The sequence below is a fragment of the Ochrobactrum chromiisoli genome (assembly GCF_026241335.1).
GTDB lineage: Bacteria > Pseudomonadota > Alphaproteobacteria > Rhizobiales > Rhizobiaceae > Brucella > Brucella chromiisoli.
This window is the reverse complement of sequence record NZ_JAPHAV010000002.1, coordinates 1-461,373: the sequence shown is the minus strand read 5'-3', so window position 1 is coordinate 461,373 and position 461,373 is coordinate 1. Positions and strand designations below refer to the sequence as shown.

Below are 461,373 nucleotides of genomic sequence, written 5' to 3'. Positions count from 1 at the left end.
ATCTGGTTTGACGTGCTTTAGGGATGTGGTTGTGCAAAGCCATGGCGTTCGGAAAGGGCCTTGAGGATTGCATCCTTGTCGGAGATGAAGGCGCGTCCTTCATATTCGCCTGTTTGATGGATTGAGCTGTCACCTTGCGCCAATATCAGCAGTGGTAAACACTGGTTTTCCTCACCCACAAGTGCGATTACATCTGGTCTCGGACGCGGCCAGGCGATGCGCATGATCTCGATTTTCTCTCCCAATGCGGGAAATGATGCGAGCACGCCTTCCATCAGCGCACAATGTTCGCAGTAAAAAGTCTGGCCCGGATAGGCCGGATCTTCAAAACCGGGCATTAGAAGAAAAAGCGTGTCTTTGCTCAATGGAAACTCCTGCGCTGCTTTGTTCGTGAAATGATAGGATGATTCTCAGAGCAATTGCGCGTTTCTATTGTGTTTTACTTAATCTCGGTTAGCGCTGCGCGCCCTTGAGAGCACCCACAATCTCATAAAATCTACGCCCTTTGCCCTATGCTCTACCTCTAATTGCGGACGTGGTAGATCGGATTGCTGTAACATTTTCAATGGCATGGTGGAGTAATATCAGAGCGGTAATTGGGGTGAAGTAATCGAGGCATTCTACCTCCGTGCAACACGGAATGATGCTTCATGTTCTTGAACAGACGCATCGTGCTTTGCAAAAACATGCTGTTTTTGGCCCGATGCCATAACTCTTAGAGCGGAGGGACTTATGTCAGCAGATAAAGACCGGCATTCACCGAGCAGTCGCGCGCGACGCCATTTTCTGGGTGCTGCGGCGGGCATGATTGCAAAGGGGTCCGCCCTGGGCGCACTGGTGGCGACTGTATCGTCTTTTCCAGCTCGAGCTCTTGGTACGAAATGGTGGGAGCACGGCGGCGGTTCAGGTTCTAACTGTCTTTTGAAAGGTACACTCATAGAGACCGCGAAGGGGCCGGTTGCGGTAGAAAATCTCGTGATCGGAGATTTCGTCAGGACAGTTGATGGTTCTTTTATGCCCGTTAAGTGGGTCGGCTGGCAAAGCCACCGCAAAGGCGGAGCGGGTTGGAACGAGAACATCATGCCGATCCGTATTGCACGTCATGCGATTGACGGCAAAGCGCCTCGCCGTGATCTCTGTTTGTCTCCAAACCATGCTCTTTTTATTGATGGCGTTTTGATCAGAGCGAAAGATCTCGTCAATGGCCAGTCTATCACGCGCGCTTTAGCACAAAATACCATCGACTATTATAATATTGTGCTCGATAGCCATGCGGTTGTGCTGGCCGAAGGCGCCGCGGTCGAAACCTATTTGATGCGCGGCGAAAGCTACAAAAGCTTTACAAATTTTGCGGAGTATGAGGCTCTTTACAGAGGCGAAGCACGTATCGTTATGCAGTCTTTTGTGCCGATCATTGGCTATGAAGGTGTGCGTGAAAACATAAAGGCATTGCTATGTTTGAGCGGAATTCTGCCGATGTGTGATGTGGTGGAAGAGACATATCAACGCCTTGCAGCAAAAGCCGGGGAGGGTGTGGTTTAAATCCGATCCATCAGCGCATACCATGACAAGGCAACAAATAGCAGTGGGGCACGCAACGTGCGGCCGCCGGGGAAGGCGGGAATGCGCAATTCTTCAAAGAGTTTGAGCTTCTCGCGCTTACCGCTGATCGCGTCCGCATAAAGTCTGCCCATGTAATTGGCGAGCATGACTCCATGGCCGGAGTAACCACCTGCTGAAATAACGCCAGGCATCACTTCACGCACAAATGGCTGGCGCGGCATGGTTATACCAACGGATCCGCCCCATGCGTGTGTAATGTCGACCTTGTCGAGTGCGGGATAGATTTCAGCAATCTGGCGGCGGATATGTTCGCTGATGTCACGCGGATTGTCGGCGGTATAGGCTTCACGGCCTCCGAACAGAAGACGGCCATCCTTTGATTTACGGAAATAACGAACGACGAAGCGCGAGTCATCAACCGACTCACCACCGGGAATGACCGGGCTGTTGTCGCCCAGAGGGGCAGTTGCGCCAATAAAAGAACGGATTGGCATCACGTGAGTTGCACTTGTCGGCTCCAAATCACCGCCGTGCGCATTGACTGCGAGAAACGCTCTCTTTGCTGAAATCGTGCCGCGTGGCGTTTCAACTTCAACGCGACCGCTTGCTGTGGTTATCTTTGTGGCTTTGGTGTTTTCAAAGAGATGCGCACCGGTGGACTGTGCCGCTTTTGCCAGCCCAATCAGCAATTTCAACGGATGGATATGACCGGTGCCCGCATCATAAATCCCGCCATGATAGCGGTTAGAGCCGAGAAGTGTGGCCATTTCGTCGCGTTCAACAAAACGAATATGAGGGTAATTGAAGCGCGTGGCCATCAGTTCCGCATGGGCCTGATAGTGCTTCAGATAACGCGGCTTGTGCGCGGCTGAAATCTGGCCGGGCATATATTCCATATCGATAGAGTGTTCGCGCGCAAAGCCAAGAAGGTAAGCCTTGGCTTCTTCCGCAACATCGAACAGAGCCTTCGCCCGTTCAAAGCCATATTGCTTTTCGAGGTCTTCCGGCCATGTGCGCTGACCGGTGCCGAACTGACCACCATTGCGTCCCGATGCGCCATCGCCAAAGCGTGCCGCTTCGATCAGCACAACGTCGGCTCCCTGTGTGGCCAGATGATAGGCTGCCGAAAGTCCCGTATAACCACCACCAATAACAACGACATCTGCCTGACGGGCACCATCAAGTTCTTCGTATTGCGGTCGCTCTGGAGCGCTCGCTTCGTACCATGAAAAGCCGGGCGAGATTGGGCTTTGATAGGTCATGTGGAACCGGTCAGACGTTGAGCAGAAGGAACTCACGTTCCCACGGGCTGATGACTTCCATGAAAGTCTCGAACTCCGCGCGCTTGATTGCTGCATAAGTGGTGACGAACGAGTTTCCGAAAAGGTTGCGCAATTCCTGATCATTTTCAAAGAGTTGCACAGCTTCTATCAGACCGCGCGGCAGATCGATTTCCTTGGTGTTAACGCTTGTCGATGCAGGTTGATCAGCTTCGATTTTGTTCACCAAACCAATCAACCCGCACGCGAGCGATGCAGCGAGTGCCAGATAAGGGTTGGCATCAGATGAAGGAATGCGATTTTCGACGCGGCGGCTACCGGACTCGGAACGCGGTACACGGAAGGCCGTTGTGCGGTTGTCGTAACCCCATTTCACATTAACCGGCGCCGATGCATCAGGCGTAAGGCGGCGATAAGAGTTAACATAGGGCGCGAACATCACGAGCGCGTTTGGTACATGACGTTGCATGCCGCCGATGAAGTGGCGGAAGGCTTCGCTTTCACTGCCATCTTCGTTGGAGAAGATGTTGCGTCCTGTTTTCTTGTCGACGATCGATTGATGGATATGCATCGCCGAACCCGGCTGGCCTTGAATAGGCTTGGCCATGAAGGTTGCATACATATCATGCTTAAGGGCGGCTTCGCGGATTGTGCGCTTGAACAAAAATACCTGATCGGCCAGCTCAACCGGATCGCCATGGCGCAGATTGATTTCAAGCTGTGCTGCACCTTCTTCGTGGATCAGTGTATCGATCTCAAGGCCCTGACCTTCGGAGAAATGATAGATGTCGTCGATCAGTTCATCAAACTCGTTGACGCCTGCAATTGAATAGCCCTGACCGCCACCAATGGCGCGGCCGGAGCGCCCCACCGGTGGCGTGAGCGGATAATCGGGGTCCGGGTTCTTACGTACCAGATAAAACTCGATTTCCGGTGCAACAACCGGCTTGAGGCCGCGCTTGTTATAGGCAGCAACGACAGAGCGCAGCACATTGCGCGGCGTGAATTCAACCGCGCGTCCATCCTGATAGACCAGGTCGCAGATGACCTGCGCTGTTGCATCCGTTTCCCATGGCACCGAGGAGAGTGTCGAGAGATCAGGCAAAAGCCTGAGATCACCATCATCTTCGGGATATTGAAAACCATGACCGTCTTCAGGATAATCCCCTGAAATGGTCGTCATGAACACAGCAGAAGGCAGAGCAAGCGACGTATTGGAAGTGAACTTCTTTGATGGCATCATCTTGCCACGCGCCACACCCGCCTGATCAGGGGTAATGCATTCGATGTCTTCAATGTCGCGCCATGCCAGCCACTCTGTGGCTTGCTTCCAGTTCTTCACGCCGCGAAGCGATTTGACATAAGCAGGCGTACGGCGACGCGGCGCACGCGCAACCTTCTTTTCCGTCGTATCAGCAGACATCCAACACCAAAAAATGATTTCGTATAGCATCATGATAGCTGGAGCATGATGCGTTGACAAATGAAGCTTTGAACAACAACAACATTAAATATGGGGAGTGATAAATGAGGGGGTATGCACAAACGTGTGGATTGCCATGTTTGCGTAATGTTGGCGCCATGTTTGAGAAAAGAATTCGCGAAAACATGTCTTGAGAGGTTTGCTGGATGCAAAGAACGATCAAAGCGGCTTTGGGAATGGCAGGAAGCGCTTTGTGTATGATGCTCGCCCTGCAAGGACAGGCATCGGCCAAAAGCGAAAAACTCACCTGCATGATCATCCTTAATGCGAATAATGGCGACATCATCTCTAAAGAAGGCGACGTTTGCGATACGCGCAACAGCCCGGCATCAACCTTCAAAGTGCCATTGGCGTTGATGGGGTTTGAAAGCGGCATTCTCGAGGATGCACACACCCCCTCCTGGCCTTACAAGGAAGGTTATCCCGCGTGGCGTGAATCATGGAGGCAATCTGTCGATCCGACCTATTGGGAGGATCAGTCGGTTGTGTGGTTCTCACAAGAGCTGACGCGGAAGCTAGGAAAAGATAAATTTCAAAAATACACAGATCAACTCAATTACGGTAACCGTGACCTAAGTGGCGATCGGGGCAAGAATAACGGCCTTTTACGTTCTTGGATTTCCTCATCATTGCAAATATCACCCAATGAGCAGGCTGATTTTCTCATGAAGATGGTGAATTACAAGTTGCCGTTTTCTGAGGTTGCGATCACCAAAACCATGGAAATTTTGCCAAGTCATCAGCTTTCAAACGGCTGGATGGTCCATGGTAAAACCGGCTCGGCCTTTGAAACAGGCCCTAAAGGCAAGCCAGATCGACGCCGTCAGTTCGGCTGGTATGTCGGATGGGCGGAGAAAGGCGATCAAAAGGTTGTATTCGTGCGTCTCAATCGAAATGTGCTGGCCAGAAAGGGCGGAATGGGTCCGGTGACGCGTGAAGAGCAATGGGCGATATTGGAAAAGGCACTTCAATAATGCGAAATCTGCGCCATCGCTGAGCATATGTAGTTTATTGTGCCCAATTTGGTCTTGTGAACGGCGAAAGAAAAAATCCGAATGAGCTGTGAAGCAGATTGCGTCTTTTGGGCTGCATAGCAGCATCGAAGCATTTAGGCTTCACGCCAGCGCGATCCATTCGCGCGAAGCGGTGTGGGAATAGATTTCCCAAAACCGCCTAGCCAAAAATGTCTGTTGACGCAAAAAAGAACCCGACTGGCAGAGCCAGCCGGGGAGGTCAGTTAAGCTAATCCAACATGAATGGACTGGTATATCAAGTTATAATCCGTTGTTTTTTGCTGATCACGGGTTTCGGGTAACGATAACCGGGATCAAGAGGTCGCCCCAGTTGCCATCTCCCGCATGATGTCGGGCAGAACGAACCAGCTCTACAGAAACACCGGCCTCGACTGCTTTCATAACCGACTGATTGAGACGGTGCAGGTCATTGGCAAGCATACGGATCGCGCTTTGCTGATCGGTGCTCATCGAGGTTGATTGCTCTTCTGCTCTTTCCTTAACGCGTGCAATCGAAGCCATTTTATGTTCCCTTCGTTGTTATTCCGCAGCCGGACGGAACTGCGCTGTTTCGGTGGATTCCTTCATGGCGGTGGTCGAAGACTGGCCGCCGGTGATTGCGAGCGATACGGCATCGAAATAGCCGGTGCCGACTTCGCGTTGGTGTTTGGTCGCGGTGTAGCCGTTGGCTTCTGCTGCAAATTCCGCCTGTTGCAGTTCGGAATAAGCCGCCATCTGACGATCTTTGTAACCACGCGCCAGTTCGAACATGCCGTAGTTGAGCTGATGGAAACCGGCCAGCGTAATGAACTGGAACTTGTATCCCATCGCACCCAGCTCGCGCTGGAACTTGGCAATTGTTGCGTCGTCGAGGTTCTTCTTCCAGTTGAACGATGGCGAGCAGTTATAAGCCAGTTTCTTGCCCGGATGAGCCTTCTGCACAGCCTCTGCAAAGCGCTTAGCCTGTTCGAGATCGGGCTTGGATGTTTCCATCCAGATCAGATCGCAATAGGGTGCGTAGGCAATGGCACGGGCGATGCATGGCTCAATGCCGCTTTTCACCTGATAGAAGCCTTCCGCCGTGCGTCCAGCATCGTAATCGACGAATGGCTTATCGCGCTCGTCAATATCCGAGGTCAGAAGCTTGGCGGCTTCTGCATCCGTGCGAGCGATGACCAACGTTGCCGTTCCCATGACATCGGCTGCAAGACGTGCCGCATTGAGGTTGCGGATATGGGCTGCAGTCGGGATCAGAACCTTGCCACCAAGGTGGCCGCACTTCTTTTCAGAGGCCAGCTGGTCTTCATAATGCACGCCAGCAGCACCGGCTTCGATGAAGGCCTTCATGATCTCAAATGCATTCAGCGGTCCGCCGAAGCCTGCTTCCGCATCCGCAACAATTGGTGCAAACCAAGTATCAACCGACAGGCCTTTGCCTTCCGCAGTCTCAATCTGGTCGGCACGCTGCAATGTCTTGTTGATGCGCTTTGCCAGTTCAGGGGCAGCATTGGCCGGATAAAGCGACTGGTCGGGATACATGGCCGATGCCGTGTTTGCATCCGCTGCAACCTGCCAGCCGGACAGATAGATCGCCTTCAAACCAGCACGTACCATCTGCATGGCCTGATTGCCGGAGAGCGCGCCCAGCGCGTTGACGAAATCTTCCTCGTGGATCAGTTTCCACAGACGGTTTGCACCCATCTCGGCCAGCGAATACTTGATCTCCACCGAACCGCGCAGCCTTTTCACATCTTCGGCTGTGTGTGCACGCTCAATGCCGTCAAAGCGGCCTTTGGGTGCCGAAGGGATGAGGCTGTAAAAATCTGTCATTTCGGTGTCTCCTCACACTAAGATTAGGTTCTGGAAGAGCTGATTGTTGTCGCTCTTTCTGTGACCAGATTTACAACCCTATTGCTCGAACAGCTAGAAAAAGCAGTGAAACGGCTGAGAAATTGAGGTAATGCTGTCTGAAAATTGACTGAGGTCATTTGTAAATTTGTAAATCTTGTCAAAATCAAACTTTGCAGCTATTTTGTCATGAATTGTAAATTTCATCATTGCTGACTTGGGAGGCCTCATGAGCGAACGCAAGATCTTTGCTGGTCCACGCATCAGGCGCATCCGCAACGAACGCGGTCTGACGCAGACATCCATGGCCGAGGCGCTTGGTATTTCGCCGTCCTATCTCAATCTGATTGAGCGTAATCAGCGTCCGCTGACGGTGCAGCTCTTGTTGAAGCTTGCCAGTGTTTACAAGCTTGATCTCGACAGCCTTCAGGCTGAAAGCGGAACAACGGTTGCGGGCCTAAAGGAAGTATTTTCCGATCCACTGCTGACGGGAGAATTGCCGGGCGATCAGGAACTGGTGGAGATTGGCGAGGCGGCACCCAATGCCGCCACCGGCATCGTTAAACTCTACCGTGCATACCGCGAGCAACAGCAGCGCCTTTCTGATCTCTCGCAATTGCTTTCGCATGAAGGCAGTGATGCGCAGCTTTCTGCCACGCGATTGCCGCTGGATGAAGTGCGTGATGTTATGGCGCGGCGGCCCAATCATTACCCGCGGATCGAGGAAGAGGCGGAAAGCTTTTATGGTTTGCTGAAACCTGATGGCGACTTGTCAGGTGCGTTGAAAGAATGGCTGCGGCGCGAGCATGGCATTACGGTGCGCACATTGCCCGTTGCAACCATGCCGAACTGGCGCAGACGTTATGACAGGCATTCGCAGCGGCTTTTCATATCGGAGCGATTGTCGCCTTTTGATCAGTTGCAGGAAATTGCCATGGAAGCAGCGCTGATCCGTATGCAAGTAATGATCGGCGCTGAAACAGAAGGGTTAAAGCTCTCGTCCAGTGAAGCAAAGCGCATCGCGCGTTTTGAACTGGCGCGTTATGCGGCACAGGCTTTGATGATGCCTTACCGGCAGTTTCGTGATGCTGCTGTGCGGGCGCGCTATGATATAGACGTGTTGCGTTCACGCTTTGGCGTGTCCTTTCAACAGGCGGCAAACCGACTGACAACGCTTCAGCGGCGGGATAATTCTGCTTTACCGTTTTTTCTGATGGAAATCGATCATGCTGGCAATCGCTTACGCATGGCGGGTGCCGAAGGCTTTCCGGTGCGATTTGGCGGTCAGTGTCCGAAGCTTCCGGTCTATGCAGCATTCACACAGGCGGGGCAGGTGCTGGTGGAGCCAGCCGAATTGCCCGATGGTTCCAGTTTTCTGACGGTTGCGCGAACGCTTGAAGGACCGCAAGGTGCATTTAACGAGCGTCCGCGGCGCACGGCAATTCTCATCGGCTGCTCGCTCGATGCTGCTATAGAGACAGTTTACGGTACAAACAGTGCGTCTCGCACAGAAATAGGCCCCGCTTGCAGGCTTTGTGAACGGCAAGGCTGCATCACCCGTGCCGAGCCGCCGTTGACGCGTCCATTGGGGCTTGATGAAATGGTGGCGGGGCTATCTGCTTTCGATTTCCAGTAGAGCCGCGATATTTTGACTCCGACGGTCTGCAAATGGCGTGGTTCTGCGCTCCCGGTGCTCGTGTACCCAAAGTACACTCCGCTCCGGTTCTCGAACCTCACTATTTTCGCCGCGCCATAGTCAAAATCTCGTTGGCTCTCAGGCGTGGCATCGCAATTTTTATGTTTGTGTTGTCATCAGCCGGTTGACGAATGCTGCACAATCTAAAAAGGTAGAAAATGAAACAGTTTACCCACCCTTAAGCTGTACCGGAAATTACGGTGCAGAATGGAGCACGCGATGAGGATGAAATCCTTTCTTCTGGCGACAACGATGGTCACGACCCTTGTGAGCGCCACCGTATTTCCCGCAAGCGCGCAGGAGCGGGTTGTCAATATTTATAACTGGTCGGATTATATAGACGATTCGATCCTCAAGGATTTTACCAAGGAAACGGGCATTAAGGTCGTTTACGACGTTTATGATTCCAATGAAATTCTTGAAACCAAGCTTCTTGCCGGTGGTAGCGGCTATGATCTTGTTGTGCCATCGGGTGAATTCCTTGGCCGTCAGATCCCGGCTGGTGTGTTCTTGAAGCTCGACAAGGACAAGCTGCCAAACCTCAAGAATATGTGGGATGAAATTTCGACCCGTGCCGCGACCTACGATCCGGGCAACGAATATTCCATAAACTACATGTGGGGCACGACCGGCATTGGCTATAACAAGGCCAAAATCAAGGAAATCCTTGGTACCGATACGATTGACTCTTGGGATGTGCTCTACAACCCGGAGATTTCGGCGAAGCTGAAAGACTGCGGTATTTATCTGCTGGATACATCAAGCGAAATGCTGCGCCCGGCTTTGAATTACCTTGGTCTTGATCCCAATTCCCCTTCACCGGAAGATATGGAAAAGGCGCAGGAGCTTTATCTCAAGATTCGTCCGAATATCCGCAAGTTCCATTCGTCGGAATATATCAACGCGCTGGCGAATGGCGACATTTGCATGGCGGTTGGTTATTCAGGTGACATCTTCCAGGCACGTGATCGTGCCGAGAAGGCAAATCAGGGCGTAGAGATCGGTTATTCGATCCCGAAGGAAGGCGCGCTGATGTGGTTTGACCAGATGGCAATCCCTGCTGACGCAAAACATGTACCTGAAGCGCTTGAATTCATGAATTATATCATGCGCCCGGAAGTTGCAGCGAAAGCATCCAATTTCGTATTCTATGCGAATGGTAACAAGGCTTCGCAGGCGTTCATCGATAAAGATATTCTCGATGATCCAGAAATCTATCCGAGCGAAGAGGTGTTGAAAAAATTGTTTGTGCCAACGCCTTATGACCAGAAAACTCAGCGTTATGTTACGCGGGCCTGGACCAAGATCGTCACAGGTCAGTAACAGTTGGATAATAAGACGGTTTTGAACGTCTGATCGGGTTTGGTCCCGTCAAATTGTTAAGAGCGGCTCACTGTTCATACAGGAGGGCCGCTCTACGTCTTAATATAGTCGTTTAGTGGCAGGCTGTGCCTGTGAATGCAGGTTCCTGATAAGTCGATAGGGGAACGGAATGGAATCTTTTGGCAGCTTTCGCCGCAAATTTGCACCCTGGAATGATCCGGCGGCGAAGCCTTTCATCTCTTTTGAGAATGTGACCAAGATTTTCGGCGATTTTACCGCGGTTGATGATCTGTCGCTCAATGTTTTCAATCGCGAGTTTTTCTCGCTCTTAGGTGCTTCCGGCTGCGGCAAGACCACATTGATGCGCATGTTGGCGGGTTTTGAGGAGCCGACATCGGGGCGCATTACGCTCGATGGTCAGGATTTGCGCGGCATTCCTCCCTATAAGCGACCGGTCAATATGATGTTTCAGTCCTATGCACTGTTCCCGCATATAACGGTAGAAAACAACATTGCTTTTGGGCTCAAGCAGGACGGCATGGCGAAATCGGAAATCGATGCGCGTGTCGCTGAAATGCTCAAACTTGTGAAGCTGGAAAAGTTTGGCAAGCGCAAGCCGCATCAGCTTTCTGGTGGGCAGCGCCAGCGCGTGGCGTTGGCGCGTGCTGTTGCCAAGCGTCCGAAAGTGCTGCTGCTGGATGAGCCGCTGGGTGCGCTCGACAAGAAGCTGCGCGAAGAAACCCAGTTCGAATTGATGGATTTACAGGTCAAGCTCGGTCTTACCTTCATGGTCGTCACCCATGATCAGGAAGAAGCCATGACCATGTCTGATCGTATCGCTGTCATGGATAAGGGTCGCATTATGCAGGTGGCAACACCGGCAGAAGTTTATGAGGCGCCGCGTTCAAAGTTCGTGGCCGACTTCATTGGTAATGTGAACATCATCGAAGGTGAAGTGGTCAAGGCCGCCAATGGTGAGGCTGAAATCGCCACGGAAAAATTTGGCTTTCATATCCACACTGAAACGCGCGAGCAGCTCAATGCCGGTCAGAAGGTTTGGTATGCGGTGCGTCCTGAAAAGACACGCATTACCCGCGAAAAGCCGGAAGAGACCGCTGTCAACGCGGTTGAGGGTGAGCTTTGGGATATTGCCTATTTTGGCGATATGACGGTTTTCCACGTCCGCCTCGACAATGGTCGCACCATCAAGGCTGCAAGCCTGAATGCTGTGCGCAAGACGGAAAATCCGCTGACCTATGATGAGCGCGTATGGGTTTCGTTTGATACCGATGCCGGTCTGGTGCTGACGGCCTGAGGAGGGGAAGCACATGCAAAAGCTGATCGCTTCCATAACCAGTCGCCTCGTGATCGCAGTCCCTTATCTGTGGCTGCTGATCTTCTTTCTGGTTCCGTTTTTTATTGTCTTCAAGATTTCGCTTTCCGAAGTCACGATGGCAATACCGCCTTATCAGCCAGTTATTGATTTGACGCAGGGCTTTGGTCTTGCATGGGAGCGCGTGAAGCAGCTTTCTATCGATAACTATCTCTGGCTGATGGATGATCCGCTTTATTATATGGCGTATCTTTCCAGCGTGCGGATTGCGGCAATCTCGACATTTCTGACATTGCTCGTCGCTTATCCGATGGCTTATGGCATGGCGCGGGCACCGCAAAGTCTGCGACCGACATTGCTTATGCTGGTCATCCTGCCGTTCTGGACATCGTTCCTGATCCGCGTTTATGCGTGGATTGGTATCCTCAAGCCGGAAGGTCTGCTCAACCAGTTTTTGATGTGGCTGAATATCATCGATACGCCACTCAACATTCTGAACACGGAAACGGCAATCTTCATTGGTATCGTTTATTCTTATCTGCCGTTCATGATTCTGCCGATTTATTCGTCACTCGAAAAAATGGATTATTCGCTGATCGAAGCGGCGCAGGATCTCGGCTGTACTGCATTTTCAGCTTTCTGGAAGATCACCTTTCCACTATCGCTTGCAGGCATCGTGGCGGGGTGTTTCCTTGTATTCATTCCGGCTGTTGGTGAATTCGTGATCCCCGATCTTCTTGGCGGATCGCAGACGCTGATGATTGGTAAGACAATCTGGAGTGAGTTCTTCTCCAATCGCGACTGGCCGGTATCTTCGGCTGTGGCCGTGGTTCTGCTGCTCCTGCTTATCGTGCCGATCGTGATTTTCCAGCAGGTGCAGGCGCGCCAGCAGGAGAAGGGGAAATAACATGCAAAACAATTGGTCACGTTTTAATATTGTCTCGGTGTCGCTTGGCTTTGCTTTTCTTTATCTGCCGATTGTTCTGCTGGTCATCTATTCGTTCAACGAATCCCGCCTCGTCACTGTCTGGGCGGGCTTCTCGACCAAATGGTATGTGGAGCTGTTCCGCAATCAGGCGCTGATGGATGCGGCATGGGTGACGATCCGCGTCGGGCTTTTGTCTGCGACGATTGCAACCGTGCTTGGAACGCTGGCCGCACTTGCACTCACGCGCTACACGCGGTTTCGCGGGCGAATTCTGTTCTCGGGCATGGTCTACGCGCCGCTGGTCATGCCGGATGTCATCACCGGCCTTTCGCTGTTACTTTTGTTCGTGGCGATGAATTTTGACCGTGGTTTCTGGACGGTTACGCTTGCGCATATCACCTTCTCGATGTGCTTTGTGGCCGTTGTCGTGCAGTCGCGTCTGGTGAGTTTTGATCGGTCGCTGGAAGAAGCGGCAATGGATCTTGGCGCGCCACCCGTGACAACATTCATGAAAATCACATTGCCAGTTATTCTGCCTGCCGTTGTTTCCGGCTGGATGCTGGCTTTCACCCTTTCACTCGATGATCTGGTGATTGCAAGCTTCACCTCTGGTCCGGGTGCAACCACACTGCCGATGAAGATTTACTCTCAGGTGCGGCTTGGTGTGACACCGGAAATCAACGCGGTCTGCACTATCCTGATTGCACTGGTGGCGACGGGCGTGATCATTGCTTCGGTTGTCAACAAGCGTCGCGAAGTGCAGCGCCGCCGTGATGAGCAAGCCGCATTCCGCATGGGATGATGATCATAAGGAGAGGGGCTTACTGCCCCGTTCCGCTTCCTGTCGATGATGGGGAGATAAAGGGCCGATCCCAGGAGCCGCCAACAAAGAAATGCAGCGGTGGCTTCGCGGGCGTGGTCTCGGCAAGTTGTCCATCCGTATTCTGCGGCTGCGGCTGGTTATCGGGGAAGATGACTTCGCCGCTTAATGCCAGACTGCGGTCAACAAATGGAACAATACCAGCCAGATTGAGCGTGCCATCATTCGTGGCAAGACGCGCATTCTCCAGCGTTGCCACGCCATCGGAAAGATTTGCCTTGAGGTCGAGGCGATTGAAGGCAAGAGAGACGTTTTCCTGCCGTTCAAGCGCAAAGAAACCTTGGCTCTGCGCTTTTGTCAAAAAATCCTGAACCGAAAAGCCTTGCATTTGCCCGTTGTTAAGCTGAACGGAGACATTGCCCTGCGCGCTGTTCAGAAGCGCTGACCAACGGTTGGCTGGCGCTTTCATAAACAGTGAAACATTACCCTTGCCATTGACGAATGGCTTGTCAAAGCCGAGCGCTGCAAAAAGCTGCGAGCTGTCAATGTCGGATGCGTTGAACCGCAATTCACCACTGGCGGTCTTCAGGTCGCGAACAATCTGCAGATTGGCCTGAATAATGCCGTTAAAGGCTTTGGCATCACCAATATCGAACATCGCGCGACCGCCTCTGATCTGTACGGCCGCTGCAACGCTGGTTAATGATACCGGACCTGCGGTGGCGGCTTGCGCCGAAAGACGCAGGTCAAGCTCAGCCCGGTCGATGAAGCTCGTATTGATATTGTCCTGCTCGCTTTGATTCCGTTCGCTCGGAGAGCGAGGCTGATTGACGGGCAGCGGCACGAAGATGGAGAACAACCGTCGCAGATCAAGCTTATCGAAGGCGAGGGTGCCGGTAACCGCAGGCGTGTCCTGCTCAAAGCCAATTTCAATCACACCCTTGGCCGGGCTTTCATCCGTTGTCATTTCGACATTATCGAATTTCAGCCGCTTCGGCGTTGATGTAATGGTTGAATCAAGGGAAAAAGCCCCGATTTCGGTGCTGCCGGCGACGGGTGGCAGGCCGAGCCAGCGAACACTGTTGCTGAGCGAGGGCGTTTTTGCACTCAACGCGCCCTCAAAGAAGCGATCATTGGAAATATTGGCCTTGCCCTCAAAGGTAATATTGAGGGGTGTGGATGTGAAGCTTGCGTTCACGTCAGAGGTGCCACCGGCAAGAAGCGACAATGCTTGACCGGCGGTGACATTGAATTGGGTGGCCTCGCCCCGCCATTGCGCACTTCCGCGCAAGGTTGCCGCACTTGATGTTCGCGGCCATTCAAGCGTGGCGTTCAACTTTGTAATCTGCTGCTCTTCCTTCGAAGCCTCCTGCTCGTCGGGATGATTAAATGAGACCGTACCATCACGGATCACAACGCGGCCAAAAGGTTGCGATGCCTGTTGTGCGGCAAGCGCTTTGTCATTGGCGCCGTTTTGCTGCAAAGCGCGTTGCGCGCGGATGGCCGTGCCGAGGCGCCCGCTGGAGTTGGCAATCGCATCAAGCAGACCGGAAAAATTATCGACCGGTCCACCAATATTGAAATGCGGCCTTACAATCTGCGTTTCAGAGAAAGACAAACGCCCCATAAGTGCATCGAGTGGGGAAAGTTCAACTTCAATCCGGTTGGCACTCATGAAGGGCTTGGAACCCTGATCTGAAACCTTACTCAGTGTGACACCATCAAGTGAAGCGCGTAACACCGGAAATACCCGCAAACGCGGTGCTTCACGCAGCTCGACGCTATAGCCGGTCCAGGCACTGATTTCCTGGGCAACGCGAATACGGATCGCATCTGTGGAAACGATAAAAGGAACGATTGCGAGCAACGTTGCTGCTGCTGCCGCACCAAGAATGATGAGCGCAATAATAAGGCGCGTAAATCTGGGCCAGCGCATCAACCATCCTATCAGTGACATATAATCCGTAATCTATCTCAGCATTATAGCACAGCATAGCCACCTATGCTGATTCCAACATATGGTTAGTTCATCAATGCAAAAACCGGTAATGATTTTTGAAAGCTGGAATCATAGATTTAGGGATTTAATCTGCCAGAACGCGTGTTGGCGGAAAGATGATTTCGACAACTGTGCCCTGACCCGGTGTCGAATCGATTGCAAATTGTGCGCGATTGGCCTCAACCATCGCCTTTGTCAGCGGCAGTCCGAGGCCTGTGCCTTCGTTGCGCCAGTCCTTCGCATTTTCTGCCTGCCTGCGTTGCATGGCATTGACCTGACGGAAAGGTTTGAGCGCCTGCTGAACTTCCGCTTTTGTCATGCCAACGCCTGTATCGCGCACGCGCATAACGACATCGCCGTTCAATTCGTAATTTGTTGAGACGATGACCTGTCCGCCGGTCGATGTGAAGCGAACAGCGTTGGAAAGCAGGTTGAGCGCGACCTGTTTGATCGAGCGTGCGTCTGCGACAATATCCGGCAGGTTCGACTGGAAGCTCGAGCGGATAATCACGCGCTCACGATTGGCCTGCGGCTGCATCAATGCAATGGCCTCGCCAATCGCGTCATTGAGCGAAACCGCTTCAAACTGCATATCCAGACCACCCGCTTCGATCTTGGATATATCGAGCAGATCATTGACCAGCGCCAGCACATGGTTGCCGGAACGATTGATATCCCGCAGATAATCGCGATAGCGGTCATTGCCGACAGGTCCGAATTTCTCATCCGCCATCAGCTCCGAAAAACCGATGATCGCATTGAGCGGCGTGCGGATTTCGTGGCTGATACGGGCCAGAAACTCGGTCTTCTGGCTGGATGCACGCTCGGCTTCCTTGCGTGCTTTGGTCAGTTCTTCTTCAGTGCGCTTCCATTGTGTGATGTCACGAAGAACGGCGCAGTAACCGCTTGTGTGCGGTAGTTTGCCGATGGTCATATACAGCGGAATAAAGCCGCCTTGCGCTTCCCTGCCGATCACTTCGCGGCCGTCATTGAGCACACTGAGAACACCGTTGTCAGAAAGCCCGTGCAGATAATCCATCGCAGCACGCTGGCTTTCAATGGCAAAAAGCATTGAGAAGAATTTGCCTTCTGTATCTTTATGATCATAACCAAAAAGCGCAGCCGCTGAATGGTTCATCGAACGAATGCGGCCTTCCGGCTCAATGAGCACAACGCCGTCAGTGGCTGTGTCGAGGATGATCTTGAGTTCTTCCACATTGGCTTGAAGCGCTTGCTTCTCAGCGAGATCGGCGCTTGGCGTTTCTGCTGGCCCGGTCACCTCTGCAAGTGTAGGAGCCACAGGCATCAGGCTCAACATGAGCGCACGACCATCACGCCAGCCAATGGCGTTGAGATGAGCCTCTACGGGCTGTTCGCTGCCATCCGCACGTCGCAGAACCATGCCCTGGGAATTTCCGCCATCTTCGTTGTCGCTGTTGAACAAAGCTTCCACACCACCGGCATGATGAATGTCTTGCAGCGTTGCATAGCCTGTCAGGTCAAGAAGTGCCTGATTAACATAATGAATTTCGTCGCCGGAATGAATGATGACCGGGATAGGCAGATTGGCGAGAAGCGTTGTTTCGTCGGAAGCATGCTTCTGTTCGGTCTTGGCGGCATGCTGCGTCTCGTCCGCTGGTTTGGGATTTTCAGACACAAGCGCTACAACCGCTGAATGCTCCGCCGCAGGCTGCTCGCCGTCTTGCCTGGAATTGGCCAGTCCCTGCTTGCGCAAACGATCTGCAATCTCGCGAAATGCGCTGCGTTCCGTAGCAGTCAGCCCGCCCTCTGGGCGCTGTTCCTTGTTTTTGCTGTGCTTTGCCTGATCCGCTTCCACTTTTCCGCGTGCGGCAGCATTGAGCAGCTCAATGATCTTATCTGACTCGCGGCGCCCCGCGTTCGGTGTCAGCTCAAATGGCAACGTTGGCGAGGCAGGGGTCGGATGCCCGGCTCCGATTCGATCATCATTGGCAACTTCCTCTGAAAGCGCCAATATATCATCTTCATCATCCGCGTTCAGCATATCCTGTATCGTCGGCGCGGCGTCCCGTTTCTGCGGAACGCCACCAGCAAGCACCAGACCGATTGCCTCTGGATCCTCTTCCGCATCTTCCGGGCGCACAAGGCCAAACCCACGGAAGCCAATGAATTCGCGGTCGCGCGAATATACGGGCAGGGCTGCAAGCTCTACCGGTACACGCAGCTGCGTTCCTTCAACAGGCCAGAGCAGTTTCTTGCCAGACCACGTGTCTCGCTTTTGCAGCAGTGACGCGATGCTGCAATCCGTATCAAAGCCGAAAACCTTTGCTACCTCCGAAAAGCGTCTGCCAATGACGTCTGCCGCATTCGGCCCAATGATGACGCCAAGCTCCGGCGAAACCTCGGTAAATGAACCTGCTGCATCTGTTTTCCAGATGAACCGGGCAGGCGCGCCTTTTTCATCGAATGCAAAGCTTTTGGGCTCTACTTTCTTTTCCACAGCGGCATCGGCTGTTGGAGCTCTCTGTTTATCGCTTGTTTTGGCAACCGCTTCCCCGACGATGCATACCAGATGCAGGGCAGGATGATCGGAAAGCCGGGCAATCGCACCGGGTACCGAGTGTTTGCCCGCACGAATGCGGCGTTTCACGACACGGTCGCTGGCGTCGCCTGCTTCAATGATAAGGTCTTCAAGGGTTGAGACAGAAATATCCAGCGTAGAAAAACCTGGGCTTGCGGCGATGATTTTTGCGTCTCCCTCAATGAGGGCGACATGGGTTTCTTCATCACTGATGCCAGAAATAATCGTTTCGGGCGAAGCATTGTGGTTTTCGACTGTGAGCAGCGTGGCTTTTACACCATCTGGCATTGTCAGTTGTGAAACCTGAAGACGGGTGAGTTCGGAGCGCATGCCTGAGCTAAGGCGTACTGCAACAATATGCGGTTCGCCGTCTTTAGGGCTGCTGGAGCCTGCGATCTGGCGACGGGTTGCGACGGGTAGTTCGAGCTTGCCGCCGATAATGTCTTCGATATGCTCAAAACCGAATAGCTTGGCGCCGGGGCCATTGATCCACAGAACAGTCGACAGGTCGTGCGTCAGCACGAGCTGCGCATCGCCTTTTATAAAGCCTTCGCGGATTTGATCCAGCGCAGCAATATTGATGAAGGGGTATGATCCTGACATACCGGTCCTTTACCTGTTCTTCCGACCACCCAAAGTGCTCTTTAATTATATGTTAATAAGCTGCTTGCGGGTTCGGGTCTACATTCCCGTTCGATATGGACCTGACTTTCTGTTCCATTAGTTAATAGAGGCGTGGTAATTTTAAGTGTCAGCTCATTTACGAGCTTTGTGCACAAGCATGCATAAAACATGGTAACCAGAATGCATCCAATTTTAACGATTGGGGTGTTTGCGTTAACAAACGGGGATTTCTTCAACAAAGATCATTTTAATGACTTGCAATATGGATCGATTCTCCGTATGTGACCCCCTGTCAGCGGACGCCGTAAGTGAGTTCGTTGAGATTTAGGTACGCGGTCGTAGCTCAGTTGGTTAGAGCGCAGGATTGTGGCTCCTGAGGTCGGTGGTTCGAATCCACCCGTCCGTACCATCTAATCTAAAATCACATCAATTCCGGGTCTTTGCGCTCTATTTTGAGTGTAACGTTTCTGTTTGGAACCAAATCCTCCATTGATCATTTGCCTATTGTATAGGTTTCGAGGCAGGAGGAGGTTTGATCCGTGAAACAGCTAAACCCGGATGAAGCAAGGCAGGGCCGGGAGGGGAAGCCGGTTCTTATCATTTTGCTGATCAGTCTTGTTGCGGCTGCGGTAGTCTGGGTGCTCGTTGAAATATTTGGCAGCGTCATTGCGCCTGAAGTGCCTTCCAACAGTGAGCGTTCCGTTTCTCCTGCTGCAACGCAAACTAAGCCGCCAGCATCAGCAGAATGATCCGAGCAGATATCTGCCGTCTTTTAAGGGCGGCTTAGTGATTGCTCGATGAGCCATGAAAAAGTGTTGCCGAATAAACCGTGTTTTGAGCTTGAAAGTTATCTTGATAATTTTCCAATGCAATTTTCAGAGAGCACAAAAATTGCATTGAAAGTATGTGAGCTCGTAGTGGAAACGCCAAGTTTATATTTTTTGAAACGTGCTCAACTGTTCTCTAAGGCGCGCAAGATTGCGTCCTTTAAGTTGAGGCGATGTTTGCGTAAATTTGTTTCCTCTTCTTCGCTGACCGGCGAAATTCTGGTTTCGGCGCGATGAATACGGTCGTTGACTGAGTCATATTCTTCAAGAATGCGCGCAAATTTTGGGTCTGCACTTTTTAAAGCATGGATGGCGCTGAGCTTGTCAGGAAATTCTTCACCCAGCGTATGTGGAGTGTTGGACATGATTTTCTCCTTTTATGAAGGCACTTTGGCAACAGGGAAATGAAGTATCATTGATTCCGATCAATATGGATGTTTATCCGTGCTGCCAGTAGAGCCGCCCTATCTGCGTATGACATCACAGATTTTCATCCATACCACGAACCAAGATATAATTGTCCACGCAGCCTGGAGTGACTTGCGCTTAATCGTACCCAGAACGCTCGCTCTATCTTCTCGTTTTTATGAATGCCGTTCTCGAAAAGGCGGTTCTCACTTTTCCCGGACATGCTTTAACTATAAAGCCAGCCAGCTCGCTTGACGCGGCTGGTATCGGGACGTAATAGAGTTACGACGGTTCCCCGACCGAGAGCGAAGGGGATTAATAGGGAACACGGTGAGGACGACCCAAAAGGGACCGAGACCGTGGCTGCCCCCGCAACTGTAAGCGGATGCCGTTCATCCTCGTGACGCTGTCAAGGCGTTATGCCACTAAGCCCACAATGGCTCGGGAAGGCAGATGAACGGCCTATATTCGCGAGCCAGGAGACCTGCCGTCTAACGTAGTCCATTGTCACGGGCGGGGATGCCCGGAGCAGGAGTTGGTTATGACAGCTTTTCGCGTCGCAAGACGTTGTTTCCTATTGTCATTCATATCCTCGGATATGTCCGTTCACTTCAGGCGCCGGACCGGTTCCGCCGTTTGACGCGGCCATTTCTCACATTTCTTTCGGGGATAAAAATGAAACTTTCAGATCAGGCGCCTTTGGGCGCACTCTTGGCTGCTGCCGCCCTTTTCGTAACGAGCTTTGCGAGCAATGCTTTCGCTGCCGATACCACTTACCCGCTAACGCTCAAGAATTGTGGCCGCGATGTAACCTTTAAACACGCACCTGAGCGTGCGGTTGCCGTGGGGCAAAGCAGCGCCGAAATCATGTATCTGCTCGGCCTTGGCGACAAGATGGTCGGCACCGCCGTTTGGATCGGGCCGGTTCTCAAAGGCTATGAAGAAGCCAATGCCAAGGTGAAACGTCTTGCGGATAACGATCCGAGCTTTGAAAGCGTGCTTGCTGAAAAGCCGGATATGGTGGCTGCGCAGTTTCAGTGGCATGTGGGTCCTGAGGGCATTGTTGCAAAGCCTGAACAGTTTGAAGAACTGGGAATTCCGGTTTACACCGCGCCAGCCGATTGTGTAGGCAAGGATAATTCCGGCGGCGGTGATGGCGTACGTCACACCGTTTTCACGATGGATCTTATCTATCAGGAAGTTGAAGAACTCGCGCAGATTTTCAACGTGCAGGATCGTGGTGCACAGGTTGTCGCTGATCTGAAAGCGCGCGAAGAAGCGGCCCGCAAGAAGGTTAGCTCTGTCGAAGGCAAGCTTTCTGCTGTGGTGTGGTTCTCCAGTGCCGAACTTGATATTGATCCCTATGTCGCGGGCAAAAATGGTGCTCCGGCCTACATTCTGAAAACGCTCGGCATCGATAATATCATTGATAGCGAAGAGGAATGGCCGACAGTCGGCTGGGAAACAATCGCCAAAGCCAATCCGACGATGATTGTTGCTGGAACGATGGATCGTCGTCGTTTTCCTGCCGATGATGTTGCAGTCAAGCGGGAGTTTTTGAAGACTGATCCGGTTGCAAGCCTCATGCCCGCCGTTAAGGAAGGCCATGTTTTTGATATGGATGCGCAGGCCATGAACCCGACCATTCGCACCATCGAAGGCATTGAAACACTGGCTGATGCAATTGCCGCCTCGGGTCTGAATAAATGACAATGCGCGCAGCCACGGGGCAATTATTAAAGTCAAAAGGGACGAGCGGCAGGGTGCTGTTTGCAACCTTGGCACTTGTTTTGTTACTTTTTGCCTTGTGGCTGGGCGCAGCCATTGGCGAAACACCGATACCTCTCGATGTGGTGGCGAAAACCATTGCTAATCGCGTCTGGAATGCCGGTTATCCGCTTGAGCCGATTGATGAAGGCATCGTGTGGAGTTATCGGCTGAGCCGCGCAGTTGTGGCGGCCTGTTGTGGTGCAGCGCTGGCGATGTCTGGCGTGGTCTTGCAGTCGCTCCTGCGCAATTCATTGGCAGATCCCTATATTCTGGGCATTTCAGCTGGTGCTTCGACCGGCGCGGTTGCTGTGGCAATTCTTGGCATTGGTGCAGGTATGCTTTCGCTGTCGTTGGGGGCATTTATCGGTGCAATCATTGCGTTTGTGCTGGTGTCCCTACTGGCGTTGCGGGCGGGCCATGGCAACAGCGCCATCATCCTGGCAGGCATTGCAGGTTCACAGCTTTTCAACGCGTTAACATCTTTTATTGTGACCAAGGCTGCAAATGCCGAGCAGGCGCGTGGCATCATGTTCTGGCTTTTGGGCAATTTGTCCGGGGTGCGCTGGCCTGACGTGGCCCTTGCGCTGCCTGCCTGTATGATCGGGCTTGCGATTTGTCTTTGGCATGCACGTGCGCTCGACGCCTTCACTTTTGGAACGGAATCAGCGGCATCGCTTGGAATTCCTGTGCGCCGCGTCTACGCCGTTTTGATTGGTGTCAGCGCCATGATGACGGCGGTGATGGTTTCCATCGTCGGCTCCATTGGCTTTATAGGTCTGGTCATTCCACATGCAGCACGCATGGTGGTCGGTGTTCGACATGGACGTCTGTTGCCCGCAGCGGCTCTGATTGGAGCGATTTTCATGATTATCGCAGATGTTCTGTCTCGCATCATCATCCCCGGTCAGGTTTTGCCGATTGGGGTCATAACAGCTTTGTTCGGCGCACCGGCATTTGCATTCCTGCTTGGGCAGAGGAGGGCACAGTCATGATGCTTTCGACACATAATGTCTGCTGGTCGGTGGGGCATGTTGAAATCCTTCGCGCGGTTTCGCTCACAGTAAACGAAGGTGAATTTCTTGGAATAATTGGGCCGAACGGTTCGGGAAAAACAAGCCTTTTATCGCTTCTTTCAGGTGTTCGTCGCAGTCGTTCAGGTGAAGTCAAGCTTAACGACACGCCGATTCAACAGCTTAAACGTCGTGAAATTGCTCGTATACTGGCTTTGGTTGAGCAACAGGCGGGTACAACGGATCGTATTACGGCCCGGCAGGCGGTGGAATTGGGACGAACGCCTTATCTTGGAGCGCTTTCGCCATGGTCGGCGCAGGATGATGCGATTGTTAATCGTGCATTGGCCAATGTTGATATGGTGCATTTGGCCGACCGTTGCTGGCATACGCTTTCAGGCGGAGAACGTCAGCGCATTCACATCGCACGCGCGCTTGCACAGGAACCGCAGATTCTGCTTTTGGACGAGCCGACCAATCATCTTGATATTGGTCATCAGATCGGACTTCTCGACCTTGTTCGCCGCCAGAACCTGACAGTGGTGGCTGCACTCCATGACCTTAATCATGCGGCGATGTTTTGTGATCGCATCGCCGTGATGGATAAAGGTCGGTTGGTGGCGCTTGGCACACCGCGTGATGTGCTGCGCGCTGAATGTATCCGTAAAGTTTTCGGCGTTGACGTTGATGTTGAATATCATGGTGTCGATGGCTGTCATATTCGCTACCGCGTACCGCACCATCCGGCTCTAGAACTCAAGCACTCCGCATGAATGGGATTGGTATGACAATGAAAAAACGATTCTTCTTCGCCGCAGCTTTGATGGCTTTTTCCGTATCTCCGGCACTGGCTGAAACTTTTGAGGTCAAAATGCTGAACAGAGGAGAGAAGGGATCAATGGTCTTTGAGCCGGACTTCCTGAAGCTTGCTCCCGGCGACAAGGTGAAATTTATCGCGACCCAAAAGAGCCATAATGCAGCGACCATCGACGGTATGGTGCCGGAAGGCAATCCCGGTTTTAAAGGCAAGATTAATGAAGAAATCGAAGTGACATTCGATCAGGCCGGGTTCTACGGTATCAAGTGCTCACCGCATTACGGCATGGGAATGGTCATGCTGATCAAGGTTGGTGAAGCAGAGCTTCCGAAGGCCTATCGCGAGGTTAAATTCCCGGCGCGCGCCAAACCGCGTTTTGAAGAGATATTTGCAGTGGTTGATGCTGATAAATAAGGGGTTAATATAAGTAATAGCTAATTCAAATATGAGATATATCAGTAAGTCTATGTAAACATGTGACTTTTGTGTAAGTTTATCACAGCAAAGTGAGCCGGATGGTTGACAATCTGTTTCCATTTCGTTGACAGTTTGTTTATATGGTCACTCATAACATTCAGTTAAGCTCTCTTGGTTCCGAGTGAGCGAGCCCCGAAAGGCTGGCATGATCATATTTTGAGTATGGCACTCTTTCGGCAACTGGATGCAAGAACTGTCGTAGAATTCATCGCTCGATGATGGTTCACTTTGAATGAAGTATATATAACCGACATTCTTGTCTCTGCGGGGGCAGCACTTTGAACAAGCATGTTACCAAGGATTTTTTAAAATAAATTATTTTAGGTATAATGCGCGGCGGCCTTAAATTTTTGAAGGTCGCCGCTTTTTATATGGGGCGCTGTAAAAGTGTTTAACGGACAGCGGCTTTCAAACGTTGCTGGTCCAGATGAAGGTTGAGTTCCTTCGCGCGTGCAATAACTGGTACAAAGCGGCGCTGCTTCTTTTCCGCATGGTTGGATGCAATGTCTGCGATGCGGTGTTTGAGGAACGGGTTCAGAAAACGCTCGCGAACGCTGATAACATAGGCTTCCGCCTGTTCGCCCAAGCCATCAGCCGCAAAAACCGGCAGAACTTCTTCGCGCCAAAGGGCTTCAAGCTCATGTCGGATTGTTTCATCCTGCATGGCTTCCAATACGATCTCATCTTTAGGGCGATTACCATTCAGCCATTGTTCGGCAATGAAAGTGTGGCCGAGATTGAGCAGATAAAGCTTGAGACGTTCATAAAGCGCAAGATTGTCCGTCACGACGATATCGGGATGCGTGCAGGGAAGCGTGAGTCCGTCTGTCTGTTCAATGGCCCAGATCGCATAGGGCTCGGCAATAGCACCGACCGGATCGATTGGCTCAGAAACAATGCGGTCAACGAGGCTGTTGGCAAAAACGCAGTTGCTCTCGACCCATTGCGTGAATGCTTTCGGCAGGCTCCAGTTTTCTGCAAGATCAAGTACAATCGAGCGCAGCTTGTCGCCATTGCGTGAGATCAGCTCGCACGGGAAAATAGACAGTGGCGCATCTGGATTAACCTGCCAGCGGTGATGCAGCAGCACAAGCAGCTTGGCGGGGAAGCTTTTTGGTAGGCGACCGACTTCGCTTAGCAGGGAAACATCATCAGACTCATCAAGCTCAAAACCCTTGTCACCCGTATTGGACAGGATCACCTGAGCCTGCGTGGCGAGGGCGCGTATTGCCTGCCAGTCGGTGTGAGCGGAATAGGCGGCGCTCACGCTATTTGCCTGATGTTTTTCATCAACTGGCTTGCCGTCTCGTAAGCCTCGAATGATGACCGGATAGCCTTCGCCACTGTTGAGTGCGCTAATACGGCGTGTGCTTTCAGGGTTGGAGGTTGTCTGAACAATGGCGATTGTGCCGATGGCATTGCCCTTTGCCAGAGCTTCCGAGATGAAAAAATCCGCATGCCCGAGCAGAAAGCGGCTGGTGCCAAATTGTAGAATCGTTGGCTGGTCGGTCATGAGTTCCTCCTCAAAAAATGTTTTGAAATAGCTATGCCAATGGCCAAAATTGGTCAAGCCACTCTTTAAAAGCCGTCTAAAGCCCGGTGCGACAAAACTGACAAACCGGTCAATATTCAATGATTACAGCATAATAGGGTATCTTGCACTTTTCAGAACTTCAAAATATGGTAAGGCCAATTTGGGAGAGAGCATGAGCGAGCATATCGGCTTCGTGGAACCGCGGAGGCTTTACCAACAGATTGCCGACCGGGTCAGGCTGCTGATCCGCGAAGGACATTTTCCAAGCGGAAGCAGACTTCCCGCTGAGCGCGAACTTGCGCAGCAGTTGGGTGTTTCGCGCCCCTCTTTGCGTGAGGCACTGATCGCGCTTGAAATTGCTGGCAATGTCGAAATCCGTATGGGCTCGGGCATTTATGTTGCGTCTGAAGAGACGCGACATCCGGCGCAGGGCGGTTCGATTGGTGAAAGCCCGCTTGAAATCATGCAGGCGCGTTCGCTGATTGAAGGCAGTGCTGTCGTTATGGCTTGCAGCCAGATCAACATGGAAGCGCTCGAACGCTTGCGCGGTAATCTTGATGCGATGCGTTTGCAGATTGAGGCTGAACGTAAGCCGATTGAACTCGATCGCCAGTTTCATCTCATTATTGCAGAGCAATCGGGCAATTCGATTGTGACCCGCATCGTGCGCGATCTGTTTGACGAGCGGCATAGTCCGCTGACCGCGCACATGCGCACCCGATATGAAAACGCCGAAACATGGGCCTATGCTTTGGTGGAGCATGAGAAGATTTATGCTGCACTGGAGGCGAGGGATCCGCTTTTGGCGCAGGCAGCGATGCGCACGCATCTGGATACATCAAAGCAGAGATGGATGGAAAACGAGCCCCGATAATGAGGTTCATATTCATCGCTGTGGCGGTTTTGGGAGTGAGGTCAGAACAATGAATGATAAGGTTATCCCGGCTGTGACGCCGGTAATCCTTTTACATCCGTCCGATGATGTGGCGGTGGCGCGTATTCCGGTGCGCGCAGGCGACCCGATCGGGCTTGCGGGTATCATCGCACGCGATCTGATCGGGCGCGGTCACAAGGTGGCTTTGCGCGACATCACGGCCGGCAAGGAAGTGCATAAATATGGCCAGGTGATTGGCGTTGCCACCAAGGACATTGCGGTGGGCGAGCATGTGCATCTGCACAATCTTGCAATGCTTCCTTCCGAGCACGAGCACCAGTTTTCGGTCGATATTGAAGAACGCGGCATGTTGCCGGAAGCAGAGCGTCGCCACTTCATGGGCTATGATCGCGGCTTTGGTGGTGTCGGTACACGCAACTATATCGGCGTCATTTCTTCGGTAAATTGCTCTGCGACCGTGTCTCGCTACATTGCAGATTATTTCAACCGCATGGGCGGGTTGGATGGGTTCGACAACGTTGATGGTGTGGTGGCGCTCACGCATGGCAGCGGGTGTGCACTCAACACCAAGTCGGAAGGCTATCGTCTGCTGACCCGGACCATTCAGGGCTATGCCAAACATCCCAATTTCGGCGGTATTCTGCTGATTGGCCTTGGTTGCGAAACCAACCAGATCGCGCCAATCATGGAACATTATCGCATGGAAGAAGGCACGCGCCTTCGTACCATGACGATTCAGCAACACGGCGGTACGCGCAAGACGATCGATCATGCAATTGCCGAGATCAAGGAAATGCTGCCGCTGGTGAACTCTGCCAAGCGCACGCCGCAGCCTTTGTCGAAGTTGAAAGTGGCGCTCGAATGCGGTGGTTCTGACGGCTATTCCGGCATTTCTGCAAATCCGGCGCTGGGCTATGCATCCGATCTGATTGTGCGCAATGGCGGCACGACCGTTCTTTCGGAAACGCCGGAAATCTATGGTGCCGAACATCTTTTAACGCGCCGCGCAGTCACGCCTGCGGTTGCGGAAAAACTGCTCCAGCGCATCGATTGGTGGCGCGATTATACAGCACGCAACGGCGACGAACTGAACAACAATCCGTCGCATGGAAATAAGCTCGGTGGTTTGACCACCATTCTTGAAAAATCGCTCGGTGCTGTCGCCAAGGGCGGCTCCATGCCTCTCAAGGCCGTCTACGAGTTTGCTGAAACAGTCACGGAGCAGGGTTTCACCTTTATGGATACGCCGGGCTATGACCCGGTTGCCGTGACCGGACAGGTTGCGGGTGGCTGCAATGTCATCTGCTTTACCACAGGACGCGGATCTGTTTCGGGATTCAAACCAGCGCCTTGCATCAAAATCGCGACCAATTCCGAAATGTATGAGCACATGAAGGAAGATATGGACATCAATTGCGGTGGCATCGTCACAGGTGATGAAACCATTGAAGAGTCCGGCACGCGCATTTTCGAACACATTATCGCGGTGGCTTCCGGTGAGCAGACGCTGAGTGAAATCTACGACTATGGCGATAATGAATTTGTACCTTGGCAGGTTGGCGCCGTAACTTGATCTGCCTCATGCAATAAAATGACAGGAATATTCTGATGGTCAAAGCTCTGCGTATCGAGAGCGAGAACATAACGCGTTTTGCCGAAATTCCCGAAGCGCCACTCTTGCCCGGTCATGTCCGGGTGAGCGTGAAGCATGTGGGGCTTTGCGGCAGCGATTTGAATACGTTTAAGGGGCTTAACCCACTGGTGGAATTGCCGCGCATTCCAGGCCATGAAATCGGCGGCGAGATCATTGAGGCGGGTGAGGGCGTGAGTGCGGCCTATGCCAAGGGCAGACGCGTTATTGTGTTGCCTTACACCAATTGCGGAACCTGTTCGTCCTGCCGCAAAGGCCGCTTGAATGCCTGCCGCTATAACAAGACGCTTGGCGTGCAGCAGAATGGTGGACTGGCAGAACAGATTGTGTTGCCAGCCGAAAAGCTGATCCTGAATGAGAGCCTCGCACCTCGCCATCTTGCACTGGTCGAGCCGCTTTCCGTTGGTTTCCATGCAGTCGAACGCGGACGTGTTCAGGCTGGCGATACCGTTGCCGTGCTTGGCTGTGGTATGATCGGCATGGGCGTGCTGATTGGTGCGGTTGCGCGTGGTGCCAAGGTTATCGCCATTGATCCGAGTGCTGAAAAGCGTGAACTGGCATTGAAGTTTGGCGCAACGCACGCGCTGCCGGGTGGTGAAGGCGTGGTGGCTTCCGTGCAGGAACTCACCAATGACGATGGTGTGGATATCGCTTTTGAAGCGGTCGGACTGCCGATCACTTTCACGCAGGCGGTTGACCTTGCAGGCTTTGCGGGTCGTGTTGTTTATGTCGGTTATTCCAAGTCACCCGTGACCTATCAGACCCAGTTCTTCAATCTCAAAGAACTCGACATCATGGGCTCGCGCAATGCGACGCTCACCGATTTTGAAGCTGTCATCGCGCATCTCGAAAAGCTCGGAAATGATGCAGACCAGCTTATCTCGAAGGTATTTCCTTTTGAAGAAGCGGAACAGGCGCTGCCTTATTGGGATAGCGACCGCAACGTTTTGAAGATCATCATCGAACGCTGCTGAAATCGAAGCGCATCTCCGTGCCAGGGAAGGAACGGCATGGAGATGGTGCGGAGGAACCCGGCCTATTGGCCATAAGTTAAGGACCCTAACGGGAGGATACCCATGAAGAAGTTTGTTACTGGCGCAATCGCGGCTGGCATGTTGCTGGCCGGAAGCATGGTGGCATATGCTGCCAATGTTTCGATCAAAGTTGCCTATGAAAACAATCCCGGCGAGCCTTTTGATGAGGTGATGCATTACTGGAAAGACGACCTTGCCAAGCGCAGCAATGGCGAAATCACGCTGGAACTTTACCCAAGCTCGCAGCTCGGCTCCAAGAAGGATGTAACCGAGCAGGCCATGATGGGCCTCAATGTTGTGACGATCTCCGATGTTGGCTTTCTGGCAGAATATGACCCGGATCTCGGCGTGCTTTATGGCCCGTTCCTGAGCGATGATCCGGCAGAGCTTTTCAAAGTTTATGACGGCGAATGGTTCAAGGGAAAGAGCGAAGAACTGAAGAAAAAAGGCATTCACATTGTGATGCCGAATTATCTTTATGGCATTCGTCAGATCATTTCCAAGAAGCCGATCCGTACACCTGAGGACCTCAAGGGTATGAAGATTCGTGTGCCGAACAACGTCATGCAGATCAAGACGTTTGAAGCCATGGGTGCAACACCGACCCCGATGCCACTGGGGGAAACCTTCCCGGCGCTCGCGCAGGGTGTGATTGATGGCGTCGAAAATCCGATTTCGGTTCTCTATGGCCAGAAGTTCCAGGAAGAAGCCAAGTATCTCAGCAAAGTCGGTTATCTGACCAACGTGGCTCTGATTGTCGGTGGTGAAGCCTTCTTCTCAACGCTGCCTGAAGAGCAGCTCAAGATGATCCATGAGTCCGCATATGATGCCGGTCTCTACAGCCAAAAGCTGACGATCGAAAAAGACAACGAAATGATCGAAAAGATGAAGGAGGCAGGCGTCGAGGTTATCGAAGTCGATCGCGCTCCTTTCAAGGCGCTTGCTGAAACGGTCTATACGCAGTTTCCTGAATGGTCGCCGGGTCTTTATGAAAAGATCAAAGAAGAGCTGAAGAACTGATCCATCTCAATTCGGATATTGCCGTGCCGCAGTTTTGCTCCGGCACGGCATCTGCATGGAATTTAATCCGATGAAATACTTTGAAAAACTGATCGACTGGCTTGCAGCAGCCCCGCTGTTCATATTGCTTGCATTATTTAATGTGGCGGTGGTGATGCGCTATTGGCTGCATCAGCCGCTGCAATGGACAGAAGAAATTTCTGGCTTGCTGATGATCTGGATCATCATGCTGGGCAGCGTTGCCGCAGAACGGGACAACCAGCATCTTGCCATTCCGATGCTTGTCGATATTTTGCCTGAAAAGTTCCGGGTTGTGATGAATTCAATCATCTCAATCTTTTCTGGCCTGTTTTTGCTTTATGTGTCCTACGCCGGATACAAGCTGTCGGTTGCCGCTCAGTTCAAGGTGACTGACGTGCTGCGTATTTCCTATTACTGGATTGATATCGCGGTGCCTGTCGGCTTTGTCCTCATCGCTCTTTATATGTTTACTGGCGCTTTCAAATCCTTGCGCGCCGCGTTTGCGGGAGGCAAGGCATGAACCTGACCACCATCGTTCTCATCATGCTGGCGCTGATCGCGCTGAATATGCGTCTTTACGTGGCTATTCTGATTGCGGTCTTTACCTATTTTCTGTTCTTCAATCAGATGCCGATTGCCATCGCAGTTCAGCGTTTCATCAGCCCGGCACAGAACACGTCGCTGCTGGCGATCCCGTTCTTTATTATGCTTGGCACCGTTATGTCGCACACGGGTATCGCCGAGCGTTTGATCAAAGTTGCAGATATTCTGGTCGGCCGTATGCGTGGCGGCATGGCGCTGACAAACATCATGGTTTCAACCCTGATGGGCGGTGTCAGCGCGTCCAATCTTGCAGACAGCGCCATGCTAACCCGCATGATGGTGCCGGAAATGGTCAAGCGTGGCTATGACAAGGCGTTTTCATGCGGTGTGACGGCTGCCGGTTCGTTGATCACCCCGATTATTCCTCCGGGTATTGCTTTGATCATCTATGGTCTGATTGCTGACGTATCCATCGGCAAGATGTTCATGGCTGGTATTATTCCGGGCATTCTGGGAGCGATCATTCTGATGATTGCGGCTTATGTGACCTCTGTGAAGCGTGGCTATAAGCCAAGCCGCGACAGGCGTATGAGCGGCGCTGAGGTCGCTTCAACGCTTGCATCAGCATGGCCTGCGGTTCTGCTTCTCTTTGCTATCATCGGTGGTATTCGCATGAATATCTTCACGCCGACGGAAGCGGGGGCGGTTGCTGTTACGTTGGTTCTGATCATCGGCTTTGTGATCTACCGCGAAATGCGCGTGTCACACGTGGTGGATTCTCTGATCGAAACCGCCAAATCCACGGCCTCGGTCATGCTGGTTATCATGGCGTCATCCGCGCTTGCATGGGTGTTTTCGCTGGAGCAGGCAGGTCAGTCGCTGATGCAGCTGATCTCAACATTCACCAGCAATCCCTATGCATTTCTGCTGGCTGTTAACGTGATCCTGTTGATCCTTGGCGCGCTCATTGAAGGCACGGCGCTGATGATCGTTCTGGTGCCGCTCTTGATGCCGACAGTAAAGGCGCTTGGCATTGATCCGGTTCATTTTGGCATTATCGTCATTGTGAACCTGTCAATCGGCACACTGACACCGCCGGTTGGAACGGTTATGCTGATGGTATGTAATATCGCCAAGGTCAGAGTAGGGGATTTTGTCCGCCAATCTTTCAGCATGTATATGGCGTTGTTCATCCTGTTGGCTCTGATCACATATGTGCCGTTTATCTCGACATTTCTGGCGCATTGATTGATAGGGAAATGGAAAAAGGGCGCGGAGATTTCCGCGCCCTTTGTTATTTCACTGCACCCAAAGCCAATCCTTTGATGAGATAACGCTGCAACCAGACAAACAGCACGGCAACGGGCAGGGTGGCAACCAAAGTGGCAGCCATCACATAATGCCACTCGACGGTGTAGCGACCAGCCACCAGCGAGAAGACCTGAATAGGCAAGGTATAGGTTGCCTGACTGCGCAGCATTGTCAGTGCCACAACAAACTCATTCCAAGCATTGATGAAAGTGAAGATTGTCGTTACCGCAATTGCCGGCAAGCAAAGCGGCAGGAACACTTTAACCAATGTTTTAAAGCGCCCCGCACCTTCCATCCAGGAAGCTTCTTCAAGGTCCTTGGGAAGGGTATCGAAATAACTTTGCAGCATCCACACCGTAAATGCGACGTTGAAGGCCATATAAACCGCACCGACCGCCGTAACACTTTCAATCAGCCCATAGGCCGCCAGCAAGCGAAACAGACCAAGCACCAGAACGATGGGCGAAATCATCTGTGAAATCAGCAGGAATTGCCGGAACGCGCCGTCACCTGCAAAACGAAAACGCGACATGGCATAAGCGGCGGGGATTGAGAAAACAATGGCGCCAACCGAGGCAATCACAGAGACGTAGAGCGAATTGAGAAGCGCTGTGCCGAAACCCGTGCGCACCCACATTTCCGAAAAATTCTGCCAATGAAATTCACTCGGCCACCATGTCGGAGAGAGAACTTCCTGCGGTGGTTTGACGGCGGTCAAAAACATGACAGCAAAAGGAAACAGCGTCAGAACAACGAGCGGTGAAAGAGCCAGCCATGCGAGGAGTGTACGTTTCAGCTTGGGTTTGTTCATGCTGTTTCCTTCCGCATGGCAAGGCGAATGTATATGGCAGTGAACACCAGCAGGATTGCCAGCATGATGAGCGATACAGCCGAGGCTTCACCGAGTTTTCCAAGGCGGAAGGCCAGCTTATAGAGATGCGTTACCAGAATATCGGTCGAATTTGCTGGACCACCTTGCGTCATGACCCAGATGATCGGAAAAGAGTTGAAAACATAGATTGTGTTGAGCACAATCGCGATATTGATAAAGGGTTTGAGCAGCGGAAAAGTGATCTCGCGAAACTGCTGCCATGGGCTGGCACCTTCAAGAGATGAGGCTTCGTAAAGATCATCAGGAATGGATGAAAGACCACCGAGAAAGATGGTCGTGGTGAAAGGCACAGTCACCAGAATGCCGACCAGTATTTGCATGGGAAAGGCGGTTACGGCGCTTGCCAGCCATTGAATATTGCTGTCAATCAGCCCCAGATTGCGCAGTGCAGAATTGAGCATTCCACTTTCGCCATTCAGCGCCCAGCGCCAAACGATAGCCGTCATGGTGAGCGAAACGGCCCATGGCAGCATGACGATAACACGCGCCACGGAGCGCCCGTAAAAATCCATATTGAGAATGATCGCAACCGGAATGGAAACCAATAAAGCCCCACCGACAACGGCTATGGTCCAGAAACCTGTGCGCCAAAGGGCATTGATGAAGTCGGGGGACGTGAAGAGTGCTGAGAAATTGGCCCCGCCGTTAAAATCGCGCAATTGCCCAAAGCGGTTCACATCGTGGGTCGCAATTTCAATGAGATTAACGACCGGCCAGAAAATCACCACCGCAGCCAGAAGCAGGCTTGGCAAGATCAGGAAATAGGGCAGTGTGCGATTTTGCATCAGCCATAAACCCCATGTGTCGGTTGAAAAAAAATGCCCCGGCAGCACGTCCTTGCACTGCCGGGATGACTGGAGCTTATTTCTTCAGGATTGCATCGGCCTTAGCGGCAGCATCTTTCAGGACGGCCTCCGGCTCGCCCTTGCCGAGATAGATGCTCTGCATGGCATTGGACGTGATATCCGCAATTTCTTCCCAACCCGGAATGACCGGTGCAAAACGTGCATCGGGGAGCAGTGCTGTGAAGGCCGCAAGATCGGCATTATTGACATAATAATCCATCTTCGCTTCTTCCTTGTTCACCGGAAGAAAACCTTCGCCCTGTGTAAACTTGGCACGCCAGTCTTTCTGGAACAGGAAGTCGAGCACCTTCCATGCTTCTTCCTTGTTTTTGGAATTCTGGAACATAATCACGGAATCGGTCACACCATATGTTCCGCGCGCACCAGTCGGGCCAGCAGGGATCGCCGCGACACCATATTTCAGGTCCGGTGCTTCTTCCTTGATTTGATTGGACAGGAACGGCGCAGTGATCATCATGCCGACTTTGCCCTGCTTGAAGAGGTTCTGAACATCTTCACGCGCATAAGACGTGACGCCGGGCTGTGTCTGTCCGTTATCGATCATGGATTTGTAAAGCTTGGCGGCGGCAAGTGCGCCCGGCGAACTCAGGCCAGATGTGCCGTCCTTATTGAGGATTTCAGCCCCTTGTGACCACATGGCATAGTAATAATAGACGTCGGTCTCGATTTCCTTGCCCTGAAGGCCAAAACCATAGTTCTCACCGCCAAGCGCCTTGATTTTCTCGGCAGCGGCTTGGACTTCATCCCAGTTTGCCGGAGGATTGGCAACGCCTGCTTTTTCAAGCAAGTCCTTGTTGTAATACATGGCGCGTGCCGATGCTGCGATCGGCAGGCCGTATGTCTTGCCTTCCAGAACCGAAGGCGAGAGGAATGTTTCGATGAAGCGATCTTTGAACGCATCATCCATATAACCATCAAGTGGCTCTGCAATGCCCTGTTGAACGAAATCGATCAACCAGCGTGTGCCAATAATGGACAAATCGGCATTGGTGCCCGCAGAAATATCGGTGGTGAGCTTTTGCAGCAAAACATCCCATGGCACCACTTCAAAATTGAGTGTGATGCCGGGGTTCTCGGCTTCAAAGGCCTTTTTGACTTCTTCGAAATATGGCCCGGTTTTGGAGCTGTATTCTGCGACCGTCATACGCACTTCGCCAGCCTGCGCAAACGCGCTCATTGCCAGAATGCTTAAACCAGCCAGAAAGCCGGACTTCCATTTTGCTATCATCATGTTTTCGTTCCCCTTTTGCGACTGCCCAAGGCAATTTTTGCTAAATTTTTGTTATTTTCTTACATTATCGGCAAATGAGCGGCTTTCAAGTAAAAAGTTTTGTTGCAAACTTACATTTTGAATTTTAGTCTTGTCCCAATCAAAGGCGCAAAAAGCGCTATATAAAAGGGGAATGAAGTGGAAAATTCAGGCGATTTTGCCGGAAAATCCGTTTTGATAACCGGTGCTGGCGGTGGTGTCGGTACAGCACTCGTGCAGTTATTTGCGGCGCGTGGTGCGCGCATTGTCGGCTGCGATTTGACGCTTGACGCAATGCAAGGCGACTTATTTTCTGCGCGCCATGCGTTTGATCTGGGTGCGCCTGAAACTTTGGAAACGGCTGCCCAACACATTATCGCGACAAGCGGTGCGCCCGACATTGTTATCAACAATGCAGGATGGACGCGCGCCGATACATTTGAAGCCCTCGACGAGGGGCGGATCTCCACGGAAATTGACGTCAATCTGACCAGTGTGGCAGTGTTTTCGACTGCGTTGGCGCGATCAATGGCCAAGCGCGGAAGCGGCAGCTTCGTCTTCATCTCATCGATCAATTCACTCATGCATTTTGGCAATCCGGCCTATGCCGCAGCCAAGGCGGGTATCAATGCTTTTGTGCGGGCGCTTGCGGTTGAATATGGTGCCTATGGCTTGCGCGCCAATACGGTTTGCCCCGGATCAATCCGCACGGCTGCATGGGATCATCGCATTGCAAAAGACCCGGCAGTTCTTGACAAATTGCGGCGGCTTTATCCTTTGGGGCGTATCGTCGACGTGGCCGAGGTGGCCGAGGCGGTGGCATTTTTAGCATCAAGTCGCGCCTCTGGGATAACCGGCACGGTATTGCCGGTCGATGCCGGGCTGATGGCCGGGTGCAGGCCTTTTATTGACGATATTTTAGGTGGGAGCTGAGTGATGAAAAACGTTTCCTTGCGCGGGGTTACGAAGACTTTTGGCCAGCTTGATGTGCTCCACCGCATTGATCTGGATATAGAGGACGGTGAATTTCTTGTTCTCGTCGGACCGTCAGGATGCGGAAAGTCCACACTTTTGCGAATGGTTGCGGGATTGGAGCCGATCACCGGGGGAGATCTTATCATTGGTGGTGAACGCGCCAATGATTATCCGCCGCAAAAGCGCAACATCGCAATGGTGTTTCAATCCTATGCGCTGTTTCCGCATATGACCGCGCGGGAGAATATTGGCTTTGGTCCGCGCATTCGTGGCGAGGATAGGGCGACAACGGCGGCCAAGGTCGATAAGGCCGCAGGCATACTCAATCTCCATTCCTATCTCGACCGCTATCCACGCCAGCTTTCCGGCGGCCAGCGCCAGCGCGTGGCCATGGGGCGCGCTATTGTGCGCGAGCCATCGGTATTTTTGTTCGATGAGCCATTATCCAATCTGGATGCGCAGTTGCGCGTGCAGATGCGCACAGAAATTAAAGCCTTGCATCAAAGGCTTAAATCAACAGTGATTTATGTAACCCATGACCAGATCGAAGCCATGACAATGGCCGACCGGATTGTCGTGATGAATCAGGGAAAGATTCAACAGATTGGTGCACCGCTCGACCTTTATGACCGACCCGCAAATAAGTTCGTTGCAGGTTTTATGGGGTCCCCATCCATGAGCTTTATTCCGGGTGCGTTAATCGAGGGTGAGAAATTCCGAACCACGGCGGGCGAAGAGATCAATGTCGCCGTTAAGTCTGTGTCGGGACGAAGTGCTGAATTGGGCGTGCGGCCGGAAAATTTTATTATTGCAAAAGAGGGTGAGGGGCTGACGCTCACCATTGAAGTGGTGGAACCAACCGGACCCGAAACTCACGTTTACGGGAAAATTGCCGGCGAAGCTGTGCGCGCTGTTTTTCGCGAGCGTATTCACCTTGCACCCGGAGAGCGAGTCCCTGTAACGGCAAGTCCGCAACATATTCATCTGTTTGATAAGGAAAGCGGCTTGCCGCTTTAAGCCAGTATGAGCAAGATCGCTGACATCCTCTCACAGCTTCACGCGGTGGCGCAGGATGGGTCAAAGTCTGAGCGGAGAATGGCAGCCCTGGTGCTTGCCGAGCCGGATTATATCTCCAAGGCTGCGATTTCCGAAATTGCCCAGCGCGCCGGCGTCAGCGAGCCAACGGTTACACGGTTTTGCAGAGCATTGGGTTGCGACGGGGTTCGCGATTTTAAATTTTTTCTCGCACAAGCATTGGCGATTGGCGGACAATATTTGTCGGCAGAAGCGCCTTCGCGGGATGTGCGTGAGGCGCGCATTGCGCTTGCAATTACAGATGGCGCAATTTCTGCCATTCAGCGCGCCAGTGACAATCTCGACATGTCGGTGATTATGAATATTGCCGGGCGGATTGCCGTTTCTGGTTCTGTTTTGTGTATCGGTTCAGGTGGAATTTCCTCAATGATGGCAACGGAAATGCAGAACCGGCTTTTTCGGCTTGGCATTCCGGTGGTGGCGCAGATTGATGGGCAGTTGCAACGCATGTATGCGGCAATTGCTGAATCCAAAACAATGGTGATTGCCTTTTCCGTTTCTGGCTATGCGCGTTCGGTGATTGAGGCGGCAGAGGTGGCAAAGCAATATGGTGCTGAAACTGTGGCAATCACGGCACCGGGTTCCGATCTTGCAGGAACCGTTAACACGGTTATTCCGTTCCTCGTGAATGAAGATGGTAATCTTTATAAGCCGACGTCTTCGCGCTTTGCTTTGTTGGCAATTGTGGACATGATTGCGACAGCCACTGCGGAGATGCGCGGTACTGAAGTGCTTGAACGTCTCAGACGCATCAAGCAGAGCCTGAATATGCTCAAAGTGGATGATCCGAGTTTACCACTGGGAGACTGACTGCCGGGAGACAGAATGAATGACAAGGCCTAAAACAATTGGTGAGATTGATACACCTGCCATCCTGATTGATGTAAATCGTGTGCAGGCAAATATAATCAAGGCACAGGCTCATGCCGATAAAATCGGGGTAAAGCTGCGCCCGCATATCAAAACGCATAAATTGCCTTTTTTCGCACGCCGCCAGATTGAGGCTGGTGCAGTGGGCGTTACCTGCCAGAAGCTCGGCGAAGCAGAAGTGATGGCTGATGCAGGCATTGTCGATATTTTTCTGCCCTATAATATTTTAGGCAAGGACAAGCTTGATCGGCTTTATGCCCTTCATCAGCGTATCACGATTTCCGTGACGGTTGATAATTTCACCAGCCTCGAAGGCTTGGCTGAACGTTTTACCAATGCAGGGCGTCCGCTAAAAGTCCTGATTGAATGCGATACAGGCATGGGGCGCTGTGGCGTGCAAACGGCTCAGGAGGCATTGAAACTGGCGCGACGGATCCATGAGAGCAAGGGGCTTAAGTTCGGCGGTCTCATGACCTATCCGGCAACAGGCAAAGCCGCTGAGGCTGAGCAGTGGCTTTTTGAAGCGCGCAATCTCCTGGCTGCAAATGGTCTTGAATGCGAGACGATTTCGAGCGGTGGCACGCCGGATATGTGGTATTCACCCAGAGAAAACGTGATCACCGAATATCGTCCGGGCACGTATATTTACTTTGACCGCTTTCAGGTCGCAAAAGGTGCTGCAACGCCGGATGATTGTGCATTGAGCGTACTTTCAACGATTGTCAGCCATCCAACGGCGGATCGTGCGATCATTGATGCAGGTTCTAAGGCGCTGTCCAGCGATACTTTGGGCCTTGCCGATTTTGGCGAACTGGCAGGGCGACCCGATGCGCGCGTGACGGGCCTGAGCGAAGAGCATGGAACGGTGAAGGGTGATATTGCCGGTTTGAAAGTTGGTGACAAGGTGCGCGTCATCCCTGATCATGTCTGTGTTGTTTCCAATCTCTTCGACGAAGTGCATCTGATTTCAGGTGATGATGTCATTGATATTCTGCCGGTGGCAGCACGCGGTAAGCTGAAATGACGAACAGGACCAATCCATTTACTGGTGACAATGACCGCGCGCAGATCTGGGAGATGCTGGTCGGTCGCGATATTGAGGCCTTTGTCTCCCAGAATTGGGAGCTGGTGGCCGATGATTTCGATGAAACGCGCTTTCTTGGTATTCACGCGCACGGTGAAGAAAATCCTGACAAATGGGATGCCGCTTTTCCGACACTCGCGGCCTATCGTGATGAATGGCTGCGTCAGGCGGCTCACAGTGCAGCGACCGAATATGCCGAATCTCTTGCGGAAGGTATATTTCGCGCAACGCGACTCAGCGTGATTGACATCACCGGCGATGTCGCAATTGCACGAAAAAAATTCGATGGAGCCATCGCAAAACAGGACGGAAGCCATGATGTGCTCGACTGGCAGACACTTTATTTCTGCCGGCGAGATAGAGGTCGATGGCGCATAACGGGCTTCGTTGGATATATGGTTAATCGATAAATTAACCTTCGCACAGCAAGGCAATTTTTGGGGCGCATATCGACTGATTTGCGCCCTTTTTTCTGCCAGATGATGTTGCGTAAGATAAAAGTATAATCATACAAATTTACTGTAATTTTGTGGAATTATAGTCTGCGAATACTAAATTACACGATGTCGCAGCCAATAGCATATTTGTCGCAGTTCGCTCCTGCGCAACCCTTTCACGGCATTACTATGATTGTCAGGCTGGCAGATTAACTCCGGTCACCGGATAGGTCTGCTAGCCCTCATATTTCGTAGCGTACCCCATCAAAAACGAACAAGGGGACGGGGTGCGCAAAGATGAATCCGTGACTGTGGGTGGACATGTCTGGAAATGACCTATATAAATAGAACACACCAAACGCTAATCATTCATTGTGGGCTGCTCACTGCCTGCAAGTTGCGCATGTCAAATTCGCGCATGAATGAGCAAATAATGATGTTAATAAGGAGATTAAACCCGCCAGCACAGCGGGGTTAAACATAATGCATGGTATTTTATACAAGGAAGATAGTATGAAGTCGCCTGCTAAGACAAAGATAAGCTTGAATGGCGTGTTTAAAGTCTTCGGCGACGATCCGAAGCGCGCAATGCAGGAATTGCGCGCAGGTAAATCAAAAGCCCAGATACACAGTGATCATGGTGCTACAATCGGCGTAGACAACGCGAGTTTCGATATTAAAGAAGGCGAAGTATTCGTCATCATGGGCCTTTCAGGTTCAGGTAAATCGACGCTGTTACGCCTGCTAAACCGGCTTATCGAGCCCACAGACGGTTCCATTGAAGTTGATGGCCGTGACATTGTCAAAATGTCGAAGCGCGAGCTGATTGATCTTCGTCGACGCGACATGAGCATGGTTTTTCAGTCTTTTGCCCTGCTTCCCAATCGAACCGTATTAAACAACGCTTCATTCGGACTTGAAGTTGCGGGAATGGGCGAGGCCGAACGGCATGAAAATGCATTGAAAGCGCTGGCAGCGGTCGGTCTTGAGCCTTATGCGCATTCGATGCCGGATCAGCTTTCAGGTGGCATGAAGCAGCGTGTTGGTTTGGCCCGTGCTTTGGCGAGTGAGCCGACAATTCTATTGATGGACGAAGCTTTCTCCGCGCTAGATCCGCTTATTCGTACGGAAATGCAGGATGAATTGAAGCGTCTTCAGGCTGAAAACAGCCGCACGATCATTTTCGTCAGCCATGATATTGATGAAGCCATGCGTATTGGCGACCGTATTTGCATCATGCAACATGGTAAGGTCGTCCAGGTCGGAACGCCAAACGAAATCGTTTCGGCGCCTGCCAATGATTATGTGCGTTCATTTTTCCGCAACGTTGATGTTTCGCGGGTGTTCAAAGCTGCCGATGTGGCGCGTGAAGACGAATTGATTATCTTCGATCCGGCACAATTGTCTTCGGCATTGGAAAAGCTGGATGCAAGCGGCAAGTCATATGGCGTGCTTCTTGATGCGGATCGCATTTATCGCGGTGTGGTCACACGCGATGCGCTTCTCAATGGCGGTGTCAAGGCTGATGGTGAACATCCGGACGCTGCTGTAGCGATACCAGCGGACGCGCCGCTTTCAGGGCTTTTGATGCGCGTGGCTGAAAGCTCGTGGCCGGTGCCTGTCACCGATCGGCACAATCGCTATCTCGGCGCTATCAGTAAATCGGCATTGCTTGAGACGCTGGGCCGCACGGGTTGAATTGCGCCCCACACGATCTCAGGTTTTCGGGCATTTGCCCGGCCATAGGTAACTCGATCTGAAATGGACGGTAAACCATGGATTTGAATTTCAGTATCGGCGGATGGGCGGATACAATCGTCAATTATATCCTCGATCATTTTACGCCTGCGCTCAATATGATCGCGGCCACCATCGGCTTTGTAACCGACGGTATTCAAAACGCACTTCTGGCAATTCCACCCTATGCCGGTATTGCTATTCTCGCTCTGCTCGCGTTGTGGCGCGTTGGCTGGAAATTTGCAGTTTTCACGGTGTTGGCACTTGCACTCATCATTCATATGGGGCTGTGGATTGGCACCATGGAAAGCCTGTCGCTCGTGCTGGCCTCAACGATTATCGCGGTGGTCATTGGTATTCCGCTTGGCATTGCCATGGCGCGCAACGACACGGTCGCATCCGTTATTCGTCCGGTACTTGATCTGATGCAGACCATGCCTGCATTTGTCTATCTTATTCCGGCCGCAATGTTTTTTGGCCTTGGCGCTGTTCCAGGTACAATTGCGACGGTCATCTTTGCAATGCCGCCGGTGGTGCGTTTGACCAATCTCGGTATCCGCCAGGTTGATGCCGAATTTGTCGAAGCGGGTCTCGCATTTGGTTGCACATCACGGCAGCTGCTCTTCAAGGTTCAACTCCCCAACGCCATGCCGTCCATCATGGCCGGTATGAACCAGACAATCATGTTGTCGCTTTCGATGGTGGTTATCGCATCGATGATCGGGGCTGGCGGTCTTGGTAATACGGTTCTGACGGGCATCCAGCGTCTTGATGTCGGCAAGGGCTTTGAAGGCGGCCTTGCAGTGGTCATTCTTGCCGTCATTCTTGACCGCATAACGCAAAGCTTTGGCAAAGGAAATTCCGGCGGCGTGCTGGGGTTCTTCAAAAAGCTGTCCTTTATGAAAAAGACCAGCGAAGAGCCATCCTCGTCATCGTTCCGCAAGCAGGAAGCATGAATAAAAATCGGGAACAGATTCAATTCAAAGGAGAAACTATGTTCGGTAAACTGACCAAAATTGGCCTCGCAGCCGTTGTTGCAGGCAGCATGACTGCCGGAGCAGCTTTCGCGCAGGATAGCAAAACCGTAAAAATTGGTTGGGCCCCATGGTCTGATGCAGAATTTGTAACGAAGCTTGCTGCAAAGATTATTCAGGACAATCTTGGCCAGAAGGTTGAACTGGTCCAGACCGATGTTGCACCGCTTTATCAGGGCGTAAGCCGCGGTGATATTGACGCCATGATGATGGCCTGGCTGCCGGAAACGCATGCCGATTATTACAAGCGTGTGGAAGACAAGGTTGAAAATCTCGGACCGCTTTACGAAGGTGCGAAGCTTGGCTGGATCGTTCCGGATTACATTCCTGAAAGCGAAATCAGCTCAATCGAAGACCTTAAAAAGCCAGAAGTTCGCGAGAAGCTGAAGGGCGAGATTCAAGGCATCGATCCGGGTGCTGGCCTTACCCGTCTGTCTGAAGAGGCAATCAAGAAATATGGCCTTGATTACAAGCTCAATATTTCCAGTGAAGCCGCGATGCTGACGACGGTTGATCGTGCGACACGTTCGGATGGCTGGTTTGTCGCCACGTCATGGAGCCCACATTGGATGTTCGGCAAATATAAGCTGCGTTATATTGCTGATCCTGAAGGTGCATTGGGTGGTGCGGAGCATGTCGATGCGATTGCCCGCAAAGGCTTCAAGGAAGATAACCCCAAGGCGGCCGCTTTCCTTACCAAGATGAGCATTCCGATCAGTGAGCTTGAAACGGCAATGTTTGAAGCGCAGGAAACATCTTATGAAAAGGCTGTCGACAAATATATTGCCGAGCATCCTGATCGGATCAAGGAATGGCTTGCTGAATAAGCAGCCCAGATAATCGATAAGCCCGGTTTATACCGGGCTTTTCTTTGTTTATGGCTTTGCAAAGGAACTTCAAATTAGACAAATTTATAACAAGAATGAGGTTGCATATCAGCGCAAACGTGCGTTAAAGTTGTCCAGTATTATATATATCTTCTTCTGGCTTTGAGAGGCTTTGCCTTGGAAGATATACTTTTTAGCATCGACCACCTTTGGCGGGGGGCGATGCATTCGGGAGCAGGTTCTTGGGGAGGAGCCTGCTCCTTTTCATTTGGAGCCGAGTTTATTCCAGCCCGCAGGCGCGCAAAAACAGCGTCGAGACTTCCTTTTCGATGCGATCGAGGTCCAGAGGCTCGTCTTTACTCAACGACATCATACTGCGGACCTGTGCTTCAAAATCTGCATAATGTTGGGTAACCGCCCAGATATGCATCTGAAACAATAGCGGATCCACCGGCTTGATGCGTCCATCATCAACCCACGACTGAATGAGCTTAACCGCATTGTGGGTTGCAGAGACGTGTTTTTTCCAATGACGGCTCAGGAACGGTGCGCCATTGGCGATTTCGGTCGTGAAGAGGCGGGAGGCCTTTGGATTTTTTTGGCTGTATTTAAGTTTTGCGCGAATATATTGCCGGATGACCTCTGCCGGATCTTCTTCACTGCTGACGCCTAAGAAAATATCCTCCCACTCATCAAGGATGAAGATAAGAATATCTTCGTAAAGCTCTTCCTTGCTTGAAATGTAATAATGAAGCTGCGGCTTGGTCAGGCCAGCACGCTGGGCGATGCCCTGCGTTGATGCGCCGACCAGCCCTTTTTCAGCAAATTCATCGATAGCGGCTGTGCGAATAGCACCCTGAATGCGACGCCTGCGGTCGAGAACCTTGTCTCGTCCGGTCAGTTCGTTCTCATCGTTCTGGTCATCTATTGTCATACGTGCCAGCCGCTATCTTAATTACAGGCACTTATTGGCCCAGTTGCTTCTTGATGTCGAGACCTGCACCTTTGTTAACAAAGGCATCGGTTGCAACCTTGGTCATATCCAGCTCATCGCCGCTGACGATGCCAGACTTGCGCGCCAGCTCGTAAAACGCCTTGACGCGGTTCATATCGATGGCGCCGATACCTTTTTCCAGCGTGTCACCGCTGTCGATAAGCTGCAATTCTTTAAGGCGTGCAAGCTCCGCATCCAGCGTTTCCCTGCTCATATCCGCGTTGTCTTTGAGGATCAGCTCATAGGCCTTGCTGTTGTCGCCATAGAGAAAGTTGTTCCAGCCTTCGATTGAGGCTGTCACAAAGCGCTGCACCAGTTCCGGGTTTTCTTCGATCAGCTGCTGACGCGTTTCAATGGTGTTTGCGTATGTGTTAAAGCCCTGATCAGCGAGCAGGAAGGTTGTGACTTTCGCGCCTTCTTTTTCGGCATAGATCGGTTCGGCTGTAGCATAGGCCTGCTGTACGGTTTTCTTGTCGCCAAGGAACTGCGCAAGGCTATAGCCATAAGGACGGAGTTGCTCGTCCTTGAAGCCGAATTCCTTGACCAGCCATGGCCAGAACGAGAACTGACCGTCTTTGGAGATCAGGATCGTTTCCGCATTGGCGAGGTCTTTAAAATCTTTGTATTCGCCTTCATGTGCCATCAGTGCCTGCGGGTCTTTCTGATAGAAAGCAGCCACAACAGTGGTAGGCACGCCATTGGCAACATTGTTGAACGACAAAAGCAGATTGCCCGTCAGCAGAAAGTCGAGACGCCCAGCGGCCAGCATTGGGCGATTGTTGACCTGTGGTCCGCCCATTTCGATCTGTACATCGAGGCCATATTTTTCATAGGTTCCATCGGCAACGGCCTGATAGAAGCCGCCATGACCGGCCTGTGCCAGCCAGTTGGTGCCGAGTGTCACCTTGTCGAGTGCATAGGCCATCTGTGCGGAAAGGCCCATGGTGAATGCAGCAAGTCCTGCAACGAGTGTCTTTTTCATTTTGGTTCCCCTTGATTAATTCTTCAATGCCATGTCGGCGGTCCAGCCACGGGTTTTGCCGGGATTAAGCAGTCCATAAGGATCCGCCTGTTTTTTGAATTCGATCTGCACGCTGTCGATTTCCTTCATGCCACCATCTTCGATGGTATAGGCGTGAGGATCGTAAATATCGCAGCCGTCAACCTGTTCGAGTTCATCGATCAGGCGGTACATTTCATCACGGCCTTCAAAGCGCACAAGCGGCAGGGCGAAAATCTGCACTTCGCCTTCCAGGCGCGCCATTTCGTGATGCATATATTGAGTGTCGCCGTAGCGTTCGATCTGGCGTGTCACCACATCGACGTCGAACGGCCGTGGATAGGCCACCTGCAAATAGGTCCAGCCCGGCTCAGCCTTCAGCGCCTGAAGAGTGGTGTGGTTCCAGCCGCATTCGTAAGCAGGCTGTAAACCCGCCTTGTGCAACTCATCCAGTGTCATCGAGAAGGAAACCTTACCGCCAAACTCTGTGGCCAGTCGTTCGAAACGCGCCACTTCTTCCGGCGCGATCATTGCAAAAACTGCATCCTTGTCGGACGGGAAAAGATCACCAAACTTGGTGTAGAAACGTGCAAATCGACGATCGACCGTTGTCAGCAGATAACAGTCGAGATCGTCTTCGAGCGCTTTAAGGCAGAAATTCAGCGTTGCCTCATAAGTATCGAATAATGCAGCAGTATGCACCCATTCTGTCGCTTTGGTGAGACCGATTTCAAGTTCAAGAATGATACCGTTGGTGCCATAGGCGTGCTGCACCTTATGGATATCGCGGCCTTTGAGTTCGATGATTTTTGGCTCTGGTTCAACGGTGAGAACCTTCACAGAAAATACGTTGCCGTCATCGCGCAACATGCCGTGACGCAAGGAGCCGATACCGCCCGATCCGCCTGAGAAAAAGCCGCCAATGGTGGCAATGCGCCGGGTCGAGGGATACATCAACAGTTCCTGTCCCGTTTCACGCACGGCATCATCGAGGCGTGAAATACGCGCGCCACCTTCAATGCGAACCTTGCCGGGTTCGATTGCGATGATGCGGTCGATCTTGGTCATATCGAGAATGACGCCGCCTTCAAGCGGAACGCACTGGCCGTAATTGCCGGTGCCGCCGCCGCGAACGGTGATTGGAATGCGAAGTTTGGCTGCTGCGGCCGCCACGCGGCGCACTTCATCCTGATCTTTCGGGATGACGACGAGGTCGCCCAAATAATGGCCGATATCTTCCGTCAGGATCGGGCTATACCAGAAATAATCGCGGGACCGCAGTTCGACCTGCTTGGGGTCGTCATAAATGCGGATGCCTTCGATTTCGGCGCGAAACGCGGCCCAGTCATAGATGCGCTGTGGTGCGGCAGAATTCATGGGGTTCTCCGATTAAATTTTTATACCATCGCGCCAGACGACGCGACGCGCCTGCGGACGGCTGATGAGATCATTAATGTCTGTGGCTTCATACCAGATGAAATTTGTGCGCCCACCCTCAAACAGCTCTTGAACGCGGTCGCTTCCGATGAAGCGGGCGGGCAGGGTGGTGATGCTGTCGAGCCATTCATCCGGCTCAAGGTGGCAGACCGGTGCTGCCAGACGCAGAACCGAAAGCGGATCGTAATCGCCATAGGGATAGAAAGCGTCACGCACATTGTCGGAGCCAAGCATGGCGTCTATGCCCGCGCGACGCGCTTCTTTCAGCGGTGCTACACCGCGAAGACGTGGCGACTTTCCGCCAAGCCTGTCTTGCAGATAGAGATTGGATGTCGGTAGCGACACGAGTGCAGTTCCCGCATCCGCGGCAGCATTAAGAATGCGGCTTAGTTCTTCCGGCGAACGCAGCGAAAGCGAACAGGCATGACCGCAAAGAACGCGGCCCGCCATCTTGTAACGCTTGGTTGCAGCAACAATCAGCGAGAAGCCATCCGCTTCCAATTCAAGCCCTTCATCGACGTGAAAGTCGAGCTTGAGATCATGCCGGATGGCCAAACGAAACATTTCTTCGATTTTGGCATCAAGATCAGCATTGCGATAGAAGAAAGCACCAAGCACGCCGCCATCATTTGCCACGCGCTCAGCAATTGCTGAACCTGCATCAAGCACAAGATCGCCATGGATAAGGGCTGCAAGCTCCAGATCGATGCGGTCTTTCCATTCCTCGCGCAGCTCGTTCAGCACTGGCCACGCGGTCGGCACATCTGGCGTTGTCCAGTCAACATGGGTTCGGATGGCGCCAACGCCTTGCGCATAGGCTGCCTCAAGACCGCGTGTGGCGCGTGCGCGAATGTCTTCGGCATTCCAGCTCTCGCGATCAATATTCATCAGATCAATGGCATCGAACAGACATTCGACTTTGGCGCGGCCACGCTCGGCAATACGGCCAATGGTGAATGTCTTGTCGAGATGCACATGCACATCAGCGAGAAGCGGTGTGACAAAGCCGCCGCCTGTTGTTTGCGCTGGCGTCAGCGATGCAATGCGCCCATCATCGATACTGATGTCGTAATGACCGCTGCGGCCAGCAATGGCGATGCCTTTCAACATATCAGCGCTCACGACGAATCTCGCTTTCATGCCAGCGTCCCAGCACAAGGCGCGACAGCCAGCTTGTGATGAGGAAAATCACAATGCCCAGCAGCGAAACGAGGAAAAGGGCCGCAAACATGCGCGGAATTTCATTGCGGAAGCTCGATTCCAGAATACGCGAGGCGAGGCCAGTGCTCTGGCCGGCGCTGCCTGCAACAAATTCAGCCACCACAGCACCGATCAGCGAGAGCCCACCAGCGATCTTGAGTGCTGCCATAAAATAAGGCAGGGCGCTTGGCGCAAGCAGATAGCGCAGTCGCTGCCATGGTGAGGCACGATAAAGCTTGAATAGATCACGCAGATTATGATCCGCGCTACGCAGGCCGATGACTGTGTTTGACAGGATCGGGAAGAAAGCCACAATCCACGCGCAGATCAGCAGGGCTGAAAACGTATCGCGGACATAGATCAGGATCAGCGGTGCAATGGCAATCACCGGCGTTACCTGAAGAATGACGGCAAACGGAAAGAAAGCCATTTCGATTGGTCGCGACAGTGCGAAGATCATGCCGAGCAGAACGCCGCCGACAATCGCGCAGAGCAGCGAAATCAGCGTGAGCTTAACTGTAAACCACATGGAGTTCATCAGCGATGGCCCGTCTTTGATCAGCGTCTCGCCGATGAGCGACGGAGCAGGGATCAGGTAATGCGGCACATTGTAATAGCGCACCAGACCTTCCCAGATGCCAAGTGCGATGATGATCGCAAGCGTTGGCATGATGATGCGCAGATTGCGTTCACGACGGGCGAGGCGGTGTTGTTCGGAATTCAGAACAGGCGTTTGGTTTTGCATTTCCCTGTCCTCAGTGGTCAATGTCTTGCGACGAAAGCGTTGCGGTGAGTGCATCGGAAACGCGGGCGCAATCTGTTGCGTAAGCTTCTGTGGTGCGGAAATTTTCAGCGCGAGGATAGCTGCCTTCAATCGCAATATCCGCAACCACGCGTCCGGGGCGTGCAGCCATGACGATGACGCGGTTTGAGAGATAGACAGACTCATAAACGCTGTGCGTGACAAAGATCACGGTCAGGCCGTGTTCTTGCCAGAGCCGCAACACATCATTGTTGAGCTTGAAGCGCGTCATTTCATCAAGTGCCGCAAAAGGCTCATCCATCAACAGAAGGCGCGGACGTGTGACCAGTGCACGGGCAATGGAAACGCGCATTTTCATGCCGCCCGAAAGCTCACGCGGATAGGCATCGGCAAAGCGCGACAGACCTACCTGTGTGAGCACTTCTTCGACGCGCGGCGTGGCATCTTTGCGCGACATGCCGGAAAGACGCAGCGGCAAATAAACATTGTCGAAAACGCTGGCCCACGGCATGAGCGTCGGTTCCTGAAACACAAAGCCGATGTCCTGCGCACCAATGGGGCCTTTGCCCGGTGCATGGCCATTGACACGAATGTCGCCTGCCGAAATGGATTCAAGGCCCGCGATCATGCGCAGCGCTGTGCTCTTGCCGCAGCCCGATGGGCCGAGGAAGCTTACGAATTGACCTTGTTCAATCTTGAGCGACATATCGCTGACCGCAATGACGCCCGTGCCATATTGCTTATAAACGCTGTTTATATCAATCAGGGAAGATGGAGTTTGCGAGTTGGGGGCCACGCTCATCGTCCTTACCAGGCAGGTTGGTTATCAAGCCACGAGAGCGGCGCTCGTTCAATCTCGGCCAGAACTTCGACCAGCCGCTCGGCAGCAAAGTCGATGGTCTTACGACCTTTTTCGGCAGATGCGAGCGTAGCATCGCCAGCGGCGCCGTAAGGATTGATGTCCTGTATCTGCCAAGCGGGCTTCGCTCCACCGCCGAGTGACAGATGCTTGTAATCAGAAGCGAGTGTTTCGGTCAGTGTGCGGAAATTCTGTGCCTTCGACATGTCCACCAGATCGGGGTGGAATTCGAGCATGACCGAGGTTTCCATGTCACCGGCATGAATGCCGTGCTTGAGATCGTGCTCGCTGTAAACGCCTTCCGGCATTCCGAGGCCAAACCAGTTGACGCTGAACACCATCATCTTGTGTTTGATACGCAATTCGCGCGCCACAATGTCCATGACGGTGATTTGGCCGCCGTGGCTGTTGAGCAGTGCCATTTTGCGAACGCCGCTTGCGGCAACGCAGGCGCCAATTTCACACCACATGCGAATGAGAGTCTCTGCCGAGAATGTCAGCGTGCCGGGGTAAAGGCTGTGCTCATTGCTTTTGCCGATGGCCTGCGTTGGCAGAAAAAGCGCGTGGCTCTCATTGGGCAGGCGGGCAATGGTTTCTCTGACCATGCCATCCACAATCGCCGCATCCACCGCCAGTGGCAGATGAGGCCCGTGCTGTTCAATTGCGCCGACGGGCAGAACCGCCACGACCTTCTCACGCTCGAGGCGGGAAAACGCTTCGCTCGTGTACTCAGACCAATATCTTTTCAAGGTGGTGGCTCCTGCATTCTTGGGAGGCGGTAAAGCTTTTTACTAAACAATCTGACCGATCGGTCAAACTAAATGTTTAAAAAAATAGCGATGCATGCAATTAAGGTGTGAATCCGTGACGATTTCGCCACGCGACAGCCCGCCACATGATTATGATACGCGGAAAATCCCCGGAGGTCCGATGGACAACAGATGCATTATTATTGGTGCGGGCCATGCAGGTTCGCAGGCTGCAATCAGTCTGAGACAGGAAGGCTATGCGGGCGAAATTGTCCTGATCAATGATGAGCAGGATATCCCCTATCACAAGCCGCCGCTTTCCAAGTCTTATCTGAAAGCACCTGAAAGCGGGATTTTGGTGCTGCGCCCGGAGAGCGCTTATCGCGATAATAATATTGAAATGCTTTTTGGGCGCAGCGTTGAGCATGTGTCTTTGACGGATAAGACTGTCACGCTTGATGACGGCGAGGTGCTCAATTGGTCGGAGCTGGTTTTTGCGACCGGTGCGCGCGCCCGCATTCCTGATATGCCGGGCGTTGATCTGAGTGGTGTTGTCACGCTACGCCGTTTGGAGGATGCGCGCCGCATTGCCCAGATGATGCCACGTGTTGAAAATGTGGTGATTATCGGTGGTGGCTTTATCGGCCTTGAAATGGCGCATAGCGCAGTCGGTCTTGGCAAGAAGACGGTCTTGATTGAAGCCGCTCCTCGCGTACTGGGGCGTTCGGTTGCCACACATATTTCATCGCATGTTGAAACACGCAGCCGTGCTGCGGATATTACGCTTCTGACAGGTGTGGGTGTTGAGGCCATTGAAGGCAAAGACGGCCGCGTGACAGATGTAAAAGCAGCCAATGGCACGCTTTTCCCAGCTGATATGGTGGTGCTGGGTACGGGTGCTGTTCCAAATGTCGAGCTTGCACGCGACACCGGACTTGTTGTCGATAATGGTATCGTGGTGGATGAGCATATGCGTGCGTCGAGTGAGCATGTTTATGCGATTGGCGATTGCGTGAGCTATGTGCATTTCCATGCAGGTCGTCGCGTTCGACTGGAATCAGTGCAGAATGCGACCGATCAAGCCAAGCATGTTGCACGCTCGATTGTTGGTCGCGGCACCCCTTTTCGTGATGTGGCATGGTTCTGGTCGGATCAGGGTGACATGAAGTTACAGACCGCTGGCCTGTCATTCGATGCCGACCGTCATATTGTGTTGGGCAACCTCGAAGATAATGCGTTCTCGGTATTTCATTTCGCGGGCGACAAGCTGATTGCGGTCGATTCCATCAACCGTCCGGCGGATCACATGATCGCCCGGCGGCTTCTTGCAGCGGGTATCAACCCCACTGAAGACGATATTGCAGCGGGCGCTGCACGGCTCAAAGAATTGCTCGCAGCAGCGCCAAAGACTTAAGGATATAGAATGACTGTTTTGAAACATCTGCTGCCAGCCGATATGGCCGCACCTTTTGCTGCTTATAGCCATGGTGTGAAAGTAAATGCAGGGGCAGAGCTGGTATTCTGCTCTGGCCAGCTTGGCATTGCGCCGGATGGTTCCGTGCCGGAAGATGCAGGTGCGCAGGCAGAACTTTGCTTTGAAAATATCCGCCGTATCCTGCGCGATGGCGGTATGGAATTTTCCAATGTCGTGCGCATCAATGCTTATGTGACGGATCGCGCTTATATGCGTGCCTATATGGATGTGCGGGACCGTCTGTTTCCGCAACCTGCACCAGCCTCGACACTGATGATTGTTTCCGGCTTTACGCGCGAAGAATTCAAGGTTGAAATCGAGGTCGTGGCTGCCAAATAATCTGCTTGTTTGCGGCTCATTTGAACAAAAAATAACACCCGCCGCGGGAGGAGCGGCAGGTGTCATTTAGGGTAAGACCGGAATGGGAGGAGGAGGTCCGGTCTTGAGATCACCGAGGAAAATGGGAGGAGGGAACACCCCGGTGAAAACTCTGAAAACTTTAGAACCGCGTGGTTTTAAGTGTCGCGGTTCTTATTAGGCTTAAGCCTTTTGATGGCGCGCTCTTAGCGAGCAGCAGCCTTACGTGCAACGAATGGAATTTCCGAAGGCATAATGCCGAGGTCGTTCAGTTCGCGTGGGCTCAGGCGGCTCAGTTCGTTTACAGTGTTACGGTAACGGCGCCAGTTGTTGTACGAGCGGATCAGGTTCATTTCTCTCACCTAGTCAAAAATCAAATCTCTTTGTTGCCCACAGCATATAGGCTGCTCGCTTCGAAAGTTGCAGAGCCAGATTTGCATAGCTGCTGTGCAATTTAGCCTGTCGATTGCATGGATTTTGCGCGACTTGGTCATTTTATAATCACAATCATCTCACCACATGACCAAATCACTGATTTTAAGGCGCTCCACCGACATAATCCTTTCTAAGGTGTTAATGGATAGGTCGGCCCATGCTCGTCTCGCTCCTACTTAGAGAGTTCTTTTGCATAACGGGCGCGCGCAGATTCTTGTCGCAAAAATCCGGGAATTTGTCGGTTGAAGGCAACAATTCTGCATGACTCCCAAAGCGGATTGAGATAAGTCAATCATGTCGTGTGATGGAGCGTTGTGTTTTACGAGATCGTTCTGTCACTGTTTGTCTGCGGGAGAGAGCTGATGCAAGTTGGCCACCGAAGGGGAAATCGCCCGAAATCTCTCAGGTACAAGGAACCGCAGGCGGGTAAGGCAACTCTGGAAAGTCGGGGGAAACCCTGCGCCGAAGGTGTAAGTGTAGCTTTATAGCTATGCGAGTCTCTCAGGCTTGAGACAGAGGGGCACGAAGCAACCGCATTTCGCGGAGGCATACGTGCGACTCTGGAGTTGTTATGGGCGATACCGCACACTTGAATACCCTGCCTTTGCAGGATCTGCATGAGGAAGCTGGCGCACGCTTTGGCGGTTTTGCTGGCTGGAATATGCCGATCACTTATCCGCTTGGCGTTATGAAGGAACATCTTCACACGCGTGAGCATGTCGGCCTTTTCGATATTTCTCATATGAAGCTGATTGAGGTTTCGGGCGCAGACGCAATTGCGCTTATTGCGCAAACCTGTCCGCTTGATCCGTCGGTTCTGAAAACCGGCCAATCGAAATATACGCTCTTCCTCAATGAAAAGGGCGGCGTTCTTGACGATCTTATTGTCACGCGTCTGGGTGAGGACCGGTTCATGGTTGTTGCCAATGCCGGCAATGCGAGCGCTGATATTGAACACCTCAATGAAGCGGCATCTGGCAAGGATGTAACGGTCAATCCGCTGGATCGCGTTTTTCTGGCCATTCAGGGGCCGGAAGCCGAAAGCGTGATTAATGATGCCGGTCTTAAAGGCGCAGAACTCGGTTTTATGAGCGGCTTTGAACCCAATCCTAACTGGTTCATGACCCGTTCGGGCTATACCGGCGAAGACGGTTTTGAAATTGGCTTGCCTGCCGATGAGGCGCGTGCGCTTGCAACCAAGCTTCTGGCTGACGAACGCGTCGAATGGATTGGCCTTGCCGCTCGCGACAGCCTGCGCCTTGAAGCGGGTCTTTGCCTGCACGGTCAGGACATCACGCCGGAAACCGATCCGGTCTCTGCCGGTCTCACATGGGCAATCACCAAGCCTGTGCGTGAAAAGGCTGCCTTTAATGGCGCCAAAGCCGTGCTTGACGCGATTGCTAAGGGTGCAACCGCCAAGCGCGTTGGCCTTAAGCCGGAAGGCCGTCAGCCTGTTCGTGCTGGTGCAGAACTTTTTGACGAATCCGGTTTTCAGATTGGCACTGTTACATCGGGTGGCTTCGGCCCATCCGTAGGTTTTCCGGTTGCCATGGGTTATGTCGAGGCAAGCCTCGCAGTGCCTGGTACCCGCATTTTTGCTGATGTCCGCGGTAACAAGGTTCCCGTTGATGTTCATGCACTTCCCTTCACACCGCATCGCTATCGCAAAGGATGATTTCCATGGCCAATATCCTGTTCACCGAAGATCATGAGTGGATCAGCGTCGAGGGTGGCGTTGCCACTGTCGGCATCACGATCCACGCACAGGAGCAGCTGGGCGACCTCGTATTCGTCGATCTGCCGGAAATCGGTCGCACTGTTTCCAAGGGCGAGAGCATCGTCGTTGTTGAATCGGTCAAGGCCGCTTCCGACGTCTATGCGCCGGTCGATGGTGAAGTCGTTGAAGTGAACGAAGCCGTTTCAAGTGACCCGGCTCTCGTTAATCAAGCTGCAGAAGGCGATGGCTGGCTGTTCAAGCTCAAGCTTTCCGATGAAGGCCAGCTTTCGGGGCTTCTCGACAAGGCCGGTTATGACAAACTCGTAGGATAAAAAAATGACGGTAACTGTTCTACCCTTTGTTGCCCGTCATATCGGGCCACGTGTGGAAGACGAGCGTGCAATGCTTGCAGCGCTCGGCCTTCCTTCCATGGAAACACTGATTACGCAGGCTGTTCCGGCATCCATCCGCTTGAACCGTGCGCTTGATCTGCCGGCAGCTTTGAGCGAACACGCAGCCCTTGCGGAGCTTAATGAAATCATGGGCCGCAATGTGGTGAAGAAGAGCTTCATCGGTGCGGGCTATCATGGTGTGCAGACACCACCTGTCATTCAGCGCAACCTGTTTGAAAATCCAGCCTGGTACACGGCTTACACGCCTTATCAGTCGGAAATCAGCCAGGGCCGTCTGGAGCTTCTGTTTCACTTTCAGACGCTTGTTGCCGAGTTAACCGGTCTTCCGGTTGCCTGCGCTTCGCTCTTGGATGAAGCGACAGCCATTGCTGAAGCTGTGGGCGTTGCCATTCGTCATCATCGCGACAAGCGTGAGCGGGTTCTGCTTGCAGGCGATCTGCATCCGCAGAGCGTTGATGTGATCAACACCCGCGCGGAGCCACTTGGCTGGCAGGTTGAAGCCGGAAGTGTTGTCGACGATAACACCGCTGCGGTCGTCATCCCATGGCCGGATACGCGCGGTGTTTATGGCGACTTCACTGCTGTCATTGCCGATGCCAAGGCCAAGGGCGCTCTTGTCATCGCTGTTGCTGATCCGCTGGCGCTGACTATTCTGGAAGCCCCTGCCAAGTGGGGCGCTGACATGGCTGTCGGCTCCATGCAGCGCTTTGGCGTTCCAATGGGCTTTGGTGGTCCACATGCTGCATATCTCGCAGTATCCGAGCCGCTGACGCGTATCATTCCGGGCCGTATTGTCGGCCAGTCGGTCGATGCGCATGGCCGTGCCGCTTATCGTCTGGCACTCCAGACCCGCGAGCAGCATATCCGCCGCGACAAGGCGACTTCGAACATCTGCACCGCGCAGGCGCTGCTCGCCAATATGGCAGCAGCCTTTGCTATCTGGCACGGCCCGACAGGTCTTCAAGCCATTGCAACGCGCGTTGCTACTCTTGCATCGCGTTTTGCAACTGGCCTCAAGGCTGCGGGTGTCGAAATTGCAGGCGACAGCCTGTTCGACACGGTTACGATCAAAGTTCCGGGCAAAGCCGCAAACATTTCCGCAGAAGCCGATAAAGGTGGTCGTCTGATCCGCATCATCGATGCGGATACGGTTGGTGTGACCTTTGATGAAACCTCGACCGAAGACGATCTTGCAGCACTCGCCATTTTGTTTGGTGCAAAGCCAGTTGGCAACGACGATCTGCTGGTTCCGGGTAAAGGACGCGGTGACGGCTTCCTGACACAGGACGTGTTCCATTCGCACCGCTCCGAAACCGAGATGATGCGCTTCCTGCGTCGTCTGGCCGATAAGGATCTGGCGCTTGATCGTGCGATGATCCCGCTTGGCTCCTGCACGATGAAGCTCAATGCGGCAGCAGAAATGATGCCGGTGAGCTGGAACACGGTTGCCAATCTGCATCCGTTCGCACCTGCCGCGCAGACGACCGGCTATGCCAAGATGACCTCGGATGTCGAAGCATGGCTTTGCGAAGTCACCGGCTTTGCAGGCGTATCGCTACAACCAAATGCTGGCAGTCAGGGCGAATATGCGGGTCTTCTCGCAATCCGCCACTATCACCAGGCACGCGGCGAAGGTCATCGCAACATTTGCCTGATCCCATCTTCTGCGCATGGCACCAATCCTGCCAGCGCATCGATGGCTGGCATGAGCGTTGTGGTCGTCAATTGCCGTCCGGATGGCGATATCGACATTGATGATCTGAAAGCCAAGGCTGAGAAGCATCGCGATAATCTCGCGGCCTTCATGATCACCTATCCGTCGACCTATGGCGTGTTCGAAGAAGGTATCAAGGCTTTCTGCGAGATTGTCCATGACAATGGCGGTCAGGTCTATTTCGACGGTGCAAACCTCAATGCACTCGTTGGCCTTGCGCGTCCTTGCGACATTGGCGCAGACGTCTGCCACATGAACCTGCACAAGACCTTCTGCATTCCACATGGCGGCGGCGGTCCGGGTGTCGGTCCCATTGGCGTGGCCAAGCATCTGGTGCCTTATCTGCCAGGGCATGTTGATCTGGGTTCCAAGCACGCTGTTTCCGCAGCACCGTTTGGCAGTGCATCCATTCTGGTCATTACGTGGATGTATATCCGCATGATGGGCGGTAACGGTCTCAAGAAGGCAACCGAGGCTGCAATCCTCAACGCCAACTACATCGCGCATCGCCTGAAGGACGCTTATCCGATCCTTTATACTGGCGCGCATGATCGTGTGGCGCATGAGTGCATCGTGGATACGCGCGTGCTCAAAGACAGCGCAGGCGTCACCGTGGAAGATGTTGCCAAGCGCCTCATCGACTATGGTTTCCACGCACCGACCATGTCATGGCCGGTTGCCGGAACGCTGATGATTGAACCGACCGAGTCTGAGCCAAAGTCGGAAATCGACCGTCTTTGCGATGCGATGATTGCCATTGCAGGTGAGGCGAAAAAGGTTGCCGATGGTGTCTGGCCGAAGGATGATAATCCACTAGCCAACGCACCGCACACGGCAGGCGATACACTGGCGTCCGATTGGACACATCCCTACACGCGTGAGGAAGCCGTGTTCCCGGCAAGTGCGCTGGGTGGCGACTTTGACACGACAGCAAAATATTGGCCGCCGGTCAGTCGCGTTGACAATGTGGGGGGTGACAGAAATCTTATCTGTTCTTGCCCACCCGTTGCGTCTTACGGCTAGTAACACTTTGTTAAGCGAGGGAACGGAGCGGTACTCTATCGCTCCGTTTGAGATAAAATTTCCGGTTCTTCCTGTTGGAATTGTTTATCAGCAAAAGAACAGGAAATGGCTTTTGAGTGCCGGAATGATGATGAGAACTCTGTTCCCATTCAATCATTTTTCAAGAACATTATGCATGATCATAAAAAGCGCTGCGGGAACGTGGCGCTTTTTTATTTTTGTTCTAACTTACTGAAATTTAGGCAAAAAAAGAGCCGGACTAAAAAGTCCGGCTAAGTTATGAAGGTGCCATAAAGGCAAACCTCCAGAGGGGAACACTTACCGCGCGCAATGGGAGGAGGCGCAAGCGGTAAGCACCTGTCATATGGACCCGTTGACACTATTCTTCAAGCCCTAAATGACGAAATTTTTGACCATTTCGGAAAATTCTGAAACTTTTTGATTGTTCAACAATTTTTAGACGATGATTGGTCAATATTAGTGGCCATTTCTGCCACGAGAGTGCTCCAAATCGAAACAATCACCTGTTCCATCGCCGGTACGGTTGCGACTCATAAATTGCGCCCAAAAGTTCTGGCAAGGATTTTCAGCACTTCATGTCTGCAAGATATATCGTAAGCACATTGGCATCAATGCGAATGAAGAATCCGGATCACACTCAAGTCATGAACAGAGGCCGTGTAGAGATCATCTGGCGCGCTGGCTGCGTTTTTATCGATCATTTCGCATCTGTAAAAGCCATAGTTTTTAGTCTTTTCAAGAGCTTATTCAGGCTCCCTCAAACTAGGCAGAATGTGATCATTCTCTTATTGTTGACTCTATAAGCTTTTGAAATGGTTAGAATAATTCTAAAACATTCCTATGTGGGTCAAGTTCATTTTGCTTGCAGTACTGATGGCATGGATATAAAAAGATGACAAATAAAGGAAGGCTTCTGCCGGTTTTAAGAGAGTTAATTGAGGGGCAGGTTGACAACTCTGTCTTTTGGATAAATTTGAATGCTCGTACCATTTCTCATTATGTTCCGCGAAGGCGTGGAAGCAGCGCTGATCGTTGGTATCATCGCAAGCTACCTGCATCAGACAGGGCGCAGCGCATGGATGCCCGTTGTCTGGATCGGTGTCCTGCTGGCAATCGCTTTATCGCTGGCTGTCGGCGCAATTCTCCAGCTTATCAGCGCAGAATTCCCGCAAAAGGCACAGGAGCTTTTTGAGGCTATCATTGGGCTTATTGCTGTTTTCGTGCTGACTTCCATGGTTTTCTGGATGCGCAAGGCTGCCCGTTCCATCAAGGCTGAGCTGCATCATTCAATCGATGCAGCTTTTGAAACGCCGACACATAAGGGCTTCGGTCTTATTCTGATGGTGTTTTTTGCTGTGGCGCGCGAAGGGCTTGAATCTGTCTTCTTTCTGCTTGCTGCATTCCAGCAGAGCGAAGGCGGCGAAGCGCCGCTTGGTGCGCTGTTGGGTGTGGTTCTGGCAGCGTTTGTTGGCTACGGCATTTACCGTGGTGGCCTCAAACTCAATTTGCGGCGCTTTTTCCGCTGGACCGGTGTTTTCATCCTGGTCATTGCAGCGGGCATTCTGGCTAACTCCGTCATGGCGCTTCATGAAGCCGGCATCTGGAACCACTTCCAGACGGTCGTATTCGATATGAGCGAAATCCTGCCACTTGATAGCACCCTTGGCTCGGTTCTGGCCGGTATCTTTGGCTATATCGCGACACCGACGATCAGCGAAGTGGTTGCCTATGTCGGGTTCCTTGTGCCTGCGCTCATAATTTTCCTGATGCCGCCTTCCGCACCTGCGCAAAGTGCTGCCGCCAAGAACGCAGCTTAATCGAAGAGATTTTTTATGACCCAGCCGAAAAGCCCGAAATCCACTGCACCATTCTCGCGCAACCTTGCGCGCTTGGTGCTGGTGCTGGCCATTGTTCTGGTGTTGGCGGCGGGTGCTGCTTTCTATTACGCCTCGCGCGTTTCAGATAAATCGCGCCATGCAGATGGCGATGGCAAAGTGCAGATCGTGGTCAATGCGAAAAGCTGCGATCCAAATGAGTTGACAGTTCCTGCAGGGCGCACGGTTTTTGAAATCGTCAACAAGTCGGACCGCTCGGTTGAGTGGGAAATTCTTGATGGTGTCATGGTGCTCGAAGAGCGGGAGAATATCGCGCCGGGCTTCAAACAAACACTGTCAGCGAAGCTTTCGCCGGGCGAATATCAGATTACTTGTGGCCTTCTTTCCAACCCGCGCGGCAAGCTGATCGTAACGCCATCGGCAAGCAGCGAAGCTGAAAAAGGCAAGTTGCCGTTGACGGCATTCCTCGGTGCACTGGCTGAGTATCAGATTTATCTTGCAACCGAAGTTGTCGAATTCCAGAAGGCCGTTGCAACGCTTTCCGATGCCATTTCTAACGGCAATATCGAAGCTGCACAGGCCGCTTATGCACCAGCACGCGAGGCTTACGCACGTATCGCTCCAGTTTCAGAAGCTTTCTCTGATCTTGATACGGCAATCAATGCGCGCGCTGATTTCTTTGAAAAGCGTGAGCAGGACCCAGCCTTTGGTGGCCTGCATCGTATCGAATATGGACTGTTTGAACAAAAATCGCTGGAAGGTTTGCAGCCCGTTGCCAATAAATTGGTAGAAGACGCGGCTGGCCTGAAGGATCGCATTCGTGCGCTGCGTATTTCGCCTGACCGAATGCTGGCGGGCACGTCATCGGCGCTCAATCGCTTTGCGTCCACCGCTGGGGATGCAGGCGATGATCGTTACGCACATACAGATTTGCAGGTATTTGCAGGCCTTGTTGAAGGCGCCGCCAAGACAGCGGACGTGTTGCGTCCGATCGTCGTCAAAGTCGATCCCAAGGCATTTGAAGGGATTGATGCTCAGGTGTCTGTCGTGAAGGCGCTGCTTAGCGCTCAGAATGGCAAGGCATATAACACGCTTTCCAGTGATGAGAAGGCGAAAATCAAGGACGGCGCGATGGCTCTCGCCGACCAGTTTTCAAAACTCCGCGATCAACTTGGAGTGGATTAATGTCCAAGAAATTTTTCAAGAACGAGAATGTTAAAAAAGACAGCGTAGCATCGCCAGAACGCCGTGCAATTTTACTCGGTGCCGGTGCTACGGGGGTTGCAAGCGTGCTTGCATCGCAAGTGGCTCATGCACGCTCTTCCAACAATTCACTTTCTTCAGAGAGCGTAACCAACGCGCCTGAAAGCGACAAGTTGCAGGAGAGCCAGCCGTTTTATGGTATGCATCAGCCCGGCATTGTGACGCCGCGTCCAGCAACTGGTCTTGTCGCCTCGTTCGATGTTCTGGCGCGTGACCGCGCAGACCTTGAACGCATGTTCAAGCTTTTAACAGAGCGCGCAGCCTTTCTCATGAAGGGGGGCAAGCCACCAGTGCTTGATCCGAAATTCCCGCCTGCTGATTCCGGCATTCTCGGGCCAACGGTTACACCAGATAACCTCACGATCACCGTGGGCTTGGGGAATTCGCTCTTTGATGATCGTTTTGGGCTGAAGCCGTTCAAGCCAAAGCACTTGCAGCGCATGACGGGCTTTCCCAATGACGCCTTGCAAAAAGATCTCTGCCATGGCGATCTGGTAATCCAGTTCTGCTCGAACACCGCAGACACCAACATCCATGCGCTGCGCGATATCATGAAGAACATGCCTGATCTTCTGATGGTCCGCTGGAAACAGGAAGGCTCTGTTCCTGTGCAGCCGCCGCATTCTCCAAAAGCCAAGGAAAGCGCGCGCAATTTCCTCGGTTTCCGCGATGGTTCTGCCAATCCCGATGCCGCTGACAAAACGCTTATGGATCGCATTGTCTGGATACAACCCGATAAAGGTGAGCCGGAATGGGCGGCAAATGGCAGCTATATGGCGGTGCGTATCATTCGCAACTTTGTCGAGCGCTGGGATCGCACCCCGTTGCAGGAGCAACAGACTATTTTCGGGCGCGAAAAAGATAGCGGTGCACCGTTTGATGGTAAAACCGAAGCTGATGTGCCTGATTATTCAAAAGACCCAGAGGGTAAGGTTACGCCGATGGATGCGCATATTCGGCTGGCCAATCCACGCGATGCCAATGCCGAACAACATCTTATTTTGCGCCGTCCGTTCAACTATTCCAATGGTGTTACGAAGTCTGGCCAGCTTGATATGGGGCTGCTGTTCATTGCTTATCAGGCTGATTTGGAAATGGGCTTTATCACTGTTCAGAAGCGCCTCGATGGTGAACCTCTGGAAGAGTATATCAAGCCGATCGGCGGCGGTTATTTCTTCACGCTACCCGGCGTGAAAAATCAGGATGACTTTTACGCACGCGCACTCCTGCAGGCGAGTGGGCCGCAGAATGCGCGTGGGTGAAGGTCTTATCACCACGGAGAGGTAAATATGAAATATCGTCTGCCATTGCTCGCGTCGGCTTGTGTCGTCGCTCTGTCTCTCAGCTTTGGTGCTGCAAAGGCCGAAGTTTCCCCACTCGATCTCGTTCAGCCAATCGCTGACTATAAGATTTACGTTCAGGATAATCTTGATGTGCTCGTGAAGGACACAAAGGCTTTCACCGACGCAATCAAGGCTGGCGATCTGGCTAAGGCGAAAGAGCTTTATCCATCCTCGCGCGTTTCCTATGAAAAGATCGAACCGATTGCAGAGCTTTTTGCCGATCTTGATGCGTCAATTGACAGCCGCGCTGATGATCATGAAGATGCGGAAAAGTCGGACGATTTTACCGGTTTCCATCGTCTGGAATATGGCTTGTTCGCGCAAAACTCAACCGAAGGCTTGGCGCCAATCGCGGATAAGCTCTACGCAGATGTTGTTGAGCTTCAGAAGCGCATCAAGGACATGACCTTCCCTCCTGAAAAGGTTGTCGGTGGCGCCGCAGCCTTGATGGAAGAAGTCGCTGCAACCAAGATTTCAGGTGAAGAAGACCGTTATAGCCATACGGACATCTGGGATTTCCAGGCCAATGTTGATGGTTCCCAGAAAATCGTTGAACTGTTCCGTCCGTTGATCGAAAAAGAAAATCCTGAGCTTTTGAAAAAGTCGGATGCAAACTTCAAAACTGTCAACGACATTCTTGCGAAATACAAGAAGGGCGATGGCTACGAATTATACGACAAGCTGACTGAGGAAGATCGCAAAGTTATGGCTGGCGCCATTACCACGCTTGCAGAAGACCTTTCGACCTTGCGCGGGACGCTTGGCCTGAACTAAGGCTTTCGTGCTGCACGGAAAATGGCGGGCATTGCCCGCCATTTTTATTTATATGTCATGCGGACAAGCGCAGCTTGATTTCCGCATTGAGTAGAATGCGGCTTTCGGCCGGAATGCTCAACTGGCTTTCCGTGGTTTCCCCGAGTGTGCGAAACAAAAGCTCCATCGCCAGTCGTCCGATTTCGTTATAGTCCTGCGCAACTGTGGTTAGTGGCGGACAAGTGTATTCAGACAGCGGATTGTTGTCGTGGCCGGCAACACGAATATTACAGTCATTCAACCTGCCGACCTTTATGCCGGCTTGCCAGAGGGCAGAGATAACTCCAAAGGCAATACGGTCATTTGCACAGAGGATCGTGCTGGTTGGAAACTTGCCTTTTTCCCGCAGAAAACGTGACGCTTGTTCAAAGGCATATTGCTCGAAATCCCAGCTGCGGCTTTGTTCCAGCTCGATCGTCCTTGGTGTAAATCCAAGTTTTTCCATCGCCGTGCAATAGGCTTCCTGTCGTTTGATGGCATTGTTGTTGACGAGCGGCATAGAAAAATAACATGGCTCGCTTCCTGAACGGCACAGATAGTCGACAATCAGATGAAATGATTTCGAATTGTCCGTGCCAACGAAAGGTGAGGTGCTATCGAGCGGAGAGTCTACATAAACAATCGGCACATCCTCGGAGAGACGTGTGAGGGTGGAATGATGCGATTGCTCGCCGAGAGGGGCAATGATGGCTCCAGCTACATTGAGGGATCGCAACGTCTCAATGGCTTCTTTTTCCAACTCAGGTTTGCCGTCCGAAGATAGCACGATTGCCAGATATCCGTGCCGCTCCGCAAGTGTTTGTAGCCTTCGGGTCATTGCCATGTAGAAGTGATCAAGCTGGTTAGGAATGATAATTCCTAAAATTGTCGTGCGTCGTCTATTAAGGTTCACTGCGAAAAGATTTGGCCTGAACCCGGATACCTTTATCGCAGTTTCAATCCGTATACGGGTTTGCGGGCGCACTGAATCCGGGTCGTTAAAATACTTGGAAACTGTCGGACGGGACAGTCCTACGAACTCGGAGAAGTCTTCCATGGTGCGGATATTTTTGCGCACGTTCATTGTCCTGTCCGCCATTCTCTGTTCCACATTTGTTGAGTTTACTGGAACATTACGTTTGCTTGCTTAGGGATGATGCGTTCTTTTTAAGCGGTGTTCTGAACGCGCCTAACACCCAATTATCCGCATAAAGAATATAGTAATCAATATTTTAGTGCGTATGGTCTTATATCGCTCTTCCTGCCAGCAAGATGAAATCAAAGTGTCAAAGGTCAATCGAAACGTCAAGCGGACAATTGACTTTACGCCGATTGATGCAGTGAACTGAGAGATGTGCTAGACTTTATTTTAGAGGAGATCACTATTGAGTGTGATAAAAAAATCCATAGCAATAATTTTCAAAAGCCGGAGTCCGTTTGACTTAAAATGCAAATGAAAACCATGCTTGACAAAGAATGGATCGACGAGCGATAAATTTTACACATGTAAGAAATTTGCTATGCTTTCGTAAAGGAGGAGACGAGATGCGAAACAAATTTTATATAGCGGGGCTTATTGCCTCGGTGGCAGGTGGCGTGATTATGGCGAGTACGGCGAGTGCCGAAGAGTTGACCATAGCGACAGTCAACAATGCTGACATGATAATAATGCAGAAGCTTTCGTCGGAGTGGGAAAAGGAAACCGGCAACAAGCTTAACTGGGTGGTTTTAGAAGAAAATGTTTTGCGCCAGCGCGTCACCACTGACATTGCAACCAAGAGCGGTCAATTCGACATTATGACGATTGGCGGCTATGAGGCTCCAATCTGGGGGAAGGCTGGATGGTTGCTCGAAGTTGATGATCTGGGCGACGATTACGATTATGACGATCTGATCAAGCCTGTGCGAGCAGGTCTCACGGTCGATGACAAGCTTTATGCGGTCCCATTTTATGCGGAAAGCTCGTTCACCCTTTATCGTAAAGATCTGTTTGATGCTGCCGGCCTTACCATGCCGGGCGAGCCGACTTACGAGCAAATCAAAGAATTCGCCACCAAGCTGACTGACAAGTCGAAAGAGCAATATGGTCTTTGCCTGCGCGGTAAGCCGGGCTGGGGCGAAAATATGGCCTATCTCGGTACGCTCGTGAATACCTATGGTGGTCGTTGGTTTGATGAGCAGTGGAAACCACAGATCAATTCCGATGAATGGAAGAAGGCGATCAACTTCTACGTCGATCTGATGAAGGAAGCGGGACCTCCCGGAATTACCTCGAACGGCTTTAATGAAAATCAGGCTTTGTTCTCGACTGGTCATTGCGCTATGTGGATTGATGCTACCTCAGCAGCCGGTCGTATCTATGACAAAACGCAGAGCCAAGTTGCGGATAAGGTCGCTTTCACAAAGGCACCTGTCGAAGTAACGCCGAATGGTTCTGCGTGGGCCTGGTCGTGGAACCTCGCAATTCCTGCTTCGACAAGCAAAGCGGAAGCCGCAAAGTCATTCTTGAAATGGGCAACGTCGAAAGACTATGTTGATCTGGTTGGCGAGAAAGAGGGTTGGGTTGCCGTTCCTCCGGGCACGCGCCAGTCGACTTACGCCAATGAGAACTATAAAAAGGCAGCACCTTTTGCTGAAACAGTTCTCAAGGCGATCGAGTCTGCTGATCCGACCAAGCCAACCAAGGACCCGGTTCCTTATACTGGAATCCAGTTCGTAGCGATCCCTGAATTCCAGGCGATCGGCACGATTGTCGGCCAGGCGATTTCGTCAGCTGTTGCCGGCCAGCAGAGCGTGGATGCAGCTCTTGATGGCGCGCAGCGTCAGGCAGAGCAGATCATGACACAGGCCGGTTACATCAAATAAACTGGTACATGCCAAAGACCTGCTGCCCAATTATTAAAACAGGGCAGCAGGCAGAATTTTTCGCAAGCGTCTTATTGGAGTGAGAGCCGTGCGGAAAGGGAGGGTCGTTTATGCCATCTAGCAACGTTGCCGTTGTTGGCACCAAGTCTCGTTTTGCATCCAGATCACGCCGTAGCATTCGTACGGGGCCTTTGCTTGCACCAGCTGTTATCGTGCTGCTACTCTGGATGATCGTGCCATTGGCGATGACGCTATGGTTTTCGTTTCAATATTACAATCTGATTAATCCATTCGTGACCGGCTTTGCTGGGGTCTCGAATTATTCGTTTCTTCTTTCCGACCCCGGTTTATGGTCTGCAATTGCCAAAACACTGATCCTACTTGGATCTGTGCTGGCAATATCCATCATATTTGGTGTCCTGTTTGCCGTTATTTTCGATCAGGATTTCTTCGGCAAGAACATCGCGCGCCTTCTGGTTATAGCGCCGTTTTTCGTCATGCCGACCGTGTCTGCATTGATTTGGAAAAACTTGCTGATGCATCCGGTTAACGGCTTTTTTGCTTTCATCTCGCGTAGCTTCGGCTTGCCCGTTATCGACTGGTTCTCACAGTTTCCAATGACGTCAGTCATTATGATTGTTTCCTGGCAATGGGTACCCTTTGCCACGCTGATTTTGATGACAGCCATGCAGTCGCTGGATCGCGAGCAGATGGAAGCCGCACGCCTTGATGGCGCAAAGGGGTTGGCGATGTTTTATTACATCATCCTGCCGCATCTTCTGCGTCCGATCTCGGTTGTCATCATGATTGAGACGATTTTCCTTCTGTCGATTTTCGCAGAAATTCTTGTCACCACCTCGGGCGGCCCGGGCATTGCCACCACAACGCTCACCTACTTCATCTATCTTAAAGCGCTTCTGCAATGGGACATTGGCGGTGCATCGGCGGCAGGTGTTATCGCTATCGTCCTTGCCAATATCGTCGCATTTTTCCTCATTCGCACCGTAGCGCGCAACCTGGATAATTAGGAGACGGAGATGGCGACGAAACGTAAACTCAACAAAGCCACGGTCTCCGCCGGTGTTATTGGCTGGGCTGTCGCGCTCTTGATGTTCTTTCCGATATTTTGGATGTTGCTGGCAGCCTTCAAAACGGAAATTGATGCGGTAGCACCACCAAAGTTGTTCTTTTCGCCTACCCTTGAAAATTTTGAAGCGGTCAATCAACGTGCGAACTATTTCCGTTATGCGATGAATAGCGTGATTGAAAGCCTGGGAGCGACCCTTCTTTCACTTATCATTGCCGTACCAGCGGCCTACGCGGCGGCGTTCTTTCCTGGAAAGCGTACCAAGGATCTTCTTCTTTGGATGCTTTCAACCAAGATGCTTCCAGCCGTAGGCGTGCTTGTTCCGATTTATCTTCTCGCACGCGATAGTGGGCTTTTGGATACACGCACAGGCCTGATTATCATCTTCACACTTTCCAATCTGCCGATTGTCGTCTGGATGCTCTATTCCTTCTTCAAAGAAGTGCCTCATGAAATTCTTGAGGCGAGCCGAATGGATGGTGCGAAGGTCGGACAGCAAATTCGTTATCTGTTGCTGCCGCTCAGCCTACCCGGCATCGCATCAACAGCACTTCTTTCAATCATTCTTTGCTGGAACGAAGCATTTTGGAGCCTCAATCTGACGGCTTCACAAGCAGCGCCGCTGACTGCTTTCATCGCATCTTTCTCATCGCCTGAAGGTCTTTTCTGGGCAAAACTCTCGGCGGCTTCCACGCTCGCTATCGCGCCAATTCTTGTCTTTGGTTGGATGACGCAGCGCCAGCTGGTGCGCGGTCTTACTTTCGGTGCCGTGAAATAAAGGGAACGCAATGGCTACGCTGTCTTTTCATAATGCAACCAAATCCTACGGCAATGTCGATGTCATCAAAGGCGTTGATTTGAATATCGAAGACCGTGAGTTTGTTGTTTTTGTTGGTCCGTCCGGTTCGGGAAAATCAACGCTTCTGCGTATGATTGCAGGACTGGAAGAGATCACTGGCGGGGATCTGACGATTGATGGCCAACAATGCAATGATGTGCCCCCCGACGAGCGCGGTCTGGCAATGGTTTTCCAGACATATGCTCTTTATCCGCATATGAACGTGCGAGACAATATGGGTTTCGCACTCAAGCTTGCAGGGGTAACCAAGACAGAACGTGACCGCAAAGTCGAAGAAATAGCCAATACACTCCAGCTTGATAAGCTTCTTGACCGCAAGCCGCGCCAACTTTCCGGTGGTCAGCGACAGCGTGTTGCCATTGGCCGCGCTATGGTGCGAGAGCCGAAGATCTTTCTCTTCGATGAACCTCTCTCTAATCTTGATGCAGCCCTGCGCGTGCAGATGCGCATCGAACTCGCGCGCCTGCATGACCGCCTGAAGGCAACCATGATTTATGTGACGCATGATCAGGTTGAGGCGATGACACTCGCTGATAAAATCGTCGTGCTGCGCGATGGTAGGATTGAGCAGGTTGGTTCACCGCTTGAGCTTTATCACCATCCCGTCAATCGCTTTGTAGCGGGCTTTATCGGCTCTCCAACCATGAATTTCGTCAATGTTAAGGTCAAGTCCGTATCTGATCATGGTGTTACTGTCGAGCTCAGCACCGGTAAAAGCATAACAGTTCCAGTTATGGCAGAAGGCGCCGATGTTGGCGAAGTGCTGGTTCTCGGAGTTCGCCCTGAACACCTTCACCCGATAAGCGATGGCATTCTCGATGGAGAAATCATGGTGGTGGAGCGTCTGGGTGGCGAAACTTATCTTTATGTCCAAAATTCAGCAGCAAAAGATTTGATCGTTGCCGAAGCAGGTGGCGGTAGTACTGCTCGTACGCATGAAGCCGCCAATCTTGGCTTTAATCCTGCCGATGCGCATCTCTTCAAATCTGATGGTCTGGCACTTGAACGCCGCGAACGTCACCCGCTTTTACTGTCTGAAAAGAAGACGCATCGTTGATTTTATTGAAATAGCTCCTCGGAGAACTCCTTATGAGACTAGAAAACAAGGTTGCCCTTATAACTGGTGCCGCGCGCGGTATTGGTCTTGGCTTTGCTGAAGCCTATGCGCGGGAAGGTGCAAAGGTCGTCATCGCCGACATCAATATCGAACGCGCAGACGAAGCGGCGCGTAGCCTCGGCAGCGCGGTAAAAGCGGTCAAACTGGATGTGACCAACCTTGCAGACATTGAAAAGGTCGTGTCCGAGATCGACAAGGAATATGGCGGTATTGATATTCTGGTAAACAATGCAGCAATTTTCGATATGGCACCGATCAACGCCATTACCGAAGAAAGCTATGACCGTGTTCTCGGGATCAATCTGAAAGGCCCCCTTTTCATGATGAAAGCGGTATCGAATGTCATGATCGCGCGTGGTCGCGGAGGCAAGATCATCAATATGGCCAGTCAGGCAGGACGCCGAGGCGAAGGGCTCGTTACGCTCTATTGCCTCTCAAAGGCGGCAATTATTTCTGCCACACAGTCCGCAGCACTGGCACTTGTCAAACACAATATTCAGGTCAACGCTATCGCGCCTGGCGTTGTGGATGGTGAGCATTGGGATGTGGTCGATGCAAATTTTGCAAAGTGGGAAGGTCTAAAGCCGGGCGAAAAGAAAGCTTCTGTAGCGAAGTCCGTACCAATTGGCCGCTTTGCAACCCCAGAGGACATTACGGGGATGGCGGTTTTCCTGGCGTCTTCCGAAAGTGATTACATCCTCGCCCAGACATTTGGTGTCGATGGCGGAAACTGGATGGCTTGAGCCATTTTTAGGTGCATACATGAAGGCCATTTATTTTACGGGGCATGGTGCCGCGGAGCTTGCCGAGCTCGATGACCCGCAACTCAAACCTGGCCATGCGTTGATTGACGTCAGGGCCTCTGGCTTATGTCACACGGATATCGACGTGCTGCATGGTCGCTACGGCACAAGTGCGTTTCCGCTTGTGCCGGGTCATGAATATGCCGGTGTCGTGTTAGCGGTCGCAGAAGACGTAAAGAATGTGAAGCCTGGCGACCGCGTGGCGGTTGACCCGAATATTCCCTGTGGCCACTGTCACGCCTGCCGCAAGGGACTAACCAACTTGTGCGCTGGCCTCAAAGCTTATGGTGTCACGCATAATGGTGGTTTTGCAGACAAAAGTCTCGTAGATGTGCGGCATCTTCATCCAATTGGCAATTTGCCTTTCGATGTGGCGGCACTTGCCGAGCCGCTGGCTTGCGTTCTGAATGGCCTTGGCGCGGCTAAGCTGAAAGCAGGTCCGCAAGGATCTGAAACGGCTTTGGTGTTCGGCGCAGGGCCGATCGGTCTGTTGCTTGCGCTGTCTCTTAAAGCGCAAGGTGTTGAGAAAGTCGCAGTTGCGGACATCAACGAGCATCGTCTGGCCTTTACCGAAAGCCTTGGTCTTGAGCCTATTATTTCCGGCTCAACAGAGCTTGACGCGCGTAAGAAGAGCTTTGATTTTGTGGCTGACGCTACGGGCATTGCGAAAGTCGCAGAAGGCATGGTCAGCTTTACGGCAGATGGTGGTACGGTGCTGATTTTCGGTGTTTGCGCACCCGATACGCGCATATCGGTGGCGCCATTCGAAATATTCCGCCGCCAGATCCGCATTGCCGGTTCGCATTCGCTTAATCGCAATATTCCGCAAGCGCTCGAAATTCTTCAAAAAGACAATTGCGAAATGGCACGTCTTGTTTCGCATCGCTTACCGATTGAGGAAATGCTGCCTTTCTTCACAAAGCAAGGTGGTGATCCTGCTACGATGAAAGTTCAGTTCGTTCCGGCTTGATTTCAGGAGGAAGTTTTCATGACCAAACTTACGCGCGTCGCTTTGCCAGGTTTCACCAAGGTTCAAAAACCGGGTTACGATCTTACAGCGTTAAAGCCCGGAATCGTGCATTTTGGCGTCGGTAATTTTCATCGCGCGCATCAGGCTGTTTATCTTGATGACTTGTTTGGTCTGGGGCTTGATCATGACTGGGCTTTGGTCGGTGCCGGCGTTCGTGTCAGCGATGATGCCATGCGCGACACGCTGAAAGCGCAAGACTGGCTAACGACCGTTGTTGAACAGGAAGCTGATTATTCCGGCGCGCGCATTACAGCGTCGATGATCGATTACGTGACCATATCGACTGACGAGGGCCGAGACGCGCTGATAGCCTATCTTACCTCACCGGATATTCGCATCGTTTCGATGACGATCACCGAAGGCGGCTATTATATCGATCCGGCAAGCCAGCATTTTGATCCAACACATCCGGATATTGTTTATGACAGCATTCACACGGACAAGCCGAATACGGTCTTCGGCCTCATCGTACAGGCGCTGAAGCTGCGCAAGGCAGCCGAAATTGAGCCGTTCACCGTCATGTCCTGTGATAATATTCCGGGCAATGGCCACGTTGCTGAAGATGCCGTCGTGGGGCTTGCCAAGCTCAGCGATCCAGACTTTGCTGACTGGATTGCAACCAATGTGGCTTTCCCCAATTCAATGGTTGATCGCATCACGCCTGCGACGAGCGCACGCGAACGCGATATCGTGCTAAAAGCATTTGACGTCGAGGATGGTTGGCCAGTCTTCTGCGAGGGCTTCAAGCAATGGGTGGTGGAAGACAAATTCCCTACTGGGCGCCCGCAGTTGCATAAAGTTGGCGTCACTTTTTCCGATCAGGTTGACGCTTATGAGCTGATGAAAATCCGTATTCTCAATGGCGGACATGCAGCGATTGCCTATCCGGGCGGGCTTCTCGACATCCATTTTGTTCATGAAGCGATGGAAAATCCACTGATCCGGCAATATCTGGAAAAGCTCACCAAGGAAGAAATCATTCCCGAAGTGCCCCCGGTTCCAAATACTGTTCTCGAAGACTACCGCCTGCTTATCGACAAGCGCTTTGCCAATCCGAAGATAGGCGACACAATCCGCCGCCTGTGTCTTGATGGCTCTAACCGTCAGCCGAAATTTATTTTACCGACAGTTTCAGACCGTCTGACCAAAGGTCATTCGGTTACCGGCCTTGCACTGGTGTCTGCTCTTTGGTGCCGCTACTGTTATGGAACAACGGATAGCGGTGCGATCATCGAACCCAATGATCCGTCATGGGATCGTCTGTTAAAGCAGGCTGCGCTTGCCAAGGATGAACCTAAACGCTTCCTTGAAATGACCGATATTTTCGGCGCGTTAGCAAGCGATCCGGCCTATATCAGCGCCTTCTCGGCAGCGCTCAAGCGTATCTGGCAGGATGGTGCAGCCAAAACACTCGAACGCTATCTGGCAAACCAAGCTTTCTAATTTTTATTACAATGCGCCCGGATAGACTCTAACCGGGCGATTGTCTTTGACCGACTCCATAACCACAAAAGTGGACGTGCTTGCCACATTCGGCAGGCTGGAAATCTTTTCGCCCAGCACCTCGCGGTAACGCCGGATGTTGGGCGTTCGCACTTTCAACAGATAGTCGAATGAACTTGCAATCATGTGGCATTCTTCAACTTCACGTATTTTGCGCACGGCAACATTGAAGGCGGTAAGTGCGCTCTCGCGTGTGTCCGATAGTTTGACCGTCGTGAAAGCAATATGATCAAGGCCAAGTTTTTCGGGATCAATGGCTGCGCGAAACCCGATAATATAGCCTTCATCGACCAGCCGTTTGACACGTGCCTGACATGGTGTCTTTGACAGGCCGACTTTTTTTGACAACTCGGTCATGGCAATGCGACCGTCGTCGCTCAAGACCTCAAGAATGCGTCGATCGAACTGATCCAGATCGTCTACAGAATCTATTTTTCGCATTCATTTTGCCTCTTTTCGTTATAATAATAAGACTGAATTTCCTTCATATGGATCAAATGAAGACAGAATGCAATTTGCGCCGATGATAGTGTGCGATCACATAAAAGCATAGTTAAACTGGGCGAGAGCCTGTTGTTGCGAGCATTGCACCATGACTGATAAACTATCCGCTCATACCACTCCTGTTTTCCAGAGCTTCGCGCCGCCAATCCGCGAGCAGACACCTTTGCGCAGGGCCATCACCGATGCCTATCGCCGGCCTGAGGCTGAATGCGTGTCTGCGCTGGTTCAGCAAGCAACGCTACCTGAAGAAACGACCAAGCAGATCAAAGCGACCGCGCGCAAGCTGATCGAAGCGCTGCGCGCCAAGCACAAGGGCACAGGCGTTGAAGGTCTGGTGCATGAATATTCACTGTCGAGCCAGGAAGGCGTGGCACTGATGTGCCTTGCCGAAGCGCTGCTGCGTATTCCGGATATGGCAACGCGTGACGCCCTGATCCGCGACAAGATTTCAAACGGCGATTGGAAGTCGCATGTTGGCGGTGGTCGTTCGCTGTTCGTCAATGCTGCGACATGGGGCCTTGTTGTCACCGGAAAGCTTACCAACACCGTCAATGATAGCGGTCTTTCGGCAGCTCTCACACGCCTGATCGCCCGTTGTGGCGAGCCAGTCATCCGTCGCGGCGTGGATATGGCCATGCGCATGATGGGCGAACAGTTTGTGACTGGTGAAACTATTGATGAAGCACTGAAGCGCGCAAAAACGCTGGAAGAACGCGGATTCCGTTATTCCTATGACATGCTCGGTGAAGCTGCCACGACTGCGGCCGACGCAGAACGTTATTACAAGGATTACGAGACTGCGATCCACGCGATCGGTCGCGCTTCCGCAGGTCGCGGCATTTATGATGGTCCCGGCATTTCGATCAAGCTTTCAGCACTGCACCCGCGTTATGCGCGCGCGCAGAGCGAACGCGTCATGGGCGAGTTACTCCCAAAGGTGAAGGCGCTCGCAGCCCTTTCCAAGAAGTACAATATCGGCCTCAACATCGATGCTGAAGAAGCAGACCGTCTTGAGCTTTCGCTCGATCTTCTACAGAGCCTGATTGAAGACCCTGATCTGGCTGATTGGGAAGGCATCGGCTTCGTGGTGCAGGCCTATGGCAAGCGCTGCCCGTTTGTGCTTGATTTCATTATCGATCTTGCTCGCCGCAACAATCGTCGCGTCATGGTTCGTCTCGTCAAGGGCGCGTACTGGGATGCCGAAATCAAGCGCGCGCAGGTTGATGGCCTGGAAGATTTCCCAGTTTACACCCGCAAGGTTCATACTGACGTTTCATACATTGCCTGCGCACGCAAATTGCTTGGCGCCCGTGATGTGATCTTCCCACAGTTTGCAACACATAATGCGCAGACGCTTGCCACGATCTATCATCTGGCAGGCCCGGATTTCCAAACCGGCTCTTATGAATTCCAGTGCCTGCATGGCATGGGCGAGCCGCTTTATGACGAAGTTGTCGGTGCATCGAAGCTGGGGCGTCCAGCTCGCATTTATGCGCCGGTTGGTACGCATGAAACGCTGCTGGCCTATCTGGTCCGTCGTCTGCTCGAAAATGGTGCGAACTCGTCTTTCGTTAATCGCATTGGCGACAAGAGTGTGTCGGTTGATGAACTGATTGCCGATCCTGCGGAAGTCGTTCGTTCGATGGCCGTGATCGGAGCGCATCATGACCAAATCAGCTTGCCACAAGACCTTTATGGCATTCGCAAAAACTCGGCAGGTTTCGACCTTTCCAATGAAGAGCAGCTGGCGGAACTGAGCGAAACGCTCAAAGCCAATGCTACGCGCGTCTGGACTGCGGAACCGCAGGTTGCTGGTGCAAAAATTAAGGGTGAAAGCCGCCCGGTTTTGAACCCCGGCGATCATGCGGATGTCGTGGGTACGGTTACGGAAATCGCCGCCGACGATGTTGCGCAAGCAATGAAAGCGGCTGAGAAGGCAGTTGCAAGCTGGTCCAAAGTTTCGCCCGCTGATCGTGCGGCCTGTCTTGATCGCGCGAGCGACATCATGCAGCGTGAAATGCCGGAACTGCTTGGTTTGATTATGCGTGAAGCTGGCAAGTCCATGCCAAACGCGATTGCAGAAGTACGCGAAGCCATCGACTTCCTGCGTTACTATGCCGAACAGACCCGCCGCACGCTAGGCGTTGCGCACAAGCCGCTTGGTCCAATTGTTTGTATCAGCCCGTGGAACTTCCCGCTGGCAATCTTCACCGGACAGATTGCGGCAGCCCTTGTTGCCGGCAATCCGGTTCTGGCAAAGCCTGCTGAAGAAACCCCGCTCATCGCAGCGCAGGGCGTTCGCATTCTGCACGAAGCTGGCATTCCAGTTGATGCTTTGCAACTTTTGCCGGGTGATGGTCGCATTGGTGCAGCCCTTGTTGCAGCACAGGAAACCTGTGGCGTGATGTTCACCGGCTCGACAGAAGTTGCTCGTCTCATTCAGGCGCAACTTGCCTTGCGCCTGCTGCCAAATGGCAAGCCGATCCCGCTGATTGCGGAAACAGGCGGCCAGAATGCCATGATCGTGGATTCGTCCGCTCTTGCCGAACAGGTTGTGTTCGACGTGATCGCTTCAGCTTTCGACAGCGCCGGTCAGCGTTGTTCGGCTCTGCGCGTTCTCTGCCTGCAGGAAGATGTTGCGGACCGCATTCTGACCATGCTCAAGGGTGCGCTCAAGGAATTATCGATTGGGCGCACCGACAAGCTGAAAGTGGATATTGGCGCTGTCATCACGGCGGAAGCCAAGGACATCATCGAAAAGCACGTTCAGACAATGCGCGATATGGGCCGCAAGGTGGAGCAGCTTCCGCTTGGGCCGGAAACGGACAAGGGCACCTTCGTTGCCCCGACCATCGTTGAAATCGACAGTCTGCGCGATCTGAAGCGTGAAGTGTTTGGCCCGGTTCTGCATGTGGTGCGCTACAAGCGTGATGACATGGATCGTTTGATCGATGACATCAACGCAACCGGCTATGGCCTGACATTTGGTCTGCATACACGTCTTGATGAAACTATCGCTCACGTTTCTGATCGCATCCGCGTTGGCAACGTCTATATCAACCGCAACGTTATCGGTGCGATTGTGGGCGTCCAGCCTTTCGGTGGCCGTGGTCTGTCCGGCACGGGCCCGAAGGCTGGCGGTCCTCTCTATCTCGGTCGCCTTGTTGAAACAGCGCCAATCCCGCCGCGCATGGCTTCGGTTCATACCGATGCCGCGCTCAACGATTTCGCAAAGTGGCTTGGCAATCGCGGCATGAACGAACTGGCGCAGGCCGCTCGTGAAACCGGCAGTGCTTCTGCACTCGGTTTGAATATCGAGCTTCCGGGCCCGGTTGGTGAACGCAACCTCTATGCGCTTCATGCGCGTGGCCGCATTCTTCTGGCTCCGCGGACCGAATCCGGCCTTTATCGTCAGCTGACCGCAGCACTGGCTACAGGCAATGAGGCTGTCATCGATGAGACTTCGGGCTTGCGCAATGTTCTGAAAGACTTGCCTGCAAGCGTCGCTGCGCGTGTTGTCTGGACCAAAGACTGGCAGTCGGATGCGCCTTTTGCAGGAGCACTTGTTGAAGGAGAGGGCGAACGCCTGATCGACATTAACAAGAAGCTGGCAGCATTGCCCGGACCATTGGTTTTGACACAGGCAGCAAACACTGTACAGCTTGCGCAAAATGCAGATTGCTACTGCCTGAGCTGGCTGCTTGAAGAGGTTTCGAGCTCCATCAACACAACAGCCGCAGGCGGCAATGCGAGCCTGATGGCGATTGGTTGACAGCATATTTTGATCACGCGCAAGAGGCGGCCTTCGGGCCGCCTTTTTGTTTAAAATAACAGTAGATGGCTTGTTAGAATGGAATTATTGGATTGTTTTTATAATTTTCAGAATAAAATTTACAAACGACATTGACACAGTGGTTTAAAAGGCAAAGACTGTACACAGGCTTGCAAAAAGCTACAGCGTGGAGGCGCTGCATAACAAGTGGAGTTAGAGCGCAGATCTGATGCAATCATATCGAACGCGCTCTAAAGGGAGGAATATGATGCGTTCGGCACTTATGGTTGCGGCGTTTGCCGCTGGCGTTTCTTCATTTGCATTTCCGGCTCTTGCTTCGGGCAATCTTAACCTCATCTGTTCGGCAGATGTGGTTATCTGTGAGCTGATGAAGAACACATTTGAAAAAGACACCGGTATCAAGGTGAATATGGTTCGCCTGTCTTCCGGGGAAACCTATGCCAAGGTGCGTGCTGAGGCGCGCAATCCGAAGACCGATATCTGGTGGGCCGGCACCGGTGATCCGCATTTACAGGCTGCTTCTGAAGGTCTGACGCTTGAATATAAATCGCCAAAGCTCGACGAATTACAGGATTGGGCAAAGAAACAGGCGGAAAGCTCTGGTTTTCGTACCGTTGGCGTTTATGCCGGTGCGCTCGGCTGGGGCTATAATACCGAACTTCTGAGCAAGAAGGGCCTGAAAGAGCCACTTTGCTGGGCCGACCTGCTTGATCCGTCCTATAAGGGCGAAATCCAGATGGCCAATCCGAACTCTTCCGGCACGGCCTATACTGCGCTGGCCACGCTTGTTCAGTTGATGGGCGAGGATAAAGCTTTTGATTATATGGCAAAGCTCAATGCCAATGTTTCGCAATACACCAAGTCGGGTTCAGCGCCCGTAAAGTCGGCTGCGCGTGGTGAAAATGGGATCGGCATTGTGTTCATGCATGATGCGGTTGCGATGACTGCCGAAGGTTTCCCGATCAAATCCATCGCGCCGTGTGAAGGCACGGGCTATGAAATCGGCTCCATGTCGATCATAAAGGGTGCCAGAAATCTCGACAATGCCAAGAAATGGTATGACTGGGCGCTGAGCGCCGAAGTGCAGTCGAAGATGAAGGATGCAAAATCCTTCCAGCTTCCATCGAACAAGAACGCCGAAGTTCCAAAAGAGTCGCCGCGCTTCGAGGATATCAAGCTCATCGACTATGATTTCAAAACCTATGGTGAGCCAGCCAAGCGTAAGGAAATTCTGGACCGCTGGGACAAGGAAATTGGTGCAAAGGCCAATTAAGGCATAGCTGCACTCTCCGTTATAGCGCTCTCGCCATTATGCTGGCGGGAGGCGGATAATTGCATCCACTTTGCGGCAATGCCCGAAGCAGGAAAGCGGATAAATCATGAAACAGCATAATCGCAGGCTTGATGTGGTTCTGGCGCTGGCTTTGGTCGCGTTCCTCATTCTGCCATGGTATCGCGTCGAACAAGGCTTCTTTTCCTTTAGCTGGGTAGAAGGATTATTCAGCGAAGCTGATCTCGCTCCAGCTATTCTCCAGATTTTTGCATATAATCGGTTGTGGCTCGCTGTTCTTGCTGTGCTGATGCTGGTGTGTGCTTTTGCGCGTTTTGCAGTGCCTGCTGAAAGGCGCACAATGGTTTTGATCGTTGCCAGTCTGCTTGGTGTCGGTTTTCTGGCCATTCAGGGATTGGCAATCGGCTTTACTGGCTGGAACTGGGCCATAAGTGAAAACCTGTTGGGCCCGCTTGCTGAAGGACAACCAGCTTTTGGCGCGGGTGCCGTGCTGACTGGCCTATGCTTTCTTCTGATTTTTTCGTTCAGTCTTGCTGAACGTGGGGTGATGAAAGGCGACGCATTTGTTGTCTCCTCCATCACCTTGCTGGTCGCACTTGTCAGCGTCTTCGTGTTTTATCCGATTTTCAGCATGTTCAGCGCGTCCGTGCAGGATTTTGACGGATCATTCAATCCGGATGGCTTCATTGCCAATATTCAGGATTCTTCAATTTGGAGCCTTGCCTGTGTGATTGGTGAAGGCCGTTGTGGTGTTGCATGGCGCACGCTCTGGCTGGCATTGATGACCGCGTCCGGGGCAACTCTTCTGGGGCTGGCTTTCGCGCTTGTTGCAACGCGCACGGGCTTTCCGTTCAAGAAAGGGCTGCGTATTCTCACGGTACTGCCGATCATTACGCCACCCTTTGTTATTGGTCTGGCGTTGATCCTGCTTTTCGGTCGCGCTGGCGTGGTGACGGAACAGATTTCCAACCTGTTTGGTGTTGAGCCTGGCCGCTGGCTTTATGGTCTTACAGGGATATGGATCGCGCAGGTGCTATCCTTCACGCCGATCACTTTTCTGGTTCTGATTGGTGTGGTCGAAGGCGTGTCACCTTCCATGGAAGAGGCATCGCAAACCTTGCGTGCTGATCGCTGGCGCACCTTTAACAGAGTGTCGTTGCCATTGATGGCGCCGGGCCTTGCCAATGCGTTTCTGATTTCCTTCATCGAAAGCATGGCCGATTTCGGCAATCCGATGGTTCTGGGTGGCAGCCACGGCGTGCTTTCGACCGAGATATTCTTTGCCGTAGTGGGTGCGCAAAACGATCCATCGCGTGCTGCTGTTCTGGCGATTGTGCTGCTCTGCTTCACGCTGTCTGCCTTCCTCATTCAGCGTCTGTGGCTGTCCGGCAAAAACTTTGCAACCGTTACCGGCAAGGGCGATTCCGGCATGCATGCGGGCTTGCCACGTGGGTTGAAGATCGGCGTCTATGCCCTTGTTATTCCATGGATGGTCTTCACGGTCGTTGTGTACCTGATGATCCTGATTGGCGGATTCGTGCGCACGTGGGGTCTCGATAATTCGTTGACATTCGATCATTATCGTCGTGCTTTTTCGGTTGCATGGACGGATAGCGGATTTGCATGGACGGGTGTTGCGTGGAACTCGTTCTGGACGACGATGGAAATATCGCTGATCTCGGCACCGCTTACCGCCGCAGTCGGTCTGCTCACTGCCTATCTGATCGTGCGACAACGCTTCTTTGGGCGCAACGTGTTTGAGTTTGCACTGATGCTGAGTTTTGCCATTCCGGGTACGGTCATTGGTGTCAGCTACATCATGGCCTTCAACCTGCCGCCGCTTGAAATGACCGGCACGGCGCTGATCCTGATTGCCTGCTTCGTGTTCCGCAATATGCCGGTTGGCGTGCGCGGTGGTATCGCGGCCATGAGCCAGCTCGACAAAAGCCTTGATGAAGCATCGCTCACGCTGCGTGCAGGCAGTTTCCGCACCATCCGTAAGGTGATCCTGCCGCTTCTACGTCCGGCGATTACTGCGGCTCTGGTCTATTCCTTCGTGCGTGCGATCACATCAATCAGTGCCGTGATCTTCCTTGTTTCGGCGGAATACAACATGGCGACCTCTTATATCGTCGGTCTCGTCGAAAATGGCGAATTCGGTGTGGCGATCGCTTATTCATCAGCCTTGATCGTCGTGATGGTTGTGGTCATCGCAACCTTCCAGCTTCTTGTCGGCGAGCGCCGGTTGCGGCGTGAAAACCGTGTTGCCACGCTTAAGCCGATCAAAACCGTTCAACAGGAGAAAGCCGTATGACCACGATCCGTCCCGGCTCCGTGACCTTTCAAAACATAACCAAGAAGTTCGGCAACTTTACCGCTTTGCCCGATCTGTCGCTGACGGTTGAACCCGGTACGCTTGTCACGCTGCTTGGCCCTTCGGGTTGCGGTAAAACCACGACCCTGCGCCTTCTGGCAGGGCTGGAGCATCCGACATCGGGCCGCATTCTGATCGGTGGCAAGGATGTAACCATGCTACCCGCCAATGAGCGGGATGTGTCCATGGTGTTTCAGTCCTATGCGCTGTTTCCACACATGAGTTCGCTCGATAACGTCGCTTACGGACTTGAATCTTCCGGATTAAAGAAGAAGGAGGCGCGTGAGCGGGCCGAGGAAGGGCTGAAGCTCGTTGGCCTTGCCGGTATGGGGCATCGCCTTCCGGCCGAGCTTTCAGGCGGGCAGCAACAGCGTGTGGCCGTGGCCCGCGCGCTGGTGCTGGAGCCGCAGGTGCTGCTGCTTGATGAGCCGCTTTCCAATCTTGATGCGCGTCTGCGCCGCCGCGTGAGAACTGAAATCAGGGAACTCCAGCAACGGCTTGGTTTTACAGCAGTTTATGTCACCCATGATCAGGACGAAGCTTTGGCTGTGTCCGATACAATTATTGTCATGAAAGACGGCGATATAGCGCAGCAAGGCAGTCCGCGGGATCTTTATGAGTCTCCCGCATCTGCCTTCATCGCAGACTTCATGGGCGAGGCCAACGTCGTGCCCTGTGAAGTCGTCAGCGCAGAAAATGGAGAAGCTGTCATTCGTATTGGGAAACTCAGTCATCGCCTTGCATCGTCACATGCAAGGCTGGGACCAGCACAGCTGGCGGTTCGCCCAAATGCGGTGAGCCTGCAAGCTCAGAGCGGCGGAGATTTCCCGGGACGCGTCGCGCATTCCGCCTATCTCGGTGATCATATCGAATATGAAATCGAGACCGAACACGGCAAGCTTTTCATCGTCGATCCGGCTGTGGAAGAAGCGCTTCCGCCACAAACGGAGGTGGCGATCCATTTCAAGCCGCGCGGCCTTGCCATCATCAATCAGTAGGCGCATGAACCATGCGCCTTTATTCCCTCGGACTGGAAACCAAGCATGACATCAGACATTTCAAAAGAGCTTGAAGCACGGTTTAAGCTTGCGCAGGACGTTGCGCGCGAGGCAGGTGCACTGGCACTTGATTACTTCAATCGTCGCGAGACGCTGGTGATTGAAACCAAGCGTGATCCGCAGGATGTGGTGTCCATCGCTGACCGCAATGTCGAGCAGTTGATCAATGAACGTGTATCGGCAGCTTTCAGCGACGATGGCTTTTTGGGCGAGGAGTATGGGCTGCATGTGGGCAGCTCAGGCTATACATGGGTGGTTGATCCCATTGATGGCACCAGCCCTTTTGTGAACGGAATGCCGAACTGGTGCGTTTCCATTGCCGTGCTGAAAGATGGCGAGCCGGTGATCGGTGTTATTCAGGCACCTTGCTTTGACGAGCTTTATGCATCCGCCAAGGGGCAGGGTGCAACGCTTAATGGCAAAAAGCTTGTGCTTGATGAAACGCGCACAATTCGCAACGCGGTGACGGGCATTGGCGCCAATAATTACGTAACGCCGCAGGTTGTTGCGAAAATTGTGGAAGATCTGCTTGAAGCAGGCGGTACATTCATTCGCAATGGTTCTGGTGCGCTGATGATTGCCTATGTGGCAGCAGGTCGCTTGGTGGGTTATTACGAGCCATATATGCACGCTTGGGATTGTATGGCGGGTTTTTGCCTCGTCCGCGAAGCAGGCGGCTATGCGCATCCATTCCCAACGGAAGGGGAGCAACTGACCAAGGGTAGCAAGGTTTTTGTTGCAGCACCGGGTGCTGTGAATGATCTTAAAAAGGTTGCACAGCTTTAAAAAAACAAGCCCCGGAAATCCGGGGCTTATCTTTATGTTGATGGGTTATCGCGCTTATAAATCCAGTCGTGATCAGGGTGGTTTTTAAATCGCCATTTGCGGATGGGACCGGCCATGACGTTGAGATAATACATCTCATAACCATAGGGCGCGCCGCATGGGTGATGCCCCTTTGGCACCAGAACAACATCGCCGTCAGAAACGGCCATGGTTTCATCGAGACTGCCATCTTCGGTGAAGACACGCTGAATACCATAACCCTGCGATGGGTTGAGGCGATGATAATAGGTTTCTTCCAGATAGGTCATATCCGGGAAGTTATCTTCATCATGCCGGTGCGGCGGGTAGGATGACCAGTTGCCCTGTGGTGTGAAGACTTCCGTTACCAGAAGGCTGTCGGCGACATCCCGGCCTTCCATGGCAATGTTGAAGATGTTGCGGGTATTCGCACCGTGTCCACGCGTATCAAATGTCAGGCCCTCCGGCCCGAGTTTTTGTGCCTTGCGGCCCGGTTTGCCGGGTGCGGTGCAAACAGCAAGCACGCAATCGGTTGTTGCTAACGCATCCCAGTCGCTTTCAGCGGGCACATAAAGACAATGCGGAGCGAGTTTTTCAAACACGCTCATCCGCTCGCCCATTTCGCCGAAATCTTCTCCAGATGCTTTGAGCCTTGCCTTGCCTTCGACCAGTACCAGAATGACTTCCCGGTCGCCGGTTTTCTCAGAAGCGCTTTCACCAGCTTTCAGGTGATAAAGGCCAAAACCGACATAGCCCCAATGGGCGTTTTCCGGCGTGATGTCGTGCACCTTACCATGCTTGCCATTGGGTTTGCGTAACAGATTGGCCATAGCTCAGTCTCCTTTGTCTAACCCTGCTTCGCGCGCAAATGCTTTGAGCGATTTCAGCCCTAGCGACTGATATTCAAATGGAGTGCGCACATCTGGGTCCTGCTCGGCTTCGATCACAAGCCAGCCCTGATAGCCATGCTGGGCTGCGACCGTAAGCACCGGTACAAAATCGACACCGCCTTCATCATCGCCCGGAACCGTAAATACGCCGCGGCGCACACCTTCCAGAAAAGACAGGCTCTGGTCGCGTACCTGTGCCGCTATCGCCGGGCGGACATTCTTGGCATGAATATGCCGGACACGTTGCATATGGTTCTTTGCAACGCGTTCAGGATCACCGCCGCCAAACAGGCAGTGGCCGGTATCGAGCAGCAATTTGGCATGTGGGCCGGTATGTTTCATCAGAAGGTCAATCTCGTCTTCGCTCTGAACAATCGTGCCCATATGATGGTGATAGACGAGTGCAATACCCTGTGCGCTCGCATATTCGGCCAGTGCTTCTACACCTGCACCAAACTCTGCCCAGCGTGCTTCTTCCAGCACCGGACGTTCTAAGAGCGACTTGCTCTCGTCGCCATGAATGGCATTCGACGTTTCGCAAACGATGATGACCTTGCAGCCCATGCCGTTCAGAAGATCAAGCGTCGGCTGCATGGCAGCCTTCTCATCCTCAACGGAATTGGTCAGAAGATTGAGTGAATGCCAGCCAGAAACGTAACGCAGATTGCGTGGTTCGAGTACTGCTTTAAGTTCCGCTGCAACCTGCGGAAATTTATGACCTTTTTCGATTCCGTCGAAGCCGATTTTTGAAGCCTCATCAAGGCATTGATCAAGGCTTATATGCGCGCCAAGGCTGCGATCATCATCGTTTGACCAGGCAATCGGGTTGGTGCCATAGAGGATCATCGGTCAGTTTCTTTCTTTGATCTGAGCTTCATAATTTTCACGCGCGGCGCGTACTTGTTCGCGGTCCGAGACTTCCGGCACAGCCACGTCCCACCACCAGCCGCCGGTTTCAGGCGTCGGGTAAGGATCGGTATCGATGACGATAACTGTGGTGCGCGGGCTGTTGCGCGCTTCCGCCAGCGCATCTTCCAGTTCACGGATAGAGCCGACTTTTTGACTCACGGCACCCATCGCAGCCGCATGGGCTGCGAAGTCGATGTTGAATGCATTCACATGGGTTGTGTGGTCGAGCAGATTGTTGAACTCGGCACCGCCGGTCGCCATTTGCAAACGGTTGATGCAGCCATAACCGCGATTATCGGTCAGCACGACTGTGATCTTGATGCCCATCATGACCGCGGTAGCCAGCTCCGAATTGGCCATCATATAGGAACCGTCGCCGACCATCACGATGATGTCGCGATCTGGTTCAGCCATCTTGATGCCAAGTCCGCCAGCAATCTCATAGCCCATGCAGGAGAAGCCATATTCCATGTGATAGGACATCGGGCGACCGGCTTTCCAGAGCTGGTGTAATTCACCCGGCATGGTGCCAGCCGCGCACATGACGACGGTATTTTCTTTTGACTGACGCTGCACTGCGCCGATCACCTGCATGTCTGTGGGAAGCTGGTTGGCATCACCGGGGGTCGCCGTGAAACGGTCCGCTGCTTCAAACCATTTATCTTTTAGACTGCGGTCGAGGGAGGGGCGTTTATAGCCCTTCAAAGAGTGCGACAGTGCCTCCAGCCCGATCTTCGCATCTGCTACAAGCGAGATCGAACCTTGTTTGTGACTGTCATAAGGTTGAACATTGAGCGAGAGCAGCTTTCGGCCCGGATGTTTGAACAATGCCCACGAGCCAGTGGTGAAATCCTGAAAGCGTGTTCCCACCCCAATGACCAGATCGGCGCTTGCTGCAACTGCGTTGGCACTGTCTGCACCAGTAACGCCGACCGGACCGAAATTGAGCAGATGATCCCAAGGCAAAGCCGATTTGCCGGCCTGTGTTTCGATAACCGGAATATTGTGGGTTTCTGCAAAGCTTATCAGTGCTTCATGGGCACCCGAATAATGCACGCCGCCGCCCGCAACGATAACCGGGGTCTTGGAAGCTTTGATTGCGGCAATTGCCGTTGCCAGTTCATTTTCATCGGCTGGCGGTCGCCGCCAATGCCAAACCTTTGGCGCGAAGAACTCTTCCGGCCAGTCATAGGCTTCGGCCTGCACATCCTGACAGAGAGACAGCGTGACAGGTCCGCAATCCGCAGGATCGGTCATTGTACGGAAAGCGCGCGGCAAGGCAGTCAGAAGCTGCTCGGGGCGGGTTATGCGATCAAAATAGCGGCTTACGGGGCGGAAACAGTCGTTGACGCTAACCGTTCCATCGTTGAAATCCTCGATCTGCTGCAAGACGGGATCGGGACCGCGATTGGCGAAGACATCGCCGGGAATGAACAAAACCGGCAGACGATTGACATGGGCGAGTGCCGCGGCTGTGACCATATTGGTTGCGCCGGGACCGATGGAGGAGGTGACAGCGCAAGCGCGTTTGCGACCCAGTTGTTTGGTATAGGCGATGGCCGCGTGCGCCATGGTCTGCTCATTTTGACCGCGCCACGTCACGAGCCTGTCGCGGATGCCATGCAGTGCCTCGCCAAGCGCCGCCACATTTCCATGGCCAAAAATCGCCCAGACACCAGCAATAAAAGGCTCGCCTTCGGGTGTCATCTGATTGGCAATATAGCGCACGAGAGCCTGTGCCGCTGTCAGTCGAACGGTGTTCATCTTTCCTCCCAGCGGAAATCCGCTTTCTCGCTATTTCAGATTCAGGCCTCCACCTGTTTCCGAGATGCGTTTATTTCTGTCGCAGCCTATCCCAAAGATCACAGAAACCGCGATAACGTTTTGCCATTTCGCCAACGGCATCCGTATCGCTTATCTTATCCGCAAGCCATTGCCGCGCGACATCTCCCAGAATGGTTCGACCAATGGCAAAGCCCTTCACCAGATCAAAATTGGCAGCAACTTTCAGGCTTGCTTCGAGTTCTTCCGCAGGCGCATCAAGCCCTAGAACGACAATGCCGCGCGTATAAGGATCATTGCGGGTTATGGCATCGCAGGTGTTTTGCCATGCCTGTTTGGTCGTAAGCGGTTCAAGTTTCCACCAGTCCGGATAGACGCCAATTTCATAAAAGCGTTCTATGACTTTGGCGGTGCTCATGTCATCGACAGGGGCAACCTTGGATGGAATGACTTCCAGCAGGAACTCCAAGCGATTACGCCGAGCGGCAGTGAAAAGCCGCTGCACGGTTTCTTCCTGCTGCATTTTCACAGTGTCACTGTCATCCGGGTGATAAAAGCAAAGCACTTTCACGACATGCTCAATAGGCCATTCAACAAGACCGCCGCAATCGGGACCGAGTTCGGGTTCTAGTTCCAGTGGTCGCGAGCCGGGCCATTCAGTTGGGCGTCCGATCCAAAGGCCAGTTCCAGCAGCACGATAAAGCGCGTCGCGCCCAAGCCTGCTGTCACAAAGGATGCCGTAGCCGTTTTGCCCGTCTGAAACCTCTAATGCAGCATTCAGGCACAATTCTTTGAATTGTCCGACTTTTTCATCGCTCGCACCGGCTTCCAGCGCCATCTCTTCAAGCTGAATACGATGATCAAAAGCGAAGACACGTATATGCGGCCAGTCGCCATTGCGGTTGGTTGACCAGTGCACCTGTTCGAGCGCCTGATCCTTGCGCAAGGCCTTGTCTCGAATGCCGCTTCGCAAGAAATATTGTAGCTCTTCCCAGCTAGGATAAGCCGGTGTGCAGCCATGACGCGATACGGCAAAGGCACCACAGGCATTGGCGAACTTCAGGCTGGTCGGCCAGTCTTCCCCCTTTAGCCAGCCGCGCAAAAGGCCAGACATGAAGCCATCACCCGCACCAAGCACGTTGAAAACTTCAATCGGAAAGCCTTCACCCGATTGTCCCTCGTCGAGATCGTCGGGAATGTTGCCTTCAAAAACCACAGCGCCCATCGGCCCGCGCTTACAAACCAGAGCGGCCTTGGTAACTTCGCGAACCGCTTTGAGCGCCTCAAGCGTATCGGTCGAACCGCCCGCGATATGGAACTCTTCCTCTGTGCCGACGATGAGATCAAACAGATGCAATGTCGATTGCAGCTTCTTGGTGACGGCAACGGATTCTATGAAGCGGTTCTCACCATCGCCATGGCCGGACAGCCCCCAGAGATTGGGACGGTAATCAATATCGAGCACCGTGCGGCTTTGATTTTCTCGCGCCAGCTTCAAAGCTTTGAGTACTGCTGCTTCCGTGCGCGGATGCGACAGATGCGTGCCGGTTGCCAGCACGCATCCGGCCTCGGCAATGAAGTCTGGATCAATATCATCCTCGCAAAGCGCCATGTCGGCACAGTTCTCGCGATAAAAGATCAATGGGAAATGTTCCTGATCGCGGATGCCGAGGATGACAAGTGCTGTCAGACGCTGCGGATCGGTAACAATGCCGCGTGTATCCACGCCTTCACGCGCAAGTTCGTTGAGCAGAAAGCGCCCCATATGCTCGTCACCCACGCGGGTTATGAGGGCAGATTTGAGACCCAGCCTTGCAGTGCCTGTTGCGATGTTGGTGGGGGAGCCGCCAACATATTTGTTGAAGGATGACATGTCTTCCAGAAGACCGCCAACCTGTGCGCCATAAAGATCTACCGAAGATCGGCCAATCGTAATCAAATCCAGCCGCTTCATGAAAGCCCTCCCTGGCGCATGTTTGTTTTATAGCTTGGAATGGCTGCTCGTGACTCAGAAGGTGCAGCAACCGTTCTATTTTTTATTAAAATAGATTTATTATTCTATTTCAACTGAAAAATAGAATGGTGATCTGCTTTTACGCGAGATTACGTTTAAGACTGGCGTGACGTGCCGACAGCCACTGAAAGCGTGATGGCGAGACAAAGCGTTGCCGAAAGCGAGCGGAACGCACCAAAATCAACTTCCGAAACCAGCAAAGACTGTGTGGCAAATCTGCTCATGGGGCTGACAATCGTGTCGGTGATCGCAATAACATCAATGCCACGCGCATGTGCACTTTCTGCCATGGCGATTGTTTCAGGGGAATATGGCGAAAACGAAATGGCAATCAGTACATCTCCTTTGCGGATTGCGTGCTGGTTTTCGAGCTTGCCGACAGTGCTGTGCAGCATGGCCGGAACCTGCATTTTTTCAAGCGCATAGGCGAGATAGCTTGCAACCGGAAATGCCCGGCGAACGCCAATAATATGGATAGTCTCAGCACGCGCGAGACGTTTGACTGCATCTTCCAGCGCTTGCGGCTCAATGGTTTTTAGAAGACTTTCAAGCGATGTGCGTCCCGCTTCAGCAAACTCCGCCAAAAGGGCGGGGGGGCTGCCTGCCGCGGTTTCGCGCAGATGTTCAAGACGCGTGGAATAATCGGGCCAGCCACCAGCATAGGATTCGCGAAACAGCTTCTGCATTTCCGAAAAGCCGGAAAAACCCAATATCTGGCAAAAGCGCATGAATGCCGAACTCTGAACGCCTGCGCCTTCTGCCATTTCAGCGACCGTCGAAACAGCAATGCGATCCTGATTGGCTGCCACAAAGTCCGCGCATTGTTTCAGGCGCTTGGGCAGGCGGTCTGCGACTTCGAGCAGTCTTGCCTCGAAGTCCTTGACACTGGAAGGTGCATTTGGTTGCGCAGCAGGGGCTTGTTCGGTGTGCATCGCCATCCTTTCAGACACGGTCTCTTGACATCCTGTATATCACAATCTAGCAAAATAGAATAAATATTCCATTGCACTTCCTTTCCTGCAATAGTCGGGAAATATGCAAAACGGAATAGGGAAACTGTTTATCGGTCAATCGAGGATGACCGTTTTGGGAGGTTGAAAGCAATGGTAACACGTCTTGCTCTGCTCGGTGCCGGTCGTATCGGCAAAGTACATGCGGCTGCAATTGCATCGGACAGGCGGGCGCAACTTGTCGCTGTTGCAGACGCCAACCCTGATGCAGCCAAAGCAATCGCTGATGCAGCAGGCGCGGAAGTGCGCACCATCGACGAGATTGAAAAATCAGCCGATGTGGATGCAGTGCTGATCTGCACACCCACCAACACTCATGCCGATCTGATTGAGTGTTTCTCCCGTGCTGGTAAAGCCGTGTTTTGCGAAAAGCCGATCGATCTCAACATTGAGCGCGTGCAGGCTTGTCTTGGCGTTATCAAAGAAACCGGCGGTAAGGTTATGCTCGGCTTCAACCGCCGTTTCGATCCGCATTTTGCGGCAGTGCGCAAGGCGATTGACGATGGGCGGATTGGCAAGGTGGAAATGGTCACGATCACCAGCCGCGATCCGGGTGCGCCGCCTGCGGAATATATCAAGGTTTCTGGCGGTATTTTCCGCGATATGACAATTCATGATTTTGACATGGCGCGTTTTCTGCTGGGCGAAGAGATTGAAACTGTATCAGCCTCTGCTTCAGTTCTGGTCGATCCAAAAATCGGTGAGCTTGGTGATTTCGATAGTGCCAGCGTAATCCTGACCACAGCGTCCGGTCGTCAGTGTGTGATTTCCAATTCGCGCCGAGCTTCCTATGGTTATGATCAGCGCATCGAAGTGCATGGGTCGGAAGGTGCGGTTTCTGCAGAAAACCAGCGTCCGGTTTCCATCGAAGTGGCTTCAAAGGATGGTTATACACGCCCGCCGCTGCACGATTTCTTCATGACGCGCTACACGGATGCTTATGCTGCTGAAATCACCTCGTTCATTGATGCAATTGATGGCGGCAAGGCACCCAAACCGTCAGCGGATGACGGTTTGAAAGCCCTGGCGCTTGCAGAAGCAGCCCTTCTTTCGGTGAAAGAAGGGCGCGCTGTGAAAGTTGCGGAAGTTCTGGTCTAAGCACGCATTTTCATTTGCCTTTTTTCGAAATCGGTTGCGATATGCGAACATGGCTTATGAAATAGACACGCTGCCGCTCGACGCGCTTTTTGTGCCTGTGGCCAATGCCACAGCCGCACTTACAAGGCTTGACGAGCGGCTTTCCCGTTCTCCGATCCGCGATGGTATGCTGGAGCGTATGCATTTCCAGGACGCGGTTGCTTCCATGTGGCTTGAAGGTGAATTGGTCCATCTGGAAGACCTTGTTCTCCATGATGCACTTATGGATAGCCGCACGCCAAGTCATGCGCTGACAATCGCTCATTCCGTGTTGCGTTTGCGCAGGCAGATTGCAAGCCGCTCGGCGAGCTGGGCTTTAAGTGCTGCCGGTATCCAGCAATTGCTGGGCCGCAGTATCGACGTGCGCACGGAAATGACCAAAGACTATGACGAACCGATGCCGGGCGATAGCGACCCTCTGTTTGACGATATTGATGCTCTGCTGGCTCGCACGGATGCTCTGCTCAAAGGGGTTGTTCAGGAAAAGCCAACACGGCAATCGCCAGAGATCGATCCACTTCTTTATGATGATGACTGGAATGAAGAAGCGCGCTTGCAGGAATGGCGCGATGTCTTTGATAAAACTGCCGGTTTGCCACCGCTTTTGCGTGCAGCATTGGTGCATGATGCGTGGTTTTCTCTGGAGGTGGTACAGCGTTCATCATGGGTTGGCCGCTTGCTCACAGCGGCTTTTCTGCGCCAGTCAGCTATTGCCACAGGGCATTTGCCAGCGCTGAGTATCGGCTTGCGTCTTAAAAGACCAGACGAGCGTCGTGCGCAAAGCCGGCTTGTCAGGTTGAAAACTTTCTTGGCGTCCATAGAGGAAGGCGCAGAGGTGAGTATGAAAGAGCATGACCGGCTAATGCTTGCTCGTGAGCAGATGCAGCGCAAGCTCAAGGGCCGTCGTTCCAACTCGCGGCTCCCCCAGCTCGTTGATATGATAATACGAAGTCCGCTTGTCTCAACGCAGATGGTTGAGAAAGAGCTTGAAGTGACTTCACAGGGGGCGCTCAAGCTGATCGTCGATCTTAATTTGCGGGAAATTACAGGCCGCGGACGTTTTCGTGCCTGGGGTCTTTTGTAGCCTATCTTTTCATGCATTTGCTGCGCAGATGGGCCGCGAAAAGCTGAAACTCATTGCGCCGTGCGGCATTTGCCCGCCATACCAAAGCAAGTGAACGGAAATTATGTTGTCCTTCAAAAGGCACGATGCTGATTTCGCTGCCACGCGTCACACCAGCTTTGATGGCCACCTCTGGCAAAAGCGTGACGCCCATCCCGAATTCAACAAGCTGTACCAGCGTCATGATACTTGTTGCATGAACATCACTGCCAGCCTGTGTGGGTTGTGAGCCAATGGCTGCCATCACGTGCTCGCGTAAGCAGTGGCCTGTTTCAAGCAGGAGAAAAGGCTGATCCTGAAGATCATTTGCGTCGATGCGATCACGGTTAGCAAGCGCATGATCTCTTCGCACTGCAAGAAAAAACGGATCTTTGCCGATTTCCGCAACTTCGAAGTCGTCAAGATCATAGGGATGAGCAACCAGTGCCACATCAAGCGTGCCAGACCGCAGGCTGTCGAGCAAAGTGCGTGTCAGTCCTTCGCGAACGCTTAATTGCAGTTCAGGAAATGCCTGAGCGGTCGCAGGAAGAACTTTTGGTAGCAAAAATGGCGCGATAGACGGAATCACTCCCAATCGAAGACGCGTCGTCAACGGGCGTTCAGCCTGCTTTGCGTATTCGGGCAGCTCTTCAATCGACGCCACAATTTCCTGCGCGCGGTTCAGAAAATCTTCCCCCGCAGGCAGCAATTGCATGCGTCGACCTGTGCGGTCGATGAGAGTGACCCCGATTTCAGCCTCCAAAGCCTGAATGGCAGCACTGAGCGTGGATTGGGTAACGCCAACCGCCTCGGCAGCGCGTGAAAACGATCCTGCTTTCACAAGCGCAATGAAATAATGGAGTTGGCGCACACTGATGTTGAGCATTTTCTGACACTTGCTTTCATCGTTTTAAACGATGGATTTGATCGTTTTAATCGCTTTGACCGAATGGGTTGGAATGCCTATATATAGGGAGCAAGCAGATAGTTCTGAAATTTCTGAATTTTCTGCATAACAACGAATTTACAGGCAGGTATGAGATGCTCGGTATCGGTGACAAGCTTCCTTCTTTCAAAGTAACTGGCGTAAAGCCTGGCTTCAACTTCCACGAAGAAAATGGCGTTTCGGCTTTTGAAGACATCACCGAAACAAGCTTTGAAGGCAAGTGGAAGGTTATCTTCTTCTATCCTAAGGACTTCACTTTCGTCTGCCCAACGGAAATCGCAGAATTTGCTCGTCTGGCTTCGGATTTTGAAGATCGTGATGCGGTTGTTCTCGGCGGTTCGACCGACAACGAATTTGTGAAGCTCGCATGGCGCCGCGATCACAAGGATCTCGACAAGCTGCCAATCTGGTCGTTCGCGGACACCAACGGTTCACTGGTCGATGGCCTCGGCGTTCGTTCACCCGATGGCGTTGCTTACCGCTACACCTTCGTTGTTGATCCCGACAACACGATCCAGCACGTTTACGCAACCAACCTCAATGTTGGTCGCGCTCCGAAGGACACGCTGCGCGTTCTCGACGCTCTGCAGACCGATGAGCTTTGCCCATGCAACCGCGAAGTCGGTGGCGAAACGCTTAAGGCTGCTTAATCTGCCTTCAATTGCATGAGACAAGGCGGGTTAAGGCCCGCCTTTTGTTTATCAAGAGCTGACAAATTAAAGAGGGTTCCATGTCCATTGATGATCTGAAGTCAAAAATCCCGGATTTTGCCAAGGATGTTCGTCTCAATCTTTCCTCTATGGCAAGCGATGAAACGCTGACGCCACAGCAGAAATATGGCCTGTTCATCGCCTGTGGTATTGCTTCGCGCAACGCTGATGTACGCAAGGCGTTGGTTGCTGAAGCCACTGGGAAAATTGATGCCACAGTTGTTCAGGCTGCAAAATCGGCCGCGACGATCATGGGCATGAACAATGTCTATTATCGTTTCGTGCACCTTGCCACCAATAAAGATTATCGCACCATGCCAGCCAAGCTGCGCATGAATGTGATTGGTAATCCGGGTGTGGATAAGGTTGATTTCGAACTGTGGTCGCTGGCTGTTTCGGCAATCAATGGTTGTGGCATGTGCATTGATGCGCATGAAGACGTTTTGCGCAAAGCAAACGTGACGGCCGAGGTCATTCACACTGCAGCACGTTTCGCGTCGATCATTCAGTCGGTTGCCATTGCTCTGGAAGCCGCCGACACCGAATAGGTTTGAGTTCTCCAAAAAAAGCCCGCGCGGAGCGATCCACGCGGGCTTTTTTGTTGCGGTTCAATACAGCTTAGTTGTCGCGCTTGAACGAGATAAATGCGAAGCCAATCAGCGAGACGACGGCAGCAGCAGTCATGTAGTAGCCGACATAGGCAAAGCTATAATGGGTCGCGAGCCACGTTGCGATATAGGGGGCAACCGATGCGCCAAGAATGCCTGCCAGGTTGAAGGTCAGCGAAGCGCCGGTATAGCGAACCGAAGTCGGGAATGGTTCAGCAAGAGCCGCACCAATCGGACCATAGGTCAGCCCCATCAGCCCAAAACCGATTACGAGGAAGAGAAGAACGCCAGCTGTTCCGCTTAAGAACAATGGAGCCATGAGGAAGCCGTACAGACCAATGAGGAGTGTGACGATGATCATCACAGGTCGCATGCCGTATTTATCGGAAAGCAACGCTGCAACCGGAATGGTGAGGCCGAAGAAGATCACACCGACCATTTGCAAGATCAAAAACTCTTCACGGCTATAACCGAGTGCACGCGTGCCCCAACCAAGCGAAAACACGGTCATGAGGTAGAACAGAACGAAAGTTGCAACAGCGCCGATCGTTCCGAGGAACAGGCTTGCCTTATGCTTTTTGAAAAGTGTTGCGACGGGAACTTCAACGCGTTCAGCCTTGTCGATCGCCTTCTGGAATTCCGGCGTTTCCGCAATCTTCAGACGGATGAAGAGGCCAACACCAACCAGCAAAGCGCTCGCGATGAAGGGAATACGCCAGCCGAACGACATGAACTGTTCTTCAGTCAGGAACTCGGCAAGGATCAGGAAGATGCCTGTTGCGAGAATGAAGCCGACAGGCGCACCGAGCTGTGGGAACATACCGTACCATGTACGCTTGCCTTCCGGCGCATTTTCGGTTGCGAGCAGGACTGCGCCGCCCCATTCGCCACCAAGGCCAAGGCCCTGACCCAGACGGCAGAGAGCAAGCAGGAGAGCCGCCCATACGCCGATGGATTCATAAGTAGGCAGGAAACCGATGGCGACTGTAGAAATACCCATTGTCATCAGGGCTGCGACGAGCGTTGCCTTGCGGCCCACTTTGTCACCAAAGTGACCGAAAAGAGCGCCACCAATAGGTCGTGCGAAAAAGGCAATCGCAAAGGTTGCGAGCGACTGCAGCAGCGCGGAGTTGCCGTCACTGGCCGGGAAGAAAAGGTGCGGGAAAACGATAACCGCAGCCGTTGCATAAATATAAAAATCAAAGAATTCGATTGTTGTGCCGATCATGCTCGCGGCCAGAACGCGGCGCGCAGAATTTTTCTTCGGAACAACTGCCTGAGCTACAGTCATTGTTTCTATCCATATTTGTGGGCCGATAAATGTGTGGGGGGAGGCCCGAGATGTGCCTTCTTAGTGCCACAAAATACGAAACCGCAAGCTTAAAAGGGCTATCACGTAATTTTCTGATTTCGAATGTGGTGTTTTCGAAACAAAATGAACGCATGAGGTAATTTCAGGGAAAATGTCTGCGGCCTTTCAATTGCCTTAAGCCAGCCTTAAGCTGAAACTCAGAACATGGAATCACTATGACTCTGCAAGCCTTCAGACGCAGCAATATTGGTATGCGTTTTCGCAAACATTCTGTTTTGCGCATGCCTTCCCGTATGCTGATTGCTCTGTTCTCGTTGTTGTTTCTGGTTTCAACCCAGCTTTGTTATGCCATGGCGCATGATCGACCGCAGACGATAACTTTCACTGACTGTCACACGACTGTGCCGGTTGCAAAGCATGATGGTGGGCATTCAATGCCGATGGATCATGGCAAGAAGGCATCTGCCACCTGCGTAATGATGAGCTGTGGCGGCATCATACAGTTTAACTCCAGTGTCGCTTTGTTCACGCCCGATCACGAATTCGGCCTGCCGCCACGCGTCGCAGCATTGAACAGCAGCGATCCCTTCGGCGTTCTTCGACCTCCAATATCCAGCCAGATCTGATCTTTTGAAATGCTGTCGGTTTTTCGGCAGCAATGAGCGCATCGTGAAGTTTTCGATGCGCATTGATAGAGATTTATCTGGAGAATGATTATGAATAATATGACTCGCCGTCGTCTTTTGACGCTTGGAGTAAGTGCTGCTGCCTTATCCATCGTCCGGCCTTTTGAGACGTTTGCGCAAGGCACCCATCAGCATCACATGCAGCACGGTGCAGCCAGCACACAGGCAACAGTGCAGACTTTGCCTATTCCGACTTTAATTGAACCCGATGCAGCCGGTGTGGTGAAGCTGACTGTCCAGAAGGGCCGCCATGCTTTCACGCAAGGCAGCGATGCAGCATCTGCCGGAATAAATGGCACCTATCTTGGGCCGGTCGTTCGCCTTAAAAACGGGGAAGCTGTCACGCTTTCAGTCGAGAACGGTATGGATGAAGGCACAACGCTTCATTGGCATGGTCTTTTCGTTCCATCAGCTCTTGATGGTGGGCCGCATAACGTCATTGCCGCAGGCACTCGCTGGGAGCCGAAAATTACGGTCAACCAGCCCGCTTCGTTCAATTGGTTTCATCCGCATCTGCATGGTGACACTGCGCGACAGGCACATATGGGCATTGCCGGGTTGATGATCGTCAGCGATGGCAAGGATGGTGAGCGTGGTTTGCCTGAAACCTATGGCGTTGATGACATACCGCTCGTTTTGCAGGACCGCAGGGTTATCGATGGCGATAAGGTTTACCAGCCCGACATTATGGACCTGATGCATGGTTTTCGCGGCGACAAGCTCATTGTCAATGGCGTTATTGCGCCGCAAGCGCGCGTTCCCGCCTCAGTCGTTCGATTGCGTATTCTGAACGGTGCCAATGCGCGCAATTTTCACATTCGTCTTAGCGATGACCAACCGTTACAAGTCATCGCGTCGGACGGAGGCTATATAACGGCGCCCGATCCGGTCAAGCGCCTGACAATCAGTCCGGGCGAGCGTTATGAGGTGCTGGTCGATTTTTCCAAATCGAAAGATATAATCGATCTGCTGACAGCCAGTGATGACAGTGATGGCGATGACCAGCCTTTGATGCAGTTCATCATCGATGACAAAATCGAAGGTGCAATCAAAACCTTACCGGCAAAGCTTGATGGGCCGGAACAGCCGGATGAACAGCTTTCTGTTCGCAGACGGGCATATTTCTTCGATGAGCGTATGGCCGAGAACATGAAGCTTATGATGGGCGGCATGTCGAGCGATCCCCATTCTGGTCACAACATGGCACCCCCCAATATGGCAACCATGAGTGATCATGATATGCATAGCGGGCGAAGCAATGCTGATGCCGGGCCTGCGTTGCACGCTTTAACATCTGGCGTTCAGATGGCGATTGCGAAGAAGCCTTTCGACATGAACCGTATCGATGCGGAGGTTAAGCTTGGATCGTGGGAGATATGGGAGTTAACGACGAAAGAAATGGCGCATCCATTTCATATTCATGGAGCATCGTTCCGCATCCTTACATTGAATGATGAGGCGCCGCCACAGCATCAATCCGGGTGGAAAGACACGGCGCTGATTAACGGCAAGGCAGAAGTTCTTGTGCATTTTGATCGTGAAGCGACGCGCGATCACCCGTTTATGTTCCATTGCCATGTGCTGGAGCATGAAGACGTCGGCATGATGGCCCAGTTTGTTACGGTTTAAGTAACGAACTCACTAAATCCAGTGCGCGATACGGATCTTTGATCCGTCCGAGGAACGCGCGATATGGAACGGCGGCGGATCGACAACTGGTCTTTCGCCGCCGACCATATCAGCAACCAACCGCTTCTCGCGCTCACCTCGCGAAGCCGCTTGGGCTGCATAAGTTTCGAACGGGACTGACTCTTTTGTTGAAATGCCGTTCTGTAGCAGCTTTATTCGCTGTTTAGCCGCGATATCACCCTCACCGTAAGACGAGACGCTTCGCATTTTGAACGTGTTTAAAGAGAGAGTTTGATTCTCAGCGATTATCCGTGGCTTTTCGCACATAGGTGGGGAAACTGCGCATCGATCAACATAGACACCGTTGAGCTCGTATAGATGCGGAGTATCAGGAGAAACTTTTTCAATTGTTGCTTCTAATTTACAACAAGTGGAACTTCGAATCGAAGATTATCTAATAGAATCAATAATTTAAATAAGAAACCTACAAAAAAACTGGAGCGGGCGAAGGGATTCGAACCCTCGACCCCAACCTTGGCAAGGTTGTGCTCTACCCCTGAGCTACACCCGCTCGCGCCAGTCTTCTCTGAGAGAAGTCGTTTCCGTTAGGCAGGCGCTATATGGACTAATGATTTGCGGATTGCAACAGGGAATTTTACGTTTCGACGAAGTTATTCACAAAGCTTCAAAAGCGATTGTCCTAAGTGGGTGGCAGTTCCCAGCAGACCGTTGGCTGCGGCACTTCTGGCATGTGGGGCTGGCTATGCGCGTTGATTTCACCAGTTCTAGCCTTGCAAGCGATCAAAGTGTCGATTTGGAGGACTGGCCGACAGCCTGCTGTTAATCCGCGTGGCACATCGTTCTTATCGAATCGTGTCTGCGCGTGCTGGCTTGCCGCATGTTGATCTGTTGGAAATTGTGATCCAGCATATGGAAAACGGTTCTGAGGAAATCAGGCGGTTGGCCATAAAATTCAGAGACATCACTGGAGCCGTTGTAGCAAAAATCCCCAGCTGTTTTGCTTGGTATAATGCGTGAAAACAAACAGATAGAGCATTTTCAATTGCTCAGTCAAAATAGGAAGCGCTTTAGCCAGTAATTGCCAATTCTCATTTTCTAATCCGCTGAAAGCCTGTCAGGGGACGCGCCGTTTTTGCATTGACTGATTTTGTATCCAGGATATTGTGTCCAAAAGTTGGGAGGCTTTTCTTTGGCAGTTTTTGAGTGGCGCAGTCAGACCCGTTTGCTGGACGAAGTGGCTGAAGCACTTCGCGAGCGAATCTATGCGGGCGTTTATGCACCGGGTGCGATTCTTCGTCAGGAGCATATGGCTGCTGAATTTGGCATCAGCCGTACACCGCTGCGCGAAGCTTTGCGTGTTCTTGAGCGCGACGGCCTGGTCATTCATTTGCCGGGACGGGGTGTACGTGTGGCTTCGGCTGATCTCACACGCCTCATTGATGCTTATGCCGTGCGTGAAGTGCTTGATGGTGTTACTGCCCGTTTTGCGGCTGAACGGGCGACGGATGCGGATATTGCGGCCCTGCGCGCGCTTGTTGCGGGGCAGGGCGCTGTCGTCGATCCATGGGACCCGAAAGCTTACACGCAGTCCAACGTTGATTTCCATATGGCGATTATGAATGCAGCGGGCAATGACTCACTCATTCCCTTTGTTCCACTTCTTCGAATGACATCCCAGGTGTTTGCGCCGTCTTTTTCACTCTCGGCTGACAGGGCACGTGAGGCGATCCGCGAACATGGCGCAATTGTTGAAGCCATTGCCGCACGTAATGGCGAAGAAGCCGAAAAGCTGGCGCGGGCACATATTCGCGCAACCACGGCGAGACTGGAGGCTGAAAGACCTCTGCGGGAGAATGAAAATGAAACATGAAAACACAACCGGCGGAGCAGGTCTTCTGCGCTATGGCAATTTCATTGCAGGTCAATGGCAGGACGCTGTCGGTGGCGAGCTTATTACCCTTAAAAACCCCTCTGACGGCAGCGATCTGGCGCTGATTGCACGTGGTACAAAAGCTGATATTGATCTGGCTGTCGCTTCTGCGCGTTCAGCACTTTCGGGTGATTGGGGTAAGCTTACGGCAACGGAACGCGGCCGGGTTCTGCATCGCATTTCCGAGGAAGTACTAAAAAACATCGATCTCCTGACTGATCTGGAATCAAAAGACGTTGGCAAGCCGGTGACGCAGGCACGCGCCGACGTGGTGGCACTGGCGCGCTATCTGGAATTTTACGGCGCTTCCGCCGACAAGGTTCATGGTGACACACTGCCTTACCAAAATGGCTTTACGGTTCTGAGCATCTATGAGCCACATGGTGTGACTGGTCACATCATTCCTTGGAATTATCCGATGCAGATTCTTGGCCGCAGCCTTGGTGCAGCGCTGGCCATGGGCAATGCGGCAGTGGTGAAGCCAGCCGAAGAGGCTTGTCTGACCATTCTTGAGTTTGCGAAAATTGCTGAAAAAGCCGGTCTGCCAACAGGCGCATTGAATATTGTAACCGGGCTTGGTGCGGAAGCGGGCGCGGCCCTGTCCGAACATCCCGACATCAACCACATCTCCTTTACCGGATCTGTCCGAACTGGTGAGGCTGTACAGGCGGCTGCTGCGAAAAACACGGTGCCCGTAACGTTGGAACTTGGCGGCAAGTCGCCACAGATCGTCTTTGCCGATGCGGACCTTGATCGCGCCGTTCCGTTTCTCGTCAATGCCGGCATTCAGAATGCGGGTCAGACCTGTTCTGCTTCATCACGTATTTTGGTCGAACGCAGCATTTACGAAGACGTCATTGCCCGAATGAGTGAACGCTATCGTGCTTTGACAGTTGGACCGGCCAGCACTGATCCCTCTGTTGGCCCAGTTGTGTCGCAGCGTCAGAAGGCAATTGTCGAGAGCTATCTTGCGCTTGCAAAGCAGGATGGTCTGTCCATTGCTGCTCAGGGTGAGATGGTCGCAGATGCGCCGGAAGGTGGAGCCTATGTGCTTCCGACATTGATCCGGGATGTGCCCGCTGATCACCGTTTGGCACAGGAAGAAATTTTCGGTCCGGTGCAGGTTATTCTACCTTTTGATACCGAAGAAGAAGCCATCGCGATTGCCAATGGCACGCACTATGGGCTTGTTTGCGGTATTTGGAGCAATGATGGCAGTCGTCAGTTCCGCCTTGCACACGCTATTCATTCCGGTCAGGTGTTCATCAACAATTACGGAGCCGGCGGTGGCATTGAACTGCCATTTGGTGGTGTGAAAAAGTCCGGTCATGGCCGCGAAAAGGGCTTTGAGGCACTTTACGGCTTTGCCTCGCTGAAAACGATCTCCGTGTATCACGGATAAATATCGCAGTTTCAGGAACAATGGGAACCGGTTTCCCGTCTGAAAATGCGCAGGAAATTGCATTTTGGAGAATGACAGTGTCGCTTGAAGGTAAGGTCGCGCTCATTACAGGAGCAGGTTCGGGATTTGGCGAAGGCATGGCAAAGCGCTTTGTTGCAGGCGGCGCGAAGGTCGTTATCGTCGACCGAGATAAAGTGGGAGCCGAACGTGTAGCGGGAGAAATCGGTGATGCAGCACTCGCTGTCGCCGCCGATATTTCGAGCGAAGCGGATGTGGATGCAGCTGTCGAGGCTGCAATTTCGAAATTCGGCAAAGTTGATATTCTGATCAACAATGCCGGTATCGGACATAAGCCGCAAAGTGCTGAACTGGTTGAGCCCGATGAGTTTGATCGCATTCTGGGCGTCAATGTGCGTGGCGTTTACCTTATGACGCGCAGGCTGATTCCGCATTTCAAGGCCAATGGGGAGGGGGTCATCCTCAATGTTGCCTCGACAGGCGCGGGGCGTCCGCGGCCGAATCTCGCCTGGTATAATGCCACCAAAGGCTGGGTTGTTTCTGTAACCAAAGCGCTTGCAATCGAACTTGCACCGGCAAAAATTCGTGTTGTCGCGCTCAATCCGGTTGCGGGTGAAACACCGCTTCTGACCACATTTATGGGCGAAGACAGCGAAGAAATCCGCAAAAAATTTCGCGATTCCATTCCGATGGGCCGGCTTTTGAAACCTGATGATTTGGCTGAAGCTGCGGCTTTCCTTTGCTCGCCTCAAGCCTCTATGATTACAGGGGTTGCGCTCGACGTGGATGGCGGGCGTTCGATTTAAATAATTATAGGAAAAGGGGAGTCATGGGTAAGCTGCTGAAAGCCGGGCTGATAACAGCCACGATGCTGGCATCGATCAACGGTGCTTTTGCAAAAGACACACTGGTGGTTGGCGAAGTGCTGGAGCCGCCGGGCCTTGATCCGACGGCAAATGCTGCAGCTGGTATCAGACAGGTTACCTATGCCAATCTTTATGAAGGTTTGGTGCGTATTGTTGAAGATGGCACCGTCAAACCGCTTCTCGCGGAAAGCTGGACGGTGTCCGACGACAAGAAAACCTATACATTCAAGCTGCGCGAAGGCGTGAAGTTTCACGATGGCACGCCGTTTGATTGCGCGGTGGTAAAGTTCTCCTATGAGCGTGCAGTCGCCCCAGATTCCACCAATGCGCAGAAGGGCCTTTTTGAGCCGATCGCAAGCACACAATGTCCTGATCCTGCGACGGCTGTTGTCACCCTCAAACGCCCAAGTTCGAACTTTTTGTTCAATATGGGGTGGGGCGATGCAGTAATGATTGCGCCTAATTCTGCACCTGACAACAAGACCAAGCCGGTTGGCACGGGTCCGTTCAAGTTCAAGCGCTGGGTACAGGGCGATCGCGTAGAGCTTGAACGCAATCCCGATTATTGGGGCGAGCCTGCAAAGCTCTCAGCCGTCACTTTCCGTTTCATCAGTGATCCATCGGCTGCCGCAGCTGCCATTCTTGCTGGTGACATTGATCTGTTCCCGATGTTTCAGGCACCGGAGCTGATCAGCCGTTTTGAGAGTGATGACAAGCTGCATGTTGAAGTTGGTGATACGGCAGGCAAGGTTCTGCTGTCGCTTAACAATGCAAAAGCACCTTTCGACAATGTAAAAGTTCGTCAGGCACTGGCCCACGCTATCGACAGCAAGGGCCTGATTGAAGGCACTTACGCCGGGTTTGGTACGCCAATCGGATCACATTACGCGCCGGTCGATCCGGGCTATGTCGATTTGTCGGAAACCTATCCTTATGATCCGGCGAAAGCAAAACAGTTGCTGGAAGAGGCCGGTATTCCGGCTGGCACGTCAATCACCATCACGCTCCCACCACCGGCCTATGCGCGTCGTGGCGGCGAGATCATTGCCGCGATGCTGGCAGAAGTCGGTATTCAGGCCAATCTGGTGCCAATGGAATTTGCGCAGTGGCTTGATCAGGTGTTCAAGCGTTCGGATTTTGATGCGACGATCATCGCGCATACCGAACCGCGCGATCTCGATATCTATGCGCGTGATAAGTACTACTTCAACTATAACAGCCCGGAATATAAGGCGCTCTACAAAGCCTATGCCGAAGCTGGCAGTGATGAAGAACAACTCGAAATCGTCAAGAAGCTACAGGAAAAGCTTGCCGCCGATGAGCCGAATATCTTCCTTTATGCGCTGCCAAAAATTGGTGTGTGGAACAAGAACGTGAAGGGTGTGTGGAAGAATATGCCGATCCCAGCGAACGATCTCACACAGGCATACTGGGAAAACTAAAATGGTTTCGCCCCGATGCGTAATGCAAAGGGGCGAATACTGACACGAAGAATGGCTATGCGCTCCATAAAAACAAGGGGAAGGCGCTTGGCAGATTGGAATGTGGAAAGTGGGAAATCCTGCTTTCCAAGGAGGTCGCATTGCTGGCTTATATATCCGGGCGGTTCGTATCGCTCTTACTTACGACGCTTGCGGCTTCCGTCATCGTCTTTTTGCTAATGCAGGTTTTGCCGGGAGATCCCGCAGCCGTGATCCTCGGGATCAATGCGCAGCCGGAAACACTGGCTGCATTGCATCAGCAGCTGGGTCTCGATCAGCCGCTCTGGTGGCGCTATCTTTCGTGGATCGGTGGCTTTCTGAAAGGTGATTTCGGCACAAGTTACACCTATTCAGTGCCGATCAGTGAATTGCTCGGCCCGCGCATTATGGTCACGCTGCCGCTGGCTTTGCTTTCCATGTTGCTTTCGGTGGCAGTTGCCATTCCGGTGGGCGTTTATGCAGCATCAAAACGCGGCAAGACTGGCGACGTCCTTTCCATGGGCGTGGCACAGGTTGGCGTTGCTATTCCAAATTTTTGGCTCGGACTGCTTCTCATCCTTTTGTTTGCTTTGCAGCTTGGATGGTTCCCGGCTTCGGGTTTCGCTGGCTGGGAAGATGGGGTCTTGAACGGCCTTCGGTCGTTGTTTTTGCCCGCTTTGGCTCTTGCTTTGCCGCTTGCCGCCATCCTTGCCCGTGTCACACGCTCGGCGGTGATTGAAACATTGGGCGAAGATTTTGTACGCACCGCGCGCGCCAAAGGGCTGACACGCAAGGCGGCACTCTGGCGGCATGCGGTACCCAATGCACTGATCCCCGTTGTCACCATCATCGGCCTGCAATTTTCATTCCTGCTGGCGGGAACCATCATCATCGAGAATGTTTTTAATCTCCCTGGCCTGGGGCGTCTGGTGTTTCAGGCGATTGCACAACGCGATCTTGTGACCGTGCAATCACTGGTAACGCTGCTCGCCGCATCTGTGATTGCCGTCAATTTCATTGTTGATCTGGTCTATGGCTTCATTGATCCCCGCCTTTCGACAGGAGGCAACCGATGAGTGATGTTCAGGTGTCCGCCAAACCAAACCGCTTTCGGGCATTGTTTTTAAGCCGTAGCCTTATGATTGGCGCGTTGATTACAGTTATTCTGGTGGCAATGGCTGTCGCGTCCTATTTTTGGACGCCCTATTCGCCAACCGCCATGAATTTCCGCGAAAAATTGCAAGGGCCAAGCCTTACGCATCTGTTTGGCACAGATAATTTTGGCCGTGATGTCTTTTCGATGATCATAGTTGGTGCGCGCAATTCCATCGCTGTGTCACTTATTGCTGTATTGGTTGGCGCGGGTCTTGGCATTCCACTTGGAGCGTTTGCTGCGGCGCGCGGCGGAATGATCGATGGTTTTGTGATGCGCATGACCGATCTGGCCTTTGCATTTCCGGCATTGCTGACCGCCGTCATCATCACGGCCATTTTTGGCCCCGGTGCGGTTAATGCAATGATTGCCATTGGTATTTTTAACATTCCGGTCTTTGCCCGTGTCACACGTGGTGCATCGCTCGGCCTATGGAAACGCGAATATGTGCAGGCAGCGCGCTGCGCAGGGCGCGGCGATATATCGATCACGCTTTTGCATGTACTGCCCAATATCAACCATGTGTTGATTGTGCAGGCGACAATCCAGTTCGCACTCGCAATCGTTGCCGAAGCCGGCCTGTCTTATGTTGGACTTGGAACGCAGCCTCCAATGCCAAGCTGGGGCAAGATGCTCAATGATGCGCAGACATTTATCTATGACGCGCCGTGGCTCGCAATTTTCCCCGGCCTTGCGATCACCTTCGCAGTTCTGGGTCTGAATATGCTGGGTGATGGTTTGCGTGACGTGCTTGACCCACGCGTGAGGAGGCAGAGATGACCACACCTTTGCTTGAAATGGACAACATGTCCGTCGAATTGCCATTTGGCGTGCGCACGGCTGACATCGTGTCGGACATCACGCTTACGCTTAATCGCGGCGAACGGCTTGGAATTGTCGGAGAATCCGGCAGCGGCAAGTCCATCACAGCCCTTGCCGCCATGGGCCTGCTGCCTGACCGAATGCGTGTGCGTGGCACATTGCGTTTCAATGGTCAGGATCTGGCGAATATGCCGGAAGCGCAGCTTTGTAAAATGCGCGGACGGCGCATGGCGATGATCTTTCAGGAGCCGATGACCGCGCTCAATCCGGTTAAATCCATCGGCGCACAAATTGCAGAAGGACGTCGACTGCATTTGGGTGAAAGCCGAGCTGACGCGGAGCGCAAAGCGCGCCAGCTTCTCGACCGCGTTGGTTTGCCTGCACCGCGCTTTAATCTTGATCTTTATCCGCATCAGCTTTCAGGTGGCCAGCGCCAACGCGTGATGATTGCCATGGCGATTGCCTGCGAGCCTGATCTGCTGATCGCCGACGAACCAACAACAGCGCTCGATGTGACTGTTCAGGCGCAAATCCTTGATCTGATGGATGATCTGATCAATGAAACTGGAACGGCCCTGATGCTGATCACCCATGATCTTGGTGTGGTTTCAGAAATGACCGACCGCATTGCCGTCATGTATGCAGGACGCATTGTCGAAACCGGCCAAACGGACGCTGTATTTCATCGCATGGCGCATCCTTATGCGCGGGGCCTTTTCGCAGCTTCTCCTCATGGGGCTAATCTTGTGAGAGATCATTCACAGCCGCGACAGCGCCTTGCCGCAATTCCGGGCGTTGTGCCAGACCCGCTGGCACGGCCGCCTTATTGCAGCTTCGCGGATCGATGTGCTTTTGTCGAAGGTGACTGCCGTCAAATCATTCCACCGCTTGATCTTATTGGTGAAAGCGAAGGAACAAGCCATCGTGCCGCCTGTCTTCATCCATGCGAAGGCGAGGTGATCGCATGAAAAAAATGATTTTGCAGGTTCGCGATGTCGTGCGCGAATATCAGCTGCCGCGCCCATCCTTTCTTTCGAAACCCGGATCACTGCGTGTTCTGCATGGTGTGAATGTCGAGATTGAAGCCGGACAAAGCCTTGGTATCGTTGGTGAAAGTGGATCGGGAAAGTCCACGCTCGCACGTGCCGTCATGGGATTGGAACGTCCCCAGTCGGGCCAGATTCTGATCAATGGTCAGGATATTTACGCCCTTGATCGTTCCAGCCTGCGCGAAGCGAGAAAAGGGTTTCAGGCAATTTTTCAAGACCCTTATGGCTCTCTTGACCCGCGCCATACGGTCAGGCGCATTATTTCAGAGCCGATTGTGTCTCTGGAGCGCGGCACAAGTAGCAAAGAGCGTGATGAGCGCGTGGCGGAAGTGCTGGAAGCCGTTGGCCTGCCGAAAGCTTCCGCCGAAAAATATCCGCATGAGTTTTCTGGCGGACAACGCCAGCGTATCGCAATCGCTCGCGCATTGATTACCAAACCCGCGCTCATCGTTGCTGACGAACCCGTTTCGGCGCTTGATGTTTCTATTCAGGCGCAGGTTCTTAATCTGATGATGGATTTGCAGGAAAAATTTGGCCTCAGCTATCTGTTTATCAGCCATGATCTTGGCGTTGTGCGCGCAATCACCGACCGCGTGGCCGTTATTTATCACGGCAATATTGTCGAACAGGGACCGACGAACGAAGTCTTCGACAACCCGCAGCATGATTATACGCGCGCGCTTGTCGATGCTGTGCCCAAGCCGTTTGCAGGACGCCGCAAACGCGCACGGCGCGTTGATTCTACACTCAGATTGCCGGAATGAAATAAGGGAACACCATGTCTGAACTTGCCGATTTGTCAGCCGTCGAACTCGTCTCCGCTTATAAAGCCAAATCCCTTTCACCCATTGAGGTTACGCAAGCCGTTATTGAGCGTATCGAAGCTTATGAGCCAAAGCTGAATGCGCTTTGGGCTTATGATCCTGATGCAGCACTTGCATCGGCAAAAGCTTCAGAAGAGCGTTGGGCGAAGGCGACACCTGCCGGTCCGATTGACGGTGTGCCGCTGACGATCAAGGAAAACATTGCCACGCAAGGCACAGCCGTGCCGCTTGGTTGTGCGGCATTGCCGCTTAAGCCTGCTGCGGTTGATGCCCCGCCCGCAGCACGCACCCGCGAGTCCGGTGGTGTGCTTTTGGCAAAAACAACCATGCCTGATCTTGGCATGCTCTCGTCGGGTCTTTCGAGCTTTCATAAACTTGCACGCAATCCATGGGATCTGACTACCAATCCGGGTGGTTCAAGTGCCGGTGCAGGCAGTGCAGGGGCGGCAGGTTACGGCCCATTGCACATCGGGACCGACATTGGCGGCTCCATTCGTTTGCCAGCAGGCTGGTGTGGACTGGTTGGCCTAAAACCGTCTTTTGGACGTATTCCGATTGATCCGGCATTTCTTGGCCGCGTTGCAGGGCCAATGACGCGAACTGTTGCTGATAATGCGCTTTACATGTCGGTGCTTTCGAGACCCGATCGCCGCGATGCCATGAGCCTTCCTTATCAGGATATTGACTGGATGGACCTCAATATCGATGTGAAGGGCCTAAAGATTGGACTTTGGCTTGATGCCGGTTTTGGCGAAACAACCGGTGAGGAAACCCGTTTGGCCGTTGAGGCCGCAGCCAAAGCTTTTGCGGATGCAGGAGCGATTATCGAGCCGGTTGAGCCTTTCCTCAATCGCACCATGATTGACGGTCTTGATCGCTTCTGGCGTGCCCGCTCATGGGCAGATGTCTCGAAAATGACACCGGAAAATCGCGCTAAAATCCTGCCTTATATTTATCAATGGACGGAAACTGCGAAATCGCTGACCGGCGAAGAAGTCTATACGGGCTTTGCGCAGATTGATGCTATGCGCTACGCAGCATTGGCCGCATCGAAAAACTTCGATTTTATTCTTTCGCCAACCTCACCGATGCCGACCTATCCGGCGGAATGGGCTTCTCCTGTCAATGATCCGCAGCGTCCGTTCGAGCATATCGCATTTACCGTTGCGATGAATATGTCGGAGCAGCCAGCAATTTCAATCAATTGCGGCTATACGTCGAAGGGATTGCCGATCGGATTGCAGATTTTCGGGCAGCGCTTTGATGATCTGGGCGTGCTTCGGCTTGCAAAAGCTTATGAGGATATGCGACCAGCGCAAAAGCCATGGCCCATCATTGCAGGATAGAAAATGGCCGCGTCATGCGGCCTTTTTCTTATTTTGGTCTGAGTGGCGAACGTTCTTTATAACGATCCACTGCGGTGAGCTTCTGGATCAGCGGATCGGCATCGCGCCACGCGTAAATCTCCGTGCGCAAATATTCGAGTTCGGCCTCGAGTTCATCTTCCCCGATTTCCGTCCACCAGGATTTCGGACGTCCATCGCTGCCATCTGACCAGCGATAGCGGCGCTCTTTCAGTTTGTCTTTCATTTCAAAAGGGCTGTTTTCGGCATAAATTCGCAGCCGCGATTTCTGGCTTGATTTGAGCAATTCGGCAAAAGGAGTGGTCTTTCCCGATTTTTCCTTCAAAACGGCAAGCAGCGCCTGACAATCATCTTCGGCCCGGTGACCATTATGGAAATATCCGCTCTGGCCGATCAGATAGCCGAGCTTGGTTCCTTCAAACCCGCGCGCCGTCCAATCGATTTCCTTGACCGAACAGGCCCAGGGCTTGTTCTCGAAAACCGGCGAAAAACGCTCCAGAAAAGGCCGGTCAAAGCCCGCATTGTGCGCGATGATAATGTCAGCTTGAGAGATCAGCGCTTCCAGCTTTGCGCGCGGAATAATCTGTCCTGCAACCATTTCATCCGTAATGCCGGTGATGCGGGTTATTTCTGCCGGAATGGGCTTCGATGGCTCCTGCAAGGCGCTAAAAGTTGCGCAGACATCACCAATTGATCCATCATCCGCATAGCGGAAGGCCACTGCACCAATTTCGATAATTTCTTCCTGCGCGGCACTCAGCCCTGTTGTTTCCGTATCGACCACAACGCCAAGCCTTGGAAAAGCGAGCTTATCAGCATCTGGCACGGTCGGCGGTGGATCAAGGCGCTGTAATATGCGGTAACGCCCGCTGTCTTTAAGAAGTTTGACCATTTCCGCTTCATCAGGACCCGTCATTTTTCCGGTTCTGGCGCGGGCAGGGCGCCGTGCTGTCCGTTTTTCCTCATCCACAACGGGAGGAGTAAAGAGGTCGAACTGATGGCGCATTTCATTTCTCCGCAATAAGGCAGCATCCTTATGCCCTTTGGGATGGACAAGGCGTGAAGCAATAAAATGGCATTTTGTTAACTCTGTACCAAGCCCGCAATATAATTAGTAACAGGTAATACCGGTGACTTGGCTCCACTGGGCACCTGTTGGCGAGAGGGCCGCACAAATGTCGGACGAGATTCAAAGCGTCAATTTCAATCCCGATGAATAGATGCTGAGAAATCGCTACGCCGCAGACATGATCACTTACTGTATCTGTGGATAAAAAATTCCATAAAAGACACCCCGATGATCATGTGCCCGTTCGATATGATTGTTTATCATCAATTATTAGTTTTCACTTATAAAATATACTCTGAAACTTAAATTCAGATCTACTTATAATCAACAAAACTTACCTTGACTTTCTAAATTGTATGTCGTTCGAAGTAACATTGAATTTGAATTTTTAACTGTTTTTTAACCTGCAGGATTACACGTGAAGTTCGTCCCACCTTTGCTGATCATGCTATTTGCAACGACGATATGCGGCGTATGGATGCTGGATATGAAGCGCAGGCATATGCTGTTTTTCGGATTGAGCTTTGCAACTTTCACATGTGGGTTGCTGGTCCAGATATTGCAGGTTTTTCCGCGCCTTGAGGTTGCGGCCCTTGTGGCAACGGCGTTTTATCTTGCTGCGTGTCTTATGTTTTGCGAAGCGGTCATGCTGCGGCTTGGGAAGCAGTTTTCACCATTTGCAGGTAGCTTCATCTGCGCAATAACGCTGATTAGTATCGGTTATATGACGCATGCGGGCATGCCCTACGGGGACATGACAACAGCTGCCAACTTTGGCTTGGGCTCTTTGCTGACCATTCTTTGTTTCAAGTCTCGGGAATGGCGCAAAGGCGATTGGGTTGAGCGTATTTTTCACGATGCGCTGATTGTTTTCGCAGCCCATTTCTTTTTGCGCAGTGTTTTCACAATTGGAATGCTCAATGACGTCTTAAGCCCTGAGCAGCTTGTCGAGTCGCGGTATTGGGGGATCGCCACGATCGGACTTTCCTTCGCAGGGGTATTGTTAGGTCTTCTGATTTTGGTGGTCGCAACCTCTGATGTCATCAACGAATTGCAGCATGAGCGGGATGCAGATCCCATGACCGGTATCCTCAACCGCCGCGGACTCGAACGATATGCAAACAAGTGGCTAGCCACGGAGGATTACCAAAATCATGCCATTATCATGGCTGACATTGATCATTTCAAGGCAATTAACGATGACTTCGGTCATGCCGCCGGTGATCAATTGCTGATAGAGTTTTCAAACCTGCTACGCAGCATCGCAGATGGCAGCAGTATCGTTGCTCGCATTGGCGGGGAGGAGTTTCTATTGCTTGTAAAAGGTACACCGGAGCAATGTGAAATGTTCGGCAATAGGCTTTGTAACAAAATTGCGCGCTATCCTTTTTCGGTTTTGCCTCCTGGGCGCCGGGCGACCAGCAGTTTCGGCATTGCAATGCTGCGCCAACGTGAGACGTTATGGGCAGCCGCCGAGCGCGCCGACATAGCTTTGATGCGCGTAAAAAAGCGAGGCCGTAATCGAGTGGGTGTTGAAGGGCACGAGTTCCCGAGCGCCGTCCATGCTGATTATCTTCTCACGGCTTGATATAATTGTTGAGCAAATTTTCATTATATCTCCTGCTAAAATTCGGAGCGTAAATAATTTAGTTACCATAATTCTTCATGCTGGGCATGGCTTTCCAGTCAGCGCTTCGAAACAAACCTATTCGCTTTTTCGCCGAATTCTTGTTGCAAAGGGCTGGCTCGAAATTTTATTTTATTCGGGTTTAGTACAATGGCGCTGGTTACAGATACATTTGATTCAAGATTTCAGTTTAATATAAATATCTGGAAACCCTTTACTGCACAGCAGCGCAGCAAACTGGCGCGTTTTGTTACATTTACCTGTGCCGGGCTGATTGCAGGCAGCTGCATGATAGGGGCATTCGGCGTTATGGAAGCGGTTTTGCCTGCTTTTGTACCTTTCGCCCCGGTTATGCGACGTTTACCCGAAGCCATGCCACGACAGCTTGGAGTGGTTAATCACAAAATCGGTATAGATCATGTGATCCGTCAACGTTTTATCGAAGCCTATACTGCCAATATGCCTTATTCCAATCTCGATTGGCATCGTAACAAGCTGGATCACGATGCCAATATTATTGCTGATATCGGCGCCGAAGGTATCGTTGAAGAAAAGCCGGCAGCAGTAGCGCCCATAATCGAACCTCGCGCTGAGCGCGTGCCGTTTACTCCGGCAGCCGAAGCAAGCCCGGCGGTGACAGTTGTCCCTCAAACTGCTCCTGATCGGGTTCCATTGCAGGCTTCTGCTAAAGCAGCGCCTGAATTGTTTGTGCCTGAAGATGTACCGCTGCCGTCGCGTAAGCCAGTTGTTGCACAGCCGCGCAAGCAAGAGGCTGCAAAACTGGCCTACGCACCGGCGACTGAAAAGACCGAAGAGCCAAAGCACGAGGGCCTTCTCAGACGATTGTTTCGATCACCGACAGCTAAGCATGCAGCGATTTATGATATTTCTGCCGCAACCGTCTATTTGCCGAACGGTGAAAAACTGGAGGCGCATTCAGGCATTGGCCCGATGCGCGATAATCCGCGTTCTGTCACACAGAAAAACCGTGGTGCAACACCACCGCATACTTACAATTTGCGGATGCGCGAAAGCTTGTTTCATGGTGTGGCAGCAATTCGCCTGACGCCGGTTGATGGCCGCAATCCACATAATCGCGATGGTCTTCTTGCGCATACCTATATGCTGGGACGAAATGGCGATTCCAACGGCTGCGTTGTGTTCAAGAACTACGAGCGTTTTCTGCGCGCCTTTAAGCGCGGCGAGTTTGATCAATTGATCGTTGTTGAACATATGAATCCGACGCCGTCGCGCGTGGCTTCAGTTTTATGACGGCAGGGATCCGATCCCAAGCACAGGGCCGGGCGGATGCCTGACCCTGTGCTTGGGTTTCATTACCGTTGGGCGACAGGACGTATCAGCGGCGTAACCCGGCGGATCGTAACACGTCGATTTTCCTGTTCCGCAGATTGCGTGCGGATTTTCAGAAAGCGTTCGCCATAGCCTTGCGTTACCAGGTTTTCAGCCGGGATGTCATAGACTTCGGTTAACAGGCTCGCAACCGATTCTGATCGCTTGTCAGAGAGAATAAGGTTGGACAAATCCGAACCGACTGCGTCTGTGTGACCTTCAATGAAGAAGGTTTCTCCGGGATCTTTCTGAAGCACTTTATGCATTGCATCCGCAACTTTGCGCAGGGTTTTGGCCTGAGACAGCGATATCTCCGCACTGCCTGTTGCAAAGTGAATTGTATCAAGATCGATACGACGCACCTTATCGCGTAGACGCGCTGAGTGTCTGACTTCGTCAATTGTATAGACGCGTTCGATGCGCTCCACAGGCGGCCTTGCGAGGAAATTATAGAAGTCCCGATCGGGATCGTCGGCAACATCGATGATATAATCACGAACCGGCACAGTCAGACGCATCGGCGGCAGATCATAGCCCACATCGACAATTGCCGCGCGCGGCCCATCATCATAGTCAGGCGCATACATCATCAGATATTCATTGCCATCATCATCTATACGGGATCGCTGAATAATATCGCCATAGCGATTATAAACAGTCACGATTTCATAACCGTCAGGGCGCACGATTGTTTCGCGCAAGCGTCCACCGGGGAGTTCGTCATAATAGGAACGTTTGGCATCGCGACGCAGGCGAGGGCGGTCATCCCCACGTACAAAGATACGATCTCCAGTTTCCAGAATGACGCGATTGTCTACCTGCTCTATAACTTTAACATTCGTCACGTTGTTATTGATGTTGTTTACATTATTGACAGTCGTATTATTCACTACGGTATTATTCACAACCGTATTGTTGATAATATTCGTTGTGTCCGGCACGGCAAAGACGGGGGCTTGTTCTTTACGAACGCCTTCTTCTCTGAGATTTGCTTCCATCCTTTTGGGCAATTCAGCCTTCACAGCGTCAGGAATTGCAACCTGCGCGGCGGCATCATCTGTGGGTGGGACAATGTTTTCTTCTGCTGCACGCTGCTGTTCGCGCTGTTTGCGGCGCTCCTCGCGTGATTGACGCCCACCGCGATTGTCAGCGTCTTTGTCGCTGTCAAGGATCGCCGCACCATTTTCGATCGGAAGAACCACAGTGTCGTCGGTCTTTGCGGGATCTTTGGCTATTTCCTGATTGTCCGCATTGGTGCGCGGATCAACGATTGCCTCTGTGGGGGCGGCTGGTTGGTCCTGCTGCTGCGCACGTGGCTGTTCGACTGGTTGCTCGGTCGGAGTTTTCACTGGCACTTCCGCCGGTGCTCGCTGCTCTGGTGCTGCCTGATTGTTCTCATCGGGCGCTGCTGACTGTGCGGGCGGTTCGGGATTCGTCTCTGGTTCACGAACAGGCGCGTCCGGCTCATGAGTATCAACAGGTGCGGGCGGTGTTTCAACAGAACGCTGCTTCTCCGCCTCCTGTTTTGCTGCTTCTTCAGCAGCCTTTTGGCGGGCCTGCTCCTCGATAGCCTTCTGCTGTTCTTCATTGGCCAGCTGTTCCGCAGCTTGACGCTTTGCTTCTTCCACGGCCTTTTCTTGTTCGCGCGCTTGCTTTTTGGCTTCTTCCTGTGCGGCCTCTTGCGCTTCATCAGCGCGGCGCCGCATTTCCTCTTCTGCGGCACGCTGCTGTTCTTCAGCCTGCTGACGCGCCTGTTCGGCCTGCTTGCGCAATTCCTCTTCGTTCAAGCGCTGCTGTTCAGCTGCCCGCTGTTGCTCTGCGGCTTCGCGCTGAGCCTGCTCGGAGGCACGCTGCTGCTCCTGCGCCTGACGGTCGGCTTCTTCCTGAGCGGCTCTTTGCTGTTCCTCTGCCTGACGGCGGCTTTCTTCCTCCGCCGCACGTTGCTGCTCTTCGGCTGCACGGCGCGCCTCTTCTTGAGCGCGTCTGAGCTCTTCTTCCTGCTGTTGTTGCAGGCCCTGATCGTCAGATGGCTGGTCGCTGCTATCTTGCGCAAGCAATATCAGTGCATTAGGCGTTTCCGCGCGCGCAGGCTGCGTAATCATAGACACTGTGAGTGCCGGTAAGACGACCGTTGCAAGAAGCATCAAGCGCTTCGAACGAATAGACATGTCGCAGCTCCTTAGAGCATTTCCAGCAAAAGCGTGAGCCGATTTCACATTAGGAAATGCGTAGAATTCAATAAAATAGAGCGGCAGCTTCGGAAGCTTCTGCTTGTCCCGAGACCGCTCTATCAAAGGCGGATATTGCGGACATCACCTTTGGGTGATGTCCCTTGATGGCTACCATCGATATTTGCTAATTTAGAGCAAAGTGCGACAGCTTCACACAATCGTTAGCTGTTAAATAGTGAACTCAGCCTGAATGGCGATATTGCGGATTTAATTGCTTTATCAAATAAAATGAATGGCTTTCACAGAATGCTGCCGCAATCGTTTTAGTTGATGAGTCCTGAGCCTAAACGGCCCGACTGTTATACCAGTGTCATCTATTTTTCTTATCAGCGTCTCCACACGCTTTACACAGTGGAGATTCTTGATATGCGCAGACTGCTTCTCTCTCTTGCCTCCGCAACCATGCTGACGACAGCGGCTGGCGCTGCAACCGTCTACCCGATTGACCGGGCGACAATCCTTGTTAATTCGCCTTTCGATTTCAAGGTTGAGTTCGATAAGGTCGTGAAGCCCGAGGACGTGAAAGTTACCGTCAATGGTCAGGACTACGAGGCTGTATTCGGCAGCAAAGCCGACTTTACCGCTGAAGAAAAGGGGGCTGAAGATAAGGTTCTGGGTTCTGCGCTTATTCTGCGTGGCCTGACAATCGGCAAGGCTGGCGATTATAAGGTTGAAGTTTCCGCCGGTGATGAAACCAGGTCTGTCAACTGGGATGTTTACTCGACCGGCAAGGAAGCCAAGGCGAAGAATATTATCTTCCTGCTTGCTGACGGTCTCTCGGTTGCTCACCGTACCGGCGCCCGTATTATGTCGAAGGGCATGACTGAGGGGAAGGCCAATGGCCGCCTCAACATGGATGATATTCCGCCAGTCGCTTTCATTGGCACATCGTCCACCCATTCGATTGCAACTGACAGTGCCAACACCATGTCGGCTTATATGACGGGGCATAAGTCACGCGTGAATGCACTTGGCGTTTATGCTGACCGCACGCCTGATACCCAGGACGATCCAAAGGTCGAAACCATTGCAGAGGCTCTGCGGCGCGAAACCAAAAAGTCGATTGGCATTGTTTCAACAGCCGAACTTGAGGACGCCACGCCTGCGGCATTGGTTGCACACACACGCAAGCGTTCCGACAAGGCTGATATTGTCGGCATGATGTATAATGTGAAGCCGGACGTGCTTTTGGGTGGTGGGTCGGCTTATTTCCTCGCCAAGGATGTTCCGGGTTCCAAGCGCAAGGACGACAAGGACTATATCCAGTTGTTCAAGGATGCCGGTTACGCGCTGGTTACAAGCAAGGATGAGCTTGCTGCATCGGGTACGTCCAATCAGGATAAGTTGCTCGGTCTTTTCCATACTGGCAACCTCGATGTGACGCTTGATCGTGAATTCCTCAAGAAGGGCACGGTTGACAAATTCCCGAACCAGCCGGGTCTTGTGGAAATGACCAAGACTGCTCTCGAAAAGCTCTCCAAAAATCCGGAAGGATTCTTCCTGATGGTTGAAGCTGCGTCGGTGGATAAGATGAGTCATCCGCTGGATTGGGACCGCGCACTGGTCGAAACCATTGAGTTCGACAAGGCTGTTGGGGTTGCCCGTGAATTTGCTGAAAAGAATCCGGATACGCTGATCATTGTCACCGGCGATCATACCCATGGCGTTGCGATCATCGGTACGGTCGATGATGAAAAGCCGGGGGATGAAATGCGCGAAAAGGTCGGCACTTATGATGCCGCCGGATTCCCGAATTACGAAGACACCAATGGCGACGGTTACCCGGATCGTATCGACGTGTCGCGTCGTCTGTTCCTTTCGGCCAACAATGGCCCGGATCATTATGAAACCTTCCGTCCAAAAATGGATGGCGCTTTCGTGCCTGCTGTTAAGAATGAGAAGGGCGAATATGTAGCCAATGAAGCCTATAAGGGCGTTCCGGGCGCAGTCTTTGTTCAGGGCAACATCCCGAAAGAAGATGATAGCGGCGTTCACGCGGTCGACGATGTCGTTCTGCAGGCAACGGGTCCAGGTTCTGAGGAGCTGCGTGGCTACATGGAACAGAGCGATGTTTACCGCGTGCTCGCTGACACTTTCGCGCTTGGCAAAACAAAGTCCGAGTAATCACGTTGAAATGAGGGCAGGCGGGCAAGCCGCCTGTCCATTTAGTCCGGGAGTACAAGATGCGCGCAGGACAGCATTTCAATCGCAGGCAATTCACGCTTGGCGCATTGGCAACCGTGCCCTTGATGTGCATTGCTAACAAGGCCAATGGCGCGGAGCAGCTTGGTTTCGATAATCTTTATAAAAGCTTTGGCGTTCTGGGCCTGGAATTCTCCGATCAGGTCAAAAGCGCTTCCGGCAAAGAAGTGGCAATCAGCGGGTTCATGGCGCCGCCACTCAAGGCGGAGGCCAATTTCTTCGTTCTGACCGAAATTCCGATGTCGATCTGCCCGTTTTGCTCGTCGGATTCCGACTGGCCGGATAATATCATCGTCGTCTATCTGGCGTCCAAACAGACATTTGTGCAGTTCAATGCGCCGATCTTGACATCGGGCACACTGGAATATGGCTCCTGGACCGATCCAGAAACGGGCTTTGTCAGTCAAATTCGCCTGCGTAACGCTTCCTTCAAAACGGTCTGATGATGAACCTTATCAAGCATTTGGGGTTGTCACTCGATATTGCCAATCTGGAAGTGCGCTTTCCGGGGCTTGAGCTACCGGTTCTTGCCATTGAAAAATTCAATCTGGTCGCTGGTGGTCATCTGGCGATCACAGGAGCATCTGGCTCGGGCAAAAGCACGCTGGTCAATGCCATAACTGGCCTTGAGCCGATCAAGACTGGAAAAGTCGTCTGGGGTGGAACGGAAATCAGCAGCTTGTCTGCCTTCAAGCGCGATGCCTTTCGCGCCCGGAATATCGGGCTTGTGATGCAGGATTTCCATCTGTTTCCCGGCCTGTCAGCGCTGGCCAACGTGCTTTTGCCACTCAAACTGAGTGGCAGGGTGAAGGCTGAAGATCGCGCACGGGCTCTTCAATTGCTTGAAACGGTCGGTATTGCACGACCTGCCCAGCATATCGAAACCTTGTCGCGCGGTGAAATGCAGCGCGTGGCGATTGCGCGCGCGCTTCTTTCAAAGCCCGGTGTGATCGTGGCTGATGAGCCAACAGCAAGTTTGGATCAGAAAACCGGTGCCGATGTTGCAGAGCTTCTGGTGCGGCTTGCGAGCGAGGAGAAGGCGACATTGGTTGTTGTCACGCATGATCCGCAGTTGATGCAATATTTGCAGCGCCGCATTTGCCTTGAAGGTGGAAGGATTGCAAGCGACAGTGCGGAGACAGCATTATCATGATTGCATTCATTCTTGCCGATCTACGCCGTTTCTGGAGTGGTGCCGTTGCGATCATAGTTCTTTTGGCGTTGTCGGTTGCTTTAAGCTCTGTTGTCACTTTGCAGGAGAGGGCGGTGCGGCTTGGCACGGCGCGTGCATCGGACAAGTTTGACCTTGTGATCGGTGCTGCCGGAAGTGACACGCAGCTCACATTGTCATCCGTCTTTTTGCAACCATCACCTTTGCCGCTGATGTCTGGTGCGATGCTGGGTAAGCTTGCCGATGATGATCGCGTGGCTTTTGCGGCACCCATTGGCTTTGGTGACAGCGCAATGGGTTTTCCGATTGTCGGCACAACAACCGCGCTCATCTCGGCCTTGTCGCCGAAACTTGCCGAAGGCGCGCTATTCTCGCGTTTGGGCGAAGCGGTTATCGGTTCGGCGGTCAATCTGCCAGTTGGAGCCAAGGTCAATCCTATGCACGGCACTGTCGAAACCGGCGGACACGCACATACCGAATTGAGCTATCATGTAGCAGGAAAAATGGCACCGACAGGCACGGCATGGGATCGGTCCATTCTGGTGCCCATTCGCACAGTGTGGCAGCTGCATGGTATGGAGGCTCATGAAGAGCACACTCATGCTGACCATGATCACGAGATTAATACCGATGCCGCCCTTGACGAGAGTTTCGATGCCGACAGCCCAGGTATCCCTTCTATTCTCGTCAAGCCGAAGACCATTGCGGATGCTTACCGGCTGCGTCAAGAATATCGCTCTGATCGGACATTGGCGATCTTTCCGGCAGAGGTCCTCACGCGGCTTTATTCAACATTGGGGGATGCCCGCAATCTGCTGCTTGGTATCGCCATCAGCACACAGGTCATTGTGGTTTTCGCCTTGTTGCTGGTTGCGGTCATGCATATCGGCGCGCGTAAACGTCAGATAGGGGCATTACGGGCGCTTGGTGCGCCGGTCCGCTCTATCATGGCAATTGTCTGGGGTGAGTTGTTTTTCCTGCTGCTTCTAGGGATATTTCTTGGGCTGGCAATTGGGTATGCAGTCGCACAAGCCATCACATCATGGCTTACGGCAACAACGGCGGTCAGAATGCCTGTGGAGTTTGCGATGAGCGATGTCTGGCTCGTTCTCGGCTTTATCGCTGTTGCAGCGGCAGCTTCAATGGTTCCGGCGCTGATGACGCTCCGCATGCGGATTGCCACTGCACTGCGATCATAAAGGCTTTGTGTAAGCTATGTTATCATTTGCAAGTCGCACTTCAAACGAGAACCCACCCAAGCTACAAGATTTGGGGCGACCAAGTTGAAATGTCATTGTGATGACGCACACAACAGCAAGCCCCCGTCAGGCTGGCAGGTCGGGGTTGCAAAGCCTGAACAGGGGCGGGTTGATACGCCTCTTAAACATTATGCTATTGAGGATCATTTCGAGGACGGCAATTCAAGGCCGTTGGGTAATGATATCCAGATTACTGTTTGCGCTTCTGGTGAATGACGTGACAAATGGCCTTTACCATGTGTGTCAGTGACTAATACAAAGCTACCAGCCGAAACATGTCGTATTTCGCCGTCACTCGTTTCGTATTCAACTGAGCCATCAAGTCTAACAGTCAGGACTGGTTCCGGCACCTTGTGCCACGCCACTTCTCGCATCCCCGCTGGGATATGAGTGATACGCACGCGAGAGGCTGGATAGCTGGCGGTCACGTCAAAGGGGGCCGCTTCCGGATGCACTGATCTCTTAGTGGTTGGCAAATCAATCTCATCAAAATGAGATTCACCGTCTGGCGAGGCGTAGATGCGTAGGCACTTCATTGAGGATGTCCTTTCAGAAGATGGAGCAACCGACAAAGGTGTATCTGTCACATGGCAAAAGTGACACTCTCACGCAATATGGATACACGCAATGACCCTAAAGGGACTACTGTTATTCTGCCGCTTTTATATGCGCCAGCACCTTTTCACTGCGTGCTATAACTTCTGGGGCGCGGATACAAGATTAAGCTACAAGATTAAATCGCATAAGATAGGTTATGGAACTAGTAGCAGTGTCATAAAGTGAGATTTGATTTGCCACAAGAGCACGAAACATCCGTGCCGACTGCGCCCGATATATGAAGCGCTGTTTGCCAGCGCCAAATCTCGCCCGGACATCGCATCACAGGTTAGTTTTCCACAGCGTGATGGCAATGATCAAAACTTAGGCGAATTATTTTCCTCTTGAGTAAGTCGTGGTGGTCGCGCGTTGCCCAAAAACACCAAATATGTGGGGTTTTCTTTTTATCATCAGATATGAAATGCTACGTTTCGCTTGCTAAATTAAACACCAGCGTACTGGTTTTTTGCGATCTAAATTAGCATTTAAGCTGGGAATAAAGTTGATTATTCAGCAAGTTGATAACTTCTCTTGCAAGAGAAAATCTTATCCATAAGATGCATGGCATTTCGAATATTACTCAGGAGGAGTTCTTCGTGTTCCGCAAAACCTTACTGACAGGCGTATGCCTCGCCGTGCTTATGGGTGCAGCTTCCGCTGAAGTTGTTCTGAACCGTGGCAATGACACCGATCCGGCAACGCTTGATCATCATCGAACGTCCTCGGTTTCTGAAAGTAATGTCCTGCGTGACCTTTATGACGGATTGACGATCCAGAATGCCAATGGGGAGGCTGTTCCGGGAGTTGCGAAATCATGGGATATTTCCGATGATGGTCTGGTTTACACCTTCCATCTTCGCGACGATGCAAAATGGTCAAATGGCGATCCAGTGACGGCTGAAGACTTCAACTTTGCTTTTCACCGTCTGATGGACCCTAAGACTGCTGCCGGCTATGCCAGCATGTTGTTCGTGATTAAAAATGCTGAAGATGTTGCCAGCGGCAAAAAGCCCGGCGATGAACTTGGTGTTGAAGCGGTTGATGATCACACGCTGAAGGTGACACTGAACTCCCCTGCTCCATATTTCCTTGAGCTTCTGACGCATCAAACGAGCTTTCCGCTCCATAAGAAGAGCGTTGAAGAGAATGGCGACAAGTTTACGACACCGGGCAAGATGGTGACAAATGGCGCTTATCAGCTGATCAGCTTCACGCCGAATGACAAGATCGTCATGAAGAAGAACCCGAATTACTACGAAGCGGATCAGGTCAAGATCGACACCATCAACTGGATTCCGTTCGAAGATCGCGCCAGCTGCATGCGCCGTTTTGAGGCCAAGGAAGTTCAGGTCTGCTCGGACGTTCCAGCCGAACAAATGGATTATGTGAAGAAGAACCTCGCCAGCGAATTCCGTATGGCACCTTATCTCGGCGTTTATTATCTGCCTGTCAAAGGCAAGACCGCCGACAGCAAGCTGAAAGACCCACGCGTTCGTCAGGCTATTTCCATGGCAATTGATCGTGACTTCATTGCTGATCAGGTTTGGCAGGGCACTATGCTTCCGGGCTATTCGCTGGTTCCTCCGGGTATCAACCATTACGTCAAGGATGCGCCGAAGCTCGACTATTCCGACGACATGCTGGATCGTGAAGACAAGGCAAAAGAGCTTTTGAAAGAAGCGGGCGTTGAGCCGAATACGCTTTCGATTGAATTGCTCTACAACACGTCGGAAAACAATAAAAATACGATGGCAGCAATTGCTGACCAGCTCAGCAATATCGGCATCAAGGCATCGTTGAACGAAACAGAAGGCGCAACCTACTTCAACTTCCTGCGTGAAGATGGCCCGTTCGATATTGCCCGTGCCGGCTGGATCGGTGACTATAACGACCCGCAGAATTTCCTCTATATTGCTCAGAGCGATGTCAGCTTCAATTATTCCAAGGTGAAAAACCCGGAATATGATGCGAAGATGGCTGAAGCGGCCAAGATTCTTGACCTTGATGCACGCGCAAAGGTGCTGGCTGAAGCCGAGCAGCTCAAGCTCGACGATATGAGCAATATTCCAATCCTTTATTATTCTTCCCGCGCGCTCGTTTCTGACAAGCTCGACGGCTGGAACGATAATCTTATGGACAGCCACAAGACCCGCTGGCTCTCGTTCAAACAATAAATTTTCAGTTTGGGCTGCGCCTTCGGGCGCGGCCTTCTTTTTCTTTCGACCTGGGAGGGTCGGAGGGCCCCTCTTTTCATGGGGCAGATATTTTTAAAGCTTTATGGGAGTTTTCGATGGTTCGCAGAATTTTATTGGCAGGCGTTTGCCTGATTTCGCTCGGCAGCGCCGCGTCTGCTGCAATTGTGCTTAACCGTGGCAATGATATGGATCCTTCGACTTTGGATCAGCAACTCATAACAACAGTTCAGGAAAATCGTGTTTTAATAGATCTTTATGAGGGTTTGGTCGCGCAGGACAGCAATGGCAGAGCAATACCCGGTGCCGCAACATCATGGGAAATTTCGCCCGATGGCCTCACCTACACGTTTCATATGCGTGAAAATGCCAAATGGTCAAACGGCGATCCCGTAACGGCAGGTGATTTCGAGTTTTCTTTTCGCCGTCTGATGGACCCCAAAACGGCTGCAGGCTATGCCAGCATCTTTTATTCAATCAAGAACGCCGAGCAAGTTGCTACCGGTCATGCCGATGTCGATCAGCTCGGCGTGAAAGCGCTAGATGACAAAACGCTCCAGATCACGCTGAACGCCCCTACTCCGTATTTTATTCAATTGCTGACGCATAACACCGCATTGCCGGTCAATCCAAAAGCCGTAAAGGAATTTGGAGCAAAGTTTAGCCAGCCGGGCCATATGATCAGCAATGGCGCTTATCAGCTTGTCAGCTTCAATCCCAACGACAAGATCGTCATGAAGAAAAATCCCTATTATTGGGATGCCGACCATGTTCAGATCGATCAGGTAAACTGGATGCCGTTTCAGGATCGCTCCAGTTGCATGCGTCGTTTCGAGGCAAAAGAAGTCGATATCTGCTCTGATGTTGCTGCCGAGCAAATGGATTATGTGAAAGCCAATTTTGGTACCGCTTTCCGTCAGGCCCCCTTGCTTGGCATCTATTATATCGACATCAAAGGTGAGCCTTCCAGCAAGTTGCGCGATCCGCGCGTCAGGCAAGCTATTGGCATGACGATTGATCGCGATTTTCTGGCACAGGAAGTGTGGCGCGGAACAATGCTGCCAGCTCACTCAATGGTGCCTCCTGGCATCAACAATTACGTCAAAAATGGGCCGCAACTCAGTTACGCGAAAACGGACATCCTTGATCGGGAAGACGAGGCAAAAAAACTGCTTGAAGAAGCGGGTGTCACGCCGGGAAGCCTATCGGTAGTGCTAAAATATAGCACATCGGAAAACCATAAGAACACCATGGCGGCCATTGCCGACATGCTTAAGGATATCGGCATCAGCGCTACGCTCGACGAGGCCGATGGTACGACTTATTTTAATTATCTTGAGCAGAAAGGCATGTTCGATATCGCGCGTGATGGCTGGGTTGGTGACTACAACGATCCAAACTCGTTCCTCTCACTCTTCACGACCGACAGTTTCTTCAATTATGCGCAATGGTCGAACAAGGACTATGACGCGCTCATGAAGAAATCGGCCATCACAACAGATTTAGGCGAGCGAGCCAAAATCCTTGCCGATGCGGAGAATATTTTGCTTCAGCAAGGGGCTTCTATTCCTCTGCTGTATTATTCATCTACGGCGTTGGTTGCCGACAAAGTCAAAGGCTACGACAACAACCTGATCAATTCGCATGCCACACGCTGGCTATCGATAAAAGGCTAAATAAAAACAACGCCCTTAATGGGATTTGCCGGGCTGCACGCGTGGCTCGGCAAAGAAGGGAAAATAAAAATGCTGGGCTACACGCTCCGACGATTGGGTAGTGCAATACCAACTATCTTTATCATCGTCACACTGACTTTCTTTCTTATCCGGCTTGCGCCGGGCGGCCCGTTCGATCTTGAACGCCCGATTGATCCCTTGATCCTCGAAAACCTCAAAAAAGCCTATAATATGGATGCGCCGCTCTGGCAGCAGTACCTTATTTATCTTGGCAATCTTGTGCAGGGGGATTTGGGCCCGAGCTTCACGCGACGTGACTTTACCGTGAATGACCTGTTTGCGTCTGGTCTTCCAGTATCGGTCATGCTTGGTTCGCTCGGTCTCATTCTGGCTGCCATTCTTGGCACCTTTCTGGGCACGATGGCAGCACTGAGACAGAACTCAAGCATTGACTATTTCGTTGTGGCATTAGCCACTTTCGGTATTACAACGCCTAATTTCGTCGTTGCCCCTCTTCTAAGCCTGCTTTTTGGTGTTATTCTTGGATGGGTTCCGGCTGGTGGCTGGTCGTCGGCCAATGTCCTCTATTGGATATTGCCGGTTCTGACATTGGCGCTGCCGCAGGTTGGCGTTATTGCTCGTCTTGTACGCGGTGCAACCATTGAGGCGTTGCGCGCCAATCACGTCCGTACAGCACGTGCTTATGGCCTTCCGGCACGTGTGGTGGTTGGTGTCCATGCTTTGCGTGCGGCCATGTTGCCCGCCGTATCTTATCTTGGGCCGACGGCTGCCGGTTTGCTCACCGGCTCTGTTGTGGTCGAAACCATTTTCGGCATTCCCGGCATTGGACGTTATTTTGTACAGGGCGCTCTGAGCCGCGATTATACCCTCGTCATGGGCACGGTTGTCGTCATCTCGATTTTTGTTGTGGTGTTCAACCTGATCGTCGATCTTCTTTATGCATGGCTTGATCCGAGGGTACGCTATGACTGATTTTACAGCAGCAGTAGAAACCGAAAAACTCGGCTCTATCCAAGGCCGTTCACTCTGGCAGGATGCATGGCTTCGTCTTCGCAAGAACAAAGCGGCGGTTACGAGCGCCGTCGTGCTGATCGTTCTTGCACTTGTAGGCATCTTCGGACCGATGGTCAGCCCACATCCCTATGATAAAATTTACCCGCAATTTGTGCGTGTGGCTCCAAGTCTTGAAGCCTATCCGCGCGCGGATACAATTATGCCCGGACTGGAGCGCGAACTTGCGCGTGCAAGGCTTCAGCCTACCGGTGAACCGGAACTGACCGGCAACAGTGTCGTTGTCGATTTCACAGCGCAGCGCCCAACTGATGAGCGTGTACTGCGTTATTTCCAACGCTCCGATCTGTTCAGCAATCCGAAGATTGAACTTGCAAGCGATGGTCTTTCGGGCAAGCTGACGCTCAATGTGGCGCGCAATTATTTTGTGCTCGGGACGGATAATCTTGGCCGCGATTTGATGACGCGCATTTTTATTGGTGTGCGTATTTCGCTTGCCATTGGACTGCTCGCTTCGGCAATGGCGCTGGTGCTTGGCGTCGGTTATGGTGCGATTTCGGGGTATCTCGGCGGTCGTATCGATAATGTCATGATGCGGCTTGTCGACATTCTCTATTCGCTTCCATTCATTTTCTTCGTGATATTGCTGCTTGTCTTCTTTGGGCGATCGATCTTCATCATCTTTATCGCTATCGGCGCGACAGAGTGGCTGGATATGGCGCGTATCGTGCGTGGGCAAACGCTTAGTCTCAAGCGGCAGGAGTTTGTGCAGGCAGCCGAAGCTTTGGGCGCAACACGGCGCGGCATCATTACGCGTCACATCATTCCCAATGCGCTCGGTCCGGTGATCGTCTTTGTTACATTGCTTGTTCCAAAGGCTATTCTGCTTGAAAGCCTACTCTCATTCCTTGGATTGGGTGTGCAAGATCCCCTCACCTCGCTCGGGCTTCTTATCTCGGAAGGTGCTCAGAACATGCGCGGCGCAAGCTGGCTTCTTATCTGGCCTGCCCTAACCCTCACCATCATACTGTTTGCGCTGAACTTCCTTGGCGACGGCCTGCGCGACAGCCTTGACCCGAAGGATCGCTGAGATGACAAAAGAAACTATTCTGAGCGTTCGCGATCTGCGTGTAACCTTCGATACACATGATGGCCCGGTCGATGCCGTGCGCGGCATCAATCTTGATGTTAAAGCTGGCGAAACAATCGCAATCGTCGGTGAATCCGGTTCCGGCAAGAGCCAGACCACCATGGCGATGATGGGGCTTCTGGCTCAGAACGGCAGAGCGAGCGGACAGGCGCTTTATCGCGGTCAGGACCTGATCGGAATGCCTCATCGCGCGCTTAACAAAATTCGTGGTGCGAAGATTACCATGATCTTTCAGGAGCCGATGACCTCGCTCGATCCACTGTATCGGATCGGCGATCAGCTGGCAGAGCCACTGCGTTATCACGGCGGTATGAGCAAAAAGCAGGCACGCCCACGCATCCTTGAACTGTTGAAACTGGTCGGTATTCCCGAACCGGAACGCCGTATCGACAGCTATCCCTATGAGCTTTCTGGTGGCCAGCGCCAGCGTGTTATGATCGCCATGGCGCTTGCCAATGAGCCGGATATCCTCATTGCAGATGAGCCGACAACGGCATTGGATGTTACCATTCAAGCGCAGATTCTCGATCTGCTGGCCGACTTGCAGAAGCGTCTCGGTATGGCCGTGGTGTTTATCACGCATGATCTGGGCATCGTTCGCCGCTTTGCCGACCGTGTTTATGTGATGCGGTCTGGCGAAGTGGTGGAAACCAACCCGACCGAGCAGCTTTTCGCAGCGCCGGAGCATCCTTACACCAAGATGCTTCTTGATGCAGAACCAGAAGGCGAAAAACAGTCGCCCCCTGCTGAAGCACCCGTCTTGATCCGTGCCGACAATGTGAAGGTAAACTTCCTTATCAATAAGCCATGGATTGGGGCGCCCACCTATATGACCGCAGTGAACGATGTTTCGCTGACATTGAAGGAAGGGCAGACCATCGGCATCGTGGGTGAATCCGGTTCTGGTAAATCCACGCTTGGACGCGCGATCCTGCGCCTTCTCTGCTCCGAGGGGCGGATTGCCTATCTTGGTAAGGAGCTGCCGACCGACCCGCAAGCCATGCGGCCAAAGCGGCGCGAGTTGCAACTGGTGTTTCAGGATCCGTTCGGTTCGTTAAGTCCTCGCATGACTGTGGGTCGGATCATCACCGAAGGACTTCTGATCCACGAGCCAAACCTTTCCGCCAAAGAACGCGACCGCCGTGCACAGGAAGCGCTTCGTGAAGTTGGCATGGACCCTATCATGCGCAATCGCTACCCGCACGAGTTCTCTGGCGGCCAGCGCCAGCGTATCGCCATTGCACGCACAATGATCCTGAAGCCAAAGGTGATCGTGCTTGATGAGCCGACAAGTGCACTGGATCGTTCTGTCCAAAAGCAGATTGTGACGCTCCTGCGTGATCTGCAGAAGGAACACGGCCTTTCCTATCTCTTCATCAGCCATGACATGGCAGTGGTTCGCGCAGTGTCGGATTATGTAATCGTGATGAAGAACGGAAAGATTGTCGAACAGGGCGATACAGAACAGGTTTTCGATAATCCGCATGAGGATTATACGAAGGCTCTCATGGCCGCAGCGCTGAGCGAAGAGCGGTTTGGTACAAACGACTAAATTAAATAAAAACGGGGCTTTAGCCCCGTTTTCTTATAAAGTGATATAAATCTAAAATACCAAAGACCGATGGGCGGAAACGCCAGCCGAATTGCTCAGCGAGCGGGCTGTTTAGGCGATTGGATGGTCCAATGAATAATGCGTCAGCTTGCAACAGGCGACCGTCAGCAAGTTCGATCTCGGAGATGGATGTTCCCTCACCTCTTATGCCTGCGACTGGTTTTGCTTCAATAGTGACGCCGCGCTTTTCCAGTTCTGCCAAAGTTGCGGCATCAGGCTCTTCACCGCCGTTCAGATAGAATGTGGTCGGTCCCCATTCGGAGATAAGCATGGCTTGATGAGACGACATTGGCGATAGGTTCAACACGCCGAGTTTTTTGCCGCTAAACTCGTAGCCATGGCAATAGGGGCAATGAATAACCGATTTGCCCCAACGTTCAGCCAACCCCGTTAAATCTGGCAAAACGTCAGAAATGCCGAAGGCGAAGATCAGTCTGCGCCCACTGACGACTTCGCCTGTATCCAGTTCAATCTAGAAGTCATCAATCTGCCCGGTTCCGTTTACAGCTTTCCCCTCCGTTACTCTTACAGCCGGATAGGCTTTAACCTGCTCTTTTGCCGTTTCGAGCATCGCTGCCGGGCTGCTTCCATCCTGAGCGAAGAAACCATGTGAATGTTCGGCAAAGCGGTTGCGTGGTTTGCCTGCATCGATCACGTGAACCGAGCGTCTGCCGCGCGCCACATAGGTTGCCGCCGAAAGTCCGGCAAAGCTGCCACCGATAATAATCACATCATGATGCGTCATGGGCTGTCTCTAAGTCGAAAGTTGCGCCGCGTTCAATCGCGCGCTGATGAAAATCTGCGCTCAACATGGCGAGTGTCACTTCGCCAAAACGTTTCAATAAAAGCTCTTCTGCATCGTTGAACGCCTTGTTGAGCGAAGCGTTGACGGCCTGCTCGACGAGGCAACCCGGCATTTCCGTGCGATTGCTTATCGCAAGCAGCGATGGTTTGCCGATGGCGTTGTAAACGTCATGCAGCGTGACTTTGCTAAGATCGCAAGCGATCTCCCATCCACCACCATGACCTTTTTCGGAGCGCACGTAACCCTGCTCTCGCAGACCGCTCATGACCCGACGAACGACAACGGGATTGGTGCCCATCGCTTTTGCGAGGACTTCGGAGGTCACGGGCTTATTATACTCAGCCATGTGAAGGAGAACGTGGAGGACGCCCGAAAGTTTGCTATCTTTTTTCATGTAACTTTACATGTTACGAGTCTTTAGCTCTGTCAAGAGAGGCTATAATATGAAAGCAGTTTTCGGGACATTCTTGTGCGGCTTTGTGTTAGAATGGCCTTATGATTGATCTGTTTTCCCAGCTCGAAACTCGAGAAAAGCTTGCCGACGGCGCCGTTCTTTTGCGGGGATTTGCGCGCGCAAACGAAGCCAAGATTCTCAACGCCATGCAAGATGTTGAGAATGATGCGTCTTTTCGGAATATGACAACGCCCGGTGGTTTTCGCATGTCGGTCGCTATGACAAATTGTGGTGCTTTTGGCTGGGTGACAGACCGCAAGGGATATCGTTACAGCGCCATTGATCCTGAAACAGAAAAGCCGTGGCCTTCTATGCCGGAGGCATTTCGTGACCTAGCAGAACGCGCGTCAGCAGAAGCCGGTTATTTTGATTTTTCACCCGATGCCTGTCTCATCAATCGTTATGAACCCGGTGCAAAAATGTCTTTGCATCAGGATAAGGACGAGAAGGATTTCACCAATCCGATTGTTTCTGTATCACTCGGATTGCCCGCGACGTTTCAATTCGGCGGATTGCAGCGCAGTGATCCGGTGCGCAAACTCGTGCTGCACCATGGCGATGTGGTCGTTTGGGGCGGACCATCAAGGCTCTTCTATCATGGTATCCTGCCATTGAAGGATGGCGAGCATCCGCAACTGGGTCGAAACCGCTTCAATCTTACATTCAGAAAAGCTAAATAGCTCCAATTATATGCTGGGAGTTTTTAACTCCCTAGGGCCAAGCAAAGATTTAATGCACAAAATAAACTCTACAAAACTTATAAAAAATAACGGCAAGTCGAAATTATTTAATAAAGTAATTTATAAAAAAGATGCCCGGATTTCATGGCTGAAATCCGGGCACTTTTGCATCAGTTGAGCGCCTTGTCTCGTGTTTCCACATTGATAAAGAAAGCAATGATACCGGCTAGAGCCAGCAGGCCTGCGAACATTGCGACAGCAATGTTAAAGCTTTGGCTGATGACCAGAGCAAGAGCCGAAGGTGCGAGCAAGCCACCAAGACGCGCCATGGCACCCGCCGCTCCCATACCGCTTGCGCGCAAGGCCGTTGGATAAAGCTCTGGAGTAAACGCGTAGAGCGCGCCCCAAGTGCCGAGCAGTGCAAAGCTCATGATCAGAAGTGACGCGCCGATCAGAACCGAATTGCCTGCAACTGTGAAGAGCACACAGGCCGCAGCGCTGATGAACAGGAAGGTGATGAGTGTCTTGCGCCGCCCCCAAGCTTCCACGCCATAAGCTGCGAGCGCATAACCCGGCAACTGCGCGAGAGCGATGATAACCAGAAAGCCGTAACCGCGCACGAAACCAAAACCGTCGCCAGCCAGTTTGGCCGGTATCCATGCGAAGACGCCATAATAGGATACAGAAACCAGAAACCATATCGCCAAGGTTGAGAGAGTGCGCTGGCGCAGATTTGGCGAAAGAAGCTTTTCATCCGTGACCAAAAGTGGCGCATCAAGCACCACTTTCGGGGACAGTTCCGGTTTGCCGTTCTTACGCAGTACGCGATTCATCACGGTTTTTGCTTCTTTGGCTTGGCCCATCTTGAGCAGATGCATTGGCGATTCTGGCACCCAAAAACGCAGCCAGATACCAATGAGAGCAGGAGCAGCCGTAACCACAAAAATGTAACGCCACGCATCAGCGACACCAGCAAGGCTCGCAGCCCATGCAGCCAGAGCAATGATGACCGTGCCAACAGCCCAAAAGCCTTCAAGCATAACCAGCCAGCGTCCACGATTTTTAGAGGGCAGAAATTCTGCCATCATCGCGTAATCGACGGGCAATGTGCCACCAACCGCAACGCCTGTGAGAAAGCGAAGGCCAAGCAGAATGGCAAAATTCGGAGAGAAAGCCGACAACAGACCAAAGACGGCATCGCAGCCAACCGTTATGAGCAACACACGACGGCGACCGTATTTGTCGGCCAGTTTGCCAAAAACTGCGGCACCAATCAGCATACCTAAGAAGAAGAGTGTGCCCGTCTGTAATGCTTGCGGAACGGTGAGCCCGAACGTCATGGCAATTGATGCCGCCGTAAAGCCAACGGCAAGCACCTGCATGGCATCGGCTGCCCAGACCAAACCAAAAACGCCCAAGAGATTACGCTGAAAAGGGCCGGTTCCAGCCTGATCGAGCGTTTGTTCGATAGTAATTTTCATGCCGCTTAGATCCCCTTGTCCGGCCGAAATTTCATAACGCTGCTTTTGCTGCGCCTCAGAACAACGCAAGTCAATGATGAATTCACGAATAGCACAGTACTTTTGCTTAAATTGAGCATAAGTATGTTTTAGTGTGGTTTTGATGCCACTGCTGGAAAGTGCTCAATAGGTGTTTCGCAAGTCATTCAAAGTGTCTATGACCGGTTCAAAACAAGGTAGGATATCAAAATGAAGCAGACAGCACGTGACTTTGGTATCATTTGCGGAAACATGCCAACCGGTGCAAAAAATGCGATTACTGATGTGCCGGGCGTGCTGGTGGGGCATCACACTTTATTCGAAGGTGATATTCATACGGGCGTCACCGCTATTGTGCCGCATGATGGTAACCTTTATCGGCGCAAGGTGCTGGCCGCGTGCGATGTCATCAATGGCTTTGGCAAAAGCATCGGATTGATGCAGGTCGGCGAGCTAGGCAATCTCGAAACGCCAATTCTTCTGACCAATACATTCGGTGTCGGCACTTGCGCCAATATGTTGATCCGACACGCTATCGAGAACAATCCAGATATTGGCCGGACCACGGCAACGGTGAATCCTGTTGTGCTTGAGTGTAATGATGGGCCTTTAAGCGATATTCAAGCGATGGCAATTACCGAGCATCACGCTTTAATGGCGCTTGAGAGCGCGGGGGCAGATGCTGAACAAGGCAATGTTGGCGCGGGTACCGGTATGACCTGCTTTGGCTTTAAAGGCGGTATCGGCAGCGCCTCGCGACGGATTAGACTTGATGACACTGAATTCCATCTTGGCATTTTGGCATTAACCAATTTTGGCCGTGCCGGCGACCTGATACTGCCTGACGGTCGGATGCCCTCGCCCAAAACCAAACCACAACCCGAAAAAGGGTCGGTTATCCTGATATTGGCAACCAATGTTCCATTAGAGCATCGTCAGCTCCAACGCGTTGTGAAACGTTGTGGTGCAGGCCTCGCGCGGCTTGGTGCATTCTGGGGCAACGGCAGTGGCGATATTGCACTTGGCTTCTCAACGGCTGTTACATTCGACCACGATGAGCCAAATGACCTCATTGCGTTCAGCGCCATTAACGAAAACCGGATTGATGTGCTGTTTCGCGCAGCAGCAGAAGCCGCACAGGAATCAGTTCTGAACTCCATGTGTGCTGCGGAAGCATTTATTGGTCGAGGCGGTAAAAGCCGCGCATCGCTGGCCGACTGGCTAAGATTCACTGAGTCTTGATGAAAAACGCCCGGCATGGCCCGGGCGCGTATGTTAGCAACTGGTAAATATGACAGGAATACCTGCAATTTATAACATTTAAGTTTAAACTTAATCCATATACCGCTGATAAATAAGGGTTTTATACGAAAAAAACCATAACTTTAAAACACTGGCACCTTCAATTCAGCCTGAGAAAATTGTCGATTTTGAGCAAATTATGAAGGGGGTTGTTAACCTTCATTTTTTATTACTAAGGCTCATTCGGGCGACATATCTATGGTTCAGGTATCATGCGTAATTTAAGAGAAAATTTTCCCCAGACTGAAGGCAATCGTGCAGAGTCCGCTCCTGAGCAGAAGCCGCAGCGCGACCCGTTGGGAGCGCATTCGCCAAACTCCGACAGCACTTGGAAATCGTATTTTTCACTTGGTGAAAATGTACGCTTTACACGCACACCTGAGATTGATCTGGTTCGACGTCGCGGCGAAGATCTCCCAGATATTCATGGTCGCGCTAAAGCTGCGGTCGTCGAAGCTGCTCCAGCGCCTGTAGAGATTGCGAAAGTTGCTGAAGCTCAGCCCATGGCTGTTGCCGCCCTTCAGCAGTCGGTTTCGCAAAATATGGTCCGCACGCCCGTAGCACCCGTACCACCTATGCTGGCGACTGCCCCCGCAGAAATTATCGCACAGCCTGTGGCATCCGCACCTGTTGATAACGCCCCCGAAATTGCAGATGAACCTGCTGGCGATGTGACGGCAGCGATCTTGGCATTTGCAAATCTGTCAGATTTTGCCTTTTGGGAAAGCTTTGACTCTGCACCTGTTCAGCCTGTTTCAGTCATTACAGAAGTCGCAGCGCCAAAACGTGTAGCGCCGACTGTAGAATCGATCATCGCACAGTTTCGCACTGTTGAATGGAACAAGGCAAAACCACAGGAAGCGCCTGCTGCTGTCGTAGAACAGCCTGCTCCTGTTGTCGAAGCTGTTCAGCCGGTTCAGGTCGCTCCAGCGTCACAGCCCGTTGCCGCCCCCGTTTCAGAAGTGAAAGTTGAGGCGCCCGTGGTTGTAGAAGAAGCTGCCCCGCAGGCAACTGTTGAAGCCGCCGCTGATATCGCTGGCGAAGCAGTTGAAGTCGAAACCGTTTCTATCGTTGCTGAAGCAATGGAGCATGTCGTTGAAGACGTTGCAGCACCTGCGCCTGTCGCAGAAGCGCCCAAGCTCGAAACCCCTGTGAAGGCGCCCCCTCCGGTCGCTCTTTATCAGCCGCAGCCCCTCCCCCGCACGGAAACTGTTGTCATGCATGGCGACTATGAATTTCCGCCGCGTGATCTGTTACAGGAGCCACCTTCGCTGGATGGCAATGTCATCACGCAGGAAATGCTTGAGCGCAGCGCTGGCCTTCTCGAAAGCGTGCTGGAAGACTTCGGCGTACGCGGTGAAATCATCCATGTTCGCCCCGGCCCTGTCGTCACCCTTTATGAATTTGAACCGGCTCCCGGCGTTAAGTCGTCACGTGTGATTGGCCTTGCTGATGATATTGCCCGCTCCATGTCGGCACTCTCTGCACGCGTTGCCGTGGTTCCGGGTCGCAATGTCATTGGCATCGAATTGCCAAATGCCAACCGCGAAACCGTCTATCTGCGTGAAATGATCGACTCGCGCACGTTCGAATCTTCGAACTATCGCCTGCCGCTTTGCCTTGGCAAAGGCATTGGTGGTGAGCCGATCATCGCGGAACTTGCAAAGATGCCTCATCTGCTCGTTGCCGGCACCACCGGTTCGGGTAAGTCTGTTGCTATCAATACGATGATCCTGTCGCTGCTCTACCGCTTCAAGCCGGAAGAATGCCGCCTGATCATGGTTGATCCGAAGATGCTGGAACTCTCCATCTATGATGGCATTCCGCACTTGCTGACGCCGGTTGTAACCGATCCGAAGAAGGCGGTTGTCGCCTTGAAGTGGGCCGTGCGCGAAATGGAAGACCGCTATCGCAAGATGGCCCGTCTGGGCGTTCGCAACATCGAAGGCTTCAATCAGCGTGCAGCGTCTGCCAAGGGCAAGGGCGAAACCGTGATGTGCACGGTGCAGTCCGGCTTTGACAAGGAAACCGGCGAGCCTACTTACGTTCAGGAAGAACTCGACCTGACGCCAATGCCATATATCGTCGTGATTATCGACGAAATGGCCGACCTGATGATGGTTGCCGGCAAGGACATCGAAGGCGCTGTGCAGCGTCTTGCACAGATGGCGCGCGCCGCTGGTATCCACCTTATCATGGCAACGCAGCGTCCATCGGTCGACGTTATCACGGGTACGATCAAGGCCAATTTCCCGACCCGTATCTCGTTCCAGGTTACCTCGAAGATCGACAGCCGCACCATTCTCGGCGAAATGGGGGCCGAACAGCTTCTTGGTCAGGGCGACATGCTGCATATGGCTGGTGGTGGCCGTATCGTCCGCGTCCATGGCCCATTCGTGTCGGATGAAGAAGTCGAAAAGGTCGTTAATCATCTCAAAGAACAGGGACGCCCGGATTATCTGGCGACTGTGACGGAAGATGAAGAAGACGAAGATGCCGTACAGGACACAGCAGTCTTCGACGCTTCGGCCATGGGCTCGGAAGACGGCGATGATGTTTATGAGCAGGCTGTGAAAGTCGTCATGCGCGACAAGAAGTGCTCGACTTCGTATATTCAGCGTCGCCTCGGCATTGGTTACAACCGCGCGGCCTCACTTGTCGAGCGCATGGAACAGGAAGGCCTTGTCGGCGCGGCTAACCATGTCGGCAAGCGTGAAATCCTGACCGGCAACCGCGACTGATAGCAAAAGTTCAAATCTTAAAAGCCGGGTCGCGCGAGCGATCCGGCTTTTTATATGATAGTCAACGGCTTACGCATGGTTGTATTTGGTGCTTGTCAAGCTCGCCAATAAGGTTAATACTTCGTTCATTCGCACATTCTTGATCAACGGTTGGGGTAGCTCCGAAAGTGGTTGGCCCGCCCAAAAACAGGGAGAATGATCGATGAGAAGCATTATTATTGGCCCCGCTGCAAAAGACAGGCCAGTGACACAGCAGATGTTACAAAATGCGCAAACACAGATGTCAAAGCCTTCCGAAGACAAGACACAAGTATGCAATATTTTGAGGTTATCGAAGGGCGGTTACTCGCATCGCAGACGAAAAGCCCATAAAAGCGCTTAAATTATTACTATATCCAGAAGATAAGAGCGCCGTGTCCGGTCAGAGGGACACCGGCGCTATTTATTTATAGTTCAATCACATTCTTTTGCCCTTCTTACCCTTTATTGCGGCACGCATCTGGAGTATTTCAAACGCTGCTCCCCACCATCAGGATGTAACATGACAACGCCCGCCGAAGCTAACTCTACACCGCAAAAGAAGAAATCTCGTTTCTTCCTTGGCTTCATGGCTGTGATGGGGGTGCTGTTTTTTGCGCTGTTTCTCAGCCTCGGCATCTGGCAAGTGGAGCGCCTGCAGTGGAAGCTCGACCTGATTGCCCGCGTTGATGCGCGCGTTCATGCAGAACCGGTTGCTGCTCCAGGTAAGGACGACTGGGCCAATGTAAATCAGGCCGATGACGAATATCGGCATGTCACACTCACCGGCTCTTATCTCAATGACAAGGAAGTGCTGGTTCGTGCGCTGACCGAACGCGGTTCAGGATTTTGGGTGCTGACGCCGTTGCGTTCAGATGATGGTACTCTGACCTTCATCAATCGTGGTTTCATTCCGGATGCCAAGCGTGATCCGTCTTCACGCGTTGAGACGCAAATCGCTGGCGAAACAACCGTGACCGGGCTTCTGCGCATGCCGGAGCCGGATGGCTTCTTCCTGCGTCCCAACGACCCTGCCCGCAACGAGTGGAATTCGCGCGATGTCAAAGCTTTCGCCGAAAAGGAGGGCTTGGGGACAGTCGCACCATATTTCATTGATGCTGACGCTAAATCCAATCCCGGCAATGTGCCGATTGGTGGGCTGACGGTTGTTACCTTCCGTAACAACCATCTGTCTTATGCAATCACGTGGTTTGCGCTGGCCGCCATGATTGCCGGTGCCGCCATTTTCGTCTGGCGGCACGAGCGCAAACCAAAGAACTAAGCATGGAGGGCGTGGCCGAGTGCTTTCATGCTGGCCTCGGCAAAGCCTTCTCCAAGGGTCGGATGCGCATGGATCGTCCCTGCTATATCTTCAAGGCGTGCGCCTGTTTCAACGGCAAGCGCGAAGGCCGATGACAGCTCGGAAATCCCTACGCCAACAGCCTGAATGCCAAGTATCAGGTGGTTATCAGCGCGGGCGACAACCCGGATAAAGCCATCCTCGCGCTCGATAGTCATTGCGCGTCCATTGGCCTGAAACGGGAAAATTCCGGTCTGGATATTATGCCCTGCCTTGCGCGCTTCATCAGGAGATAGGCCGACTGTTACGATCTCAGGATCAGTAAAGCAGACTGCCGGGATGCAGCGCTTATCCCACGCCTGTTTGCCGCCCGCGATAATTTCAGCAACCATTTCACCCTGCGCAATCGCCCGATGTGCAAGCATGGGCTCGCCCGTTACATCGCCTATGGCATAAATACCGCGCATGGATGTTCGGCATTTATCATCAATGCGGATAAAGCGGCCGTCCATATCAAGCCGGATTTCGCTTAATCCCCAGCCATCGGTTTGCGGTTTACGACCAACCGTAACCAAAATCTTGTCAGCCGGAATGGTTTGTTTTCTGCCATCAGTCAGCAACACATCAAGTGCTTTACCATCGGCGGATAGACCTTTGGCAGACGTGTTCGTCAACACGTCTACACCGAGTGCTTTCAGCCGTGCCATGATCGGACGCGTCAACTCTGCATCATATTGCGGCAGGATGCGATCAGTGGCTTCAACGATGGTGACTTTCGCACCAAGCTTTGCAAAGGCTGTGCCTATTTCAAGCCCGATATAGCCACCGCCAACAATGGCAAGCTTTTCCGGTATTGGATCAAGTGAAAGCGCTTCCGTTGAAGAAATAACATTGCCGCCAAAAGGCAGAGACTGAATTTCAACCGGCACCGATCCTGTTGCGATCACGATGTTCTCGGCATGGATGGTCTGGCGACCCGTATCGGTATCGACCAGCACCGTTTTGCCATCCATAAAACGCGCCTGCCCCTGAAACATCCGGACATGGGAGCGTTTCAGAAGCCCTGCAACACCGCTGTTCAGGCGATTGACGATGCCATCTTTCCATTCAAGCGTCTTGGCAAAATCGATCTTCGGGCTTTCAGCGGTGATGCCAAGCGCGCCTTTAGACGCAAATGTCGTGAGACGATGAAACTCATCGGCCGCATGGATAACTGCTTTTGATGGTATGCAGCCGACATTGAGACAAGTACCACCCAGCCGCTTTTTCTCGACAAGTACAGTATCGATGCCGAGTTGCCCGGCACGGATACCGCAGACATAACCGCCGGGACCGCCACCGATGATCAAAAGTTTGCAGGAAATCTCACTCATCCGATCAGCCCTCTACAAAAATCATCGCAGGCGTTTCAAGCAGGCTTTTTAGCTTCTGCACGAAGACTGCCGCATCCCAGCCATCGATGACGCGATGGTCGAAGCTGCAGGAAAGGTTCATCATTTTGCGCGGCACAAATTGTGTGCCGTCCCACATCGGACGCACGGCAATCTTGTTGATGCCGACAATCGCCACTTCCGGCCGATTAATAATCGGCGTGGTTGCGATAGCGCCAAGTGGCCCCAATGATGTGATGGTTATGGTCGAGCCTGTCAGTTCTTCGCGCTTGGCTGTACCGTTGCGCGCTGCTTCCGTCACTCGGACAAGTTCCGAGGCGGCTGCAAATACAGACAGGCTTTCCGCATGACGCACCACCGGCACGATAAGACCGTTTGGCGTCTGTGTGGCAATACCCACATGCACACCGCCAAACTGGCGAATAATGTCTGATTCATCATCGAAATGTGCATTGAGTCCCGGCTGTTCTTTAACTGCCTTGACGATTGAACGGATAACGAATGGCAGCAGGGTCAGGCGCGGACGCCCTTCCTTTTTCTCGTTGTTAAGCCCCGTGCGAAGGTCTTCAAGCTGTGTCACATCCACTTCTTCAACGATAGTAATGTGCGGAATGTGGCGTTTTGCTTCGGCCATGCGCTCGGCAATTTTGCGCCGCAGACCGATGACTTTGATCTCGTTGATCGAGGTGTCTGCGACATAACCCGAGACAGCAGGTGCAGCACCGCTTTCAGTCTCAAAAAAGGCATCCAGATCTTCATGGGTGATACGGCCAGCGGGGCCACTGCCTTTGACACGTCGTAGATCAATGCCTGCATCACGTGCGCGCAACCGGACCGATGGTGTTGCCAGCGGTTTTTCACCTTCTGCGCGCACTGGCCCTGCTCCGGCGAAGGCCCGGCTTAAGCTTTCTTTTTTCTGTGCAGCAGGTTTAGGCGGAACGGGCGTCTGCAACAGGACAGGCGTTTCCACGCTGACGGGTTGCGGATCAGGTTCAGGTGCTTCCAATTGCTCCTCGCCGCTCCCACCTTCTATTTCGAGACGAACCAGTTCGGAGCCAACAGCAATTTTCTCGCCGATTTCACCATTCACCGCGATGACTTTACCGCTGCGCGAAGAAGGGATTTCGACTGTTGCCTTATCGGTCATCACAGCAGCCAGCAGATCATCCTCCCGGACAATGTCACCAACCTTTACATGCCATTCGACGAGTTCAGCCTCTGCAACGCCTTCGCCAACATCAGGAAGCTTGATTGCAAAATGAGCCATTTAAGCCTCCATGATTGAAACAAGTGCACGACCGACACGATCTGGCCCCGGAAAATAGGCCCATTCCTGCGCGTGTGGATATGGCGTATCCCACCCGGTCACGCGGATGATCGGTGCTTCGAGATGATAGAAGCATTCGCGCTGCACGAGTGCCGCAAGTTCAGCGCCGTAACCGCAGGTTAATGTTGCTTCATGAACAATCACGCAACGTCCGGTCTTCCTGACGGAAGCCATAATTGTTTCCGTATCAAGCGGGAGCAGCGTGCGCAGATCAATCACTTCGGCATCGACGCCAGTTTCCTCCGCCGCAGCCAGTGCCACATGAACCATCGTGCCGTAGGCCAAAACTGTCACACCGCTGCCTTCACGACGGATCGCGGCCTTGCCAAGCGGCACGGTATAATATCCCTCAGGCACTTCGCCCAACGCATGCTTTTTCCATGAAGTAACGGGCTTGTCGTGGTGGCCGTCAAAAGGTCCGTTATAAAGGCGCTTTGGCTCAAACATGATGACCGGATCGGGGTCTTCAATCGCGGCCAGCAACAGGCCCTTGGCATCCGCTGGCGTAGACGGCATAACGGTTTTGAGACCCGACACATGGGTGAAAAGCGCTTCGGGGCTTTGGCTGTGCGTCTGCCCGCCATAAATGCCGCCGCCTGATGGCATGCGGATAACGATGGGACAGGTAAATTCTCCGGCAGAACGATAACGAAGGCGTGCGGCTTCCGAAACAATCTGGTCATAGGCAGGATAGACATAGTCTGCGAATTGCACTTCGATGCAGGGGCGCAAGCCGTAAGCCGCCATGCCAATCGCAGTGCCGACAATACCAAGCTCGCTGATAGGTGCATCGAAGCAGCGTTCTTTGCCGTATTTCTTCTGCAAACCGGCCGTACAGCGGAAAACACCCCCGAAATAGCCAACGTCTTCGCCAAACACGACCACTTTCTGGTCGCGCTCCATGGCAATATCATGGGCGTTCTGGATCGCCTCAATCATCGTTAGCTTTGTCATGCGTTATTTCCTCCGCATTTCCGAACCGAAAACCGTTTCACACTTTTCCTGGAAATGCTCAAAACCCCGCCTCCTGACGCTGGCGAATAAGATGCGGCGGTGTTTCAGCATAAACATCTTCAAACATATCGCGCATAGACGGCTTGCGACCATCATGAAGGGTGCCGATCGCCTCTGCTTCGCGCTGTGCGCTGACGACGAGATCGAGAATTTCCGCTTCTGCCTGCTTGTGCCGTTCGTCAGACCACACGCCGCGCTGGATAAGGTGGTTTTTGAGCCGCAGCACAGGATCACCCAGCGGCCATGCATCGCTTTCGGCTTTTGGACGATAAGCGGATGGATCGTCAGAGGTCGAATGTCCGCCAGCACGGTAGGTGACATATTCAATGATGGTCGGACCAAGATTTCGGCGTGCGCGCTCGGTGGCCCATTTCGCAACCGCATGAACGGCAAGATAGTCGTTGCCATCGACGCGAAGTGACGGGATTCCAAAGCTATGTCCGCGTGCAGCAAAAGTGCCCGAACCACCGCGTGCAATGCCCTGAAATGTTGAGATTGCCCATTGGTTGTTGACGATATTCATCACCACCGGGGCTTTATAAGTCGACGCAAATACAAGGGCCGCATGGAAATCGCTTTCAGCCGTCGAGCCATCGCCAATCCATGCAGCGGCGATTTTTGTGTCATGGCTTATGGCGGACGCCATCGCCCAACCCACAGCTTGCGTATATTGCGTGGCAAGATTGCCGGAAATAGTAAAAAAGCCATGCTCTTTTGAAGAATACATGACAGGCAACTGGCGGCCCTTAAGCGGGTCCTGCTCATTGGAGAAAATCTGGTTCATCATGGTGACGAGCGGATAGTCGTCAGCGATGAGAAGCCCAGCCTGCCGATAAGTAGGGAAGTTCATGTCGCCCTTACGCAACGCCTTGCGAAACGCGCAACTGACTGCCTCTTCACCCAGATGCTGCATATAGAACGAGGTTTTTCCCTGCCGCTGCGCCATCATCATGCGGGCATCATAAGCACGCAGGATCATCATGTGCCGAAGGCCATCTTTCAGCTCATCATCGCTCAGCGTGCCAGCCCAGGGGCCGACCGCCTCGCCTTCCCGGTTGAGCACGCGGATAATGCTGAAAGCCAAATCACGCATGGCTTCCGGCTTTTCGTCTATCTCCGGGCGCCTGACGCTTCCTGCACGCGGAATTTTGACGTGCGAGAAATCCGGCGCATCGCCGGGCCTCCATTCAGGTTCAGGGACATGCAGAGAAAGTACGACATCATCACTCATGCAGGTGTTCCTCGCAAACGTGCACAAAATGTCGAACGGGAGACTTTCGGTTTTGTTCCAGCTGCTGGACTTAGCAACAGCCTGAAGCCAGTCCTGATCGGATCGGCTTCATTTCCTCCCATACGACGTGAAGCCGAGTTCCTCCTCCGATTTCACGTGTGTAAGGGTGGATCGGGTTTAAGAATAAAGCAAGATTATTCTTTCAGGAAAGCGCCACGAAAAAATCCAATGCGTCAATTCTGACAGCTATGGCGACATAAGCGATCATTCGAAATAAGCTTATAGGATTGTTTTTGAATACAAATTATATGAAAAGAATGAACCGGCAGTACGTAATATTATTACTTCGAATTGACCGAAGAGTCAGTACCTGTTGGTACGATTTCGGGTTTAATGGATCCGTTTGAAATTATCAAACCGCTCCATGAGGCATTTTGTCCACAGGAGCAAGCTGTCTTGAATTATGCAAAGCGCGCGGTCCAGTACAAAAAAAGCGGCCCGTTTTGGGGCCGCTTTCAATTTTAATGATGCTTGGTGCCTTCACGCGCCAGTGCGGCGGTTGGGTCTCCAGCGAGGCGTTTGCGCGCCCTGTCGTCCATTAACTCATACCACATGGCATTGAGAACGGCGAAAGCGGCTGCGAGTGGAAGGCCCAAAAGCCATGAAAAATACCACATCTTGCTCTCCTTTCCTGATTGAATTCGTGCGGGCGACACGCGCCCGCCAATGATTTAATAAGCGTGGTTGCTTTCGTCTTCGATATCGCGTTTTTCGACCTTGCCCCACAGCACTTTGTAAACCCATGACGTGTAGGCAAGGATCATCGGAAGGAAGATCAGCGTGACCACGAGCATGATGAACAGTGTCATATGGCTCGATGATGCATCCCATACTGTCAGACTCGACGTTGGATTGATCGAAGATGGCAGAATGAACGGGAACATTGAAACGCCGACAGATGAAATGATCCCAAAGATCGAGACTGCACCAAACAGAATTGGAGCAAGCTCTCTTCCCATCCGCAGAGTCAGAAGCACAAGCAGCGGTCCGAGAATACCCAGTGCGGGAGCGATCAAAAGCACCGGATAGTTCATGTAATTATCGAACCACGCCGCATGGTCGAGTTCGACCACTTTACGCATCGGATTTGAAGGACCATCAGTGACAATTACACTGGTGATTTTATAGCCGGAAACCCACATCCAGCTGATAACACCCGCAAGCACATAAAGCACTGTGGTTATAATTGCTGCGATACTGCCATAAGAGCGAGCCCTTGCCTGAACAGCTCCCGTGGTTTTGAGCACCAGCCACGAGGCACCATGCATGGTGAGCATCGAAACCGACAGCAGCCCGCAAAGAAGTGCGAATGGATTGAGCAGACCGAAGAATGTTCCATCATAGAAAATCTGGAGGTCACTGTTGAAGCGGAACGGAACCCCTTGCAACACATTGCCCACAGCAACGCCGAAAATAAGCGACGGCACGAATCCACCGATGAACAATGCCCAGTCCCAGCCGGTACGCCATGCCACGCTGTCGCGCTTGGAGCGGTATTTGAAGCCAACCGGACGCAGGATGAGAGCGAACAATATGGCAAACATCGCCAGATAAAAACCGGAGAATGACACCGCATAAAGTGGTGGCCATGCTGCAAAGATGGCACCGCCGCCAAGGATCAACCAAACCTGATTGCCTTCCCAGACCGGCCCAATCGTGTTGATGACGATACGACGCTCGATATCGGTTTTTCCGACAAATGGCAGCAAAGTGCCAACGCCAAGATCAAAACCATCCATCGCGGCAAATCCGATCAGCAGAACGCCGAGCAGCACCCACCAGATGACGCGTAATGTTTGATAGTCCAACAAATCGCTGAGTACCATGATCCTTACTCCACTGGTGCAATGCTTGCAGGAGCGAGCAGTGCTTCTGGTTTGCTGTCAGGCTCCGGTCCGGCTTTGATTGCCCGCAGCATCAGGCCCATTTCGATGATGAACAGGACCGTGTAGATTGCGACAAAGCCAACAATCGTCATCAGAACCGTCGAAGCACCAAGATTGGAGACTGCAACTGCGGTCGGCAGAATACCTTCAATAATCCAAGGCTGACGACCGAACTCAGCAACAACCCAGCCCATCTCAGCTGCAAGCCAAGGCAGAGGGATCGCAAAGACCGCAACTTTAAGCAGGAACGGATAATGATCCAGCTTACGGCGCGCGGACAGCACAAAGAATGTTCCGGTCAGCAGGATCAGGAAGAAGCCGATACCGACCATGATGCGGAACGCCCAGAACAGCGGCAGCACGCCTGGTACTGTATCGTTTGCAGCCTGTGTGATCTGTGCATCAGTTGCCTGACGCGGATCATCCACATAGCGCTTCAGAAGGAGCGCATAGCCCATCCATTGACTGTTGTCAGCGAATGTATCCTTGACATCTTGTGGCACAGCACTGGTGTCCTGTGCAGCACGGATCTTTTGCAAAGCATCGTAAGCAAGAAGGCCTTTACGAATATTGCCTTCCGCATTTTCAACAAGCTGATCAATGCCCTCGATAGGCGTCGTGAGCGAGCGCGTACCAATCAGGCCCATAACCCATGGAATATGCACAGCATAGTGTGTTTCGCGCGTTTCCTGATCCGGGAAACCGAAGGCAGTAAACGATGCAGGTGCAGGCTCTGTTTCCCACATCGCTTCGATTGCTGCGATCTTCATTTTCTGGTGTTCATTTGTCAGGTAGCCGCTTTCGTCACCCAGAACCACCACAGAGAGAGCGGCTGCTAAACCAAAAGAAGCAGCGACCGTCATTGAACGCTTTGCGAGTTCAGTAGACCGACCTTTGAGCAGATACCAGGCCGAAACACCAAGCACAAAGATTGATGCGGTCACATAACCAGCCGAAACCGTATGCACGAATTTCGCCTGCGCGACCGGGTTCATCAGGACCGCAAAGAAATCAGTGATTTCCATGCGCATGGTTTCGGGGTTGAAGGCTGAACCGACCGGATTTTGCATCCAGCCATTCGCAATCAAAATCCACAGTGCCGAAAAATTGGAACCGGCCGCAACAGCATAAGTTGCCATAAGATGGCCAACCTTTGACAGTCGATCCCAGCCGAAGAAGAACAGGCCTACAAAAGTCGCCTCAAGGAAGAAGGCCATCAGACCTTCAATCGCCAGCGGCGCTCCGAAAATATCGCCGACATAATGGCTGTAATAGCTCCAGTTCATGCCGAACTGAAACTCCATCACAATGCCGGTCGCAACGCCCATAACAAAATTGATACCAAACAGCGTACCCCAGAACTTGGTCATCTGCCGCCAGATGAGTCTTCCGGTCATGACATAGACGGTTTCCATGATGGCAAGCAGCACGGAAAGTCCTAATGTCAGTGGTACGAAGAGGAAGTGATAAAGTGCCGTGATTGCAAATTGCAATCGCGACAGGGAGACAATATCGAATTCCATCTCTTTAAGCCGGAACCCCCGGCCCTCCTGATGTTAATAGCTGCGCCCGGCTCTCAAATGCGAACACAGCCCCCTACGCAAACTTCACCTCAATGACTTGAGTATTTCTTTAAAAGACGCCTCTCCTTTGGACACCGTTTGAACAAGAGCGCCTTGATCCAAAACAATCGCCTGATCACAAATTCGTGCTTCACGCTGAATATGTGTTGCAATCAACAATGTGCGTCCTTTGGCCTGTTCATTGAGACGAGAAAGCACGTCTTTAGCGGTCGCCTCATCTAGCCCCTCGGTCGGCTCATCAAGGAGCCATAAAGGTGCATCGGTTAGGAACAAGCGAGCAAGCGCCAAGCGTCTCGCCTGACCGCCGGAAACGCCAAGTCCCCCTTCGCCCAAAATCGTATCGAGCCCATCGGCCTGGGCTTTCATAAAATCGGCAAGTCCGGCAGCTTCCAATGCGGCAAGCAGTTGCGCGTCGGTTGCATCGGGTTTTGCAAGCGTGAGATTATTGCGCAGACTGTCTTTGAAAAGTTCCGTTCTCTGCGTCAGAAGGCGTACCGGCATAACTGCAACCGCACCGCTTTTTGCAGCGATTTCACCGGCCAGAACATTGAAGAGAGTTGATTTACCCGCACCGCTTGTGCCGATGATTGCGACATGTGCACCGGCTTTGATAATGAGATCGATATCTTCGAGCGCATTTACGGTTGAACCTTCATGGCAGACTGTAACGTGATTGAGAACAACCGCATTTCCCGGCTCAGGCAATGGAAGCGTTGTCAGCGCCTCTGATGCTTCAAGTGCAGGCCCGACGCGACGCGCAGCAAGTATTGTGCGGCCCAGTTCCATCGCGCCGCGACGCAGGGCTACAAACGGTTCCATCGCACCAAGGATAATGAGAACGCCAAGGGCTGCAACCGGCGCGTTGATCAGGTCCGCCTGCATAAGCAACCCAACCCCGATCAACCCACCCGCCAGAAGGCCAGCATGCAAAATGCCAAGACCTGCTCCTGTCAAAATCTCAATTCGATTGAGAATACGGTCACTTGATGCAATGTAGCCATCGGCCCGCATGACGCTCGAATTCTGGGCATCCATACGGCCAGCCATGATAAGTTCAGTTTGACCGGCGACCAGATCAATCGTTCGCGCCCGCAACGCTTCGGTGCCTTTTGCACGCTGCCGCATTGGCTTTTCAGAGCGTCGGGATGCAATAAGCGGTAAGCCAAGCCCCACAAAAAGCAGCGTCAAAGCCACGGTCAACCCGAAAAGCGGATGCATCAATCCAAGCGCGAGACCCGCAACAAGTGCGGTTGCAAGAGCTGCTCCTGCAGGCACCAGAACCCGCAAATACAGTGAATCCAGCGCATCGATGTCGGCGGTCAGCCGGAATAGTAGCCGCGCTGGACGTTTAAGCAGAGCGCTGGCAGCTGCCGGACGCGCCCAGCTTCTAAACAGCTTTTCGCGTAACGCTGCAAGGATGGCCAATGTGGCTTCATGCGTGACAAGCCGCTCCAGATAACGCGTTCCGGTACGAAGGATCGCAAAAAACCGGATGCCGGCGGCAGGCATGAACACATCAAATATGATTGCGGTTGACGCGCTCAATCCAGCAATCGCAGTCGCCGTGATAAACCATCCAGAAAGTCCAAGCAGTGCAATCCCTGCCAGAACAGTCATGGTTGCACTAAGGATACCCGCGTAAAGAAGCTTGCCTTTGGTCTTGAAAAACAGATTGAGAATCGGGCGGAGTGCCTGAAATCCGTTCATTCCGCAGCCCTCCTCTGGAAGAGGAGCGTATTGGCATTCTCGTCATCAAGCCGAACAATCCGATCCATACGGCTCGCAAGCTTCTCGTCATGGGTGGCTATGATAAGTGTTTTTCCCTTGGCGAGGCTGATAAGGCTCTCCGCTATGCGATCGGCCGTTTCATGGTCAAGATGCGCAGTCGGCTCATCGGCAAGGATAATGTCGGCCTGTTGATCAACGGCGATGCGCGCAAGCGCCAGTCGCAGCGCTTCGCCACCGGAAAGACCTGCCCCATTTTCGCCGATCGCCCCAGAACCGGTAACACCCGTGACGTGGCTCAACGCCATTTGTTCGATGATCGTTGCTGTCTTTTTTACATCAAGGGCGCGGCCCAGCGTAATGTTTTGCCGTGCACTGCCAGCAAAAATATGCGGCCTCTGCCCCACCCATCGCATTCTTGCGCGAAGGGCCGGAGCCGTCTCATTGTTAAGGACAGCACCGCCAATTCGAATTTCACCTTGTTGGGGAGATGCAAGTCCGGCGATCAACGCCAGCAATGTTGATTTTCCATAACCGCTTGGTGCAAGAAGCGCTATATGTTCGCCTGGCTCTATATCCAGATTGAAGTGCTCAAACACGCCTGCACCGGTAGCGTAGTGAAATCCGATATCGCGCAACACCAACGAAGGCGCGGTTTCAATCAAGTTCTCGGGACTGTCTGTGGACTTGATGCCGCCCACAACGGGCATTTCATACTTTGCTATATCTTCCAAAGCATCAATTGCCGCTTCGCCTGAAGCGCGATCATGCCAGACGGCAGAGAGATCACGCAGCGGCTCAAAAAATGCCGGTGAAAGCAGGAGAACGAACAAGCCTTCAGCAAGCGTGAGCTTGTGGCCCCAGGCGCCGAAATTCAGCTGGCCGAGCAGATGAAAGCCAATATAAACGGCCACCATGGCAACGCCTATCGCCGCAAAAAGTTCAAGAACAGCTGATGACAGAAAAGCAATACGCAAAACGATCATCGTTTTTCTGCGCAGCGTCTCGGCATTGTCACGCAGCCGGGTGGCGGTCAAATCGACCGCATGAAAACTACGGATCGTTGCAAGTCCGCGCAGACGATCAAGCAAAAAGCCATTCATGTCACCCAGTGCAACAAGCTGCTTCTCGCTTGCAGCTTTTGCGCGCCAGCCGATCAACGCCATGAAGATCGGGATCAAAGGTGCTGCAATCAGCAGAACAAGGGCAGCAGCCCATGAAAACCAAAAAACTGCAAAAAATATTGCCAGCGGCACCAACATCACGCGAATGCGCACAGGTACAAAGCGCGACATATAGGGCACGACCATTTCGGCCTGCTCTGCCAAGATGCTTGCCGCCTCACCGGACGATGATCGAGAGGTGTCGAGAGGGGAGCGTTGCGATAACGCGAAAACTGCCTTTTCGCGCAGGTTGCTCAGCTCTGAACGTGCTGCATCATAAGCCTGCGCTGCACCGCGCGCGTCAAGCATGCTGCGAAGAGAGCCAAGAACAAACAAACCTGCGGCCAGATAATAAATTGTCGTGTCAAAACCAACACTGGCGAGTTGGCCGATGCCAAAGGCGAGAAGTGCAGCCTGTGGCAGCCACAAAAGCGCTGCCACAGCCTGAAGCCTTGCCCCCTTTTTCAGAGCAGACGGAACTGCACGACGGCGTGAACGGCGTTTATCGCCTGTTGCTTGACCGTCTTCCTGTGTTGCATCTTCCGTTCTGGGGGCAACGGTTGTCACTCTCGTTTAGGCTCCTTTTTGGCCGCTGTTCTACCGCGTCCAAGAGCGACAATTCTGTCTGTCGTTTCAAGGAAACGGGTCACCTTGGCACCAAGCGCCAGAAGGCTGGTTAATCGGTCCGTGTCGAGCTTCTTAACGTCGTCATACCAATTGGTGAGGCGCTCGATCAGCGCATACATGTCCTTCATGCGCTCTTGCGCAAAACGGTCATTTGCATCTTGCGGTTGCTCCATCAGCACTTCCCGCAACACCGAAAGCGTTGGATCGATTTCGCGTTTCTTACGTTCTTCCGCCAAAGTACGTAAGATCACCCACACATCACCGGGCGTTGTGAAAAAGTCGCGACGATCACCTGGTATATGCTTGAGCAGCACAAGGTTCCAACCTTGTAACTCGCGAATACCCATTGAGACATTGGATCGTGAGACGCCAAGCGCATCTACAATATCGTCAGCACAAAGAGGCTCGGATGAAAGATAGAGCAACGCATAAATCTGACCAACCGTGCGGTTGATACCCCAGCGGCTACCCATCTCTCCAAAGTGGAGCACAAACGACTGAACAATTGGCGATAATTCCAAGTTCTCTCTCCCGTAAATTCTGAATTTTCAGAAATTACTGAAATTCAGATAATTCAAATTGCCTGAACCTTCAATCCGCATGCCTTGATGCGAGGACATATAGACAATTAGCCGCAGCCCTCAGCACTCCTCCAAATGCTTCAAGCCAACGCTTCCGACAGCTATTTTTTGTCGGAAGATGAAGGAAGCTCTTTACTGTCCTGCGTTTGATCACGATGAATCACTGCGCGGCTCAGCAACATGAGCGTTACCGGCGTTGTGATGACCACAAAGACGGCAATCAACACTTCATGCAGAATCGGCTTGGATTGCAAGATGGAGAAAAACAGGACCGAAGCAATCAGGATTCCACCGGCACCGAAGGACGAACCAATCGTTGGCGTATGAATGCGTTCATAAAAACTCTTCAAACGAACCAATCCGATGCAGCCGACAAGCGTCAGAAAGGCACCGCCAACAAGAAAGAACGAAACAATGATAGCGGCCCAGACGGGCAGATCAGCAGCTCCGATCATTCGATCACCTCCCCGCGCATCAGGAATTTGGCAAGTGCAACTGTTGCAACAAAACCGAGCAGCGAAATGATAAGGGCTGCTTCATAATAAATGACGCTGCCGGTGCGCATGCCAAATGTAAGCAAAAGTAGCAGTGCATTGAGATATAGAGCATCTGTTGCCAGCACACGGTCTTGCGCGCGTGGCCCTATAAGCAAACGATAAACAACACAACCCATCGCAGCAACCAGCATGACCTGAGCTGCCAGCAGTGACCAGAAAAGAATAACTGCACTCATGCTGACTGCTCCTCTTTCACCACATCCGTCGCGCCAAATATACGAATAAGCGGTTGTTCGTAGCGCTGCTTGATCTTGGCACGCCAGCTTTTTGCATCGTCAAGATCAAGCACATGAATCGTCAGCACTTTTCGCGCAACGTTATAGTCTACCCATGCTGTTCCGGGTGCTGCGGTAATAATACAAGCAAGCACGGCCAATGCAGACCGGTTTTCCAGTTCCAACGGTATGACCACAAAGCCAGGATGGTGCGCTTTTCTGGGCGACAGGATCAATTTTACAACCGATAAATTCGACATCATAATATCGATGCTGACAACGCAGAACAACCATATCATCGTTGGGAGCGAGCGCAGATGGTTTTTTTGCGGCTGCAAAGCAGTCATCGCATAACAGGCCAACAATGATATCACGATGCCCAATAAGAATTGCGCCCGCGTGAAACCATTCAATAAAAGCCAGAACAGGATGAGAGAGACGAAAAGAAGCGGGTAAGGCAGTATTTTTCTCATTTTACCTCCACCGTTTCTCCACCCACACGCGGCGCATTCAAAACACTATTGATGTAGTCCTTTGGACTATGCAGCGAGCGCGCCGTTGCATCCATATATTGCATCGCCGGACCGGCTGCGATTGTAAGCGCCAGACAGACGCCTAGAAGACCGGCTATCGGCACCACTTCACGTACCAACACACGCGGCACATTTCCTTCAAGTGAGGCCCAGAATGTACGTATTCCTGTGCGCGTCATGGCAATAAGTGCCGAAAGGCCCGAAAGCAGAATAAGCGCAATCAGCGCCCAGCTTGCAGGGCTCACAGGCATAGCGAGCGTCGGGGCCGCGCCGTCTCCATTGAATATGGCAGCAAGAATAAGGAATTTTGCGATAAAGCCGGAGAATGGCGGCAAACCAATCAACAAAATCGCAACAATGGCAAAACATGTGCCCAGAATAGCAAGGGTGGCGGGTAGAACAACGCCGACTTCCTCTTCCTCTTCTTCTTCCTCATCGTCACCATAGGCTTCAATCGTGACGGCAAGAACATTTGCTGCCGCATCCTGCCCCCGTTCTACGAGCTCTATCAGCAAAAAGAAGGCTGCAATCGTCAGTGTAGAACTGACCATGTAGAAGAGCGCGGCCCCCGTCATCGCCGTATTACCGCTGCCGATTGCTGCAAGAAGAGTGCCTGATGATACCAGAATACTATAGCTCGCCAGACGCCCCATGGCCTGTGAAGCCACCACGCCAATCAGCCCAAAAGCCAGCGTGACCATACCGCCATAATAAAGCCAATCATTGCCAAAACCATAGGATTCACCGGCACCGATACCGAACATCAATGGCGATAAGCGCAGCAGCACGTAAATGCCGACTTTACTCATGATGGCAAAGATCGCAGCAATCGGAGCCGCCGCTGCCGTATAGGTTGGCACCAGCCAGAAATTAAGCGGCCACATGCCAGCTTTCACCAGAAAGGCGACAGCGAGAACAGCGGCACCCGCTTCGAGTAACATGCGATCTTCGGCTGCAACCTGTGAAATTTTTTGCGCCAGATCCGCCATATTGAGCGTCCCTGTTACACCGTAAATCAGGCTGACACCGATCAGGAACAGTGACGATGCGACAAGATTGACGGCGATATAATGCATGCCTGCCTTGACACGTGCAGGGCCAGAGCCATGCAGCGCCAAACCATAAGATGCAGCCAGCATGACTTCAAAAAAGACGAAAAGATTGAACAGATCACCCGTCAAAAACGCGCCATTCAGCCCCATCAACAAAAGCTGGAAGATCGTATGAAAATTCGGGCTCGCCTTGTGCCAATGCGCCAATGCAAAGCTCAATGCAGCCAGCGCCAGCACGCTGGTCAGCATCAGCATAAGCGCCGAAAGTCTGTCCAAAACCAGCACAATCCCAAAGGGCGCAGGCCAATTGCCAATCAGATAAACCTCTGCCGCGGGCGCTTTTTCGCTCGCAACCCCCAAAAGCGTAAAAGCAATATAGATCAGGCCGATGATGGAGACTGTATTGATCACCATCTTCAATTTGCGCTTGCGTTCATCAAACAGCAGCAGCAATGCGGCCGTGACAAGCGGCAGGAGAATGGGCGCCACGATGAGGTGTGATTTCCAATCCATCATCTCTTCTCCTTGCCGTCGACATGATCGGTGCGTGTCAGTCCGCGCGAAGCGAGCAACACGACAAGGAAAAGCGCAGTCATTGCAAAGCCGATAACGATAGCAGTCAATACGAGTGCCTGTGGCACGGGGTCGGTATATTGCGCGGCCTGAACATTGATGCCGGTATCAAGCACCGGCGGCGCATTGGTGCGCAGGCGCCCCATCGAAAAGATAAACAGATTGACCGCATAAGAGACAAGCGCCAGACCAATGGCAACCTGAAACGTGCGCGGACGCAGGATCAGCCACACGCCAGATGACATCAATACGCCAATTGCTATAGCGAGAACGAGTTCCATCAGTTCTCCTCCTTCGCAGCGGCAAGTTTTTCGACGCGGTGTTTACGGATCGACTGATGCGCGAGCGCAATCAACATAAGAACGGTGGCACCCACGACCAGTGCGAAAACGCCAATATCAAACAGAAGCGCACTTGCGACAGGCATTTTTCCGACATGCGGTATATCTGCATACTGGAAGAATGTTGTCAGGAACGGATAGCCAAACAACCACGCGCCTGCTCCGGTGGCCGCTGCAATCAGCAAACCAAAACCGATCCATCGAACGGGCAGGATACGCAAATGATCTTCGACCCAGCGCGTACCAGCCGCCAGATATTGCAGAATGAACGCAATTGCTAACGTAATACCGGCTGCAAACCCACCACCCGGCAGGTCGTGCCCCCGCAGGATCAGATGCACCGCAAGAACGATAATGACTGGGAACAGCCATTTCATGACAACAGACGGCACAGCCAGATAATCGGTCAGGGTTTCCCCTTTTTCACGATCATCCATTGCCTCATCATAAGCATCTTGAATCTTCTGCTGAGCTGTTGAACCGGTGCTGTCCGGTGCCGGACGGAAACGTCGCAGCAGCGCAAAGACCGTCAACCCAACAATGCCGAGAACCGCAATTTCACCAAACGTATCAAATGCACGGAAATCGACCAGAGTGACGTTTACGACATTCTTACCGCCGCCGCCCGAATAGGCATTTTCCAGGAAGTAATCTCCAATACCTTTCGGTGATGGACGCGTCATCATCGCATAAGAGACAATGAACACACCAATGCCTGCTCCAATCGCCAGCGCGAAGTCGCGATAGCGCCGAATTCTCGGCCCGAATTTAACAGGAACCGGGTCTGGATCTTCCCAGCGCTTGGGCAGCCAGCGCAAGCCAAGCAGAAGCAGCACAGTCGTAACAATTTCGACCAGCAACTGTGTCACGGCAAGATCAGGAGCAGACAGCCACACGAATGTAATACAAGTGATAAGGCCTGCACCGCCGAGCAATATAAGCGCCGCAAGGCGATGATATTTAGCCTGATAGGCTGCGCCAATGGCACAGGCACCGCCCAAAATCCAAAGACCAGCAAAAATCGGGTCAACAGGCTGTACGCCCATCACCCCCACGTGAATTCCGTCTTCGAAGAGCGGCCACGCTGCGGCAACGATCGCAAAGACAACAACAAGGCGAAGCTGTGGCTGAAGTCTGCGTGTACTGAATAGGTTTTCGGCCTTGCGCGCCCAGTTCCACGACACCGTCACCAGCACGCGTTCAAAAATACGCTGCCCTTGCAAGTGGCGGAAGAACGGCGGTCCGTCCTCGCTTGTCGCAAGATAATTTTTGAGCGCCCAGAACAGAATGATCCCGCCAATCATAGCAACAATACTCATCATCAGCGGCAAATTGAAACCATGCCAGACCGAAAGACTATATTGTGGTGTCGCATCACCCAGCACGGATACCACAGCAGCATGCAGGAAGGAGCCGATTGCGATATTTGGAATGATGCCAATAACCAGGCAGAGCAGAACCAGAAGTTCAATCGGACGGCGCATCCAGTGCGGCGGCTCATGCGGCGTTTTTGGCAGATCATGCGGCGGTGGACCAAAGAAGGTCGAGTAAATAAACCGAACCGAATAGGCGACCGTGAATATGCCTGCAAGCGTGGCAATATAAGGCGTCACCGTATCAAGCGCCGATGCCATATGCGTTTCAACCGCTTCGGCAAAGAACATCTCTTTGGACAGAAACCCATTAAGCAGCGGAACGCCCGCCATGGATGCACTTGCGACCATCGCAAGTGTGGCGGTATATGGCATAGCGCGCGCCAGGCCGCTTAGCTTGCGCATGTCCCGCGTGCCGGTTTCATGATCGATAATGCCAGCAGCCATAAAAAGCGATGCTTTGAAGATCGCGTGATTGACCATATGGAAAATGGCAGCAACGGCGGCAAGCGGACTGCCAAGGCTCAGCAGTGCTGTGACAAGCCCAAGATTGCTGATGGTTGAATAGGCCAGCAAGCCTTTAAGGTCCTGCTGAAACACAGCAAAGAAGCTACCGATGAGCAGCGTTGTGAGGCCCGCGAGGCCCAAAATCCAGAACCATTCCTCGGTGCCGGCAAAGACCGGCCAAAGACGCGCAAGCAGGAACACGCCCGCTTTGACCATGGTTGCGGAATGCAGATAGGCTGACACGGGTGTCGGGGCCGCCATTGCATTGGGCAGCCAGAAATGAAACGGAAACTGGGCTGATTTGGTGAATGCGGCCATCAGAATGAGAAGGAGCGTCACCGTATAAAGCGGATGGGAACGAACCACATTCCCCGCCTCAAGAACTTTATCAAGATCGTAGCTGCCAACGATATGACCAAGCAGCAAAACGCCTGCAAGCAGACAAAAACCGCCGATACCTGTCACGGTCAAGGCCATACGTGCACCATCACGCGCACTGGCATTGTGATACCAGTAGCCAATGAGCAGGAAGGAGAAAATGCTGGTCAGTTCCCAGAACACGGCGAGCAGCACAATATTGCCCGACAGAACAACACCGAGCATCGCCCCCATGAACGAAAGCAGAAAAGAGAAAAAGCGCGGAACCGGATCCTCCGGCGACATATAATAACGCGCATAGATCACCACGAGCAAACCAATGCCGGTGATCAGCATCGCGAAAAGCCACGCAAAGCCATCCATACGGAAGGTTATGTTGAGGCCGTAATTCGGCAGCCAATCGATCGAGCCGCGAACAACGCCACCATTCGATACGATGGGATAAAGACTCGCTGTGATGACGAAGGCGACAAGCGCAATTGCAGCCGTAAACCATGCTGAGCCGCTGCGATCAACCCCCCGAAACAGACCTGTTATAGCGCTGCCAAGAAATGGAAGAAGGACCAGCAAAAAGAGCATCCTGCCGTCCATCGTCATGCGCCACTGGCCTCCATTCCGCAATCAAGGTTGATCCAAAGCAGGCACTGCTTATGCAAAAAGCAACAGGAACGCTCTGGTGAGTTTAAGATAGGAATCATATATTCCGATGTCATTATTATGACCGGCTAGCACTTATTATGGCAATAGCTTTCAATGGCTTATCGCGATATTTTGAATCATTTTATTCTGCGAAAGACCGATAAATGGGGCTTATTCGGCGCGGTTATCCATACAAGAACTCTTTATTGGGCATATTGACGCGTATTTTCTGCAACCGATAATGGGGCTAATAATTCTGTCGCCCAGGTAAAAAAGCCACTCCTAATTATCCAAAAGAGTTTTCGCGAGCTTTTCTGTCTGAACGCGAATATCTGGAACTGCCGTCACCTCCCAAAAAATCCCCTTCGTCACCGGCCCGACAGCGAAGATTGATCCTGAAGGCTCTCCGTGGGCGTTTAATACCTGTAGATCAGCTGCCACATCCAGACCAAGATCAAGAGCATCGGGCTTCGCAAAACCACCTTCCAATAGGCTGATCAGCGCCGGGTTGCGCGTCGTGGAAAATCGGGGGCTCCCACCACGGCAATCAATGATTGCTTGCACGTCAAGTTCATCAACGAGATTACTGTGCCTTTTGCGATAGTGAATGGCGATATGCGCGCCCTTGCTCTTCACAGAAGCTAAATGCGCGGCGGTGACCGTGAGTTGTCCTGACCGCTCGGCTGCTTTGATGCGTTCATCAATCGCCGGTGCCATACGATGGCGATGCACATCCCACCATGGCCGCAAGTGACGCAGAAAGCTCTGACGCTGCCGGAGTGGCAATCGACTCCAGATGGCTTTTGTATGAGGCCGCAGCCCATCAATCACGCTGCGCCATCCTTTGCCTTCCTTCTCCTGTTGTTTGATCAGCTTGCGAACACAATGAAGAAGTTCGGGCAATCCATCGGCAATCCGCAGTTGATCCGCTTCAATTGTCAGTGCCTCGGATGGTTCATGCCGTGCCGGAAGTAAACCACGCCGTGAAATCGCATGAATGTTACCCTTATGCCCTCTATCAAGCAGCGAAATGACACTGTCCACCATGGACAGGCCCGTGCCTAAAATTGCCACGGAACTATCGGGGGAAATGTCAAAATAGCCGTTGCTCGACCAATATTCCGTTACAAGATTTCCGGGCGTCGAAATTGCTGCTTCATTGCCTGTTGCCACAATAACAGCATCTGCAATGAAGTTTTGCCCGGCAGAAGTCGTTAATTTGGGGCGCAATCTTTCAAATGCTACGCTTGCAACCTCAGCATGCTCGATAAAAAGGCGGCGGGGCGTGCTTTCGAGATATGGCTTTAGCAAATCATTGAGGTAGAGCCGATACAGACAGCGCGGCGCAAAGGATTGAGCCTGCCAATTGCCAGCCTTTGCAGCCTTCGCATTGGTTTGAAGCCAGTTTAAGAAATGGTTCGAGTCATCTGGAAAAGCGCTCATATTGCTGGCGCGGACATTTAAGAGGTGATTGGGGTTAAGCGTGGAATATGCGACCCCTGCTCCGATGTCGCCCGAACGCTCGAAAATGCGAACCGTTGTCTCCGCTGATCGTACAAGCAATTGCGCGGCCATGAGAACGCCGCTTGCACCACCGCCGATTATAATAAATGACTTCAAACGAATATTACCTCCCTGCCCTGCCGTCTTTCAGGCACCCGCCGGTCTGGCTGAACATTTCCAACGACGTCTCAAACTCCTACAAATTTTGTCAGATTCGCACAAAAACAAAAGAGAAACCTCTTTTGACAACGGTTTGATTGAAGAAGATGAAAACCTAACGCATAAAAATCTCACGTTAAAACATGCACTGTTTGCACGCATGTCTTTACCCCCAAACCGGTTTCCACTTTTGGGAGACATGCGTTGTTTGCACGCATGTCTTTACCCCCAAAACCGGTTTCCACTTTTGGGAGACTGCTTTTCGTTGACAGTGTGTTTCAGAATCGCGGGCTGGCTTCTTTTCCTGAAATCGCAATATCTTGCATCAGTTTTTCATATTTGCTGCATTAAGTTCGCAGAGCAGAATCAGTGCCTAAATAGGATAATGAAGATGAGCAATAGCTATATCGGCGCCCTCAAACAGCGTCGCACACAATATGCACTTGGCAAGGCCCTCCCACTTTCCAATGAAGCAACCGCTGAACTAATCAAAGAAGCGATCAAGCATTCCCCTTCATCCTTTAATTCACAGAGTTCTCGCGCTGTTATTCTTTTTGGCGCAGAGAGCGACAAGCTGTGGAATATCGCCAAGGAAGAACTCCGTAAAATCGTTCCTGCCGATTCATTTGGTGACACCGAAGCCAAGATCAACAGCTTCGCAGCTGGTGCAGGAACCGTTTTGTTCTTTGAAGATCAGGACGTTATTAAAGGCCTTCAGGAAAATTTTGCGCTTTATGCCGATAACTTCCCTATCTGGTCGGAACAGGCGAGCGGCATGGCGCAGCTTTCGGTCTGGTCTGCACTTGCAAATGAAAATATCGGTGCAAGCCTCCAGCATTATAATCCATTGATCGATGCAGAAGTTGCCAAGGTTTTTGGCGTTCCTTCATCCTGGAAGTTGCGTGCGCAAATGCCGTTTGGCTCCAATGAACAGGCCTTTGGCGACAAAGCATTTATGGACGACGCCGAACGCTTCAAAGTCTTTGGCTAAACAAAGCCAACAATAAGGAACGGCTGGAAAATTCCAGCCGTTTTTTATTTCTCGAAGCTGAAGGGTGGCAACTGCTCTAACGCTGATTTCAGTGCCTCTGACCAGCTTTCGGAAACTGTTTGATAATAGGGATCTGTCGCTTCAAAGCGCCTGTGTTCACCGGCGACCAGACTATTGGCTTCATAAATCTGCATATCCAGCGGCAAGCCGACGGACAGGTTGGCTTTGAGCGTTGAATCGAACGAAACCAGCAGCAGCTTCACCGTATCCTCAAAGCTCATTTCCTGCTGATAGGCACGCACCAGAATAGGTCGGCCATATTTATTTTCACCGATCTGGAAGAATGGCGTATCGTCCGAACTTTCGATAAAATTGCCTTCTGGATAAATATAGAACAGCCGCGGTTCTCCGCCCTTGATCTGACCACCCAGAATAAAGGATGCGCCAAAAGCGTCGGCATTCTGTCCACCCGTTGCTGAACTTTTAATGACTTCCTTGACAGTGTCACCGATCAGGCGTGCAACCTGAAACATCGACGGCGCATCGAACAGGGAGACGTGGCGATCTTCCGGCGCTTTCATGCGTTCTTCAAGAAGGCTTGCGACCGCTTGCGTTGTCGCCAGATTGCCAGCCGACAAAAGCACGATCACGCGATCGCCGGGCTTGGTCCAAACGCGCATTTTCGAGAATTTAGAAATATTATCAAGACCAGCATTCGTCCGCGTATCGGACATAAACACCAGGCCAAGGTCAATCTTTATTCCAACGCAATAGGTCATAGATAATTTCCGGCAGGCAGATTCAAAACTGAACCAATCACTGCCCTACATTAATATTGACTGCAAGACTTTCAATGGTTCCGCCAAGCCGAACCCCTGAAATTGGCGCAGCATCGCGATAATCAAGGCCAGTTGCTATCCGCACATAGCGGTCATTGGGACAAACATTGTTCGCCGCATCAAAGCCGATCCAGCCAAGACCGGCCACATGTGCCTCTGCCCATGCATGGCTTGCGGTCTGATCTTCGACCCCCTCCATGAGCAGATAGCCGGAAACATAACGCGCCGGAATGCCAAGAAGCCGAGCAGCAGACACAAAGATATGGCTGTGATCCTGACAAACCCCCTTGCCCGCCGCCAGCGCCGTTTCCGCATTTGTAAAAACGCTCGTCGTTCCCGGCATATAGGCCACTTCGTTATGAATGGTATTCATCATCTCGTGCAACAATGCCAATGGATCCTGCACAGTTGTCAGGCTGTTTGCCAGTGCACGAATACGTTCGCCGGGGCTGGTCAGGCGGGTTTCCCGCTCAAAGAGCCAAAGCGGCGCATAACCATAAACCGGCCCCAGCACACCAACACGGTCTTCCACCTCGACGCTGCCGCTGGCCGTGATGATGATTTCACTGATATTGCGATGGTGCTGCACCAGATCAACCTTGTTGCCAAAACCATCAATATAGGAAACTTCCGGCTCTCCGCCTTCGATTTTCAATTCCCAATGCTTGACCACCTGTCCGGGAAGCGTTGGTGGTCGCAAGCGCAGACGCTGAACAGCATAGGGCACCGGGTTTTCGTAGCGATAATGGGAAACGTGCTGAATATTGAGCAACAAGCGATCACCTCAATAGAAATTATAGGTTTCTGCGATCTCGTTGCCGAGCCGGTTATTCCGCGCGATAAATTCGGTCAGAAACTCATGCAATCCGATATCAAAAATTGCGCCAATTTCCTGATTTTGCAGCGTGGCGTATATTTCATCTCCTGTCTGATGACAAACAGCGCTATCGCCATAATCCTTCGCCAGATAATTGAGATGCCCATTGATGCTCTGGTAGCAATAATTAAGCGAGCGCGGCATACGGCCATTCAAGATCAGATAATCTGCAACATGCGCCGGGCGGTAATCGCCATCATAGACCCAGCGATACGACCTGTGCGCCGATACAGAACGCAAAATAGATTCCCACTGATAATTGTCGAGCGTTGTGCCGACATAGGAAACGGCTGGCAGTAGCACATAATATTTTACGTCGAGAATACGCGCTGTATTGTCTGCCCGCTCTATAAATGTCCCAAGGCCTGCAAAATCAAAGATTTCATTACGCAGCATCGTGCCGTGAAATGCACCGCGAATAAGCGCTGTCTCGCGTTTGATCTGATCCAGAAGCGGCGGCAGATCTGCTTCCTTCAGCGGTCTGCACAGTGATTTTTTGAGTACCATCCAGGCTTCATTGACGCTTTCCCATGCTTCTCGCGTCAATGCGGTTCGCACCATACGCCCATTGGAACGCGCCGTTTCAATGCATGACATGACACTGGATGGATTATCCATGTCGCGCAGCAGAAAGTCAGCCACGTTTGCGGCATTATAAGCATCATATTTTCGCGAAAATGTCTGGCTGGCACCTGCCGATACAATGACGGACGACCATTCTTCGGGTGCATCCGATGTCTTTGTGAGCGCCATTCGCAATCCCGCATCCACCAGCCGCGCCATATTTTCAGCACGCTCAATGTAGCGAAACATCCAGTAAAGACCATTTGCCGTACGGCCAAGAAGCATAAATATTCCCCTTCTCTGCACACCAGTCTTGTCGCTGGCTTATAGCGCAATGCTAATCTGCTCTGTAATTCAATCGTCGAGCACCCAAGTATCCTTTGTGCCACCGCCCTGACTGGAATTGACCACAAGTGATCCTTCTTTGAGCGCCACACGCGTCAACCCACCGGGCGTAATACGAATACGGTCTGAAACCAGAACGAATGGCCTGAGATCGACATGCCGCGGCGCAAGACCGCTTTCCGTAAAGATCGGCGTGGTGGAAAGCGCTAAAGTTGGCTGGGCAATGTAATTACGCGGGCGCGCCTTCAACTTTACTGCAAACGCATCGCGCTCCGCTTTGGTTGCAGCGGGGCCAACGAGCATGCCGTAACCGCCTGAACCATGCACTTCCTTAACAACGAGCTCGGCCAGATTGTCGAGCACATAGCTAAGACTATCCGGCTCTGAACAGCGCCATGTCGGTACATTTTCGAGGATTGCCTTACGGCCTGTGTAGAACTCAACGATTTCAGGCATATAGGAATAGATCGCCTTATCATCAGCAATACCCGTGCCCGGTGCGTTGGCGATAGTGATGTTTCCGGCACGATAAACATCCATAATGCCTGCAACGCCGAGCGTTGAGTCCGGCCGGAATGTAAGCGGGTCAAGAAAATCATCATCCACCCGGCGATAAAGCACATCAATCGCGCGGTAGCCTTTGGTTGTGCGCATGGCAACGCGTCCGTCGACAACGCGCAGATCGCTGCCTTCCACCAGTTCTACGCCCATTTGATCCGCAAGAAATGCGTGCTCGAAATAGGCAGAATTATAAATTCCCGGTGTAAGCACAGCCACCGTTGGCACGCCCTGCGTTCCGGGCGGTGCGACACTGGCCAGTGATTGCCGCAGCAATTGCGGATAATTCTCAACCGGACGAACCTTCACATTCTGAAACAGCTCAGGAAAAAGCTGCATCATGGTCTCGCGATTTTCCAGCATGTAAGAGACGCCGGACGGGGTACGGGCATTGTCTTCCAGCACGTAAAACTGATTTTCTGCCGTACGCACGATATCGACACCGATAATATGCGTATAAACATTGCCCGGCGGACGGAAACCAATCATCTCCGGCAAAAACGCCTCGTTGTTGACAATCAGGTCCTTGGGAATGCGCCCTGCCCGGACGATTTCCTGACGATGGTAAATATCATCGAGAAATGCATTCAGCGCCATCACGCGCTGTTCAATGCCTTGCGAAAGCCTTCGCCATTCCTGCCCGGAAATAATACGTGGAATAATGTCGAACGGGATCAGGCGCTCCGCTGCGTCCTCATCACCGTAAACTGCAAAAGTGATGCCAGTCTTGCGAAAGACGCTTTCTGCGTCCTGCGTTTTTTGCAGAAGTTTATGCTGATCCTGTTGGTCGAGCCACTGCTTGAGAAATTCGTAGGGTTGGCGGACATTCCCGCCATGATTGAGCATCTCATCAAATGGCTTCACTTACTTCCCCTTCTTTTTTGCTAATAGTCAGCTTCAAATCAGGGAAATGCAAGTGTGCAAACCATACAAAAGTGCAAAGCTGGGTTGCGCAATTTCGTCGCGACAATCGCCCAGCCATCGTTTCTAATTACGCCAAATGGTCATTTCAGCCTGGGCGAAACGCTTTGACAAAGGCAGGATCTGTATCGATACGGCCAGCACCAATAAGATCAAGACAATAAGGTACAGCCGGAAAAATAGCCTGCAAGGTCATTGCAATGGAGGCCGGCTTACCTGGCAAGTTGAGAATAAAGCTCTTGCCGCGACTGCCAGCAGTCTGCCGCGAAAGAATAGCGGTTGGGGTCTGCTCCAGACTTGCGCGACGCATCTGTTCGCCAAAGCCCGGCAATTCCTTATGCAATACCACCTGCATGGCTTCCGGCGTTTCATCGCGTGGGCTTGGACCGGTTCCACCTGTCGTCAAAATCAAATCGCATCCAACGGTGTCAGCAAGATCAATGAGTGTATCTCGTACGGATTCCATACCATCCGGGATGACGCGCCTGACGATCTCATAGGGTGTGACAATCGCGCTCTTCAGCCACAATTCAATGGCCGGACCACTAAGATCTTCATATTCGCCGCAACTTGCACGGTCAGAAACAGTAACGACGCCGATTTTCACTGTCACATCCTTTTCATTGCGCTTTTTCTTCGCTTATACCGATATCTCGCCAGCTTGTGAAGATTTCGGCATCAAACCATTGTGATGCAAAACTGGTATATTGAACGCCACACAAAATACTGTTGCTTTCCCAAGAAATTAGAGCTTCAATCACAATATTGATGGGGGGAGAACACCATGCCATTCAGAGGCGCTCAGTATCGAGGAACGTTCATGCCCGAGGACTTGCAAGTGATGCAAGCCGCTTACAACAAAAGCTGTGTCTTGCTGGAGCGTTGTCCGAAAACGCATATATCAAAAAATGATCTCGCACGTGAAGTCATCAAGACATTCGAAACAGGTGAATCCGATCCGGATAAAATTGCAAAAATCGCAGTGCAATTGGAATTAATGCGCCCTTAAGCGCAGTTACAGTATGTAAACGATCTATAGTTATGCTAATAAGCATTAGGATTTTCTAAAATCTAGCGTTAAAATGTAGTTCATTTTATGAAAATCGGTCAACCATGACCAAACAGCAATGAAGTAAGATGCCTTTTTCGAGAGATTATTTTTTCAAGCGTTTCAAGCCTCCTGAACTGGAACAGTTACAGGCGGCATATGTTGAAACGTGTCAACGCCTGGGGCGTTGTCCGATAACCTCTCCTCAGAAAGATGAAATGGCGCGCGAGATCATTCAGATTTACGAATGCGGTGTTTCAAATCCGCAGGTGATCGCTGATCTTATGATGCAGATCGAAAGTGTGAAGCCGAAGCCTTTCGCCGAACAGGTTCTCGTACAGAGTTTCGATGAACAGATAAAAATTGCCTGACGCAATCGAAAAAATGTGAGCTTCTGTATTCGGCCAAAGTGCTGACTTTAGCTTATTTTTAAATTTTCACCATAACCAATTGTTTTTATACGCATTATTTCAAAATGTGCGAGATAGCCTGCCATCATCTTTAAGACTTTTGTAAACTTTGGATTCAGCTTTATGCAGTAATCTTTAGTTAGCAATTAGCTTGAGGTGAGCGTTGCGGGTGTTGATTGATGGCATTTCTGCGATCGTGTCTGGCTGCAGAGTGCCTGAGTTTTGTGTACGGGTATCATGCGTTTTTCAGTTGTGTCAGCAATTGCCCTTGCCTGTACCGCTCTGGCGGGTTGCACGTCGAGTTCGGGCATCGAAAATCTGATGCCGCAACCTTCTGCCGAGCTTACCAGTTCTGTGATCAGGCCCTCGGCACCTGTAACCGAAACGGAAAGAGCGCCTCAGTCTATGCCTGCCGCACCGCAGGCAGAAGTTTTGGCTTGGGCCGGACCGGTACCCGATGCCGGTCCTTTCAAGGCCTCGCCTCCCGCCCCCGTAACTCCGCCACTGCAAAAAAGCATTGCAACGCCAATTTCCGTTCCAAAGCCGGATGTTGCAGCCTACCCGCCAGTGCGTCTTGCGCCCGCGCAACGCTTACGCGTTTACAGTCAGCGGTTTCGCGATGCAAAACCGATTAACTTCGGAAAAATCTCGCCACGCAAACATGCCGTGCATGGCGTGGATGTATCGCGTTGGCAGGGAGACATCGACTGGGCGACGCTGCGCAAGAACGGTGCAAACTTTGCCTATATCAAAGCGACAGATGGCGGTGATCACCTTGACCCGATGTTCAAAAAGAACTGGCGCGATGCAAAAGCTGCGGGATTGAAGCGCGGCGCATACCACTTCTTTTATTGGTGCCGCGTGGCAAGTCAGCAAGCTGACTGGTTTATTCGCAATGTGCCGGTTGATCCCGATGCATTGCCGCCAGTGATCGATGTGGAATGGAATGGCGACTCGTCATGCAAACGACGCCCATCGCCTGCGCAGGTGCGTGAAAAAATGCAGGTTTTCATGGATGCGCTCGAACGCCATTACGGCAAGCGTCCCGTGATCTATACCGCGCCTGATTTCTATGACGACAACCTCAAGGGCGCATTCACAGATTACCCATTCTGGCTACGCGCTGTCGCACAGCATCCCTCCAAGGTTTATCCGGGGCGTCGCTGGATTTTCTGGCAGTATTCGGGTTCAGGTCTGTCTCAGGGCGTCGATGGTAAGATTGACCTTAATGTCTTCCAAGGCAGTGAAGACCAGTGGCATCAATGGGTTCAACGTTTTGCCAGCTGATCCCTTTTCAGGGATCAGCTTCGTGCGCATCAGAATTTGCCGATATTTTCGAGATCATAAGGCGTTGACTGGTACATTTCATTGATCCAGTTGCCAAAAAGCAGATGTGCATGGCCGCGCCAGCAATTCTGCGGCTTCTTGCTGACATCGTCATTGGGAAAGTAATTGGCAGGCAGCGGTGTTTCCGGTTGAAGCTGAATGTCACGGAAATACTCATCGGCAAGCGATGTCGTGTCATATTCAACATGGTTGAACATGTGCAATGAACGATGCTTTGGATCTTCCAGCAGGCAAAGGCCGCTTTCCGGGCTATCGACGAGAACTTTTAGGCCGCTTTGTGGAGGAATGTCGTCCTTGCGCACTTCTGTCCAGCGGGAAACTGGAATCGCGAAGTCATCGGAAAACCCGCGAAGATAGGGTGAAGACGGCGCGAGATTCTGTTGGCTGAAGACACCGGATGCCTTGCTCTGCAGATCATATTTGCCCATACCATGAAAATGGTGGACGGCGGCCTGTGCTGCCCAGCAGATATTGAGCGTACGGTGGACATGAGTTTGCGTCCAATCGAAAACCCTCTGCATTTCATCCCAATAGGTCACATCTTCAAAGGGCATGCGCTCAACCGGCGCGCCTGTGATGACAAAGCCGTCAAAGCGCTGATTGCGGATATCTTCCCATGGCTGATAAAAAGAAAGCATATGATCCGCTGGAGTATGCCGCGCAACGTGATTGGTAATGCGAACAAGCGTCAGTTCCAGTTGCAGTGGCGTCGCCCCCAGCAGCCGTGCAATCTGTGTTTCCGTTGTGACCTTGTTCGGCATCAGATTGAGAAGGCCGATCTTCAGCGGCCTGATATCCTGACGCACAGCATCTGCCTCACGCATCACCATAACGCCCTCTGCTTCGAGAACACTGGTTGCAGGCAGATCATCAGGAATTTTTATAGGCATGCGTGTCAGTCCTTCGTTATGTCAAGGCAGACGCATGTGGCTTTGTCCGTATGTTTGCCGGTCGGCCACATCCTTCCTTTAAGGAAGTACCACCTTGCCCGGAAAGGCAGGTTGGCGTTGGGCGTCGCCCCAACTCTTGATGTGAGATAACTACTACTCAAAGAGTCGGGCGCTGGCAATAGGTCCGTTTGGAAGAGTTTTTATAAGGCGAGGCTGAAACTGAAAAAGTGGCCCTTTCCATGTTCAGACGCTTCTGTTGCAAGTGGAACAAGCGGGCAGTTCAGACGTTTCCCTATCAGATCGTTGATCTAACCTGTTTTGCTGGAAGCATAATCTTAGCGTCACTGGTTTGAGTGTCGTCGGATTATGCTCTTCCTCAAAGATGTGCTATTGTGGCAAAAAATGGGAGGGAAACATGAGCAATATTATATTCTGGATAGCCTTGGTTATTCTGCCGGTTCTGGCAGGAACGGCTTTTGCCTATTTCCGACATATGCGCCACGGAGATGACTTTTAGGTCATCCTGGCGAGGTAAAGCTGTGCCAAAAGTGGGAGCCAGCCCTGTGCGATAATCAGTAGGCTCTGGTTGATCAACCTGATAGCGTTCGTTTGCCAAGCGCAATGATCGTTAGATGAGTGCGAGTTTTTTCGCGCCAACTCAGGTGAATAACTGCAATGAGCGAAACGGATACCCCCCATATCCTCGTCGTTGGTGCAGGCTTTGGTGGCCTGCAATTAATCCATGATCTAAAAGGTGCAAATGTTCGCATTACGCTTGTCGATCAGCGTAATCATCACCTCTTTCAGCCTCTTTTGTATCAGGTCGCGACAACAATCCTTGCGACATCCGAAATTGCATGGCCAATTCGCCATCTTTTTCGCGATCGCAAAGATGTAACCACCCTGCTCGCCACTGTTGTCGATGTGGACACGTCCAACAAACAGGTGAAGCTCGAAGACGGCTCTACACTTGATTACGACACGCTCGTGCTCGCAACCGGCGCACGGCACGCTTATTTCGGCAATGATCGCTGGGAAAAGCTTGCCCCCGGTCTTAAGGCGCTGGAAGACGCTACGACCATTCGTCGTCGTCTTCTTTTGGCGTTTGAACGCGCCGAACGCGAGACAGACTTCGCAAAACGACGGGCATTGCTCACATTTTCTGTGGTGGGAGGAGGACCAACCGGCGTTGAATTGGCGGGTATTATTGGTGAACTGGCCAAACATACGATGTGGCCGGAATTTCGTAATATCGACACAAGGGAGGCGCGCATCCTGCTGATTGAAGCGGGTCCACGCATTCTGTCTGCATTTCCGGAAGATCTTTCATCTTACGCTCAAAATGCCTTGAAAAAGATTGGCGTTGAGGTGCGTCTTGGGATGCCGGTGAAAGAAATCACTGAAGATGGCGTAACTGTTGGCGATGAATTTATTCCCTGTAAAACGGCCATATGGGCAGCGGGTGTTGCAGCTTCGCCTGCCGCAGCCTGGCTTGGCGTTGAAAGCGACCGTGCAGGTCGCGCACGCGTTCTGGCCGATCTCACCGTTCCCGGCCATGAGGATGTGTTTGTGATCGGAGATACCGCCTGGGTCGAAGGGCAGGATGGAAAGCCGGTTCCCGGTATTGCACCGGCTGCCAAACAGCAGGGCGCTTATGTTGCTAAGGTCCTTCGCAGCCGTATATCAGGCCAAACCGCTCCGGCCCCCTTTCGCTATCGCCATCAGGGCAATCTTGCAACGATTGGCCGAGGTGCGGCCGTCGTCGACATGGGGCGGATCAAGCTGAAAGGCGCGCTGGCATGGTGGGTATGGGGCATTGCCCATATCTTTTTCCTGATTGGCACACGCAGCCGCGCGGCGGTTGCATGGAGCTGGCTGTGGACCTTTATATCGGGTCAACACAGTGCCCGCCTGATCACACAGGGCAAGGCTATCGAAGATAAAAAACAGAGCGCCCCCTGAAAAGGGTGAAACATTTTTAGACATATATGCGCGTTAAAACAAAGGATTAGCGTGACAATCTGATTCAATCAACTCAAAGCACCTTCAAAAAAACGGCCTGCTTTTCGCGGGCCGCTTTCATTTTATCTCTCTGAGAGAAAGCTTGTTATCTAGCCAGCCATGAAGCCTATTGCATCCTTGTGCCAGTAGCCTGCAACGAGTGTTTCTTCCCGGCTTTTTCCAAGCTTCTGGCGCCAATGTTGGCGAATGACTTTCGCCTGATCCGCCTCGCCCGCAAACCAGCCAAAGGTGTCAGGGCCTTTCGGCCACTCCGCTTCACACAGAGTTTTTGTGAGTGTTTCGGCAGCGCATTTCTGATCGGCATCAATAATCCACTCGACCGAAAACCCTTCTGGGTGAACGAGTTGCTGCACATCCTTTTCGCTATCGACTGCAATCACAACACGGCCTGTCACATCCGCTGAAAACTCTTCGAGCATCCGCCCGATTGCTGGCAAACCGGTTGCATCGGCACCCATAAGATAGCGGCTTGCATGGCGCAGAGGGCGGCCAACCGGCCCCATCAAACCAACCTGATCACCGGGCTTAACGTTTTTTGCCCATGTGCAGGCAAGCCCTTCAACGTCGTGGAGATAGAAATCGATCTCCAGCCAACCGGCTTCAATGTCAAGGTTGCGGACTGTGTACGCACGCGATGCGGGCTTGCGCGCCTCGTCAGGCCAGAATGGCAATCCATTTGGCCCCATGATCGGCCAAACGGGCTGCGGAACCTCGTTGGTGGGTAAAAGCAGACGGATATGCATCGCTCCAAACAATGCAAAACGCTTGAGATCTTCTCCCATGAGACGAAGCCGCAACATATGTGGCGTGAACAGATTGGACGAAAGCACGCGCATCAGGCGAAACTGCGGAAGAGCCTGCTCTCCCGCCCTATCGCCCAGCCAAATAATCTCCGGGGCCTCCGCCTTTGTGTAGAGTTCGATGGCAACCGCTGCGATATCTTTTAATCGATGCAGACCTGTATCGTCATCTGCATGCAGCGCGACGCTGTAGCCGTGCAATTTACTATCAATCTCAATCCGCCCAAAGGAGAACTCGAATATGTGGTTGTCGCCACTGTTATCATATTGCGCCTGGTAGGAATTCAGACGATCGATAATGTTCGGCAAATAGATGCCGCCATTTTGCAATCGAATGCTTGCATGGCTCAATAATGCGCGGGAAACTTCAGGAGATGGCTGTGACACGGGCTTTCTCAGTCAATTTTAAATAAGGAAAACTTTGTGCAAGAAAGGATTGAAAGCATGTCTGCTTTCAATCCGGAATATTAGCCGCCAATGCGGCCGGTGATGGCGATCTTAAAGGTTCTGCCTTTAGCCTGATCAATATCTGAGCTGGTGGCCCAGCCCGTTTGCGCGTCCGTGTAAGCCTTGTTGAAAAGATTATCGACGCCGAAATCAAGCTTCACATGATCGTTCACCTGCCAATTGGCGAATACATTCACCAGATCAACACGCGGATATACTTTCACGCCACCCGTCGTCAGAGCACGATTAACCTTGCCGACGCTTTCATATTCTACGCCGTAAACCAGCTTTTCTTCAAAAGCTTTCAGGCCCAGCGTTGCGCTGAAATTATTAAGCGGTGTATTGCTCAGACTATCCCCTTTGTAGATACCATCTTTCATCTCGGCGTCAGTATAAGACGCGGCAAGATTGACATATCCCCACCAGTTGTCATAGGTGCCTTCAAATTCTACGCCGCGCAGACGCGCTGTGCCAACATTCTCAGATGTCGTTACTTTGCCGTTCTTTACGGTATTGATGTAGTCTTTCACATCGGTATGGAAGAAATTCAGCTTGGCACGCACCTGATCACCAGCATCCAGAATGCCGTCCTGCCGAAGGTTGACACCGGCTTCGAAGGAAGTGGCGACTTCTGGCTTCAGCAACAGATTTGGCTCATAGCCAGAGCCATGCGCGCCATTTTGGCGGAACATGTCCTGCATATGCGGCACCCGATAGCCCTGCGAATAAAGGCCGTAAAACTGCACACCATCCCAAGGTGTTATGCCGACGCTTAGACGCGGCGAGAGACGATTGCCGTCAGCGCTGACGTCTTCCGACGGCAGCAGATTTGTTGCCTTCGTGGTGCCATCAAGCCGGTAGCCGTCATAACGCAGTGCACCGATCAGCTCCAGCCACTTCTGGTACTCACCCTGCCACTGAAGGACGCCGCCATAGGCCTGCTGATCGCCATTGCCAAAGTTATCCGTATCGGATTTGCCGCGCATCTTATAATAATCAACACCATAGGTGATCGTGTGTATCATGGCGTCAGTTTCAAATCGCGAGCTGTTATAAGCACGGAACCCGGCCGTCGACACATCATAATAACGCGTTTTGCCAATATTGGCTTTTGGCCAGATCTGGTACTGGTCGTTATCCGTATCGGTGTAATAAGCATTGACCGACAAGTTCCAGAACGGGTTGTCTTCCGGTTTGTAGGTATAATTGCCGGTGTAATTGCTCACAATTGTATCAGCGTCGTAGCGCGACAGAACTGCTGACGTCGATCCACTGCTGCCAGTCATGATATCGCTGTATTTCTGGCGTGAATAGCCAACCTTCAACTCATGCCCTTCGGCGGGACGGATTGTGACTTTACCCAAACCGCTCACGACACGCTCGCCCGTCCAGCGAACGACATCACCATCACCATTCTTATAAGCATCGCTGTCGCGATAATTCAGATTGCCAATCACGTCAAAATTTTCATGAAAGCGATAAGCACCGACAGTGCTGGTCATCCAGCCCTTGCCATTGCTTTCATAACGCAGTTTTTCACTCAGAGCCCATGTTTCATTGTCGCGAAGGAAATCACCGGCATCCTTCGTTTCAAAGGCAACCAGACCACCGATGCCACCGGAACCATATGCATTGGAAACAGGGCCACGAATGACTGTGACCTGCTTGAGCATTTCCGGTTCAATATAGAATGAACCGGAACCGTGGCCCACACGCCAATAGTCCTGACGAGCACCATCCAGCGTGACAGCAACACGGCCATATTCCTGAAGTCCACGAATATTAATAGAGGTTGCCGGATCGTCACCGTTTAGGGACGCATGAACGCCGGGGGTCGCCCTGAAAAGACCAGCCGCAGTCGTTGCCTGAATACGATCAATATCGCGCTGCGTTATAATGCTGGTCGATCCGATTGCATCTATGACAGCCTGGTTCTGAATCGTGGGTGAAATCGTGATCGTGTCGAGTTGCAACGCTTGCTCTGAGCGCTTTGCTTGATCTTCTGCCTTTTCGGCGGTGACTGTTTGTGCAAGAGCGGATCCCGCGCCCAACAGCATCAAAGAAAAAGCCCCACCAAGCGTTGTTGTCACGAGCAGATACCCCGTGTGTCCTGTTCTCAACAGCATTCCAAGCCCCATTCTGCAATTAACGGCATAATTAAGATGACAAAAAGACTCATATTAATTGCTGGCTATATTAATCATGATATTAAGAGTCAACTTTAACGGCCTGGAAATGACGAAATTTTTTATGGTTTTTTTCAGCAGCCGATCAGTCGAAAATAATCGATTTAAAACGAAGTATGATATCAGATAAAATCAGCCATTCTTCGGATATTCATTTCATTCGTTAACGCAATTTAAGACATTGGAAATAAACCAAGCGCCTCATCATCACCGCAACTTGTATTCCGGCGGAGCGCTTGCTGTGATCGGGTGATAATCATCCATTCTTTTCAGTAATTACTGAAAATTCACTGTGACAATTGAGGGGTTGCTTTTTAAAAACGACTGGTTATTTTCTTCTCCACTTGGAGGAGGAAAGAGCCGCCCCAGCGCGTTTATCGCTGCGGGGCGGTTTCTTATTTCAGCTATTCAAAAATGCATATCTGCCTTGCAGCATAATGCCTTGTAAGTCGTCAGCATCAACCCTATTTTCAGGTTGTTCAGTTTCACTCCTCCTCCCAGAAACTGAACATGAAGCGCGGCACTCCTCCTCCCAGTCGCGCTTACCAGATCCGCCCGTTGCACACTCCTCCTCCCAGTGCAGCGGGCGTTCTTGTTTTCAGCGTTGGAAAATTAGCGCGGCTTCGAGCGGCTTTCGATCCGATTGAATCAGATCGGCGCTCTAAATATTTGTTTTGACGCGCATCTTGGTCCGAAAGCTGTTTCACACTTTTTGGATAGTGCTCTAATCGAGTTTTGAGCTTGGCGTGAGCTGTTTGTTCTGCTCCTGCGCGAGAAGCGACCATGCTGCAATAAACATTGCGGCAATCATCGGACCAACAACGAACCCGTTAATTCCGACGAGAGAAATCCCGCCAATCGTTGAAATCAAAACGACAAAGTCCGGCATGCGTGTGCCCTTGCCCACCAGCGGCGGACGCAGCAAATTATCGATCAGCCCGATCACCAGAACACCGACAAAGACCAATATAAAGGTCTGGAACCACATTCCATTCACGGCAAACCAAATAGCAGCGGGCCCCCAGACGAGAGATGCGCCGACAACTGGCAGCAGCGAAAAAATTGTCATCAAAACGCCCCACAGCAATGCTGCTTCAATGCCGATCAACCAAAATGTGACACCGCCAATTGTGCCCTGAATAAGCGCAATGATGATATTCCCCTTAACCGTTGCACGAATAACAGCAGCAAATTTCTCGAGAAACTGATTTTTGTAATCTTCGCTCAGAGGGATCGCCTGGCGAATCTTTTCTCCAAGTTCCTCACCATCGCGAAACAAAAAGAAAAGCAGATAAATCATGATGCCGAAGCTGATAATGAACTGAAGCGTATTCTGCCCCAGGCTAACCAAACGACTTGCGAAAACCTGGCTGCCTTGCAGTATCCCGCCAGTAATGCGCGCGCGCCATTCCGCAAAAGTTCCCAGCTCAAAGCGTATCATCCACTCTTCCAAAGTGCCGGGCAAAGCTGCCAGAATACGTGTGAGATAGCTGTTGAGATCAAATTCACGCGTCGCCAGACGCTGGTAAAGGGTATTTCCCTCCTGAGCCAGCAATCCAAAAATGAATAGCGCTGGCAGGATGACCAGACAAAGGCACATCAGCACCGAAAGGAAAGCCGCCAGATTTTTGCGCCCACGCAACGAACGAAGCAATCGTTGTTGCACCGGGTAGAAAATAAGCGCGAGAATAACGCCCCAGAGCACCGCCGAATAATAAGGTATCAGCAGCCAGGCAAAGGCGACCGTCACCAATGCCAATAGGATATAAAAACTCGCACGCTGGACAGACATGATCACTCATTGATTATTACTATATTCGAAAACTGCCCTGATTTTCCTTGAAATTCAATAGCTCAGGGCAATTCCCTCAATAAGTTTCGCGCGGCGACATGTCAGCAATTCATTTACGAACGCGGCTGCACCCTCCGATTGTCAACCAAAAAAATTAATATTGTTGACAATCCGATGTATCTGGCGTTCAATTCCGCTCGCTGCGCCCCACCAAACGAGGGAGCAGTGACCAAACAAGGGGAATAGATATGTTTAACAGACGCGCAGTTTTAAAAACTGCGGCGCTCGGCGCCGTTTCACTTTTTGCGCTTATCTCAGCAAATGCCTCCCAAGCGGCTGATAAAGAACTCGAGATCGGCTTTGTGGGTGTTACAAGTGGTCCAGCAGCGGCATGGGGAACATCCAACGTTCGATCCATGCAGGTTCGTGCTGACTGGCTCAACGAACTGGGCGGCGTAAAGATCGGCGACGACAATTACAAAATTAAGATCGTAACCTTCGATGATCAGAAAGATCCGAAGCGCGCCATTGCTGGCATGGAGAAAATGGCGCAGGAAGGTGTCCATTATGTCGTCGGGCCAAATGTCGATGATGGCGCAGCCGCCGTGCGTCCGGTCGCCGAAGCCAAAGGGATCATCTATTTCCCTTATTCCTTCCCGAAAGAACTTTATACACCGCCGGCATCCAATGCCATTCTTGGCATGATTGCCAATTATCAGTCGGGTCCAGCTATCTATAAATACCTCAAGGAAAACAAGGGCGTTAAAACTGTCGCTTTTGTTGCCGCCAATGAATCCGACCCCTTGAGTCAGCGCGACAGCGGTATTGAAGCCGCCAAGGCACTCGGTCTGGACGTGGTTTCAACAAGCGATGCCTATCAGAACGATACGCGTGACTTCACGCCCGTGCTCACCCCGATCATTATGCAGAAACCAGACCTTCTGGTTCTTTCAGGTGTTGCTCCGGGAAATGCACCTCTCTTGATCCGCGCAGCACGCGAACTTGGTTATGAAGGCCTCATTTCCACGGAAACGGCGCAAGACGCAAAGGTTCTGGAGGAAGGTGCCGGAGAGCTCGCTAATGGCTTCATTTCTGTGGGCGGCGCGTCCACGCCGGAGATTGCATCGGATACCATGAAGGAATTCGTTGATCGTTATACAAAAGCTTATGGCGAGTATAATGATGAATCGAATACCAAGGTCTATGCACTTGAATACATTATCGAAACATTGAAGGCTAACCCTTCTGCAATCGATAACGTCGAAGAATTCAAGAAGACCGTCGACACATTCTCGGCACCCAACCCCTATGTAAAAGGCGACGATTCCAAGTTGAATTATGTTGGCACGACATCGTTCACACAGAAGCGCCAGCTGGGCATTCCGATGGTTGTCACCGAATATAAGGATGGCAAGTTCGAAACCTTATTCGTCGGACAGGTCGACTAAGCCTGAGACTGTGGGAAGCGGGTGCATGAAGCGCCCGCTTCTGCCTCCCAATTGTCATATATCGCCACGGAGACTTTGGCATGCGCCGCTCTCCGCAGGAGGGAGTTTGCCTTCATGGAACAAGTCATAGTCAACGGGCTGTATCTTGGATCACAATATGCGCTGATTGCGCTGGGTCTTACACTGATCTTTGCTCTGATGAACGTCCTCAATTTTGCACACGGCCAAATGTACGTGCTCGGAGGGTTTGTCACTTACACGATTTATGGCCAGCTAGGCCTGCCTTTCGTGGTGGCGCTGTTTGCATCTGCGCTCACTTTGATGATTGTCGGTGCACTTATTGAAAAATTTTTGTTCAGACCCGTTATCAAACGCAGTCTGCGCGACGAAAGTACGATGTTGCTTGCTGCTGCCGTCGCCTTTTTTCTGGATGCTGTCATACTGTTACTTTTTGGCGAAAAGCAGCGCGGTGTGCCGAAGATCATAAATGGCGTTTTCGTCTCAGATTGGCTGATCATACCTTATGATCGTATTCTGATCGGCGTATTGGCGGTGGTTTTCATCGCAGCCTTCGTTCTTTTCATGCAATTCACGAAACCCGGTCGCGCCATGCGCGCGCTCGCCCAAGACCGCGTAGCGGCGCAGTTGATGGGCGTGAATGTCGACCGATACTCCATGATCGGCTTCGCAATGGGGGCAATGCTGGCAGGCCTGGTTGGTGGTTTGTTGGTTGCCATTACCGGGGTCAATTCCGGCATAGGGGGCGCAATATCGATCAAAGCCTTCATGATGGTGATGATCGGTGGCGCGGGTGTCGTCAGTGGCGCGATTGCCGGCGGCTTTATTCTCGGCATGCTGGAATCGGTCGGCCTCACGGTGCTCAGACCTTACGGCGACATCACCTATCTCGTAATCTTTGCCGGCCTGATGGTCTTCCTCAGCCTGCGTCCGAACGGCCTTATGGGCAAACCTTGGGGTTGATGGGAGGAAACATGACAAAGACAACAAAACTTCTCGGCGTCGTTGCTTTCCTCGCGCTGGTTTTCATCGGTATACCACTGCTGATCAGCATAACAGGACGTAACGATCTTTATTACACCCTGACATCGGTTGCATTGCTCTCCATTGTCAGCGCGGGTGTTTGGCTCACCTTTTACATTGGCCGTATCAATATCGGCCAAGGGGCCTATGCCCTGATGGGGGGCTATGTGTCGGCCATTCTCATGGTCAAGTACGGTGTGTCTTTCTGGCTGACATTGCCGCTGGCGGGGCTTTTCTGCGCCTTTGCCAGTGTTTTGATCGGACTGCCGATCCTGCGCCTTCGCGGTGTTTATTTTGCGATGGTGACGCTGGTGCTCACAGAAGTTGCGCGCCTGCTTGCTATGGCACTGCCCATCACCAATGGTGCTAAAGGCATGGTCAACATACCGCCTCCCGGTGGAATTTCGATCTTCGGCCTCACAATCCTGCCGGACTTCGCCACATTGCAGAATCCGCGCGCCGCGTTCTACTTCGTGTCGGTCTTTCTTATGGTGCTCTGCTTTGCAGCGCTCTACAGGCTCATCCATTCGCGCATCGGCGGTTTGTGCCAATCCTTGCAACAAAATGAAGAGCTGGCCTCCTCCATTGGTGTCAACATCACCAATCTGCGGGTGCTTGCCTATGCGATTTCCTCCTTCCTTGGAGGGCTGGGCGGCGCAATGTTTGTAGCCATCTCCCAGTCGATCTATCCATCGAGCTTCACGGTGACAGACTCGGTCAACTTCATGCTTAACTGCTTCCTTGGCGGTCTTGGCTATGTATTTGGACCGATTATCGGTACTTTTGTCCTCTATTTCGGCTGGGATTTTCTTTTCCAGACCGGCAAATTCCAACTCCTTATTTTCTCCAGCTTGCTGATCATCCTGATGCTGTTCCTGCCAAATGGCCTGCTCAGCCTGCGTCTGACAAATAAGAAAGGAACGCGGCCATGAGTGCGCTTCTTGAAGTCAAAGGCGTTACCAAGCGCTTCGGCGGGTTGGTCGCAGTCAATGATGTCTCGTTTTCGGTCAGAGAAAAAGAAATCCTTTCAGTGATCGGTCCCAATGGTGCAGGCAAATCCACGCTGTTCAAGCTGATTGCCTCCTTCCTTAATCCAACGACAGGCGAGGTTCTGTTTAAGGGTGCGCGCATATCCGGCCTTGCGCCGCATATCGTTGCCCGGAAGGGCGTGGTTCGAACCTTTCAGGAAACCACCATCTTCAAAGGCATGACGGTGCGTGAAAATGTCATCGTCGCGCATCACTTGCGCGCGAAGGCCAGCTTTCTCGGCTGTTATATTGGAACGAGTCTTGCGCGGGAAGACCAACAAACATTTGAACGCTCGGCAGACGAAATTCTGGATTTTCTCGGTTTGGGACCACAGCGTAACGAGGTTGCACAAAACCTTCCACATGGTCACTTGCGCGCGCTCGGTATTGCCATTGGTCTTGCCACACAGCCCAAAGTTCTGCTGCTGGATGAGCCCTTTGCAGGCATGAACCATGACGAGACCGTCAAGGCAGTGGAAATGGTGCGCGCAGTTCGCGAACGCGGCATCACAGTGCTTCTGGTCGAACATGACATGCCTGCGGTGATGAATATTTCGGACCGGATCGTCGTGATCAATTTCGGTCAGAAAATTGCAGAAGGCACACCGAAGGAGATCCAGGAGAACGAAAAAGTCATCGAAGCCTATCTCGGCGCAGAAGATGAAACGATTGGATACTGATCATGACAGAGCTTCTGAAAGTTACCGATGCCGAACTCTATTATGATCACGTCTACGCGTTGAAGGGCGTGTCTCTGAGCGTCAATCAGGGAGAAACTGTTGCTCTGATTGGTGCCAATGGTGCAGGCAAATCGTCCATTCTGCGGGCAATCACCGGGCTCAACAAATTGCGCAAGGGTGAAATTTACTTCGAGGGAAGCCGCCTTGATGGCACACGCTCGGATAGGATCGTCGAAATGGGCATTGCAATGGTACCCGAAGGACGACGGGTCTTCCCTTATATGAGCGTGCGCGACAATCTGTTGATGGGCGCCTTCACCCGCTCTGCAAAGGCAGACATCGCCAACACGCTTGAAATGGTTCTGGGGCGTTTTCCGCGTCTGAAAGAGCGCTATTCTCAGGCCGCTGGCACAATGAGCGGCGGCGAGCAGCAAATGCTGGTCATCGGGCGCGCATTGATGGCAAAACCCAAGCTGCTGTTGCTGGATGAACCCTCGCTCGGGGTCGCACCAAAGCTTGTGCAGGACATTGCACGTTCAATTGTCGCCATCAACCGCGATGAAAAGGTCAGTGTTCTTCTGGTCGAGCAGAATTCCCGCATGGCACTGCGTATTTCACAGCGCGCCTATGCGCTGGCAACGGGCAAGATCGTTCTTTCCGGGAACTCTGAAGAACTTGTTTCTGACGACCGTATCAAGAAGCTTTATCTGGGCGGCGAAATTTGATTTCAGGGCGCGCTAAAGCGCCCTGAAACAACCACAACAATAAAAAAACAATCGATGGTTTGAGGAAATGGACATACTTGTCATCAACCCGAATACAACCGCGTCTATGACGCGGAAAATCGGTGACGCTGCGCGAAGCGTGGCGGCAGCCAAAACGAATATCATTGCCATCAACCCCAAGGATGGACCACCCAGCATTGAAGGCTATTTCGATGAGGTTTTTGCCATCCCCGGCATGATTGGGGAAATGCGCAAACATCCGAAAGCCGATGCCTGTGTGATTGCCTGTTTTGACGACACGGGACTCGACGCAGCGCGCTGCGCAAGCACGATGCCTGTGATCGGTATCGGTGAAGCCGCTTTTCATGTGGCAAGCCTGATTGCAGGAAAATTCAGCGTTGTAACAACCCTGTCGCGCTCAGTTCCGGCCATTGAGCACAATCTGTCACGTTACGGTCTTGCAACACGTTGCGCCCGTGTCAGGGCCAGCGATGTGGCCGTGCTTGACCTTGAAATTCCGGGCTCAGATGCCCGACGCCGCATATCGCAAGAGATCGCACATGCGATGCGCGATGATCACGCCGAAGCAATCGTTCTGGGCTGTGCAGGCATGGCAGATCTTGCCTCCTCCTTATCGGAAGAGCATGGAATTCCCGTCATAGATGGTGTGACTGCTGCGGTAAAGCTCTGCGAAAGTCTCGTTGCGCTTGGTCTTAGAACATCGAAAATTGGTGGCTATCAGGCGCCAAGACCAAAAGAGTTTCAGGGTATATTTGAACCTTTTTCACCACGAAACTGAAGGCCAACCAAACGATATTGCCAATTTCAAACGACACGATATTTTGTAAACCATAACGGCAATATCGTTGACAATGAAGAGTGCTGCTTCGATATGTATATGAGTTGCAACTCAAAGACATACAAAACGGCCCTGAACCTTGAACCGTTTGTATCTGGATGAAAATGAATTTTCTGGACACGCAAACAACTGACAACAACGAGATGAGTGGCAATAACGGGTCCACACGCTGGCATCCTGTCTATGAGGGGCTACGCGATGCGGTCGTGAGCCACCAATTGCTGCCCGGAACAAAATTGCCGGAAGACGAACTGGCGTCGATTTATTCGGTCAGTCGCGCCGTTGTGCGTTCTGCATTGCAGGCTCTTGCCCACGATCGTCTGGTACGGCTTGAACCGAACCGCGGCGCATTTGTAGCCGAGCCCTCGCAGGAAGAAGCGCGCGAAGTGTTTGAAGCGCGTATGCTGATTGAGCCGGAGGTTGCAGCACTTGCGGCAAAAGTGGCGACCGCAGACGATGTGAAAAAACTGCGGGAGCATCTGGATAAAGAACATGAAGCCCTTCATGCAGGCCGCGACAGCGATGCCATTCGTTTGTCTGCGCGCTTTCATCTCGAACTCGCAAGCATTGCTGGTCATTCCATTCTGGCAGGGTTTGTCACAGACCTTCTGCCGCGCTCATCCCTGATTATTGCGCTTTACTGGCGGCGCCGCGAAACCACGTGCGAAAGCCACGCGCATAATGCTCTGGTCGATGCTATTGAACGCCGTAAAACAAGTGAAGCTTCGGAATTGATGAAAACGCACATTCTTGATTTGCTCGCTGGCCTCAATCTCAAACGTGCGGCGAAAGAGCAAAAGCGTCTTTCCGATATTTTGAAATAACGCGTTTCTGTAGCGCACTCACGAACGTCTTCTCAACACCGATCATCCGGTGCTTGAGGCCATCAGTGTCAAGCAAGGCGTGGCATTCGGCTGGGCTAGAACATTTCCAGCAAAGGTGAGAAACGGCTTTGCTGGATTTGATACGCCCCTCTTCAAGCCCTGAGTGCATTCCAAAGTGGTGATGCTATTTTGATCATAAAAAGCACAATCAGCGAGCCCAGCACAAAGCCAAAGATGCCATCGGCCAGGGCTGTGATCATCCAATCAACAGCACCAGAGAGATTTGCCGTCACCTCCCCTGCAATATCCGCTGCGGTCTCTGAAATCCATGCAAATGGCTGATGGACGCCAAGACCGTGCAAACCATGAATGAAAATATTACCGCCAACCCACAGCATGGCTGCTGTTCCCACAATTGTCAGCACCACCAGCAGCTTGGGTACGGCTCGCACCATCCATCGCCCCAGTGCACGCGTTGCAGAAGACCGCCCCTTACGGGCCATTAACACGCCAAAATCATCCAGTTTCACGATTATGGCCACAACGCCATACACAAGAACCGTAATCATGATCCCGACCATAGCCAAAGTGGCTATCTCGATCCAAATTGAATTGGTTTCGATCATCGAAAGCGCGAGTGTCATGATCTCGGCGGAAAGGATCAAATCCGTCTTGATTGCACCTGCAACACGCTTTTCTTCAAGCGCGGTTGCATCTTTGCTTTGTTCGGATTCTTCTCCATCATGCTCTTCACTGGGAAAAAGCGTGTGCCAAACCTTTTCAGCGCCCTCAAAGCACAGATAAGCCCCGCCAAGCATCAATAATGCGGTGATTGCTAGCGGCAAAAAATAATCGAGCAAAAGCAGAACCGGAATAAGCAGCCCCTTATTCCGAAGACTTCCAAGCGCGATTTTACCAATCATCGGCAATTCACGTGCAGCCGCAATACCGACAACATATTTCGGCGTAACCGCCGTATCGTCGATCAGCACGCCAATTGTCTTTGTTCCCGCTTTTGCGGCATTGGCGGATATATCATCGACGGATGCCGCCGCGATTTTGGTAATTGCCGCCACGTCATCAAGAAGTGCCAGAAGGCCACTCATGCAGGTGTCTCCGCTTTCAGCGCAAATATGATTTCCGACACATTGCAGATGTGAAGGGCTTTCAGCAAGTGTTTGAAAAAGCCGGCATGAATAAAACGCGCGTTAATTCCGACAAAACGCAAAATGGTGCAAACAGGGAACTGTCCGCACCATTGTAGGATTGCGAATAAGCGGTTTTGCGCGGGATGATGCGTGAAACAAACGATCAAGCATTTTCAGCGATTCAACCAAAACAGGAAATGCTTTAACGAGCCACCCAAATACCTGCAATAAGGCCGGTTGCAGCTGTAATCAGCAGATACTGATTGTCGACCTTCACCCAATGCTGACCACGGCCCGGCTTGCGAAGACCATAACGCTTGTAATCACGAATTTCCTGATGGCGACGCCAGTCGCCATAACCTTCTCCCTGCCGCCAACGCTTGTGATCGCGGTCACGACGGTCATACCGGTCATGGCGTTTAAAATCTTTCCCATGGGAAGGGTGTTGCGGCTCAACATGACTATAGCCCGGCTTGCGCGGCTGATTGTAATTTTGCGCCTGAGCAAGAGGTGCACCAATAAACGACAGTGCGATGGCGGCGAGTACGGCTTTTTTAATCATGAAATACTCCTTTATTCTGACACCAGAATAAAGGAGGTAAAGTGAACGCAATATGAATGAAATATCCGCAAAACATTAAATAAAATCAATGTTCTATCAAAATTCACCGAGCAAAATAAACATTCAGCCAGCTTATATAATCAAGTGAATAAATTTCATTATAATTACACGCAAACAGCGCCTGACATCGAATGAATATCAGGCGCTTTAGAAGTCGGAAAAGGCGGCTTTTATAACACAGTAAACACTTTGCAACGATTTAACTGACAAGTAGCATTAAAGGAATGATCAGCAAAAATGCTACTGCGACGATGGCCTCTATTCGCGAATAAATAAGCATGGCTGCCTCCAATCATGATTAATGACTTATTAACAACGCAACCAGACGAATTTGGTTCACCGCCTTTTTAATTTTCTGGAATTCAGTGCTGTCTGAGAATGAGAAAGCCGGTCAAGTTAATGGGCTGCGATTAGGGCGCTGAAAGCCAAATAACGCCCATTGTAAGCATAATAGTCTTACAGCGGTTCAATCAAAACAGGAAATCCTCTAAGGAAATGCCCCTCTAAACTTATTCACGCCATATAAGCGAAGGCACTAAAATTCAAACAAAGAGGAACGTTTAAAGAGCGGCAGTTATGGCCAACAAAGAACCAGAATATGCGGACTAATCAAATCACGGAGCCGAATTTTAAATGCCGATAAAATACGTTATTACCACTGGAAAAAGACCTAGTCCAATCACCTAATGAAAAGAGCTGGCTCCCCGGGCCGGATTGTTCGGAACAATCGAACCAGATTAATTACTCTATAAAAACAATAAGTTAATAAGCTTTATCACCAGTATAAGAAGCCAAAATGTAACCCAAAATGTAACCAATTAAAAAAGCCTGGTTCGTTGATGTTGACAGAAACTTAAAATTAGAACAAAATAAGAACATTCAACAATTCAGGAGAAATCCATGAATACCCTTGTGCAGAATTATGAACACGAAATTGAGATGGTTCTCACTTACCACGGCGGGGATGTGCGCGCGGCTATAGAGGCGCTCCTTAAAGACCGAGACTTTCTCGCTCGCGAAGTAGAGCTGTCGCACCTTGCGCTCACACATGGCCAACGTGGCGTGATATTTAAGAGGGCTGCGTGATGAAGATGTTTCAAGTCGCCCTTCCTGAAGCATACGCATTGAAGTGCGCTCGGCGTGAAGTGCACAGAGACGCAGGACGCCTCGGAGCGCATTCGATACACCGCATGGCTAGAAAGGCTGGGATATATTTCTGTGTGTTCAGCTTCCCTTCAGAAAGACGCATGAGCGTTTTCATGCGTCGTCATGGCGGCAAGCCTTTTGGCGATGGCATATGGGAACGAATTGTCGTTCGATAAATCGCATGCCAAGGCCACCTTCACACGAGAAAATTGACGCGTTCACCCGCATTGTTGATTTGGAGCCGTGGGCTATTCTGTGTGCGCTTTGCACACGATGCGGACATGTTAACAATGTGGATACAAAGGAAGTTACACGTAAAATCGGCAGAGACAAACCTTTACGACAGCATCAATGGAAGCTTCGGTGTGCGGCATGCACGATGAAAGGGCAGAGCGAATTCGTAGTTTATCGAGCACCGAGGTAAGGGCGACTGGACGGCAATAAATTGCGCGCTATTCTCTCTTATGCCGGAGGATCGCATGTGCAATCTTTATAATCTCACCACGACACACGAAGCCATGCGCCGGCTGTTTCCAAAATTCGGAGACGTGACAAACCGCGTTGATCCTCGGCTTGATGTCTACCCAGATTATCCGGCTCCGGTTCTACGAAATCTTGCTGAAGACGAGCATGAGTTAGCACACCTTCGCTGGGGCATGCCCACCCCGCCTATGTATGTTAAAGGCGAAGCTGACAGCGGTGTAACGAATATACGCAACCTCACCTCTCCCCATTGGAGACGCTGGCAGGGTGTTGAAAGCCGCTGTGTTGTACCTGCCACATCCTTCTCAGAATACGGCCAAACACCAGATCCAAAGACAAAACGCAAACCGCTGCATTGGTTCGCGCTGAATGAAGAAAAGCCACTCTTTGCGTTCGCTGGCATATGGACAAGTTGGAAAGGTGTGCGGAAGAAGAAGGAAGGACCAGTTGAGGTTGATATCTTCGCGTTCCTGACCACCGAGCCCAACGCCGTAGTCAAGCCTGTCCATCCCAAAGCGATGCCCGTCATCCTGCGCACGACAGAGGAAATCGATACCTGGTTACGTGCGCCATGGGATGAAGCCAAGGAAATGCAGAAGCCATTGCCGGATGCCGATTTGATCGATCTATCGACCAGCAATGACAATGACGGCCAGCCTAAGCTGTTTTAGGAATTTAATTCCTCAAGAATGAGTAGTTTATCCTATCTGCGTCAAAAAAATTAGGTTTCAGCCGCGGAACCAAGAGCATCCAAGAGCGTTGAGTCTCGATGCAGGGGCATAAACTCTAATGGAGAGAAAAATGCCGAGTTCCAAGGAAAAGACGCTAGACGACTTGTTCTACGACACGCTCAAGGATATTTATTATGCCGAGCGGAAAATCGTCAAGTCACTACCAAAAATGGCCAGAGCCGCTGTGGCGCCTGAACTCAAAGCAGCATTCGAAAAGCATAAAGAACAAACTCAGGAGCACATTGAACGGCTTCAGCAGGTCTTCGAAATTTTGGGAAGGCGCGCTCAAGGTAAAACCTGCGATGCGATTGAGGGAATTATCGCTGAAGGCGAAGAAATAATGGATGAATTCAAGGGTACAAAAGCCCTTGACGCAGGCCTCATATCTTCTGCACAGGCCGTCGAACATTATGAAATTACCCGTTACGGGACTCTTAAACGCTGGGCCACAGAGCTTGGTCACAAGGACGTGGCAAAGCTTCTTGACGCAACGCTGCAAGAAGAAGGTCAAACTGATCACGACTTGACCAAATTAGCAGAAACTAAAATTAATTTGAAGGCTGCCTAACTTCTTGAACCCCGCTTCGGCGGGGTTTTCCCATTTCAGGAGTGATTAAATGAATAAAAAGAAAAGCCCATGGTCAGACCATGATCTTCATCGTGAGCACCAAGCGACTGACCCTTCGCCAATTGAACAAAGAGATCATCAGGAAAAGCCTACGCACGAGCAAACCAATGCTCCAGGTAATCCGAAGAAAAAGCTGCCGAATGAGCCCTATCCAGATCGATCAAAGGATTGATAGCTTAAATAAGTTTAGCAATCACTGAAACCTTTTACTGACTAACGAGTTTTGTCAAAGAGAGAGTAAATCCCGACACATAATATGCCGGCCAACCGGACACTGTTACTATTTAAAGGAGATAACCAACATGAACTCCATCATCTATTTAGTGGGACTAGTAGTCATTGTGTTGTTCATCCTCTCTTTTCTGGGATTACGTTGATGGTAGATCCAACTGTCGTAGAAAACGCACCTGATCGCAGCTATGTCGATTGGGCGGCTATTTTTGCTGGAGCAACGGTCGCATCAGGTGTAATGGTTGTTCTGACCACATTTGCTGGTGGACTTGGTTTAAGTTCGTTCTCCGTCGATGATGGAGGAGACATTAGTGCAGTTTGGCTCGTGATTACTGCCCTTTTTATTATCATATCAATGGTAGCTTCTTATATGCTCGGTGGTTATATCACCGGAAGAATGCGCCGCCCGTCTGGAACGGCAACGCGCGATGAAGCAACCGTTCGAGACGGATTGAATGGCCTAGTGGTTTGGGGCCTTGGTACAATCGTATCTGCTCTCATGCTTGTCAGCGTTATTTCAGGCGGTGCGAAAGCTGTTGGAAGTGCCGCTGAAACAGCAGTCCAAACCGCAGGCACTGTTGTTGGCGGCTCAGCTCAAGGAGCTGGTCAGTTGGCAGGTGGCGTCATTTCAGGAGCAGGACAGGCAGTATCAGGTTTGGCTCAGGGTGCAGGACAAGCTGCCGCTCCATCTGTCGAACAGATGCTGCCTCAAGGATTGAAAACCAATCCGTTAGATTACCTCACCGATACTCTGCTACGCACAGATAGCCAAGGTAACTCTGTTGCTGGTCAGGAAACGCAGAATTTGGCGGATTTTCAGCGGCAGATAAGTGGTATTTTTGGAAACTTGCTTACCACTGGTGAAATCTCCGATCCAGATCGCGCATGGCTCACCAATCAGGTTGCCGCTCGAACCGGCTTAAGTCAAAACGATGCTCAAACTCGTGTAAACCAAACGATTGAACGCGTTCAGACTCTGCGCACTGACGCTCAAAAGAAGGTTGACGAAGCTCAAAAGACACTTGCTGACATACAGGCACAGGCTCAAAAAACGGCAGAAGAAGTAAAAGCTAAAGCAGCAGACGCTGCTGAAAAGGCTCGGATAACTGGCATTCTCACTGCATTCCTTCTTGCAGCATCTGCACTTGTTGCCGCAGCTGCCGCATATATCGGAGCCGTACACGGTGGTCGTCATCGCGATGAAGGCAGAATTTGGGGTGGCTTAGCTTACCGCAAGTAAGATCCGACGATTAATAAAAATTGAGAGCAGGGCTTCGGTTAAATCCGAAGCCCTTTTCTTTTCGACTGTGGACTACGAGGATACTACCGGTGCCGGGAGGGACGGCGTTTATTGCGCTCGTTTTCGTTCCACAGCCTTCAACCGCTCGGCAAAGAATATGATCTTGTTCAGATCATACATTCGGCTGGCCGCGTCCTTTTCGCCAAATCGATAACAAGCCTTAAAGATATTCCCGAGCGCAAAGGACATGCCCTTGTGTTCGATCAGATCATTGAGCTCGCTCGCGCCCTCGGGCAGCTCGTAATAGCTGGTGGAGCCGCCGTCACTCACAACCATCACACATCCTCCCTCACCTTACGCTTCGGCTCTTCGAACTTCTCTGTCACAGGCCCGTCAGCAAGCAGCCCGCGCAACGCTGACAACTTATCTTCCACAAGCGGCCGGAAGCGTCTCGCGGCAAAAGGCGGGTTTTCATAACCAAACTGCGGGCAAGTTCCGCGATCGACGCTCTTGAGGCGTACGCCGATGTAGGAGCCATGAATATAATGTTCGAAAGGTCCGATCCACTCGATTTCGTAAATCTCGCCTTCCTTCACCTCGATAAGCTGCTCAAAACCAACGACTGAATCGATACAGACCACTTTCTGGCCAACATGGAATTGGTTCATGGGGCCTCCCCAAGCATTTCGAGCGCCTTAGTGTAGCGCGCTCGGTGTTCCTCATCGTCGCGATATGTGTGTAGGTTGTCGCGCAGATCAGCGATCTTCACCGGACGTGCAATGGGATTAGAGCAAGCGCGCTTCACGTAGACGAAATAGTCTTCATCATCGCGTCGAGTGATCGCATTCAAGGCCAGAACAATGTCGTCGTCAAAGCCAAACGAATAGACGTCGTTCAGCGAGGTGTTCGTGTGTTCGATCATGTCGTGCATAACTGCGAGGATCTGCGTTTCGGGCGTCTCCTGAGCCATCATTACGCGCAGTGGATGGATAATGTACGGATCGCCGTTGTCGCTCTTCTGGTCCATGTGCGCGGCTGCCGCTACTGCAATTGCTGTTTCAAGATTGCTCATGTGCTACTCCTGCTGCCCTCGCCTTAATGCTTCGATACTCGACGGCAACGCCGTGCTGTTCAGCGCGTGATATGCCCATCTTCATGCCGCCGCTGATACCACGATCAGTGTAAACAACGCATTTCGTTGCCACGCGATACCAGGCAAGACCGGCCTTGATGCCTAACGACCGCTCATCGGGCTGCATATCGTCCAGCACTTGAGTGTGCAGCAAATGGCTGGCAATCGGTGCTTCGTCTCGTCTCAGGCTGTCTAAGAGGCAAGCCTGTGCATATGCGGTGTTGGCTTCTACATCCCCGCTGTATGGCGTTTCGATGATTGTGAGTGGTTGATGGTTGCCGTTATAAGTTTTTGGCAGGTTACTTATAACGGGCCTACCCTCACCAGCCGCACGTGCGACTTTGTCTTCTGCTTCTTCAAGCATGTTCTCTCCTCGTGTTGTGGTGAAACGCCGCTTGGTGGGCGGCAATGCATATGATAATTTCGAAAAAGGGATGTGGGGAGGTGAGATTGACTTTGTTTTTAAATTTCACACGTCGTTTTATCGTACGATGTTTCCACTTCGCCCCCTTCGCAGTTTTATATTACGTTCTTTCAACTCGCACAGAGTTAGCTGCCGTATGTGGACTGGTAATCAAGCATCAAATCTCAAGTAGGCAAGATCAATTTGAAAACTGGACAATGTTACGATTCCTGGTGCTCTATGGAGCGAAGCAGCCACAAGAGACAGAAAACAAAGACTTTGAACGTGTAAAACAACTGTCGTCTATTGGTTCGCCCTTGCTTTCTGATTGGGAGATGAATGCCGTCTCTCCCTATGCGAGTGCTAATATGATTTTTGACGCTATTGAGATGTTTTTTATTCCGATCGCTACTGCATGGACAATTTTTAAGCTACTTTCGCATTAACCACATTGTCATTCGCCGCCGCATACTTCCCCGCGACCATCTCAGGCCGGAGAATATCGCGACCGACTTCACCGAATTGCTTGCTGTAGGTAATCCGCTTTGCTGATCGGCCTGACAGCCACCCGCCGCCAGCTGCATAAGCATCTGGCGCAGCGAGGGTTTCATGCTGCTCGACATACATCAGCGTGCCTTTTCGAGCGTCGTCGCTGTGTCTGTGACCAATATGCACATAGGCTTGCAGTGAGCGGCCAAACATTCCACGGAACATGCCAGCAATCGTGCCCTCGATATTTCCAACACCTCGCTTATGCCCGTGGTGATAGGCAATCATCGTACTGCCCCACTCGAACGCGTAATAGAGGCTGGGTGAATTATCGACGGTGATGCGCGGCTCGTTTTCATACATAACGGCCAGCATTTCACGCAGCCAAGCAGATGAGGCGGGATCGTGATTGCCTGACGCCATCACAACATGAACCCGCTCATGCTTCTGCAAAAGCATATCGATGATGCGGCGAATAGTGCGGCGAATAGTGCGGATCACAATGCGAATGACTTTTTGAAGTCTGCTATCCGCATCCAGAACGTGCTTGTGTGCAGGTGTGACGCTTTCAAGCGCGTCGTGATGCATAAGATCGCCGAGCTGCGCGAGAATAGCCGTATGAGCGTCAGGCGCTTGCGCTACGGCCGCAGAGAACCAATCGAGCAATAGTTGCTCGGCAATACGCAGATCGTAATCGCTGCCAGTTTCTTCACGCCACGACATCATGCCGAAATGGTTGTCAGTTATCGTGAACTGATTCAACAAATCCTCGCGACAGCCCTTCGGCGCCGGCATAATCGATACGCGTGGCAGATCTTCTTTAAGCGCTTCAACCATGGCCGTGATTGCAGCCTGCTGTTGATCGGCGTCCGCACGTTCCATGATGTGCTGCGTGACGATGCGCCCTTCACTGTTAACGAGCGTCGTCTTGCCTTTGACCGCTAGACCGGCGGTCGCCTCATAGACCGGGCCAGCCTCTTTCGTCTGGCGCATGTAGGTGCCGTTAGGCGTCTCGGTCAGGCTTTTGATTGCATAGCCGGGTAGCGTTTCCTTCGGCCCCATCAGACCAAGCTCAGCCGCGCGCTTAATGCTGTCGTGAAACGCAGACTTCTTGACGCCGCATGCGTGTGCAGCCTTCGTTATCGTGCCGTGCTGCTGATAAGCAGCAACACGGCGGGTTAGTTCTTGGTTTGAAAGCATTTAGTGTCCTCTGGCAGCAATCATGGCGTCGGCGTATTCGTAGGCTATGATGCCAAAAACCTGCATAATAGAGACGCTGCGCACCTTGGCTATCTTGTCAAGAATAGAAAGATCGGCGTTTTCGATTAGCGCCGGAAGTGCTTGCCCCGCAAAATGATCACGCAGCGTCATGCCATGGCTGGCCTCCGGACCTTTCCAGTCGCCGTTCCAGTCTGGTGAAGGAAAGGCGTTGCCACCCGTATTTACGCGCGCACCTGCGCCCTGTGCCTGTTCAGACATACAGTCTCCTCGTGTTGGTTGATCCTGCTTGGTGGCAGATTCGTAGAGTCGGATTGGTTGTCCGACGCGAAGGATGGAAAGGGTCTCGAGACGATGTGTCTAGCCCTAAATATAAAAAAGAGCGGCCCGAAGGCCGCCCAAAAAAACAAATTCTCTATGGCAAAACAATCATAGATCGACAGGCTTGCCGGATTCCTCTTCTTCGAGCGTCACGGCAACATCTGCATTCGCAGAAAGACGAACCTGCTTATCGCTTTCAATATCAGCGACAAACCCGATGTCGATATAATGATGATGATCTTGGTGAGCCCTAGCGTTGTCTGACTTTTTAAGCTTAATACGGTCGCCCTCAAGATGATCGACCGTTCCGACATGGACGCCATCAGCGCCAATTACTTCCATGTTCTCGTGAATTCTGTGCTTCATAGCTGTTATCTCCCAGAACACCGATTGGTTCTAAGAATTTACATAGCGCTAAAACGCGTCACGGCCATGATGCAAAGCCAATTTAGTTTCGCGCCCGCGTCGTCTTAGGCTGCATGAATGAATCAAGCCGGTCGTTCGTTCGATCGATCTTTGAACCGACTCCATCGATTGCCTTCATGATCTGCGCTGTTTGCTCAGACATGCCTGCCTTTGTCACATAAGTTTCAGCGACGTGCAGCTTGTGGGCTGCAAGGTCGGCTCTATTTTTGTCTACGCCGCCGTTTAAGCGATACCAAAAACCACCGATTGCGCCGAACAGCATCACGATGAAGCCGGCTGCGCCCATAATTTCGGCGCCAGTCATTTCGTTTTACCCACCAATACGTTCATTACAAAATTCCTCAAGGCCGTACCCCGCACAGCTTTTCCATTTTCTCATTCTCGGCCAGGATCTGGCGCTTGGTTTCTGATGTGTCGTTGTGGCTGGCATAGATCGCCCGCGCCACGTCGCAGTAATTACCGCTTGTCGCGCATCCACTTAGCAAGCCGAGCGTCAACAGCGCTGTCATCAAGACGGCTGACTTCATTTTCTATCTTCCGTGCTTTGGTTGCGGATTGCGCGTCTCGTGCGGTCTGCGCTGTTTTGCTGTCAGACCGGCCTTTCAGATACGCGCTGACAAGGACGGCCAGCGCCGCAGCGATTGCCACGGCGTAGCCTGTCAGTTTGGAGCGGAGGGCTAGGAGGAAGTTCATGATTGCTCTCCTGTAAGAAGCAAGGACTTAGAACCGTCGCGTTCGCGGCGGATCAGATACCCGTCGCGTGTTTCGGTAATTCCTTGCGCCAGAGTTAGCCTCGCATCGGTCCAACGCTGCACCTTCCCGTTAATTTTGACTTCTGCAGTCTGCGCTTCAGCGTCGTAATCAATTACGATTTTCACGCTGCCACCCTCTTCAGTTCGAGCCTGCCCGTATGCCAGAGCCAAAAGCCGCCACCCAAGGCCACAACGATCAAGGCAACGGTTAGGAATGCCCATGGATTCGAAACAGCGCTGATGAGGCCTGTGAGGAACGTACCACCGCCAGCTGCAACGATGGTCTGAACCGTTTTATCCTTAAGCAAAGGCACGTCGTCAGGCTTGGCATCATCAGGAGCAGCGGCTTTCATTTCGCGCGCTGCGGTCAGACTGTCGAGGAAATTGCGATAATACCCAGCGATAAGCGTAGCCTTATCGGTTCCGTTGACGATGACTCGCGCACCTTCTGGATCTGCTTTGCCATTGCCAAAATAGTCACTCAGCTTGCGTCCGGTGAACTTGCCCAGCACCATGCCTTCAAAAAGGATGCGGATTGCCGTGGCTAGCTCCAGCGCTTTCTCAGGTGCATCAGCAATGCCGAATTTCTTGTAGTTTGTTTCATGGGTAACTTGAGCAAAGCCACGTCCAAACCACGCTTTGCCTTTTTTGTCGAAACGCCAGTAAGGCGTGCGGACTTGCTTTAACTTGCCTGAAGCCCAAGCGTTATCCAAGCGCTTCACGACTGTCTTATCAGCCACGAACTGTTCGCTGGGCTTTTGCGTTTCTTTGATCGGCTGCATCTTGCCGCCAGTCTCATGAAAGACAGTCGCAAGGATATAGGCGGTCTGTTCGTCCGGCAGATTACGACGCTCGGCTTCGGCCAAGATAGCCGATGTGCCATCAACCTGAGCCTGGCTCAAACGGCCGCCAAAAGGCGCGCGCCTCGCATACGCGAAGAACGTTGTTTTGTTCATTTGATTGTCCTAGATTGCCGCCACAACTTGTGAGGGCGGGTATGAATCGTTTGGGGATTGTTGCGCTAATGCTTGGCGCAAGTTTAGGTGCGGCTGAATCGAAGTCGCTGGGAGAATGCCGCAGTATCAACGACAAGGCTGAACGACTTGACTGCTATGACAGGCTTACAGATGCGCCAGTAGAGGCTATCGGCGATGTTGGACAGGTGAGCGCCACCGCACCTAAAAAGAGGGACTTGTCAGGCTTTTATCTTGGCGCAACTGTGGGGCTAGGCACAAGTAGCAAGATCGAGCGCGGTGCCAATGACAGATCCGTGATTTTCTCAAGTGGCGAAGAGTTTCGAGCCAATTCACCTACCATAGGCGTAACTGGCGGGTACAATGCTGTCTCGAGGAATACACTTTTCGGCGTTCAGCTAGATATTACTGGCGATCTAACTGCGAAAAAAAGGTCCGAAAGCAATCCTGAATATAGCTACGAATTCCCACGTCAAAACGGATGGTCAAGATGGTCACACGGCAGGCCCGTAGGCACAGTGGAAGCCTACGAATACCCAAGCGGCACTCGTTTGTCTGCAGGCAGATCATTCTATAATTACAAAGAACAAATCGCCCCCACGATTAGCGTCCGCATTGGGCGTCAATTCGATAACCTGCTCGTTTATGGCCGCGTTGGAACCGGCCTTGCTCGTATTAAAGAGACGTTTGGATATGATGATTCAAAGTCTATTTATTGCGGAAGCACTACAAGCGAAACCAGATACATAACTGCTGACACAGCTGAATACTGGACTACAGCATGCAACAACCCATACAGCGGATCGATAACATCAACATCACGAAACATCACACGTCCGACCGCGACACTAGCTGTCGGTTCCGAGTATCACTTTGATCGCTATTTCACTCGCTTAGAGGGTGAGATGCGGCATACATTCCTTGATGAGCAACTAGACTTCAGCCCGTCAAACGGCTTGACGCAGTATAAAGTGACTACTGGCATCGGTATTCGTTTCTAACTGAGGTCGACCTCCCAGCGTGACGGGGATAAGCCGCCACGCAAGGCAATAAAAAACCGCCTCAAGGGCGGTGCGGTCGGGTGGGTTGCTGAGATTTGTCTCTTTACTTTTAAGGCAATCGCTACAAATGCCGATACGAAGCCAGCTGATAAAGAAACTATTCGTTCTTTTGCTGATCAAGCTGCTCGAACGTATGGCAAGCTATGGATGCACGCTCTTTGTGATAGCTCGATACAGGATATGCCTTTGCTCGTACGCCAAGCTTTCGGTTATGCTCCATGGCTAAATAGATAACAATGCAATCATCATAAGATAAGCCGAGTTCATTCAGATTGTAATCCCTAAGCTGCAAGGTAACAGCAGCATCGACCATACCTTCGGTGATTACGATTTTATCTAAGTCCTTCGTGTCCACGATAATGGCCTCCTATGCTAAAATTGGGCAATCGATTTAGACCGTTATCACCCGGCCAGTAACTCGGCTGCTCTTGCTTCACCGAATAGCTGATTTGCCATCTGCTCAAGCAGCGGCCAAAGCTCATGATCTGATCGATACGTTGAAGCGCTATTGAATATCTGACGAGTGCGAAACGACTGCGTTTCCATGGCTGCTGCCACTTGCTCGGCTTCAGCTTCCGTCATTCGTTCCCAGAGCGTCACCGCTGGAAGAATTATCATATCTGGCCCAACTTCAGGAGTTGGCGGCGTATGTTCTTCAATCTTGCCGTTTTTCCATATCCGCTGACCTTCATAGATTTGCAGTTCTTGCCACTGGTCATTCGTTATCTGAATAGCGTCTGTTGGTATGGTGCAACCTGATGTGCCGAACTTTCCGTGAATATCTTCGGCAAAAAATGCTTTTGGGAAACCTTCAACGTTAGTGATCATATATTTAGTCATTTAGAACCCCATCGAAATAAAGAAAAAATCTACACCACCAGCGCCGCCACCTACACCACCTGTACGAGGAATATATCCTTTGAGATAACTAAAACCGGACGTTGAAATAGAATTCAATAGAATGCTCGCTACAACGTTAGCGTCAGATGATGCCATCTGCGCCCATACTCCGAAAACGCCTGTTGGGTATGTTATCCCGAATGTTGTGCTGCCAGAAGCTGGCGGCGCTGCCCGAAACCCCCATTGAATAATGAGCCCGTTAGGTAGCTTCGTATAACCATTAGAATAAGCGAGGTTCTGCGCACCGCCCAACGTAGACCACATAGCGGCACCGTTTGCGTCATCAAGCAATGTTCGAGCATAAGGTGTAATATCAGAGAGAAGAATATCACCGTTTGCATCAGTATTGACAAGCTTATTTGCCGTCAAAGCGATTGCTTTTAATGCACCATCAGCGTCCGTCTGGAGTATCTGGCGCGCTGCCAAGGCTAATAGGGTAAGGTTTCCTGATCCATCCGTCTGCAAAATCTGACGATTGCCGAGTGTCAAGACGGCCAGCTTCGCCAGGCTTCCGTTCGGGTCTTGAATGCCTAAGGTGCCAGTATCAACCAACTCATACTCACCCGCCGCATTGCCAACTGGTGTCTTACCATCCTCTACGCCAATTTCTGCGAGATTGGACAGGACGCCATTGCCAAGCAGTTCGATCAGTGTTGTTGCCTGAGCCGTTACACGCGCGCCGTCTGACAAATAGCGAGCACGATAAGGTGCGTTCGTCAGTGTTGTTCCGGTCCATGGAACGGCCAGCGTCAGCGATGTATTGCTGTTTACGCTCGCAATGACGGCAGTCAGGTTCTCAATTTGAAGCGTGTCACCTTCACGAAACTTCGCCACATCAAACAGTGTGCCGGTGCCGGTCACAGCTGTTGAGCCATTGGCAAGCGAAATCGTGCCAGATGTGTAATCTGACAAAACAGCCATTATATTCTCCGAATTTTACGAGTTAGAGCGTTGCTGCGCCGAGGATGAAGTAGCGAACCCCGACTGGATCAGGGAAACCGGTGGCTCCTGAGTAATTGCCGGGCGATATATGGACGATGCAATGATCATTGTTGACGACAGTCGCCATAGATTGGCGCATCACTTCGCCTATCCCGCCGCCGTCAGGGTTAATTCTCATTGCGTGATTGCCCTGCCGATACATATCTCCAAAATCAACGATTACTTTTGGAAAGACAAACATGCCTTGACTATCAAAATTAATACGTGCGGCAATGTTTCCGTATCGCCAATGGACTTGATTTGCTGCGCTGAAGCTTGATGTTGGGATGTATCCATCGGCTAAAACAGTCACAGCACTAAATCGAGTGTCAACCAGAATGTCATTATATCCCGGCGCGGCATCACTTGATCCGGGTCGCTTAATTTGGAAATGCTCATTCCCAAGCCTACGCATGACCTGATTGCCGCCGCTAGTATGCCCTTGAAGTCCTGTTGCATAAAGCATGAAGCGGATAGCCACCGAATGGGATCCTACGACTGAGAACGTGATCCCGTTAGGCTCAACCTTGTAATAAGCCCATGTTTGCTCCGCTCCAGTACCAAGATTGAGATTAACTGGAGGTATTGCGAAGCCCCACCCATTTAGATTGCATATTGTGTCGCAAACCATCGATTGCGAAAGGTCAAAGTCAATTGAAGCAGGCTTGGCAACAAAGTACGATGTTCCCGGCGCTATTGCCGGGGTTTCACCCATCATGACGCACTTGATTGGCGTCCTGTCGCTATCCATAATCAGTTGCCTGCCTGTAGCCGTATCGACTGAGAAACCCGGCCTTGCCATTTTTGCACGGCCCGGCTCAACAGCGAAAGCAAGCTGTCCTGAAATCGGCGTACCTGACGGCTTAGGAATTGGCACATTATTGCAAGGTAAATCCCATATCATAGTATTTACATAGTCCTGATCCCCGGCGAGGTATGTTGAGAACCCAGCGGATTGATCAGATGGGCGAATGCACCAGCCTGTATAGCCAAACTCAGGAGGAATACGGCGGTATGCAAGGCCAGTTGATCCCGTTTCAGTGGAATAACAAGTGACACCATAATTTGTGACACTAAAGATGTATCCACTCGTCCCGCTCATCTTATTATTCCATAAGATACGAGCGGTTCCATCGCCAGAAATGAACTTTACCTCTGCGAAAGGAATAGTACCGGCAATATCCGGCATTCTGCCAATTAACCCGAAGATTTCATATTGTGTCGGGGTAGCTCCTGCATTTGTTCGCATGACCCATTGATCAGAAAGTGATCCTGTTTGCAGACCGTGAAACCCGTTTGGATAACTCGTAGTGTTCAACGCTTGTGGAAGCTGGAAGTGCGAAAACACATATGAAAGGTTGCTGGCCTCCGAATTGAAGTAAAAGCGGCTGTAGGCGGTATTAGCTACCGCCATAGGGTCATCGCCATCGAACTTCATCACCTTCATCACAGGCCCGACACCTGCTTTCCATTCTGCTATCCAATTTACCATTAGACATAAATCCGAATGTAAGCATTGCCACCGTCGCCGCGAATGTCGAGCTTGCCATTGTTTGACAAAAGTCGATCAAACCTGAGCGTTCCGAGACGCATATTCATGGCGTAAACCTCGTCATTCTGAACAACGAATGGATAAGTGTAGCCGCCGCTTGCGCCGGGATTTGCAATAGCAAACTGATTGGCAATGACAACAAACTGGCTACTCGTTGATGTCACATTGACAAACCAACCAGCCTCTTTCCAACTGTCCGAGGTTCCAACTCTGGCGAACGCTGATATTTTTGTGGACGAACCGCCACTTCCAGAGGTTGCCGTCATGCGCCAAGTTGCGCTTGAGACGTTGCCATCAACTGATGCGTTGACCTGTGTAACTGCGTTAGAAATGGCGGTCATGTCGCCTTCGACGCCATCCACCCGGCTTTGCAGCAGCGTGACAGTGCTCGCATCGGCCTTGGTGCCAAGGCTAACATTGATCTGCGTAAGCTGCTGGCCAATGGCACTATTCGGGCCGGTGGCGACAAGAATATCCTCCTGCCATGAAGCCTTTGCAGTGCCGTATGTGCTGGTTAGCTGGCGGCGGATTGTCTGCAAAGCAGCGTAGTTTGTATTGTGATTATCAGCGGTGCTTGTCGCCAATTCCTGCGCTTGCCTTTTAAGCTCACGCATATCATCGGTGATCCAATTGATTAGGCCCGTTAGATCGTCATCAAGCCGCCCATAATCAACCGGGCTGTTATCTCCGGCTGTTTCCGGTGTCAGAACCAATACGGGGGCCGACCAAGCCACAGGGCGCGTTCCCGCCGCCACTCTGAGGCGATAACGAACGTTCCATTCCGATTTGCTGGTTAAACCGTTGACGATCTGAAAAACCGTCACATCGCGAGGGACATATGCCGTGAAAATTTGTGACGGATCATTCTCAGGCCAATATTGGATTTCGACGCCTTCAACGGTCGTGTCAACGATCTCATCCCAAAACAAACGAATTCCGGGGTACTCCTGACCATCTGCCCCCACAACCTTATTCGGGATAGCGTTGAAGTTAGATAGTTGCGCCTGATAATCAGGCTGCCCGTTCGGGATCGGGATTGGCGGATTTGTTTCATAGGCGGTAGGGTCAAAGATACAGTCTCCGACTTCCTGCCATGAGATAGAGACATCGCGAACGCCGTCACTGCCCATTGCGCCGAGAGACTTTGATTGAACCTGAAACTTGATCGTGCGGTTATAACGATCAGATTGCCATTGCACCCACTGCCCGACCTGCAAGGCTAAAAATTTAGGGTGAACAGTAAAGCTACCATTCGCTTGATAGCGCGATGCGCGAATAGCAATGTCTGCCAATCGGTCGCCTACCCGGTGATCTGTAACAGCGGTAAAATCAACCTTGGAAGCCAGACGTTCACGATCCTGCGCCAATGCCAAAGCATCAATGCGCGTGGTGAGCGATGTGGTTTCATAGAATAGGTCAGGGCTGACATAAGAAGCCGCAACCGTGTTCACCAATTCTGTACGAGTGCGAGAAAATGAAAGCTGGAAAGATTTCTCCAACGCAATATCATCATCTGTAATGGTCGCGACAACAGCCTGATTTCCGCCAACGATAGGATATTCGCCTGAAACGCCTTCAATCCACGAGCCTGCGCAAGCCTCACGCAGAGGCGTCATATTGGTTTCGTGGGTAACGCCATCACCAGAGGACGCGATCAGAGCGGCCGTATAACGCTTGCTGCCGTCCGGCATGATTTCATCGCAGATATTCATTGCGGTGAACCATTCCGACAAAGGAAGCCGGCTTGCCGCAACGCCACGGCCAACGATCTTTTCAGTTCCGATGTAAATGCCTCTTTCAAGATTATACATCATCACAGCGTTGTTATTGCTGAACTCCCACGTACTTTGATCATCCCATCTGTGCGAACCAAGGCCACCGACAGAGCTATCCTTACGAGGGTCATACAGCGGCGCACCACGCACCTCAAACATGAGGTTTGGAACTGACGTAAGATTGTCCACGTCCGTCATTGTGGTGACGATCGCATAACAAAGGCCTACGCCACGATGCGCAGACGTCCATCGTCCTACCGGGTTGGCGTAAGCGATCAACGCAGGATCTGCGGCTTGGTCAAGTGTCCCATGATAGAAGCGGACAAAGCACTGTCCGTCATCCTTCACATTGAGAACGCGCTGACCGTAGATACGGCCTTCATCCCCCTGCTGATCCGGTGAGAGTGATTTCCATTCACCATCCATCTGCACGCGCAGAAGCTCGAGGCAGCGGAAGTCCGATAGCTTAAACACGTCCTGAACAATGTGATTGCCCTTGTCGAACGCATTCCTGTAAACGTGGTGCCCCATGGTGCCAAACACACCAAGGCCGACTTCCCGAACGAGGTTTTCGCCGTATTTTGTTTCCGTGGAAGATGCCTGAGATTTTGGCTTCTGTTGAAATATCGACGTCAGCGCATATTTAGCCGCAACCAAAAGGCCACTAAGCACGATATTAGCGAGAATAGTCCCACCGAACAGCCATGAGCCAAGGCCGACAATGCCCGTCACAATAGAAACAGGGTCCGCCGCCGCTGGCGATGCCAGAAGCGCAAACATAATCGCCAGAATGTATTTCATCAGGAAACCTTGAAAGCTCTCTCAGCCATCGTGCGTGGCAGGAAACGCAAACCGTCCTCGCCTTTCACAGCGAAGCCGTATTCACAGAAATAGCCTACCGTGTTTTGGTAAATGCCAACATCGCCACGCCCCGCCATTGCGACCGGGATTTCTGTAAAGCGATCAGTAAGGACAGCGCCGAGACTGTCATATCCACGCTGTTTAATCAGGCGATAGGCACCGGTCTTACTCTTATACTTGCCGCGAATATCCGCCGCCGGATCCCCGCCAGTCATGGCTTCTATCGCGTCACACGTGGTCAGGAGACAGTCAGACTTCCCCCAAACCAAAGGCGTGACTAAGTGCGCCTCAGTGACAGCCACGAGGCGTTTTTCCCATTGTGGATGCATAGCTGTCCCTTATTGATACGGCGTGATGTAGAAGTTTTCGCGCTTCACAGTTGAGGCGTATTCAAAGAACTTGTCGCCGGGCGCGATAAGCTGCTGATCTTCATGCGATGCGGTGCGATAGCCGTCACGGTGGTTTTCCAGCGCTGACGTTTCAATGTTGGCTTTCAGCACCATTTCGCCGCCGTCAATGACGTGATCTATCGTATCGATATACCCGCGATACATCGGCTCGACATGCAGCAACTCACGGGTATCAGGGTCGAAATAAGCATCATACAGAATGATCGTGCGGCCCTTGTAATCCACGCTCTCAATCTCGGCCAGCTTATCGGGCGTCACGCCGTAATCCGCCGCTGTCGGCATGGTTATGGTGATTGGGAGAGCTTCCGCTCCCATCTGATACGGTGGCTCTTCAATTGCGATAAGCTGGTTCGGAATGTACGTATTGCCATTCCAAACCAATTCAGAAGATCCGTTCCACATGTACCAGAAGCCGGTTCCGAAATGGAAATCACCGAGAGAGCGCACAACAATGCGCCCCTCTTCCAGCAATTGCTGTAGACGAGTTGGGAAAGCCATTATTTCGGCACCTCAATCAACTGGAAAGTTGCAGTCGGTCGCGGCCCCTTCATCATCTGGAAGCTGTCTTTAACCAGCCGCGTATTCATCTCAGGTTGCTTGAAACGGGCCGTAGCTCCGGTTGCGATGTAAGACGCAATCGGCTGATCGACCTTGACCGTCATCTGTGTGCTTGCTGCCGTTGCCCCACCGCCATAGGCGATCTGCAAGAACTGGCGATAGGCACCGCTCTTGAGGGAGAACATATCGCCGTCCCTCAGTTGCAAGCCTGGAAAGACACCGGTCAATTGAACCGTGTAACCACCCGTCACCGTACCGCGTGATGCTGTGCCGGTTATGTGCGCATTATCAGGATCGCCCCAATAGGCACGGGGAATGCAGATATGCTTTGGACGATAGACAATCGTTTCCATGCCACCCTGCGCTGCTGCAATGAATGCTTGAAGCTGCACCGCCTCGCTTGCCTTCATCGGCAGCGTTTCCATGTCAACAGTGCGATACCGATCAGCATATTCAACGGTCGAGAGAACCCGACCGCCGAACTTTGTCTGACTGGTTGGAATGATCAGCTGCGGGTATGACGGTACAAACCGGATGTTTGAAGGAAGGTCGATCATCCGCCGTCACCTTCATGCTTGCGCTTCAACCTTGCAAATTCACGGCTACAATCATCAGGGGTGATGAAAATCATAATACGGGCGTCTTTGCCGTCACCAACAAGGATCATTGTATTAAACTTATGTATCGTCATGGGATTATTCCCGCAAATCGACAGCGGGAAGTATTTGCGGCTCCACCTCCGAAACAGGAATGCGCTCTGGTTCGGCATAGAACGCCTGCTTTACTTCGGCCTCCAATATCCAGATTTGTGTTCCTCGAAATTCCTTAGCCATCTCACGGGCCTTTTCCTGCGCATCTTCAATCGTTTCTGCTCTTTCAGTGGCTTTAAGGTTGTGAAAAGATGGGCCGAAACTCCAATTCTCAGGTGCTGGCGTAACGAGATAGACTTTCATCAGAAATTATCCTTTCATTGCCTCGTTCAACAAAACGGAGGCTTGGAATGTCATTTAAGAATTTTGGTGAAGCGTGTGACGCGCTGATAAAGGCAATCCCGCCGGGGAAAGAACAAATAGTCGCACGCGATTTCCTCATTGCTCTAAACAAAGAGCTTAAGAAGCAAGACAAGGAAATTGCCGCTCTGAGGCAAGAACTAGAGAGCCTTAAGGCGTCCTGATCGACGCATTAAGCGCATTTCTTCTGATATGCGTTTTTGCAACTGGCTGGGGACGCGGGACAAGCGCGTCTCCAGTTCTTCAATTTTCGCAGCCTGCGCCAACACGATCACTTCAAGGTCGAACATTCTGGCATTCAGCAATTGCGCCACGACGCTGTTAGGCCCGGTTGCCACTTCAATTTCTTGCTGCCATTTGGCTTTTGCATCTGTCATCTTACCAACCCTCTCCGGTTCGCCTGCTTGCTATCCCGTGCAAAGCGCATCGGGCCTGATTTGTCGTATGCTTTGACTGTGTTCTGACTGGTCTGACTGGCTACATTTTTGACATATGCTTGTAAGTTCCCGTCATTATCGACACTGACACCGACATCGACGGCCATACGCCCCATGCCACTCTGACGCTGAGGAGTCTGCAAAACAGGCATGGTTGGAGCACGAAGGCTTGGTGTACTAGTTGCAAAGGCTGGCAACCGGTCCTCGTTTATAGCTTCCAGAAGACCACGATATTTCGCAGTAGAACGAGCATTCGTGATAAACTCTTTGTTCGAAATGCGCGCAAGAATGCTGTCACTGCGACCTGTTCCAGGTCCGCGAACAAGGCCAGAACCAGGTCGTGAGGGCGTACCATTTGCAAACTTTGGCAAGCCACCGTCCTTGAAGCCAAGAACACCACCGAAAAGACTAACTGACTTACCGAACAGACCGTCGAAAAGGTTATTCAACGTCATGTCTAGAAGCTTATCGATCAGCTTTTGAACCGCATCGGTCAGCGCTTCAACAGCATCTTTTCCAGATGCCAGATCGGTAACCAGCCCCTTGAACGCGTCCAGCTCGTTGCTTCGCCATTCTTCTGACTTCTGCTTTAGCTGACCTTGAGCTTCGTTAAGCTTATTGGCTTCAGCTGTTGCAAGAGCCCATTGCTCGGCAGTTTGCGCAATCTGCGAACGGAGTTCGGGAGTGATGGCAATGCCAGCCTTCTGAGCCGCATTGAGTAACTCCTGTTCAGTTCGTGCCTTTTCAGCTGCAAAACCGTAATCATCAATTAGTGGGTTGATCTGGCGAAGAGCCTCAGTTTCCGCGACAAGTGCAGCTGTGCGGTCGTTAGCGTCCTGAACCGTCGTGTCGAATTTTTCAGCCGGTGTCTTTTTCTCTTTCTTCGGCTTCTTACCTTCGGCTGTGCGGCTTTCCTGTGCAGCAAGATTGGCTTTCGCGATGCGGTTAATCGCATCCTCTTCGAGAGCTATGCCGTCTCTAGTGGCTGCGTCGCGAACTTTCTTGCGCTCCATTTCGAGCGCATGTTCTTTCTTGCTGAGAGCAGCAAGACGCATCTGATCGCGTTCATACTCATTCGCGGCTTCACGCTGAATGATGTATGGATCTTTAGCTGAACGGGTCGAGCGGTCTTCGATGGCATTTTGCGCACCAGATATCTGGCCCATAACCTGTTGGGCAATCGCCAACTGCTGGTAGAGCGTCGAGACACGGCCAATCAAAACATCAAGGCCGCTCAGCGTTGTGCTAAAGCTAACTCCGCCTATTGATGCGAGCGCAGCGCGTGCCTCAACCGCCCCATCGCCAGTATCGCGCAGCTTTTTTAGCGCGTCCTCTAAGGCTTTGCGCTGCTCAGATGTGATAATTTCCATTTTTTCGAGTCGATCAAAGTCGCTAATAACAGCGTTGATCTCCTCTTGCGCGACCTTGAGCCCCGGCATTTCGCCGTAGGAAATCGACTGCGCCTGTAATGCCGCCATTTTCTGAGCAGAACGGTCTAACTCATTGGCAAGGTCTTTGACTGGATCACTGATCGGCGTGGAGCGAATAGCATTCATTCGCTCTCGAACTTTGTCAGTCGTGACCTGCATACTCTGCAGTCCGGCGGTCAGTTCAATGATTTCGGTGCGTGCCTTACTATCAGCATCATCATCCCAAAGCCTGATGATGCCTCCAGACCTTGCTTTTCCCGCGACGGCGCTTAGTTCGTCTCCTACGGCACCAAAGTTGCCACCGTTCCGAATCCGATCAAGCTCATCAGCGATAGAACGAATCTTCTGTGCAGTTTTTTCTTTCCCCAGTTTTTCAAGGGAAACAGCTGCACTTTCAATTCCTTCAGCAACGCGGGGAGCTAAAAGCCCCAACGCCTCTAAGTCTTTTTCGAACTTCTGTGATCGGTTGGATGCATCTGCTGCATTCGCAGAATAAAGCGCAAGGGACCCAACCACCGCTCCGCCGATGATCATACCTACAGGCCCAGCTGCGGCGCCAAGTCCACCAAAGGCTGTAGTAAGGCCACCCATAGTGCGGGCGGCCGCCAACGATTTAGTAAAACTTGCAAGTGCAGTGCCAGCAAGCCCTAATGTGCGGATCATACCCGCGAGCGATCTACCAACCAAGGCACCGGCAATCACAGCAGCAACCTGCAAAGCGCCATCCGCGACTTTGTCGAAGTTGTCGGCAATCATGACCAGTGCTTCGGAAATCTTCGCAGATACGCCAGCTGCACTGTCAGCATTGCCAACGTACTGGAGTAGAGCATTGTTCAAAAGTGTAAAGCCGTCGCCGATCGTGGCGGGCATGTCGGCAGCTTCCTGACGAAGCGTTTCCATCTGGCTCGATAGGCCGCGAACAATGTCGTTACCCGTGATCTTACCCTGCGAACCAAGCTTGCGCAGGCCGCCCACGGTCGTATCAAGACCAGCTGCCAGAGCTTCCGCAACACGGCCGCCTGATTCAATCACTGTGTTGAGGTTATCGCCCTGTAGTTTGCCGGTGGCCATAGCTTTGGCGAGAGCGTCAATTACTCGTGCAGCTCGATCGCCCTTCGCTCCTGACACAACGAGAGCGTTGTTCAATGCCTCGGTGTAGTTCAGAGATTCATCGGTGTTATATCCAAGCTCGCGGACAGCGGTAGCGTTTGATAAATAGCTTTCAGCTGTTTGGGTTAGATCCGAATAGGTACGACGAGCCATGTCGCCCAGACGGCCCATGACCTCAGTACCTTTATCGATCGACCCTGCGGCAAGGTTGACGCGTGACGTCATATCCGTCCACGTATCAGTCATCTTGCGAAGCTGATCGACCCCCAGCGCTGCGCCAATCCCCGCGAGTGGTGCCGTGAGGCCGCTAAACGAGCGCGTGAAAATACTATCCAGATTCTTGTTCATCTGGCGGGCGCGTCGTTCAATCGCATTAAATTGGCGATTAGAAACATCGTTGGCGCGCGCCAGGCTTTTTTCAAATGACTTGAAGTCAGCAGAAAGCTGAACAACCAGACTTTCTAGGTCGGTTCTTGCCATACTCAACGATGTCCTGATAAGAAAAAAGCTCGCAGTCACGCTAGCTTGGGGATGTGGATGAAAGTATTGGTCGGCGCGGCCTGCATCGCGGTTATCGCGTTCGTCGGGTACTATTTTTGGAATGAGTACCGTGCTGCGCAGTATGTTGCAGCGGCGCGTTCAGCTAGCGCAGAACAAGCACTTAGGGACTACGAGGCAGATTGCGATGTTTGGGTAAGAGCCCTGAACTCTTGGAAGAACGGCAGGCCGGACGGTCACGCTGATAGCTTTGCGAAAGCCCGTGGCGAAGTTGACCGGTGTCTAAACTACACAGTCGGGAGGCCGTGGCATGATAAGAACGTCGGCGTAAAGTATTGGTAAGGGCAGTATCACCCAGCCTTAATCCAATCCCAAAGATCGTCTTTTTCGGTCTCTGAAAGCTTACCGGGCTCGTCTAGCGTATTCGCTTTGATGTAACCGTCAAGTGCAGCCATGTATTGCCACATCGACATTTTCCCAACGTCTTGCGGCGTAAATCCTAGAACTGCACCGTTTCCGTAGATTGCGGCAAATCTGATCTTTCCATTGGGGAGACTGTCGAGTTGCTCCCCTCCTGACTTGCCGCTCCCGGCTCCCCCACTGGCTCGTCAGGCGCTCCCTGAAGGGCGGTATGCAAAATCGCTATCGCAAATAAGAGATTCTCAGCCAAATCAGACACACGCTCTTTTACGTATCTCTGAACCAGCTTTGTGGCTTCAGGAGGCTTCAAACCGCCACCGATGAGACCTTGCCTAATAACATCAGCGATTTCACCAGACCGGCATTGCTTGTTGTGAAGCCGCTCAAGAATAACCCAGGGGCCCGCATCGCAGGCCTCCTGAAGTGCTTCTAGTTCGCTCCACCCAAGGCGGAAGGCGTAATTATCGTCCGCCCAAGTTAGCTCAATCGATGCGTCACGGCTCATTATGGTGTAACCGGTGTAGACGTACGGACCATCTGACCGTCAGACTGCAAGCTGACATTCAGCGTCGCGCGCTGGCCATTGGTTGCGCCCGCCTCAATGCTTTCAACATGCATGAAGCCGGTCCAAGTAATGGTCTTTGCAGGAAATTCCCACTCTACCTTAACTGGAATGGATTCGAGACTGTCGACCGCATCTAGCCAAACATCGACGCTTTCAGCGGCAAGTACGCCTTCACCACTGATACTCATCGAAAGGCTGGTTGCATCTCGCCCAACCCAATCGACCTTATCAGGATCGGTACAGTCAGGAACATTGACCTCTTCAAGGCCCTTGTTGATTGTAATAGACCGCTGCGTGAAGCCGCATGGGTTTTCGTAGACAATTGGGTCGGCATCGTTGCCGATAAGGACGCGGAATTTGCCGCCCTTGATAGTCGTTGCTTGAGCCAATGCGGCCTCCAACAAAAAAGCCGCCTATGGCGACCTTAAAAGAAAATGAGTGGTGAGATCCGGCTGCGCGAGTTACGGCGTCTCGATGACGGCTGTGTATTGGATCGAAGCCTGATTGATGCCGGGAGCGCGGATATAGTCGGTGCGCCAAGGATCGAAGGTGACGAGAGCGTTTACCGTGAGCGGCGGCTCCCATCGTTTAAGCGCTTTGGTGACAGCGTCAGCGATTTGCCTAACCTGTTTCTGACTTGGCAGAGACGACCAGCAATTAATTTGGAAAGTAACGTCAACCGCATCAACGCAATCGGCGCTGTCATCAGAAGATGAAGCGCTGCCGAATGAAACATATGGATAGGTCGCGGCCGGTATATCGCCATTAGGATCGGCGGGAGGGTTGTCATAGACCTTGTCCGCGCCGATTAGCGTTGTCAGCGCAGCATTCTGCGATAATCGCGCATAGATCGCGGTTTGAAGTTCCCATACAGGGTCCATCCATCAGCCTCCTGCGGCTACTGTTTTCGCTGCTTTGGTGATGGCTCGACGAATACGGCGGTTAACTTCTTTTCTCTTGGCTCGCCATGAGACGTAGAAGAAGGGTTGCTTGCCTTGTCCGGGGTTTTTTGTGCCGGGGAACATGCCTTTGTTGGCAAAACCCTGCGTACCAAACTCGATCCAGCGAGCGTAGTAAGCCTCCTTGTTGCCAGCATAGATCGTGATCGTCCAATCAGCTGCAAGGCTGGCTTCGACTGTCGCGATAACCATGCTGCCCTTTGGAGCTTTGCCCCACGTCCAGCCAATACTTTCGTAGAGCGTCATATCGTCGACGGCAACACGATTGCGCATCATGTCGCAAATATCTTCAGCGCCCTGCTCCATCGCGCTGCGAACCATGTCGCGAGCGACTTTCGGCAAGCGTTTGAACTTCTGTTCGAGTTTAGCGAGCCCTAGAATACGAGCACCGATAGCCATCAGCCACCACCCTGCACTACAGCGCGCATTTCGATGTATTGATTTACCTCGTCAGGGTTCGCACATGACTGGATCTCGTAAAGAACTCTGGTTCGCTTGTTTCTAGCCCGCCAAGACGGTGTGACGTCGCGTGTCCGCGGTTCGCTTCGGACGACAATCGTATAAGGCTGGATACCTTGTGTGCGGGCCGCAATGTCGGTTTCAGAACCAAGGCGGGGCTGCAAACGAGCCGCAGTCTCGAACTTGTCGACCCACTCTTGGCTTGTGCCCCCACCTTCGTCTCTCACCGCTTCACGCTGCTGAAAGACGACGATGTTATTGAGCGCACCTGCGCCTTTACGTGTCGCCATCCTTCTCACCTTTTCTCGGAGTTTTCAGCCGCAAAGCCTTGTTGGCTTGAACGGCAGAATTTGCGCAAGGTGTAGTCACAAGGCCGGACCAGCCAGCCTTATAAGCAATCGTGACTTGCGGCAGAGGTTTCCAGTCGAAGTCTTCGGAGAAGCGGACGTGAGGCATTAGCCTGCGGCGGCTTCAAGAGCTGCGATGCGAGTTGCAAGCTCGGCAAGGATTGCCTGCACATTGGTAGCTGTACCAGGAGCGATAGCCGTTGCTGTGGTCTGGGTTGCAGTCTGAACAGCATTGCCGGCTTTGGCCGTCGTCGCAGTCGTTCCGATAGCAAGCAGAGCTGTGTTACCTGCAAGCGCCGTGCCGGCCGTGGTGCCAATAACCAAGCTCGACGTACCCGCTCCAATAGCAGTTCGCGCAGCGGCCTGATCAGCCCCAACCGCGATTACCGCAGGTTTGCCGGTAATGTCGGCCCAAGCAGTGGCACCGCCACCACCTTCAAGGCCTTCGACCGTTGCGCCGGCCTCAACTTTCAGTGTGCCGCCGATGACAAGCGTATCGCCGCCGTCGGTAGAGTAGTTTTTAGTAATGTATGACATATCCGCCTCCTAGACAGACATCAGGCGAAACGGGTTGATGAGCCGCCGCGCCGTTGGGATTTCTGTGTGGATGGTGCCGGTGATGTCAGATTCACGGTTCTCGTACATGCTGGCAGCATGCAGCATAATAGCCGCGTCAAATTCGAACTCTGCGCCTACTGGAACCGTCTCTCGACGAACGTAATGGAGAGCCCACGATTTAGACGCATCCAGATAAGCCTGGATGATTTCATCCTCATCGTCGTAATCCACGCGGATATGTTTTTTGAACTTTTCGAGTGTAACCGACATCGTGCCTCACAAATGGAGGGCGCTCCAGAGAGCGCCCTTGTTCGTTAAGCCGCGACCTTGTGATAGCGGAACACTGTCGGATCTACGACACCGCCGCCAACACGCTTGGTCGTGTAGAATTGCACGAATGGCTTATTGGTGTATGGATCGCGAAGAATGCGAATGCCAGTACGGTCAATGACCAAATAACCGCTGAAGTCGCCAAATACGATTGGGATCGCACCTGCGGCAATATCAGGCATCGCGGCAAACTCGGTCACAGGATGACCAAGCACAGTCGCCGGCTGACCCGACTGAAGTCCCGGCTGCCAAATGAAATTACCGTTGCCATCTTTCAGCTTACGGATTGCACCCTGCGTCTTACGATTCATAGCAAAGCGCGCATTTGGAGTGCGCTCGCTCGGCAGATCGTAAACAAGATCAACGAGACCATCGAGGGACAGTTCAGCTGCCTTGCCGGTCTTCACTTCTGGGATGGCGCCCCAAGGATGTGAGCCAGCAGTCGTATACGTCAAAAGACCTTTCGGCTTGTCGGTGCCATTGCCTGAGATAAATGCAAGGCCTTCCTGATAAGCGAATTCAGTCTCGACTTCACCAGCAAGCCAGTTTTCGAGGTTGATTTCGGAATCATCCAGCAATCGCTGGGTTGCGGCTGGGTTTGCATAAATCTCGCCGGTATTGAACTTAACTTCCGCAAACTTTGCAGTCGTGGTTTCAGGCCGCTCAGTGGTTTCACCAACCCAGCCCGATGCGGTAGCGCGATCGTTGTAAAGCTTCGAGAAGCCATTGCCGCTGATCGTCTGCGTCGCTGCGATCTGACGCATTGGCGAAATGATCTTCAGCTTGTCGATGATCGAACGGTCCCACTCAGTAGGAGCTGTGTAACCACCGTCCTCTGGAGTGCCAACGTTCATTGCGGCCTTTGGATTTTCACGGAAGTAGGCGTCCAATCCGGCTTCGTCACCACGACGGAAGAAGCGTTCAAACGCTTTGGCGTGGGCGCTATCAGGCTTATGGTTATCGTTGGCAGGATCACCAAAAAGCGCCGCAGCGATCTTCTGATTGGCCTCGTCGATTGCAGCGCTGAGCTTGTCGACTTCGTCGTTGATCCGATCAACCTTTTCAGCCTGCACAACGTCCTTACGAACTTCAGCCAGAGCCTTGTTGTGTTCGGCCTTGAATGCTTCAAAGGCCTCGCCCTGCTTTTCAATAAGAGCGGTTACAGTAGTGATGTCAGTCATGGGAGACTCCTAACGCTGACGTTGATTTCATGAGGGATGCCGCGATTGCGGCGTAGTCAGACTTGGCAACATCAGCGTTGGAATTGGGCTCAACGGCATCGTCGCGCGCGGCCTTCTTCATGTCTGAAATGGTTGTCTTCGCTTCTTTGGCGGATGCGCCAGCAAGCCTCAATGCGCGTTCGGTTTGCTTTTCAGCCCTAAGCGCATTGGCTTTTGCGTTCGGTTCCGACTTGATACGGTCAGCCGGTAGCAAAGCAGTAGCAAAACCAGCATCGATTGCCGCCTGACCTGAGAACCAAGTTTCAGCATCCATCATGGACGCCACGGTTTCTGCATCATTTCCGGTTCTGGCCTCGTAGACGGATGCCATATTGGCGTCGAATTGCTCCATCGTGACTGCCATTTCGGCAAAGTCACGACGGTTGCCCATAGCGACAGTCCAGCAATTATGGATCATGATTGATGCGGACGTGCCGATTTCGATCTCGTCACCAGCCATAGCGATTACGCTGGCAGCACTTGCAGCGACGCCGAGTATCTTGACCTTCACCGACAGAGTATTTGCATCAGCGTGGTCGCGGATCTTGTTGTAGATCGCCACCCCTTCAAACATATCACCGCCTGGTGAATTGATGTGAACTTCGAAGTCGCGACGTCCAATGGTTCGGAGAGCTGCATCCAGCCGCTTGAGCGTAAACCCGCCTCCGGTCCAGAAGTCTTCGCCAATCACATCATAGATTGAGATCACATTATCGCCGACTGCATCTGCAGAGAGGATGGAAGCGTCCCACCTCTCCAAGACAGCATCGGGCGTGCGAGCGCTAATGCCCGCTCGCGCAGGCACCGCAATTCTGGGTAAATTCATATTGGATTATTCCTGATTGGGTACTTCGACCGTCGTGGGTTCGATGCCTACAGGCTGCATATTGAGAGGCTGGAGATACTCATCGCCGCCATCTATCGGGTTCATATCTTCGCTCGCGCGGATGTCATTGACAGAAAGCCAACCCCAATTCCGTCCGATCGCGTATGAATCGAAACGAGCCTTCATGTCGCCTTTAAGCAACCCGGCGATGTTGAACTTCGCATAAATCTCGAGATCATCTTCCGGGATGAGGTCGCGGCCTATGGCCTGCTCCCACATCACCAGCCAATCGTTGACCGTGTATGTGATGAACCCGATGTTCTGTTGCTCAATGCCCGAGCCCCATGATGTTGATTTCTCTGTGATACCCAACATATGTGGAGGCACGCCGAAGAACATGGCAATCTCGGTCAAAGACTGAACGCGCGTTTGAATGAACTGCGCGTCGTTCGATGTCATCCCGATCTTGTCGTATGTCATTCCCTCTTCGAGAATGAGGTCACGGCCTTCTCGCGCGCCGCCGCGACGATAATAATCCAGGCTTTCCCGTAGGGCTTCTTGCCCTTCAATCCCGAGCTTGCCTTCGTGCCGAAGTACGCCGCCAACATTGGTGCCGTTTTCAAACAGTGAGGTTGCGTGCTGCTCAGTGGAAAGCGACAAACCCATTGCTTCGCGAGCATAAGTCAGCACAGGCAAGCCGACGATGCCATCGAAGGTCATTCCGCGCAGATGAAGCATGTCTTTCTGCTTCAGTTGCAATCGGCTACCGCTCGGCAATGTCACGTTGTAAGTCAGGGAAAGGTCGCGCTCTTGCTTGACATCCACGTTATCGGCGTTGAGCGGAATAAGTTCAATCACCTCGCCGCGACTGTATACCTTGTATGCGTAACCGTTGCCGCGCAGCAAAACACTCGCCTGCATCATGCGTCGGAATTCAGAAGGTGTTTGCCATCTGTTCGGTTTCCGCCGAAGTAGCGACCACAAAGCATGATCGTCCGCGTCAATGCGCGTTTTGCTGTCTATTCGCCTCTTCAGATCGAGAGGGAGTGTGGCGACTGTCCCTGAGATGAGGTTCACACATCGCCACACAGCTGCAATCTTCATAGAGTTTTCAGCGGTAATGTTGCGAGTTGTGGACGTGTCACCGTTTTGAATGAAGTCATTTAATGGCGTATCCGCCATGCTGCTCCATTGCTGCTTAGGCGCGCCACGTCGTTTGGGTGGCCCATCTGAGCCACGCCACCAATCCATAAAGCCCATGCGGTCCTCATAAAATCAAAAGGCCGCGGCCTTTTCTGTATATGGATTCTTTTGGCGCCGCTGGAACACCGTCAAGCGCAGCACCAATAGCCATCGCCAAAGCTACCGCCGCATCGATGCGCACCGATGCTTTCGTTTTGACAAACCATCGGTTTTCTTGCGGGTCGTGATCGAACGTGGCGCCCATGAGTGCAGTCATCAACACCGGGTTTCGCCTTAAGCGAATGCGCCCGTCGATGATCATGTCTTCTAGCGCCAGCACCGAACCTGGCATCCACAAGCCTTGCGGCGATGGCAGTCCAGCAGCTTTTGCGGCTTCAACTTTCGATGGTTCAGGCTTAGCCCTGACCTTACCGCCCTGCGGATGAGCAACGTGGTCGACTTCAATGCCGAGCGCGTCCACCTCTTCGCGAAACTTGTCGTAAGCGTAGCGGTCGTAAGCAATGGCTTTAATTTCAAACTGCTGGTCAAGCTGTTGGAGGCGTGCCGCAACAAAGTCATATCGGACACGTTTGCCCGGCGTAGCATTGATCCAGCCTTGTTGCACCCATAGCTCATACGGCGCTTTGTCGGCCTGTGCTCTGGCTTGCAAAGTATCGCCGGGCGTCCAGGCCTCGACCCATGCATCGAAAGTCGGCAGACTGACTGTCGCTCCGTCTTCGCGTTTCAACTCCATGAAGCCAGTAGGAACTACGCAGGCAAGAACCGTCATATCCTTACTGCCCGAAAGGTCGACACCCATGAAAACCGGCTTATCGGCGTGATCTTCTTCGGGGTCGAAGTCATCCATGACGCTTTCGACAGTCTCGCGCGGCATCCACGCCTTATCGGCATCCGTCCAACAGCAAAAGTGCAAGCGCAGAATGCCGTTCAGCTTGCCGGGCATTTGTTTTGCCTGAGCAACAACGCCTGCAAGATACTCCTGCGTCAGGATCACGCCGAGAAGTGGATTAGCTTTCTTCCAGCAGGTCGGATCGTTTAGCGGATCATCGCCCTTATCGAGCGCACAAACCCAAGAAAACGTTGTGTCATCAATGACTTCGCCGACGTAGTTAAACACTTCGTCAGGCGTCTGCGTCCCTGCAGCTACCCGAACTGCATGTTCATGCTCTTCCCAGCAGATGCTATTCTTGTCGCTGCCCGAGTTGGTGATCATCAGCAACAATGGCTGACGACGAAACTTGAAGCCTCGCTCCAGCATTTCCATGGTCGAACGGTCTGGATGCTCGTGCACCTCATCGCAGAGTGCGAAGTGAGGGCGAGGACCAGAGCCCGACTTGCCTGAATCTTTCGATATAGGCCGAAAGAAAGACTGCGATTTGTGATGCGCGATATTGAATTCGCGGCCAATACCGCCGCTGAACTTCACACGCTGCATTAAAGCAGGAGCTGCTCGCGCCATTTTCACAGCGTCTTGGAAGAGAATACCGGCCTGTTCTTTCTTGGCAGCAGCAGCGTATATCTGGGCTCCAGCTTCTTTGTCGGCGATCAATCCGAAGAGGCCGACACCGCCGGCGAACGGAGATTTACCGTTGCCCTTGCCTTCTTCAATGTAGGCACGACGAAAACGGCGGGAACCGTCTTCACGCTTCCAACCGAATAACGAACCGAGCTTAAAGGCTTGCGAAGCATGTAGCTCAAACGGCTTGCCTTCAAACTGGCCTTCTGAGAGCTTCAAGCGTTCTTCAAAGAAGCGGAACACACGATCCGCTTCCTCGTCGTCGAACCAGAGACCTCGCTCATGTCCGGTCGCCAAGTCGTCGAAATGGCGCTGGCATGCGTTGCGCACGTGCGGTCCCGCAACCTCTATGCCGTCAAGAACAGCTTGCGCATAAGCGCTCACACGCTTCAGTGCAGGCATATCAGTCAAGCAAATCATCCTTCTCATCGCCATCGTCGGCAGTCGCAACTTTCGATGCGTCCGCAGGCGTAGCACCCATCTGACCAAGCATCTGACGCAGCAAGTTCATCGCCTGCACGCCAACCTCCTGCCCCGCCATGATGCGGCCCTGAATATTGGATGCCATACCAACCAGCGTGCGGTGTGACTGGTTGAGCCACGGAAGATCTTTTTCAAAAAGCTTCCATGCAGCCTTGGCTTTTAGCTCTGGCGTATCCTTCAACCATGCGGGAGGATTGCCGAGCGGGCCATCGGCTTTAGCGTCGGTGCGGTTTTTGAAGCGCTGTGGGTTTTTCTTATCGCTTGCCTCGACTGCCGCCTTGGCGCGAGGCGTTCTTGGCCTCGCCATGGCATAAGTCCTTTACAGGGGTCATATTTTGAATTGTGGATGCGCGCGCTGTGGACCCTCGCCGTTCCGGCGTTTTCGACCTTCATCGACTTTTTGATGCCCCCCGGGGGTCAAACCGGCCATCCGTCAGCCCCGAAGTTCACGATGTCCTGACCTCGCTCCAAGCGCTGCTTGGTTCGGTCGTGGCACGTCTTGCAAAGTGACTGGAGGTTGCCCGCATCCCAGAAAAGGAACTCGTCTCCCTTATGAGCGATGACATGATCACACACGGTCGCGGGTTCTACGTCGCCAACCTGCAAGCAGAACATGCAGAGAGGTTGCTCGGTCAGCTGTCGTTCGCGCATTCGCTGCCATCGGGCAGTCTTATAGAGGCGGAGCCATGTGCGTTGTGTCTTAAGCTGAGAGCTCATCAATCAGCTTCTTAAGATACGCAGCGCATGACTGACCATAGTCAGGCTCAACACCATCCTGCTGCTGTTCAAAGAACTTGCTGACAGTTTGCCACTCATGCTCAAAGCCGCTTGGATCTTCGGTATATCGACGCATCCATTCATTGAATGCATTTGCGATAATAGTCTGACCTGTGTTCATGATGACCTCCTCGTGTATGTACTGGTTGCGGCAGGTCGGATTCGAACCGACGATCTTCTGGGTATGAACCAGACAAGATGACCACTTCTCCACTCCGCATGATTGTTGTTAATGAAACTGGTCAAGATGGCAGGACTTGAACCTGCGGCCTCTCGGACCCAAGCCGAGCGCTCTACCTACTGAGCTACACCCAGAAAAAATTTTCTTTTTGTTCTCGGTGAAACAAAACTCTTGGCAACACGTTTTCAAATAGCAAGGCAGCACACGCTGCAGACCAATTCATTTCAGAAGGAATAATCTCAATGGCAACCGAACCAGAAAATACAGTTGCAGAACAGATCAACGAACTTCGTAGCCAACTGAGCAGCCTTTCTTCACAACTTGCCGACCGACTTGGCAGTACTACAGATAAAGCTGACAATGCATTATCGTCCGCATCGTCTGCATTTGAAGACGTAGCGTCGAACGCTCGCTACCATGGCGAAAGAATGCTCAACGCCGCTCGCGAGAATCCTGGTGCAGCAACCGCAACACTGGCGACGGTTGGTGTCATCGGACTGCTTGCTGGTATGATGCTCGGACGGTGTCGCAGATAGAACGACAGCCCCTCTTTGACGTAATTCCTAACTTCTAAATTACCTAGAAAAGGCGAAATCAATGTCCAATTCGGATCCACAGAAGGCTTGGAAGATAGCTGAAGACAACCGCGTCTGCTTTTATGGTTGGAATGGAAAACAAGTTCCAATGTCCCCAATCGTTCGCAAAGATGAAGGCGCGATTTATTTCCTTGCCGATGCTCAAAGCGATAAGGTGACTGACATCCAAGGACAATCAAACGTGCAGCTTACCTTTTCGAATGAGTCTGCTAATGATTATCTCTTCATTGAAGGTACCGCACAGGTTACCAATGATCGCGCCAAAATCAAAGACGTTTGGACCCCTTTTGCTAAGGCTTTCTGGGAATCTGAAAACGATCCGAATATCCGTCTAATTGTTGTATCTCCGAGCCATGCCGAATTTTGGGACGGCCCCGGAGCTATAACCGCTACAGCCAAAATGCTCTTTGCCTCGGTCACGGGCAAAAAGCCAGATATGGGCGAAAACCGAGAAACCGGGATGTGAATTGATCGGCGGGGAGCCCACAGAAATGAGCTCAACCCGCCGTATCCCGTCTGCCTGAGGAGAAACGGCGCCGGGGATTTGAAGACAGCGCAAGTGCCGCATGGCAAATCCAGTGGTGGCTAAATGCTTTCTACTGTCGTTGGAGAGTTACCCCGCGCTCAGAGACTGCAACGAAGTGCAGCATGTCGCAGGGTCCGCTCGTTGGCGGAATAGTGTGGGGCAACCGCTATGCGGTTGAACCCCTTCACTATACTCCGCACGAGATCGTAAAATCGGAACCTAAGCCGCGTATTTTTTAATCGCTGCGGCAAGATTGTCATTTGCTGCTAACAATTCCCGACGTCCACGCTTTCGTGCCCCACGATCACTTCCCCCCGGCGAAACGCTGGTAAAGTTCTTCGCTGTCATCGCTGCATCCAGCGCATCTCGATCCTGATCCTTCAACTCTTGAAGAGCGTCAAACCACATATCGCGATCAATCATTGCCGTGAGTGTGTCCTCCCACTTTTCACCGCCGCCGCTGGCACACGTTGTCTTGCGCATACCAAGGAAGCTATCAGCTACCTTTGGTGATCCACATGGCAGGCCTTTAGGGAAGTGGGTGTAAGTCACCTTCTCCATGTCCGTGTTCGCGTATGCATCAGCAAGCATCCTAGCAGACTGCTCGGCGGTAAAGCTTTCACCATTGCGGCGTTTGCCGTTTGGGATATACTGATGTGGAATAGTGCCAAGCATATCTTCAAAGTATTGGTTGCTGGCCTTTGTTTCGCTAGCGTGCACCTCGCCTCCTGATTGACGGTCCGGCTTATCCTTCATCCCCATCATCGCACCCGTAGGCATACGAATATCGGCCTGGATTACATCGCCATCAATCCCGTTGGTGTATCCCTTCTCTGTCTGCATGCCGTCGCTAAAACGCAGTTTGCCGATGCGTACTATCTGACCATTGTCGTTGCGCTCTGTATCTTCGGTGGCAACGCTATCCATGATTGCCTGCACTGAAGGCGTCTGCCGCCAATCTCGCTCAAATCGCAAATCTATGATCTCCTCAGGATCGTTGTCATTCGCAGCCGGTGTGACCGACCAGTTCGTCTGCATGGGCTCAAATTCTTCTTCAGGGCGATTACGGAACGCCATTAGCGCTTTAAGCTGCTCAGCGATCGATCCATGACGTGTCGACTTGCTCATGCTGCTTCCTCGTGCGTTTTTGGTTGGTTATCGTTCGCAGATTCCAGCAGCCAGCCTTTAACCAGCCTCACTGCCTGTTCTGCTGCATCGTCCTCGTTTACTGCCCTGACGACCACAACGGGGAATCCAAGAGCATCAAGCAAGGGATGACGGGTGATCTGGCTTGGTTCGAGCTTTGCCTTGCCGACCTTGTTCTCAATCTGCCGCAGCACACCACCGTAGAGATAGATCCGGACATCTGCTTCTCCCGGCGTCAGTCCTGCCGCTAATGCTTCAGCTCTTGCCTTGGGTCCGCGCTTGGCTGCGTTCTGATCTCCAGCTAGTGTGAATGTGCCCGGTCGTACGTCTCGCGCTGTGTGCACGTGTTCTGGCAATCTGCGTAATGCTCGGACCTGCGCAGCTTGCAGTTCCCATTCCAGAGGCGGGGCTGCTTTTGTTGTCACCTTGCCATTGCGTGTTGTGATGATTGTTCGAACGCCATTGATGCGGACGGTTTGCGTCGTGGCTTTTGTTGCTGATCTTGCTGATTTGGAATTTGGCTTACTTGAACTGAGCTTGTTGGATGGCGCGCTTTTCAGCGCACGTCTTCGTGTCATAGTCTCTCCTCGTGTTCATGGTTGGCTTCCGTTGGTGGCGGAATCGCTGATCGGTGTCAGCGTAGGAAAATGGAAAGGGTCTCGAAGGGGGTTGTCAAGCAATAAAGGATTGAACGACAAAATATTTCAACCAACCTCAAATCAGGTTGTATTTTTCAATCAGGAAATTTTCTAAAAAGTGCGTAGTTCTCAAACGCATAGAACTACGCGCTGCGCGCTTTGTGCGTAAGTTTCTATATAAGAACTCTTACGCACTAAAAGCAGCGTGCTTTTGCGCAAGTCTTTTTAGGTTTTTTGAGACTTACGCAACAAGACTTACGCGTTACCTATGGTTGTATTTTGATTGTGACAGCAGGTTGTGTATCCGTGACGTATTTGCCAAACCTTGAAACAGGTTGAATTCCAGATAACTTGTTCGTCTGGCTTAAACGGGGGGGTTCTAATGGCTAATAAACCAACAGCTTTATCACTACACGAACGAATGATTATTAAGGCCCTACTAAACGATGGGGTTAGGAATCAAGACATACAGGCACTCGTTAATACTGGACGTGATGCGACCATTAACTCTGGACGGATTACGGGCATCAAGAAGGACAAGCAATTACCTCCCGCATCGCCAGCAGCGGTTGAATCTTATAAAAAGATGAAGAGGTCCTTCGACCCTATTACAGGCCTTAACCCTTACAAAGACGAACGACTCATTAGAGCCCGAGAGGCCATGAAGCTCGCAGTAATGCTGTACAATTCTCCAGGCTTCTGCTTCAAAACTGAAAATTTTGCAGTACTAGCAAATATCGCGTGGACGTACCTGATGCATGAGTATCGATTGCGTCAGGACAAAAGTATTTTACGTGATGATGGTGGCACTATGTCATTGAGCTATATGCTCACATTAGCAGACTGCCCCCTCACAAAAGGAATGCGCCAAAACCTTGAAGCACTAAAAGAGATACGGGATAAAGTTGAGCATAAATTGATGGGGAGCGCAGACGCAGTTTTTCTGCCGATTTACCAAGCGTGCTGCCTTAACTTCGAAACGATGTTAGTGAAGCTTTTTGGGCCGAACCTGTCCCTCACAACTGACCTTTCGGTCGCGTTGCAATTTTCGAAGATGGACATTGAACAAGCTTCGCAGCTTATGAGCTATGAAATTCCCGAAAGCATCAGATCACTTGACGCTAATTTGACCAATAAGATATCCGCTGATGAAGCTATGGATATCGAATATCAATTCAGAGTGATCTATACACTCGACAGCGCCAGTAAGGGTAAATCACACATTCATTTCGTCAGCCCAGACACGGCCGAAGGCAAGGAAATTCATAACGTCTTACAAAAAGTCAAACTCGCTGACGATTTGTACCCCTATAAACCGGGTGCTGTTGTAAAATCAGTGCAGATCGGTTCAAGTCGTCCTTACACAATGGCAGATCATACCAACGCTTGGAAAAAGCATAATATTCGTCAAGCCAAAGGGCATAAGAAAATTGCGGTTACTGACAAAAGGTACTGCGTCTTCCATCCAGCCCACAAAGACTTCACTTATTCTCAAGCGTGGGTAGATCTTCTCATTCATGAAAATAGCTAACAAAAAAGCGCCCCGTAGGGCGCTCTCTTCACATCGCTCGAACAAATGTCGTCGCCCTGCGCTGAACAGGATCTCGGTCTTCCACCTTCATTAAGAAGCCCTCCGCGAACAGCGCCTTGGTGATCATGCTCACACGCTTCTTGTCAGTCTCTTCATCGATGTCGAGCTGCAGCGCATATGCAACGGCGCGCCCCACCCAGTCCTTGGCCTGCGGCGCTGGCTTATACATACCGCCGTTCACAACACCGCGGATTGCGTCGCGTTCATCCTCGGTCAACGTCTCAGCCACTTCCTCGCTCGTCGGCCATGCCCATGATATAACGACCGGCGCATGATCTTGAGGCTTGGTAAGGCCCTGCCCGTTACCCAGCGCGACACTCTCCAACTTCCGCCAGTCAGCTCTGTGCGAAAGAGGCGCGAGGTTAGCTTTTCCGTATGTCACAGAGAAGTAAGAAAACCGCGCTTCGTGTGTAAGGCCAGCCTCACTGGCTTGCGCTTCAGCCATTCGATTAAGTACACGCACCGAGCGCGCCGCCCCGATCAGGGATACTGCACCGCGAGCATCTTCGACAGTCGCTTCCCGATCGCTTACCTTACGCAGATGATGCACGATATCGATTGAGCAGTTCGTCCGGTCAGCGACTTGCGCCCAAAGCTTGGCCACCTTGTCGATTGCGCCGTTGTCGTTTTCATTGACCTGATGCGTCGACACGAAGGGGTCAACAATCATCACGTCAATGCCAAGCTCAGAGATCGTTTCGACGACTGCTTCAACGACTGGCTCCTGAATGCGCACGCCTTTCTTGTCGTCGATCGCAATGACCAATTCCTGTTCGCGACCTGTATCTAGAAACAGATGCCCATCAATATCAGCTGGCTTCAGATTGAAATGAATACACGCAGCCATGATGCGTCGCTCAAGCTCGTCGCGGGGATCTTCCGCATTGAACAACCAGACCTTCAACCGCTTCTGAGGCTTCGTGCCATTGAGCGCTCTCCCGGATGCCATGGCCAGCGCTTCAACGATACTGTTCGCAGTTTTGCCGAGACCGCCCGGCGCAACCGTCACTGAAACATACTTGCGAATGAAGTGCTTACCGAACGCAAACTCACGCCGTGGCAGGGTCGAAGGGTCTTTCCAGACGAAAGGCGTCGCGATGATTGCGCGTTTGTTTTCAGTGGCTTGCTCTGGTTCGCTTATAGATGAATCAAATCCCGAAACTGGCTCTGCAACAGCATCAGTGCGCGCCTCAGCTTTGGCCAGTCCATTGGCAATCATCCGGCTGATATCAACGAGGCGTGTGTTGTCGTTGTCGTTCTGCGGCACGCTGCGTGGGCTGCGGGCACCAGCAGCAAGGCCGTTTTCGATGGTCTTTACGCAGCGCGGCCAGTCGCGGCCCCAGCCTCTGGCTACATCCTGCAGCAGAGCGCGCGCTTCGGATTCAGCCAGTGCACCAGCACCAACGAAAGTGCCCAAACGAAATGCGGCGTCGTTCAGGCGATTGTTGCGGTTGCCCATAGGTTCAAGTGCAAGATCGTCAAGCTCCGATTGAACTGCACGCTCGACATAACGGTCGTTGATCTTGCCGCTGACAGACGGAGCTGCGGTGTAAGTGCTTTCGTATGAGCGTGGCAATACAAGCTCAAGTAACCAGTCGGGCGCGTCGACTGGCTCCTGCTCTGAGATCCAGCGATAAGGCAGGCCAACCTCCGGCACGCTCCCGGCCGCAATGACATAACCGCCGTCACCGCGCACGTCGACGCCGGAGCCAAGTGCGCCGCGATTGCGAGCGCCCTGACGGTGACGAAAGAAGTAGTGACGGCCGCCGCTTGTCGTTTCTGCTGTCAGGGTTGCAGGCAGCTCGCCGTGTACGGCCTCCAGCGATGCAAGCGTTTGGTCGCCGCCGTGCTTGGGATCAATATCAAGAACCCATGCACCAATAGGCGCACCTGTCGGCACGCCGATCATAGCAGAAGGGTTGCGGCGCCAGTATTCGCGAACGATGCGCTCATTAAGCGTCGCGCCACGGAACCCGTTGCTTGTGAGCGGGGTCTTGGTGGCGAGGATCTCAATACAACCGTCCTGATCGACATATTCATCGTCGCGATGGCGGCAAGGAAACACTGGCCAGTTTTGCGCTTGATACGACAGCGCAACGTCGAGCATTTGGTCTTCTGCAAATTGCTGAGTGGTGATATTCTGCATAAGTAATCCTTGGAGCGCTGCCATGGCTGAAACCCGCTATGATATGAAGCAGATGCCAGACGGAACCTGGGCTGTGATTGATATATTCACGGGCTTGGTGGCGATGGTGAACGAGACCTACATCACCGACCTCGATATCCAGGAGGCCGATGACATGGTTGATCTATTGAACGGTGTCTATGCCGAGAGACGTAACGGGCCGTTGCAGTGAACTAAAATGGTGCTTCTTTGAGTGCTTCCCGCATCCCTCGCCCGCAGCCTTCCCATGCGGCTTTCACCAGCATGCGCGCTTCCAGCTCGTCGCACTCAGCAAGGTCGGTTTTGTTGATGCTTGATAGAAATTCTCCAACTGACTCAACCCCGGCATCAAGAGCGCGCAGTTCGTACGGATCTAGCCTGCGGCGGGTACGGATATGCTCGGCAATGTCTGCGCATTCCTTGCATAGCCAGCGGATCGGTTCTTTGTGCTCCTGCACGCCGAGCCCTACGGCGTGGCGGAGGCAGACGTGGCAGATGTCGTCAGGCCGCATATTGCATTCCCCCTCGGAATCGGCGAGCGTGACTTGGAGTATGGCTTATGCTTGGTCGGTGTTTAAAATGGCTTTCTTTGTTCGAGATTGTGTGCGGTGTGGGGTACGAACTATTCAACATATGTTGGTCGGTCAGACTCAAACAGACGCTAAAAATTATGAATGGGAAGTCATTGGGGCATGCACTGATTGTCAACAAGCCTCGGTGTATCTTTTCCGTTTGAGGGCAATTGGTGAATCTCCTATGACCTATACAAAGGGTAATATAGAGACCAATCAATCTTCTCTTGCTGGCACACCAATTCGCATAGCCACCACTTCGATGGAATTGAGTGAGTATATCCCTAAGCGAATAGCAGGCCTGTTTCGCGAAGCAAATGAATGCCGTCAAATGACTTGGTACGAGGCCGCTGGCTCGATGTACCGAAAGACGCTTGATGTGGCGACCAAGCATATCTTTTCGCACGATCCGAGACTTGCCGAAAAGAATCCAGCCAATGCGCTTCGTTCCCGCATCAAAGCTATGGGGGAGATGGGAATTCTTGAGCACGATATCGTCGAACTTGCAGATATTGTCGCTCTCGATGGCAACGACGCAGTCCATGATGAAGACCCGTATACAAAGGAAGAAGCTGAGGCGTTGGAGGATCTGACACTCGACCTCCTCGACAGACTTTTTGTGCGCCCGGCTAAGATTGCCGCAGTGAAGGCAAAGCAAATCGCATCTGGGCAGCGCCCCGCCGAATAATTCACGCTGCATTTGCAGCCCCGACGTTGTCGTTATCTCCAAAGAGGCTTGGCACCTCGCCAACAGCTGCGGCGTCGCCTAGATTTTTCACGGCCTGTTTGAAGTAGTTTGGATTTAATTCTGTTCCGATAAAGCGGCGGTTATTTTGCAGAGAAACGTATCCTTCAGATCCAATTCCCATAAACGGCGAGAAAACGGTTTCGCCTGCATTTGACCACATACGCAATGCGCGCTTTGTGATGTTTAGAGGCATGGGGCAAAGGTGCTTTTCGTCCTTGTCCGATCTGGCAACCTTAACATTCAGAACATCAGTCTCGGGCAAATCCTGCTTGCTAAAGTTCCATACTGGCGATGCATGATCCTGCCAGTCCGTCACTGGAAAACTCTCCTTAGTGTGGGTTACTGGTTTAACTTCTTCGCCATCCTTCGCCCACTTCCGGAAAACGAGCAGATACTCCGGCATGCCCATGCGACTAAACGTGCTGTCAGCGCGAAGTGTCTTCCAGAGAAGCCCATGAGCTTTAGTTTTTTGCATTTCCCGCACTGGATCGCGCCAGATTGTGATCCGCGAATGAAAATCCCACCCTTCTTCAATATGAAGGCGGGTACAGTCATCCGAAAAAGGACGCAGACCTGCTGTGCCACGTTCACTGCTATTCTGGTAATAGACCAGGTCTTTCACGTGGATTGCAGTGAGGCGTCCCGGCCGGGTCACGCGAAGCATTTCACGCACCAAGTAACGATATTGCTCAAAGAATTCATCGTCCGTCGCACAGTTTCCCATGTCCGCCACGCTCTCCGAATAGATGTAGAGCGAAGAGAACGGCGGGGAGTAAACACTGAAATCTATCGACGCATCAGGCAGGCCCTGTGTAAATGGCACGCAGTCTGCATTGTAAGCCGCCCATTTCTCACCGGCTGCTTGATCTAGAACGTAGGTCATACGGAAGCTCCCTTCACCCAATCGGGCAAGTTTACAGGCGTGGTTGGCTGATAGTTGATTTTGACTTGGCGCTTCTGATGGGCTCGACGCATCGCTGCGTACATCTCGCGCTTCATTTGCTCGTGATCGCCGCTCTTGCGATTGATTGTGTCCCAGATCGCTCTTTCAGTATCTGCTAGCGCAATGTGCACATGAACTGGTCGCTTCTGCCCAAATCTGTAGCAGCGACGCACAGCCTGGTAATATGCCTCGTAGCTGAACGACAGTCCGACAAATGCCATTCGAGCGCAGTGTTGCCAATTTAAGCCGAACCCAGCAATTGAGGGCTTACTGACAATCACACGGATATTGCCTTCGCTGAAACCAACCAATCGATCTTCTTTAACCTTGTCAGTCATCGATCCTCGAACCTCAACCGCATCGGGAATACGGCTCGTCAAAGCATCGGCTTCATAATCAGTGTCGCACCACACAACCCAAGGCTCGGAGCGCTCTGAATTGACCTGCTCCGCGATTGCCTCAGCTCGTGCGCTGGCAGTTAGGCGCTTTTCTTTATGAATGGCTGTTGCACTAGTATCCGGAATGCGAAACAACATTTCTCCCGCATCGACACTCAGGTCGGCCCTGATCTCGTGTCGAAAAGTTTCCAAAGGTGGGAGTCCGAAACCTTCGTCGGAATAACCGATATCTGATGGCTTTGAAATGCATCTGGCCCAACTCGCAACCCAACTCCAGTATGGTTTTACGGCGTGTCCCTTCAGACGATATCGGCCCATATTCGTTTGATCGGCGATAAACCATCGAGTTAACATCTCGTTGGAATTCATCACGCCCAAGAACTGCGAATGCTGGCCCAATTCCATGTGGTCATTCGGCGCTGGCGTTGCGGTGCATGCCAAACGAAAAGGCGTGTCTTTCCACATCGCAATCATTTTGCGGGTTGTCTGGCCGGTGAAATTCTTGATGACGCTGGACTCATCAAGCACCACACCAGAAAACTCGCTAGGATCGAAATGGTCTATTTTGGCATAGTTGGTTACGTTGATGCCGGGCCCAACGTCATCTTGGGTACGGACAACGCGAGCGTCTTCATATCCGAATTTCTGAGCTTCTCGGACGTGCTGTGGTGCAACAGCGAGCGGTGCTAGCATCAAAACCGGCTTTCCGACCTGCTCTGAAACTACTCTCGCCCATTCTAACGCGACAAAGCTTTTCCCAAGCCCTGTATCTAGGAACGCGGCACCCCCGCCTACACCAAGTAGAAACTCGGTTACGTCACGCTGATAAGCAAACATGCCTTCATGCAATGACGGAATAGACGAAAGCCCGCGCAGTGGCGCGTCGGCGCTTTTACGCGCCAACAACTCTGCGTAAGACATATTCTCTCCTCGTGTGTGGTAACCCGCCAGTTGGTGGCTAGCGGGGTGGTGTTGATTAAAGGCTGGGTGCGCCGCCGTGTCCGTTGGAGCAACATATCCCGTGTGGCGTCATGAACTGCGGCTCTCCACATTCACTGCAACGCGGAACGACGCCCTTTTGCTGGCAAGCAGCGATCGGGCTGTAAAGGTCTGGAAACCAGTCGTCATAGGTGGAGACATTCATCCGTCCATCAGCCGCTGAATTGTAACCGCACGGGCATTCCTATTCATTGCTGATGTATAGGCCGACCCCGACGTCAACGCATTCCGCTTCTGCCGTGCCGCCACATTCGGGGCATTTCATGAACTGATCACCGTAGTTGGTCGCAGCACCTTCTCCATGCAGGCGCGCATTACACCACGCAGTTCATAGAAGTTTGACGCGTTATCGATTGCGTTCAGCAGGTACTCACGGTCTACCTGCTTCCTTGCCTCATCCAGCCCAATCCCTTGCTCGCGCAAGCGTTTGATGCGCGGCACATAGTCCGCGGGATCTAGTTTGGCCATCACCTCGCCACCCTCTCCTCTCGCACATTAAAGCCCGGTACCTGGCGCATACCGGCGCGTACGGTTTCCTCGGCCATTGCTTGCACGACAGCTTTGAAACGCTCCGGCGCACGGCCATATGCCCAATCAAGCGCGACGCCTTCGTCAACCAGATCGCAATGCCATACCGACCGCAGGCCAGTGCCGGTCGTTGCAGCCTTGTTTTCGCGCTTCGCCCACCGGTCAGCCTGTTTCGCTTCCTTGACCAGTTCCTCGGACTGCTCGCGCGCTTCCAGATTACCAGCACTCGCCTGCATGGCTTCCTGCGCCTCGCGGATTAAGCGATCGGCTTCCTCCCGCGCGGATTTAGCTGCAGCTTCCTTTTCAGCGGCAACCTTATTGCGCCAAGGTGTCAGCAGCCCTTGCAGCACTTCCTTGCCGAGGACGACATTGCCTTTGCCTGATGTCTTGGTATTGCCGATCAGCTTGTTGTAGCGGGTCTGGATTTCGGCCTTCGCGTCGTCATGCGGCTTGGCTTCGTCCTTGCGAACCTCATCGGCGCGCTTTCCAGCATCGTGCAACTTGTCGTGTAACTCGGTCACAGCATCCGCAAGAGCCTGATTGTCGATGGCTTCGCCGTCCGCGAAATTCTTGGCTTCGGCGAACAGGTCTTCGATTTCCTGCTTGATCTCTTCATATGCAGAGGTCGGCGGATTGTTGTGGCCTGCCTGCGCTGTGGTTCTGGCGTTATACGGATCGTAAGTTTCTGCATTATTCATTTGATGCTCCTCGTGTGGCTGGTAATGCCGATGGTGCGGCACTATAATAAATGGTGTGTTAATGGGTGGTCAGAATGGTATTTCGTCGTCCAACATCTCCGAAAGACCTACCGACACATTGTCGTTTGCAGGCTCAGGCAAGTTGTCGTTATCTGCCGCCACACCTGCCCGCACGTCTTTCACATTCCAGTATTTGCCGTTCGGCACGACGCTGATTTCGTCGGTGGGGAGCAACTCACGCTGGCGTTCAAGCCATTCCATGACCGTCTTAGGAAACGGCCGCTGGCCTCCGTGCTGCGTCCACCATCGATGCGCCTTGGTTTGTGCGAAACCAGTATGCTGAGGGCAAAGCCACTCATTGATCTGCGTATAGCCAGCGATGTAGCTGCACTTGACCGACGGTGGCTTGTCGCCCTTACCTTCGTGAAAGTGAAACGTCCTGCCGGTTACCTTGCGCCATTCTGCTTCGGCAGTGCTGACAATCGGAACGTCGGCTGCCTGCCGTGTTAGCTTCTCATCTTCATTCGGCGGGAAGTCATAGCCGCAGCATGGGCATTTCATCAGCGAGATGTGCACCTTCTCACCGCAACCGACCGCGCCGTTGTCGTCAGGCACGGTCGGGCAGATCTTGATTGGCGGTTCACCGTTGCCAGCGCTTGGCGCTTTCGGCTCGACCATGTCGACAGGGCCATGCCGGTCGACGAGTTTCGCGAAGTCGAGTACCAGGCAATTCTTCTTTGGTCCTGCCGAGATAGCAGCAAGCCGCTCCTCAACCGTATCTAGTGGCGCACCTGCCTTGTAGAGCGGACGAGTGCCACGGCCGGCCATCTGTACGTACAAACTCAATGACAGGGTTGGGCGCATAAATGCAATTAAATCAACGCCCTTATGATTGAATCCTGTTGTAAGAACTGAATTGTTCGTCACGCACTGGATACGGTACGCTTTGAAGTCCTCTAGGATGCGGCGGCGTTCTTCCTTCGGCGTATCGCCCGTTACGGCTTCACATGTAATGCCGCGTGATCTGAATACGTCGCGGACGTCCAGTGCAGCTTTCACGCCAGCACAGAAACACAACCACGAACGACGATCGGCACCCTTTGCTATAATCTCAGAAACCACCGCATCATTGAGGTCTGTTCGATTGATCGCTTCTTCCAGCGCGCGCTGTTTGTAGTCGCCACCGAGCCTTCCCACTCCTTTAACGTCGTATTCTGTAGCTGTTGGCTTGCTCGTTAGCGGAGCAAGGAAGCCGTCACGGATTCCGTCAGCAACGCCGTATGTGTAGACGATCTGGTCAAACAGGCGATCTGCGCCCTCATCCAAGCGACCGCTGTCCAGCCGATACGGTGTGGCAGTCAGTCCGAGAATCTTCATGTCCGGGTTTATCTCGAGCAGCGCGTCGATGAACTTGCGATACATTGTGTTGCTATTGATCGGGATAAGGTGGCACTCGTCGACCATCAGCACGTCAACGTGAGTTGAGACTTTGGTTATTTTGCCCTTTTCGTCTCGCTCAACGCCGCAGAGCTGATCCGCCTTATTGTGAACAGTCTGAATACCGGCAAACACGATCTGACTGCGCGCATCACGACGACCCAAACCAGCTGAATAGATGCCGGCAGGCGCAAACGGCCAAACGCCAAGCAATTCCAGATAATTCTGTTCGATCAGCTCTGCAACGTGGGTGACGACCATCACGCGCATAGCAGGCCAGCCTTCAACGAGGCGCTGGATCAACGACGCCATAACCAACGACTTGCCGCAGCCGGTTGCAAGATCAACAAGCGGATTGCCCGCCTCCTCTTGCCAATAGTCGAAAACGGCGTCTATTGCTTCTGACTGGTAGTTTCGTAAGGTTAGCATGTTGGGGGCGTTACCTTGTCTGATAAAGAGAAAGTAGAAAAAGAAAACGAGCAGTTTTCTTCATCGATTTTGTACGTGGCGACTGCGGTCTACGTCGGTGTTTGCGCGATGGTCTTCGGTGCGCTCTATGCAAAGCTGCCGACCTTTGGGGAAGCGTTCTTGGTGCTTATGAAGGACTACGGAACGATCCTTGCGGGCATCCCGGTTTTGGTTGCTGTTGTGGTTGCTAAGCAGCAATTGGATGCCAATCGCAGGCAGCATGTGGCAATGGTAAAGCGTTCACTGAAAGAAGAACTAGATAATCTAGATAGACTCAGAGAGATTTATCGTTCTGTCGCTTTTGCTGAAAATTCCTGGTCTACCAAAATAGGTCGAATATCGAACTCGAACTATATTCAATATCCCAAAATATCAGAGGAAGAAGTTTATAAAATAACTCGTCAATTTCCCTTTGAACTACGTCAGAACGCTAGACTGGCTGCTATCTTTGCGAACAGAGTTAACAAACTAACAGAAGACGGAGACTACAAATCCGATGAATTTCTTAGCGAGAAATCTTTACTGACAAACGCATTGATATACTTTAATTCATCTATTGATCGCGAAGAAGAGCGCCTCTCTCAATACTGGTCTTAACCCTTAGCTCCATCTACCCAAACCTCACCCGGCTTCATCTGGTAAGTAATTGTCTCCGCCTCCTCGTCGACATCAATCTGTTCGCCATTCACCATGCCCGGCAGATACAAATGCGCTGGGCACCCGTCGCGCTGCTCGTCGATCGACAATGGCTTTGCCCATCGTGCGCATGAGATATGACAATCACCACCGCTTTCAGGCTGAGCATGAAGGCAGGTTCGGCAGTTCACGCGCGGCTGTGCCTCATGATGGCAGACAGCTTTGTGCTTGCAGAACATGCATCCAAAGAACTCCGGGTTTTCGCTAATTCTGCTCGGGGGCGTGTCTGAAAATACGATGCGTTCGCAGCGCGCTACCAGCCGAAGGCAGAATTCCAGATCGTATTCGATGCGCTCTGAATAAAGGCTGTCGCTGTCCTTGCATGAGACGAGATAAAGGCACCGGCTCAGACCGAAGGCATGCATTCCAAGCTGGCACTGAGCATAATGAAGCGGCTTTGCTTTCTGACAGCCGTCTTTAACAATCAGTGCGAATCCTTTGGCATTGCTCGATTTAAACTCCAGCAGATGTTCAGTCTTGGACGCCTCAGGCACATTCATTGCCTTGCCATCGCAGTTGCCGCGCACGAACCCAGACACTAGTCGGATCTTGTCTTGCTGCCCGTACACATTGACGCCAATGCGCTCAAGATCAGCAACGAGACGGTCTTCCTCGATGTTGCCCGTTTCAAACAAGCGCAGCTGGCGGCCACTGTGGACTTCGTGAGCCGATGCCCACCTGAAGCCATACCAAAGCGCCCTGTCGCATTCTGTGCCTGCCTCGCCCACGCTGATGCCCCACGAGTCCCAGGACTTCGCCCGGGCCTCGTAAGCAGCGTAGATCGCGCCGACAGTTGTAGATTGTGGTTTGGGGAGTGGCGCCACGGTTACGCGCCACCAAACAGAGGTGAAGATTCCAATGATGACTGATGACCGCGAATATCGTCGGAGCGGATATACGAGGTCCAGATTCCGCGTCCTCCACGCGTTACGGGGTGCATCTCGGAAATGTTGTAATAAACATCGTCGAGTTCATCGGCATCCAGTTCGAAGTCATCACGTTCAATATCCGCATCTATTTTAGCCTTGGCAGCATCAAGGCTTTCGGCCTCAACGAATGTCGATGATCTGCCATGGAAGGTGTAGTTCACTGCAAACTTAGGCATCAGCTTGTAACTCCCAACTCGCGTAGCAAGCACGTTGCGAAAGGCACTAAGGAATGCGGATCAATGATTTCGATCTCAAATTCCCCGCCCTCGTCAAAGTCTATTTCTGTTACTGGTTCGTGCCGCAGTGCATACTCAACGGCGTTGAAAATCGCGGTTTCTGTGGGTTGGTTTAACGTAACCACGGTCATTCGCTAGCCTCCGGGTACATCGCAATCATGAAATCCAGCACTCGCTGCGGGCAGAAGTCATCTTCCATGGCGATGTATGCATCTTTGGCGCGTTCTGGGACGTTCCAAAGGTCATTCCACCTTGAGATTTGCGCATTGCGTTCCACATTGTCGGCTTCTTCCGCTTCATCATAACCACGCTGCCATTCGCTGCGTTTAAATGCATCGCTGTATGGATTCTGTCCGTAGCAATTGTGGTACGAGCGCTTGCCGTCCTTTGGTGGCCACACCATCTCGTTACACCCGCATCGGCATAATTACGCACCTGTATCCCGGCCTACTGGCTGACGTGATCAGCGCAGGCGCTCCGGCCTCGGCCATCGACATCGTGACTTCATCTGTGCCGAATGCACTCATGAGGTCGGTGACATATTGACCATTGAAACCGATCGTCAGTGGCTCGCTGCTGAAGTTGACCTCCACTTCCTCAGTTGCATCGCCGCGATCCGGATTAGCGACGTTAAGCGTGAGAGCATCCGAAGCGAATGAGAACCGAACGGCTTTACCACGCTCGCTGGCGATAACTGATGTGCGGCCGACGGCTTCGCGCAGTGCTTTTGCCGACAGGGTAGCGACACGATCTGATGGCTTGGGAATAACGCGCTCGTAATCCGGATATGTGCCGTCGACGAGCTTCGACACAATGACAGTTGAACCGCTCTCGACCATCACCTTGTTTGACGACAGCGAAACTGACACGACGCCTGTCGGCAGCAATGGCAGCAACTTGTTAGGCAGAATGACCGGAGCAAACGCGGCATCCTGTTCAATGCGTGTTGACGCGAGACAATGCCCATCTGTCGCCGTGGCAACGATATGGCCGTCCCTCGCTTCCAGAAATACGCCGTTCAGGTAATAGCGGGTATCTTCGGTGCTGACAGCGAACTGCACTTCTTGCACAAGAGCAGCGAGAGCGAACTCGATCGTGGTGTCGAAGCTGCCGTGATTGAAGGATGGGAAGTCAACCGCTGGAAGCGTATCCAGCTTGAAACGGCTACGTCCTGATTTAACGACCAGATGATTGCCGTCGGCTTCCAAGTTAACGTCACTTGTGGCGCGCTTAGCAATATCCAGAAGCAGCTTACCTGCAACCGTGACAGTGCCATCTTGACTATCCAGAACCGGCAAGCTGGTGCTGATTTCCAGATCAAGGTTGGTTCCGGTGATGCTCAGCTGTCCTTTGTCCGCGGACAAAAGCACGTTGCCAAGAATTGGAATTGTCGTTCTGGCCTCAACCGCCTTCGTCACTGTCGACAAGGCGTGCGCTAGCTGCGCTCGGTCAAGCGTTACCCGCATGGGCTTCACCTCGTGTTGGTGGTGTCAGGCGCGGCTGGTGACCGCGCCGTGGTTGGTTTAGGCCTTAGACCAAGGACGGCTTCCCGCAGTTTTTGCAGGCTGCACCGGCTTGTTGTTGTTTGCCGCTGCAGGACGGTTGTCATTGGCTGGTCGCTGCGCTGCCGCCGCAGGCTGCTGAGCGTCAATGCTCGGCTCTGGCCCGTTGTTTTCGTCAGGGAAGAAGTACTTCTTGATCTCGGCTCGCGCCGGATACTGGCCGTCTTTTGAAGGCTTCCCGAGAGCAACGCGTACTGTGAACGATTTGAAAAGCAGATCGTCGGTGTCTTCTACCGAGGACATTTCAAGCGCGCGGCAAAGGCTGGCGAACTGACGCTGGCCGATCTCCTGCGCCTGCGGGTTCTTGTTCTCAATGTTGTAGTTCGTGAAAAGCTTGCGCTCGGCGTAATCTTCCGGCTCCAGCACCTTCATTGTTGTTTTCAGAATGGTGCCGCTGCCGGTCGAAGTCGGCACCACGTCGGCCGCCTCGATTTCCATCTTGTATGTACCGTTCGGCAGTTCGGAATAGTCCGACTGCGTCGTATCGTGTTGGGTGGCGTCAAACGCCGTGCCAAGTCTCGCCATATGTTAGTCCTCGTGTTGGTGGTGTGGTGAAAGCGCAGATTAAGACTTTGCGCGAAACACAGTGGGTCGGAAAAACCCACCGATGAAGCCAAGCGCGGCCCCTATCTGCCAAAGTGACATGTGGCCAGCATTGATGCCTAAAGCGGTGATGAATTCCTGCACTGTTTCAGTGAAGAAGAGACCGACAACCCATCCCGAAAACGCGCCAAAGAGAACGCCGATCAGTGGTGCAAAGAAAAGGATGGCGGCAATCGTGACCAGTCCAGCAAGTGCTTTTTCCATCAAGCAGCCTCCGGCAGTGTGACCGGCCAGTACTTCGCCAGCTCGGTGAAGCCCTGCCCTTTGCGGTATGGAACGGCGTCGGGCATCGAATAGCGGTTCTTGGCATTGAAGCCCGCACCTTCATTCAGATGGATCTGGCGCTCTTTGCCGCCCTCTGCATGTGCGACCTTTGTCTGGCGCGCGACTTCCTTTTCCTTGATGGAAACGCGGTAGTTCATGAAGGCCACAACGTCAGACTTTTCGCGAACAAGTGCATTGGCGCGCTTGTGCAGTTTCGGCTGATACCTCGAATAAGGATCTGTCGTCGGGCTGTCGAAGCGCACAATCTCGGGATGGGCAAGGATGACCACATAAATGCCAGCTTGAGCGAGCGCCGACAGGGCCGACATGAGCTCATTCCATTCGGTATCAGCTTCCACGTAGCCTTTACCGAATCCAGCTTCCTCAATGCTGTTGATACCAAGGCGGGCACAGGTCGCCCCCCAGACAAGCGGTTCTAGGCCGTCGGCGCTGTCGATAATCACGGTGCGCCGATCATGCTCAACTGTCAGCAGTTCGCCGATAATGTTGAGCAAGTCGTCGAAGCTTTCAATCGTGCCTGGCGTTGCCATTTCGATATCAGAAGGCGGACGCTCGCCTTCTGTGGCCAGATAGATGGGATCTGGAAACTCAGCTGCAAGGCTGGTCTTGCCGATGCCGTCGACGCCATACAAGAGCATGACCGGCGGGTCGTTTCTCTTCGTCGATTTGAGGCTTGATAGGCTGATAGCCATAAGTGACTCCTCGTATGTTTTGGTCAGTGTTGGTGTGGCGGAGCGAACCCCGCCGAGTTTGCTTATTGCAGCTGCAGCATCGGCACCGAGCCGCCCGGCAGCATCGTTGTTGGCAACTGGCCATTCCACTTTTCAGCTTGCGTCAGAGACACAAGGCCGGGATTTTCGCGAAGTGCATCGCCGCGTGCCTTGATCGAAGTCGCTTCTGCATCACCCTTAATCCGGATTGCTTCGGCTTCTGCATTCGCTTTTGCACGTACCGCGTCAGCGTTGGCCTTTGCCTGTGTGACCGTGATTTCTGCCTGGACCTTTTCACGTTCGGCGTTCTGGCGAAGCTTCTGCACCTCTACCTCGGCAAGCATTCGTTGCTCGATGCTGGCCTCGTAAGCATCTGAGAAGTCGATATTCTCAATCTGCACACTGTCGATAATGACCGGGCCTTTCACCGAACTCTGAATCGCAGAAGCGACTTCAAGATTAAGGCGGGATCGATCCTGAATTGCTGCTACTGCAGTGAACTGGCCGAACACGGTTTTGAGGTCTTCATTCACTCGTCGGTCGACAAGCCGAGACAAAAGACCATCCTCGCCGCCATAGACGCTATAGACCTCGGTCACCTTGTCTGCTGGAATTCGATAATTGACCGACAGGGAAAGAACCGCTGATTGCTGGTCTTTCGAGTAGGCGGGCACTTCCTTGTAGAGCTGGGCTCGCGACTGGACTGAGACCTTCACCACCTCTTCGATCCAAGGTGTTTTGAAACCCAGACCAGGTTGGGCAGTACCCACGAGCGCGCCGTTGCGCAGCAGGACGCCTCGTTCGCCTTGGTCGATTGTGTACCAGGAGCCGAAAACAACTGTCAGCGTGATGATGAATGCAAAAAATCCGAAAATAGCTGCGAGAATACGCATTATCTTCTCCTCGTGGTTGGTTTGGTGGTGGTTTTGATGATGATCTGAGCAACGCCGACCGCAATGATGCCGCACAAGACCAGGCCGCCGATTAGAGCCAATGCGGTCATGCGAGCCTCAATCCGATCATCATGGCCAACAGAATGAGCGATCCGATCAGCCAGACTGGCGCAGAAGTTGCCAGCGTGGGGAACCGTGGGTAGGTCATTCGCCACCCCACAAATAAAGCAAGCCGTAGAACGGCAGCACTGCGTTCCAGAAAATGAAGCCTGCCACAATCAGCAAGATCCCGAGCGTAAAACCGGTCAGAGCCAGCGAACGTGCAATCTTCCCGGTGCCATTACCGACTGGCATGAGGGCGTTCACGACAGCACCCATGAGTAAAAGCCGATGGCCAGAGCTAATGCTGCAACAACTAACAGCCCTTGGACGAAGCGATCACCAAGGCCCAGCGTACTTTCGCTGGGCAAGATGCGATCCTCTTCGACGACGTAGTCTTTGAAGGGCGCCATCAAGCTACTCCTCGTGTTTTGGTGTTTTTGGTCAGCCTCACGCCCTTGGTGAAATCGACCGGAATGACATTGTCTTCTTCAGTTTCGACCTCAGATCCGCCACCGCCGTCGCCATCATCGGCCGGTGGCTCAACCTCGAAGCGAGAAACTTCGATCGTTCCAAGGCCTGTGCCTGGTATCCAGAACCGCACCGTGAGGAACATGCAGCCATCTCGATCGCCGATGATGATGCCCTTCCAACCTGTAAGCTTGTGGGTCACAATTGATCCGGGCAGATCCCAGCAGTCGCCGCAGTCGCAAGTCACGCTGCACCTCGCTTCGTTCTGCTGAAGGACACAGGTGCGTTAGAAACATACCGACCGACTTTGAGGACGGCAGTGTCGCGGGCATGCAGCTTCTGCGCAGCTGTTCGATAAGGCTTGCGGTTTGCCGTGTCCCGCTCACCAGTCCGCGTGAATTTGGTTTGGTAAGCCTTGTGGAGCTCACGCAAGTTATGAGATTTCATTGATATTCCTCCTGTCAGGAGGTTGATCTGTGGCCGTCCCAACCGCACCAGCGGTATCGAGAGGCCGTCGTGCCTTTAAGGCTAGTGGACCGTGGCGCCATTCAATGCAGCAGAGCCGATAAACGGGCCGTCCAGAACTGTAATACGCGGCATCGCAATGAAGACATCGCGACACGTAGATGAGCATGAGCCTCGATTGGTGCGTCGTTTAACAACAACGCCTGCGCTCGGCTCAGGAGGCTTAGACTGCGGTGCGCGTTCAGCTAGTAGTGACCAGACGTGCCCTTTGGTTAAACCCATAATCGATGCAATTTTGCTATATGCCTTTCCTGCATTACGGTGGCTTCGCGCCTCCGCCTGCAAGACAGGTCTGCCTTGTAGCTGTGGTTGATTCATAGCTCCTCGTGTTGGTTGGTATTGACAAAAGGCATTGGCGAAGCCATTTGTCTTCTCGCGCGGGGTGGTACCTGCGAAGGAAACCAGCGTGTAGAAGTAGCTTAGGCTCTCCTCGTGTAAGCGCTGGGATTACGAGGCGGAGCGAGCAGCGGGTGGTGCCGGCTCTTAAACTCCGCCTTCAAAGTTTTCGATGCGGCGCCATCAGAATGGGTGGCGACCGAATTCTGGCCACGCCAAAAGCACCAGCCGCTGTTATGCGACCAGTGTCCCTGTTAATTCTATGGCCCTTGCGGCGCGGAAGCGATGCGGCTTCTTTCGGCTATGTTCATCATGGCGCTTCTCCTCAAATCTGGTTCTATCTATTCAGGGCGAAAATCCGTGGGAGGATGTTCATTTTGTTGCCTGCTATTTTGTGTTTCCAACGTCTGGTGCGCCGGTTGATGATTGGAATATATACGCGATTCGTATTTATGTCAACGAGTATTAATACGCTTTTCGTATTTCCAATTTTCGGCAATAAAAAAGGCCGCTCACGCGACCTTTAAAATTCAAACGATAATCGTATTATAGCGATCGCCAAAACTCCCTCGGCATTCGCATAATAAACTTCCTGGCCCAGACAATTTCCACATCTTCAATGTCTGGGGCGTTTGTGCTAGTTAGAGTGTAAAGACCAGGAACTGCACCACGTCGTACGGTTTTTATAAGAACTCGTCCGTCTTGCAACTCCACCATGCAAGTTTTCCCTAGGGCATCTTCAGGCAGCATCTCGATACCGGAGTAAGCGACCAAATCGCCATCCTCAAAAATCGGATACATACTATCGCCGCGGATAATGGCCCCAACAGTATCTTTGGGTAGAGCGCTGCTAATAGTCACATCGTATAGCGGGTCGCCATCGTCGATCGGATAGACTTCAGCCCCTGCTCCAACATACCCCAGCACTGGTATTTTTGTGCTGCGATCCGGCATAGGCATTCCGCTTAGCCTGCTCATAGTGACCATTTCATTGGCTTTGAGCTGGCGCTTCCCCTTGAGGATTTCACTGATCGCTGGCTGCCGATTTAAGCCCAACTCTTTAGCAACTTGCTCTTGCGTTAACCCGCAAACTTCAAGCGCTTCAGCAAACCATTTTATCACATCCGTTTCCATACACAGCTTATCGCATAATCGTATATCTATGTCATATACGCTTTTCGTATTTTTAATTTGACAGCTAAATACGTTTATCGTATACGTAAATCCAACAGCACGAAGAAGCCCCGCCTAACGGCCGATCCGCTGACCCAACCACTGCACGAGGAGTACCAATTATGACTACAGTTTCACCGAGAAGAAGAAGATCGCCAGCACCTCGCAAGAACGAAGTAATCGGCGGCGGATTCTTTGTATTCCGCCGCGGCAAACACACCGGACGCGTGAGCGTGGCCACCACCCTACCGTACGAACACGGGTCGTTTGAGCAAGCACTGGCGGAGGCAACACGTCTAGCCAAGCTCTGCCCCGGCGAAGTTTACGAAGTCTTCCAGACAAGCGGTGCAACAGCTGGCCCTATTGAACAAGCGTCGAGCAATGAATCCGCTTTGGTGCAGGAGGCTGCGTAATATGTCCAGCCCATCCATTGATCTACAGGACGCGCCTCTGCCAAGAGGACAGCGCGCCATCGTGGAAGCCCTTGCTTCCGTTCATCCTCGCCGCATGTTCATCAACGATCTAGTTGACAATGTTTACCAGCTTGACCCGAACGGCGGGCCTGAGAACGCGCATCAGACTGTACTGGTCCAGATTCATTATCTCCGCAAGACTCTACCCGCTTACGGCTGGACGATTCCAAAACGTCAGCGCGGTGTTGAGCCAAATGGCTACTATCGCCTTGCGCCCGTCGCGAACGACAATGTCGAACCGCAAAGGAGCGCAGCATGAACAGGGCACTACTGGAAATGCTCGCCGACATGGAGCCAGACCTCGACACCGAAGTGCATCGCGCTTGCAGCGATGAGCCAATGCGACGCCCGGATCACCGCGCCAAAAAGCACGCTAAACCGATGCCTTGGATAAGATACGCAGCGCGCGAAGCCGTTGAGATAACTGTTATCATCGGTCTCTTTGTGACCGTTGGTGCAGTGGGGCTGGGTGTTACATGATTTATCGCGAAAGATAGCGACGGGGAGTAGCGCCCCAGAGTTCCCAGCCATCGACGATCCGAGCGTTTTCACGCCACGGGTCGTCACGCTTACCAAAACCACACGAGGAGCACTTATTCATGTCTAACAGACAGACGCACATCCTTACCACCGACGAATTCATTGCTCAGGGCACGACTGCAGCATCAATCCTGTCGATTGCCCGTTGGTATCGCGTGAGCGACCCGGCGACTGCCGCAAAGATCAAAGACATTGCCTACGACGTGTCGCGTAAAACGGGCGAGAAGATCCGTATGCGCCGCATCCGGCCGGCCAACGACAATCGCCGTCCTTTCAAACGGAGGGCGGCATAATGGACAGCCGCGGCCAAGACAGACAGGGCAGCAGTATTGACTCTGCTTATCTCAACGCGTTGCGGCTAGGCCCGCAGCGCATATCCCTTGGAACCGCTGGAATTCCCCTGCCCGTTGCTCGCCGTCTGGCGGCAACAGGTCGGGCCGTCGTCGTTGGTGATGAGGTGAGTTATGTTGGTAAGTGAAGCAACGAAGGCTTTTATGTCCAAATACTGGGGACCTGCGGCTGAGCATGTTGATCCTCAACAGGTTGAAACCGCCCTCACAGCCGCCCTGCCTTTCCTTACGGGGGCGAAGGTTGATGCTCAAGGCATATATGATTACGTGCAGGGCTATGAGTGGCGCGGCGATAACGGTGATTACACACCAAGCGATGCCGACCGAGAAATGCTGGAAGATGCAATCGTCAGCTATCTGTCCGCAATCGAAATTCCAACTACTTCCGAAATGGAAGCGGTTGCCCCATCCCCGCGTGCGCAGGCGTTGGAGGAAGAAGAATTAGCGATTGATAAATTGCGGTTTCAAGCATTCCAAACAAATAGCGAGGCTGATCGGCAGGCGTATTTTGATGCCGTCAGTAAGTGGTTTCAAGACCGACATTATCGCCGCATGGATGCCGAACGCGCCCTCTCGTCTCAGACTGTAGCGGAGCAATCAGCCGCAGCGCGTGACGTTTTGGCCGAACGCCGCCGTCAGGTCGAGGCAGAAGGCTGGACACCAGAGCATGACGATAAGTGGTCATCGGGAGAAATAGCGCAATCCGCAGCCTGTTATGCACTTCTAGCCGCAGCATGGAACAAAGAAGCTGTAATAGAAATATTCCCATGGTCGCTTCGATGGCTCAAGTCAACAAGCCCACGCCGCAATCTCGTAAAAGCAGGTGCTTTGATACTTGCTGAGATCGAACGGCTTGACCGCCTCCCAGCCTCACCGGAGGTGGCGGGATGAGAAAGATATTTAAGGTAAAAGACCCCGGACATTTTGGCGATTGCGTAGTCGGTAAATTCAGGACCATTGATGAAGCCATAAAGTGCGCCGAGCAAGTTCTCTCGGAGTACCGAAAGGGCAGCTACAATGATGGCGAATGGTCTTTTGATACCGATGGGATCATGGTTGTTCAAGGTAAAACGGTCGTTGCTCGCGCTGTAGAATGCAACGTGATTGAGCGACCAGACGATGTTGACGAAGAAGGATATTCACCTTCCGAAGACTTATGGTTCAACAGCGTTGAACGCTACTGCGATTATAAGATCGAGCGCGTATCCACCCGCCCGACAGGAGGCAACGATGCGTGATCTCCGAGTGGGCGACCGCCTTATATTCAACGCTGAACTCGAGCACGGAAATCAGCAACATCTTAATATGTTCCGATCATGGAAAAAAGCATTAGCAGGAACAATCTGGACTGCTTCCGAGTGCGGAGACAACCATCTGATCGCAATTCCTGACGACAATCGTGTTGATTTCGAATGTCTGTCCGCAAGTGCTTTTCCCGTATTCAAACTCGTAGGAGGCATCAACCATGGCGAATGAATTGAAGCCTTGCCTTGCCTCGTTCATCAAATGGACAAGACAGCATCACGCCAATTGGAACCTAAGCCCTGTCCATATTAACGGTCAGTTTTCAAAGTTCATGGACCCTGACACTGATACCGCATGGCTTGGATTTGAGGCCGCTTGGAACACCCGCCACGCCGCGCCGGTCGAAGGGTTGGATACGGTTGAAACGCAAATGCGTTGCTTGCTTCAGACCGGCAATCATCAATGGCGTAATCCTCGCTTGCCTAGTGAATTGTCATTCATCAGAGCAAACGGAAAAGATGAAGCTGGCATTCCTTACGAACTTCGCGAACTCGTCACCCGCTCGCAGGCCGAGGCCATCAATGCGTCTAAGGATGCGAGGATTGAATTTCTCGAACGTGTTACAGCTGACCAAGAAACGCAAATCGTCAAGCAATCAACTCTCGAAGCCGACAACGCGGCGTTGACTGCGCGGGTGAAGGAGTTGGAGGAAGAACGCGTTCAGCAGTCCGGCGAATGGGTACGTTTCTGCGAAGCTATTGGGATTGAAATTGATACGCACGAAGCTGTTGCCGATGCGATCAATACGGCGCGGTCAAATGACAATTACGATCGTCAAGCCCTCGAAACCCAACTAGCGGCGGCAGAAAAGATCGCTTTCGAACATGGCTATGTGTTGGCCTGCTGCAACATTGTCAATCTTCACGATGAACCAACGATTGCGCATGATGCATTGTCTGAACTTGGCGTCACGCGCCAAGCTGTCAAAGCCATGAACCTCTCGGAATTTGACATGAAAGCGCTTCGTAAAATCGAACGTGGGTCTGCGGGAAGTCCATACGCTAAGGCCAACCGCAAAGTACGCGCCGCCTTGGTGGATCGCCCATGACCCTCATTGACAGACTATCCAAGCTGGACGGGCCTGATAGGGAAGTGGATGCGGAGATTTGCATCCTATTCCAATACGGCGGCAAAAACTCCGAAGGTGCAACTAACGTCAGAATTGACCCAGATTGGTGCGATGATGATTTGCTTTTCGAAATAGACGGGGATCCATGCTGCAACCCTATCCCGGAAGTTACCGCCTCTATAGACGCATGTATCGCACTGGCTGAGAGGGTGTTGCCGAATGAAAGGCCTTATTTGGCGCGGATTGCGTTTGAAGGAAAATGCCAGTGGCGAGCATCGTTCGTTGGCGGAAAGGCATCTTGGTCTCCAGTCCCCTCCATCGCCCTTCTGATCGCCATCTTGCGCGCAAAGGAGGCAAGCAATGATCAATGAAATACGCTGGCAGCTTTTCAAAGCCCTATCGTGGATCGGATGGAAGGTTTGCCCTGAACCTCATCGGACGCGCTTGCAGTCTATGTCACCAACTTGGAAGCAGTATGAGGCCAGCCATGACCAGAAATGAACTGAAACAACAGATCAGTGATTTAATCGCCGACAGGTTGGCGTACGGGTCGATGGACGTGATGTGCGATGAAATCCTTGCCACCATCCTCGCCGCTATACAGGATCCTACTGAGGCAGCGCTTGAAGCGGGTTACGCATGGGATGAGCATGTAACCGCAACTGAAACACACCCGCGCAACCGTGGCCTTTGGCGCGCCATGCTCAACGCCAGCCCACTAGGGGAGAAGGCAGAATGAAGCTACAACTTGCCCTTAAAGCTGAATACTTCGACGCGATCCGTGATGGCACAAAGACCGAGGAATATAGGCTTGCGAACGACTACTGGACCAAGCGACTGCACAATATGTGGGGATATAAGCTTTCGTTTGACGGCATCGTCCTGACTAAGGGCTATCCGAAGCGAGACGACACCGAACGCCGCCTTGAACTTCCATGGCGTGGCTTTGCTCGCAAGACAATCACTCATCCACATTTCGGCCCGAACCCGGTCGAGGTATTCGCCATAGACGTGTCAGGTCGCCAAGCCCTGAAAGGCGGTGAGTAGATGAGCCATTCCTTCACGCTGGCCGAATACGAGGAGTGCGTGAGAAACACAGCCAAGCTTGTCGTAAAATTCGGAGAAGCAGCCATCCCGCTATTAGAACGCGCCGAAGCCGAACTCCTCGCCGCTCAAACCCGTGGCAGCGCAATTTCCCGTGCTCAGTCAATCCTTCGATCTGCCTAGCCTTCCCATTTCAATTTAATTGACTCCAGTAGCTCTTGGCGCCGTTTCATCTCGGCGCCATCGCCGTATTTAGGACGTCCGAATTCATGCCCCATAAGGTCTGCCTGCATGCGATCTGATGCGCCAACATTCTCTATTCGATCCTGAAAGGTGTGTCGGAGCGAATAGATAGTGTGTTTAGGAGACGGGAATAAATCTTTTGACCTCAAAAACTTATTTATCGCAGCAGACGCTGAATCCGACTTGTCAGCGTAACGAGTAAACCCGTCCGGAGCTTGCTCCATGGCCCAGTACGCAACACCTACCAAGGGAATACGCCTAACCGAATAGTCGGTTTTCTGGCGGCGGTCTTCGCGTTCTGCCACCTCAACATGAGGCACGTCATCTTCCAGACGAATATCTTCAGGACGAAGGTTACACACCTCGCCTAACCGCATGCCTGTTTCAATCATAGTGTAGATAATTAAACGCGCGTCTATATTGATGTCGTCAAGTGCACCGGGCTGCAACAAGCGATCTTGAACCCATGAAACTGAAAACGGCGGACGCTTGTCCAGCTTTGTAGCATTGGTTTCTTTGAGGCGTATCCCTGCCCACGGAATGCGAAAGCTGGTCTGTAAGGCATCGTCGATAACTGACAGCATGCCTTTCATGTCGCTAAAGCTGCGGTTGGCGCTGTATGCCTTCAGTTTCTCGATAGCGATTTTATCAGTCCACCATTGGCGATATCGCAGCACATCGGCGCGAGTCACTTCACTCAACCGCACATCATCCAGAAGATCGCTTGCATATTTAATAGCGCGCTCGCGTGAGACCTTGTGCTTTGACATCTGGCCTTCAGACAATCCAGCCAATCCAGCCTGATTGAACTTCTCGTACATCTTCCAGACGTCGGAGATTCGTGGGTTGGGGAAATCAACAAGTCCGACGATTGCCTTCGCCGCAGATGGCTGAGTTTCGGTCACTTCTGCGGCCTGTTTCGACCTCGCAAACAGATCCTGATACGATCCTGCTGCGATGTCCGCCGCTGTCTTATACCCAAAACCTAACGACTGCGCAGTTCGCACAGCAGCCTCATAGCGCTCCCATTCAGGGCGATTGTCGTTTCCAGAAGACATTGCCGACCAAAGACGCTCCGTCGCGTCATGGACGCCCTGTGCCCTTTCCAGAGCATCTTTATGATTCTTCGTTTTGAGGCTAATTTTTACGAACGTGCGCTTGTCATGATTCGACACTTCAACGGGCACGCGCCTATAATAGCGGTAAATTCCACTCGGCTGTCGCTGCACGTATTTCGTAATATCAACTGACAAAGTCGCCGCCTACAATGTAACCCAGAATGTAATCTAGATTGTAGCCGATTTGTATCAGATATTGAATTGAATTTGCAACGTCGAGCCGTAAACCGCTATTTAGCTTAACTTATTTTATTAGGTCAATATAGCCTAAAAAAGTAAGTGGCTCCCCGGGCCGGATTCGAACCAGCGACCAACCGGTTAACAGCCGGTTGCTCTACCACTGAGCTACCGGGGAAGAGGTGCTCGTTGCGTCAGCGAGGTGGCGTATAGCAGGAGGATTTCTGATTTGCCAAGCCCTATTTTCGTTTTTTTCCAAATTTTTGCATTCTTCTCACGAAACCCTATATTCTCTGGTGCGTTTTACAAATAAATTAAACACCTCAAACCGTGCGAGACTGAAAAAGTGGACCAACAAGACGGCCTTAAACCACCAAAACGCACAATTGTGATTCTCGGAAAGCGAATCCCTATGCCGCAGTCCGTCGCAATGCGCAGAACGCTGGGAGGATCGCTGGTAGTCGGAGGTACGCTTGGATTCCTGCCCATCCTCGGCTTCTGGATGCTTCCACTTGGGCTGATCGTTCTTTCAAACGATTCCCATCGTGTCAGGCGCTGGCGCCGTAAGAGTGAGGTTCACATCTGGCGTAAGTGGCTTAAGCGAGGCTCCACGCCGACGGCAGGCTGATACCCGCCGTTGGGGCTGTGCTATCGCTTCGTCTTTGTTTGAAGATATTCCTTGCTTCTACGCCGCCTAACCTCACCTGGTGTCAGATTGCGATATTTTTTTAGAGCAGTCGTAAAATGACTCTGGCTCGAAAAATTAAGCTTTATTGCAATTTCACTGATTGGCATGTCGGTTTCAATGAGCCACTTTTCTGCTTCGTCTAACCGCAGTCCCATCAAGTACTGATATGGCGTAAGGCCAAAGCTTTTGCGAAAACACATCGAAAAATGCCCGGCAGACATGTTGAGCAACGATGCCATTTGCGGCACATTGATCGAATTGCGGAAGTTTTCTTTCATGTAATCCTCTATCTGCCGACAGGCGTAACTTCGCAAACCGGACGGTGAAGCCTCCATGCTAAGCGAAGTCGCTGCATTAGACGCAATTTGATAGAGAAGTGCAGAATATAATGATTCAAGATAACTTTGCGCCGAAGGGGTTTCTACCCGCAATTGCTCCAAAATCAATTCACTGATCCGTAAACATTGCTTGCTGTAAAAAATGATCATACGGCCATGCGTATCGCTAACGCGCAAGGCTATATCTTGAGCATCTTGCCCGCAATTTTGATCTCGACCGATAAAGACTTTCAATAACTTGACCTGCCCGGGCCAGGTTATAATCGTTCTTTGATCCGCCGGAATGAGCAAAACCGTACCTGCCGAAAAGCTTGATGTATTTTCACCCCCTTCAGGAAATTTCCATCTAAGGTTGCGCACAGGTTCAAGCAAAATGGGCGCGACTATATCTTCCGGCGTGTAGATATCGATCCCTGTTGAGGAGCGGGTGTAGAGAAAGGCTCCCCTTGAAATTTCGTCCGCGGTAAAACTCTCCCCTCCTTTGTTGCCCGTGGATAAATTGCCCTTATATTCATGAATTTTAATATTATTTTTCATCTTTAACCGCATTAGTATCCCCGATGATCAAATCAAAATTAAAAAATGAAAATGGGATTCCAATTACTTTCTTATGCCGTTGAAGCTCTATCTCAAGCAGAGGGTTTACCGCCTCAAATGGCCTAAACGAAGCTTTCGCCCATAGAAGAAAAATTACACAGAAATCACGTTAATACAATTTATAAGTGAAAAATCGCAAAATCACCTATGGAAATTCGGTTACGGCATTATTGCAAATGATTTGCAAAAGCGCTTGAAAGTCACTCTCACTTCATTTATGCAAATGCTAATTATTCGCATTAAAGGTATCCGGCCGTGCACCGTCTTGCAGCCGACAGGATGAATTTGAAGGAGAGAGCAATGCATCGACCGATCAACCGCAGACTGTTTACAAGTCTGGCTGTGAGCCTTGTGATACTGATGGCACCGGCAAATGCATTTGCATCAAACAAATTTAAGGCGATAACGACGTTTACGGTCATCGCCGACATTGCGCGCAATGTGGCTGGTGATACAGCAACGGTTGAATCGATCACAAAACCCGGTGCTGAAATTCACGAATATCAGCCCACCCCCGGAGATCTCATTAAGGCGCAGGGTGCGGATCTTATTCTTTGGAACGGTCTCGGTCTGGAACTATGGTTTGAGAAATTCTTCTCACGCCTCAAAAATGTTCCAAGCGTGGTGGTGAGCGACGGCGTTGTGCCGATGGGCATCACCGAGGGTCCGTATAGCGGCAAACCAAATCCACATGCGTGGATGTCCCCGACCTCTGCTCTCATCTATGTCGATAATATCCGTGATGCTTTCGTCAAATATGACCCGGAAAATGCAGAGGCTTACAAAGCCAATGCGGAGAAGTATAAGGCTAAGATAAAAGCGACCATCGATCCGATCAGCGCCGAATTCGCATTGATTCCGGCTGACAAGCGATGGCTGGTCACCAGCGAGGGAGCATTCTCCTATCTCGCCCGTGATTTTGATCTCAAGGAACTTTACCTTTGGCCAATTAATGCCGACCAGCAAGGCACTCCGCAGCAGGTTCGCAAAGTGATTGACGCCGTGCGTGCAAATACGATCACCGCGGTTTTCTCGGAAAGTACGGTGTCGGCAGCCCCTGCGAAGCAGGTCGCGCGCGAAACCGGCGCGACATATGGCGGCGTGCTTTACGTCGATTCTCTCTCCGAAGCTGATGGCCCTGTTGCGACCTATATTGACCTTCTCAAAGTTACATCGGGCACGATTGCAAAAGGCCTCAAACAATGAATGTTCCGATAGATCAACACCTTCGGGCACAAGCCGCGCTCAATGATAGCGTGTCTGAAGGGCTTAAAGTCAAAGATGCAACCGTCACCTATCGCAACGGCCACACAGCACTGCGCAATGCGAGCTTTGAAATTCCAACAGGCACGATTACGGCGCTGGTTGGTGTGAATGGATCGGGCAAGTCGACACTGTTTAAGGCCATTATGGGGTTTGTTCGTCTGGCAAAGGGCGACATTTCTATTCTTGGCCAGCCGGTAAAACAGGCACTCAAGCGCAATCTCGTCGCCTATGTGCCGCAAAGCGAAGAGGTAGACTGGAACTTCCCTGTTCTGGTGGAAGATGTCGTTATGATGGGCCGCTATGGACATATGGGCATGATGCGTGTTGCGCGTCGTGCCGACCATGAGGCGGTGGAAAAGGCGCTCGGTCGCGTCAATATGCTGGATTTTCGCAAGCGGCAGATTGGTGAGCTTTCCGGCGGTCAAAAAAAGCGCGTATTTCTCGCTCGTGCGCTTGCGCAAGATGCGCAGGTAATCCTTCTTGATGAACCTTTTACCGGGGTAGACGTGAAGACCGAGGAGGCGATTGTGCTGCTGCTGCGTGGGCTTCGTGATGAAGGCCGGGTCATGCTGGTCTCGACACATAATCTTGGCAGCGTTCCTGAATTTTGTGACCGCACTGTTCTCGTCAAGAATACTGTGCTTGCTTATGGTTCAACGAAGGAAGTTTTCACACAGGCCAATCTCGAAAAGACATTTGGCGGCGTTCTGCGTCATCTTATTCTGAATGAGGCCAAGCAATCCGATCGTTCGGCCGTTGGTGTGATTACCGATGATGAACGGCCATTTGTGCTTTATGAGCAAAAGCAGGAAGGGCAGAATTGATGGCTCTGCTGCTCGAACCGTTTTCTTATGGCTATATGCTCAATGCGATGTGGGTTTCGGCTCTTGTTGGCGGTGTTTGTGCATTTCTGTCTGCCTATTTGATGCTCAAGGGCTGGTCGCTCATCGGCGACGCTCTCTCCCACTCCATCGTTCCCGGCGTGGCGGGAGCCTATATGCTGGGCCTGCCATTTTCTGTCGGGGCTTTCTTTTCCGGCGGGCTGGCTGCGGCGGCGATGCTGTTTCTCAATCAGCGTACAAAGCTCAAGGAAGATGCGATTATCGGGCTGATTTTCACAGCGTTCTTCGGTCTTGGTCTCTTTATGATTTCTTTGCGGCCAACTGCGATCAACATTCAGACCATTGTGCTTGGCAATATTCTGGCGATAACGCCCGGCGATATTCTGCAACTGGCGATCATCGGCTTCGTTTCGCTGGCGTTGCTGCTGTTGAAATGGAAAGACCTGATGGTGGTCTTTTTCGACGAAAGCCATGCGCGTTCCATCGGCTTAAAGCCAACCGCATTGAAAATCATGTTCTTTACGCTGCTTTCAGCATCCACCGTTGCGGCAATGCAGACCGTAGGCGCGTTTTTGGTCATCTGTATGGTCGTGACACCCGGAGCGACCGCGTATCTCCTCACAGACCGCTTTTCACGGCTTTTGTGGATTGCGGTGCTTATTGGCGCACTGACCAGCTTCATGGGTGCCTATGCCAGCTATTTCATGGACGGCGCGACAGGTGGCATTATCGTCGTGCTGCAAACGCTTGTGTTTCTTGCCGTATTTTTTTTGGCGCCCAAGCATGGAATGTTTGCGGCCCGCCGACGTGCGACCAAAGCATTCAAGGAGGTTAAGCTATGAGCTTTCCCGAAACACTCCTGATGCCGTTTCAGTTTGACTTCATGATCTACGCATTGGCTGCCTCGGTGCTGATTGCCATTCCGACCGCCCTGCTCTCCTGCTTTCTGGTTCTTAAAGGCTGGTCACTGATGGGCGATGCGATCAGCCACGCTGTACTGCCGGGGGTTGTGATCGCCTATATGGTTGGCCTTCCTTTTGGCATCGGTGCTTTCGTTGCTGGCATGGTCTGCGCGCTTGCCACCGGCTTTCTCAAAGAAAACAGCCGTATCAAGCAGAATACGGTCATGGGCATTGTCTTCTCCGGCATGTTTGGGCTGGGGCTCGTGCTTTACGTCTCCGTGCGCGCAAATGTTCACCTCGATCACATCCTGTTTGGCGATATTCTGGGCATCAACACCAGCGACCTGATTGAGACAGCAATTATCGCAGCTGTGACCGCCGGCGTTCTCATCGTCAAATGGCGAGATTTCCTGCTCCATGCGTTTGATCCTGCGCAGGCGCGCGCTGTCGGCTTGCCTGTCAGGTTTCTTCATTATGGACTTCTGTGCCTGATTTCGCTGACGATCGTCGGTGTTTTGAAAGCAGTCGGCATCATACTGGCGATTTCTCTGCTAATCGCACCCGGTGCAATCGCCTTCCTGCTCACCCGCAGGTTCAGCAGCATGATGATTGTCGCAATTATCGTTGCTGTGTTTTCGTCTTTTATGGGCGTTTATCTGTCATTTTTCATCGACAGCGCCCCTGCTCCAACAATCGTTCTGCTGATGACCGTAATTTTCATTGCGGCCTTTCTGTTTTCGTCCTGGCGCACAGCGCGCACAGAAGCGCAACATCAAGTTGAAATCGCCTGAGCGTTTAATTCCCAGGAGGCTCTTTGTGCTGCAACTAATATATGCGGCTCGACTGCCTCAGTCGTCAGTTCATCAAGCGACACGCCAATCCAACGCGTGGCCTATCTAAAGCATGTCGCGGAAAAGTGAGAACCGATTTTACGAGAACGAGATGCGTAAAAACAAGAAGATAGAGCGAGCCGATGGGTAGGATGAAACGCGACACGCTAGGCTAAAAGCCAGCCACACATAGGTGGCTGGCTATTTTCAATCAAAGAGGACGCGGGAAATTGCGGTAGACGTTTTCGATGTCCGCCAGCACTTCGTCCGAAAGCTTTAATTCGCTTGCAGCGATATTTGTCTTAAGCTGTTCGACGGTTGTTGCTCCAATAATGACAGAGGTCATGAAAGGTCTTGATGCAGAAAAAGCAATCGCCATCTGCGCAATATCAAGACCATGCTTCTTCGCAACATCGATGTAAGCGAGGATTGCTGGCTGTGAATAGGAATTATCCCGCCACATGCCACCGTCCATTACCGAAGCACGCGATCCTTCGGGGATTTTACCGCCGAGATATTTTCCGGTCAGCACGCCTGCTGCCAATGTTGAATAGGCAAGCAGACCAACATCCTCAAATAGCGATACCTCTGCCATATCGTGATCAAATTCCCGCTGCAACAGGCCATACTCATTCTGGATCGACGCCATACGTGGCAAATTATGTTCTTCGGCAATTTTCAGCCATTGCATGGTGCCCCAAGCCGTTTCATTCGACAGACCGACATGACGAATTTTGCCCGCACGAACAGCATCTTCAAGACCGAGTAGAACATCATGGATCTGTTCACGTTCCGCCTTAGGATCAACGCTTGAGGGATCAAAACTCCAGCCCTGACCGAAATGATAATGCGGGCGGGATGGCCAATGAATCTGATAAAGATCAATGTAATCTGTCTGCAAACGCCTCAGACTGTCATTCACAGCTTCCGCAACACTGCCACGACTTGGCTTCGCACCGCCGCGGATCCATGGTTGACGTCCACCACCTGCAATTTTGCTGGCGAGGATGACACGATCACGCTTTCCCGATTTCTGAAACCAGTTTCCGATATAAGTTTCGGTTTTGCCAAAACTTTCAGGGCTCATCGGAATGGCATAAGCTTCGGCTGTATCAATAAAGTTGACGCCAGCATCGATAGCAAAATCGAGCTGATCATGTGCGTCATTTTCAGTGTTCTGCACGCCCCAGGTCATGGTGCCAAGGCAGATTTCTGTAACATTGAGGCCTGTGCGGCCCAAAGGCTTCATTTTCACGAGATTTTTCCGGATCAATTTGCCCGCAGGACGCGGATGTGAAGGGGCGTAATTGATAACCCCGCTTTGTCGTGCCTGACAAGGCCGCTCGCCGAAAATTGAAGGAAATTATAGAAAGCGATTTGCTGAATAAGGGGCTGGATCAGTAAATGGCTTCTCACCCGTCATCATCTCTGCAAGCAATCGACCGCTGGCCGGGCCAAGTGTCAGCCCGTGATGGGCATGACCGAAGTCAAACCACAGTCCTTTATGACGCGGCGCGGCACCAATGACAGGCCGCATATCCGGCAAACAAGGGCGCAGACCAAGCCAGGGTTTGGTTTCTACAGGCGTCCCCAGTTGTGGCAACAGGCGTCGCGCAATTCTTTCAGCACGTTTGAGCTGAATGAAATTAGCAGGCGCTTTGGGTGATGCAAACTCGATGCCAGTGGAAAGGCGGACGCCTTGCACCATCGGCGCGAGCACATAGCCTGCCTCTTCATCAACCACGGTATGGCCAAGCCGTGCACCATCGTGCATTTCGAAATGCATATGATGACCGCGCTTGATACCGAGCGGTATAGAATAGCCAAATTTCTGGAAAACCAGCCCCGACTGTGGACCAAGGGCCACCACAACTTCACGCGCAAAACTTGGACCGTCCTCCGTCATCACCTGCCAGCCGTTTGCGCTTTCCGCAAGCGTTGCTGCATCGCCATGTACAAACAGGCCGCCATTCGAGCGAAACAAATCCGCATAAGCCTGAACCAGACCAGCGGGATTGACGATGGTTTTGGGATCAAGCCAATGAATACCACCCACAACATCGCCCAGTGTGGTTTCGCGTTGTTTCAAGGAAGACGTATCAAGAATGTCATAGGCCAGATTAAACCGTTGCAACTGCGGCAGGCGCTGAACAGCAGCCTTAAATGCGGGCTCATTGCGAAAAACTTCAATCCAGCCCTGCGCACGCACCAGCCGCTCACAACCAGCCTGTGCAATCAATCCATCATGCTCGCGAACGCTCGCTTCAACCAAAGGCAACATGGCTTCAGTCGCAACTTTCAAGCGTTCAGGCGAAGATTCACGCCAATACTGAAACAGCCACCGCGCAATGCGTGGAACATAAAATGGATCGTAGCGCACATCGGAACGCCGGTTGAGGCTATATCGTAGGAGCTTACCCAACCCTTGCGGAAAAGAATAGGGAATGACGCTCGAACGTTCGATAAGACCAGCATTGCCAAAGCTTGTGGCCTGCCCCGGTTCGCCACGATCAATCAGCGTGACCGACCGCCCCCGCGCCTGCAAATGAAGTGCTGCTGAAACCCCGACAATACCCGCGCCCAGAACGATGACATCTTGTTGCTGCATGGTATCCCCGAACCATTCCATGAAATGAAAGCGCGCACCGATAAACAGTCAGCGCGCGCTTTCATACATCAAAGTGAGCAAATTTTTACAAGAAACTTTATTTGATCAGTAAATATCGAAGTCGAAGTATTTCTTCACGATGGTCGCATAGGTGCCATCGTCACGGATTTTCTTGATTGCCACATTGAACTGCTCGCGCAGATCATTGTCATCCTTGCGCACGGCGATTGCCGTGTCGGTCTGCGTGCCAGGCACATCACCAATCAGCTTGCAACAATCAGCACCATCAGCCTTGATCCAGTCGGAAATCGGGAACTTGTCGGAAACCACCGCATCAAGACGACCGCTCTTAAGATCGGCATTGGCTTCATCGGCAGTCGGATAGAGTTTTATGTCCGCTCCGGCCTTGCCATAAACGTCCTCCGCATAGGTGCCCTGTGTGGTGGAAGCCTGCGCGCCCACTGACTTGCCTTTGAAAGCTTCTGGGGCGAGTGAAGTGATCGGGCTGTCTTTTGGAACGGCAACGGAGAGCGGCGTTGAATAATATTTATCGGTGAACGATACTTGCTTCTGGCGCTCTTCGGTCACACTCATCGATGCGATAACCGCGTCGAATTTATTGGTCTGAAGGCCCGGAATCATACCGTCCCAATCATTGGCAATGATGGTGCACTTGGCTTCCATCGCTTTGCAGAGCGCATTGGCGATATCAACATCCAATCCCTGCAAAGAACCATCTGCCGCAACGAAATTAAAAGGCGGATAAGCGCCTTCTGTCGCGATCTTGATTTCCTTCCATTCTTTGGCCTGCGCCGGAAGTGCGGCGATAATGGAAGCAACGCCTGCGAACAGGATCGATTTCAACATAATATTCCCCTTGACCGTTTTATGGTTCTGTTTTGCAGGTCTATGCCAGCAATTATTTATAGAATGAAGCACCGGACGCCGCCTGTTTCAAGTTAAAGATTGAGCGGCGTCCGATAATTTTATCAATAGATATCGAAGTCGAAATATTTCTTGCGAATTGTCTCGTAAGTGCCGTTGTCGCGGATCTTTTTGATTGCAGCATTGAACTGCTCGCGCAGATCGTCATCACCCTTGCGCAGAGCAACCGCGATTTTGGTTTCAGAACCCGGAATATCGCCCAGGAATTTGCAGCAATCTGCACCCTGTTTCTTCAGCCAGTCGGCTGCGAGAAATTTATCAGCTGCAATTGCATCAATACGACCATTTTCAAGATCGGCATTGGCCTCATCAGCCGTTGGATAAAGCTTCACATCTGCGCCAGCCTTGCCATAAACGTCATCGGCATAATTGCCCTGTGTAGTGCCAGCCTGTGCGCCAACGGTTTTTCCGTCAAATGCTGAAGGCTCAAGCGAGGTAATATCGCTATCCTTTGGCACGACAACTGCCAGTGGTGTGGTGTAATAGCGTTCCGAGAAAGCGACCTGCTTTTCACGCTCGGGCGTAATGGCCATCGAAGCGATCACAGCGTCAAATTTGTTGGCCTGAAGGCCGGGGATCATACCGTCCCAATCATTGGCAACGATTTCACACTTGGCTTCCATCGCTTCACAAAGCGCATTCGCAATATCAATGTCAAAACCGACCAGCTTGCCGTCAGGCGACATATAGTTGAAGGGCGGATAGGCGCCTTCACTGGCGATACGGATTTCTTTCCATTCCTTTGCCTGCACAGGCATGGAAAGGACGACAGAGGCCAGACCGGCCAGCAAAATTGTTTTAAACATCGCTTCCCTATTTCACTTTTAACACACGGGCTTTTTATGCAGTCCTCAGTTCGGATTGCCCGCAAAGCCGAACAAATTCAATTGCAACTTTGGTGCTATTTTAACGCAAGATGACCCGCTGCGTATTGAACGCAACGGGTCTGACATGGCCTTAACGGTGCTTTCAGGCAACGAGACGCGTTGCATGGTCTTCCTGCGCATAAGCTTTGCCGAAACGGTTTGCGAGGAATGCATCCAGCGTGATGTCTTCCTGGCGAACAAAGCCCTTCTGTGCGATTTCGCCCTTGGCGAGCATGTCAAGCACGGCACAGATTGCCGAGGCCGTGGTGATCTGGATGCCTGAACGAACGATCTTGCCAACCTGATTGGCATAAACCTTGTTCGCATAGGTTTCCTGAACCAAACGGCCGTTCTTGGTGCCCGAAACCGTAACAAAAATCACGATAACGTCCTGAAGTGTGCTTGGCAGAGCATTTTCAAAAATATCCTTGAGCACTTCACGGCGATGACGCAGGCCGAGATCGTTGAGCAGCGCCTTCATGAGCGCAACATGGCCCGGATAACGGATCGTGCGGTAGTTGAGCGTGCGCACTTTGCCTTCGAGCGTATCGCAAAGCGTGCCGAGACCGCCCGACGTATTGAACGCTTCGTAAGTTACGCCATCAAGCGAGAATTCTTCACGCTCTTCAAGCGCAGGAACCTTGGTCAATACGCCATTGACGATAGCTTCACATGGCTCGATATATTCATTGATCAGACCGTCTGTGCTCCAGGTCAGGTTGTAGTTGAGAGCATTCGACGGAAATTCTGGCAAGGCACCAACGCGCATACGCACGTTTTCGAGCGTATCGAAACGCTTTGCAAGGTCATAGGCAACAATCGAGATAAAGCCCGGAGCCAGCCCACACTGTGGGATGAATGCTGTCTGTGCATCCTTGGCCAATTCCATGACGCGCTTGGTGCTGGCAACGTCTTCGGTTAGATCGAGGTAATGCACGCCGGTCTTCGCAGCCGCTTCAGCGATCAGCGTCGTGAGCTGAAATGGCGCAGCACTCAGAACAGCAAACTTGCCGGTGAGAACGGTTTCAAGCGCCTTAGCGTCTGCAATGTCGAGTGCCTGCGTTTTGACTTCCGCGCCCGTGTCCAACGCGTCGAGCTGAGCCTGCGAACGATCGACAACCGTCACAGCATAGTCACCAGTCGAAGCCAGAAGATCGGCAATGGTTGCACCAATTTTGCCCGCACCGACAACAACGATCTCTTTCATGTATTTTCCCCTTGGGTAATGCAATTTTGATGAACAAAGAATCTCACAAATTTCGGCGAAAAGAAGCATTTAAACTGACGATTTCACGTTGTTTGTTTGTACGATTTGACGTATTCAATATGCATTATGACGACAAATGCTGACCTAGCCCTCATCGCCCTGCTGCGTGAAAATGCCCGTGCCTCCACTGCCGACCTTGCACGCAGGCTCGGCGTGTCACGAACAACCGTCCAAAGCAGGCTGGAAAAGCTGGAAAAAAGGCGGATCATCGAAGGCTATACCGTTCGAATCGCTCCTGAATTTGAGCGTGATCTGGTGCGGGCGCATGTGCTGGTGACAGCATTGCCGAAGTTTGCACCAAAGGTTGAAACAGCGCTGCGCGGCATCATGGCTGTGCGCACATTGCACTCGGTCAGCGGCCATTTCGATATGATTGTCGTGGTCGAAGCGCCGTCAATTCAGGAACTGGATGTTGTTCTCGACAAAATCGGTGCGCTCGAAGGCGTCGAGCGCACCATGTCATCGATCATTCTCTCGACGCGGATTGATCGATAATCAGTTTCCGACAAATTCGAACTTATCGACATCAACAAGTCCCCGATCCGTGATTTTCAGGTGCGGAATGACCGGCAATGCAACAAAGGCGAGTTGAAGAAACGGTTCTTCCAGAACCGAGCCAAGCTCTTCCGCAGCATGGCGAAGTTCGCGCAGCTGTTCACGGACCGTTTCATAGGGTTCAACGCTCATCAGTCCGGCAATCGGCAAAGGCATTTCTGCAAGCACTTTGCCATCGCGAACCACGACAAAACCGCCTTCAATCTCACCAAGCCGGTTAGCCGCCGCCGCAATATCTTCATCCGAAACGCCGACCACGCAGATATTATGGCTGTCGTGACTGACGGTTGACGCAATAGCGCCGGCTTTCAGGCCAAAACCATGCACGAAGCCAGTGGCGATATTGCCATTCTTGCCATGTCGCTCAATGACCGCAATTTTGACCACATCGCGCTCAAGATCGGGTTCAACACCATGTGGGCCGACTTTAAGATCAAACTCCAGGCTTTCGGTAATAATCTTGCCCGGAACGATGCCGATGGCGCGCGTCTTACCGCTATTGGATTGTGATCTGAAGCTCGATGCGCTGACTGTCGGCGCTTTCACACTGTTGCGTCCAACTTCCGCAACAGATCCACGCGTTGAGAACAGCTCTTCAGAAACCACCCTGCCCGCAGATAATACCATTTCTGCATGGCAGCCTTCGAGACTATCGACGACCACGAGATCGGCGCGCTGGCCGGGCGCAACCAATCCGCGATCAAACAAGCCAAAGGCGCGCGCTGCGGAAATGCTTGCAGCACGATAGATCGCAAGCGGCTCAACACCCCCTGCAATCGCCGTGCGAATGAGATAATCAAGGTGGCCCTGATCAGCAATATCGAGTGGATTACGATCATCGGTGCAAAGTGCCAGAAACTGCGAGTGCCGCTCTGTGATGATCGGCATCAAGGCATGCAAGTCTTTGGAAACCGAGCCTTCGCGCACCAGCACATGCATACCCTTGCGCATCTTTTCAAGCGCCTCTTCGGCAGTGGTCGCCTCATGCTCGGTGCGAATGCCTGCCGCAATATAGCCATTCAGATCAAGCCCGCGCAAAAGCGGTGCATGACCGTCAATATGATGTCCCTGAAAGGCTTTTAGCTTCGCCATGCATTCTGGGTCTTTTGATAAAACACCCGGAAAATTCATGAACTCGGCGAGACCGACCACCTTTGGATGATCGGCAAAAGGCAGCAGATCATCGATCAGCAGTTGCGCACCGGACGTTTCCATATGCGTTGCAGGCACGCAGCTTGAAAGCTGCACCCGAATATCCATAATCGTTTCCAGCGAACTATCGAGGAAATATTGCAGACCTTCTACGCCCAGAACATTGGCAATCTCGTGTGGGTCACAAATCACTGTCGTAACGCCCTGTGGCAGCACACACCGATCAAATTCGTGGGGTGTCACATTGGATGATTCAATGTGCAGATGCGTATCGATAAAACCCGGCACAACAATGCGACCGGAAATGTCGATTTCCTTTTTTCCCTGATAGGTGCCGAATGTACCGACAATGCGATCGCCACTGATCGCAATGTCGCTTTCAACAAGCTCGCCGGTAACAAGATCGAAGAAGCAGCCGCCTTTCAACACGATATCGGCGGGTTCGCGACCGGCACCCTGATCGATCATCTGTTCAAGCATTGGCTCACTCCATTCAAATCATTTTCGGAATCAATTTTTCGAAAATAACACAGTGGAGCGTTTTTAGAGCGTGTTTCGATCTGACTGGATCAGATCGGCACTCCAATTTTGTTTGAACGCTGATATTCCATGACGCGGCTACGGTTGAGGACCAGTTCAAGCCTATCGTTCCCCAGACGATGGATGCAAATGCGTTTGTTCCATGGTCCATCCTGCAACATGAACAAGGCTCTGCCATTGCCCAAATCTTCAACCGGCATGACCTGACGCGCAGGGCCTACGCCCATAATGATGTGCCCATTGTCGATGACAAACGACGCGCCATAAAGAGGCGCATTCCACTGGCCGTCAAACTGATTGTCCACAGGCCCCGCCTGCACCGGGCGCAGTTCGCGCTGCACATGGCCGATTTCGCCGTAAAGCACCTCTCCATTCCAGCGCAGCTTCATCGGCGACGATGGTGACAGTGAAGAAGCCCAACCTTCCCCAACGTCATAAAGCCGGTCTTCCGCCCCCAGATAATTGGCAACGCCTTCGCGCATCTCAAGCCAGAATGGCCCCGTATCAGCGACATACAGTCCATCGGGGATAGCGGACGTCTTTTCAGGAAGCGAAAGCCCATTAAGAGCAGCCATACAGTCGCGAGCGATTGTGTATGTGTCTGCATCTTCCCGATTGCAAACAACGATGATTCCTGTTTTTTCGGCAGGATCGAGGAGAAAATAACTTTTATAGCCCGGATGCGATCCGCCATGGCCGACAAAATGCTTGCCACCAATTTCGTTCCAACGCAGACCAAGGCCATAACCTGTCGGGCGGCCATCATTTAAAAAATGCCCCGCGGAAAGTGCCGAAAGCAGCCCGCTCAACGCACCCTCACCGGCCAAAAGAGCCTGCGTCCATTTCGTGAGCGCCATACCACTGCCTGCCACACTTCCAGACGCAGAGAGTTGAAGGCCAGCATGGCTCTGCTGCCATTTTTCGCCGGACTTCCAATAGCCTGGGACCAGTCCTTTGACCGGATCTGCCCAGCAGTCAGGTGCATCCATAAATATATTGAGAGGAAGACCGATCTCGGAGCGTACAAAATCTTTGAAAAACAGACCCTTCCGCTCAAAAGCGGCTTCAACCAGTCGATACCCGGTATTGGAATAGGAAACTTCAGTCCCGTCCGCGAAATTCGACCGCGTCATAGACGATAGAAACTCGATCAGGCTTTCAGCACCCGTATGCGTATCAACCGACAGGCCCAATAATGTCAAACACTCCCGCACATCCGGTAAACCAGATGTCATATCCAAAGCGCGACCGATTGAAACGTCCGCCAACGGGCTTTGCAACTCTGGGAGATGATCGCCAAGCCTGTCATTAAAATCAATGATATCTCTATGGCGCAGCACCATTGCGCAAAACATATGCTTTGTGATCGATGCGTAGCGAATAACGGTGTTGGCGGTAAATGGAATACCTGTCGCGAGACTTTCCAGACCTCCGGCATAAGCGAACTTCGTGCCGTTCAGATCAAACCCGATAATGACTCCGCCTGGCTCATTTTTGTCCCATGTTCTGGAATAAATCTTTGCAGATAAAGAGGCTGCATTCCAGTCTGCTTTGATGGACATAAAAACTCCGCCTGCGAATTTCGGGAACGATAAAACGTTCCAATGCACTTTTTTTAAAAATCGGTCCGCATTTCCGCCGCTGCGTTGCACGTTTTACGGAATAAAACCTGCAAAATGATGCACAGAAATTTGGGCTCATCTAAACCATAAAGATTTCATCGTGAAGGCCTCATCGCTAAAGAGTCGCAATCAATCGTCAGGCAATCATCAGGAAAAGCGCCTCTATCCACACTTTCTCCCCAATGTTATCAATTCGTTTTCGTTTTTTTTCCTTTCAACAAATAAAATTTTCGGATTTATTCTGTTTTCGGGAGTTAAAAGTTGTTCAATGAAAATTGAAGTCATATAAGTGTAATAACGATAATGCAGGTTCCGACACCCAGAGGCCGGATCGAATCCGTTCTTGATGCTCACGAAACCTCATTTCCTGAGGAGGAAATATGTTTACCCGTCTGATTACGACTTCGGCGCTGACCGGCGCTCTTGCGCTCACACTTGGTTCGCAGGCTTTTGCCCAGACAGAACTGTCATGGTGGCATGGCATGACCGGTGCAAACAATGAAATGGTCAATGAGCTTTCCAAAGAGTTCAACGAAAGCCAGAGCGAATACAAGATCGTTCCAGTCTATAAGGGCAGCTATCCTGAAACGCTGAATGCAGGCATTGCTGCATTCCGCTCCAAGCAGCCGCCTGCAATCATTCAGGTCTTCGATGCCGGTAGCGGTGTTATGATGGCTGCTGAAGGCGCGGTGGTTCCAGCAGCAGAAGTGCTCGAAAAAGGTGGCTATAAGTTCGACAAGTCACAATATTTGCCGGGTATCGTGGCTTATTATTCGAAGCCAGACGGCACCATGCTGTCTTTCCCTTATAACTCTTCTTCGCCGATCCTCTATTATAACAAGGACACTTTCAAGAAAGCTGGCCTTGACGAAAACAACCCGCCAAAGACATGGCCAGAAGTTTTTGAAGCAGCCAAAAAGATCAAGGCAAGCGGCGCATCGGCCTGTGGCTTTACCTCGACATGGCTGACATGGATTCAGACCGAAAACTTTGCTGCATGGAATAATGTTTCCTACGGCACCAACGAAAATGGCCTTGCAGGCACGAATGTGGAACTCAAGATCAACGAACCACTTTTCGTTGAACATTTTCAGGCAATTGCCGACCTTGCCAAGGACGGCACCTTCCGTTACGGCGGCCGTACATCTGAAGCAAAGCAGCTTTTTACCTCGGGTGAATGCGCAATGCTGACTGAATCTTCGGGCGGACTTGGCGATGTGGTGAAATCTGGCATGAATTACGGCATCGGTCAGTTGCCTTATTATGAAGGCCATGGCCCGCAGAACACTATTCCGGGTGGCGCAAGCCTCTGGGTCTTTGCAGGTCTCAGCGACGATCAATACAAGGGCATCGCACAATTTTTCAACTTCCTCTCGCAGACCAATATTCAGCAGAAGCTGCATGAAAAATCCGGCTATCTTCCTGTGACAATGGCCGCTTATGAAGCAACGAAGAACTCGGACTTCTATGAAAAGAATCCGGGCCGTGAGACGCCAATCCTTCAGATGATGGGCAAAGCCCCCACAGAAAATTCGAAGGGTGTGCGCCTCGTCAATCTGCCGCAGGTTCGTGACATTCTCAATGAAGAGTATGAAGCGATGCTTGGTGGCAAGCAGGATGCAAAAACGGCTCTCGATAACGCCGTAAAACGCGCAAACGAAGCGATTGCCGCCGCACAATAATATGATGAAATAAAGCATACCGCCGGCCCATTAGGGTTGGCGGTATTGCTATCCGCAAGGAAACTCCCCGTGCAGAAAGTCACGTTTCCAAACAAAGTCTTACCCTTTTTCCTGCTGGCCCCGCAGATCATATTGACTGTGATCTTCTTCTTCTGGCCAGCCAGTCAGGCAATTTATCAATCCTTCATGCGCGAAGACGCGTTCGGATTGAAATCCACATTCGTTGGACTTGCCAATTTTACGAATGTGTTATCCGACCCCAATTACCTGCATTCCGTTCAGGTCACGATTGTCTTCAATCTTCTGACTGCGTTTGTAGCCATGGGCGCAGCCTTGCTGCTTGCAACGGCTGCTGACCGTGTCATTCGCGGCAAGACATTTTATCGTACATTGCTGATCTGGCCCTATGCTGTAGCCCCCGCTGTTGCAGGCCTGTTGTGGCTGTTCATGTTCAACCCAGCGATGGGCACACTTGCCTATCTGCTGCGCAGCAGCGGCTTTGCATGGGATCCTCTGCTCAATGGCAATCAGGCGATGGCGATGATTGTCGGTGCAGCCGCATGGAAACAGATCTCCTACAATTTCCTGTTTTTTGTCGCGGGCCTTCAGGCCATTCCAAAATCACTGATCGAAGCTGCTGCCATTGATGGCGCGCGCGGCGCGCGGCGATTCTGGTCGATCGTGTTTCCGCTTCTGGCGCCAACCACATTCTTCCTGCTGGTGGTCAACACGGTTTACGCCTTCTTCGACACATTCGGCATCATCCATGCTGTAACCGGCGGCGGCCCTGCCAAAGCAACCGAAACTCTGGTCTACAAGGTTTATAATGACGGTTTCGTCAATCTTAACCTCGGCTCTTCATCGGCGCAGTCAGTTATTCTGATGATTATCGTGATCGCCCTGACCGCATTCCAGTTCCGCTTCATTGAGAAGCGCGTGCATTATTCGTGAGTGAGGCGAGAATGATTGAAAAACGCCCAGTCTCCAATCTGATCGGCCATTTGATCCTGATCATCGGGATCATCATTGTTGCCTTTCCGATTTATTACACCTTCATCGCGTCAACGATGACATCTGGCCAGATCATCCGTCCGCCAATCTCGCTCTTGCCCGGCGGGCATATGATGGAGAACTATAACGAAGCCATATTCGGCGGCGTTGAACGTGTTGTTGGCGTCAGTCTTGAACGGCTTTTGTGGAATTCATTCGTCGTTGCCATGCTGATTGCCGTTGGCAAGATCATCATCTCCTTCATGTCGGCGTTTGCGATTGTATTCTTTCGCTTTCCATTCCGCATGTTCTTCTTCTGGATGATTTTTGTTACACTGATGCTGCCTGTCGAAGTGCGTATTCTCCCGACCTATAAGGTCATCGTCGATCTCGGTTTGATTGACACTTACGCTGGTCTGACATTGCCTTTGATGGCATCGGCAACGGCAACATTCCTGTTCCGGCAGTTCTTTCTCACCATTCCCGGTGAGTTGGTAGAAGCTGCACGCATCGATAATGCAGGTCCATTTCGCTTCATGCGTGATATTCTGCTGCCGCTGTCGAAGACGAACATTGCTGCCCTCTTCGTCATTCTCTTCATTTATGGCTGGACCCAGTATCTGTGGCCGCTGCTCGTGACCAATGACGCAAAGATGAACACCATTATCATCGGCCTGCGCCGTATGGTGGATTTCGCCGATGCTTCCACACCGTGGAATTACGTCATGGTCACGGCCATTCTGGCTATCATACCGCCTATTCTCGTGGTGGTATTGATGCAGCGCTGGTTCGTCAAAGGTCTCGTTGAAACGGAAAAATAATGAGCAAGATCATTCTTGATAATGTCCGCAAAAGCTATGGCGGCGGTGTTGAAGTCATCAAAGGCGTTTCGCTGGATATTCAGGACGGCGAGTTCGTCGTTCTTGTTGGGCCTTCAGGCTGCGGAAAATCCACGCTTCTGCGCATGATCGCAGGACTTGAAGGCATCAGTGCTGGTACAATTTCCATTGGTGACCGCATCGTCAACGATGTCGAACCAGCCGAACGCGACATCGCAATGGTGTTTCAGAACTATGCGCTCTATCCGCATATGACTGTTCGCGAAAACCTCGCCTATGGTCTGAAAAATCGCAAAACACCCAAAGACGAAATCGAACGCCGCATCAACAAGGCCGCAAAAGCGCTTGAAATTGAACAGTTTCTTGATCGCAAGCCGCGCCAGCTTTCGGGCGGTCAGCGTCAGCGCGTTGCCATGGGTCGCGCTATCGTGCGTGAACCGGCTGCATTCCTTTTCGATGAACCGCTTTCAAACCTCGATGCAAAACTTCGCGTACAGATGCGCGTTGAGATCAAGCGCCTTCAGCGTGCACTCGGCACAACCAGTGTTTACGTCACACACGATCAGATGGAAGCCATGACCATGGCTGATCGTCTCGTGGTATTGAACGCCGGCAATATTGAGCAGGTTGGCACCCCAATTGAGCTTTATGAAAAACCGGCTTCGACCTTCGTTGCCACTTTCATCGGTTCACCATCGATGAATCTGCTCGAAAAGAGCGAAAGCACTGTCTGGCAGCCGGGTAAAGCGGTTGCGCTTCCTTCGGAGAAGTACACTTTTGGTGTGCGTCCTGAAGATATTCGTATCATTGAGAACGGTGAGCCTGACGCAGATGGCTTCAACACGGAAGTACGTATTGATGCGATCGAATTGGTTGGCGCCGAAAGCTATATCCATAGCTCTCTATCCGATGGCAAGCCGCTGATCTTCCGCGTTGCTGGTCGCTCAGAACATTCCATCGATGAAATGGTCAAAATCGGCGCTTCTGCGAAAGACGTTCATATTTTTGGTGCCGATGGTCGCCGCGCGAGCAACTAATTTCAATATCGGGCGTTCTGCATTTTGAGCGCCCGATATATAAGAAATCGCTTCATTTTAGCATTTTCGTTTTCTTTGTTATGCGCCACACGAAATAGAATATTTTTCTCCTTCCGAGGAACGCGCATTCGATGACCCATCCGCAGATACTGTCCTTTGCAGTGATCATTCTTATGATGGGGGCATTTATCTGGGGCAGATTTCGCTACGATATTGTAGCTCTCTGCTCGCTTTTATTGGCTGTTGCCGTTGGCGTCGTCCCTTATGATCAGGCTTTTACCGGTTTCAGTGATGGCATCGTCATTATCGTGGGCAGCGCGCTGATTGTGAGTGCCGGAGTGGCACGCTCAGGCCTTATGCAAGACGCGGTTCAGCGATTTCTGCCGGATATAAACAGCGTTCGATTGCAGCTCGCGGTTCTTGTTGCCATTGTTACAGTTTTATCGGCATTCGTGAAAAATGTTGGTGCATTGGCAATTATGATTCCGGTTGCGTTCCAGTTTGCGCGCCGCTCCAATGTCTCGCCATCAACCTTCCTGATGCCAATGGCGTTTGGTGCGCTGCTTGGTGGCTTGATGACGCAAGTGGGCACCTCACCCAACATCGTTGTGTCGCGCATTCGCGGTGAAATGGTCGGTCAGCCCTTCACGATGTTCGATTTCACCCCCGTCGGCGCTATACTCGCCAGTGTAGGTCTGATTTACCTTGTGACTTTTTATTGGCTTGTGCCACAGCGCACGCGCGAAAACATTTCGCTCAACGAAGCGATTAAGATCAAAAACTACGCCTGTGAAGCCAGTGTGCTTGCCAATTCTCCTGTTGTTGGTAAACGCATCAGTGATCTGATCAAGCCAGCTGAAGGCGAGGCGATGGTAACATCGATCGTTCGCAAGAACAGCCGCATTACACCTTTGCCCGATACCGTGATTGTTGAAAACGATGTCGTGCTGCTTGAAGGCGATCCGAAAGCACTGGACACCGTTGTAAGTTCTGGAAAACTCACTCTATCGAAAAACAGAAACCCGTCTGAAACAAGCGGTTCAACGGAGATCGAAACCGTTGAGGCTGTTATCGGCACCAATTCCCGCCTGGTCGGCCTGAACGCACAACAGCTTGATATCTACGCGCGCTATGAGGTCAATCTGCTCGCAGTCAGCCGGCCCGGCCAGCGTATTTCAGAACGGCTGAGTGAGGTACGTCTAAGCTTTGGGGATGTGGTGGTTCTGCAAGGCAGACAAGCCAGCCTTTCAAACTTCCTGACCGAATCTGAATTGCTGCCATTGGCACGACGCAAGCTGATGCTTGGAAGTGTCCGGCGTGGCCTCGTCCCGCTTACCATTCTCATTGCTGCAATTGGTGCGACGGCATTGAGTATCGTGCCTGTCGCGGTTGCATTTTTTGCCGCGGCCGTTGCTATGCTGCTATTCAAAGTCATTCCGATCAACGAAGTCTATGATGAGATCGACGGCCCAATTCTGGTGATGCTTGCGGCCCTGATACCTGTGTCTGATGCTTTGCGAACAACGGGAGGCACTGAGCTGATCGCACAATGGCTGTCAAACATTGGTCACCAATTGCCGCCTGCTGGCGCACTGGCGCTCATTCTGGTGACGGCCATGATGGTCACGCCTTTTCTCAACAATGCCGCAACGGTGCTGGTTATGGCTCCGATTGCAACGAGTTTCGCAGCGGGACTGGGCTTTAAGCCGGAAGCCTTTCTTATGGCGGTAGCGATTGGCGCGGGGTGCGATTTCCTCACCCCGATCGGACATCAGTGCAATACGCTTGTGATGGGTCCCGGCGGCTATAAGTTCAGCGATTATCCCAGACTTGGGCTGCCATTATCGATCATTATCGCACTTGTAACAGTGCCTGCGCTGATGTTCTTCTGGCCGCTACGGTAACTCGGCCGCCATCGAACGGATCCATTCAAGGCTTTCTGAAACGATTTTCTCAATAGGATCGACAACATCTGCGCGGAATACCATGGGTTCGCCGACCGGGCTTTCGAGGGTGGCAAGTTGGCTTTCCAGCATTGCTAATGGCATGAAGTGGCCGGTACGGTGGCCCATATGTTCATGCAGAACTTCAAAACTGCCATCGAGAAAAATGAACAACAGCGGTCCATGTGCAGCCTTCCGAAGGCGCTCACGATAGCTTCTCTTAAGCGATGAGCAGGATATAATGATTCCGCTTTCAGCCGTTGCAAGACGCTCTGCGATGAGGTCAAGCCAAGGCCAACGATCATCATCCTGCAACGGAATTCCAGCCACCATTTTATCGACATTGGATTGTGGATGCAGGCTGTCACCTTCAAGAAAAGGCAGATGAAGGGCTTCTGCCAGCCTTTCCCCGACTGTCGATTTACCGGAGCCGGAAACGCCCATGACTATTATATGCAATCCCGACATGCTCAGAATGTCTCCAACTCAAGATTAACGCGTTGTGCAGCGCCGACCACATGCTTTCGCATGACGTCTCGCGCCTTTAAAGGATCGCGCTCGGCAATCGCATCGCGGACTGCTTGATGCTCCTGAATTGTGATTTCAACGATCTCTTCGAGAACCGCACGCGCCCGCGCGGCGCGAATGGCCTGGCTAATACGCTCTGCAATAAAACCAAGAACGAGAGGAAAATATTCGTTATGCGTGGCACTCGCCAATGCGCGGTGAAATGCCAGATCGGCATCAATGCCTTCATCGGCCCATTTCTTGTGGCCACTCATTCCTGCGAGCGCTTCATCCAGCTTGCACATGTCCTCAGCCGTGTGATGCACAGCCGCAAGGCCAGCAGCCTCAATCTCAAGTGCCATGCGCAGCTGAAACAAGCTGCGGAAATGATCGCGGTCGGCAAGCGTTTCAGGCTCAATACGAATCGCTTGACGCCGGTCGGGTTCGGTAACAAATGCGCCAACCCCCTGTCGCGTTTCAATCAGCCCCTCGCTGCGCAGTTGCGCAATAGCCTCGCGAATGACCGAACGGCTAACGCCAAAACTTTGGGCCAAACGATGTTCGGTTGGCAATTTATGCCCAGGTTGCCAGCTACCTTCGGTTATCTGGCGCACAATCTCAGAAGCAATACGGGCGGGAAGCTGTTCACTCCGTCTGATTTCATCGAACAAGGCGTTCTCCCATAATGTCCTGACACTCGACCGCTATTGAAGCCATTGATATTTGACCTGTTATGGTTCTGCAATGTGAAACACTATTTCATGTCGAAACCGCATTTGGTGCATAAAACTGTTTTCAAAGCAGGTATATACAGTTATCAGACAACCAGACAATAAATTCGGATTCAATTCAATCCGGATTTCTGAGTTGAGGAGATATTGCCAAATGGGAGGACTATCCGTGCAAGACAAGCATATTCTGAATTCATCCACCATCCTGCCCGAAGATAGTGCATCGGCAGTTCTGATCGGCCGGGTGTGGTCAAAGGCTGAAAATGGTCCCTGCCCCGTTTTGGTCGCCAATGGCCATGTGCATGATCTCTCTCAACTTTCCGCAACCGTTTCCGGCTTGCTCGAACGTAAAACACTGGTCGATGAGCTCAAGGATGTCAGCCGCTTTGCCGATCTTGGCGCTCTAGACGATTATCTTTCCGGCGCAAAAGGCGAATTGCTGGCGCCCATCGATTTGCAATCAATCAAAGCGGCAGGCGTCACTTTCGCCGACAGCATGCTCGAGCGCGTGATCGAAGAACAGGCAAAAGGCGATCCGACGCGCGCGCGCGAAGTCCGTGATCGGCTTGCACCAGTGATTGGCGACAGTCTGCGCGGCGTCGCCGCCGGTTCCGAGAAAGCTGCACAGGTCAAGGCGCTGCTTCAGGAAATGGGCCTCTGGTCGCAATATCTGGAAGTCGGGATCGGTCCCGATGCTGAAATTTTCACCAAGTCGCAGCCCATGTCTGCGGTTGGCTGTGGTGCCACGGTTGGCATCCTGCCGATCTCGCAATGGAACAATCCTGAACCGGAGGTGGTCCTGGCTGTGGCTTCGGATGGCCGCATTGTCGGTGCAACACTCGGAAATGACGTCAATTTGCGTGACGTCGAAGGGCGCTCAGCGTTGCTTCTCGGCAAGGCCAAGGACAACAATGCATCCTGCGGAGTTGGCCCGTTCATTCGTCTTTTCGACGGAAACTTCACCATGGATGTTCTGCGCAAGCTCAAGCTTTCGCTCAAAGTAACCGGTAGCGATGGTTTCGAAATGACCGGGGAAAGCCCAATGGAAGCGATCAGTCGCGATCCGGAAAATCTTGCCGGGCAAATGATGAACCGTAACCACCAATATCCTGATGGTGCCGTTCTTTTCCTCGGCACAATGTTTGCCCCCGTCAAAGACCGTCGTGGAGCAGGTCAGGGCTTCACACACGAAATCGGCGACAAGGTGGAAATCTCTACGCCTAAGCTCGGATGTCTCGTCAATTGGGTGGATCGCACCGATAACTGCGCCGAATGGACTTTTGGTATTCGCGCTTTGATCCAGAACCTTCAGAAGCGCAATCTGCTCGACAAGATTTAAAATAATAAGGCCGCATATCAGATTTGATATGCGGCCTTTGAATTAGCTCAGCGGAATAGTATTTCCGTCTTTTGATGACTGATACGCGCCGGACATTGCATCATATTGTGCGCGAATTGCATCCAGTCGCTTTTCCAGCCGCTGACGATCCGGCTCCGGCAGCGATGCCACCATTTTTGGAATTGAATGGCTGTGCCAGAAGCTATTATCGCGGTTGTAGCCACCCGGCTCTAATGTGAAGACCTCTTTGAGGATTTTCAGATCATGCGGGATCGAAAACGCATCGCGTGAATCCTCATGGCTGAACAGATAATAAAAATTATCAAACCCGCTCCACGTAATCGCCGAAAGGCACATAGAGCATGGCTCATGCGTGGACAGGAAAACCATATCTTTGGTGTTGGGGCGCCCCTGCTCCGGCATTTCATAAAAGCGTTTGAGCGTGTGCACTTCGCCATGCCAGAGGGGATTTTCGGTTTCATTATTCGTTTCAGCCAGCACCAGAGATAAATCTGACTTGCGCAAAAGTGCAGCACCAAACACCTTGTTGCCTTTTGCAACGCCCTGTTGGGTCAAAGGAATGATGTCTTGTTCAATGACATCAATTAGCTTCTCAAGCAGCTTAAATTCATCCGGTGCCATCATCTGAACTCCCAAATAAAGCAGATAGAAAAACGCCGGGGTATTGCCCCGGCGTTTATTGTTATTCTGGGAAAAATGCGAAGCGGATCACAAACAATGCCGCTACAATCCATGTTGCCAGATGCACCTCGCGTGCTTTTCCGGTGACAGCTTTGAGCACAACATAGGTGATGAAACCAAAAGCAAGACCGTTTGCAATCGAATAGGTGAATGGAATTGCAAGTGCCGTCAGAGCGGCAGGCGCTGCTTCTGTGATCTCGTCCCACTTGATTTCTGACAACTCACGCATCATCAGGCAGGCAACATAAACAAGTGCCGGTGCTGTGGCATAGGCAGGCACGGAACCTGCCAGCGGTGAAATGAACAGCGCAGCAAGGAACAGCACAGCAACAACAAGTGCTGTCAAACCTGTTCGGCCACCAGCCTGAACGCCGGATGCGCTTTCGACGTAAGCGGTCGTTGAGGATGTGCCGAGCAGTGAGCCGCCGAGGATGGCTGTGCTATCTGCAAACAAGGCCCTGCCAAGCCGATTTGGCTTACCCGGTTCGATCAGGCCGCCGCGCTTTGCAACACCGATCAGCGTACCGGTCGCGTCAAAAACTTCGACAAGCACGAAAACCAGAATCACATGCAGAATGCCGGTATGCAAGGCACCCATGATATCAAGCTGCATGAATGTCGGCATGAGACTTGGAGGCGTGTCGAACACACCATTAAACTGCGTAATGCCGAGCGAAATCGATGCAATGGTAACAACGAGGATACCGATCAGAATTGCGCCGCGAATTTTGAGCGCATCCAGAGCTGCGATGATGAAAAAGCCTGCAATCGCCAGAAGCGGACCGGCACCATGCAAATCGCCAAGACCGACCAGTGTTGCCGGATTAGCAACAACAATGCCTGCATTCTTAAGACCGATCAACGCCAGAAACATGCCAATACCGGCTGCAATGGCGCTGCGCAATGATTGTGGAATACCCTCAACCAGCCAACGTCGAATACCTGTTACGGTGAGGAGCAGGAAGATGACACCAGAGATGAATACCGCGCCAAGCGCCTGTTGCCATGAAAAGCCCATAGCGCCCACAACTGTGAAGGCGAAAAAGGCATTCAGGCCCATGCCCGGAGCCATGCCGATCGGCCAATTGGCAACAAGTGCCATGACGATCGAACCCAATGCCGCCGCAAGACAGGTTGCAACGAAAACCGCGTTGCGATCCATGCCCGTGCTGGACAAAATATCAGGATTGACGAAGATGATGTAAGACATGGTCAGGAAGGTCGTCAAACCGGCGATAACTTCCGTTCTCACCGATGTGCCGTGTTCCTGCAACTTGAACAGCTTTTCCAGCATGGTCCCTCCAGGGCAAAAGCTCGCTTTCCATAACACCAATGAATGACGCAACGCGAAAGAGAACGCTCAGCCACTTTTAATCAGTGCAATCTATTGCGAATGCCGTATTTGTTAACCGCAGCCACATAACAGCAAGCGGATTTGTTCCCCATACACCCAATACGATCAAAAACACAGTTCTGCCGCAAGAATGCCTGTTTATTAACGTGATTTAGTTTGGACCGAGATTTTGCGCTGCGCCAGCCGTCCATTCAGGCTTTATTTTTTGAAAGAGCTTCAAAAATGACAGATGCCCAACGTTGATCTTCTAAGACTATCTAATTGTTTATCATAACATTTTTAACAAAATTGCGGTGCCATACATGCCAAGCGCAAAGAATGTATGCGCAACCAGATTCAGCACTCTCACCGTGCGCGCGTTGGGCAATCGCGATGCTGCCCAGCCGATTCCCAAGCCCGGCTGTAACAAAAACCAGCCTGCAGCCACTGTCAGGAGACCAAATATCCATGCCGGAAGAAATGCTGGATTCGCGAACCATACACTGCCGGCATAAAGCGCAAAAATAACGCCATAAAGAATACCAACGGCATAATGACCAATCCAGCCCAAAGCGACCTCATGCGCATAGGGCCGGGATGCAGCAATGTCATCGTGAAATATCTGCCCGTCGCGCAAATGCCAGAACCAGCGGCCAACAAGACCCCAATTCGGGCGCGACTGACCGGGAAACTGCGCAAGCGCAAGCGCCCAGACATCCATAACAATCGTCGCACCGATGCCGATTATTATTCCATTGAGAATGAGATTGATCATGGGAAGGCCTTACACAACATCGGGTAGCCACATAAGCGTGTGGCTACCCGATGTGCAAGCCTTAATATTTAATATTCCGTTTTGGGCTAGAGCCCGCAATACATTCCAATTACGATAATGCCTTACGTATGGGACAGTATACAATTACGGAATGAAAGCTTCTATCTAATCAGCAGTGATGATTTTCGATGCTAAACTATCTTTACATCTATAAAGAAGCGTAGCTTCATCGCTGCCCCCCCACACAAATACAGGTTACAAGAGCTGCATACATAAGCAAGAGAAGAACGTCCCAATTTAATGGGTGTTTTGTCTCAAAAAGAAAAAATTGACTCTGGAACAGAAACGCAATCAACGCGCGATATCAAAATGCTTTAATGGAATGATCTATAATAAGCCATTTTTAAAAACAAAAGCGCCGGGACTGGAGGACCGACGCTTTGTTATATTGATTGAATTTCACTTTCGGGGCGATCGATTGTGAGCCGCACCATCAGTGATTACTTACCGAACACTGCGCTCTGAATCTGCGAACGCGATACGCCGATGTCGGCAAGAAGATGATCGTCCATCGCACCAAGTTCACGCATTGCACGACGGCGGGAAACATACTGCTGGAATTTCTGACGAATGTTCATTTCTTCTCTCCTCGTTGGATGCCTCATAAATAGTCTTTTGCACAAAATTCCACCACGGATATGATTGCAAATGAGGCATGCATTTTCGGTGGAGCTCGCTGCCTTAAAAAGGCAGCTATCCCCTGCACCATAGGCTGCACAGCGAAAGCATGCCGCAGCAAAATGGGTTCATTGAATGTTTGCAAACCGACGGTAATTAAAGCAGTTTAGAGCGAGTGTCATCTGCGCGATCAAGCGCGATAAACTTTAGGTCAGTTTTTCGAAATTCCACAAAATTGCCTTTTGCTAAATCGGCTTTAATCGATTAATCCGATCCGCGGAGGAAACTATCCTTGGCCCATATTCGGACATCACAATGCTTTACGGTATTTTCCTCGCATTCGCTTCCTATGCCGCATTCGCTGTAAGCGATGCCTGCGTCAAGTTTTTGGACGGCACACTCTCCCCTTATGAAGTTGCCTTCTATGGTGCCGTTCTGGGTATACTTGCCATTCCCTTTACCAAAAAGCCCGGCGACGAATGGCTGGACATGTTCAGGACAACCAATCTCAAGCTTTGGCTGTTGCGAACACTGACCGCCGCGATGGGGGTGATTGGCAGTGTAGTCGCCTTTACCCATCTTTCCATGGCAGAGGCATTTGCACTCATCTTTCTGCTGCCTGCTTTCGTTACAATCCTTTCCGTGATTTTTCTCAAAGAGCAGGTAGGCTGGCGCCGCTGGCTGGCAGTTATCATCGGCTTTATCGGCGTTTTGGTGGTTCTGCGTCCGGGGTTCCGCGAATTATCGATTGGTCATCTTGGTGCGCTTGGCGGAGGCCTCGGCGGTGCGTTCAGCATCGTTATTTTTCGCGCTATGGGAAAAAAGGAAAAGCGCATCTCGCTTTACACCGCCGGTCTGGTCGGGCCGATCCTTATCTGCGGCGCGCTTATGATCCCGAGCTATCAAACGCCATCCGCCATTCAATGGACCTATCTGGCAGGTTATGGCCTGCTGGCAGCATTCGCCAATATTCTTTTGATGCTTGCCGCACAGCGTGCGCCAGCCAGCGCCATTGCATCTCCGCAATATAGCCAGATGCTCTGGGCCATTTTATTTGGCTATTTTATCTTTCATGATCGCATCGATCTGCCAATGCTCATCGGCATCGTTTTGATCACCATCTCCGGCCTGTTTACTTTCGTCCGTGAACGCCAGCGCGGAATTGAAGGTCCGGCAGCCGTGGCAACCTCTGACCCCTCCTCGGCTTTGGCCGAAGATAAATAGACCGCAATTCTTCAAAGGCGGGTCGCACATTTTGGGCAGCCGCGCTATTGGAAACGGGTAAATAACTGATACAGCTGAGCGAGAGTCTCTCGCCAAAATTATATAATGGTGGCTGTCTGAATGCTTGAACATACGCCTTTGTTTATGACAGTCGCCGTTATTGCGGCCTTTCTGGTGGGATTATCGAAAGGCGGACTGCCATCTGTCGGCACATTATCAGTGCCATTGATGGCATTGGTTATTTCGCCTGTGACAGCCGCAGCCCTCTTATTGCCGATCTATGTCGTAAGTGACATGTTCGGCCTCTATCTTTACCGGCACCATTTTTCAGCGCGCAATCTCGCTATTCTCACACCCGCAGCCATTGTTGGCGTCGGATTGGGCTGGCTGTTCAGTTCACATCTTTCAAGCACTTTCATCGGCATGCTTGTGGGCTTAGTGGGCCTGTTCTTCTGCTTCAATGTCTGGATGGGCGCGAAATATCGCCGTAAGGCGCGCAAGGCCGATATTCCGGGAGGCACTTTCTGGGGAATTTTGACCGGACTTACCAGCTTTGTGTCCCATTCAGGTGCGCCGCCATTTCAGATGTATGTACTTCCTCAACATCTCGAAAAGCTGGTTTTCGCAGGCACATCGACCATTCTCTTTGCCATCGTTAATGCTGTTAAGCTGATCCCTTACTGGCAGTTGCAGCAATTCTCCAATCTCGATTGGTCGCTGGGCCTGTGGTTGTTACCAGCAGCAATCATCGGGACCTTTATTGGTGCAAAGCTTACGCGTGTCATGCCGGATGGCCCGTTTTTTCTGCTGGTACAGATCACACTTTTCGGTCTGTCGATTAAATTGATAGCCGACTGGGTTTTGCCATTCTTCTCGATTTAGAGCACAATCCAGAAGCAGACCCATCGTGCAGCGCTCGACAAGCAATGACTGCGAACAACGGAGGCAAATCATGGTCGAACTGGTCAATAATATTGAAAATATCGAATTCATCATCTCCAAAGCACGGGAGTATGACGTTCAAGTGCCTGCGGTGGACGAATCTTCCGGCTCCAATGCAGCAGATGATGGTGATGTCGACATTCTGGATTCCTCTGTCGACAACCCGACCCGAAAGGAACTGATTGCGGCCATCCAATCGCTAAATGAAGATGAACGCATCGAATTGCTGGCGCTGGTCTGGGTTGGTCGTGGTGATTTCAGCGCTGCGGAATGGGAAGAAGCCCTCTCGACAGCCGGAGATCGTCACAATGGACGTGAAGCGAAATACCTGCTCGGTATTCCTCTTTTAGGTGATTACATCGAAGAAGGTCTGGAAACGCTCGGCATCGAATTCGGAGCCTACGATAATGAATAAGAAAATTTGATTGTTCCATTCTTTCTTCTGTTTTGACCTCGTCATGAATGGAAGGTAGTTTCCGCAAAGCGAAAAATGCGACCCAAAAGCGAAGCCGTATTTGGGAAAGGTGCATCGTTTAGAATACGAAATGAATGCGCATAATGCGTCGTCGGGAATGGGCGAAATGGCGTCCCTTAAAATCAAATCAGCACCCATGGAGGACTTCATCATGCTTCAGAAAAATCTGGATCAGAAAACGGATTTTTATATCGACGGCGCGTGGCAGGCTCCGTTGGAGGCAAAAACAATTGAGGTCATCAATCCGGCAACTGAAAAACCTTATGCGGTTATTTCTGCGGGTTCGGCTGCGGATATTGATCTTGCTGTCGCTGCTGCACGCAAAGCGTTTCCACTATGGAGCGAAACGCCCGCTGAAGAACGCATTGGTTATCTGCGCCGTATTGTGGACGTTTATGAACGCCGCCTTGAGGAAATGGCACAGGCGATTTCCAAGGAAATGGGCGCGCCGATCAAACTTGCGCGCGAGTCTCAAGCCGCTGCGGGACTGTCGCATACAAAGGCTTTTATCGCTGCATTCGAGAATTTTGAATTCGAGGAAATTCTTTCGCCCAAGCATCCCAATCAGACAATCGTACATGAACCGATTGGCGTTTGTGGCCTGATTACCCCATGGAACTGGCCGATGAACCAGATTTCACTCAAGGTTATCCCGGCTCTTGCCGTGGGCTGCACGGTTATCCTCAAGCCATCCGAAATCGCTCCCATGTCGGCCATGCTCTTTGCCGAATTTATCGATGAGGCCGGGCTGCCAAAAGGCGTATTCAATCTTGTGAATGGGGAAGGTCCGATCGTTGGTGAAGCAATGTCGCAGCACCCGAATATCGACATGATGTCTTTCACCGGCTCAACGCGTGCGGGTACGGCTGTTTCGCGTGCAGCGGCTGCGACGGTGAAGCGTGTTTCGCTGGAACTTGGTGGCAAGTCGCCTAACATCGTGTTTGCGGATAGCGACCTCGAACAGGCCATCAAACGCGGTGTAAACCATTGCTTTGAGAATACAGGCCAATCCTGCAATGCGCCAACGCGTATGCTGGTTGAGCGTTCGGTCTACGAAGAGGCAGTCGAGTTTGCGAAAAAAGCAGCCGAAAATACCAAGGTCGATGATCCGGCAAAGGAAGGCGAACATATCGGCCCCCTCTCCTCATCTGTTCAGTTTGAAAAGGTTCAAACAATGATTCAGAAGGGCATTGATGAAGGTGCGCGTCTGGTTGCCGGTGGAACAGGCCGTCCGGACGGTATTTCGGAAGGCGATTTCGTCAAGCCAACAATCTTTGCAGATGTGAACAATGATATGAGCATTGCGCGCGAAGAAATCTTTGGCCCGGTTTTGGCGATGATTCCTTTCGACACGGAAGAAGACGCCATCGCGATTGCCAATGATACGCCTTATGGTCTTGCGGCTTATGTTCAGACCGGCAATGCGGATCGGGCAAAGCGCGTTGCGCGAAAGCTGCGCGCTGGCATGGTTCAGATCAACGGCACATCGCGCGTTGCCGGAAGTCCGTTCGGCGGATACAAACAATCAGGCAATGGACGCGAAGGCGGCAAATGGGGTCTGGAAGACTTCATGGAAGTGAAGCTGATCAGCGGCTGAAATACACCCACAAAATAAAAGAAAAGCGCCGGGTCTCCGGCGCTTTATTTATCTGTGATTCCTGCCAGCTATAATAAATGGCGTAATGGGCGGATGATATATATGTACCCCCGAACCTGTTCCTTGATGGACCCAAAGCGACTTTAGCATTCGGCCGGCAAGGAACGGGTTCACTTCTCTGCTTTTCCCAGAACGCATCCCCGCTTTCAAAAGCACTACTCTAATATGCAGCCCCCAGCTTGAGACTGGCGAATTCCGGGGAGTCCAGCAGATCTTGATGATGGGCGCGGGCAACGTCTGGATGTGAACGCAGGCGGCTCTTCAAATTGTTCTGCCCCACTTCGCGGAAAAGCGTATTGAGCGGATCAACGCTTACGCCGCGCTCTTTTGTCTTCAAGTCTTCCGGCAAATCAATAACAGGGATTGTGGCATCATAACGCGCACCAAGGAAGAATGCGACGGAGAAGCGTTCAGTGCCTGCAGGCGGCGCAACAACGCCATGCACATCAGCGCGTACAAACCCATTGGTTGCCAATTCGAGGAGTTCACCCGTATTGATGACAAACGTGCCCGGCACAGGTGGCGCATCAATCCAGACGCCGTCTTCACGCTGCACGCGCAGACCCGGAACAACATCCTGAAGCAGAACGGTCACGAAGCCACCGTCCTTGTGTGCGCCAACGCCTTGTTCACTTTCAGCCACATCGCGCCCCGGATAGCGAATGATCTTCAAAAGCTGCGAGGGATGCGGTTCATAGATTTGCGCGAAGAAATCTTCGCTCTGCCCGAGAGCCTGCGCAATGGCTTTGAGTACATCAATGCCAACACGCGTCACTTCCGCCTGATAAGCAAGCAAGAGTGGCTTCAGCTCAGGCAACGCCTCTGGCCACTGATTTGGCCCGATCAAACGCTTCCATGCCGGGCTGTCAGGACCAATGTCGACAGGCTCCAACTCGGTATTGATGTCGAGCTGTTCGCGCCAGTCCTGTTCTCCGCGCGTGCGTTCCAGGCCCGCACGATTATAGCCACGGAAATTCGATGTTTTGATCATCTCAATTTTAAGCTTTTCTTCGCTTGGCAGCGCAAAGAAACGCTTGGCTGTCGCAATAACATCCGCGATCAGCTGAGGGTCAACGCCATGCCCGGTAAGATAGAAAAAGCCATGATCATGGAGCGTGCGGCGAAGTTCATCGATAAAATTGGCGCGTTCTTCCGGCGTTCCATTATAGCGGGATATATCAAGCAGCGGCAGATTGAACGGATGCGAATGAGCAGTCATAGAAAATCTCCTTGGAATACCAGCTTGAGCAATCGCCTGCTGAGTCCCGATTATTCCCGCAAAATCTACGGCTTACACTGGCCGTTAACAACGCAACAACGTGCCGATCTGCTGCGAAGGCGGGAATTATTTTCTCTAAAAAGCCATATATAGAATATCTTTCTCCACCGAACGAAACACGTTGCTATCAATTTGAATCAGATAGCCGGACTGCGATCATTTTATTTGAAGCACAATCTTATCAATCCTCACATAACAGTGTGGCGTGCGCGCCAGAGCTCTTCTGCTTTCTTGTGGAACTGGCCATAGCTTTCATTGTCGGCCCCAAGCACGGTCATGAGGGCCATTGCGGCTGAGGCAATAACCGTCAGTTCCGCGCGTTCATCAACCGCAGCCCCGGACCAGACGGCAAGCCAATATTCAAACGTCGTCAAACTTGCATGCTTGTCTGTCGTCGCTTTTGAGAGTGTTGGCAATGTCATGTCAGACTTTTGCCCATCAACCCATCTGTAAATCGTATGGGCGTGGAAGGGTACCAGTTCCGCCACGTCACGGCTTGTCGAAACCGCCGAGACCGATTGCCAATCCAAAAGCGCCGCCGCATCACGGTGCAGTTCGCGATAGGCTGGCTGCGTGACACCAAGAAATGACGCCGAAAGCTGCATTGGATTGAGCAGATGCGCGAGGCTGTTGATGGACGATCTGGAGTGAAACAGCGGATAAAGTGCGAGCAATCCATGCACTTGTGGGGCAAATCCCGCCAAAGGCATGAAGCAGATGCCATGTGCGTTCAGAGCTTCCTCGCCGAGCGACAATGAACCGGCAATCGGTATTTTGATGGCCTCTGCCGCCAGCTCCAGCTTGCCTGAGATTTCTCCCATGCCGCAATTGCCATGCAGCACAACGGGATAACCTGCGCGTGCCACAAGGATTGCGGACAGCATAAACCATGGCGACTGGTGCGAGTTTGGCGAGAGATAGGCAGGCCAATCAAGAGCAGGTCTGCCGAGACCGGCTTTTGTTGAATAATATTTCTTCGCTGCCTGCGCCATGCCTGCAAGTTCCGGCGCAGTTTCACCGCGATAATGAATAAGACGCAGCAAGGCACTGATTTGCATGGGATCCGCCTGCCCTGCAAAGATTGTTGTGAACGCATCTTCGGCTTCATGCATTTCGAGAGGCCGGGTGTGACCAGCCTTGCGTCCGGTAATGCCTATATATTTTGCCAGCCGCAGAGCCGGATCATTCTCGTCCTGAATATTCGCAAATTGTGCTGCAAGTTGTTCAGGAGTCGGATGGTTTTCCAGCTCCACGACCTTACGAATACCGAGCGGCGGCGGTGCCACAATCGTGCTTGTGCGCTCCCAGCCATGTTTTCTCCTACAATGGGTTTCAACAGCATTATCGCTGTCAAAATTCATCAGTGCTTCCGTTTCATTGGCCAGACGGCGCAAGCGTCCGCGCAACGCCTCTGCCTTGGGTGTCGCTATCATATTGCGACCGGACCGAACAAAAATGGGGTCGTCGAATTTTTCTCGAATCTGACCAAGCAACCGGCTCATGGCAGCTGTACTTAACCCCATTTGTTTGGCTGCACCACCAACGCTGCCTTCGACAAGAAGTGCATCAAGCGCTATCAACAGCCGCAATTGGCCAAGCCTCAGGCTTTCACTTTCTACGTCCGCCTGCGTTTTCATACGCTTGCCAGTCATTGCTGCTTCATCCGTTCAGTTGCGTTTTCTGAAACTTGGAACTGTTATAAATCATGACGATTGACGTCACCTTCTTGCCATACATAAGGAGAGCTGAAAACTCAACTTTAATGGTGGTGAAAAATGACCAGCTTGTTTCGGGGATTGCGCACCTTTGGTTCGCAGAACAGGCAATTGGCCAGCAGGTCGCTTTTTGCAAAAGCGATCCTCGCCGGCACCTGCCTTTCAACAGCGTTTATTCTGAGCGGAGCGGCGTTCGCACAGACGGCAATGACGGCAGAAGAAGAAGCCGCAAAAAAGAAACAAGCTTCCGAACAAGTGAGTGCTGAGGGTGGGATTACACTCAACCAGATCGTTATATCGGCAACTGGCTTTGAGCAAAATATCACCGATGCTCCAGCAAGTATTTCTGTCGTGCCCGGCGAAGCACTCGAAAAAGGCGCTTATCGTGATCTTGGCGATGCATTGCGGGATGTTCAAGGCGTTGCCGTAACAGGCGCCGCTGCGGAACGTGACATCTTTATCCGCGGTCTTCCGGGCACTTATACGCTCATTCTCGTAGACGGAAAGCGCCAGAGCACGCGTGATGCCCGCACCAACGGCAATTCCGGTTTTGAGCAAAGCTTCCTGCCGCCAGCCAATGCGATTGACCGCATCGAAATTATTCGTGGTCCGATGTCATCGCTTTACGGCTCCGATGCTATGGGTGGCGTTATCAACGTTATCACCAAGAAAGTCGCTGACAAATGGAGTGGTTCGCTAAGCGTCGATACGACCATGCAGCAGCATTCCAAATATGGAAACTCCTATCAGGGGTCTTATTACATGACCGGCCCGCTTGTGCCCAACCTTGTTGGTGTTCAGCTTTGGGGACGCGGTATGAAGCGTCAGGAGGACCAGATTATCAATGGTACGCCTGAGCAAAAGGACATTGATATCACCGGTCGTGTGACAATCACGCCAAATGCCGACCATGACATTGTTTTAGAGGTCGGCAAGACACGTCTGCGTCGCGATTCAAGCGTCGGAAACAATATCGATCCGGTGCCGACGAGAGGGACGGCCCCCGTCGATACCTATAATCTGAATGATCGTAATCATTGGTCGATCAGCCACACCGGACGATGGGGGCCTACAACCTCCGACTTCTCCTTCCTTCAGGAAACATCTGAAAGAACAAATTTTAGCTGGAACAACACTCGCAGTGAGTTCGTAGAGAACCTTCGGTCGCCACACATCCGCAACTCTGTCCTGGACGGAAAATTCACAACCCCGTTCGAACTTTATGGCAACCATACGCTGGTGACAGGCGGTCAGTTTATCGAAGGCACGCTGACGGACCAGAATCCCGGTCGGCGGACCGGGCTTGATGAGCAGTTCACCATCAAGCAGTGGGCACTTTTTGCAGAAGATGAGTGGTGGATCACACCTGAATTTGCCTTAACCGGCGGCCTGCGCATGGACCATCATGAAATCTATGGTTCCCATTGGAGCCCACGTGGCTATGCAGTGTGGCATGCCACCGAGCAGCTCACTATCAAAGGCGGTATTTCAACAGGCTTCCGCGCACCGGAAATTCGCACGATTGCACCCGGTTACGCTTACACGACTGGCGGCGGAAATTGTACGTATGGTCCAAACGGCACATGCGGCGTCATCATCGGCGATCCGAATTTGCAGCCGGAAAAGAGCACAAGCTATGAAGCAAGTGTACTTTGGGACGACCAGCAGGGGCTGCGTCTGGGCGCAACCTACTTCTATACCGATTTTAAAGATAAGATCGCCAGCAATATCCAATATGACCCGAACACCGGCCTGCCGCTGCGTTGGGATCAGGATCCGAACTACGTGCTTTATTACAGCTACAACATTGATGATGCTGTGATTCAGGGCGTGGAACTCACAGCGGACTGGGAAGCAACTGACACGATCAAACTTCGTGCAAACTATACCTATACCCATTCCGAACAAAAAACCGGTGAATATGCAGGACTGCCGCTGGCTCGTACTCCAAAGCATATGGCCAGCATTCGCGCCGACTGGGAAACGCCCGTCGAAGGCTTAACGGCATGGACGGCAGGTAATTATCATGGTGACGAAATCAATGCCGGTTTGCGCATCGGCACGGTCGGTGAGCCTTATGCCTATAACCAACGAGGCGACGTGATTGCTCGCAAGTACAAGGGCTACGCAACCCTTGATCTCGGCGGGTCCTATGAATTCAGTGAGAACGTGACGCTGAACGCAGCCGTCTACAACATCTTCGACAAGAAGGTCACGGTTGATGAAACAAACAATGTCGTTGAAGGCCGTCGTCTTTGGCTCGGCATGACATCACGCTTCTGATGCTCAGTTTGACGCCAGCTTCTTTGGGCTGGCGTCATTTTTATGGAATGGGTGCTCGTATGAGCGGAATGAAAAAAACAATTCTGAAAGTTTGCTTCATGCTTGGGAGCATCCTCGTGAGCGCTATCGCGCAGGCAGACACACCGCAAGTCAGCGCCTTTGACATGCAAGCCAACGGTATCGACTATCGAATTTTTGTTGCCGCACCCGCTAAAAAAGCGCCTGCAGAAGGTTTTCCTGTCATCTATATGACGGATGGCAATCGAATGCTGCCAATCGCAGCAAAACTGATGGGAGAAAATCCGAAGCTCGAAGCCGTATTTGTCGGCATTGGCTATCCGACTGACGACAAGGACGAAATCGTCCGCTTGCGCTATTTTGATCTCACGCCTCCGACGCCTGATGATCTCATCCCCGTCCAGACCAATATTCCAAAAACAGGCGGTCGCGACGCATTCTTCGATTTCATCAATCATCAGGTAAAGGCTGAAATTGAAAGCCGGTTTCCTATCGATCCAACCAGACAAGCGCTGTTTGGGCATTCGCTTGGTGGGCTTTTCACACTTTACGCGCTGTTTAATCATGCAGATTCATTTCAGTCTTATGCTGCCGCAGACCCTTCGATATGGTGGAACGGTCGCTCTATTCTTGCCGATAAAGATCGGTTCGTGGAGGCTTTCAAAGCCAATCCAAAACCGATGCGGTTGCTGGTTGAATCGTCCGGCAAGCGCGGCGAACGTCCGGGCCGGACAAAAGAAGAAATCAAGCACCTGAAGAAGTTGCGCAGTGGGCCATCTGGCGCAGATATTCAAACCGAGTTGAAACAACTGCCCGATTTTGAAGCCGCTTATCGTCGTTTCGATAATGAAAGCCACGGCTCAATGATTCCCCTAACCGTTGAAGACAGTTTGAAATTCATTCTGCTCAATGAGAGTCCAAGCGCACAAAACAACTGAATTATAACCTTCCGGCTTTGACTGACATAAAACCGGACTATAAAGCACAGGATTGACGAAAGGATTGAACGCTATGCTGAAATTCAGCCGACACTTTTCCCGTCTATGCGGCGCAGCACTTGTTGCAACAGCACTTGCCTCCAGCGCAAACGCCGCCGATATCGCCTTAAAACATGCGCAGGGCGAAACCACGGTTGCGACCAATCCTGAAAGAGTTGTGGTTTTTGATTTTGCGACACTCGACAATCTTGACCGCCTCGGCGTCAAAATAATCGGTGTTCCGACCGGCATTGCTTACCCGGAATACCTCAAAAAATATGAAAGCGCTGATTACACCAAAGTCGGCACATTGTTCGAACCCGATTACGAAGCGGTCAATGCCGCAGAGCCTGACCTAATCATTGTCGGTGGTCGCTCGGCTGCGAAATATGGCGAACTTGCAAAGATCGCACCAACAATCGACCTCACCGTCCCGGCCAAGGAATTTATTTCCGGTACCGAAGCCAATATCGAAAAGCTCGGCAAGGTTTTCGCTAAGGAAACGGAAGCCAAAGCGGAAGTTGATAAGCTCAACAGCGAACTTGCTGCGCTGAAAGAAAAGACCAAGGGCAAAGGCAACGGCCTGATGATCCTGACCTCCGGCGGCAAAATCAGTGCCTATGGTCCCGGCTCACGGTTTGGCATGCTGCATGACAGTTTCGGCATCGAAGCAGCAGCCCCCGATCTTTCTGTGGGCAATCACGGCCAGCCAGTCAGCTCGGAATTTATTCTCGAAACCAATCCGGATTGGCTTTTCGTGCTTGACCGCGATGCGGCCATTGGTCGTGAAGGCACCTCCGCCAAGCAATTGCTCGACAACGAACTCGTGCGTCAGACCAATGCCTGGAAGAACGATCAGGTCGTCTATCTCAATGCACAAAACTGGTATCTCGTTGGCGGTGGCCTCGGTGCGCTTCACAGCACGATCCAGCAACTGTCTGAAGCCTTTGACAAAGCAAAATAAGCAATAACGTCTTACCCAGTCAGTCGGGAAAGCCCGGCTGACAAGGCAAAAATACAGGAATTCCTTGTGAAGGCACTTGCCGCAGCCATAATTGTTGTCGTCATACTGGCCTTCGTCAGCCTGTTCATCGGCGTCAGTGATGTATCACTCAGCACACTTTTGGGTGCCAACAGCACTGATCGCGCGGCAGAAGTGCTGCTGATCAGCCGCATACCGCGCACGCTTGCGATCATTCTCGCAGGCATGTCGATGGCTGTTGCGGGCATGATTATGCAGATGCTGACCCGCAATCGTTTCGTGGAACCTTCAACAGCCGGTACGGTTGAATCGGCAAGTCTCGGCATCCTGCTGGTCATTCTTTTCGCCCCCGACACACCGGTTTTCGGTAAAATGCTTGTGGCTTCTGCCACGGCCCTTGCAGGCACAGCGCTTTTTCTGCGTATCCTGCGCAGTATTCCCCTGCGCTCGGTTCTCGTTGTACCGCTTGTCGGCATCATGCTCGGCGGTGTTATCAGTGCGGTGACGACTTTCATCGCCTATCGTTTTGATCTTCTGCAATCGCTTAATTCGTGGACAACGGGCGACTTCTCCGGTGTTCTGCGCGGACGCTACGAATTGCTATGGCTCTCTTTTTTCCTAACCGTCATTGCTTATATCGCCGCTGATCGTTTCACGGTTGCTGGCATGGGTGAGGATTTCACGACCAATCTTGGCCTCAACTATCGCCGTGTCGTAACGCTCGGGCTCGTCATTGTTTCGATGGTCAGTGCCAGTGTGGTCGTGACGGTTGGCATGATTCCGTTTCTGGGTCTGATCGTACCGAATGTGGTGAGCATGTTCATTGGCGATAACATGCGCCGTGCTGTGCCATGGGTGGCCGTGCTTGGCGCAGGACTTGTCCTCGCCTGCGATATCGTCGGGCGCCTGATCCGCTTTCCTTATGAAATTCCCATAGGCACGATGATGGGCGTCGTTGGCAGTGCAATCTTCCTCTATCTGCTTTTGCGCCGAGGATCACGCCTTGCTTAAACGTTCCGGCTTTATCACCCTGCTTCTCGCATTGCTTGCCCTTGTATCCTGTGTTGCCTTCATGACACTTGGTGCAAAAGGCAGCTGGTCTTTCATCCTCACCTTCCGCGGCACAAAGCTTGCGGCCATGGTGCTGGTTGCCTATTCAATTGCTGTCTCAACCGTGCTGTTTCAAACCGTCACCAACAACCGCATTCTCACACCCTCCATCATGGGATTTGATGCGCTATATATTTTGATCCAGACAATTGCAGTTTTCGCCTTTGGTGCCATTCATGTAAACGGTCTTGGTCCCAATGTGCGCTTCTTCGCCGAAACAGCAATCATGGTGGTTTTTGCAAGCACACTTTATTCGTGGCTGTTTTCCAAGGCTTCACGCAGCCTGCACCTCGTCATGCTGGTCGGAATTGTGTTTGGAGTCTTCTTCCGCAGCCTGTCAAACCTTATGCAGCGCATGATTGACCCCAACGAATTTGCAGTGCTGCAGGACCGTTTCTTTGCAAGTTTCAACAGCGTCAATGCGGATATTCTTCTGCTCGCGGCGATCATCGTGGCCGTCGTCACGCTTTACGGTCTGCGCTTTCTCAATGTGTTCGATATTCTGGCGCTTGGCCGTGATCCGGCAATCAATCTGGGTGTTGATTACAGCCGCGTGGTGCATCGTATTCTGCTGATTGTCACAGTCCTCGTATCGGTATCAACGGCGCTTGTTGGCCCGATAACTTTCTTTGGCCTGCTGGTCGCAAATCTCGCTTATATGATTGCGGGATCATCCAAGCACCGTATCGTAATGCCGATTGCAATATTGTTCGCAATCCTTTGCATCGTCGGCGGTCAAACCATTCTTGAACGCGTGTTCTCGTTCAACACCGCACTGAGCGTCATCATCGAATTTCTGGGTGGACTCGTCTTTATTATCCTTCTCGTCAGGGGGAACGCAAGTTGATTGAAATAAATCAGGTCAGCAAATCCTACAGCGATGCCATCGTCGTCGATAATGTAACACTGCAAATACCCGCACGCGGTATTACCTCCATCATCGGACCGAATGGCGCGGGAAAGTCGACTTTGCTCTCCATGGTCAGCCGCTTGCTGCCCATGGATAAAGGCCGAGTTGCGATTGATGGGCTCGATGTTTCCACGACACCCGGCGAAGTTCTTGCGAAACGGCTTTCCATTCTGCGACAGGAAAATGCGATCAATTCACGCCTTACCGTGCGGGATCTCGTGACTTTCGGGCGTTATCCGCATTCAAAAGGACGCCCAACCCCTGAAGATCTCGATCATGTTGAGCAGGCAATCAGCTATCTGGGGCTTGATGAATTTGGAGAGCGTTTTCTGGATGAGCTTTCCGGTGGCCAGCGCCAGCGCGCATTCGTGGCAATGGTTCTTTGCCAGAATACAGATTACGTTCTCTTGGACGAACCACTTAACAATCTCGACATGAAACATTCAGCGTCAATGATGAAATTATTACGGCGTGCAGCGGACGAGCTGGGCAAGACAGTGGTGCTTGTGCTGCATGACATCAATTTCGCATCCTGTTATTCGGACCATATCGTTGCCATGCGCAAGGGCAAGGTCGTGCATCAAGGATCGCCGGAAGAACTCATTCAGCAGGATATTCTGCGCGATATTTATGAGATGGAGATTGCCGTCGAGATGATCGGCGGCAACCGTATTGGCATCTACTATCTTTGATTATGCAACGAGCTTGCTCGGGAAAAGCAGCTGCAAAGCATCATAGGCTGAGAGAACGGTTTCCATCTGTGCTGTATGGCCTTTAACAAAAGCATCGCCATAGATGGTTTCGTCCGGATATTCAGTGATCAGCGTCAGCGGAACCGTGTGACGATCATCGACGCCAACCAGACATGGAAAACCGTTGATGATGCGGAAGCCCGTTTCGCCAGCATGTTGCTCGAAAAGCTTAATCTGCGCATCATTGTAGTCAAGAAGACCATCAATGGCACCAAGATGCCTGGTCACATGATCCATCAGCTGTTCAGCTTCTCTTTCCCATGATGCATGATGACGAATAATCAGGAAAAAGCCCTTTGGCAGCGTCCACATGGCAAAGGAACGTGGAACATAGCCTGACAATGGGCGTGTCCATTCATGCGATGGATAGCCATGCAGATTGACGTGAAGCTTGGCACCTGTAAGTGCCTCTGCCTCTACGCGGATCGCTTTCTCATAAAGCCCATCGCCAGTGCGATATTCGAGATCATCACCCAAAGCCGTGTAGCGCGATGCATGATGCATATGGTGCGGCTGCAAAACGCACAGACGCTTATGAATTTCATATCCGTCCGGGTTTTCCTGCGGCGAGATGGTAAAATGTCCGCCATCACGTGCAGCAAGACGATTTGCTGCCCGCAAGGCACCGACAACGCCTGTCGTCTCATTGGCATGCTGACCAGCACTGATCATCATCGGTGTTTCGTGGCCCGATACATAGGTGGCGCGCACTGTGCGCCCTGCACGTGTCTTCGCTTCAAAAGGCGATCCGCCAAGTTTCGCGATTTCACGGCGTATCTGATCAGCGGAAAGGGGAGCCTGCGCATTTTCCAAAACCTGCTCGGCAGTCAGCGCATCAGCTGTTGCAAGCGGACGTGTTTCCACTTTCACCACCGGACCAGCATCGCGAAAACGCACCTCCGGCACGATTTGCCCCGGCTGCAAGCCACGATCACCGACCGGGCGGCCAGACTTTTTCTGAAAAACTTCGAGCAACGAGAAATAAATATCCTCGTGCAGAGCTTCCGTCAGGCTCAAAGCCTCTTCATCATAGGGCAGACGGCGATCAGTAATCGGCAGACTGACCGAAATGTTCAGCTCTTCGAAGTAAGGTTCACCCCTGCCCCAATCATGGGTCGCAATGGTCGAAATCGTATCGTGAAACAGCTTTTCATAGGCTGTCTCGAAGCGTGCACTTTCAATACGACCGTCATGCTCGACGATCAGCCAGCCAGTTGGTGAAACAAGCGTTTCGCCGATAAAATCTTCATGCACACGATTGGGAGCGAAAACGCGATGAGTTTCGCTGCGGCCACCGGTAAATGTCAGATCGACTTCATAGAAGAAATCATCCTTACCGGATGCGCTGAAACTGATCTTTACATCTGGAAGGAGTGCTGACAGCGGATATGTTTCCAGCAAAAAGCGGTTCTCGACACAATTGTCATGGCGCGGATAGCGAATTGTTGCAGCCTTAAGGGTTGCCCCATCCACCTCTTCCAGAAAGAAATGCAGAAGCGGCTTATAAGACGAACGCAGGCGCGCCTCAATGCCTGCCTCACGCAATTTCGTTTCCGCAGCAAAGCGGCTTGGCTGATCATCGAACAGCCATCCCTCTAACTTAGCTCCGCGCATTTCCGGCTTTGAAAAGCGTTCGATCAACACATCAATTGAACGCTGGTAGGTCTTTTCAAAAATTACGCTCATCGTGAAGTCCTGCCGGTTGGATCAAGACTATCGCGCAGCCAGTCACCCAGAAGGTTGAGGCCAAGCACCGTGAAAAGGATTGCGAGGCCGGGGAAAAGGCTTACCCACCATGCCGTCTGAAGATAGGTACGGCCATCGGCCAGCATGCCACCCCAGCTAGGAATGGTTGAATCAATACCAAAACCGAGGAACGTCAGGCTTGATTCAAGCAGAATGTTATTGGCGACATTGAGCGTCATCAAAACGATAACAGGCCCCATAAGGTTTGGCAGCAGATGCTGGAAGATGATGCGCCAGTCTTTAACGCCGATGGAACGCGCTGAGAGGATAAATTCGCGCTCACGCAGCGACAAAACTGAGCCGCGCACCAGTCGCGCATATTGCACACATTGTGAAACGATCAGCAGGATGATTGTGTTGACCAACCCGCCACCGAGAATAGCCATGAAGGTGATTGCGAGCAGGATGAATGGCATTGCCAGCTGCACATCAACAAACCGCATCAGTGCCATGTCCCAGAAGCCGCGATAATAGCCTGCAACCAGCCCCATGATCGTACCGATGATCACCGAACCAATCACAGAGACAAAGCCAACGAACAACGAAATTTTGCCGCCGATAATGACGCGTGCCAGCACGTCACGTCCGAGCGGATCGGTTCCGAAAATATGCGCAGGATTCACAAATGGCGGCGTCAGACGCGCCAGAAGATCCACCTTGTTCGCGCCAGCCGGGAACAGATAACCGGAGAAGATAACGGCAAAACAGATGCCGCCTGTCAGCAGAAAGCCGACAATGAATTCCATGCTTGCGAAGCGTGAAAGCCGAAGGTTTGAGGTCTTTTTAACCGCTTGTGTAGCCATTGCTCTACTCCGTCCGAATACGCGGATCGACAAGGCCATATGCAATGTCTACCAGAAGATTGACGCCGATAATCATCATCGAAAGAATGGCAATCGTTGCCTGAAGAACCGGATAATCGCGGCCACCAACTGCATCAAAGGCAAGCGTGCCCATGCCCGGCCAATTGAACACTTTTTCAATGACCACGATGCCGCCCAAAAGACCACCAAACTGAAGACCAATGAATGTAATCAGCGGAATGGCGCAATTACGAAGAGCGTGCTTGTAAAGCACTTTGTTTTCACTCAGCCCCTTTGCGCGCGCCACCATAATATATTGCGATTGCAACGTTTCGAGCATCGAAGTGCGCACCAGACGGACATTGGTTGCCGTCAAAATAATGCCCATGGTCATTGCTGGCATAATGAAACTTGAGATACCGCTCATACCACTTGGTGGCAGCCATTGCAGCGAAATACCAAAAAGCAGAACCAGCATTGTCGCCAGCCAGAAATTCGGGAATGACAGGCCAACCAGTGAGCAAACACGGATAAGCTGGTCTGCCCATTTACCGCGCGAAACAGCTGCCTTGATGCCGAGTGGAATGGAGATCACAAGCGAGACAAACAGCGACGCGAACGCAAGCATCAGCGTTGCGGGCAAGGCTTTTCCGACTAGTACAGAAACCGGCGTACCGCCGAGGAAACTACGACCGAAGTCGAATGTGAGCAGCCCTTTGAGGAATTGCCAGTACTGAACGAGGAACGGTTGGTTCAAACCGAGCCCTTCTCGGATGCGCTCAAGATCAGCCTCTGTGACACTGCCCGCACCTTGCGTCAGCATCAGTGCAGGGTCACCCGTCAAGCGGATTGCATAGGCGACGAGCATCGTCATTGCGATCAGCACGAACAACGCCTGCAAAATTCGTTTTATCAGAAATCCGGCCACCAGAGCGCCTCCGAAATAAAGCGGCAAGCCGTTAACCGGCTTGCCGTATACATTTTGACTATTCTACAGTTACGTCTGTGAGGCGCAGACGGTTATCCGGTGCCGGCACAAAGTTCTTGACCCGCTTGTTCACGCCGTAAATCGCCTTGGAGCTATAAAGCGGCATTTCATATGCCTTATCAGCCGCATATTTGGCGATTTCCTGCAACATCTTTTCACGCTCACCGCGGTCGAGAACAGAGCGTTGCGCTTCGAGCATCTTGTCGAGCTGCTCGTCCTTTTCGTACGGGTTCCACTTCTCACCCGAATGATACATCGCGTAAGCCGTGTTATCGTAATCAAACGTCCAGCCGCCCCATTTCTGCTGGAACATAGCGCCGGTCTTGCCCTGTGGAATGACGTCATTCAGCAGCACATTCACGTCATATGGCTTGATGGTTGCATTGATACCAACCATTTGCAGGAAGCTTGCAACAGCCTGTGTCACTTCATTGAAGGTCGCATCATTACCACGAACGTCAATTTGCACCGTTGCGCCGGGCTGAACACCTGCTTCTTCGAGGAGCTTCTTGGCCTGATCAGGATCGTATGGCAGTGGCTTGAGTTCAGGATCGTAACCAAAAGACAATGCGCCCTGGAAGCTGGCAATTGGCTCTGCCTGACCGGCAAGGATCGACTGGATGATTGCATCGCGATCAACAGCCATAATCAAGGCTTTACGAACGCGCTCATCCTTTGTGATACCATCGCGCGTGTTAAAGCGCAGAGCATCGACAGTTGGACCAGCGGTTGTAACCAGTTCCAGATTTTCATCGCCTTCAATCGTCGGGATCATGCCGATTGGGATCGTTGGCGGAATAACGAGATCAACGCGACCGGCCTGAAGTTCCGCAACGGCAGTCGAAGGCTCTGTAATAAAGCGGTATTCAAGTTCTGAAATCTTTGGTGCGCCGCCCCAATGATCAGCAAAAGCCTCAAGTTTAATGTTTACCTTAGGCTCATAGGAAACAAACTTGAACGGACCAGTACCAACTGGATGCGTGTTGAAATAGTCCTCACCCTTTTCGGCGATATATTTCGGAGGCACGATCATTGCGCCATAGCCGGCAAGCTTGGTGATCAGCACCGGGTCAGGCGCTTTGAGGTGAAAATCAACGGTTTTGTCGTCAATCACTTCTACCTTTTCAATCGCCATATAATTGGAACGCTGCGGACCTTTTGCGCCTTCGTCACCAAGCAGACGATCAAAGGTGAACTTCACCGCTTCTGCGTTGAAGGGCTCGCCATCGTGAAACGTCACACCTTCACGCAGGTTGAAGCGGATGCGCTTGCCATCGTTCAGTTCTTCCCAAGAGGTCGCAAGGCCCGGTACGATTTTGAGATCAGGGCCGCGATAAACAAGGCCGTCAAAAATATTGGTTGCAACCGAAGCCCAGTTGACGAGAAACGTATCGATCGGATCCCAGCTACCCGGATCTTGCGGCGACGAAACAGTGAGCTTGCCTGCGGCGAAAGCCGGAGCCGATGCGATCACGGCGGCCGACAGAGCGGAAGCCAGAAGAGCGGCTTTCAGTGCTTTCTTTATCATTATTTTCCCCTTTGGGTTTGTTGGAGCATTTCCAGCAAAAGCGTGAAGCGGTTTTGCGTTGGATAATGCGATGGAAAAAGTTGCAGGAGTTCAGGCGCTTTCGGCAACGAAATGGCCTGGTGAAATCTCGCGGTGATTATAGATCGTCGGCTTTTCGTCGATCCGGCGCGTTGTGCTCGGAATTTCACCTTCAAGGGCTGCGCGCTCCGTACGCGCCGATGGATCGGCAACGGGAACGGCAGACAACAAACGCTGCGTATAAGGATGCGACGGCGTTTCAAAAACCTGCCGGCGCGAGCCAAGCTCCATGATTTGCCCAAGATAAAGCACAGCGACGCGATGGCTCATCTTTTCAACAACTGCCATGTCATGACTGATGAACAGATAGGCCAGTCCCTGCTCCTTTTGCAGATCCATAAACAGATTGATCACCTGCGCCTGAATGGAAACATCAAGCGCAGAAAGCGCTTCATCGGCAATGATCAGCTTCGGCTTTGAAGCAAGGGCTCGCGCAATACAGATACGCTGACGCTGACCGCCTGAAAACTCATGCGGATAACGCGAAGCATGTTCCGGGCCGAGGCCGACGCGTTCCAGCAACTCTGCCACCCGCGCATTGATCGCTTTGTTATTATCAAGAAGGCCATGGGTGCGGATCGGTTCTGCGATGGAGAAGCCGACAGTCTTGCGCGGATCAAGCGAAGCGAACGGATCCTGAAAAATATATTGCACTTCGCGGCGCATCGCATAGCGCTCTTGCGCGCTCATCTGCGAATAGGCTTTGCCATTAAAACGAATATCGCCGGAGAGCGGTGATTGAAGCTGCTGGATCGTCCGGCCTATAGTCGATTTGCCCGAGCCGGATTCCCCAACAAGTGCCAGTGTTTCACCCGGATAAATGTCAAAAGCAACTTTTGAAACGGCATTGCAGACATGGGTGACTTTGCCGAACAGGTTTTTCTTGATCGGAAAGCGAACATAAAGATCATCAACAGCAAGAAGCGGCTTGTCGCTATAACGTGCGGTATCCTGAATGCGCTCTTCGCCTGACAGCACGGGCACACCATCGCGCATCATCATCACAGGCATACGCTTCGGAAACGTCTCGCCCGTCATACTGCCAAGTTTCGGAACAGCCGACAAAAGAGTCTGCGTGTAAGGGTGTTGAGGGGCTTCAAAGATACGGCCGACCGGGCCTTCTTCAACCTTCTTGCCCTTCCACATGACGACAACATCATCCGCCATTTCAGCCACCACACCCATATCATGCGTGATGAAAATGACAGCCATTTTGAGCTCTTTTTGCAAATCTTTAATAATATGAAGGATTTGGGCCTGAATGGTCACATCAAGTGCAGTGGTCGGTTCGTCAGCGATAAGCAACTTCGGGCGGCACGCAAGGGCCATCGCGATCATCACGCGCTGACGCATACCGCCGGAAAGCTGATGTGGGTAACGCTTGAGAAGTCCTTCTGCATCCGGCAGGCGCACCATTTCCAGCAGACGCTTGCCTTCAGCCAGAGCAGCACTCTTTGACATACCTTCATGCAGCATCAGCACTTCTGAAATCTGGTTGCCGATGGTGAAGACCGGATTGAGCGAAGTCATCGGCTCCTGAAAGATCATCGCAATGTCTTTGCCGCGAATGCCGCGCATTGCTTTCTGATCGGCTTTCAGCAGATCGCGTTCACCTTCGGGACCATTAAACAAAATGCGCCCGTTGGGAAACTTTGCGCCGCTCATATCGGCAAGGCGCATGATCGAGAGTGAGGTGATCGACTTACCCGAGCCAGATTCTCCGACAACCGCCAGAGTACGCCCCGGCGACACCGAAAAACTCAGATCATCAACAACACGACTAGCTCCGAATTCAACACTCAGACCCTCAACCGACAGAAGAGGCTTGGACACAGTTCCGATCAAAATCGTTACTCTCTTATAGTGTTATCGCAGACCGCGTGGCCTGATTAAATGCACCTGACATGAAGCGCAGGAGAGCCGCCACTTCCGACAGCGTTTCTTCCGAAGGTCGGGCATTGGCTGTTGATTCAATCAACAAACGCTCTCGTATCTCCCGATAACGTTCGCAGGCCTCAGCCCCCTTCTCTGTAATTTTGACCGTCTTTTCCTTGGCTGCCTTGCCAGTGGTCAACAAGCCAGCTTTTTCGAGTTTACGGATCGCGTAAGTGGCAATGTGCGTGTCTTCGATATCAAGCACGAGACAAATATCAGCAAGCTTCTTCTCACGGCCACGATGACGGATCGAATGCAGAATCAGAACTTCAATCGGCGACAATCCGGGCATACCGGCAGCAGCCATGCAACGAACCATCCAACGCGAGAAAGCATGCGACGCAAGAATAAGCCCGTATTCAACTTCCGACATGCCGGGCGACCCGCCTTCGGCAAGGTGGGCAGAGGATACGATAGGACCCAGAGAAGCAACGGAACGCAGATGCTTTGGCAGAGAAACTTCATCGAAGCTCTGCTCATGCCCACTTGTCAGCGTTTCCGGCACAAACTCCATATCCCGATTGCTCCCCATTTCAATGCCCCCAGTTTGTTTGGATTTTATGTCACCATCTTATCGACATTTTGTCAATAAAGTGGAGCTATAAAATCTGTAATGATGGACTTGTCGACAATTTCAGATAAGGTGGCGCTGAATATCACTAAGAGAATACTGCGCTTTTCGCCCCAATACGCCTCTTGAAAGCCCGGTTCGCACGATATTTTAGAACCAGAAATCGCAAATTCCGATTATACGGATTGATATTGCGAAAAAAGATATAAAAATAGAAATAATTTCTCTATCATGCCTTATGGCTGCGATTTTCAACGCTACATTAGAATGGAATTCCTGTATTTTACATTTCATCGAATAATTTTACAGGTGGCCTCAAAATGAAGTTTGCAAAAATCCTCGCAACGGTCGGCGTTCTCCAGGCAGCCCTCCTCTCGACTGCACTTGCAGGCGAAAATCTAGACGCAATCAAAGCAGACGGTGTGCTCAAGATCGGCACAGAAGGCACCTATGCGCCATTCACCTATCACGATAAAGACAACAAGCTCGTTGGCTTTGACGTGGAAATCGGTGAAGCCGTCGCTCAGAAGCTCGGCGTAAAACCGGAATTCGTTGAAGGCAAATGGGATGGCCTGATTGCTGGCCTCGATTCCAAGCGGTATGACGCCGTTATCAATCAGGTTGGCATCACAGAAGAGCGCCAGAAGAAGTTCAACTTCTCCAATCCTTATATCGTTTCCAAAGTCGTTCTGATCGTCAATGACAAGAATGACACGATCAAAGACTTCGCCGACCTGAAAGGCAAAAAGTCAGCACAGTCGCTGACCAGCAATTATGGCAAGATCGCGAAGGAAGCTGGCGCGGAGCTCGTCGCGACCGACGGTTTTGACCAGTCGATCCAGCTTGTCTTGACGGGTCGCGCTGACGCCACGCTGAATGACAGCCTGTCATATCTGGATTTCAAAAAGCAGCAGCCAAACGCGCCAGTGAAAGTTGTTGCTGAAAAGAAAAATGCAGATGCTTCAGGAATTATCGTGCGCAAGGGCGACGATGATCTGGTTGCAGCACTCAACAAGGCACTCGACGAAATCAAGGCTGACGGCACTTACGAAAAAATTTCGCAGAAATATTTCGGTCAGGACGTTTCCAAGTAAGCTTTAGAGAATCGTCGCAAAGAAGCCGGAACGTGTTTCCGGCTTCCTTTCGTTGTGCATATATAGAATCTGTTTCGTCACATCTATTCCCTGAGTTTAATATTTAAGGATCGAACACGTGCCCGACTGGCTTCAACTCATGGCGGATTCACTGCCCACCCTGCTCTGGGCTGGGCTCAAGTTCACGATCCCTCTGACAATTCTGTCGTTTATTTTCGGACTGTCGCTCGGATTGCTGACCGCGCTGGTACGTCTGTTTGCACCAGTCTGGGTATCGTTTGTTGCGCGTTTCTACGTATGGATATTTCGCGGAACGCCTTTGTTGGTACAGCTATTCGTGATTTTTTACGGCTTACCAAGCGCGGGCATCTATCTTGATGCCTTTCCCGCAGCGGTGATCGGGTTTTCGCTCAATGTCGGCGCCTATAGTTCCGAAGTTATCCGTGCGGTTATCTCTTCAGTACCCAAAGGTCAGTGGGAAGCCGCCTATTCCATCGGCATGAGCTGGCGTCAGGCGCTGACCCGCACCATTCTGCCGCAAGCAACTCGCACAGCTGTGCCGCCCTTGTCGAACACCTTTATTTCGCTGGTAAAAGACACCTCGCTCGCCGCAGCCATCACGGTGCCTGAGCTTTTCCAGTCAGCACAGCGCATCGTCGCAACAACCTATGAACCGCTCATCCTCTACATAGAAGCCGCACTCATCTATCTGGCATTGAGCACCATCCTGTCCAACCTTCAGGCAAGACTGGAAAAACGCTTCAGGCGCTATGGTGGAACGATGGAGACAAACGCATGATCGAGCTGAAAAACATCGTAAAAAGCTTCGATAATGTTGTAATCCTCAACGACATTAACGTGAAGATTGCCGAAGGCACGGTAACGGCTCTCGTTGGCCCGTCGGGCGGTGGCAAGAGCACCTTGCTGCGCTGTATCAACCTGCTGGAAATTCCCAATTCCGGCACACTTATCATCGGCGGGCAGAGCATCACGCTTGACCCGGATCGCAAGCCGAGTTGGCAGGCAATCCAGTCCGTCCGCCGCCAGACGGGTATGGTATTCCAGAATTTCCAGCTTTTCCCGCACCAGACAGCAATTCAGAACGTCATGGAAGGGCTCGTCACAGTTCTCAAATGGCCAAAGGAAAAGGCCAGAGAACGGGCAATGGAACTGCTGACAAAAGTTGGCATGGCGCACAAAGCCGATGCGTGGCCAGCAACGCTCTCGGGTGGCCAGCAGCAGCGTGTTGCCATTGCGCGTGCACTTGCGCCTTCTCCGCGTGTTCTTCTGTGTGACGAACCAACGTCGGCTCTTGATCCAGAGCTCGCATCCGAAGTGGTGGATGTCCTGAGCAAGCTGGCCAAGGAAGGCACCACAATGGTTGTGGCAACCCATGATCTGCGTCTTGCCTCAAAGATTGCGCAAAATGTCGTGTTTCTGGAAGCGGGTTCGATTGTGGAAACTGGAAGTGCGCACGATATTTTCGTCAATCCGGCACGTGAACGCACAAAACAATTTGTGGCGACGATCAACGCAGCGCACAGCTACGACATCTAAACAGGCTCAAGCATCGCCCCAAAATCGAGGATCATTTTTTGGGCGATGCTTCGATTCAATAAGGGAGCGCATTTTTATGCGTCCCAATGGGCGCAACGGGTTAGAAGGGCTTCCGTTCTGCAAGGCCCTTTGTCCTATAAGTAATTTTAAATTCATTCGCGGTTTTATCGATTTTCCAACACCACTTTCCTGCCTGCCCCTTGGTAAATGTCCAAAGCACTGCTACATTAAGCACAACGTAAAAATTGAAGCGCCATGCTTGCGTCCTTTCAGGTTCGCGCGGCGCCATAAGGATAAAAACCTTGAAAAACCCCGAGGAGCGCCCTGCAGGATTGGCGCAACAAGGGGCGTCCGGCGGACAAACGGGCAATACACAGACCCGGAATCCGTCCGAGAACGGCAAGCGCAAACAGCGCAAGCAAGCCGTTCCAGAAGTCGGAAAGGCATCCAGCGCCTCCGAACAAGGACGCTCAGACACTGAAAACAAGGGCTCTCAAAGCCAGCGTAAACGCGCGCGCCGCCGCAATCGCGGCAAGGCTTCTCGTGATGCGCAGACGCCTGTGCAAAAGCTGGCTGTTGCAGCCCCTCCCGGGGCTGACGCAAAATCTGCCGAAGGCAAACCCGCTGGAAAGCTATCGAATCGTCGCCGACGCGCCCGCAAGAAAAAGCAGGCACGTCAGCAAGCGGGAGCACCCGCGCACACTGACAACGCAACGAAGGCACAAAGCACTGCTCCGCGCTCTGACAGCGCCGCAGTCCAGCCGCCCAAGCGCTACAATGCTGGTGCACACACCTTGCGCGCCAATGTGCAGGAAGCGCCACTTTATGCAGCACTTGATCTTGGCACCAACAACTGCCGCCTTCTGATCGCGTCACCTACCCGTCCCGGCCAGTTTCGCGTGGTGGACGCATTTTCACGAATCGTCCGTCTTGGTGAAGGTTTGAGCGCAACAGGTCGATTGAGCGAGCATGCCATGCAGCGCGCGATTGATGCGCTCAAAATCTGCCGGGATAAACTTGCGGCACGCAAGATCAGGCGGTCCCGCCTGATCGCGACCGAGGCCTGTCGGGCAGCGGAAAATGGCGAGGCGTTTCTTAATCGCGTTCGTCAGGAAACAGGGCTTGAGCTGGAGATCGTTGATCGTCAGACAGAAGCGCGCCTTGCTGTGTCGGGCTGTGGAACCCTTGTGGCGCGCGAAACGGAAGCGGTTGTATTGTTCGATATTGGCGGCGGTTCTTCGGAAATTGCCTTAATCGACATATCGCAGCGTCGCTCGCCCCGTTTGGCCGAGCATATCATGGCATGGACATCACTTCCGGTCGGCGTGGTTACGCTTGCCGAGCGTTTTGGAGGACGCGATGTCACGGAAGCAAGTTTTAACGCAATGGTGGAGCATGTAACGGAGCTGTTATCCAGTTTTTCCGAACGCCATTGCCTTGGCAGTCTTGCAACCAGCCCGCGTTTTCATCTTCTGGGCACCTCCGGCACAGTTACGACGCTTGCAGGCATTCATCTTGGGCTTGAACGCTATGATCGTCGTCGGGTGGATGGCATGTGGATGAATTCCGATGACGTTACACAGATGACGAGCCGCCTTTTGTCATGGGATTTCAACGCCCGCGTTGCCAATCCCTGCATTGGCGCGGACCGCGCAGATCTCGTTCTTGCTGGCTGTGCTATTCTTGATGCCATTCGCAATGTATGGCCGAGTGAAAAACTTCTTGTTGCTGATCGCGGTTTGCGCGAAGGCATATTGACCGAACTCATGTCGCGTGACGGTGCCTGGCGCCATAACCGCGCTCAGATCGCCAAGACCGGCGGCAAACCCGACTTAAGAAACAGGCATTAAAGATGAGCAAAGCAGGCGGAAACAAGGGCGGCACGAAAACCGGCGGACGCGGTGGCGCTGGCACAAGCAATCTTCGTGTTCGCGTGAAGAAAAAAGCCGGGACCATCAAGGAATCGTCGCGTCGCTGGCTGGAGCGACATCTCAACGACCCTTACGTTCACAAATCAAAGAAGGACGGCTATCGCTCACGTGCAGCTTATAAACTCATTGAGATTAATGATCGCTATGACCTGTTGAAAAAGGGCCAGCGTATTATCGATCTGGGTGCAGCCCCCGGCGGCTGGTCGCAGATTGCCGCCAAAATTGTTGGCTCAACCGATGAAAACCCGTTGGTTGTCGGCATTGACTATCTGCATGTTGATCCACTGCCCGGCGTCATTTTGCTTGAGATGGATTTTCTCGATGATACCGCTCCCGACAAACTTATGGAATCGCTGGGTGACAAGCCAGATCTGGTCATTTCCGATATGGCAGCGCCCACCACCGGGCACCGTCGTACCGACCATCTTCGCACCGTCCATCTGTGCGAAGTTGCGGCAGACTTTGCAGTTTCCGTGCTGAAACCGGGCGGGCATTTTCTCACCAAAACGTTCCAGGGTGGCACCGAAAACGATTTGCTGGCCATGCTGAAACAGAAATTCAAATCCGTACACCACATCAAGCCGCCAGCGTCGCGTGCGGAATCTGTCGAGCTTTATCTGCTGGCCCGCGATTTTAAAGGCTGACTTTATTTTCCGGCAATGCTGTCCGCAGCTTCGGCTGCAACAGCTTCGCGGGTCTTTTTTCTGTTTGTAACAGGCGTGGATAATTCATGGCCTGCATCGGGTGAGAGCCTTACAAACCAGAAGAAAGCCATCGCGGAAACAGCGGCAACCACGAAAAACGCGATATGGAAGTCGGCCAGCTCCAGCCCTTTTCCACGCAAACCCGTGCTCATTTCCAGAATACCGCCTGCAAGAGCCACGCCAAGAGCAATGGAAACCTGTTGCGCGACTGCGGTGATGGGGGTTGCCTGGCTGGTCTTGTCATCCGGGATCTCCGCAAAAGCCAGCGCATTTACGCCCGTGAAAAACAACGAACGGAAAAAACCACCAATCAGCAGAAACCCAATAATTAAACCATAAGGCATATCGGGGAAGAAAAACCCATTGGCTGCAATGAAAAATGCTGAAATCAGTGAACCATACATCAGGGTTCGGCGAAACCCGAACAGGTTGAAAACGCGTCTGGCACCAAATTTCATGCTGATAGCGCCAATGGCCGAAACGAACGTCATCATGCCGGACTGAAACGGCGTCATGCCGAAACCGAGCTGGAACATGAGCGGCAGCAGAAAGGGAATTGCTCCAATGCCAAAGCGGAAAACACTGCCGCCCAGAACAGCCGAACGAAACACCTGATTGTCGAAGAGTTTCAGATTGAGAAGTGCATGTTCGTTATGCCGCGCATGGATAATGTAGCCAATCGTCGAGGCCAGTCCAATAGCAACGATGATCAGACCGATCACCGGAGGCAGCGCTGGCAAGCTTACAACAGACAAACCAAACACCACCCCTGACATTGCAATACCAGAGAGCAAAAAGCCGGCCCAGTCGAGTGGCTTTAAAATGCGCTCGTCATTGTCCGGCAAAAAACGGGTCGCAAACCCGATACCCAATATTCCAATCGGCACATTAATCAGAAATATCCAGTGCCAGGAGAAAAAGGTTGTAATGAAGCCACCGACCGGGGGGCCAACCAATGGCCCAACCATTGCTGGGACTGTCAGCCACGCCATCGCAGACACAAGTTCACTTCGCGGAGTTGAGCGCACAAGCACCAGACGCCCCACAGGCGTCATCATTGCACCGCCCATCCCTTGCAGAAAACGCGACACGACAAATGCAGCAAGCGAGTTTGAAGCAGCACATGCCACAGAACCAACCACAAATATCGCAATTGCCGCTCTGAACACGTTTTTCGCGCCGAATCGATCAGCCATCCATCCGCTGACCGGAATGAACACCGCAAGCGAAACCAGATATGCGGTCAATGCCAGCTTTAAAGCGATTGGGCTTGTGCCAATATCAGCAGCGATGGCGGGAAGCGATGTAGAAATAACATTCGAATCCATATGCTCCATGAAAAGAGCAATTGCCAGCACGAGAGGAACGATGCGGTTCACGACTAAATCCGAATAAAAGCAGTTACTTAAATACTGCCATTAATAATTGTCTCACGCGCTTTATTTATAGAGAACTCGAAATTTTCCAAGCAATTGTATGTAACAATGCGGTGAGTATAGGATAATTTACACGCAAGAGCCTTGCGATGAAAAGTGGCAACCGCTTCCCCATAATGAAATATGTAAAAACAAAGAGATAGAGCGTCCGATTCAGCGCACGGCATGTTGGCAGCATGTTCAAAGACACCTCACGCAATCTTTCATTCGTTCACATTTGTGTAAAATGGGTTGCGCATCGCGTAACAGGCTGTTACATTTCGTTATAGTTCTCGTGCTTTAGAATCCGATGTGGAGGCGTCGCGGTTCAAGGAGGTAGAAAATGAATGACATTACAAGAACAGCCATCGTTTATGGAATGATGATCATTTCGTTGAATACAGCGCTGGCAATTGGTCTTCTTGGGCTGGACTTTCTGCGATAACCGCTGCGTCCGTGAAGTTTTATTTGCCCTCCAGGCAAGTCTTAAAAGAGTGTTCCTGCAATTTGCAGGAACACTCTTTTCATTTGTAAAGCATGCCGCGGAAAAGTGGGAGCCGCCTTCGCGGGGAAAGCACTCTACCCGACTGATTTCTATTCTCGCTACGATCCGAGAATAGATGTCGTGCAAACACCCTTAAGCAGTTTCTTCTTCAGAATTTCATTATGGTCATACGCACCTGCATGCGCCGTCCCAGATCCAGTCGCCGCGAATGCCATTCCAGGGATTTGCCTGCAAAAGCTCAAAGTGTGTGACTGTCATGACTACCGAATACGCTCTTCGCTCTTTGGATCGAAAAACACCGACTTATCCAGATTAAACGCAAGCGGTGAGCGCTGCCCGGCATCAATCCGCGCATCCGCACGCAACCGCGCAACCACTTGCTTTCCACCGATGCGCGTCACTGCAAAAGTATCGGAACCAGCAGGTTCGACCACGTCAATGAGGCAATTCCCTTCGACAACAGAACGCGCATTGCGATCCGCGCCATCGGGATCGGTCAACGCTTCTGGACGGATGCCGAAGATGATTTCCTTGCCGACATGATCAACAAGAGTTTTCGGCGCATTCTTGACAGGGAGCTTCAAGACCTCCCCGTCGCCCTGCTTGAGCAGAATGGCAAGCTCCTCTCCATTTTTCTCGACGCTCGCATAAAGAAGGTTCATGGCAGGCGAGCCCATGAAATCGGCAACAAACATATTGGTGGGATTGTTATAAATTTCGGCGGGCGTCCCGAACTGCTGCAAGATTCCGTCCTTGAGGACCGCAATCTTGCTTGCAAGCGTCATCGCTTCGATCTGATCATGCGTGACATAAACGATCGTGGTCTTCATGCGATGATGCAAACGCTTTATCTCTGTACGCATATCGACACGCAGCTTGGCATCAAGATTTGACAAGGGTTCATCGAACAGAAAGACCTGCGGGTTGCGCACCAGAGCGCGCCCCATCGCAACGCGCTGACGCTGACCGCCGGAAAGCTGGCTTGGTTTGCGATCAAGAAGATGACCGATTTGCAGAATATCGGCGACTTCCTGAATGGCCTTTTCACGTTCAGCCTTCGGTACTTTGCGAATTTCCATACCAAAAGCGATATTGCCGCCCACGGTCATGTTTGGATAAAGCGCATAGGATTGAAACACCATCGCGATATCGCGCTGCGAAGGATGCAGACCTGATACTGAGCGACCATTAATCGAAATATCACCAGACGTAATGGGCTCAAGACCGGCAATCGTGTTGAGCAAAGTGGACTTGCCGCAACCCGAAGGGCCAACCAGCACAAGAAATCCGCCTTCCTCAATTTCGATATTGATGTCCTTGAGCACGGAGACGCTGCCATAGGCCTTGTAGAGATTGGAGATTTTCAAAAATGACATATGAGACTTATCCCTTAACGGCACCGGACATCAGACCGCGCACGAAGTAGCGCCCGGAAACGATGTAAACGATCAGCGTCGGAAGAGCGGCCAGAATGGCTGCTGCAAAGTGAACGTTATATTCCTTGACGCCAGTGGAGGAGGAAACGAGATTGTTGAGTGCGACCGTCATAGGCGTTGAATGTGCGCCTGAAAAAGAAGCACCGAACAAAAAGTCGTTCCAGATATTGGTGAACTGCCAAATAACCGAGACGACAATGATCGGGCCTGAGGATGGCAGAAGAATGCGCCAGAAAATCTGGAAGAAACTTGCTCCATCAATCTGCGCAGCCCGCACCAGCTCGGTCGGAAATGCCTCGTAGTAATTGCGGAAATAGAGCGTTGTAAAGCCGATACCATAGACCACGTGAACGAGGATCAGACCCCATATTGTGCCTGCAATGCCGAGCATGCCAAGCACACGTGCCATCGGGATCAGCACAATCTGAAACGGAATGAAGCAAGAGAGCAGCAGCAATCCAAAGAAGATGTTTGAACCGCGAAAGCGCCATTTTGTGAGCACATAGCCGTTCAAAGCGCCCGCGACTGTTGAGATCGCAACCGCTGGCACAACCATCAGGATTGAGTTGATAAAAAATGGCTTGAGGCCGGTCGGCTGCACCCCGATCTGTGCAGTCGACCATGCCGAAAGCCATGGTTCAACCGTCCACTGCTGCGGCAAGCTCAACATGCCGCCTTGACGAATTTCTTCCAGCGGTTTGAATGAATTCACCAGCATCACATAAAGCGGCAACAGGTAGTAGATCGCAAACAGCAGCAGCGCCGAATAAATCAGGGCGCGTGTAAGCTTACCACTGTTGATCGCATTTTCCTGGGTCTGGACACTCATGAGCGTGAGCCTCCGCGCAATTCGGAATAAAGATACGGAATGATGATCGAGAAAATCATCACCAGCATGATAATTGCTGATGACGCACCGATACCCATCTGATTGCGGGTAAAAGTATAGGAATACATGAAAGTTGCAGGCAGTTCAGTTGCCTGTCCCGGTCCACCACCCGTCAATGCAATCACAAGATCATAGGCCTTGATCGCAAGATGGGCGAGCACCACGAAAGCTGACAGAAAGACCGGGCGCATCAGCGGAATAATAATGCGGCGATAAATCGTTGTCGTTGAAGCACCATCAATCTGCGCGGCCTTGATGATTTCATTATCAACGCCACGCAGGCCTGCAAGAAACATCGCCATGACGAAGCCTGAGGATTGCCAGACCGCCGCAATCACGAGGCAATAGATCGCCATCGTATTGCTCTTGATCCAGTTGAAGGTAAAACCCTCCCAGCCCCATAGCCGCATCGTGTGTTCAAGTCCAATGCCCGGATCAAGAAACCACTTCCAAGCGGTGCCGGTAACGATAAAGGAAAGCGCCATCGGATAGAGATAGATCGGGCGCAAAAAACCTTCGCCACGGATTTTCTGATCCAGCAAAATGGCCAGAAACAGGCCAATGACCGAACAGATAATGATGTAAAGCGATGCGAAGATCGCGAGATTTGTGACGGCACGCCACCAATGTGGCAAGGCCCACAGCTTTTGGTAATTCGACAGACCAACGAAGCCATAAGAGGGCAACATGCGGCTGTTGGTGACAGAAAGAACGCCCGTATAGATAATAAAACCATATACAAAGACGAGAACGATCAAAAAGCTCGGCGCCAGAACCAGCTTGGGCACCAGTTCCTGTAGTCGGCTGTTACGCTTCATGTCTGCGCCACCCATTTCTGCGCTGCGCACCCGGCGCCGTTCAATCGCGGCGCTCTTGATGCGGGCTATTGTTTCAACGGCATTTCTGTCTGCCGTTCACTGCAATGAATTTATTCAGCGAAAAATCCGCCAAAAGTTCAATGAATTGTCATGCTTGGAAAGACAGCGCCCGGACGTGCCGGGCGCTCACTTTTACTTACTTTGCGCCTTCAACAGCGGAGACCAGTTCCTTGACAGCGTCTTCAGAAGAAAGCTGACCGTTGAACTGACGGGTCACAACATCATAAATGGCGTTCTTCACCGAAGCCGGGTTTGCATAGCCATGGGCCATGGAACCGAGCATCGTGCCCTTTTCAGCCGCTTCCTTCACGTCAGCGATTGCCTTCTTGCCGCAGGCATCGAAAGCGGTGTCCGGCACGTCAGTCCGTGCAGGAGCCGATCCCTTGACCACGTTGAAAGCCGACTGGAATGCCGGGCTTTCGATAGCCGAGGCCATTTCGAGCTGTGCTGGGACCTTGTCTTCAGCAACCTTGAACATAGCAAACATATCAGAGTTGAAGGTTACTGCGCCTTGCGTTCCGGGGTAACGCATGCAGACAAAATCTTCGCCGGGCTTTTTTCCAGCCTTGACGAATTCGCCCTTTGCCCAGTCACCCATGAACTGAACACCAGCCTTGCCTTCGATGACCATGGCCGAAGCAAGGTTCCAGTCACGACCGGAGAAATTGTCATCCACATAGGAACGCAGCTTGGTCATGCGATCGAACGCCTGCTTCATCGTATCGCTGCCCAGCGCTTCCGGGTCGAGATCAATGAATGCTTTTTTGTAGAAATCCGGCCCGAAAGAAAGCACAACCGCATCGAAAATCGTTGCATCCTGCCAAGGCTGACCACCATGGGCGATTGGCGTAATGCCCTGCTGCTTGAAATTATCAAGAAGTGCAATGAGTTCGTCCCAATTGGTCGGCTCTTTACCACCGGCCTTGTCGAGAGCAGCTTTGTTGATCCACATCCAATTTGTGGAATGGATATTCACGGGCGCAGCAATCCAGTGACCGTCATATTTCGCAAAATCCTGCAAAGGCGCTGGAATGACCTTGTCCCAGCCTTCCTTGCCTGCAACTTCGTCAAGATTGCCAAGCGCACCCTGCTCGGCCCAATCGCGAATGTCGAAGCCGAGCATCTGAACGGCAGTTGGCGCATTGCCTGCGGTAACGCGGGCGCGCAGAACGGTCATAGCTTCCGTACCACCACCGCCTGCAACTGGCATATCTGTCCAGCTGATACCCTTGCTCTCAAGATCTTTTTTGAGAACATCAAGAGCCGCAGCTTCTCCGCCTGCGGTCCACCAGTGCAGAACTTCAACGTTCTGCTTGTCCTGCGCATTTGCAACCGGTGCCATTGCAGCAAACATTGCGCATGCTGCCGTACCCATTGCGGCTATTTTAAAAAATTTATGCATATGTCTACCTCCCGTAGAACTCCATAAAACAAAACACGCCGGATGATTACGGAAGCCTTGCCCCGCACACCCGCAACAGCCTTCACTCTGTTTTGAGACCTCCATCCCACTGTAATTCACGCAGCTCCACCTGCGATTGACAACGTTGTCTTTTTTGACCGAAAAAATAAACGTAAGACAACATATGCCCCTAGCATAGGCTCATGCACCCGATATGTGTCAATAAGATTTCCTCTGACAACCCCAAAATAGAGCAGGCAAGAAAGACATCAGCTGAAAAAAACAACCAAAAAATGTTGAAAAATGAGGCATTTACCCCCTCAAGTCCATTTCGTGCGCCAACATTTCATCTCGGTGTCAAAATGCAGAAAAATCAACGCCGCGATACTCAGGCACGCGTATAAATTTCCTGTGATATGGCTGGACATTCGCGATCAGAATGCATAATTTCCGTTCACCTGCACAATGGTGTGCGGGTTTGTTCTCGGGGCGGGGTGAAACTCCCCACCGGCGGTATGAAGAGCGATCTTCGAGCCCGCGAGCGCCTGAAACCAAAACCTTTTGGGTAAAGATTTCAGGGTCAGCAGATCCGGTGAGATGCCGGAGCCGACGGTTAAAGTCCGGATGGAAGAGAGCGAAAGAGCGTTAAACTCGGCTTGCGCGCGGGTTTGCGTTCCTTTGTGCGCCCTGATTCTAGTTTCGTGAGGAACCTATGAACCAGAGCTATCCGAACAAGACATCCTTCAAAATTGCCTTCATTCAGGCGCGCTGGCACGCCGATATTGTCGATGAAGCACGCAAAAGCTTCATCGCTGAACTCAAAGCCAAGACCGGCAGCAACGTGGAAGTCGAAGTCTTCGACGTTCCCGGCGCTTATGAAATTCCGCTTCACGCAAAAACACTTGCAAAGACAGGCCGCTATGCGGCGATTGTTGGTGCTGCATTTGTGATTGATGGCGGTATTTATCGCCATGACTTCGTCGCCACTGCCGTCATCAATGGCATGATGCAGGTGCAGCTCGAAACCGAAGTTCCGGTTCTCAGCGTTTCGCTCACGCCGCATCATTATCACGACAGCAAGGAGCATCACGACTTCTTCTTCAACCATTTCAAGGTGAAGGGTGTCGAAGCTGCACATGCAGCGTTGCAGATCGTCAGTGAGCGCGCCCGTATCGAAGCATTGGTATAATCCAACGCAGAGTGCGAAACCGTGAGCGTTGGTTTTCCAATAACCATATGCCCCTAAAAAGACAGCCGACCCTGCAAATGCGAGGTCGGCTATTCAGTGATGATGCGTTCTGGGTGGGTGTAGACATCAAAATCGTCGCCGCGCACCAGTGCGACGAGTGTCAGTTTGGCTGCTTGTGCCGTGCGAATAGCAAGTGCAGTGGGCGCTGAAATCGCAGCAAGCAGCGGCGCACCAAGAATAACCGCCTTCTGAACCATTTCGACAGAAACACGACTTGTCAGCGCGACGAGACCCTTGCTGGCAGATATATTTTCGCGTGCCAATGCACCAATCAGTTTGTCGAGCGCGTTATGCCTTCCAACGTCTTCGCGAACCATCAAAAGCTCCTCACCCGGCACATAGAAACCAGCGCCGTGCACTGCATGAGTCTGCGCATTCAATTGCTGCAAACGGCCGAGTTCACTCACTGCGGCGATGACCGAAACCGCTTCAAACATTGTTTGTGTTTCAATTCCGGCAAGCGGGCGGATGGCCTGATCAATGGAATCGATACCACACAAGCCGCACCCAACAGGACCGGCCATAAATCTGCGCCGGGCTGTGAGCATTTCATTGCGCGCATCAACCAGTCGCATCTGAATATCAATGCCTTTATCGAGCACTTCGATATTCAGATCCTCAATTTCCGAAAATTGACTTATGATACCTTCCGTCAGGCTGAAGCCGACGGCAAAATCTTCAAGATCAGCGGGTGTTGCCATCATTACGGCCTGTGTGGAGCCATTGTAGCTCATCGCAATCGGAACCTCTTCAGGTACCTCACGATCACTTTCTTGATAATTGGAGTGTCGGCGTGTCAGACGCGGCAAATTCTGGCTGATTTTATGTATCATCATTGCTCTCCCCGCAAACACATGCAAACTCACCCTCTGTCATAGCATTTACGGGCCACACCTCAACGACTTTGAAGCAACATGCTCAACCCTTGCGATACACCTTGCAAACAAGCTATATCAGCTAACCTCAGAAGGTCTGAAAAAGACGCAGCTTATTTTTAGGTGGAAAAGAATGGATATTCGCCAGATCGACGACAACTATTCGGTCACAGGCCAAATCACGCCGGATGACGTGCGTGATATTGCGGCCGAAGGCTTTCAGACGATCATTTGCAATCGTCCCGATGGCGAAGGCGGCGAGGATCAGCCTTCTTTTGCCGAAGTTGCAAAAGTTGCTGAAAAGGCTGGCATCAAGACCTATTATATTCCAGTGATCGGCGGCCAGCTAACGCAGGAAAATGTCGACGATATGGCTTCAGCAATTGCCGAAGCCGAAGGCCCTATTTTGGGCTACTGCCGCTCTGGAGCGCGCTCAACGAATATTTACGGGATCGTGCAGAACCAAAAGCGCGGATAAAGAACGAACGCAGACTACGCGGACGGTGCTGGCGCAAAGGCATTTGAACAGTCTTTGCAAACATGGCTATCACCGTCCAGACGTGTGAGAATGTGTGAGTTTTGTACGGCGACCATTATGCGCCGAATACTGGCGATAATAGCTCATGCCGGTGCGAATGGTCGTCGCAGCAACGCCGCCCGCCACCATCATCCAGCCAATGACCTGTGGCCAGTTGAAACTTTCAATTCCGCTGCTCAAAGCAACGATAACGACACCCGCCCAGAGAACCGCAGCGGTGCGACGCCAGAAAACGGGGTTGAGTTCATCAAAGACCGCCTTCCACAAAGAGTGAACAAGGCAAGCGAAGAAAACGGCGGCAGCCAAACCAATATTGAGCAACTCGACCGGGAGCCAGTGTTGCGTATCCAGCATTGTTTTCATCATCCAAGTCATGCCGGGATTTTATAAGACCAGCCCGAATGGCTATTGCCTGCAAATCCCCGGCGTTGTTTCCATGTGGCCATTCAGCTTTCGCTTTGTGGCGTCAAAGTGGTAGAAGCATGGAAACCGCGCTTTAATACAGTCACATATTATTGCGATCACGCGAAATATCGTGTTGAAATCATTGATCTATCTGACTTGAAGATGATGTCGTTCCCCTTCAAAACCTTTGATAGTCCTGGGTTTTTAAGCTTCAAGACTTTGGAAAAGGGCATGTAACGCGCTGTTAAAGCCACGGCACATAACAATATTGTAACAATTTGATATTGCAGAGCTTCCACAGCTATCAATGAGCGCGCCCCAGTCGGCGACCGACACGAGCCAACAAAATAACCGGAAGGATGCCGACCACAACAATTGCCAGCGCCGCAACAGAAGCTTCTTCATAAGTGCCGCGCGCGGCCTCGCCATAAAGATGCGTGGCAAATGTCTCAATGTTAAGCGGACGCAACAGAAGGGTTGCAGGCAGCTCCTTCACACAATCCACAAAGACCAGCAATCCCGCCGCCACGATTGCAGTCTTGGAAAGCGGTAGATGCACATGATAGAATGTGGCCGTCACACCGCGCCCCAGACTACGCGACGCCTGATCAAGTGATTGTGGAATGCGCTCGAGTCCCGCATCGATGCCACCCGCAGAAATCGCCAGAAACCGCGCAACATAGGCATAGACAATTGCAGCACCTGAGCCAATGAGCAGCAGTCCGGTTGATAGTCCGAACAGATAACCAAAGACCTGATCAAACAACCGATCAACTGCGCCCGAAACAATCATAATGCCGATTGCGATCACCGTTCCGGGGGCCGCATAGCCCATTGTGGAAAAACGATAAAACCAGCGCGATGCAGCACCGGGAAAGAGCCGCATTGCATAAGCGACCATCACACCCAATAACAGCACCAGAATGGTTGCGGTAGACGCGAGCATGACCGTGTTAAAGGCTTCTCCCGCAAGGCGCGGTGAGATGCCTGCAAAGCGCATACGTTTAATTGCTTCGATGACCAGATAGGTCGCAGGCATGATGAAGCCGATGATGATCGGCAGAGCACAAAGCACCGCCAGCCATAGACCTCTGAGTGGGGTTACTTTGAGTGGTTCAAACCCGCGCGAATGGCGAATATTGGATGAAAAGCGCTGCTTGCGGCGCGCCCAGCGCTCAACAGATACAAGGGCAACAACCAACAGCAAAAGCGCCAGCGCAAGTTGTGCCGCACCCGGCAGATCAAAGCGCGTCACCCAGGTCGTATAGATCGAAACTGTCAGTGTACGCACGCCAAGAAACTCGGCAGCACCAACGTCGTTGAGTGTTTCCATCAGGGCAAGACTTACCCCCACTGCAACCGCAGGGCGCGCGAGCGGCAGCGCCACGTGCCAGAAAATTCCTCTCCGGCTCACGCCCAAGGTGCGAGCAGCCTCGATCAAACTTGCCGACTGCGTGAGAAACATCGCGCGGGTCGGGATATAAACATAAGGGTAAAGAACAAAGCCCAGCAGAATGATGCAACCGGTCATTGATCTTATATCAGGCAGACGAAACTGGCGCGGCGTATCAAAACCCAGCACAAAGCGGATTGCACTTTGCACGGGGCCAATGGGATGCAGAATATCGAGATAGGCATAGGCGACGATATAAGTCGGCACTGCAAGCGGCAGCAAAAGCGCCCATTCCAGCATGCCACGTCCGCGAAAATCATAAGCCGTCACAAGCCATGCCGTGGATGTGCCAACCAACGCCGTGATAAGCCCGACCCCCACCAGCAGAATAACTGTGTCTTTGAAAGCAGAGGCAAAAATCGTCGAGAAAAGATGGCCCCACAAACCGGAAGAACCTCTGAACGCTTCCGTTATAAGCGCTAGCACCGGCAGACAAACAAGCAGCGCAATCAGACCGGAAAGCCACAGCCAACAGCGCCCGGAGCGGGTCCGATAAGGCAGGGATGACGATGCGGCTTGCGCTGTTTGCGGCATGCTTTCCTCATATTACAACGCCGGCGCAAGGATGTGCACCGGCGTCGTGTTTACAACAGTAATCGACTTTTAATTGTCAAAACCAACTTTGTCGACCAGTTCGCTGGCCTGCTTGCGGTGGGTAACAATTTCCGAAAGTGGAACCTGATCGATCTTCAGCTCGCCGAAGGATTCGACAATCGGATCGACCGAAGCACCCGGCTTCACAGGATATTCGTAATTGGCCTTTGCATAAAGCTGCTGAGCTTCGTCCGAAACGAGGTATTCAAGAAGCTTGACGGCTTCTTCCTTGTTTGGAGCGTTTTTGGCAACGGCTGCACCGCTGATATTGACCTGTGTTCCGCCATCCTTGAACGTTGGGAGAACGACCTTAATGCTATCGGCCCATGTCTTCTGCTCATCGCCACCCTTGCCTGACCGCATCAGTCCGACATAGTAGGAATTCGCAACCGCAATGTCACAAATTCCGCCAGCAATATCCTTGGCGCCGTCACGGTCACCACCGGCAGCCTTGCGCGCCAGATTGGCCTTGAGACCTGTCAGCCACTCTTCGGTCTTTTCTGCGCCATGATGCGCAATATAATCCGCAATCAGCGCCGTATTATAAGGGTGCTGACCGGCACGGATGCAGATCTTGCCTTTCCATTTCGGATCGGCCAGGTCTTCATAGTTAATCTGGTCCAGTTCGAGATCCTTGTCCGCATAGACCACACGCGCGCGCATCGACAGGCCGTACCAGTTGCCGTTCGCATCGCGAAGCTGTTCAGGAACAGCATCCTTCAGCGTCTGGGAATCAACTGCCTGCGTCAATCCCTTGTCAACGAGATCGACAAGATTGCCTGCGTCCACCGTCATAAGAATATCGGCTGGGGATTTATCACCTTCCGAAGCAACACGTTCTGCAAGACCATCTTTAAGGAACACGGTATTGACGGTTGTTCCCGTCTTTTCCTTATAGGCATCAAGCAAGGGCTGAATCAGGCCTGGTTCACGCGTTGTATAGATATTCACCTCATTTGCATTTGCAGCACCTGAGAGAAACGTCGCAGCCATAAGAGCCAGTCCAGCACGCGCGATCTTGGGCATATTACCTCCGATAAAATATGTTCATTTGGAACTATATGTGATGCAATCGGAATATATTGGCTGCATTTTGCAGGGTCAATCTTGCGGGGCAATAAATATGATAAATTCACTCATTATTTTGCAAATACCAGTGCTTTGTCCCAATCGACACGCACACGGACAGACGTTGTGCTCTCAGGCAGATGATGTTGGTTACGCACACGCACCCGTTCTTTACGATCAACGAGATTGATCAGCAGTTCTTCCGTCTCACCCAGATAGGTGCGAGTTTCGATATAACCGCGCAATCTATCGGGCGCATCATCGGAAATAATCGCGATGTCACGTGGCCTGACATAAACCAGCACATTCCCCGTTAACAAACGATCCTTTGGCAGATTAACCTCGCCGATTGCCGTTTCGATAACGTTACCGCGAACCACGCCCTCAAGCGCATTGAAATCACAGAAAAAATCCGCAGCATAACGGCTGCTCGGATGATCATGCAGATCCCGGGCCGGACCTTGCTGCACAATCTCGCCAGAGCGCATCAAAACAACCCGGTCACCTGTGGAAAGCGCTTCTTCGGCCTCATGTGTGACGATGATAACCGGTGTGCCAAGCGCGCGCAGAAGCGCCATGGTTTCTCTGCGAACCCGCGCGCGCAAACCACGATCAAGATTGGAAAAAGGTTCATCCATCAACAGCAGATCGGGCTTGGGCGCCAACGCCCTGATAAGGGCCACACGCTGCTGCTCGCCGCCTGACAACATGTGGGGATAGCGCTCGGCCATGGCTGAAAGACCGACAAGATCCAACAGTTCATTGACCCGCGCCAGCGCCTTGTCCTTATGCAGCTTTCGCAAGCCAAACATTACATTTTCCCGCACTGTCAGATGCGGAAACAAGGCATAGTCCTGAAAGACCACCCCGATATTGCGCTTTTCCGGTTCAACAAAAACCGAAGGACCAACCAAAGTGCGCCCACCCATGATCAATTGGCCTTCGTCGGGCGCGTCGATACCGGCGATAATCCGCAACAGCGAAGTCTTTCCACAACCGGAATGCCCCACCAGACAGATAATCTCTCCCGGCTGCACATCGAGCGAAATATGATCCAGCGCACGCACCGTTCCGAACTGACGCCCAATGCCTGAAAGTGTCAGTGCCGGGGCCGTTTCGTACTGTAGCTTCATGTCTTGTTGCGTGCGTGCATCCATAGAAGAGGCCGAGAGTCCTGTTTTCATCAAAGCGCATATAAAACGAGTTGAACGTCTTTGCCAATAAAACAAGAGAAATTACGTCAGGCATTTGCCAGAATACACTGACGATGAGAATAATTTGCCTCCTTATCCAGTTGAATAAGCTCGCAAATCACGCAATGCTGCACCCAACATATTTGCATGACAGGAGACGCACCATGGGGCCAATCACCGACAAAGTGACAACCGCTGAACGTTTGCCCTTGGAAACGAAGGTCGCCGTCATCGGTGCAGGCGTGATAGGGGTTTCAACCGCGCTTTTTCTGGCAGAACGCGGCATTCCTGTCGCATTGTTCGAAAAGGGCGAGATTGCGGGTGAGCAATCAAGCCGCAATTGGGGCTGGTGCCGCCGCACAGGTCGCGACAGCCGCGAACTGCCGCTGATCGTCGAGAGCATGCGCCTTTGGGAAACAATGAATGAACATACCGGGCGCGAAACAGGCTTTCGCGTGACAGGCATTGTTTATACTGCCGAAAAAGAAGAGGACGTTGAGCGCTATGATCAGTGGATCAGGATTGCGCGCGAACATGGTATTGAGACACAACTTCTCAGCAGCAAGCAGGCAACGGACATTGTACCGGGGCTCAAGCGTTCGCTCAAAGGCGGCATGATTACGCCACTTGATGGGCGCGCCGAACCACAAAAAGCGGTTCCAGCGCTTGCCGCAAAAGCGCAGGAACTGGGCGCTGTTATTATGCAGAACTGTGCTGTTCGCGGCATCGAAACCACCAATGGCCGGGTTTCAGCGGTTTTAACCGAGAAAGGCCGCGTTGCTTGTGAAGCGATTGTCGTAGCCGGCGGCGCATGGTCGCGACTGATCTTGTCAGGCTTTGATGCGCATCTTCCGCAGTTGAAAGTCCGTTCATCCGTATTCCGAACTGCGCCCATTGATGCGGGTATCGATCCGGCGATCGCGTTTTCCGACTTTGCGCTGCGCAAACGCCTTGATGGCGGCTATACGATTGCCAGTCTTGGCGGCTCGATAGCCGACATCGTGCCCGACAGTTTCCGCTTCTTCCGGGATTTCATCCCGTCACTCTCAACCGAATGGCGCTCATTGCGCTTTCGTTTCGGCGAACGGTTCTTTGAAGAGGCTTTTCAATGGAAACTTCGCCCGGCTGATCAAACTTCCATCTTTGAAAAAATTCGTATCCTTGATCCAGAGCCGCATCGCGCTGCCAATGCGCAAGTGCTGACCAAACTCAAGCAAGCAATTCCGTCTTTCGCTTCCGCTCAAATCGCACAGGAATGGGCAGGACTGATCGACACAATGCCAGATGTTATTCCGGTCATCTCGCCCTTGCCCGGCATTGATGGTCTTATTGTAGCAACGGGTTTCTCCGGGCATGGCTTTGGCATTGGCCCCGGAGCAGGGCGACTGGTGGCCGATATAGTGACCGGCGAAACGCCAGTCGTTGATCCATCCCCGTTCCATATTTCGCGCTTCTCCGATGGATCGAAACTACGCATCGAAAACTGGGGTTAACCCCAGTCAAAGCCGGTTAATTGTTCCCGCCGCCGCCATAACCAATGGCGCGAAATGGCTGGAGAATGTTTCTTTGTTCCATTCGCTCAGTGAACCGCCCACATGCAGCGCTGCAACGGGACGCCCATCAGGACCACGAATGGCCGCTCCAATCGCGATTTCGCCCTGCAAAACCTCTTCCGATGCAAGCGCATAACCATTCTCGCGCGCTTCCAGCACCTTCTCCCAGATAGCCTGAGGATCGGTGATCGTGCGCGGCGTAAACTTTCGTCGATTGGACCGCTCGATGATTTCATTCACCTCGTCGTCGCTCAACTGCGCCATGACCGCCCGTCCGCCTGACGTGCAATAAAGAGGCACACTGTTACCGATAAGGGTTGCGAAGAAAGCCTCGCGTTTACTTTGCAAGCGAAGAGCATAGACCAGTCTGAGATTGTCGCGCACGCTCAAATCGACGCGCTCACTCGCATCACGCCGCAACTCAAGCAGCGATGGCAGCGCGCGAACGATCACAGAATTAAGCCGCAAATAATCCAGTGTGTGATCGAGAATACGAATACCGGGTACATACCCCCGATCATTCGGATCGCGTTCGATATAGCCCTGCTGGCGCAAGGTATGAACGATGCGCTGAACGGCACTTTTGCCCATTCCGCATATTTTTGCGATCTCGTTGAGGGTGAGCGGTTTGCTGGTTCCGTGAAAAGCAGAAAGCACCTGCATGGCCCGCGCTATGGCGTTTACGAACAGCGGATCCTCCGCCTCTGTTTCCGGAACCGGACGCACTCCGTATTCCACTCTTTCAACATCGCGCATAGCCCCTCCTTCAAATCCCCTTGACACCCTATCAAAATGCCAGCTATCGTCAATAGCAATACTACCGTATCGCCTAACGATACTTATGTCAATCATGAGGAGTGACTGACGGGTGGATTGGAGGAGGAAAAAATGCGCGAAACACATCTGAATTTCGACGCGAGCAAAAAGGTTGGATGTCAAAGCCACCAGGCAGCCTTAACGCTGTCAGAAAAAACAACGGAACATCATCTGCAAATGGGAAAAACAATGTTTTATGAAAAGAACTCTCAGCCTTCATGGAAAGCGAAAGCGCAGCCAAAGCGCAGCTTAAACAGGTTCAGATCTGCTCTCGCAGGAATGGCAGCCGTACTGCTCGCCAGCTCTGCTGCATTTTCCTTGCCAGCACAGGCGCAGACAATCACAGCAGTCATGGAGGGGCTGCGGGTTCTTGATCCGGTCATCACAACCGCGCATATCACACGCAATCATGCTTATATGATTTATGACGTGCTTGTGGCCGTTGATGACAAGTTTCAGCCACAGCCACAAATGGCAAGCTGGACCGTTTCCGATGATAAAAAGACCTACACATTTACACTGCGCGACGGATTGAAGTTCCATGACGGCGCGCCTGTCACTGCCGCCGATGCCGTTGCATCGCTCAAACGCTGGGGCCAGCGTGATTCCGGTGGGCAAACGATCTTCAAGCTGACGGAAAGTCTTGAACCAAAAGACGACAAAACCATTGTCTGGACATTGAGCGAGCCCTTCGCGCCGCTTCTTGATACCATCGCCAAGCAGTCTGCACTTCCGCCCTTCATCATGCCTGCGCGCATCGCGGCAACACCGGCAGATACCGCAATCACCGAGCATATCGGATCGGGTCCATTCAAATTTGTGGCTGAAGAATTTCAGCCGGGCGTAAGTGCGAGCTATGTCAAGTTTGAGGATTATGTACCGCGCGATGAGCCACCAAGCTGGATGGCCGGTGGCAAAAAAGTCAATGTCGAGAAAGTCAAATGGGTCACGATGGCAGACTCCCAGACCGCCGTTAACGCGATCATGTCTGGCGAAGTCGATTTCATTGATCAGGTCCCTGTCGATCTGCTTCCGATCCTTGAGACCAGTGACGATATTGCAATCGAACTGCGCGATGATCTGGGTTATCAGGCCATTGGCCGCATGAACTTCAAATACCCACCTTTTGATAACAAAAAAGTCCGTCAGGCGGCTCTTAAGGCACTGAGCCAGAAAGACTTTCTGGCCAACATCGTCGGCAACCCGGAATATTACAAAGTCTGCGGCGCGATCTTCGGCTGCGGAACACCACTGGGTGATGAAACGGGCGGTGAGACGCTTGTGAACGGTGGTGATATTGAAGGCGCAAAAAAGCTTCTTGCAGAAGCAGGCTATGACGGCACACCTGTCGTCATTCTTCAGCCGACCGACGTTCGTGTCATTGCCTCCCAGCCTATCGTGGCTGCACAGGCTCTGCGAGCAGCAGGCTTCACTGTGGATATGCAGCCAATGGATTGGCAAAGCGTCGTCACGCGCCGTGCCAATAAGGGCAAGCCAAGCGAAGGCGGCTGGAACCTGTTCTTCACAAACTGGATCGTGCCGGAAGTTGATAATCCGCTCATCAGCCCGATGCTCAATGGCCGCGGCGATCAGGCGTGGTTCGGCTGGCCGAAAGACGATGAAATCGAAGTCATGCGTCAGGAATTCATTGACGCGACGACACCTGAGGAACGCAAAGCAGTTGCGAAGAAAATTCAGGTCCATGCGATGGATACTGTGAGCTACCTGCCGCTGGGCCAGTTCTATTCGCCACATGCACGCAGCAAGGCTCTCGAAGACATGGTCATGTCGCCGGTGCAGGTTTTCTGGAACGTGAAGAAGGCCGAATAGGCTTTTGCAACGGCTGCATAAAAGCGGCGGACACCAGACAGGCGGCGCGTTCTGATCGTTAAGAACTGCCGCCTCACAAAATCAGACAAGGGTGTGAACGTAGCGTTGCTTACATTTTACAACCTTCACACCCCTTTGACTAATTTCCGACAAGGACAACTCGATGTTCGGTTTCATCCTGCGTCGCATTCTTGCCGTCATCCCGGTGATGGCAATCGTCGCGATCTTTGTTTTCTTGCTTTTGCGTCTGACGCCCGGCGATCCGGCGGCAATCATTGCGGGTGATGCCGCAACGACCGAGCAACTGGACCGCATCCGTGAATCACTGGGGCTTAATCTGCCACTTCATGTGCAGTTTATAACGTGGCTCGGCCATCTGCTTCAGGGCGATCTCGGCACATCGCTGATCTCGGGAACGTCGGTCACAACAATGATTGGGCAGCGCATCTGGCCAACGCTCAACATCGCCGTGCTGACAATTGTCCTCTCGGTTGTCATCGCTGTACCGCTTGGCATTCTTGCGGCATGGCGTCATCGGAGCTGGATCGATTATGGTGTCATGACCCTATCGGTTCTGGGCTTTTCAATACCAGTTTTTGTGATCGGCTATCTGTTCATCCAGTTCTTCTCTATTGAGCTACGCTGGTTCCCGGTTCAGGGATACACGGCTCCATCCCAGAATTTCGGCAAGTTTCTATCACGCGCAGCCCTGCCCTGTTTCACGCTCGCTGTCATTTATGTGGCACTGATTGCGCGCATGACACGCGCATCGATGCTCGAAGTGCTTGGTGAGGATTATATCCGTACAGCGCGTGCGAAGGGTGTGCGCGAGAAAGTGGTGCTTTTTCACCATGCATTGCGCAATGCAGCCGTTCCAATCCTGACGGTGATCGGTACCGGCTTTGCCCTGCTTATCGGCGGTGTGGTGGTGACCGAAAGCGTCTTCAACATTCCGGGCATTGGACGTCTGACCGTGGATGCAGTGCTTGCGCGCGACTATCCGGTTATTCAGGGCATGATCCTGCTCACCAGTGCGCTCTACGTGTTTGTCAATCTGCTGATTGATCTCTCATACACCCTCTTCGACCCAAGGATCCGTTACTGATGTCAGCCTCACCCCGCCCGGCAGCACGCCTGCAATGGCTGCTCAATACCTTATCCTTTTCCAAGGCAACGCGGCTCGGAATTGGCCCGGTGGTCGCTGCCATCATTCTGATTGTGATTGTTGCCATAACGCTGGTTTCGCCATGGATTGTCCCCCATGATCCCATGGGCATGGATGCGCTGCAACGCCTCAAGCCTCCAACCGACACCTATCCGTTGGGCACTGATGGTTATGGCCGTGATCTCCTGTCACGTGTGCTGATGGGTGGACAGGTTTCACTGCTCATCGGTATTGGCGCGGCCATTATAAGCGTGTTGTTTGGCTTGTTCATTGGCCTGATTGCCGGTTTCTTCCGCTTTGCAGATGCCATCATCATGCGCATCATGGACAGCCTGATGGCAATCCCTTCAATCCTGCTTGCCATCGCGCTGATTGCGCTTAACGGTCCGAGCATCTGGTCTGTTCTTGCCGCCATCACCATTCCGGAAATTCCGCGCGTGGTGCGTCTGGTACGCTCCATCGTGCTCTCGGCGCGTGAAGAGCCTTACATTGAAGCAGCGCTTTCGCTTGGTTCTTCCACACCAAAAATTATCTGGCAGCATCTGATGCCGAATACCTTGGCGCCGCTGACAGTTCAGGCCACTTATGTTTGTGCCTCTGCAATCCTGACTGAAGCAATTCTGTCGTTCCTCGGAGCCGGTGTTTCAACCGAAATTCCAACATGGGGTAACATCATGGCCGAGGGCCGGCTTTACTTCCAGCTCAAGCCATCATTGATCTTCTGGCCGGGCCTGCTGCTGTCGCTGTGCATCCTTTCCATCAACCTTCTGGGCGATACGGCGCGCGATCTGCTCGATCCACGTCTGAAGAAACGCGAGGGCTGATCATGATATTCAAGAACTGCAATTTTGATAAAGAACCCACCGTTCTCGAAATAACCGATCTGAGCGTGAGGCTTGCAGGCAATAGCAATGCTGCACCAGTTCTCAATGGCCTTTCGCTTAAAATCCGCAAAGGTGAAACGGTCTGCCTTGTCGGCGAAAGTGGCTCAGGCAAATCTGTCACCTCGCTTTCGATCATGGGGCTTTTGCCAAAAGGCGCGCTGGAACCTGCGGGCGGGCGAATTGATTTGGAGGGCAAAAACCTTCTCGATCTTGGTCCACAGGCGATGCGTGCCATTCGGGCACGAAAAATATCCATGATCTTTCAGGAGCCGATGACCGCACTTAATCCGGTGTTGCGCGTTGGCGAACAGATCGAAGAAGTGCTGCGCACGCATTTGAACCTGCCTGCCAACGAAAGAAAAGCCCGCGTTCTGGACATCATGGAACAGGTGCACCTGCCCGACATCGACCGTGTCTATCGTTCCTATCCGCACCAGCTTTCAGGCGGCCAGCGCCAGCGCATCATGATTGCCATGGCACTGGTGCTTGAGCCGCAATTGCTGATTGCCGATGAGCCAACAACCGCGCTTGACGTGACCACGCAAAAACAGATCCTCAGCCTGATTTCTGAAATGCAGGAAAAGCACGGGACGGCCGTGCTTTTCATCACGCATGATATGGGAGTTGTCGCCGAGATTGCCGACACGGTTCATGTGATGAAACATGGCAATGTGGTCGAGCATGCCCCTGTCGAAACACTGCTGCGTGCACCACAACAGGATTACACCAAGAAGCTGCTGCAATCGGTGCCGAGCCTGACGCCGCGTGCGGCCCGCGATGTTGCTTGCGAGGCAATCGCGCTTCGCGTCAATGATCTTCAAAAGAGCTACGGAACCCACTCCGTCTTCGCAAAAGGCGATCACACCTTTGCGGCAAGTGATGTGAGTTTCACGATCAAACGTGGCCGCACATTGGGTATTGTGGGCGAAAGCGGCTCTGGTAAATCAACGGTAGCGCGTTGTGTGATGCGTCTGATCGAGCCGACATCCGGTGAGATTAAGGTGGCGGACTTTGATATTGCGCAACTCACCCAGCGCCAACTTAAACCCCATCGCAAACATATCCAGATCATCTTTCAGGACCCGTTTCGTTCGCTCAATCCACGTTGGACAATTGGCAGAAGCCTGATCGAAGGCCCGGTCAATATGGGCGTCGAAAAGCGCAAAGCGACAGCGCGCGCGGTAGAACTTCTGCAACTGGTTGGCCTGCCCGAGGATGCAATCAATCGTTATCCGCATCAGTTCTCAGGCGGGCAGCGCCAGCGCGTTGCTATTGCACGCGCGGTTGCGATGGAACCTGATGTGCTGGTCGCTGACGAAGCCGTTTCCGCGCTTGACGTTTCGGTTCAGGCGCAGGTGCTGCAATTGCTCGACGAATTGCAGGAAAAACTCGGCATTGCCATTCTTTTCATCACCCATGATCTGCGGGTCGCCGCGCAGATTTGTGACGATGTGCTGGTGATGCAGCACGGACGCGTCGTCGAATACGACACCGCGTTCAACGTGCTTTCCGCGCCAAAACACGTCTATACGCGCAGCCTTATCGATGCAGCCCCCGGCAGAGAATGGGATTTTGCCCAATTCCGGGAACTCGCCATCGCATGAAGCAAATCCTTCTAAACCAAATTCTAGTTTCCCATACCATGGATAAAATCTGATCATGACTAAACTCAATGCACTGACCGCCCATGAAATGATTGACGGCTATAAGGCCGGGCGCTTTTCACCCGTTGATGTTACCAAGGCCGTTCTTGAGCATATTGAACGCCACGAACCAGAATTGAATGCAATGTGGTTCGTCGATGCGGATGGCGCACTTGCTTCCGCAAAAGCCTCTGAAGCACGCTGGCAGGCCGGAGAGCAAATCATGGCCAATGGCGTGTCATTGGATGGCGTGCCGGTTACACTGAAAGAAAACATCGCCACCAAAGGCGATGCGATGCCGCTCGGCACAGCGGTGACTGAGTTGAAGCCCCTTGCAGCCGATGCGCCTCCGGCAGCGCGCCTGCGCGAAGCCGGTGCAGTCTTCATCGGTAAGACAACGATGCCGGATTTCGGTATGCTGTCATCTGGCCTTTCAAGTTTCCATAAGCTTGCACGCAATCCATGGAACACGGACATGAACCCCGGCGGTTCAAGTGCGGGTGCGGGTTCTGCCGGTGCAGCCGGATATGGCCCCATTCATCTTGGCACAGATATTGGCGGCTCTGTTCGTCTGCCTGCGGCATGGTGCGGTCTTGCTGGATTGAAGCCAAGCCTTGGGCGTATTCCTATTGACCCGCCCTTCATGGGCCGCGTTGTTGGACCAATGACCCGCACAGTTGCAGATTCTGCCCTTGCCATGGCCGTGCTATCGCAGCCCGATCACCGCGATCATATGAACCTGCCTTTTGCAGATATTGCATGGAGCGACCTCAAACGCGATGTAAAAGGATTGCGCATCGCGCTCCATCTTGATCCCGGCTGCGGCATGCCTGTTGATCCGCAAGTTTATGATGCTGTCAAAGCAGCAGCCGACGTGTTCAGTGCCAATGGTGCGATTGTTGAAACGCTTGATCCATGGATGAGCGAAGATATGCTCAACGGTTTGGATAGTTTCTGGCGCACCCGTGCAGGTATTGATGTTGCAGCTCTCTCCGATGAAAAGCGTGAGAAGCTGTTGCCGATCATTCGCACATGGGCGGAATCGGGTTTGGGCAAAAGCGGCGAGGATGTCTACAAAAGCTACACGAAAGCGTTGCAAATTCGTTCAACCACTGTCGCAGCCACATCCGCTTATGACTTCGTCCTCTCGCCCGTATCGCCAAATGTAAGCTTCCCGGCAGACTGGGCCTATCCATATGATAACGATGTTAACCGGGCTATGGCGCATATCAATTTCACGCTGCTTTACAGCATGAGCGAGCAACCCGCGATTTCTGTCAATTGTGGTTATGACAGCGCCGGGGTGCCAATTGGTTTGCAGATTTCCGGGCGTCGTTTTGACGACCTTGGCGTTCTGCAAATGGCGCATGCGTGGGAAGAGATGCGCGGACCCCAGCGCGCCTGGCCATTCTAAAACGCAGAGTAAGCCGGGCGGCGGAGACAAGCCCCTGCCCGTCTTAATCTTACCCCTTGCCGAAAGCCTGAGCTGCTACATATCCATCTTTATTGTATCAGTCAGGGAGACAAAGAATGGGTGAGGCAGGTATAGGCTGGATTGCAGCAATCATCATTGGGGGCCTTGCAGGCTGGATAGCTTCCAATTTCATGAATAGTGACACGGGCATATTCATGAATATCATTCTGGGTATCATCGGCGCAGCGATCGCCAGTTTTATCTTCGGCTTCCTCGGTGTGTCGTTCGGTGGCTGGCTCGGCTATCTGGTTGCCGGCTTTATCGGGGCCTGTATATTGATCTGGGTCGGCCGAGCAATCAGTTGATGCCCACTCAACATCGAAAAAGCCCCGGAACGCGGGGCTTTCTCTATTTTAACCGTCAAGATTTTAAGCGGCCATTGCCAACTTCTAAACAGCCCGTCAAACGCACCGCGCGCAAGGAATAGCCCTGCTCGGTGTCAGCACAATTATCATCAACTCAGCACCGACAGTAATTTGACACTGCGGTTCGGCTGGGCGTTTGCCTGCCCGTCAAGGGTGTTATGCGCATCGTAAGTACACAGGCGGCTCGTTCCACGCGCCGTGATAAATTTGGGTGATTTAACTTGATTATTAAATTCATATTTAATAGCTACTCCTGATCAGATCATAGAATAAATGGGCAGGCAGGCGTGCATTTCTTACATCCTCTCCGGGTTTTCCTGTTGCGCAGCATAGCAAAATCCCTGTTTGTGCTAATACTGCTTCATGTTGCACCACTGATGGCCTTTGCGGAAAATACTCCCGCCAAACGCATTGTCTCTCTCGGCTCCGATATAACGGAAATCATTTTCGCACTGGGAGCAGGCGACAGGATCATCGCTGTTGACCGAAGCAGTAAATATCCAGCCGAGACTGCCGCTAAAGCCAATGTCGGCTACCGGCGCAGCCTTTCGCCAGAGGGTATTCTGGCGCTCGACACGGACCTGATTATTGCATCTGAAGATATTGGTCCGCCGGAAACAACCGATGTGCTCAATCAATCAGCGGTCGAAATTCTCTATGTTCCCGTAGACAACACCCGAGAGGGACTGATCAAAAAAATCAGCCTCATTGCACAGCGTCTCGGTCGGAAACAGCAAGGTGAAACCCTGACGCAGACAGTCATCGATGATTTTGATGCGGCCACGGCTTATGCCAGCAGAATATCGGCAGACAAGCAAAAGAAAGTGGTCTTCTTTCATGGTTTGGCGCGTCTGAGCGGTGCGGGCAGCGACACGGCAGCCGATGCTTTTATCCGTTATGCAGGCGGGATCAATCCGCTTTCAGCCTATTCCGGCTATAAGCCTGTATCCGAAGAATGGCTGGCCAAGGCTGAACCGGACATTGTTTTGATGCTCTCTGACGGCAATGGCGGGCCAAGGCACGAAGATGTCTTTTCACACAAAGCGTTACAAGAAACGCCTGCCGCGCGCAGCCGGTCACTGATTGTACTGGAAGGACCATATATGCTGGGATTTGGCCCACGCACAGCCGATGCAATCCGAAAACTGGCTGCGGCGCTTTACGAGTAACCAATGAAGAAAGCCCCTCTATTGGAGGGGCTTTCTGATTTCATGTTTGCGAAATTATGCGAAATCTTCTGGCAGAAGTTCCTTTGGGAAATTCTGGTAAGAAACCGGGCGCAGGAAGCGCCGGATCGACATCGTGCCCACACTGGTTGCACCGAAGTTTGTGGAAGCCGGATATGGTCCGCCATGAACCATCGAGTCGACCACTTCAACACCGGTGGGGAAGCCGTTGACGAGAACACGGCCTGCCTTGCGTTCCAGCACCGGAAGGAGCTTCTGTGCAGAGGCAATGTCGCCAGCATCCATATGAATGGTCGTGGTCAGCTGGCCTTCAAAGCCGCGGGCAAGCTTTTCCATCTCATCGACTGAACCCACGCGGACAACCAGTCCGAGAGGACCGAACACTTCTTCACCAAGCGCATGATCGGACAGGAAGCGTTCACCGGTTGTTTCAAACAGGTTTGGCGAAGCCTGGCGACCCGACGACTCGGTTTCGTAGAGCGGCTTGACTGCATTGCGCGTATCAAAACGCTCTTTGCCTTCATGATATGCCTGCGCAATACCATCAGTCAGCATGGTCTGCGGAGCGACTTTCTTGAGCCCCTCAACAGTTGCCGCAGTGAAGCGATCGGCATCAGTACCATCAAGAACAACGGCGATGCCGGGATTGGTGCAGAACTGACCAGCACCCATGGTGAGCGAGCCAGCCCAGCCCTGTCCGAGCGTTTCGGCGCGCGCCTTCATGGCTTCCGGCAGCAGGAACATCGGATTAACCGAACCAAGCTCACCAAAGAATGGAATAGGCTCTGGACGCGCAGCGCAAAGGTCAAACAATGCACGGCCACCGGCGAGAGAGCCCGTGAAGCCAACAGCCTTGATATAAGGGTTCTGAACGAGCGCATGACCGACATCACGGCGACCGCCCTGAATGAGCGAGAACACACCTGGATGAACGCCGGTCTTCTTGATTGCGGCTTCTACGGCTTGCGCAACAATTTCACCCGTTCCCGGATGGGCCGAATGGCCCTTCACGACCACAGGGCAACCGGCTGCAAGCGCTGCTGCGGTATCACCCCCGGCAGTCGAAAACGCCATCGGAAAGTTCGATGCACCAAAAACTGCGACAGGCCCGATTGGACGCTGAACCAGACGAATTTCAGGACGCGGCGCTGGCTGACGATCAGGAAGCGCTGCATCAAAACGGCGATCAAGATAGTCACCCTTTTCGATATGGTCGGCGAACAGTCGAAGCTGGCCGGTGGTGCGTCCGGTTTCGCCTTGAAGTCGTGCTTCCGGCAAGCCGGTTTCCTGTGAGCCGATCACGACGATATCGGCAATGCGTGCTTCAATTTCATCAGCGATTGCGCGCAGGAACTGAGCACGTTCGGCACGGGTTGAATAGCCGTAAGACCAGAAAGCGTCTTCAGCTGCTTCACAAGCACGATTCACCAGATCAACTGTACCAACTGCAAACGAATGAGCAGGCCCACTTGCTGGTGAAGATTCAAAAGTGCCGGCTCCGTCGAGCCACTCGCCAGCAACAAGGTGTTTTCCTTTGGGCGTGAATGCCATTCGTTCATCCTCCTGTAGAAATCGACGTACAATTAAGCCAGTATCCGGCTACATCTAAATTGCACATACCTAATGATTGTATACCCTAAATCTTTGTATACAGTGTGTGCGCAGATATCAATTGCCTGTAGACACCTCCTGTCAGGCGCAGCCATGAAAGACGCATAATGAGCGAGACGACCATCCTGAGCATTGCTAACCTTCACGACCGCGTAGAGGCGATTTTTCGTAAAGCAGGGTTAAACGCTATACAGGCTGCTGCCGTCGCTCGTGTGATTGTTGCGGGTGAACGCGATCACTGCAAATCTCACGGCATATACCGTATCGAGGGTGCGCTTCGCACAGTCAAGGCCGGGAAGGTAAAAGCAGACGCAATTCCTGAAATCGTGAAAGATGAAGCCTCCAGCATCGTGCGCGTCAATGCGAATTTCGGCTTTGCAAACCCGGCTTTCGAGTTGGGCGTCCCTGTGCTTGCCGAGCGCGCACGTAAGAACGGCTTAGCCGCCCTCGTCATCAACGACTGCACGCATTTTTCGGCACTCTGGCCGGAAGTCGAAGCGCTGACGAGCGAAGGTCTCGCAGCACTCGTCATGTGCCCAAGCTACGCAACGGTTGCGCCAACCGGCGGCAACAAGCCGTTGCTCGGCACCAATCCTTTTGCCTTTGGCTGGCCGCGCAAGGAAACATCGCCTTATGTCTTTGACTTTGCAACCTCTGTTGCGGCGCGTGGCGAGATCGAACTGCATCGCCGCGCAGGCAAGCAATTGCCGGAAGGCTGGGCGCTGGATGCAGAAGGCAACCCGACGACCGATCCAGAAACTGCACTGGCAGGTGCCATGCTGCCGTTTGGCGGGCATAAGGGGTCGGCAATCAGCACAATGGTTGAACTGCTTGCTGCCATCATGATCGGCGACCTGACCAGCCCCGAAGTGCTCGATTTCCTCGGCACCACCACATTGTCGCCAGTGCATGGCGAGCTCATCATCGCATTTTCACCGGAAGCCTTTGCCAAGGGCCGACCCGGCGATCCATTTGCCCGTGCGGAAGCTTTCTTTGAGGCGATCGTCGGTCAGGGCGCTCGCCTGCCATCGCAGCGCCGCTTCAAGGCACGCGCGGAATCTGAAAGCGATGGCGTCAAGCTCACCAAAGCAGAAATCGACCAGCTTGATCTCCTTCTGGAAAAAGGTCTGGATGCCATTTCCTAAACCAAAAGCGGCTGGAATTTTCAGCCGCTTTTTATTTACGTCTAAATTTGTCTAACTCTTGTGCCCGTTGAAAAACCGGAATCTATTATGAATCGCGATATTAAGAGTCGCCTCCGCCGAAGCGCCCTTGAAACCCGCAAAATATTGATGATTACCGGCTCCCAGAAGCCTGGATCTCCAGAGGAAAAAGCATGAAGACTACCGCTCCGAGGCGCCTGAAGCGCTCAACTATTCCAACTGCACTCATATTCGCCCTATGCCTTTCTGCATCGCCGCAAGCTGTAGAAGCTGCGACACCCGCTGACACGCTGGTGATTGCAATGAGCATTGATGACATCATTTCGCTCGACCCGGCAGAAATTTTTGAAATTACCACATCGGAAATGCTGACCAGCACCTACGAACGTCTGGTAACGACAGATACCAAGGATCCGACTAAGATCATTCCACAGATCGCCGAAAGCTGGACTTTTTCTGATGATGGTAAGTCGATTACATTCAAAATCCGCGACGGCTTGAAGTTTGCTTCGGGCAATCCGATCACCGCGCAAGATGCGGCTTACTCCATACAACGTGCAATTAAACTTGATAAAAGTCCCGCTTTCATCCTCAGCCAGTTTGGCATTACGCCTGATAATGTTGAGCAAAATGCAGTAGCCGTTGACGATAAGACCTTTGTTTTCACCACCGGCAAGCCTTTTGCGCCAAGCTTTGTTCTCAACTGTTTGACCTCCAGCGTCGCCTCGCTCGTCGATAGCAAGTTGGTCAAGGAACATGAGCAGAAAACTGAAAAAACCGAGACATATCCCTATGAAACTGACTTTGGCTATGAATGGCTGAAGAACAATTATGCAGGATCGGGTCCGTTTGCACTCAAGCAATGGCGTGCCAATGAAGTACTTTTGCTGGAACGGAATGACAATTATACCGACGCCAAGCCTGCAATGAAGCGTGTGATCTACCGCCATGTGAAGGAAGGCATGTCGCAGCGGCTTTTGCTTGAGGCCGGCGACATCGATATCGCACGCAATCTGGAACCGGGAGATATTGAGCAGCTGGCAAAGGACAGCAAGTTCAACATCATCAACGCCCCCAAGGGACGCGTCTATTATCTGTCGATGAATCAGAGTGTCCCTGAACTCGCCAAGCCGGAAGTGCGTCAGGCACTGAAATATCTCATTGATTACGACACCATCGAAGGTACCCTGATCAAGGGAATTGGCCGCAAGCATCAGTCCTTCCTGCCGGTTGGCATGTTTGGCGCTACGGACGACAATCCGTTCGATTACAACGTTGAAAAAGCCAAGGAACTGCTTGAAAAAGCTGGATTAAAAGACGGCATCAGCGTCACCTTAGACGTCCGCAACAACCAACCTTATGTCGGCATTGCTGAAAGCATTCAGCAGACAATGGCAAAGGCTGGCGTGAATGTCGAGATTTTGCAGGGCGACGGCAAACTGACGACAACAAAAGTCCGCGCACGCAAGCACCAGCTTGCCCTCGGCATCTGGGGGCCGGACTATTGGGATCCACATACGAATGCCGTCACCTTCACCAACAATCCGAACAATGGCGATGAAGTTAATTTGCGGACCACTGCATGGCAGGCTTCATGGGACATTCCTGAACTGACTGCTGAAACTATGGCAGCAGCCGAAGAGCGCGACACGACCAAGCGCGAAGCAATGTACCACGATATTCAGAAGAAGTTTCAGGAAACAAGCCCGATCGCTGTTATCTATCAACAGATCGAAACAGCTGCAACGGGTGCGAATGTGCATAACTTCAACATGGTTGCTGATGCCAACTATGTCGCCACAGTAACAAAAGACTAATCAAAATGGCCGGGTGATAAATCACCCGGCCATCAAACTGCTGACAAACCTTCTGGACAGAGCGTGCGCGCTTAACCGTACCCGATTGCTCGCTCTATCTTTTTGTTTTTATGCGCATCTTGGTCAGAAAACCGTTTCACACTTTTCGGGATGCGCTCTAGGCTACATCCTTCGGACAGCACGAAGTTGTTTTCAATCTATGGCTATGTCAAGCCTTGTATGTCTGAACAGCGCCAGGCAGCTTGCTCCACTCGGCATACCACTTGTTGAACAGCTTGAACTGCGCTTCAACATAACCACGCTGGCTATCTGACAGGGCATCGCTTGCATTAAAGTGCAGCGTATATTCCTTGTCCCCCTTCAGAACCATCATGTGCTTGAAATAAAGAACGAGGTCCGGGCCTTCATCGAAAGACGAAAGAACGGCAAGCGCCTGTTCGAGTTCAAGCGCGCGCTGACGGGCGTCAGCGTCGCCTGCTGCTGCGGCCTGCGAAAGCTTACAAAGATGAATAACTTCTTTTGGAAGCACATTGCCGATACCTGTGATCGCACCTGTTGCTCCACAATTAACGAAGCCGTGGAACACAGCTGTATCAACGCCAACCATCAGCGTGACTTCATCATCGCGACTGGTGATGTTTTCGGCTGCATAACGCATGTCAGCAGGCCCACCAAATTCCTTGAAACCAACGAGGTTTGGATGCTCTGCACGCAAGGCGAAAAACAGATCGGCACGGGTTGAATAGCCATAATATGGGCTGTTGTAGATGACGGCTGGAAGATCGGGCGCTGCCGAAAGAACAGTCTTGAAGTGATCTTTCTGAGCCGCAACAACCGAACCACGCGAAAGAAGGCGCGGGATAACCATAAGGCCCTTGGCGCCGACCTTCTGCGCATGCGCTGCATGGGCGGCGGCAATGGTTGTATTCACGGCACCAGTGCCAACAACAACAGGAACCCCGGCGGCGGTCAGGCGTGCAACACCTTCCATACGCTGTTCATCTGTAAGGAGCGGCCAGTCGCCCATCGAACCACAATAAACGACAGCCGACATACCGTCGGCGATCAGTTCCTTACCCTTGCGCACCAGCGCATCAAAATCAGGCGTTCGATCATCTTTGCAAGGGGTCATCAAAGCCGGAATCACGCCGGTAAAGATATTGGCAGCCATGTAGAAATCCTCTCAGAGTATTGCCGACAAACAACTTAAGCAGGCAATGCTACAAACAAAACCAGAGCCATTGGCCTGTGATGGCGATTGCCATTTTCGGCCCTCCCTATCTGATATATCAGTTTGTATTTTATTTGTCGACAGGAATTACACGGCACTACAGGTTTATTTCCAGACGGTCTTCGCGCATGACGAGTTTCTGCACCTGACGCACGATCTGCTCGGCATGTTCATGCGCAAGCTGTTCCGCCAGCTTCATGTCGCGTGCAGCAATTGCGGCGATCATTTCTTCATGTTCCTCCACGAAACGGCGAGGCAATTGATCATTATAGGATTGATAATAGAGACGGAGAATGCGTCGGCCCTCATCCAACAAACGCTTGAAAAGATTTGTAAAATATGGATTACGCCCCGCCTCGGCGATTGCAAGATGAAGCTCTGCATTGGTCGCAATCATCAAAAGCGCATCCTGCGCTTCCACAGCCTTCGTGAACTCCACCTGATGTAACGCTATAATGTCCAGATCTTCCTGCCGATGATTTTTGGCGGCAAGCTGGGTCGTGGCGCGATACATCAAAGTCAACGCGTCGAAATAGGTGTGCATATTGAGGAAATCGATATTCGATACCATGGTCGAACGATTGGGCAGCGTATCGATCAGCCCCTCACCTGCCAGCCGCACCAAAGCTTCGCGGATTGGGGTGCGAGACATTTTAAACCGCTCTGCAAGCTGCACCTCATCAATTGGGCTGCCAGGCGGCAGCACCAGATCGAGGATTTCATCGCGCAGCAGGTCATAGACCATTTTCCCACCAGAACCGCGCTTGCGTTCAGGGATGGCGTTCATATCGCTTTCCGTCATCAGCATATCCTTTTGCGGTTATCAGGAGAAAGGTTCTGTTGGTCCCTTGGCAGGCTGCGTAAACCACTGCGCGCCTTCAGCACTCATATAAATATGATCTTCAAGACGCACGCCAAACTGTCCCGGTACAACAATCATCGGCTCATTGGAGAAGCACATGCCCGGTTGGAGCGGCAGCGAATTACCACGAACAATGTAAGGCGCTTCATGGATTTCCAGTCCCAGACCATGACCCGCACGATGCGGAAGACCGGGGAGCTGATAATCCGGCCCCAACCCATGCTTGACCAGTATGGCGCGAGCGGCATCATCAAGGCTGGAACAGGCAGCCCCTATCTTTGCAGCATCAAACACGGCCTGCTGCGCCTGCCGTTCAATCGTCCAGATACGCTCAAATTCGGCGGTCGGCGCATCCAGCATATAGGTGCGGGTGAGATCAGAGTGATAGCCATCGATCCGGCAACCCGTATCGACCAGAATGACATCGCCATTTTTATAAAACTGCTCACCATCCGCGCCATGCGGCAGCGATGTTGCCTCGCCAAAAGAGACAATGCAGAAGGTCGAGCCGCCATCAGCGCCCAATTCACGATGCTGCTCATCGATAAAGCGCACGACATCAGAAGCGGCAATGCCCGGACGAATGAACTGATGCGCGCGGCGATGCACTTCCAGTGTCAGCCCCATGGCATATTTAATGATGTCGATTTCAGTCTGCGATTTTACGATACGCTGTTCGCGAATGAGCGGACCAGCGTCAACAAGACGCTCAGCACCGATTTCTCTACATAAAGCATTATAGACAAAGAGCGGCACAGCATCATCAACAGCGAGCGTTTCACCGGCTTTCAGCAGAGAAGCCACAAGGGCGACACTGTTTTGTTCTTCCTGCCAGATGCGGATTTCGCCAGCCAAATGCGGCAGGCTTTCCACTCGGCTCTGCTCAAAACCCGGAACAATATAGACAATCTCGCTTTGCGTTATAACTGCGCCAAGCAGGCGCTCGCTCGAATGCCAGACAAGGCCAGTGTAATAAAGCAGGCTCTCGGTGGACCCAAGCAGCAAGGCACCAATGTTTTTTTCGCTCAAACGACGGCGCAGTACATCAATACGCGCCAGCCGCTCATCATTGGAAATGCTTGGGTGTTGAGTGGTGAGAGACATTGCTTATTCCTTTCAGCCTCTGCCACGGACTCTGTGGCATGCTGAAAGGATAAATCTCTGTACGCAATTTGTCGACAGAATTAGATTTTTACCAAACCGGTGCGCTTGAGCAGCCCCATCAACAACAACGGCAACAGCGTCGTCAACAGGATCGCAATGAACGCCATCGCCATGCCAAGCCCAATTGATCCCTGTTCAAACTGCCGCCAGATAAAAATGGAAATCGTCTGCATGCCGACGGGTGCCACCAGAATGGAAGCGACCAGCTCACGCGTTGCGACTGCAAAAACCAGCAGCATTGCGGTGATCAAGCTTGGTGCGATCAGCGGCAGCATGATGCGGCGGAAGGTCATAAAACTGCTTGCTCCGCACACGCGCGCTGCCGCTTCAAGATTGTCACCAATCTGATGAAACGCCGCTGTCGCATAGCGGATCGGCTGCGGCAACAGAATGCAGCAATAAGCAAGCAGCAGAATGAGCGGCGTATTGTAAGGCGAGATGAGCAGCGACGGCTGGTTCCAAGCAAGGATCAGTCCGACAGCCACCACAACCCCCGGAAGGGCGTTCGGCAACACAGTTAGAACATCAAGCCAGAAACGCCCACGGAAACGCATTTTCACAACTGCATAGGCAGCGATAGCACCCAGCAAACCTGTCAGAAGCGCACTTGCGACGCCCAAAGAAAGACTGTTTGTCAAGGCTCGCATAGCGCCCGCGCTGTTATCAGCGATATCTGCAAAATTATCGAAACCGAGATTGGACAGCGTCAGCCCGCCGGAAATGGTTTTCGACATGGCAGTTGCGAGAATGGCAAGGAGGGGTACACCGGCTGCCGCAAAAGCGACCACACCAAACAGGATAACGACCGGAACCCTGAACGCTCCAAGATCACGCTTGTCCTTATTCTGCGGTTTACCGCCAGTCGTCACATAAGAACGGCGTGTCAAAATCCAGCGCTGAAGCATGAAAGCCGCGAGCGACAACAAAACCAGTGCCAGCGAAAAGACAGCAGCCCCCGAAAGATCAATCGGCCAATCGGATATGCGCAGGTCGATTTCCGTTACCAGCACATCGAAGCCCGAACGGCTGCCGAGAGCGGCCGGTGTGCCATATTCCTCAATTGCTGAAGCGAAAACGAGCAGCAGGCTTGCTGCAAGTCCGGGCGTTGCCAGCGGCAGTGTGATGCGAAAGAACGCGCGCCAAGGCGATGCACCAAACACGCGGCCCACGTCAGAATAGCGCGCACCGACCGCTTCTATCGTGCGGGACACCGCAAAATAGACCAGCGGAAACGTGTTGAGCGCCATCACGAATGTCATGCCTGCAAGCGAAAACAGAAATGGTGCCAGGTTGAACCCTGTAAGCTGTTCAAGATAGCCGCGCGGCTGCAAAGTCATGATCCAGCCAAGCGTTGCAATATAGGGCGGGATCATGAAGGGTACGAGCATCAGCACGTCCCAGACCAGCGCCAACGGCACTTTGTAAAGTGCTCGGAACACAGCGAGCGGCACTGCGATAATAGCCGACAGCACGACGACACTGACACCGAGCAAAATGGTATTGCCGGTCATACGCATAAGCTTTGGATCTTCAAACAATGCTGGCAAATGCACAAAAGGCGCGCTGAACACACCCTGCCCTATCTGCGGGAAAATCGCCTGCAGAACGATGAAAATAAACGGAACCGCAACGACAATGGCAAGGCCGATGACGGCCACAAGCCCAAGCGGATTTGCAGCAGTAGCGGTCTTAGCACTCATGATTGCCTCTGCGGTATTCCCGCTGTCTGGGAAAATGACAGCGCTTTTAAAAATAAACAAAATGAAACGGCTCTCCCAATATTGAGAGAGCCGCCGGTTCATTACTTCTTCGCGCCAAAAATCGCGTTGAACTCTTTCAGCGTTTCATCACGATTGCCGTAAACGGCCGCTGCATCAATCTTCAGAATCTTTAGATCGTTGATCAAAGGACGATTTGCAGAAAGGTCGGAACGTGCGGGCATCAGATAGGTTTTTGCCACCATCTTCTGGCCTTCTTCCGAAAGCATGTAATCAATGAACTGCTTGGCTTCATCCTGATTTTTGGACCATTTAAGGATCATGGCCGGACGCGGCGCAATGACGGTGCCCGATGTCGGGAAGATCACGTCAATGGCCTCGCCTTTGGCCTTGCCTGCGAGGGAAATATAATCGACAGCGCCGAAAACAGCGGCTTTCGCGCCCTGAAGCACGGGGTTCAGCGCTTCTGCGTTAGCACCGGCAGCAACCGCACCATTCTCATGGAGCTTCTTGAAAAGATCCCAGCCCTGCGTTTCCGAAAGCGCTGCAACAAGCTCGAAAGTTGCACCCGACTGCGATGGATCTGGAAGGTTCACCAGATCTTTGTATTCAGGCTTGGCAAGGTCAGCCCATTCGGTTGGCTTTGGAGTCTTGCTGTTTGGATTCCATGCGATGCCAAGTGCCGAAACGCCCTGTGCAACAGCCGTTTCATTTTTCAGAAAATCGGGAACTTTTTCAGCATTTGGGCTTGTGTATGCCACAAGCCAGTCGCGCTTGGCGAAATCCGTTGCTGTATCCCATGAGGCTGAAATCAGAACGTCGACAACAGGGTTGGCGGCTTCAGCTTCGATACGCGCCATTACCTTGCCTGTCGTTGCCTGAAAGACATTGACCTTCGTGCCTGTCTTGGCTGTGAAACCAGCGGCCAGGCCTTCAATCAGTTTGCCGGGACCAGCTGAATAAACGGTGATGTCAGCAAATGCAGCCGTGCTTGCGAGCAGAGCTGCGGCAAATGCCATACCAGCACCGATAAGCGACTTCTTCATAAATCTCTCCTGAGATATGGGACGTGAAGTGATTGTTAGGCGAACCAGCGGAGCTCTTCAGCATTGATTGCTATGCCGACAGGAACACCGGGCGTGTGACGATGATTATCAAGATAGGTCAGTTCATGCCCCTCATGCTGTGAACCGATGCGGACAGTCGTCAGGTGCCCATCACCGCGAAACTGTGTGCGCAGAACGGTCGCAGGAATCGATGCATCACTCATTTCAACAGTGCGAACCGAGCGTGACGGCAGCAGCACGTGCGTGGCCATTTCGGGAGCCGTAAGATGTGAAAGATGAATGTCCGTTTGCGCTATCCGATAGCCAGCGCTCGCTCGTTCCACCGGCATCACACAGCCAAGCCGAAGAAAATCGGCAACCGCTGGTGTGGTCGGCTGCGCAACGAGAATTTCGGGTGCCGCAAGCTGTTCGATAACACCGGCGCGCATGATCGCCACCTGATGCGCCAGTGAGAAAGCTTCGCTCTGATCATGCGTCACATAAATTGCGGTCAGACCGAGATTGGCGACAAGCTGGCCGATTTCATTGACCATGTTTTCACGCAATTCACGATCAAGATTGGAAAGCGGTTCATCAAACAGCACGAGGCCAGGTTCGGCAACAATTGCACGCGCAATCGCCACACGCTGCTGCTGACCGCCCGACATATCGCTGATCGAGCGATCACCAAAACCCGAAAGGCCAACCCGATCCAATGCCGATTTCACACGAGTCTCACGCTCGGCCCGTCCGACCCCACGCATTTCAAGCGGAAACGAGACATTCCTATAAACCGACATGTGCGGCCACAGTGCGTAATCCTGAAACACCATGCCAAGCTGACGCTTTTCCGGCGGAGAAAAGCGCCCCGTTGCAGCATCGGCAACCTTCACGCCATCAATCATGACGGAACCTGTTGTTGGTGCGAGAAGACCTGCCACCAGACGCAGCAATGTGGTCTTGCCACACCCCGATGGACCGAGCAGCGCAAGCGTCTGGCCTTTTGGCAAATTCAGATCAATGTTTTTAAGGATGATGCTTGAGCCATAGGCCAGGCTTATCCCCTCGGCCTGAACAGCAAAATCAGTGCATATATTTGAGACGTGTAACATTGCCCGCAATCTTTGATTGTTTGCGCGCTTTTATTCTGCCCCCATGACAGAGCGATGACAAAAACCACAAGGCACGGGCGTGATTTTACATTGAGCCTGTCATTCAGGCGCATATGGCCAAATCACGACGCTTGCAGCATCGGGAATTCGTGCACAACACCTCTCTTATAAGAAGGGGCGCCAATCGTTGTCTTACCCGCTTCTATCAGAATGCAAACCAAAGCATAGACCACGCCATCTACCGGCACATAACGTGATATGGGTGCGGTGATGATCGATTATTGAAACAGTGCGCCTTCTATTACCAATTTCTAATTTTAGGCTCACAATCTACAAAGTAAAAAAGCAATAAACTTATGAATCTTCAATAAATATTGAAGTAACTATATTCGATACTCCCATAAGACAGTCCTTTGAAAAATGATATAACCGTGTAAAATTACAATCAAAATAAGACGACGAAACGAAGGGGAATGCGTGCTAAAATTTCAGAACAATGTTCTTGAGCTGATAGCCAGAGGCAATCCTCTGAAGCAAACGCTTGAGCAGTTGTGTCTTGGAATTGAAGGGCTGATTTTAAATGCCCGCACGATGATTTGCTCCGTCGATCAGGCGGGAATGCTGCATATGCTCGCCGCGCCAAATCTCCCCGATAGTTACGGCTATTCTTTCAATGGAATTGTCGTTGGGCCGAACGTCGGCTCTTGCGGTCGTGCCATTTATTACAAAGTGCCGGTCGTCGTTTCTGATATTGAAAATGATCCCAAGTGGGCAAGTTATAAGCAGCTCGCCCTGCCACTGGGGCTGCTTGCATGCACTTCAATCCCCATCCTCAGCGATACAGGCGATGCTCTGGGCGCATTGGCGGTCTATTTTGATGAGAAGCACACGCCATCGGCAGCCGAGCAAGAAATCATCGATATAGCTGTGGGGCTTTGCAAGCTTGCGATGATGCGCGAAATGCGAATCCTCAATTATGAGCGAAGAGCGACGGTGGATATTCAGACGGGCGTCGCCAATCGCACAGCCTTTGATGATGCGCTGTCGCAATTGCGTTGCGAATTACCCGGTAGCTGGGCCTTGTTTGTTATCGACATTGATAACCTCAAAGTCACCAACGATACGTTTGGCCATGAAGTGGGTGATGTGTTGATCAACACGATTGCCACGCGCATTGCAGCGGCTCTTTCGCCGGATATAACATTCCGTACGGGCGGGGATGAGTTTACCGTCATCATCCAGAACCATAAAGCACTCTACGACCTTGATCATGCGGCAGATCTTGTTTTTGAAGCTCTGTCTTCGCCTGTCCATTGTGACGGTCAGACAATCCTGCCACGCGTGACGATCGGCGGAGCAGTTCTTGCTGCTCTTGATACGCATCCGCAGACTGTGCGCCGGAATGCGGATTTTGCGCTCTATCATGCCAAGGAAAATGCACGCGGCAGTTTTGTGCTTTATCAAGCCAATGTCGGCACCCGGATCGTTCACAGGCGAAACTCGATCAGGGAAGTGCGTGAAGCGCTCGAAGAAAAGCGTATTACGGCACATTATCAGCCACTCATCCGGCTTGATACGAAGGAAATAATCGGCTTTGAAGCATTGAGCCGTATGACAACGCCGTCAGGTGACATTCTTTCTGCGGCCATGTTTCAGGAATCTTTCTCCGATGTGCATATTGCATCCGAGATCACCCAATATATGCTTTCTATCGTCGCGCAGGACATAAGGCGCTGGCTGGACCTGGGCCTTCCCGTACAGCATGTCGGCGTTAACGTCACAGCAGCAGACTTCTATGTGGGTGATCTTGCTGCTTTCGTTTCAAAGACATTTGCCCAATATAATGTTCCGCTGTGCCATCTCATCATAGAGGTAACAGAAAACGCCTATATCGGGCAGCGCGACGATGTTGTTGCATCAGGTATTCGAAACCTTCGCTTACTGGGTGTGCGTATCGCGCTCGATGATTTTGGCACTGGCTTTGCTGCACTGGCCCATCTTCTCACCGTTCCGGTCGACATCATCAAGATTGACCGGTCTTTTGTATGCCGTCTTGTGCCCGGTGATCCAAGTGTCGCGATTGTAAAAGGCATTGTACAAATCGCCAGAGACTTGAACATCAAACTCGTCGCAGAAGGTGTTGAAACGCTTGAATTGGCAAAAACTCTCGAAAAAATGGGATGCCAGCTTGGGCAAGGCTATGCCTTTTCCAAAGCCGTAGAGTATGACACTGCCACCACTCTTTTACGCGATTATGGGCAAGATTATCAGCCCCGACACTCAGCCATCATACAGCCGTACAGCACAAAAAATTGACAGTTTTACCTGGACTGTGATCCAGTTTCATTTTGCCTTCGTATCAAGCTTTATGAATACAAACGTTTCCTTCAGCTCACAGACGTGGCAAAAGAAAATAGAGTGCTATTCGCCGCTTCTGGCTTTGTCGCATCTGAGCATATGGGATTCAACACGGATGACCGAGCGGACTGCTTCTGAAAATCAGCCCTCCCTGGAGGAATTGATGCTGGCGGTCAGTTCGCGGCGCCACATGGACGCGTTCGAGGCGATTTTCAAACATTTCGCACCGCGCGTTAAAGCCTATATGGCCAAATTGTCTGCCGATACGCAAACAGCGGAAGAATTGATGCAGGAAACCATGATTGCAGTCTGGAACAAGGCAGACCAGTTTGATTTTTCCAAAGGAGCCCTGTCTACCTGGATTTTCACGATTGCACGCAATCAACGCATTGATGCCATTCGGCGTGCGCGGCGTCCGCAATTCGACCCAACCGACCCGGCCTTCGTGCCCGATGAAGAGCAGCCTGCCGACATTCTGATTGCGCAGAAACAATCCGCCAATCAGTTGCGGGCTGCGATGGCGAACCTGCCAAAAGAGCAAAGCGCATTGCTCGAACTCGCCTATTTCGAGGAAAGCACCCACAGTGCGATAGCCAAAAAGCTCAATCTGCCTTTAGGAACCGTGAAATCACGCCTGCGGCTGGCATTTAACAAATTGCGTTCTGCGCTCGATAATTCGGGAGCGCAGTGATGAACATTCAACACCATCTAAGCGACGAACTTCTCTCAAGCTATGCAGCCGGAACACTGGCTGAAGGCTGGAGTATCGCTGTCGCAACACATCTCGCGCTTTGCCCTGCCTGCCGCTCCCGGCTTAAACAATTTGAGCAAATTGGCGGTGAGCTTCTCGAAACAGTCGCTCCGCAGCAAATCAAAATTGATTCATGGGATTCGATAAAAGACCGGCTCACAAATCAGCCGAAGATGCCCCCGCAACCCGTGCAACATCGCGGCTCACCCCTTGCAACGCCTGCCATTCTGCCTGAACCACTGCGCTCTTACGTTGGTGGCGATCTGCCTGATTTGAAATGGAAATCTCTTGGTCGTGGTGCTTATCAGGTGCCGATTGCGATCAATGATGGCGAAACCAATGTCAGGCTGCTGAAGATCCCGGCTGGCAAACCTGTACCCGAACACGGCCACGGCGGACGCGAGCTGACGCTGGTGCTTTGTGGCAGTTTCGAAGATGAAACCGGCATTTTTGCGCGCGGCGATATTGAAGAAGCAAATGCCGATCTTGTGCATCAACCAATCGCTTCGAACGGCGGTGATTGCATATGCCTTGCCGTGACGGATGCCCCACTAAAATTCCAGGGTTGGCTGATGCGCATGGTTCAACCGCTGATAGGCATCTGAAAAAGGCGGCAAAATTGCCGCCTTTTTCATTTTCAGTTTAGAACCACGATGGCTGCATTCAAAGCAGTCGCCAAAAACAGCCAGACGATATATGGCAAAAACAACAATGCGGATATGCGATCAGGCTGCCATGCGCGGATGATGAACAACAGCACGCAAAGCCATGCGCCAATAATAACCACCAGTCCAAGCATCGTCATATGGGCACCGAAGAAAATAGGCGACCAGATAAAGTTCAGCACCATTTGACCAAACCATGGCCCGCGACGTTGCCAACCGGTGTCCTTCAACCAGGTTCGCCAGCCCGCAATCGCAATCAAGACATAGAGGATCGTCCAGATTGGCGCAAAAGCGCCGTTGGGCGGCGTAAACCACGGCTTTTGTAGCGATGCATACCATTCACCCGGAGGAAAACTGATACCCATCGTCATGCCAATCGTAATCGTCACAAGGACGAAGACCGCCAGAAGACCCAATTTCTGCATATTACTTCTCCAGTCTAGCCGACCAAACGCGACGTTACCCAATAGCCAATATAGGCCGAGACGGCAGACAGCACAGTCCCCCAGATCAGATCGACAATTGTCAGGGCCCATGACCAGTTTTTCAATGTGGCTTGATTGGTCAGGTCATAAGTCGCATAGGCAACAAATCCTAAAAGCGCACCGTTGAGCAACACAACAGCTCCACTTCCTGCGAGAAGTCCCGGTCGCACTGCGAAAAACACCAGTCCAAATACGAAAATCACGTAGAATACGACTGCTGGAGCGAGACGGAAACTTGGCGCAAGCATATCACCCATGGCAGGGCGATAAAACACATTGGCCATATTCGTCAGCCAGACTGAATCAATGGCCAGAAAAGCGAAGGCTGTGACCACATAAGCGACAATATAGGATTTCATCTAAACCACTCTCCAGTGCCAACCGGCTTAACTAAAACATTATGCATTCTGCGTTACTTTATGCGTGACCAACTGACATCACGGCACAAAAGACCTGCCAGAACGCAGCCATAGGTCGTCATTTTATCGCCGTTTACCTTTACGCTAAGCTTGTAGGTAAGGTTGCGCTGGGGATCAAAAGCAGTTCCAGAATATTGGCCGCCCGCAATCTGGTTTATGTTCATAACCAGACGGTCGCCGGCTTTTTCTTTTGGGGTTCCGGACCTGATCCACGTATTGGTGGCGCAAATATCCTTGCCACATTCTGCAATCTTGACCCGCGCCTTGCCATCGCCGCGCGCCCAGTTGCCGCTTATGTCGCCAGCCTGCGCAATCGACGGCGTTAACACGGCTATGCTCCCTATTATGCGTATCCATTGCATCGGTGCCTCCTGCATCCGTGGATTCATGTCATCAAGCATGTTCAATCGTATAAAGGCCGACATTGATCGCGCCTTCTTCAAACCCGCCCTCGCAGTAACAAAGATAATATTCCCAAAGCCTGCGGAACCGGTCGTCAAAGCCCAGCTTTTCAATCGAAGGCCAATTGGCAGTAAAACGCTGCCGCCATTCAGCCAGCGTGAGCGCATAAGAGTGACCGAAATGATCAATCTCTTTCAAAACCAGACCAGCTTTGGAGAGGTCGCGTTCAAGCACCTTGTCGGAAGGTAAAAAACCTCCCGGAAAGATGAACTTCTGAATGAAATCCGCCTTGCGGCGATAGTTTTCATAGCGTGCATCTTCAATTGAGATGATTTGCAAAACGGCTTTGCCGCCCGGTTTTAAACACCGCTTGAGCGTCGCGAAATATTCGGGCCAGTAAGCCTCACCGACAGCCTCAAACATTTCGATGGAAACGATCCGGTCAAACTGCCCTTTGACATCGCGATAATCCTGCAAGCGCAAATCAACGGCATCCTTAAGTCCCGCATTCTGAACGACAGCCTTGCCCCAGGCGAGCTGGGAGGGTGACAAAGTGATCCCTGTGACATGCGCATCGCCATCATCTGCAAGATGGGCTGCCAAGGCGCCCCAACCACACCCAATCTCGAGGATTTTTTCGCCCCCCTCAAGCGCCAGTTTGTCAGCAATACGCTTCAACTTGTATGCCTGCGCATCTTCAAGGCTATGCGTGTTTTCATTCCAGATGGCTGACGAATACAGCATCGTGTGATCAAGCCACTGTTTGTAGAAATCATTGCCAAGGTCATAATGCGCCTCGATATTCTTGCGGCTGCCACGGCGTGTATTTGCATTGAGCAAATGCCCCACACGGTGAACAATGCGCATGAAGCGTGAACCGTGCAGCGTCGAAACAAGTGTGTCGCGATTGCGCGCGGCAAAGCGGATCACCGCTGTTAGGTCCGGGGACGACCAGTCACCGTCGATATAGGCCTGCGCAAAGCCAATATCGCCGCCCGCTAACAAGCGACGCAGGCAGCGCCAGCTCTTGATAACGATTTTTGCTTCCGGTCCGGGCAATATACCTTGAGCAACAACGGATTGTCCCGAAGGCAAAACAAGGTTCAGACGGCCATATCGCACCTGACTGAGCAGCCGCCTTAACACACGCGCCGACGGGCTTAAAACCGAACGACCAACAGATATGGGGGCCGGGTAATGGGAAGACTCATCAAACTGGCTCATGCAACCCTGTTCCTCTCCCGAGACATGTCATGATGGATATGGGATATGGGATCCTGCGGTGGGCTTGGACGCTTGCGGAGTTTCATCCCCTTCGCCCAGATTTTCAGCGCTTCCCAGTGAATGCCGCCGACAACGCGCAACGTCAGAAATGGAATGGCAAAAAAGGCACGCAACAAAGCCATGTCACTGAGCTCCACACGACGCGCCAGATGACGCGCTGTCAGCACCAGACCTTCGTCATCAAAAGTGTTGATCCTGACTGCGAGCTTATCCGCCGGAGGCTGAACCTCGAATTCATAGCGCAGCTTCATATCCATGAAGGGCGAAACATAAAACGCCTTGTCGCAGGTCTGCACGATGCGCTCGCCCTGCTCTGCTTCGACCGGGATCATATAGCCGTGGCGCTGCTTAAACGTGTTATCGACTTCCCATAGAATAGCCGTGAGCCGATCTTCACGATTATAGCAAAAGAAAATGCTCAACGGATTGAACGACCAGCCGAGGATACGCGGCATCGTCAGAAGACGGATCGCGCCTCCATCGGGTTGCATACCTGTGCTGCGCATTGCATCTTCAATCTGCGCCCGCAAAGATGTTGCTGATCCATTGCCGCGATCTTTTTCGCAAAAAGAAAACAGATTGAACCGATTGACCGAAAACAGCCTGAGCCTGCGGTGAAGCACATCCAGTTCATCAAGATCGAGCAACAGTGAATAGATTTTATAGGCGAGCTTATGTTCCTTTGGCCGCAAGCGGGCATGGGTCACATGCCCCGGAAAAAGTGCAGATTTGAAAATACCGGTCATGCCAGCGCCCTTTCCCGGATCGTTACAGGCTGGCGAACAATACGCGCGCTTTCCTGCTCAACCCGCCATGGGCGACGCAGTCCGCCGAGGTCTTCCGCTACTGCAAGACCGGCCTGCAAACCGTCCTCATGAAAACCGGAACCAAAATGTGCGCCACAAAACCAGGTTCGGCGCTGTCCCTGCAACGACCAGACTTCCCTCTGCGCGCGATCCGTTGCCATATCAAAGATTGGATGTTCATAGATCTCGCGATGGATCACCAGATCCTCACGCGGCGCACGACACGGATTGAGCGTGACAAATGTATCGGGCGCAGTTCCCAAGGGCTGCAAGCGGTTCATCCAGTAGGTGATTGAGGGCTGCGACGAACCGTTGGCTGCATTGGTCAGGTAATTCCAGCTCGACCATGCCGCCCGGCGTTTTGGCATGAGCGAAAGATCGGTATGAAGAACCGCCTCATTGCGTGAATATTTAAATGCACCAAGAATGCGGCTTTCCTCTGCACTGGGATCGGCCAGCATCCGCAAAGCCTGATCGGCGTGAGTTGCGATAACCACATCGTCAAAGAAATGAACACCACCGCTTGCATCGGTCAATTCGACCGCATTTTCATGCCGTCGCACCCATTTTATGGGTGTTGAAAGCCGGATATTGTCGGCATAGGGTTGTGTAATGCGCTGCACATATTCACGACTGCCACCCTTGACTGTCCGCCAGATCGGGCGATCCCGCAAAGCAAGCAAGCCATGATTGCAGCAAAAACGAACAAAGCTCGCTGCCGGATATTGACCAACTTCCATGGCAGGCGTTGACCAGATTGCAGCCGCCATCGGATAGAGATGATCCTCCCGGAAAGCCCGGCCATAAGCATTTCGCGCAAGATAATCATCAAGCGAAATGCCGCCCATCATCTCCAGGTCTTTGGGAGCGTTACGGTAAAAGCGCAAAAGATCGCGGATCATAGACCAAAAACGCGGGCGAACGAGATTTGAGCGCTGTGCAAACAGGCCAAGCCCGGTGCCGCCGGAATATTCATAAGCGCCATTTCCAATGGAGACGGCAAAGGACATATTCGATGCGGCAGTCGGAACATCAAGTATTTTAAACAATGCCGTCAGATTTGGATAAGTCACTTCATTATAAACAATAAAGCCCGTATCGACCGCAACGGGGCCGGTGTTGCTTGCAAATTCGACCGTATTGCTATGCCCGCCAATGCGCTCCGCTGCTTCAAAAACGGTGACGTCATGGCGTTGCGATAAAAGCCATGCAGCAGACAGACCAGAAATACCGCTCCCGATAATCGCGAGCCTAAGACGTTTAGCGCCGCCCGGATGGTTTGTAATGTCCATAAGTCCCTCACTGTGCCGCATTTCTCTATCTTACGTTTTGAGAAGACGATTGGTTCAACGGATGCTGAAACTTTCTTGGTTTTTTTAAACGGCTTAGGAAACCAAACAGCGGGACCAAACGTATTGCATGGTATAAATCGTCATTCTGACCCAGGGTGCGCCATGCAAATCGGCCTTCTTTTGATTGTTGCTATCTTTCTGTCTCTCCTCATGAGCTTTGCATGGGCGCTGGAGAGAAAAACCGGCAAAAGCGGCTGGATCGATGCAATATGGTCGCTTTCGGTTGGTCTGGGCGCGATGGTCGCCGTACTTCTGGCCGACACCTCTTGGCCGCGCCGTTCAGCGATCCTGATCCTCATCCTTGCATGGTCGCTACGGCTTGCCTTGCATATTGGACAGCGAAGCATGTCCCACGGCAAAGACCCGCGTTATGCAAAGCTGATGAAGGAATGGGGCGATAGCGCACCAAAACGTCTGTTCTGGTTTTTGCAGATACAGGCTTTGGCAGCGTTTATTCTGGTTCTTTCAGTCTACCTTGCCACTGTTAGCCGCCCTGAATTCCCGCATTTCATCGATATGATTGCTGTCGCACTTATCGCAATCGCGATCACGGGCGAAGCGCTGTCAGACGCACAACTTGCGCAGTTTCGCAAAACGCCTGCCGCCAAAACCGAAATCTGCGAGACCGGGTTTTGGGCCTATTCGCGCCATCCAAACTATTTCTTCGAATGGCTTTTCTGGTGCGCATGGCCGTTCATGGCAATCACCGCATCACCATGGAGCTGGCTATCGCTGCTCGCCCCCATCCAGATGTACTGGCTGCTGGTCCACGTATCGGGAATTCCACCGCTTGAAGACCACATGATCAAATCACGCGGAGAAAAATTCCGCGCACTGCAACGCCGCGTCAATGCGTTTTTTCCCGGTCCCAGAAAGCCGGAGTCGTAAATCACGAACCTGCAAGTGAAGAAACTGGCATATACAATCAAAGCAGCCCATGCTCAATCTTCTCAAGCCCGTCAGGCAAGGATTATTCAATGAATGCAAATGCACTTGTCTGGTTGCGGAATGACCTGCGCCTTGCGGACAATCCGGCACTTGATGCAGCCGTCAAACTCGGCGGTAGTATAACCGCGCTTTATGTTCATGAAATCAATCCCCAATTGCGCGCGCCCGGCGGCGCTGTGCTCTGGTGGCTGGAACAGAGCCTGAATTCGCTTGAGAAAAGCCTCCATGCGCGCAATGTCGAACTGATTGTTATGCATGGCGACGCACTGAAAATCATTGAACAGCTCGTCGAAAAAAATGGGTTTAATGCTGTTTTCTGGAACCGGCGCTATGCCCCGCAAGAACGTGACGTGGATGCTCATGTCAAAACAGCTCTGAAAGACAAAGGGCTGAACGTTGCCTCTTTTGCGGGCAATCTTCTGTCCGAGCCATGGGAGATCAAAACAGGCAGCGGCGGCCCGTATCAAGTCTTCACGCCTTACGCAAAGACCCTGCGCCAGCAAGGCGTAACCCGCCCCATTTCATCGTCTGACTGGAAAGCTGTACCGTCCACGCTGCGAGATAAACCGGAAAGAGCGCCTTTCAGACAGCCTTTCTGGTCGAAGAAAATGGAGGGTCTGTGGGAAATTGGCGAGGCCGCAGCCATCAATCAGCTCTACCATTTCTTTGATAAGACCATCCGCAATTATGCGGGCGATCGTGACCGCCCCAATGTTGAAGGCACTTCCAAGCTCTCGCCTCATCTTCGCTTTGGCGAGATTAGTCCGCGTCAGGCATGGCATGCAACACTATCGTTGATGGATGAGAACCCGGATACCCAGACCGGCGGCGAGAAATTCCTGTCCGAACTCATCTGGCGCGATTTTCATTATCATCAGCTCTACTTTCGCCCGGATATTGCCGAAAACGATATGCGCAACACGCTTGCAGATATCGAATGGAAACATGATCCGGCATTGTTTGAGGCTTGGACAAAGGGCAATACTGGCGTGCCAATGATTGACGCAGGCATGCGTCAGCTTTGGGCAACCGGGTGGATGCATAACCGCGTGCGTATGCTCGTCGCCTCTGTCTTAAGCAAGAACATGCAGATCGACTGGCGCGAAGGCGAAAAATGGTTCTGGAACACGCTGGTTGATGCCGACATCGCCAGCAATCCGGGAAGCTGGCAATGGGTGGCAGGTTGCGGCATGGATGCAGCCCCCTATTTTCGCGTTTTCAACCCAGTTCTGCAAGGCGACAAGTTTGACAGCGAAGGCGCTTATGTACGCGAATGGGTGCCAGAAATTGCAACCCTGCCGGAGCGTTGGATCCATAAGCCTTATGCGGCACCCGAAGACGTGCTGCAAAAAGCAGGCATCGTTCTCGGCAAAACGTATCCGTTTCCTGTCTTTAAAGCACCGAAAGCTGGGAAATAGAGCATTTCCAAGGATTCAATCAAAACAGGAAATGCTTCTGGCCACGGCTAATTTGGTGATGCGCTCATCTGAGTGCTTCCAGCTCAGCGATGCGCGCGGCACTGTCATGCTCTAAAGCGCGCGTCATTTCGCGAATAATGGTTTCCGCAAGAACGAAAATCGACGCTGATGAATCCCATGCCGAAGGCACCGCAATCCGTCCCGCCAAGACATGCCGGGCAACACGGGCAATCGGTGACAACCACTGATCGGTTATCAAAATAATCTCAACCCCTCGCCCACGCGCTTTTTCCGCAAGGCTTAACAAGCTTTCCTGATAACGGCGAATGTCAAAGACAACAAGAACATCGCGTTTTCCCATATCCAGCAGCCGATCACGCCACATGCTTTCCTGTCCACCCAGATGGAAAACATGCGGCCGGATAATCGACATATGCGCTGTCATATATTGTGCTATCGGATCTGTGAAACGCCCGCCGATCAGATAAGCGTTTCCCTTGGAATTGCTCAGAGCAGCAACGATCTGCTGCAATTGCTTGTCGCCCAGATGCCGAAAACTTTCCCGAATATTATCAAGTGTATATTCCACTGCCGGATAGGCCGTATCCGTTGCCTTGTCAGGCTTTTCGTTGCGATGATGCGGCGATTGCAACTGTGCAGCAAGCTCATTTTGCAAATGCGCCTGAAACTCCGAATAACTTTGAAAGCCGAGCCTGTTTACAAACCGCAGAATGGTCGGAGAACTGACGCCTGCCTGTGCTGAAAATTCTGCCACTGTTTTCAGCCCCAGCATGGGATAATTGGCAATCAGAGTTTGCGCGGCACTGCGCTCTCCGGCGGGCATGCTTTCGAGCCGTTCGTTCAGCAACTCCGCGATGCTGGCCCCCATCGATGTGGCAATTTCCATTCCCGCAGCTCTTTTCAATTTCGCACAAAATTATGTTTGACAAAGCATCTTACGACGTATCAAATATTCCGCAATAGCGCATATTTTTAAAAACGTAACAAAAGTTACAGCGCAGGGGAATAGAGAGAATGGCCGACCAGCGAGATCATCAGGACCCGGCCCTAAAGCCGGTTCTGGTCGTCAACGAAGCGGGGGGAAGTCCCTATGTTTTCGTTTGCGAACATGCATCCAATTTCATGCCTGAGCACTTTGATGGGCTTGGCCTCGACCCTCAATCGTTAAACGCACACATTGCTTGGGATCCGGGTGCTGTGGCGGTTGCACGCCATCTTAGTCAACAGCTTGATGCCCCTTTGATAGAGGCGACCTATTCACGCCTGCTGATTGATTGCAATCGTCCACTTGAAGCGCGCGATCTTATTCCTGAAATCAGCGAAACGACGGTCATCCCCGGCAATCATGATCTCAATTCCCTTGAACGCACAGCACGAATTGACCTGTCGCACAGGCCTTTTCACCGCTGTATTGAAGAAGTCATCCATGCACGTGCCACACGTGGACTACCATCGTGGATCGTCACCATTCACTCCTTCACGCCAATCTATAAGGGCATCTCACGCCCATGGCAGATTGGCATTATTCATGATGCGGATGCGCGCATTGCAGAGCCTTTGATTGCTGCACTTAAGAAAAACAAGGCGCTGAACGTCGGCGTAAATGAACCCTATTCACCAGCCGATCGCGTTTATTACACCCTTGAGCGACATGCGCGACCGCGCAATGCACCCTGTGCAATGATTGAGATACGCAACGACGAAATCGTCACCCGTGAAGCGCAGGAAACCTGGGCTAAGCAACTTGCTGCGATTTTTAGCGATATTGAGCGCGTGATACCGTGAGGAGCGAAGCATAATGGCCGAACAACTAACTTTCGACACATTAAAAAAAGCCGTCGCAAATGACGAAATTGATACGGTTCTCGCCTGCTTCGTCGATATGCAGGGCCGCCTGATCGGCAAACGTTTTTATGCGGAATTCTTCGTGGAAACGGCCCATGATGAAACGCATGGCTGCAATTACCTGCTCGCCAATGACATCGATATGGAGCCGGTTCCGGGCTATGAAGCCGCAAGTTGGGACAAGGGTTATGGCGACTTCGTGATGAAGCCAGACCTCTCCACCCTGCGTCTTGCGCCATGGCTGGAAAAAACCGCGATCGTGCTTTGTGACGTGCTTGATCATCACGATCACAAAGATCTTGCGCATTCACCGCGTGCGGTTCTTAAAAAGCAGCTCGCCCGCCTGCATGAACGCGGCTATCGCGCCTATTTCGCATCGGAACTCGAATTCTATCTCTTTGATGAAACCTATAAAACCGCGCGCGCCAAACATTGGCAGGAGATGGAAACCGCCTCTCCCTACGTGCAGGATTATGTGATCCACCTGACCACCAAAGAAGAGCAGGTTCTGCGCGCCATGCGCAATCATTTAGGTGCTGCCGGTATCCCGGTTGAAAACTCCAAAGGTGAATGGGGGCCGGGTCAGCAGGAACTCAACGTTCGCTATGCGGAAGCACTTGAAATGGCCGACCGTCATGTCATCATGAAAAACGCCATGAAGGAAATCGCCGAGGCCCATGGCAAGTGCATCACCTTCATGGCCAAATATGATTATGACAAGGCTGGCAGTTCAAGCCATGTGCACAACTCTATCTGGAGTGCGGATGGCAAGGAGCCATTGTTTTTTGATCCCAAAGCACCACACACCATGACACCGCTGATGCGCTCATGGGTGGCAGGCCAGCTTAAATATGCGGCTGAATATACGTATTTTCTGGCGCCTTATATTAACTCTTATAAACGCTTTCAGGCGGGCACATTCGCGCCGACAAAGATCATGTGGAGTCAGGATAACCGCACAGCAGGCTTCCGGCTTTGTGGCGAAGGCAGCAAATCTATCCGCATCGAATGTCGGATTGGCGGCGCTGATCTCAACCCCTATCTTGCATTTGCAGCGCTCATTGCGGCAGGCTTAAAGGGCATCGACGAAGCGCTGGAACTGGAAGATCCTTTCGTTGGCGATGCCTATAGCGCAGTCAAACTCAAGGAAATTCCATACACGCTGCGCGAAGCGGCAGAAGCCCTCAAGAACTCGGCATTCCTCAAGGAAGCACTCGGTGAAAAAGTGGTCAATCACTATGTCCACACCGCCCACTGGGAGCAGATTGAATATGACCGTCGCGTAACCGACTGGGAACTGCATCGTGGTTTCGAACGCTACTAAACTTACATAAGGAATTGCCCGATGAGCGGCACGGCCAGAATTATCTCCCCTATCGATGGCTCGGTTTATGCAGAGCGCGCCTATGCCAGTGACACCGCGATCCATGCAGCAGTCACGGCGGCACGCAAGGCGCAACCCCAATGGGCAGCTTTAAACATTGCAGAACGGGCCGGTTATTGTCGTGCAGCTCTGGATGCGCTGGCTGCAATGCAGGATGAAATCATTCCTGAAATTGCCTGGCAAATGGGGCGCCCCACACGTTATGGCGGCGAAAATGGCGGCGTTCAGGAACGCGGCCAATACATGATCGACATTGCAGAAGAAGCGCTGAAACCTTATGTGCCTGCACAAAAAGATGGCTTTCGCCGCTATGTAAAGCATGTTCCGCTGGGCGTGGTCATGGTCATCGCGCCGTGGAACTATCCCTATCTCACCGCCGTCAATACGATCATTCCGGCATTGATGGCAGGCAACACGGTTCTGCTTAAACATGCAACGCAAACTTTGCTGACGGGCGAACGCTTCGCGCAGGCCTTTGAGAAGGCCGGCATTCCAAAAGGCGTTTTCCAGAATATCGTTCTCGATCATGCCTCTACAGAAAAACTGCTGGCATCAGGCACCATCGACCATGTCAACTTTACAGGCTCCGTTGGCGGTGGCCGGGCTATCGAAAAGGCAGCCGCTGGCACTTTCATGACGCTGGGACTAGAGCTTGGCGGCAAAGACCCCGCCTATGTATTGCCCGACGTTAATCTCGACCATGCTGTTGCCAATCTGGTCGATGGTGCTTTTTTCAATTCCGGTCAATGCTGCTGTGGCATCGAACGTATCTACGTGCATGAAGCTGTTTATGACCGATTTGTCGATGGTTTCATCGATCTGACAAAGCAATATGTCGTCGGCAATCCACTGGATGCCGCAACAACGCTTGGACCGATGGCACAAGCCCGTTTTGCCGATCTTATTCGTGAGCAGAAAGCCGAAGCCCTGCGCAAAGGCGCGAAGGCTCATGTCAACATGAAGGTCGACAATGACACAGCCGGTTCGCCTTATATTGCACCGGAGGTGCTCACCCATGTTGATCACCAGATGAGCGTCATGCGGGAAGAAAGCTTTGGCCCCATTGTAGGCATCATGAAGGTGCGCAATGATGAGGAAGCGCTCGCGCTGATGAATGACAGCATTTACGGCCTCACCGCGTCGCTCTGGACAAGCGATACCGACCATGCAGCGGCACTTGGCGACCGCATCGAAACTGGTACCGTCTTCATGAACCGCTGCGATTATCTTGATCCGGCATTGGTTTGGACCGGCGTGAAGGATACCGGCAAGGGTGCTGCCCTTTCGCCTATCGGTTATGGCAACCTGACACGGCCAAAATCCTTCCACCTGCGTGAAAAAATCTGATCTGTTTCAAATATCTGGAAAGCATCGACATGACCGATCTGACTGCCAAATGGAATTTCCCGACCACCGTGCTTTTTGGACCGGGCCGTATTAAGGAACTGCCGGCCGTGCTGAAAGCAGCCGGTATCGAACACCCACTATTTGTCACCGATCCAGGACTTGCAAAACTTCCCGTGGTTGCTTCCACGCTTGCCATTCTTGATAAGGCAGGCGTCAAATATGCCGTCTTCTCCGATGTGAAGCCCAACCCGGTTGAAAGCAACCTCAATGCTGGCGTCAACGTCTTTAATGACGGCAAGCATGATGGTGTGATTGCATTTGGTGGCGGTTCCGCACTTGATCTGGGGAAGCTCATAGCCTTTCAGGCAGGTCAAACGCGCCCTGTCTGGGACTTTGAAGATGTTGGCGACTGGTGGACCCGCGCTGACAGCAGCGCAATTGCGCCGATTATTGCCGTGCCGACCACGGCGGGAACCGGCTCGGAAGTGGGCCGCGCGGGTGTTCTGACCAATGAAGCAACCCACACCAAGAAAGTTATTTTTCACCCCAAAATGCTCCCCGTGACGGTCATTGCCGATCCTGAGCTTTCAATCGGCATGCCGCCTTCCATCACTGTTGGCACAGGCATGGATGCGCTTGCGCATTGTCTGGAAGCCTATTGCGCGCCCGGTTTTCACCCCATGGCCGATGGCATTGCGGTTGAAGGTATCCGACTGGTATTTGAAAATCTGCCAAAGGCCTATGCCAATGGCTCTGACATTGAAGCCCGTGCCAATCTGATGGCGGCAGCCGCCATGGGGGCGACCGCATTCCAAAAAGGGCTGGGCGCGATCCACTCGCTATCCCATCCAATTGGTGCGCTTTACGACACACATCACGGCATGACCAACGCCGTTTTCATGCCTTATGTTCTGTATCATAACCGGGCTGCAATCGAAAAGCGCATTGAACGGCTTGCAAATTATCTGGGTATCAAAGGCGGATTTGACGGGTTCATTGACGCAATCATGAAGTTACGCAGCGATCTCGGTGTTCCCGACACATTGCAGGATTTTATCAAGGGTCTTGAAATGGACGAAGGCCGCAAGACACTGATCGCAGAAATGGCCATTGTCGATCCGACAGCAGGCGGCAATCCGATTGAACTCACGAAGCAGGGTGCGCTTGATCTGCTCAATGCTTCCCTCACAGGCAGAGCCTAACATCGAGAGCCCCGTGCATTTTTCCAGATGCGCGGGGCTCTTCTGAAAACGCATTTTAGCGGTGTTGGAAGAACGGCTTACTATTTTGTATATAAGCCCCTCGAACGTTCAAGGTGATGAAGCATGGCACCTTCCGCAGCATCCGGGTCTCGTTTAGCGATACTATCAAGAATTTCTTCATGCTCGACCAGCGTGTAGTTTTCCTTACCCGTCCAAATCAGCATATGAGTGTGATATTCGCGCAGCCAGGACAGCATAGACTCGCTCACCGCTACAAAAATCGGATTGCCGGATATTTTCGCAATACGGATATGAAACTCCATATCGGCTGAAATGAATGCATCCGCATCGCCCAACGATTCCCGCTGCCGCTCGACGATCGCACGAAGATCGGCAATGTCCTTATCGCTCGCTTTAAGGGCAGCTTCACGGGCAATACCGCGTTCAAAAAAGATACGCGCACTCTTGAGATGCTCCAGCGTATCAATCGATTGAGCGAGCATAATTTTCGCTGTAGGATCAACCTGCTGAAAGATAGACCTCGCAGTGAGCTTTAACACCTTTGCACGCTCGCCATGCGAAATGCTGACCAGCCCCATCTTGGCAAGTGACTGCATCGCCTCGCGGATCGCCGGGCGGCCCACACCAAAACGCTCCATCAGCACGCGTTCAGACGGCATTTCATCGCCGGGCGTCAATTCGCCAGACGTAATCATGTTTTCGAGCCGGTCAAAAACTTCGTCAGATAACTTGCGGCGAACGATGGGTTCTATGGGCTTGTTCATGGCATCTCACTGTTCATGAGCTTTCTCCCCCCTTATGCATCTTCAAGCGACGGGATGAAAGTTGTTACCCACATTCTCATCAATGGGCCAACAATTTTCCACTTGCAGATATTGGAATACTCATTATACCAGTTCGCTATCGGAGCCAAGTGCTTCAATCGCATCCTGGGAAGTGAGGAGAAATTTTCCGGCGAATGCGCGACATAAAATGTCAGAGCCTTTCTGACATGGGTGGAACACGAGAGCGAATCCCGAAAAGTGTGAAACGGTTTTCGGGATGCGCTTCAAAAAAGCAGCGAGCGACAAAGAACCCGATGAACATCTGTCTGACCTATCGCATTGAGACAACCGGCAGCATCGAAAAGATGGCCGCCAAAATCGCCAGCGATCAGTCGACCGGCACTTTTGTCGCCCTCCCCGGTGAAACGGAAGAATTAAAAGCCCGCGTTGCAGCGCGTGTGTTGGAAATCCGCCCCCTTGAAGACGCAACAGTTCCAGCCTGGCCAGAGCTTGAACCCGGACACGGCCCTATCAAGCGTGCTGATGTGGACATTGCTTTTCCGCTCGATGCGATCGGCACCGACCTTGCAGCGCTGATGACGATTGCCGTTGGCGGTGTTTACTCGATCAAGGGCATGACCGGCATCCGCGTGATCGACATGAAGCTGCCGGAAGCTTTCAAGGGCGCGCATCCCGGCCCGCAATTCGGCATAGCCGGAAGCCGCCGTCTGACAGGCGTTGAAAAGCGCCCAATCATTGGCACTATCGTTAAGCCAGCACTCGGCCTGCGTCCGCATGAGACCGCAGAACTCGTCGGTGAACTGATCGAATCCGGCGTCGATTTCATCAAGGATGATGAAAAGCTGATGAGCCCTGCCTATTCGCCACTTAAAGAGCGCATTGCAGCGATCATGCCGCTTATTCTCAATCACGAGCAGAAGACCGGCAAGAAAGTTATGTATGCTTTCGGCATTTCACACGCCGATCCTGATGAGATGATGCGCAATCATGACATGGTGCTGGAGGCTGGCGGTAATTGCGCGGTTGTCAACATCAACTCCGTCGGTTTTGGCGGCATGAGCTTCCTGCGCAAGCGTTCCGGTCTTGTGCTACATGCGCACCGTAACGGCTGGGACATCCTGACCCGCAATCCCGGCACTGGCATGGATTTCCGCGTCTATCAGCAGTTCTGGCGCCTGCTCGGCGTCGATCAGTTCCAGATCAACGGCATCCGCGTGAAATACTGGGAGCCGGACGAAAGCTTCGTCAATTCGTTCAAGGCTGTCAGCACGCCGCTGTTCGACCCGACCGATTGCCCGCTGCCTGTGGCAGGTTCCGGCCAGTGGGGCGGACAGGCACCTGAAACCTATGAGCGCACAGGTCGCACGACGGACCTTCTTTATCTTTGCGGCGGCGGCATTGTCAGTCATCCGGGTGGCCCGGCAGCTGGTGTTCGTGCCGTGCAGCAGGCATGGGAAGCAGCAGTCGCTGGCATCCCTCTTGAAACCTATGCCACGAACCATCCTGAGCTTGCAGCCTCGCTCGATAAGTTCGGGAAAGGAGGCGAATAATGACGAACAATCTTCTCCTGTCCTATTATGGCGACGACCTCACCGGCTCGACCGACGTTATGGAAGCCATGGCTTCCAACGGCGTTGACACTGTGCTTTTCATGAATGTACCGGATGAAAAGCTTCTGTCACGCTTTTCCCATTGCAAAGCCATCGGCCTTGCAGGCACCAGCCGCAGCGAAACGCCGGAATGGATGCAGGAACATCTCACGCCTGCATTCAACTGGCTGAAAAGCCTGAATGCTGCGATTGCCCATTACAAGGTCTGCTCGACATTCGATTCCGCACCGCATGTAGGCAATATCGGCAAGGCCGTGGAAATCGGCAAAGCGATCTTTAATCAGGCTTATGTGCCGCTGATAGTCGGCGCACCACAGCTCAAGCGATATACCGCTTTCGGCAATCTCTTTGCCGCCTATCAGGGTGAAACCTACCGTATAGACCGCCATCCGGTCATGAGCCGTCATCCCGTGACGCCAATGCACGAGGCGGACCTACGCGTCCATCTGGCACAGCAGACAGCACTAAAAACCGTGCTTGCGGACCTCGTAGCGCTTTCAGCCGCCGATGCGAATGACCGCTTGGATGCGATTGCCAAAAATGCTGACGGCATGTTGCTGCTTGACGTCGACAGCCACGAAAGCCAGTTGCAGGCGGGCGAACAGCTTTGGCGTTTGCGTCCTGATGCGGGCTGGTTTGTTGCTGGCTCGTCAGGCGTTGAATATGCGCTTCTGACTGCATGGGCCAAAGCCGGGCTGATCGGTGCGAAGAAAGAGTTTGCGCTTCCCGGAAAGGCGGACCGCATTGCGGTCGTTTCAGGCAGCGTGTCACCAACCACCGAGCGCCAGATCCGCCACGCGACCGCTTCCGGCTTTACCGGCATTGATCTCAATCCGCTCGATATTATCGGCGAAAACAGTGCTCAGGCTATCGAAACCGCCATTGCAGAAGGCCAGAAGGCGCTCAAGCAAGGCAACAGCGTGATCCTCAACACGGCGCTCGGCCCTTCGGCTGATCGCGGTGTAGAAATCGACAAGATCGCAGGCAGCCGCCACAAACTGGCGCGCAGCCTCGGCTTCATCCTCCGCAGCCTTGTCGAGCGCGAACAGCTTACCCGCGCGGTCATTGCCGGCGGCGATACGTCCAGCCACGCATTGCGTGAATTGCACGTCGATGCACTCACCACGCTTCTGCCGCTTCCACAAACACCGGGGTCGCCGCTTTGCACGGCGCACGGCGCTCACGCCGCCACCAACGGCCTCCAGATTGCTCTCAAGGGCGGTCAGGTCGGTTCTGACGGATATTTCAGCCAGATTCGCGATGGCTTGACCGCGTGAAACTGGAAGACTCATTGACTGGTTATGCCAGTTGGATACCAAAACTACGGGAAGGAAATACAATTATGACAGCTATCGCTTTGTTTGGAGCGGGCGGCAAGATGGGCTACCGTCTGGCCAAGAACCTCAAAGGTTCGCGCTTTGACGTTCGTCACATCGAAGTCAGCGACGCCGGTAAGGAACGCCTGAAAAACGAACTCGGCATCGACACCATTGATGCGGATGCAGGTCTGGAAGGCGCAGACGTCGTCATTCTGGCTGTGCCAGATACCATCATCGGTAAAGTTGCAGCAGGCATTGTTGACAAGCTCAAGCCCGGCACGATGGTTATTGCACTCGATGCAGCCGCACCATTTGCCGGTCACCTGCCGGAACGCGCAGACCTCACCTATTTCGTGACCCATCCTTGCCATCCACCAATCTTCAACGACGAAACCGACATGCAGGCAAAGAAAGACCACTTCGGCGGTCTGTTTGCCAAGCAGCACATCGTTTCAGCCCTGATGCAGGGCCCGGAAGAAGCTTATGCACTGGGTGAAGAAATCGCCAAGGTCATCTGGGCACCCGTCATGCGTTCGCACCGCGTCACCGTCGAGCAGCTTGCAATTCTCGAGCCAGGTCTTTCGGAAACCGTTTGCGCATCGCTTCTGGTTGTGATGAAGCAGGCCATGGACGAATGCGTTCGTCGCGGCGTTCCTGAAGAAGCAGCGCGCGACTTCCTGCTCGGCCACATGAATGTTCTTGGCGCCGTCATCTTTGGCGAAGTCCAGGGCGTGTTCTCCGATGCCTGCAACAAGGCAATCGAATTCGGTATTCCTGCGCTGATGCGTGACGACTGGAAGAACGTTTTTGAGCCGGAAGAAATCGCAGAAAGCATCCGTCGCATCACGTAATTACTATGAGGGAGGGCGCTAGCCCTCCCTTTTTCAGCCGTTTGGGAGACAGGCTTGATTTGGGAGGAAACATGCAGAAAATTGCGCAAATTTTGCAATTTCAGCAGTTTCGCCAATATTGAACACGAGCATGTCCCGAAAAGCAGGATAAAGGTTCAGTAAATGGCAGAATTGAATGGCGCTCTGATCGGCTGCGGCTTCTTCGCAATCAACCAGATGCATGCATGGAATGACGTCTTGGGTGCCAAAATCGTGGCGATCTGCGACCGCGATCCTGAGCGTTTGAAGATTGTCGGCGACCAGTTTGGCATCGAACGTCGCTACACGGATGCGCAGGCGCTGTTTGCAGATGGCGGCATCGACTTTGTCGACATCGCCACCACAGTTTCAAGCCATCGCGCTCTTGTGGAGCTTGCAGCGGCCCACAAGGTACCCGCAATCTGCCAGAAACCTTTTGCCAAAACGCTCGATGATGCAAAGGCCATGGTGAAGATCTGCGATGAAGCGGGTATTCCGCTGATGGTCCATGAAAACTTCCGCTGGCAGACGCCTATTCAGGCGGTACGCAAGGCGCTTGATAGCGGCGCTATCGGCACGCCTTTCTGGGGACGTTTCTCCTTCCGCTCCGGCTTCGACGTGTTTTCCGGCCAACCTTATCTTGCAGAGGGCGAACGCTTTATCATCGAAGATTTAGGCATTCACACGCTTGATATTGCACGCTTTATTCTGGGCGATGTGACCAGCCTTGTCGCACGCACCAAGCGCGTCAACCCCAAGATCAAAGGCGAAGACGTAGCAACCATTCTCATGGACCATGAAAATGGTGCAACCTCTATTGTCGATGTGAGCTACGCCACCAAGCTGGAGACAGATCCATTCCCGGAAACACTTATTGAACTTGATGGCGAGAAAGGCTCTATCCGGCTTTATCACGGCTACCGCCTTGAAGTGATAACGCCAAACGGCACCACGGTTTCCGACGTTTCGCCAAAGCTGCTTTCATGGGCCTCACGTCCATGGCACAATATTCAGGAAAGCGTTTTTGCTATTCAGCAGCATTGGGTGGCGCAGCTCGCATCGGGCAAAGAAACTTCCACATCGGGCGCGGATAATCTCAAGACTTTCGCGCTTGTTGAAGTCGCCTATGAAAGTGCCGCGAGCGGCAACCGCGTCGACATTACGGCATTGCTCAAATGAGCAACATCGATCCTTTTCTGCTCTATGGTACGCGTGAAGCAGAAGCTAAGCCGAAGCGTTTAAAAGCGGGCCTGCTTGAGGTTGATCTAAGCGATGGCAACCTTCGCACCATTCAATATGATGGCGTTGAAGTTCTGCGTAGCATCTCCTATCTGGTGCGGGATCGTGACTGGGGAACCTACAGTCCAGTAATTCACGATCTGAACGTCGAACAGACCGAAGCCGGCTTTACCGTCACCTATCAGGCGCGTTGCGAAGGGCCGGATGCGACCCAGCTCACCATTGATGTTCGCATTCAGGCAGAGAACGACGGCACGCTCGCTTTTGATGCTTTGACCAATAGCATGACAGGCTTTGAAACCAATCGCTGCGGCTTTTGCATCCTGCATCCGATTGTTGGCGTTGCGGGTTCGCCGATTAGTGTCGAGCATGTCGATGGTACGCTCAACAAAACCCATCTACCCGATCTGATTGAGCCATGGCAGCCTTTCAAGGATATGCGTGCGATCACCCATGAGGCCATGCCAGGCGTTTCAGCCGAGTGCCGCATGGAAGGCGATACGTTTGAGATGGAAGATCAGCGCAACTGGTCCGATGCATCTTATAAGACCTATGTGCGTCCGCTTGCTTTGCCATGGCCTTATCAGATCGAAGCCTTAAAACCCCAGCATCAGCGCATTGTGCTCAACATTACTGACACGCGCACAGCGAGACCAAATACCACCCGGTATGCCAAGCCGGTGAGCATTACGCTTGGTGACACAAGTGGCAAAATGCCGAATATCGGTATTATCATCACACCGGAAGAAGCCAAAGCAAGCCTTGCCGCGATTGATCTGTTGCAGGAAACTGGCCCGCAGGATTTGTTATTTCATTACGACCCGCTGGCAGGTCATAAAGGCTCGGCTTTTGCGGATTTTGCAGCCCTGGCAGCAAGCTATCAAGGACGAATTTCTCTTGAAATTGCATTGCCTTGTGAGAAATCGCTTATAAATGAAACGAAGCAAATTGCTTCTGACATGGAAGCGGCTGGCTTTGACCCGAATGCGGTCATTGTTTCACCTGCGATAGACCGGCAGTCCACGCCGCCCGGCAGCGAATGGCCACCCTGCCCGCCACTTGAAGATGTTTATGCGGCAGCAAAAACAGCTTTTCCGAATATGAAGCTTGGCGGCGGAATGCTGAGCTATTTCACCGAGCTTAATCGCAAGCGCGTTCCGGGCGACCTGATTGATTTCGTCACCCATTGCACCAATCCGATTGTTCATGCCGCTGACGATCTGAGCGTCATGCAGACATTGGAGGCACTGCCTTTCATCACCCGTTCTGTACGGGCGATCTACGGCGACAAGCCCTATCGCATCGGGCCGTCGACCATCCCCATGCGCCAGAACCCTTATGGCAGCAGAACGATGGACAACCCGAATGGTAAACGCATTGCCATGGCCAATCGCGACCCACGCCATAATGGAAAATTCGCTGAAAGTTTTGCAATGGCCTATGCCATTTCGGTGCTGAATGCTGGCCTTGACAGCCTGACACTTTCGGCCCTCACCGGCCCGTTCGGACTTATTGCAGATGACAACGAGCCAACAGCTAGGGGTGACAAGCGTCCGTTGTTCAACGCCGTAAAAGTGCTTTCGCAGCTTGCCGGGAAAAACTTCCAATTGTGCCAGTCTTCACGTCCATCGGACGTTCTTGCGGTTGCCGTAGAAGATAAGGTCTGGCTTGTTAATATTACATCCCATGAACAGGCCGTGGTCATTGCAGGCGGTGAGGCAATAACTTTAGCACCCTATGGCGTGCAATCATTGAGCAAATAAAAAACGGGCCGTTGGCCCGTTTTTTTTATTCTGAATTAACGGCGTTTTGCTGGCTGCTCGCCAAGCGTCATCCCGTGACGCTTTGAGAGCTCGGCAATCACAAGCTCAAGCTCCTGCGCCTTGCGCGTAGCATCCCAACCAAACTCAACACTGAGAATATCGGCGATTGCTGCGAGATTGGCGTTCGACAGCGCGCCATCAATCGCCAGCGTTGTCCGTCGCAGAACAACGTCTGAGAGATGCACAACCAGTTCATTACGCGCGATCCACGCAATTTCCGCACGGCTGATACTGTCGGTATCAGGCAAAAGCGTAACGCCAACTTTGGCTTCGTCCTGAATGATTGGCAATGCCGTTGTGCCATAACGCTGCAAAAGTGTCTCGACACGTTCGACTGCAAGCCCGGTTTCCTTGGCGTATTTTGCCACCCATGCGGTGCGCGCACGGTCATCTGCCGGGTAGTCCTTGCCGCCGCCGATGGTCAGAGTTCTGGTTGATTTGAGACGTTCGCGGCCAAAGCGCTTGAGCACCGTGTCTGCCACTTCTTCCGCAAAGCCGCGGAACGTCGTCCACTTGCCGCCGACCAGCGAAATAATCGCAAACGGACGGCCTGCATCCGGCTCAATAACCGGTGCGGAGTGGTCACGGCTGATAAGGCCCGGCTCCGACGCATTGGAGGCAGGCAGCGGGCGAATGCCGCTATAGGTATAGACGATCTGGCTGCGATCGAATTTCAGCTTCGGCAGCAGCGAACGCAGGCTCTCGATGAAGTAATCGATTTCCTTGTCTTCCGCGAAAACCTCATCCGGGTTGTTTGCCGGAATATCCGTTGAACCGACCAGCGCAAGACCGTGATAATCATAGACAAGGCAGATACGACCATCATCCGCCTCAAAGTAGATCATGCGACCCTTTAGGCTTTTGACCAGTTCAGGGTGGTCAACGAGGATATGCGAACCCTTCGTTCCGCCGATCATCTTGGTTTCTTTACCAAGCGCCGCATTAACATGATCGATCCATGGACCGGCCGCGTTGATGACGATTTTTGGCTTAACCGTGAATTGCGCGCCATCCGGCCCTTCAAAACTCACTGCGCCGTCTGCGGCCGCAACAATGGCCGTGAAATTCGCTGCCGCACTTTTCGAATTGGCCTTCAAACCATCGCTGATCAGCTCATAAACCAAACGTTCCGGCTTACTGACCCATGCGTCATAATAAATGCCACCGCCAACGATTGACGGCGTCATATAAGGCATTTCTTTCAAAGCACTCTTTTTCAAAAGAAAATTGTGCTTTGGCATAACGCGCTCGCGCGCACCAAAATAATCGTAAAGACCAAGGCCGATTTTGATCAGCACGGCACCACGACTGCGTGGCGCAGTTGTCGAGCCAAACAGAGTACGAAGTGCTGCGGTGATGCCCTTCGTCCAGGAGAAAACCGGAATGAATGTCGGTAGCGGACGGACATTATGCGGCGCATTTTTGAGCAATATATTGCGCTCGACGGTTGATTGAGCCACAAGACCGAATTCACCGGTTTCAAGATATTTGAGGCCACCGTGAATAAGGCGCGAAGGGGCCGCACTCGTGCCGGAGCCAAAGTCGCCCTTATCAACGATGAAACAGCTTACGCCCTGTTCACTCAAGTCGCGATAGAGCCCCGCGCCATTGATACCCGCGCCCAGAATAAGCACATCAACACCGTCAGCTTCGAGTTGGCTGATGCGGTTCTTCATTTGGGCACTGTTTACGAAATCGTTCATTTCACTGTCTTCGCTGTCTTTTAGAGCGCATTTCGATCTAACTGAATCAGATCGGCGCTCTAAATCATTGTCTTAACGCGCATCTTTATCCGAAAACCGTTTTACACTTTTCGGGATGCGCTCTAATCTGTAAGCGCATCAATTTTGGACCAGATCGGCCCCATCGCGGATGCGATTTCCTTGAACAAGGCATAGCGCTTTTCATATTGTTCGCTGCGCGCAGCATCGGGGATATAGGTCCGGCCAATCGCATCAAGATCGCGCGGATCGCTGTAAACGTCGGCGAAAACGCCTGCACCCTTGCCTGCACAAAGTGCAGCCCCCCATGCTGCTGCTTCATCCGTATCGGTGACAGTGACCGGCATACCCAGCACATTGGCAAACATCTGCGCAAATGAAGGACTGCGCGACACGCCGCCCGTCAGACGGGCGCTCGAGATTTCAAAACCATCTTTCAAATGATCGACATGGATGCGGTGGTTAAAAGCAATGCCTTCCCAGACTGCACGCAGCATATCGCCACGTTCCTGCCAGCCACGCAGACCAAAGAACGCGCCGCTCGCCATCGCACCGTAAGGTGATCCGAACAGATAAGGGTGGAACAAAGCCGTTGAAGGCTTAGCCAATGCTGCGTCGATTTCTGGCCTCAGCATGTCATGAATTGAGCGTCCTGTTTCTTCCGCTTCACGACGTTCAGCCGGGCAGAGCTTGTCAAGAAACCAGTCATAATTTGCGGTCGAAGCAGGCGAAATGGACATGTTGTTCCACTCACCCGGCGCAATCCCATTGCGGCAGAACCAGCTCTTATCGATATTGGGCTTCGACGACAGCGTTTCATTGATCGAGTAGGTCCCGGCGACAACTGCAACTGTACCAATCTTGAGACCACCGACACCCAGCGCAGAAGCGGTCACATCATGCAGGCCGCCAACAACAGGTGTTCCAGCAACAAGCCCGGTACGGTTTGCGCAGCCTTGCGAAACACCACCCACGATTTCATCTGAACGCGACATGCGCGGCAGCGCATCCCAAAGTGCTTCGAGGCCGAAAAGTTTAAGCGCGTCCTGCGAATAATCCTGTGTTTTGTAATCGGTAAAAGACGTCGATGCTTCAGTGCGGTCAGTGCCGACTTCACCCGTCAGGCAGAAACGCAGCCAGTCCTTGCATGCAATCACATGGCCGATACGTGCGTAACGTTCAGGCTCATTTTCCCTGACCCAGGCCAGAATGGCGGAAGGAGCAGACGCGTGTGGCAGTTGACCAGTGATCGCAATTGACTGCTCTGCAACAGCGCTGTTTACCCAGCGCTCAGCCACGTCAACGGCACGGCTATCCAGCGACAGAATGCCCTTGCCAAGTGGACGCTGGTCCTTATCAAGCATGTAGATGCCATCGCCATGGGCCGTGGTGGCAATAGCGAGGATGTCAGAGGCAGGGCGTCCGCTTTTTGAAAGCGCTTCGGCAATCGCATCCGCAGTTGCATTCCAGAATTCGTCCATGTCACGCTCAACATGGCGCGGTTTTGGAAAATATTGGGGTACACGGCGACGGGCGACGGCAAGCGTCGTCCCATCAACGTCAAATATAACGGCCTTGGTGACGGTCAGTCCGCTATCAATTCCCAACAGAGACGGCATGGATCGTATTTCCTGATATATATGCGCTAAATTCTGAAGCCTTCCGGCTTATTCTTTCGTTCCGCCAGAACCGGCGATAACCACATTGATGTTCTGCGATTGCATTCGCTCAATGTGTTCAAGCGATGTCTTGTCATCAACGATAACGACATCGAAATCTTTCAATGCACCAAAATTATGCAGCGCCCTGCGCTCGAACTTCGTGTGATCGGTCAAGAGCACGCGCTTTGCCGCACATTCAAGCATAGCGCGCTTTGTTTCGATCATTTCCGGTGATTGGTGGAACAGCAGATCATCGGTAATTGCAGCAATCGAAATAAAAGCCACATCCGCACGCAGACGGCGGATTTCATGAATCGTCATCCCACCAACAAAGGCGTTGCACCAGTTATAAAGCTGACCGCCGAGACCGAGCAGCGTGACATCTTTCATGTCACGCACTTCGTTCATCAGGATCAGTGAATTGGTGATAACGGTCAATGGCCCCTTTTCCGGCAGATAAGGCACCATCTGTAGAACGGTTGTAGAGTCGTCAAAGAAAATGGCCTGACCCGGCTCAACAAACTGCATCGCGGCTTCGGCGATCAGTTTCTTCTCTTCAGACTGACGGGCGACGCGATAAAGATCGCTTGCTTCAATGAGGCTTGTGGGTGCAGCGGAAACGATACCGCGTGATTTACGAAACAGGCCGCGACTGACCAGTTCGTCCACATCACGATGTGCGGTCATAAGGCTGATTGCGAAACGCTCGGTCAGATCTTCAATCCGCACCGACCCTTCCGACATAATCAATTCTGCAATTTGCTGGCGGCGAACCAACTGACGTGCGTGCCTGCTGTCATTCGGCACCTGCTCAGTCAGAAGGCTATCAATGCTTGCTTTGTTGCTTGTAACCATGCTTACCACTCGTCCCCAGCCCGCTCAATGTATTGACCGGTCCCGATTCATAGCATCGGTACTAAAATACTTAGAGGAGCGCGGGGTTTAACCCGCGCCCCATCCATGTAGGTCTTACTGTTCCAGAACGAATGGAGCAGTGTACTTGTCAACATTGTCCTTGGTGATCAGGAAGCAATCGAAAAGCTGCTTTTCCTGGTCAACGCCGGTCTTGCCAGTCTTGATGAAGTTGTCGGCCTGCTTGACAGCAGCTTCCGAGAAGATCGCAACTGGCTGCAGAACGGTGTACTGCAGTTCACCAGCCTTGATCGCAGCAACGGCATCTGGCGAACCGTCGAAACCACCAACCTTGACCTGATCAAGCTTGCCAGCCTTTTTCAGAGCAGCGATTGCACCAAGAGCCATTTCGTCGTTACCCGAGATAACGCCGATGATGTCCGGGTTTGCCTGAAGCAGAGCCTGCATCTTGTCGTGACCCTGCGTACGGTTCCAGTTCGCAACGTCCTGACCAACCTTTACGAGGTCAGGATACTGCGAAAGAACTGTTTCATAGCCGTTCGAACGCGTGGCAGCATTGTTGTCTGACGGCGAACCGAACAGCTCAACATACTTGCCTTCTTCACCAACGCTCTCAACCCACTGCGTTGCACCAAGTGCTGCACCCTGTGCGTTGTTTGAAACGAGCTGAGCTTTAGCCAAGCCTTCCTGGTTGATTTCAGCGTTTACCAGAAACACTGGAATGCCAGCGGCAACAGCGCGCTTGACCGCACCGACCGAACCATCAGCATTTGCCGGGTCGAGAATGATCGCAACAGACTTGTTGGTAATTGCGGTGTCGATCAGGTTGCTTTCGGTGTTGGTGTCACCCTTGTGGCCGCCAACAACAGCCGAATAGCCGAGGCCTTCAGCGGTTTTCTTGGCGATTTCACCTTCGGTGTACCAGTATGGGTTCGAAGGATCGTTGACCACGATTGAAATCAGACCTTCAGCCCATGCGGTGCTGGCGATTAGCGGCAATGCTGCAGCAGCAGCAAACAGAACGCGCATACCCTTCTTAAACATGTCTCACTCCCGTAACAATTATCATTGAGTTATACCGGTTTCCCGGCGTTACCACTTCCAATGGGCGAGACTTTTAAATGTGGTCGCCGTCTTGGAAAGTTTTCGCTACCCCCGAAGAACCGGCTCCGCCCGGAACGGTGGACGGAGCCGTAACCATCAACGTCGGGAATATTGAATGCTGTTGAGCAGAACCGCGAGCACGATAACCGCGCCGGTAAAGACAGTCTGCCAGTAGGACGATACACCGATGATCACGAGGCCATCGGAAAGGAAGCCGATAACAAATGCACCCAGAAGCGTGCCCAGAATTGTACCGCGACCACCCGTCAGCGCAGCGCCACCGATCACGACTGCGGCGATTGCCGTCAATTCGTATGTTGTACCTGCGGTCGGACCAGCCGAAGTCAGCTGCGAAGACAGAACCAGACCAGCGATTGCAGCACAAATACCCGAAATCACATAGACCGAAATCTGCACGCGCTTGACTGGAACACCCGAAAGTTCGGCTGCACGTTCATTGCCACCCGAAGCATAGAGCCAGCGGCCAAATGCGGTGCGATTGAGCACGACTGCAACGATGATTGCCAGAACAGCAAGCACCAGAACGCCAATCGGCACACCAAAAAGCGTGTTGAAGCCAAGCCAGTCAAAACCGGTATTGCCGAGTTCAGGACGGCCACCGAGATTGTTGTAGGTCAGACCATTGGTCATCAGAAGCGCTACGCCGCGTGCGCAATAAAGCACACCAAGCGTCGCCACGAAGGCCGGAACGCGTAGATAAGCGATCAGGACCCCGTTGATGGCACCAACAAATGCACCCAGTGCACAGGTAATGATAACAACCGCCCAGACCGGGAAATAGAGGATCACGCCCAGCTCAGGAATATTGACGCCCTGCATGAGAAAGCCGGCAACAACGCCCGCAAGCCCCAATGTGGAACCGACCGAAAGATCGATGCCGCCGTTGAGGATAACCAGCAGCATACCAATCGCCAAAAGGCCAAAAATGGCCACATGCGACGACATGATCAGGAAGTTATTGACGGTAAAGTAATAAGGCGAGAGGAACGAGAAGGCTGCGATGATCGCAATCAACGCAAAGAACGCACGGCCTTCGAGCAGCAAATGCACGATGCTGGTTTTGCGCTTTGTCCCGGTGGACGCCGCCTTTTTGTCGTTGGTGCTCGTGACTGACATTCTATCAGTGCTCCATAATTATTTTAGTGACCGACCATGGACTCGCCGGAGGCGGCCATGATCTTTTCCTTGGATACATCGGAGCCGAATTCAGCCGAAATGCGTCCACGGTTCATAACGATGATACGATGAGCGATGCTGAGGCATTCGCCGACTTCAGATGTCGTATAAACGACTGCAAGCCCGTCCTTGGCCTTTTCAGCCAGCAGCTTGAACACTTCTGCCTTGGCACCAATATCGATACCGCGGCTTGGCTCATCCAGAAGGATAACCTTCGGCTCAGTTGCCAGCATCTTGCCGATAACGACCTTCTGCTGGTTGCCGCCAGAAAGCGAACCGATTGCGGCTTCGCCGCCATCCGTCTTGATGTGAACGTTCTTGATCGACTGGTCGACGATGTGCTTTTCACGCTTGGTGGAGGTGAAAAGCCCCTTTGTCATTTCACCGATGCTGGCCAGCGAAAGATTACGGCCAACCGTCATTGTCTGAACAAGACCGTCGCGCTGGCGGTCTTCCGGCACCAGAACCAGCCCCTGATCAATGCGCTGGGCAATTGTGAGCCCCGAAACATCCCGCCCTTCAAGGAGAATGCGGCCAGAACTGGCCTTGAGGCGACCTGCGACCGTTTCGAGAAGTTCGGTGCGGCCTGCGCCCATCAGACCGTAAATACAGACGATCTCACCGGCGCGCACATTCAACGACATGTTATCGACAAGCGCAAAATCACCGGACTTGTCCTGAACAGTCAGTCCTTCGACAGAAAGCGCGACATCGCCCCATTCGTAACCAGTCGGAGGCGAACCGAGATCAAAGTTCTCACCCACCATGTTGCGAACGATCCATTCAAGATCGATTTCGGCACGCGGCGCATAAGCGGTCATGGCGCCATCGCGCAGAACCACGGCATGATCAGTAATCTGCAATGCTTCTTCCAGATGGTGCGAGATATAAACAATCGCCACGCCACGCGCTTTCAGGTCACGAATGACCTTGAACAGCACTTCCACTTCCGAAGCGCTCAGCGCCGAAGTCGGCTCATCCATGATGAGAATGCGGGAATTGACCGAAAGCGCACGCGCAATTTCGACAACCTGCTGCTGGCCGAGACGAAGCTCTTCGACAAGGGTCAGCGGATCGATGTCTTCTTCAAGCTCCGCCAGAAGTTCGCGGGTCAGGCGTTCTTCTTCTGCGAAATTGACGCCTGTTGCACCACGAATTTCGCGTCCCATGAAGATGTTGTCGCGCACATTCATATTGGGCGCGAGACTCAGCTCCTGATGGATAATCGAAATGCCGCGATCGCGTGCTTCGGTCGAAGAATTGAAAACCACCGGCTCGCCATCAAGGATGATCGTGCCCGATGTCGGCTGAATGACGCCCGACAAAACCTTCATCAGCGTCGACTTGCCTGCACCGTTTTCGCCAAAAAGCGTGGTAACCTGACCGCGACGGATTTCAAAGTTCACGCCCTTGAGCGCATTGATACGCCCATAAGCCTTGGCAACGTCATGTGCGGAAAGAACGACTTCGCCGTGCTTGCCTTCAACTTTGGTCTGAGCGGTCATTTTACTTGCAATTCCACTGGCGTAACCAGCCAGTTCTTCGGGTTGACAAGCTTGAAAACGCCCGTGACCGAAACCGTCTTGCCGACGAGATTGTCAACATCAACGCCTTCGAGAACCTGCTTCTTCATCTCATTGTTGAGCGCGGAACCGGCATTCTGGAACTCAATCTGGTTCTTAAACTGACCGAATTCGATTGTGCCGGTTGCATCTCGCAGATCGGTGCCGTTGACAGCCGGACCGGTCTGAACACGAATTGCCATGCCTTCGGGGAAACCATCAACCTTGATGACGTTAAAGTTCGACTTGCGCTCTTCGACTGTGCCCGTGAACTTGACCGGGATAACCGGGTTCACGCTGCCAACACCGTATTTCTTGCCAGCCGCAACCTTGTCAGCAACAAGGGCAGCACCAACTTCGACAGCATCAACTGCACGTTCTACAACGCTTGCCTTGACCTTCGGAAATTCCGACGCGCCATAAGCTTCAGGTGAGAAAACCTGCTGACGGACATCGGCATCAGATCCGATCTTCACAACTTTCGTATCAAAACCAATTGCACCGATAACCACAACCGCAGCAACCACACTCCAAAGGGTTGCGCGGTTCATTTTGGCGGGTTTCTGTGAAACTTGATTAGCTTGTGTACTCATTATCAAACGCCTTCAGCAAATTATGCCGGATTGTCGTTGGTGAAACGGATGATGCGGCTGAACTTACACAGCCAGGAGAGTGCGTCCATGCTGCACTACCCTTGCTCCCACACATGAGAGGGAGCCAAAAGAGCGGGGCAAACAGGGGCAGAAATCTTAAACATTAAATCCTCCGCATGTCGCCGGCACCGCCCCTCCGCGTGGCCTGGAAACAAATATGCCGCCGTCATGTTCTATGATAGCAGCATGTTATCAACTCCAATAATCATGTTATAAAGACCCATATCTGTCAATCGCGTCTTTTCAAAACATCCCGAATTTCGCACAATCCTGCGCCAAAAACTCACAGAACTCCAGCACAATTCGCGTCCTGTAGCACCATTCTCAAGCAACCTCAACAAGGATAAAGACATTGACAACACATACGTCATTCTTATAAAATTACTAATAAAAACAACAAACTAATTGGGTAAAATACCATCTCTCCTTATTAAGCACCGTGCGGGAAACCCCTCTGCCAAACCGGCAAATTTTGCCGTCATCACCATTTGGTGAAAAAAAATGCTTGTGCACAAAAATTTTACAGACAGACCGATGCCGTTATGTTATCTCAATCATGAGCGAAGGCCTATTTTCATAAAAATCATGGGCCGCGAGCGACAAATTTTGTCGCGGGAGGAAATCCAAATGTCCGCAAAGGACCTGATTGGGAAAGCGTAATTCAGTCATGCGTGGTAAAGGTGATATAATCATCGGCATCGACGCGGGCACATCCGTCGTCAAGGCTGTGGCATTCGACCTGAATGGTCGTCAACTCGATTCGGCGGCTGTCCGCAACAAATACGAAACCGGTGAGCACGGTGCCGTTACGCAATCTCTTTCCCAGACATGGGAAGATTGTGCCAAGGCTTTGCGCGGCCTTGCCGATAAAATTCCAAATTTGAGTGAACGCACCGCCGCGATCTCCGTTACAGGTCAAGGCGACGGCACATGGCTTGTGGGACGCGATAACAAGCCGGTTGGCGACGCCTGGATCTGGCTCGATGCCCGCGCAGCAAACACTGTTACCAGACTTGCAGCAGGACCGATGAACCGCGCGCGCTTTGAAGCGACCGGCACAGGCCTTAACACCTGCCAGCAAGGCACACAAATGGCGCATATGGACAGTTTCGCACCGGAACTGCTCGATAATGCAGAAGTCGCCCTGCACTGCAAGGATTGGCTTTACCTCAACCTCACCGGCGTCCGTGCCACAGACCCCTCGGAAGCCAGTTTCACCTTCGGCAATTTCCGCAATCGCCAGTATGACGATGTGGTTATTGAAGCGCTCGGCCTCATTAAGCGCCGCAGCCTGCTACCCGAAATCGTGGATGGCACTCTGACGCAGCATCCGCTTTCCCCCCAAGCGGCAGCTGCAACAGGTCTGTTGGCCGGAACGCCGGTGAGCCTTGGTTATGTCGACATGGTGATGACCGCGCTTGGCGCGGGCGTCTATTGCGGCACAGCAGATGCAGGCTGCTCGACCATAGGCTCAACAGGCGTGCATATGCGCGCAAAACCCGTCTCCGACATTCATCTGAATGCGGAAGGAACGGGCTATGTTATTGCTCTGCCTGTTCCGGGCATCGTCACGCAGGTTCAGACCAATATGGGCGCGACGATCAATATCGACTGGATTTTGCAGATCGCAGCCGATCTTATGTCAACGGCAGACCAAAAAGTCTCGCTGAACGATCTCATCCCTCGCCTCGATGACTGGTTCAATGCCAGCCGCCCCGGCGCGCTGCTTTACCATCCCTATATCTCCGAAGCCGGAGAACGCGGTCCTTTCGTCAATGCCTTTGCGCGCGCAGGCTTTATCGGCCTTTCGAGCCGCGACCGCTTTCCTGAGCTGGTTCGTTCAGTGGTCGAAGGTCTCGGCATGGCAACACGCGATTGCTATGCTGCGATGGGTGATATGCCTGCCGAATTACGCCTGACGGGTGGCGCTGCACGCTCGCGTGCCCTGCGCAGCACCTTATCTGCAGCAGTCAACGCCCCTGTACGGGTTTCATCGCGTGAAGAAGCAGGTGCTGCCGGTGCAGCAATGATGGCTGCGGTGGCAATCGGCGCTTATCAGAGCATGGACGACTGCATTAACGAATGGGTTGCGCCTCTGCTCGGAGCAAGCGAAGCGCCGGATGCAACGCAGGCGACACGCTATGAAGAACTTTTCGACGCCTACAAAGATGCAAGATTGGCTCTGACACCCATCTGGGACAAGCTTGCAGCCGATCGGTAATCCGCCAATCGGTTGAAATAATAGTTTATTTTGCCGGAGTGCCGGCATCCGAAGGAGCATGAGATGGCTGAACCGGAAACCTACGATCTGTTTGTGATTGGTGGCGGTATCAACGGCGCGGGCGTAGCTCGCGATGCAGCCGGGCGCGGCCTCAAGGTTGTGCTTGCGGAAAAAGACGATCTTGCCGAAGGCACTTCGTCACGCTCTGGCAAGCTGGTGCATGGTGGTCTGCGTTACCTCGAATATTACGAATTCCGTCTGGTTCGCGAAGCGCTGATCGAGCGCGAAGTTTTGTTGAACGCCGCACCGCATATCATCTGGCCGATGCGCTTTGTTCTGCCACACAGCCCGCAGGATCGTCCGGCATGGCTGGTGCGTCTCGGCCTGTTTCTCTACGATCATCTCGGCGGTCGCAAGAAGCTGCCCGGAACCCGCACGCTTGATCTCAAGCGCGACCCGGAAGGCACGCCGATTCTCGATCAATATACCAAGGGCTTCGAGTATTCCGATTGCTGGGTAGATGATGCCCGTCTCGTTGTTCTCAATGCTCTGGGCGCTGCTGAAAAAGGCGCGACCATTCTAACCCGCACACCAGTCACCTCGGCGCGTCGCGAAAAAGGCGGCTGGATCGTTGAAACAAAGAATCGCGATACGGGCGAAGTGCGCAGCTTCCGCGCGCGCTGCGTCGTCAATTGCGCAGGCCCATGGGTGACAGACGTCATCACCAATGTTGCCGGTTCAAATTCTTCGCGCAATGTGCGTCTGGTCAAGGGTAGCCACATTATCGTGCCGAAATTCTGGTCCGGTGCGAATGCCTATCTCGTGCAGAATCACGACAAGCGCGTGATCTTCATCAACCCATATGAAGGCGACAAGGCGCTGATCGGTACCACCGATATCGCTTATGAAGGCCGCGCCGAAGATGTGAGCGCGGATGAGAAAGAGATTGATTACCTGATCACGGCGGTCAACCGCTATTTCAAGGAAAAGCTGCATCGTGAAGACGTACTTCATAGCTTCTCCGGCGTGCGTCCGCTGTTTGACGATGGTAAGGGTAACCCATCGGCCGTCACGCGCGACTATGTTTTCGATCTGGATGAGACCAACGACGCACCTCTGCTGAACGTCTTTGGCGGCAAGATCACCACATTCCGTGAGCTTGCAGAGCGCGGTATGCATCGCTTGAAGCACATTTTCCCGAAAATGGGCGGTGACTGGACACATGATGCACCATTGCCGGGCGGCGAAATCCCGAATGCGGATTATGAAACCTTCGCAAACAGCCTGCGCGACAGCTACCCATGGATGCCGCGCAAACTGGTGCAACATTATGGACGCCTCTATGGTGCCCGCACCAAGGACATCGTCGCGGGTGTAAGTGATCTTGCTGGCCTTGGTCAGCACTTTGGTGGCAATCTTTACGAAGCCGAAGTCCGTTATCTGGTTGCGAAAGAATGGGCGAAAACGGCAAACGACATTCTCTATCGCCGCACCAAGCACTACCTGCAACTCAGTGAAGCCGAGCGCTCTGCTTTCATTGCATGGTTCGACAACGCTAAAATTTCCGCCTGAGGACACCATGGCCCTTACGCTTTCGCTCAATACCAATCCGCTTGTGAACCGCTTTGCTGAGCCGGATGATCTGATCGAAACTGTTGCGCGCGACCTGCGTCTGCGCGATCTTCAGCTTACGCATGAGTTCATCAATCCGAGCTGGCAGGCTCCGACCATTCGTCGCCTCACCCGCGATATGGACAAAGCCTTGCAGCGCACCGGTGTCCGCGTCACTTCCGGCATGACCGGCCCTTATGGACGCCTCAATCATTTCGGCCACCCCGACGCAGATGTTCGTCGCTATTATGTCGACTGGTTCAAGACATTTGCCGATATTATCGGCGATCTTGGCGGCAAATCGGTCGGCACGCAATTTGCGATTTTCACTTACAAGGATTTTGATAATCCTGAACGCCGCGAAGAGCTGATCAAGATCGCGATCGACTGTTGGGCAGAAGTTGCTGAACATGCGAGCCGTGCTGGTCTTGACTATGTTTTCTGGGAACCGATGAGCATCGGCCGTGAGTTTGGTGAAACAATCGCTGAGAGCATCAAGCTTCAGGATCGGCTGACCGCAGCAGACATGGCCATCCCGATGTGGATGATGGCCGACATTGATCATGGCGATGTAACCTCCTCAAATCCTGATGATTTCGACCCTTATGCATGGGCGCGTGCGGTTCCAAAAATCTCGCCGATCATCCATATCAAGCAAAGCCTGATGGATAAGGGCGGTCACCGTCCATTCACAGCGGCTTTCAATGCCAAAGGCCGTATCCAGCCGGAACCGCTGCTTAAGGCCTTTGCCGAAGGCGGTGCTGTGGACAATGAAATCTGCCTTGAGCTATCGTTTAAGGAACGTGAACCAAACGACCGTGAAGTCATCCCGCAGATCGCGGAAAGTGTGGCCTTCTGGGCACCGCACATTGACACTGGCGCGGGAGATTTGAAAATATAACTATAAGAAAACAATAAAGAATCGGGGAGCAGGCAGCAGAAAAATGGCAGATGCAGAGGATTCCTTAGCCCTTCGTGCCGCCTGGCTCCATTTTATCGGGGGGATGACCCAGTCAGCCGTCGCAAAACGGCTTGGACTTCCCTCTGTGAAAGCGCATCGATTGATCGCCAAAGCTGTTGCCGATGGTGCCGTGAAAGTGACAATCGACGGCGACATTACGGAATGTATCGATCTCGAAAATCGTCTCGCTGAGCGTTTTAATCTCGAATATTGTGAAGTTACCCCTGATCTGGGCGAGGAAGCCTTACCGCTCGTGTCGCTGGGTAATGCCGGAGCAGAATTTCTGCGCAGAGAGATCGAATTTGGCGACCATGAAGTGATCGGCCTTGGCCATGGTCGCACGCTTTCGGCAGCGGTCAATCACATGCCACGCGTGGCGGCAAAAGAGGTACAGTTTGTCTCGCTGCTTGGCGGCCTGACACGAAACTTTGCTGCCAATCCGCATGATGTGATGCATCGCATCGCCGAGAAGACCGGCAGACCAGCCTATGTGATGCCCGTGCCATTTTTTGCAAATACCGCAGAAGACCGCGAGGTTCTGTTGGCACAAAAGGGTGTAACGACAGTTTTCGAAATGGGCTGCCGTGCCGAGTTGAAAATCGTTGGTCTGGGTACAGTTGATGCCCATGCGCAGCTTGTCACATCAGGCGTGATCGAACTTTCTGAAATGGAAGAGATCGCAAGTCGTGGAGGCATCGGCGAAATGCTGGGTCATTTCTTCGATGCAAACGGTACGCGGCTCGAAACAGGCCTGACAGCCCGCACCATTGCAGCATCGGTTGAAAATGCAGATATGAGCCGCATCATTGGTCTGGCGGGTGGTCTTTCAAAAGCCCAAGCTATTCGCGCTGTGCTCAAAAGTGGACGCCTTTATGGTTTGATCACCGATGAGCGCACTGCAAGAGTGCTTGTGCAGTAAACACAAACTGATCGACAAAATATCACAAAATCACATTTTATATAGATTGGTTTGTGATTTTGTGTTTTAAGTTTGCGCGATCAGCAACCATGTTTTGAGATCGGAAACACCTTGAAACGCGACGACAGAAGACAGGCGATCATCAATCTGCTGATTGAAAATCATGCAGTCGATCTTGACGATCTGGCCGAACGTTTTTCTGTGTCCAAAATGACCATCCATCGCGATCTGGATTCCCTTGAAGAATCAGGCGTGCTGCGCAAAGTGCGTGGCGGCGCAACGATGGATGCCGGTTCTCAGTTTGAAAGCGATTTCCGTTTTCGCGTTCAGCAGGACAATGAAGCAAAGATTGAGATGGGGCGTGCAGCCCTTGACCTGATCGAGCCCGGCATGACCGTGATGATCAATGACGGTTCCACCGCTGCGGTTCTGGGCAGCATGTTGATTGAGAAGCGCCCGCTGACTGTGATCACAAACAATGCAGTCATCATCGAAAACCTCAAGGGTGAAGGCGGCATCAATCTGATCGCGCTCGGCGGCGTATTTTCAGCAAAGTTCAATGCCTTCTTTGGCCTGTTGACCGAGGAAGCCCTGTCAAAACTCAGCGCAGACATTGCCTTTATTTCCGCGCCTGCGGTCAATGGACGCCTCGTTTATCATATGGATGAAAATGTCGTCCGCACCAAGCGCGCCATGACCGCATCGGCAACCCGCACGTGCCTTCTGGTCAATCATCAACGGTTCCGCCGCACAGCCTTGCATGTGATGGCTGATCTTGGCGATTTTGATGCGATCATTACGGATAAATCTCCGGGCGATGCCCTTGTAGCCGAACTTGAGCCGGCAGGCATCAAACTGACAATTGCAGAATAAACACGAAAAGAAAGAGCATTCGAGCATGTCCAAATTCTGGGTTGGTACGAGCTGGAAAATGAACAAGACGCTTGCGGAAGCGCGCGCTTTCGCGACTGCATTGAAGGACGCCGACAGCGGTCGTTCGGCAGACATTCAGCGCTTTGTCATTCCACCGTTTACCTATGTTCGCGAAGTAAAAGAAATCCTGTCGGACACTTCCGTCAAGGTTGGCGCACAGAACATGCACTGGGCTGATCAGGGCGCATGGACCGGTGAAATCTCGCCGCTGATGCTGAAAGATTGCAACCTCGACATCGTTGAACTGGGGCATTCAGAGCGTCGCGAACATTTTGGAGAAACCAACGAAACCGTTGGCCTCAAGGTCGAAGCAGCTATTCGTCATGGCTTGATCCCGCTGATCTGCATCGGGGAAACGCTGGCAGACCGAGAAAACGAACGCGCTGCGGAAGTGCTGGCAGAAGAAGTGCGCGGAGCACTTTCTCAGCTTTCGGATGAACAGAAGAAAGCTGAAATCCTGTTCGCTTACGAACCCGTATGGGCGATTGGTGAAAACGGCATTCCAGCCTCGGCAGACTATGCCGATGCCCGCCAGGCGGAAATTATTGCGGTTGCAGAAGGTATCCTTGGCCGTCGTGTTCCTTGCCTTTATGGCGGCTCGGTCAATCCCGGCAACTGCGAAGAACTCATTGCCTGCCCGCATATCGATGGCCTGTTCATTGGCCGTTCGGCATGGAACGTGGAAGGCTATCTCGACATTCTGGCGAAATGCGCCAAAACCATCAAAGCTAATTAAGGAGCAATATCATGAAAGTAGCAGTAGCAGGCGACAGCGCTGGCGAAGGTCTGGCCAAGGTTCTTGCAGATCACCTGAAGGATCGTTTTGAAGTGTCCGAAATCTCCCGCACGGACGCTGGTGCAGACGCATTCTATGCAAACCTCTCGGACCGTGTGGCATCCGCCGTTCTCGACGGCACCTATGACCGCGCAATTCTGGTTTGCGGCACCGGCATCGGTGTTTGCATTGCAGCCAACAAGGTTCCGGGCATCCGCGCAGCGCTGACCCACGACACCTATTCGGCAGAACGTGCAGCACTTTCCAACAATGCGCAGATCATCACGATGGGCGCACGCGTTATCGGTTCTGAAGTTGCAAAGACCATTGCGGATGCGTTCCTTGCACAGACCTTTGACGAAAATGGCCGTTCGGCTGGCAATGTTGACGCAATTAACGAAGTCGATGCCAAGTACAACAAGTGCTGATTTTTTGACACGTTGAGACACAAAAAAAGCGGCGGGTTTTCCCGCCGCTTTTTTATTGCCGTAATCAGAAAATCTTAGCTGAACTTCGGGTCCAGCGAACCATCACGATAGCGCTTGGCCATTTCCGAGAGCGGGATCGGACGAATAGCCGAAGCATGGCCAGCCGTTCCGAACTGCTCGAAACGATCCTTACAGAGCTTGGTCATCGCAGCCATTGCAGGCTTCAAATACTTGCGTGGATCGAACTCGCTCGGATCTTCCTGCAACACGCGGCGGATCTGGCCCGTCAGCGCCATACGGTTATCGGTGTCGATGTTGATCTTGCGCACGCCATGCTTGATGCCGCGCTGGATTTCTTCAACAGGCACACCCCATGTTGGCTTCATCTTGCCGCCATACTTGTTGATGATTTCCTGCAAATCTTCCGGCACCGAAGACGATCCATGCATGACAAGATGCGTGTTTGGCAGCTTGCGGTGAATTTCTTCGATCACGTTCATTGCAAGCACGGAACCATCAGGCTTACGGCTGAACTTGTAAGCGCCATGCGAAGTGCCCATGGCGATTGCCAGCGCATCGACCTTGGTTTCACGTACGAATTTCACAGCTTCATCCGGGTCAGTCAAAAGCTGGTCATGCGAAAGCTGACCTTCTGCGCCGTGACCATCTTCTGCTTCACCCATGCCGGTTTCGAGCGAACCGAGAACACCAAGCTCACCTTCAACAGAAATGCCGCCAAGATGGGACATTTCACTGACCTGACGCGTAACCGAGACGTTGTAATCCCAGTCAGCAGGCGTCTTGCCGTCAGCTTTCAGCGAGCCGTCCATCATGACGGAGGTAAAGCCTGCCTGAATGGCGGTCATACACGTGGCAGCTTCGTTGCCATGATCAAGATGCACGCAAACCGGAATATGCGGATAGATTTCCGTAACAGCATCCATCATGTGACGCAGCATGATATCGTTTGCATAGGAACGCGCACCGCGCGAAGCCTGCAAAATAACTGGCGCATCGGCAGCATCGGCCGCTTCCATAATAGCAAGCGCCTGTTCCATGTTGTTGATGTTGAACGCTGGAACACCGTAGCTATGTTCAGCAGCATGGTCGAGCAATTGACGCAGCGTAATACGTGCCATCTGAGTTTCCTCCTAATTAATTGCGCGAACGCGCATAATATTCACCAAGAACATCGACTTCTTCCGCAACACCGAACACCAGCGCACTGCGCTCGTGATAGGTTTCGGGAACGATATCGAGGATCGGCGTGGAACCGTTGGTTGCCTTGCCACCAGCCTGCTGGCTGAGGAACGCAATCGGATTGGCTTCATAAACGAGACGCAGTCGGCCCTTTTCGTAACCCGGTCGCGCATCGTCCACATAGAAAAAGATACCGCCGCGCTGCATGATGCGGTGCATGTCGCCGACCGCTGCACCCAACCAGCGCATATTGAAATTGCGTCCGCGCGGACCGTCCTTGCCGTTGTAGCAATCATCGACATAGGCCTTCATGCCCGCCGAGAGATGACGATAAACGGATGCGTTATAGGCGAGATCGGATGTACGCTCCGGAAGCGTCACATTCTTGCGGGTGATCTGGAAGAGGCCGCTGACCGGATCAAGTGTCGCAAAAAGAACGCCTTCGCCGACCGAGAAGGCGAGATCAATCGAATTGCCGAACGAGACATAGCCTGCTGCCAACTGACGATTGCCGGGCTGAAGGAAAGGCTCTGCCGTATCCGCAGGGAAGATAGAGAAAATGGTGCCGAGCGGCGCGCCAAGACCGACATTGCCGGAGCCATCAAGCGGGTCGATTGCAACGGCAACCAGCCCATCAGCCTTGCCCGGAACAGGCAGGTCCGCTTCTTCCGACAAAACCGATGCAGCACCTGCTGCAATCAACAACTCGACAAAAAGATTGTGCGCGCCAACATCAATGCTCTTCTGCTGGTCCTGATCGCTGTTAACGCCAACGAGCTTGCCGGGATCACCAGGAATGGACCCTCGCGCAATACGGCCCGCAAGGCGACCGGATCCAGCCAGAATTGCTTTAATCACATTGCTTGTTGCAAGGCGCAGACTGTCCTGCCCCGCCCAGCCATCAAGATATTCACCGGCAGCTTCTGCATCAATGCGATCATTGTCGCCAGCCAGAACCAGTGGAGCGTAATTTCCTGCCATCGTCATTGACCCTGCTCCTGAACAAGAAGCAGTTCCAGCACGTGGGAAGCGAGGGAAACGGAATTCATTTACTGACAATCTCCATGCGGATGTCTTCAAGACACGCCCGATAATGGGCTGAGACAGGGAGGACGTAACACCGTTCTGATATCATCACAATGATGTGGATAACATTATAACGATTTAAATGTTAGATTATGTTTTAAAATCATGTTAATTCACGACACGCACCGTCATTTCATCGGGTGACAGACATATATGGCGCCATATCGGCCCCGTGGCCGTATTGATCTTGCCTATAATGTGCCCGTGCCGGACATCGGAAAATGGCCAATCCTTGCTTAAAAAGACCGGCCTCACGTCAGACGAAAGCCCGTCTGATCTAGCTCCACTTCAACCCATTGAGCTTGGCCCGAAGCTTCTGGGTTATCTTGACGGCCACAAACGCAGCCGTTTTCTGGACACGTGGTTTCAACTGATTGTTCACGAGTGAACAGTCTCAGGTTGCGAAGGAACCCATAAAAAAAGGCCGAAAACCAATTGTCTCCGGCCTTTGATCTTAAATAAGACCTTCTTCTTTCAAAGCCTTCTGAGCCGCAGGGCGCGCCATGACGCGTTCGCGCAACGCGAGGACTTTTGGATAAGCAGAGAGATCAACGTTCAACATCAGGCCCCAGCCCATGACCACGGCGGCATATACATCTGCCTGCGTGAAGTCTTCGCCCAACCAGTAGGAATGACCATTCGCAAGCATTGCTTCTAACTGGCCCATGCGGCGATTGATTGAAGCAATTACTTTAAGCTTCGCATCATCAGAAAGATCAGGCGCAAACAAGCCACTGAAAGCCACGTGCAGATCACTGCAGAAACCGAGCGCCTCCTGTAAGCGCGCGCGTTCGATCGTGCCATAGGCTGGCTTGAAAGCTGCAACATCGGAATGATCACCAATATACTGGAGAACAGCAGCATTCTGCGTGATCACCACACCCGGTTCAATCTCAAGTGCAGGAACAGCACCACGTGGATTGATTTTAAAATAATCAGCACCGCTTGTGGTCTTCTTTTCCTTAAGATCAACCGCTTCGAGATCATAGGTAAAACCTGCCTCGATCAGAACGATGTGCGGGGCCAGAGAACATGCACCTGACTTATAATAAAGCTTCATTATTGACTCCGTTGGGATTTGTTTCCCGGCGGGATGTAGCACCTTTAAGCTGGGAGAAAATATTTCTGTATATCACAATATTGGGAGCAATTTTCTATTCCCGCTTCCCTCCGCGGATTCGTTTGTTCACACGCGCTATCGATAGCAATCAAACCCAGTCTGATCACCATAAACACCGCGCCAAAAGCAATGCCGTAAACGCTGGATGCACTGAACACATTGAACAGATACTCCCTCTCCCGGACCGATAAGCGCGGGAAACCACTCGCTCTTTAGCGCGGCAAATATTCAAGATTTGACATTTGATAGGTATAATTTGACAAATGTCATATACCTATATTGACATACGTCGAATTGTTTGTGATTTTTGCCATGCGTGGTCAAGGAGGATGCCGTGCAGACGTTCTTGAAAATTGAAAAACCAAAAAAATCGTTCGCAGAGGATGCCGCCCTTTACAACGGCATTGTCGCCTGCAAATCCACATTCCGCTTTATTCGGATGGGTATTCAGCAGCGCGACGGCAAAAAGATTTGGCTATGCCGCGAAGAAATTGAGTATTCCACGCCCGATGACGCTCTAAAATCTGGCATTTCCATCATCGAAGGCGCGCATTCCTACCGAACGCTTCGCGTTTTCGGAAGAAATCGCAGCCATCGCAGTCTTTATGGCATCAAACGGCGCGAACATGATAAATGGTTCAGACCTTCTGATTGATGGTGGAGACACACTTCTTTCACAAAGCAAATGGTCTCACGCTTGCTCGTTACCAAAATACGGCATTAAAATTTCAGAGCGGGAACTTATCTCTCGCCTTCAATAGGTGCAAAATGCAAAGATTTATTAACAATCCGGATGAAGTTGTCGAAGACACCGTCAAAGGCTTTATCAAAGCCCATAAAGATCTGGTCCGGTTGTCGTCGGAAAACCCGCGTGTTGTTGTCGCCCAAAATGCACCAATCGAAGGTAAAGTTGGCGTTATTACTGGCGGTGGCTCGGGCCATGAACCTGCTTTTATTGGTTACACCGGTAAAAATCTCCTCGACGCGGTGGCTGTAGGAGAGCTTTTCTCGTCGCCAACCGCCAAGAGCTTTTATGATGCAGCCCGCGAAGCCAATGGTGGAAAGGGTGTTGTCTGTCTCTATGGCAATTATGCCGGAGACAACATGAACGTGAAAATGGCGATAAAGCTTGCTGCCAAGGCCGGAATTGAAGTGCTGACTGTTGTCGCCAATGATGATGTCTGCTCGGCCCCTGCCAGTGAACGGGAAAAACGTCGCGGTGTTGCTGGCGAAATCTTCATGTGGAAGATCGGTGGTGCAAAAGCTGCATCAGGTGCTAGCCTTCTTGAAGTACAGGCAAGCGCGCAGAAAGCCATCGATAATTGCCGCTCAATCGGTGTTGGTCTTGGCCCGTGCACACTGCCGGCGGTCGGGCATCCAAACTTCACGATTGAACCCGGAACGATGGAAGTCGGTATCGGTCATCATGGCGAGCCGGGCGTGCGTGTCGAACCGTTGAAGCGCGCCGACGAGATTGCCCGGGACATGAGCAAGATCGTTCTCGACGATCACGATCTGCCGGAAGGCACCGAAGTTGCCGTTCTGGTTTCCGGGCTTGGCGCCACGCCAGTCAACGAGCTCTATATTCTCAACGATACCATTGAGCGGGAGATCACCGCACGCGGCCTCAAGATCTATCGTACCTATGTTGGCAACTACTTTACCTCGCTTGAAATGGTTGGCGCAACACTGACAGTCATGGCGCTGGACGATGAACTTAAGACGCTTCTGGATGTCGAAGCCCGGTGCACGGCAGTTCTCTAAGAAAGAAATATATCATGCAGACATTCAAAAATGCCGGATCGGGTGAAATCGTTCTTTCGCTTGCAGACAGAATTATCGAAAACAAAGCTTATCTCAGCGAAATTGACGGAAAAATCGGTGATGGCGATCACGGTGTGAATATGGCCAAGGGCTTTGGCCTTGCAGCCGAGCGCCTGAGAAATAAGGACGTCTCGCTTGCAGAAGGTCTTGATACGTTAGGCACAGTTCTGCTCACCGAAATCGGTGGGTCAATGGGGCCGCTTTATGGTGTGATGTTCAACGAATTCGCAGAAAAGCTGGAAGGCGTTGAGAATATCGATGCTGCCGCTTTCAGCGCGATGCTTCATGCCGGTCTTGAAGGCATCCAGTCAATCGGTTCAGCAAAGCTTGGTGACAAGACGCTGCTTGACACGCTGATCCCGGCAATCAATGCTTTTGACGAGGCCAATAACGATGGTCAGTCCTTCTCCGAGGCCCTTGATGCACTCTCGGTGGCTGCTGAAGCCGGTCGCGATTCCACGCTTAATCTCGTCGCAAAAATCGGACGTGCAAGCCGCCTCGGCGAGCGCTCGCTAGGGGTTCTCGACGCAGGTGCAACATCCTGCGCGCTGATTCTGACGGACTTGTCTGCGCAGGCAAAAAACCGTCTTCAGCAATAAGTCTGCATAGAATTTGAATTTGATGGCTGAAAACTGTGTGAGCAAACACGTTCAGCCATCAAATTCGCTCTATCATGTTGCAATCGCGATCACTTGCTTTCATCGTTGCGGCCGGAACGGAGGCAACAGAACATCGCATGACGCTCAAGCCCAACACATCGCGCAAAGTCGGCAAACCCCGGTCGAATGCCAGCGAAAATGCGACCGCTATCCCCATGCGTTACGGAGACGATCTTTATGTTTGGGCCTGCTGGCTTTACTATGAGGATGGCCTGACGCAGAGCGAGATTGCCGATGTTATGGGTATCTCGCGCGCGACCGTAAACAGCTATCTGGCTGAGGCGCGCGAAAAAGGGATCGTCAATATTTCTATCGGCGGCGGCTGGCTTGAATCCCTGTCTGTCGCGCAGGAACTCAAGCGCCATTTTGGTCTGACCGATTGCCTTATCATCCCTCACGATGACAATGCCCGTCCGCTGATTGATCGCCTTGGTGTGGCGGGTGCCCATGCTCTCAACAAGACGTTGAAATCCGGTGACACACTGGCTGTAGCCTGGGGCCGGACCGTACTTGCAGTGGGCGAGCATACTGATATTGCAGCCCTGCAGGATGTGACTGTTGTGCAGGCGACAGGCGGAACGACCGCATCCTTCCCCTATACGCCGGAACGTTGTGCTGCGGTGCTCGCAGAAGCCGTATCTGCGCGCTGTGTCAACATCACGGCGCCCGCCATGGTGCGCTCGCCAACAGCCCGTAATGTGCTGCTCGAAGAACCCCTGATACAAGAGCAGTTTGCGACACTGGAACAGGCCAATCGCATACTGTTTGGTGTGTCCTCGCTTCGATCCAATTCCACGATTCATACAAGTGGCTTTTTTGAATCCGTATCCTTGCAGCACTATCTTGCGGCAGGCGCGGTTGGTGTTGTTGCCGGGCGCTTTATTGATGAACGTGGAAAAACCGTTGCCGGGCCGCTGGATGGCCGCACAATCGGCATCTCACTTGATAAACTGCAAAAGATACAGACGCGGATTGCCGTGGCTGGCGGCTTTGACAAGGTGCCGGCGCTGCTTGCGGCCCTTCGCGGCGGTCATATCAATGTGCTGGTTACCGATGCGGCAACCGGACTTGGAATCCTGCGTGCAGACAGCGTCATCGATCTCGAAGCGCGCCTTTCGCAGCGCCCAAAGGCCAGTCAAATGCCTGCGGCGTTTCGCATGCGTGTGAAAAAGCTGCTCAACAATCCAAATGAGGTGGTTGAGGAAATGCTCGACGGCGCTGTGCGGGCGCATGGCAAATTCCTACAGCCCATCGGCACCTCCAACCGCGCGCTCGTTGCACGTGAGGGTCCCCGTGCTGGCAAGGTCGGACTGGTGATTGGTGGCGGTGCCGGGCATGAGCCATGTTTCCTCGGCTATGTGGGCAAAGGACTTGCCGACGCAGTGGCTGTCGGCAACGTGTTTTCCTCACCACCGCCCGACCCTATTGTTGCATGTGCACTTGCTGCATCCAAAGGCGAAGGGGTTCTCTTTGTCTATGGCAATTATGCCGGCGATGTCATGAATTTCGAGATGGCGGCTGAAATGGCCGAGGAAAAAGGTGTCAGGATTAAAACTGTTCTGACCACCGACGATATTGCCTCCTCACCCATTGATGACAAGGACGGTCGGCGTGGCGTGGCAGGCAATTTCTTCGTTTTCAAGGTTGCAGGTGCGGCCTGTGACAAGGGGCTTTCACTGGAAGCGTGCGAAGTTGTGACACGCAAGGCCAACGCACGGACCTTCACCATCGGTGTTGCACTGGAACCCGGCTCATTGCCGCAAACAGGACGGCATAACTTCGAGATCGGGCCGGAGGACATGGAGATTGGCGTCGGCATTCACGGTGAGCCGGGTGTTTCGCGTGACCGAATTCGACAGGCTGATGAAATCGTTGATGGCATCATGGACAGAATATTCAATGAAATGAACGCCGTCTCTGGCGATCGGGTTGCCGTTTTGGTCAATTCATTTGGAGCCACACCGCTCATGGAGCTTTATGTTCTCTATCGACGTGTCGCCCAGCGGCTGGATGCCAAGAACATTCATATTGAAGCCAACTGGGTCGGGCATTACTGCACCTCTCTGGACATGGCAGGGGCTTCGATATCGATCCTTCATCTTGATCAGGAATTGAGCGAGCTGTTGCAGCATCCATGCGAAACGGCAAGCCTTAGAATAGGCTAAAACGCCGGTATTTATTGCCTTTTCTGTTCTGCCTATAAGTAAATTAGCATGCGCCTTATGATGAGCAACACGGCTTACGGTTGTAAGGTTCGAGGAGGAATTTCATGTCGGAAACTGCGGCTCGCCGTCTTGCAAACATGTTTGATGCAGTTTCAACTGCCATTGAAGCTGACAAAGATCGGCTTTCCGAACTTGATGGCACCATAGGAGATGGGGATCATGGCACAACCATGGCCCTTGGGTTTAAGGCGGTGAAGCGCGAATTGCTTCAGCTTGATCTGGATGATGCGAATATTTCAACCGTTCTCAATACGGCTGCGACAGCCTTTATCAACGCTGTGGGAGCATCCACCGGACCACTCTATGCAACCGGTTTTCGCCGCGCAGCGCAAGCAACAATGGAACGCAAAGACCTTGATTCCGCAACATGCGCGATCATTATCGAAGCAATCGGTGTGGGCATTCGTGAACGCGGCCATGGGCAGCGCGGCGACAAGACGATGCTTGATGCCTGGCTACCAGCTGCAGAAGCCGCGCAAATTGCTGTTCAGGAAGATCTGGACTTCCGCGCGTTTTGGGAAAACATAGTGGCGGCAGCAACTGCCGGTGCCAACTCGACCCGCTCCATGATTGCAACAAAAGGCCGTGCAGCGCGCCTGCGTGAACGCTCACTCGGGCATGTTGATCCGGGCGCTGCATCCGCTGTTATCATATTACAGGCGATGGCTTCGTCCGTGAAAGACTGACTGGAATAGACGAGGCCAAAAGCCTGTTATTCAACAAGCTTTGTGCCGAGTATATCTTTCGCGAGGTGACAAAAAAACGATACGCCGCGCTCAAGAATCTCATCGTTGAAGTTGTAAGTTGCCGTATGCAGACCAGAGCTATCGCCATTGCCAATCAGGAGATAGGCACCGGCTGTCTTTTCAAGCATGAAAGAAAAGTCTTCACTGCCCATAAACGGCTTATCCAGGTCTTCAAAACTGTCTTCACCAAAATGCTGAGCAACCGTTGCTCTTGCCTGTTCAAAGGCCCTGGCATCATTAATCGTCGCCGGATACCCCGTCATCCAATCGAAACTCACATCGGCGCCATAGCTCGCCGCCTGCATCTTCGCCACTTGCTCGACCTTATCACGCAGCGTTTCGCGTATCATGGGATCAGTCGCGCGCATCGAAACTTCGAGTTTTGCCGTATCGGGAATAACATTACAGACCGCACCCGAATTAAAGGCACCAACGGTGATTACGCTTGCCTGATGAGGCGGGACATTGCGGGCAACGATAGTTTGCAACGCCATAACGATGCTTGACGCCACCACAATAGGGTCGATCGTCTTTTCAGGCTCCGCTCCGTGTCCACCGCTGCCCTTCACCGTCAGCGTCAAAGCATCGATGGACGCCGCAATCGGACCCGCTTTGGATGCAAGTTTTCCAGCTTCAAGCCCCGGCCAGTTGTGCAGCGCAAACACCTGATCACAAGGGAAACGCTCAAAGAGCCCCTCCTCGATCATCATTTGCGCACCGCCATAGTTTTCTTCGGCAGGCTGGAAAATGAAATGAACAGTTCCTGAAAAATCCTTATCCTGTGCAAGCGACCACGCGGCCCCCAATAGCATGGTTGTATGGCCGTCATGACCGCAAGCATGCATTTTGCCACTGTTCTTACTCGCGTAAGACAGGCCCGTTTCTTCCAGAATTGGCAGCGCATCAAAATCGGCGCGAAACCCGATAGAACGGTTTGAGTTGCCGCGGCGCAAAGAAGCGACGATACCCGTCTTTGCAAGACCACGGTTTAACGCATAGCCCCACTTTTCCAGCGTCGAGGCGATAAATTCGGAAGTCTCCACTTCCTCCAGTCCAAGCTCAGGGATGCTGTGCAGATGTCTGCGGATCGCTTTGAGTTCGTCGATAAATGCGCCTTGATTTTTATCGGTCATGTTTGTTGTACTCAATTCATATGCAGGAACTGGCGCAAGCGTGGCGACTGTGGATGACTCATCACAGTCTCTGGCGCACCACGTTCTTCAACCAGCCCTTGGTGCAAGAAGATAACTTCGCTCGAAATATCGCGGGCAAGCGCCATTTCATGCGTCACCATGACCATGGTACGCCCCTCTTCAGCAAGCTTCTTGATAACCTGCAACACTTCCGTCACAAGCTCCGGATCAAGTGCCGAGGTTGGCTCATCAAACAGCATAACCTCCGGTTTCATTGCAAGCGCCCGCGCGATAGCAGCACGCTGCTGCTGCCCACCTGAAAGCTGCGTCGGATATTGATCCCGTTTAGGCGTGATACCCACTTTTTCCATCAAAACCTCGGCCTCGGCAATGGCTTCGGCTTTTGACATGCCCAAAACATGAACAGGGCCTTCGATTATGTTTTCAAGGATCGTGCGGTGTGACCAAAGATTGAAGCTCTGAAACACCATGCCCAGACGCGTACGGATGTGAACAAGCTGTCGAGGATCGGCAGCATGCGATTTTCCGTCCGGCCCGACCTTCGTGCGGATTACCTCCCCCGCAACTGCGATCTCGCCTTCATCCGGTGTTTCCAGGTAATTAATGCAGCGCAGCAAAGTGCTTTTACCGGAGCCACTGCTGCCGATCAGCGAGATCACATCGCCTTTTTTGGCTTCAAACGAGATGCCTTTGAGAACCTCGACACCAGCAAAGCTCTTGTGAATATTGCGGACGGTGAGTGCCATGGACGTCATTTTGAATTGCTCCTGAAACAGATCAGACCATAGACGCGCGTGAGCCACTCATGCGCCGTTCAACCACATTCATGATCCGGGTGAGGATGAACACAACGGTGAAATAAAGAATGCCTGCTGCGATCAGTGGCTCAAAGATCGACAAAGAACTGCGTTGAAGCGCGCGCGCGGTACCCATCACTTCCATGATGGTGATCGTTGAGGCGAGCGACGTCGATTTGAGCAGAATGATAAGATCACTGGTCAAAACGGGCATACAATGACGGAAAGCCAGCGGCAGCGTTATGCGACGTAGAATCTTGAACCGCGTCATACCAATAGAAAGTGCAGCTTCGATCTGGCCGCGAGGGATCGACTTGATCGCACCGCGAATGACTTCCGCATTATAGGCACCCTGATTGAGGCTCAGCGCGAAGACCGCATACCATAAGCCGTCACGCATGTAAGGCCAGAGGAAGCTATGTCTAACCCAGGTTCCGGGCAGGATTTGCCCAAGCCCGTAATAGATCAGATAAAGCTGCACCAGAAGCGGCGTGCCACGGAAAATGAACGTGTAAGTGAAAGCAGGCCATTTCAGGACGCGCTTTTTTGAAAGAAGCGCCAGAGCACTCAGTGTTCCAAAAACAAGACCGATGACACCCGCCGTTGCAGTCAAGAACAGCGTCAGCGGGAGCGCTTTGATAAGCGGCGGCAGGAACTCAATGATTTTTGCAATCGATTCCATTATCCGTGCCCCCGGCTCAGGCGCTTTTCGAGCTGTATAATGATCAGAACCGAAACCAGCGTGATGCACAGAAAGAGAAATGCTGTGAGGCCATAAAAGAAGACGTATTGCTTGGTCGATGCGGCTGCACGATAACCCGTATAAAGCAATTCATGGAATGAACCGAGAACCGAAATAATGGCGCTTTCCTTGGTGATTGAGAGCCAAAGATTACCGATACCGGGAACCGCATGACGCATCATTTGCGGGAAAGTGACACGCGTGAATATCTGGCGGCGGCGCATACCGATGGACAGCGCAGCTTCTATTTGCCCGCGCGGAATAGCCAGATAAGAAGACCGCAGCACTTCCGTCATGAACGCGCCGTTTACAAAAGCCAGCGCGATAATTGCCGCCCAGAAGGCACTGAACTGGAAATCGTTTCCGACAAGACCGCTCGCTTTGAGCAGCTTCTCGGCGCCTGTGGCGACAGAAAAATAAAGCAACAGGATAACAAGCAGCTCCGGCAAAGCCCGAACCACTGTCGTATATAATTCGGCGATAGCTTTTATGAAGCGATTGCGCGAGAGCTTCCCGGAGGCGCCAGCAAGACCAAAAACAAACGAGACTGCAAATGCCACGGCTGAGACCTGCAAGGTCATCATAAGTCCGTGCGCAAACTCGTCTCCCCAGCCCTCACTTCCCCAAGCGAGCAGTTGCCAATAAGAATCCATAACGATTCATCCGATCAGACAGGAAATCATTCAGAGCATTGTTCCCTTGGACCAAAGCGCAGAAAACAATCCGAAGTTTTGAAACGACGCATCGCAATTTCCAAAAAACAAATTCAGTTTTTTGGATCGACGCTGCAGGGCGAACGCCGCTACCGGCGTTCGCCCCTCATCAGGATTATTTCTGTTCGAAAATCCACTTGTCGACGAGTCCTTTCAGGGTGCCGTCCTTGTCGAGCTCGGCAAGCGCCGCATCGACTTTTTCAAGCGTCGCCGTATCGCCTTTACGCACCGCATAGGCAACACCTTCACCCAAAACCACACTCTTGGGCGCAACAAGCTTAATTTCGTAATCAGCGCCCTGCGGCGTTTTGAGGAAGTTCTGCACGAACAAATCCGGTGCGAGAACATAATCAACGCGGCCTGCAACCAGATCAGCAACCGAATTGTCTGCGGTGTCGTAGCTCTTCAAAGAAACATCCGGCAGATACTTGGTCATATAGGCCGACTGTACGCTCGATGTCTGAACACCAACGATCTTGTCAGCCAATGATGCCTGATCGACAACTTCGCCTGAACCGTCGCTTGCAGCAACCGTGCCAACCGTGTCTGTATCCGACTTCGCACCGACGACAACGGTACCTTCCGTATAATAAGGCGTGCTGAAATCAACGACCTTGCGACGCTCATCTGTGACGGAAAACGCACCGATAATGAAGTCCACCTTGTTTTCAGTCAGCGAAGGAATGAGACCATCCCATGCCATGGACTTGAATTCGCACTTGTCTGCGAGCTTCTCGCAAAGTGCGCGTGAAAGGTCTGCCTCCAGCCCTTCCCACTCTCCTGCCGCATTAACCTGTGTGAAAGGCATATACGGCTCCGGCGTCATACCGAGACGAAGCTTTCCTTCCGCCTGAGCGGCACCACCAGCCAATGCAACAAGCGCAATCGCACCTGCAATTTTCCCTTTAAAACCAACCATGTTCCCGTTCTCCTTATATTTTTGTAGCGGCCTGCCTTTGGATGAGAGCAGGCACAGGGAATGCAGAGAGAAAACGGCCCAGGAGCGAATGCCCCCGAGCCATCAGAATTATTTGCGATACCAGCGAAGCGACATGCACGAAAGGCCGGCGTCGATCTTGCCGATTTGCGTTGTCTTGAGCGGAACCACGTTATAGCCACTCTTTTCCAGCAACTCGATGGTGCGTGGGAAGTCGGAGCCTACCATCACCACGTCATTGACGCGCAATGCATTTGCAGCTGCCTCTTCACCTTCGGGCACGATCAACTGACGAAGGCCCGAAAAGACACCGGACTTTGCAAGGCGGCTCGTGGAAAGAACGGTTTCTTCATCAACCAGTGAGCAATCAGTTTTGAAATGAAGTACGCCTTCAGGGGTTGAGACAACCTCACCCTTGCGCCCAATCTTTTCAAGGCTGGCGATCAGTGCAGCTGCACCTGCTTTGTCGGTACGGGCGGAAAGGCCGATCATCACAGTTTTCTGTGTCGTCAGAACATCGCCGCCATCGGCAAAGCCCGGTTCCGGCAGTTCCACAACCGTATCAAACATCTTGCGCAGCGTCGGTTCGATCTTAGCCGTTTCGCCAACACGGGTCAGTGCGCCCGGACGAAGCAAAATTGCACCTTCAGTAAAGACGAGTGCAGGATCTTCAACAAAAATAGAATCGGGGAATTCTTCGAGTGCCGGAAGAATGGTGACCTCGACGCCTGCAGCACGCATGGCAGCAATATAGGCATCGTGCTCAGCCTTCACACCTTCATAGGTGGGATTGCCGCTATCCAGCGCGCGAAGACCATTCACCACAGAGTGCGAAGGCTCACGGACGATGATCGAATTGAACTCATAAACAGGTCTGTTGGAAGACATTGAAGGTTTCCCTTATTTAAGCTGGAGCCTATCTAACCGGCTCTTGATGTTGCGTAAAGCAAATGTGTGCCGTTTGTTGTGCGGCGCGAGAGATGAATGCCAGCCAACATGCACCGAACCGATCCGCCTGCAAGTTCGATCGTCGGGACTGCGAAAGGCATCAGCTTCGCGGTCTGTTCGATTGTCTCGATCTGGATCTTGCTCAATGCGGCATAGGCGCGTGCAGAAAGCGCCAGAACCCGGCCATCACGACCTTCCAGTTCAATGGCATTTCCTGCAAATTCACCAATCTGCTCAGCAGAGAGATGAATGAGCGTGCGACCGGTTTCCTGCAACCGATCAACAATGTCCTGACGACGGACCGGATCTGTGATCAGATCGGTACCCACCAGCGCGTAATCCGTACCAATGCACATCAGCACATTGGTATGATAAATCGGCCTTCCCGACGAATCGACCGCATCGAACACCATCGGTTCAAAGTTGAAATGTGTACAGAAACGCTCGAGCGCCACTTCATTGGTGCGGTTGGAACGGGCTGCATAGGCTACACGTCCAATATGGTCGAGAACCATGGCGCCGGTGCCTTCGAGATAGAAGTGATCGCGCTCCAAACCGGAGTAATCGATCACATCCTGAACGCGATAGTCGCGTTTGAGCATTTCGATAACATCAGGGCGGCGTTCTTTCTGGCGGCTTTCCGAAAACATCGGATAAATGGCAACATGCCCGCCCGAATGGGTCGAAAACCAGTTGTTTGGAAAAACGGAATCCGGCAGCGCTTGGGTTTCGTCTTCAAACAAATGCACCGTTACGCCCGCATCGGCCAAACCTTCTGCCATGGCTGTGACTTCGTCGAAGGCTGCTTTCGCAAGAACTTCAGCAGAGCGTTGTTCGTCGATAGACTGAAACGCATTGTCCTTTGCGGTTTGCGCATTGGGCGTAAAATGGTGCGGCCGGATCATAACGACCGATTTCGGACTCTGGACAGAGGGTCTGCTCATTCTCAGACTATTCTCACTGCTAAAACATGTCGCGGAAAAATTAACGGGTTTCCACAAGGGACATGCATGAAAACAAGGGGTTAAAACATATGGCGTTTCAGGAGACAGTTGACATTTCTGGCTCACCACCACGCCAGCTCAAACGATGTCGACGTGGACCTCGGCTGTATAATCAGACTTTTTGTCATCCGCTGAACATCCTTACCCTCACCTCCATCAGAACTCTGAGAAGCAGATTAGGAGAGCATAAAGTCAGTTAAAATTATAAAAGTGCTGGGTGAATTGTAAAAATTATAGCAATTTGCACAGTCAAAATGTAAAAAACGCTATGCATATTTTTGACGAACTGGATCACAAGCTCATTGCCATTTTAAGAGAGGATGGACGTGCGCCACTCTCGAAGCTGGCGACAATCCTCGGCGTTTCACGCGGGACCGTGCAGGCGCGTCTCGACCGATTGCTTGAGACAGGTGCAGCGCTGGGCTTCACCATACGCGTCCGGCAAGATTCCAGCGATGGAGTTGTGCACGCGATCATGCTGATCGAAGTGCAAGGTCGCTCAACAACCAAGGTCATAAAACTTTTAAGAGGTTTGCCACAGATACGCACGCTGCACACGACCAATGGGTCATGGGATCTGGTGGCAGAAATACATGCGGAAAGCCTTCACGAATTTGACCGCGTTTTGCGTGAAGTGCGAACAATCGAAGGCGTCCTGAACAGTGAAACCAGCATTCTGCTGAGCAGTGTTTAATTGATTTGCAGACGATAAGCTGGGCCGGTTTCGTCAAAGCCCACTGCAATGGTGCGTATCTTTAACAAGCGCGAGTTGTTGTTGCAATTAATCAGCCGATTGCGGCATCATGAGTGATAAAGCCCATTGGCATCACTGGTGACAAGATTATCCTGCATCAGGCATCAAACATCGAGCGCAAACCATGTTCGACTATTGTATCGTAGGTGGCGGCATCGTCGGCTTGGCGACCGCTTTGAAAATAGTCAAAAGCGAGCCGGATGCTCGCCTTCTTTTGTTGGAAAAAGAAAGCACGCTGGCCGCGCACCAGACCGGACATAACAGCGGGGTTATTCATGCTGGGATTTATTATAAGCCCGGCAGTCTGAAAGCCGAGCTTTGCCGCGCAGGTGAGCGCATCACGAAGCAATTTTGCGATGAAAATGCTATTCCCTACCGCACACCCGGAAAGCTGGTGGTTGCCACCAACCAGATCGAATTGCAGCGCTTAGACAATCTCGAAACAAATGCTGCGACGAACGGCATCAATTGCCGTCGATTGAATAATGCGGAGCTAATCGAGATCGAACCGTCTGTGACGGGGCTTGGTGCATTGCTCGTTGAGCAAACCGGGATCGTTGATTATCGCGCAGTCTCTCAGGTCATGGGCGATATTATCAGAGCTGCTGGTGGCACCATCCTATTCAACATTGAGGTTGATCGCATCGAAGAGCGTTCCGACAGCGTCCGTGTCCATACAGATAAGGATGTGTGGGAAAGCCGTTCTGTTATTGCCTGCGCCGGACTACAGGCAGACCGCCTCGCACAACGTTCGGGAAAAGCCGTAGACTTCCAAATCGTGCCATTTCGTGGTGAATATTACGCGCTAAAGCCGGAACTTAGCAATCTGGTCGAACGCATGATCTACCCGGTGCCTGATCCATCTATGCCGTTTCTCGGCATTCACCTAACCCCGATGATGGATGGCAGATTAACGGTGGGGCCAAATGCAGTTCTTGGAATGTCGCGCGAAGGCTATCACAAATTCTCGGTGAGCCTTGAGGACATCGCCACATATGCAAAATTCCCCGGCTTCTGGAAGGTCATTTCAAACCATCTTCGCTCCGGCTTGAACGAAATGAAGGACAGCGTATTTAAATCCAGTTATCTGGAAAAATGCCGCAAATATTGCCCGTCGCTTCGCGCTGATGACCTTCTGCCTTATCGCGCCGGAATACGTGCGCAGGCTGTCTCGAAAGATGGCGCGTTAATACACGACTTCAAATTTTTACGCTCAAAGCGCGTGCTGCATGTCTGCAATGCGCCCTCGCCTGCGGCAACCTCAGCGATCCCGATTGGCGAACTGATTTTCAGACACTTACATCAATAGGCTGCTCAGTTCGCCTCAATCACCCGAACATACTGTCCCCCGCCGATGTCAGTCAGTTGCGTCAATGGCGGCGGCTGATGCACATCATGAGAGCCAAAGCGCGTTGGATAAAATGCATAGCCTTGCGGTGCTTGAGGGGTACTTCTATCGTCAATGAGACGCGTGCCCGTCAGTTCGGCCACTGGATCGGGAATGGCTGAAATCAGACGACGCGTATAGGGATGCGTTGGATTTGAAAATACCCGGTCCCATGGCCCACTTTCGACAATCTGTCCAAAATACATCACAGCCACGCGGTCGCTCATATGTTCAACGACGCTTAGATCATGGCTGATCATGATATAGGACAGCTCCAACCGCTCTTTGAGTTCCAGCAGCAGATTGATGATCTGCGCGCGGATGGAAACGTCAAGTGCAGACACTGGTTCATCGAGAACAATAACCTTGGGATTGAGCAACAATGCGCGTGCGATCCCGATACGCTGACGCTGCCCCCCGGAGAATTCATGCGGAAAGCGCTTGGCTTGCTCCGGTTTTAAGCCGACAAGACGTAAAATTTCCTCCACGCGACCGTCTATTTCGGAGCGTGATTTTACACCATGAAGTTTTAACGGTGCCGCAAGCGACGTATAAACTGTCTGGCGAGGATTGAGCGAAGCAAACGGGTCCTGAAAAACCATCTGCGCCATTTTTGCACGTTCTAGCCGCGACGGCTCGTTTACGCCTGTAATTGGCCTGCCCTCGAAATAAATCTCTCCGCTCGTGGGTTTTTGCAATCCGACGATTGAGAGCGCAAGCGTGGATTTACCGCAACCGGATTCACCAACAATCGACAGGCACTCACCTTTAAGCAGCTCGAGGCTCATATGATTGACTGCATGCAGCAACTGCTTTGAACGGCTGAAAATGCCGCCACTCACCGGAAATCGAACACAGAGATCGTCTATGCGAACAAGCGGCTCCATGGGCTGAGTTGAACGCATCTCATTCATGATGGAAACACCTCACCAAGCCTGCATCCTGCAAAGGCGTCCATCCCGGCTTTTCAGCCCGACAAATATCCGTTGCACGCGTGCAGCGCGGTTCAAACCTGCACCCCGCAGGAAAGGCAGAAATCGACGGCACCACGCCGGCAATTTCCTGCAAGGGGCGCTGCCCTTGTTTTTGACGGGAGCCAAGCAGAGGAAGGGAGGCCAGAAGACCCTGCGCATAAGGATGCGATGGATGCTGAAAAAGGCTTGCCGTCGCTCTCTCCTCGACCAGATGCCCGGCATACATAACGCCGACCCGGCGGCACATTTTGGCAATCACACCCAGATCATGGCTGATCATCAGCACAGACGTTCCGCGCGCTGTGCAAAGCTCCTGCATGAGACGCAGGATTTCCGCCTGTACTGTGACATCAAGGGCCGTGGTGGGCTCATCTGCAATCAGCAAATCGGGGTTACAGGCAAGGGCAATGGCTATCATCACGCGTTGTCGCATACCGCCAGACATCTGATGCGGATAGTTCTTCACACGCTGATCAGGTGCAGGCACCTGCACATTTGCCAGCGCCTCAACAGCCTTACGCTCTGCTTCATGCCATGTTGCGCCCGCGTGCAGCACGAACATCTCCGCAATCTGTCGACCCACGGGTGAGACAGGATTGAGTGCTGTCATCGGCTCCTGAAAAATCATGGCGATGCGATTGCCGCGCAATTTGCGCATGTCACGCGATGACATTGCGCGTAAATCCTGCCCTTTGAAACGGATTGCCCCCCCTGTCACCGAGAGCGGTTTACGCAGCAACCCAATCATCGACAGCGCGGTTATGCTCTTGCCACAGCCAGACTCGCCGACCAAACCGAATGTTTCGCCAGCGCCAATTGTAAAAGACACATCTTCGACCACATTGTGCTGTGTTGCACCCGAAGCAATGTCGATGCGCAGGTTTTCCACCTCAAGAAGTGCGTGTTCGCTCATACCTTGCGCGTCCTCATATGCGGATCGAGCCAATCTCGCAGACCATCACCGAAAAGATTAAGCCCAAGCACGGTGAAAAAGATTGCCAGCCCGGGAAAGACGGCTGCCCAAGGCGCATTGACAATCAGTTCCCGCGCATCGGTGAGCATATTGCCCCAGCTCGGCTCTGGCGGACTGATGCCAAGCCCAAGATAAGAAAGCGCTGCTTCCGCAAGAATAGCGTCCCCCATGCCAAGCGTACCAATGACAAGGATTGGCCCAATCATATTGGGTACAATCTGTGTGATCATGATGCGCACATCACTATAACCAAGCATTTTAGCCGCCTGAATATAGCCCTGCTTTTTAAGAGACAGTGTCGAACTTCGCGCAATACGGCAAGTCCACGACCAGTTCGTCAGGCCCAGCGCAAGCAGCAGGCTTGGCAAGCCGGGCCCAAGCACGGCCATGATCGCAAGCGCAAAGATTAACGAAGGGATTGCCAGCATCAGATTGGTGAGGCCACTGACAAGATCGTCCCACCAGCCGCCGAAATAACCTGCCGAAATACCAAGGCTAAGGCCGATGACCGTATTGATACACTGCGATACAACACCAACAGTCAGGGAGACCTGCGCGCCATAAAGCAGGCGAGAAAACACATCACGCCCCTGCGCATCGGTCCCAAACCAGAACTGGGCGTCCGGCGGCAGCTCGGCATTCATGAGATCCGCATCCATCACTGGATGATAAGGCGCGATCCATGGCGCAAAAACCGCGCCCGTCACCATGATAGCGCAGATGAGGCCCCCAAAGACGAGATTGAAACGCAATTTCATCGGCCTACTCGTGGCTTATACGCGGATCAATGACCGCATAGAGAATATCAACAATCGTATTGATGATCAGAAACCACAATACGATCACAAGAATGGCGCCTTGCACGACCGGAATATCACGCATCGACACGCTGTCGATCAGCAGGGAGCCAAGCCCCGGCCATGAAAAAAGTTTTTCCACCACAACAGCCTGCCCCATCATCGAGCCAAACTGCAATCCGATCGTCGTTATAATGAGCACCAGCGCGTTGCGCATGACATGCCATTTGACAAGGCGGAAGCTGCTCATGCCTTTGGAGCGCGCGGTGCGGATAAAATCAGCACCCATCACTTCAAGAACGGCTGCGCGCGTGGTTCTCGCCAGAAGGGCAAGTGGCGCAACGCCCAAGGTGAGTGCAGGCAGGATCACATGCCTTATACCGCCATCGCCATAGCCAAAACTCGGTAACCAGCCAAGCGTCAGCGCAAAGAAATACATCAGAAGCAGACCAAGCCAGAATTGCGGCAGCGAAAGACCGGATACTGCACCAATCATGGTAACGCTATCCAGAATACTGCCGGGCCGGAGGGCTGCCAGAAAACCAAGCGGCACACCAACAAGGATCGCAAAAGCCATGGCTGCAAATGCGAGCTTCAGCGTCGGCCCCATACGCTCGTGAATAAGCGAGATGACAGGCTGCCTTGATCTGTAGGAAATGCCAAGATCGAACTGCGCAAGCTGCACCATATAATTGCCGAACCGGACATGAACAGGCTTGTCGAGGCCAAATTCCTCCGTGATCTTTTCGACTATTTTGGGATCGCTCATGCCCTTGCCATTCGCAATCAGTCCCGAGGCAATACTACCGGGGACCACGCTAAAAATGATAAAGATCAGCAGGGATACAGCAATGACCGTCGGTATCATCTGCAAGACGCGGCGGACAATAAAATAGAGCACACAGTCCTCTTTTCAGATCGAAGAGAAACCAGCTCGCCCCCAAAAGGCGAGCCGATCCAGATAGGCTCGATTTAACGCCCCGATGGAACCGTGTCGTCAACCCAGAGCTTTTCATAGGACTGAACCGCGAGCTCTGCCGAGTTCGGCTGAAGACCATGCAGCCATGGCTGATGCGCCATGACAGCCTTGTTATAGTTGAAGAACCAAACCGGCGCTTCCTCCTGCAACAGATTGTTGGCCTTCTTCAGAATCTCGTTTTTTTCTTCTTCGGTTTTAGCCAGCTTGGCCTCATCGACCAGCTTGTCGAAGTCCGCATTGGCAAATTTCTGATAGTTGCAAGCAGATTGCGGTGTCGTTGAATAGAAGCATTGCATCGCAGTCAGCGCATCAGGTCCACTTTCCAGCGACCACATATAAGCCTGAAAATTGCCCGCTGGAACCACATCGGCGAGAACAGAGGCCTCAACCGGCTTTGCCTTCACCTTGATCCCAACCTTATCCAGCATCGGAATGATGGCCTGAACAATCGTCAGGCCCCAGCTTTCATTCTGCGTCGCGGTCAATTCAAACTCAAAGCCATCCGGGTAACCGGCTTCGGCAAGCAGCGCCTTCGCCTTTTCAGGATCATAGGGATAAGGCTTCGCATCCTTATCGAAAGCTGGCGAAGAATTTGGCAGCCAGCCGACCGCACGATATGCCTTGTCTTTCACAAGACGCTTGATGATCAGATCACTGTCGATGGCATAATTGATCGCCTGACGAACACGCTTGTCCTGAAACGGCTTAAAATCCGGGTTGAAACCAACAGCACGCGTGTAAACTTCCGCGACTTCCACCATGTTCTTCGCAAGCTCGGGATCTGCAAGATAGGCGGTATATTGTGCAGGCCCAAGAACCGCGACATCAATCTCCTTGTTGCGGAAAGCCACATCACGTGCAGAGGCATCCCCCATGATCATGATATTGATCTTGTCCGCGTAAGGCTTTCCCTTTTCGTAATATTTATCCCACTTTTCAACCGTCAGACGGGAGCCGGGAATGTATTCCGCAAACTTGTAAGGGCCAAGACCAATCGGGTGACGTTGAAAGACATCGCTGTCGCCCTCTCCGGCCGGATAAATGGCCGTATTGTTGCGCATGAACTGGTAACCGGGATCTATCGGCTGTTTAAGGGTGATTTCGAGCGTGTGATCATCAATCTTTTTCAGGCCGGAAATTTCCGTTGCTTTGCCTTGGGTATAGTCTTCCGCGCCCTTTATTTCGGAAATATAGCGTGCCGGAGGAAATGCCTTCTTCGGGTCCATTATCCGGGTATAGCTCCAGATAATATCATCCGCCGTCAATGGCTTACCATCGTGAAAAAATGCGTCTTCCCGTAGCTTATATGTATAGACAAGCTTGTCATCCGAGACCGTTACATCTGTTGCAAGACCCAATACCGGCTTATTCTGATCGGCATCCCAATCATAAAGCGTGCGGTGAATAGCCTTTGCATAAAACTCATCCTGCGTGGCCGGAGATGCCTGAATATCAAGCGTCGAAAAACTATCCCCATAAGGGGCTACGAAATTAATAACGCCTCCGGAACGAGGCGCGTCGGCAGCGTAAGCGGCAGTGCCCGCCATCAAAACTGCGGACAATGCTGCAAGCAACGCAAATTTTCTCATATTCTTCCCCATCTTATCCTCTCACTTGATTTCTTATGATCAGTTCGGCGCTCTGAACACCACTTCGCCATCGCGAAGGGTGAGCACACAACGCGTATCGTTAAGGATTTCATCCGGCTTCGCATTGAGCATATTGCGGGAGAACACAGCGATATCGGCCACCTGACCGGGGATCAGCTTGCCTTTCACATGTTCGAGCTTCTGCGAGAAAGCACCATACTCGGTATAGACCTGAAGCGCTTCTTCAATACTCACCCGCTCCCGCGCATCCATGACCGTCCCTTTGCCGGTCTCACGCGTCAGCATCGAATAGATGTTCGGATAGGGATTGGGGTGACAGACAGGCGCATCGCTGCCCGTTGCGGGCTTGAAACCAAGATCTTTCCATGTCTTGAGCGGATAGCTCGACAGTGCTTTTTCTTCACCAAGAACCGAAATATAGGCGTCGCCAAAATCATAAATGAACACTTGCTGTGGGCATGGATAAATCCCCGCCTTTTTCATCCGCTCGTGCTGCTGTGGTGTGGAGAAGCCACAATGTTCAATGCGATGGCGACGGTCCGCATCGGGGTAAGCTGCAAGCGCCTTTTCATAAGCGGTAATCAGCTGCCCGATGGCAGCGTCTCCAATGGCATGGCAGGCAAGCTGATAGCCTTTTTTATGCGTGTCAAGCACCAGCGCTTCAAGCTCTGCATCGGGTAAAATCTGCACACCAATATTGTTATCATCACCAAGATAAGGCTTGCTCATCCAGGCTGTGCGACCGCCTGCGGAGCCATCAAGGAAAATCTTGACCGCACCAACCGTCAACATGTCATCGCCAACGCCGGACACAAGACCGGCTTCATAGCATTTTTCGACAATCGACGCTCCAGGATCGCCCAGAAGCACAAGCCAGGTGCGGACCGGCAATCGTTTGTTAAGCTTGGCGAAATTGTAGGCCCGAATTTCATCAAAGCCTGCAACCTGACCAACGGCTGCATCCATGACGCTGGTGATACCGTAAGAAAGCAGAAGATTGCCCGCAGCCTCAATGGCGTCGATCATCTCTTCTGTGGTTGCCTTTGGGATAGCCTTCCGCACAACGCCTTGCGCATTTTCTGCGACCATGCCCGTCAGCACGCCATTTTGCTGTTCAATCAGACCACCATCCGGCACCGGTGAATTTTCATCAATTCCCGCAAGCTCAAAAGCCTTCGAGTTGAAAATCGATACATGGCCGCAGGCACGCACGAGCATGACCGGATGATGCGGCGCCACAGCATCAAGCTCTGATTTATGCGGATGACGGCCAACATCAAGCTTGGTTTGATCATAGCCACGCGCCCTGATCCAGGTTCCGGCAGGCGTGGAAGCGGCTTGTTCGCGTATTGCATCGAGCAAGCTTTCCAATGTCGGTGCCACTTGCGATGTCGCATCAATCCAGTTGAGCGTGAGCCCCACTGATATGAGATGCAGATGTGCATCGTTTAAACCCGGCGTCGCAAACTGCCCCTCCAGATCAATCACATGCGTATTGTCGCCTTTGAGCGACCAGATCTCATCTTTGGTGCCCGTTGCAAGCACTTTGCCCTGCCAGATCGCCAGAGCTTCTGCTGTGCCCTCCTCATACCCACACCAGATCGTACCATTATGAAGTATGGTATCAGCACGCAAACCGGGCATTACAGACATTCAGGCATTCCCTTCTCGGAGCACGTTTCGATCTGATCCCATCAGAGCGATGTATCTCATTTTGTTGTTTTGACGCAGACTTATCCCAAAACCTGCCAATTTGAGAGAGGTATGCTTTAAGTCATCGCTTTTTTAGAAGATGATCAGACTCCTGCTCATCTCGCAACTGATAAAGCTATGAGTTTCTATTTTTTTAGCTTGCAACTTTTCCAGACTGGGGATGCACGATCAGATTGGACGTGCCCGTTCGGGCACGTGAATCGCGCCGGGCTTTCCGTGGAATAACAAGAGGGGCTTTAATGCGCTTAAACGATCTTCCAGAGCGCCTTTAAAGGCTACTTATGGATTTTATATTTGTCTGGAAACCAGCGTCAAAATCTCAGGAACGAGCGGCAATATCGCACCATGGAGGGCAATCGGCGATGTATGGCGGAGGGGGTGGGATTCGAACCCACGGTACAGTCTCCTGCACGCCGGTTTTCAAGACCGGTGCCTTAAACCGCTCGGCCACCCCTCCAAGTATTTGCAATGGTTGTACTTTTCTCGGTTTCAGAAAAGCCTCAAATCAGTGATTGCTACCGATTTGCTACCCATTCACTCAGCGAGTGACTTCTTAGCAGCTTTTATAGCGGCGTCAACTTGTTCTACAGCATTTGCCTGCATTCCCAGCATGACATGTGAATAAAGGTCAAGCGTGATGCCGATTGTGGAATATCCGAGCCCTTCACTGGCAATCTTTGGATGAACGCCAGCGGCCAAAAGCTGGGTTGCATGAGAGTATCGCAGATCGTGAAACCGGATGCGCAGAAGCGAAGCCTTTGCGACAAGCCTAACCCAAGGGGCAAAACCGGCTCCGCTTAAGCCGGGCTGCAAGTTCAATTGCTTCTGTCACCGATCCGAAGACCCAGCAGGACCGCGAAATAACCGATGACAATACTGAGAACCAAATAAGCGAGTGCGGATACCAGTCCCGCCGTTGATCCAGACATAAGAACGTAAGCGCCGTAGACAAAGCTGGAAAACGTGGAAAGCCCACCCATCATGCCCGTAGCGACCAGTGTATTGACCTCTGAGCTGAGAGTGCCTTTTTTATAAAGCCCAGTGGCCAGGCCAAGCAAAAATGATGCGACAATATTCGCGACTAAAATTGACACCGGAATACCATCGGATAGAGCCGGTACACCTAGCATCAGAAACTCACGAAGCATGGCACCTATCGCGCCACCGACAAAGACGAGTATGATTGTATTAATCATTGTTCTTCCCTCATCCTATCCAGCTTGCTAACAACGCGCCAAATGCGGCTGCCGATAATCCGACGAGAACCGATCCCACCAAATAAGCGATTGCCAAGCCACGATTATGATCGCGAGCCAGCTTGACCGCATCAAGCTGCATTGAGCTGAATGTGGTGTAACCGCCGAGGATACCGGTCAAGATGCCAGATTTTAATACATCTCCAAAGCGATCGTACCATTCCACTGAGAACAGCACCGATAAAAAGCCAATAACGAAAGCACCGCTCACATTGATTAGAAATGTTCCGAGGGGAAATTTGCCATTGTAGCTTTCGCCAACCAATTTGCCGACCCACCAGCGAAACAGCGAGCCTAGTCCACCGCCCAAACCGACCCATAGAATGTCTAATGGCTGCATTCACTTCCCCGGAAAAGCATCAACTTTCATACCCACCATCTGTAGATTGAAAAAAGACGGTCGCACAAGCAGAATAGTAAGTGAAGAGGTTGCAACCCGGTTGCTACCATTTTGCTACCCAACTCGGTAGCAAGATCGAAGACAGGGCAGGACAAAAGCGGATAATGACCGCGACAAGGCTATATGTTCTGGGAGTTTGAATATGGAGGAATAAAAGGGCGTACGGCTATAACCGTATTTCAAGACCCGCGCCTTAAACCGCTCGGCCCTTTTCCGCGTCTGCATGAAACAGATTTGAGTGCCTCGTTATCGTTATCAAACAGCAGCGTCAATCTGCCACTTGCAGTCATTCGCCAGAAAATGACTCAATACCTTGCTCTTCGAATGAATGAAGCTTAAATTTGAGTAAATAAATCATAAAGAAAAGGGAACCAATGAGCTTGGAATCAGTAAAAGCTTTTTTTGCGAATAAGGCACCAGAAATCCAAGTGATTGAACTGCCAACCAGCACCGCGACTGTCGCACTCGCTGCGGAAGCACATGGTGTGGAGCCGGGGCAGATCGCAAAAACGCTCTCGTTTTCGACAAAAGACAAAACTATCCTTATCGTTACCCGCGGAGATGCGCGTATCGATAATCGCAAATTCAAGGACCAGTTCGGAACCAAGCCACGCATGTTGGACGCTGAAACTGTGCTGATAGAAACCAGCCATCCGGTTGGAGGTGTCTGCCCTTTCGGATTGCCACGGGAAATGCCGGTTTATTGCGATTTATCGCTCAAAAATTTTGATGAAGTTGTTCCCGCTGCCGGGGCAACCAACAGTGCCGTCAGGATATCCCCTCTCAAAATAGCCGAGCTTGTTTCAGCCGAATGGGTAGACGTCTGCCAATGATGAAACGCCGACATCGAAAATGTCGGCATCAAAATGGCGTAATGAAATGTTTTTTGCCCTTTAAAGGTGATAAAGCACTTCATATATTTTAAGAATAGTTCTAAAGTGGATTCGAGGCAAATGCATTCGCTTGGCGCATATCCCAGAAATTCCGGGCATCCGGGCGGGATTGTGGCTTAACCAAAAGCAGAGTTTTCCGATTGAGACATCAATATGGAACACTTGAGGATGCGTTGAAAGGAATAGTTGATGCGTCTTACTCGTCAGACAAATTATGCCATTCGCATGCTTATGTATTGCGCTGCCAACGAAGGCAAATTGAGCCGCGTTCCAGAAATCGCCCGTGCTTACGGCGTTTCGGAATTGTTTCTCTTCAAGATTTTGCAACCGCTTGTCGAGAACAAGCTGGTGGAAACAGTGCGCGGCCGCAATGGCGGTGTACGTCTGGGGCGTGAGGCGAAGGATATTTCTCTGTTCGATGTCGTGCGCGTCACAGAAGAAAATTTTGCGATGGCAGAATGCTTTGAAAACGATGCCGCGGAGTGCCCACTCGTGGATAGCTGTGGTCTTAATTCTGCATTGCGTGAAGCATTGAATGCTTTCTTTGGCGTGCTGATGAAGTACAGCATAGACGATCTGGTCAAAGCGCGCCCGAATGTCCGCGCTCTGCTCGGTCTTGATGAAGACCTTGAGACTGCCGAGCGGATTGCGAGCTAAACGCTCAAAATGACGACATAAAAAGCTGAAAATCATCATGGTTTTCAGCTTTTTTGTTGGAAAACGTTTTATATGGTCGCCGAATAGGCCGATTGCGGCAGCACGAACGGAACACCCTTCACAGGCGGAACGCCAACGCGCAGCGAACATTCATAAACGCGCTCCAATCGATCATCGGTCAAAGCCTGCTGCGGTGTATCAATCGTATCGAGCGTGCCCTTATGCATGACTGCAATGCTGTCTGCAAACATGGCAGTCAGATTGAGATCGTGGAGAATGGCGATAACGCCGCCGCCAGACGCTGCAAATTCACGAGCGATCTCCATCACTGTGATCTGATGCTTTATATCAAGACTCGAAATCGGCTCGTCCAGAAACAGATAGCGTGGTTTTCCGTCCACAACCGGTTTCCAGACCTGACACAATACGCGTGCAAGCTGTACGCGCTGTTGTTCTCCCCCCGAAAGCTCCTGATAAAGCCTGCCGCTAAAGCCTGAAAGATCAACCTTTTGCAAGGCAAGATCAGGCAACCTCTCCTGCTCGGCGCCGCTCACGCCACTGAAACCACCCGTCAATCCGATATGCACAATCTCACGCACAGTAAAAGGAAATGATAATGCACTGGCCTGCGGGAGCACGGCGCGGCGTGCTGCCATGCGCCATGGCTTGATTTTGGAAAAATCCTCGCCGTCAAGAAAGGCGGAGCCTGTATAGGGCAGATCACCTGAGAGCGCACGCAACAGCGTAGTTTTACCGGAGCCATTGGGGCCGACGATAGCTGTCACCGCCCCCGGATGAGCAACAAAATTGATATTTTCGATAATTTTCTTGCTGCCGATGGAAACGCTTAAATTTTTAGTCTCAATCATATCAGGGCCTCACAGATCCAGAACGCCGCGCTGACGCAGCAATATCCAGAGGAAAAATGGTGCGCCACATACGGCTGTAATGATACCAATCGGCAATTCGGCAGGCGCAACAATCGTACGGCTCACAGCATCTGCCAGCAGCAGCAGGATCGCGCCTAAAAGTGCCGATGCGGGCAATAGATAACGGTGATCCGGCCCGATGCTCAGACGCAGCATATGGGGAACAACAATGCCGACAAAACCAATACCACCCGATATGGCGACTGTTGCACCCGTTGCAGCGGCAACCGTCACAATCGCGACATTCTTGATGCGCTGAACCGGAATTCCAAGGTGACCGGCAGCCGCCTCCCCCAGTGCCAGCGCGTTAAGTCCACGCGCAAGAAACGGCGTTGCAACAAGCACAACCGCAATAATAGGGCCGGCAGTGCCAATTTTACCCCATGTCGCACCAGCCAGTGAACCAAGCCCCCAGAACGTTAGATCGCGTAACTGGCGATCATCGGAAATGTAAATAAGTGCGCCTGTGGCAGCACCGGCCAGCGCGCCGAGCGCGATGCCAGCAAGCAACATGGTCGCGACGGATGTGCGCCCGCGCCGGGTCGCGACACGATATAAAAGTAGCGTACTGGCAAGCCCTCCAACAAATGCCGCCATGGGGAGCGCATAAAGACCAAGAAGAAGGTAAAGCGGCGCAAGCATTGTTCCGCCAAGCACGATCATCGATACAGCGCCAAGACTGGCACCGGCAGAAACACCGACGAGACCGGGATCCGCAAGGGGATTGCGGAATAAACCCTGCATAACGGCACCAGAAACAGCAAGTCCCGCCCCGACCAGCATTCCCATGAGGATACGTGGCAGACGTATTTCCATGATGATCATATGATCGCGCCGGAATGCTTCAATGCTTTCGGGCGCACCATAAACAAGAGCATGAAGAACAGTCATAACGGAGGCATCAGAAGCCCCGGCGCTCAGGCTGAAAAGTGCTGTCAGGCAAAGCACGATCGCCAGACCAATAATTGCCAGACGCGCGCGCGTGGAGCGATCCCCAGCACAGCTGTTTCTGGTTTGATCACGCATAGCAAAGCCTCCGGCCTGTGCGGTGCGGTCTTGGCTGGTCATTTCAATGTGTCCTTGTTGCGCGGTTCTGCGACATGCCTGCAAATGCTTGCGCAAAGCAGGCATAGTTCTCATTGGGCTGCGTGATTGCCATAAAGCTTTTCGGATAATTCACGGCTGGCAGCACCGGTGCGCGGACCAAAGCCAAGCAGATAGAGCGAATCCATCTGGACAATATTACCGCTGCGCCCCGCTGGAGAATTGGCCAGAGCCGGATTCTTCAGAAGGTCATCCTTCTGAACGCTGTCCTTGCCAATACCCATGGTCAGAATCATATCCGGCGCGGCCTTCTCGATGGCTTCATCCGTCAGTTGCTTATAACCCGGATAGGCATCGATAGCATTCACTCCTCCTGCAAGCGTGATAATGCCATTGGCACCTGTGCCGGTGCCGGAGGCTGTAATGCGTCCATCCTGAACGGACATGATGAAAAGCACACGCTTGCGCGGACTCTGACTGGCAGAGATTTTTTCTGCAACTCTGAGATCACGCGCCACATCGTCCGCAAGCGCCTTGGCCTTATCTTCAAGACCCAGAGCCTTGCCGACGATTTCAATCTTGGTGAGCACGCCTTCGCCCGTATGATCATCTGGAATGATGACAATAGGAACGGACGCTTTCTTAAGCACTTCAAGCGTTTCCGGCGGGCCGCTGCCTTCCGAGAGCAGGATACCGGTCGGATTAACCGAAAGAACGCCTTCTGGTGACAAACGGCGCATATAGCCTACATCGACCAACGCGCTTGCCTGTTCAGGATAAGTGCTGGTCTGGTCGCGTGCAACGAGCCTATCGCCTGCGCCAAGCGCATAAACGATTTCCGTTACAGCACCACCGACAGAAACAAGCCGTGACGTATCGGGGATTTTCTCAACTGTATCAGCCTTCGCAATGCCGCCAAATGCAACCGAAGCGGCCATGAAGACCAAGGCCGCGCAGCGCCTGATATTTGATGAAACAATTGCCATGTTTTTATCCTTCGAGTGCATTCCGAAAATGGCAGCCACTTTCGGAATGCACATCAAAACAAAGATCTGGATCACGCTTGATTTATGCAGCGCTTGACTGCTGCAGACGCGGCAGATTTTCAGCAATCATGCGCCAGTCGGCAAGCTCGGCTTCGCCTTCATGACGTTCACCGAAGAACTGAATAATCATTTCACCATTGGAATCATAAGCTTCAAGCGAAGTGATGTGACCATCTTTCGTCGGCTTGCGAACGACCCAGGCATCCGCAATATGGTCAGCGCGCAGATGCAGATGGAATGTCGGATCAAGGACGTTGAGCCATGGGCCCATCGTCTTGATTTCGGCAATCGTTCCGGTGTGAATCTGGATGCAACCACGGCTTCCGACAAAGCACATAATTGGAATCTGCTCCTGAACCACGTGGTTCATCATGGCTTCAACTGCCGACAGATCAACACGCCATGCAAAATCCTGCCCGGCAAGATGAACGGCCTGAAGACGATCGACGCCAAAATCTTTCAAAAGCCCGACAAACTGGTGAACATCGGTCAATGCACCCCAGCGTTCACGGAATGCCTCGCCATCAACGCTTGCAACATCCGTCTTATCTGCCTTTGCCGGAACAGGCTTTGTTTCAATCGAAGGCGTCTGCTCTTCCAGCAACAATTCAGAAACGAGCTGTTCGTAAGCTTCGAGATTGGAAGCGGGACGAAGATGAATTTTGTGGACGGCCTCACCGAATGCGTCAAAAAACTGAAGGCTGCGACGAACATGCTCGCCATCCACTTTTGCAACGGCAAAGCCATGGACCCAATACTTCGGGAAAATACGAAGATCGATTTCCTTGCCCAGTGTCAGTGACGCGTGCGGCCCCCAGATCGTCTTTTCAAACGGCCCGATTTTTTCATGAACAGCGCTTTCATTGCGCGTCAACACCATGACTTCGCCAAGCGAAGGCGCATGTTTGAGCAAAGTTTCGAGATCTGCGCGGATGCGGCGAGCCGAAATCGCACTGTCTGCCTGGGCACCGGTGTGAGCCGCAATAAAGTCTGCTTCTGATACCCCGAGGCTTTGTGCAAAATCGCGTTCGCGCATTTTCGGGTTATCTGCCCGTGCCTTGAGAATCTGCTCTGGGGAGGGCTTGGTCTGGGTCGTCATCTTTTGCTGCCTATTTATTGAGGATGAGCTTGCCTTGACGGGTAATTTTTAAACGATAGAGAGAGCCGCCGTGCTCTATCGCCACTTCGCGGGAGCCATTGAAGAGCTCACGACTGCCATAGGTTTTGAGCCGTGGCTCATAAGCCTGTTCAGAGATTTCTGATTGAGCTGATCCGGCCGCATCCAGATGCGGCTGAATTTCGTTCACGCGGTTGTAAACGCGCTCACGCGGTAACCGCACCTGCATGTCGATATGGATTCGCCTGTTCATTTTACTGCCCCTGCACCAGCTGTGGCCGTTTCGCTAACCGACTAAAACACCAACAAATCATTAGTTGACATGTTAAGTCATGTTTAATATTCACTGCCTTACTAGATTAAACGAGTCAAGTTTAAATCTCGCTTTTTCCAGAGCAAGCCCGAAGGTTTTCCTTCCAGCCAGCGCCGACACTCTCTTTATCAAGAGAGTTTATAACCTATTGAGAAACTTAAATTTCTCACCTCCGAGGGGGCGTGGGAATTTTGCTTTGTCCTTCAGGAGAAATCAGGCAATGCGGGCAATTAACGGGGCACAAAAGCGGTCATTTCTGGCAAGCACAGGTCTCGCTGTCATTCTTATGGCAATCCCTCAGAGTGCTTTCGCGCAGCAACAGAGTGCAGTGAAAGAGACTGACGGCATAGAGCTGAACACAATCACTATTCAAAAAGCCACTGGGGCACAGAATTCAGCTGCTTCTGCAAACAAAGAAATCATTAAGCGCGACACGATTGAGCGTTTTGGCACTACCAAACTCGACGATGTCCTGCGCGGAACAACACCCGGCGTGTTCACATCGATCAACGCATCGAACCCAGGCGTTGCCGTCAATATTCGTGGGTTCGAGGGCTCTGGCCGCGTAAACATGCTGATTGACGGTGTTCCACAGAACTATCGTAATTCTGATCACAGCTCTGCTGGTTACTCTTACATCGACGCAAACTTGCTTGCTGACATTGATATTCAACGCGGCGCAATAACGACTGAGCAGGGCGGAGCGCTGGCAGGTAGCGTTAACTTCCGTACACTTGGTGTCGATGATATTATTCTTGACGGCAAAGAAAAAGGCGTACTCGGCCGCGCATCATGGGGCAGCAACGGAACTGGCTTTTCAGAAATGCTTGCTGGCGCTGCGCGTGTCAACTCGCTGGGTATTGCCGCAGCAATCAGCCGCCGCGATTCAAAAGACTATAAAAATGGCGATGGTGATACTGTCGACAAAACGGGGCAGGAACTAACCTCCGGACTTTTCAAGGCTGAATTTGGCTTTGGTGAAAACCAGAATCTGACGCTGGGCGGCATTCTTTATAACAATCACTATGGTACATCTCAGGCTGGTTACGGCGGCGGAGCAACCATTTACGATATGTTTGTCCAGAACAGGACGTTCTTCGCGCAATATAATTACAATCCTAGCGATAACGATCTGCTTAACCTAAACGTAAACCTTTATCATAACACAACTCTCCAGAACTGGGGAGAAGGCAGCGGCAGCTTCACGGGCCGCCAAGTCGCGGTCAAAACCACAGGTATGACTGCTTCAAATACGTCACAATTTTCTTTTGGCGATGTTTCAGTTCGCTGGAAAAATGGCCTTGAGCTTAATCATGACAACGCGAGTGGTAACAGTGTTGGTGTGAACCCAGCCGATGCAAACTCGGATAAAGTTGCGGTCTTTACCGAAGCTACGTGGACGTATAATGCGCTTCAGGTAATTACCGGGCTTCGTTACGATCACTTCAAACTGAAAAGTGAAGATGATGGTATCTCGAACAGCGACGGCGAACTCAGCCCGAAAGTCACCGTTGCATATAATGTTACCGACTGGCTCCAGCCTTACGTGACCTATTCCCATTCGATGCGCACACCAACCCTACAGGAAACATTCTTAGGCGGTGTTGCACATGCTGGTGTTGGTTCGATGAAAGGCAATCCAAATCTGCGCCCAGAAAAACAGCGTGGATGGGAGTTCGGTGTTAACGTCTCTCAAGATGGTATTTTTACGGCCGAAGACGGCCTGCGCATCAAAGCAAATTATTACACGATGCGCGTGGAAGACTATATAACGCTCGCAGCTGATTATACTAAGTTTGCGAACGTTGAAGGCACATCGACAGTGAAGGGGTTTGAACTCGATGCGCGTTATGATGCAGGCTTCGCCTTTGCAGGCATTGCATACACACACACCAAGTCTGAACTGCCTGAACAAAACTACCTAGGCGGCAATCAGTACCTTCCTGAAGATATTGTGAGCGTCACTGGCGGTGCGCGCTTCTTTGATCGGAAACTCGAAGCAGGAACGCGCATTCAGCACGTATCAAGCGGGAAAATGCTTGGTGGCGGGGAAAGCGATGCTTACACGCTCGTTGATCTGTTTGCGAAATATAAGTTCACCGATACGTTGGATGCGTCCATCCAGGTCCTGAATGTGGCCGATAAAGCCTACACACCGGCACTCAGCATCTATGGTAGTGGGCGCGGCCGGACATTCCTCGTCTCGACACAGTTCCAGTTCTAAAATGTTCAGGAGGCCCTCGCCTCCTGAACATGAATCATCGCGCCTGCGAAGTCCACTCACCTCTGACCGCTGTCGTGGGCTTCGATCCCAAGCTGCGATGCGGCGAGTGCGGAACATACTGCCGCACTCGCCGGAAATGGCTTCGAAAACCGGTTCCCACTTTTCGGAATATTCTCTAGCCAGTCCCTCTTAGAAAGAAAGGATCAGCAATGTTTATAGCCATGAACCGTTTCAAGGTTCTCATCGGCAAAGAAGCCGAGTTCGAAACCGCCTGGAAAAATCGCGATGCCCAGCTTGCCGAGCTTCCAGGCTTTGAAAGCTTCCATCTTCTGCGCGGTGCGACCAGTGAAGAAGAAGGCTATACGCTTTATTCTTCCCATACAGTCTGGCGCACGCGGGATGATTTCACCTTCTGGACGAAATCCGAGCAGTTCCGCAATGCGCATCGCAACGCCGGTGACCGCAAGTCACTCTATGCCGGCCCGCCGCAATTTGAGGGATTCGAGGCGATTGAAGGGATTTGATCCTTTCATCCCGGTGTTTTCCACATCGTGCGGCGAAATGGCGCATAAAACAGAGGCGGCGTAAAAATTGCGCCGTTTTCACTCATGTAAAATACCAAATCATGTTTAAAGATCGGTACTTAACTCACAATTAGAATGATTCTAACTTATTGATTTTTAGAACATTTCCAAAACATAAAATTTGACAGAAAGCCCACAGACCCGTCATAACCTGACTGAAATGGGTGGGTTTATAAAGACTTGCTCAAGTTTACCTTTGATGTTCGGGCCTTTAACCCCTGCGATTGGAGGAACCTTTGTTTGGTTCAGAATGGCGACTTGTCAATATTGAAGTAAAAACACACGCCTTCCGTGGTAGTTTTTGTGTAAAAATAAATAACGAACAAAGCGCACCCTCCAGAATTGTGAATTCTATACAATCACAGCGCATTGCAGATACTGGAGTTTACTACTTATGTTAGTCTGCAGCTGCAATGTTATTACCGATAAAGACATCGAAGCTGTCGTTATAGAGCTTCTGGATGAGGATTGCTGGCGATTAATCGTCCCCGGAACTGTTTATAATGCCATGTCCAAGAGCGGCCGTTGCTGTGGCTGCTTCCCAAACGTCGTAGAAACGATCATAAGGGTGACTGAAGAATATCATCTTCGTCACAACCAAATGGACGAAAACGTGATCCAGTTCATGGATCGTGTGCGTTCTCTACGAGACAAATTCGGGAGTTCTTGGAATGAAAGGCGAACCAAAGGTCATAGAGCGGCTTAACGAGGCACTGTTTCTCGAACTAGGCGCTGTTAACCAGTACTGGTTGCACTATCGTCTGCTTAACGATTGGGGTTTCACGCGTCTTGCGAACAAAGAGCGTGCGGAATCCATCGAAGAAATGCAGCATGCGGATAAGATCATCGACCGCATCATCTTCCTTGAAGGCCATCCAAACCTGCAGACGGTCGCTCCGCTGCGCATCGGTCAGACTGTTAAGGAAGTTCTCGAAGCCGATCTGGCTGGGGAATATGATGCACGCACGTCGTACAAAAAGTCCCGCGAAATCTGCGATGAGCTTGGCGATTATGTTTCCAAGCAGCTTTTTGACGAGCTTCTGGCTGACGAAGAAGGTCACATCGACTTCCTCGAAACACAGCTTGAACTGCTTGGTAAGATTGGCGAAGAACGCTATGGCCTGCTCAATGCAGCGCCTGCTGATGCAGCAGAATAAATTCATCCGTTGAAAAAAGGGCGCTTCAAGCGCCCTTTTTTATTTGTTTAGAGCGCGTTTCGATCTGATTGAATCAGACCTGCGCTCTAAACGTTTTTAATTGAAGCGGAATCTTATCGATCCGCGTTTCACTCCGACAGGACTTATGCTTTATTGCGGCAGCTTGTCATCAACGCCTTCGACGTAGAAGTTCAGACCAAGCAAGGTTGCATCATCAGCCTGTTCGCCTTCCTTCAGCCAGACAGAGCCGTCCTGCTTCTTGATAGGGCCGGTGAACGGTTTAAATTCACCCGACTTGATCTTGGCTTCAGTTTCTTCCGCCATTTTCTTCACGTCATCTGGCATGTTGGTGTAAGGCGCCATCTTAACGAGGCCTTCCTTCATTCCCCACCAGATGTTCTGGCTTTCCCATTTACCATCAAGAACAGCCTTGGCGCGGTCGATGTAGTATGGGCCCCAATCGTCAACGATTGCAGTCAGCTGGGTTTCAGGACCGAACTTGATCATGTCGGATGCCTGACCGAATGCCTTGATGCCGCGCTCATGCGCAACCTGGATAGGCGCGGTCGAGTCGGTATGCTGCGTCAGAATATCGACGCCCTGATCGACCAGCGCCTTGGCGGCGTCAGCTTCCTTGCCCGGATCAAACCATGAATTGACCCAGATGACCTTAACCTTGAAATCAGGATTGACGGACTGTGCGCCGAGGATGAACGAGTTGATGCCCTGCACAACTTCCGGCACCGGTACCGAGGCAATATAGCCTGCAACACCCTTTTCCGACAGCTTGGCTGCGATCTGCCCCTGAATATAGCGGCCTTCATAGAAGCGCGCATTGTAAGCCGAAACATTGTCCGCGGTCTTGTAACCGGTCGCATGTTCAAACTTCACATCCGGATATTTGGCAGCAACCTTGATGGTTGGGTCCATATAGCCGAAAGAGGTCGTGAAGATCAGCTTGTTGCCCGCGCGTGCAAGACGCTCGATCGAACGCTCGGCATCCGCACCTTCCGGCACGTTTTCGAGGAAGGTCGTTTCAACCTTGTCACCAAGAGCTTTGACCATTTCCTTGCGGGCGACATCGTGCTGATACGTCCAGCCAAAATCTCCGGGAGGTCCGATATAGATAAAGCCGACTTTCAGCTTGTCTTCTGCATGTGCCGCTCCGCCAAGCATAAAACTGGCTGCGGTGGCAATCGCCAACAGCGTTTTTTTCATGTTCCCTGCACTCCTTGTTAGTACCCTCAAAACAAAACGGCAGGCCGTGGGAGCCGGACTGCCGTTCAAACGCATAATCACCTGTCCGGCACGAAAGGTTTGCCAAGCGACGCTGGCGTGTTCATCATCGTCAGGCGCCGGTTGCGTGAGATGATCACCAGCACCACGATCGTCGCGATGTAAGGCAAGGCCGATAAAAACTGCGATGGCAGGCCAAAGCCAAGCGCCTGAGCATGAAGCTGGCCAATGGTGACGGCACCAAACAGATAGGCACCGATCAAAACGCGCCACGGCCGCCATGAAGCGAACACGACAAGCGCGAGCGCAATCCAGCCACGGCCAGCCGACATATTCTCAACCCATTGCGGCACATAGACCAGCGAAAGCTGCGCGCCGGCAAGTCCCGCACAGGCACCGCCAAACAGCACGGCGAGATAGCGCGTGCGCACCACATGCACACCCAGCGCATGAGCCGAGCCGTGATTGTCACCAATTGCACGCAATTGCAGCCCTGCACGCGTGCGGAACAAAAACCACGTCACGCCAATGACAAGCAAAATGGAGATATAGAAGATCGGGTCCTGACCAAACAGAAAGCGACCGACATAGGGAATATCACTAAGATACGGAATGCTGATCGCATCAAGCCGCACGCCAGGCATGCCGACAAAGCTTTCGCCCAGCATGGCAGACGCGCCAATACCAAGAATGGTCAGCGCCAGCCCCGTTGCGACCTGATTGGTCACAAGCGTCAGCGTCAGAAATGCGAAAATGCCAGAAAACGCCATCCCGACAAAAATAGCGGCGAGCATGCCAAGCCATGCCGAGCCGGTGAACTGAGCCGCCGCAAAGCCGGAGACTGCGCCCATCAACATCATGCCTTCGACGCCAAGGTTGAGCACGCCGGAGCGCTCAACCACCAGTTCACCAAGGGCAGCGATGAGCAATGGTGTGGCAGCGGTTGCGATGGTAAGGAGGATAGCCTGTGTCAAATCCATTGATCACACCTTTCCTGCTGCGCGTCCCGCCACAAAGCGGATGCGATAGTGAATGAGTGTGTCACATGCGAGCACGAAAAACAGGATCATACCCTGAAAGACCCGTGCTGACTTTTCCGATATGCCGATGGCAACCTGCGCAGCTTCGCCGCCAAGATAGGAAAGTGCCAGTACAAAGCCTGCTGCAATCGCGCCAATCGGATTAAGCCTGCCAAGGAAGGCGACAATAATCGCTGTAAAGCCGTATCCGGGTGAAATCACAGGACGAAGCTGACCAATCGCGCCGGAAGTTTCCGCGATGCCAGCAAGACCGGCCAATGCGCCAGACAATGCAAACACGAAAAATACGAGTTTGCCGGAACTGAAACCTGCAAAGCGCCCTGCCCTTGGGCTTTGTCCGATAACCTTCACCTCAAAGCCTTTGAGTGTTTTGGCGAGCAAAAACCACACGATAATCGCGGCGACAATTGCGAAGATAAAGCCCCAATGCGCGCGCCCCGATGCGCTCCATATTTCCGGCAGCACGGCACTCGCATTAAATTGCCGTGTTTCAGGAAAATTATAGCCTTCGGGGTTGCGCCAAGGGCCGCGCACCAGCCAGTCGAGGAACAATTGCGCGACATACACCAGCATCAAACTGGTGAGAATCTCATTGGTGTTGAAGCGGACTTTTAACAATGCCGGAATGGATGCATAGGCAGCACCGCCCGCCATCCCCATCAGCATCATCAGCGGCAATACGATCCATAGCTGCAATTGAGGAAACATCACCGGCAGAATTGAGCCCGTAATAGCTCCGATGATAAATTGACCTTCTGCGCCGATATTCCAATTATTGGAAAGAAAGCAAACACACAGCCCGACCGCAATCAGGATAAGCGGCGTCGCCTTGACCAGAAGCTCATGCCAAGACCACACATCGAGCAACGGTTCAACGAAGAACACATAAAGCGCCTGAAACGGGTCTTTGCCCATCAGCGCAAAGGCAAGACCACCGAAAACCATCGTGAGCGCTAGTGCGAGCAGCGGTGAAACAGCGCTAAAAAGCTTTGACGGCTGTGGACGCTTAACAAGTTCAATCCGCATCATGCTGCTCCCGCCTGATCCGAGCCGGAAACGCCCCCCATCAGAAGGCCGATTTTTTCCAGTGTTACGTCCGCGATAGCCATCGGTTCGGAAAGTGCACCGTGATTCATGACCGCGATACGGTCACTAATTTCAAGCAGCTCATCAAGGTCCTGACTGATAACAAGCACAGCAGAACCGGAACGCGCCAGATCAAGCAAAGCCTGACGGATATGGGCTGCAGCGCCCGCATCCACGCCCCATGTCGGCTGGTTGACAATCATCACCGATGGAGAACGATCCAGCTCGCGGCCAATGATGAATTTCTGAAGATTGCCGCCTGATAAAGCTGAAGCTGCTGGGTTTTCAGCACTTTTGCGCACATCCATCGTCTCGATGATCCGCTTTGCGGCTGAGCGCAAGGCGCTTTCAGCAATCAGCTTCAGCTTGCCACCGCGCAAAAATACCTTCGCGTCAGTCTTATAACGCGAGAGAAACAGATTATCAGTCAGCGGCAGGGATGGCACAGCACCATGTCCCAACCGTTCTTCAGGCACAAATGCAGCGCCCATCAAGCGACGCTCATTGATGCCAAGCCTGCCTGCATCCTTACCGCGAATACGCACAGCCGATGCCGACGACTGGAGAAACTCGCCCGAAACCGCTTCAAAAAACTCACCCTGTCCATTGCCTGCCACACCTGCGATACCGACAACTTCACCCGCTTTCACCGAAAGAGAAATATTGTCTAGAGCGGTTGAAAACGGTCCGCGCGGCGCCTGCGACAACGATTTAATCTCAAGCAACGGTATGGACGCATTTTCAATGGCGTCAATCGGGCGGCGCGCCACAACCTTGATGTCGTTACCAACCATCATACGCGCCAGCGAGGCGGCTGTTTCCTGCCTTGGATCACAATGCGCAACCACCTTGCCGTGGCGCAACACCGTGGCGCGATCACAAAGGCGCTTCACCTCTTCCAGTCGATGGCTGATATAAAGGATTGACTTGCCTTCTGACTTGAGACGCTCCAGCGTTTCAAACAGGCGATCCGCCTCCTGCGGCGTCAGCACCGAGGTCGGCTCATCAAGAATGATCAGATCGGGCTCTTGCAGGAGACAACGCACAATCTCAATACGCTGACGCTCACCAACGGACAAATCACCAACATGCGCCTGCGGATCAATTGGCAATCCATAGGCCTTTCCAACGTCGTGCGCACGCTTTGCCACTTCCGATAATGGCAAGGAACCATCCAGTGAAAGGGCAATATTCTCGGCAGCAGTGAGCGAATCAAACAACGAAAAATGCTGGAAAACCATACCAATGCCCAGCTTTCTTGCTGTGGCGGGTTCGCTAATCGTTACGCGCTCGCCCTTCCAGACGATTTCGCCTTCCAGCGGCTGGAGCGCGCCGAACAACATCTTGACGAAGGTGGATTTCCCAGCCCCGTTTTCACCCAGAAGCGCATGTATTTCGCCTTCAGCAATGACGAGATCGACCGCATCGCAGGCTCTGAGCTGACCAAATACTTTTGTGAGCCGGCGGACATCAAGAAGAGGCCGGTCGGTTAAAGGCACTGACATTGTCTTTTTGTAGTTCCCCGAACTTATTTTTGAATGACCTTATCCAGCCGGACCGCAATTGGGAAGCCAAAAAGAAAATGGCGGAGCACATATGCACACCGCCGTTATATGCTTGCATCTATCCGATACTATGGGAGCAAGATGCTGGCGCCCGTTGTCTTGCGCGCTTCCAGATCTTCATGCGCTTTACGCACATCTTTCAGTGCATAGGACTGATTGATTTCGATCCTAACAGCACCACTTGAAACCACATCAAACAGATCGCTCGCCGTTTTTTCAAGATCAGCGCGCTTGGCAACATAGTTGAACAAGGTTGGGCGGGTCACAAAAAGCGATCCCTTCTGCGCCAGAAGACCAAGATCAAATGGCGGAATAACACCCGAGGACTGACCAAAACAGGCGAACATGCCAAGCGGTTTCAACACATCAAGCGAGCCCATATAGGTGTCACGACCCACGGAGTCATAAACAACGTCCACGCCCTCGCCGCCGGTCAATTCCCTGACACGTTCTACAAAGTTTTCTGTGCGGTAATTGATGACATGATCATAGCCATGCACCTTGGCGAGAGCGATCTTTTCTTCCGATCCAGCCGTGCCGATAACAGTTGCGCCAAGATGCTTGGCCCATTGCCCGGCAATCAGCCCGACGCCGCCTGCTGCCGCATGAAACAGGATTGTATGGCCAGGCTTTACAGCGAACGTCTGGCGCAAAAGATATCGCGCCGTCATGCCCTTGAGCATCATAGCAGCAGCAGTTTTCAGTTCGATATTGTCTGGAACCTTGACGAGGCGATCTGCGGACAAGATGCGCTCATCCGCATAAGACCCCGGTGTCGCAGCATATGCAACCCGGTCGCCAACTTTGAGCGTATCAACGCCGGAGCCAACAGCAACCACAATGCCTGCACCTTCGTTGCCGGGCGTGAAGGGCATCTGGGCGGCCTTATAAAGTCCGGTACGGAAATAGACGTCAATGAAATTCAGGCCAATCGCCTCATGGCGCACCTTTGCCTCACCCGGTCCCGGCTCGCCAATTTCGATCTGCTCATATTGCAAAACCTCAGGGCCACCTGTCTGGTGTACACGAATTGCATTGATCATCATGCTTCTCCGGCGCTGGTTTTCTTTGTATTTTCGGCCTGCTCAGCGGCAATAATCGCAGCAGTTCGTCCCAGATTGGGAAAGAACTGCATGATAGCGCCGATGAAATAAATATATAGCCCGGTCACTGTAATGCCGACGCGCACCCATAGCGGCGCATCCAGCATGTAATAAAGCCCCGCAGCACCAAATGCACACCACAGCAAAAAGACAGTGAGGTTGAGTGGGCGCAGCCGCGCAACACGCACCGGGTGCAGGAAGTTGATTGGCAGGAATGACAAAACAGCCGAAACGACGACAATGGCAAAGGCTTCCCATTCGCCTGGGCGAACAATAAAGAGCGTAAACACCACCATATTCCAGACAACCGGGAAGCCTTTGAAGAAGTTTTCCTTGGTTTTCATACCGGTGTCAGCATAGTAAATCGCGCTCGAGACAACGATAATCGCACCGGATATGAAGGACAGGTTCGTCCCCATAAAACCGCTCTGATAAAGTGCGAAGGCAGGTATCAGCACGTAGGTCACATAGTCGATGATGTTATCAAGCAACTCACCCGACCAGTTGGGCAGCACATATTTGACTTCAAGCTTGCGTGCGATGGGACCATCGATACCATCGACAAAGAGCGCCAGCCCCAGCCACCACCACATCGCGGTGTAGCGACCGTCACTTGCCGCAACAATAGACAGAAACGCCAGAAACGAACCGGACGCTGTGAGCAGGTGAACAGAAAATGCCTTGGCCTGCGGGGCTGTCACTTTCTTGGCTTTGAGTTTTCCGGTCAGTTTGCTTTTCACGCCGTTTGCCATTTCTCTTGATCGCCGCCTTCAATCTTCCAACAAGGCGTGAGGCAGCAGATAAGACTTCCAACGCGAGTGATCGGCGGAAGCCATGTTGTTGCATAAAGCTTTCCCCGAATAAGGCAAAAAGAGCAAGTAAGTCGTGAGACAAAACCGCCCTCATTCCACCAAAGAATGGGTTTTCACTTATGCAACAATGGCCTTTGCCCCTCGTTTGCGATTAAATGCGCTAAAACACGATGCGATAAGAATCGCTTTGGGCCTGAGTTTCTGGTCAAGGATAGAGCATTATGAATGACGTGGTTGTAGAAAAGCCCCTTACCGAAATCGTCATCAGCGGTGGTGGACCAGCCGGGATGATGGCAGCGCTTGCGCTCAGTGCGAAAGGCTACCGGACAGTTTTACTTGGGCCTGAAACAGACAAGGGTGATCGTCGCACCACAGCCCTCATGATGCCTGCCATTCGCTTTCTGGAAGATATTAACGTCTGGAAAGACATTGCGTCAAAAGCAGCCCCCCTTGCCTCCATGCGTATTGTCGATGCAACGACCCGGCTGATCCGCAGCCCCGCCGTGACTTTCCGCGCCGGTGAAATCGGTGAAATCGCCTTTGGTTATAACATTCCCAATGCAGCCCTGAACCAGAAGCTTGCGGAAGCGGTCGATAACAATCCCGCAATCAAACGCATTACCCAGCCTGCAATCGAATATCGCAACAATGGCGATCACATCACCATCACGCTTGCAGACGGTGATACAGTGCATACCCGTCTGGTCGTGGCGGCTGATGGGCGCAATTCGATGGCACGGGAAGCAGCCAGCATTCGCACCCGCCGCTGGGGCTATCCGCAAACCGCGGTTGTGCTTTCTTTTACACATGAGATCGAGCACCAGAATATCTCGACGGAGTTTCATACCGAAGAAGGCCCGTTTACGCAGGTGCCACTTCAGGGAAAACGCTCAAGCTTGGTCTGGGTGGTCAATCCGGGGCGTGCAGAAACTCTGATGGCACTCGATGATGAAACGCTTGGACAGCGCATCGAAAACATGATGCAGTCCATGCTTGGCAAGGTAACGATTGATATTCGTCCGCAAGCATGGCCACTTTCGGGAATGGTACCTGTTTCATTTGCGTCTAAGCGCACCATTCTCATTGGCGAGGCGGCGCATGTGTTTCCGCCGATCGGTGCGCAGGGGCTGAACCTTGGCACACGCGATGTCGAAACACTCGTCAATGCCATCGCACATGATCCCTCCGATCCCGGTTCAGATCGGGTGATCCGCGCCTATGATCGTGGTCGCCGCCCAGACATTCTGATGCGCACAGGATCAGTAGACGCACTCAACCGCTCGCTCCTGTCATCCATGCTACCAGCGCAGATTGCCCGCAATATCGGTTTGGAAATGCTGCGCTCGTTTGCGCCGTTACGGGCCTTTTTCATGCGCGAAGGTCTGCGTCCCGGCAGCGGCATTTCTCAGCTTTTGCCAAGGCTGCCAAAGATCTCCAATCGCACAAAAAGCATGGCAAAATAGTCAGCCATCTCAATAAGCGAACCTGAAACCTCCCGCAGCTTTAATTTAGCGCGCGGTGAACTACATATGTCTTATGAGTATAGCACCGATAAAGCACGCGAAGTTTCAAATCGGACAGGTGGTCCAGCATCGGCTGTTTCCTTTCCGCGGCATCATTTTTGATGTTGATCCGGAGTTTGCGAACACGGAGGAATGGTATGAATCCATTCCCGAAGAAACACGACCGCGCCGCGATCAGCCATTTTATCATTTGTTGGCGGAAAACTCAGAAGCCGAATATGTCGCCTATGTGTCCGAGCAGAACCTGATACCGGATTTGAGCGATGAACCGCTTCGCCACCCGATGATAGTGGATCTTTTCGACAAGCTTGAAAATGGGACGTATCGCGTGAAGCTGCACGCCAATTAGAGCATTCCCTGTCGAGATTGAATCATTGGAAATGCTCTAACTGTTTGTTTTCACGCATTGTTCAACGCAAAATCGCTACGTACTTTTGCTGGAAATGCTCTAAATTTCTTTGAAAATAGTAAGCCAGCAAAAAGGGCGCTATAAGCGCCCTTTTTATAGTTTATCAGCTTCGAGCAGTTTAGTTTGCTGCGCCTTTGGCTTTGTCCTGCTCAGCCTTCATCTTTTCTTCGAATTCCTTCTGGCGCTTTGCAACAGCGTCCTGAAGTTCCTTCTGGCGTTCTTCAAGTTCAGACTGCTTGAGGCCCGGACCGGTCAGCGCTGCCGAGAAACCAGTCAGTGCAACCGGAATCGGGTTCTGCTTGTTCTGGTAGTTGACTGACGTCAGCGTAACCTTGCTGCCCTTTTTGAGCGCATTGATCAGATCGTCGGAAAGCGGAGCTTCCGCAATGCAGCGATCCGGGAAGCAGATGCCGTATTCAAGCTTGGTTGGCTTGTTGTTGTCGATCTGCAAACCAACGCCGGCTGGGATCAGACGACCGATTGGAACAGTGACCTGAAAAATCTTACGATTAATCTTGCCCTTGATTTCGATGAGGTTGACGGCTGTCAAAAGCTGGCCTGAATCAGCGGTAACAATATTCTGCGTGTTGCAGATATCATTGTCTTCCTGCTTCGAGCACACTTTGAACCAGCCCTGTGGTGGCTGCTGCTGTGCGGCTGCAGGCATCGTCGCAGAAGCAAGCAGGGCGAACGCGCCAGCAAATGCAGATGCGGCAGCGATTGTCTTTGTGCTGGTCATGATCAACAGTTTCCTTCCAAGGCTTTGATCTTCCGTCTCTGGTTTGAGTCAGCGATAGACCGTCACTGATTTGAAAATGCGGCAACAGCGTGACCTTTGAGATTTATCATCCCAATCCGCGGTGGTGTTACAACGACTTCTTATTTTAATCCAGATGGTCACATACATTCGATGGACAGAATCGGCCATATTTTTTGTTTTATTCTGCACTGTCGCACACCGGACACGCTCTTAAGACACATAAGCTATCGGTTCATGCTAATTTCGCCACACGAATCGATATTTAAGACCTCTCGCTTATTTACAGTGAACCACTTAAGTTAAACGAGGACGCGAGAAAGTTGACTGGATTGTTTGCTCTTTTCCGCATCACAGCTTTAGCCAGCCTTATCGGCATGGGCGCATTCATTGCGCAGGCGCAGGCCGAATCCGATGCTGTAGCCGGTAATGCCCCCGACTATGCATTGTCGATGCATGGGGACGTAGCGCTTCCCGCAGACTTCACGCATTTTCCTTATGCAAACCCGGATGCGCCGAAAGGTGGTTCTCTTAGAATGGGCGTGGTTGGCACATTTGATAGCCTCAACCCATTTGTGCTCAAAAGCATGCGCACAACGGCGCGTGGACTGTTTAATGATGCCGATTTTGGCAACATGCTTTATGAAACGCTCATGCAGCGCTCACGGGACGAACCCTTTACCCTTTATGGGCTATTGGCGGAAAAAGTTGCAATCGACCCGGAACGCAAATGGGTGGAGTTTACGCTTAATCCAAAAGCCAAGTGGTCCGATGGTCAGCCTGTCACTGTGGATGATGTCATCTTCACCTATCAGATCCTGACGGAAAAAGGCCGCCCACCATACAACAACCGTATGAGCCGGATTGAAAAGATTGAAAAAACCGGCGAGCGCTCCGTGCGGTTTGTCTTCAATGATAAGTCAGACCGTGAATTTCCCTTGCTCATTGCCGGAACGATGCCGGTGCTTCCCAAACATGCAATTAACCCGGAAACCTTCGGCAATTCCACCCTGAAGGCACCTCTTGGCAGTGGGCCCTATATCGTGTCCGCTGTTCAGCCAGGCCAGCGCATCATTTACAAGCGAAATCCCAATTATTGGGGCAAAGACCTCGCATCGCAGCGAGGATTGAATAACTTCGATACCGTCAGTATCGAATATTATCGCAATGAGACGTCGCTGTTTGAGTCCTTCAAGAAGGGATTGCTCGACGTCTATCTCGAAGGAAATACATACAGGGAAGGAAATCCTCTTCACTGGCAGACCGCGTATAATTTTCCCGCGGCCAAAGAAGGCAGGGTTTTAAAAGAGAAGTTCGAAAAGAAACTCCCTGCAAATATTTACGGCTTTGTCTTCAATACCAGACGGGCGCTCTGGGCAGACCCCAGAGTGAGGCAGGCGCTTGCGCTTATGTTCGACTTTGAGTGGCTGAATAGGACCCTGTTTCTAAATCAATATGTTCGAACACAAGGATATTGGGACGGTTCCGAGCTTTCATCCGTTGGACACCCGGCCGATGCGGAAGAAAAACGCCTTCTTGCTCCTTTCCACAAGGCTGTAACGCCTGAAGCGATGGATGGAACATGGCGCGCACCGCAAACAGACGGAAGCGGCTATGACAGACGCCCCATGAAAGAAGCCTTTGAACTTCTACAAGCCGCCGGTTTCACCTTTCACGACGGAAAGGCTTTTGCGCCGGACGGCAAGGCCTTTTCTTTCGAAATAATGACTTTATCAGCCGATCAGGAAAAAATTGCCCTTGCCTTCAAACGCACGCTGGATCGACTGGGCATCATTGTAAACATTCGCACCCCTGATGACGCACAGTATCAACAACGCCTGCAAACCTTTGACTATGACATGATGCTCGGCGCCCTTACCAGCTCGCTTTCGCCCGGCAATGAGCAATGGCAGCGCTGGGGCTCAGGATCACGTAATGCACAGGGAAGCTTCAATTATCCCGGCGTTGCCGATCCGGCGGTCGATGCCATGATTGAAGCCATGCTTGTGGCCCGGACCCGTGCCGATTTCATCAGCGCAGTTCGTGCGCTCGACCGCATCCTCATTTCCGGCAACTATTATATTCCGCTTTATCATCAGCCTGCTCAATGGGTTGCGCGTTGGGATCGCATCGGACATCCAGACAAAACATCGCTTTATGGTTATCAGCTTTCCACATGGTGGCAGGTCACCAAATAACGTCGATTGATAAGACCGTAATTCATCCTACATTTTAGAGCTATAGAGATAGGCGAACAGGAGAACACGTCTCCTGTACGTCGAACGGAGCACCTTATGACCAGAAGAAAAATCACCATCGACGTTGTGTCAGATGTCGTTTGCCCATGGTGTTTCCTCGGCCGCAAGCGGCTGGAACAAGCACTTGAAATGACGCCCGAAGTTGATGCCGAAGTACGCTGGCGCCCTTATCAACTTGACCCATCGATCCCCGCTCAGGGCAAAGATCGGCAGGTCTATATGCGCGAGAAATTCGGCACGAGTTCGAAGATTGACGACATTCACAAACAGCTGACAGAACTCGGCGAAGAAAACGATATCGTCTTCGATTTTGAAGCGATCACGCGCGCACCCAACACCCTGGATGCCCATCGCCTGATCCATTGGGCTGAACAGGCTGGACCGGGCCTACAGGACAAATTGGTCGGCCGACTGTTCTCGCTCTATTTCGAGCAAGGGCAGGATATCGGCGATCATGACGTGCTGGTGGATGCTGCGGCAAGCATTGGCATGGAAGCGCCGATTGTCGCGCGTCTTCTGGAAAGCGATGCCGACAAAGCCACGATCCGTGAGGAAATCGACATCGCAGACCGTATCGGTGTGCGCGGGGTGCCATGCTTCATCATTGACCAGAAATATGCCGTCATGGGTGCACAATCCGCCTCTGCCCTCGCCGATGCCATTCAGCAAACGGCGGAAGGCTTCGAGCCGGGTATTTCGGAAGACAGATAAATATATCGCGGCGGGGTTAACCCGCCGGGATCTTTGCAAGCTGCGCCATAATAACCGCCGAACCATTCAGACGTTTTTCTGGCGTCGCCCAATCACGAATAAAGACGATGCTCTGATCCGGCCTGATCTTGGCCATGGAGCCCTGTTCACCGATCATCTTCACCAATCCAACCGGATTGTTGAAAGTTGCATTGCGGAACTGGATAACCACGCCTTTCGGACCGGCATCAAGCTTCTCGACATTAGCGCGGCGGCAGAGTGCCTTGATGTAAACGATTTTGAGCAGGTGCTGCACTTCTTCCGGCATCGGACCGAAACGGTCAATCAGTTCTGCACCAAATGCATCAATATCCTGCGGCTCTTCAAGGTCTGCCAGACGGCGATAAAGACCAAGGCGCAATTGCAGATCCGGCACATAAGCTTCCGGAATCATCACAGCCGTTCCAATTGCAATCTGTGGCGACCACTGGCTGTCTTCGACCTCAATGGTGCCCTTGAGCGTTGCAACCGCTTCTTCCAGCATCTGCTGGTAAAGCTCGAAGCCTACTTCCTTGATGTGACCGGACTGTTCTTCGCCAAGCAGATTACCCGCACCGCGAATATCCATGTCATGACTTGCGAGCTGGAAGCCAGCGCCCAGCGTATCAAGGGACTGCAGAACCTTCAGACGACGCTCGGCAGTGGCGGTGAGCGTGCGACCGGCAGGCAGCGTAAACAGCGCAAAGGCGCGCTGCTTGGAGCGGCCGACACGTCCGCGCAGCTGATAAAGCTGCGAGAGGCCGAACATATCGGCACGATGCACGATCATCGTGTTGGCGGTTGGAATGTCGAGGCCAGATTCGACGATGGTCGTCGATAAAAGCACATCATATTGGCCGTCATAGAAGGCATTCATAATGTCATCGAGCATTCCGGGTGCCATCTGACCATGTGCGACACCAACTTTGAGTTCCGGCACATGATCTCTGAGAAACTGCTCAATGTCCGCAAGGTCAGCCACGCGCGGACAGACATAGAAACTTTGACCACCGCGATAGCGTTCGCGCAGCAATGTCTCGCGGATCACCAGAGGGTCAAATGGTGACACAAAAGTACGAACAGCCATACGATCAACCGGTGGCGTCGTAATCAGCGAAAGCTCACGCACGCCGGTGAGTGCCAGCTGCAACGTGCGCGGGATCGGCGTTGCAGAAAGCGTCAAAACGTGAATGTCCGATTTCAACTCCTTAAGCCGCTCTTTGTGCTTTACGCCGAAATGCTGCTCTTCATCGATGATGAGAAGACCCAGATTCTTGAACTTGATCGAATTGCCGAGCAGCGCATGCGTGCCGACCACAATATCTACGGTGCCGTCTTCAATGCCCTTTTTGGTGGCTGCAAGCTCTTTCGAGCCAACCAGTCGAGATGCGTGCGCGACATTAACCGGCAAACCGTGGAAACGGGTTGAGAAGGTTTTGAAATGCTGGCGTGATAGAAGCGTGGTCGGCACAACCACTGCCACCTGAAAACCGCTCAAGGCAGCAACAAAAGCCGCGCGCAGTGCAACTTCCGTTTTGCCGAAACCAACATCGCCGCAGATGAGGCGATCCATCGGCTTGCCTGCACCCAGATCATCCGTAATCGCATCAATAGCGCGCAACTGATCTTCGGTCTCATCATAAGGGAAACGCGCCGCGAATTCTGCGTAAAGGCCTTCTGGTGGCTGCATAACGGGTGCACCGCGCATCTGGCGTTCGGCAGCGATCTGGATCAGATGACCGGCAATTTCAAGCAGGCGTTTCTTGAGCTTGGCCTTGCGCATCTGCCATGCGCCGCCGCCGAGCTTATCAAGAACAGCTTCCGACCCCTCGGACCCGAAGCGAGAAAGCAATTCGATATTTTCGACTGGCAGAAACAGTCGATCATCGCCTGCATAATGAATCTCGAGACAATCATGCGGAGCGCCCGCTGCCGTGATCGTTTTCAGGCCTATAAAACGACCGATACCATGATCAACATGGACGACAATATCGCCAGCCGAAAGTGAGGCGGCCTCCGAAATAAAATTCTGGTCACGTTTGCGGCGCTTTGAGCGACGCACGAGGCGGTCACCGAGAATATCCTGCTCGGCAACAACAACCAGATCGCCAGCGTCAAAACCGCTTTCAACTGCCAGAACAGCTGCCGTGATCTTGTCGCGCGACAGCGCCTTAACCATCGAAAGGCGGTCAACGGTCTCAATCTTTTCAAGGCCATGCTCGTCGAGCACTTGCAGCAGACGATCGAGCGATCCTTCCGACCATGCTGCCACCAGCACTTTTTTGCCAGCCACACGCAAATCGGCAATATATTTCACCACCGATTCAAACAGGTTCACATCGGTTGCTGCACGTTCTTCCGCAAAGCTGCGTCCCTTATGGACATCGGCATGAACAATCGCACGGCCAGTCACTTCAGGCGTACCAAATGGCGTCAGATCAATACGCAATCCGTTGGTTGCAGCAATCGCTTCCACTTCTTTTGGCGTGAGATAAAGCGTTTCCGGCTTAACCGGCTTGTACGGCACAGCATCGCTGCCCGGCTCTTTGCCTTCTGCCTGCCTGAGGCGCGACTCATAGTGATCCACAACCATCGTGTGGCGTTCGGTCAGTGCTTCATGCACCAGATGATCGAACACCACCGGCATGTCGCCGGCATGGTCAAACACAGTTTCGAGATTATCGTAAAACAGCGGGAGCCAGTGCTCCATGCCGGCAAAGCGCCGCCCTTCACTGATCGCCTGATAAAGCGCATCATCGCGCTGTGGCGCGCCAAACATCGCCACATAATTTCTGCGAAAATGGCTGATCATGTCCGGCGAGAGCGAAATTTCGCTCATCGGCTGAAGCACAAATTCCTTACGTGCGCCTGTGGTGCGCTGCGATGCCGGGTCAAACGCGCGAATTGTTTCGAGCGTATCACCAAAAAAATCAAGACGCAGCGGCTCTTCTGACCCCGGTGCATAAAGATCAAGAATCCCGCCACGCACTGCATATTCGCCAATATCACGTACCGTCGAAACACGCTCAAAGCCGTTGCGCTCAAGTCGCGCACTCAGCGCGTTCATATTGAGCTGATTACCGGGACGTGCGGAAATCACCTGTTCGGCGATTGCAGCCTGCGGCGGCAGCTTCTGCAAAACCGCATTGGCAGTCGTGATGATCACAGCGGGATGCGGCGTCTTCTTCAATGAAGCCAAGGCGGCCAGTGCCGCAAGCCTGCGTGCCGATGCATCCGCCCCCGGCGACACACGATCATAGGGCAAACAATCCCACGCTGGCAGATGCAGCACCGGAAGGTCGGGCGCAACAAAGTTCAGCACCTGCTCAAGATCTGCAATGCGCTGACCATCACGCACAATATACAGCAGAGGCCCACGCTCACCAATCTCTTCGACCAGCCGCGCAAGACAAAAAGCTTCGAAACCATCGGCAACGCCATCGATGACGATATTTTTGCTATTGCTGGCTTTCACACCAAGTTTGCTGAATACGGGCATGGCGGCTTATTCTCAGAATTCTATGCGGTCGCGGAAAGCAATGATGTCACGGAATAAAGGCGTATCATATTCCTGAGGTGTTTCGCTTTCGCCTGTCACCCATTTCAGAAGATCGCGGTCGAGCACTTCAAGAATCTGCTCAAACTCGTCCAGTTGAGCATCAGTGAAGGCTAGAAGATACTGATCGGCATACTGCCCAAGGATCAGATCCATCTCGCGCATGCCGCGATGCCAGGCGCGAAACAGAAGCTTGCGACGCCTAACATCAAGATTTCCTGCCGCAAGTGTGCTGCCTGTCATTGTTTGAGCGCTCCATTAAAAAATATGTTGCCGGTATATAGCATCTGTTGACGATGAGGGAACCCGTTTCCGCAATTAGAACAAAAATAGTACAAAACCATTTCAAAGGCTTGCACAGAAAAGCAAAGCAGTTAATGCTTCCAGCCATGCGTCCGTCTGTGCTTGATCCGTTTTTCGCTTCCGTCCGCTCGCTTTCCGGCATTGGCCCGAAAGTGGCAGCTTTGCTTGGCAAACTTTTGGGCACAGACGTGCCCGGAGCTGAGCCAAAAGTTGGCCAGCTTCTCTTCCTGCCACCACATAGTGTGATCGACCGACGCAACCGCCCCGGAGTAGCCTTTGCGCAGGAAGGCGCCATTGTGACGCTTGAGGTGATGGTTGATCAGCATCAGCCAGCCCCGCGTGGACGCGGCAATGTTCCGCATCGTGTGACTGCACATGATGACACTGGCGAAATCATCCTCACCTTCTTTCATGCGCAATTGCCATGGCTGGAAAAGATGTTGCCCGAAGGCGAAATCGTCATCGTTTCCGGCAAGGTCGAATGGTTCAATGGGCGTGCCTCGATGGTGCATCCGGATTATATCGCAAGCCTTGAAGATGCGGCCAGTCTTCCGATGGTTGAACCCGTCTATGCGCTGACGGCTGGCCTTTCATCGAAAACGCTTGGCCGCGCGGTAAAAGAAGCACTGACCCGCGTGCCGGTACTACCCGAATGGATTGACGGGCCGCTGATTGCGCGTGAGCGTTTCGCCTCTTTCAAAGAGGCATTGAACACAATGCATCTGCCGGAAGATCCGAGTGATATTGCGCTCGAAAGTATCACACGGCGCAGGCTGGCTTATGACGAGTTTTTGGCAGGACAATTGGCACTCGCGCTTGTGCGCGCCAAGACACGTCGCCTTTCAGGGCGCCCACTGGAAGGCAATGGCCGCATCGTTGCGGAAATCATGCGCCACCTCCCCTATAAACTGACCAAAAGTCAGGATCAGGCGGTTCGCGAGATCATCACCGATCTTAAATCGCCTGAGCGTATGCTTCGCCTGCTGCAAGGCGATGTTGGTTCTGGCAAGACGGTCGTTGGCCTTTTATCGATGGCACATGCCGCGGAATCTGGCGGTCAGTCTGCCCTGATGGCGCCAACAGAAGTGCTGGCTCGACAGCATTTTGCCACCATTGCACCTCTGGCGGAAAAGGTTGGCCTGAAAGCCGCCCTTCTTACAGGTCGCGAAAAAGGCAAAGAACGCAATGCTGTGCTTGAGGGCCTGAAAAGCGGCGAAGTCGATATTATCATCGGCACGCACGCGCTTTTTCAGGAAAAGGTCGAATATCACGATCTCGTCTTCGTCATCATCGACGAGCAGCATCGTTTCGGCGTACATCAGCGTCTGATGCTGACGGCAAAAGGCAGCGCACCCGATATGCTTGTGATGACGGCAACGCCTATTCCACGCACACTTGTGCTGACCGCCTTTGGTGATATGGATGTATCCAAGCTCACCGAAAAGCCAGCCGGACGCCAGCCGATTACCACTGCCATTCTGCCCATGGAACGCATGGGCGAACTTGTCGAGCGCATTCGGAAGGCCGTTCACGAAGGGCAGAAGATCTACTGGATATGTCCGCTTGTGGAGGAGTCCGAACTCGTCGAACTGACTTCCGCCGAAGAACGCTTTGAATCGCTCAAGTCAGTTTTTGGCAACAAGATCGGCCTCATCCATGGCCGCATGACTGGTGCTGAAAAAGACGAAGCGATGCGCGCTTTCAAGCAGGGCGAAACGCGGTTGCTGGTCGCAACCACCGTCATTGAGGTTGGCGTCGACGTGCCGGATGCAACGATCATCGTCATCGAACACGCCGAGCGCTTCGGGCTATCCCAATTGCACCAGCTACGCGGACGCGTTGGCCGTGGCGACAAGCCATCCACCTGCCTTCTGCTTTATAAAGGCCCACTTGGTGAAATCGGACAGGCCCGTCTCAAGGTGATGCGCGAAACGGAAGACGGTTTCCGCATTGCCGAAGAAGACCTGAAACTGCGTGGCGAAGGCGAGTTGCTCGGCACCCGTCAATCAGGTACGCCGGGCTTCCGCCTTGCTTCGATTGAAGCACATGGCGACTTGCTGGAAATCGCTCGCAAAGACGCGCGCTATATTCTGGCAAGCGATCCCGACCTTGAAAGCGAGCGCGGAAAAGCGCTGCGCGTGCTGCTTTATCTTTTCGGACGCGATGAGGCGATCCGCCTGCTTCGCGCGGGATAAAAACGAAATGGCCGCATCGCTGCGGTCATTTCTATCTATCTGTCAATTTTTTCAGATAAGAGATTGTTTTAATTTTATTCTACCGTCACCGACTTTGCGAGATTGCGCGGCTGATCGACGTCCGTACCCATCAAAATAGCAGTATGATAAGCGAGCATCTGGATCGGCAGAGCATAAACCAACGGCGTGATAAACTCAGGCACATCCGGCAGAACAATGGTCGCCATCGTATCAAGGCTTGCTGCCGCAGCACCTTTCTTGTCGGTGATCAGAATAATACGGCCGCCGCGGGCTGCCACTTCCTGCATGTTGGAAACGGTCTTCTCATAAAGACGATCCGACGGCGCAATGACGATAACCGGCATGGTCTCATCAATAAGCGCAATCGGGCCGTGCTTGAGTTCACCAGCCGCATAGCCTTCGGCGTGAATGTAGGAAATTTCCTTGAGCTTCAGCGCGCCTTCCATGGCCAACGGGAACGATGTTCCACGACCGAGATAAAGCACATGGCTGACCTTTGCCAACTCGTGACAGACGGTAGCAATCTGGTCTTCAAGCTTGAGAACCTGATTGATAAAGCGCGGTGCTTCCGAAAGCTGACGCACCAGTTCCTGTTCACGCTTGTCATCAATCGCACCGCGCGCTTTTGCAGCAGCAATCGCAAGTGACGCCATGGTCGAAAGCTGGCAGGTGAAAGCCTTGGTCGAGGCCACACCGATTTCAGGACCGGCCAGCGTCGGGAACACGGCATCCGATTCACGCGCAATGGTCGATCCGGTCACATTGACCACAGAGGCGATTTTCAAACCCTGCGATTTGCAATAACGCAGCGACGCGAGCGTATCCGCCGTTTCACCAGACTGCGAAACGAACATCGCGAGCGAATCCTTTGAAAGCGGCATTTCGCGATAACGAAATTCCGAAGCGATATCGCTATCGACCGGCAGACGTGCGATCTGCTCGAACCAGTATTTGCCCACCGAAGCCGCATAAAAAGCGGTGCCACAGGCAGAGATTGTCAGCCGGTCAATCTTGGCAAAATCAACAGCAATCGCTTCCCGACGCACCTTACCGGTGGTGAAATCGAGATAGTTTGCGAGCGTATGCGAAATCACTTCCGGCTGCTCGAACATCTCTTTCTGCATGAAGTGGCGATGATTGCCCTTCGAGACCAGCATATTACCGGCCTGTGACTTCAAAATCGTGCGTTCAACCTCAACATTGTTTTCATCATAGATGGTCACGCCCTTACGGGTCAGCACTGCCCAGTCACCATCTTCAAGATAGGCAATTGTGTCGGTGAATGGCGACAAAGCGATAGCGTCAGAACCGAGGAACATTTCGCCTTCGCCATAGCCCACGGCCAGTGGCGGCCCCTGACGCGCGCCGATCAACGTTTCTTCATTGCCTTCAAACAAGAAGGCGAGTGCAAAAGCGCCTTGTAACAGTGGCAGGCTGTCGCGCACGGCCTCAACAGGCGATTTTCCCTTGTTCAACTCGCGCGTCACGAGATGCGCGACGGCTTCAGTGTCGGTTTCTGTCTCGAACCTAAAACCTTCCGCTTCGAGCATAGCACGCAATTCGGCAAAGTTTTCGATAATGCCGTTATGAACAACAGCCAAGCGCGGCGTGATATGTGGATGCGCATTGCGTTCAACGGGCTTGCCATGTGTGGCCCAACGCGTATGGCCAATGCCGATGACGCCCGGAAGTGGTTCACCCGCCAGACGTTTTTCCAGATTAACCAGTTTGCCTTCCGCACGACGGCGATCAAGCTTGCCATTCAAAAGCGTGGCAATACCGGCAGAATCATAACCGCGATATTCAAGCCGCTTCAGCGCATCAACCAGACGCGGTGCGACTTCGTCATTGCCGATAATGCCGATAATTCCACACATAGGGTGCTCCAGATCCGAGATTCACGCATTGAGTTGTGATTTAAAGATTCTAATGTAAAACGACAACCCAAAGGGCTGTCGTTCTATTCATCTGTTGGCCGTTTATTTCGACGATGTTTTAGCCGCTTTGATGGCAGCGTATTTCTCGCGCAATATCTTTCCCCGACCTTCTTTGGTTTCTTGCCGCGCACGACCGAAAGCCAGAGCATCCGCAGGCACATCCTCCGTAATTGTGCTACCAGATGCGATATAGGCATTATCACCGATCGATACTGGCGCAACAAGCGAGCTGTTGGAGCCAACGAAGGCATGTTCGCCGATCACCGTCTTATACTTGTTATAGCCATCGTAATTGCAGGTGATTGTGCCCGCACCGATATTGCTCGACGCGCCCACAATAGCATCACCAATATAGGTCAGATGATTGATCTTCGCGCCCTTGCCGACCTGGGCGTTCTTCACTTCACAAAAATTACCCACTTTGGATTTTTCGCCAAGATTTGCACCCGGACGCAAACGCGCAAAGGGTCCGATCTCGGCATTTACGCCAATCTTCGCACCTTCAATATGTGAGAAAGCGTGAATCAGTGCACCCGATGCCACATGCACGCCCTGCCCGAAGAAGACGTTTGGCTCAATCACAACGTCGGCTTCGACCAGCGTATCATGTGAGAAGAAAACAGTTTCAGGCGCAATCAACGTCACACCGGCCAGCATCATTTCCTGACGCTTGCGGTTCTGCCAGATGCTTTCAGCTTCAGCGAGTTCGGCACGATTGTTGATGCCAATCACATTATCGACAGGCACTTCAATCGCCACGACATTCAGGCCGTTGCCATGCGCGAGGCCAACAATATCGGTCAAATAATATTCGCCCTTGGCGTTCTTGTTATCAACAGCATCAAGCAGAGCAAGAGCGTGTTGACCACGAACGGCCATCAAACCACCATTGCAGAAGCCGATTTTCTTCTGGGCGTCGGTGGCTTCTTTCTCTTCGATAATCGCAGTGAGCTTACCACCTTCTTCGATCAGGCGACCATAGCCATGCGGGTTTGCGGGACGAAAACCGATAACGACAACGTCAGCACCCTCTGAAAGCTTGTTGCGCGCAGCCTGCAACGAATGCGCTTCGATCAGCGGCGTATCGCCAAAGACGATCAGCAGATCATCATAACCGCGCTCGATTGCTGCGCGCGCGGCCAGAACCGCATGGGCCGTACCCAAACGCTCTGTCTGCTCAAAGGCAGAAACCGCATCGGCAATTTTTTCGACAGCGCCGCGCACTTCATCTGCACCGCGCCCGACGACCAGAGCCACGTCGCTTTTACCAGTGCCCTGCACGGCCTTAACCACATGCGAGACCAGCGGCAGGCCTGCTACCTGATGCAGAACTTTTGGCAAACTCGATTTCATACGCGTGCCTTCGCCAGCGGCAAGCACGATGGAAAGGCATGTACGGTCTGTCATAATATCGTCCAGAAAGATTAAAGGCTCATCTGCTCAATAGCATTAAAGCGTATATGGAAACTTACAATTTCAGCCCAAGCGCCCCAGTGCCGGGAAAGTTTCGAGCAGCCAGAACGAGAAAGACTGCATTCCGCCGGTCAGGAAAAGCACACCAGCAATCACGAGCAACGCGCCCATCGCTTTTTCAACTTTGCCCAGATGAACCCGGAAGTGTGACAAAAACCGCATGAATGCGCCCGAAAAAAGAGCCGCAATCAGAAACGGAATTCCCAGACCCAGCGAATACACTGCCAGAAGGGCAGCGCCGTCAATCACCGTGCTGCTGCCGCCTGCCAATGTGAGGATAGGCCCCAGAACCGGGCCAATACATGGCGTCCAACCAAAGGCAAAAGCCAGCCCCATGACATAAGCGCCCAATGGCGAAGCTGGCGCATTACGCGCCTGAAAACGCGCCTCACGCGATAGGAATGAAAAGCGCAGCACCCCCAGGAAGTTGAGGCCCATCAGAATGATGACGACGCCCGCCGCCATAGCGATTTCCTGCTGCCACATGCGCAGAAATGCGCCGATGGACGATGCACCAGCCCCAAGGGCCACAAAAACAGTGGTAAAACCGAGTACAAAGCAGATAGCCGCAAAAGCAAGAGAACGACGATGCGAAGGAGCCGCAGCAATGCGTGATTCTTTTTCTGCACGAAAATCCTCAACACTCACACCCGCCATATAGCACAGATAAGGCGGCACAAGCGGCAGGACACAGGGCGAAAGAAACGACAGCGCACCCGCACCGGCAGCCGTCAAATAAGAAACACTAAGCACTGAAACCTCATTTTTTACATAGAGTTTTTCTTATCTGAAACAGATAAACAGCTCTATTCATTTGTTTTTGAACAAACTCGGGGAAACTTCCCCGTTTTATCCAAAGCGCTTGCGGCCACTGCCAATTAAGGCATAATCCGACCCGAGTGAAATACCCTTTGATGGCCTTATAACCCAACTTCGACATTACTTTGATTATTTTCAATGCAGCATCTCATTCGAACACAAGTTCGCCCTAAATCAGGATCATTTGCGCAAAATTAGATTGCTCCAACTGGACGACGCTCCGATGAGCTTAATTGACAACGAAGAACCTTCTTCAGCCACCAAAGAACAAAGCAAGTCTTCTGGATGGCTGAAACGCTACCAGCATTTTCTGTTTCCAGTTGCGGGCATTGCGATCGCGCTGCTGGCAATTTATGTTCTGGAAAGCCTGCTTCAGAATACCTCGCGCAAGGATACGCTGGTCGCATTCCATGATCTCCCATGGAGTGTCATCGGCCTCGCAGTTCTGTTCACTATGCTGAGCTACGCTGCGGTAGCGCTTTATGACGTGGTGGCGGTCGACACAATCGCGCCTAACCAAATACCGCGTCGTATCGCAGCGGTTGCAGGTGCGGCAGGCTATGCAATCTCCAACGCCATCGGCTTTTCGCTGCTGACGGGCGGTGCACTGCGCTATCGCATCTATGCTGCGGAAGGGATCAGCCTTGCCGATATCGGCAAGATCGTCGGCACCTCGTGGTTTGCAATCTGGTTTGCACTTATCATCATGGTGGGCGCGGCTCTGCTGATTGATCCGCAGGATGTGCCGTGGATTTCGACGATTGATGCACGCATTGATGTTGTCGCTGGCATTATCATTCTTGGCGGCATTGGCTGGCTGATCTACTGGCTCTCACATGGCCAAAGAACGCTTCGCTTAGGCTCGCTCAGCCTGCGACTGCCCAACTCGAAAGGTGCAGTGACCCAAATTTTTGCAGGCCTTGTCGATGTAGGCGCTGCAGCTGCAACCCTCTATGTGCTGATGCCACAGGATGCGGTTCCGAGCTTTGCGGTCTTCGCGCTCGTCTATGTGATTGCTATCGTTCTAGGCATTGCGAGCCATGCGCCGGGCGGACTTGGTGCATTTGAAGCAACCATCATTGCTGGCCTTGGCATTGGTGACAATCCACAAGCCATTGCCGGTCTGCTTGCCTATCGTGTGATCTACACAGTCATGCCGCTTGTCGTATCCACAATTGGCCTTCTCATCTGGGAGGGGATGCGCCGCAGGCAGATGTTGGGGCGTCAGGCCAAATTTGCAAAGCGCCTTGTCGAGCCACTCATTCCCGGTCTCTCTGCCAGTATCATCTTCCTCGGCGGTATTATTCTGCTCGTATCGGGTGCAACGCCCGACTTGCGCTATCGTGTAAAAATACTCTCCAGTGTTGTTCCAGAGTTTTTTGTCGAAACATCGCATCTTGCCGCAAGCCTTGTCGGCGTTGCGCTGTTGATCGTAGCGCGTGGCCTGTTCAGACGACTGGAGCGCGCATGGATTGCTGCAATCGTGCTTTTGCTGTTTGGTGCAGTGTTTTCGATTGCGAAAGGTTTGGATTGGGAAGAAGCAAGCATTCTGTGCGTTTTTGCTCTTGCTTTATGGGGCTTTCGCGATTCCTTTTATCGCCGCCCGATTTCCGGACCATTTGAACTGAGCTGGAGCTGGATTGCCTCTGTCGGCACAACTGTCATCGTCTCCACTTGGCTTGGCTTCTTCGTTTATCGCCACGTGGAATATTCCAATAATCTCTGGTGGGATTTTGCTTGGAACGATAATGCACCACGCTTTTTGCGCGCCACCGTTCTGGTGTTTGCTGTTGTGGCGGCAGTCGGTCTGAACTCGATCATCAACCGGCACAGCCAGCGCAAACGCAAGCGTGATTACTCAATCCCCCCTGCGGTGTTTGAACTTGTTGCGCAATGTCCGCATACAGATGCAGCCCTTGCGCTTCTTGGTGACAAGCAATTTCTGCTTGCGCCCGATAACAACGCATTCATCATGTATGCGCAATCGGGTGGCAGTCTGATTGCGCTGGGCGAGCCGATTGGCGACAAACAGGCTGCAAAGGAACTCGCGTGGTCTTTCCATAGCCTGGCAGACAAGATGGCGCTGCGCACCGTATTTTACGGCGTTGGACCAACCAGTCTGCCATTGTTTCTCGACATGGGATTGGTGGCGCTGAAGCTTGGAGAAGTCGCCCGCGTTGACCTCAGCGATTTTTCGCTCGAAGGTCCGCGCCGTCAGCCATTCCGTTATGCCGATCGAAAAGTCGACAAGGATGGGCTGACATTTGAAGTTATAGACGTGAAAGAGGTTCCACCGCTTATTCCGCGTCTGCGTGAAATCAGCGATGCATGGCTTGACCATAAATCAGGCAGCGAAAAAGGCTTTTCGCTTGGCTATTTCGACGACGACTACATGACGCGGTTCGATGTGGCTGTGCTTAAAAAAGACGGAGAGATCGTTGCCTTCGCCAATATCTGGCGCGGTGCCGACAAATACGAGATCACAGTCGATCTCATGCGCTACATGCCCAATGTGCATAAACTGCTTATGGACGCTCTTTTTGCCAAACTGCTCATGTATAGCAAAGAACAGGGCTATAAATGGTTCAATCTCGGGGCTGCGCCGCTATCAGGTCTGAACCGCAGCAGATTAGCCTCGCGCTGGAACCGCTTCGGATCATTCATCTATCGGCGCGGTGCCGACCTCTACCACTTTGATGGCCTCAAAGCCTTCAAGGAAAAATTCGACCCCGTCTGGACACCGCACTATATGGTTTGTCCCGGCGGTCTTGAAACACCCCGCACACTCATCGATGCAACAACACTAATCAATGGCAGCCCACTGGAGTTTATCCGTAAATGAAGAAGCGACGCATTCTTTTAACTGTCTTTGGGCTGGTTTTGCTCGGCGGTGCAGGTGTCTATGCTGCGCTGCATCCGGGCAAAATTGCGCGTCAGTGGGCGCAGTTTTTCAATGCCGACGAACCGGTAATCCATGCCAGTGCTGAACGGCTTTCCAATATCCCGGTTTACATGCCCAAAGGCGATCCGGTTGGCCTTGCCATTCTGCTGAGTGACGAAAACGGAATTGGTGAGAATGAACGCGCTTATATGGATGCAATGCTGGCACGCAACATGATCGTGTTGCCTGTCGAACTGGGTCCGTGGCGCGCTGCACTCGATAAAGAAGATGGTGAGTGCAATTATCTCGACTCGGACTTTGAAGCGATTGCCAAGGAGGCCCTGCGCGGACTCGATCTTGATGTCTATTTTCATCCCGTCGTGACCGGCATTGGTCAGGGCGCGACAATTGCATATGCCGCAGCATCGGATTCGCCCGATGCAACCATTGCCGGTGCAGTCGCTCTCGACCCGACACCTGCAAAAACCCGCCTGCCCTCATGCACAGAAGAAGCAGAAGCGGTGAATGCACCGGGCGGCGGATTCACCTATGAATATGATGCCAAAATTCCTACACCCACATTGGTAATTGGACCCAACGGCTCTCCCGTCAACAACCCTGTCGAAGCAAGACAAAAGAGCGTAGCCGTACTGCAAAGCGGCGCAGACTTCCCCGCTCGTATGAACATGGCCGTGAACAATGTCGTGGCAATGGCTGATATGGACGCGAAGAATGAAGCACTCCCCATTGTCGATTTACCAGCCAAAGGCGGCAAGGCTGATATAGTTGCCGTGTTTTACTCGGGGGATGGCGGTTGGCGCGATCTCGACAAATCAATTGGTGAATGGCTTCAAGCCAATGGCGTTCATGTGATCGGTGTCGATTCACTGCGCTATTTCTGGTCAGAACGCACGCCGGAAGAAATAGCGCGTGATACAACCGCAATGATCAAAAAAGCTGATCCATCCAATAAGCTGCCCGTCGCCGTTCTTGGCTATTCATTTGGCGCAGATACATTCCCGTTTGCCTGGAAATATCTGGATCCAGCGATTCAGGACCGCACCAAAATGGTCGGACTTCTTGGCGTCGAAACAACCACCACATTCCAGGTTTCGATTGAAGGCTGGCTCGGCATGGATGGTGACAAGGACGTCGTTCCAGCTATCACGACAATTCCGCTGGATCGCGTGGTCTGCGTTTATGGTGAAGAGGAAGACGATACGGCTTGCACAGCACCGGAGCTCAAAGGGGCCGACCTGATGAAGCTTTCAGGTGGGCATCACTTCGATGAAAATTACGAGCCGATTGCTGCCGCTCTTTACGAAAAAATGCGCGCGCATGCAGGCCTGCCGCCTCGCCCCGCGAGTTAAAATGAAAGGCACCGGCATTTTTAGCCGGTGCCTTGTTCATACAGCCTTGGCGCTGCGCTTCTTCCTGCACAGCCAATCGGCAATCAAACCTCTTATCAGTCTTAAATCCGATCCCTGGCATTCTGACGGCCTTCCTGCTGGTGGCATTTGCTCTGGTGGCCTCAATCGCAGCTTCTATTGAAGCCATATATGGCGGTCGTCATTGTGACGAAGTCCTTTTTCATTGATTTGATTCTTAATGAGGTTACAGCTCTCTCCTTCTGGCATAACGAATCTGCATTGCATGACGTTTAATGGCTGAATTCCATGCCAAATGAGCAGATTTGGTTCCACGGTTTCATCGGGAAGACCTGTGACGACAAAATTTATAGCGAGTAAGGCAATTTTTTTGAAATTATGTTGGAGAAACTTGATTTTATGGTGTTGACCAATCCGAAAGCCGCCCGTATGTTCCGCCACACTTCCAGGGACGATTTGTTCCTTAAGGGAGCGCGTAGCTCAGCCGGTAGAGCAACTGACTTTTAATCAGTAGGTCCAGGGTTCGAATCCCTGCGCGCTCACCAATAAATTCAAGAAAATCAACCACTTAAAGAACTCCTTCTGCTGATGTTTATTCCTGCATTGGTTTTGGGGCGTATCTTTTCAAAAAATGCCTCATAAGATCGGACGGCGTGGTTGCAGGCCCAGAGCGCAATCCAGTGCCGAAACCGATTGCGAAGTGAATATAGGAGTATCATTAGATACCCACCGGCACGCAGTATATGCGACAACACTTCTTCGCGCCCCTCACATAGATAAATTTAGAGGTTATCAAAGGCGGTTTATCGACCGCCCGTGGGGCATAGAAATAATTGATTATGCTTGTGATTAAGCTATCGGAAATATGCTTGAATTCGGCCAGAATAATTATAATTATGACGTTCTCAAAAACTAAATATTTAAAGAAAAGGGTAAAGATCAGGTGGCCAGCAGCAGTGATCCGACATTCGCATTATTAAGATTGAATCCTGCTAAATGGCAGTGGAGCAGAGCAATACGATCTTTTGTTTGCATTGGCGCACCCTTTACACTGGGCTTAATTCTTGGTGACATCATGACTGGCATGTGGATTGCCATGGGGTGCCTGATGATGATCACGGGGGAGAGTTCAGGCAGCTATCGCTCCATATTTGCAAAGATACTCATTTCCGCACCTTTGGGCGCACTCGGCTATCTGTTGGGCTACCTTGGATCCTTGCCGTGGGGTGCAGTGGTTGTCTTGATGATGGTTGTTGGATTTGCTTCTGTTTTGTTAAGCACTAAGAGTAGAGCGCTATCCATTGGTACGTTGCAAACCCTGCTTCTCGCTTCAATTGCCCTTGGTGTTCCTGCAATTTCTCCCTTTTGGGAACCTGCACTTCTCTATCTGGTGGGCGCTTTATTTTACGCCTTGGTACTCGGCGTCGAAGTTCTGATCCGAGGCTGGCATGCACAGGATGAGCCGACGAAAACGGCGCCCAGCACTGCATCACATGCATCCAACACAACTTCTTTGCCTACGGCTTTCGCCTTCGCTGTTTGCCTTGGTGCAGCATACTCGATTCATTGGTTCAATCATGAAGCACACTGGTTTTGGGTGCCGCTGACGGTCGGTCTCGTAATGAAACCTGATTTTGGCTCTATCAGAGATCGCGCAGTTCAGAGGATTATTGGTACTTTGGTAGGTGTGCTGATCGGCGCTCTGGCGCTTGCGCTCATCCCGAAGGGCTTGGCTTTGATTATCCTGATGTCTCTGCTCGCCGGAATATTGCCTTGGGCGATGCAACGCTCCTACGTTTTGCAGGCAATTTTTCTCACACCATTAATTTTGATACTTGTTGACATCATTGTTCCCGGAACGCGCGATATAGATTATGGAATGCAGCGGCTGATTGATACTGGAATTGGAGGCATCATTGTCGTTGTTTTGGGCTTCTTGCCACTCAAGTACATACAACCCAAACCAGCAGACCTTTGACCGCAGTGCTACGCGTCTGAACTCGCTCGGCTGCCCCCTATCTATTGATAATGTGTTATTGTGACTGTGCGGAGGACAGCCCGTCACCCAGTGGACCCAATCCCGAACGAGAGTAAGGGCCTCCCCGCTTGGTCATCAACCTGAACAGTTGCTTGGCGGCTTGAGCCCGCATGACATGGGTAGGAGCTTATACGATGCCACAGATTATAGTTGGCTGTGACCTCTCGCGCGCCTTCCTCGACATTTGTAATGATACCGGAAAACTACATCAAGAATCGCAAATACAACGATCAGCATTGCCGAATGGACAGATACTGATGTTGGTGCAAGGATCATCTTAAGTGCGCATACCACTCTTCGACGTGAGTGTTGTCTGCCGCCTCTATCCCGCAGATGGACTTCAAGATGTGCCCTTTCCAGCATTCAATTGAGAATGCGAAAACCAAAGGTACAATCCGCCCGTGTGAAAATGGAGACCGCTTAATATAAGCATAAAAACCGGGCTCCGAGTGCTTTCACATCCATGCACCAACATCGAGATTAGAAGGAACGCTGGAAGCGCACTTTTAAACCAAGGGCATCTTGTCCATCAAGCGCAATGCGCTTGTTGTTCCACTGAACATAGGTAATTTCAGGCGTGATGTTAAATCCTGGCACTAATGCATAACTGACATTGCCAGTCGCCATCAGGGTCTCGCTGGCATCATAGCCAACTTGCAGGTTGAGCTTCGCCTTTTTTGTCGCCTGATAGGCAAAGCCACCCCACGAGGCCCAGTCTCCGCCCCATGTGCCGTAGAAACTATCGACAATGCGATAGACATCGCCATTGGCATTGGCTTTGTAATGGTCATCATTCGACTTATAGGCAAACTGCGACCAGAGAGAAAACTTGTCGCTCACCTTGAGATCAACTTTGACCTTACCCGCCCATTCTTCGTTACGCGCGTCATAGGCAGCTACGCCTGCAATGCTGCCCCATGACTGAGCATATTTCAGACCACCCACCACATGCGGCATATAATCATCGATTGTAACATCAACATCGGAATCGGAATTGCCACCTTGTTCAAGCGACAAGATAGCCGAGAAGCCTTCTTTGTTCTTGTAGGTATAGCTGATCAGATTGGTACGATAGCCACCGGCCAGAATGACATCATCATTGAGCACGTTGCCCAGATAATCAGAGAAAGTCACGAATGCCGACTGGTCGAGACCGACACGAAGACCACCAAGCTCGATAAAGCCAAGACGCAGGGAGCCCGACGACGAAGAGTCTGCACCATTGTACCACTGATAGCGCGTTTCGGTGACTGTTTTGAGGGTACCGAGTTCAGTTTCGGTTCCGGTAAATGTGCGGAAAGTGAAACGGGTCAACTGCCCGTAAGTATCCATTTTTTTGGTGCTTGGAACGCGTGCATAAGCATAATCACCACCGCTAACATCATAACGCACATAACCCGCCAAACGCAGGCATGTTTCCGTTCCAGGAATATAAAAATAGCCTTTGCCGTAGGCATCGCAAACGCGGACATATTCCACAGCTTCCGGCTCGGGTGCCACTATGGTATCGGCAGCCGACGCAGCTTGCGACATTGCCAGAACAGCGACCGTTGCAGCTAGAGTTTTCTTCATTTGAGTAAGTGTCCCCTTTGGTTTTAGACAATAGGAGTTTTTCGGCGGAAAGAGATTTTCCGTCGTGCTAAGAACAAGCTGCTGGAACTCGCTGAAACCGGCCACCTGTTATGGCTGTGAATGCTGGATTACGTGCCTGATAGGAGCGAAGCGCTCCTCCCCATCATCAACTCAGATCCCCATCTGGATTTCCACTGCATAATTTCCGAAAATTGAAACCGTTTAAGGTAAAATTACGCAGCAAGTATAAAGTGTTAGAGTGACCTTTTTGCACCTGGCAGGCGCATGGCGTTCTAAAGCTTGCAGTGACGTGCCATCATTTCGGCAACGTCTTCCCGCCCCTCTTCGCGCAGTTTTTTGATTGCAGCACTCATATCTGCCGATCGTTCGTCCTGGCCGAGCTTGAACTTGATTTCCATCTTCTCAATCGGCATTTCATAGCCAACGATATTGGGCAGACGCCGTTCCAGACCGCCGGGGCCGAGTTCCTTCATCTGCCAGGGCTTGTCACGACCCTTTTCCATATGTTTGACAAGCTCGTGAAGATGTTTGGCGGTCGCTGCTTCCGACAGGATTTTGGGCGTGCCGTGGATATGAGCAACCATGAAGCTCCAGGTCGGCGCGCTGTCCCTTTCCGGATAACCCGGATACCAGGACGATGACACATAATGACCAGCATCCATCAGGATCGCGATTGACGGCAGGCCACGCTTGAGAAACTCAACATGACCGTTGGATGCTGCAACATGCGAAACCAGCGTACCGTTTTCGCCGCGTGTCCGATCCATCATGAAGACAGGGTGCGATATCGCAACGCCACCCTCGTGACTGGTGATCAAAGTACCAAGCACCGTTCTGTCAACGAGATCGAAAACCTCGGTCGTATCGGACGGTTGGAAATAGGGCTTTGTGTAGAGCATCGCTTGTCTCTTGATTTCAGGCGTGAATGGCGGGCAGACGATCAGACCATGGACACATGGCTTCTAACTGACCTGCCAGTTCGAATAGCAAATTTTCGCCCCCATAAGGGGCAATGAACTGGCTGCCAATCGGGAAACCATCAGACGTTTCATGAAGTGGAGCACTCATTGCAGGCAGGCCGGCGGCATTGACCGGATGGGTAAAGGTCGTCAGGTCCAGAAACTGTCGGGCAAAGCCCTTCCAATCGGCTGAGCGCACGTCGAGCATGCCAAGCGGAAACGATCCAATCGGCATAACCGGGCTTAGCACCACATCGCATTCTTCAAACAGACGACCAAAACTGCGCGCCGTACTGTTCGCCGTCAAACGCGCATGAATAACCTCTGTGGCGGTCAAACCATCGCCGTAAGCAGCCAATCCCAGATTTGATGGCTCAAAATAAAGATCATTAGCGGGCTTCGCCGTTGTTACGGCAACATCCGCCACTTCAATTGCCGTGTAAACGGCGATCAGTTTTTGTATGGCGTCTGCAAGCCGAACACCGTCAAAATCAGGCTTGACCCGAACGACGCTATGCCCGAGTTGTTCGCACAGCGCAATCGTTGCCTCCAGTGCTGCAACCGCCTGCTCGTCCAGATCTTGACGGAGATCAGACTGTTGCCAGAGGCCGATACGAAGCTTTCGCGGTGCCGTTCTGACACTGTTGACGAACAAGTCTTTTTTGGCCGGGGCCGCATAAAGCGAACCCGGTTCCAGCGCATCTGTGAGATCCAGCATCATCGCGGAATCACGAACCGAACGCGTCAAAACATGATGGCTGACCATTCCGCCCCAGTTTTCTGTCGAGACCGGACCGCAGGGGACACGCCCGCGTGACGGGCGCAGCCCGAAAAGTCCGCCACAAGATGCGGGAATGCGGATCGAGCCGGCTCCGTCATTGCCATAGGCCACAGGCACCATACGTGCAGCAACTGCCGCTGCTGCACCGCCAGAAGAACCGCCAATGCTGCGTTTTATATCCCAGGGATTAAGCGCCGGACCATGCAGCGAGGATTCCGTTGCGATGTTACAGGAAAATTCAGGCAGATTGGTTTTACCCACCACCACCAAACCAGCCGACTTATAGCGTTTGACGAGTTCATGATCGCGCTGCGAGGTATTTCCCTCTGCGGCCCGACACCCAAAGGACATCGCTGCACCGGCATAGGAAGGGCAGTCATCCTTCAGCAGCACAGGAACACCACTGAGCGGACCCTCCGGCAACACTTTAAGCTGTTCTTCCGCCTGATCGCGCATCTCATAGATCACCGCATTCAGATCGGGATTGCAACGATCAATTGCTGCAAATGCCTCCTCAACAGCCTCACGCGGCGACAGAATTTTTGCGCGAATGGCCTCTCCCAGACCGACCGCATCGGTCCGGGTGTAGTCAAAGGATGTAGACGTCATGGGTTTATCCCAATGCTAAGCCCGCAAAGCGGAGCGTTTTACTGTTCCTTGCTGATCATCCAGAAGCGATCTGTATCGCCAGCCCAGCCTTTGTAATTATTCACCTTGGGACCAGTCGCCGTGATGGACGGCAAATTGACCAGACCAAGGATCGGAACCTGCTCACCCATCAGAGTGTTGAGTTCGTTAAAGAGCTTCTTGCGTTCTTCGACGTCGCTCTTCGCTGAAACCTGCTTGAGAAGTTCTTCCGCCTTGGCATCATCCCACTGGCGCGCAGCATCAGCCTTCTTGTCACCAATCATCGACTGGAAAGACAGCAGCGGATCAAGACGAGCTGAATAAGCAAACACGGCAAGTTCATAGGCGCCACGACGATACTGGTCGAGCTGGGTCGCCCAGTCACGCACTTCGAGCTGCGCATTGATGCCGGAGGCTGCAAGGAATGCCTGAATGATCGTTGCAACCTGCACACGATTCTGGCGGTTGGCAACCAGAAGGCTGATCGGTTCTCCCTTATATCCGGCCTTGGTCAGCAGTTCCTGCGCTTTGGCTGGATCATATGCAGGCCAGGCAGCCGCCTGATTATCCGAATAGATGGTGTTTGGTGCAATCACCGACGGGTTCGGTGTATACATCCCCTCGCCTATGGCGGCGGCAAGCTGATTAAGATCAATTGCATGAGCAATCGCCTGCCGCATCTGTGGATCTTTCAGCTTATCGGAAGCGGACTGAATCTGAAGCACCATCCATGCAGGCGTCTGCTGCACATTGACCTTCATGCCTTTTGCTTCCAGATCCTTGACGCCGGTTGGCTCCACTTCGTCGATGAAGTCGATCTCACCGGAAAGCAAGCCATTGGTGCGGGTGCTTGAATCAGGAACAGTCATGAACTGAATGGTCTTTACATGACCTGTCTTGTCCCCCACCAGACCGTCGACATCGCCGGGCAAAGCCGCATAATCATCAAAACGGGTCAGGTCCAGATAACGACCACGCTCCCATTTGGAAAAAGCATAGGGACCGGTGCCAATCGGCTTTACAAACTTGCCATCAGCATCAACGGATTCCGGGCTCAATATCCATGGTGTACACTGGATGGTCGCCATTGTGATAACGAAGTTTGGCGCAGGTGCTGCGAAGTTGAAACGCACCGTGCTGTCATCAACAGCCTCGACCGACTTCAATTCGGAATCGACCTTGCCATTATAGCGATTGACGCATTGAAACGCTGTATCCGGCTTGAGATAGCGCTCGAAATTCCAGACGACATCCTTGGCGGTCAGGTCTTTGCCATTCTGGAACTTGACGCCTTTGCGCAGCTTGAATTCATAGACTGTATGATCGGCATTTGTGGTCCAGCTCTCGGCCAACATCGGCTTGATGGCAAGATCGTCACCATAAGCCACCAGACCTTCGGCGATATGGGCTACAACCATATCGGCATTGGCATCGCGATTGACGCCCGGATTGATGCTTGCCACATCTGAATGAATGGCGACGCGCAAGGTCTCATCGTCCGCAGCATGTGCCTGGAAGGATGTGGCGCTGAGGCCAAGAAGCGCAATGCCGAATGCAGAGCGCAGTGAAATTGGATTGAACATTTTGGTTTCCCCTTTTTGTTTTTAATTTTACGGCCTGATCAGCTTTGCGACCTCAGCACATCCGCGAAAAATGCCTCGACCGGCTCCAGCACTTTGAAAGGCTCGTGAGCCACACCCGGAACTCTGTCCTTGCGAACCGCAATACCGTGAGCTTCAAACGACCTGGCCAGTGCTTCAATACGGTCGATCCGGCAATCACCCTGAAGGTCGGCGCCGTCCATCCAGAAGGCGCTGTCACGCGGGATGGCGATTTCCCAGGTCGCGGTATCTTCCTGACCAATCACTGTTTGAACGCTCACGCTTCTCATCGCTTCAAGATCAATGCGGCAGCCAAAACGTGCTTCGACATCGCGAATGCCGACCCACCAGTCATAATCAGAATTGAGCAGGGTCACGACGCCCGGCGCTCCGATAGAGACGGCCTTGAGCCTGTGGGGATGCAGCATGAAAAAGCGCTGGCAGAACTGCCCGCCGCCCGAAAAACCGTACATGATGGCGCGATTGCTTTTAAGGCGATATTTGGCGGCCACTTCGTCGATCATCGACAGCAGAATATGATCAAAGCGAATGCCGTGAAACTCGATGCGCTTGTAGTTGGCAAGATCGTCCTGCACGACGATGCCAGCAGGGAACAGCGGTGCCAGTACGATGCAGCGGTTTTTTTGCGCAAAACTTGCAAAGTGATCGCGGTATTGTGCAGCCGTCCGCCCCGTTCCATGAATGATCACGATCAGTTCGTGCGTCTCGGTGCCGTCCTCGTTATAGTCTTCAGGGACATAAAGACAGTAGCTGAAACGCTGATCGAATTGGCTAGCAAAAAACGTGGTCGCTCCGAAATCGTAGAAGCTGAGTTTTTTGCCATGGCCCTGCCGCTTGGAGGCAGGCTTTTCCTCAGTGGTGGACATGACCGCCCTCCTCTCCGGATTTCCTAATTGCATTATCGCCGCGCCATTTGAGTTTGACGCCACCCTCATCCGTCAGTTCGAGCATTGGAATGGCTGACAAAAGACGGCGGGTATAATCGTTCTGCGGCGCGTCGAAAATCTCGTCACGCGTTCCCTGTTCGATAATGCGTCCGTCATTCATGACGATCACACGATCGGCAATTTGTTCAACCACACCCAGATCATGGGTAATGAACAGGCAACCGAAGCCATAGCTCTGCTGGAGCTTTGCGAAGAGATCGAGAACCTGCGCACGCACCGTTACGTCAAGTGCCGAGACAGCTTCATCGGCAATGACAAAAGCCGGACGGCGCACGAGCGCACGCGCAATCGCCACACGCTGACGCTGACCACCCGACATTTCATGCGCATAACGATTGGCATAATCTCCACCGAGGCCAACATCCTTGAGTGTTTCGGTAACACGGTCCGCTTTCTGGCTGGACGAAAGCTCTTTCGAGAAGCGCAGCGCCTCACCGACCAGCGCGCCCACTTTCATCCGCGGGTCGAGCGATGAATACGGGTCCTGAAACACCATCTGCGTGTGATAACGATAATCCTGATAATAGGACGAACGTCTCTCAACAGCCTGGCCCTTGAACAACAACTTCCCTTCGCTCGGCTTGATCAGTCCGGCCATCACGCGTGCGGCTGTGGTCTTGCCCGAACCGGAGCCGCCAACCACGGCAACAACCTCGTTTGGCATAACGTCAATCGTAATCCCGTGCAGGGCTCGCTTTCCGCCAGCTTTCTTGAACCAGCCGCCCCGACCTTCAAAATCAACCACAAGATCGCGCACGCTGATCAGCGGTTCAGCTTTTGGAATAGTGCGCGCAGGCCCACGAACCGGCAATGTAGAGAGCAGTTTACGGGTGTAATCATGCTGGGGCCTTGCCAGAACATCAGCGGTATCGCCCGTTTCAACCACTTCGCCATGGCGCATCACAACCACACGGTTGGAATAGCGCGCGATCATTGGAAGATCGTGGCTGATGAGCAAAACAGTCGTGCCACGTTCTCGTGTGAGATCGACCAGCAACTCCATGACCTCGCGCTGGATAACCGCATCAAGCGCAGTGGTCGGCTCATCCGCAATCAGCAGATCAGGCTTCATCAGCATCGCACAGGCGATCATGATGCGCTGGCGCATTCCACCTGAGAACTCATGTGGAAACGCCTCAATCGCCCGATCAGGATCGGCAATGCCGACACGCAACAACATGGCTCTGATCCAGTCGGCATGTTGCGCTTTCTCAGCCGGAAAATGCAGTTCAAGCCCTTCTTCAAGCTGCCGCCCGATGGTCAGCGATGGGGTAAGCGAGGTCATTGGCTCCTGAAAGATCATGGCAATGCCATCACCGCGAAGGCCGCGCAAAGCAGCTGGCGACATCGTTGACACGTTCTGCCCCTTGAAGCGGATCGCACCATGACTTGTTTTGATCGACGACGGAACCAGCCCCATGACCGCCCGCGCAAGCATGGTTTTGCCGGAGCCGGATTCACCAACGATACCGAGAATTTCCCCAGCATTTATAGAGAAGGAAGCGCGTTTGACGATCTCCAGCGCACTGTCACCAACACGCAGACTGACATCGTCGATTTGAAGCAGGGGGGCGGAAGTCATGAGCGCTTCCTCATGCGTGGGTCGAGGCGGTCGCGCAACGCGTCACCAAGAAGATTAATACCAAGCAGCGACAGCGAAATTGCAAGGCCGGGGAAAATACCGAGCCAAACGGCCTGCTCAATGAAATTGCGGCTTCCGGCCAGCATATTGCCCCATGTCGGCGCTGGCGGCGGCACGCCCAGCCCCAGAAAGCTGAGCGAGCTTTCTGCGAGAATTGCCCAGCCGCACATCGACGTTGCCATGACCAGAACCGGTGCCAAACAGTTGGGCAGAATATGGCGCACCATCGTATAGATTTCCGAGTTGCCCATGACGCGGGAAGCCTCAACGAACTCCCGTTCACGCAGGCTCAAAACCGTGCCACGGACCACGCGGATCACCGAAGACATATAGGCCAGAGCAAGTGCTAAGATGATGCCGTTCTTGTTGGCACCAAAGACCGCCAGCAAACCAAGCGCCATCAATATGCCGGGGAATGCCAGCAGTGCATCATTGACCATCATCAATATCCGGTCGAACCAGCCGCGCAAAAAGCCACTGAGTGCCCCGACAAGCACACCGCCGAGCGTGGCAAGGAAGACTGTAAACACGCTGATCGAAACGCTGGCTGATGCGCCTTTCATAAGACGGCTCAGCTGGTCGCGCCCAAATTCATCCGTACCCAGCCAATGGGCTGCACTTGGCGGCGCAAGACGCGCGGCAAAGTCCAGCGCGAGCGGGTTATAAGGCGTCCAGAAGGAACCAACTACCGCTATCGTGAGAAGCGTTGCGGTCAGAGTTCCGCCAATCAGCGCGTTGAGAGAGATGTTTTTCATTTCGCCGTCACCTTCGGGTCGAAGAACGGATAGAGAAGGTCCACGATCAGATTGACCAGCACATAAACGCAGGCTGTGAACAGCAAGCAGCCCTGAATGACGGGATAATCGCGGGCAAAGATGGCATCAACGAGAAGCCTGCCAAGTCCGGGAATCGTGAAAACCGTTTCCACAACTGCAATTCCGCCAAGCAGATTGCCAAGGATCAGCCCCAACAATGTCCAGGTCGGGCCAAACGCATTACGGAAAGCATGACGCCACATCACGGTTGCTTCCGACAGTCCCTTGGCGCGGGCATGGGTAATGTAATCGAGATTGAGCACTTCAAGCGTCGAGGCGCGCGCCATGCGCAGGATGACGCCGATTTCATGCAGAAACAGTGTGGTAATCGGCAGAACCAGATAGAGAAACGCTTTCCATGGGTTCTCTCCGAAACTGACATAGCCGACAATCGGCAACCAGCCGAGCTTGAGGCCAAAGGCCAGCAACAAGAGCAAGCCCATCCAGAATGCCGGAACCGAAAGCAGCAAAGTGGCACAGGTCACAAGCGTCAGATCGGTCAGGCTGTTCTGCTTCCATGCTGCGATCATTCCGAGCGGAACAGCGACAAGCGTCGAAAGCACCACCGCAGACAACACAATACGCGCACTCACCGAAAAGCGCTCCAGAACCAGCGGCAGCACCGGCTGCTGGTTGGCAATCGAAATGCCAAGATCGCCATGCAAAACGTTACCGCCCCAGATCAGAAACTGGGTGAAGATGCTGTGATTGAGGCCCAGTTGCTCGCGCAGCGCAGCCAGCGTCGCAGCATCCGCAGAATCACCCAGCATCAGGGCTGCAGGATCGCCCGGTATCAACCGAACGATCACAAACACAGCCACTGCCACGATCAGCAATGTTGGGATGGCCATGCCTATTCTGGAGAGCGCAAAGCGCAGCATTTCTTTAGCCTTCGATAAAGAGGGATTGCGCGCGCGGCGCGGCATCGGATGGTAACGGCGTATAATCTTGTAGACAGTAGGTCGCAAACTGGCGGTTCAGGGCAGGCAATGGCGCGATTTCCATCATACCAAGCGCTGCTTCCATCACCACCATGGCAACTGTGGCCGTGATATTGTCGTGATTGCCGGGACGCGGCGGGCGGCAGACTGCATAAGGTGTCAGGAAGTCGTCAAACAGCGCTTCCTTGAGCTCTTTGCGGCCAATTTTTCCACCATGTGATTCAAGTGACTGGCGAACGCGCCAATCACGGTAGAAGCTTTCAGGCACAAACGGGATACCGGTATCGCGCAGCTTCGTCAGCGCTATCGGACTAACCCAATGGTTGGCGTGAACGATGAGATCATTTTCCGGAAGGATCGGGAAGGATTCGTCTGGCGCACATTCAAAATCGATACCAAAACCGGCACTCGTCGCAATCATGATGTTGTTCGAGCAGGATTTTGGCGTCGAAGCCACAGCTTTGATTGCTTTTGCAAAATGCTCTTGCTCCAGCACCTTGCGGCGCACGAGACCCAGAGGAACACCCAGCTTCTTATAGTCGCGTTCGCATTCAAGATAATTTGCAGTAATCGAGATACCAGCCTCATTGAAACCGCTGCGCGCCAGACCACCAGCCTCGACAAACGTCACAAAATCGGGACCCTTATTCTCAACAATGTGGCGCAAACAGAATTAGCTAACACTGATGTAATAGGAAGGCGATAAGACTCAACACCCTGAAAAGGAAGGAAACTAGGAGTATTACGCCGACCACGGAAAGTACCAAATATGAAAATAGGATATGCGCGTGTATCAACTGAAGAGCAAAGGATGGATCTACAGATGGATGCACTGAAAAGGGCCGGTTGTACGCACATTTTTGAAGATCATGGCGTATCGGGCAAGTCTTTCGACAGACAAGGCCTTGACGCTGCGTTAGCAAAACTCAAAAAAGGTGACATGCTGGTCGTTTGGCGCCTTGATCGGCTAGGACGCTCTCTATCCAAACTCATTGAATTCATGGAATCGCTTGGGCATAGAGGTGTTGAATTTCGCTCACTCAGCGAAAATATTGATACAAGCTCATCCGGTGGAAGGCTTCTATTTCATATGATGGCTGCTCTTGCAGAATTCGAACGTTCGCTCATCAGCGAACGAACCCGGGCAGGAATGCAAGCAGCAAAATTACAAGGGCGCCATCTTGGACGCCCTCCTTCGCTAACCACGTCTCAAGTTGATGAGGCGATAGTAGCACTTGTACAAAATGGAGAATATTTAACAGAAATAGCGCATCGTTTTAACGTTTCTCCACGCAGCTTGAGACGCCTTGTAAGATTAAGGCAGCAGGAAATGAAATCTGCCACTAAATTTGATTAATATAAACCCTGTCAAAAGGTAATATTATTCCCCATGAATATATATAAATATTTTATATAGATAAAATTAAGATAGAAAATAATTAAGTCAGACATAAAATGAAAAACCGTGGTTCGGTAGGCTTAATGCTGAACCACGGGACAGATCTGCCCCTTAAAGAGTGATCCTTCATGAAGAATAGTGCGTGAGCCGTAGAAAGACATTGGTATGGCAACGAAAAGACACAAGCTGAAAGTGGGCTTGCTCTTGTTTAGTGGAGAGCTTCTTACACTAGGTTTCGTGGACAAAGGATGACATGGGGCTCAGCTGTTGATTCAAGGCTATCTTTTGGAGGCGGCATTGGGCGAGCGAGTTGGACTGAGGGACAACGAGTGGGCGATCATCGAGGAATTCCTGCCAACTGAAAGGGCGCGCGGATGCCGTCCAGCGTTGGGCAACCGGCTGTATTTCGAGGACATGATGTGGATTGCCCGAACTGGATCACAGTGGCATCACCTGCCGAACGAGTATGGCAAATGGAACAGCGTGTTCCTGCGCTACTGGCGCTGGGCTTCGACAGGTATGTTCGAGGCGATGCTGGAGACGCTGGCGGAAATGGTCGAGCGAGACGTCACCGCCGACATGATCAATAGCACCGTGGTCCGAGCACATCATTGTGCAGCCGGCATAAAAAAGGACTCAGGAAACCGAGGCTCTTGGTCGATCGCGAGGTGGCTTTAGCACAAAGCTCCACGCCCGACGCGACGCAAAAGGCCGCCCTCTCGGGTTCGTGCTGACGCCTGAGCATAGTCACAGCACTCAGAGCTTCAGGCCTTTGCTCCGTATGATCGCCGCCAAAAGCACCCCAGCACCCCATAACCGGGAAAAGAACCGTTGGCACAACCTCGTCGAACGGCTGTTCAACAAGCTCAAGAACTGGCGGCGTGTCGCCACCCGATGCGACAAAACCCAAGAATCTTATCTCGGCTTCGTCAATTTCGTCGCAGCTCTAAAATGAATACGCTTTGTCCACGAAACCTAGTGCCAACTATGGCAGACGTTCCAATGAGCATATAGAAATCAAACTCGGATGCCGCATTCTTAATCGAATGTCGGCATCCGCACGCCCGTGATCCGTCCGCGTCAGAACTGAAAGCTTATAACCAGGCATCAAAGAACGGAATCCGCTGCAATTTGCCTCTGTTTAACAACACTCCTTCGCGGCGCGAGACATCGTCAAAGCCAAGTCCTCTATCATGTCCTCCTGGCCACCGATCATGCCGCGGCGGCCGAGTTCCAGGAGCAGATCGCGGGCAGGAACGCCGTAGCGCTTTTCCGCGCGCTCGGCAAACAGCAGGAACGACGAGTAGACGCCGGCATATCCGAGAACCAGCGAACCGCGGTCGACGCGGATCGGACGATCCATCATCGGCACGACCAGATCCTCGGCGGCGTCCATGATCTTGAAGAGGTCGACGCCGGTGATGGCGCCCATGCGCTCGAACACCGCGACCAGCAGTTCGGTCGCGGCATTGCCGGCGCCGGCGCCAAGGCCTGCGATCGCGCCGTCGATGCGGTTTGCTCCTGCGGCAACGGCGGCCACCGAATTGGCGATACCCATGCCGAGGTTATGGTGGCCGTGGAAGCCGAGTTCCGTTTCCGGTTTCAGCGCGGCACGGATGGCAGTGATGCGGGCGGTTACGTCATCGGGCAGCATGTGGCCGGCCGAGTCGGTACAATAGACGCAGTTGGCGCCATAGCTTTCCATTAAAAGTGCCTGTTCGACCAGCTTTTCCGGGCCAGCGCGGTGCGACATCATCAGGAAGCCGACGCTGTCGAGACCAGCTTTTGCGGCATAGGTGATGTGCTGTTCGGCGCAATCGGCCTCGGTGCAGTGGGTAGCGACGCGCACGCCGGAGATACCGCAATCCATAGCGCGCTTCAGCGTGTCCACGGTGCCGATACCGGGCAGGAGAAGTGCCGATACCTTGGCCTTTTTCATGTGCGGAATGACAGCGGAAAGGTATTCTTCGTCGGTTGCCGCCGAGAAGCCGTAGTTCACGGAAGCGCCTCCCAGACCGTCTCCATGGGTCACCTCGATCCACGGCATGCCGGCTTCGTCGGCAGCCTTGGCTATCTCGACCATCTGTTCGATAGAGATCTGGTGGCGCTTGGCATGCATGCCGTCGCGCAGGCTCATTTCGTGAAGGGTAATCTTGCGTCCTTCGATGCTCATCTCAATCTCCTTAACCACGTGCCGGCAAGGTGAAGACGCCATTGACGACCTCTTCTGCGAAAAGTTCGGCGGTGCGTAGGGCTGCCGCCGTCATGATGTCAAGGTTGCCGGCATATTTCGGCAGGAAATCACCAAGACCTTCAACTTCGAGGTAGATCGACACGCGCTTGCCATCGAAGACCGGGCCGTTCACCACCTTGTAGCCAGGCACGTATTTCTGCACTTCCGTAGCCATGGCCTTCACGCTTTCGATGATCGCGTCCTGATCCGGTTCGTCTTCCGTCAGTACATGCACAGTGTCACGCATGAGGAGCGGCGGCTCCGCTGGATTGACAATGATGATCGCTTTGCCGCGCTTTGCACCACCGACCTTCTCAATAGCATGGGCCGTGGTGCGGGTGAACTCGTCGATATTTTTGCGAGTGCCCGGGCCTACTGAACGGGAGGAAACGGCAGCAATGATCTCGCCATATTCCACCGACTGTACGCGGGAAACTGCAGCCACCATGGGAATGGTGGCCTGGCCGCCGCAGGTGACCATGTTGACATTCATCTCGAGGCGCTTGGCATGATCGGACAGATTGACCGGGGGAACGCAGAACGGACCGATGGCGGCGGGTGTCAGATCCACCATGATGACGCCGAGTTCGTTAAGCTTGCGGGAGTTTTCCGCATGGGCGTAGGCGGAAGTGGCATCAAAGGCGACGCGGATGTCGTCTGCCAGCACATGCTCCAGCATGCCGTCGACGCCGGTCGCGCAGGTCTTGATGCCCATTTCGGCTGCCCGCTTCAGGCCTTCCGAAGCAGGGTCGATGCCGATCATCCAGACCGGCTCCACCCATTGCGAGCGCTGCATCTTCATCAATAGGTCGGTGCCGATATTACCCGGCCCGATGATGGCCGCCCTGAGTTTCTTGCTCATCTTGCGTATCCTTTACATTCCAAAGAGGACCGGGAGCGCCAGCGAAAGTGCGGGCACATAGGTGATGATCATCAGCACCCCGATCATCACGATCATTGGTGTGATCGCGCCTTTCACTACCGTTTCGAGCGAGAGACCGGAGACGCGCGAGGCGACGAACAGGTTCACGCCAACGGGCGGGGTGATCATGCCGATCGCCAGGTTGACGATCATCACAATGCCGAAGTGCTCAGCACTGACACCGAGAGCCGTTACCAGCGGCAGAAGGATCGGCGTCAGGATGATGATGGCGGCGATGGTTTCCATGAAGGTACCAACGATTAGCAGGATCACGTTGATGGCCAGCAGCAGCAGCCATGCCTGATCGACCATCGAGCTGATGGTGTTCGCCAGCATCACTGGCACGCCCTCGATGGCGAGCGCGCGGCCGAAGATGGTAGCCGTGCCGACGATCAGCATAATGGAGGCCGAGGTCAGGCCGGAGCCGGCGAAGATTTTGTATAGATCCTTGAGGCTCAGTTCCTTGTAGACGAAGGTGCCAACCACGAAGCCGTAAATGACGCCGACGGCTGCCGCTTCCGTGGGGGTAAAGATACCGCCGTAGATGCCGCCGAGAATGATAACCGGCACCATGAGCGCCCACTTGGCATCATTGAGAGCAGCCAGCATTTCGCGACCGGAGGGATGGCTGTCACTCGGCTTCTGGCCGTCGCGCTTCGACTGCCACCAGGCATAGGCGATGAGGGCAAAGCCGATCAGCAGGCCTGGCAGCACACCGCCCATGAACATCTTGGACACCGAGACATTGGCCGAGGTGGCATAGATGACCATGGGGATCGACGGCGGGATAATGACGCCGAGCGAACCGGAGCAGGAAATGAGGCCCGAGGAAAAGCTCGGCTTGTAGCCGTCCTTCGCCATGGCAGGCAGCAGGATCGTGCCGACGGCAGCGACGGTCGCCGGACCGGAGCCGGAGATCGCGGCGAAGAAGATGCAGGTGACGACCGCGATGATCGCCATGCCGCCCGTATAGCGACCGAATAACATGCGCCCGACATTGATCAGACGCTGCGACAGGCCGCCTTGCCCCATGAGGTCGCCGGCGAGAATGAAGAACGGGACGGCCATCAACGGAAAGCTGTCGATTGAGGTCACGAGGCCCTGAGGGACATAAGAGCCGGAAACCTTGCCCGATACGATGAGCGCCAGGGTCGAGGCGACACCCAGCGAGATGGCGATCGGAACGGAAAACAGCAGCAGGACGGCAAGAAGACCGAAAAGAATGAGCGTGATCATTGGGCTGCTCCTTCCCGTGCGCCGCGCAGGTCGAGCACGATGGCCTGCAGCAACCGAACTACCACCAGCAGGAAGCCAGTGAAGGGTGCCAGATAGATGATGCCCATAGGAATGCCGAGGGAGGCGGATTTCTGGCCGAAGCGGAAGGTCTTTTCGACCATGAACCAGCCCTGATACATGACGAACAGGGCAAATGCGCCGAAGACCACATGAGTCAGGACCCGGACGTAAGTCTGGCCGGTGCGCGACAGCAGCTCGGTGCCCATGGTCACGCGGATATGGGCGTCCTTGCGCACCGCATAGGCGATGCCGATATAGGTCGCCCAGATGAAGAAGTAGCGCGACAGCTCTTCCGACCAGGAAAGGGAAGCGCCCATCACGTAGCGCATGAAGATCTGCACCCCGATGAGGATCGACATGAGAGCCATCAGGGCTACAACGATCGCCTCCTCGAAATGCTCATCGATGATTTTGAGCATGTGTCTCTCCCGCGCCGCGCGGGGATCTGCCCCGGGCGCTGTCTGACGCTTTGACGGTCAGTTCGTTTGTTCGAATGGGATTGCCCGGCGATGCTTGTTCGCCGGGCCGTTCATCGCGCGGTGTTTTACTGCGCAGCCGCAGCCAGCAGACGGTCCACCAGATCGGCGCCGGCCTTCTGCTTGACGAGTTCTACGATCGGGGCTGCCTTATCCGAGAAAGCCTTCAGCTCTTCCGGGGTCAGCGTCGTGAACTTCACGTCGGTCATTGCGGCTTCAGCCTTGTCGTCGGCATCCTTGGCGAGACCGCGCTGGTAGGCGGTCGCATTCTTGACGGCCTGGTCGAAGATCGCACGGTCTTCCGCGCTCAGGCTGGCGAGCTTGTCCGGATTACCGAGCAGCGGCCATGGCGAATAGATGTGGTTGGTCTTCGAGATGTATTTCTGCACCTCGTTGAACTTCATGTCGTAGAAGAGGTTGATCGGGCCTTCCTGGGCATCGAAGGTTCCCTGCTGAAGCGCGGTGAACAGCTCATTGAAGGCGAGCGGAGCCGGGTTTGCACCCTCGGCGCGCCATGCCGCGATATGCACCTCGTTTTCCATGGTGCGCATCTTCAAGCCTGCCAAGTCGGCCGGCGAGCGGATTTCCTTCTTGTTATTGGTCAGCTGGCGGAAGCCGTTTTCCCAATAGGCGAGGCCAACCATGCCCTTGTCGTCGAGCGACTTCAGGATCTCCTGGCCGACTTCTCCGTCAAGCACCTTGTAGGCCTGCTCGCGATTCTTGAACAGGAAGGGAACGTCAAAGGCGAAGAACTGCGGGGCGAACGAGGCGACCGGAGCCGACGAAACGAAGGTCAGGTCGACATTGCCGAACTGGATGTTCTCGGTCAGCTCACGTTCGCCGCCCAGCTGCGAATTCGGGAAAATCTCAAGGCCCATGCGGCCGCCGGACTTTTCGCGCAGTTCCTTGTCGAGGAATTCGAATGCCTTGTGGCCCGTCGAGGTCGGCGCCGAGGCATGGGCGGCGCGAAAGACAACTTCAGGCTCGGCCTGTGCGGCGGTGCCATACGAAACGGCAACGGTAAAGGCGGCAACGAAACCTGCGCGCAGAACCTGCGCGGCATTCATAAGTGACATGTCTATCCTCCCAAATAGTGCGGAAAACCAGAGCGGTTTCCAGTTTTTCAGCCGGGCACTTCAAAATAGAAGCTGGGCGCGAGGCCAATACCTCCGCTCCTCTCCAGCGCCGTGAATTAAACAGACGCGAATTTTTTTGTCAAATAGTAAAATCAATTTGCAATATATGAGAATTATTGCCAGTAAATCGGTGGAAAAGCAGACTGGGAGGACATCATGCAACCCGAAAATCCGAACGCGACCCTTATCGCTGCCCTTCAGGAAGCCGTCGGCGCGAACAACCTGAAGGCTGGCGGCGAAGTGCCGGCAGCGGCGCTGCGCGACTGGAGTGACGAGCGCGGCGGCGTGCCGCTGGCGCTGGTCACGCCGCGAGATGCAGCCGCTGTTGCGGCCGTGCTGAAGCTTTGCCACGATTTTTCCACCCCCGTCGTGCCGCAGGGTGGCCGTTCGGGTCTTGCCGGCGGCGCCGTGCCGAGCGAGGGTGCGGTACTGCTTTCGCTGGCCGGTCTTGACCGGATCGAGGAAATCGATGCCGCCTCCGGCCTGATGGTGGTTGGTGCCGGCTGTATTCTGCAGCGCATCCAGGAAGCGGCACTGGAGGCAGGCTTCTCCTTCCCGCTCGATCTCGGCGCGCGCGGCTCCTGCCAGATCGGCGGCAACATCGCCACCAACGCAGGTGGCAATCGCGTGATCCGCTACGGCATGGCACGCGATCTCGTTCTTGGCCTGGAGGTCGTGCTGGCAGATGGCACAACCCTTTCCATGATGAACCGCATGCCAAAGAACAATGCCGCGCTGGATCTTAAGCATCTCTTCATTGGTTCGGAAGGGACGCTCGGCGTCATTACCAAGGCGGTACTGAAGCTGCATCCCAGTGTTGCCGGAGCAAATGCGGCGCTAGTTGCCGTGACTGATTTTGCTGCGGCAGCAGGCCTTCTGCGACATGCGCAACACGTACTTTCCGGCCGGGTCACCGCATTCGAGCTGATGTGGAACGACTATTACCAAGCGGTTCTGGCCGAAACAGGTATGCGCGCACCCGTTGAGCCGGATCATCCCATTTATGTGCTGGTCGAAATGCAGGGCGCCGATCCGGATGCCGAAAGACCTGCGTTCGAGACCATGTTGGAATCGGCATTCGAAACCGGGCTTCTGATCGACGCAGCCGTGGCACAATCACAGCGCGACGTGGAGACCTTCTGGTCCTTGCGCGACGGTATCGCCGAGATCCTGTCCCGCCGCGCGCCCACTATCAATTTCGATGTTTCGGTTCCGCTCGCATGCATCGGAGACTGCGTGGAAGAAATTCGCGCCGCGCTGACGGCGGCCTTCCCTGCCCTGCAGGTGATCTTTTTCGGTCATGCCGGCGACAGCAATATCCACCTCGTGGCCGGCCCCATTTCCGAGATTGATCCGACCGGCCATGGCATTGAGAAGACTGTCTACGAGATCATCCGCACCTATGGTGGATCTGTCTCGGCCGAACATGGTATCGGCCTGCATAAAAAGCCTTGGCTCGCTTACAGCCGTTCGAAAAACGAACTCGGTATGCTACGGCACTTGAAGGCAAGCTTAGACCCGAAGGGTATTCTCAACCCCGGAAAGGTGTTCTGAACCAAAGCCGGTTGATATTGCGCCGCGGCGGTCCAAGTCAGGGCTTCATTCTTCTGCAGAAAGAGCCTGATCCTTTCGCTTGCATGATGTCTTCTGAGCGGAAACCACGGCTGACATGCGCGTGGCGGGCTTTAGCCTGTCCTCGCGCCAAGTTCAGAAGAAATGGCGCGCGCCACGCGCTGAACTTCCGAAACGAGGTCGCGCATGCGTGATGGCGGCATGAATTCGAGCGTTGAGGAGACAGAGATCGCAGCCACCACGCGGCCCGTCGCATCGCGCAAGGGAGCTGCAACGCACCGGATTGAGGACTGATCCTCCCCGAGGTCATAGGCATAGTCGCCGGATCGGTAGTTTGCCATCTGGATCAGCCAGTCGGCCTCGGTCATGTTTCCGGGCAAAAGTGTGTGGTCGCGCTGATAGAGCTCCGACAGGACAGCAATCGGTGCGTCTAGCATCAGCGCCTTGCCTACACCGGTCGAGATCACCGGCTTGCGACCGCCAATCCGCGAGCTAATCTCGACGGGGCGTGCGCCACGCAGCTTGTCAAGATAGGTCACCTCCCAATCCTCGCGTTGCGCCAGATGCACCGTATCGCAAGTAAGTTGCGAAAGCTTCTCAAGAAAGGGTCGTGCGACCTGCACCAGATCAATCCGAGAATAGGCAGAAAAGCCAAGCTCTATGAGGCGTGGCCCAAGCCCGAACTCACGCGCGTTTTCGGCCTTAAGGAACCGGCGTTCGAGAAGGACTGAAACGATGCGGTGCACCGTGCTATAGGTCAGACCGGTAGTCGCGACAATTTCCTGGATCGTGCGAGACCTATCGGCCACAGCGTCAAGGATATCGAGCCCGCGTAGCAGTGTCTGGCTGCGGGGAGCCTTCTGCTCCTTCTCTTCTTCAAGCGCATCGATCTTTTCTGCCATTTTTAAACCCCTTGAGCTCGTCCCTTCTACCCGGTGGTAAAGAAAGGTTCCAGAGGATTTCTGAGGGAGCTTTGTCGCAAGTTTTTTTACGAGTTAAAAGCAGTGAAATCGGCGGTACAAAAGTCCGCCACGGCAGCGCCGAAATCTTGGCGCTGCACGGCGTTTCCTCAGTGCAGTAAACCAAAATTAGTTTCCGCACTGAGCATTGTAATCTTCTGAAAAACATAATTTAAAAAAACCATGAAGCAGAGATACTGCCCTTGGAAACACGAACGCCTTACAAACCCACCGAAAGGCATCAGAAGCGTGTATGGAACATTTCAGAAGTGGATGTCTTCAAGAGATCACCTATAGGTTGCTTGCCGAAGGCTCTGACCGACACTTTTTTCAGAACTATCATGACATGGACTTACCCTTCAAAGGTGGAGGGCTTCTGTTAGACAGGACTGACAGGAGACTTAGAATTGAAGCAGCGAGAATTTACAGAAGAGTCCAAGCGGGAAGCAGTTCGTATTGTAACCACGAGTTGTCGCGCCATTTCCTCGGTTTCCGAGGACCTTGGCATTGGCAAATCAACACTTGAGCGTTGGCGGCGTAATTTTGCTGAGAAAGATTTGCTCTCCGGTCCGCATGAAGACATAAGCTAAGAGCTTGCTCAGCTCCGTAAAGAAAACGAGCTTCTGCGACAGGAACGTGATCTATTAAATTGAAGCAGGGAAAACGATTCAGTGAATCGTTTTCCCTGCGCAACGCGACGGCCTTCTTCGCTCGAGTTGAGGCGGATAAGAAAACAGTCGATGAACTGTTTTCCCGCCGAACAGTCGATGAAGTTTGCGTTCATCGACACGGAGAAGGCCCATATGTCTCTTTTACGGCTATGGGCGTTCGCAGATGTCAGCATCAGCGGCTATTATGCATAGCGAATTGAAATGAAAAGGTATTCGAGCAGGCCGTCACCGTACGGCACGACTAAGTGCCAAGAAAACGGTGTTAAAGCCCGGCAGAAAACACGTTTCAAACGCGCGACAGACAGTAATCATGGTGAACCCGTCGCTCCCAATCTGCTGGATTAGGACTTACCTGTGATGAACCGGATCAAAAAAATGGGGGGTCGACATCAGTTATATATGGACGGCCGAAGGCTGGTTGTATCTGGCAATCATTGTCGATCTTTTCTCTCGCCGTATTATCAGCTGGGAAGCACGTGACCGGATGAAGAAGGATCTGGCACCCTGTATTCCAGACCAGAAATGACGTAATCAATGCCATTGGCGAATATATTGATGGGCTCTCAAATCCCCTGCGCAGACACTCTGCCCTCGGTTACAAATCGCCAATCCAGTTCGAGACGGTGAACCGTAAATTAGTGTCAGAAACTCTCCACTAAATCAGGGTAAGTCCAAATGCTCCATATCCGATTCTGATCTGCCATCAAGGGATCACTACAGTTCAGGTGTTTGCAAGTTTTCCGTCAGCAGACCCCGTTGCCGCCATTCCCGCTACAGGTAGAAAAGCAATTGTGCTATGAGGGAGGCGATGACTGCTCTGCGAGACAGAGCGGACACTCAATATGGATTTGAACTTGCGGCAGGTCTGCCCATACTTTTTTGCGCGATCCATCCAGTCAGATAACAGCATGTGGACGCTGCGTCGCGAGTTGACTGGCAGTTCTTGGAAGGGCTAAATCAGTCCAAGCTCTTCGCATTTGTATATGGACCGGGAATAAACGCGGAAAGGGGAGTTCGTCATGAGTCTTTCTCAAACCATCGCGCGGTGGCTGCTGTCTTTCAAACGTAACAACTTCAGGACGGAAGGCATTCTCAGGGATTGCGTTCAGAAGATGGGCACGCAACAGATCCCCGATATACCGTCCGCGTTGCGTTCCATTTGTGATGTCAGTGAAACTTGGCTTCAGGATCAAAAAATCATACAGCTAACGCCCCGGGAAAAGAGATCAGGAGACCATATCATCTACATCCACGGCGGAGCTTACGTTCATGAGTTAGTATCCGCACATTGGTCCATAATTCTGCAGCTGGTGAAGCACACGGGCGCAACAGTTACTTTGCCGCTCTATGCTTTGGCACCACAGCATGATCACGTCAAAGCGACGGCCATGATGGACGCGCTTTACGATCGGATTGCCGCCAGCCGCGAACAGAAGAGGATATTCGTTGCTGGCGACAGTGCCGGAGGCAATTTCGCCCTTAGCCTTGCGCTTCGTCGAAGGGATGCTGGTAAATCTGTGCCTGATGGCCTCATTCTCTATTCGCCGTGGCTGGATCTTGAACTCAAGGCTGATGGCATCCGCGATATTGAGCCGAAGGATGTCATGCTGGGGGTCGATGGACTTCGTATCTGCGGCCAATGGTGGGCAGGTAGCGCCGATCCGGGGTCTGAGTATTTCAGCATGGTCAATTCAGATCCCGAAGGCCTACCGCCTCTCGCAATCTTTCAAGGAGACCGGGATCTGTTTGTCGTAGACGCCCGCCACTTCGCCAAGCTTTGTCAGTCGCGTGGCGTTGATGCCCTATACCGAGAATATCCCGGTGCGTTTCATGTCTTCATGGGCGCCACCTTTACACCTGAGGCGCGTGACGTATTCAGTGAGACGAAGAACTTTGTGGAGCGCACAAAGACACCCCTGTAGATCTATTCAGAACGACGGTAACATCTCAAAGTAACCACGCAGAGCATTCTTATATGCGCGCGAAGGTTTCGTTTGCGGAGCCTGTTGCCGCCATGCCTACCACACGCAGGAACGCTGCCACACCCACCGTAACGTTGCCCTCAAGCTTTATCCAGTTTTGAGTTCGCTCCAGCGGTTTTGGGTTGCTGTATTCGGGGCGGTGGCGGCGGGTTGCGGTGCGGAGCCGTTCCGGCTGCGCAGCACCGCATCACGTTGCGGGTTGATTGTCTGAGCGAACTCGGCAGGCGTCATCCAGCCGAGTCCAGAGTGTGATCGATGATCGTTGTAATCGCTGCGCCAGTTTAAAAGCGCTGATCGTGCATGGGTCAGTGACGAGAAGAGCGTTTCATTCAGAAGGTCGTCATCGCGCCATCGGCCGACCTGACCATTCACGGCCATCTGGCCGCCGTTCTCGCGTCGATGCAGGCGTTCCAGGAATATAGTGCCGGTTTGACAGAGCGGCATAGAAACGAGTTCGCCCGCCGGGTCAGGGCGGGTGAGTTCACTAGTCAGTCGGAGAAGCTGGCACATCTTGAACGTTTCCGTGCCGTTCCCGCCGATGCGGAGGCTGACTGGAAGCTGTTACAAGTTTCGTTGGTTGCGGGGGCAGGATTTGAACCTGCGGCCTTCAGGTTATGAGCCTGACGAGCTACCGGGCTGCTCCACCCCGCGCTATTTTTTGAACTATTCGGGTCATGATATTATTTCCGCCGAAGAGGCGG

At 52.4% G+C, this 461,373-nt stretch carries 431 protein-coding genes, 8 tRNA genes, 7 pseudogenes and 4 riboswitches; of the genes and pseudogenes, 207 read left to right on the top strand and 239 right to left on the bottom strand.

Features of this window, described 5'->3' with window-relative positions:
- Nucleotides 1-17: 17 nt before the first annotated feature.
- A complete protein-coding gene (locus OPR82_RS08970) occupies nt 18-365 on the bottom strand; it encodes a DUF3088 domain-containing protein (protein ID WP_265984410.1) in 348 nt (115 codons plus the stop codon).
- Nucleotides 366-732: 367 nt separating this feature from the next.
- Here OPR82_RS08970 and OPR82_RS08965 point away from each other — a divergent pair, with 367 nt between their 5' ends.
- Nucleotides 733-1,542: a Hint domain-containing protein gene (locus tag OPR82_RS08965; protein WP_265984408.1), complete on the top strand. Its 810-nt coding sequence runs from the start codon at nt 733-735 to the stop codon at nt 1,540-1,542.
- Here OPR82_RS08965 and OPR82_RS08960 read toward each other — a convergent pair.
- A complete protein-coding gene (locus OPR82_RS08960) occupies nt 1,539-2,825 on the bottom strand; it encodes an NAD(P)/FAD-dependent oxidoreductase (protein ID WP_265984405.1) in 1,287 nt (428 codons plus the stop codon). The genes OPR82_RS08965 and OPR82_RS08960 overlap by 4 nt on opposite strands.
- Before the next feature lie 10 nt (nt 2,826-2,835).
- A complete protein-coding gene (locus tag OPR82_RS08955) occupies nt 2,836-4,266 on the bottom strand; it encodes a glutamine synthetase family protein (protein ID WP_265984404.1) in 1,431 nt (476 codons plus the stop codon).
- Between the two features lie 206 nt (nt 4,267-4,472).
- Between OPR82_RS08955 and blaOXA the strand changes: the two genes are divergently transcribed.
- Nucleotides 4,473-5,300 carry a class D beta-lactamase gene (gene blaOXA / locus OPR82_RS08950; protein WP_265984403.1) on the top strand — a complete coding sequence of 276 codons (828 nt, stop codon included), beginning with the start codon at nt 4,473-4,475 and terminating at the stop codon, nt 5,298-5,300.
- A gap of 324 nt (nt 5,301-5,624) precedes the next feature.
- Here blaOXA and OPR82_RS08945 read toward each other — a convergent pair whose 3' ends face one another.
- Together OPR82_RS08945 and aceA are read right to left on the bottom strand one after the other, a co-directional pair.
- Complete coding sequence (locus OPR82_RS08945) at nt 5,625-5,861, bottom strand: SMc00767 family acetate metabolism repressor (RefSeq protein WP_265984401.1); 237 nt, start codon at nt 5,859-5,861, stop codon at nt 5,625-5,627.
- 18 nt (nt 5,862-5,879) lie between these two features.
- Nucleotides 5,880-7,169: an isocitrate lyase gene (aceA, locus tag OPR82_RS08940; RefSeq protein ID WP_265984400.1), complete on the bottom strand. Its 1,290-nt coding sequence runs from the start codon at nt 7,167-7,169 to the stop codon at nt 5,880-5,882.
- A 247-nt stretch (nt 7,170-7,416) separates the two neighbouring features.
- On the opposite strand from aceA, the gene OPR82_RS08935 reads away from it, so the two are divergent.
- From OPR82_RS08935 to OPR82_RS08915, 5 genes are all read left to right on the top strand, one after another.
- Nucleotides 7,417-8,823: a helix-turn-helix domain-containing protein gene (locus OPR82_RS08935; protein WP_265984399.1), complete on the top strand. Its 1,407-nt coding sequence runs from the start codon at nt 7,417-7,419 to the stop codon at nt 8,821-8,823.
- Between the two features lie 279 nt (nt 8,824-9,102).
- Nucleotides 9,103-10,206, top strand: a complete 1,104-nt coding sequence (locus OPR82_RS08930) for a polyamine ABC transporter substrate-binding protein (RefSeq protein ID WP_265984397.1) — start codon at nt 9,103-9,105, stop codon at nt 10,204-10,206.
- 169 nt (nt 10,207-10,375) lie between these two features.
- On the top strand, nt 10,376-11,521 hold the full coding sequence (locus OPR82_RS08925) for an ABC transporter ATP-binding protein (protein ID WP_265984396.1): 1,146 nt from the start codon (nt 10,376-10,378) through the stop codon (nt 11,519-11,521).
- A gap of 13 nt (nt 11,522-11,534) precedes the next feature.
- Nucleotides 11,535-12,446 carry an ABC transporter permease subunit gene (locus tag OPR82_RS08920; RefSeq protein WP_265984395.1) on the top strand — a complete coding sequence of 304 codons (912 nt, stop codon included), beginning with the start codon at nt 11,535-11,537 and terminating at the stop codon, nt 12,444-12,446.
- Between the two features lies 1 nt (nt 12,447).
- Nucleotides 12,448-13,269: an ABC transporter permease gene (locus OPR82_RS08915; RefSeq protein ID WP_265984394.1), complete on the top strand. Its 822-nt coding sequence runs from the start codon at nt 12,448-12,450 to the stop codon at nt 13,267-13,269.
- A 19-nt stretch (nt 13,270-13,288) separates the two neighbouring features.
- Here the strand turns inward: OPR82_RS08915 and OPR82_RS08910 are convergent, their stop codons facing one another.
- The gene (locus OPR82_RS08910) at nt 13,289-15,223 is read right to left on the bottom strand and encodes an AsmA family protein (protein ID WP_265984393.1); all 1,935 of its coding nucleotides are present in this window, start codon (nt 15,221-15,223) and stop codon (nt 13,289-13,291) included.
- A 148-nt stretch (nt 15,224-15,371) separates the two neighbouring features.
- On the bottom strand, nt 15,372-18,449 hold the full coding sequence (locus tag OPR82_RS08905; protein ID WP_265984392.1) for a PAS domain-containing hybrid sensor histidine kinase/response regulator: 3,078 nt from the start codon (nt 18,447-18,449) through the stop codon (nt 15,372-15,374).
- Nucleotides 18,450-18,802: 353 nt separating this feature from the next.
- On the opposite strand from OPR82_RS08905, the gene OPR82_RS08900 reads away from it, so the two are divergent.
- Together OPR82_RS08900 and OPR82_RS08895 are read left to right on the top strand one after the other, a co-directional pair.
- Nucleotides 18,803-18,879 (top strand) — tRNA-His (locus OPR82_RS08900).
- A gap of 130 nt (nt 18,880-19,009) precedes the next feature.
- A complete protein-coding gene (locus tag OPR82_RS08895) occupies nt 19,010-19,219 on the top strand; it encodes a hypothetical protein (RefSeq protein WP_265984390.1) in 210 nt (69 codons plus the stop codon).
- A gap of 203 nt (nt 19,220-19,422) precedes the next feature.
- Here the strand turns inward: OPR82_RS08895 and OPR82_RS08890 are convergent, their stop codons facing one another.
- A complete protein-coding gene (locus OPR82_RS08890) occupies nt 19,423-19,662 on the bottom strand; it encodes a YdcH family protein (protein WP_265984388.1) in 240 nt (79 codons plus the stop codon).
- Between the two features lie 314 nt (nt 19,663-19,976).
- Nucleotides 19,977-20,211, top strand: a riboswitch (cobalamin riboswitch).
- 169 nt (nt 20,212-20,380) lie between these two features.
- Between OPR82_RS08890 and OPR82_RS08885 the strand changes: the two genes are divergently transcribed.
- From OPR82_RS08885 to OPR82_RS08870, 4 genes are read left to right on the top strand one after another with little or no spacing between them, the layout of a single operon-like run.
- Nucleotides 20,381-21,415 carry an ABC transporter substrate-binding protein gene (locus OPR82_RS08885; RefSeq protein WP_265984386.1) on the top strand — a complete coding sequence of 345 codons (1,035 nt, stop codon included), beginning with the start codon at nt 20,381-20,383 and terminating at the stop codon, nt 21,413-21,415.
- Complete coding sequence (locus OPR82_RS08880) at nt 21,412-22,467, top strand: FecCD family ABC transporter permease (protein WP_265984384.1); 1,056 nt, start codon at nt 21,412-21,414, stop codon at nt 22,465-22,467. The genes OPR82_RS08885 and OPR82_RS08880 overlap by 4 nt, the downstream gene beginning before the upstream one ends.
- Complete coding sequence (locus tag OPR82_RS08875; RefSeq protein WP_265984383.1) at nt 22,464-23,258, top strand: ABC transporter ATP-binding protein; 795 nt, start codon at nt 22,464-22,466, stop codon at nt 23,256-23,258. Before OPR82_RS08880 ends, OPR82_RS08875 begins: the two co-directional genes overlap by 4 nt.
- Nucleotides 23,259-23,275: 17 nt before the next feature.
- Nucleotides 23,276-23,716: a pseudoazurin gene (locus OPR82_RS08870; protein WP_265984382.1), complete on the top strand. Its 441-nt coding sequence runs from the start codon at nt 23,276-23,278 to the stop codon at nt 23,714-23,716.
- 454 nt (nt 23,717-24,170) lie between these two features.
- Here OPR82_RS08870 and OPR82_RS08865 read toward each other — a convergent pair whose 3' ends face one another.
- Nucleotides 24,171-25,292, bottom strand: a complete 1,122-nt coding sequence (locus OPR82_RS08865) for a mannitol dehydrogenase family protein (protein WP_265984380.1) — start codon at nt 25,290-25,292, stop codon at nt 24,171-24,173.
- Between the two features lie 193 nt (nt 25,293-25,485).
- Between OPR82_RS08865 and OPR82_RS08860 the strand changes: the two genes are divergently transcribed.
- The 6 genes from OPR82_RS08860 to OPR82_RS08835 all read left to right on the top strand — a co-directional run bounded on the left by OPR82_RS08860 (nt 25,486) and on the right by OPR82_RS08835 (nt 31,725).
- Nucleotides 25,486-26,187 (top strand): FadR/GntR family transcriptional regulator, encoded by a 702-nt coding sequence (locus OPR82_RS08860; protein WP_265984378.1) that lies wholly within the window; start codon nt 25,486-25,488, stop codon nt 26,185-26,187.
- A gap of 49 nt (nt 26,188-26,236) precedes the next feature.
- Nucleotides 26,237-27,781 carry a UxaA family hydrolase gene (locus tag OPR82_RS08855; RefSeq protein ID WP_265984376.1) on the top strand — a complete coding sequence of 515 codons (1,545 nt, stop codon included), beginning with the start codon at nt 26,237-26,239 and terminating at the stop codon, nt 27,779-27,781.
- A 35-nt stretch (nt 27,782-27,816) separates the two neighbouring features.
- Nucleotides 27,817-28,833 (top strand): zinc-binding alcohol dehydrogenase family protein, encoded by a 1,017-nt coding sequence (locus OPR82_RS08850; RefSeq protein WP_265984375.1) that lies wholly within the window; start codon nt 27,817-27,819, stop codon nt 28,831-28,833.
- 102 nt (nt 28,834-28,935) lie between these two features.
- Nucleotides 28,936-29,913 (top strand): C4-dicarboxylate TRAP transporter substrate-binding protein, encoded by a 978-nt coding sequence (locus OPR82_RS08845; protein WP_265984374.1) that lies wholly within the window; start codon nt 28,936-28,938, stop codon nt 29,911-29,913.
- A gap of 70 nt (nt 29,914-29,983) precedes the next feature.
- A complete protein-coding gene (locus OPR82_RS08840) occupies nt 29,984-30,454 on the top strand; it encodes a TRAP transporter small permease (protein WP_265984372.1) in 471 nt (156 codons plus the stop codon).
- Complete coding sequence (locus OPR82_RS08835) at nt 30,451-31,725, top strand: TRAP transporter large permease (RefSeq protein ID WP_265984371.1); 1,275 nt, start codon at nt 30,451-30,453, stop codon at nt 31,723-31,725. The genes OPR82_RS08840 and OPR82_RS08835 overlap by 4 nt, the downstream gene beginning before the upstream one ends.
- 46 nt (nt 31,726-31,771) lie before the next feature.
- On the opposite strand, the gene OPR82_RS08830 is transcribed toward OPR82_RS08835, so the two are convergent.
- From OPR82_RS08830 to OPR82_RS08820, 3 genes are all read right to left on the bottom strand, one after another.
- Nucleotides 31,772-32,599 (bottom strand): carbohydrate ABC transporter permease, encoded by an 828-nt coding sequence (locus OPR82_RS08830; RefSeq protein WP_265984370.1) that lies wholly within the window; start codon nt 32,597-32,599, stop codon nt 31,772-31,774.
- Nucleotides 32,596-33,465 (bottom strand): carbohydrate ABC transporter permease, encoded by an 870-nt coding sequence (locus tag OPR82_RS08825; protein ID WP_265984368.1) that lies wholly within the window; start codon nt 33,463-33,465, stop codon nt 32,596-32,598. The genes OPR82_RS08830 and OPR82_RS08825 overlap by 4 nt, the downstream gene beginning before the upstream one ends.
- A 76-nt stretch (nt 33,466-33,541) precedes the next feature.
- Nucleotides 33,542-34,777: an ABC transporter substrate-binding protein gene (locus tag OPR82_RS08820; RefSeq protein ID WP_265984366.1), complete on the bottom strand. Its 1,236-nt coding sequence runs from the start codon at nt 34,775-34,777 to the stop codon at nt 33,542-33,544.
- Nucleotides 34,778-34,954: 177 nt separating this feature from the next.
- On the opposite strand from OPR82_RS08820, the gene OPR82_RS08815 reads away from it, so the two are divergent.
- From OPR82_RS08815 to OPR82_RS08780, 8 genes are all read left to right on the top strand, one after another.
- On the top strand, nt 34,955-35,728 hold the full coding sequence (locus tag OPR82_RS08815) for an SDR family NAD(P)-dependent oxidoreductase (protein ID WP_265984365.1): 774 nt from the start codon (nt 34,955-34,957) through the stop codon (nt 35,726-35,728).
- Between the two features lie 3 nt (nt 35,729-35,731).
- Nucleotides 35,732-36,787 (top strand): ABC transporter ATP-binding protein, encoded by a 1,056-nt coding sequence (locus OPR82_RS08810; RefSeq protein ID WP_265984364.1) that lies wholly within the window; start codon nt 35,732-35,734, stop codon nt 36,785-36,787.
- Nucleotides 36,788-36,793: 6 nt separating this feature from the next.
- On the top strand, nt 36,794-37,675 hold the full coding sequence (locus OPR82_RS08805; RefSeq protein WP_265984363.1) for a MurR/RpiR family transcriptional regulator: 882 nt from the start codon (nt 36,794-36,796) through the stop codon (nt 37,673-37,675).
- Nucleotides 37,676-37,694: 19 nt separating this feature from the next.
- Nucleotides 37,695-38,759 (top strand): D-TA family PLP-dependent enzyme, encoded by a 1,065-nt coding sequence (locus OPR82_RS08800; protein WP_265984362.1) that lies wholly within the window; start codon nt 37,695-37,697, stop codon nt 38,757-38,759.
- Nucleotides 38,756-39,229 (top strand): hypothetical protein, encoded by a 474-nt coding sequence (locus OPR82_RS08795; protein ID WP_265984361.1) that lies wholly within the window; start codon nt 38,756-38,758, stop codon nt 39,227-39,229. Before OPR82_RS08800 ends, OPR82_RS08795 begins: the two co-directional genes overlap by 4 nt.
- Nucleotides 39,230-39,769: 540 nt before the next feature.
- Nucleotides 39,770-40,954: a glycine betaine/L-proline ABC transporter ATP-binding protein ProV gene (proV, locus tag OPR82_RS08790; protein WP_265984359.1), complete on the top strand. Its 1,185-nt coding sequence runs from the start codon at nt 39,770-39,772 to the stop codon at nt 40,952-40,954.
- Between the two features lie 77 nt (nt 40,955-41,031).
- Entirely contained in the window at nt 41,032-41,949 is a 918-nt protein-coding gene (locus OPR82_RS08785; protein ID WP_265984358.1) for an ABC transporter permease, read from the top strand.
- Nucleotides 41,950-41,987: 38 nt separating this feature from the next.
- On the top strand, nt 41,988-42,854 hold the full coding sequence (locus tag OPR82_RS08780; RefSeq protein WP_265984356.1) for a glycine betaine ABC transporter substrate-binding protein: 867 nt from the start codon (nt 41,988-41,990) through the stop codon (nt 42,852-42,854).
- A gap of 280 nt (nt 42,855-43,134) precedes the next feature.
- Here OPR82_RS08780 and OPR82_RS08775 read toward each other — a convergent pair whose 3' ends face one another.
- From OPR82_RS08775 to OPR82_RS08745, 7 genes are read right to left on the bottom strand one after another with little or no spacing between them, the layout of a single operon-like run.
- On the bottom strand, nt 43,135-43,788 hold the full coding sequence (locus tag OPR82_RS08775; RefSeq protein WP_265984355.1) for a TetR family transcriptional regulator C-terminal domain-containing protein: 654 nt from the start codon (nt 43,786-43,788) through the stop codon (nt 43,135-43,137).
- A gap of 31 nt (nt 43,789-43,819) precedes the next feature.
- Nucleotides 43,820-44,830, bottom strand: coding sequence for an ABC transporter substrate-binding protein (locus OPR82_RS08770; RefSeq protein ID WP_265984353.1), 1,011 nt, complete (start codon nt 44,828-44,830; stop codon nt 43,820-43,822).
- 15 nt (nt 44,831-44,845) lie between these two features.
- A complete protein-coding gene (locus OPR82_RS08765) occupies nt 44,846-46,225 on the bottom strand; it encodes an FAD-binding oxidoreductase (RefSeq protein ID WP_265984350.1) in 1,380 nt (459 codons plus the stop codon).
- Nucleotides 46,226-46,237: 12 nt separating this feature from the next.
- Entirely contained in the window at nt 46,238-47,425 is a 1,188-nt protein-coding gene (locus OPR82_RS08760; RefSeq protein ID WP_265984348.1) for an amidohydrolase family protein, read from the bottom strand.
- A complete protein-coding gene (locus OPR82_RS08755) occupies nt 47,397-48,230 on the bottom strand; it encodes an ABC transporter permease (protein ID WP_265984346.1) in 834 nt (277 codons plus the stop codon). Before OPR82_RS08755 ends, OPR82_RS08760 begins: the two co-directional genes overlap by 29 nt.
- A 10-nt stretch (nt 48,231-48,240) precedes the next feature.
- Nucleotides 48,241-49,050: an ABC transporter ATP-binding protein gene (locus tag OPR82_RS08750; protein ID WP_265984344.1), complete on the bottom strand. Its 810-nt coding sequence runs from the start codon at nt 49,048-49,050 to the stop codon at nt 48,241-48,243.
- Nucleotides 49,051-49,055: 5 nt separating this feature from the next.
- Complete coding sequence (locus tag OPR82_RS08745) at nt 49,056-49,856, bottom strand: creatininase family protein (RefSeq protein ID WP_265984343.1); 801 nt, start codon at nt 49,854-49,856, stop codon at nt 49,056-49,058.
- A gap of 181 nt (nt 49,857-50,037) precedes the next feature.
- Between OPR82_RS08745 and OPR82_RS08740 the strand changes: the two genes are divergently transcribed.
- Nucleotides 50,038-51,270 carry an NAD(P)/FAD-dependent oxidoreductase gene (locus OPR82_RS08740; protein ID WP_265984342.1) on the top strand — a complete coding sequence of 411 codons (1,233 nt, stop codon included), beginning with the start codon at nt 50,038-50,040 and terminating at the stop codon, nt 51,268-51,270.
- Nucleotides 51,271-51,279: 9 nt separating this feature from the next.
- The gene (locus OPR82_RS08735; protein WP_265984340.1) at nt 51,280-51,669 is read left to right on the top strand and encodes a RidA family protein; all 390 of its coding nucleotides are present in this window, start codon (nt 51,280-51,282) and stop codon (nt 51,667-51,669) included.
- A gap of 224 nt (nt 51,670-51,893) precedes the next feature.
- Here the strand turns inward: OPR82_RS08735 and OPR82_RS08730 are convergent, their stop codons facing one another.
- Nucleotides 51,894-52,040, bottom strand: a complete 147-nt coding sequence (locus tag OPR82_RS08730) for a DUF1127 domain-containing protein (RefSeq protein ID WP_084486680.1) — start codon at nt 52,038-52,040, stop codon at nt 51,894-51,896.
- Between the two features lie 421 nt (nt 52,041-52,461).
- Nucleotides 52,462-52,551: riboswitch (glycine riboswitch) on the top strand.
- Nucleotides 52,552-52,693: 142 nt separating this feature from the next.
- On the opposite strand from OPR82_RS08730, the gene gcvT reads away from it, so the two are divergent.
- From gcvT to efeO (OPR82_RS08695), 7 genes are all read left to right on the top strand, one after another.
- A complete protein-coding gene (gcvT, locus tag OPR82_RS08725; protein ID WP_265984336.1) occupies nt 52,694-53,797 on the top strand; it encodes a glycine cleavage system aminomethyltransferase GcvT in 1,104 nt (367 codons plus the stop codon).
- A gap of 5 nt (nt 53,798-53,802) precedes the next feature.
- Nucleotides 53,803-54,171, top strand: a complete 369-nt coding sequence (gene gcvH / locus OPR82_RS08720; protein WP_265984333.1) for a glycine cleavage system protein GcvH — start codon at nt 53,803-53,805, stop codon at nt 54,169-54,171.
- A 4-nt stretch (nt 54,172-54,175) separates the two neighbouring features.
- The gene (gene gcvP / locus OPR82_RS08715) at nt 54,176-56,989 is read left to right on the top strand and encodes an aminomethyl-transferring glycine dehydrogenase (protein WP_265984331.1); all 2,814 of its coding nucleotides are present in this window, start codon (nt 54,176-54,178) and stop codon (nt 56,987-56,989) included.
- Nucleotides 56,990-57,987: 998 nt separating this feature from the next.
- Nucleotides 57,988-58,827 (top strand): iron uptake transporter permease EfeU, encoded by an 840-nt coding sequence (gene efeU / locus OPR82_RS08710; RefSeq protein WP_265984330.1) that lies wholly within the window; start codon nt 57,988-57,990, stop codon nt 58,825-58,827.
- Between the two features lie 15 nt (nt 58,828-58,842).
- Entirely contained in the window at nt 58,843-60,030 is a 1,188-nt protein-coding gene (efeO, locus tag OPR82_RS08705) for an iron uptake system protein EfeO (RefSeq protein WP_265984329.1), read from the top strand.
- Nucleotides 60,030-61,370, top strand: a complete 1,341-nt coding sequence (gene efeB, locus OPR82_RS08700) for an iron uptake transporter deferrochelatase/peroxidase subunit (RefSeq protein WP_265984328.1) — start codon at nt 60,030-60,032, stop codon at nt 61,368-61,370. The genes efeO (OPR82_RS08705) and efeB overlap by 1 nt, the downstream gene beginning before the upstream one ends.
- A gap of 27 nt (nt 61,371-61,397) precedes the next feature.
- Nucleotides 61,398-62,225, top strand: a complete 828-nt coding sequence (gene efeO / locus OPR82_RS08695; RefSeq protein ID WP_265984326.1) for an iron uptake system protein EfeO — start codon at nt 61,398-61,400, stop codon at nt 62,223-62,225.
- Between the two features lie 55 nt (nt 62,226-62,280).
- Here efeO (OPR82_RS08695) and OPR82_RS08690 read toward each other — a convergent pair whose 3' ends face one another.
- The gene (locus OPR82_RS08690) at nt 62,281-63,300 is read right to left on the bottom strand and encodes a LacI family DNA-binding transcriptional regulator (protein WP_265984485.1); all 1,020 of its coding nucleotides are present in this window, start codon (nt 63,298-63,300) and stop codon (nt 62,281-62,283) included.
- A 488-nt stretch (nt 63,301-63,788) separates the two neighbouring features.
- Between OPR82_RS08690 and OPR82_RS08685 the strand changes: the two genes are divergently transcribed.
- From OPR82_RS08685 to OPR82_RS08655, 7 genes are all read left to right on the top strand, one after another.
- Nucleotides 63,789-65,108, top strand: coding sequence for an ABC transporter substrate-binding protein (locus OPR82_RS08685; protein WP_265984323.1), 1,320 nt, complete (start codon nt 63,789-63,791; stop codon nt 65,106-65,108).
- 110 nt (nt 65,109-65,218) lie between these two features.
- The gene (locus tag OPR82_RS08680) at nt 65,219-66,136 is read left to right on the top strand and encodes a carbohydrate ABC transporter permease (RefSeq protein WP_265984320.1); all 918 of its coding nucleotides are present in this window, start codon (nt 65,219-65,221) and stop codon (nt 66,134-66,136) included.
- A 9-nt stretch (nt 66,137-66,145) separates the two neighbouring features.
- Nucleotides 66,146-66,973 (top strand): carbohydrate ABC transporter permease, encoded by an 828-nt coding sequence (locus OPR82_RS08675; RefSeq protein WP_265984318.1) that lies wholly within the window; start codon nt 66,146-66,148, stop codon nt 66,971-66,973.
- 10 nt (nt 66,974-66,983) lie between these two features.
- Nucleotides 66,984-68,111, top strand: a complete 1,128-nt coding sequence (locus tag OPR82_RS08670; RefSeq protein WP_265984317.1) for an ABC transporter ATP-binding protein — start codon at nt 66,984-66,986, stop codon at nt 68,109-68,111.
- Nucleotides 68,112-68,143: 32 nt separating this feature from the next.
- Nucleotides 68,144-68,914 carry an L-iditol 2-dehydrogenase gene (locus OPR82_RS08665; protein ID WP_265984316.1) on the top strand — a complete coding sequence of 257 codons (771 nt, stop codon included), beginning with the start codon at nt 68,144-68,146 and terminating at the stop codon, nt 68,912-68,914.
- A 19-nt stretch (nt 68,915-68,933) separates the two neighbouring features.
- The gene (locus OPR82_RS08660) at nt 68,934-69,944 is read left to right on the top strand and encodes a zinc-dependent alcohol dehydrogenase family protein (RefSeq protein ID WP_265984315.1); all 1,011 of its coding nucleotides are present in this window, start codon (nt 68,934-68,936) and stop codon (nt 69,942-69,944) included.
- 18 nt (nt 69,945-69,962) lie between these two features.
- Complete coding sequence (locus tag OPR82_RS08655) at nt 69,963-71,447, top strand: mannitol dehydrogenase family protein (RefSeq protein WP_265984314.1); 1,485 nt, start codon at nt 69,963-69,965, stop codon at nt 71,445-71,447.
- A 6-nt stretch (nt 71,448-71,453) separates the two neighbouring features.
- On the opposite strand, the gene OPR82_RS08650 is transcribed toward OPR82_RS08655, so the two are convergent.
- A complete protein-coding gene (locus tag OPR82_RS08650) occupies nt 71,454-71,948 on the bottom strand; it encodes an Lrp/AsnC family transcriptional regulator (RefSeq protein WP_265984313.1) in 495 nt (164 codons plus the stop codon).
- Between the two features lie 151 nt (nt 71,949-72,099).
- On the opposite strand from OPR82_RS08650, the gene putA reads away from it, so the two are divergent.
- The 5 genes from putA (at nt 72,100) to OPR82_RS08625 (ending at nt 81,313) form a co-directional block, all read left to right on the top strand.
- Entirely contained in the window at nt 72,100-75,783 is a 3,684-nt protein-coding gene (putA, locus tag OPR82_RS08645; protein ID WP_265984312.1) for a trifunctional transcriptional regulator/proline dehydrogenase/L-glutamate gamma-semialdehyde dehydrogenase, read from the top strand.
- Between the two features lie 268 nt (nt 75,784-76,051).
- Nucleotides 76,052-77,077, top strand: a complete 1,026-nt coding sequence (locus OPR82_RS08640) for an ABC transporter substrate-binding protein (protein ID WP_265984311.1) — start codon at nt 76,052-76,054, stop codon at nt 77,075-77,077.
- 106 nt (nt 77,078-77,183) lie between these two features.
- A complete protein-coding gene (locus OPR82_RS08635; RefSeq protein WP_265984310.1) occupies nt 77,184-79,409 on the top strand; it encodes an ABC transporter permease in 2,226 nt (741 codons plus the stop codon).
- A complete protein-coding gene (locus OPR82_RS08630) occupies nt 79,406-80,467 on the top strand; it encodes an ABC transporter ATP-binding protein (protein WP_265984309.1) in 1,062 nt (353 codons plus the stop codon). Before OPR82_RS08635 ends, OPR82_RS08630 begins: the two co-directional genes overlap by 4 nt.
- Nucleotides 80,468-80,512: 45 nt before the next feature.
- Nucleotides 80,513-81,313: an inositol monophosphatase family protein gene (locus tag OPR82_RS08625; protein ID WP_265984308.1), complete on the top strand. Its 801-nt coding sequence runs from the start codon at nt 80,513-80,515 to the stop codon at nt 81,311-81,313.
- A gap of 32 nt (nt 81,314-81,345) precedes the next feature.
- Here OPR82_RS08625 and iolB read toward each other — a convergent pair whose 3' ends face one another.
- The 5 genes from iolB to OPR82_RS08600 all read right to left on the bottom strand — a co-directional run bounded on the left by iolB (nt 81,346) and on the right by OPR82_RS08600 (nt 87,858).
- The gene (gene iolB, locus OPR82_RS08620) at nt 81,346-82,161 is read right to left on the bottom strand and encodes a 5-deoxy-glucuronate isomerase (RefSeq protein WP_265984307.1); all 816 of its coding nucleotides are present in this window, start codon (nt 82,159-82,161) and stop codon (nt 81,346-81,348) included.
- A 3-nt stretch (nt 82,162-82,164) separates the two neighbouring features.
- Complete coding sequence (gene iolE, locus OPR82_RS08615; protein WP_265984306.1) at nt 82,165-83,067, bottom strand: myo-inosose-2 dehydratase; 903 nt, start codon at nt 83,065-83,067, stop codon at nt 82,165-82,167.
- Nucleotides 83,068-83,070: 3 nt separating this feature from the next.
- Nucleotides 83,071-84,894, bottom strand: coding sequence for a 3D-(3,5/4)-trihydroxycyclohexane-1,2-dione acylhydrolase (decyclizing) (gene iolD, locus OPR82_RS08610; RefSeq protein ID WP_265984305.1), 1,824 nt, complete (start codon nt 84,892-84,894; stop codon nt 83,071-83,073).
- A gap of 70 nt (nt 84,895-84,964) precedes the next feature.
- Nucleotides 84,965-86,866, bottom strand: a complete 1,902-nt coding sequence (locus OPR82_RS08605) for a bifunctional 5-dehydro-2-deoxygluconokinase/5-dehydro-2-deoxyphosphogluconate aldolase (protein ID WP_265984304.1) — start codon at nt 86,864-86,866, stop codon at nt 84,965-84,967.
- A 155-nt stretch (nt 86,867-87,021) separates the two neighbouring features.
- Nucleotides 87,022-87,858 carry a MurR/RpiR family transcriptional regulator gene (locus OPR82_RS08600; RefSeq protein WP_265984302.1) on the bottom strand — a complete coding sequence of 279 codons (837 nt, stop codon included), beginning with the start codon at nt 87,856-87,858 and terminating at the stop codon, nt 87,022-87,024.
- A 171-nt stretch (nt 87,859-88,029) separates the two neighbouring features.
- On the opposite strand from OPR82_RS08600, the gene iolG reads away from it, so the two are divergent.
- Together iolG and OPR82_RS08590 are read left to right on the top strand one after the other, a co-directional pair.
- The gene (gene iolG, locus OPR82_RS08595; RefSeq protein WP_265984300.1) at nt 88,030-89,034 is read left to right on the top strand and encodes an inositol 2-dehydrogenase; all 1,005 of its coding nucleotides are present in this window, start codon (nt 88,030-88,032) and stop codon (nt 89,032-89,034) included.
- Nucleotides 89,035-89,083: 49 nt separating this feature from the next.
- Nucleotides 89,084-90,157, top strand: coding sequence for an RHE_PE00001 family protein (locus OPR82_RS08590; protein WP_265984298.1), 1,074 nt, complete (start codon nt 89,084-89,086; stop codon nt 90,155-90,157).
- 1 nt (nt 90,158) lies between these two features.
- Here OPR82_RS08590 and OPR82_RS08585 read toward each other — a convergent pair whose 3' ends face one another.
- Nucleotides 90,159-91,061 (bottom strand): hydrogen peroxide-inducible genes activator, encoded by a 903-nt coding sequence (locus tag OPR82_RS08585; protein ID WP_265984297.1) that lies wholly within the window; start codon nt 91,059-91,061, stop codon nt 90,159-90,161.
- A 155-nt stretch (nt 91,062-91,216) separates the two neighbouring features.
- Here OPR82_RS08585 and OPR82_RS08580 point away from each other — a divergent pair, with 155 nt between their 5' ends.
- Together OPR82_RS08580 and OPR82_RS08575 are read left to right on the top strand one after the other, a co-directional pair.
- Nucleotides 91,217-91,771 carry a peroxiredoxin gene (locus OPR82_RS08580; protein WP_265984295.1) on the top strand — a complete coding sequence of 185 codons (555 nt, stop codon included), beginning with the start codon at nt 91,217-91,219 and terminating at the stop codon, nt 91,769-91,771.
- 80 nt (nt 91,772-91,851) lie between these two features.
- A complete protein-coding gene (locus OPR82_RS08575; RefSeq protein ID WP_265984294.1) occupies nt 91,852-92,379 on the top strand; it encodes a carboxymuconolactone decarboxylase family protein in 528 nt (175 codons plus the stop codon).
- Nucleotides 92,380-92,449: 70 nt separating this feature from the next.
- On the opposite strand, the gene OPR82_RS08570 is transcribed toward OPR82_RS08575, so the two are convergent.
- Nucleotides 92,450-93,730, bottom strand: coding sequence for an MFS transporter (locus tag OPR82_RS08570; protein WP_265984292.1), 1,281 nt, complete (start codon nt 93,728-93,730; stop codon nt 92,450-92,452).
- Between the two features lie 236 nt (nt 93,731-93,966).
- Here OPR82_RS08570 and OPR82_RS08565 point away from each other — a divergent pair, with 236 nt between their 5' ends.
- Nucleotides 93,967-94,377: a hypothetical protein gene (locus OPR82_RS08565; RefSeq protein WP_265984291.1), complete on the top strand. Its 411-nt coding sequence runs from the start codon at nt 93,967-93,969 to the stop codon at nt 94,375-94,377.
- A gap of 90 nt (nt 94,378-94,467) precedes the next feature.
- A complete protein-coding gene (gene cueO, locus OPR82_RS08560; RefSeq protein WP_265984290.1) occupies nt 94,468-96,066 on the top strand; it encodes a multicopper oxidase CueO in 1,599 nt (532 codons plus the stop codon).
- A gap of 496 nt (nt 96,067-96,562) precedes the next feature.
- On the opposite strand, the gene OPR82_RS08555 is transcribed toward cueO, so the two are convergent.
- A tRNA-Gly gene (locus OPR82_RS08555) sits at nt 96,563-96,637 on the bottom strand.
- Nucleotides 96,638-97,276: 639 nt separating this feature from the next.
- On the opposite strand from OPR82_RS08555, the gene OPR82_RS08550 reads away from it, so the two are divergent.
- From OPR82_RS08550 to OPR82_RS08510, 9 genes are all read left to right on the top strand, one after another.
- Nucleotides 97,277-97,957 carry a GntR family transcriptional regulator gene (locus OPR82_RS08550; protein WP_265984288.1) on the top strand — a complete coding sequence of 227 codons (681 nt, stop codon included), beginning with the start codon at nt 97,277-97,279 and terminating at the stop codon, nt 97,955-97,957.
- Nucleotides 97,947-99,419 (top strand): aldehyde dehydrogenase family protein, encoded by a 1,473-nt coding sequence (locus OPR82_RS08545; RefSeq protein ID WP_265984286.1) that lies wholly within the window; start codon nt 97,947-97,949, stop codon nt 99,417-99,419. Before OPR82_RS08550 ends, OPR82_RS08545 begins: the two co-directional genes overlap by 11 nt.
- 77 nt (nt 99,420-99,496) lie before the next feature.
- Nucleotides 99,497-100,243, top strand: coding sequence for a glucose 1-dehydrogenase (locus OPR82_RS08540; protein WP_265984284.1), 747 nt, complete (start codon nt 99,497-99,499; stop codon nt 100,241-100,243).
- A gap of 23 nt (nt 100,244-100,266) precedes the next feature.
- Nucleotides 100,267-101,745: an ABC transporter substrate-binding protein gene (locus OPR82_RS08535; protein WP_265984282.1), complete on the top strand. Its 1,479-nt coding sequence runs from the start codon at nt 100,267-100,269 to the stop codon at nt 101,743-101,745.
- 140 nt (nt 101,746-101,885) lie between these two features.
- Nucleotides 101,886-102,839, top strand: a complete 954-nt coding sequence (locus tag OPR82_RS08530; protein WP_265984281.1) for an ABC transporter permease — start codon at nt 101,886-101,888, stop codon at nt 102,837-102,839.
- Nucleotides 102,836-103,696 (top strand): ABC transporter permease, encoded by an 861-nt coding sequence (locus OPR82_RS08525; protein ID WP_265984280.1) that lies wholly within the window; start codon nt 102,836-102,838, stop codon nt 103,694-103,696. Before OPR82_RS08530 ends, OPR82_RS08525 begins: the two co-directional genes overlap by 4 nt.
- Nucleotides 103,693-104,706, top strand: coding sequence for an ABC transporter ATP-binding protein (locus OPR82_RS08520; RefSeq protein ID WP_265984279.1), 1,014 nt, complete (start codon nt 103,693-103,695; stop codon nt 104,704-104,706). The genes OPR82_RS08525 and OPR82_RS08520 overlap by 4 nt, the downstream gene beginning before the upstream one ends.
- Nucleotides 104,703-105,551, top strand: a complete 849-nt coding sequence (locus OPR82_RS08515) for an ATP-binding cassette domain-containing protein (protein ID WP_265984278.1) — start codon at nt 104,703-104,705, stop codon at nt 105,549-105,551. Before OPR82_RS08520 ends, OPR82_RS08515 begins: the two co-directional genes overlap by 4 nt.
- Nucleotides 105,552-105,565: 14 nt before the next feature.
- The gene (locus tag OPR82_RS08510) at nt 105,566-106,957 is read left to right on the top strand and encodes an amidase (RefSeq protein ID WP_265984277.1); all 1,392 of its coding nucleotides are present in this window, start codon (nt 105,566-105,568) and stop codon (nt 106,955-106,957) included.
- 28 nt (nt 106,958-106,985) lie between these two features.
- On the opposite strand, the gene OPR82_RS08505 is transcribed toward OPR82_RS08510, so the two are convergent.
- Entirely contained in the window at nt 106,986-107,981 is a 996-nt protein-coding gene (locus OPR82_RS08505) for a 3'-5' exonuclease (protein WP_265984275.1), read from the bottom strand.
- Between the two features lie 481 nt (nt 107,982-108,462).
- On the opposite strand from OPR82_RS08505, the gene OPR82_RS08500 reads away from it, so the two are divergent.
- Nucleotides 108,463-109,632 carry a GGDEF domain-containing protein gene (locus tag OPR82_RS08500; RefSeq protein WP_265984273.1) on the top strand — a complete coding sequence of 390 codons (1,170 nt, stop codon included), beginning with the start codon at nt 108,463-108,465 and terminating at the stop codon, nt 109,630-109,632.
- A gap of 189 nt (nt 109,633-109,821) precedes the next feature.
- The gene (locus OPR82_RS08495; RefSeq protein ID WP_265984271.1) at nt 109,822-110,943 is read left to right on the top strand and encodes a DUF2778 domain-containing protein; all 1,122 of its coding nucleotides are present in this window, start codon (nt 109,822-109,824) and stop codon (nt 110,941-110,943) included.
- Between the two features lie 62 nt (nt 110,944-111,005).
- Here OPR82_RS08495 and OPR82_RS08490 read toward each other — a convergent pair whose 3' ends face one another.
- Nucleotides 111,006-113,189: an OmpA family protein gene (locus OPR82_RS08490; protein ID WP_265984270.1), complete on the bottom strand. Its 2,184-nt coding sequence runs from the start codon at nt 113,187-113,189 to the stop codon at nt 111,006-111,008.
- A 429-nt stretch (nt 113,190-113,618) separates the two neighbouring features.
- On the opposite strand from OPR82_RS08490, the gene OPR82_RS08485 reads away from it, so the two are divergent.
- The 4 genes from OPR82_RS08485 to OPR82_RS08470 are packed head-to-tail and all read left to right on the top strand — an operon-like array spanning nt 113,619 to nt 117,824.
- Nucleotides 113,619-115,376 carry an alkaline phosphatase gene (locus tag OPR82_RS08485; protein WP_265984269.1) on the top strand — a complete coding sequence of 586 codons (1,758 nt, stop codon included), beginning with the start codon at nt 113,619-113,621 and terminating at the stop codon, nt 115,374-115,376.
- 59 nt (nt 115,377-115,435) lie between these two features.
- Nucleotides 115,436-115,897, top strand: coding sequence for a hypothetical protein (locus OPR82_RS08480; protein WP_265984268.1), 462 nt, complete (start codon nt 115,436-115,438; stop codon nt 115,895-115,897).
- On the top strand, nt 115,897-116,607 hold the full coding sequence (locus OPR82_RS08475) for an ABC transporter ATP-binding protein (RefSeq protein ID WP_265984267.1): 711 nt from the start codon (nt 115,897-115,899) through the stop codon (nt 116,605-116,607). Before OPR82_RS08480 ends, OPR82_RS08475 begins: the two co-directional genes overlap by 1 nt.
- Nucleotides 116,604-117,824, top strand: a complete 1,221-nt coding sequence (locus tag OPR82_RS08470; RefSeq protein ID WP_265984266.1) for an ABC transporter permease — start codon at nt 116,604-116,606, stop codon at nt 117,822-117,824. Before OPR82_RS08475 ends, OPR82_RS08470 begins: the two co-directional genes overlap by 4 nt.
- Before the next feature lie 203 nt (nt 117,825-118,027).
- Here the strand turns inward: OPR82_RS08470 and OPR82_RS08465 are convergent, their stop codons facing one another.
- Nucleotides 118,028-118,420: a cupin domain-containing protein gene (locus tag OPR82_RS08465; RefSeq protein ID WP_265984265.1), complete on the bottom strand. Its 393-nt coding sequence runs from the start codon at nt 118,418-118,420 to the stop codon at nt 118,028-118,030.
- Nucleotides 118,421-119,077: 657 nt separating this feature from the next.
- On the opposite strand from OPR82_RS08465, the gene OPR82_RS08460 reads away from it, so the two are divergent.
- The 5 genes from OPR82_RS08460 (at nt 119,078) to OPR82_RS08440 (ending at nt 126,083) form a co-directional block, all read left to right on the top strand.
- On the top strand, nt 119,078-120,655 hold the full coding sequence (locus tag OPR82_RS08460; RefSeq protein WP_265984264.1) for a peptide ABC transporter substrate-binding protein: 1,578 nt from the start codon (nt 119,078-119,080) through the stop codon (nt 120,653-120,655).
- Nucleotides 120,656-120,771: 116 nt separating this feature from the next.
- Nucleotides 120,772-122,349, top strand: a complete 1,578-nt coding sequence (locus tag OPR82_RS08455; protein ID WP_265984263.1) for a peptide ABC transporter substrate-binding protein — start codon at nt 120,772-120,774, stop codon at nt 122,347-122,349.
- A 69-nt stretch (nt 122,350-122,418) separates the two neighbouring features.
- Entirely contained in the window at nt 122,419-123,342 is a 924-nt protein-coding gene (locus tag OPR82_RS08450) for an ABC transporter permease subunit (RefSeq protein ID WP_265984262.1), read from the top strand.
- Nucleotides 123,335-124,471, top strand: a complete 1,137-nt coding sequence (locus tag OPR82_RS08445; protein WP_265984260.1) for an ABC transporter permease — start codon at nt 123,335-123,337, stop codon at nt 124,469-124,471. The genes OPR82_RS08450 and OPR82_RS08445 overlap by 8 nt, the downstream gene beginning before the upstream one ends.
- A gap of 1 nt (nt 124,472) precedes the next feature.
- Entirely contained in the window at nt 124,473-126,083 is a 1,611-nt protein-coding gene (locus OPR82_RS08440) for an ABC transporter ATP-binding protein (RefSeq protein ID WP_265984259.1), read from the top strand.
- A 19-nt stretch (nt 126,084-126,102) separates the two neighbouring features.
- Here OPR82_RS08440 and OPR82_RS08435 read toward each other — a convergent pair whose 3' ends face one another.
- From OPR82_RS08435 to OPR82_RS08425, 3 genes are all read right to left on the bottom strand, one after another.
- Nucleotides 126,103-126,528, bottom strand: a complete 426-nt coding sequence (locus OPR82_RS08435) for a hypothetical protein (protein WP_265984258.1) — start codon at nt 126,526-126,528, stop codon at nt 126,103-126,105.
- 87 nt (nt 126,529-126,615) lie between these two features.
- The gene (locus tag OPR82_RS08430) at nt 126,616-126,888 is read right to left on the bottom strand and encodes an FAD-binding protein (protein ID WP_265984257.1); all 273 of its coding nucleotides are present in this window, start codon (nt 126,886-126,888) and stop codon (nt 126,616-126,618) included.
- The gene (locus OPR82_RS08425; protein ID WP_265984256.1) at nt 126,875-127,342 is read right to left on the bottom strand and encodes an Rrf2 family transcriptional regulator; all 468 of its coding nucleotides are present in this window, start codon (nt 127,340-127,342) and stop codon (nt 126,875-126,877) included. The genes OPR82_RS08430 and OPR82_RS08425 overlap by 14 nt, the downstream gene beginning before the upstream one ends.
- A 101-nt stretch (nt 127,343-127,443) precedes the next feature.
- Between OPR82_RS08425 and alkB the strand changes: the two genes are divergently transcribed.
- Complete coding sequence (alkB, locus tag OPR82_RS08420) at nt 127,444-128,082, top strand: DNA oxidative demethylase AlkB (RefSeq protein ID WP_265984255.1); 639 nt, start codon at nt 127,444-127,446, stop codon at nt 128,080-128,082.
- Nucleotides 128,083-128,252: 170 nt separating this feature from the next.
- Here the strand turns inward: alkB and OPR82_RS08415 are convergent, their stop codons facing one another.
- On the bottom strand, nt 128,253-129,563 hold the full coding sequence (locus tag OPR82_RS08415; RefSeq protein ID WP_265984254.1) for an MFS transporter: 1,311 nt from the start codon (nt 129,561-129,563) through the stop codon (nt 128,253-128,255).
- Between the two features lie 228 nt (nt 129,564-129,791).
- Between OPR82_RS08415 and OPR82_RS08410 the strand changes: the two genes are divergently transcribed.
- The 4 genes from OPR82_RS08410 to OPR82_RS08395 all read left to right on the top strand — a co-directional run bounded on the left by OPR82_RS08410 (nt 129,792) and on the right by OPR82_RS08395 (nt 134,924).
- Nucleotides 129,792-130,823 (top strand): DmpA family aminopeptidase, encoded by a 1,032-nt coding sequence (locus OPR82_RS08410; protein WP_265984253.1) that lies wholly within the window; start codon nt 129,792-129,794, stop codon nt 130,821-130,823.
- 272 nt (nt 130,824-131,095) lie between these two features.
- On the top strand, nt 131,096-133,624 hold the full coding sequence (locus tag OPR82_RS08405) for a DNA translocase FtsK (RefSeq protein ID WP_265984252.1): 2,529 nt from the start codon (nt 131,096-131,098) through the stop codon (nt 133,622-133,624).
- Between the two features lie 202 nt (nt 133,625-133,826).
- On the top strand, nt 133,827-134,006 hold the full coding sequence (locus OPR82_RS08400) for a hypothetical protein (RefSeq protein WP_265984251.1): 180 nt from the start codon (nt 133,827-133,829) through the stop codon (nt 134,004-134,006).
- A 159-nt stretch (nt 134,007-134,165) separates the two neighbouring features.
- Nucleotides 134,166-134,924 carry an SURF1 family protein gene (locus tag OPR82_RS08395; protein WP_265984250.1) on the top strand — a complete coding sequence of 253 codons (759 nt, stop codon included), beginning with the start codon at nt 134,166-134,168 and terminating at the stop codon, nt 134,922-134,924.
- Here OPR82_RS08395 and lpdA read toward each other — a convergent pair.
- The 17 genes from lpdA to OPR82_RS08310 all read right to left on the bottom strand — a co-directional run bounded on the left by lpdA (nt 134,921) and on the right by OPR82_RS08310 (nt 155,318).
- The gene (gene lpdA, locus OPR82_RS08390) at nt 134,921-136,315 is read right to left on the bottom strand and encodes a dihydrolipoyl dehydrogenase (protein ID WP_265984249.1); all 1,395 of its coding nucleotides are present in this window, start codon (nt 136,313-136,315) and stop codon (nt 134,921-134,923) included. The genes OPR82_RS08395 and lpdA overlap by 4 nt on opposite strands.
- Before the next feature lie 4 nt (nt 136,316-136,319).
- Nucleotides 136,320-137,600, bottom strand: a complete 1,281-nt coding sequence (locus OPR82_RS08385) for a dihydrolipoamide acetyltransferase family protein (protein WP_265984248.1) — start codon at nt 137,598-137,600, stop codon at nt 136,320-136,322.
- Nucleotides 137,601-138,614 (bottom strand): alpha-ketoacid dehydrogenase subunit beta, encoded by a 1,014-nt coding sequence (locus tag OPR82_RS08380; RefSeq protein ID WP_265984247.1) that lies wholly within the window; start codon nt 138,612-138,614, stop codon nt 137,601-137,603.
- 58 nt (nt 138,615-138,672) lie between these two features.
- Complete coding sequence (locus OPR82_RS08375; protein ID WP_265984246.1) at nt 138,673-139,905, bottom strand: 3-methyl-2-oxobutanoate dehydrogenase (2-methylpropanoyl-transferring) subunit alpha; 1,233 nt, start codon at nt 139,903-139,905, stop codon at nt 138,673-138,675.
- Between the two features lie 521 nt (nt 139,906-140,426).
- Nucleotides 140,427-140,582 carry a cytochrome bd-I oxidase subunit CydX gene (gene cydX, locus OPR82_RS08370; protein WP_265984245.1) on the bottom strand — a complete coding sequence of 52 codons (156 nt, stop codon included), beginning with the start codon at nt 140,580-140,582 and terminating at the stop codon, nt 140,427-140,429.
- A gap of 54 nt (nt 140,583-140,636) precedes the next feature.
- Complete coding sequence (gene cydB, locus OPR82_RS08365) at nt 140,637-141,791, bottom strand: cytochrome d ubiquinol oxidase subunit II (protein WP_265984244.1); 1,155 nt, start codon at nt 141,789-141,791, stop codon at nt 140,637-140,639.
- Nucleotides 141,792-141,796: 5 nt separating this feature from the next.
- Nucleotides 141,797-143,374, bottom strand: coding sequence for a cytochrome ubiquinol oxidase subunit I (locus tag OPR82_RS08360; protein ID WP_265984243.1), 1,578 nt, complete (start codon nt 143,372-143,374; stop codon nt 141,797-141,799).
- A gap of 84 nt (nt 143,375-143,458) precedes the next feature.
- The gene (gene cydC, locus OPR82_RS08355) at nt 143,459-145,141 is read right to left on the bottom strand and encodes a thiol reductant ABC exporter subunit CydC (protein ID WP_265984242.1); all 1,683 of its coding nucleotides are present in this window, start codon (nt 145,139-145,141) and stop codon (nt 143,459-143,461) included.
- Nucleotides 145,138-146,889 carry a thiol reductant ABC exporter subunit CydD gene (cydD, locus tag OPR82_RS08350; RefSeq protein WP_265984241.1) on the bottom strand — a complete coding sequence of 584 codons (1,752 nt, stop codon included), beginning with the start codon at nt 146,887-146,889 and terminating at the stop codon, nt 145,138-145,140. The genes cydC and cydD overlap by 4 nt, the downstream gene beginning before the upstream one ends.
- Nucleotides 146,886-147,470, bottom strand: coding sequence for a GbsR/MarR family transcriptional regulator (locus OPR82_RS08345; RefSeq protein ID WP_265984240.1), 585 nt, complete (start codon nt 147,468-147,470; stop codon nt 146,886-146,888). Before OPR82_RS08345 ends, cydD begins: the two co-directional genes overlap by 4 nt.
- A gap of 161 nt (nt 147,471-147,631) precedes the next feature.
- A complete protein-coding gene (mnhG, locus tag OPR82_RS08340) occupies nt 147,632-147,985 on the bottom strand; it encodes a monovalent cation/H(+) antiporter subunit G (RefSeq protein ID WP_265984239.1) in 354 nt (117 codons plus the stop codon).
- The gene (locus tag OPR82_RS08335) at nt 147,982-148,263 is read right to left on the bottom strand and encodes a K+/H+ antiporter subunit F (RefSeq protein ID WP_265984238.1); all 282 of its coding nucleotides are present in this window, start codon (nt 148,261-148,263) and stop codon (nt 147,982-147,984) included. The genes mnhG and OPR82_RS08335 overlap by 4 nt, the downstream gene beginning before the upstream one ends.
- The gene (locus OPR82_RS08330) at nt 148,260-148,775 is read right to left on the bottom strand and encodes a Na+/H+ antiporter subunit E (RefSeq protein ID WP_265984237.1); all 516 of its coding nucleotides are present in this window, start codon (nt 148,773-148,775) and stop codon (nt 148,260-148,262) included. Before OPR82_RS08330 ends, OPR82_RS08335 begins: the two co-directional genes overlap by 4 nt.
- Entirely contained in the window at nt 148,772-150,400 is a 1,629-nt protein-coding gene (locus tag OPR82_RS08325) for a monovalent cation/H+ antiporter subunit D (RefSeq protein WP_265984483.1), read from the bottom strand. Before OPR82_RS08325 ends, OPR82_RS08330 begins: the two co-directional genes overlap by 4 nt.
- Nucleotides 150,400-150,741, bottom strand: coding sequence for a Na+/H+ antiporter subunit C (locus tag OPR82_RS08320; protein ID WP_265984236.1), 342 nt, complete (start codon nt 150,739-150,741; stop codon nt 150,400-150,402). The genes OPR82_RS08325 and OPR82_RS08320 overlap by 1 nt, the downstream gene beginning before the upstream one ends.
- On the bottom strand, nt 150,741-153,656 hold the full coding sequence (locus tag OPR82_RS08315) for a monovalent cation/H+ antiporter subunit A (RefSeq protein ID WP_265984235.1): 2,916 nt from the start codon (nt 153,654-153,656) through the stop codon (nt 150,741-150,743). Before OPR82_RS08315 ends, OPR82_RS08320 begins: the two co-directional genes overlap by 1 nt.
- Nucleotides 153,657-153,980: 324 nt before the next feature.
- Nucleotides 153,981-155,318 (bottom strand): FAD/NAD(P)-binding protein, encoded by a 1,338-nt coding sequence (locus tag OPR82_RS08310; RefSeq protein WP_265984234.1) that lies wholly within the window; start codon nt 155,316-155,318, stop codon nt 153,981-153,983.
- Nucleotides 155,319-155,751: 433 nt separating this feature from the next.
- Between OPR82_RS08310 and OPR82_RS08305 the strand changes: the two genes are divergently transcribed.
- Nucleotides 155,752-156,351, top strand: coding sequence for a nitroreductase family protein (locus tag OPR82_RS08305; RefSeq protein ID WP_265984233.1), 600 nt, complete (start codon nt 155,752-155,754; stop codon nt 156,349-156,351).
- Between the two features lie 44 nt (nt 156,352-156,395).
- On the opposite strand, the gene OPR82_RS08300 is transcribed toward OPR82_RS08305, so the two are convergent.
- The 6 genes from OPR82_RS08300 to OPR82_RS08275 all read right to left on the bottom strand — a co-directional run bounded on the left by OPR82_RS08300 (nt 156,396) and on the right by OPR82_RS08275 (nt 161,246).
- Nucleotides 156,396-157,130, bottom strand: a complete 735-nt coding sequence (locus OPR82_RS08300; protein WP_265984232.1) for a proteasome-type protease — start codon at nt 157,128-157,130, stop codon at nt 156,396-156,398.
- A 37-nt stretch (nt 157,131-157,167) separates the two neighbouring features.
- A complete protein-coding gene (locus OPR82_RS08295; protein WP_265984231.1) occupies nt 157,168-157,965 on the bottom strand; it encodes a transglutaminase family protein in 798 nt (265 codons plus the stop codon).
- 9 nt (nt 157,966-157,974) lie between these two features.
- Nucleotides 157,975-158,916 carry an alpha-E domain-containing protein gene (locus tag OPR82_RS08290; protein ID WP_265984230.1) on the bottom strand — a complete coding sequence of 314 codons (942 nt, stop codon included), beginning with the start codon at nt 158,914-158,916 and terminating at the stop codon, nt 157,975-157,977.
- Between the two features lie 69 nt (nt 158,917-158,985).
- Nucleotides 158,986-160,398 (bottom strand): circularly permuted type 2 ATP-grasp protein, encoded by a 1,413-nt coding sequence (locus OPR82_RS08285; protein WP_265984229.1) that lies wholly within the window; start codon nt 160,396-160,398, stop codon nt 158,986-158,988.
- A 145-nt stretch (nt 160,399-160,543) separates the two neighbouring features.
- Nucleotides 160,544-161,062, bottom strand: coding sequence for a molybdopterin adenylyltransferase (gene mog, locus OPR82_RS08280; protein WP_265984481.1), 519 nt, complete (start codon nt 161,060-161,062; stop codon nt 160,544-160,546).
- Nucleotides 161,063-161,075: 13 nt separating this feature from the next.
- Nucleotides 161,076-161,246 (bottom strand): hypothetical protein, encoded by a 171-nt coding sequence (locus tag OPR82_RS08275; RefSeq protein WP_265984228.1) that lies wholly within the window; start codon nt 161,244-161,246, stop codon nt 161,076-161,078.
- A gap of 29 nt (nt 161,247-161,275) precedes the next feature.
- Here OPR82_RS08275 and OPR82_RS08270 point away from each other — a divergent pair, with 29 nt between their 5' ends.
- The 3 genes from OPR82_RS08270 to OPR82_RS08260 all read left to right on the top strand — a co-directional run bounded on the left by OPR82_RS08270 (nt 161,276) and on the right by OPR82_RS08260 (nt 163,200).
- On the top strand, nt 161,276-161,464 hold the full coding sequence (locus OPR82_RS08270; RefSeq protein ID WP_265984227.1) for a hypothetical protein: 189 nt from the start codon (nt 161,276-161,278) through the stop codon (nt 161,462-161,464).
- 128 nt (nt 161,465-161,592) lie between these two features.
- On the top strand, nt 161,593-161,874 hold the full coding sequence (locus tag OPR82_RS08265) for a hypothetical protein (RefSeq protein ID WP_265984226.1): 282 nt from the start codon (nt 161,593-161,595) through the stop codon (nt 161,872-161,874).
- 276 nt (nt 161,875-162,150) lie between these two features.
- Complete coding sequence (locus tag OPR82_RS08260) at nt 162,151-163,200, top strand: glycoside hydrolase family 25 protein (RefSeq protein WP_265984225.1); 1,050 nt, start codon at nt 162,151-162,153, stop codon at nt 163,198-163,200.
- Nucleotides 163,201-163,229: 29 nt separating this feature from the next.
- Here OPR82_RS08260 and OPR82_RS08255 read toward each other — a convergent pair whose 3' ends face one another.
- A complete protein-coding gene (locus OPR82_RS08255) occupies nt 163,230-164,150 on the bottom strand; it encodes a homoserine O-succinyltransferase (protein ID WP_265984224.1) in 921 nt (306 codons plus the stop codon).
- Nucleotides 164,151-164,190: 40 nt separating this feature from the next.
- A riboswitch (SAM-I-IV-variant riboswitch) is annotated at nt 164,191-164,298 on the bottom strand.
- A gap of 527 nt (nt 164,299-164,825) precedes the next feature.
- On the opposite strand from OPR82_RS08255, the gene OPR82_RS08250 reads away from it, so the two are divergent.
- Entirely contained in the window at nt 164,826-166,112 is a 1,287-nt protein-coding gene (locus OPR82_RS08250; RefSeq protein WP_265984223.1) for an NAD(P)/FAD-dependent oxidoreductase, read from the top strand.
- 149 nt (nt 166,113-166,261) lie between these two features.
- On the opposite strand, the gene OPR82_RS08245 is transcribed toward OPR82_RS08250, so the two are convergent.
- The 3 genes from OPR82_RS08245 to OPR82_RS08235 all read right to left on the bottom strand — a co-directional run bounded on the left by OPR82_RS08245 (nt 166,262) and on the right by OPR82_RS08235 (nt 171,397).
- Nucleotides 166,262-167,359, bottom strand: coding sequence for a siderophore-interacting protein (locus tag OPR82_RS08245; protein ID WP_265984222.1), 1,098 nt, complete (start codon nt 167,357-167,359; stop codon nt 166,262-166,264).
- An 80-nt stretch (nt 167,360-167,439) separates the two neighbouring features.
- Entirely contained in the window at nt 167,440-169,545 is a 2,106-nt protein-coding gene (locus OPR82_RS08240; RefSeq protein ID WP_265984221.1) for a TonB-dependent receptor domain-containing protein, read from the bottom strand.
- A 784-nt stretch (nt 169,546-170,329) separates the two neighbouring features.
- Nucleotides 170,330-171,397, bottom strand: a complete 1,068-nt coding sequence (locus OPR82_RS08235) for an AI-2E family transporter (RefSeq protein ID WP_265984220.1) — start codon at nt 171,395-171,397, stop codon at nt 170,330-170,332.
- A gap of 248 nt (nt 171,398-171,645) precedes the next feature.
- Here OPR82_RS08235 and OPR82_RS08230 point away from each other — a divergent pair, with 248 nt between their 5' ends.
- The 7 genes from OPR82_RS08230 (at nt 171,646) to OPR82_RS08200 (ending at nt 178,002) form a co-directional block, all read left to right on the top strand.
- Nucleotides 171,646-172,845, top strand: a complete 1,200-nt coding sequence (locus OPR82_RS08230) for an ABC transporter substrate-binding protein (RefSeq protein ID WP_265984219.1) — start codon at nt 171,646-171,648, stop codon at nt 172,843-172,845.
- 114 nt (nt 172,846-172,959) lie between these two features.
- The gene (locus OPR82_RS08225; protein ID WP_265984218.1) at nt 172,960-173,826 is read left to right on the top strand and encodes a branched-chain amino acid ABC transporter permease; all 867 of its coding nucleotides are present in this window, start codon (nt 172,960-172,962) and stop codon (nt 173,824-173,826) included.
- A gap of 11 nt (nt 173,827-173,837) precedes the next feature.
- Entirely contained in the window at nt 173,838-174,818 is a 981-nt protein-coding gene (locus tag OPR82_RS08220; protein WP_265984217.1) for a branched-chain amino acid ABC transporter permease, read from the top strand.
- Nucleotides 174,815-175,594, top strand: coding sequence for an ABC transporter ATP-binding protein (locus tag OPR82_RS08215; RefSeq protein ID WP_265984216.1), 780 nt, complete (start codon nt 174,815-174,817; stop codon nt 175,592-175,594). The genes OPR82_RS08220 and OPR82_RS08215 overlap by 4 nt, the downstream gene beginning before the upstream one ends.
- 2 nt (nt 175,595-175,596) lie before the next feature.
- On the top strand, nt 175,597-176,319 hold the full coding sequence (locus OPR82_RS08210; RefSeq protein ID WP_265984215.1) for an ABC transporter ATP-binding protein: 723 nt from the start codon (nt 175,597-175,599) through the stop codon (nt 176,317-176,319).
- Between the two features lie 67 nt (nt 176,320-176,386).
- Entirely contained in the window at nt 176,387-177,118 is a 732-nt protein-coding gene (locus tag OPR82_RS08205) for an aspartate/glutamate racemase family protein (protein ID WP_265984214.1), read from the top strand.
- 203 nt (nt 177,119-177,321) lie between these two features.
- Nucleotides 177,322-178,002, top strand: coding sequence for a GntR family transcriptional regulator (locus tag OPR82_RS08200; protein ID WP_265984480.1), 681 nt, complete (start codon nt 177,322-177,324; stop codon nt 178,000-178,002).
- Nucleotides 178,003-178,154: 152 nt separating this feature from the next.
- On the opposite strand, the gene OPR82_RS08195 is transcribed toward OPR82_RS08200, so the two are convergent.
- Nucleotides 178,155-179,108 (bottom strand): DUF808 domain-containing protein, encoded by a 954-nt coding sequence (locus OPR82_RS08195; protein WP_265984213.1) that lies wholly within the window; start codon nt 179,106-179,108, stop codon nt 178,155-178,157.
- A 244-nt stretch (nt 179,109-179,352) separates the two neighbouring features.
- Nucleotides 179,353-179,712 (bottom strand): RcnB family protein, encoded by a 360-nt coding sequence (locus OPR82_RS08190; RefSeq protein ID WP_265984212.1) that lies wholly within the window; start codon nt 179,710-179,712, stop codon nt 179,353-179,355.
- A 960-nt stretch (nt 179,713-180,672) separates the two neighbouring features.
- On the opposite strand from OPR82_RS08190, the gene OPR82_RS08185 reads away from it, so the two are divergent.
- The 5 genes from OPR82_RS08185 (at nt 180,673) to OPR82_RS08165 (ending at nt 184,231) form a co-directional block, all read left to right on the top strand.
- Nucleotides 180,673-180,858 carry a CUE domain-containing protein gene (locus tag OPR82_RS08185; protein ID WP_265984211.1) on the top strand — a complete coding sequence of 62 codons (186 nt, stop codon included), beginning with the start codon at nt 180,673-180,675 and terminating at the stop codon, nt 180,856-180,858.
- A 539-nt stretch (nt 180,859-181,397) separates the two neighbouring features.
- On the top strand, nt 181,398-182,072 hold the full coding sequence (locus OPR82_RS08180) for an SOS response-associated peptidase (RefSeq protein ID WP_265984210.1): 675 nt from the start codon (nt 181,398-181,400) through the stop codon (nt 182,070-182,072).
- Nucleotides 182,073-182,202: 130 nt separating this feature from the next.
- Nucleotides 182,203-182,700, top strand: coding sequence for a YciE/YciF ferroxidase family protein (locus OPR82_RS08175; RefSeq protein WP_265984209.1), 498 nt, complete (start codon nt 182,203-182,205; stop codon nt 182,698-182,700).
- 49 nt (nt 182,701-182,749) lie between these two features.
- Nucleotides 182,750-182,932: a hypothetical protein gene (locus tag OPR82_RS08170; protein ID WP_187548336.1), complete on the top strand. Its 183-nt coding sequence runs from the start codon at nt 182,750-182,752 to the stop codon at nt 182,930-182,932.
- Between the two features lie 204 nt (nt 182,933-183,136).
- On the top strand, nt 183,137-184,231 hold the full coding sequence (locus OPR82_RS08165) for a hypothetical protein (protein ID WP_265984479.1): 1,095 nt from the start codon (nt 183,137-183,139) through the stop codon (nt 184,229-184,231).
- A gap of 108 nt (nt 184,232-184,339) precedes the next feature.
- Here OPR82_RS08165 and OPR82_RS08160 read toward each other — a convergent pair whose 3' ends face one another.
- Genes OPR82_RS08160 through OPR82_RS08145 form a run of 4 tightly spaced genes read right to left on the bottom strand, consistent with a single transcriptional unit; the run spans nt 184,340 to nt 185,727 of the window.
- Nucleotides 184,340-184,561: a hypothetical protein gene (locus OPR82_RS08160; protein WP_247875326.1), complete on the bottom strand. Its 222-nt coding sequence runs from the start codon at nt 184,559-184,561 to the stop codon at nt 184,340-184,342.
- Nucleotides 184,562-184,566: 5 nt separating this feature from the next.
- Nucleotides 184,567-184,899: a hypothetical protein gene (locus OPR82_RS08155; RefSeq protein WP_265984208.1), complete on the bottom strand. Its 333-nt coding sequence runs from the start codon at nt 184,897-184,899 to the stop codon at nt 184,567-184,569.
- Nucleotides 184,896-185,303 carry a GTP pyrophosphokinase gene (locus OPR82_RS08150; RefSeq protein ID WP_265984207.1) on the bottom strand — a complete coding sequence of 136 codons (408 nt, stop codon included), beginning with the start codon at nt 185,301-185,303 and terminating at the stop codon, nt 184,896-184,898. Before OPR82_RS08150 ends, OPR82_RS08155 begins: the two co-directional genes overlap by 4 nt.
- Nucleotides 185,290-185,727: a DUF7768 domain-containing protein gene (locus OPR82_RS08145; RefSeq protein ID WP_265984206.1), complete on the bottom strand. Its 438-nt coding sequence runs from the start codon at nt 185,725-185,727 to the stop codon at nt 185,290-185,292. Before OPR82_RS08145 ends, OPR82_RS08150 begins: the two co-directional genes overlap by 14 nt.
- Before the next feature lie 86 nt (nt 185,728-185,813).
- Between OPR82_RS08145 and OPR82_RS08140 the strand changes: the two genes are divergently transcribed.
- Nucleotides 185,814-186,212: a hypothetical protein gene (locus OPR82_RS08140; RefSeq protein WP_265984205.1), complete on the top strand. Its 399-nt coding sequence runs from the start codon at nt 185,814-185,816 to the stop codon at nt 186,210-186,212.
- On the opposite strand, the gene OPR82_RS08135 is transcribed toward OPR82_RS08140, so the two are convergent.
- The 7 genes from OPR82_RS08135 to OPR82_RS08105 all read right to left on the bottom strand — a co-directional run bounded on the left by OPR82_RS08135 (nt 186,193) and on the right by OPR82_RS08105 (nt 189,928).
- Nucleotides 186,193-187,455 (bottom strand): oxidoreductase, encoded by a 1,263-nt coding sequence (locus OPR82_RS08135; protein ID WP_265984204.1) that lies wholly within the window; start codon nt 187,453-187,455, stop codon nt 186,193-186,195. The two genes, OPR82_RS08140 and OPR82_RS08135, sit on opposite strands and share 20 nt — an antisense overlap.
- Nucleotides 187,456-187,734: a hypothetical protein gene (locus tag OPR82_RS08130; protein WP_265984203.1), complete on the bottom strand. Its 279-nt coding sequence runs from the start codon at nt 187,732-187,734 to the stop codon at nt 187,456-187,458.
- A gap of 168 nt (nt 187,735-187,902) precedes the next feature.
- Nucleotides 187,903-188,160: a DUF2171 domain-containing protein gene (locus OPR82_RS08125; RefSeq protein ID WP_265984202.1), complete on the bottom strand. Its 258-nt coding sequence runs from the start codon at nt 188,158-188,160 to the stop codon at nt 187,903-187,905.
- 82 nt (nt 188,161-188,242) lie between these two features.
- Nucleotides 188,243-188,524, bottom strand: coding sequence for a hypothetical protein (locus OPR82_RS08120; protein WP_265984201.1), 282 nt, complete (start codon nt 188,522-188,524; stop codon nt 188,243-188,245).
- Between the two features lie 152 nt (nt 188,525-188,676).
- The gene (locus OPR82_RS08115; protein ID WP_265984200.1) at nt 188,677-188,913 is read right to left on the bottom strand and encodes a hypothetical protein; all 237 of its coding nucleotides are present in this window, start codon (nt 188,911-188,913) and stop codon (nt 188,677-188,679) included.
- Nucleotides 188,910-189,098 (bottom strand): hypothetical protein, encoded by a 189-nt coding sequence (locus OPR82_RS08110; RefSeq protein WP_265984199.1) that lies wholly within the window; start codon nt 189,096-189,098, stop codon nt 188,910-188,912. Before OPR82_RS08110 ends, OPR82_RS08115 begins: the two co-directional genes overlap by 4 nt.
- A complete protein-coding gene (locus tag OPR82_RS08105; RefSeq protein WP_265984198.1) occupies nt 189,095-189,928 on the bottom strand; it encodes a chitinase in 834 nt (277 codons plus the stop codon). The genes OPR82_RS08110 and OPR82_RS08105 overlap by 4 nt, the downstream gene beginning before the upstream one ends.
- 41 nt (nt 189,929-189,969) lie before the next feature.
- On the opposite strand from OPR82_RS08105, the gene OPR82_RS08100 reads away from it, so the two are divergent.
- Entirely contained in the window at nt 189,970-190,947 is a 978-nt protein-coding gene (locus tag OPR82_RS08100) for an outer membrane beta-barrel protein (RefSeq protein WP_265984197.1), read from the top strand.
- Nucleotides 190,948-191,104: 157 nt separating this feature from the next.
- Here OPR82_RS08100 and OPR82_RS08095 read toward each other — a convergent pair whose 3' ends face one another.
- From OPR82_RS08095 to OPR82_RS08050, 10 genes are read right to left on the bottom strand one after another with little or no spacing between them, the layout of a single operon-like run.
- Complete coding sequence (locus tag OPR82_RS08095; RefSeq protein ID WP_265984196.1) at nt 191,105-191,362, bottom strand: hypothetical protein; 258 nt, start codon at nt 191,360-191,362, stop codon at nt 191,105-191,107.
- 47 nt (nt 191,363-191,409) lie between these two features.
- Complete coding sequence (locus OPR82_RS08090) at nt 191,410-191,847, bottom strand: hypothetical protein (protein ID WP_265984195.1); 438 nt, start codon at nt 191,845-191,847, stop codon at nt 191,410-191,412.
- The gene (locus OPR82_RS08085) at nt 191,848-192,828 is read right to left on the bottom strand and encodes a gp53-like domain-containing protein (RefSeq protein WP_265984194.1); all 981 of its coding nucleotides are present in this window, start codon (nt 192,826-192,828) and stop codon (nt 191,848-191,850) included. It lies immediately after the preceding gene.
- A gap of 22 nt (nt 192,829-192,850) precedes the next feature.
- The gene (locus OPR82_RS08080) at nt 192,851-194,380 is read right to left on the bottom strand and encodes a hypothetical protein (protein ID WP_265984193.1); all 1,530 of its coding nucleotides are present in this window, start codon (nt 194,378-194,380) and stop codon (nt 192,851-192,853) included.
- The gene (locus OPR82_RS08075; RefSeq protein WP_265984192.1) at nt 194,380-197,016 is read right to left on the bottom strand and encodes a phage tail protein; all 2,637 of its coding nucleotides are present in this window, start codon (nt 197,014-197,016) and stop codon (nt 194,380-194,382) included. The genes OPR82_RS08080 and OPR82_RS08075 overlap by 1 nt, the downstream gene beginning before the upstream one ends.
- Entirely contained in the window at nt 197,016-197,405 is a 390-nt protein-coding gene (locus OPR82_RS08070) for a DUF6950 family protein (RefSeq protein WP_407673237.1), read from the bottom strand. Before OPR82_RS08070 ends, OPR82_RS08075 begins: the two co-directional genes overlap by 1 nt.
- A gap of 9 nt (nt 197,406-197,414) precedes the next feature.
- Nucleotides 197,415-197,984 carry a hypothetical protein gene (locus OPR82_RS08065; RefSeq protein WP_265984190.1) on the bottom strand — a complete coding sequence of 190 codons (570 nt, stop codon included), beginning with the start codon at nt 197,982-197,984 and terminating at the stop codon, nt 197,415-197,417.
- Entirely contained in the window at nt 197,984-198,601 is a 618-nt protein-coding gene (locus tag OPR82_RS08060) for a hypothetical protein (RefSeq protein WP_265984189.1), read from the bottom strand. The genes OPR82_RS08065 and OPR82_RS08060 overlap by 1 nt, the downstream gene beginning before the upstream one ends.
- Complete coding sequence (locus OPR82_RS08055; protein WP_265984188.1) at nt 198,598-198,735, bottom strand: hypothetical protein; 138 nt, start codon at nt 198,733-198,735, stop codon at nt 198,598-198,600. Before OPR82_RS08055 ends, OPR82_RS08060 begins: the two co-directional genes overlap by 4 nt.
- Nucleotides 198,736-198,739: 4 nt before the next feature.
- Nucleotides 198,740-198,997, bottom strand: a complete 258-nt coding sequence (locus tag OPR82_RS08050) for a hypothetical protein (protein ID WP_265984187.1) — start codon at nt 198,995-198,997, stop codon at nt 198,740-198,742.
- 47 nt (nt 198,998-199,044) lie between these two features.
- Between OPR82_RS08050 and OPR82_RS08045 the strand changes: the two genes are divergently transcribed.
- Nucleotides 199,045-199,218 carry a hypothetical protein gene (locus OPR82_RS08045; protein WP_265984186.1) on the top strand — a complete coding sequence of 58 codons (174 nt, stop codon included), beginning with the start codon at nt 199,045-199,047 and terminating at the stop codon, nt 199,216-199,218.
- Here OPR82_RS08045 and OPR82_RS08040 read toward each other — a convergent pair.
- The 19 genes from OPR82_RS08040 to OPR82_RS07950 all read right to left on the bottom strand — a co-directional run bounded on the left by OPR82_RS08040 (nt 199,195) and on the right by OPR82_RS07950 (nt 212,507).
- Nucleotides 199,195-199,431, bottom strand: coding sequence for a hypothetical protein (locus OPR82_RS08040; RefSeq protein ID WP_265984185.1), 237 nt, complete (start codon nt 199,429-199,431; stop codon nt 199,195-199,197). The two genes, OPR82_RS08045 and OPR82_RS08040, sit on opposite strands and share 24 nt — an antisense overlap.
- A complete protein-coding gene (locus OPR82_RS08035; protein ID WP_265984184.1) occupies nt 199,428-202,511 on the bottom strand; it encodes a tape measure protein in 3,084 nt (1,027 codons plus the stop codon). Before OPR82_RS08035 ends, OPR82_RS08040 begins: the two co-directional genes overlap by 4 nt.
- A gap of 517 nt (nt 202,512-203,028) precedes the next feature.
- Entirely contained in the window at nt 203,029-203,454 is a 426-nt protein-coding gene (locus tag OPR82_RS08030; protein WP_265984183.1) for a gene transfer agent family protein, read from the bottom strand.
- Nucleotides 203,454-203,903: a phage tail tube protein gene (locus OPR82_RS08025; protein ID WP_265984182.1), complete on the bottom strand. Its 450-nt coding sequence runs from the start codon at nt 203,901-203,903 to the stop codon at nt 203,454-203,456. Before OPR82_RS08025 ends, OPR82_RS08030 begins: the two co-directional genes overlap by 1 nt.
- Nucleotides 203,904-203,975: 72 nt before the next feature.
- On the bottom strand, nt 203,976-204,395 hold the full coding sequence (locus tag OPR82_RS08020) for a DUF3168 domain-containing protein (protein WP_265984181.1): 420 nt from the start codon (nt 204,393-204,395) through the stop codon (nt 203,976-203,978).
- A 3-nt stretch (nt 204,396-204,398) separates the two neighbouring features.
- Nucleotides 204,399-204,872, bottom strand: coding sequence for an HK97 gp10 family phage protein (locus tag OPR82_RS08015; RefSeq protein ID WP_265984180.1), 474 nt, complete (start codon nt 204,870-204,872; stop codon nt 204,399-204,401).
- On the bottom strand, nt 204,872-205,222 hold the full coding sequence (locus OPR82_RS08010) for a phage head closure protein (RefSeq protein ID WP_265984179.1): 351 nt from the start codon (nt 205,220-205,222) through the stop codon (nt 204,872-204,874). The genes OPR82_RS08015 and OPR82_RS08010 overlap by 1 nt, the downstream gene beginning before the upstream one ends.
- Nucleotides 205,209-205,388 carry a hypothetical protein gene (locus OPR82_RS08005; protein ID WP_265984178.1) on the bottom strand — a complete coding sequence of 60 codons (180 nt, stop codon included), beginning with the start codon at nt 205,386-205,388 and terminating at the stop codon, nt 205,209-205,211. The genes OPR82_RS08010 and OPR82_RS08005 overlap by 14 nt, the downstream gene beginning before the upstream one ends.
- A complete protein-coding gene (locus OPR82_RS08000) occupies nt 205,388-205,816 on the bottom strand; it encodes a hypothetical protein (RefSeq protein ID WP_265984175.1) in 429 nt (142 codons plus the stop codon). Before OPR82_RS08000 ends, OPR82_RS08005 begins: the two co-directional genes overlap by 1 nt.
- 9 nt (nt 205,817-205,825) lie before the next feature.
- Nucleotides 205,826-206,107 carry a head-tail connector protein gene (locus tag OPR82_RS07995; protein WP_128093991.1) on the bottom strand — a complete coding sequence of 94 codons (282 nt, stop codon included), beginning with the start codon at nt 206,105-206,107 and terminating at the stop codon, nt 205,826-205,828.
- A gap of 44 nt (nt 206,108-206,151) precedes the next feature.
- Complete coding sequence (locus tag OPR82_RS07990) at nt 206,152-207,348, bottom strand: phage major capsid protein (protein WP_265984173.1); 1,197 nt, start codon at nt 207,346-207,348, stop codon at nt 206,152-206,154.
- Nucleotides 207,341-208,213, bottom strand: a complete 873-nt coding sequence (locus OPR82_RS07985; RefSeq protein ID WP_265984172.1) for a head maturation protease, ClpP-related — start codon at nt 208,211-208,213, stop codon at nt 207,341-207,343. The genes OPR82_RS07990 and OPR82_RS07985 overlap by 8 nt, the downstream gene beginning before the upstream one ends.
- A 6-nt stretch (nt 208,214-208,219) precedes the next feature.
- The gene (locus OPR82_RS07980; protein ID WP_265984171.1) at nt 208,220-209,473 is read right to left on the bottom strand and encodes a phage portal protein; all 1,254 of its coding nucleotides are present in this window, start codon (nt 209,471-209,473) and stop codon (nt 208,220-208,222) included.
- Between the two features lie 7 nt (nt 209,474-209,480).
- Entirely contained in the window at nt 209,481-211,334 is a 1,854-nt protein-coding gene (locus OPR82_RS07975; RefSeq protein WP_265984478.1) for a terminase large subunit, read from the bottom strand.
- Nucleotide 211,335: 1 nt separating this feature from the next.
- Nucleotides 211,336-211,722: a hypothetical protein gene (locus OPR82_RS07970; protein ID WP_265984170.1), complete on the bottom strand. Its 387-nt coding sequence runs from the start codon at nt 211,720-211,722 to the stop codon at nt 211,336-211,338.
- A 110-nt stretch (nt 211,723-211,832) separates the two neighbouring features.
- Nucleotides 211,833-212,132, bottom strand: coding sequence for an HNH endonuclease (locus tag OPR82_RS07965; RefSeq protein WP_265984169.1), 300 nt, complete (start codon nt 212,130-212,132; stop codon nt 211,833-211,835).
- Nucleotides 212,116-212,313, bottom strand: a complete 198-nt coding sequence (locus tag OPR82_RS07960; protein ID WP_265984168.1) for a hypothetical protein — start codon at nt 212,311-212,313, stop codon at nt 212,116-212,118. The genes OPR82_RS07965 and OPR82_RS07960 overlap by 17 nt, the downstream gene beginning before the upstream one ends.
- Before the next feature lie 22 nt (nt 212,314-212,335).
- Nucleotides 212,336-212,412: transfer RNA gene (locus OPR82_RS07955), tRNA-Met, on the bottom strand.
- A gap of 19 nt (nt 212,413-212,431) precedes the next feature.
- Nucleotides 212,432-212,507 (bottom strand) — tRNA-Pro (locus OPR82_RS07950).
- A gap of 108 nt (nt 212,508-212,615) precedes the next feature.
- Between OPR82_RS07950 and OPR82_RS07945 the strand changes: the two genes are divergently transcribed.
- Both OPR82_RS07945 and OPR82_RS07940 read left to right on the top strand, forming a co-directional pair.
- The gene (locus tag OPR82_RS07945; protein ID WP_265984166.1) at nt 212,616-212,909 is read left to right on the top strand and encodes a hypothetical protein; all 294 of its coding nucleotides are present in this window, start codon (nt 212,616-212,618) and stop codon (nt 212,907-212,909) included.
- Nucleotides 212,910-212,970: 61 nt separating this feature from the next.
- Nucleotides 212,971-213,435 carry a pyridoxamine 5'-phosphate oxidase family protein gene (locus OPR82_RS07940; protein WP_265984164.1) on the top strand — a complete coding sequence of 155 codons (465 nt, stop codon included), beginning with the start codon at nt 212,971-212,973 and terminating at the stop codon, nt 213,433-213,435.
- 279 nt (nt 213,436-213,714) lie between these two features.
- Here OPR82_RS07940 and OPR82_RS07935 read toward each other — a convergent pair whose 3' ends face one another.
- Nucleotides 213,715-214,623, bottom strand: coding sequence for a hypothetical protein (locus OPR82_RS07935; RefSeq protein ID WP_265984163.1), 909 nt, complete (start codon nt 214,621-214,623; stop codon nt 213,715-213,717).
- Nucleotides 214,620-215,219, bottom strand: coding sequence for a VRR-NUC domain-containing protein (locus tag OPR82_RS07930; RefSeq protein ID WP_265984162.1), 600 nt, complete (start codon nt 215,217-215,219; stop codon nt 214,620-214,622). Before OPR82_RS07930 ends, OPR82_RS07935 begins: the two co-directional genes overlap by 4 nt.
- Nucleotides 215,220-215,661: 442 nt before the next feature.
- Here OPR82_RS07930 and OPR82_RS07925 point away from each other — a divergent pair, with 442 nt between their 5' ends.
- Entirely contained in the window at nt 215,662-216,810 is a 1,149-nt protein-coding gene (locus OPR82_RS07925; RefSeq protein ID WP_265984161.1) for a DUF3644 domain-containing protein, read from the top strand.
- 28 nt (nt 216,811-216,838) lie between these two features.
- Here the strand turns inward: OPR82_RS07925 and OPR82_RS07920 are convergent, their stop codons facing one another.
- On the bottom strand, nt 216,839-219,016 hold the full coding sequence (locus tag OPR82_RS07920) for a bifunctional DNA primase/polymerase (RefSeq protein WP_265984160.1): 2,178 nt from the start codon (nt 219,014-219,016) through the stop codon (nt 216,839-216,841).
- Between the two features lie 22 nt (nt 219,017-219,038).
- Between OPR82_RS07920 and OPR82_RS07915 the strand changes: the two genes are divergently transcribed.
- A complete protein-coding gene (locus OPR82_RS07915; RefSeq protein WP_265984159.1) occupies nt 219,039-219,227 on the top strand; it encodes a hypothetical protein in 189 nt (62 codons plus the stop codon).
- A 1-nt stretch (nt 219,228) separates the two neighbouring features.
- Here OPR82_RS07915 and OPR82_RS07910 read toward each other — a convergent pair whose 3' ends face one another.
- Nucleotides 219,229-219,546: a DUF6511 domain-containing protein gene (locus OPR82_RS07910; RefSeq protein WP_265984158.1), complete on the bottom strand. Its 318-nt coding sequence runs from the start codon at nt 219,544-219,546 to the stop codon at nt 219,229-219,231.
- A gap of 67 nt (nt 219,547-219,613) precedes the next feature.
- On the opposite strand from OPR82_RS07910, the gene OPR82_RS07905 reads away from it, so the two are divergent.
- Nucleotides 219,614-220,294 carry a DUF4145 domain-containing protein gene (locus OPR82_RS07905; protein WP_265984157.1) on the top strand — a complete coding sequence of 227 codons (681 nt, stop codon included), beginning with the start codon at nt 219,614-219,616 and terminating at the stop codon, nt 220,292-220,294.
- Between the two features lies 1 nt (nt 220,295).
- Here OPR82_RS07905 and OPR82_RS07900 read toward each other — a convergent pair whose 3' ends face one another.
- The 5 genes from OPR82_RS07900 to OPR82_RS07880 form a co-directional block, all read right to left on the bottom strand.
- Entirely contained in the window at nt 220,296-221,237 is a 942-nt protein-coding gene (locus OPR82_RS07900; RefSeq protein ID WP_265984156.1) for a DNA-methyltransferase, read from the bottom strand.
- Entirely contained in the window at nt 221,234-222,616 is a 1,383-nt protein-coding gene (locus OPR82_RS07895; protein ID WP_265984155.1) for a helicase-related protein, read from the bottom strand. Before OPR82_RS07895 ends, OPR82_RS07900 begins: the two co-directional genes overlap by 4 nt.
- 339 nt (nt 222,617-222,955) lie before the next feature.
- Nucleotides 222,956-223,162, bottom strand: a complete 207-nt coding sequence (locus tag OPR82_RS07890) for a hypothetical protein (protein WP_265984153.1) — start codon at nt 223,160-223,162, stop codon at nt 222,956-222,958.
- Complete coding sequence (locus OPR82_RS07885) at nt 223,162-223,920, bottom strand: hypothetical protein (RefSeq protein ID WP_265984152.1); 759 nt, start codon at nt 223,918-223,920, stop codon at nt 223,162-223,164. Before OPR82_RS07885 ends, OPR82_RS07890 begins: the two co-directional genes overlap by 1 nt.
- Nucleotides 223,921-223,989: 69 nt before the next feature.
- Nucleotides 223,990-225,786, bottom strand: a complete 1,797-nt coding sequence (locus tag OPR82_RS07880) for a DEAD/DEAH box helicase (protein ID WP_265984150.1) — start codon at nt 225,784-225,786, stop codon at nt 223,990-223,992.
- Nucleotides 225,787-225,801: 15 nt separating this feature from the next.
- On the opposite strand from OPR82_RS07880, the gene OPR82_RS07875 reads away from it, so the two are divergent.
- The gene (locus OPR82_RS07875) at nt 225,802-226,422 is read left to right on the top strand and encodes a hypothetical protein (protein WP_265984149.1); all 621 of its coding nucleotides are present in this window, start codon (nt 225,802-225,804) and stop codon (nt 226,420-226,422) included.
- Here OPR82_RS07875 and OPR82_RS07870 read toward each other — a convergent pair.
- From OPR82_RS07870 to OPR82_RS07815, 12 genes are all read right to left on the bottom strand, one after another.
- Nucleotides 226,419-227,345 carry a PDDEXK family nuclease gene (locus tag OPR82_RS07870; protein WP_265984148.1) on the bottom strand — a complete coding sequence of 309 codons (927 nt, stop codon included), beginning with the start codon at nt 227,343-227,345 and terminating at the stop codon, nt 226,419-226,421. The two genes, OPR82_RS07875 and OPR82_RS07870, sit on opposite strands and share 4 nt — an antisense overlap.
- Nucleotides 227,346-227,347: 2 nt before the next feature.
- Nucleotides 227,348-227,626: a hypothetical protein gene (locus OPR82_RS07865; RefSeq protein ID WP_265984147.1), complete on the bottom strand. Its 279-nt coding sequence runs from the start codon at nt 227,624-227,626 to the stop codon at nt 227,348-227,350.
- Nucleotides 227,626-227,817 carry a hypothetical protein gene (locus OPR82_RS07860; RefSeq protein WP_265984146.1) on the bottom strand — a complete coding sequence of 64 codons (192 nt, stop codon included), beginning with the start codon at nt 227,815-227,817 and terminating at the stop codon, nt 227,626-227,628. Before OPR82_RS07860 ends, OPR82_RS07865 begins: the two co-directional genes overlap by 1 nt.
- A complete protein-coding gene (locus OPR82_RS07855) occupies nt 227,814-228,089 on the bottom strand; it encodes a hypothetical protein (protein WP_265984144.1) in 276 nt (91 codons plus the stop codon). The genes OPR82_RS07860 and OPR82_RS07855 overlap by 4 nt, the downstream gene beginning before the upstream one ends.
- 4 nt (nt 228,090-228,093) lie before the next feature.
- Nucleotides 228,094-229,152: a DNA polymerase III subunit beta gene (gene dnaN, locus OPR82_RS07850; RefSeq protein ID WP_265984143.1), complete on the bottom strand. Its 1,059-nt coding sequence runs from the start codon at nt 229,150-229,152 to the stop codon at nt 228,094-228,096.
- Nucleotides 229,153-229,209: 57 nt separating this feature from the next.
- A complete protein-coding gene (locus tag OPR82_RS07845) occupies nt 229,210-229,773 on the bottom strand; it encodes a DUF669 domain-containing protein (RefSeq protein ID WP_265984142.1) in 564 nt (187 codons plus the stop codon).
- A gap of 39 nt (nt 229,774-229,812) precedes the next feature.
- A complete protein-coding gene (locus OPR82_RS07840) occupies nt 229,813-230,055 on the bottom strand; it encodes a hypothetical protein (RefSeq protein ID WP_265984141.1) in 243 nt (80 codons plus the stop codon).
- Nucleotides 230,055-230,828 carry an ATP-binding protein gene (locus tag OPR82_RS07835; RefSeq protein ID WP_265984140.1) on the bottom strand — a complete coding sequence of 258 codons (774 nt, stop codon included), beginning with the start codon at nt 230,826-230,828 and terminating at the stop codon, nt 230,055-230,057. The genes OPR82_RS07840 and OPR82_RS07835 overlap by 1 nt, the downstream gene beginning before the upstream one ends.
- A gap of 62 nt (nt 230,829-230,890) precedes the next feature.
- Nucleotides 230,891-231,739, bottom strand: coding sequence for a prohibitin family protein (locus OPR82_RS07830; protein WP_265984139.1), 849 nt, complete (start codon nt 231,737-231,739; stop codon nt 230,891-230,893).
- 204 nt (nt 231,740-231,943) lie between these two features.
- Complete coding sequence (locus OPR82_RS07825; RefSeq protein ID WP_265984138.1) at nt 231,944-232,117, bottom strand: hypothetical protein; 174 nt, start codon at nt 232,115-232,117, stop codon at nt 231,944-231,946.
- Nucleotides 232,102-232,251 carry a hypothetical protein gene (locus OPR82_RS07820; RefSeq protein WP_265984136.1) on the bottom strand — a complete coding sequence of 50 codons (150 nt, stop codon included), beginning with the start codon at nt 232,249-232,251 and terminating at the stop codon, nt 232,102-232,104. Before OPR82_RS07820 ends, OPR82_RS07825 begins: the two co-directional genes overlap by 16 nt.
- Nucleotides 232,251-232,511 carry a hypothetical protein gene (locus OPR82_RS07815; protein ID WP_265984134.1) on the bottom strand — a complete coding sequence of 87 codons (261 nt, stop codon included), beginning with the start codon at nt 232,509-232,511 and terminating at the stop codon, nt 232,251-232,253. Before OPR82_RS07815 ends, OPR82_RS07820 begins: the two co-directional genes overlap by 1 nt.
- An 847-nt stretch (nt 232,512-233,358) precedes the next feature.
- Between OPR82_RS07815 and OPR82_RS07810 the strand changes: the two genes are divergently transcribed.
- Entirely contained in the window at nt 233,359-233,697 is a 339-nt protein-coding gene (locus OPR82_RS07810; protein WP_265984132.1) for a hypothetical protein, read from the top strand.
- Nucleotides 233,698-233,716: 19 nt separating this feature from the next.
- Here OPR82_RS07810 and OPR82_RS07805 read toward each other — a convergent pair whose 3' ends face one another.
- Nucleotides 233,717-234,304, bottom strand: coding sequence for a S24 family peptidase (locus tag OPR82_RS07805; protein WP_265984131.1), 588 nt, complete (start codon nt 234,302-234,304; stop codon nt 233,717-233,719).
- Between the two features lie 272 nt (nt 234,305-234,576).
- Here OPR82_RS07805 and OPR82_RS07800 point away from each other — a divergent pair, with 272 nt between their 5' ends.
- The 12 genes from OPR82_RS07800 to OPR82_RS07745 all read left to right on the top strand — a co-directional run bounded on the left by OPR82_RS07800 (nt 234,577) and on the right by OPR82_RS07745 (nt 239,127).
- A complete protein-coding gene (locus tag OPR82_RS07800; protein ID WP_265984129.1) occupies nt 234,577-234,756 on the top strand; it encodes a hypothetical protein in 180 nt (59 codons plus the stop codon).
- Nucleotide 234,757: 1 nt separating this feature from the next.
- A complete protein-coding gene (locus OPR82_RS07795; protein ID WP_265984128.1) occupies nt 234,758-235,075 on the top strand; it encodes a hypothetical protein in 318 nt (105 codons plus the stop codon).
- The gene (locus tag OPR82_RS07790) at nt 235,072-235,296 is read left to right on the top strand and encodes a hypothetical protein (RefSeq protein ID WP_265984126.1); all 225 of its coding nucleotides are present in this window, start codon (nt 235,072-235,074) and stop codon (nt 235,294-235,296) included. The genes OPR82_RS07795 and OPR82_RS07790 overlap by 4 nt, the downstream gene beginning before the upstream one ends.
- 119 nt (nt 235,297-235,415) lie before the next feature.
- Complete coding sequence (locus OPR82_RS07785) at nt 235,416-235,649, top strand: hypothetical protein (RefSeq protein ID WP_265984125.1); 234 nt, start codon at nt 235,416-235,418, stop codon at nt 235,647-235,649.
- On the top strand, nt 235,649-235,834 hold the full coding sequence (locus OPR82_RS07780) for a hypothetical protein (protein WP_265984123.1): 186 nt from the start codon (nt 235,649-235,651) through the stop codon (nt 235,832-235,834). Before OPR82_RS07785 ends, OPR82_RS07780 begins: the two co-directional genes overlap by 1 nt.
- Before the next feature lie 16 nt (nt 235,835-235,850).
- Nucleotides 235,851-236,597, top strand: coding sequence for a hypothetical protein (locus tag OPR82_RS07775; RefSeq protein ID WP_265984121.1), 747 nt, complete (start codon nt 235,851-235,853; stop codon nt 236,595-236,597).
- Nucleotides 236,594-236,944 (top strand): hypothetical protein, encoded by a 351-nt coding sequence (locus OPR82_RS07770; RefSeq protein ID WP_265984119.1) that lies wholly within the window; start codon nt 236,594-236,596, stop codon nt 236,942-236,944. The genes OPR82_RS07775 and OPR82_RS07770 overlap by 4 nt, the downstream gene beginning before the upstream one ends.
- Entirely contained in the window at nt 236,937-237,182 is a 246-nt protein-coding gene (locus tag OPR82_RS07765; protein ID WP_265984117.1) for a hypothetical protein, read from the top strand. The genes OPR82_RS07770 and OPR82_RS07765 overlap by 8 nt, the downstream gene beginning before the upstream one ends.
- Nucleotides 237,172-238,059, top strand: a complete 888-nt coding sequence (locus OPR82_RS07760; RefSeq protein ID WP_265984116.1) for a hypothetical protein — start codon at nt 237,172-237,174, stop codon at nt 238,057-238,059. The genes OPR82_RS07765 and OPR82_RS07760 overlap by 11 nt, the downstream gene beginning before the upstream one ends.
- Complete coding sequence (locus OPR82_RS07755; RefSeq protein WP_265984115.1) at nt 238,056-238,451, top strand: hypothetical protein; 396 nt, start codon at nt 238,056-238,058, stop codon at nt 238,449-238,451. Before OPR82_RS07760 ends, OPR82_RS07755 begins: the two co-directional genes overlap by 4 nt.
- A 116-nt stretch (nt 238,452-238,567) precedes the next feature.
- Nucleotides 238,568-238,819 (top strand): hypothetical protein, encoded by a 252-nt coding sequence (locus OPR82_RS07750; protein WP_265984114.1) that lies wholly within the window; start codon nt 238,568-238,570, stop codon nt 238,817-238,819.
- Nucleotides 238,816-239,127: an ASCH domain-containing protein gene (locus OPR82_RS07745; protein WP_265984113.1), complete on the top strand. Its 312-nt coding sequence runs from the start codon at nt 238,816-238,818 to the stop codon at nt 239,125-239,127. The genes OPR82_RS07750 and OPR82_RS07745 overlap by 4 nt, the downstream gene beginning before the upstream one ends.
- 176 nt (nt 239,128-239,303) lie before the next feature.
- On the opposite strand, the gene OPR82_RS07740 is transcribed toward OPR82_RS07745, so the two are convergent.
- Nucleotides 239,304-240,620, bottom strand: a complete 1,317-nt coding sequence (locus OPR82_RS07740; protein WP_265984111.1) for a site-specific integrase — start codon at nt 240,618-240,620, stop codon at nt 239,304-239,306.
- Between the two features lie 145 nt (nt 240,621-240,765).
- Nucleotides 240,766-240,840, bottom strand: a tRNA-Asn gene (locus OPR82_RS07735).
- A 234-nt stretch (nt 240,841-241,074) separates the two neighbouring features.
- Between OPR82_RS07735 and OPR82_RS07730 the strand changes: the two genes are divergently transcribed.
- Nucleotides 241,075-241,290: a hypothetical protein gene (locus OPR82_RS07730; protein WP_265984109.1), complete on the top strand. Its 216-nt coding sequence runs from the start codon at nt 241,075-241,077 to the stop codon at nt 241,288-241,290.
- 20 nt (nt 241,291-241,310) lie between these two features.
- Here OPR82_RS07730 and OPR82_RS07725 read toward each other — a convergent pair whose 3' ends face one another.
- On the bottom strand, nt 241,311-242,225 hold the full coding sequence (locus OPR82_RS07725; protein WP_265984108.1) for an AraC family transcriptional regulator: 915 nt from the start codon (nt 242,223-242,225) through the stop codon (nt 241,311-241,313).
- A gap of 420 nt (nt 242,226-242,645) precedes the next feature.
- Between OPR82_RS07725 and OPR82_RS07720 the strand changes: the two genes are divergently transcribed.
- Genes OPR82_RS07720 through OPR82_RS07705 form a run of 4 tightly spaced genes read left to right on the top strand, consistent with a single transcriptional unit; the run spans nt 242,646 to nt 246,086 of the window.
- A complete protein-coding gene (locus tag OPR82_RS07720; RefSeq protein ID WP_265984477.1) occupies nt 242,646-243,491 on the top strand; it encodes a metal ABC transporter substrate-binding protein in 846 nt (281 codons plus the stop codon).
- The gene (locus OPR82_RS07715) at nt 243,488-244,375 is read left to right on the top strand and encodes a manganese/iron ABC transporter ATP-binding protein (RefSeq protein ID WP_265984106.1); all 888 of its coding nucleotides are present in this window, start codon (nt 243,488-243,490) and stop codon (nt 244,373-244,375) included. Before OPR82_RS07720 ends, OPR82_RS07715 begins: the two co-directional genes overlap by 4 nt.
- Nucleotides 244,375-245,235 (top strand): metal ABC transporter permease, encoded by an 861-nt coding sequence (locus tag OPR82_RS07710; protein WP_265984105.1) that lies wholly within the window; start codon nt 244,375-244,377, stop codon nt 245,233-245,235. Before OPR82_RS07715 ends, OPR82_RS07710 begins: the two co-directional genes overlap by 1 nt.
- Nucleotides 245,232-246,086, top strand: coding sequence for a metal ABC transporter permease (locus OPR82_RS07705; RefSeq protein WP_265984104.1), 855 nt, complete (start codon nt 245,232-245,234; stop codon nt 246,084-246,086). Before OPR82_RS07710 ends, OPR82_RS07705 begins: the two co-directional genes overlap by 4 nt.
- Before the next feature lie 250 nt (nt 246,087-246,336).
- Here OPR82_RS07705 and OPR82_RS07700 read toward each other — a convergent pair whose 3' ends face one another.
- The 5 genes from OPR82_RS07700 to OPR82_RS07680 form a co-directional block, all read right to left on the bottom strand.
- Complete coding sequence (locus OPR82_RS07700; RefSeq protein ID WP_265984475.1) at nt 246,337-247,374, bottom strand: aldo/keto reductase; 1,038 nt, start codon at nt 247,372-247,374, stop codon at nt 246,337-246,339.
- Nucleotides 247,375-247,488: 114 nt separating this feature from the next.
- Complete coding sequence (locus OPR82_RS07695; protein WP_265984103.1) at nt 247,489-248,733, bottom strand: NAD(P)/FAD-dependent oxidoreductase; 1,245 nt, start codon at nt 248,731-248,733, stop codon at nt 247,489-247,491.
- Between the two features lie 105 nt (nt 248,734-248,838).
- Nucleotides 248,839-249,600 (bottom strand): ABC transporter substrate-binding protein, encoded by a 762-nt coding sequence (locus OPR82_RS07690; RefSeq protein WP_265984100.1) that lies wholly within the window; start codon nt 249,598-249,600, stop codon nt 248,839-248,841.
- Between the two features lie 122 nt (nt 249,601-249,722).
- On the bottom strand, nt 249,723-250,484 hold the full coding sequence (locus OPR82_RS07685) for an ABC transporter substrate-binding protein (RefSeq protein ID WP_265984099.1): 762 nt from the start codon (nt 250,482-250,484) through the stop codon (nt 249,723-249,725).
- A 163-nt stretch (nt 250,485-250,647) separates the two neighbouring features.
- The gene (locus OPR82_RS07680; protein WP_265984096.1) at nt 250,648-251,751 is read right to left on the bottom strand and encodes a saccharopine dehydrogenase family protein; all 1,104 of its coding nucleotides are present in this window, start codon (nt 251,749-251,751) and stop codon (nt 250,648-250,650) included.
- Nucleotides 251,752-251,877: 126 nt separating this feature from the next.
- Between OPR82_RS07680 and OPR82_RS07675 the strand changes: the two genes are divergently transcribed.
- The gene (locus OPR82_RS07675) at nt 251,878-252,306 is read left to right on the top strand and encodes an Lrp/AsnC family transcriptional regulator (protein WP_265984095.1); all 429 of its coding nucleotides are present in this window, start codon (nt 251,878-251,880) and stop codon (nt 252,304-252,306) included.
- Here the strand turns inward: OPR82_RS07675 and ade are convergent, their stop codons facing one another.
- Nucleotides 252,307-253,998 (bottom strand): adenine deaminase, encoded by a 1,692-nt coding sequence (ade, locus tag OPR82_RS07670; protein WP_265984094.1) that lies wholly within the window; start codon nt 253,996-253,998, stop codon nt 252,307-252,309.
- An 89-nt stretch (nt 253,999-254,087) separates the two neighbouring features.
- Nucleotides 254,088-255,620, bottom strand: a complete 1,533-nt coding sequence (locus OPR82_RS07665; RefSeq protein WP_265984093.1) for a serine hydrolase domain-containing protein — start codon at nt 255,618-255,620, stop codon at nt 254,088-254,090.
- A 440-nt stretch (nt 255,621-256,060) separates the two neighbouring features.
- Here OPR82_RS07665 and ugpB point away from each other — a divergent pair, with 440 nt between their 5' ends.
- The 5 genes from ugpB to OPR82_RS07640 all read left to right on the top strand — a co-directional run bounded on the left by ugpB (nt 256,061) and on the right by OPR82_RS07640 (nt 262,132).
- Nucleotides 256,061-257,362: a sn-glycerol-3-phosphate ABC transporter substrate-binding protein UgpB gene (gene ugpB, locus OPR82_RS07660; protein ID WP_265984092.1), complete on the top strand. Its 1,302-nt coding sequence runs from the start codon at nt 256,061-256,063 to the stop codon at nt 257,360-257,362.
- A gap of 69 nt (nt 257,363-257,431) precedes the next feature.
- Nucleotides 257,432-258,313 (top strand): sn-glycerol-3-phosphate ABC transporter permease UgpA, encoded by an 882-nt coding sequence (ugpA, locus tag OPR82_RS07655; RefSeq protein WP_265984090.1) that lies wholly within the window; start codon nt 257,432-257,434, stop codon nt 258,311-258,313.
- An 11-nt stretch (nt 258,314-258,324) separates the two neighbouring features.
- On the top strand, nt 258,325-259,173 hold the full coding sequence (gene ugpE, locus OPR82_RS07650) for a sn-glycerol-3-phosphate ABC transporter permease UgpE (RefSeq protein WP_265984088.1): 849 nt from the start codon (nt 258,325-258,327) through the stop codon (nt 259,171-259,173).
- Nucleotides 259,173-260,228, top strand: a complete 1,056-nt coding sequence (locus OPR82_RS07645; protein WP_265984087.1) for a sn-glycerol-3-phosphate import ATP-binding protein UgpC — start codon at nt 259,173-259,175, stop codon at nt 260,226-260,228. Before ugpE ends, OPR82_RS07645 begins: the two co-directional genes overlap by 1 nt.
- Nucleotides 260,229-260,359: 131 nt before the next feature.
- Nucleotides 260,360-262,132 (top strand): SLC13 family permease, encoded by a 1,773-nt coding sequence (locus OPR82_RS07640; protein ID WP_265984085.1) that lies wholly within the window; start codon nt 260,360-260,362, stop codon nt 262,130-262,132.
- On the opposite strand, the gene OPR82_RS07635 is transcribed toward OPR82_RS07640, so the two are convergent.
- Complete coding sequence (locus tag OPR82_RS07635) at nt 262,124-262,639, bottom strand: gluconokinase (protein WP_265984083.1); 516 nt, start codon at nt 262,637-262,639, stop codon at nt 262,124-262,126. The two genes, OPR82_RS07640 and OPR82_RS07635, sit on opposite strands and share 9 nt — an antisense overlap.
- Nucleotides 262,640-262,641: 2 nt before the next feature.
- Entirely contained in the window at nt 262,642-263,349 is a 708-nt protein-coding gene (locus OPR82_RS07630; protein WP_265984082.1) for a FadR/GntR family transcriptional regulator, read from the bottom strand.
- Between the two features lie 214 nt (nt 263,350-263,563).
- On the opposite strand from OPR82_RS07630, the gene OPR82_RS07625 reads away from it, so the two are divergent.
- Complete coding sequence (locus tag OPR82_RS07625; protein WP_265984080.1) at nt 263,564-264,748, top strand: fumarylacetoacetate hydrolase family protein; 1,185 nt, start codon at nt 263,564-263,566, stop codon at nt 264,746-264,748.
- A gap of 42 nt (nt 264,749-264,790) precedes the next feature.
- Here OPR82_RS07625 and OPR82_RS07620 read toward each other — a convergent pair whose 3' ends face one another.
- The 4 genes from OPR82_RS07620 to OPR82_RS07605 all read right to left on the bottom strand — a co-directional run bounded on the left by OPR82_RS07620 (nt 264,791) and on the right by OPR82_RS07605 (nt 268,196).
- Nucleotides 264,791-265,390: a deaminase gene (locus OPR82_RS07620; protein ID WP_265984473.1), complete on the bottom strand. Its 600-nt coding sequence runs from the start codon at nt 265,388-265,390 to the stop codon at nt 264,791-264,793.
- A 61-nt stretch (nt 265,391-265,451) separates the two neighbouring features.
- Complete coding sequence (locus OPR82_RS07615) at nt 265,452-266,744, bottom strand: NCS2 family permease (protein WP_265984079.1); 1,293 nt, start codon at nt 266,742-266,744, stop codon at nt 265,452-265,454.
- A 328-nt stretch (nt 266,745-267,072) separates the two neighbouring features.
- Nucleotides 267,073-267,558, bottom strand: coding sequence for a DUF2938 domain-containing protein (locus tag OPR82_RS07610; RefSeq protein WP_265984078.1), 486 nt, complete (start codon nt 267,556-267,558; stop codon nt 267,073-267,075).
- A 500-nt stretch (nt 267,559-268,058) separates the two neighbouring features.
- Nucleotides 268,059-268,196, bottom strand: a complete 138-nt coding sequence (locus tag OPR82_RS07605; protein WP_084486677.1) for a DUF1127 domain-containing protein — start codon at nt 268,194-268,196, stop codon at nt 268,059-268,061.
- Nucleotides 268,197-268,551: 355 nt separating this feature from the next.
- On the opposite strand from OPR82_RS07605, the gene OPR82_RS07600 reads away from it, so the two are divergent.
- The 4 genes from OPR82_RS07600 (at nt 268,552) to OPR82_RS07585 (ending at nt 272,474) form a co-directional block, all read left to right on the top strand.
- Nucleotides 268,552-269,460, top strand: coding sequence for a DMT family transporter (locus OPR82_RS07600; protein WP_265984072.1), 909 nt, complete (start codon nt 268,552-268,554; stop codon nt 269,458-269,460).
- A 120-nt stretch (nt 269,461-269,580) separates the two neighbouring features.
- A complete protein-coding gene (locus OPR82_RS07595; protein ID WP_265984071.1) occupies nt 269,581-270,342 on the top strand; it encodes a sulfite exporter TauE/SafE family protein in 762 nt (253 codons plus the stop codon).
- A 70-nt stretch (nt 270,343-270,412) separates the two neighbouring features.
- Nucleotides 270,413-270,817: a DUF3775 domain-containing protein gene (locus OPR82_RS07590; protein ID WP_265984069.1), complete on the top strand. Its 405-nt coding sequence runs from the start codon at nt 270,413-270,415 to the stop codon at nt 270,815-270,817.
- Nucleotides 270,818-271,028: 211 nt separating this feature from the next.
- Entirely contained in the window at nt 271,029-272,474 is a 1,446-nt protein-coding gene (locus tag OPR82_RS07585) for an aldehyde dehydrogenase family protein (RefSeq protein WP_265984068.1), read from the top strand.
- A 220-nt stretch (nt 272,475-272,694) separates the two neighbouring features.
- On the opposite strand, the gene OPR82_RS07580 is transcribed toward OPR82_RS07585, so the two are convergent.
- Both OPR82_RS07580 and OPR82_RS07575 read right to left on the bottom strand, forming a co-directional pair.
- Nucleotides 272,695-273,753, bottom strand: coding sequence for an isopenicillin N synthase family dioxygenase (locus OPR82_RS07580; RefSeq protein WP_265984066.1), 1,059 nt, complete (start codon nt 273,751-273,753; stop codon nt 272,695-272,697).
- 248 nt (nt 273,754-274,001) lie between these two features.
- On the bottom strand, nt 274,002-275,465 hold the full coding sequence (locus OPR82_RS07575) for a glycosyl transferase family protein (protein ID WP_265984064.1): 1,464 nt from the start codon (nt 275,463-275,465) through the stop codon (nt 274,002-274,004).
- 123 nt (nt 275,466-275,588) lie between these two features.
- On the opposite strand from OPR82_RS07575, the gene OPR82_RS07570 reads away from it, so the two are divergent.
- From OPR82_RS07570 to OPR82_RS07545, 6 genes are all read left to right on the top strand, one after another.
- Nucleotides 275,589-277,811 (top strand): TonB-dependent receptor domain-containing protein, encoded by a 2,223-nt coding sequence (locus OPR82_RS07570; protein ID WP_265984063.1) that lies wholly within the window; start codon nt 275,589-275,591, stop codon nt 277,809-277,811.
- A gap of 116 nt (nt 277,812-277,927) precedes the next feature.
- Nucleotides 277,928-278,767: an alpha/beta hydrolase gene (locus tag OPR82_RS07565; RefSeq protein ID WP_265984061.1), complete on the top strand. Its 840-nt coding sequence runs from the start codon at nt 277,928-277,930 to the stop codon at nt 278,765-278,767.
- Between the two features lie 73 nt (nt 278,768-278,840).
- Nucleotides 278,841-279,770: a siderophore ABC transporter substrate-binding protein gene (locus OPR82_RS07560; protein WP_265984059.1), complete on the top strand. Its 930-nt coding sequence runs from the start codon at nt 278,841-278,843 to the stop codon at nt 279,768-279,770.
- Nucleotides 279,771-279,836: 66 nt separating this feature from the next.
- A complete protein-coding gene (locus tag OPR82_RS07555) occupies nt 279,837-280,799 on the top strand; it encodes an ABC transporter permease (RefSeq protein ID WP_265984057.1) in 963 nt (320 codons plus the stop codon).
- Nucleotides 280,792-281,745, top strand: a complete 954-nt coding sequence (locus OPR82_RS07550) for an iron chelate uptake ABC transporter family permease subunit (protein ID WP_265984056.1) — start codon at nt 280,792-280,794, stop codon at nt 281,743-281,745. Before OPR82_RS07555 ends, OPR82_RS07550 begins: the two co-directional genes overlap by 8 nt.
- Nucleotides 281,742-282,500, top strand: coding sequence for an iron ABC transporter ATP-binding protein (locus OPR82_RS07545; RefSeq protein ID WP_265984054.1), 759 nt, complete (start codon nt 281,742-281,744; stop codon nt 282,498-282,500). The genes OPR82_RS07550 and OPR82_RS07545 overlap by 4 nt, the downstream gene beginning before the upstream one ends.
- Here OPR82_RS07545 and OPR82_RS07540 read toward each other — a convergent pair whose 3' ends face one another.
- From OPR82_RS07540 to OPR82_RS07515, 6 genes are all read right to left on the bottom strand, one after another.
- The gene (locus OPR82_RS07540; protein ID WP_265984052.1) at nt 282,501-284,246 is read right to left on the bottom strand and encodes a peptidase M14; all 1,746 of its coding nucleotides are present in this window, start codon (nt 284,244-284,246) and stop codon (nt 282,501-282,503) included.
- Nucleotides 284,243-285,109, bottom strand: a complete 867-nt coding sequence (locus OPR82_RS07535) for an ABC transporter permease (protein WP_265984050.1) — start codon at nt 285,107-285,109, stop codon at nt 284,243-284,245. The genes OPR82_RS07540 and OPR82_RS07535 overlap by 4 nt, the downstream gene beginning before the upstream one ends.
- A gap of 4 nt (nt 285,110-285,113) precedes the next feature.
- Nucleotides 285,114-286,037, bottom strand: a complete 924-nt coding sequence (locus OPR82_RS07530) for an ABC transporter permease (protein ID WP_265984049.1) — start codon at nt 286,035-286,037, stop codon at nt 285,114-285,116.
- Nucleotides 286,038-286,095: 58 nt separating this feature from the next.
- Nucleotides 286,096-287,625 (bottom strand): ABC transporter substrate-binding protein, encoded by a 1,530-nt coding sequence (locus tag OPR82_RS07525; RefSeq protein ID WP_265984048.1) that lies wholly within the window; start codon nt 287,623-287,625, stop codon nt 286,096-286,098.
- 90 nt (nt 287,626-287,715) lie between these two features.
- Entirely contained in the window at nt 287,716-289,548 is a 1,833-nt protein-coding gene (locus OPR82_RS07520; protein ID WP_265984047.1) for an ABC transporter ATP-binding protein, read from the bottom strand.
- 13 nt (nt 289,549-289,561) lie between these two features.
- The gene (locus tag OPR82_RS07515; protein ID WP_396996166.1) at nt 289,562-290,170 is read right to left on the bottom strand and encodes a winged helix DNA-binding protein; all 609 of its coding nucleotides are present in this window, start codon (nt 290,168-290,170) and stop codon (nt 289,562-289,564) included.
- 359 nt (nt 290,171-290,529) lie between these two features.
- On the opposite strand from OPR82_RS07515, the gene OPR82_RS07510 reads away from it, so the two are divergent.
- The 5 genes from OPR82_RS07510 to OPR82_RS07490 all read left to right on the top strand — a co-directional run bounded on the left by OPR82_RS07510 (nt 290,530) and on the right by OPR82_RS07490 (nt 295,435).
- Nucleotides 290,530-291,303: an amino acid ABC transporter substrate-binding protein gene (locus OPR82_RS07510; protein ID WP_265984046.1), complete on the top strand. Its 774-nt coding sequence runs from the start codon at nt 290,530-290,532 to the stop codon at nt 291,301-291,303.
- 118 nt (nt 291,304-291,421) lie between these two features.
- Nucleotides 291,422-292,102, top strand: a complete 681-nt coding sequence (locus OPR82_RS07505) for an amino acid ABC transporter permease (protein ID WP_265984045.1) — start codon at nt 291,422-291,424, stop codon at nt 292,100-292,102.
- Nucleotides 292,099-292,860 carry an amino acid ABC transporter ATP-binding protein gene (locus tag OPR82_RS07500; RefSeq protein WP_265984044.1) on the top strand — a complete coding sequence of 254 codons (762 nt, stop codon included), beginning with the start codon at nt 292,099-292,101 and terminating at the stop codon, nt 292,858-292,860. Before OPR82_RS07505 ends, OPR82_RS07500 begins: the two co-directional genes overlap by 4 nt.
- A 302-nt stretch (nt 292,861-293,162) precedes the next feature.
- A complete protein-coding gene (locus tag OPR82_RS07495) occupies nt 293,163-294,710 on the top strand; it encodes a Ppx/GppA phosphatase family protein (RefSeq protein ID WP_265984043.1) in 1,548 nt (515 codons plus the stop codon).
- A 2-nt stretch (nt 294,711-294,712) separates the two neighbouring features.
- A complete protein-coding gene (locus OPR82_RS07490; RefSeq protein ID WP_265984042.1) occupies nt 294,713-295,435 on the top strand; it encodes an RlmE family RNA methyltransferase in 723 nt (240 codons plus the stop codon).
- 2 nt (nt 295,436-295,437) lie between these two features.
- Here the strand turns inward: OPR82_RS07490 and OPR82_RS07485 are convergent, their stop codons facing one another.
- The 5 genes from OPR82_RS07485 to OPR82_RS07465 all read right to left on the bottom strand — a co-directional run bounded on the left by OPR82_RS07485 (nt 295,438) and on the right by OPR82_RS07465 (nt 302,020).
- Nucleotides 295,438-296,874 (bottom strand): MFS transporter, encoded by a 1,437-nt coding sequence (locus OPR82_RS07485; RefSeq protein ID WP_265984041.1) that lies wholly within the window; start codon nt 296,872-296,874, stop codon nt 295,438-295,440.
- An 801-nt stretch (nt 296,875-297,675) separates the two neighbouring features.
- Nucleotides 297,676-298,791, bottom strand: a complete 1,116-nt coding sequence (locus tag OPR82_RS07480; RefSeq protein ID WP_265984040.1) for an ABC transporter ATP-binding protein — start codon at nt 298,789-298,791, stop codon at nt 297,676-297,678.
- A 7-nt stretch (nt 298,792-298,798) separates the two neighbouring features.
- Entirely contained in the window at nt 298,799-299,680 is an 882-nt protein-coding gene (locus OPR82_RS07475) for a carbohydrate ABC transporter permease (protein WP_265984038.1), read from the bottom strand.
- Nucleotides 299,677-300,558: a carbohydrate ABC transporter permease gene (locus OPR82_RS07470; protein WP_265984037.1), complete on the bottom strand. Its 882-nt coding sequence runs from the start codon at nt 300,556-300,558 to the stop codon at nt 299,677-299,679. Before OPR82_RS07470 ends, OPR82_RS07475 begins: the two co-directional genes overlap by 4 nt.
- Nucleotides 300,559-300,754: 196 nt before the next feature.
- A complete protein-coding gene (locus tag OPR82_RS07465; protein ID WP_265984036.1) occupies nt 300,755-302,020 on the bottom strand; it encodes an ABC transporter substrate-binding protein in 1,266 nt (421 codons plus the stop codon).
- Between the two features lie 476 nt (nt 302,021-302,496).
- Nucleotides 302,497-302,660, top strand: a riboswitch (FMN riboswitch).
- 72 nt (nt 302,661-302,732) lie between these two features.
- On the opposite strand from OPR82_RS07465, the gene OPR82_RS07460 reads away from it, so the two are divergent.
- Nucleotides 302,733-303,209: a 6,7-dimethyl-8-ribityllumazine synthase gene (locus OPR82_RS07460; protein WP_265984035.1), complete on the top strand. Its 477-nt coding sequence runs from the start codon at nt 302,733-302,735 to the stop codon at nt 303,207-303,209.
- Between the two features lie 89 nt (nt 303,210-303,298).
- Here OPR82_RS07460 and fdhD read toward each other — a convergent pair whose 3' ends face one another.
- Nucleotides 303,299-304,105: a formate dehydrogenase accessory sulfurtransferase FdhD gene (fdhD, locus tag OPR82_RS07455; RefSeq protein WP_265984034.1), complete on the bottom strand. Its 807-nt coding sequence runs from the start codon at nt 304,103-304,105 to the stop codon at nt 303,299-303,301.
- Between the two features lie 172 nt (nt 304,106-304,277).
- On the opposite strand from fdhD, the gene OPR82_RS07450 reads away from it, so the two are divergent.
- Nucleotides 304,278-304,622, top strand: coding sequence for a TIGR01244 family sulfur transferase (locus OPR82_RS07450; RefSeq protein WP_265984033.1), 345 nt, complete (start codon nt 304,278-304,280; stop codon nt 304,620-304,622).
- A 69-nt stretch (nt 304,623-304,691) separates the two neighbouring features.
- Here OPR82_RS07450 and OPR82_RS07445 read toward each other — a convergent pair whose 3' ends face one another.
- The 4 genes from OPR82_RS07445 to OPR82_RS07430 all read right to left on the bottom strand — a co-directional run bounded on the left by OPR82_RS07445 (nt 304,692) and on the right by OPR82_RS07430 (nt 309,359).
- Complete coding sequence (locus tag OPR82_RS07445) at nt 304,692-305,057, bottom strand: hypothetical protein (protein ID WP_265984032.1); 366 nt, start codon at nt 305,055-305,057, stop codon at nt 304,692-304,694.
- Between the two features lie 334 nt (nt 305,058-305,391).
- Nucleotides 305,392-307,074, bottom strand: a complete 1,683-nt coding sequence (locus tag OPR82_RS07440; protein WP_265984031.1) for an ABC transporter permease — start codon at nt 307,072-307,074, stop codon at nt 305,392-305,394.
- A 69-nt stretch (nt 307,075-307,143) separates the two neighbouring features.
- Nucleotides 307,144-308,160 (bottom strand): Fe(3+) ABC transporter substrate-binding protein, encoded by a 1,017-nt coding sequence (locus OPR82_RS07435; protein ID WP_265984030.1) that lies wholly within the window; start codon nt 308,158-308,160, stop codon nt 307,144-307,146.
- 113 nt (nt 308,161-308,273) lie between these two features.
- On the bottom strand, nt 308,274-309,359 hold the full coding sequence (locus OPR82_RS07430; protein ID WP_265984470.1) for an ABC transporter ATP-binding protein: 1,086 nt from the start codon (nt 309,357-309,359) through the stop codon (nt 308,274-308,276).
- A gap of 200 nt (nt 309,360-309,559) precedes the next feature.
- Between OPR82_RS07430 and OPR82_RS07425 the strand changes: the two genes are divergently transcribed.
- A complete protein-coding gene (locus OPR82_RS07425) occupies nt 309,560-310,888 on the top strand; it encodes an NAD(P)/FAD-dependent oxidoreductase (RefSeq protein WP_265984029.1) in 1,329 nt (442 codons plus the stop codon).
- 6 nt (nt 310,889-310,894) lie between these two features.
- Here the strand turns inward: OPR82_RS07425 and OPR82_RS07420 are convergent, their stop codons facing one another.
- Nucleotides 310,895-311,704: an IclR family transcriptional regulator gene (locus OPR82_RS07420; RefSeq protein WP_265984028.1), complete on the bottom strand. Its 810-nt coding sequence runs from the start codon at nt 311,702-311,704 to the stop codon at nt 310,895-310,897.
- Between the two features lie 339 nt (nt 311,705-312,043).
- On the opposite strand from OPR82_RS07420, the gene OPR82_RS07415 reads away from it, so the two are divergent.
- The 7 genes from OPR82_RS07415 (at nt 312,044) to OPR82_RS07385 (ending at nt 320,294) form a co-directional block, all read left to right on the top strand.
- Nucleotides 312,044-313,594, top strand: a complete 1,551-nt coding sequence (locus OPR82_RS07415) for an ABC transporter substrate-binding protein (RefSeq protein WP_265984468.1) — start codon at nt 312,044-312,046, stop codon at nt 313,592-313,594.
- Between the two features lie 163 nt (nt 313,595-313,757).
- Nucleotides 313,758-314,699 carry an ABC transporter permease gene (locus OPR82_RS07410; RefSeq protein ID WP_265984027.1) on the top strand — a complete coding sequence of 314 codons (942 nt, stop codon included), beginning with the start codon at nt 313,758-313,760 and terminating at the stop codon, nt 314,697-314,699.
- Entirely contained in the window at nt 314,699-315,583 is an 885-nt protein-coding gene (locus tag OPR82_RS07405; RefSeq protein WP_265984026.1) for an ABC transporter permease, read from the top strand. Before OPR82_RS07410 ends, OPR82_RS07405 begins: the two co-directional genes overlap by 1 nt.
- Nucleotides 315,584-315,585: 2 nt before the next feature.
- Nucleotides 315,586-317,247, top strand: a complete 1,662-nt coding sequence (locus tag OPR82_RS07400) for an ABC transporter ATP-binding protein (RefSeq protein WP_265984025.1) — start codon at nt 315,586-315,588, stop codon at nt 317,245-317,247.
- 55 nt (nt 317,248-317,302) lie between these two features.
- Nucleotides 317,303-318,700: an amidase gene (locus OPR82_RS07395; RefSeq protein WP_265984024.1), complete on the top strand. Its 1,398-nt coding sequence runs from the start codon at nt 317,303-317,305 to the stop codon at nt 318,698-318,700.
- A gap of 116 nt (nt 318,701-318,816) precedes the next feature.
- Nucleotides 318,817-319,065, top strand: coding sequence for a GlsB/YeaQ/YmgE family stress response membrane protein (locus OPR82_RS07390; protein WP_265984023.1), 249 nt, complete (start codon nt 318,817-318,819; stop codon nt 319,063-319,065).
- Nucleotides 319,066-319,472: 407 nt separating this feature from the next.
- Nucleotides 319,473-320,294 carry a heme/hemin ABC transporter substrate-binding protein gene (locus OPR82_RS07385; RefSeq protein WP_265984022.1) on the top strand — a complete coding sequence of 274 codons (822 nt, stop codon included), beginning with the start codon at nt 319,473-319,475 and terminating at the stop codon, nt 320,292-320,294.
- Between the two features lie 54 nt (nt 320,295-320,348).
- Here the strand turns inward: OPR82_RS07385 and OPR82_RS07380 are convergent, their stop codons facing one another.
- Nucleotides 320,349-321,863 carry an aldehyde dehydrogenase (NADP(+)) gene (locus OPR82_RS07380; RefSeq protein WP_265984021.1) on the bottom strand — a complete coding sequence of 505 codons (1,515 nt, stop codon included), beginning with the start codon at nt 321,861-321,863 and terminating at the stop codon, nt 320,349-320,351.
- A gap of 167 nt (nt 321,864-322,030) precedes the next feature.
- Between OPR82_RS07380 and OPR82_RS07375 the strand changes: the two genes are divergently transcribed.
- Together OPR82_RS07375 and OPR82_RS07370 are read left to right on the top strand one after the other, a co-directional pair.
- A complete protein-coding gene (locus OPR82_RS07375; protein WP_265984020.1) occupies nt 322,031-323,068 on the top strand; it encodes an Ldh family oxidoreductase in 1,038 nt (345 codons plus the stop codon).
- A 191-nt stretch (nt 323,069-323,259) separates the two neighbouring features.
- Entirely contained in the window at nt 323,260-324,903 is a 1,644-nt protein-coding gene (locus tag OPR82_RS07370; RefSeq protein WP_265984019.1) for an ABC transporter substrate-binding protein, read from the top strand.
- Between the two features lie 208 nt (nt 324,904-325,111).
- Here the strand turns inward: OPR82_RS07370 and OPR82_RS07365 are convergent, their stop codons facing one another.
- The 6 genes from OPR82_RS07365 to OPR82_RS07340 form a co-directional block, all read right to left on the bottom strand.
- Entirely contained in the window at nt 325,112-326,074 is a 963-nt protein-coding gene (locus OPR82_RS07365; RefSeq protein WP_265984018.1) for a dihydrodipicolinate synthase family protein, read from the bottom strand.
- Between the two features lie 157 nt (nt 326,075-326,231).
- Nucleotides 326,232-326,936, bottom strand: a complete 705-nt coding sequence (locus tag OPR82_RS07360; RefSeq protein WP_396996150.1) for a GntR family transcriptional regulator — start codon at nt 326,934-326,936, stop codon at nt 326,232-326,234.
- 21 nt (nt 326,937-326,957) lie between these two features.
- Nucleotides 326,958-328,100, bottom strand: a complete 1,143-nt coding sequence (locus OPR82_RS07355; protein WP_265984016.1) for a M24 family metallopeptidase — start codon at nt 328,098-328,100, stop codon at nt 326,958-326,960.
- Nucleotides 328,101-328,180: 80 nt separating this feature from the next.
- Entirely contained in the window at nt 328,181-329,860 is a 1,680-nt protein-coding gene (locus OPR82_RS07350; protein WP_265984015.1) for an ABC transporter permease, read from the bottom strand.
- Between the two features lie 101 nt (nt 329,861-329,961).
- Nucleotides 329,962-330,924 (bottom strand): ABC transporter substrate-binding protein, encoded by a 963-nt coding sequence (locus OPR82_RS07345; protein ID WP_265984014.1) that lies wholly within the window; start codon nt 330,922-330,924, stop codon nt 329,962-329,964.
- 35 nt (nt 330,925-330,959) lie between these two features.
- Nucleotides 330,960-332,036: an ABC transporter ATP-binding protein gene (locus OPR82_RS07340; protein WP_265984013.1), complete on the bottom strand. Its 1,077-nt coding sequence runs from the start codon at nt 332,034-332,036 to the stop codon at nt 330,960-330,962.
- A gap of 477 nt (nt 332,037-332,513) precedes the next feature.
- Between OPR82_RS07340 and OPR82_RS07335 the strand changes: the two genes are divergently transcribed.
- The 3 genes from OPR82_RS07335 (at nt 332,514) to OPR82_RS07325 (ending at nt 335,750) form a co-directional block, all read left to right on the top strand.
- The gene (locus tag OPR82_RS07335; RefSeq protein WP_265984012.1) at nt 332,514-334,352 is read left to right on the top strand and encodes a bifunctional diguanylate cyclase/phosphodiesterase; all 1,839 of its coding nucleotides are present in this window, start codon (nt 332,514-332,516) and stop codon (nt 334,350-334,352) included.
- Nucleotides 334,353-334,509: 157 nt separating this feature from the next.
- Nucleotides 334,510-335,085: a sigma-70 family RNA polymerase sigma factor gene (locus tag OPR82_RS07330; protein ID WP_265984011.1), complete on the top strand. Its 576-nt coding sequence runs from the start codon at nt 334,510-334,512 to the stop codon at nt 335,083-335,085.
- Nucleotides 335,085-335,750, top strand: coding sequence for a ChrR family anti-sigma-E factor (locus OPR82_RS07325; protein WP_265984010.1), 666 nt, complete (start codon nt 335,085-335,087; stop codon nt 335,748-335,750). The genes OPR82_RS07330 and OPR82_RS07325 overlap by 1 nt, the downstream gene beginning before the upstream one ends.
- A 32-nt stretch (nt 335,751-335,782) precedes the next feature.
- On the opposite strand, the gene OPR82_RS07320 is transcribed toward OPR82_RS07325, so the two are convergent.
- The 6 genes and pseudogenes from OPR82_RS07320 to OPR82_RS07295 all read right to left on the bottom strand — a co-directional run bounded on the left by OPR82_RS07320 (nt 335,783) and on the right by OPR82_RS07295 (nt 340,498).
- Entirely contained in the window at nt 335,783-336,235 is a 453-nt protein-coding gene (locus tag OPR82_RS07320) for a TspO/MBR family protein (RefSeq protein WP_265984009.1), read from the bottom strand.
- 14 nt (nt 336,236-336,249) lie between these two features.
- On the bottom strand, nt 336,250-336,654 hold the full coding sequence (locus OPR82_RS07315; RefSeq protein WP_265984008.1) for a DUF2177 family protein: 405 nt from the start codon (nt 336,652-336,654) through the stop codon (nt 336,250-336,252).
- A 53-nt stretch (nt 336,655-336,707) separates the two neighbouring features.
- Nucleotides 336,708-337,076: a DUF2147 domain-containing protein gene (locus OPR82_RS07310; protein WP_265984007.1), complete on the bottom strand. Its 369-nt coding sequence runs from the start codon at nt 337,074-337,076 to the stop codon at nt 336,708-336,710.
- A 31-nt stretch (nt 337,077-337,107) separates the two neighbouring features.
- Nucleotides 337,108-338,340 (bottom strand): SAM-dependent methyltransferase, encoded by a 1,233-nt coding sequence (locus OPR82_RS07305; RefSeq protein ID WP_265984006.1) that lies wholly within the window; start codon nt 338,338-338,340, stop codon nt 337,108-337,110.
- Nucleotides 338,327-339,146: pseudogene (locus OPR82_RS07300) on the bottom strand (DUF1365 domain-containing protein). The gene OPR82_RS07305 and the pseudogene OPR82_RS07300 overlap by 14 nt, the downstream one beginning before the upstream one ends.
- Nucleotides 339,143-340,498: an NAD(P)/FAD-dependent oxidoreductase gene (locus tag OPR82_RS07295; protein WP_265984004.1), complete on the bottom strand. Its 1,356-nt coding sequence runs from the start codon at nt 340,496-340,498 to the stop codon at nt 339,143-339,145. The pseudogene OPR82_RS07300 and the gene OPR82_RS07295 overlap by 4 nt, the downstream one beginning before the upstream one ends.
- A 162-nt stretch (nt 340,499-340,660) precedes the next feature.
- Between OPR82_RS07295 and OPR82_RS07290 the strand changes: the two genes are divergently transcribed.
- Together OPR82_RS07290 and OPR82_RS07285 are read left to right on the top strand one after the other, a co-directional pair.
- The gene (locus OPR82_RS07290; RefSeq protein WP_265984003.1) at nt 340,661-341,446 is read left to right on the top strand and encodes a DUF1295 domain-containing protein; all 786 of its coding nucleotides are present in this window, start codon (nt 340,661-340,663) and stop codon (nt 341,444-341,446) included.
- Between the two features lie 89 nt (nt 341,447-341,535).
- On the top strand, nt 341,536-342,924 hold the full coding sequence (locus OPR82_RS07285; protein ID WP_265984002.1) for a cryptochrome/photolyase family protein: 1,389 nt from the start codon (nt 341,536-341,538) through the stop codon (nt 342,922-342,924).
- Nucleotides 342,925-342,988: 64 nt separating this feature from the next.
- Here the strand turns inward: OPR82_RS07285 and OPR82_RS07280 are convergent, their stop codons facing one another.
- Nucleotides 342,989-343,831 (bottom strand): MurR/RpiR family transcriptional regulator, encoded by an 843-nt coding sequence (locus OPR82_RS07280; protein WP_265984001.1) that lies wholly within the window; start codon nt 343,829-343,831, stop codon nt 342,989-342,991.
- 128 nt (nt 343,832-343,959) lie between these two features.
- Here OPR82_RS07280 and OPR82_RS07275 point away from each other — a divergent pair, with 128 nt between their 5' ends.
- Genes OPR82_RS07275 through OPR82_RS07260 form a run of 4 tightly spaced genes read left to right on the top strand, consistent with a single transcriptional unit; the run spans nt 343,960 to nt 348,723 of the window.
- Entirely contained in the window at nt 343,960-344,730 is a 771-nt protein-coding gene (locus OPR82_RS07275) for an N-formylglutamate amidohydrolase (protein WP_265984000.1), read from the top strand.
- A 13-nt stretch (nt 344,731-344,743) separates the two neighbouring features.
- Nucleotides 344,744-346,114 (top strand): glutamine synthetase family protein, encoded by a 1,371-nt coding sequence (locus tag OPR82_RS07270; protein WP_265983999.1) that lies wholly within the window; start codon nt 344,744-344,746, stop codon nt 346,112-346,114.
- Nucleotides 346,115-346,135: 21 nt separating this feature from the next.
- Nucleotides 346,136-347,521, top strand: coding sequence for an aldehyde dehydrogenase family protein (locus OPR82_RS07265; RefSeq protein WP_265983998.1), 1,386 nt, complete (start codon nt 346,136-346,138; stop codon nt 347,519-347,521).
- Between the two features lie 29 nt (nt 347,522-347,550).
- Nucleotides 347,551-348,723 (top strand): iron-containing alcohol dehydrogenase, encoded by a 1,173-nt coding sequence (locus OPR82_RS07260; protein WP_265983997.1) that lies wholly within the window; start codon nt 347,551-347,553, stop codon nt 348,721-348,723.
- An 80-nt stretch (nt 348,724-348,803) separates the two neighbouring features.
- Here the strand turns inward: OPR82_RS07260 and OPR82_RS07255 are convergent, their stop codons facing one another.
- On the bottom strand, nt 348,804-349,508 hold the full coding sequence (locus OPR82_RS07255) for a transcriptional regulator NanR (RefSeq protein WP_265983996.1): 705 nt from the start codon (nt 349,506-349,508) through the stop codon (nt 348,804-348,806).
- A 314-nt stretch (nt 349,509-349,822) separates the two neighbouring features.
- On the opposite strand from OPR82_RS07255, the gene oiaX reads away from it, so the two are divergent.
- The 5 genes from oiaX (at nt 349,823) to apnL (ending at nt 356,329) form a co-directional block, all read left to right on the top strand.
- The gene (gene oiaX / locus OPR82_RS07250; RefSeq protein ID WP_265983995.1) at nt 349,823-351,079 is read left to right on the top strand and encodes a 3-oxo-isoapionate-4-phosphate decarboxylase OiaX; all 1,257 of its coding nucleotides are present in this window, start codon (nt 349,823-349,825) and stop codon (nt 351,077-351,079) included.
- Nucleotides 351,079-352,416, top strand: a complete 1,338-nt coding sequence (locus OPR82_RS07245; RefSeq protein ID WP_265983994.1) for a four-carbon acid sugar kinase family protein — start codon at nt 351,079-351,081, stop codon at nt 352,414-352,416. Before oiaX ends, OPR82_RS07245 begins: the two co-directional genes overlap by 1 nt.
- Before the next feature lie 65 nt (nt 352,417-352,481).
- Nucleotides 352,482-353,309: a phosphogluconate dehydrogenase C-terminal domain-containing protein gene (locus tag OPR82_RS07240; protein ID WP_265983993.1), complete on the top strand. Its 828-nt coding sequence runs from the start codon at nt 352,482-352,484 to the stop codon at nt 353,307-353,309.
- A gap of 162 nt (nt 353,310-353,471) precedes the next feature.
- A complete protein-coding gene (locus tag OPR82_RS07235; protein WP_265983992.1) occupies nt 353,472-354,506 on the top strand; it encodes a Gfo/Idh/MocA family protein in 1,035 nt (344 codons plus the stop codon).
- Complete coding sequence (gene apnL / locus OPR82_RS07230) at nt 354,503-356,329, top strand: D-apionate lactonase (RefSeq protein ID WP_265983991.1); 1,827 nt, start codon at nt 354,503-354,505, stop codon at nt 356,327-356,329. The genes OPR82_RS07235 and apnL overlap by 4 nt, the downstream gene beginning before the upstream one ends.
- A 35-nt stretch (nt 356,330-356,364) precedes the next feature.
- On the opposite strand, the gene OPR82_RS07225 is transcribed toward apnL, so the two are convergent.
- The 7 genes from OPR82_RS07225 to OPR82_RS07195 form a co-directional block, all read right to left on the bottom strand.
- Nucleotides 356,365-358,092, bottom strand: coding sequence for a glycerol-3-phosphate dehydrogenase/oxidase (locus tag OPR82_RS07225; RefSeq protein ID WP_407673233.1), 1,728 nt, complete (start codon nt 358,090-358,092; stop codon nt 356,365-356,367).
- Between the two features lie 122 nt (nt 358,093-358,214).
- A complete protein-coding gene (locus OPR82_RS07220) occupies nt 358,215-359,729 on the bottom strand; it encodes an FGGY-family carbohydrate kinase (protein ID WP_265983990.1) in 1,515 nt (504 codons plus the stop codon).
- Between the two features lie 48 nt (nt 359,730-359,777).
- The gene (locus OPR82_RS07215; protein WP_265983989.1) at nt 359,778-360,626 is read right to left on the bottom strand and encodes a DeoR/GlpR family DNA-binding transcription regulator; all 849 of its coding nucleotides are present in this window, start codon (nt 360,624-360,626) and stop codon (nt 359,778-359,780) included.
- Between the two features lie 114 nt (nt 360,627-360,740).
- On the bottom strand, nt 360,741-361,688 hold the full coding sequence (locus tag OPR82_RS07210; RefSeq protein WP_265983988.1) for a D-ribose ABC transporter substrate-binding protein: 948 nt from the start codon (nt 361,686-361,688) through the stop codon (nt 360,741-360,743).
- Nucleotides 361,689-361,844: 156 nt separating this feature from the next.
- On the bottom strand, nt 361,845-362,885 hold the full coding sequence (locus OPR82_RS07205) for an ABC transporter permease (RefSeq protein ID WP_187547098.1): 1,041 nt from the start codon (nt 362,883-362,885) through the stop codon (nt 361,845-361,847).
- Between the two features lie 23 nt (nt 362,886-362,908).
- Nucleotides 362,909-364,450: a sugar ABC transporter ATP-binding protein gene (locus OPR82_RS07200; RefSeq protein WP_265983987.1), complete on the bottom strand. Its 1,542-nt coding sequence runs from the start codon at nt 364,448-364,450 to the stop codon at nt 362,909-362,911.
- Complete coding sequence (locus OPR82_RS07195; protein ID WP_265983986.1) at nt 364,447-365,100, bottom strand: DUF2291 family protein; 654 nt, start codon at nt 365,098-365,100, stop codon at nt 364,447-364,449. Before OPR82_RS07195 ends, OPR82_RS07200 begins: the two co-directional genes overlap by 4 nt.
- Before the next feature lie 727 nt (nt 365,101-365,827).
- On the opposite strand from OPR82_RS07195, the gene OPR82_RS07190 reads away from it, so the two are divergent.
- From OPR82_RS07190 to derI, 7 genes are all read left to right on the top strand, one after another.
- Nucleotides 365,828-367,381, top strand: coding sequence for an FGGY-family carbohydrate kinase (locus tag OPR82_RS07190; RefSeq protein ID WP_265983985.1), 1,554 nt, complete (start codon nt 365,828-365,830; stop codon nt 367,379-367,381).
- A 63-nt stretch (nt 367,382-367,444) separates the two neighbouring features.
- A complete protein-coding gene (locus OPR82_RS07185) occupies nt 367,445-368,953 on the top strand; it encodes a glycerol-3-phosphate dehydrogenase (RefSeq protein ID WP_265983984.1) in 1,509 nt (502 codons plus the stop codon).
- Nucleotides 368,954-368,960: 7 nt separating this feature from the next.
- Nucleotides 368,961-369,893, top strand: coding sequence for a TIM barrel protein (locus tag OPR82_RS07180; RefSeq protein WP_265983983.1), 933 nt, complete (start codon nt 368,961-368,963; stop codon nt 369,891-369,893).
- A gap of 43 nt (nt 369,894-369,936) precedes the next feature.
- The gene (locus tag OPR82_RS07175; protein WP_265983982.1) at nt 369,937-370,872 is read left to right on the top strand and encodes a sugar-binding transcriptional regulator; all 936 of its coding nucleotides are present in this window, start codon (nt 369,937-369,939) and stop codon (nt 370,870-370,872) included.
- Nucleotides 370,873-370,983: 111 nt separating this feature from the next.
- A complete protein-coding gene (locus OPR82_RS07170; protein ID WP_265983981.1) occupies nt 370,984-371,745 on the top strand; it encodes a DeoR/GlpR family DNA-binding transcription regulator in 762 nt (253 codons plus the stop codon).
- Nucleotides 371,746-371,770: 25 nt separating this feature from the next.
- Nucleotides 371,771-372,541 carry a triose-phosphate isomerase gene (locus OPR82_RS07165; protein WP_265983980.1) on the top strand — a complete coding sequence of 257 codons (771 nt, stop codon included), beginning with the start codon at nt 371,771-371,773 and terminating at the stop codon, nt 372,539-372,541.
- Between the two features lie 11 nt (nt 372,542-372,552).
- Nucleotides 372,553-373,008: a D-erythrulose-4-phosphate isomerase gene (gene derI / locus OPR82_RS07160; RefSeq protein ID WP_265983979.1), complete on the top strand. Its 456-nt coding sequence runs from the start codon at nt 372,553-372,555 to the stop codon at nt 373,006-373,008.
- Nucleotides 373,009-373,082: 74 nt separating this feature from the next.
- Here derI and fba read toward each other — a convergent pair whose 3' ends face one another.
- From fba to gst, 3 genes are all read right to left on the bottom strand, one after another.
- Nucleotides 373,083-374,147, bottom strand: coding sequence for a class II fructose-bisphosphate aldolase (gene fba / locus OPR82_RS07155; RefSeq protein WP_265983978.1), 1,065 nt, complete (start codon nt 374,145-374,147; stop codon nt 373,083-373,085).
- A 16-nt stretch (nt 374,148-374,163) separates the two neighbouring features.
- On the bottom strand, nt 374,164-375,195 hold the full coding sequence (locus OPR82_RS07150) for a class 1 fructose-bisphosphatase (protein ID WP_265983977.1): 1,032 nt from the start codon (nt 375,193-375,195) through the stop codon (nt 374,164-374,166).
- 553 nt (nt 375,196-375,748) lie between these two features.
- Nucleotides 375,749-376,354 (bottom strand): glutathione transferase, encoded by a 606-nt coding sequence (gst, locus tag OPR82_RS07145; RefSeq protein WP_265983976.1) that lies wholly within the window; start codon nt 376,352-376,354, stop codon nt 375,749-375,751.
- Nucleotides 376,355-376,950: 596 nt separating this feature from the next.
- Here gst and OPR82_RS07135 point away from each other — a divergent pair.
- From OPR82_RS07135 to dhaL (OPR82_RS07115), 5 genes and pseudogenes are all read left to right on the top strand, one after another.
- A pseudogene (locus OPR82_RS07135) lies at nt 376,951-377,088 on the top strand (SDR family oxidoreductase); the annotation flags it as partial.
- A gap of 94 nt (nt 377,089-377,182) precedes the next feature.
- Nucleotides 377,183-378,178: a dihydroxyacetone kinase subunit DhaK gene (locus tag OPR82_RS07130; RefSeq protein ID WP_265983975.1), complete on the top strand. Its 996-nt coding sequence runs from the start codon at nt 377,183-377,185 to the stop codon at nt 378,176-378,178.
- A 14-nt stretch (nt 378,179-378,192) separates the two neighbouring features.
- Nucleotides 378,193-378,837: a dihydroxyacetone kinase subunit DhaL gene (gene dhaL, locus OPR82_RS07125; RefSeq protein WP_265983974.1), complete on the top strand. Its 645-nt coding sequence runs from the start codon at nt 378,193-378,195 to the stop codon at nt 378,835-378,837.
- A 137-nt stretch (nt 378,838-378,974) separates the two neighbouring features.
- Complete coding sequence (locus OPR82_RS07120) at nt 378,975-381,062, top strand: bifunctional sugar-binding transcriptional regulator/dihydroxyacetone kinase subunit DhaK (RefSeq protein ID WP_265983973.1); 2,088 nt, start codon at nt 378,975-378,977, stop codon at nt 381,060-381,062.
- Nucleotides 381,063-381,166: 104 nt separating this feature from the next.
- Entirely contained in the window at nt 381,167-381,808 is a 642-nt protein-coding gene (gene dhaL, locus OPR82_RS07115; RefSeq protein ID WP_265983972.1) for a dihydroxyacetone kinase subunit DhaL, read from the top strand.
- A gap of 26 nt (nt 381,809-381,834) precedes the next feature.
- Here the strand turns inward: dhaL (OPR82_RS07115) and OPR82_RS07110 are convergent, their stop codons facing one another.
- From OPR82_RS07110 to ctlX, 7 genes are all read right to left on the bottom strand, one after another.
- The gene (locus OPR82_RS07110) at nt 381,835-383,001 is read right to left on the bottom strand and encodes a M20 aminoacylase family protein (protein ID WP_265983971.1); all 1,167 of its coding nucleotides are present in this window, start codon (nt 382,999-383,001) and stop codon (nt 381,835-381,837) included.
- Nucleotides 383,002-383,012: 11 nt separating this feature from the next.
- Nucleotides 383,013-383,777, bottom strand: coding sequence for an ABC transporter ATP-binding protein (locus tag OPR82_RS07105; RefSeq protein ID WP_265983970.1), 765 nt, complete (start codon nt 383,775-383,777; stop codon nt 383,013-383,015).
- Nucleotides 383,778-383,799: 22 nt separating this feature from the next.
- Complete coding sequence (locus tag OPR82_RS07100) at nt 383,800-384,501, bottom strand: ABC transporter permease (protein WP_265983969.1); 702 nt, start codon at nt 384,499-384,501, stop codon at nt 383,800-383,802.
- Entirely contained in the window at nt 384,501-385,214 is a 714-nt protein-coding gene (locus OPR82_RS07095; RefSeq protein ID WP_265983968.1) for an ABC transporter permease, read from the bottom strand. The genes OPR82_RS07100 and OPR82_RS07095 overlap by 1 nt, the downstream gene beginning before the upstream one ends.
- A 175-nt stretch (nt 385,215-385,389) precedes the next feature.
- Nucleotides 385,390-386,193, bottom strand: coding sequence for a transporter substrate-binding domain-containing protein (locus OPR82_RS07090; protein WP_265983967.1), 804 nt, complete (start codon nt 386,191-386,193; stop codon nt 385,390-385,392).
- Between the two features lie 108 nt (nt 386,194-386,301).
- Complete coding sequence (locus OPR82_RS07085; protein WP_265983966.1) at nt 386,302-387,099, bottom strand: dimethylarginine dimethylaminohydrolase family protein; 798 nt, start codon at nt 387,097-387,099, stop codon at nt 386,302-386,304.
- Nucleotides 387,100-387,131: 32 nt separating this feature from the next.
- Nucleotides 387,132-388,103, bottom strand: a complete 972-nt coding sequence (gene ctlX / locus OPR82_RS07080) for a citrulline utilization hydrolase CtlX (RefSeq protein ID WP_265983965.1) — start codon at nt 388,101-388,103, stop codon at nt 387,132-387,134.
- Nucleotides 388,104-388,431: 328 nt separating this feature from the next.
- Here ctlX and OPR82_RS07075 point away from each other — a divergent pair, with 328 nt between their 5' ends.
- Both OPR82_RS07075 and lhgO read left to right on the top strand, forming a co-directional pair.
- A complete protein-coding gene (locus tag OPR82_RS07075; protein ID WP_265983964.1) occupies nt 388,432-388,857 on the top strand; it encodes an Lrp/AsnC family transcriptional regulator in 426 nt (141 codons plus the stop codon).
- Nucleotides 388,858-389,041: 184 nt separating this feature from the next.
- Complete coding sequence (gene lhgO / locus OPR82_RS07070) at nt 389,042-390,226, top strand: L-2-hydroxyglutarate oxidase (RefSeq protein ID WP_265983963.1); 1,185 nt, start codon at nt 389,042-389,044, stop codon at nt 390,224-390,226.
- Nucleotides 390,227-390,231: 5 nt separating this feature from the next.
- On the opposite strand, the gene OPR82_RS07065 is transcribed toward lhgO, so the two are convergent.
- The 10 genes from OPR82_RS07065 to crcB form a co-directional block, all read right to left on the bottom strand.
- Nucleotides 390,232-391,218 carry an ATP-binding cassette domain-containing protein gene (locus tag OPR82_RS07065; RefSeq protein WP_265983962.1) on the bottom strand — a complete coding sequence of 329 codons (987 nt, stop codon included), beginning with the start codon at nt 391,216-391,218 and terminating at the stop codon, nt 390,232-390,234.
- A complete protein-coding gene (locus OPR82_RS07060) occupies nt 391,211-392,191 on the bottom strand; it encodes an ABC transporter ATP-binding protein (protein ID WP_265983961.1) in 981 nt (326 codons plus the stop codon). Before OPR82_RS07060 ends, OPR82_RS07065 begins: the two co-directional genes overlap by 8 nt.
- On the bottom strand, nt 392,188-393,009 hold the full coding sequence (locus OPR82_RS07055) for an ABC transporter permease (RefSeq protein WP_265983960.1): 822 nt from the start codon (nt 393,007-393,009) through the stop codon (nt 392,188-392,190). The genes OPR82_RS07060 and OPR82_RS07055 overlap by 4 nt, the downstream gene beginning before the upstream one ends.
- A 4-nt stretch (nt 393,010-393,013) precedes the next feature.
- Nucleotides 393,014-393,949: an ABC transporter permease gene (locus OPR82_RS07050; RefSeq protein WP_265983959.1), complete on the bottom strand. Its 936-nt coding sequence runs from the start codon at nt 393,947-393,949 to the stop codon at nt 393,014-393,016.
- Between the two features lie 71 nt (nt 393,950-394,020).
- Entirely contained in the window at nt 394,021-395,616 is a 1,596-nt protein-coding gene (locus tag OPR82_RS07045; protein ID WP_265983958.1) for an ABC transporter substrate-binding protein, read from the bottom strand.
- A 39-nt stretch (nt 395,617-395,655) separates the two neighbouring features.
- Nucleotides 395,656-397,281: an amidohydrolase gene (locus OPR82_RS07040; RefSeq protein WP_396996384.1), complete on the bottom strand. Its 1,626-nt coding sequence runs from the start codon at nt 397,279-397,281 to the stop codon at nt 395,656-395,658.
- A gap of 436 nt (nt 397,282-397,717) precedes the next feature.
- Nucleotides 397,718-397,807: transfer RNA gene (locus tag OPR82_RS07035), tRNA-Ser, on the bottom strand.
- Nucleotides 397,808-397,884: 77 nt separating this feature from the next.
- Nucleotides 397,885-398,169: a tyrosine-type recombinase/integrase gene (locus tag OPR82_RS07030; RefSeq protein ID WP_265983956.1), complete on the bottom strand. Its 285-nt coding sequence runs from the start codon at nt 398,167-398,169 to the stop codon at nt 397,885-397,887.
- Nucleotides 398,166-398,546: a CrcB family protein gene (locus OPR82_RS07025; RefSeq protein ID WP_265983955.1), complete on the bottom strand. Its 381-nt coding sequence runs from the start codon at nt 398,544-398,546 to the stop codon at nt 398,166-398,168. Before OPR82_RS07025 ends, OPR82_RS07030 begins: the two co-directional genes overlap by 4 nt.
- A 10-nt stretch (nt 398,547-398,556) precedes the next feature.
- Nucleotides 398,557-398,946, bottom strand: a complete 390-nt coding sequence (gene crcB, locus OPR82_RS07020; protein ID WP_265983954.1) for a fluoride efflux transporter CrcB — start codon at nt 398,944-398,946, stop codon at nt 398,557-398,559.
- A gap of 434 nt (nt 398,947-399,380) precedes the next feature.
- Between crcB and OPR82_RS07015 the strand changes: the two genes are divergently transcribed.
- On the top strand, nt 399,381-399,839 hold the full coding sequence (locus OPR82_RS07015; RefSeq protein ID WP_265983953.1) for a YbaK/EbsC family protein: 459 nt from the start codon (nt 399,381-399,383) through the stop codon (nt 399,837-399,839).
- 249 nt (nt 399,840-400,088) lie between these two features.
- Complete coding sequence (gene rirA, locus OPR82_RS07010; protein WP_265983952.1) at nt 400,089-400,556, top strand: iron-responsive transcriptional regulator RirA; 468 nt, start codon at nt 400,089-400,091, stop codon at nt 400,554-400,556.
- 68 nt (nt 400,557-400,624) lie between these two features.
- Here rirA and OPR82_RS07005 read toward each other — a convergent pair whose 3' ends face one another.
- From OPR82_RS07005 to hemP, 5 genes are all read right to left on the bottom strand, one after another.
- Nucleotides 400,625-401,425 carry a heme ABC transporter ATP-binding protein gene (locus OPR82_RS07005; RefSeq protein ID WP_265983951.1) on the bottom strand — a complete coding sequence of 267 codons (801 nt, stop codon included), beginning with the start codon at nt 401,423-401,425 and terminating at the stop codon, nt 400,625-400,627.
- A gap of 9 nt (nt 401,426-401,434) precedes the next feature.
- Complete coding sequence (locus tag OPR82_RS07000; protein WP_407673232.1) at nt 401,435-402,553, bottom strand: FecCD family ABC transporter permease; 1,119 nt, start codon at nt 402,551-402,553, stop codon at nt 401,435-401,437.
- 68 nt (nt 402,554-402,621) lie between these two features.
- Nucleotides 402,622-403,515 carry a heme/hemin ABC transporter substrate-binding protein gene (locus OPR82_RS06995; RefSeq protein ID WP_265983950.1) on the bottom strand — a complete coding sequence of 298 codons (894 nt, stop codon included), beginning with the start codon at nt 403,513-403,515 and terminating at the stop codon, nt 402,622-402,624.
- A gap of 82 nt (nt 403,516-403,597) precedes the next feature.
- Nucleotides 403,598-404,674, bottom strand: a complete 1,077-nt coding sequence (locus OPR82_RS06990; RefSeq protein WP_265983949.1) for a hemin-degrading factor — start codon at nt 404,672-404,674, stop codon at nt 403,598-403,600.
- Nucleotides 404,675-404,684: 10 nt separating this feature from the next.
- Nucleotides 404,685-404,945 carry a hemin uptake protein HemP gene (gene hemP, locus OPR82_RS06985; protein WP_265983948.1) on the bottom strand — a complete coding sequence of 87 codons (261 nt, stop codon included), beginning with the start codon at nt 404,943-404,945 and terminating at the stop codon, nt 404,685-404,687.
- Nucleotides 404,946-405,225: 280 nt separating this feature from the next.
- Here hemP and OPR82_RS06980 point away from each other — a divergent pair, with 280 nt between their 5' ends.
- From OPR82_RS06980 to bfr, 4 genes are all read left to right on the top strand, one after another.
- Nucleotides 405,226-407,229: a TonB-dependent receptor domain-containing protein gene (locus OPR82_RS06980; protein ID WP_265983947.1), complete on the top strand. Its 2,004-nt coding sequence runs from the start codon at nt 405,226-405,228 to the stop codon at nt 407,227-407,229.
- A gap of 209 nt (nt 407,230-407,438) precedes the next feature.
- Nucleotides 407,439-407,753 carry an antibiotic biosynthesis monooxygenase family protein gene (locus tag OPR82_RS06975; RefSeq protein ID WP_265983946.1) on the top strand — a complete coding sequence of 105 codons (315 nt, stop codon included), beginning with the start codon at nt 407,439-407,441 and terminating at the stop codon, nt 407,751-407,753.
- A 454-nt stretch (nt 407,754-408,207) separates the two neighbouring features.
- A complete protein-coding gene (locus OPR82_RS06970; RefSeq protein WP_265983945.1) occupies nt 408,208-408,519 on the top strand; it encodes a (2Fe-2S)-binding protein in 312 nt (103 codons plus the stop codon).
- Nucleotides 408,485-408,970, top strand: a complete 486-nt coding sequence (gene bfr, locus OPR82_RS06965) for a bacterioferritin (RefSeq protein WP_265983944.1) — start codon at nt 408,485-408,487, stop codon at nt 408,968-408,970. The genes OPR82_RS06970 and bfr overlap by 35 nt, the downstream gene beginning before the upstream one ends.
- Before the next feature lie 150 nt (nt 408,971-409,120).
- Here bfr and OPR82_RS06960 read toward each other — a convergent pair whose 3' ends face one another.
- The 6 genes from OPR82_RS06960 to pcsA all read right to left on the bottom strand — a co-directional run bounded on the left by OPR82_RS06960 (nt 409,121) and on the right by pcsA (nt 415,752).
- Nucleotides 409,121-410,188: a BMP family ABC transporter substrate-binding protein gene (locus tag OPR82_RS06960; protein ID WP_265983943.1), complete on the bottom strand. Its 1,068-nt coding sequence runs from the start codon at nt 410,186-410,188 to the stop codon at nt 409,121-409,123.
- Nucleotides 410,189-410,265: 77 nt separating this feature from the next.
- Nucleotides 410,266-411,186 carry an ABC transporter permease gene (locus OPR82_RS06955; protein WP_265983942.1) on the bottom strand — a complete coding sequence of 307 codons (921 nt, stop codon included), beginning with the start codon at nt 411,184-411,186 and terminating at the stop codon, nt 410,266-410,268.
- 3 nt (nt 411,187-411,189) lie between these two features.
- Nucleotides 411,190-412,272 carry an ABC transporter permease gene (locus OPR82_RS06950; RefSeq protein ID WP_265984463.1) on the bottom strand — a complete coding sequence of 361 codons (1,083 nt, stop codon included), beginning with the start codon at nt 412,270-412,272 and terminating at the stop codon, nt 411,190-411,192.
- Entirely contained in the window at nt 412,272-413,837 is a 1,566-nt protein-coding gene (locus tag OPR82_RS06945; protein WP_265983941.1) for an ABC transporter ATP-binding protein, read from the bottom strand. Before OPR82_RS06945 ends, OPR82_RS06950 begins: the two co-directional genes overlap by 1 nt.
- Before the next feature lie 128 nt (nt 413,838-413,965).
- A complete protein-coding gene (locus tag OPR82_RS06940) occupies nt 413,966-414,940 on the bottom strand; it encodes a quinone oxidoreductase family protein (RefSeq protein WP_265984462.1) in 975 nt (324 codons plus the stop codon).
- A complete protein-coding gene (gene pcsA, locus OPR82_RS06935; RefSeq protein WP_265983940.1) occupies nt 414,940-415,752 on the bottom strand; it encodes a phosphatidylcholine synthase in 813 nt (270 codons plus the stop codon). The genes OPR82_RS06940 and pcsA overlap by 1 nt, the downstream gene beginning before the upstream one ends.
- 281 nt (nt 415,753-416,033) lie before the next feature.
- Here pcsA and OPR82_RS06930 point away from each other — a divergent pair, with 281 nt between their 5' ends.
- Nucleotides 416,034-417,275: a UbiH/UbiF family hydroxylase gene (locus tag OPR82_RS06930; protein ID WP_265983939.1), complete on the top strand. Its 1,242-nt coding sequence runs from the start codon at nt 416,034-416,036 to the stop codon at nt 417,273-417,275.
- A gap of 73 nt (nt 417,276-417,348) precedes the next feature.
- On the top strand, nt 417,349-417,684 hold the full coding sequence (hspQ, locus tag OPR82_RS06925; RefSeq protein ID WP_265983938.1) for a heat shock protein HspQ: 336 nt from the start codon (nt 417,349-417,351) through the stop codon (nt 417,682-417,684).
- A 178-nt stretch (nt 417,685-417,862) separates the two neighbouring features.
- Here the strand turns inward: hspQ and OPR82_RS06920 are convergent, their stop codons facing one another.
- A complete protein-coding gene (locus tag OPR82_RS06920; protein WP_265983937.1) occupies nt 417,863-418,483 on the bottom strand; it encodes an invasion associated locus B family protein in 621 nt (206 codons plus the stop codon).
- Nucleotides 418,484-418,878: 395 nt separating this feature from the next.
- Here OPR82_RS06920 and OPR82_RS06915 point away from each other — a divergent pair, with 395 nt between their 5' ends.
- Both OPR82_RS06915 and OPR82_RS06910 read left to right on the top strand, forming a co-directional pair.
- Nucleotides 418,879-420,699, top strand: a complete 1,821-nt coding sequence (locus OPR82_RS06915; RefSeq protein ID WP_265984461.1) for an extracellular solute-binding protein — start codon at nt 418,879-418,881, stop codon at nt 420,697-420,699.
- A gap of 96 nt (nt 420,700-420,795) precedes the next feature.
- Nucleotides 420,796-421,470 (top strand): DsbA family oxidoreductase, encoded by a 675-nt coding sequence (locus tag OPR82_RS06910; protein WP_265983936.1) that lies wholly within the window; start codon nt 420,796-420,798, stop codon nt 421,468-421,470.
- A gap of 16 nt (nt 421,471-421,486) precedes the next feature.
- Here OPR82_RS06910 and mfd read toward each other — a convergent pair whose 3' ends face one another.
- Together mfd and OPR82_RS06900 are read right to left on the bottom strand one after the other, a co-directional pair.
- Nucleotides 421,487-424,987 (bottom strand): transcription-repair coupling factor, encoded by a 3,501-nt coding sequence (gene mfd / locus OPR82_RS06905; RefSeq protein ID WP_265983935.1) that lies wholly within the window; start codon nt 424,985-424,987, stop codon nt 421,487-421,489.
- 12 nt (nt 424,988-424,999) lie between these two features.
- Nucleotides 425,000-425,287, bottom strand: a complete 288-nt coding sequence (locus OPR82_RS06900) for an FAD assembly factor SdhE (RefSeq protein ID WP_265983934.1) — start codon at nt 425,285-425,287, stop codon at nt 425,000-425,002.
- A 134-nt stretch (nt 425,288-425,421) separates the two neighbouring features.
- Between OPR82_RS06900 and recG the strand changes: the two genes are divergently transcribed.
- Entirely contained in the window at nt 425,422-427,542 is a 2,121-nt protein-coding gene (gene recG, locus OPR82_RS06895; protein ID WP_265983933.1) for an ATP-dependent DNA helicase RecG, read from the top strand.
- A gap of 74 nt (nt 427,543-427,616) precedes the next feature.
- On the opposite strand, the gene glmS is transcribed toward recG, so the two are convergent.
- The 3 genes from glmS to OPR82_RS06880 form a co-directional block, all read right to left on the bottom strand.
- Nucleotides 427,617-429,440 carry a glutamine--fructose-6-phosphate transaminase (isomerizing) gene (gene glmS, locus OPR82_RS06890; RefSeq protein ID WP_265983932.1) on the bottom strand — a complete coding sequence of 608 codons (1,824 nt, stop codon included), beginning with the start codon at nt 429,438-429,440 and terminating at the stop codon, nt 427,617-427,619.
- 102 nt (nt 429,441-429,542) lie between these two features.
- Nucleotides 429,543-430,907: a bifunctional UDP-N-acetylglucosamine diphosphorylase/glucosamine-1-phosphate N-acetyltransferase GlmU gene (glmU, locus tag OPR82_RS06885; RefSeq protein ID WP_265983931.1), complete on the bottom strand. Its 1,365-nt coding sequence runs from the start codon at nt 430,905-430,907 to the stop codon at nt 429,543-429,545.
- Between the two features lie 69 nt (nt 430,908-430,976).
- Complete coding sequence (locus tag OPR82_RS06880; protein WP_265983930.1) at nt 430,977-431,726, bottom strand: cytochrome c biogenesis CcdA family protein; 750 nt, start codon at nt 431,724-431,726, stop codon at nt 430,977-430,979.
- A gap of 289 nt (nt 431,727-432,015) precedes the next feature.
- On the opposite strand from OPR82_RS06880, the gene mprF reads away from it, so the two are divergent.
- The 4 genes from mprF to OPR82_RS06860 all read left to right on the top strand — a co-directional run bounded on the left by mprF (nt 432,016) and on the right by OPR82_RS06860 (nt 438,039).
- Nucleotides 432,016-434,634 carry a bifunctional lysylphosphatidylglycerol flippase/synthetase MprF gene (gene mprF / locus OPR82_RS06875; protein ID WP_265983929.1) on the top strand — a complete coding sequence of 873 codons (2,619 nt, stop codon included), beginning with the start codon at nt 432,016-432,018 and terminating at the stop codon, nt 434,632-434,634.
- Entirely contained in the window at nt 434,631-436,043 is a 1,413-nt protein-coding gene (locus OPR82_RS06870; protein WP_265983928.1) for a virulence factor family protein, read from the top strand. Before mprF ends, OPR82_RS06870 begins: the two co-directional genes overlap by 4 nt.
- A 487-nt stretch (nt 436,044-436,530) precedes the next feature.
- Nucleotides 436,531-436,606 (top strand) — tRNA-Lys (locus OPR82_RS06865).
- A gap of 398 nt (nt 436,607-437,004) precedes the next feature.
- The gene (locus OPR82_RS06860; protein WP_265983927.1) at nt 437,005-438,039 is read left to right on the top strand and encodes an FUSC family protein; all 1,035 of its coding nucleotides are present in this window, start codon (nt 437,005-437,007) and stop codon (nt 438,037-438,039) included.
- 540 nt (nt 438,040-438,579) lie between these two features.
- Here OPR82_RS06860 and OPR82_RS06855 read toward each other — a convergent pair.
- The 9 genes from OPR82_RS06855 to OPR82_RS06815 all read right to left on the bottom strand — a co-directional run bounded on the left by OPR82_RS06855 (nt 438,580) and on the right by OPR82_RS06815 (nt 448,693).
- Nucleotides 438,580-439,671, bottom strand: coding sequence for a porin (locus OPR82_RS06855; protein WP_265983926.1), 1,092 nt, complete (start codon nt 439,669-439,671; stop codon nt 438,580-438,582).
- Nucleotides 439,672-439,964: 293 nt separating this feature from the next.
- The gene (locus tag OPR82_RS06850; RefSeq protein WP_265983925.1) at nt 439,965-440,591 is read right to left on the bottom strand and encodes an FMN-binding negative transcriptional regulator; all 627 of its coding nucleotides are present in this window, start codon (nt 440,589-440,591) and stop codon (nt 439,965-439,967) included.
- 16 nt (nt 440,592-440,607) lie between these two features.
- Nucleotides 440,608-442,041, bottom strand: coding sequence for an amidase (locus OPR82_RS06845; RefSeq protein WP_265983924.1), 1,434 nt, complete (start codon nt 442,039-442,041; stop codon nt 440,608-440,610).
- Nucleotides 442,042-442,079: 38 nt separating this feature from the next.
- Complete coding sequence (locus tag OPR82_RS06840; RefSeq protein WP_265983923.1) at nt 442,080-443,642, bottom strand: ABC transporter substrate-binding protein; 1,563 nt, start codon at nt 443,640-443,642, stop codon at nt 442,080-442,082.
- 38 nt (nt 443,643-443,680) lie between these two features.
- A complete protein-coding gene (locus OPR82_RS06835; protein WP_265983922.1) occupies nt 443,681-444,547 on the bottom strand; it encodes an alpha/beta hydrolase in 867 nt (288 codons plus the stop codon).
- Nucleotides 444,534-446,210: a dipeptide ABC transporter ATP-binding protein gene (locus OPR82_RS06830; protein ID WP_265983921.1), complete on the bottom strand. Its 1,677-nt coding sequence runs from the start codon at nt 446,208-446,210 to the stop codon at nt 444,534-444,536. Before OPR82_RS06830 ends, OPR82_RS06835 begins: the two co-directional genes overlap by 14 nt.
- On the bottom strand, nt 446,207-447,025 hold the full coding sequence (locus OPR82_RS06825; protein ID WP_265983920.1) for an ABC transporter permease: 819 nt from the start codon (nt 447,023-447,025) through the stop codon (nt 446,207-446,209). Before OPR82_RS06825 ends, OPR82_RS06830 begins: the two co-directional genes overlap by 4 nt.
- Nucleotides 447,022-447,966, bottom strand: coding sequence for an ABC transporter permease (locus OPR82_RS06820; RefSeq protein WP_265983919.1), 945 nt, complete (start codon nt 447,964-447,966; stop codon nt 447,022-447,024). The genes OPR82_RS06825 and OPR82_RS06820 overlap by 4 nt, the downstream gene beginning before the upstream one ends.
- A 4-nt stretch (nt 447,967-447,970) precedes the next feature.
- On the bottom strand, nt 447,971-448,693 hold the full coding sequence (locus OPR82_RS06815; RefSeq protein ID WP_265983918.1) for a C45 family autoproteolytic acyltransferase/hydolase: 723 nt from the start codon (nt 448,691-448,693) through the stop codon (nt 447,971-447,973).
- A 102-nt stretch (nt 448,694-448,795) separates the two neighbouring features.
- Between OPR82_RS06815 and OPR82_RS06810 the strand changes: the two genes are divergently transcribed.
- From OPR82_RS06810 to OPR82_RS06800, 4 genes and pseudogenes are all read left to right on the top strand, one after another.
- Complete coding sequence (locus OPR82_RS06810; protein WP_265983917.1) at nt 448,796-449,383, top strand: recombinase family protein; 588 nt, start codon at nt 448,796-448,798, stop codon at nt 449,381-449,383.
- A 309-nt stretch (nt 449,384-449,692) separates the two neighbouring features.
- A pseudogene (locus tag OPR82_RS22775) lies at nt 449,693-449,947 on the top strand (transposase); the annotation flags it as partial.
- Nucleotides 449,948-450,004: 57 nt separating this feature from the next.
- Nucleotides 450,005-450,123: pseudogene (locus OPR82_RS22770) on the top strand (IS5 family transposase); the annotation flags it as partial.
- A gap of 140 nt (nt 450,124-450,263) precedes the next feature.
- Nucleotides 450,264-450,380: pseudogene (locus OPR82_RS06800) on the top strand (IS5/IS1182 family transposase); the annotation flags it as partial.
- A gap of 186 nt (nt 450,381-450,566) precedes the next feature.
- Here OPR82_RS06800 and dmpG read toward each other — a convergent pair.
- From dmpG to OPR82_RS06775, 5 genes are all read right to left on the bottom strand, one after another.
- Entirely contained in the window at nt 450,567-451,598 is a 1,032-nt protein-coding gene (gene dmpG, locus OPR82_RS06795; RefSeq protein ID WP_265983915.1) for a 4-hydroxy-2-oxovalerate aldolase, read from the bottom strand.
- Nucleotides 451,599-451,608: 10 nt separating this feature from the next.
- A complete protein-coding gene (locus tag OPR82_RS06790) occupies nt 451,609-452,520 on the bottom strand; it encodes an acetaldehyde dehydrogenase (acetylating) (RefSeq protein WP_265983914.1) in 912 nt (303 codons plus the stop codon).
- Nucleotides 452,521-452,532: 12 nt separating this feature from the next.
- A complete protein-coding gene (locus OPR82_RS06785; protein WP_265983913.1) occupies nt 452,533-453,816 on the bottom strand; it encodes a TRAP transporter large permease in 1,284 nt (427 codons plus the stop codon).
- A complete protein-coding gene (locus OPR82_RS06780) occupies nt 453,813-454,295 on the bottom strand; it encodes a TRAP transporter small permease (RefSeq protein WP_265983912.1) in 483 nt (160 codons plus the stop codon). The genes OPR82_RS06785 and OPR82_RS06780 overlap by 4 nt, the downstream gene beginning before the upstream one ends.
- 125 nt (nt 454,296-454,420) lie before the next feature.
- On the bottom strand, nt 454,421-455,428 hold the full coding sequence (locus tag OPR82_RS06775; RefSeq protein WP_265983911.1) for a TRAP transporter substrate-binding protein: 1,008 nt from the start codon (nt 455,426-455,428) through the stop codon (nt 454,421-454,423).
- Between the two features lie 216 nt (nt 455,429-455,644).
- On the opposite strand from OPR82_RS06775, the gene OPR82_RS06770 reads away from it, so the two are divergent.
- The gene (locus tag OPR82_RS06770) at nt 455,645-457,042 is read left to right on the top strand and encodes an FAD-binding oxidoreductase (protein ID WP_265983909.1); all 1,398 of its coding nucleotides are present in this window, start codon (nt 455,645-455,647) and stop codon (nt 457,040-457,042) included.
- 131 nt (nt 457,043-457,173) lie between these two features.
- Here OPR82_RS06770 and OPR82_RS06765 read toward each other — a convergent pair whose 3' ends face one another.
- Nucleotides 457,174-457,962 (bottom strand): IclR family transcriptional regulator, encoded by a 789-nt coding sequence (locus tag OPR82_RS06765; protein ID WP_265983907.1) that lies wholly within the window; start codon nt 457,960-457,962, stop codon nt 457,174-457,176.
- A 464-nt stretch (nt 457,963-458,426) separates the two neighbouring features.
- Between OPR82_RS06765 and OPR82_RS22765 the strand changes: the two are divergent.
- Nucleotides 458,427-459,349: pseudogene (locus OPR82_RS22765) on the top strand (transposase).
- 360 nt (nt 459,350-459,709) lie between these two features.
- Complete coding sequence (locus OPR82_RS06745; RefSeq protein ID WP_265983904.1) at nt 459,710-460,612, top strand: alpha/beta hydrolase fold domain-containing protein; 903 nt, start codon at nt 459,710-459,712, stop codon at nt 460,610-460,612.
- 147 nt (nt 460,613-460,759) lie between these two features.
- Here the strand turns inward: OPR82_RS06745 and OPR82_RS06740 are convergent.
- Together OPR82_RS06740 and OPR82_RS06735 are read right to left on the bottom strand one after the other, a co-directional pair.
- Nucleotides 460,760-461,029, bottom strand: a pseudogene (locus OPR82_RS06740) (integrase core domain-containing protein); the annotation flags it as partial.
- Between the two features lie 217 nt (nt 461,030-461,246).
- Nucleotides 461,247-461,323 (bottom strand) — tRNA-Met (locus tag OPR82_RS06735).
- Nucleotides 461,324-461,373: the final 50 nt, after the last annotated feature.

Excerpts from the sequence above, each read along its gene's own strand:
- OPR82_RS08965 (WP_265984408.1), top strand. The coding sequence starts at position 733 with ATGTCAGCAGATAAAGACCGGCATTCACCGAGCAGTCGCGCGCGACGC.
- OPR82_RS08960 (WP_265984405.1), bottom strand. The coding sequence starts at position 2,825 with ATGACCTATCAAAGCCCAATCTCGCCCGGCTTTTCATGGTACGAAGCG.
- OPR82_RS08955 (WP_265984404.1), bottom strand. The coding sequence starts at position 4,266 with ATGTCTGCTGATACGACGGAAAAGAAGGTTGCGCGTGCGCCGCGTCGC.
- blaOXA (WP_265984403.1), top strand. The coding sequence starts at position 4,473 with ATGCAAAGAACGATCAAAGCGGCTTTGGGAATGGCAGGAAGCGCTTTG.
- OPR82_RS08945 (WP_265984401.1), bottom strand. The coding sequence starts at position 5,861 with ATGGCTTCGATTGCACGCGTTAAGGAAAGAGCAGAAGAGCAATCAACC.
- aceA (WP_265984400.1), bottom strand. The coding sequence starts at position 7,169 with ATGACAGATTTTTACAGCCTCATCCCTTCGGCACCCAAAGGCCGCTTT.
- OPR82_RS08935 (WP_265984399.1), top strand. The coding sequence starts at position 7,417 with ATGAGCGAACGCAAGATCTTTGCTGGTCCACGCATCAGGCGCATCCGC.
- OPR82_RS08930 (WP_265984397.1), top strand. The coding sequence starts at position 9,103 with ATGAGGATGAAATCCTTTCTTCTGGCGACAACGATGGTCACGACCCTT.
- OPR82_RS08925 (WP_265984396.1), top strand. The coding sequence starts at position 10,376 with ATGGAATCTTTTGGCAGCTTTCGCCGCAAATTTGCACCCTGGAATGAT.
- OPR82_RS08920 (WP_265984395.1), top strand. The coding sequence starts at position 11,535 with ATGCAAAAGCTGATCGCTTCCATAACCAGTCGCCTCGTGATCGCAGTC.
- OPR82_RS08915 (WP_265984394.1), top strand. The coding sequence starts at position 12,448 with ATGCAAAACAATTGGTCACGTTTTAATATTGTCTCGGTGTCGCTTGGC.
- OPR82_RS08910 (WP_265984393.1), bottom strand. The coding sequence starts at position 15,223 with ATGCGCTGGCCCAGATTTACGCGCCTTATTATTGCGCTCATCATTCTT.
- OPR82_RS08905 (WP_265984392.1), bottom strand. The coding sequence starts at position 18,449 with ATGTCAGGATCATACCCCTTCATCAATATTGCTGCGCTGGATCAAATC.
- OPR82_RS08890 (WP_265984388.1), bottom strand. The coding sequence starts at position 19,662 with ATGTCCAACACTCCACATACGCTGGGTGAAGAATTTCCTGACAAGCTC.
- OPR82_RS08885 (WP_265984386.1), top strand. The coding sequence starts at position 20,381 with ATGAAACTTTCAGATCAGGCGCCTTTGGGCGCACTCTTGGCTGCTGCC.
- OPR82_RS08880 (WP_265984384.1), top strand. The coding sequence starts at position 21,412 with ATGACAATGCGCGCAGCCACGGGGCAATTATTAAAGTCAAAAGGGACG.
- OPR82_RS08875 (WP_265984383.1), top strand. The coding sequence starts at position 22,464 with ATGATGCTTTCGACACATAATGTCTGCTGGTCGGTGGGGCATGTTGAA.
- OPR82_RS08870 (WP_265984382.1), top strand. The coding sequence starts at position 23,276 with ATGAAAAAACGATTCTTCTTCGCCGCAGCTTTGATGGCTTTTTCCGTA.
- OPR82_RS08865 (WP_265984380.1), bottom strand. The coding sequence starts at position 25,292 with ATGACCGACCAGCCAACGATTCTACAATTTGGCACCAGCCGCTTTCTG.
- OPR82_RS08860 (WP_265984378.1), top strand. The coding sequence starts at position 25,486 with ATGAGCGAGCATATCGGCTTCGTGGAACCGCGGAGGCTTTACCAACAG.
- OPR82_RS08855 (WP_265984376.1), top strand. The coding sequence starts at position 26,237 with ATGAATGATAAGGTTATCCCGGCTGTGACGCCGGTAATCCTTTTACAT.
- OPR82_RS08850 (WP_265984375.1), top strand. The coding sequence starts at position 27,817 with ATGGTCAAAGCTCTGCGTATCGAGAGCGAGAACATAACGCGTTTTGCC.
- OPR82_RS08845 (WP_265984374.1), top strand. The coding sequence starts at position 28,936 with ATGAAGAAGTTTGTTACTGGCGCAATCGCGGCTGGCATGTTGCTGGCC.
- OPR82_RS08840 (WP_265984372.1), top strand. The coding sequence starts at position 29,984 with ATGAAATACTTTGAAAAACTGATCGACTGGCTTGCAGCAGCCCCGCTG.
- OPR82_RS08835 (WP_265984371.1), top strand. The coding sequence starts at position 30,451 with ATGAACCTGACCACCATCGTTCTCATCATGCTGGCGCTGATCGCGCTG.
- OPR82_RS08830 (WP_265984370.1), bottom strand. The coding sequence starts at position 32,599 with ATGAACAAACCCAAGCTGAAACGTACACTCCTCGCATGGCTGGCTCTT.
- OPR82_RS08825 (WP_265984368.1), bottom strand. The coding sequence starts at position 33,465 with ATGCAAAATCGCACACTGCCCTATTTCCTGATCTTGCCAAGCCTGCTT.
- OPR82_RS08820 (WP_265984366.1), bottom strand. The coding sequence starts at position 34,777 with ATGATGATAGCAAAATGGAAGTCCGGCTTTCTGGCTGGTTTAAGCATT.
- OPR82_RS08810 (WP_265984364.1), top strand. The coding sequence starts at position 35,732 with ATGAAAAACGTTTCCTTGCGCGGGGTTACGAAGACTTTTGGCCAGCTT.
- OPR82_RS08805 (WP_265984363.1), top strand. The coding sequence starts at position 36,794 with ATGAGCAAGATCGCTGACATCCTCTCACAGCTTCACGCGGTGGCGCAG.
- OPR82_RS08800 (WP_265984362.1), top strand. The coding sequence starts at position 37,695 with ATGACAAGGCCTAAAACAATTGGTGAGATTGATACACCTGCCATCCTG.
- OPR82_RS08795 (WP_265984361.1), top strand. The coding sequence starts at position 38,756 with ATGACGAACAGGACCAATCCATTTACTGGTGACAATGACCGCGCGCAG.
- proV (WP_265984359.1), top strand. The coding sequence starts at position 39,770 with ATGAAGTCGCCTGCTAAGACAAAGATAAGCTTGAATGGCGTGTTTAAA.
- OPR82_RS08785 (WP_265984358.1), top strand. The coding sequence starts at position 41,032 with ATGGATTTGAATTTCAGTATCGGCGGATGGGCGGATACAATCGTCAAT.
- OPR82_RS08780 (WP_265984356.1), top strand. The coding sequence starts at position 41,988 with ATGTTCGGTAAACTGACCAAAATTGGCCTCGCAGCCGTTGTTGCAGGC.
- OPR82_RS08775 (WP_265984355.1), bottom strand. The coding sequence starts at position 43,788 with ATGACAATAGATGACCAGAACGATGAGAACGAACTGACCGGACGAGAC.
- OPR82_RS08770 (WP_265984353.1), bottom strand. The coding sequence starts at position 44,830 with ATGAAAAAGACACTCGTTGCAGGACTTGCTGCATTCACCATGGGCCTT.
- OPR82_RS08765 (WP_265984350.1), bottom strand. The coding sequence starts at position 46,225 with ATGAATTCTGCCGCACCACAGCGCATCTATGACTGGGCCGCGTTTCGC.
- OPR82_RS08760 (WP_265984348.1), bottom strand. The coding sequence starts at position 47,425 with ATGAAAGCGAGATTCGTCGTGAGCGCTGATATGTTGAAAGGCATCGCC.
- OPR82_RS08755 (WP_265984346.1), bottom strand. The coding sequence starts at position 48,230 with ATGCAAAACCAAACGCCTGTTCTGAATTCCGAACAACACCGCCTCGCC.
- OPR82_RS08750 (WP_265984344.1), bottom strand. The coding sequence starts at position 49,050 with ATGAGCGTGGCCCCCAACTCGCAAACTCCATCTTCCCTGATTGATATA.
- OPR82_RS08740 (WP_265984342.1), top strand. The coding sequence starts at position 50,038 with ATGGACAACAGATGCATTATTATTGGTGCGGGCCATGCAGGTTCGCAG.
- OPR82_RS08735 (WP_265984340.1), top strand. The coding sequence starts at position 51,280 with ATGACTGTTTTGAAACATCTGCTGCCAGCCGATATGGCCGCACCTTTT.
- OPR82_RS08730 (WP_084486680.1), bottom strand. The coding sequence starts at position 52,040 with ATGAACCTGATCCGCTCGTACAACAACTGGCGCCGTTACCGTAACACT.
- gcvT (WP_265984336.1), top strand. The coding sequence starts at position 52,694 with ATGGGCGATACCGCACACTTGAATACCCTGCCTTTGCAGGATCTGCAT.
- gcvH (WP_265984333.1), top strand. The coding sequence starts at position 53,803 with ATGGCCAATATCCTGTTCACCGAAGATCATGAGTGGATCAGCGTCGAG.
- gcvP (WP_265984331.1), top strand. The coding sequence starts at position 54,176 with ATGACGGTAACTGTTCTACCCTTTGTTGCCCGTCATATCGGGCCACGT.
- efeU (WP_265984330.1), top strand. The coding sequence starts at position 57,988 with ATGCTCGTACCATTTCTCATTATGTTCCGCGAAGGCGTGGAAGCAGCG.
- efeO (WP_265984329.1), top strand. The coding sequence starts at position 58,843 with ATGACCCAGCCGAAAAGCCCGAAATCCACTGCACCATTCTCGCGCAAC.
- efeB (WP_265984328.1), top strand. The coding sequence starts at position 60,030 with ATGTCCAAGAAATTTTTCAAGAACGAGAATGTTAAAAAAGACAGCGTA.
- efeO (WP_265984326.1), top strand. The coding sequence starts at position 61,398 with ATGAAATATCGTCTGCCATTGCTCGCGTCGGCTTGTGTCGTCGCTCTG.
- OPR82_RS08690 (WP_265984485.1), bottom strand. The coding sequence starts at position 63,300 with ATGGAAGACTTCTCCGAGTTCGTAGGACTGTCCCGTCCGACAGTTTCC.
- OPR82_RS08685 (WP_265984323.1), top strand. The coding sequence starts at position 63,789 with ATGCGAAACAAATTTTATATAGCGGGGCTTATTGCCTCGGTGGCAGGT.
- OPR82_RS08680 (WP_265984320.1), top strand. The coding sequence starts at position 65,219 with ATGCCATCTAGCAACGTTGCCGTTGTTGGCACCAAGTCTCGTTTTGCA.
- OPR82_RS08675 (WP_265984318.1), top strand. The coding sequence starts at position 66,146 with ATGGCGACGAAACGTAAACTCAACAAAGCCACGGTCTCCGCCGGTGTT.
- OPR82_RS08670 (WP_265984317.1), top strand. The coding sequence starts at position 66,984 with ATGGCTACGCTGTCTTTTCATAATGCAACCAAATCCTACGGCAATGTC.
- OPR82_RS08665 (WP_265984316.1), top strand. The coding sequence starts at position 68,144 with ATGAGACTAGAAAACAAGGTTGCCCTTATAACTGGTGCCGCGCGCGGT.
- OPR82_RS08660 (WP_265984315.1), top strand. The coding sequence starts at position 68,934 with ATGAAGGCCATTTATTTTACGGGGCATGGTGCCGCGGAGCTTGCCGAG.
- OPR82_RS08655 (WP_265984314.1), top strand. The coding sequence starts at position 69,963 with ATGACCAAACTTACGCGCGTCGCTTTGCCAGGTTTCACCAAGGTTCAA.
- OPR82_RS08650 (WP_265984313.1), bottom strand. The coding sequence starts at position 71,948 with ATGCGAAAAATAGATTCTGTAGACGATCTGGATCAGTTCGATCGACGC.
- putA (WP_265984312.1), top strand. The coding sequence starts at position 72,100 with ATGACTGATAAACTATCCGCTCATACCACTCCTGTTTTCCAGAGCTTC.
- OPR82_RS08640 (WP_265984311.1), top strand. The coding sequence starts at position 76,052 with ATGCGTTCGGCACTTATGGTTGCGGCGTTTGCCGCTGGCGTTTCTTCA.
- OPR82_RS08635 (WP_265984310.1), top strand. The coding sequence starts at position 77,184 with ATGAAACAGCATAATCGCAGGCTTGATGTGGTTCTGGCGCTGGCTTTG.
- OPR82_RS08630 (WP_265984309.1), top strand. The coding sequence starts at position 79,406 with ATGACCACGATCCGTCCCGGCTCCGTGACCTTTCAAAACATAACCAAG.
- OPR82_RS08625 (WP_265984308.1), top strand. The coding sequence starts at position 80,513 with ATGACATCAGACATTTCAAAAGAGCTTGAAGCACGGTTTAAGCTTGCG.
- iolB (WP_265984307.1), bottom strand. The coding sequence starts at position 82,161 with ATGGCCAATCTGTTACGCAAACCCAATGGCAAGCATGGTAAGGTGCAC.
- iolE (WP_265984306.1), bottom strand. The coding sequence starts at position 83,067 with ATGATCCTCTATGGCACCAACCCGATTGCCTGGTCAAACGATGATGAT.
- iolD (WP_265984305.1), bottom strand. The coding sequence starts at position 84,894 with ATGAACACCGTTCGACTGACAGCGGCACAGGCTCTCGTGCGCTATATT.
- OPR82_RS08605 (WP_265984304.1), bottom strand. The coding sequence starts at position 86,866 with ATGAAGCGGCTGGATTTGATTACGATTGGCCGATCTTCGGTAGATCTT.
- OPR82_RS08600 (WP_265984302.1), bottom strand. The coding sequence starts at position 87,858 with ATGCACACCGAACAAGCCCCTGCTGCGCAACCAAATGCACCTTCCAGT.
- iolG (WP_265984300.1), top strand. The coding sequence starts at position 88,030 with ATGGTAACACGTCTTGCTCTGCTCGGTGCCGGTCGTATCGGCAAAGTA.
- OPR82_RS08590 (WP_265984298.1), top strand. The coding sequence starts at position 89,084 with ATGGCTTATGAAATAGACACGCTGCCGCTCGACGCGCTTTTTGTGCCT.
- OPR82_RS08585 (WP_265984297.1), bottom strand. The coding sequence starts at position 91,061 with ATGCTCAACATCAGTGTGCGCCAACTCCATTATTTCATTGCGCTTGTG.
- OPR82_RS08580 (WP_265984295.1), top strand. The coding sequence starts at position 91,217 with ATGCTCGGTATCGGTGACAAGCTTCCTTCTTTCAAAGTAACTGGCGTA.
- OPR82_RS08575 (WP_265984294.1), top strand. The coding sequence starts at position 91,852 with ATGTCCATTGATGATCTGAAGTCAAAAATCCCGGATTTTGCCAAGGAT.
- OPR82_RS08570 (WP_265984292.1), bottom strand. The coding sequence starts at position 93,730 with ATGACTGTAGCTCAGGCAGTTGTTCCGAAGAAAAATTCTGCGCGCCGC.
- OPR82_RS08565 (WP_265984291.1), top strand. The coding sequence starts at position 93,967 with ATGACTCTGCAAGCCTTCAGACGCAGCAATATTGGTATGCGTTTTCGC.
- cueO (WP_265984290.1), top strand. The coding sequence starts at position 94,468 with ATGAATAATATGACTCGCCGTCGTCTTTTGACGCTTGGAGTAAGTGCT.
- OPR82_RS08545 (WP_265984286.1), top strand. The coding sequence starts at position 97,947 with ATGAAACATGAAAACACAACCGGCGGAGCAGGTCTTCTGCGCTATGGC.
- OPR82_RS08535 (WP_265984282.1), top strand. The coding sequence starts at position 100,267 with ATGGGTAAGCTGCTGAAAGCCGGGCTGATAACAGCCACGATGCTGGCA.
- OPR82_RS08525 (WP_265984280.1), top strand. The coding sequence starts at position 102,836 with ATGAGTGATGTTCAGGTGTCCGCCAAACCAAACCGCTTTCGGGCATTG.
- OPR82_RS08520 (WP_265984279.1), top strand. The coding sequence starts at position 103,693 with ATGACCACACCTTTGCTTGAAATGGACAACATGTCCGTCGAATTGCCA.
- OPR82_RS08515 (WP_265984278.1), top strand. The coding sequence starts at position 104,703 with ATGAAAAAAATGATTTTGCAGGTTCGCGATGTCGTGCGCGAATATCAG.
- OPR82_RS08510 (WP_265984277.1), top strand. The coding sequence starts at position 105,566 with ATGTCTGAACTTGCCGATTTGTCAGCCGTCGAACTCGTCTCCGCTTAT.
- OPR82_RS08505 (WP_265984275.1), bottom strand. The coding sequence starts at position 107,981 with ATGCGCCATCAGTTCGACCTCTTTACTCCTCCCGTTGTGGATGAGGAA.
- OPR82_RS08495 (WP_265984271.1), top strand. The coding sequence starts at position 109,822 with ATGGCGCTGGTTACAGATACATTTGATTCAAGATTTCAGTTTAATATA.
- OPR82_RS08490 (WP_265984270.1), bottom strand. The coding sequence starts at position 113,189 with ATGTCTATTCGTTCGAAGCGCTTGATGCTTCTTGCAACGGTCGTCTTA.
- OPR82_RS08485 (WP_265984269.1), top strand. The coding sequence starts at position 113,619 with ATGCGCAGACTGCTTCTCTCTCTTGCCTCCGCAACCATGCTGACGACA.
- OPR82_RS08480 (WP_265984268.1), top strand. The coding sequence starts at position 115,436 with ATGCGCGCAGGACAGCATTTCAATCGCAGGCAATTCACGCTTGGCGCA.
- OPR82_RS08475 (WP_265984267.1), top strand. The coding sequence starts at position 115,897 with ATGATGAACCTTATCAAGCATTTGGGGTTGTCACTCGATATTGCCAAT.
- OPR82_RS08470 (WP_265984266.1), top strand. The coding sequence starts at position 116,604 with ATGATTGCATTCATTCTTGCCGATCTACGCCGTTTCTGGAGTGGTGCC.
- OPR82_RS08465 (WP_265984265.1), bottom strand. The coding sequence starts at position 118,420 with ATGAAGTGCCTACGCATCTACGCCTCGCCAGACGGTGAATCTCATTTT.
- OPR82_RS08455 (WP_265984263.1), top strand. The coding sequence starts at position 120,772 with ATGGTTCGCAGAATTTTATTGGCAGGCGTTTGCCTGATTTCGCTCGGC.
- OPR82_RS08450 (WP_265984262.1), top strand. The coding sequence starts at position 122,419 with ATGCTGGGCTACACGCTCCGACGATTGGGTAGTGCAATACCAACTATC.
- OPR82_RS08445 (WP_265984260.1), top strand. The coding sequence starts at position 123,335 with ATGACTGATTTTACAGCAGCAGTAGAAACCGAAAAACTCGGCTCTATC.
- OPR82_RS08440 (WP_265984259.1), top strand. The coding sequence starts at position 124,473 with ATGACAAAAGAAACTATTCTGAGCGTTCGCGATCTGCGTGTAACCTTC.
- OPR82_RS08430 (WP_265984257.1), bottom strand. The coding sequence starts at position 126,888 with ATGACGCATCATGATGTGATTATTATCGGTGGCAGCTTTGCCGGACTT.
- OPR82_RS08425 (WP_265984256.1), bottom strand. The coding sequence starts at position 127,342 with ATGAAAAAAGATAGCAAACTTTCGGGCGTCCTCCACGTTCTCCTTCAC.
- alkB (WP_265984255.1), top strand. The coding sequence starts at position 127,444 with ATGATTGATCTGTTTTCCCAGCTCGAAACTCGAGAAAAGCTTGCCGAC.
- OPR82_RS08415 (WP_265984254.1), bottom strand. The coding sequence starts at position 129,563 with ATGAAAATTACTATCGAACAAACGCTCGATCAGGCTGGAACCGGCCCT.
- OPR82_RS08410 (WP_265984253.1), top strand. The coding sequence starts at position 129,792 with ATGAAGCAGACAGCACGTGACTTTGGTATCATTTGCGGAAACATGCCA.
- OPR82_RS08405 (WP_265984252.1), top strand. The coding sequence starts at position 131,096 with ATGCGTAATTTAAGAGAAAATTTTCCCCAGACTGAAGGCAATCGTGCA.
- OPR82_RS08400 (WP_265984251.1), top strand. The coding sequence starts at position 133,827 with ATGAGAAGCATTATTATTGGCCCCGCTGCAAAAGACAGGCCAGTGACA.
- OPR82_RS08395 (WP_265984250.1), top strand. The coding sequence starts at position 134,166 with ATGACAACGCCCGCCGAAGCTAACTCTACACCGCAAAAGAAGAAATCT.
- lpdA (WP_265984249.1), bottom strand. The coding sequence starts at position 136,315 with ATGAGTGAGATTTCCTGCAAACTTTTGATCATCGGTGGCGGTCCCGGC.
- OPR82_RS08385 (WP_265984248.1), bottom strand. The coding sequence starts at position 137,600 with ATGGCTCATTTTGCAATCAAGCTTCCTGATGTTGGCGAAGGCGTTGCA.
- OPR82_RS08380 (WP_265984247.1), bottom strand. The coding sequence starts at position 138,614 with ATGACAAAGCTAACGATGATTGAGGCGATCCAGAACGCCCATGATATT.
- OPR82_RS08375 (WP_265984246.1), bottom strand. The coding sequence starts at position 139,905 with ATGAGTGATGATGTCGTACTTTCTCTGCATGTCCCTGAACCTGAATGG.
- cydX (WP_265984245.1), bottom strand. The coding sequence starts at position 140,582 with ATGTGGTATTTTTCATGGCTTTTGGGCCTTCCACTCGCAGCCGCTTTC.
- cydB (WP_265984244.1), bottom strand. The coding sequence starts at position 141,791 with ATGGTACTCAGCGATTTGTTGGACTATCAAACATTACGCGTCATCTGG.
- OPR82_RS08360 (WP_265984243.1), bottom strand. The coding sequence starts at position 143,374 with ATGGAATTCGATATTGTCTCCCTGTCGCGATTGCAATTTGCAATCACG.
- cydC (WP_265984242.1), bottom strand. The coding sequence starts at position 145,141 with ATGAACGGATTTCAGGCACTCCGCCCGATTCTCAATCTGTTTTTCAAG.
- mnhG (WP_265984239.1), bottom strand. The coding sequence starts at position 147,985 with ATGATCGGAGCTGCTGATCTGCCCGTCTGGGCCGCTATCATTGTTTCG.
- OPR82_RS08335 (WP_265984238.1), bottom strand. The coding sequence starts at position 148,263 with ATGAGTGCAGTTATTCTTTTCTGGTCACTGCTGGCAGCTCAGGTCATG.
- OPR82_RS08330 (WP_265984237.1), bottom strand. The coding sequence starts at position 148,775 with ATGAGAAAAATACTGCCTTACCCGCTTCTTTTCGTCTCTCTCATCCTG.
- OPR82_RS08325 (WP_265984483.1), bottom strand. The coding sequence starts at position 150,400 with ATGGATTGGAAATCACACCTCATCGTGGCGCCCATTCTCCTGCCGCTT.
- OPR82_RS08320 (WP_265984236.1), bottom strand. The coding sequence starts at position 150,741 with ATGGAACTCGTTCTCGCTATAGCAATTGGCGTATTGATGTCATCTGGC.
- OPR82_RS08315 (WP_265984235.1), bottom strand. The coding sequence starts at position 153,656 with ATGACGATGGACGGCAGGATGCTCTTTTTGCTGGTCCTTCTTCCATTT.
- OPR82_RS08305 (WP_265984233.1), top strand. The coding sequence starts at position 155,752 with ATGAGCAATAGCTATATCGGCGCCCTCAAACAGCGTCGCACACAATAT.
- OPR82_RS08300 (WP_265984232.1), bottom strand. The coding sequence starts at position 157,130 with ATGACCTATTGCGTTGGAATAAAGATTGACCTTGGCCTGGTGTTTATG.
- OPR82_RS08290 (WP_265984230.1), bottom strand. The coding sequence starts at position 158,916 with ATGCTTCTTGGCCGTACGGCAAATGGTCTTTACTGGATGTTTCGCTAC.
- OPR82_RS08275 (WP_265984228.1), bottom strand. The coding sequence starts at position 161,246 with ATGGCATGGTGTTCTCCCCCCATCAATATTGTGATTGAAGCTCTAATT.
- OPR82_RS08270 (WP_265984227.1), top strand. The coding sequence starts at position 161,276 with ATGCCCGAGGACTTGCAAGTGATGCAAGCCGCTTACAACAAAAGCTGT.
- OPR82_RS08265 (WP_265984226.1), top strand. The coding sequence starts at position 161,593 with ATGCCTTTTTCGAGAGATTATTTTTTCAAGCGTTTCAAGCCTCCTGAA.
- OPR82_RS08260 (WP_265984225.1), top strand. The coding sequence starts at position 162,151 with ATGCGTTTTTCAGTTGTGTCAGCAATTGCCCTTGCCTGTACCGCTCTG.
- OPR82_RS08255 (WP_265984224.1), bottom strand. The coding sequence starts at position 164,150 with ATGCCTATAAAAATTCCTGATGATCTGCCTGCAACCAGTGTTCTCGAA.
- OPR82_RS08250 (WP_265984223.1), top strand. The coding sequence starts at position 164,826 with ATGAGCGAAACGGATACCCCCCATATCCTCGTCGTTGGTGCAGGCTTT.
- OPR82_RS08240 (WP_265984221.1), bottom strand. The coding sequence starts at position 169,545 with ATGCTGTTGAGAACAGGACACACGGGGTATCTGCTCGTGACAACAACG.
- OPR82_RS08235 (WP_265984220.1), bottom strand. The coding sequence starts at position 171,397 with ATGTCTGTCCAGCGTGCGAGTTTTTATATCCTATTGGCATTGGTGACG.
- OPR82_RS08230 (WP_265984219.1), top strand. The coding sequence starts at position 171,646 with ATGTTTAACAGACGCGCAGTTTTAAAAACTGCGGCGCTCGGCGCCGTT.
- OPR82_RS08225 (WP_265984218.1), top strand. The coding sequence starts at position 172,960 with ATGGAACAAGTCATAGTCAACGGGCTGTATCTTGGATCACAATATGCG.
- OPR82_RS08220 (WP_265984217.1), top strand. The coding sequence starts at position 173,838 with ATGACAAAGACAACAAAACTTCTCGGCGTCGTTGCTTTCCTCGCGCTG.
- OPR82_RS08215 (WP_265984216.1), top strand. The coding sequence starts at position 174,815 with ATGAGTGCGCTTCTTGAAGTCAAAGGCGTTACCAAGCGCTTCGGCGGG.
- OPR82_RS08210 (WP_265984215.1), top strand. The coding sequence starts at position 175,597 with ATGACAGAGCTTCTGAAAGTTACCGATGCCGAACTCTATTATGATCAC.
- OPR82_RS08205 (WP_265984214.1), top strand. The coding sequence starts at position 176,387 with ATGGACATACTTGTCATCAACCCGAATACAACCGCGTCTATGACGCGG.
- OPR82_RS08200 (WP_265984480.1), top strand. The coding sequence starts at position 177,322 with ATGAGTGGCAATAACGGGTCCACACGCTGGCATCCTGTCTATGAGGGG.
- OPR82_RS08195 (WP_265984213.1), bottom strand. The coding sequence starts at position 179,108 with ATGAGTGGCCTTCTGGCACTTCTTGATGACGTGGCGGCAATTACCAAA.
- OPR82_RS08190 (WP_265984212.1), bottom strand. The coding sequence starts at position 179,712 with ATGATTAAAAAAGCCGTACTCGCCGCCATCGCACTGTCGTTTATTGGT.
- OPR82_RS08185 (WP_265984211.1), top strand. The coding sequence starts at position 180,673 with ATGAATACCCTTGTGCAGAATTATGAACACGAAATTGAGATGGTTCTC.
- OPR82_RS08180 (WP_265984210.1), top strand. The coding sequence starts at position 181,398 with ATGTGCAATCTTTATAATCTCACCACGACACACGAAGCCATGCGCCGG.
- OPR82_RS08175 (WP_265984209.1), top strand. The coding sequence starts at position 182,203 with ATGCCGAGTTCCAAGGAAAAGACGCTAGACGACTTGTTCTACGACACG.
- OPR82_RS08170 (WP_187548336.1), top strand. The coding sequence starts at position 182,750 with ATGAATAAAAAGAAAAGCCCATGGTCAGACCATGATCTTCATCGTGAG.
- OPR82_RS08165 (WP_265984479.1), top strand. The coding sequence starts at position 183,137 with ATGGTAGATCCAACTGTCGTAGAAAACGCACCTGATCGCAGCTATGTC.
- OPR82_RS08155 (WP_265984208.1), bottom strand. The coding sequence starts at position 184,899 with ATGAACCAATTCCATGTTGGCCAGAAAGTGGTCTGTATCGATTCAGTC.
- OPR82_RS08150 (WP_265984207.1), bottom strand. The coding sequence starts at position 185,303 with ATGAGCAATCTTGAAACAGCAATTGCAGTAGCGGCAGCCGCGCACATG.
- OPR82_RS08145 (WP_265984206.1), bottom strand. The coding sequence starts at position 185,727 with ATGCTTGAAGAAGCAGAAGACAAAGTCGCACGTGCGGCTGGTGAGGGT.
- OPR82_RS08135 (WP_265984204.1), bottom strand. The coding sequence starts at position 187,455 with ATGCTTTCAAACCAAGAACTAACCCGCCGTGTTGCTGCTTATCAGCAG.
- OPR82_RS08130 (WP_265984203.1), bottom strand. The coding sequence starts at position 187,734 with ATGTCTGAACAGGCACAGGGCGCAGGTGCGCGCGTAAATACGGGTGGC.
- OPR82_RS08125 (WP_265984202.1), bottom strand. The coding sequence starts at position 188,160 with ATGAAGCACAGAATTCACGAGAACATGGAAGTAATTGGCGCTGATGGC.
- OPR82_RS08120 (WP_265984201.1), bottom strand. The coding sequence starts at position 188,524 with ATGACTGGCGCCGAAATTATGGGCGCAGCCGGCTTCATCGTGATGCTG.
- OPR82_RS08115 (WP_265984200.1), bottom strand. The coding sequence starts at position 188,913 with ATGAACTTCCTCCTAGCCCTCCGCTCCAAACTGACAGGCTACGCCGTG.
- OPR82_RS08105 (WP_265984198.1), bottom strand. The coding sequence starts at position 189,928 with ATGAACAAAACAACGTTCTTCGCGTATGCGAGGCGCGCGCCTTTTGGC.
- OPR82_RS08100 (WP_265984197.1), top strand. The coding sequence starts at position 189,970 with ATGAATCGTTTGGGGATTGTTGCGCTAATGCTTGGCGCAAGTTTAGGT.
- OPR82_RS08090 (WP_265984195.1), bottom strand. The coding sequence starts at position 191,847 with ATGACTAAATATATGATCACTAACGTTGAAGGTTTCCCAAAAGCATTT.
- OPR82_RS08085 (WP_265984194.1), bottom strand. The coding sequence starts at position 192,828 with ATGGCTGTTTTGTCAGATTACACATCTGGCACGATTTCGCTTGCCAAT.
- OPR82_RS08080 (WP_265984193.1), bottom strand. The coding sequence starts at position 194,380 with ATGGTAAATTGGATAGCAGAATGGAAAGCAGGTGTCGGGCCTGTGATG.
- OPR82_RS08075 (WP_265984192.1), bottom strand. The coding sequence starts at position 197,016 with ATGAAATACATTCTGGCGATTATGTTTGCGCTTCTGGCATCGCCAGCG.
- OPR82_RS08070 (WP_407673237.1), bottom strand. The coding sequence starts at position 197,405 with ATGCATCCACAATGGGAAAAACGCCTCGTGGCTGTCACTGAGGCGCAC.
- OPR82_RS08065 (WP_265984190.1), bottom strand. The coding sequence starts at position 197,984 with ATGGCTTTCCCAACTCGTCTACAGCAATTGCTGGAAGAGGGGCGCATT.
- OPR82_RS08060 (WP_265984189.1), bottom strand. The coding sequence starts at position 198,601 with ATGATCGACCTTCCTTCAAACATCCGGTTTGTACCGTCATACCCGCAG.
- OPR82_RS08055 (WP_265984188.1), bottom strand. The coding sequence starts at position 198,735 with ATGACGATACATAAGTTTAATACAATGATCCTTGTTGGTGACGGCAAA.
- OPR82_RS08050 (WP_265984187.1), bottom strand. The coding sequence starts at position 198,997 with ATGAAAGTCTATCTCGTTACGCCAGCACCTGAGAATTGGAGTTTCGGC.
- OPR82_RS08045 (WP_265984186.1), top strand. The coding sequence starts at position 199,045 with ATGTCATTTAAGAATTTTGGTGAAGCGTGTGACGCGCTGATAAAGGCA.
- OPR82_RS08040 (WP_265984185.1), bottom strand. The coding sequence starts at position 199,431 with ATGACAGATGCAAAAGCCAAATGGCAGCAAGAAATTGAAGTGGCAACC.
- OPR82_RS08035 (WP_265984184.1), bottom strand. The coding sequence starts at position 202,511 with ATGGCAAGAACCGACCTAGAAAGTCTGGTTGTTCAGCTTTCTGCTGAC.
- OPR82_RS08030 (WP_265984183.1), bottom strand. The coding sequence starts at position 203,454 with ATGAGCCGTGACGCATCGATTGAGCTAACTTGGGCGGACGATAATTAC.
- OPR82_RS08020 (WP_265984181.1), bottom strand. The coding sequence starts at position 204,395 with ATGGACCCTGTATGGGAACTTCAAACCGCGATCTATGCGCGATTATCG.
- OPR82_RS08015 (WP_265984180.1), bottom strand. The coding sequence starts at position 204,872 with ATGGCTATCGGTGCTCGTATTCTAGGGCTCGCTAAACTCGAACAGAAG.
- OPR82_RS08010 (WP_265984179.1), bottom strand. The coding sequence starts at position 205,222 with ATGGCGACACGTAAAGGCGCAGGTGCGCTCAATAACATCGTCGTCTTT.
- OPR82_RS08005 (WP_265984178.1), bottom strand. The coding sequence starts at position 205,388 with ATGCCTCACGTCCGCTTCTCCGAAGACTTCGACTGGAAACCTCTGCCG.
- OPR82_RS08000 (WP_265984175.1), bottom strand. The coding sequence starts at position 205,816 with ATGTCATACATTACTAAAAACTACTCTACCGACGGCGGCGATACGCTT.
- OPR82_RS07995 (WP_128093991.1), bottom strand. The coding sequence starts at position 206,107 with ATGTCGGTTACACTCGAAAAGTTCAAAAAACATATCCGCGTGGATTAC.
- OPR82_RS07990 (WP_265984173.1), bottom strand. The coding sequence starts at position 207,348 with ATGACTGACATCACTACTGTAACCGCTCTTATTGAAAAGCAGGGCGAG.
- OPR82_RS07985 (WP_265984172.1), bottom strand. The coding sequence starts at position 208,213 with ATGAATTTACCCAGAATTGCGGTGCCTGCGCGAGCGGGCATTAGCGCT.
- OPR82_RS07980 (WP_265984171.1), bottom strand. The coding sequence starts at position 209,473 with ATGGGCTTTATGGATTGGTGGCGTGGCTCAGATGGGCCACCCAAACGA.
- OPR82_RS07975 (WP_265984478.1), bottom strand. The coding sequence starts at position 211,334 with ATGCCTGCACTGAAGCGTGTGAGCGCTTATGCGCAAGCTGTTCTTGAC.
- OPR82_RS07970 (WP_265984170.1), bottom strand. The coding sequence starts at position 211,722 with ATGGCGAGGCCAAGAACGCCTCGCGCCAAGGCGGCAGTCGAGGCAAGC.
- OPR82_RS07965 (WP_265984169.1), bottom strand. The coding sequence starts at position 212,132 with ATGAGCTCTCAGCTTAAGACACAACGCACATGGCTCCGCCTCTATAAG.
- OPR82_RS07960 (WP_265984168.1), bottom strand. The coding sequence starts at position 212,313 with ATGAACACAGGTCAGACTATTATCGCAAATGCATTCAATGAATGGATG.
- OPR82_RS07945 (WP_265984166.1), top strand. The coding sequence starts at position 212,616 with ATGGCAACCGAACCAGAAAATACAGTTGCAGAACAGATCAACGAACTT.
- OPR82_RS07940 (WP_265984164.1), top strand. The coding sequence starts at position 212,971 with ATGTCCAATTCGGATCCACAGAAGGCTTGGAAGATAGCTGAAGACAAC.
- OPR82_RS07935 (WP_265984163.1), bottom strand. The coding sequence starts at position 214,623 with ATGAGCAAGTCGACACGTCATGGATCGATCGCTGAGCAGCTTAAAGCG.
- OPR82_RS07930 (WP_265984162.1), bottom strand. The coding sequence starts at position 215,219 with ATGACACGAAGACGTGCGCTGAAAAGCGCGCCATCCAACAAGCTCAGT.
- OPR82_RS07925 (WP_265984161.1), top strand. The coding sequence starts at position 215,662 with ATGGCTAATAAACCAACAGCTTTATCACTACACGAACGAATGATTATT.
- OPR82_RS07920 (WP_265984160.1), bottom strand. The coding sequence starts at position 219,016 with ATGCAGAATATCACCACTCAGCAATTTGCAGAAGACCAAATGCTCGAC.
- OPR82_RS07915 (WP_265984159.1), top strand. The coding sequence starts at position 219,039 with ATGGCTGAAACCCGCTATGATATGAAGCAGATGCCAGACGGAACCTGG.
- OPR82_RS07910 (WP_265984158.1), bottom strand. The coding sequence starts at position 219,546 with ATGCGGCCTGACGACATCTGCCACGTCTGCCTCCGCCACGCCGTAGGG.
- OPR82_RS07905 (WP_265984157.1), top strand. The coding sequence starts at position 219,614 with ATGGCTTTCTTTGTTCGAGATTGTGTGCGGTGTGGGGTACGAACTATT.
- OPR82_RS07900 (WP_265984156.1), bottom strand. The coding sequence starts at position 221,237 with ATGACCTACGTTCTAGATCAAGCAGCCGGTGAGAAATGGGCGGCTTAC.
- OPR82_RS07895 (WP_265984155.1), bottom strand. The coding sequence starts at position 222,616 with ATGTCTTACGCAGAGTTGTTGGCGCGTAAAAGCGCCGACGCGCCACTG.
- OPR82_RS07890 (WP_265984153.1), bottom strand. The coding sequence starts at position 223,162 with ATGGCCAAACTAGATCCCGCGGACTATGTGCCGCGCATCAAACGCTTG.
- OPR82_RS07885 (WP_265984152.1), bottom strand. The coding sequence starts at position 223,920 with ATGAATAATGCAGAAACTTACGATCCGTATAACGCCAGAACCACAGCG.
- OPR82_RS07880 (WP_265984150.1), bottom strand. The coding sequence starts at position 225,786 with ATGCTAACCTTACGAAACTACCAGTCAGAAGCAATAGACGCCGTTTTC.
- OPR82_RS07865 (WP_265984147.1), bottom strand. The coding sequence starts at position 227,626 with ATGCCTAAGTTTGCAGTGAACTACACCTTCCATGGCAGATCATCGACA.
- OPR82_RS07860 (WP_265984146.1), bottom strand. The coding sequence starts at position 227,817 with ATGACCGTGGTTACGTTAAACCAACCCACAGAAACCGCGATTTTCAAC.
- OPR82_RS07855 (WP_265984144.1), bottom strand. The coding sequence starts at position 228,089 with ATGGTGTGGCCACCAAAGGACGGCAAGCGCTCGTACCACAATTGCTAC.
- dnaN (WP_265984143.1), bottom strand. The coding sequence starts at position 229,152 with ATGCGGGTAACGCTTGACCGAGCGCAGCTAGCGCACGCCTTGTCGACA.
- OPR82_RS07845 (WP_265984142.1), bottom strand. The coding sequence starts at position 229,773 with ATGGCGAGACTTGGCACGGCGTTTGACGCCACCCAACACGATACGACG.
- OPR82_RS07840 (WP_265984141.1), bottom strand. The coding sequence starts at position 230,055 with ATGGAAAAAGCACTTGCTGGACTGGTCACGATTGCCGCCATCCTTTTC.
- OPR82_RS07835 (WP_265984140.1), bottom strand. The coding sequence starts at position 230,828 with ATGGCTATCAGCCTATCAAGCCTCAAATCGACGAAGAGAAACGACCCG.
- OPR82_RS07830 (WP_265984139.1), bottom strand. The coding sequence starts at position 231,739 with ATGCGTATTCTCGCAGCTATTTTCGGATTTTTTGCATTCATCATCACG.
- OPR82_RS07825 (WP_265984138.1), bottom strand. The coding sequence starts at position 232,117 with ATGGGTGCTGTCGTGAACGCCCTCATGCCAGTCGGTAATGGCACCGGG.
- OPR82_RS07820 (WP_265984136.1), bottom strand. The coding sequence starts at position 232,251 with ATGGCGCCCTTCAAAGACTACGTCGTCGAAGAGGATCGCATCTTGCCC.
- OPR82_RS07810 (WP_265984132.1), top strand. The coding sequence starts at position 233,359 with ATGGGTGGCGACCGAATTCTGGCCACGCCAAAAGCACCAGCCGCTGTT.
- OPR82_RS07805 (WP_265984131.1), bottom strand. The coding sequence starts at position 234,304 with ATGGAAACGGATGTGATAAAATGGTTTGCTGAAGCGCTTGAAGTTTGC.
- OPR82_RS07795 (WP_265984128.1), top strand. The coding sequence starts at position 234,758 with ATGTCCAGCCCATCCATTGATCTACAGGACGCGCCTCTGCCAAGAGGA.
- OPR82_RS07790 (WP_265984126.1), top strand. The coding sequence starts at position 235,072 with ATGAACAGGGCACTACTGGAAATGCTCGCCGACATGGAGCCAGACCTC.
- OPR82_RS07785 (WP_265984125.1), top strand. The coding sequence starts at position 235,416 with ATGTCTAACAGACAGACGCACATCCTTACCACCGACGAATTCATTGCT.
- OPR82_RS07780 (WP_265984123.1), top strand. The coding sequence starts at position 235,649 with ATGGACAGCCGCGGCCAAGACAGACAGGGCAGCAGTATTGACTCTGCT.
- OPR82_RS07775 (WP_265984121.1), top strand. The coding sequence starts at position 235,851 with ATGTCCAAATACTGGGGACCTGCGGCTGAGCATGTTGATCCTCAACAG.
- OPR82_RS07770 (WP_265984119.1), top strand. The coding sequence starts at position 236,594 with ATGAGAAAGATATTTAAGGTAAAAGACCCCGGACATTTTGGCGATTGC.
- OPR82_RS07765 (WP_265984117.1), top strand. The coding sequence starts at position 236,937 with ATGCGTGATCTCCGAGTGGGCGACCGCCTTATATTCAACGCTGAACTC.
- OPR82_RS07760 (WP_265984116.1), top strand. The coding sequence starts at position 237,172 with ATGGCGAATGAATTGAAGCCTTGCCTTGCCTCGTTCATCAAATGGACA.
- OPR82_RS07755 (WP_265984115.1), top strand. The coding sequence starts at position 238,056 with ATGACCCTCATTGACAGACTATCCAAGCTGGACGGGCCTGATAGGGAA.
- OPR82_RS07750 (WP_265984114.1), top strand. The coding sequence starts at position 238,568 with ATGACCAGAAATGAACTGAAACAACAGATCAGTGATTTAATCGCCGAC.
- OPR82_RS07745 (WP_265984113.1), top strand. The coding sequence starts at position 238,816 with ATGAAGCTACAACTTGCCCTTAAAGCTGAATACTTCGACGCGATCCGT.
- OPR82_RS07730 (WP_265984109.1), top strand. The coding sequence starts at position 241,075 with ATGCCGCAGTCCGTCGCAATGCGCAGAACGCTGGGAGGATCGCTGGTA.
- OPR82_RS07725 (WP_265984108.1), bottom strand. The coding sequence starts at position 242,225 with ATGAAAAATAATATTAAAATTCATGAATATAAGGGCAATTTATCCACG.
- OPR82_RS07720 (WP_265984477.1), top strand. The coding sequence starts at position 242,646 with ATGGCACCGGCAAATGCATTTGCATCAAACAAATTTAAGGCGATAACG.
- OPR82_RS07715 (WP_265984106.1), top strand. The coding sequence starts at position 243,488 with ATGAATGTTCCGATAGATCAACACCTTCGGGCACAAGCCGCGCTCAAT.
- OPR82_RS07710 (WP_265984105.1), top strand. The coding sequence starts at position 244,375 with ATGGCTCTGCTGCTCGAACCGTTTTCTTATGGCTATATGCTCAATGCG.
- OPR82_RS07705 (WP_265984104.1), top strand. The coding sequence starts at position 245,232 with ATGAGCTTTCCCGAAACACTCCTGATGCCGTTTCAGTTTGACTTCATG.
- OPR82_RS07700 (WP_265984475.1), bottom strand. The coding sequence starts at position 247,374 with ATGAAGCCTTTGGGCCGCACAGGCCTCAATGTTACAGAAATCTGCCTT.
- OPR82_RS07695 (WP_265984103.1), bottom strand. The coding sequence starts at position 248,733 with ATGCAGCAACAAGATGTCATCGTTCTGGGCGCGGGTATTGTCGGGGTT.
- OPR82_RS07690 (WP_265984100.1), bottom strand. The coding sequence starts at position 249,600 with ATGTTGAAATCGATCCTGTTCGCAGGCGTTGCTTCCATTATCGCCGCA.
- OPR82_RS07685 (WP_265984099.1), bottom strand. The coding sequence starts at position 250,484 with ATGTTTAAAACAATTTTGCTGGCCGGTCTGGCCTCTGTCGTCCTTTCC.
- OPR82_RS07680 (WP_265984096.1), bottom strand. The coding sequence starts at position 251,751 with ATGAAAGAGATCGTTGTTGTCGGTGCGGGCAAAATTGGTGCAACCATT.
- OPR82_RS07675 (WP_265984095.1), top strand. The coding sequence starts at position 251,878 with ATGACGACAAATGCTGACCTAGCCCTCATCGCCCTGCTGCGTGAAAAT.
- ade (WP_265984094.1), bottom strand. The coding sequence starts at position 253,998 with ATGCTTGAACAGATGATCGATCAGGGTGCCGGTCGCGAACCCGCCGAT.
- OPR82_RS07665 (WP_265984093.1), bottom strand. The coding sequence starts at position 255,620 with ATGTCCATCAAAGCAGACTGGAATGCAGCCTCTTTATCTGCAAAGATT.
- ugpB (WP_265984092.1), top strand. The coding sequence starts at position 256,061 with ATGTTTACCCGTCTGATTACGACTTCGGCGCTGACCGGCGCTCTTGCG.
- ugpE (WP_265984088.1), top strand. The coding sequence starts at position 258,325 with ATGATTGAAAAACGCCCAGTCTCCAATCTGATCGGCCATTTGATCCTG.
- OPR82_RS07645 (WP_265984087.1), top strand. The coding sequence starts at position 259,173 with ATGAGCAAGATCATTCTTGATAATGTCCGCAAAAGCTATGGCGGCGGT.
- OPR82_RS07640 (WP_265984085.1), top strand. The coding sequence starts at position 260,360 with ATGACCCATCCGCAGATACTGTCCTTTGCAGTGATCATTCTTATGATG.
- OPR82_RS07635 (WP_265984083.1), bottom strand. The coding sequence starts at position 262,639 with ATGTCGGGATTGCATATAATAGTCATGGGCGTTTCCGGCTCCGGTAAA.
- OPR82_RS07625 (WP_265984080.1), top strand. The coding sequence starts at position 263,564 with ATGGGAGGACTATCCGTGCAAGACAAGCATATTCTGAATTCATCCACC.
- OPR82_RS07620 (WP_265984473.1), bottom strand. The coding sequence starts at position 265,390 with ATGGCACCGGATGAATTTAAGCTGCTTGAGAAGCTAATTGATGTCATT.
- OPR82_RS07615 (WP_265984079.1), bottom strand. The coding sequence starts at position 266,744 with ATGCTGGAAAAGCTGTTCAAGTTGCAGGAACACGGCACATCGGTGAGA.
- OPR82_RS07610 (WP_265984078.1), bottom strand. The coding sequence starts at position 267,558 with ATGATCAATCTCATTCTCAATGGAATAATAATCGGCATCGGTGCGACG.
- OPR82_RS07605 (WP_084486677.1), bottom strand. The coding sequence starts at position 268,196 with ATGAACATTCGTCAGAAATTCCAGCAGTATGTTTCCCGCCGTCGTGCA.
- OPR82_RS07600 (WP_265984072.1), top strand. The coding sequence starts at position 268,552 with ATGCTTTACGGTATTTTCCTCGCATTCGCTTCCTATGCCGCATTCGCT.
- OPR82_RS07595 (WP_265984071.1), top strand. The coding sequence starts at position 269,581 with ATGCTTGAACATACGCCTTTGTTTATGACAGTCGCCGTTATTGCGGCC.
- OPR82_RS07590 (WP_265984069.1), top strand. The coding sequence starts at position 270,413 with ATGGTCGAACTGGTCAATAATATTGAAAATATCGAATTCATCATCTCC.
- OPR82_RS07585 (WP_265984068.1), top strand. The coding sequence starts at position 271,029 with ATGCTTCAGAAAAATCTGGATCAGAAAACGGATTTTTATATCGACGGC.
- OPR82_RS07580 (WP_265984066.1), bottom strand. The coding sequence starts at position 273,753 with ATGACTGCTCATTCGCATCCGTTCAATCTGCCGCTGCTTGATATATCC.
- OPR82_RS07575 (WP_265984064.1), bottom strand. The coding sequence starts at position 275,465 with ATGACTGGCAAGCGTATGAAAACGCAGGCGGACGTAGAAAGTGAAAGC.
- OPR82_RS07570 (WP_265984063.1), top strand. The coding sequence starts at position 275,589 with ATGACCAGCTTGTTTCGGGGATTGCGCACCTTTGGTTCGCAGAACAGG.
- OPR82_RS07560 (WP_265984059.1), top strand. The coding sequence starts at position 278,841 with ATGCTGAAATTCAGCCGACACTTTTCCCGTCTATGCGGCGCAGCACTT.
- OPR82_RS07540 (WP_265984052.1), bottom strand. The coding sequence starts at position 284,246 with ATGAGCGTAATTTTTGAAAAGACCTACCAGCGTTCAATTGATGTGTTG.
- OPR82_RS07535 (WP_265984050.1), bottom strand. The coding sequence starts at position 285,109 with ATGGCTACACAAGCGGTTAAAAAGACCTCAAACCTTCGGCTTTCACGC.
- OPR82_RS07525 (WP_265984048.1), bottom strand. The coding sequence starts at position 287,625 with ATGATAAAGAAAGCACTGAAAGCCGCTCTTCTGGCTTCCGCTCTGTCG.
- OPR82_RS07515 (WP_396996166.1), bottom strand. The coding sequence starts at position 290,170 with ATGGGGAGCAATCGGGATATGGAGTTTGTGCCGGAAACGCTGACAAGT.
- OPR82_RS07510 (WP_265984046.1), top strand. The coding sequence starts at position 290,530 with ATGAAGTTTGCAAAAATCCTCGCAACGGTCGGCGTTCTCCAGGCAGCC.
- OPR82_RS07500 (WP_265984044.1), top strand. The coding sequence starts at position 292,099 with ATGATCGAGCTGAAAAACATCGTAAAAAGCTTCGATAATGTTGTAATC.
- OPR82_RS07490 (WP_265984042.1), top strand. The coding sequence starts at position 294,713 with ATGAGCAAAGCAGGCGGAAACAAGGGCGGCACGAAAACCGGCGGACGC.
- OPR82_RS07480 (WP_265984040.1), bottom strand. The coding sequence starts at position 298,791 with ATGTCATTTTTGAAAATCTCCAATCTCTACAAGGCCTATGGCAGCGTC.
- OPR82_RS07475 (WP_265984038.1), bottom strand. The coding sequence starts at position 299,680 with ATGAGTGTCCAGACCCAGGAAAATGCGATCAACAGTGGTAAGCTTACA.
- OPR82_RS07470 (WP_265984037.1), bottom strand. The coding sequence starts at position 300,558 with ATGAAGCGTAACAGCCGACTACAGGAACTGGTGCCCAAGCTGGTTCTG.
- OPR82_RS07465 (WP_265984036.1), bottom strand. The coding sequence starts at position 302,020 with ATGCATAAATTTTTTAAAATAGCCGCAATGGGTACGGCAGCATGCGCA.
- OPR82_RS07460 (WP_265984035.1), top strand. The coding sequence starts at position 302,733 with ATGAACCAGAGCTATCCGAACAAGACATCCTTCAAAATTGCCTTCATT.
- fdhD (WP_265984034.1), bottom strand. The coding sequence starts at position 304,105 with ATGATGATACATAAAATCAGCCAGAATTTGCCGCGTCTGACACGCCGA.
- OPR82_RS07450 (WP_265984033.1), top strand. The coding sequence starts at position 304,278 with ATGGATATTCGCCAGATCGACGACAACTATTCGGTCACAGGCCAAATC.
- OPR82_RS07445 (WP_265984032.1), bottom strand. The coding sequence starts at position 305,057 with ATGACTTGGATGATGAAAACAATGCTGGATACGCAACACTGGCTCCCG.
- OPR82_RS07440 (WP_265984031.1), bottom strand. The coding sequence starts at position 307,074 with ATGCCGCAAACAGCGCAAGCCGCATCGTCATCCCTGCCTTATCGGACC.
- OPR82_RS07435 (WP_265984030.1), bottom strand. The coding sequence starts at position 308,160 with ATGCCCAAGATCGCGCGTGCTGGACTGGCTCTTATGGCTGCGACGTTT.
- OPR82_RS07430 (WP_265984470.1), bottom strand. The coding sequence starts at position 309,359 with ATGGATGCACGCACGCAACAAGACATGAAGCTACAGTACGAAACGGCC.
- OPR82_RS07425 (WP_265984029.1), top strand. The coding sequence starts at position 309,560 with ATGGGGCCAATCACCGACAAAGTGACAACCGCTGAACGTTTGCCCTTG.
- OPR82_RS07420 (WP_265984028.1), bottom strand. The coding sequence starts at position 311,704 with ATGCGCGATGTTGAAAGAGTGGAATACGGAGTGCGTCCGGTTCCGGAA.
- OPR82_RS07415 (WP_265984468.1), top strand. The coding sequence starts at position 312,044 with ATGGCAGCCGTACTGCTCGCCAGCTCTGCTGCATTTTCCTTGCCAGCA.
- OPR82_RS07410 (WP_265984027.1), top strand. The coding sequence starts at position 313,758 with ATGTTCGGTTTCATCCTGCGTCGCATTCTTGCCGTCATCCCGGTGATG.
- OPR82_RS07405 (WP_265984026.1), top strand. The coding sequence starts at position 314,699 with ATGTCAGCCTCACCCCGCCCGGCAGCACGCCTGCAATGGCTGCTCAAT.
- OPR82_RS07400 (WP_265984025.1), top strand. The coding sequence starts at position 315,586 with ATGATATTCAAGAACTGCAATTTTGATAAAGAACCCACCGTTCTCGAA.
- OPR82_RS07395 (WP_265984024.1), top strand. The coding sequence starts at position 317,303 with ATGACTAAACTCAATGCACTGACCGCCCATGAAATGATTGACGGCTAT.
- OPR82_RS07390 (WP_265984023.1), top strand. The coding sequence starts at position 318,817 with ATGGGTGAGGCAGGTATAGGCTGGATTGCAGCAATCATCATTGGGGGC.
- OPR82_RS07380 (WP_265984021.1), bottom strand. The coding sequence starts at position 321,863 with ATGGCATTCACGCCCAAAGGAAAACACCTTGTTGCTGGCGAGTGGCTC.
- OPR82_RS07375 (WP_265984020.1), top strand. The coding sequence starts at position 322,031 with ATGAGCGAGACGACCATCCTGAGCATTGCTAACCTTCACGACCGCGTA.
- OPR82_RS07370 (WP_265984019.1), top strand. The coding sequence starts at position 323,260 with ATGAAGACTACCGCTCCGAGGCGCCTGAAGCGCTCAACTATTCCAACT.
- OPR82_RS07365 (WP_265984018.1), bottom strand. The coding sequence starts at position 326,074 with ATGGCTGCCAATATCTTTACCGGCGTGATTCCGGCTTTGATGACCCCT.
- OPR82_RS07360 (WP_396996150.1), bottom strand. The coding sequence starts at position 326,936 with ATGACGGAAAGCGATATGAACGCCATCCCTGAACGCAAGCGCGGTTCT.
- OPR82_RS07355 (WP_265984016.1), bottom strand. The coding sequence starts at position 328,100 with ATGTCTCTCACCACTCAACACCCAAGCATTTCCAATGATGAGCGGCTG.
- OPR82_RS07350 (WP_265984015.1), bottom strand. The coding sequence starts at position 329,860 with ATGAGTGCTAAGACCGCTACTGCTGCAAATCCGCTTGGGCTTGTGGCC.
- OPR82_RS07345 (WP_265984014.1), bottom strand. The coding sequence starts at position 330,924 with ATGAAGAAGTCGCTTATCGGTGCTGGTATGGCATTTGCCGCAGCTCTG.
- OPR82_RS07340 (WP_265984013.1), bottom strand. The coding sequence starts at position 332,036 with ATGTTACACGTCTCAAATATATGCACTGATTTTGCTGTTCAGGCCGAG.
- OPR82_RS07330 (WP_265984011.1), top strand. The coding sequence starts at position 334,510 with ATGACCGAGCGGACTGCTTCTGAAAATCAGCCCTCCCTGGAGGAATTG.
- OPR82_RS07325 (WP_265984010.1), top strand. The coding sequence starts at position 335,085 with ATGAACATTCAACACCATCTAAGCGACGAACTTCTCTCAAGCTATGCA.
- OPR82_RS07320 (WP_265984009.1), bottom strand. The coding sequence starts at position 336,235 with ATGCAGAAATTGGGTCTTCTGGCGGTCTTCGTCCTTGTGACGATTACG.
- OPR82_RS07315 (WP_265984008.1), bottom strand. The coding sequence starts at position 336,654 with ATGAAATCCTATATTGTCGCTTATGTGGTCACAGCCTTCGCTTTTCTG.
- OPR82_RS07310 (WP_265984007.1), bottom strand. The coding sequence starts at position 337,076 with ATGCAATGGATACGCATAATAGGGAGCATAGCCGTGTTAACGCCGTCG.
- OPR82_RS07305 (WP_265984006.1), bottom strand. The coding sequence starts at position 338,340 with ATGAGCCAGTTTGATGAGTCTTCCCATTACCCGGCCCCCATATCTGTT.
- OPR82_RS07295 (WP_265984004.1), bottom strand. The coding sequence starts at position 340,498 with ATGGACATTACAAACCATCCGGGCGGCGCTAAACGTCTTAGGCTCGCG.
- OPR82_RS07290 (WP_265984003.1), top strand. The coding sequence starts at position 340,661 with ATGCAAATCGGCCTTCTTTTGATTGTTGCTATCTTTCTGTCTCTCCTC.
- OPR82_RS07285 (WP_265984002.1), top strand. The coding sequence starts at position 341,536 with ATGAATGCAAATGCACTTGTCTGGTTGCGGAATGACCTGCGCCTTGCG.
- OPR82_RS07280 (WP_265984001.1), bottom strand. The coding sequence starts at position 343,831 with ATGGAAATTGCCACATCGATGGGGGCCAGCATCGCGGAGTTGCTGAAC.
- OPR82_RS07275 (WP_265984000.1), top strand. The coding sequence starts at position 343,960 with ATGGCCGACCAGCGAGATCATCAGGACCCGGCCCTAAAGCCGGTTCTG.
- OPR82_RS07270 (WP_265983999.1), top strand. The coding sequence starts at position 344,744 with ATGGCCGAACAACTAACTTTCGACACATTAAAAAAAGCCGTCGCAAAT.
- OPR82_RS07265 (WP_265983998.1), top strand. The coding sequence starts at position 346,136 with ATGAGCGGCACGGCCAGAATTATCTCCCCTATCGATGGCTCGGTTTAT.
- OPR82_RS07260 (WP_265983997.1), top strand. The coding sequence starts at position 347,551 with ATGACCGATCTGACTGCCAAATGGAATTTCCCGACCACCGTGCTTTTT.
- OPR82_RS07255 (WP_265983996.1), bottom strand. The coding sequence starts at position 349,508 with ATGAACAAGCCCATAGAACCCATCGTTCGCCGCAAGTTATCTGACGAA.
- oiaX (WP_265983995.1), top strand. The coding sequence starts at position 349,823 with ATGAACATCTGTCTGACCTATCGCATTGAGACAACCGGCAGCATCGAA.
- OPR82_RS07245 (WP_265983994.1), top strand. The coding sequence starts at position 351,079 with ATGACGAACAATCTTCTCCTGTCCTATTATGGCGACGACCTCACCGGC.
- OPR82_RS07240 (WP_265983993.1), top strand. The coding sequence starts at position 352,482 with ATGACAGCTATCGCTTTGTTTGGAGCGGGCGGCAAGATGGGCTACCGT.
- OPR82_RS07235 (WP_265983992.1), top strand. The coding sequence starts at position 353,472 with ATGGCAGAATTGAATGGCGCTCTGATCGGCTGCGGCTTCTTCGCAATC.
- apnL (WP_265983991.1), top strand. The coding sequence starts at position 354,503 with ATGAGCAACATCGATCCTTTTCTGCTCTATGGTACGCGTGAAGCAGAA.
- OPR82_RS07225 (WP_407673233.1), bottom strand. The coding sequence starts at position 358,092 with ATGAACGATTTCGTAAACAGTGCCCAAATGAAGAACCGCATCAGCCAA.
- OPR82_RS07220 (WP_265983990.1), bottom strand. The coding sequence starts at position 359,729 with ATGCCGTCTCTGTTGGGAATTGATAGCGGACTGACCGTCACCAAGGCC.
- OPR82_RS07215 (WP_265983989.1), bottom strand. The coding sequence starts at position 360,626 with ATGGTTACAAGCAACAAAGCAAGCATTGATAGCCTTCTGACTGAGCAG.
- OPR82_RS07210 (WP_265983988.1), bottom strand. The coding sequence starts at position 361,688 with ATGTTTAAGAAGGGTATGCGCGTTCTGTTTGCTGCTGCTGCAGCATTG.
- OPR82_RS07205 (WP_187547098.1), bottom strand. The coding sequence starts at position 362,885 with ATGTCAGTCACGAGCACCAACGACAAAAAGGCGGCGTCCACCGGGACA.
- OPR82_RS07200 (WP_265983987.1), bottom strand. The coding sequence starts at position 364,450 with ATGACCGCTCAGACCAAAGTTGAAGGCAAGCACGGCGAAGTCGTTCTT.
- OPR82_RS07195 (WP_265983986.1), bottom strand. The coding sequence starts at position 365,100 with ATGAGTACACAAGCTAATCAAGTTTCACAGAAACCCGCCAAAATGAAC.
- OPR82_RS07190 (WP_265983985.1), top strand. The coding sequence starts at position 365,828 with ATGCGTGGTAAAGGTGATATAATCATCGGCATCGACGCGGGCACATCC.
- OPR82_RS07185 (WP_265983984.1), top strand. The coding sequence starts at position 367,445 with ATGGCTGAACCGGAAACCTACGATCTGTTTGTGATTGGTGGCGGTATC.
- OPR82_RS07180 (WP_265983983.1), top strand. The coding sequence starts at position 368,961 with ATGGCCCTTACGCTTTCGCTCAATACCAATCCGCTTGTGAACCGCTTT.
- OPR82_RS07175 (WP_265983982.1), top strand. The coding sequence starts at position 369,937 with ATGGCAGATGCAGAGGATTCCTTAGCCCTTCGTGCCGCCTGGCTCCAT.
- OPR82_RS07165 (WP_265983980.1), top strand. The coding sequence starts at position 371,771 with ATGTCCAAATTCTGGGTTGGTACGAGCTGGAAAATGAACAAGACGCTT.
- derI (WP_265983979.1), top strand. The coding sequence starts at position 372,553 with ATGAAAGTAGCAGTAGCAGGCGACAGCGCTGGCGAAGGTCTGGCCAAG.
- fba (WP_265983978.1), bottom strand. The coding sequence starts at position 374,147 with ATGGCACGTATTACGCTGCGTCAATTGCTCGACCATGCTGCTGAACAT.
- OPR82_RS07150 (WP_265983977.1), bottom strand. The coding sequence starts at position 375,195 with ATGACGATGGCAGGAAATTACGCTCCACTGGTTCTGGCTGGCGACAAT.
- gst (WP_265983976.1), bottom strand. The coding sequence starts at position 376,354 with ATGAAGCTTTATTATAAGTCAGGTGCATGTTCTCTGGCCCCGCACATC.
- OPR82_RS07130 (WP_265983975.1), top strand. The coding sequence starts at position 377,183 with ATGCAAAGATTTATTAACAATCCGGATGAAGTTGTCGAAGACACCGTC.
- dhaL (WP_265983974.1), top strand. The coding sequence starts at position 378,193 with ATGCAGACATTCAAAAATGCCGGATCGGGTGAAATCGTTCTTTCGCTT.
- OPR82_RS07120 (WP_265983973.1), top strand. The coding sequence starts at position 378,975 with ATGACGCTCAAGCCCAACACATCGCGCAAAGTCGGCAAACCCCGGTCG.
- dhaL (WP_265983972.1), top strand. The coding sequence starts at position 381,167 with ATGTCGGAAACTGCGGCTCGCCGTCTTGCAAACATGTTTGATGCAGTT.
- OPR82_RS07110 (WP_265983971.1), bottom strand. The coding sequence starts at position 383,001 with ATGACCGATAAAAATCAAGGCGCATTTATCGACGAACTCAAAGCGATC.
- OPR82_RS07105 (WP_265983970.1), bottom strand. The coding sequence starts at position 383,777 with ATGACGTCCATGGCACTCACCGTCCGCAATATTCACAAGAGCTTTGCT.
- OPR82_RS07100 (WP_265983969.1), bottom strand. The coding sequence starts at position 384,501 with ATGGAATCGATTGCAAAAATCATTGAGTTCCTGCCGCCGCTTATCAAA.
- OPR82_RS07095 (WP_265983968.1), bottom strand. The coding sequence starts at position 385,214 with ATGGATTCTTATTGGCAACTGCTCGCTTGGGGAAGTGAGGGCTGGGGA.
- OPR82_RS07090 (WP_265983967.1), bottom strand. The coding sequence starts at position 386,193 with ATGGTTGGTTTTAAAGGGAAAATTGCAGGTGCGATTGCGCTTGTTGCA.
- OPR82_RS07085 (WP_265983966.1), bottom strand. The coding sequence starts at position 387,099 with ATGTCTTCCAACAGACCTGTTTATGAGTTCAATTCGATCATCGTCCGT.
- ctlX (WP_265983965.1), bottom strand. The coding sequence starts at position 388,103 with ATGAGCAGACCCTCTGTCCAGAGTCCGAAATCGGTCGTTATGATCCGG.
- OPR82_RS07075 (WP_265983964.1), top strand. The coding sequence starts at position 388,432 with ATGCATATTTTTGACGAACTGGATCACAAGCTCATTGCCATTTTAAGA.
- lhgO (WP_265983963.1), top strand. The coding sequence starts at position 389,042 with ATGTTCGACTATTGTATCGTAGGTGGCGGCATCGTCGGCTTGGCGACC.
- OPR82_RS07065 (WP_265983962.1), bottom strand. The coding sequence starts at position 391,218 with ATGAATGAGATGCGTTCAACTCAGCCCATGGAGCCGCTTGTTCGCATA.
- OPR82_RS07060 (WP_265983961.1), bottom strand. The coding sequence starts at position 392,191 with ATGAGCGAACACGCACTTCTTGAGGTGGAAAACCTGCGCATCGACATT.
- OPR82_RS07055 (WP_265983960.1), bottom strand. The coding sequence starts at position 393,009 with ATGAAATTGCGTTTCAATCTCGTCTTTGGGGGCCTCATCTGCGCTATC.
- OPR82_RS07045 (WP_265983958.1), bottom strand. The coding sequence starts at position 395,616 with ATGAGAAAATTTGCGTTGCTTGCAGCATTGTCCGCAGTTTTGATGGCG.
- OPR82_RS07040 (WP_396996384.1), bottom strand. The coding sequence starts at position 397,281 with ATGCCCGGTTTGCGTGCTGATACCATACTTCATAATGGTACGATCTGG.
- OPR82_RS07025 (WP_265983955.1), bottom strand. The coding sequence starts at position 398,546 with ATGATTAATACAATCATACTCGTCTTTGTCGGTGGCGCGATAGGTGCC.
- crcB (WP_265983954.1), bottom strand. The coding sequence starts at position 398,946 with ATGCAGCCATTAGACATTCTATGGGTCGGTTTGGGCGGTGGACTAGGC.
- OPR82_RS07015 (WP_265983953.1), top strand. The coding sequence starts at position 399,381 with ATGAGCTTGGAATCAGTAAAAGCTTTTTTTGCGAATAAGGCACCAGAA.
- rirA (WP_265983952.1), top strand. The coding sequence starts at position 400,089 with ATGCGTCTTACTCGTCAGACAAATTATGCCATTCGCATGCTTATGTAT.
- OPR82_RS07005 (WP_265983951.1), bottom strand. The coding sequence starts at position 401,425 with ATGATTGAGACTAAAAATTTAAGCGTTTCCATCGGCAGCAAGAAAATT.
- OPR82_RS07000 (WP_407673232.1), bottom strand. The coding sequence starts at position 402,553 with ATGACCAGCCAAGACCGCACCGCACAGGCCGGAGGCTTTGCTATGCGT.
- OPR82_RS06995 (WP_265983950.1), bottom strand. The coding sequence starts at position 403,515 with ATGGCAATTGTTTCATCAAATATCAGGCGCTGCGCGGCCTTGGTCTTC.
- OPR82_RS06990 (WP_265983949.1), bottom strand. The coding sequence starts at position 404,674 with ATGACGACCCAGACCAAGCCCTCCCCAGAGCAGATTCTCAAGGCACGG.
- hemP (WP_265983948.1), bottom strand. The coding sequence starts at position 404,945 with ATGAACAGGCGAATCCATATCGACATGCAGGTGCGGTTACCGCGTGAG.
- OPR82_RS06980 (WP_265983947.1), top strand. The coding sequence starts at position 405,226 with ATGCGGGCAATTAACGGGGCACAAAAGCGGTCATTTCTGGCAAGCACA.
- OPR82_RS06975 (WP_265983946.1), top strand. The coding sequence starts at position 407,439 with ATGTTTATAGCCATGAACCGTTTCAAGGTTCTCATCGGCAAAGAAGCC.
- OPR82_RS06970 (WP_265983945.1), top strand. The coding sequence starts at position 408,208 with ATGTTAGTCTGCAGCTGCAATGTTATTACCGATAAAGACATCGAAGCT.
- bfr (WP_265983944.1), top strand. The coding sequence starts at position 408,485 with ATGAAAGGCGAACCAAAGGTCATAGAGCGGCTTAACGAGGCACTGTTT.
- OPR82_RS06960 (WP_265983943.1), bottom strand. The coding sequence starts at position 410,188 with ATGAAAAAAACGCTGTTGGCGATTGCCACCGCAGCCAGTTTTATGCTT.
- OPR82_RS06955 (WP_265983942.1), bottom strand. The coding sequence starts at position 411,186 with ATGGATTTGACACAGGCTATCCTCCTTACCATCGCAACCGCTGCCACA.
- OPR82_RS06950 (WP_265984463.1), bottom strand. The coding sequence starts at position 412,272 with ATGCGGATTGAACTTGTTAAGCGTCCACAGCCGTCAAAGCTTTTTAGC.
- OPR82_RS06945 (WP_265983941.1), bottom strand. The coding sequence starts at position 413,837 with ATGTCAGTGCCTTTAACCGACCGGCCTCTTCTTGATGTCCGCCGGCTC.
- OPR82_RS06940 (WP_265984462.1), bottom strand. The coding sequence starts at position 414,940 with ATGATCAATGCAATTCGTGTACACCAGACAGGTGGCCCTGAGGTTTTG.
- pcsA (WP_265983940.1), bottom strand. The coding sequence starts at position 415,752 with ATGGCAAACGGCGTGAAAAGCAAACTGACCGGAAAACTCAAAGCCAAG.
- OPR82_RS06930 (WP_265983939.1), top strand. The coding sequence starts at position 416,034 with ATGAATGACGTGGTTGTAGAAAAGCCCCTTACCGAAATCGTCATCAGC.
- hspQ (WP_265983938.1), top strand. The coding sequence starts at position 417,349 with ATGAGTATAGCACCGATAAAGCACGCGAAGTTTCAAATCGGACAGGTG.
- OPR82_RS06920 (WP_265983937.1), bottom strand. The coding sequence starts at position 418,483 with ATGACCAGCACAAAGACAATCGCTGCCGCATCTGCATTTGCTGGCGCG.
- OPR82_RS06915 (WP_265984461.1), top strand. The coding sequence starts at position 418,879 with ATGGGCGCATTCATTGCGCAGGCGCAGGCCGAATCCGATGCTGTAGCC.
- OPR82_RS06910 (WP_265983936.1), top strand. The coding sequence starts at position 420,796 with ATGACCAGAAGAAAAATCACCATCGACGTTGTGTCAGATGTCGTTTGC.
- mfd (WP_265983935.1), bottom strand. The coding sequence starts at position 424,987 with ATGCCCGTATTCAGCAAACTTGGTGTGAAAGCCAGCAATAGCAAAAAT.
- OPR82_RS06900 (WP_265983934.1), bottom strand. The coding sequence starts at position 425,287 with ATGACAGGCAGCACACTTGCGGCAGGAAATCTTGATGTTAGGCGTCGC.
- recG (WP_265983933.1), top strand. The coding sequence starts at position 425,422 with ATGCTTCCAGCCATGCGTCCGTCTGTGCTTGATCCGTTTTTCGCTTCC.
- glmS (WP_265983932.1), bottom strand. The coding sequence starts at position 429,440 with ATGTGTGGAATTATCGGCATTATCGGCAATGACGAAGTCGCACCGCGT.
- glmU (WP_265983931.1), bottom strand. The coding sequence starts at position 430,907 with ATGACAGACCGTACATGCCTTTCCATCGTGCTTGCCGCTGGCGAAGGC.
- mprF (WP_265983929.1), top strand. The coding sequence starts at position 432,016 with ATGAGCTTAATTGACAACGAAGAACCTTCTTCAGCCACCAAAGAACAA.
- OPR82_RS06870 (WP_265983928.1), top strand. The coding sequence starts at position 434,631 with ATGAAGAAGCGACGCATTCTTTTAACTGTCTTTGGGCTGGTTTTGCTC.
- OPR82_RS06855 (WP_265983926.1), bottom strand. The coding sequence starts at position 439,671 with ATGAAGAAAACTCTAGCTGCAACGGTCGCTGTTCTGGCAATGTCGCAA.
- OPR82_RS06850 (WP_265983925.1), bottom strand. The coding sequence starts at position 440,591 with ATGCTCTACACAAAGCCCTATTTCCAACCGTCCGATACGACCGAGGTT.
- OPR82_RS06845 (WP_265983924.1), bottom strand. The coding sequence starts at position 442,041 with ATGACGTCTACATCCTTTGACTACACCCGGACCGATGCGGTCGGTCTG.
- OPR82_RS06840 (WP_265983923.1), bottom strand. The coding sequence starts at position 443,642 with ATGTTCAATCCAATTTCACTGCGCTCTGCATTCGGCATTGCGCTTCTT.
- OPR82_RS06835 (WP_265983922.1), bottom strand. The coding sequence starts at position 444,547 with ATGTCCACCACTGAGGAAAAGCCTGCCTCCAAGCGGCAGGGCCATGGC.
- OPR82_RS06830 (WP_265983921.1), bottom strand. The coding sequence starts at position 446,210 with ATGACTTCCGCCCCCCTGCTTCAAATCGACGATGTCAGTCTGCGTGTT.
- OPR82_RS06825 (WP_265983920.1), bottom strand. The coding sequence starts at position 447,025 with ATGAAAAACATCTCTCTCAACGCGCTGATTGGCGGAACTCTGACCGCA.
- OPR82_RS06820 (WP_265983919.1), bottom strand. The coding sequence starts at position 447,966 with ATGCTGCGCTTTGCGCTCTCCAGAATAGGCATGGCCATCCCAACATTG.
- OPR82_RS06810 (WP_265983917.1), top strand. The coding sequence starts at position 448,796 with ATGAAAATAGGATATGCGCGTGTATCAACTGAAGAGCAAAGGATGGAT.
- dmpG (WP_265983915.1), bottom strand. The coding sequence starts at position 451,598 with ATGAGCATCGAAGGACGCAAGATTACCCTTCACGAAATGAGCCTGCGC.
- OPR82_RS06790 (WP_265983914.1), bottom strand. The coding sequence starts at position 452,520 with ATGAGCAAGAAACTCAGGGCGGCCATCATCGGGCCGGGTAATATCGGC.
- OPR82_RS06785 (WP_265983913.1), bottom strand. The coding sequence starts at position 453,816 with ATGATCACGCTCATTCTTTTCGGTCTTCTTGCCGTCCTGCTGCTGTTT.
- OPR82_RS06780 (WP_265983912.1), bottom strand. The coding sequence starts at position 454,295 with ATGCTCAAAATCATCGATGAGCATTTCGAGGAGGCGATCGTTGTAGCC.
- OPR82_RS06775 (WP_265983911.1), bottom strand. The coding sequence starts at position 455,428 with ATGTCACTTATGAATGCCGCGCAGGTTCTGCGCGCAGGTTTCGTTGCC.
- OPR82_RS06770 (WP_265983909.1), top strand. The coding sequence starts at position 455,645 with ATGCAACCCGAAAATCCGAACGCGACCCTTATCGCTGCCCTTCAGGAA.
- OPR82_RS06765 (WP_265983907.1), bottom strand. The coding sequence starts at position 457,962 with ATGGCAGAAAAGATCGATGCGCTTGAAGAAGAGAAGGAGCAGAAGGCT.
- OPR82_RS06745 (WP_265983904.1), top strand. The coding sequence starts at position 459,710 with ATGAGTCTTTCTCAAACCATCGCGCGGTGGCTGCTGTCTTTCAAACGT.